Origin of the sequence: Nocardia sp. NPDC052001, assembly GCF_040680615.1 — a bacterium.
GTDB lineage: Bacteria > Actinomycetota > Actinomycetes > Mycobacteriales > Mycobacteriaceae > Nocardia.
The window spans coordinates 980,418-1,441,790 of the sequence record NZ_JBFAXC010000001.1; the positions used below are offsets into that span (position 1 = coordinate 980,418).

Here is a 461,373-nt window from a genome sequence, read left to right on the forward strand (position 1 = left end):
ATCGCGGTCGATTCCCGCACCGGCGCACGATGTTTCAGCTCAGTGCGACCAGCGCGGTAGCGCCCAGGAAGATCACCTGCACCACCGCCCGCAGCGGCAGCGGCATGGTCTGCACCCCGACATCCTCCCGGGCGGCGCGCACATTCGCCGGAAACATGATGAGCAGCAGCAGCAATAGCGCCACGGCCGCGATCCGCGGGAAGGGCGGCAGCAGCAGTCCCACCGCGCCCGCGATCTCGAGCACGCCGGTGAGCGTGACCATGGCGGCGGCATTGGGGAACACCGCCGGAACCATGGCGATCAGGCCGTCCCGCTTGGGCTGAATGAAATGCGCGCTCGCGGTGAGCGCGAACATGGCGGCCAATCCCAGCGCCGTGCTGTGCGGCCAGGAATCGAGCCAGGCATTGCCGGTGAGCCGGCCGAGCAGTCGGGTGAGTGCGGTGACGACGGCGAGTACGAGCAAGGGGGCCATCGGGTTCTCCTGCGTTTCGAGCAATCTTGACAGTGGAAAGATTAGATCCGCCCGAGGAACTTGTCAATGGCAAGATTGCCGGTCATGATGGGGACATGGCGAAGACCAGTTATCACCACGGCGACCTGCGGGCCACCCTGCTGGCCGCGGCCGCCGAACAGATCGCCGCCGACGGCGTCGACGCGATCTCCCTGCGCAGCCTGGCCCGGCGCGCGGAGGTCTCCCACGCGGCCCCCGCGCACCACTTCGGCGATCGGGCCGGATTGCTCACCGCACTGGCCATCGAGGGCTTCAAATTGCTCACCGCGGAGTTGAACGCGGCCGACGGCGATTTCCGCGCCGCCGCCATCGCCTACGTGCGCTTCGCACTCCGGCATCCCGGCCACTTCGACGTCATGTACCGCCGCGATCTACTGCACGCCGATGATGAGCGACTTGTACAGGCGCGCAATCGATCCGGGGCCGCCCTGCGCGCCGGAGCGGCCGCCAACCAACCCGATCCCGGCGAACAGCCGCAGCTGGCGACCCAGCTCGCAGCATGGTCGATGGTGCACGGTTTCGCCGTACTGTGGCGCGAGGGCGCACTGGAGCAGTCACCGCTCAATTTCGAACCCGATCCGGAAGCTCTGGCCCGCAGCATGATCGCCACGGTCCGATTCGACTGACCGAAGCCGGGCATGGGGCCGGCACCCGGTGGGCCCGGGTGTCCGGAGCTCGGCCGGTAGGCTCTTGACCGGTAAGTGGTGGTGCTATCAGGAGGCGGTCATCGAAGAGCGGACGGTCGCGGCGACGGAGTCGGCGCGCATTCTCGGCAGAATTCTTCCCGACGGTATCGCCGCGGCCGAACTGACGGCGTACCCCGAGGACCTGAAGGCCCATCCCGCCGAAGAGCATCTGATCGCCCGGGCCGTGGAGAAGCGGCGGCGCGATTTCATCGGCGCGCGGCATTGCGCCCGGCAGGCATTGACCCAACTCGGTGAGCCCGCGGTCGCCATCGGCAAGGGCGAGGACGGCGGCCCGCAGTGGCCGCGCGGTGTCGTCGGCAGTATCACCCACTGTGACGGCTACAAGGCCGCGGCGCTGGCGCACAAGCTGCGCTTCCGGTCCGTCGGCATCGATGCCGAACCGCATGCGGCGCTGCCCGACGGTGTACTCGAGTCGGTCAGCCTGGCTCCCGAACGCGACTGGCTCAAAGCCGTATTGCCCGGCACCGGACTGCATTTGGATCGTTTGCTGTTCTGCGCCAAGGAGGCCACCTACAAGGCGTGGCGTCCGCTCACCGGCATCTGGCTGGGTTTCGAGGACGCGCACATCACCTTCACCGTCGATGAGGAATCCGCGGGCACGGGTGCGGGCACCTTCCATACCGAACTGCTGATTCCGGGCCTGGCCATCGATGGCGGCGCACCACTGAAGAGCTTCGACGGCCGCTGGCTGATCTCGGACGGCCTGATCCTGACCGCGATCGTGGAGGCCTGATGAGCGAGAAGCGCACCCCGGTCGTCGACGCCCTCGGCGGGCTGGTGATCGTGGATAAGGAACAGGGCTGGACCAGTCACGATGTGGTCGCCAAGAGCCGGGGGATATTGCGCACCAAGAAGGTCGGGCATGCGGGCACCCTGGATCCGATGGCCACCGGCGTGCTGGTGCTCGGGGTCGAGCGCGCCACCAAACTGCTCGGACAGCTGATCCTGACCACCAAGGCGTACACGGCCACGATTCGACTCGGCCAGTCCACCATCACCGATGACGCCGAGGGCGAGGTCACCGCGACCACCTCCGCCGCGCAGCTGACCGATGCCGAAATCGCCTCGGGCGTAGCCGAATTGACCGGCGATATCCAGCAGGTGCCCGCCACGGTCAGCGCCATCAAGATCAACGGCGAGCGCGCCTACGCCCGCGCCCGGGCCGGTGAGGATGTGCAGCTGGCCGCCCGCCCCGTCACCGTCAGCCGCTTCGACATCCTGGAGCGTCGCGATATCGACACCGGCACCGAACAATTCGTGGATCTCGATGTCGAGGTCGAATGCACCTCCGGCACCTACATTCGCGCACTGGCCCGCGACCTCGGCGAAAAGCTCGGCGTCGGAGGCCATCTCACCGCATTGCGCCGCACCCGGGTCGGTCCGTTCACCCTCGAACACGCCCGCACCCTGGAAGCGCTGCAGGCCGCCGCCTCGGCGGGCGATCCACTGCTGAGCCTCGATATCGACGAGGCCGCGCGCGCCGCCTTCCCGATCCGCGAGATCACCGACACCCAGGCCGATGACCTCCGCAACGGCCGCTGGCTCGATCCGGCGGGCATCCAAGGTGTCTATGCCGCAATCGATTCCACCGGTCACGCCATCGCCCTGCTGAAGGAGAGCGGTAAGCGCGCCTCCTCGGTCATGGTCATCCGCCCCGCGAATCTCTAAGAGGCTTGGGCCGCAAGCGGTTCCAGTGCCCCCAGCAGCGCGCCGACGCACAGATCGCGCAGCACCGGCCGGGGGCAGGACGGGTTCTCCAGCCATTCCACGGTGAGGACCCGCACGAAGGTCAGCCAGCTCATGATGACCGCCGAGAACAGTTGGCGCGGTTGCCCTTCCACACCCAGCACATCGAGCATCCGTTCGCGCAGCGTGGCCAGCTCGCCGGTGATGATGGCCTGGATGGCCGGATCGCCGATCAGTAGGCGGTTGGCCACCACCACGGTCTTGGCATTGGCTTCGAAGTAGTCGAAATGCACATCCAGCCCCGCCGCGATCTGGTCGGCCAGGGGAATGTCCGGGTCCAGGCTGGTATCGACCAGCAGCTGTTCCGCCGCCTGCTGGTACACGGCCGCGAAAAGCTCTGGCTTACTGGGGAAGTGGCGGTAGAGCAGCGCCCTGGAGATGCCCGCCGCGTTCGCCACGTCCTCCATGTGCACGGTCGGGTAGTCGTGCGTGGCGAACAATCGCGCGGCGCTGTCGATGAGCTGGCGGCGGCGTTCGTCGGGGGAGAGGCGGCGGCGGGTCACGGGATCAGCTTAGTTGACGCGTGTCTACTAGCGTTCTAGCCTCTCTTAGTAGACGTGCGTCAACTAAGCGGGAATCTTTGGGAACCAACTCGATTCGGGAGGATCGAATGACCGCAGCACTCAAATGGCTGAGCCTGCTCATGGGCTACGCCTGTGTCGCCATCGGGATTTTCCATATCGTGGCCGGTATCGACGGCATCCCGGATATGGGATCGGACGGGGCCACCGCGGACAGCCAGACCAGATTCTTCGGGGCGATCTTCCTCGGCTACGGCCTGGCCTGGCTGTGGGCGGCCCGCCGCGATCCGATCGACACCACCGCCATCCGCTGGCTCGCCGGAATCTTCGCCCTCGGCGCGTTCGGCCGGGTGGTCTCCATCGCGGTGCACGGCTGGCCGCACTGGTTCCAGCTGGTGCTGACCGCCATCGAGGTGGCGCTGCCGCCGGTGTGGTTCTGGCTGGCCGCCGGGCAGGATCGCACCTCGAATCAGCCTGTGGGACAACCGGGGTGATCTTCCCGGTAACGCGCGGCCACCCCGGGCGACACCTGCGCGGCCTACAGTGCACTGGTGGTGGAATTGCGGCAGTTGCGGTACTTCGTGGCGGTAGCGGAAGAATTGCACTTCCGCCGGGCCGCGGAGCGGCTGTTCATCTCCACCCCCACGCTGAGTCAGCAGATTCGCGCCATCGAGCGTGAAGTGGGTGGGCCGCTGCTGATCAGGGGATCGCAGGGGGTCGAATTGACCGCCGCCGGTGAGGTACTGCTGAAGACGGCGCGGAACGTGCTGGACGCCGCCGAAACAGCCTTGCGCGAAACACGGCAGGTGGCCGATCCCGAGCGCGCGGTCTTCCGGCTCGGGGTGGTGAACGGCGCGCCGGCCTGGCTGCCCGCCCGCATCGAGGCGCTGCTCAAGGCACGGCAGCCGGGCGCGCGGGTGGTGCTCACCGGCGGGCCGAGCGCCGATCAGGTGCGACTGCTCGATCGCGAGGATGTCGATCTCGCGGTGCTGCGCATGCCGATTCGGCTGCCGGATCATCTCACCAGCACCTGTATCGCGGCCGAGGAGCTCGGCATCGTGATGTCCCGCGAGCATCCCCTGGCCGGCCGCGACACCATCGAACCGGCGCATCTGAGCGATCAGGAATTGATCATGTTCGCCCGCGATACCGCACCCGAACTGCACGATTCCATGCTCGCCCAATTGCGGGAACGCGGTGCGGCCATCGCCCTCAGCGAGAGCGCCATGAGCCACGCGCAAATGCTGTCGCTGCTCCCGATGCGCCCCGCCGCCATCGGCCTGGGCTCGTCCCGCACCGCCTCCGCGCCCGGATTGGTGTGGCGCCCACTGCAACCGCGCCCCCTGGTGGTGAACTACGTGGCCGCCTGGCGTCCCGCCGCCCGCAATTCCGCCCTGCACACCGTCGCCGAAGCGCTCACCGGCGGTATCCGATTCGCACCCTGACCGCCGCCGTTAGCCCGGCGCTAACCCGGCTTCGGGGCCGCGACATGGACGGGCGCTGTCAAGGCCGGTTGGCTGAATGGCATGACACACAAGGGATTCGAGAACGAGATCGGCCGCGCGGTAGTCATCGGCGGCGGTTCGGGTATGGGCCTGGCGATCGCCGACGCACTGCTGGCGGCGGGCGCGGAGGTGACGATCGTTGGCCGCTCGGCCGAGCGCCTCGCCGACGCGGTGCGCGAGTTGGGCGACGGAAAACTGAACGCGATCGCCGCGAACGTGGGTGATGAGGAACAGGTCGAACGGCTCTTCGACACCATCGGCGCGGTCGATCATGTGATCACCACCGCCGGTGACACCACCGGAACCTACGGCCCCATCAAGGATTTCGACTTCACCAACGGCCGCGGTTTCATCGAGACCAAACTGATCGGCTCCATGCTGCTGGCCAAACACGCCCGCATCACCCCGGGCGGATCACTCACCTTCACCTCGGGAATCGCCGCCTACCGTCCCGCGTCCGGCGGTGCCATGGTGGCGGCGGTCAACGCGGCCCTGGCAGGTCTGGCCCGGGCCCTCGCGGTGGAACTCGCCCCGACCCGCGTCAACGCGGTCTCCCCGGGCTGGGTGCGCACCGGCATCTGGGACAAGATGCCCTGGGACGATCGGGAGGACCGCCTGCGCGCCATGGCCGACCGGCTTCCCGCGGGCCGCCTGGGTGCCCCGGAAGACATTGCGCAGGCGGCGCTTTCGCTACTGCGCAACCCCTTCATCACCGGCACCGTCCTGCACGTCGACGGCGGTCACCGACTGGTCTAGTTCTCGTGGGTGAGCCAAATCGCCTCGGCCGCAATGCTGCCGAGATCGATGGTGCGATCGTCCACCCGCACCGCGATGGTTCCGGCGAAGTCCCGCCGCTCCACCACCGCGATCGGCGTATCGAGGGCGATGCCGAGCGAATCGAAGTAGCGCAGCATCGCCGGATCCGAATCCGAGATGCGCGCGACCCGCCCGGTCTCGCCAGCGCCGAAATCGCTCAGCTGCCGGGCGGGCGGGGTCGGCACCGCACCGTCCACCGAGGGGATGGGATCGCCGTGCGGATCCCGGTCCGGATAACCGAGTTTGGCGTCGATGCGCAGCATCAGCGTTTCGGAGACGGCGTGCTCGAGCACCTCCGCCTCATCGTGGACTTCATCCCAGCCGTAGCCGAGTTCATTGACGAGGAATGTCTCGATGAGCCGATGCCGGCGCACCATGGCAATGGCGGCGCGGCGGCCGTCCTCGGTCAGGGTGATGGCGCCGTAGCGGGCGTGTTCCACCAATCCCTGATCGGCGAGCTTGCGGACGGCTTCGGAGACGGTCGAGGCCGACACTCCGATCCGTTCGGCCAGCAGTTTGGTCGACACCTTCTCCTGGGGCGACCATTCCTGCGCGGTCCAGATCACCTTCAAATAGTCCTGCGCGACGGAGGACAGAACCGGCGCGACACTGGTCGCGACGGCGGTGGAGGTACCGGTGGGTTCGGACGGATCGGCCAGCTCGCGGCGCGTGGCGATGTCTCGTTTTCCGGGCACGTCACCGAGCTTAGGCACAGCCGCAGCGGTTTCCCACATCGGCGCGCACGCTGGTCGGCAAGGCCGCGCGGCACAGGTTACGGGCGGCTGCGCGCGGGTGAACGGGTGATGACGAGCACGCTCGCCGCTGTGAAGATCCGCACGGCCGAATATTGTCCGAGACGCGCTTTCAGTAGGCTTCCGGTGTGCAGAGATGGCGAAGCCTCGACGAGATGCCCGCGGAGTGGGGCCGGTGCGTGCTCACGATCGGGGTGTTCGACGGCGTCCACCGCGGTCACGCCCAGCTCATCAGCCGTGCGGTGAAATCCGCTGCGGTGCGCGGTGTTCCGTCGGTCCTGATGACCTTCGATCCGCATCCGCTCGAGGTGGTGCGGCCCGGTGCGCATCCGGCGCAGCTGTCCACGCTGAACCGTCGTGCGGAGCTGGTGGAGGAACTCGGCATCGACGTCTTCCTGGTCATGCCGTTCACCAAAGATTTCATGAAGCTCACGCCCGAGGAATACGTGCAGGAGTTGCTCGTCGACAAACTGCACGTCTCCGAGGTCGTCGTCGGCGATAACTTCACCTTCGGCAAACAGGCCGCGGGCACCGTGGACACCATGCGGGAACTGGGCGCGCGCTTCGGTTTCGAGGTCGACGGCGTGCAATTGCTCGGCGAGCACGCGGTCACCTTCTCCTCGACCTATATTCGCGCCTGCCTGTCCTCGGGTGATGTGGCCGCGGCCGCCGAAGCCCTGGGCCGCCCGCATCGGGTGGAGGGCGTGGTCGTGCACGGTGACGCCCGCGGTCGCGCGCTCGGCTTCCCGACCGCCAATGTGGCACCCGTCCCGCGCGGTGCGATTCCCGCCGACGGCGTCTACGCCGGATGGTTCACCGCCCTGGACGACCCCGATCAAGTGCGCCGCATGGCGGCCATCTCGGTGGGCACCAATCCGACCTTCGAGGACGGCCGTTCCCGCACGGTCGAACCGCATATCCTCGATTTCGACGGCGATCTCTACGATAAGCACGTCGCGGTGGATTTCGTCGAACAGCTGCGCGGAATGCGCAAATTCGACTCCATCGAGGAACTGGTCGAGGCCATCGGCCGCGATGTCGACCAGGCCCGCAAAGTGCTCACCGCCCAGAGCGTCGATTAGCCCCGATTAACAGTCCAGGTCAGCGGTCCGGTAACCTCATCCGCTGGGTTTGCTGCGGTCCGCGGCAGCGCCCGACCGGGCTCGCCCGGGACTTTTCGCGCGGACTGGAAATTCAGGAGCAATGCTGTGGCTTTGACCACCGAGCAGAAGAAGGCCATTCTGGCCGAGTACGGCCTGCACCCGACCGACACCGGTTCTCCGGAGGCTCAGATCGCGATGCTGTCCAAGCGCATCGCCGATCTCACCGAGCACCTGAAGGTGCACAAGCACGATCACCACACCCGCCACGGTCTGCTCGCGCTGATCGGTCGCCGTCGTCGCCTGTCGAAGTACCTGCAGGCCAACGACATCAACCGTTACCGTTCGCTGATCGAGCGTCTGGGCCTGCGTCGCTGATTTTGCTGACGCGTCGTCGCGCACTCGCGCGACACAACACGACTGCCGCAGGCAGTTGACGAACCGGCCGACGGGGAGGCATAGAATCTCCTCGTTGGCCTTTCGTGCATCCGGTGAACGCCGCCGTGTGCACGCCAACATGAGCCGTATGCATCCGTCGCGTGGCGTCGGTCTTCGGTAGTGGCTTTTCGGGGCGCAGCAAGAGGAGATACACCGCGCGCCGGAGGGCTTCGATCGATGACCGCCTCCGCGTCGCCGTCTCCAAGGGGAGATGGCCGGATGTGCGCCCGGAGACCAGGAGGGTCCTCGTGCGCCCGTGCCGGGTACGACTCGCCCCGTCAAGGGGACAAAACAGCTGGATCGCGTCATGCCCATCGGGGCGGTGGCGCTGGTATCCGGCGAAGACGAGAGGTTGAGAGAAGAGAATGACCGAAACATTGACCAGTTCCGCCGCCGAGGTCGAGCCCGGCGTATTCGAGTCCGTCGCGCTGATCGACAACGGCGCCTACGGCACCCGCACCATCCGTTTCGAGACCGGCCGCCTCGCCAAGCAGGCCGCCGGTTCGGTCGTCGCCTACCTGGACGACGAGACCATGCTGCTGTCGGCGACCACCGCCGGTAAGCACCCCAAGGACCAGTTCGACTTCTTCCCGCTGACGGTGGACGTCGAGGAGCGCATGTACGCCGCGGGCCGCATCCCCGGCTCGTTCTTCCGTCGTGAGGGCCGTCCCTCCACCGACGCCATCCTGACCTGCCGCCTGATCGACCGGCCGCTGCGCCCGTCCTTCGTCGACGGTCTGCGCAATGAGATCCAGGTCGTCGTGACCGTCATGTCGCTGGATCCCAAGGATCTGTACGACGTGGTCGCCATCAACGCGGCGTCGGCGTCGACTCAGCTTGCGGGCCTGCCCTTCTCGGGTCCGGTCGCCGGTGTGCGCGTTGCCCTGATCGGTGATCAGTGGGTCGCGTTCCCGACCGTCGAGCAGCTCGAGGGCGCCGTATTCGACATGGTCGTCGCGGGCCGCGTCGTCGAGGGTGACGTCGCGATCATGATGGTCGAGGCCGAGGCCACCGACAAGGTGCTCGCCCTCATCGCGGACGGCGCCACCGCGCCCACCGAAACCGTTGTGGCACAGGGCCTCGAGGCCGCCAAGCCGTTCATCGCCCGGCTGTGCAAGGCGCAGTCCGACCTCGCCGCGCTGGCCGCCAAGGAGACCGCGGAGTACCCGGTCTTCCTGCCGTACCAGTCCGATGTGTTCGAGGCCGTGCTGGGCACCGCCAAGGAGGAGCTGAACGAGGCGCTCTCCATCGCGGGCAAGCATGAGCGCGAGGACAAGATCGACGAGATCAAGCTGGCCGTGCTGTCCAGCCTGGCCGAGACCTTCGAGGGCCGCGAGAAGGAGATCGGCGCGGCGTTCCGCTCGGTCACCAAGAAGCTTGTGCGCCAGCGCATCCTGACCGACGGCTTCCGCATCGACGGTCGTGGTCTGGCCGATATCCGCGCCCTGTCCGCCGAGGTCGCGGTCGTCCCGCGCGCCCACGGTTCGGCGCTGTTCGAGCGTGGCGAGACCCAGATCCTGGGTGTCACCACCCTGGACATGGTCAAGATGGCGCAGCAGGTCGACTCGCTCGGCCCGGAGACCTCCAAGCGCTACATGCACCACTACAACTTCCCGCCGTACTCCACCGGTGAGACCGGTCGCGTGGGCTCGCCCAAGCGTCGCGAGATCGGCCACGGCGCGCTCGCCGAGCGCGCCCTGATGCCGGTGCTGCCGTCGCAGGAAGAGTTCCCGTACGCCATCCGTCAGGTGTCGGAAGCGTTGTCCTCCAACGGTTCCACCTCGATGGGCTCGGTCTGCGCCTCGACCCTGTCGCTGCTGAACGCCGGTGTGCCGCTCAAGGCCCCCGTCGCCGGTATCGCCATGGGCCTGGTGTCCGACACCATCAAGAACGACAAGGGTCAGGACGAGGTCCGCTACGTCGCGCTGACCGACATCCTCGGCGCCGAAGACGCCTTCGGTGATATGGACTTCAAGGTCGCCGGTACCCCCGAGTTCGTGACGGCGCTGCAGCTGGACACCAAGCTCGACGGCATCCCGTCGCAGGTGCTGGCCGGTGCGCTGAACCAGGCTCGCGATGCCCGTATGACCATCCTGGATGTCATGGCCGAGGCCATCAACATCCCGGACGAGATGAGCCCGTACGCCCCGCGCGTCACCGCCATCAAGATCCCGGTCGACAAGATCGGCGAGGTCATCGGACCCAAGGGCAAGGTGATCAACCAGATCACCGAGGAGACCGGCGCCAACATCTCGATCGAAGATGACGGCACCGTCTACGTCGGTGCGACCAACGGCCCTGCGGCGCAGGCGGCGATCGATCAGATCAACGCCATCGCGAACCCGCAGCTGCCGAAGGTCGGCGAGCGCTTCCTGGGCACGGTCGTCAAGACCACCGCCTTCGGCGCGTTCGTCTCGCTGCTGCCGGGTCGTGACGGCCTGGTGCACATCTCCAAGCTGGGTAACGGCAAGCGCGTGGCGAAGGTCGAGGACGTGGTGAACGTCGGCGACAAGATCCGCGTCGAGATCGCCGATATCGACAACCGCGGCAAGATCTCCCTCGTCCCGGTCGACGAGGATTCGGCGGACAGCGCGGACAGCGCTGTCGCCGAAACCGTCGCGGCCGAGTGATTGTCGTACGTCTGACGTAAAGTGCGGTGGCCCCTTGCTCCGATAATGGAGTGGGGGGCCACCAATCTTTGAACTACACAAGCTCTTCGAGGCACGAACCGCGGGTTGGGAAGCATGGGTCGGAAGAAGGACACTCCACTGTCGGCTAAGAGTTCTGCACTGGTCCGCTCCACCAACGAGGTGCCGTACGCCGATACCGGTGTGCGCCGGACGGTGCTGCCCGGCGGGCTACGGGTCGTCACCGAACATGTACCCGGCGTGCGTTCGGCCTCCATCGGCGTATGGGTCGGCGTCGGCTCGCGCGATGAGGGCTCGACGGTCGCCGGTGCGGCGCATTTCCTGGAGCATCTGCTCTTCAAGGCCACGCCCACCCGGTCCGCGCTCGATATCGCGCAGGCCATGGATGCCGTTGGCGGCGAACTGAATGCGTTCACCGCCAAGGAACAGACCTGCTACTACGCGCATGTGCTGGACGAGGATCTGCCCATGGCGGTCGATCTGGTCTCGGATGTGGTGTTGAACGGTCTGTGCCGGGCCGAGGATGTCGCCGTCGAGCGGCAGGTCGTGCTCGAAGAGATCTTCATGCGCGATGACGATCCCGAGGATATGGTCGGCGACGCCTTCCTGACCGCGCTGTTCGGCGATCATCCGATCGGCCGCCCGGTGATCGGCAGCGTCGAGACCATCGAGGGGATGAACGCGCCGCAGCTGCGCTCGTTCCATCAGCGCCGGTACCGCCCGGACCGCATGGTGGTCGCGGTGGCGGGCAATATCGAACACGAGCACACGGTCGAGCTGGTGCATCGCGCCTTCGCCAACCGTCTCGATCCGGCGTGTGAACCCGCACCGCGCCGCGAGGGCAAATTCCGCCCGCGCGCCACTCCCGAACTCATGCGCATCTATCGCGAGAGCGAACAGGCGCACCTGGTATTCGGCACCCGCGCCTTCGGTCGCCACGAGGGCGATAAGCGCTGGCCGCTGTCCATCCTCAACACGGTGCTGGGCGGTGGCCTGAGTTCGCGTCTGTTCCAGCGTATTCGAGAGGAACGCGGCCTGGCGTACTCGGTGTACTCCAGCGTCGACACCTTCGCCGATACCGGCGCTTTCTCGGTCTACCTCGGCTGCCAGCCCGAAAACCTCGGCCAGGTCACGAATCTGGCTCGCGGCGTGCTGGAAGAGGTTGCCGCCGAAGGCATCACCGATGCCGAATGCGCCCGCGCCAAGGGCTCCCTGCGCGGCGGCCTGGTACTGGGCCTGGAGGACTCCGGCTCCCGCATGAACCGCATCGGCCGCAGCGAACTCAGCTACGGCAACCACCGCAGCGTCTCCGAAACCCTGGCCCGCATAGACGAAGTCACCACCGACGAGGTCTCCCGCATAGCCGCCAAACTCCTCTCCCGCCCCTTCGCCGCCTCGGTAGCCGGCCCCTACCGCCGCACCCGAGACCTCCCCGCCCCGGTCCGCCGCCTGGTCGACTGAACCACCCCTCAACCGCAAGCCCCCCACTTGCCAGGTGGCCTTCAACGTTCGCCTCCCGGCGGCATGTCGCCTTCGCTTTCCGGTGGCATGCCTGCGTCGCTCTCCTGGTGGCTTGTTCGCGGCGCTTTCCGGATCACATATCCGTGTCGCCTTCCGGGCGGCAGTCGGCGTCGGCATTCAGGCGGCAGTTGGCATCGCCTTCCCCCGTCATCCCGGCGTGCTTTTGGCCGGGATCCACACCCGCTGGGCTCCAGCGGGTTCCATGGACCCCAGCCGAACGCGTGCCGGGCGGGCCGGCGCGATAGCGGCTTGTGAGGTCGGCTGCCCGCAGGGCGGAATTGCGGCAGACTGGCTCGGGTGACGACTCTCAGCAAAGGGGCCAATGTGCCCGTGGCCGCCAATGCCGTTCGAGCCGTACTGGCGTGGTCGGGCGGGCCGGGGGTGCCTGCCGTCGATGCCTCCGCGCTGCTGCTCACCGCTGCGGGCAAGGTGCGCGACGATGTGGATTTCGTGTTCTACAACCAGCCGGGGCATCCGAGTGGGGCGGTGCGGCATCTCGGTAAGCGCGGGGATTTCGATGCGCTGGAGGTGAATTTGGCCGGGGTGCAGCCGGATATCGAGCGGATCGCATTGTGTGCGTCGGCCGATGGCGGAACCTTCGGGCAGGTGCCGGGGCTGCATCTGCGGGTGGTGGACGCCGCCACCGAGGCCGAGATCGCGCGCTTCGATATCGCGGCCGGACCCGAGACCGCCATGCTGTGCGGGGAGTTGTATCGGCGGAGCGGGGCGTGGAAGTTCCGGGCTGTCGGGCAAGGCTGGTCCAGCGGATTGGCGGGGCTGGCAACCGATTTCGGGATCACCGTGGATGATGACGCGTCGGCGCAGCCCGCGCCCGCGCCGTACTCACCGCAACCCGCCGCCTACGCTCCGCCGCCCGCGCCGCAGTCTCCCGCCTACGCTCCGCCGCCCGCGCCGCAGTCTCCCGCGTACGCTCCGCCGCCGCCCGTGCCGCAGGGATCGCATATGCCGCCCCCGCCGTCGTATCCCGGTGCGCCGCAACCCGCTTCGTATACACCGCCGCCCGCGGCCCACCAGCCCCCGCCGCCTCCGGCGTACCAGCCGCCCCCGGCTCCGGGATATCAGCCCGCGCCGCAGCAGTTCGCGCAGCCCGGTGGTCAGCCCGCGATTCGGCTGACCAAGGGGGAGGAGCAACTGCCGGTCGATATGCGAAAGCGGTTGTCGCTGCGCAAGGAACAGGTCGCGGTGAGCCTGGCCAAGCATGGTGTGCAGCAGTTGAACGCGCGGGTGATCCTGGTGCTCGATGCCTCCGGATCGATGACGCCGCTGTACGACAAGCAGCTGGTGCACCGGGTGGTGGAGCGGATGGCTGCGGTCGCGGCGCAACTCGATGACAATGGCGCGATGCAGGCGTGGACCTTCGCCAGTAATCCGGCGCGGCTGCCGGATCTCACCATCGCCGATATGCCGCAGTGGATTTCGCTGCATGTGCGCTGCGGTCAGCTGTCGCTGTTCGGCGGGCGCAAACGCGGTCGCACGCTCCAGCCGGGTCAGGTCGATATGAAAGCCGTCGGCATTCAGAACGAGGAGCAGAAGGTCATCGCGGAGGTGCGCAACTATGTGCGCGCCGAACCGCAGCACGGCCCGACGCTGGTGCTGTTCTTCTCCGACGGCGGCGTGTACAAGAACCGCGAAATCGAACAGGAGCTGCGGGCCGCGGTCGAGGAGCCGATCTTCTGGCAGTTCGTGGGCCTGGGCACCCGCTCCGGATACGGCGTGCTGGAGCGCCTGGACACCATGGCGGGCCGCCGCGTCGACAATGTGGGCTTCTTCGCCGTGGACGATATCGACCAGATCACCGATCCGGAACTCTACGATCGCCTGCTCACCGAATTCCCGGCGTGGATCAACGCGGCCACCGGGGCGGGCATTCTGCGCTGAAAACCCGCCGCCGCGTAGCAACTCGCGTCGGCGGGCGAGTCGCGCGCCCGGAAACGAGTGGTCCGCTACTCAGGCCGTACGGTCCGTACGGGAGCAGGCTGGGCACATGGTGACCTGACGGCTCGAAGGGGGGGGGGGGGGGACACCATGTTCCGATCGAGTGGACCGGCATCCGATATTCCGGCGATGCTCTCGCTGCTCGGCGCGCTGCGCGACCGCACGTCCATGGCGGAGCTGGAACGCGTCGTCTGGCTGGCGGACGCGGACGGCGACCAGCAGGCCCGCGCGGCGGAGCTGCTGGTCTGGGTGTCACGCGGCAACCAGCTGGAGCGCGTGCGCCGGATCATGTACGAGCATCCGGACGCCCGCGTGCGCCTGGCCGCCATCGACGCGTGCGTCTTCGCCTCGGGCGATGACCCGCGCATGCTCGGCGGCCTGCGCGAACTGGCCCGCGTCCAGGAGTGCCTGTCGGCGCGGCCACTCTGACCGCGCCGCTACGACCTCAGACGTCGCGTCGCATGACGGTGCGCGGCCAGCGATCCAGACCGAGTTCGGCCTCGCGCGCCCGAATCTTGCGCAGGCCCGGGGTGAGCTCCGCGTCATCCACGATGTGGAAGCCCAGGCGTTCGTAATACGGTGCGTTCCACGGCACTTCGATGAACGTGGTGAGCGTGAGCGCGGTCAGCCCCTGGGCGCGGGCGTGGTCGGCGGCCCGGTCGATCAGGGTCGCCCCGATGCCCCGCCGTGCCGCCTGCGGATGCACCGAGAGCTGGTCGATGTGTTCGGTCCCGTCGACTTCCTCGCTGATCAGGTAGGCGATCGGGATGTCGCGGTCATCGTCGACGGCGACCCAGGCCCGGCCGTCGCGGCGATATTCGTCGAGTACTTCTATCGAGGGTGGGTCGTCATCGGCGATCTCGATCATGCCGACGGTCCGGAATGGTTCTCCGGCCGCGTCTTCGATGTCCTGCAGGATCGGGAGGTCGTCGGTCGTGGCCGCACGAATGCGCATCCGCCGACGCTAGCGCACCGGGCGGTTCCCGGTCACTCGGTTAGCCGGTTCGCCGCCCCGAGGACGGCGTCGAGCAGTCCGGGCAGCGCGGTTTCGATGTCCTCGGTGCGCAGTCGCTGACAGGTCTGGCCGTCGATAATGAGGCGTTCGGTGAGCCCGGCCTCGCGCAGGATTTTGAAGTGGTGCGCGGCGGTGGACTTGCTGACCACCTCGTAGAGCGCGCTGCAGCGCACCGGTTCGCCACCGGCATTGCCGAGCCGGCGCAGCATTTCGAGGCGGACCGGGTCCTGTAGCGCGCCCAGCACCGCGGGCAGCGGGGCCACGGGGAGCATCGCGTCGGTGTCGGTCATGAGCTACCTCACTCGATAAGTGGTTTGACGTTCATCGAACCAGGAGTAGGGTCAGGTTCGATAAGAATCAAACTTACCTGATGGAGGGTTCGATGGCAGCGGTAGTGACGGTTGCGACTCGAGCCGAGCAGAGCGGCCAGAAATGGGCCTACGCGCTCATCCTCGCGGCCAGCGGTGTAGCGCTCGGCGTCTCGGGAGCGCCCGCACCGCTCTACGGCATGTATCAGCAGGCGTGGAATTTCTCGCCGCTGACGACCACCTTCGTCTTCGCCGTCTACGCCGTCGCGGCCCTGGTCGCGGTGCTGGTATCCGGTCGCATCTCCGATGTGGTGGGCCGAAAGCCGGTGCTGCTCGGCGCGTTCGGCATCATGATCGCGGGCCTGGTGGTCTTCCTGTTCGCCGACAATGTGGCCATGCTGCTGGTGGCGCGCGCCCTGCACGGTTTCGCGGTCGGCGCGACCGTGGTGGCCGGTGCCGCGGCGCTGCTGGATATGCGGCCGAAGGAGGGTGCGCGGTCGGGCCAGCTGTCCGGTGTGGCCTTCAATGTCGGTATGGCAGTGGCGATTCTGGGTTCCGCGCTGCTGGCGCAGTACGCCCCGTACCCGCTGCGCACCCCGTACGTGGTGATCACGCTGGCCTGCCTCGCCATCGGCGCGGGCGTGCTGGCCCTGCGCGAACCGCATACCGCGCGCACCGCAGGACGCATCACCATCGCCAAGCCCGCTGTGCCGCAGGAGATTCGAAGCGATTTCTGGTTCTCCGCGCTCGGTGTGATGGCGGCCTGGTCGGTGCTCGGCGTGCTGCTGTCGCTGTACCCCTCGTTGGCCTCGGCCAAGACCGGTATCCACAATCTGGTGTTCGGCGGCGCGGTGGTGGCGTCCACGGCCACCGCCGGCGCGGCCGCACAGTACTTCGCGACCAATATCACCGCCCGTCGTGCGGCGATCATCGGCGATATCGGAATGGCCGTCACCCTGCTGCTGACCATTCCGGCCCTGGCCACCCACAACTGGGTGCTGGTGCTGGTGGCCGGTTTCGCCCTCGGCGCGACCTTCGGCCTGGGCTTCGGCGGCTCACTGCGCCACCTGTCCAATGTGGTGCCGCAGCACAAGCGCGGTGAGACCATGTCCGCCTACTACCTGCTCGCCTACACCGCCATGGCGCTGCCGACCGTGGTCGCGGGCTGGGCCGCCACCACCTGGGGTCTGACCACCGTCTTCCCCTGGTTCGTGGTCGCGGTCTCGCTGGCCTGCCTGGGTGCGGCGGGACTGGGCCTGCGGCGACAGGCCGCCTGATTCGTCAGCGCCCGAACAGCTCTCGGCCCGTCCGGCGACCTGCCGGGCGGGCCGCGTCGTGTCACGGCCGAAATCGCTTGCCGCGGAGTGGGAATAACCACAGCCCGCGCGGCGCGCGAGCCTGATCGTTATCCTTCCGCTATGCGACGGTGGGGTTGGTTCGGCGGAATGTTGAACCGGACAGTTCATCGGTCGGCGCTGTTGCTGTCGGTGTTGATCGCGGTGGCCGGTGGTCTGGCCATCGGTGCGTTCACCTGGTGGATGTTGTGGCTGGCCCTGGGTGCGAAGGCGGAGACGCCGAATCAATTGGATCTGACCAAGATCGCGCTGAGTATTACCGCGGGCGTCGGTGCGGCGGTGGCGCTGGTCGTCGCTTACCGGCGGCAACGCGATCTGGAGCGCGGGCGGTTCGCGGAACTGTTCGGCGCGGCGGCCTCACAACTCGGCAATTCCGATGTGGCCGTGCGCATTGCGGGCGTGTACGCGCTGGCGGGCGTCGCCGACGAGTTCTCGGTGCGCGGGCGGCGGCAGCAGTGCATCGATGTGCTGTGCGGATATCTGCGCCTGCCGTACGCGCCGGATGAGGGCGCCAGCCATCTGGTCTCCAAATCCCAGCGCATCGAGGATTCCGGGACGGCGGTGGAGCGCGTCTACAACTACCGGCAGAACGACCGGCAGGTACGCGAGACCATTGTCCGGGTGATCGCCGAACGGCTCCGGCGCTCGGCCGATGTCTCCTGGTCCGCGTCCGATTTCGATTTCTCCGATGCGGTCTTCGAGAACGCGGATTTCCGGGGCGCGGTCTTCGCGGGGCACAGCACCCGCTTCACCAATGCCTCCTTCACCGGCGGCCGCGACACCACCTTCGAGGGCGCGTCCTTCCTGGGGCGGCGAGTGACTTTCCGCGGGGCCATGTTCCGGGGCGGCAGCACCTCCTTCGAACATGTGAACTTCAAGCACAACCGGGTCGGCCGGGCCGACCGCAAGAGTTCGGGAACCACCTTCGTGGACGCCACCTTCGGCGGTCCGGTGAACTTCGATTACGCCGTATTCGGCGGCGCGCGAACGGCATTCGATCGCGCCACCTTCGCCGGTGAACGCGGCGGCTTCGCCAATGCCAAATTCACCGCCCAGCTCACCAGTTTCGAGCGCACCGTGTTCGACGGTGACCGGGTGACCTTCACCGGGGCCGAATTCACCGGTGCCCGAGTGGTTTTCACCGCCGCCCGGTTCTACGCGGAGACCACCGCGTTCGACTGCGCCAATCTGGGCACCGCCACCCGCTGGGGTTCGGGCCGCACCGAGGAGATCACCTTCGCCCGCGCCGAATACCACGGCAAGGTGTCCTTCGCCGATGCCGTCTTCGGCGGCCGCCTGATCACCTTCAACGGCGGAGACTTCTTCGGCGATATCAACTTCCGCCGCGCCTCGTTCGACGCCCGCGAGATCTGCTTCGAACGTCCGAAGGCGTGGGTCGGCGTGCATTTCGACTGGCAGGGCAGTTCGGCCGCCAAACCCGCGAATATCCGCCCGGAACAGTGGCCCCCTATTCCGGCGGACAAGTCCGAGAAGGCCGAGGAGCTCACGAGCTAGCCGCCCCGTCATCCCGGCGTGCTTCTGGCCGGGTTCCACGCCTCGGCATGAGCGACGGATCTGTCGGATTGCCCTCGTATTGTGGCGTGCGATAGTTTGCGAGGGTACCGATCTAGGGGATTGTGGTGGGGACGCTGGGTGTGGAGTGGGCCGATGTCGGGCGCGCGGCAGCGCTGTTGTTCGCGGCCGCGGTAGTCGGCTTCTTCGCCATCGCTTCGGAGCGCGAGGCCAGACGCTCCTGGAATCCGGCCGCACGCGGGAAACGCTGGCTGGTCGTGCTCACCGTCGCGCTCGGCGGATTCGGCTGGCTCGCAATGGCTTCGGCGGCGTCCCCGGTCCCGTCGGCGCTGTTCGGCGACACCGTCGCGGGCACCGCGCTGCCCGAAGCCCCCGGCCTGGTCCAGGCGGGCATCCCCACCAGCACCGCCAATCCGAAACCCGCCGCCCCGGATCCGCTGTCACTGCTGAATCCCGGTGACTGCGTCGAGGTTCCGATGGAGGCCGCCACCGCCGCCGATGGCGGCCCCACCTGGAAACCCGGTGCGCCCGCGCCCGCGGATTGCACCACGCTGGACGCGAATTACCGGGTCCTGCAAACCGGTCCGGCCCCCTGCGCCGGACCGCTCTACAAGTTGGAGACCAGTCGTAAGGATCGCGCGGGCAAACAGCTCTATCACCTGTGCCTGGCCTTCGACTGGCGAGCCGGATTCTGTTACGACACAGAACATATGGATGAACCGTCCAAGGTGGACTGCGCCACCCCGGGTGATCACATAGTGCAGGCCACCGCCGTCTTCGAGAACACCACCGACGGCTCCGGCTGTCCCCGCGACGGTCGCGGCGCGGTCTGGGTGGTGTGGGACAAACGGCAGATGACCGTCTGTTTCCGGGGTGGCGACAAACCCGGTGTGCGTTAGGTACGCCGCCCCACGGTGATGACGTCGGGCACCAGCCAGGACGGGATGGGCCGGTCGATCTTGCGCTGATCGAGCACCCGGAAACCGGCGTCCTCCAGCAGCTTCCGGGTCTCCCGGGGTGAGGGCGCGTGCGCCGGGAAGAGCGGGCTGCGCGTCAAACGCTGAATCGGCCGCGCGGTCGGGGCCGAGGGATGCATCGTCGCTATGGCGACCAGACCGCCGGGCGCGAGTACGCGCTGGAATTCGCGCAGCGCCACCGGATGATCGAAGAAATGAAAAGCGCTGGTGGAGACCACCGCATCCAATTCACCGTCGTCGAGCGGTAGATGCTCCGCGGCCGAATGCCGCCACTGCACCTCGCCGGAGCGGGCGCGGGCCTGGGCCAGCATGCCGGTGGAGGCGTCCACCCCGTACACCACCTCGGGCCGCAATTCCCGGGCGATCCGGGTGGTGAGAATGCCGGTGCCGCAGCCGATATCGGCGATCCGCCGGGATTTCGCCGCGCGCAACTCCTTGACCACCTGATCCTGCGGCGGTTTGTAGACGGCCTGCTGTAGCGCCGCGGTGTCGTAGGCGCGGGCGACGTTTCCGAAGAATCCGGTCACCAGTTGATTGAGGGCGCGATTGCCGGTGGTGAGGGAAGTACTGGGCATATGTGCTCCTATCCGACTCCATCGAAGCAGATTTCCAACTGTCTGGGAAGGTTGTACTTCGGGTTCCATGCGAGCCGGTGGAGTAGCGTCGGGCGCATGAGGATTCGTGGAGCTGTCCTGGAACGAATCGGGGCGCCGGCTCCGTTCGCCGAGTCGAAACCGATCACCGTGAGCGAACTCGACCTGGGTGAACCCGGCCCGGGTGAGCTGCTGGTGCGCATCGAGGCGGCCGGACTGTGCCACTCGGATCTGTCGGTGGTGGACGGGAATCGGGTGCGCCCGGTGCCCATGCTGCTCGGGCACGAGGCCGCCGGACGGGTCGAGGCGGTCGGTCCCGGCGAGAGCGATATCGCGGTCGGTCAGCGCGTGGTCATGACCTTCCTGCCGCGCTGCGGCGAATGCGCGGGCTGTGCGACCGAGGGCCGCACCCCGTGCCTGCCGGGCAGTATGGCCAATAATGCCGGTGAACTCATGAACGGCGGCCGCCGACTGCTGCGTGACGGTGCGGAGGTGCATCACCATCTGGGCGTCTCGGCCTTCGCCACGCATGCGGTGGTGGACCGGCATTCGGTGGTCCCGGTGGAGGACGATGTTCCGGCGGACGTGGCAGCGGTGCTCGGCTGCGCGGTGCTGACCGGCGGTGGGGCACTGTTGAATTCGGCGAAACCCGGTCCCGCCGATCGCATCATGGTGGTCGGCCTGGGCGGCGTCGGCATGGCCGCGGTACTGGTGGCCGCGGCCATCCGCGAGGGCACCGGCCGCGATGTGATCGCGGTCGACACCGTGCCGGAGAAGCTCAAGATCGCCATGGAATTGGGCGCGACCGCCTCCTACACCCCGGCGGAACTGGCCGAGCAGGGTATTCAGGCCGAGGTCGTGATCGAGGCGGCAGGCAATATCCGCGCCTTCGAAACCGCGGTGGCCGCGACCGCCGTCGGCGGGACGACCGTGACGGTCGGCCTGCCCGCGCCCGAGGCGATGGCGAGCATCTCCCCGCTGGGCTTGGTCGCCCAGGGCCGCTCCATCATCGGCAGTTACCTGGGCTCCGCGGTTCCCGCGCGGGATATCCCGGAGTACGTGCGCATGTGGCGCGAGGGCAAGCTGCCGGTCGAGCGGCTGGTCTCCTCGCGCATCACCCTGGACGACATCAACACCGGCATGGATGAACTCGCCGCCGGGCACGCCCTGCGCCAGGTCGTCATCTTCGACTGAGCGGCAACGCTTTCCGCATCGAGACGAACGCGCCCGCCACGGATCACCGTGGCGGGCGCTGGTTTTCGAGCAGGCGCTACTTGACCGTCAGGTTGATTGTCTTGGTCTGCGTCTTCGCGGGCAGCTTGGTGGTATCCACCGCGAGGATCTCACCGCTGTCCTGCACGCCATTCGGCAGGATCTTGGCCTTGAGCCCGAACGGCGGCTGATCGCCGGTCGCGCCCTCGACGCCGAAGTCGCTGTCATCGGAGATGTAGAGCGTCTTACCGCCGTCATTGGTGGCCACGCCCTCGACCTTGTCGTGGCCGAAGAACTTGCCGTCCGGGTTCAGCCCGTCCAGCAGCCCGCCCAGATCCAGGTTCGACTTCTTGGCGACCGCGGTGATACCGGCCTGCTGCAGCGCCGCCACCCCGTCGGCGGTGCTCACGGTGCCGACATAGACCTCGATCGGCTTACCGTCGATGAGCAGGCCCTTCTCCGGATCGTACTGTGCGCCCGCGACTTTGGACTGCGGGCCGACATCGGTGGCGTTGCTGATATCGATGGTCCACAGCTTCTTGTTGGCCTTGGGCGCCTTGTTGCCGTCGCGCTCGTCGACCACGAAGGTGGTGGCGCTCAGCGCGGTGATCTCGGAGACCGCGAGCTTCTCCTTCGGGTTCTCCAGCGGGTAAATGAATTCCTTGGTCGCCTTGGTCTTGAGGTCCACGGTGACGATGCGGGTCATCGGCACTTCGCGCGCGTTGCCGACGCCCGGCTCATTGAGCGCCGACTGGATGATGCCCACCAGGGTGCTGCCGTCGGGGGTGACGGTCAGCCCCTCCATGCCCTGATTCGGGGTGCGCAGCGAAAGTTCCTTGGGCAGACCGCGTCCCGGCGCGAGCCGCTCGAGTTCGGTGCCCTTGGCGTCGAAATGCACCATGAACGGGCCGTATTCGTCCGAGACCCAGAAGGTGCCGTCGGGCAGGGCGACCAGGCCCTCGCTGTCGATACCGTGATCGGTGGGCGGCAGCACGGCGCCCGCGAGATCCTTGATGGTCTCACCGGTGCTGGCCGAGGTGTCGACCAGGCCGTTGAACGGCTGTCCGGCCGGATTCTTCAGTGCGATGGTGGATTCCACCACCGCGCGGGTGCCGACCATCTTGAACTTGGCGATCGAGGGCGTGAAATCCGGTACCGCGACCAGCTTTTCGTTCTTACCCTTACCGTCGACGTTCGGGCCGCGGTCGGTCAGACCGTAGAACTCGTCCTTGGAACCCGGCACCGCCGTGAACGAGGAGCCGAAACCGCTGCCCTGCACCGTGATTCCGCCGAAAGTGCCCAGCGGCTTGATATCGGTGGTGTACAGCTTGACCGCATCGCTGGTGGTGACGGTGATGCTGTCCGAACCGGTGTACCCGGCGGCGGGGGTGTACACCACCGAACCGTCGACATTGCGGGTGATCTTGCCGTGCTGCGGGTCCGCGATGGCCACCGCCGCGGTCCCGCCGGTCTTGGCCAGGAAGTCATCGAGGGAGATGACCAGCGGCTGATCCTTGGTCGCGGTGAAGTCGGCGCCCGAGTCCGAGGAGGAGCAGGCGGCCAGGGCAGCGGCGCACACGGCGACGGCGACGAGCGCGCTGGGGGTACTACGGCGAATTCTCACAGGCGATGCCTACCGGGCGTATCCGACGGCCGGTTGGCCGGAAGCTGAACAGTTGCCCTCATCGGACGCGAGGGCCGGGACGGGCGGGCCGTGCCGGGTGTGCCGGATCGCATACGCCCACGGTAACGGGGGTTCCCCGGCTCGCCCCGGCGACCCGATAGGCTCGGGCCAGACTTTTTGTTCAGGTAGAGGCATGTGAGGAGACGTGGTGACCACGAACCGGATCCGGGTGGGTGTGCTCGGAGCGCGCGGCAAGGTCGGGCAGGCGATCTGCGCGGGTGTCGAGGCGGCCGACGATCTCGAACTGGTCGCCCAGGTCGACAAGGGTGATTCGCTGGAGACGTTCACCGCGGTCGGCACCGAGGTGGTCATCGACTTCACCCATCCCGATGTGGTCATGCCCAATCTGGAGTGGCTGGTGGCCAATGGCATTCACGCCGTGGTCGGCACCACCGGCTTCGATGCCGAACGCCTGGATCAGGTGCGCGGCTGGCTCGCCGCCAAGCCCGAGGTCGGCGTGCTCATCGCACCCAACTTCGCCATCGGCGCGGTGCTGACCATGCGTTTCGCCGAACAGGCCGCGCGCTGGTTCGATTCGGTCGAGGTCATCGAACTGCACCACCCGAACAAGGCCGACGCGCCGTCCGGCACCGCCTTCCGCACCGCGAGCATGATCGCCGCCGCCCGCGAGAAGGCGGGCGTGGGCCGCAGCCCCGACGCCACCAGCCAGGAACTCGAAGGCGCGCGCGGCGCGGACGTCGACGGCGTACGCGTGCACTCGGTGCGCCTGGCGGGCCTGGTCGCGCACCAGGAGGTGCTCTTCGGCACCCAGGGCGAAACCCTCACCATCCGCCACGACTCCATGGACCGCACCTCCTTCGTTCCCGGCGTCCTGCTCGGCACCCGCAAGACCCCGCTGCGCCCGGGCCTGACCGTGGGCATCGACGCCCTGCTGGACCTGTGAGCGAGCCATTGATGTCGCACAGCCGGGAGTCGAGCCCGAACGGGGTTCGACGATGACCGCGCCGGAGAACAACTCCCGCGAGGTCGGCAAGCGGGTCGCGTTCATCGCGGCCCTGGTCCTGATCCTGGGCTTCTACTTCCTGCTGCTGGGCAAGATCGCGCTGAGCCTGATCAGTTCGGGGTCGATCCCGGCGGCGCTCCTGGGCGTGGGCGTGCTGCTGCTGCCGCTACTGGGTGTCTGGATCGTGGCCTCCAGCGTGCGCGCCGCCTTCGCACACCAGCATCTGGCGAAGCTGATCCACGCCGAAGGGCTCGAACTCGATACCTCCGACCTGCCGCGCCGTCCCTCGGGTCGTCTGGAACGTGAAGCCGCCGACCAGCTTTTCGAGCGCGTGAAGGTCGAATGGGAAGCCGACCCGGACAACTGGCGCACCAACTACCGTGCCGCCCGCGCCTACGACTACGCGGGCGACCGCACCCGCGCCCGCGAAGTCATGCGCCGCGCAGTCGAATTGGAGCGCCAGGAACGCACCGCCCGGCAATCCTGATTCACTGTCGAATGAAAAATGGCCCGGAACCTGTTGGTTTCGGGCCATTTTCGCAGCTACCGCGGCGGGTGGGTGGCCCGCCAGTGGTCGGCGATATCGATGCGGCGGGTCAGCCACACCTTGTCGTGCGACTGCACGTAGTCCAGGAAGCGTTCCAGAGACTTTGCGCGAGCGGGCTTTCCGATGATCCGGCAGTGCAGGCCGACGGACAGCATCTTCGGTGCGCCCGCCGCGCCCTCGGCGTAGAGGACGTCGAAGGCATCGCGCAGGTACGAGAAGAACTCGTCACCGTTGGCGAATCCGGCGGGGGAGGAGAACCGCATGTCATTGGTCTCCAGGGTGTACGGCACCACCAGCTGGTCGTGCTCGCCCACCTTCACCCAGTACGGCAGATCATCCGCGTACGAGTCCGAGTCGTAGGCGAAGCCGCCGTGCTCGACCACCAGCTCACGGGTCTGCGGTGAGTCCCGCCCGGTGTACCAGCCGCGCGGCGGCGCACCGAAGAGACGGGTAATAATGTTTACCGCCTCTTCCATATGCTTGCGCTCGGTTTCCGGATCGGCCATCTGGTAGGAGATCCAGCGCAGTCCGTGGCAGGCGATCTCATGCCCGAGGCGTTTGAACGCCGCGACGGCTTCCGGATTGCGTTCCAGCGCCCGCGCCACCCCGAAGATGGTCAGCGGGATATCGCGCTGTTCGAACAGTCGCAGCACCCGCCACAGTCCGGCGCGTGAGCCGTACTCGTAGATGGTCTCCATGGACAGGTGCCGGTTCGGGAACGCCTGTGCCGGAACGATATCCGACAGGAACGTCTCGGAGCCCTCGTCCCCGTCCAGCACATTGTTCTCCCCGCCCTCCTCATAATTGAGGACGAAGTTCACCGCGATATTGGCCTCGCCGGGCCAGTGCGGATGCGGGGGATTGGGCCCGTAGCCGACCATATCCCTCGGGTAGTTCAGGTCGAAATCGCTCATGCGAGTTCACCTTCCAGCTCCGCCCGCGCGGCGGGGGTGAGGGTGCCGAACAGTCGCAGCCGCGCCAGCCCGCCATCCGGGAAGGCATCCAGGCGCACCTCCACCACGGCCTCATCGGAGTCGATGGCGAACCGGTGCCGGGTATCGGGCCGAAGCACGGTGCGCGGCAGCAACTCCACCTCGGAGCCATCCGCGCGAATACCGGTCAGCGCAGCCGCTCCCGGGCTGTTGAACAGGAAGTACGAGGTATCGATCTCGGCCATGGTGAGCACGCCCTCACCCGCCAAACGCACTCGCACCCAGTCGTTGTCACGGGTGCGCCGCCGCGCGGTCTCCCAGCCGTCACCCATGGACCGCGCCCGCCCGGGCAGCAGGATCTGCTCGGGATGGGAGTAGAACCGGTTGGAGCAGTCCGCGACGAGCCCGCCGTTCTCCAGCGCCGCCAAATCGAAAGGCCCCGAATCCAGCCACCGCAGTTCGGGTTTGGCGATCCCGTGCACCCGCAGGCGCGCCACGCCGCCATCCGGGAACATGCGCAACCGCACGTGGGTGTACCGCCGCTTGGAATCCACCGGGAACGGATTGCGACTGTCCCCGTTCACCGCGGCCCGCGCCACAATGGTGGTCCACCCGTCCAGCCCCGCAACCTCCTCGGCCGACGGATACCCCTCCAGCGCAATGGCTTCCACCGAAACCTCCGGCGGGTAGTTGCCCTTGAACCACGCGGTGTCCACCACGACGCCGTGAATCACCCCGGGCACACCCAGCCGCACGATCGCGATATCGCAATCCTCCGAATCCGGCGAATCCCCGAAATCCCCCCGCCGCCGCCGGGTCTCCCACCCGTCGTATACCTGCCCCTTATGCCCGAAAGTCGCGGGCTGATAGGTGGATTCCTCCGGCCGGATGAGATTCTCGCGCTCGGCGAAGGATTCGTCATTGGCCCAGATCACCGCACCGCCCAGCGAGCGCACGGCCAGATCGGGCAGCAAAGTGAAATCAGTCTTGTCGGCGGTCATAGCGTCGGCATTTTCCTTTCGCGCAACTGATGGAGAACGGTGACGGTCGCGGCCGGGACCAGCGCCGTCACCTCGTCGGGACCGAAAGCGCCGCAGTCCAATCCGCGCAGCACGACGGTCGCCAGGGCTTGGGCGGTGGCCGGTTCGTCCACCACCGCGCCGCCCTGGCGATCCAGGTAGCGGCCGATCCGGGGTGCGGCCACCTCGAGGGCGGTGCGATAGAAGGCGAAGGTGGCGAGCCAGCGGGTGGCCAGGTGGCCCGCGCCCATATCCCAGCCCTGGTAGTAGCCGCGCTCGAGGGAGCGGGTGACCAGGCGGTAGTGCCGGGCCAGCGCGGCGCGCACCTCGTCATCGGTGCCCAGCGGCAGGACCTGGGTCGAGCCGTCGCAGACCCAGACGCCGGTCTGCGCGGCGGCGGCCTGCATGACGGCCTTGGCATGATCGGCCACCGGATGCTCCAGCGACTGGAACTGCGGTGCGATACCGCAGGCGGCGCTGTAATCGTAGGTGCCGTAATGCAATCCGGTACAGCGACCGGCGGAGCGGTGAATGGCCTGCGCGACGGTCGCGGTGCCGTCGGCGGCGATCACGGCCTGCGGGCTCTCGATCTGCAATTCGAACTTCAGCGATCGCTCCGGCAGCCCGTGCGCGGATTCGATTGCCTCGCACAGCAGTACGGCCGCCTCGGCCTGCTCGGCCGAACGAATCTTGGGAATGGTGAAGACGAATCCGTCGGGCACCCCGCCCGCGCCTTCCAGGACCTTCTCCAAAGTGCGCACCGCGCGCTCCCATTCGAGCGTGGTGAGCCCCTTCATGCGGATACCGCGCGAGACCACCTCGGCGGGCAGCGCCGCCAGCACCGCACCGGCGTGCAGCGCGTCGCGATCCTCCACCGCGTCGCCACGCGTTCCGTACCCGTCCTCGAAATCCAGCCGCAGATCCTGAATGGGCCGCCAGCGCAACGCGTTCAGCGTGCGCGTGAGCGCGTCCGGCCCGCCCAGTTCGGTCAGCACATCGCTGTGCTTGCCGGCCAGTTCGATGGCGGTCGCGCCCCATTCCCTCGGCAGTTCCGGGGTGGCGTCGGCCGCGCTCACATACGCGGTGTGAATAGGCTGTCCCGCCCGATCACCCGGATAGTGTTGCGCCAGTTCCGCATCGACCGACCGCAACCGGCCTTCGATATCGCCCAGTACGTACGCGGGCAGGGTCACTTACGCGCCTCCTGACTGTCCAGTGAGAATTCGGCCAGCAGGCCGGTGTACTGCTTGGGCAGCGGTGCGGCGTACTCCCCGCGCCCGGATTTGCGCAGCCCCATGGTGATCAGGGATTGCGCGGTGAGCGTGGCGGCGGCGACACCGTCGATGACGGGGACGCCGACCTCCCGCGTGAGGTATTCGCACAGATCGGCCATGCCCGCGCAGCCGAGCACGATGGCATCGGAGTTATCGGTGTGCACGGCATCGCGGCAGGCGTCGGCGATCACGGTGCGCGCCTTGGGATCCTCCAGTTCCAGCACCGGAATCTCACACGCGTGGATACCCGCGCAGAACCGCTCCATCCCGTAGCGCTCGGCCAATTCCGCGGCCCGGCCCGAGGTCCGGGCCAGCGTGGTGACCACACTGAACCCGCGCCCGAAATGACTGGCGGCCTGCATGGCGGCCTCGGCGATACCGATCACCGGGCCGCGCGCCAGCTCCCGCGCCGCGTCCAAGCCGGGATCGCCGAAACAGGAGATGACATAGCCGTCCACGCCCTCGGCCTCACCGCGCGCGATCTCCGCGAGCAGTCCCGGCACCGAAAGCGCTTCGTCGTAATGACTTTCGATGGACGCCGGTCCCATCGCCGAGGTGATGCCCTCCACAATGGTCCCGGGCGCGACCACGGCCCGCGCGGCCGCGGCGGCCAGATCCGTCATGGCCGCGGTGGTATTGGGATTGATGACTCGAATTCGCATGCGTCTCACCGATCTTCGGATACGGATACGGACAGGCGCAGCGGTCCCCGGGTGGCCAGCAGGTAGTACCCGGCCAATGCGAGACCGCAGCCGATGAACCAGCTGTACTGCGCGGCCGTGTACATCCCGGTCATCCGGCCCGAGGCCAGCACCGGAATCACCGCGAACACCGCGCCGACAACAGTCGCGAGAATAGCCGCCGGGTTGTAACCCCTGCGGTACCAATAACTTCCGTGCTCAGACATGGTGAACAGCTCGTCGACGTTCACCCGCTGCTTGCGCACCAGGTAGTAGTCGGCGATCAGCACGCCGAACAGCGGGCCGATGAACGCGCCGAGCGTTTCCAGGGTGTAGTGGATGACATCGGGGTTGTTGTACAGATTCCACGGCGTGATCAGCACCGATCCGACCGCCGCGATCATGCCGCCCATCCGCCAGCTGATGCGCTGCGGATTCACATTCGAGAAATCGAAGGCGGGGGAGATGAAGTTGGCCACGATATTGATGCCGATGGTGGCGATGGTGAAGGTCAGCGCGCCCAGCACGATGGCGAAGGTGTTGTCGATGCGCGCCACGGTCGCGACCGGATCGGTGATCAACTCGCCGTACACCGGAATCGTCAGCGACGCGGTCACCACGACCAGCAGCGAGAACACCAGGAAGTTCACCGGCAGCCCGAGCAGATTGCCCTTCTTCACCGCCGCGAAGGACTTGCCGTAGCGCGAGAAGTCGCCGAAGTTCAGCATCGGACCGGAGAAATAGGAGACCACCAGCGCGATCGCGCCCAGCATGACCGGCAGCGCCGACCAGCCCGACAGCGTCTGCTTACCGAGGTTCAGATCGATCCCGCTCCAGCCGGCCTTCCAGATCAGGTAGCCGCACAGCACGAACATCACCACGTAGACGGCCGGACCGCAGAAGTCGATGAACTTGCGAATCGACTCCATGCCACGCCAGAACACGGCCGCCTGCAGCACCCAGAGAATCAGATATGAGGCCCAGCCCAGTGCGGACAGCCCGAGGAATCCGTAGTCATCGACCACCGCGTACGGCGCGAGCCCCGGAAACAGCTTGATCAGCACCACGTCCAGCGCCGCCGACGCCAGGAAGGTCTGAATCCCGTACCAGGCCACCGCGATCAGACCGCGAATAATGGCGGGCACATTCGCGCCGAGCACACCGAACGCGCTGCGGCACATGACCGGATACGGCACACCCGTCACCTGCGAGGGTTTGGCCACCAGATTGCACAGCCCGTACACGATGGTGATGCCGACGACCAGGGCGATCAGCACCTGCCAGCTGTGCAGGCCCAGTGCGAACAGGCTGCCCGCGGTGACATAGCCGCCGACGCTGTGCACGTCCGACATCCAGAACGCGAAAATGTTGTAGGTGCCCCAGGTCTGCTCACGCAGCGGGGCGAGGTCGTCATTGACCAACCGGGGGTCGTAGTCCGGCGCGTTGGTCACCGCCGAGTGGGGCGCACTCGTGGACGGCGGCGCAACGGTTTCGGGCATGTCGCACATCCGATCTCATCGGGTCCCGGCCTTCGGGAACAAGGGTGTGCGCGACGCTATCGAGCCGGTATTGCCCGGGTGTTGCTGAAACTATATATCTTTCCCACCTGCGGAATCCGCAAAAAGTCCGGTGTCGGTGGGCAGTCGCGACAGTACTCCGTTGAGTCGCAGATGGTGTGCCGCGGTGGCGTCCAACAGCGCCGCCGCATCACGTGCGAGGAAGGCCGCGAGCTGCTTGCTGTGATCGGCGTGCAGCACCACTCGATCGGCGGTGCTGGCGTGCACCATCGGCTGCACCGGTTCGGTGATATTCCAGGCGTATTCGAGCATGTGCACCACCCGCGGCATCGCGGACGGCAGCACCAGCGCGAGATGGAAGTTCCTGGTCTCGCGGTGATAGGCCACCGCGTCCTCGGTGAGAATCGCGCGCTCGAGCCGGGCATGGGTCTCGCGCGCGAGTTCATGATCCTCGGCGGTGGCCCGCGAGACCGCGGCGGCGAGCGCGGCGGCCTCCAAGCTCTCCCGCACCACATACAGTTCGCTGAGTTCGGCGGCGGTCAACAGGGTGACCTGATAGCCGAAATTGGGCCGATGCTCGACCAGGCCCTCGCCGATGAGCGTTTGCAGCGATTCCCGCACCGGAATGGCGCTCACCCCGAACTGCCTGGCCAATTCGCCCAGCGGCATCCCGGTGCCGGGCGGCAGATTGCCGCCCAGGATCAGCCTGCGCAGTTCGTCCAGGATTTCGTGCTGGGTGTAGCCGCGATGCGCGTCCAGTGCGGGCGTGAGCTGGGGTAAACGCGGTAGTCGCGGTCGAGAGGGCACCCGTTCACGGTAGTCGCCCGGTTGCCGGACCGGACGCGCATCCGGGCAGATCAGGCGTATCGGTCAGAGCTCGTCCAGGTCGTAACCGAGCGCCTTGAGCGAAAGCCGGTGCAGCGTCTCGCGTTCCGCGGGGGTGAGCCGATGTAGCAGATTGTCGGTGGCGGCGGAGATCCGGGCATTGGTCTCATCGCGCAGTTTGCGCCCCGCGGTGGTCATGGCGAGCCGGTACCGGCGTCGATCCTCCGGATCGCGGGTGCGGGTGACCAGGCCGGACTTCTCCAGGCTGTCGACCAGCCGCACCACCTCGCTGCGATCGATGCCGAGTCCGTCGGCGATCTCCTGCTGGGAGATCTCGCTGAACTCCGACAGGTAGGTGAGCACCCAGTGCTCGCGCAGCGGTGTCCCCAGCTCGACGTGCATGGCCTTGTGCAGCTTGCCGAGCGCGTAGGTCGGATAGCGCAGCAGGTCCCGGGGGTAGTAGTCGCGGCTTTCGGTCACCTGCGGATTATATCTATTGTTGAGTAGCTCAATCATTGTTAGAGTCTGCAATTGCTAAGCTCAAGTACATTCGAAGGAGTCATCCGATGACGCGGACGCGCCCGGATACCAACGCCCCCACCACCTCTCGCGCACCGGATGCACCCGCCGCATCCGGCAAGATCCCCGCCTATGTCTGGCGCACCGCCGCCGTCGTGGTGTTCGGCGCGATCATGGGCATGCTCGACACCTCGCTGGTGAATATCGGGCTGCACACCATCGGCGCGGATCTGCACGCCTCGCTCGCCACGATTCAATGGGTGGCAAGCGGATACCTACTGGCCCTTGGTGTTTCGCTCACCGTCTGCGGCTGGCTCGGCCGCCGCTTCGGCGTCGGGCGGCTGTGGCTGGGGGCCATGCTCGCGTTCACCATCACCTCGGGGCTGTGCGCCCTGGCCGGTTCCGCCGGCTGGCTCATCGCCCTGCGGGTGCTTCAGGGCCTGGCCGCGGGAGTCATGATTCCCGCGGGTCAAACCATTCTCGGTCAGGCTGCCGGGCCGCAGCGCATGGGCCGGGTGATGGGTGTGGTCGGCATCGCCGTGGTCGGTGCGCCCGCCCTCGGGCCGACCGTCGGCGGTCTCATGCTCGCGCACTGGAGCTGGCAGTGGCTGTTCCTGATCAATATCCCGCTGGGGCTGATCGGGTTCGCGCTCGGTCTGCGCTATCTGCCGCTGGGGCCCGGTGGGTCGACGCAACCGCTGGACGTCATCGGCCTTATCCTGGCGGGCGGCGGTGTGTCCGCGGTCGTCTACGGGCTGTCGGAAATCGGCGAAACCGGTTCCGCCGCATCGCTATCGGTCTGGTTGCCGGTCGTGCTCGGCCTGGCCGCGCTGGCTGGTTTCATCATTCGCACCGCCGGTAGCGTCCGGCCGCTGCTCGATGTCCGGATGTTCGGCAATCGGGTCTTCGCCGCGGCGAATACCGCCAGTTTCTTCGCCGGGGCGTCCATGTTCAGCGTCATGGTGCTGCTGCCCCTGTATTTCCAGGTATTGCACGGTGACGGCCTGATTCGCACGGGTGTGCTGCTCATCGCCTTCGGCGCGGGCGGTGTCATCACCCTGCCGCTGGGCGGGCGCCTGGCCGACCGATTCGGCGGCGGCTTCATCGCCATCTTCGGCAATCTGGGCGTGGCCGTCACCCTCTTGCCCTTCGCGTTCCTGCCGAAGGACGCCAATCTCGTTGTCGTACAGCTACTTCTGTTCGCGGCCGGCGTGGCGACGGCGCTCGCGGGCATGCCCCTGGTGTCGGCCGCCTATGCCGCCGTTCGCCCGGATCAACTGCCCGACGCGGCGGCCTTCGTCAATATCCTGCAGCGCATCGGCGGTGCGGTGGGAGTCGCGGTCGTCGCGGTAATCCTCTCCCGCGCAACGGCTTCCGAGTGGTCCCCGGTCACCGGATATCAGCTGGCCTTCGCCGTGCTGGCCGCACTGTCGCTGATCGCCTCGATCGCGTCGACCCAATTGCGCCGCCACCAGCGCAGGTAGCCGCGCGCCCCGGGCGTGGCGAATAATGAACGAAGTGTGACGCCCGGCCGGGGGCGGGAACTTCCATCCGGGGTGGCCGGTTGTACGTGTGGCCGATAAGAGGAGGTCAGGTGACACAGGAATACAACCGGAATCCGGCGGCGGTAGCGGCGCTCTCACCCGAGCAGTACCACGTCACGCAGGAGAACGGCACCGAGCGAGCGTTCACCGGCGAGTACTGGGACAACCACGAGCCGGGAATCTACGTGGACGTCGTCTCCGGCGAACCGTTGTTCGCCTCGACAGACAAGTTCGAGTCCGGATCGGGGTGGCCGAGCTTCACCAAACCGATCGACGCCAGCAATGTATTCGAGAAGCGCGATATCAGCCATCTGATGATTCGCACCGAGGTGCGGTCCGCTCACGGTGACAGCCATCTCGGGCACGTGTTCACCGATGGCCCGCGCGATCAGGGCGGACTGCGATACTGCATCAACTCCGCGGCCTTGCGTTTCATCCACCTCGATAACCTCGAGGCGGAAGGCTACGGACAGTACAAGACTCTCTTCACGAAGGAGGAGGCGTGACCGACACGCGCAAGGCGATTCTGGCCGGCGGATGCTTCTGGGGCATGGAGGATCTGATCCGCCGCCAGCCCGGTGTGCTCTCCACCAAGGTCGGCTACACCGGCGGCCGCAACGACCACCCCACCTACCGCAACCATCCCGGACACGCGGAAGCCGTGGAGATCGACTACGACCCCGCGGTCACCGACTACCGCGCCCTGCTGGAATTCCTCTTCCAGATCCACGACCCCACCACCAAGAACCGCCAGGGCAACGACATCGGCGACAGCTACCGCTCCGCCATCTTCTACCTCGACGACGAGCAGAAGCAGATAGCCCTGGACACCATCGCCGACGTAGACGCCTCCGGCCTGTGGCCCGGCAAGGTGGTCACCGAGGTAACCCCCGCCAGCACCTTCTGGGATGCCGAGCCGGAACACCAGGACTACCTCCTGCGCTACCCCGAGGGCTACACCTGCCACTTCCCCCGCCCAGGCTGGAAACTGCCCAAGCGCGAGACGGCCAAGTAGTAGAGGCTGAATGAACGGCCGCGTCACCCGAGTACGGGTGGCGCGGCCTTTTCGTGTTCGGGCAGGGTCGGCGGATACCGGCGTACCCGGCATTAGGCTCGGGGACGTGCCGAAGCTGCTGCTCATCCATCACACGCCGTCACCGCATATGCAGGAGATGTTCGAGGCGGTGGTGGCGGGGGCCACCGATCCGGAGATCCAGGGCGTGGAAGTGGTGCGGCGGGCGGCCCTGTCCGTGACCGCGAGCGATGTGCTCGAGGCGGATGGCTATCTGCTCGGCACGCCCGCGAATCTCGGGTATATGTCCGGGGCTCTGAAGCATGCGTTCGATACGTTCTATTATCCGTGCCTGGATTCGACCAGGGGGCGGCCGTACGCGATGTACATGCATGGGAATCAGGGGACCGAGGGGGCGGAGCGGGGGGTGGAGAGCATCACCACCGGGCTCGGGTGGGAGAAAGCGGCTGCGGCGGTGATTGTTTCGGGGCCGCCGACCAAGCAGGATGTGGAGCGGTGTTGGGAGCTGGGGGCTACGGTGGCCGCTCAGCTCATGCCGTGAGTGCTACCTCGGTCGCGATCGTCATCGCCGGGGCGCTCATCGCGGCGGCTCTGTTCGCGTGGCCGCGCACGCGCCGATCGGTGACCACGCCCGCCGAGCGGGCGGTGCACGCGGCATTGCAGACGGCCGCGCTGGCGGCGAAACCGTTGCGCGGCGGGCTGACTCGGGACTCGGCCGGACAGGCCGCGCCCTATCTGCGCGCACTCACGGGTGCCGAAGCGCTGGGTATCGCTGATGCCGCCGGGACGCTGCTGGCGTGGGATGGCGCGCATGCCGAACTCGGGGAAGCGTTCGGGGAGGCGGCGAGTCGCGCGATCGCGGGGGAGCGGTCCGTGCTCGTGTCCTGTGCGGACGGCTATACCCTGCTGGCGCAACCGCTTCCGAGTGAGCACAGCGGGATGGTCGGTGCGCTCGGGGCGGTGATCCGTGGCAAGCCCGGGCCGGGCATGCTCGGCGCTGTTGCCGAGGTGGCTCGATATGCCTGCGGCCAAATCGAATTGGCGGAGCTCGACGCCTCCCGCGCCCGCCTGGACCGGGCCGAGGTGCGTGCGTTGCGTGCCCAGATCAGCCCGCATTTCATCTACAACGCGCTCAATACGATCGGCTCGTTCGTGCGCACCGATCCGGATCGAGCGCGCGAACTCATCCTCGATTTCGCGGACTTCACCCGCTACTCCTTCCGTACGGCCGGTGAATTCACCTCTCTGGCAGACGAACTCACCAATATCGACCGCTACCTCGCGCTCGAACGCGCCCGCTTCGGCGAAGCCCTGCGCGTGCGCCTGCAGATAGCCCCCGATGTCCTCACGGTCGTACTGCCCTTCCTGGCCCTGCAACCCCTGGTCGAGAACGCCGTCCGGCACGGCCTCGCCACCCAGCCCGGCCTCGGCACCGTCACCATCGTCGCCGAGGACGCGGGCGCCGACTGCCTCATCTCGGTCGAGGACGACGGCATAGGCATGGATCCCGAAATCCTGCGCTCCGATGCCCTCGACGCCATCCACACCACCTCCGGCACAGCCGAATCCGCCCACGTCGGCCTCGCCAATGTGGACGATCGCCTGCGCGCCGCCTTCGGCAACGACTACGGCCTGATCGTCGAAACCGCCCCCGGCGCGGGCACCAAGGTCAGCATGCGCGTCCCCAAATTCCGCCCGGGGGTGCGGGCGTGATGGCCGATACAGCGACCCATCCATCGGTGCAGCCCGGCCCGCCTGCCGAGAACCACCCGGATGCGGCACCTGTTCACGCTGCGCGTGGAGCCACCGACGCACAGGTAGGGCGGAGTTGCACTGATTCACAGTCCGGCGAACACGGCCGTTCGGCATCGGTCCATCGAGTGTGGGCCGGGTTGGCCGTGGAAGATGCTGCTGAACGGCTCGGTCAGGTCGTTGACCGCCGTCATGTTCGAATTGCCCGGATATCCCGGGGTGACGGAGACGAATATACCGGGATTAGGATGTCCGGACTGTGACCAGGACCACTGACTCGACCGACGCCGCGCTACGCGTGCTCGCCGTGGATGACGAGAAACCGGCCTTGGACGAACTCGTGTATCTGCTGCGGGCGCAATCCGGGGTCGGGGAGATCCATGCGGCGGGTGATGTCACCAGCGCGCTGCGGTTGTTGCGCGCGCACACGGTGGACGCGGTGTTCCTGGATATCAATATGCCCGGGCTGGATGGGCTCGAACTGGCAGGCATTCTGTCGGAATTCGCCAGGCCGCCCGCCGTGGTGTTCGTGACCGCGCATGATGATCGGGCGGTAGCGGCATTCGATTTGGGCGCGGTGGATTACCTGCTCAAACCATTGCGAGAGGCGCGGCTGGCAGAGGCCGTGCGGCGAATTGTCGCGGGGCGGGCCCAGCCCCCGCCGGTGGCCGATATCGATCCGCACGAGGTGATCCCGGTCGAGCTCGGCGGCGCGACGACATTGGTGAACCGCGCTTCGGTGAGTTGGGTCGAAGCGGACGGCGATTACTCACGCCTGCACACCAATTCGGGCTCACACCTGGTCCGCATCCCACTCTCCGAACTGGAATCCCGCTGGCAGGAAGCCGGTTTCGTGCGCGTGCACCGCTCCTACCTGGTGGCCTTACGTCTGGTCACCGGGCTGCGCACGGTCGGCACCGGCACGGTGGTCTGCCTGCGCGCGGAGGGCAGCGCGGCGGCGGTGGAACTCCCGGTCAGCCGTCGCCAGGTACGCGACCTCAAACAACGGTTGATCCATACGCCGCGTCAGCATCGGACCCCGCGCTGATGCGGGCGCTGAATCGACCGGGATGCGGTGGAGCGTCGCCGCATAGGCGACTTCGCGCGGCGGCTCATCCATCCGGCGCGCGAAAACGCTCAGTGCCCGACTGCAGCATTACCGCCGTATTGGTCGAGGCCGTCCGATGACGAGTGGGCAACGGCCGCAGCGAGAGCGGGTGGTGCTCGCGGAGCGACGGGGCGCTCGGCTGGTGCGGACCCGGGTGGAGGTGGCCGAGCAGACCGAGGTGGGCGCGGCCATGATCGGCGGGTTGATTCGCGCGCAGTTCGGCTTGGCCGTGCGCGTGGGTCTGGTCGTGGTGGGTGCGCTCGGGGCGCTGCCATTGTTGTTCGCGTTGGGGCCGCTGGGGAGCGCCGAAGTCTTCGGGCTGCGGTTGCCCTGGGTGCTGCTGGGGTTCGCGGTGTATCCGATGTTGTTCGTGGCCGGGGTGGTCTATGTGCGGCTGGCCGAGCGCAATGAGCAGGACTTCGGCGAATTGACCGGGGACTGAGGTGGATTCGCAGCCCGGGTCGTGGATGACGGTGGCGGCGTTGCTGCTCGCCGCGTTCGCGAGTGTGGCGATCGGGAGTTACGGGGTGCGGCTGGCCCGCACCACCTCGGATTTCCTGGTGGCTTCGCGGTCGGTGGGGCCGCGGTGGAACGCGGCCGCGGTATCGGGTGAATACCTTTCGGCCGCTTCGTATCTCGGCGTTGCCGGGTTGATCGCCAAGTACGGGGCGGACGCGCTCTGGTATCCGGTCGGATTCACCGCCGGATATCTGGGCCTGCTGCTGTTCGTCGCCGCACCGCTGCGCCGTTCGGGCGCGTACACGATGCCGGACTTCGTGGAGTTCCGGTTGGGGTCGCGCCCGGTGCGCAAGCTGACCGCCCTTGTCGTGGTGCTGATTTGCGGCGTCTACATGATTCCGCAGTTCCAAGGCGCGGGCCTGACGCTGCGGATTCTGCTGGGCGTACCCGACTGGGTGGGCGCGGTCGCGGTGGGCGTCATCGTCATCGGCACCGTCGCGGGCGGCGGTATGCGATCGATCACCTTCGTGCAGGCGTTCCAGTACTGGCTCAAACTTACCGCCGTCGCGATCCCGGGCCTGGTGTTGCTCGCGTATTTCCTTCGGCACGAAGATGATTCGAGCGCACCGCATCTGACCGCGGTCACCGATGCGCAGTGGCTGCTCCCCGGCGGCGGGCTCGGCGGCCCGCATCCGATGTATCAGGTGTACTCGCTGATCATCGCGACGTTCCTGGGCACCATGGGACTCCCGCACGTACTGGTGCGGTTCTATACCAATCCGGACGGCCGAAAGGCCCGCAGCACAGCGCTTTCGGTGATCGGCCTGGTCGGATTCTTCTACCTGTTCCCGGTGCTGCTGGGCATACTCGCGCGCCTGTACGCGGCGAGGCTGTCCAACGCCGGTGCCTCGGATGCCGCGGTTCTGCTGCTGCCCAGCGCCGTGCTCTCCGGTCTGCCCGGCCAACTCCTCGCGGCCTTGGTGGCGGCGGGCGCGGTGGCGGCATTCCTGTCCACCTCTTCCGGCCTGCTGGTCAGCATCGCGGGCGTGGTCGGCACCGATCTGCTGCGCGGCCGCATCCGCGATTTCCGCCTGGCGGCGATCATCACCGGCACCGTGCCGCTGTTACTCGCCCTGACCGTTGTCTCCCTTGATCTTTCGCGCGCCGTCGGCCTGGCCTTCGCGGTCGCCGCATCCACCCTCTGCCCGCTGCTGGTGCTCGGCATCTGGTGGCGCGGCCTGACCGCCACCGGCGCGGCCGTCGGCCTCATCGCAGGTGGACTGCTGTCGGGCACCGCCACCGCAGTCTCGGTCTCCGGCGGCGTCTCGCACACCCTCGCCGCGGGCTGGCCCTCGGCCCTGCTCAGCTATCCCGCCGCCGTCAGCGTGCCCGTCGCCTTCGCCGCGATGATCCTGGTGAGCCGCCTGACCCGCCGCCAATCCGCCCCGGAGATCGCGAATATCTTCGTCCGCATGCACGCCCCCGAACCCCTGGGTATGGGCGCGGACCGGGAACGGGGCTTGCGCTCGGCCTGACCGTTCATCGCGCCGAACCGACCGCTCACCGCAGAACCGGGCACCTTCACCGAGTGACCCAGCCCACACCGTTCTGCCCGGTCGCCGCGCTGGTTAGCGTCGTCACAGTTAGCCACATCACACGCTAGGAATCCGATGAGCAGTACCGAATCCGGTCTCGCCGCGCCACCGCGCGAGTTGACCGCAGCGGACTTCGCCGCCGCCCAAGCCAGTCCGCAATTCCAGGAACTGCGTCATCGACTGCGCCGCTTCGTCTTCCCCATGACCGCGCTCTTCCTGGCCTGGTACGTGGTGTACGTGCTGCTCGGCGCGTACGCGCATGACTTCATGGCGCACAGGGTGATCGGCAATATCAATGTCGGATTGATCCTGGGCGCGGGGCAATTCGTCTCCACCTTCGTGATCACGGCGCTGTACGTGCGCTTCGCCGGGCGCGAGCTCGATCCCCGCGCCGCCGCACTGCGCGCCGAACTGGAAGGCGGACAGGCATGAACGTCTTCGCCGGCACAACGAACACCCTCGCCGCCGCCACGGTCGGCAATCCGGCCGCCAATATCGCCATCTTCGCGGTCTTCGTCGCGGTCACCATGGTCGTGGTGGTCCGCGCCAGCCGGAATACCGCCAGCGCCTCGGACTTCTTCACCGGTGGCCGCGGTTTCTCCGGCCCGCAGAACGGCATTGCCATTGCGGGCGACTATCTTTCGGCCGCGAGTTTCCTCGGTATCGCGGGAGCCATCGCCGTCTACGGCTACGACGGCTTCCTCTACTCCATCGGCTTCCTGGTGGCGTGGCTGGTCGCACTGCTACTGGTCGCCGAAATGCTCAGGAACACCGGCAAATTCACCATGGCCGATGTGCTCAGCTTCCGTCTGAAGCAGGGCCCGGTGCGCACCGCCGCGGCCCTGTCCACCCTGACCGTTTCGCTGTTCTACCTGCTGGCCCAGATGGCGGGCGCGGGCGGTCTGGTCGCCCTGCTGCTCGATATCGACAGTCGCGCAGGACAATCCGTGGTCATCGCGGTGGTCGGCCTGCTCATGATCGCCTACGTGCTCATCGGCGGTATGAAGGGCACCACCTGGGTACAGATCATCAAAGCCGTCCTGCTGATCACCGGTGCGGCGTTCATGACCGTCATGGTGCTGGGCAACTTCGGTTTCAATCTCTCCGAGATCCTGGGCTCGGCGCAGCAGCACGTCTCCGAATCCGCGAACAAGGCTGTGGCACATCGCGATGTGCTGGCTCCGGGCGCACAGTACGGCGGCAGTGAAACCTCCAAACTGAACTTCGTCTCCCTCGGCCTGGCACTGGTGCTCGGCACCGCCGGACTCCCGCACGTGCTCATGCGCTTCTACACCGTGCCCACCGCCAAGGAAGCCCGCCGCTCGGTGGTCTGGGCCATCGGCCTGATCGGCGCGTTCTACGTCTTCACCCTGGTGCTCGGCTACGGCGCGGCCGCCATCGTCGGCCCGGACAAGATCCTCGCCGCGGCGGGCGGCCAGAACTCCGCGGCCCCGCTGCTGGCCTTCGAACTCGGCGGTGTGGTGCTGCTCGGCATTATCTCGGCGGTGGCGTTCGCGACCATCCTGGCCGTGGTCGCCGGACTCACCATCACCGCCTCGGCCTCCTTCGCACACGATATCTACGCCGGAGTCATCAAACGCGGTAAAGCCGGTGAGGCCGAACAGGTTCGGGTCTCCCGCATCACCGCCGTGGTGATCGGCCTGATCGCGATCGGCCTCGGCATCCTCGCCAACGGCCAGAACATCGCCTTCCTGGTGGCGCTGGCCTTCGCGGTCGCCGCCGCGGCCAATCTGCCGACCATCCTGTACTCGCTGTTCTGGAAGCGCTTCAACACCACCGGCGCGCTGTTCAGCATGTACGGCGGCCTGATCTCGACGATCGTGCTGATCGTCTTCTCCCCGGCGGTATCCGGTGCGAAGACCGCCATGATCCCGAGCCGCGATTTCGCCTGGTTCCCGCTGTCCAATCCGGGCATCGTATCCATTCCGCTGGCCTTCGTCCTCGGCATTGTCGGCACCTACCTGGGCCGGAATAACGAAGACCCGGCCAAGGCCGCCGAAATGGAGGTCCGCGCCCTCACCGGCGTCGGCGCCGAGCAAGCCGTCGCGCACTGACGACGCTCGATTCGTAAACCCTTACCGCCCTGCCCTTTCGACTGGAGAAAGCACGATGACGAGCACGATCGACCGCGACCACACCGACCGGCTGAGCTACCCGCCCAGCCCCGATTTCGCGGCCGCCGCCAACGCCACTGTGTCCCTCTACGATCGGGCGGCGGCGGACCGCGAGGGCTTCTGGGCCGAACAGGCGCGGCGCCTGCATTGGGCGCGGCCGTGGACCCGCGTACTCGACTGGGATGACGCGCCTTTCGCCAAATGGTTCGTGGGCGGCACGCTGAACGTCGCGTACAACTGCGTCGATCGGCACGTGCTGGCTGGACACGGCGACCAGGTCGCCATCCACTGGGTCGGCGAGCCGGGTGATGCCCGCGCCATCACCTACGCCGACCTGCTGGCCGAAGTCTCCAGAGCGGCAAATCAATTCACCGCTCTGGGACTTCGCGCCGGTGACCGGGTCGCCATCTATATGCCCATGGTTCCCGAGGCGATCGTCACCATGCTGGCCTGCGCGCGACTCGGGCTGGTGCACTCGGTGGTGTTCGCCGGATTCTCGGCGGGCGCACTGGGACAGCGCATCGAGGACGCGCGGGCCCGGCTGGTGGTGACCACCGACGGCCAATGGCGGCGGGGGAGTGCGGCAGCGCTCAAGCCCGCCGTGGATGAAGCCATTGCGGCACAGCCGGATTCGAGCGTCGAGCACGTCCTGGTGGTCAACCGCACCGGCCTGGACACCCCGATGACCGAGGGTCGCGATCTGTGGTGGCACGAGACCGTCGCGCACGCCTCACCCGAGCACGAGCCGGAGTTCTTCGATGCCGAACACCCGCTGTTCATCCTCTACACCTCCGGCACGACGGGTAAGCCCAAGGGCATCCTGCACACCAGCGGCGGTTACCTCACTCAGACCTCGTACACCCACCACGCCGTCTTCGATCACAAGCCCGAGACCGATGTCTACTGGTGCACGGCCGATATCGGCTGGGTGACCGGCCACTCCTACATCGTCTACGGTCCGCTCTCGAACCGCGCCACCCAGATCGTCTACGAGGGCACCCCGAACTTCCCCGATGAGCACCGGCACTGGGAGATCATCGAAAAGTACGGCGTCACCATCTATTACACCGCCCCGACGCTGGTCCGCACCTTCATGAAATGGGGCCGCGAGATCCCCGATGCCCACGATCTGTCCTCACTGCGGCTGCTGGGTTCGGTCGGCGAGCCGATCAACCCGGAGGCGTGGCGCTGGTATCGAGATGTGGTGGGCGCGAACAGTACTCCCATCGTGGACACCTGGTGGCAGACCGAAACCGGCGCGATCATGATCTCGCCGCTGCCCGGCGTCGCCGCCGCGAAACCGGGTGCGGCTATGACTCCGGTCCCGGGTATCTCCGCGAAAGTCGTTGACGAGGAGGGCAACCCGGTCGTCCTCGGCGAGACCGAAGCCAATGGCTATCTGGTCCTGGACCAGCCGTGGCCGTCCATGCTGCGCGGTATCTGGGGCGATAACGACCGCTACCGCGAAACCTATTGGGCCCGTTACGCGGACAAGGGCTGGTACTTCGCCGGTGACGGCGCGAAACTCGACACCGACGGCGACCTGTGGGTCCTGGGCCGAGTCGATGACGTCATGAACGTCTCCGGCCACCGCATCTCCACCGCCGAGGTCGAATCCGCGCTGGTCGGCCATTCGAGTGTCGCCGAAGCCGCCGTGGTCGGCGCGTCCGATGACACCACCGGCCAGGGCATCGTCGCCTTCGTCATCCTCACCGGCGAGGCCGAGAACACCGGCGACGCCCTCATCAAGGAATTGAAAGCCGAAGTGTCCCGGGAGATCTCACCGATCGCCCGCCCCCGTGACGTTCACATCGTTCCGGAACTCCCGAAAACCCGTTCCGGCAAGATCATGCGCCGCCTGCTCCGCGATGTGGCCGAGGGCCGCGAACTGGGTGACACCTCAACCCTGGTCGACCCCAAGGTTTTCGAGGCGATCACCCGTCGCTGACCGTGCTCAGGCAGCCTGCCGATACACCTTCCGTGCCAGCAGAATCATCGGGATCTGCATCGGCAGGCGCAGCAGCACACCGACTTTCAGCGGCAGCGGCTTACTGCTGCGCACCCAATCGCTCGCCATCTTCACATTTCCGGGGAACACGCCGAGGAACAGCAGCGTCGCCAGTAGTCCGCCCAGCCGCCGGGTGCGCGGGACCGCGACGGCGGTGGCCACCGCGATCTCGGCGACCCCGGATCCCAGCGTCCACGCCCGCGCCGATCCGGGCAGCTGGTCCGGAATCAAGGCGTCGAATGGTTTCGGGGCCACGAAATGCAAAGTCCCCATACCGAAGAGAAATGCCGATAGCGCCCGGGCGGTGCCCCGCCCGGGGCGCGATAGTTCTGTGCTCTCGCTCATGACGATGAGCGTACGGTCAAATCGTCCAACAAGATCATGACCTCACCCGCCTGCTTCACGACCTCCACCAGCCGGATCTTCAATCCGAGCAATTCCGCCCCGGTCAGCGCCTCGCGCAATTCCTCCCCGATCCGCTGCCATTCCGGTGCGACGGCAATCCGCCCGAGCAGTACCTCGACACTGTCCTGTCCGGCCCCGGCGATGAACCCGGACACCTCGATCGACGCGTGCGGCGACCGCACATACAGGTCCACTCCGCTCACCTCGCCCGGCAGCGCGACCGCGCGATCCGCCTTGGCCACCAGCTCGATCTCATGCCCGTCGGCGGCCCCGCGCACCAGCACCGCCAGCGCCCGATGATCCTCCCCGCGCACACCATCCGGATAGGCCAGCGGATCCTTGACCGGCGCGCCCTCGGCGAACGTGGTGATATGCGCCTTACTCGCCCCCGCCCCCGCGAGTTCCCACTTCCCGGTGTCCTCGAAGTCGTCCAGCAGCACTTCGTCCGGCATATTCCGATCCCTTCACACGCCCTGCGGTTCTCCCCGCAAACCCTACAAACCCGCCCCCGGCTTTTCCCCCCGAATTCTGGTGGCTGACGAATCGGGACTGGTTACCGTCATACTCAGTACGGATATTCGGTTGTGGGAAGAGGTGAGGGCCGCCGTGGAGGCACAGGATTCGGGGATTCGCCGTATCGGGCTGGTGGAGGATCACGAGTCGGTGGCAATCGGTTTGGCGGCCATGTTGGCCCCCGAGGCCGATCTGGAGTTGGTGATCACCGCGGGCACGGTGGCCGAGTTGTTGTCGGCGAACCCGCGTTTGGACCTGGTGGTATTGGATCTGCGGCTGGCCGACGGATCCTCACCGGACGACAATGTGCGATCCCTGCGCGAACGCGGGATCGAGGTGCTGGTGTTCACCGGGGCGGACAATCCGTTCCTGGTGCGCGAGGCCGCGCGGGCGGGTGTGCTCGGCGTGGTCCGCAAATCCGAGGATGTGCCCACCGTGGTGACCGCGGTACGCCGCGCCGCGCAGGGCGAACAGGTGGTGACCACCGACTGGGCCGCGGCCATCGACGGTGATCCGCAGCTGTCCAATGTCGGATTGAGCCCGCGCCAGCAGCAGGTTCTGCAGCTGTACGCCTCGGGTGAGAAAGCCTCCCGCGTGGCCCGCATGACCGGCCTCTCGGAACAGACCGTCAACGATTACCTCGGCCGAATCCGGCAGAAGTACGCCGACGCGGGCCGCCCGGCCCCGACCAAAACCGATCTGTACAAGCGGGCAGTCGAGGACGGCTGGCTGCCCGTCCCCGAACGACACCCGCGCGCATGACCGCGTCGGGCACGCTGGACACCACGCCCGGAGCACCCTCGATGTCCGCCGTCACCGCGCTCATTCGGCGGGTGCGCGGCGGACTCACGGTGCCGCAGGAGGATCCGGCCACCGCCGCGTACGACCGCATCATGCGGCGGCTCGGCATCTCCATTGGCATCGCCGGAATCATTGTCGGCGGTATGGAATTGCCGGAGATCGCCGAACAGGGCCGGGTCGCCGGAGCCTGGTGGACGATCACCGCAGTGGTGCTGGCCTTCGGCTGGTATCCGGTGATCGCGGTGGTGTCCGCGCTGGCCGGACCGCGCGCGATCCGCATCGTATGCGGTTGCGCGGCAATCAGTTTCCTCTTCGCGTTCGCCACCATCCCCATCGCGCTGGAAACGCATTCGGTGGACGCCACCACGGTGTGGCCGTACCGCGTGACGGCATTGGCCGTGACAGCGGCCGTGCTGGCCTGGCCCGCGCGCTGGGCCGTGACCTATCTGCTGGTGTCCGCGACCTCGGCGGCGCTGGCCTCGGTGTACACCGTCGCCACCGTCACGCCGCTGTCCGTGGTCGAGAACTTCCTGCGCGCAGCCGGTTTGGCGGCCCTGTTCGTCTGGTGCGGTACCGCCGCCACCGGCGCGGCCGCCCGCGTCGACCGCGAATCCGCCATCGCCAGCCGTCGCGCGGCCGCCGCCGCGGCCGCACAGGGCCGGGACCGCGAACGCGCCCGCTTCGCCGCGCTCATTCACGACGCCGTGCTCTCCACCCTGCTGGAGGCCTCACGCGCGGGCACCCAATCCTCGGTACTGCGCCGCCAAGCCGAACGCACCCTGGAACAGCTCGACGAATGCCGCGGCGATGACCGCGATCCCGATCTGCTCGACGCCCGCACCGCCGTGCTGTTCCTGAGAACCGCCGTGCACGAGGTGAATCCGAGCATTCGCTTCGCCACCCGCACCTGGCCCGGCTACGACGATCTGCGCATGCCGGTGCATTCGGCCAGCACCATCGCCGCCGCGCTCACCGAGGCGGTGCGCAACAGCCTGCGGCACGCCCACGTCCCCGGCCGCGATGTCCGCCGCACCGTCACCGCGACGGTCAGCGCGGGCAGCATTCGCATCGCCTTCACCGATGACGGCGCGGGTTTCGACCTGGCCAAGGTCTCCGCCGACCGGCTCGGCATCTCCATGAGCATCCTGGGCCGCATGCGCCAATTGGCGGGCGGTTCGGCCTTCGTGGAATCCGCACCCGGCGAGGGCACCACCGTGACGCTGGTCTGGGGTGGCGATGGTTCCCGTTGAATACCATGCGGCCGAACTGGATTCGCGATTCGGCCTGCGTGATCTGCTAGGTCTGCGCGGTCGCGCGGCATGGCTGTTCCTGCTCATCCTGGAAGCCACCATCGGGCTGTACATGCTGCGCAATTTCGGTGAATCACCGCAGTGGGCAGCGCTTTTCAGCATGGTGATCATTCTCAGCGCCGGTGCGCTGGTCATCGTCATGCCGGTGGATCCGCTACCGCTGCCGGTATCGCTGTACGCGGCGGCCTCCGGTCCGATCGCCACCGCGCTCACCATCATGACCCCGAACTCCGAACGCGCGAATCAATCGGTGTGGTCGGCGTTCGCGGCCTCCTATGTATTGACCGTGCTGGTGCTGCGCGGTCGCGGCCGACTGGCCTGGGTGGGCGTCGCCGGTGTCGCCGGGGTGATCCTGCTGGCCGGACTCGGCGCACAACTCGACTCCCGCACGGTGCTGGGCACGCTCGTGCCGATCGGCACCGTCGCCGCCATCTCGGTGTTCGCGGCCGTCATGCGCCCGATGCAGCGCTCCCTGGTTCTCTTGCGCGAGGACGCCATGATCCGCGCCGCCGCCGAGGCCACCATGGCGGCCTCCGACAGCGAGCGCACCCGCCAACTCGCCCGGCTGGACCGGGTGGCGCGCCCGATACTCGAGCGCATTGCCGACGGTGCCGAACTCACCGCCGCCGAACGCGAGGAATGCCGCCTGCTCGAGGCCGAACTCCGCGACGGTCTGCGCGCTCCGCAGCTGGTCACCGATGAACTCAGCGGGGCCGCACGCGGCGCTCGTTCTCGGGGCGTGGAAGTGGTGCTGTTGGACGACGGTGGTTTCGCGGGCGTTCCCGAATGGGTGCGCAGACGCGTAATCGACGCCGCCACAAGGGAATTGGATGCCGCGAACGCCGGATCGGTAACGGTGCGAGTTCTACCCCTCGGACGCAGCGTGCTCGCCACCGTCCTCGCACACGCCCCGGATCACGACCGCCGCACCGAGATAGATACGGACGGCAAGGTCAGCGTCACCGATTAGCTAGTTGCCGCCGGGCTTGCTTCTCGACTAGTTCGAGGGATCCTTCGGCTCTTTCGGCTCCCGCGGTTCCCTCGGCTCACGCGGCATATCCCAGCGCCCCGGACCGCCCCGCTTCATCTGATCGCGCAGCGCACCCTGCACGGCCGTCGCCATCCACGAGTTCAGCGACTGCCCGCTCTGTGCGGCGGCCTCCTCGGCTCGGGACTTGATCTGCTCCACCAGTCGCAGTGTGACGCGACTGATATCCCCGGTCATCTCCTCGAACGTCGGTTGATGCTCTTCCTCGGCGGATGCGGTCTTGCGCACATCCACGTGTGCGTCGGTGCCGTCGACCGAGACGCGCACGGTGCGATCGCCGACCGACGCGCTCACCTCGCTCGCCAATTCCGACAGCGCCGCGAGCAGAACCAGCCGAGCCGAACTCTCGGTGGCGGCGGCCAGCGCCGCGGCGGTGGACTGTGTCTTCTCATCGCCCAGAGCGGCCGCGGCGATGAGGTTCTCGCGTAGTTGGGCGGTGTACTTGTTCAGATCCATGACACCAGTGTGCTGTCACATCTGACATCATTCAAGGAAACTTCTGACGTCACCCCAAGGTGGGCGATGCGAATCACCGTTATCGCCGGGCCGGTTCGGGTATAACGATGCAAAAGGTGATTCGATGACCGGGTAGCCTTCTGGCTATGACGAACGGTGAATCGACGCGAATCGAGCTGCGCGCGTCCGGCACAGTCGGTGTCGCGATGGTGACCCCCTTTACCGCCGAAGGCAAGCTCGATGTCGATGCCGGGGTGGCGCTCGCCGCACGCCTGGTCGACGGCGGTGTCGATCTGCTCGCGATCTCCGGAACCACCGGCGAATCGCCCACCACCACCGAGTCCGAGAAGTTCGATCTGCTGCACGCCGTGGTCGACGCGGTCGGTGACCGCGCCACCGTTATCGCGGGCGTCGGCACCTACGACACCGCGCACAGCATCGAGCTGGCACGCACCGCGCAGCGCGCGGGCGCGCACGGTTTGCTCGTCGTCACCCCCTATTACTCCCGTCCCACCCAGGACGGCCTGATCGCGCACTTCACCGCGATCGCGGACAGCACCGATCTGCCCGTCACGCTCTACGACATTCCGCCGCGGTCGGTGGTGGCCATCGCGCCCGACACCATTCGCCGCCTCGCCGAACATCCGCGCATCGTCGCGGTGAAGGACGCCAAGGGCGATCTGAACGCCGGCGCGGAACTGATCGCCGAGACCGGACTGGCGTTCTACTCCGGTGACGATGTGCTCAACCTGCCCTGGTTGTCCGTCGGCGCCACCGGATTCATCAGCGTCATCGGGCATCTGGTGCCCGATCGCCTGCGCGCGCTCGCCACCGCTTACGCGGCCGGTGACGTGGTGCGGGCCCGTGAAATCAATGTCAGCCTGATTCCGCTCAACCGGGCCATGGCCCGCCTGGGCGGCGTCGCCATGACCAAGGGCGCCCTGCGGCTGCTCGGGGTCGAGACCGGGGAGCCACGCTTGCCACAAATCATGCCCACATCCGAACAACTCGCAGAACTCGCGGTCGATTTGCGGGCCGCGGGGGTGCTTGCATGAGCAGCCCCGAGGGACGTCGCCCGCGCCGCACCGCCTCCCGCGCCGCGGGAGCCCCGGCCCCCGTGCCGGATAAGCCGGAACCCGTTGCCGCACAGCCGAAAGCGGCCGAGCCCAAGGCCGCTGCCGCGGATAAGCCGGTAGCGCAGGCCGCGCCGGTGGAAGCCGCCGCGGAGACCCGTGGTCGCAACGGCCGCAATGGCACCGCCCGTGGCGCTCGCAACGGCGATACCGCCGAAGCCGCGCCCGCCAAGACCGAGGCCGCCAAGGCCGAGCCCGCCCGCGCGCGCCAGGACGAATCCGCCCCGCGCTCGCGTCAGGGTGAGCGAAATCGCAAGCCCGGCGGCCGTTCCCGCCAGGGCGGCGGCCGTAACGACCGCTCCGACGCGCCCGCCCAGCCGCGCGTCGAACGCCAGAAGCTGAACCCGCCGCCCGCCGCCCCCAAGGGTGGCCTGCGGGTGTTCGCGCTCGGCGGTATCGGCGAAATCGGCCGCAATATGACCGTTTTCGAATACAACGGCAAGCTGCTCATCATCGACTGCGGTGTGCTCTTCCCCGAGGATCAGCAGCCCGGCGTCGACCTGATCCTGCCCGACTTCGGTCCCATCGAGAATCGGATGGACGATATCGAGGCCGTCGTGCTCACCCACGGCCACGAGGATCACATCGGCGCGGTGCCGTTCCTGCTCCGCCTACGCCGCGATATCCCGGTCGTCGGCGCGAAGTTCACCCTCGCGCTGGTGGCGGCCAAATGCCGCGAACATCGCCTGCAGCCCAAGCTGATCGAGATCACCGAGGGCCAGCGCACCCAGCACGGACCGTTCGACTGCGAGTACTTCGCGGTGAACCACTCCATCCCCGATGCGATCGCCGTCGCGATCCGCACGCCCGCCGGTATCGCACTGCACACCGGCGATATCAAGCTGGATCAGCTGCCCCTCGACGGCCGCCTCACCGACCTGGCCGGTTTCTCCCGCCTCGGTGACGAGGGTGTTGACCTGTTCCTGGTCGACTCCACCAATGCCGAGGTCCCCGGATTCGTCACGCCCGAGCGTGAGATCGGCCCCGTGCTGGACAATGTGATCGGCAAGGCCAAGGGCCGAGTCATCGTGGCCTCCTTCGCCTCTCACGTGCACCGCATCCAGCAGGTGGTGGAGGTGGCCCAGCGCTACGACCGCCGCATCTGCTTCGTCGGCCGCTCCATGGTCCGCAATATGCAGATCGCGCAGGACCTCGGCTATCTGGATGTGCCGGACGGTCTCGTGGTCGATATCGATCAGGCCGCGAACCTGCCGGTGCACAAGCTGGTGCTCATCTCCACCGGCTCGCAGGGCGAACCGCTCTCGGCGCTGTCCCGGATGGCGCGCGGCGATCATCGCCAGATCAATATCCGCCCCGACGATCTCGTCGTGCTGGCGTCTTCGCTGATCCCCGGCAACGAGAACGCCGTCTTCACGGTGGTGAACGGCCTGACCCGGATCGGCGCGACCGTCATCACCCAGCAGAACGCCAAAGTCCATGTCTCCGGACATGCTTCGGCCGGTGAGCTGCTGTACCTGTACAACGCTGTCCGCCCGACCAATGCCATGCCCGTGCACGGCGAATGGCGGCATCTGCGCGCCAACGCCGCGCTCGCGGTGGCCACCGGCGTTCCCGAAGAGCGAGTCATGCTCGCCGAGAACGGCGTAGTGGTCGACCTGGTGGACGGTATCGCCACCATCACCGGGCGCGTCCCCGTCGGCCAGGTCTACGTGGACGGCCTGTCTGTCGGTGATGTCGGCGAATCCACCCTCTCGGACCGCCTGGTTCTGGGCGAGGGCGGCTTCATCTCCATCACCGTCGCCGTCGACTCCACCACCGGTAAGGCCGTCAGCGCCCCCGAGGTCACCGGCCGCGGCTTCTCCGACGATCCGGACGCCCTGATCGACGCCCACGAGCTCGTGGAAGCCGAACTCCGCCGGCTGGCCAGCGAAGGCGTCACCGACACCCACCGCATCGCTCAGAGCGTGCGACGGGTGGTCGGCAAGTGGGTGGCGGACAAGTACCGCCGCCGTCCGATGATCGTCCCCACGGTCATGGGCGTCTGACCCGAATAACAAACAGCCACACCGCGAGAGCGCCCGGTAGCACCAGCTATCGGGCGCTCTCGCGTATCCACCGAAGGCACAAACAGATAGATACCTGGATTGAAATATGCGCATCTAGGCATGAGTGTGCGGAATGGCGGGTGCGGCGAACTCGGTTATCGAACCTTGGAACAAAACCGCCCCGACAACATGAGTGTCGGGGCGGGAACCTGGTAAGGCTCTAGTTGTCCTGGCAGGCAGCCGAATCCAGCTTGGCGGCCTTGACGATGCTGCACGCGAAGGCGTGGTCGACCTTCCATTCGTTGCCCTCGGCGACGAACGAGACGGTGGCGTTGTTCACGGGGTTGCCCGCGATGGTGACCTTGGCATCTGCCTTGAGTTTGCCGTCGGCCGGGTCCGGAACGTTGGTGATCTCGACCTTGACGTCGTTCTTCTTTGCGGCGTCGACGAGCTTGGCGACCAATTGCGGGTCCTGGCCCGCGTTTTCGATCCAGTCGATCTTGGTCTTGGCGTCGATGGACGGGTCGAACGCCTTGGTGATCTTGTCGTTCAGTTCGGCGACCGTCGGCTTGGGCAGGTTCGGCGCGGGAGTGGTCGACGGCGGCGCGCCGGTCTCCTTGGTGTCGTCGGTGCTGCCCTGGAAATTATTGGTGGGTGCGGACGCGCTCGTGGTGGTCGCGCTATCCGATTTGGTCTCGCTGGTGCTGCAGGCGACCAGTCCGAAGGCGGAGGCGGCCAGCGCCACGGCGGCGGTGGCGCGGAAGATGCTGTGCTTCAACGAATTTTCTCCCCTGAACGGATATTAGAGCTGGTAGCCGGTGGTGCAGTTCCAGTGGATGATGGTGGCGTCGGAGCTGTTCCGAGTGAGCGCCTGGGTGCGGGCCGCCGAACGCGAGTACGCCGCACCGTAGGTGTACAGCCCCGCGCGGCGGGAGTAGGCAACCGCACCGCAACCGTTTCCGAAGCTGGCGACGACACGGCAGTCGTCGAACGTGCACGAGTTCATCGCACCGCCCTGCGCGGCGGCGCGATCCGGATAGTCATAGGAGTAGCCGATGCGGCCGGTGGACGGCGACAGCGCGATCGCGCCGAAGTTGTCCGTATATGCCCCGGCCGGAGCCGCCAAGCTCACCAGCAGTGAGCCCGCGGCCGCGACCATCACGGCGGCGCCACTGACGATCTTTTTCAAGGTGTTGCCCCTTCGTATGCAGTGGATCCATTCCCCGATGGACCGAGTGATCAAGCTACCGACCCGGATTCGCCGACGCCAACCCGGAACCGGCTCGGCGGCGGCATATCCCACCGCCCCATCCGGGATCGGATCGGGCGGCGCGTAAATGATCAAGGGATGACCTTATGGCGGACCGGGTGCCCGGCTCGAGCTGCCGAACCGTCCAGCAATTGAGGCGCAACTCAACCGACGCGATCACGTGACCCGGGGGAGTGCGGCCGCGCGATCCGGGGGAGCGCCCAGCGGCGTGCGAGCGCCTCGTTCAGCGACCCCGCCACCTGTGCATGCGCATCATGCATCGGCTCCACCATCCGGTTAGTGTGGCCTTATGAGTATGGCCCAACGGGAGCGCCAGGCACTGGTGCAAACCATGTCCGCCGCCGGTCCGGACGCGCCCACCCTGTGCGGCACCTGGACGGTGCGAGATCTGGCCGCGCACTTGATCGTTCGCGAACGCCGCCCCGACGCCGCCCCGGGCATCATGCTGAAGCCCTTCGCGCCCTATCTGGAGCGGGTACAGGACAAGGTCGCCGAACGGCCGTTCCCGCAGCTGCTCGAAGAGATCGCCGGTGGCCCGCCGTGGTTCCTGCGACCGGTCGATTCCCTGATGAACCTCACCGAGATGTACGTCCACCACGAGGACGTGCGCCGCGCCGAACCCGGCTGGGAACCGCGCGAACTCTCCACCGCCGATGAGGACCGGCTCTGGAAAGTGCTGACCGGCTTGTCGCGCATGGCCTATCGCAAATCGGCGGTTACCGTCGCGCTCACCACACCCGACGGCCGGCGCACGGTTGCGCACCAGGTCGGCGATCGCACCGTCGTACTCGCCGGAAAACCCTCCGAACTGCTGTTCCACGCCTTCGGCCGCAATGCCGTGCGGCTGGAGGCCACCGGCGATCCCGCCGATGTGGAAGCCGTCTACGCGCTCGACCGCAGCGTCTGACCATTCCGGTATGCGGGACGGTCCGCCCGCGCCGGTGGCAGCGTGACCACCGATCATGAAACGATCACGCGTCGGCCGGTAGTTTCTGTGCTCGGCAGCGGCCCGTGGTGTGATGAGGTGGTAGGCAATGTCTTGGCAACTGGCGGTTCTCGGGCCGGTCGAGCTGACGACGGAGGGCGTCCCCGCCACACCCATGCCACCCAAGCAGCAGGCCGCGCTCGTCATGCTCGCCTTCGCGCGCGGGCGCACCGTATCGATCGAGGAACTCGCCGACGGGATCTGGGGCATCGATCGTCCCTCCTCCGCGGTAGGCGCGCTGCGCAATTACGCCTGGGCGCTGCGCAAGCAGCTGGCGGCGCGGCCGGAGACGGTGCGATTGTTCTCGGAGTCGCGCGGCTACCGCCTGGAGGGTCCGCTCGAACTCGATATCGATGGCATCGACGGTTGCCGCGCCGAGGCCGAACAGGCCCGCGCGGACGGACATTTGGAGCGGGCGGACGCCATCCTGCGGGCGCAGCTGCGGCTGTGGCGCGGTGATCCGCTCGCCGGTGTGCCCGGACCGTGGGCCGGTGCCGAACGCGCCCGATTACGTCGTTTACAGCGGGTGCTGCGTGAGGATCTCATCGATATCACCGTGCGGCGCGGGGACTATTCGCGTGCCCTGGCCGATCTGGAAGCCCTGATCACCGTCGACCCGCACAGTGAGAGATTGCGCGGGCTCATGATGACCGCGCTGTACCGGGCCGGGCGGCGTACCGAGGCGCTGGGCGAATATCAGCGCATCCGGCGGCTGCTGGTCGCCGAACAGGGCATCGAACCCGGTCCCGCGCTGCTGGAACTGCATCGCCAGATCCTGTCCGACGAAGTGCCCGGCGATGGGTCCGCGGTGGCGGCGCAGCCGAAACCCGCGCAATTGCCGCCGGACACAGCCGATTTCACCGGACGTCAGGAATTGGCGCGCGAACTGTGCGGTGTACTGGCCGACAGCATCACCCCGATCGTGGCCATCTCGGGCATGGGCGGAGTCGGCAAGACGGCGCTGGCATTGCATGTGGCACACCGGATTCGGGATCGATATCCGGACGGGCAGCTGTATGTCGATCTGCACGGCGCGGGCGCGGATCCGGCCGAACCCGAACAGGTGCTGGGCGCACTGCTGCGCGGATTGAATGTGCCGCCGCGCGATGTACCCGCCGGGGCGGCCGAGCGGGCGGCCCTGTTCCGATCCGCCGTGAGCGGGCGTCGCATGCTGCTCGTACTCGACAATGCCTGTGACGCGGCGCAAATCGCGCCGCTGCTACCCGGCGAGCCCGGATGCGCGGTCCTGGTGACGGCCCGGCGGCCCATGACCGCTCTGCCCGGTGTGCGCTCGGCCGCGCTGAAGGTACTCGAAACCGATGAGGCCGCAGCGCTTTTCACGCGAATAGTCGGCCCCGCCCGGGTCAACGCCGAACCCGAATCCACCCGCCGCATTGTCGAACTGTGCGGGCGGCTGCCCATGGCGGTGCGCATCGTGGCGGCTCGGGTCGCGGCCCGCCCGCAATGGACCATCGTCTCCGAGGCCGACCGGCTGGCCGCGGAACGCCATGACCTGGATCGCTTCCGCGCCGGGGATCTGGCGCTGACCGCGGCTTTCCGTGCCGGATACGAACAGCTCCCGGTCGAGGCCGCGCGCGCCTTCCGGCTGCTGGCCGTCGCCGAACTCCCGGATCTGCCGCTGGCCGCCACCGCGGCGGTGCTGGACACCATCGAACCGCTCGCCGAGGATCTGTGCGAGGAGCTCGTCGATCGCGGCATGCTCGAGACGGTGGGCCGGGGCCGCTATCACTATCACGATCTGATGCGCCTGTTCGCGGCCGGTTGTCAGCAGGCCGAACCGATCGTATGCCCGGAACGGCGCGTTCTCGTGGACCCCGTCGAGCGGCTGCTCGACTACTACCTGGCCACCATGAAAACCGTGCTGCGCGTGCGACATCCGGGTGTTCGGCTGGGTTTGGCCGCTACCGCGCATCCGGGCACCCGGCTGGCGGATCTCGATTCCACCCGCGATTTCATGAATGTGGAGCGGCGGAATCTGGTCGCGCTGTACCGGCTGGCGGCGGTGGGCACCCGGCGGCATCGGCTGCTGGCCGCGGATCTCGCGCTCGCGGTGTCCGGCACCATGCTCGCCAGCGATGCCACGGTCGATATCGAGAAGGCGCTGGAGGAATTGATCCGCGCCTGTGAATCCGACGGTAATTCGTTGTCCGCCAATCGCGCTCGCCTGGCCCTGGTATTCGTGGTCGTTTCCGAGCTCGGTGAACCCGAGCGGGCCGCGGACCATGTGGACCGGCTGCTGGAGGATGTGAATACCGAGGTCGAACCCTGGGTCGCGGGCTCCACGCATATCTTCGCGGGCGCGCTCGGCATGCATCACCACGACCCGGTCCGCGCCGCAACGCATTTCGCCGCCGCCCTGCGCCTGTACCGCTGCGGCGCGAGCCCGGAATGCGTCCGGGTGGCGTATTCCCTGCTCGCCCAGGCGCATTCGGCGGCGGGCCGGGACCGCGATTCGCTCGCGGCCGCCGCCCGCGCCGTGGTCGGCGACACTCGTCCCGGCACCCGCCGAAATGTCATGTGGGCCTTGACCGAAGCGGCCTGCGTGCTCAGCGGCCAGGGGGAAGCCGAACTCGGCGCCCGCCTGTTCGACGCCGCCCTGCGCACCGCCCGCCGCGGCGGCTCGACCCGCTTCGAATCCACCGTGCACTCCCGCGCCGCCGTCGCCCACCTGTCCGCCGGTCGCCTCCCGCAGGCGGCCGAACACGCCGAACGCGCCGAAGCCACCCGCGACTCCTCCCGCCCCGGCGTCCTGCACACCTACAACCTCTACAACCTGCTGGTCCGCTATACGGCCCTGCGCCGCATGGGCCGCAATGTCGACGCCGCCGAGTGCTACCGCACCGCCACCACCCAAATCCCCGACTTCGACCAGGCCCTGATCCGCTGGGGCGCCCTCGTCGACCCCACACCGCACTCGGGCCGCCCCGAGCCGGTCTCCGTCGGCGGCTGAGGCGGCGTCGTCTCCCGGTGCGGTAGCAGGTGGCCGACACGCCGTTTTTCGCACTGTCCGCGTGACACCGCTCGATTCCGGTCTCGGGTGCGGGAGCATGTGATGGGCGGTGTTCGCGGACTTCGGCGGCGATAGGCGTTGCCTATCCCACAGGGCTGTTGTGGGTGGGCCGGGTGTTGCGGATGGTCCGGGTGGGGCGTTTGCGGCTAGCCTGGGGGTCATGCCAGGTAAGTCCCGCGGTGCCGCAACGTCACGTTCGCGAGCGGGATCGACGCGGGGGCAGACTCCTGCACGGTCCCGGGCGCGTACTCCGCGTGCCGCCGCGGGCGGTCGCACCGCTAGCGCCGGTCGCACTCGAAGCCCCAAACGTCCGGCCGCCGCGCGCAGGCCCGCGCCGCGGCGCAGGTCCGATACCGCGCCGTTGGCGGTGGTCACGCGGGCGGTGAACAACGGCTGGAACATGCTGGCGCGCGGGCTCGGCGCGAGCACCCGGGCGATGAGCCGGGCCGGGGAGATCGAGCACGGGCATCGGCGCGACGGAATCGCGCTGGGGCTGGTGGCATTCGGCATCGTGATCGCGGTGGCGGTGTGGTTGTCCGCGGGCGGCCCGGTCGGGCGCGGGGTGGATACCGCGATTCGCTGGATCGCCGGATCCGCCTCGGCGGCACTGCCGTTCGTGGCCATCGGCATCGCGGTGCTTCTCATGCGCACCGAACCGCATCCGGAGATCCGGCCGCGCCTGGTGCTGGGCGGGCTGCTCACCGGACTGCCGATACTGGGTATTTGGCATCTGGCGGCGGGTTCGCCCACCGATATGCACGGTCGCGCGCACGGTGCGGGATTCGTCGGCTATGTCATCGGCGGCCCGCTCAGCGACGGGCTCAGCGCGTTCCTGGCGGTGCCATTGCTGATGCTGGCCATAGGATTCGGTCTGCTGCTGCTGACCGGCACCACGGTGCGTGAGGTGCCCGAGGCGCTGCGCGAGATCTTCGGCACCGGCAGCCGCGGCGATGAATACGAGAGCTACTCCGATGAACCCGGTCTCTACGATCCGGCCAATTACGACGAGGACGGTTTCCCGCGCCACGAGGGCGTGAAATCCCGCCGTCGCGGTCGCACCCCGTCGGAGAACTATCCGCCCGACGAATTCGGCGGTTCGGACGCGGCCACCGAGATCATCGGCGAACCGCCGCTGCAGGACGCCAAGGAGATCGCGGCCGAGGAGCCGCCGAAACCCAAGGCGCGCAAGGCCCCCAAGGTCGTCGATCAGACCCCGCCGCCCCCGCCGCCGCAGCAGCTGGAATTCGTCACCGAGCGGGAGGTGGACGGCGATTACAATCTGCCGCCGCTGACCCTGCTCACCGATGGCGAACCGCCCAAGAAGCGCAGCGCCGCCAACGAATCCATGATCGAGGCCATCACCGAGGTGCTGGTCCAGTTCAAAATCGACGCGGCCGTCACGGGTTTCGTGCGCGGCCCGACCGTCACTCGCTACGAGGTCGAGCTCGGCCCGGGCGTGAAGGTCGAGAAGATCACCGCGCTGGCCCGCAATATCGCCTATGCGGTGGCGACGGAGAATGTGCGCCTGCTCGCACCTATCCCGGGCAAATCCGCGGTCGGCATCGAAGTGCCCAATGCCGATAGGGAATTGGTGCGCCTGGCCGATGTGCTCAAGGCCCCGTCGACTCGAAACGATCACCATCCCTTGGTGATCGGCCTCGGTAAGAACATCGAGGGCGAATACCTCTCGGCGAACCTGGCCAAGATGCCGCATCTGCTGGTCGCCGGTTCCACCGGTTCGGGTAAGTCGAGTTTCGTGAATTCCATGCTGATCTCACTGCTGCACCGGGCCACCCCCGATGAGGTCCGCATGATTCTCATCGACCCCAAAATGGTGGAACTCACGCCGTATGAAGGCATTCCGCATCTGATCACCCCCATCATCACCCAGCCCAAGAAGGCCGCCGCGGCGCTGGCCTGGCTGGTGGAGGAGATGGAACAGCGGTATCAGGATATGCAGGCCAACAAGGTCCGCCATATCGACGATTTCAACCGCAAGGTGAAATCGGGCCAGATCACTGCACCGCTGGGCAGTGAACGCGTCTACCGCCCGTACCCGTACATCCTGGCCATCGTCGACGAGCTCGCCGACCTCATGATGACCGCGCCGCGCGATGTGGAAGACGCCATCGTCCGCATCACCCAGAAGGCTCGTGCGGCGGGCATTCACCTGGTGCTCGCGACCCAGCGCCCCTCGGTGGACGTGGTCACCGGCCTGATCAAGACCAATGTCCCGTCCCGATTGGCCTTCGCCACCTCGTCATTGACGGACTCGCGAGTCATCCTCGACCAGCCGGGTGCGGAGAAGCTGATCGGTATGGGTGACGGCCTGTTCCTGCCCATGGGCGCGAGCAAGCCGACCCGTCTGCAGGGCGCGTTCATCTCCGACGAGGAAATCCAGGCCGTCGTCGATTTCGCCAAAACCCAGGCCGAACCCGAATATCAGGAAGGCATCACCGCCGCCAAGACCGGTGAGAAGAAGGATGTCGACCCCGATATCGGCGACGACCTCGACCTGCTGCTGCAGGCCATCGAATTGGTTGTCACCTCGCAATTCGGCTCCACCTCGATGCTGCAGCGCAAACTCCGCGTCGGCTTCGCCAAGGCGGGCCGCCTGATGGATCTGATGGAGACCCGGGAAGTGGTGGGACCCTCCGAGGGTTCCAAGGCCCGCGATGTCCTCGTCAAGCCCGATGAATTGGACGGGTTGCTGTGGACCATCCGCGGTGGTGGTGGTGAGCCCCCGGAAACCGGAGACTCCGATAGCTGATTCACCCCGAGTACCGAGCTGAAGCGCCAGGATTCGAACCTGAACCGGCGGAACCAGAATCCGCCATGCTGCCGATTACACCACGCTTCATTGAAATATGGAGTGCCCGGGAGGAATTGAACCTCCAGCCTTCTCGTTCGTAGCGAGACGCTCTGTCCGTTTGAGCTACGGGCACCTGCCCCGCACGGATGTCCGCATTGACATCTACTCGCCATCGAGGTGTGCGGGTGTAAGTGTTCGGGAATGAAAAAGGGCCGCTCCGTGGCTGATTCGCCAGAGCGGCCCTGCGGGTCTACCGGTAGACCTAGGGACCGCTGCGAATACGGCGGCGGAGCGATTGTCCGAACATGTTCTCCGCCTTCCCTTTTCTCGTATCGGATCGTTGTATCGAAGGTAGCAGCCGGTCGCCGCAGGCGAAACCGAATTACCGGCCCGGTGGCGGCCCGGGGCCTCGCTGTGCCGGGACCAGGCGTTTAACCGGTTGCGGGTGCCTGAGACAATCGGTGCGGTCGCTCAGGGTGGGCGGCGTGGGGGTGGGCATGATGAGTGATGTGACCGAGTGGGAAGCGCGCGGTGACAGCGGTCCGGTGTGGTCTCGGCCGTGGTTTCTCAATACTCTGTCGCTGGCGACTTTCGTCGCGCTGGTGATCTTCCAGTATCGGTGGTGGCATGATCACGGCCGCCCGCTCGCATGGGTACTGCTGCCGCTCACGCCATTCCTGGCTTTCCTGCCGTCCGGAATTATCGTGAAATCGTTCCGCAAGCGGTGGACGGCGCGGTGGGCGGGAGAGAACGGCTTCGAATACCGGCGTTCCTCCGAGTGGCCGGTGCCGACCTGGGATTTTCCGCCGTTCAATATCGGCCGGGCGCGACGCTATCGGATCCGGGACACCATGCGGGGGCGGGTCGGAGACTATCCGGCGATCTTCTTCCATCTGACCTGGCTGCACAACAATCGAATCAATGTCAGCACCCACTATCGGAACGTCTTCGTGCTGACGCTGCCCGCGGCACTGCCCAGACTGACCCTCGGGGTGACGCTGGATATGACCACCGGTGCTCGAGTGGAGTTCGAATCGGCGGACTTCAACGACAAGTTCTCGGTGTATTCCGCGAATCCGGGGTTCGCGCACGCGGTGCTCACGCCGCGCACGATCGGCGAACTGCTGGACATCGCCGGGCGGCACGGCGGCGCGGTCATGCTGACCAAATTCGAAATCGTCGGAAACCTGTTGGTCGGTACCACCACCCTGGGCAATCGGCCCCGTGAGATCGGGGCGGTCTTCGACGCGATGCGCGTAATCGCCGATGGCATCCCACGATTCGTCTGGACCGATTACGGATCCCCCGCTGAAAGGGAACACGCATGACCCTCATCGTCGTCGTGCTCATCGTCATCGCACTGGTGGCGATGCTGTGGTACTTCGCCGCGTACAACGATTTCGTTCGATTGCGGAATCTGGTTGCCGAATCCTGGCGGCAGGTCGATGTCGAACTACAGCGCCGTCACGAGCTGGTGCCGAATCTGGTGGCAACGGTCGAACGCGCCGCCGAATTCGAGCGTGGAACCCTGGAAGCCGTGGTCTCGGCGCGCGACAGTGCGCGCGCACTCGCCGCCGACCCGGTCGAAACCCACGGTGAGATCACCGGTGTCGCGACCGCCGAAAACGCCCTCACCTCGGCGCTGTCACATTTGTCGGCGCTCGCCGAACAGTATCCCGACCTCGGATCGGTCAAGAACTACGCGGCACTGCAACGCGAACTGAGCGATGTCGAGGATCGAATCGCCGCGGCCCGGCGCCTCTACAACGCGAACGTCCGCGCTCTGAACACGAAAATCGAATCGATCCCCGCCTCGATGGTGGCCAGGCGCCATCATGTGTCGCCCGCGCAGTATTTCGATATCAGCACCCCCGAAGCTCGCGCGGGCGTCCGGGTGGATCGGCTGTTCCGGAATCAGCCGGATCGGTAGGGCTCCGAAATTCGGTCGCGCGCGGCCGCGCGGTGAGCGCTACTTCAGCACGAATTGAATTGCGCTGTCGATGATTTCGGCACGAGACCCGGTGTCGTGTTCGGCGGTGATCAGATAGTTGGCGATCACCAGTGAGAACGCGAGCATGGCCCGGGCCTCGACCTCGCGCGGATCGTCGCTGATCGTGCCGATCAGATCGCGCAGGTATTCCATGCGCTCGTTATCGACGCGCCGCAGCCGGTCGGCGACGGCGGGATCGCGCCGCGCCCATTCGCGGACCGCGAGATCGATGGGTAGCAGTCTGGGGGAGAAGGTGAGCGCACCGGCCTTGCGCACCTTGGCTTTGGCGTCCCCGCCCTCGCGTTCGACGCGCTCGCGCACCTCGTCGACGGTGCGAAGTTCCCAGCTGTCGAGCACGGCGTCGAGCAATTCCTGGCGGCTCGCGAACTGCCGGTAGAACCCGCCCCGGGTAACGCCGAGCCGGGCGGCGAGCGTTTCGACCCGGATGGCCTCGGCACCCGCCTCGGCCAGGATCGCCAGGGCGGCGTCGATCCAGGCTTGTCTGGGTGTGCGCACCGGTGGGGCCATCGATGTCAACCAATCAGTAGTCGGTGCTGTTGATTCAATCATCCGCGATAGATACAGTACTGTTCTGTATCTATCGATGGCGGACGACATGCCGCCACCGACGACACTGATCGATAGGGAATCCACATGACGCACCGTGACTCGAACAAGCGGTATGCCGACACCGAACCGCTGACCGTCGAGGAGGTGAGCCTCGATGCCGACACGCTCGCCCTCACCACCCTGACCGGCTTCGGGCATTACGACGCGCACCTGTTGCGCACCAGCGCATCCGGAACGCGTCCGGCCGAACAGTGGGCTCGGGAGATTCTGGAGGAGGTGGCCCCGGACGTCGCGACGGCGCTTCAGCGGGGCTGGCGGAGGATCGCGCTCCAGCTCGCCCCCGTCGGCTCCGAGGGGACGATCGCGGGCTGGCGCATCGCGTACTCCGCACCCGAATACCTGCTGCTGCAAGCGGAATCCACCCGTGGCTTCGAAGGTCAGCTGCTCTTCCGCCGCGATGACACCGGCGTGCTGCTGGCGACTTTCGTCCGATTCATCGATCCGGCCGCCCGGGCGATCTGGGAGCGCGTCCTGCCCAACCATCTCGAGTTCGTGCGCTCGTTGCTCACCGCGCGGGCCCGGCGGCTCGCGCCCACCGTCTGACCGTCACCGAAACAGCTTCACGCACAAAGGATCTCGAACAATGACCACCGCGTATCATATTGTCGCCATCGTCGCCGCGCTCTGGATCGGCTTCTCCGGGTTCTCCCTGTTCACCCGGAAGCAGTTCGTCATCGAACCGCTCGAACAGTACGGCGTCCCCGCGCCCTGGTGGAATTGGTTGGCGCTGGCCAAATCCGCGGGCGCGCTCGGCCTGATCGTCGGCTTCTTCCTCCCGCCGATCGGTATCGCGGCCGCGCTCTGCCTCATCCTCTATTTCCTGCTGGCGTCGGCGACCTCGATCCGTGCCGGTCACGCGGGATCGGCCATCTTCCCGGTGCTGTATCTGGTGCCCGCCGCCGCGACCGTCGCCCTGCAATCGGTCGCGTGACACCGGCTCGATCCGGTACGACAGCGCATCCGGCGGAACTGCTTTCGGGCGACGGGCGAATTCTCGCTCCGGAGCACCGGCCGGGTGCGGTACTGTCCTGGCCGTCGACCATGTGAGCGGTTGAGGGAGGGGCGTTGGGCACCGATCAGACTCTGCTGCACCGGTTCGTGATCTCGCAGTTGACGGCCATGGGGTTGGATCGAGCACACCTGATCCGGGAATCCGGGGTGCCGAGCTGGACACTGACCGGTAATGGCGTGCACGTGCCCAGTGAAACCTTCTGGCGGCTATGGGAAGTCGGGGCGCGGGCGCTCGGGGATCCGGATGTGGCGCTGCGGGTGGCGAGCCGGTACGAGCTCAAGGCGACTCGGCTGTACGACTATCTGTTCACCAGTGCCCCGACGCTGCGCGCGGGATTGGCGACGTGCGGGCCGTATGTCAGTGCCGTCACCACCAACCACCGGTTCGACCTGGTCGACGGTGCGGGTGGTCCGGCGTTGCGGCTCGATATGGTCGACGGTGGTGACGCGACGCGGGATTACACCCAGCTGTGGGGTTTGACCGCGGTGCTGACCCGAGCGCGCCGCGTCGTCGACGCTCCGCTGGATCCGATTCGGGTCTCGCTGCGACGGCCCGCGCCGCGCCGGATCGAGGTGTACCGCGAGGTATTCGGTTCCGCCATCATCGAATTCGGCGCTGACACCGATGCCATGACATTCCGCGCGTCCGATCTGGATATGCCGCTCACCAGTGCGGATCCGGTGCTCGCGGCCGTGCTGAAACCGCTGGCGGAGGCGTTGCCGCCGCCCCCGCCACTGGAATCGGCGTGGCCCGAACGGGTTGCGGTCGCGGTGGCCGAGGCACTCGACGCGGGCGATATCTCACTGGAAAGGGTGGCGCGCAGTCTGGCTACCAGTCCGCGCACGCTGCAACGCCGTCTCGCCGAAGCGGGTACGACCTGGCGGCGGGAACTGGACCGGGCGCGCTCGGCCCGGTTGGCCGCAGCCTCGATCGGCGGTCCGGTGAGCCGGGGCAGACAGGCGCAGTTGCTCGGCTACTCCGATTCCGCGTCCATGCGCCGGGCGGCTCTGCGCTGGGCGGTGGTCACCCGTTCGCATCCGCCCGCGCCATAAGGGATTCCGTCAAGCCTTCAGATAGCTGGCGGCGATATTCCAGAACAGCGACCGTTCCATTTCCGAGAAGTCCCAGCCTTCGGTGATCGCGTGCGAGGTGGCGACGATGCCCGGTACGTCGAAATCGTCCCGGGTCGCGGTGCCTTTGGCTTCCAACGCCTCGATCACATAGGCGGTGGCGCGTTCTCGGGAATGTTGCACGACGTCTCCTCACGGGCAGTTCGATGGGGATGTCCGCTCTGGATCAGATCGGCAGCCGATGGCGTTCGGGATGTCGAACGCATACCCGCACCATGGGTGTGGTGCGGGTATCCAGTGTTGCCTCGTAGTCGCTGCCGGACCAGTGCGGAACGCGCCAGGATCGGGCAAACGCGCCAACCCGGTGGAATGGTCAGCCCGCGGCCCGCGCCACCAGCTCACCGATACGAGCTTCGTCCTCGGCGGTCAGGGCAGTCAATGCGTAAGCCACCGGCCATACGGTGCCGTCATCGAGCTGCGCCGGATCGCTGAAACCGAGTGTGGCGTAGCGGGACTTGAATTTCGCGGCGCACTGGAAATGCACCACGATCTTCCCGTCGCGGGCGTAGGCGGGCATGCCGTACCAGAGCTTCGGGGTGAGCTCGGGGGCATTGGCTTTGACGATGGCGTGAATACGCTCGCCGAGAACGCGATCGGACTCGTCCATCTCGGCGATCTTGGCGAGCACATCGCGCTCACCATCGGCCTTGGCGTTCTTCGGATTGCGGCGCGCGGTCGTCTTCAGTTCCTGCGCATGGGCTTTCATGGCGGCCCGCTCATCGGCGGAGAAGGAGACGGCGGACTTCGTGGTGGTGGTCATGTGCTTGTCCTTACGTGAAAGAGATGAAAGTGGCTGGTGCGAGCGGGTTTCAGCGGTCCTGGATGAGGCCGAGCACATTGCCGTCGGTATCGACGACGGTGGCGACCAGGCGGCCGCCGCCGACCTCGTTGGCGGCCTCCCGCACGGTGGCTCCGGCCGCGGTCATTTCGGCGATCTTGGCCTCGATATCCGGGACGTGCCAATAGGAGACGGGATTGGTGAGCTGCTGCTTCCCGTTGTCCGGGACGAGGCCGATGTGCTGGCCTTCGGCGTCGAATCCGACGTAGTAGGGGGAGTCGGTCTGCGGGGCGACACCCAGCAGGGCGGTGTAGACGGCCTTGGCGGCGGCCAGATCGGTGACCGGATGCAGTACGGTCCTGATGCCCAGGGTGGTGGTCATTTCGCTCCTGACGTGGGGATTCTCGGTGCCGGTGTGTTGTGCTCCGGACGTGATTAAAGCTTCGCTCGTGGAGGGGGTGAGCCACATCCGTGCTCACCACGGAATCCACCACTGAGTGCCGATTCGGTGCTCCGTACCGAGCCGGCCGAACGGTCTCGATGCGGCCCGGGTACGGCAGAATGGGGCGCATGGTTGCGACAGTGGACATCTCGGCGCGGGAAGCCGAGGTGCTCGCGCTGGTCGGGGAGCACCTCAGCAATGCGGAAATCGGCGCGCGCCTGTTCATCTCGGTGCGGACGGTCGAAAGCCACGTCTCCTCGCTGCTGCGCAAGCTCGAGGTAGCCGATCGGCGGGCGCTCGCCCAGCACGCCGCCCACTCCGCACCGGCTGATCGCCCGCAACCCGCCGCCCCGGTGCTGCCGACCCCGCTGACCTCGTTCATCGGCCGCGCCGGGGAGCGAGCCGAACTCACCGAACTGCTGAAGTCCCAGCGTCAGGTGACCGCCGTGGGTCCGGGCGGCGTCGGCAAGACCCGGCTCGCGCTCACCGTCGCCGCCGAACTCGCCGATGAATTCCCGGACGGCGTGTGGTTCGTCGATCTGGTGCCCATCACCAGCCCGGATATCTGCGTGGTCGCCGGAACCGCCGCGCTCGCACTGGGACTCGGCGAACAGCCCGGCCGCGCCATGGACGAATCCGTACTGGCGGCGCTCGCCGATCGCAATGCCCTACTGGTGCTGGACAATTGCGAACACGTGCGGGACGGGGTCGCGCCCTTCATCGAACGGCTGCTCGCGAGCTGCCCCGGCGTGACGGTGCTGGCCACCAGTCGCGCCCGGCTCATGGTGCCCTTCGAACGCGTCTACACCGTGCCGCCGATGTCGCTGGCGGGCGCGGGCGAATCCGATGCGGTCGAGTTGTTCATGGATCGTGCGGCGGCGGGCGGCTGGCCACCGAATCAGGCATTGCGCGAACAGGTTTCCGCGTTCGTCGAGCGCCTGGACGGTGTGGCGCTCGCCATCGAACTGGCCGCCGCGCGCTGGACCACGCTCGGCCTGGACGGTCTCGGCGAGGGTCTGTCGGATCAGCTGCGCATGCTCGCGGGTGGCGCGCGCGCCGATGACCGGCATCGCTCGGTGCGCGCGGCTCTGGATTGGAGTCACGCGCTGCTCGAGCCCGCCGACCGAGTCCTGTTGCGCCGCATAGCGGTCTTCATGAAGTCGTTCACCATCGCGGCGGCCGCACAGGTCACCGGATCCGAGAAGGGTTCGGTCGCAACCGGATTGGCGCGCCTGGTGGAGCAGAGTCTGCTCATGGTCATCCCGACCGCCACCGGCACCGAATACCGCGCGCTGGAGACCATCCGCCAGTACGGCCTGGAACAGCTCACCGACGCGGGCGAACTCGATGACGCCCGCGCCCGCCACCTCGCCTGGTGCCTCACCGAAGCCACGAACCTGGCTGTGGCGCAACCCGATTGGCGTCCCCGTTTCGACGCGGCCGCCGATGACCTGCGAGTGGCTCTGGCCTGGGTCTGCGAACAGCCCGCTCGTCGCGCCGACGCCTACCGCCTGACCCGCGACTTCGCGAACCTCGCCTTCACCCGCCACCTCACCGGCGAATCCCAATGGCGCTACGAACAAGCCGCCGCTTTCGCCGACAACCCGGCCGACGCGGCCGCCCTCCTCCGCCAAGCCGCCGCGGCCGCGGGTTGCCAACTCAGCGGCGACAATATGTACCGCCTGCACCGCGCCGCCGCCGTCGCCGCCCAGCAGGCGGACGACCCCGCCGGTGCCGCCGCCGACCTGGCCACCGCCGCCACCAGCGCCTACCGCTTCTGGAATACCTTCCAGCAGCACCCGCCCCGCGATGAACCGATCGCTCTGCTCGCCGAGGCGCGAGACCTCGCCTCCGGCCATCCATCCGCCCAGGCCGCCATAGCTCTTGCCGAGGCCGCAGTCCTCGCCAATGCCTTCGGCGCACCGGATGCACTGCCCGGCAGTCTCTCGACGGTGCCGAATACGTTGTCCAGCAGTACTCCCGGAACATCTGACGCGGACCGGCGCGCCGCGGACTTCCGCGATGCCCCTGCGGCGTCGAACGACCTGACCGGCGAGGTTCTCGGCACCGAGTCCGACTCCGTTCCGGAGGTGCTGCGGCGCGCCGAGCGGGCGGTCGAGTTCGCGCACCGTACCGGCGATCCGCTGGCCGAATCCGCGGCCCTGGACGCGCTCACCGGTGCGCAGAGTCGGGTTGGTGACGCGTTGGCGGCATCGGCCACGGCGCGTCGCCGCGTCGCGATGCTGGCATCCGCGCCGAGTACGCCGGACGGTACGCACGAGTTGATCGAGGCGCTCGGCCAGGCCGCCGAAACCGGTGTGGGCGTGGGGGATCTGCGCGGTGCGCGGCGGGCGGCCCGCCGCCTGGCCGATCATCCGATGCTGGCCGAGGTGGGGCACCGGGCTACCGGCCGCCTATTGGTGGTGGATGCGCTGGCGGGCAATGTCGAGGATGTGCTCACCCGCAGCGTCCGGTTTTTCGAAGCCTGGCAGCGCGAAGGCTCGCCGAGTGCCCCCGGCCTCGGTGTGGCCGCGACGGGTGTGGCGATGATTCACGGGCTGCGCGGTGACGACGCCGCCCGCGCGGAATGGCAGGCGGTATCGGACCGGCTCGGTGCCGCACCCGGCCACGGTGATCGCGCGGTCTTCAATACGCTCCGGCTGCTGCACCACGGCCGGATCGATGAGGCGTTCGATCACGTGGACGCGGCACCCGCCGACCTGTGGCGAGATTCCCCGTCCCCCTGGCTGCACTGGTACGTGGCCCTGCGCGCCGAAACCTTTGCCCTCGATGGTGATCCGGCCGCGGCCGACCGCATAGCCGAGGCCCGGGCCGTCGTGGCGGGCAATCCGATCGCCACCGCCCTGGCCGACCGCGCCGAAGCCATCCTGGCCCGAGATCCGGATCGAATTCTGGCCACGGTCACCGTATTCGACACCGCCGAGTGCCGATACCAGTCCGCCCGAACCAAAGTCCTCGCCGGTGGCGACCACGCGGCACAGGGCGAGGCCGCCCTCGCGGCGCTCGGCCTCGCCCCGATGGCCGCATCGCGATAATCAAACTAACAGGGCCGCAGTCAGTTTGGCGAGGAACCGTTCGAAATGCGGATCGGCCGTGGGCAACTCCGCCGCGTCCAGGGGAAACCAGCGCTGATCGGCGAATTCGGCCGGGTCCAAAGCGTATTCGCGGTCGCGGCTGCCCCGGATGACGTACCAGAGCGATACGTCCTCGTGGCTGGGCCCGATTCCGACGGTTGTGGTGATCGTCAGGAACAGCGGTGCGTCGCCGACGACGGTGAAATCCGCCTCGATGGCGATCTCTTCGGCGGTCTCGCGGCGTGCCGTGGCCAGCGGGTGCTCGCCCGGATCGACATGGCCACCGGTCGGCAGCCAGAGTCCCGCCTTGCGGTGCAGGCCCAGCAGCACCGCACGGGAGTCCGGATCGACCAGCACCACATAGCTGACCAGATGTCGCGGCGGCGTGGCCGGTTTGACTCTGCGGAAGATGTCATCGGATTCGGACAGCCAGCGCAGGGTTTCGGCAATATGCCCGCGTTCCAGGGCATCCCAGGGGGTCAGAGTGCGCACGATATCGGCGACAGCGGCCGTGGCGGCTTGCATGTCCGGGACCCTAATCTCCGGCACCGACAGTCGATTGGGAGAGTGTGGTCATGAAGGTGCTGGTTACCGGGGCGGCGGGGTACGTCGGGCGAGCAGTGGTCCAGGCGCTGCACGCGAGGGGGCATGAGCCGGTGGCGATGGTGCGGCCGGGCGCGCGGGTCGATATCGCCGATGCGGCCGAGGTCCGGATGGCCGAACTACTGGATGCCGGTGGATTGCGGCGCGCGGTGTCCGGGGTGGACGCCGTCTGCCACCTGGCGGGGCTGGGACGTGCACGAGAATCGGTGGCGGATCCACTGCCGTATTTCCGGGTGAACACCGGCGGGACGGTGGCACTGGTCGAGGCGATGGCAGCGGAAGGCGTACCGCGCATCGTATTCGCTTCCACCGGAGCGATTTACGGCTCACCGGAAGTGCAGCCGATGGGGGAGCACACTCCGGACGCGCCGCCGCATCCCTACGCGGCCAGCAAACTGGCGGCCGAATTCGCGGTGGAAGCGCAAGCTCGGACAGGCGCGCTGGGCGCGGTGGTGGTCAGATTGCTGAATGTTGCCGGAGGAGCCGATCCGGAAGCCACCCGTCTGATCCCCCGGGTGCTGGCCGCGGCACGTGACGGAGAAGTATTGCGTATCAACGGCGATGGCGGCGCGGTGCGCGATTACCTGCACATCGCGGACGCGGCCGCAGCCTTCGCGGCCTGCGTCGAGCACTGCCCCGCACCGGGTACCGGCACCCGCTACAACATCGGCAGCGGTTGCGGCACAAGCATTCTCGATGTGATCGCGGCGGTCGAACGAGTCACCGGACGCACGGTGGCCCGGGTGCACGGACCGGCCGCCGCGGAACCGCTGACCCTGATCGGCGATCCCGCCAAGGCGATCGCCGAACTCGGCTGGCGGCCGCGGCATTCCGATATCGATGAGATCGTCGCCGCCACCTGGCAGGCGGTGTCGGCGCGCTAGCGCGTCCCCGCCCCGACGCTATGCTGGAGCGGCGGAAGGGAATCCGTCGGTCGGCAGCCACTCCACCACGCGCGTGCCGTCCACCAGATTCGAGACCTGGAACGGATCCTCGGCGAGCAGCTTGCCCACGGTCTCGGCGGAATCGGCGTCGAAGATGAGCAGTGCGCCGGACCCGTCCGGGTACGGGCCGCGCGCCAGCAGGGTGCCCTGCTTCGCGAGCCCGGCGAGGTACTCGCGGTGCACGGGACGGATCTCATCGCGACCGGGAACGGTCGCCTCGGAGTAGGTGTAGTGGACGGCGAAGATCGGCACGGTATCCGCTTTCTGGTCGAATGGGCTTCGAAGAAGCTAGAGCGTCAACAGCATTCGGGTATTCCCGAGGGTATTGGGCTTCACATAGCTCAGATCGAGGAATTCGGCGACGCCGGTGTCATAGGACCGGCACATCTCGGCGTACACCTCGGCGGTGACGGGCGTGCCCTCGATCTCCACGAATCCGTGCCGCGCGAAGAAGTCCACCTCGAAGGTCAGCACGAACACCCGTCCGAGCGAAAGCTCACGCGCGACGGTGATGAGCTGCTGCACCAGCAGATGCCCGGCCCCGGTCCCCTTGATCTCCGGGTGCACCGCGACCGTGCGAATCTCACCGAGGTCCGCCCACAGCACATGCAGCGCCCCACAGCCCACGAGTTCCCCGTCGCGTTCGGCGACCCAGAATTCCTGGATCGACTCGTACAGCGTGACCAGGTTCTTCTCCAGCAGGATCTTGCCGGCGTAGAAATCGATGAGGCGTTTTATCGAGGGCACATCAGAGGTTCGGGCACGACGGATGATCGGCGCCGTGGCCGTCATACCGTCTACCGAACCGCTGTGGGGTGCCCGTGTTGTCATGGGGTGCACAGTAGTCGGCCCCGGTACCGATAGGCTTGGGGTGTGTCGCACATCCAGCCTCCCCTCATACCGGAATGGTCCGGGAACCATGGCCGGTGTCGCGGCTGTTGGGGGCGCTGGTGACCGTGCAGCGTGATGAGGTGGAAGGTCGCTGGGCAGATGCCGGTCCGGCGCGATCGGGTTTCGCCCCCGCGACCCCGGGTGTGGTGGAACCGGCGGCCGTGCCGCTGATGAATATCGCCAATGTGCTGACCGTGCTGCGCATCGCGATCGTGCCGCTGTTCCTGGCCGCGTTGTTCGCGGGCGACGGTCATGATCCGCAGTGGCGCTGGGGTGCGGCGGCGCTGTTCGGCATCGCGGCGATCACCGATCGCATCGACGGTCAGCTGGCCCGGAAATACGGCCTGGTCACCGACTTCGGCAAACTCGCCGATCCGATCGCGGACAAGGCGCTGATCGGCGCCGCGCTGATCGGCCTGTCCATGCTGGGCGATCTGCCGTGGTGGATGACGATCGTGATCGTGGCCCGAGAACTCGGCGTGACCCTGCTGCGCCTGGCGGTGGTGCGGCGCGGGGTGATCCCCGCGGGCCGGGGCGGCAAACTCAAGACCCTGGTGCAGTCGGTGGCGATTGCCGTGCTGTTGCTGCCGCTTTCCGGCGGATTCGCCAGTGCCGGAATGGCATTGATGTACGTGGCCGTGGTGCTCACCGTGGTGACCGGTCTCGACTACGTGGTGCAGGCGGGCAGGCTGTGGTTCGGTTCGCCCGGCGGCAGCCGTGCCGCCTGAGCTCGCCCCGACTCGAATGCCCGGATCATCCGATCCACTCACCTCGCTCGCGCCCGCTGCGGAACTCGTCCACGCACTGAAAGACGCAGGTCAGACGGTAGCCACCGCGGAATCCCTGACCGCGGGTCTACTCGCCGCGACCATCGCGGGAATTCCCGGCGCGAGTGCCGTGTTGCGGGGTGGACTGATCGTCTACGCCACCGAGCTCAAGCACGATTTGGCCGGTGTGAGCGCGGACACCCTCGCTACCGACGGCCCGGTCGCCGCGAGCACCGCCGAACAGCTTGCTGTCGGGGCGCGCAGGACGTGCGGAGCGGACTGGGGAATCGGCCTGACCGGTGTCGCCGGACCCGATCCGCAGGACGGCCGCGAGGTCGGAACCGTGTTCCTCGGCATCGCCGGTGTCCAGGGCACGGAGGTCATCCGGTTGAAACTGTCGGGAGACCGGTGGACGATCAGGGTGGGCGCGGTCCGCGCCGCGGTCGCCGAACTCGTCCGTACTGTTCGAGGCGGGTGAAGCTTCCGGGAACGCGAGACCGACGCCGGACGTTGTCCAGTCAAACGCTGGGTCCGGCGAGACGAGTGTGAGGAGAACGGGATGACGCTGCTGCGAGAAGCGATCGGGGAGAGTCTGCGGCGCGCTCGGGTCGCCCAGAGCCGGACGCTGCGTGAGGTCTCGACCTCGGCACGAGTGAGCCTGGGTTATCTATCGGAGGTCGAACGGGGCCGCAAGGAGGCGTCGAGCGAATTGCTCGCCGCCATCTGCCAGGCCCTGGACGTACCGCTGGCGCAGGTCCTGGTCGATGTCGGCGCGGCCATGGCCGATGCCGATCGGCTGGCCGCGAAAAAGGCCGTGGCCACGGCGAACGCCTCGATGGCCCCGACCGGTGCGGGAGTACGACCCAGGGGTGGGGACGGCGATGTGGCACGGGCCGGCGATGCCGGTTTCGGGCCGCGGATCGTCATTCCGGCCCCCAAATCGGATCGCCTGGTTCTGGTCGCGGCCAAGTGATCGCCCGCTGCGCGCATGTGATTACGGTGTCGAGCGCACCGTGATTACTGTGCGTGGCAGCCGAAAGGGATAAATTCTCTGTAGGCTTCGTGCCGGAGGCGCCGTGCCAGGTACGGGTTTTCCGGCCGCTGCCGCGCAGTGGAGGATATGGGACAACCGGGTGCGTGACGGTCGCGCACTATGTCGCGCGAAGGCGCGCGGCACGTCAGATGGAGGCGGGATCAATCGATGGCTAATCCGTTCGTGAAGGCCTGGAAATATATGATGGCCCTCTTCGATTCCAAGATCGAAGAGCATGCGGATCCGAAGGTCCAGATCCAGCAGGCCATCGAGGAGGCCCAGCGGCAGCACCAGGCGCTGTCGCAGCAGGCGGCGTCGGTGATCGGCAACCAGCGTCAGCTGGAGATGAAGCTGAACCGTTCGCTCGACGAGGTCGAGAAGCTCAATGCCAATGCGCGCCAGGCGGTCATGCTGGCCGATCAGGCCGCCGGTGCGGGCGACACCGAGAAGGCGATCCAATACACCAATGCGGCTGAGGCTTTCGCCGCCCAGCTGGTCACCGCCGAACAGGCCGTCGAGGACCTGAAGGTGCTGCACGACCAGTCGCTGCAGGCCGCCGCTCAGGCCAAGAAGGCCGTCGAGCAGAACGCCATGCTGTTGCAGCAGAAGGTCGCCGAGCGCACCAAGCTGCTGTCCCAGCTGGAGCAGGCCAAGATGCAGGAGCAGGTTTCGGCCTCGCTGCAGCAGATGGACTCCACCCTGTCCGCCCCCGGTACCACCCCCAGCCTGGACGCGGTGCGCGAGAAGATCGAGCGCCGCTACGCCAATGCCCTCGGCGCGGCCGAGCTGGCCCAGAACACGGTGCAGGGTCGCATGATGGAGGTCCAGCAGGCCAGCATCCAGATGGCAGGCCACTCCCGCCTCGAGCAGATCCGCGCCTCCATGCGCGGCGACGCCCTGCCCGCCGGCGGTAACAACCAGCAGGCCGCCGTCCCGAATCCCGCGGCCACGCCGCAGATCAACACCAACAAGGGCCAGGCCGCCCAGCAGTAATCGAGCGGTAGCGAAAGGCATGACACCGATGGGGAGATCGCGGGCGGACAACACCCCCGCGACCTCCCCTGCCCGTTTCCGCCGCAAATCCCGCCCCGCGGACCCCACCGCCCCCCTCCCCGGCTTCCCTTCCCCCTTCGGCCAGCCCGCCCCGGATCCCGCACCCGCCAACGACTTCCACCCCCGGCCTCCGAATACGCAGGGGTGGCAGGTGGATCCGCAGTCGGATCAGACCACGGCAAGGCACTCCACCAAGCCGCTGCACCGACCCGAAACAGGCTTCCCGATACCCGATTCCGTGCCACCCACCGCTCGGACTCGCGCGTACGAAACCGATGGCTACCCCGAATTCCGGCCCGAATCAGGCTCGGGCGGAGCCGATTCGGCACCGGCCCCCGGTTCCTCGGAAGCCTCGGGCCGTACGGCGCGAGCGGATTCCGATACCGGTGCGCGCACTTCCCGGAAGCGGTTCTCACGGCCCGGAGCGCGCACATCCGAACCGACTGTTCCCGAGGCGGCACCGGAGCCACGGGTGGCCTGGGCGCCACCGGGGCCGGATGCGCAGGCGCGGTTCGGGTTCGGTGGCGCCGGGGCGACATTCGATCCGAGCCGTTCGGCCGCCGCGCCCGATCCGGCGCCGGAGACTTCCGGCCGCAAGCGCGGCCGTGCCGCTCGGGTGGCGCGAGAGATGTTGGCGCCCACCGGGGTTGGGCCCGAAGAGTTGGCGCAGCGGCTGCCGGATACTTTGCGCGGGGTGGGGGAGCAGGCGCTGGTCGCCGTGCGCAAGTGGGCTGATCCGCGCGAGCGGGAGTTGCGCAAGCGGCGGCGGACGCGGCGTCGGAGTTTGCGGTTGGGGACCGCGGGTGGGTTGACCACCGCGGGAACCGTTGGGCTGGTGCTCATCTCGGCTCCCGCGTGGGCGGTGATCGTGGTGGGTGGCGGTGCGGTGGCGCTGGTCACCGGGACCGCCGTCACGGCCAAGCGGTATCTGCAATTGCGGAAGGAGCCGCTGCCGCAGGCGGCGTTCGCACCGCGCAAGCTGCCGCCGATCCGGTCGGCGGCGCGGGCGTCGATTTCGCGACTCGTGCGCGCCGAGCGGGCCTTGCACGGGCTGAGCGCGCAGATCGAACGATCGGGCCGGTTACCGGCCGAAGACCTCAGCGACACTTTGGAAACGGCCTCCTCCGGCGCTGCCGCGCTGCATGCCCTGGCCGCGGATATGGTCGCCATGGAGCAGGCCGCGAATGTGCTCGGCCCGCGCAATTCGCCTCTGGCGGAACATGTCCAGGCCATCACCATCCGCTTGGACGGCGGTGTGGCCGAATTCGAGGGCATGGTCGCCGCCGCCGCGCGCGTGCTCGCGGTCCCGGAGAGTGCCGCGATCTCCGATGACCTCGGCTGGGCCATGGTCGGCCTCCGCGACGCCGCCGATCGCCTCGACGGCTGGGCGCAAGCCCTCACCGATCTCGCGGACAATCGCTACCGCGCCAACCCCTGACCCGCCACACCAGCGTGTGGGCGTCCCACCTGCGACCAATGGCCGCGTGCGGGTGCGGTCATGCTCGGGCAAGGTCGTGGTCGCGCCGGGGCGTACCCTCGGGGACAACCCTGAACTTTCCCCGATATTGCTGCTGACCTGGTGATTTTCCATTCCGGGCACTGCAGTATTGAGGCATCGGATCGCGCTGATCGCGGTTCGGGAACTACGGGAGGCACGGAATGCTTTGGAAGATCATCGGCATAGTCGCGGTTGTCTGGATCGCGCTCGCCATCATCGGCGCGTTGATCAAGGGGCTGTTCCCGATCCTCATGATCAGCCTGGTCGTTTTCGGCCTGTACCTGGTGTACAAGGCGATGTCGGGCTCGAACAAGAACCCGATGAGCAAGCTGTAGCGGTATCGGAACCCCGCGGGTGGGCCGTTCGGAGACACTCCGAATGGCCCACAGCCATATCCGGACCCATCCGGTGTCGCCGAATGGGAATCGGTCGCGCGGGCGGTACGTTGTCCGCGCTATGGCTGCTACTGCGATCGTCGCCACCAATTACGGTGGTCCCGAGGTTCTCGCTCCGCTCGAGGTGGAGCTGCCCGATCCCGGTCCGGGCGAGGTGACCGTCGAGGTCCGCGCCGCCGGGGTAAATCCCTTCGATTACAAGCGCTACAGCGGTGCGTTCGGCACCGATCCGGCCGCGCTGCCGATCCGGCTCGGGCTGGAATCGGCGGGCGTGGTGACCGCCGTGGGCCCGGACGCGATCGGCCCCGCCGGTCCGATCATCGTGGGCGAAGAGGTGATCGTGCGCGGCGGCGCGTACGCCACCGCGCTCACCGTGCCCGCCGCGACGGTGGTGCCCAAACCCGCCGAAGTGTCCTGGGAGGTGGCCGCCGGACTGCTGGCGGTCGGCGGGACCGCGGTGCATCTGGTGACCGCGACCGGTGTCGAGGCCGGTGACACTGTGCTGGTGCACGGTGCGGCGGGCAGTGTGGGCGCGCTGGCCGCACAGCTCGCGGTGGCGCGTGGTGCGCGCGTGATCGGCACGGCCGCACCCGCCCGGCATGAGCGGCTGCGGGCCTACGGCATCGAACCCGTCGAGTACGGTCCCGGATTGGCCGAGCGCGTAAAGGCTTTGGCCCCGCAGGGCGTGGACGTCGCCATCGACACCGTGGGAACCGATGAGGCGGTGGATGTTTCGCTGGAGCTGGTTCCGAATCGACAGCGCATCGCCTCGATCGTGGCCTTCGGGCGAGCGGCTCAGGATGGTTTCCAGGTGCTCGGTAGCGGTCCGGGCGCGGATCCGGGCACCGAGATTCGCGGTGCGGCCTGGCGGGAACTGCTGCCGCTGGTGGCCTCCGGGAAACTGGATCTGCCGATCGCCAAGACCTATCCGCTGACCGAGGCCGCCGCCGCGCACGAGTTCGTCCTTGACGGCCATGCGGGCGGAAAGGTTGTTTTGCTGCCCTGATTTCGGCGAATCGTCCCGTCTGGGTGATCCCCTTCGCATATGTTGTTGCCCACAACATATCGGTGTGCGGCCACAATCCGGTGGCCGCCGCTCGAAAGGGTCACCCTGATGAGGACGAAGAACTCGCCGAAGCGCCGCCTGCGGTCCGCGACCGTTGCCATGGCCGTGGCGCTCACGGGTCTGCTCACGCTCACCGCGTGCGGATCCAACTCCACCAGCAGCACCGAATCCTCCTCCGCCCCGTCGGGTGGCGGCGGCAATGGCACGGTCGGGGTCATCCTCCCCGAGACCGCCACCTCGGCGCGCTGGGAATCATTCGACAAGCCGATGCTCCAACAGGCCCTGCGCGCACAGGGATTCGACGCCGACGTGCAGAACGCCCAGGGTGATGTGCAGAAGTTCACCACCCTCGCCGACGGCATGATCGCCAAGGGCGTCAAGGTGCTCATCGTCGCCTCGATCAACAGCGAGGTCGGCAGCGCGGTCGCCGCCAAGGCCAAGAAGGCCGGAATCCCGACCATCGATTACGACCGCCTCAATCTGGGCGGATCCTCGGACTACTACGTCTCCTTCGACAATGTGCGGGTCGGTGAACTCCAGGGCCAGGCCCTGATCACCGCGCTCAAGGACAAGCCGGGCGCACAGGTCGTCGAGATCGAGGGCGCGCCCACCGATAACAACGCCACCCTGTTCCATCAGGGTCAGCTCAAAGCCCTTCAGCCGCTTTATGATTCGGGCGTACTGAAACTGGTGCGCAGCCAGGCCATCGACGGCTGGGATAATCAGAAGGGCGGCAGCACATTCGAGCAGATCCTCACCGGCAACGGCGGCAAGGTCGACGGCGTCGTGGCCGCCAATGACGGCCTCGCGGGCGCGGTCATCACCGTGCTGAAGAAGAACGGTCTCAATGGCAAGGTCCCGGTGACCGGCCAGGACGCCACCTCCGACGGTCTCAAGGCCGTACTGCGCGGTGATCAGTACATGACGGTCTTCAAGCCCATCAAGGATGAGGCCGAATCCGCCGCGAAACTCGCCGCGGCACTGGCCAAGGGCGATAAGGCCGCAGCGGATGCGCTGGCGACGGCCGTGAGCCAGGATCCCAAGGGCAAGCGGGATGTGAAATCGGTACTGCTGACCCCGCAGACGATCACCCGCGCGGACGTCAAAGTGGTGACCGACGCCGGATTCGTCAAGGCGAGCGATATCTGCGGTGGCGATCTCAAGGCCGCCTGCACCGAACTCGGCATCTCCTGACGCCGCCGTAACTAGCCGGAGAACTATGTGATGAGCGAGCCGCTGCTCCAGATCACCGGACTGAACAAGAGTTTCGGCCCGGTGCACGTACTGCACGATGTGGATCTGACCGTGCCCGCCGGCGAGGTCACCGCCCTGGTCGGCGATAACGGCGCGGGCAAGACCACATTGGTGAAATGCGTTGCCGGAATACACCCTTCGGACTCCGGCGAGGTGCGATTCCGGGGTGAGCCCGCACACCTGCGCGGGCCCAAGGACGCGGCGGCGCTCGGTATCGAGGTGGTCTACCAGGACCTGGCCCTGGCCGACAATCTCGACATCGTGGCCAATATGTTCCTCGGCCGCGAACGCGGGAAACCGTGGCTGCTGGACGAGGCGAGCATGGAGGAGGCGGCGCGCACCACGCTGGCCTCCCTCGGGGTGCGGACGGTGAAATCCGTTCGCACACCGGTGGCTTCGCTCTCGGGCGGGCAACGGCAGACCGTGGCCATCGCCAAAGCGGTGCTCTGGAACAGCAATCTGGTGCTGCTGGACGAACCCACCGCGGCGCTCGGCGTCGCGCAGACCCGGCAGGTGCTGGATCTGGTGCGGCGCTTGGCCGAACAGGGTCTGGGCGTGGTGCTGATCAGCCATAACCTGGCCGACGTCTTCGAGGTCGCTGACCGCATCGCGGTGCTGTACCTGGGCCGGATGGCGGCCCAGGTGCGCACCGCCGATGTCACGCACAGTCAGGTGGTGGAGTTGATCACCGCCGGTCGCTCGGGTGACCTCGGGCTGGCCCGTCCGGAAGCGGTGGCGCTGTGAGCGAGAAAGCCGTTGACATGAACAAGGTTTCGGAGAAATCCGATACCGCCGCGATCACCGATTTCGGGATCGACACCACCACCAGATCTACCCGGGAAGCGCTGGGAGAGTATCTCGCCCGTTTGAGGGGAGGCGAGATCGGTTCGCTCCCGGCCCTTTTGGGGTTGCTCGCACTGGTGGTGCTGTTCTCGGTGCAGTCCGATGTGTTCTTCTCGCTCAACAACATCGCCAATCTGCTCGCGCAGGGCGCGGGGCAGACGATCATCGCCATCGGCATCGTCTATGTGCTGCTGATCGGCGAGATCGACCTGTCGGCGGGTACCGCGTCCGGGGTGGCGGGCGCGGTGCTGGCCATGCATTACGTACACGACGGAAACCTGCTCACCGGCATGGGTTCCACCGTGTTCTTCCTCTTCAACGGCCTGCTGGTGCTGGCCGCGATGCTGGCCGGGCTGCTGCGCATTTGGCCGGGCGTGGCCATGTCGCTGCTCGGTGTGCTGATCACCGTCATCGGCTTCAAGGCCAATCCGTGGATCGAGATGCTGCTCGCGGTGTGCGTGGGCGCGGCCATCGGCTGCATCACCGGATTCCTGATCGCCAAGATCGGCATGCCGTCGTTCGTGGTGACCCTGGCGCTGTTCCTGACCTGGCAGGGCGTGATCCTGCAACTCATCGGTGAGGGCGGCGTCCTGGGCATCAGCTCCTCGCATGTATTGGATCAGGTGGCGAACGGGAATCTGTCCACCGCCGGCAGCTGGGCGCTGTTCGTGGTGGGCGCGGGCGGATACGCGGTGGTCACCCTCGGCGGTCATCTGCGGCGGCGGCAACGCGGGCTGGTGACCCAGCCGACGCCGCTGGTCGCCGCGAAAGTGCTGGCGCTCACCGTATTTGCGGCCGTGGCGACCGCGCTGCTGACCGTGAATCGTTCGCCGAGCAATGTGATCGTCATCTCCGGTGTGCCGTATGTGGTTCCGATCGTGCTGGCGCTGTTGGTCGCGGGCACTTTCGTGCTCAACCGGACTCGATACGGTCGTCATATCTACGCCGTCGGCGGTAACGCCGAGGCCGCGCGCCGCGCGGGCATCAACGTAACCCAGTTGCGCGCAAGTGTTTTCGTCATCTCCTCGTCCTGTGCGGCGGTGGGCGCGATCGTCTACTCGTCCAAGGTCGGTTCGGTCGATCCGCAGGCGGGCGGGCTCAACACCCTGCTGTTCGCCGTCGGCGCGGCCGTGATCGGCGGCACCTCGCTGTTCGGCGGCCGCGGCCGGGTGGCCGATGCCGTGATCGGTGGTGCGGTGCTGGCGGTCGTATCCAATGGTCTGGGTCTGCTGCAGCAACCGGCGGCGGTGGTCTCCATCGTCACCGGTCTGGTGCTGCTGCTCGCCGCGACCGTCGACGCGCTGTCCCGGCGGCGCTCGGCGACGGCGCTGCGATGAGGTCGCGCAATTGGCTCGCAGCCACGCTCAACGTGGCTGCGGGTGGCGCGAATTCGCGCGGCGTTGCGCGGAACACGCAAGGCGCGAGAAGGGCGCTCGGGGCGGCAATGGTATTGCTAAGTCCATGACCGTCGCCCGCCCGGACGAGGTGCGCCGCTATAACCGGTCCAGCCTCTTGAGGCTGCTGCATACCGGAGGACCCACCACCCGGGCAGCGCTCGCCACCGCGTTGGGGCTCAATCGATCCACCATCAAAATGCTGGTCGACGGGCTCGCCGAAGCCGGATTGGTGGAGGAGCGGGTGCCGCGGCTGGCCAGCGGCGCGGGCCGCCCGTCACTGCTGGTGCTGCCGCAACCGCAGTCCGCGGCGGTGCTGGCGGTGGATGTGCGCGCCGAGCACGCCGGGATCGCGCTGGTGGGCTTCGGCGGGCAGGTGCTGGGGCGCAATAGCTGGAATCTGCATGGGCGGCAACGGGAACCGGATGAGGTGATCACCCACGTCGCCGAATCCGCCGCGCTGCTGGCCGATGATCTCGGGGTGCGGCCGCTCTCGGCGGGGGTGTCGGTGCCGGGGGTGGTGCGGCGCTCCGACGGCCTGGTGCGCAGTTCGGAGAATCTGCGCTGGGCCGAGGTAGCGCTGGGGCAGCGGCTGGGCGCGGTGCTGGAACTGCCGGTGGTGGTCGGCAACGATGCCGAATTCGGTGCGCTCGCGGAGCATGTGCGCGGTGCGGGCAAGGGCGCGAGCGATGCCGTGTTCGTCTCCGCCGATGTCGGGGTCGGTGGCGGATTGATCGCGCAGGGTGCGCTATTGCGCGGCTCGGCGGGCTACCTCGGCGAAATCGGCCATATGATGGTGCGCCCCGGCGGCCTGCCCTGCCACTGCGGCAATGAGGGCTGCTGGGAGACCGAGGTCGGCGAGGCGGCACTGTGCCGCGCGCTCGGGCTGCCCGAGCACGGGCCGCGCGGGGCGATCGTCGCCGAACTCCGTGAGCTGCACGAGGATTGCGATGTCCGCCTCGCCGACTATCTGAACTGGCTGGTGCTCGGGCTGGTCAATGTCGTGAACATTCTCGGCCCGGAACTGGTGGTGCTCGGGGATCTCTTCACCGCGCTGCCCGATGCGACGGTCGCCAAGGTCGCCGATGAGGTGCGCCGCCGCAGCATGGTCAGTCGCGCGCTGGGCGGGGTGCGCATCGAAAAGTCCCGGCTGGGAGCCGATCTGAAACTGCTCGGTGCGGCCGAAGCCGCCTTCGACGGAGTTCTCGCCGCGCTGTAGCAGCGGATGAGCGCTGGCGCGGATAACGCGCGGCATCGAATCGCACGAGTCGGCGTCCGTTGGCCCGGGTCTGGTATTGAATTCACCCATGGAGCAGCTTCCCGAGGACTGGCAGCGCGGACTGGTGATCGTCGCGCACCCCGATGACATCGAATACGGTGCGGCCGCGGCCGTCGCGCGATGGACCCGGCAGGGCAAGGACATTCGGTACGTCCTGGTCACCAGCGGCGAGGCGGGCATCGCGGGACTGACGCCCGCCGAGGCCGGTCCGCTGCGCGAGGACGAGGAGCGCACCAGCGCGAAGATCGTCGGCGTCAGTCAGGTCGAATTCCTCGGCTATCCGGACGGCCGCATCGAGGAGGGTCTCGCGCTGCGCCGCGATCTGGCGGCCGCCATTCGACGGCATCAGCCGGATATGGTGGTGCTCTTCAACTTCGGTGATGTCTGGGCGCGCGGCTACGCCAATAGCGCCGACCACCGCGCCGTCGGCCGCGCCGGCCTGGACGCGGTATCGGATGCGGGCAACGAATGGATTCACACGGACCTGGACCTGCCCCCGCACTCCCCGCGCTGGGCCGCGGTCTGCGGTGTCGCCGACGGCAGCCACGGCGTTGACGTCACCGACACCATCGAAACGGCCGTGGAATCCCTCGCCGCGCACCATCGCTACCTCGCCGCGCTGAGCTCCGACCCCGTGGTCGATCAGGCGCGCGCGGTCATCGATATGACGGCCGGTCCCAAAGAGGGCTTCCCAGCCGCCCGAGCCGTCTCCTTCGAGCTCTACTACTTCGCCGGGTAACCGCCCCCGACCCGAGATTCCGCGTGCGGCTTCGCGACGTGCGGAAATAGCCTGCGCCCAGGCGGAATCTCGCATGCTCGCCGTCGGTGTGGCAACCGGTCATCGGGGATCTGGATATTCGGGAGGGACAGGTACCGGCGAGTGTTGTTGGGCGAGGTGCGGGTGGCGTCGGGGCGGTGTGGGAGGCTACGCGTGTGCGAGTAGCGGTGGTGGCCGGGCCTGATCCGGGACATGCCTTTCCGGCGATCGCGTTATGCCTGCGAATGCTGGCGGCGGGCGATGATCCGGTGCTGTTCACCAGCCCGCGTTGGTTCGACGCGGCGCTGGCGGCCGGTATCGGGGTGCGGCGGTTGAAGGGGCTGGCCCCGCGCGCCGAGGATGACGATGCCGACGCGGGTGCGCGTATCCACCAACGGGCGGCGCATATTTCGACCGAGATCCTGCCGGATCTGAGCGCCATGCTCCCCGAGCTGGTGGTATCGGATGTGCTCACCGCCGGTGGCGGGATGGCGGCCGAGCGGTTGGGGCTGCCGTGGGTGGAGCTGTCACCGCATCCGCTGTACCTGCCGTCGAAGGGGTTGCCGCCCATCGGAAGTGGGCTCACGCCGGGTGAGGGGATGCGCGGTCGCGCCCGGGATTCGGTGCTGCGCACGCTGACCGCCCGCGATATCCGCCGGGGCGAGGCGCAGCGCGGACTGGCGCGGGTGAGTATCGGCCTGCCCGAACAGGATCCGGGACCGGCCGCGCGCTTGATCGCCACCCTGCCCGCGCTCGAGGTGCCGCGACCGGACTGGCCGGAGAACGCGCATCTGGTCGGGCCGCTGCTATGGGAGCCGACCGATCACATTCTGGAGCTGCCGCCCGGCGATGAACCGTTGATCATGGTCGCCCCGTCGACCGCGCACACCGGTGTCGCCGACATGGTCGACACCGTGCTCGAGGGTCTGCGCGGTGCGGGCGTGCGCGTCGCGGTCTCCACCCTGGATACCCCGCCTGCCGAGTTGCCCGCTTGGGCCACAGCGGGTTTGGGCCGACAGGATGAACTGCTTCGCCACGCCTCGGTGGTCATCGGTGGCGGCGGGCACGGTCTGCTCGCGAAATCCTTGCTGGCCGGTGTGCCCGTGGTCACCGTCCCCGGCGGCGGTGACCAATGGGAGCTCGCGAATCGCGTTGTCCGCCAGGGCAGTTCGCTCCTCGTCCGCCCGCTCACACCGGAATCGGTGCGCGACGCGGTCAAACAGATCCTCGACGACCCGGCCTACACCGCCGCCGCCCGATCGGCCGCGGCCGGAGCGGCGGTGGTCTCCGACCCCGTCCAGATCTGCCATGACGTCGCCAACGCCTGACGTCGCCGGATGGGTGCCGCACGTGGATTTCGCGGAAAGCGGAGCGGTGCGCGCGGGTCTTGGCCGTGGCGTAGGCTCGCGGCCGTGCGATTGACGGAATTCCAGGAGCTGTTGCATACCGAGTTCGGCACGGCGCGCGGGGACGCGCTGCTCACCGATCATGTGCTGCCGCGGATCGGGAAGACGGGTGCGCAGGCCATCGATTCGGGCATCGATCCGCGCGATGTGTGGCGCGCGCTCTGCGCGGAGTTCGATGTACCCAAGACGCGCTGGTAAATCCCTACTCGTCCGGATGTGTCTTCTTGGCGTAGTGCCGGGTGGCCTTGGCGCGATTGCCGCAGGTCGCCATGGAATGCCAGCGGCGAGCGCCGTTCTTCGAGGTGTCGTGGAACCAGAGCACGCAGTTGGGGTGTGCGCACTGTTTGATGCGGTCGGGGGCCGCGCCCAATAGCTCCAATAGGTTTTCGGCGGCCAGCCAGGCCGGGAACCATTCGGCCTGCCGGACATCGGGTTCGGCGACCGGACCGTCGGGGGTGAGGACGCGGCGAATGCGACCGTGGTCCAGCACCCGGTTGAGCTCATCGGCGGAGCCGCCGCGCACCGTGCGCAGGATCGCCTCGCGCGTGGCCACGACGGCGCGCAGCATGGCGGCGTCGACCGCGACCGAGAGATCGTTATCCGCCAGCCACCGCCGCAATCCGGCGAGGTCGGTGAGCAGATCCTGCGGACCCTCCGCATCGATCCAGCGGGTGTTCAGCAGATCCAGCGCAAGCGGTTCGCCGAGGTGGGGGCGGGCATCGGGCACGCCTGAGACTAACTGGCGCGAGCTCGTCATCGGTGGAACACCTCCTCACTAACCGGTGTTGTCGAGAATGAAGGTTGACACCACGGGTGCTCGACCCTAGGTTTCTAACCAGTGAAACGCCTCAGTATGGTTAATTCTTCCGTGAAAGGACCGCACCATGCGACCCCCACTGCCGCCCTTCGACCTGGAATCGGCCAAACTGAAGGTCCGTGCCGCCGAAAACGCCTGGAACACCCGTGATCCCGAGAAGGTCGCACAGGCGTACACCGAGGATTCGGTCTGGCGCAATCGCGATGAATTCCTGACCGGCCGCGCCGAGATCGTCGACTTCCTGAAGCGCAAATGGTCCGCCGAGAACGGCTATGCGCTGCGCAAACAGCTCTGGAGCTTCGACGGGAACCGCATCGCCGTGCGCTTCCAATACGAATGGCATGACGACTCGGGCCAATGGTGGCGCAGCTACGGCAATGAGCTCTGGGAATTCTCCCCGGAGGGCCTGATGTCCCGTCGCGAAGCCAGCATCAACGACACCCGCATCGATGAATCCGCCCGCCGCATCTTCGGGCCGCGCACCGAGGCGGACGACAACTGGGACCTGCCGCTCCAATAGTCCGGAGGCCGTCCGTGATTCGCCGCGGCGCGGGCCGCGTGCGGAGGTCCTCCCCGGCCGCTGTGCCCCGGTGTGCCTCCGGGGCGGTGCGGACCCCTCCGCCGCGCCGCCCCGGAGTAGCACCGGAAGTGGTCGGTGGGCGAGCTCGTGGCGGATTCGCACGCCATCCGCGCTCGGGCCGAAAGTTCCGCTCCCGCTCGGCCATCGCGGCGGGCAGTGCCGCGATGGCCTCATGGGGCGGGTGGTTGCCGATGCGGGATTGCGTCGGCCTCTAAATAGTCGGCGATCGGGGTCCGGGGCGGCAGCCTGTACGCACCACTCGTGGACGGGGTGCTGGCACCACCGTGCGAGCGGTGCGCCCCGGGAATTGAGGTAGTGCGGTACGGGTGCGCGCCGGCGCGGGGTGGAGGATCCTCGCAGATGTGAACACCGGCCGGGTGAAGGTTGTCGTCGCCGAGGACTCGATACTGATTCGCGAGAGCGTATTGCGGGTGCTGGCAACGGATTCGGGGATCGAAGTGGTCGGGGCGGGCACCGATTTCGCCTCCACGCTCGAGGTGGTGCGTTCGGCGCGGCCGGATGTGCTCATCACCGATGTGCGGATGCCGCCCACCGGTACCGATGAGGGGGTGCGGCTGGCCAAACTGCTGCGCGAGACGCATCCGGGCACGGGGGTGCTGGTGCTCTCGCACTATGCCGAACCCGCCTATGCCGCAGGGCTGCTCGACGGCGGCTCGGTGGGGCGCGGATATCTGCTCAAGGAGCGCATCGCGCATTTCGATCAGCTGCTCAACGCGGTGCACGTGATCGCGGGCGGCGGTTCGATTCTCGATCCGATGATCATGGAAGCGCTACTGGCGCAACGTCCGCAGCGGGAGCTGGTGGACCGCCTCACCGCGCGCGAACATCAGGTGCTCGGGGAGATCGCGCTCGGCGGCAGCAATCGGGTCGTCGCCGAACGGCTGGCGCTCTCCCAGCGAGCGGTGGAGAAGCACATCAATTCGATCTTCGCCAAGCTCGGGCTGACCGCGGATCCGGCACTGGATCAGCGGGTGGCGGCGGTGCTGGTATTCCTGTCCGCGAACGACCGTTAGGGGTGTGTGCACCCTTTCGATGCCCGGCCCCGCGCGGCACCATGACAGCATGAATGCCGAAGTGCCGGTGTGGATCGTCGATGATCGCGCGGCCTTCCGGCGTGCCCTGGCTGCCACGATCGCGGCCAGCGCGGGTTTCACCGTCGCGGGTGAGGCCGCCACCGGTGAGGCGGCCCTGGAACTGCTCACGCGGGCGGCGGCCGGGCTGGTGCTGATGGATATCAATATGCCCGGTATCGGCGGTATCGAGGCGACCCGCCGGATCAGCGGCGCGCACCCCGGTGTGCGGGTGCTGCTGATGTCGACCTATGACACATCCGATCTCCCGGACGAGGTATCGCAGTGTGGCGCAGCGGGATACGTGCACAAGGAAAACCTGAGCCCGGAGCTGATCGCGACGGTCTGGACCCGACTGAACCGCTGGCGCACGACTGGGATGACACCGCCGCCGTGAGCCGGATTCGGCTGCGGCAGTTCCTGTTCGCCGCCTTCGGCACCATCGCGGTACTGCTCGGGCTGTGCCTGGTCGCGCAGCTGCTGCGGCCCTCGATCTGGAATATCGCGCTGGCCGCGGTGCTGGCGTGCAACGCGCTCATCGATATCGGGGTGCTGCGGCTGGTGGAGCGCGGTGCGCTGGCCTTCGCGGTCACCGTGATCTCGATCGAGCTGTGGGTGAGCGCCATGGTGGCGTCGTATCTGTCGCCGTTCACTCTCCCGATTCACGTGGTCGCGGCGATCCTGCCCGCCATTTTCGTTGTCCCGTACGTGGATCGGCGACGGCTGCCGGGATTCTCGATCGTCACCATCGCCAGCATTGTGGTGTGCGGGGTGCTGGCCGCGCCGCTGCTGAGTTCGGTGCCGCGCTCACCGGGCATCTCCGCAGCCGCGATCATCGGGCTGCCGGTGATGTCCACGCTGATCCTGCTGGTGGTGTGGCATACCGCGACCACATTGCAGGACATCGCGACCGCCGCCCGGCGCAGCGCGGACGCACTGGCCCTGTCCCAGCAGCTGCTGGCGCGGCGCGCCGAACAGCTCGCGGCCTCGCGCGCCCGGCTGGTCGCGGCCATCGACGCCGAGCGGCGCAGACTCGAACGCGATCTGCACGACGGCGCGCAACAGGATCTGGTCGCGGTCGCCGTGACGGTGCAGCTGGCCCGGCAGCTGGTGGGGTCGAACGATGACGAATGCGCCCGAATGCTCACCGAGGCAAGCGATCTGCTGCAAACCGCGATCGGGGAGATCCGCCGGCTCGCGCACGGCATCTATCCGACCCTGCTCGCCTCGGGCGGATTGCGGGCCGCGCTGGCGGGTGTCACGCATCGCTCCGCCGTGCCGGTGCTGCTGAATATCGCCGATCTGGGCAGGTATCGCAGCGAGATCGAGACCGCCCTCTACTTCTGCTGTCTCGAGGCGTTGCAGAACACCGCCAAACACGGCGGGAACGGCGTCACCGCCACCATTTCCGCGCATCAGGACGACGGCACCTTGACGATTACGGTGTCGGACAACGGGTGCGGATTCGAACAATCGGAAAACCCTGCGGGCGTGGGACTTACGAATATGCAGGATCGACTCGCGGTGATCGGCGGCACGCTGATCGTGGCCTCGGCACCGGGAGAGGGCACGCGGGTGACGGCAATCGTTCCCGCACAACCGATTCCGGGCTGATCGCGCACGAGGTCATGCACCACTTCCCGCTGGATGAGGAGTGGCCGCGCTACAGCCGGTTGTTCACGGCGGAGCAATTGCGGGAGCTCGGCCCGAGTCGGCCGCTACAGGATCTGGCCGTGCGGGATGAGCCGATCGCGCTGACGCCCGGGCCGGCCACCATGACGGCCGCGCTGGTCTGCCGCGATACCGCGCACCTGTACCGGTTCGTCGCCGAGCGGCTGGTCCACTGACCGGTGGGGCCGGTTGCGGGCCGGGTACGAGGTTCGGAAAATATCCGTCCCGCGTGTCGGCGGGTGTGGTGTTTGCCTCGAACAGGTGTTCGTTTAAGCTCGTCGTCGGAACTTGTCGGTGCCGCCCTCTAACGTGAGCGCCAACCACAGCACGTAAAGACAACCCGCCGAAAAGGGGAACCAGACGATGGCACCACAGGCTTTTGACCGCGATAAGGCGCTGGAGCTGGCGCTTGCCCAGATCGAGAAGGGCTTCGGCAAGGGCGCGGTCATGCGCCTCGGCGAAGAGGTGCGCCAGCCCATTTCGGTGATTCCGACGGGTTCCATCGCGCTGGACGTCGCGCTCGGCATCGGCGGTCTGCCGCGTGGTCGCGTCGTCGAGATCTACGGTCCGGAATCCTCCGGTAAGACCACCGTCGCCCTGCACGCGGTCGCCAACGCACAGGCCCTGGGCGGCGTCGCCGCGTTCATCGACGCGGAGCACGCGCTCGATCCCGATTACGCCCGCAAGCTCGGCGTCGACACCGACGCCCTGCTGGTCTCGCAGCCCGACACCGGTGAGCAGGCCCTGGAAATCGCCGATATGCTGGTGCGCTCGGGCGCCATCGACATCATCGTCATCGACTCCGTCGCCGCCCTGGTGCCGCGCGCCGAAATCGAAGGCGAAATGGGTGACAGCCACGTCGGTCTGCAGGCCCGCCTGATGAGCCAGGCGCTGCGCAAGATGACGGGCGCCCTGAACAATTCGGGCACCACCGCCATCTTCATCAACCAGCTGCGCGAGAAGATCGGCGTCATGTTCGGCTCGCCCGAGACCACCACCGGTGGTAAGGCGCTCAAGTTCTACGCCTCGGTGCGCCTGGATGTGCGTCGTATCGAAACCCTCAAGGACGGTTCCGACGCGGTCGGTAACCGCACCCGCGTCAAGGTCGTCAAGAACAAGGTCTCGCCGCCGTTCAAGCAGGCCGAGTTCGACATCCTCTACGGCGTCGGCATCTCCAAGGAAGGCTCGATCATCGATATGGGTGTCGAGCACGGCTTCATCCGCAAGTCCGGCTCCTGGTACACCTACGAGGGTGACCAGCTCGGCCAGGGCAAGGAGAACGCCCGTAAGTTCCTGCTGGAGAACACCGATGTCCGCGACGAGATCGAGAAGAAGATCAAGGAGAAGCTCGGCATCGGCGCGGATGTCACCGCCGAAGAGGCTCCCGCCGACTTCTAACCTCCCATGACAGACCGGTCCACCCCCGAGCCCCGGCCCACCCGGCCGGGGCCTGAGGACTCCCGCCTCGACGCCGTAGAACGCCTCCGCCGCCAACTCGACGCCATCGAGTCCCGCAGCGCCAAGCGCGCGGCGCGGGCGGGCGGCGCGTCCGGTTCGGGAGGTACCCGGACTCGAAACGGCTCCGGCACAGGCGCTTCCTCCGGTCGTGGCGCATGGGATGCCCCCAGCAAATGGGATGACAGCGGTGCCTCCGCCGCCCCCTCCCGCTGGGAAGAATCCGCCTCGAGTGACCCGTGGTCCGGTGCCGCAGACACGTCACAGCTCTGGTCCGAATCCGATTCCGGCACCGGCGGCTGGACCCAATCCTCCACCCGCCGCACCGCTTCCACCCGCGCCCGCCGTGATGACACGGAACCCACTGGCGACGAGCCGAACAGCCGCCGCACCCGGCGTGACAATGCCACCCCTGACTCCGCCGACGGCGAGTCGAATGGTCGCCGTGCTCGTTCGCGCGATGCCGACTCCGCTGATGGCGAGTCGGATGGCCGCCATGGTCGTTCGCGTGGTGCCGACTTTGCCGATGGTGAATCGGATGGTCGGCGTTCGCGTTATGCCGACTCCGCCGACGGCGAATCCAACGGTCGGCGTCGCCGACGCCGGGGTGACGGGGAATCCGTTGGGGGCGAGTCGGATTCGAGGCGGTCCGGGACCGACTCAGCCTCGGATGGGGGATCCGGTCGGGGGCGGCGTTCGCAGCGGGGGCGTCGTCCGGGGCAGCCGGTGGAGCCGCTGCCCGACGGTGGTAAACCGGCGCAGGCCAAGGAGATCTGCCTGCGGCTGCTCACCGATCGCGCGCGCAGCCGATTCGAATTGGCGGATAAGCTTGCCGCCCGCGGCTTCTCGACCGCGGTGTCCGATCAGGTGCTGGATCGCCTCACCGAAGTCGGCCTCATCGATGACGCGGCCTTCGCCCAGCAGTGGGTCTACTCGCGCCACACCTACTCCGGCAAGGGTAAGAAGGCGCTCGCGGAGGAACTCCGCCGCAAGGGCATAGCGCCGGAAGTCGCCGACGAAGCGCTGTCCACCATCACCTCCGACGATGAACTCTCCCGCGCCGCCGACCTGGTGCGCCGCAAACTCCGCACCTTCCCGGAGGGCATAGAGCGCCAGAAGGCGATCACCCGCCTGGTCGGCATGCTCGCCCGCCGCGGCTACGACCCCGGCACCGCCTTCGCGGTGGTAGCCCCCGAGGTAGCGGCCGCCGGTCTCACCGACACCCGCAAACCCCCACCGCCGTCCTCTCGTCGCACCCCGCTCGATGAGTCGGCCGCCGGGCCGGAGGAATCGAACAGCGGCCGCACCCGATCCCGCACCGGACGAGCCGCCTCTTCCTCCGGGGATTCGGAATCCGCTCCGGACGAGTCGACCTCACTCCGCGCATCGAAGGCCCCCCGGCTCGCCAAGCCCGCGTCCGCCCCCAACCGCCCGACCTACAAATTCGGCAAAGTCATCGTCCCCGACGACGACGCCGATTCCACCCCGGACGAAGACTCCGACCCCGCCGCCGACCTGGTCCGCCGCAAACTCCGCACCTTCCCCCCGAACCTGGACCGCCAGAAGGCAATAACCCGCCTCGTAGGCATGCTCGCCCGCCGCGGCTACAACCAATCCACCGCCTACACCGTCGTCAAAGCCGAACTAGCCGCCGCCGACCTCGACCGCCCCTGATGCCGTGGTTCCGGTTCCGGAGCCCTGGTAGCCGAACTGTCTTGCGGCCGTTCATCTCCCAGCGGAGTAGCGGCGGGGAGTTCGCGCAGGCCTACGATCTGGCGGCGATGCTGGTCAGTTGAGGACTCGGCCGTGTTGGCGGGGGCCGCGGCGGGGGCGGCGGGAGTCGGCTCGGGGGGTGGGGCGGGGGCTGGCAACGCGGGGGAGGGTTTTGGAGGTGGGGAGGGGTGCGGGTGGGTTCAGGCGTTTGCGGGCGTCTGAGAGGAGGAGGGCGCCCAGGGCGGCGGCGAGGGCGGTGCAGGCTGCGGCCAAGGGGGTGGCGAGGGCGAGCAGGAGCAGGCCGAGACGGAATTGTCTTCGGGCGCTGTCGGCTTCGCTCATTACAGCAGTATGCGAGGTGGGGGCGGTTGTTGTCCGAGGCTCGGGCACATTGGCCTGAAGTCGGGATTCGGCCGTGATCACCGGCGGCCGGAATGACTTCGGCCCGGTCGGGGGACCGCCTTGCGGCAGACCTCCGACCGGGCCGGGGACAACGGGCTACGACCGCTGACTTGCGGTCGCGGTAGCCGGTGCGGTTGTCAGGTGAGGCTCATGCCCGGGGCCGCGGTGCTGGTGTTGGCGGGCAGGGCTGTTCGGCTGCCGCGTTTGCGGGTGCGGAGCCAGCGTTCCAGGCGGGTGGCGATGACGCTGAGGGTGTAGTTGAGGGCGATCATGATCACCGCGATCACCAGGAGGGCGGGGATGGTGTTCTGTTCGGCCGCACCGAGTTGCTTACCGGCGCGGACGACCTCGACATAGGTGATCTGGTAGCCGAGGGCCGAATCCTTCAGGGCCACGACCATTTGCGAGACCAGGGCGGGCAGCATGGCGGTGATGGCCTGGGGAAGCAGAACCAGGCGCATGACCTGGTTCTTGCGCAGGCCCAGGGCCACCGCGGCTTCGGATTGTCCGCGCGGCAGCGAGCGAATGCCCGAGCGCACGATTTCCGCGATGACCGATCCGTTATAGACGGTCAGCGCGGTCACCACGGCGGCGAGCGCCAGCTGATCCGACGGGAACACATTGTTCTGCGAGAACATCGCGAACAGGAAGATCATCAGGATCAGCACCGGGATCGCCCGGGCCACCTCCACGACCGTTCCGGCGATGATCCGCACACTGCGATGATCGGACAGCCGCAGGATGCCGAACACCATGCCGATCACCAGCGCGAACACGATCGACAGCCCGGCCGCCTCGATGGTTCCGCGCAGACCCGGCAGCAGATACGTGGACCAGATGTCCCCTTCCAGGAACGGCTTCCACTTGGCCGCCTCGAACTGGCCTTTGCTGTTGAACGCGTCGTAGACGAACCACAGCAGCACCGCCGCGATGACCACGACCACGACGCTGTAGATCCGGTAGCGCAGCCGCGCGCGGGGGCCCGGTGCGTCGTAGAGAACCGATGCCGAGCTCATCGCGCCACCTCATATCGTTTGGCCAGCCAGCCGAACAGCAGACCGGCCGGCAGGGTCAGCACCACGAAGCCGAGCGCGAAGATCGCGCCGATGGCCAGTGGGGCGGCCTCGTTCTCGTTCATGGTGTCCATCAGCAGCGCGGCCTCGCCGACACCGATCACCGAGGCGACGGTGGAATTCTTGGTCAGCGCGATGAACACGCTGCCGAGCGGGCCGATGATGGCGCGAAATGCCTGCGGCAGCACCACGAGTCGCAAATTCTGCAAAAATGTCAGGCCCAGCGAACGGCCCGCCTCGGATTGCCCCAGCGGCACGGTATTGATGCCCGCCCGCAGCGATTCGCAGACGAAAGCCGCCGTGTACACACCCAATCCGAGCACCGCGAAGCGGAAATTGTTCTCCGCCAGATCATTCGGTCCCGATGCGGCGAGTTTGACGCCGAGCGTGGAATACAACCCGATCGAGCAGAAGATGACGATCAGCGTAAGTGGCGTATTGCGAAAGACATTGACGTATGCCGTGCCGAGTAACCGCGCGATCGGCACCGGCGCCACTCGCATCCCGGCCACGATCGTGCCCAGAACCAGTGCCAGCACAGCCGAATACAGCGTCAGTTTGATGGTCACCCAGAACGCGTCCAGCAGCTGGGTGTGGTAGTCCGAGATCAAGTTGAACACGGCGCCCGAGCCCCTCCGTTCGAAATAGAAAGCGTGCCGGGCGGATCCACCGCCCGGCACGCCTGCTCAACTCAGTACCGGTCGACCTGCGGCGGCGCGGGAATCTCGAAACCCGTTCCGGCGAAGTTCTTCTCCAGTGCCGCCTTCCAGGCGCCGCTGGTGATCATGGCCTCGATGGCGTCATTGACCTTGCCGCGGAATTCGGCATCGCCCTTCTTGACCCCGATACCGTACTTCTCGGTGGTGAACGGCGCGCCGACGACCTTCAGCGCACCCGGGGACTGCGCCGCGTAACCGCGCAGAATGATGTCATCGGTGGTGACCGCGTCGACCGAACCGGACTTGAGCGCCTCAACGCACAGCGAGTACGTGTCGTACTCCTGCAGTTGAACGTCCTTGGCGTACTTGTCCTTCACGTTCTGCGCCGGGGTGGAGCCCTTCACCGAGCACAGCTTCTTATTGCCGTTGAGCGAATCCGCACCGGTGATATCGGTATTGTCCGAACGCACCAGCAGCGACTGCCCGGTCAGGTAGTACGGCCCCGCGAAATCGACCTTCTCCTTGCGCTTATCGGTGATCGAGTAGGTCGCGGCGATGAAATCGACCTGACCGTTCTGGATCAGCGTTTCGCGCTGTGCAGACGGCGCTTCCTTGAAGGTGATGTTCTCCGGCTTCACGCCGAGCTTATCGGCCACGAACTTGGCCACATCCACGTCGAAACCGCTGAACGAGCCGTCCTTGTTGTGCAGGCCCAGACCCGGCTGGTCGTACTTGATGCCCACGGTCAGCTTGCCGCTCGCCGCGTTCTGCTGGGCGGACTTATCGCTGCCGCCACCACAACCGGCGGCCACGACGGTTAGGGCCAGTGCCCCGACTGCGACCTTGAGTACCTGGTTGAACCTCATCGAGAGTCCTTCTCTGTAGGGAACGTCTGTAGGGAAACGTCAGTGGCTCAGGATCTTGCCGAGGAAATCCTTGGCGCGATCGGATTTGGGTGCGGTGAAGAACGAGTCCGGATCGGTGTCCTCGACGATCTGCCCGTCGGCCATGAACAGCACGCGATTGCCCGCGCGGCGCGCGAACCCCATCTCGTGCGTGACCACGACCATGGTCATACCGTCCTTGGCCAGCTGCACCATCACCTCGAGCACCTCGGACACCATTTCCGGGTCCAGCGCGGAGGTGGGCTCGTCGAACAGCATCACCTTGGGATTCATGGCGAGCGCACGCGCGATCGCCACCCGCTGCTGCTGCCCGCCGGACAGCTGCGCCGGATACTTGTCCGCCTGATTGGCGATCCCGACCCGTTCGAGCAATTCCATGGCGTGCGTGCGAGCCTGCGCCTTATCGGTACCGCGCACCTTCACGGGCGCGAGCATGACGTTCTCCAAAATCGTCTTGTGCGCGAACAGGTTGAAGGACTGGAACACCATGCCGACATCGGCACGGAGTTTGGCCAGCGCCTTACCCTCATCGGGCAGATTCACCCCGTCGATGGCGATCTCACCGGAGTCGATGGTCTCGAGCCGGTTGATGGTGCGGCACAGGGTCGACTTGCCGGAACCCGAAGGTCCCACCACGATCACGACCTGCCCGGAGGGCACCTCGAGATTGATGTCACGCAGCACGTGCAGCGAGCCGAAGTGCTTGTCCACACTCCGCATCGAGATCATCGGCGCGGACTTGCTGATGGAAACAGGCGCGTCGGTCATGACCTGTGACCTTAGAGGCACTGTGCCCGAAATGCTCGTCTTCGGTGGGAACACCGGTACTGTGCCTCGACTCGACACCCTCCCGTAACCGGCGATTGATACCGCGGTGATCGCGGAGACGCAGGTCACCACCATCGGACGGGGTTTATGGCCCCGAGAGCCCAGCCATTACCCTGATTGGGTGAATTCGTTGGCGCAGGTTTCAGCACATGACGCGGTTGCCGAGCAGGATGCGCGCACCTACGAGGTGCGCACCTACGGCTGCCAGATGAATGTGCACGACTCCGAACGACTTTCGGGCCTGCTCGAAGATGCCGGATACGTCAGGGCCGCCACCGGCGATACCGCCGACCTGGTGGTTTTCAATACCTGCGCGGTCCGCGAGAACGCCGATAACAAGCTGTACGGCACCCTGAGCCACCTCGCGCCGATCAAGGCCGAGCGGCCGGGCATGCAGATCGCGGTCGGCGGCTGTCTCGCTCAAAAGGACCGCGACACCGTGGTCAAGAAGGCGCCGTACGTGGACGTGGTGTTCGGCACGCACAACATCGGCTCGCTGCCGGTGCTGCTGGAGCGGGCCCGCCACAACGCCGAGGCCCAGGTCGAGATCATCGAATCGCTGGAGGCGTTCCCGTCCACGCTGCCCGCCAAGCGCGAATCCGCGTACGCCGGCTGGGTGTCGATCTCGGTGGGCTGCAACAACACCTGCACGTTCTGCATCGTGCCCGCGCTGCGCGGCAAAGAGGTCGACCGCCGTCCCGGCGATGTGCTCGCCGAGGTGCAGGCGCTGGTCGATCAGGGCGTCATGGAGGTGACGCTGCTCGGACAGAACGTGAACGCCTACGGCGTCTCCTTCGCCGATCCGACCGAGGAGCGCGATCGCGGCGCGTTCGCGAAACTGCTGCGCGCCTGCGGCAGCATCGAGGGCCTGGAGCGAGTGCGCTTCACCTCCCCGCACCCGGCCGAATTCACCGATGACGTCATCGAGGCCATGGCCGAGACCCCGAATGTCTGCCCGCAACTGCATATGCCGTTGCAGTCGGGTTCGGATCGTGTGCTCAAGGCCATGAAGCGGTCGTACCGCAGCGCCAAATTCCTCGGCATCATCGACAAGGTGCGCGCGGCGATGCCGCACGCGGCCATCACCACCGACATCATCGTCGGCTTCCCGGGTGAGACCGAGGAGGATTTCCAGGCCACCCTGGATGTGGTGCGCAAGGCGCGGTTCACCAGCGCCTACACCTTCCAGTACTCCATCCGCCCGGGCACGCCCGCCGCGGATATGCCCGATCAGCTCCCCAAAGAGGTGGTGCAGGAGCGCTATATGCGACTCATCGCACTGCAGGAGCAGGTCTCCCTCGAAGCCAATCAGGAACTCATCGGCACCACGGTCGAACTGCTGGTCGCCGAGGGCGCGGGCAAGAAGAACGCCGCCACCGCCCGCATGAGCGGTCGCGCCCGGGACGGCCGCCTGGTCCACTTCCGGCCGACTGCCGATCTGCCCGCGGGCTCGGAAATCCGCCCCGGCGATATCGTCACGGTGGCGGTCACCGAAGCGGCCCCGCACCACCTCATCGCCGATGCCCCGATCCAATCGCACCGCCGTACGGCCGCGGGCGATGCCCACGAGCGGGGCATCACCCCGAAAACCGCCCCGATCGGCGTCGGTCTCGGCCTGCCCAGCATCGGCAAGCCGCTCGTCGTAGCGGCCGCCGCCGCGGGCTGCGGCTCCGAATGCGGTGCCTGATCGCGTCCTGATTCCGACACCGCGTAGTAGTCGGAATTCGGGGCGGGGCATGATGGGTCGACCCCACTCCCGCATGACTCAGGATCACCACAGATGACCGAGCAGCAGCCGAACGGCCCCGACGACGGTTCCGCGCAGGACCCGCAGCAGGCGGAAGAGTCAGCGGCACAATCAGATTCGGCGCGTGCGGATGCGCCCGAGGCGAACGAGGAGACCATGAAGTCGGCGGAGAACAGTCAGGACTTCGAACAGTTCCGCGCGGATCTCGAGGCCGTCGAGCGCAAGATCGCGGGGGAGATCGACCCGGGCGTGCGCGCGATGGTCGTCGCGGGCGCGGTATTCCTGCTGCTGTTCTCGCTGGTGCTGCCGCATGCCGGGCAGGCGCGCGGCTTCGATGTGATCCTGTACGACGCCGCGGCGAAGGCCGAGCACATCGGCCTGCCGTCGCGGGTCTTCGAATGGTTCGTGGTGGTCTTCGGCATCGGCTTCTCCCTGCTGGCGCTGGCCACCCGGCGCTGGGCGCTGGCGTGGATCGCGGTCGCGGGCTCGGCCATCGGCAGCGTGTTCGGCGTGTTCTCCATCTGGCACCGCAACACCCCGGGTCTGGGCAACTATCACGGCGCGGGCCCGGGCATCGGCCTGATCCTGTCCACCATCGTGATCATGGTGCTGACCTTCCACTGGATTCGCGTGGTCTGGAGCCGCACCACCGTGCACCTGGCCGCCGAGGAACAGCGCCGCATCGCCGCCGCCGAAGCCGAGGAACGCGACCACCGCCGCCTGTTCGGCGATAAGTAGCACTCACCGATCCGGTCGGTAGGCGAGCCCCGCGAAGGTCGCGGCAACGCCCACCGCGGTCATGAAGAGCCAGCCCGCGCGGAATTCGGCGAGGGTGTGGTCCGCGCCCGCACCCAGGATCGCGGTCAGAATGGCAACGCCCAGAGCGGAACTCGTCTGCCGCGCCATCATGAGCGTGCCCGAGCCGAGTGAGGTCTCCGCGGCGGGCAGCAGCGCCGCCGAGCCGAACAGCGGCGGTTGCAGCAGCGCGGTGCTGGCTCCGGCGAGAATGCCACCGGGCAGGATGATCAGGGTGTACGAGTCGGTGAAACCGCTGGCCACTGCCCACCACGCGGCCCCGGCCGCCAGGCATGCGCCACCCAGTGCCGCCGAGGCGCGAGCGCCGAAGCGTGCGATGAATCGGCCCGAGAACGGTGACAGCAGTAGGCAACTGATCGGCAGCGGAGCCACGCCGAGGCTGGCGGCGAGCACCGAATAGTGCAGCCGTTCGGTGAGGAACAGCGTGATTTCCAGGATCATGGCCGCGAAAGCCAGGTAGTAGCAGAACACTCCGAGCGTGGCGGTGCGGAAAAGCTTGTGCCGCAGCACAACCGGGCTCACCACCGGATCCGGGTGCCGCCGGATGTGCACGCCGAACCATACGGCCAGCGCGACCGCGGCGATGAGCATGCCGACTGTCGCGGCCCCGGTGTAACCCCAGGCGTCCGCCTGCACGAACACCGTGGTGAATCCCGCCGTCGCACCCAGAATCAGCAGTGCCCCAAGGGGATCCAATCGCCGCCGGACCCCGGGTGCGATATCGGGCAGCACCCGCAGTCCCAGCGCGAACGCCACCACCGTGAACGGCACATTGAGAAAGAAGATCCACCGCCATCCGGCCTGCAACAGCAGCCCGCCCAGTACCGGTCCGCTGGCCGCGCCGGCGGCCGCGATGGCGGTCCAGATACCCATGACCGTCGGATGTTCCCGGCGCGCGAAACTCGGTAGCACCAGCCCCAGCCCGGTCGGCACCAGCAGCGCCGCCGCGGCCGCCTGCGCGATGCGCGCGATGATCAGCACCGTCAGATTCGGCGCGGCACCGCACGCGATCGACGCCAGTCCGAAAAGCGCTATGCCGATGAGGAATCCGCGCTTGCGCCCGGTATCGTCCGCCAGCCGCCCGGCGGGAACGAGCAGTGCCGCCATGACGATCGTGTACGCGTTCAAAGTCCACGACACCGCGCCGATCGAGCTGTTGAACGATTCCCGCAGGGTCGGAAACGCGACGGTGACCGCGAAAAGATCGAGTATGGCGAGGAATTGGGCGATACCGGCGATGGCGAGTACGCGATAGCGCCCCGCCGGCGGTGCCTCGACCCGTTGGGCTGCTTCGTCTTCGGTCGTGGTTGTCATGGGTTCGACTATCCGAGCTGGGCATTCCCCCGAACAGTGGCAGAAATGCCATGATGCGCTAGATTTCTGACAGGGGTGCGGGCTACCGTGAGGATATGGAGCCGAACAGCCCGGAGACGCGGACCGATCCCGGAACCCTCGCCGTCGCCGTGGCGCCCGGTATGCCGATCTTCGAGGTCGCCATCCCATACCAGGTCTTCTACGAACCGCCGCTTGGCGTCGACCCGGACCGCTGGTACCGCTTCCAGCTCTGTGGACCGCGCGAAACCGACTTCGCCGCGCTCCGAGATCCGTTCGTGGCCCTGACCGCTCACGACTACGACGATCTGATCCGCGCCGATACCGTGATCGTCCCGTCCACCCCGAATGTGCGCGAAGCACCGCCCCGCGATCTGGTCGAGGCCGTCCGCGCCGCCTACGAGGCGGGCGCGCGCATCGCCTCGCTCTGCACCGGTGCGTTCGTACTCGCCGAGGCGGGGCTGCTCGACGGTCGCCGGATGACCACGCACTGGCGGCATATCGCGGCCATGCGCGAACGCTATCCGCACCTGGAGATCGATCCCGCCGTGCTCTACATCGATGACGGCCGCATCCTCACCAGCGCGGGCACCATGGCCGGAATGGACCTGTGCATCCACCTGATTCGCAAGGATCTGGGCTCCGGCGCGGCCAATGCCGCTGCCCGCTACCTGGTGGTGTCACCGCATCGGGCCGGGGGCCAGGCCCAATATCTGCAATCCCCGGTCCCCGCCTATCCCGCCGACTCCGGCCTGTCCGCGACCCTGCAGTGGGCCATCCATCACCTGGATCAGCCGCTCACCGTCACCGATCTGGCCCGCCACGCCAATACCAGCGAACGCACGCTGGCCCGCCGCTTCCACGCCGAAATCGGCGGCACCCCGCTGCAATGGCTGCTCACCCAGCGCGTCATTCGCGCCCGAGAGCTATTGGAGTGCACCGATTTACCGGTGGACGTGGTGGCCGACCGCTGCGGACTCGGCACGGCCGCCAATCTCCGCACTCATTTCGGCCGGGAGGTCGGCATCTCCCCGAGCGAATACCGCCGCTCCCACCGCGTCACCCGCCACGAGATCATCACCGGCTGACCGTCCGCCCTTTATGTCCGGCTGGTGAGGATGTATTCACCGAGCAGGTCGTATTCCTCTTCATCGATGCCGTCGTCGAGCGGTACCGCGACCGCGACCGTGCCCTCCTCCTCGCCGACGAAGAGCGCCGGGTCATTGCAGTCCGCGAAGCCGATGGCGTCGATTCCGGCGTAGGCCGCACCGCCGCACCAACCGTGGTCGGCGACAACGAGATCCGGGCGCGCCTCGCCCGCCTTCTCCAGCGCCGCCAGCACCAGCCGGATCGGCCGATCCGAATGCGTGTGCACCGCACCGACCGGATCGCCGATGGTCGCGACGCCGAGGACGTAGTCGACCTCCAGCCGCTGCCATCCGCGCCGGGTGTAGCCGTCGTATCCCGCGCCCGCGCCCGCCCGGACTATCGTCCCGCCCGCATCGGTCAGGGCCGCCGCCAATTGCTGATAGAGCCGGGCCAGGGTGCGCGGATGCCCGGTGGCGAACAGCACCCGCTGCTGTTCCCGCAACGCCTGCTGGAACCGCTCCGCATATCGGTCCAGCGCCGATGCGGTGAGCTCGGGATCGATGGTGTCCACGCCCCGGCGGAACTGCGGTCGCGGATCCACCCCCACCTTGCGTGCCATCAATTCCAGGATCTCGGCCGGATCCTCCCAGCGCGGCCCCGGATTCAACCCGAACATATAGTCCGGATCCCGGTAGGCCAGCCGCTGATAGTGATCCAGATTGTTCTCCCGCGGCGTTGCCACCTGCCCCGCCATTCCGGTCGCCATCAAATGCGCGACCAGCGTTTCCCGCGTCGGTCCCATAGCCCCGAGCCTAACCGGACCCCGGTCCTCACCTCGATCTATGTGGGCCCCAAGGTAATCCGCCGAACCGCCGGGATCGCGCCAACTCCACGCGGGTCCGGCCGGGCCGGTGTGCGCGACACAAACGAACCGGTTTGCGGTGTGCGCGCCCGGGCATCCGTCACTACGGTGGTTCGGGCAAGCGGAGACCAAGGTAGCGGTGGAGGCAGCATGTCAGTGGGGATCGAGCGGCTCGCGGACACGAATCACGTGGTGCCGGAGCGGCGCACGATTCCCGCCGCGGTGGTGTGGGCCTTCGCGGTGGTAGGGGTGCTGGCGGGATGGCGCTACCTCGAACAGGTGGCCGTCAATACGCAGATGATGACGCATCTGATGGACCTGGGCACCTATCAGATCGCCGCGCAACGCGTGGTGGACGGGGTGTCGGTCTACGACAGTCCGCTGCGGGGGAGTACCCGCGGGGTATGGGAATTCGTCTACACGCCGTTCTCGGCCCTGCTGTTCGTACCGCTGGTGGCCATGCACGGCACCGTGTTCACCTGGGTCGGCCAGCTCGGCAATTTCGCCATCCTCGCCGCATCGGGATGGGTGGCGCTGTCGATGCTGGGCTATCGGCGCGATCGCCGGATGGCGCTGCTGGCGCTGTCGAGCGCGGCGATTCTGCTGTGGTGTGAGCCGATTCGCGAATCCATGGCGTTCGGCCAGATCAATATCCTGCTGCTGCTCATCGTGCTGGTGGATATGAGCCTGCCCGATTCCTCGCGCTGGAAGGGCGTGCTGACCGGCATCGCGGCCGGAATCAAGCTCACCCCACTGTTTTTCGTGCTCTACCTGCTGGTGACGCGCCGATTCCGGGCCGCCGCCACCGCGATCGGGGCTCTGATCGCCACCGTGATCGTGGGTTTGGCTGTGCTGCCCAAGGATTCGTGGACGTTCTGGAGCGGTGCGTTCGCCGATCCGGCGCGGGTGGGCGTACCGGCGAACCCGCAGAACGAGACATTGCGCGGCATGATCGCGCGCTCCCTCGGTGCGGGCACGGGGCTCCAATTGCTGTGGCTCGCAGGCGCTCTCGTGATTGTCGCGATTTGCCTGTGGCTGGCGCGCCGGTTCTCGGCGACCGGCCGGGAACTGCCCGCCGTGCTGTTGTGCGGGTTGACCAGCATCGCCGTATCGCCGTTCAGCTGGATCCATCACTGGGTGTGGCTGGCGCCGCTGCTGATCTACCTGGCCGATCTTGCCCTGCGCCGCGGTGGCCTGATCGCGCCGACCGTACTGCTGGTGGTGTTCGCGGTCTCCTCGGGCGGCGTATTCGACCTGCTGGGACTGCGGTTGGGCAGCGTCTTCGATCTGCCCGAGCACGGCCGCTACGCGTTCCTGTCCCACAATGCCTACATCTGGCTCACCCTCGCATTGTTCGCCGTCGCGGCCGCGTGGCTGCACAGTGAAACGAAAACGGCCCGGGGGCAACAGGATCGACTGCCCTCGGACCGTTCACGCGAAAGCCTCAGCGCGGGCTGATAAGTACTCTCAGCGCTGGCTGACCGCGCCTTCGGCGGCTTCGGCCCATTCCTGCCACTGCTTGGCCTGTTCGAGCGCCTTCTCCGCATCGCGGGTCTTACCGGCGGCCTGCGCCTTGGCGGCCTGCTCCTCGAATTGCGCGACCCGCTCACGGAACTGGGCCGCGCGGGCCATGGCCTCGGGATCGCTGCGCCGCCACTGCGCGTCGACGGCGTCGCGCACCCGCTTCTCGACCGCGCGCAGGCGTGCCTCCAGATCGTGGATGCGCTCGCGCGGCACCTTGCCGATGGCGTCCCACTTCTCCTGCAGATCGCGCAGCGCGGCGCGAGCGGCATCGAGATTGGTTTCCGGATTCAGGTTCTCGTAGTGCAGCAGCAGCTCTTCCTTGGAGTGCGCGTTCTGCTCGAATTCGGCATCCCGCTCCGAGGCCGCGGAATTGCGGGCCGCGAAGAACACGTCCTGCGCGGATTTGAAGCGCTTCCACAGCTGCTCATCGGCTTCGCGCGGTGCGCGCCCGGCGGCTTTCCATTCGGCGAGCAGATCGCGGAAGATCGCGGCGGTGCCCGCCCAATCGGTGGAATTGGCCAATTCCTCGGCCCGCACGCAGAGCTCTTCCTTATGCGTCTTGGCCGAGGCGCGTTCACGATCCAATTCCGCGAAGTGCGCGCCGCGCCTGCGGTTGAAGGCCTCGCGTGCCTTGGAGAAGCGCCGCCACAGTGCGTCGTCGACCTTGCGATCGACCCCGCGAATGGTCTTCCACTCGTCCAGGATTTCGCGCAGCCGATCGCCCGCGACCTTCCACTGGGTGGAATCCGCGGCGATCTGCTCGGCCTCGGCGGCCAGGGCTTCCTTGCGCTCGGTCTGTTCGTGCCGGGAGCGTTCCTTCTCCTCCTTGGCGTGCGCGGCCGCCTCATCGGAGTGTTCGATGATGGCGCGCAGGCGCTGGGTGAGCCCGTCGATATCGCCGATGACCGCGGCGCTGGGCAATGTCTCGGCAAGCGCGGTGGCGGCGGTCTTGGTCTTGCGGGCGTCGGTGCCGGCGGCCAGGCGGGCCTCGAGCAGGGCGACCTCGGTGGCCAGATCGTCGAAGCGGCGGCCGAAGTGGGCCAGGCCCTCGGCGGTGTCACCGGCCTGCCAAGACCCGATGACGCGTTCGCCGTCGGTGGTCTTCACCCAGGCGGTGCCGTCCTCGTCGACGCGGCCCCACTGACTGGGGTCGCTCACGCTCGGCACCACGACGGGATGCGGATGCGGGGTCGCCGGGCCGGGAGTGGGCTTGACGGCGTGTGGCTTCGGGGCTTCCGGTTTACGCGGCGCCGGTCCCGGGCGGGGACCGGCGGCGGTGGCCGGAGACGGACGCTGGGCGGCGCCGGGCTGGGGCGTCGAGGTCGGTTCCGACTGGGTAGCCTTCTCGTTTCCGCTGTTGTCGCTCATTGCTCCTCGTCCCTGCCGCGCGTCACGGCTGCCTGGTTACGCCCTAGCTCATTGTCCAACTCTCCCCATTCAACCAGGCTGAGATGCGAAATGCTGTCTTTGAGGCCACCTCCGTGGCGCGGCGATCAGGTGGGGTGGGGCTGGTGAGGCGCGGTAGCGCTACGGTTGACCGCGTGTTCTGTGTTGCGTCGCTGGTCCCCTCACCACCCGCCCTGATACCCGAGCTGGGTGGCGCGGCAGGCGCGGCGGCGGACGGTGATCTCGCGCGGCTGCGCGGCGCGGTGTTCGAGGCGGCCGGAGAGCTGGCCGGCCAGGCAAAACGCTGGATTGTCGTCGGCGTGGCGGATTCGGACAGCGTGTACGACTCGGAAACCGCGGGCACGTTCCGGGGATACGGGGTGGATATCCGGGCCGGTTTGTCGGCGACCGCGAATACCGGGAATCCGGATCCCGATTTGCCGCTGCCGGTGTTGATCGGCGGCTGGCTGCGCGAGCGGGTGGCCCCGGACGCGATCGCGGTGGCTCGTCTGGTGGCATCGGACACACCGGCCGCGGAGTGCCTGGCGTATGGCCGGAAGTTGCGCGCCGAGCTGGATTCAGCGACCGACCGGTACGGCGTCCTGGTCGTCGGCGACGGTGCGGCAACCCTGTCGCTCAAGGCCCCGCGCTATCTCGATCCGCGCGCCGAAGCGGTACAGGCCGAGATCGATCGCGCCCTGGCGGCGGGGGACCGGACCGCCTTGGCCGCACTGGATGAGCGGCTGTGCGCCGAACTCGATGTCGCGGGCCGCCCGGCCTTCCAGGTGCTGGCCGGACTCTTCGCCGCCGACGCCGCCGACCCCCGCGTCGAAACCTTCTATGCCGCAGCCCCGTTCGGCGTCGCATACCACGCGAGCAGCTGGCTTCCCGGCGGTGCCGCATGATTCGGCCCATTGCCGTCGTCGGCCCCACCGCCACCGGAAAGTCCGATCTGGCCCTGGATTTGGCCGAACGACTACACGGCGAGATCGTGAATATCGATGCCATGCAGCTCTATCGCGGCATGGATGTCGGCACCGCGAAACTCTCGCTCGCCGAGCGCCGCGGTATTCCGCACCATCAACTCGATGTCCTCGACGTCACCGAAACCGCGACCGTCGCCGTGTATCAAACCGCGGCCCGCGCCGATGTGGAAGACATCATGGCGCGCGGTCACACCCCGGTCATCGTCGGCGGTTCGATGATGTATGTCCAAGCGCTGCTGGATGATTGGGATTTCCCGGCCACCGACCCGGTGGTCCGCGCCAAATGGGAGACCCTGCTGGAGGAGCGCGGCGTGGTCATCGTGCACGAGGCGCTGCGCGCCGCCGATCCGGTGGCCGCCGACACCATCCTGCCCACCGACGGCCGCCGCATGGTGCGCGCCCTCGAGGTGGTCGAGCTGACCGGTAAACCGTTCGCCGCCTCCGCCCCGCAGATCGGCGAACCCCGCTGGGGCACAGTCATAATCGGCGTCGACCGGGAAACCGCCGCACTGGACGCCCGGATCGAACTGCGCACCGCGAAGATGTTCGACTCCGGACTGGTGGACGAGGTGCACACGCTCATCGGCCAAGGCTTGCGCGATGGCCAGACCGCCCGCCGCGCAATCGGATACGCACAAGTCCTGGACTACCTGGACAACGAATACGACCTGAACGAAGCACAGGAGCGCACCTTCATCGGCACCAGGCGCTATGTCCGGAGACAGCGGTCCTGGTTCCGCCGCGATCAGCGGGTGCACTGGGTGGACGGCGCCGATCCGCGGCTGGCGGAGACGGCGCTGACGCTCATTCGCTCCTCGACGACGAAGGACGAACAGGAAGTCAGCTGAGTGACGCGTCGCGCGAATGCCCGCAATGCCTCGGTCCAGGTGTGGCAGGCATATCTGAACTCCCGGGCCAGTCGCCTGCGCGACAATAGATTCCTGGTGCACGGTCAGCGCCCCATCGACCGCGCGCTCGAATGTCATTGGCCCCTGGAGACTCTCGTCTATCGACTGGGTGCGCCGGAGCCGTCCGGCTGGGCGCGCCAGGTGCTCGAATCCAGCGGTGTGCCGAGCGTCGGACTGGTGCCGGAGGTGATGGCCGAACTGGCCGAACCCTCCGAATCGGTGCCGGAGTTGGTCGCGGTGGCGGTCTCGCGCCGGATGGAACTCGACGATTTCGCCCCGGGCACACCGGAACAGCCGCCCACCGTGGTGGTCATCGACCGCCCGGGTTCACCGGTCCGGCTGGGCGCGCTGATCCGCTCGGCCGCGGCCTTCGGTGCGAGCGGGGTGATCGTGACCGGTTCCGGCGCGGACCATTACGACCCGCAGAGCGTGACCGCCTCCGATGGCGCGCTCTTCGCGGTCCCCGTACTCCGCGCCTCCGGCCCGGCCCAGTTGACCGCGTTCCGGGACCGGCAACTGGCCCGGGGGATCGGCACCCGTATCGTCGGCAGTGACGATCACGGCGGTATCGCCCTCGACGAATTCGAGTTCGGCGCCGCCACCGTGCTGGTCATAGGTGATGAAAGCGAGACGCTCGCCCCCGCCTGGCGGCAGGTGTGCGATGAGCTGGTGTGCGTCCCGTCCGATGGTTCCCTCGGGTCCCCGTCGGCGGCGGCGGTGGCCCTGTACGAAATTTCCCGGCAGCGCCGGGCGTTGCGCTGACAACTCGGGTGTGGGTGAGGACGAATGGTGAACGAGAACGCGGCTGATATCGATTTCGGTAAAGGACACGGCACGCAGAACGATTTCGTCGTGCTGCCGGATCCGGATGCCTGGCTGGAGCTGACCGAATCCCGGGTCGCCGCACTGTGCGATCGCCAGCGCGGTATCGGCGCGGACGGGGTGCTGCGCGTGGCGCGCGCGGGCGCCCTCATCGAAAACGGCACTCTGCCGGTGCTTCCCGAAGGCGTGAGCCCGGAAGACTGGTTCATGGACTACCGCAACGCCGACGGTTCCATCGCCGAGATGTGCGGTAACGGTGTGCGCGTGTTCGCCCACTACCTGGTCGCCACCGGTCTCGAGACCGCCGCGGAATTCGTGGTCGGCAGCCGCGCCGGAGCCCGCCCGGTGATCGTGCACCACGCCGATCCGGTGCACGGTGAGGTCACCGTCGCCATGGGCCGGGTCCGCACCCTGGGCGAGTCCACCGCCACCCTCGCCGGTCGTGAATTCACCGGTCTCGGCATCGACGTCGGCAACCCGCACCTGGCCTGCGTGGATCCCGCCCTCACCCATCAGGATCTGGCCGAACTGGACCTGACCCACGCCCCGTCGTTCGACCACACGGTCTTCCCCAACGGCGTGAACGTCGAAATCCTGACCGCCCTCGGCGTGGCCTCCGACGGCAATCGCGGCGTCGACATGCGCGTCTACGAACGTGGCGTCGGCGAAACCCGTTCCTGCGGAACGGGAACCGTGGCGGCGGCCGCGGCGGCTCTCGCCCGCGACGGCTTCGATCTGGCCGCCGACACCGGCCACGTCCAGGTCCATATCCCCGGTGGCACCGTCACGGTCGGCATCGATCACGGCACCGCGACCCTGCGCGGCCCGTCGGTGCTGGTGGCCACCGGCAAGATCGCCGCCAAGTGGTGGCAGGACGCCTAGGACACGCCTGTCCTGTCGCCCGGAAATAACCGAATGCGCTGTTCGGTTGGTCCGTGGGATCATGGAGGCGTATGAGTAAACAAGAGACGTACGAGTTCACTCCCGCTGAGGAGAACACCGACGACGCCGCGACCGGCTGGTCCGCGTCGCCGACCGGAAACGATTCCGGATCGCCCACCGTCGGTGAATTGCAGCTCGATGACCGCGCCGCCCTGCGCCGCACGGCCGGCCTGTCCACCGAGCTCGAGGATGTCACCGAGGTCGAGTACCGGCAGCTGCGCCTGGAGCGCGTGGTGCTGGTCGGCGTCTGGACCGAGGGCACCACCGAACAGGTCGACGCGCGAATGGCCGAATTGGCCGCCCTCGCCGAGACCGCCGGTTCCGAGGTGCTGGACACGCTGATCCAGCGCCGCGACAAACCGGATAAGGCCACCTACATCGGCTCGGGTAAGACCGAGGAGCTGCGCACCATGGTCCTCGAGACCGGTGCGGATACGGTCATCCTCGACGGTGAGTTGAGTCCCGCGCAGCTGACCGCGCTGGAGAAGATCGTCAAGGTGAAGGTCATCGACCGCACCGCGCTGATTCTGGATATCTTCGCCCAGCACGCGACATCTCGTGAGGGCAAGGCTCAGGTCGCGCTCGCGCAGATGCAGTACATGATGCCGCGACTGCGCGGCTGGGGTGAGTCCATGTCCCGGCAGGCCGGTGGTCGTGCGGGCGCGAACGGTGGCGTGGGTACGCGTGGTCCCGGTGAGACCAAGATCGAGACCGATCGCCAGCGCATTCGTGAGCGAATGGCCAAGCTGCGCCGTGAGATCCGGGAGATGAAGACCGCCCGCGATACCAAGCGGCATCGGCGGGTCTCCAGCGGTATTCCGCAGGTGGCGATCGTCGGCTATACGAACGCGGGCAAGTCGAGCCTGATGAACGCGCTCACCGGCGCGGGGATTCTGGTGCAGGACGCGCTGTTCGCGACCCTGGACCCGACCACCCGCAAGGCCGCGCTCGAGGATGGCCGCGAGGTCGTCTTCACCGATACCGTCGGCTTCGTGCGCCACCTGCCGACCCAGCTGGTCGAGGCCTTCCGCTCCACCTTGGAAGAGGTCACCGGCGCGGATCTGCTGCTGCACGTGGTGGACGGTTCGGATCCGTTCCCCGATGAGCAGATCAAGGCGGTTCGCGAGGTCGTCACCGATGTGCTGCGCGAAACCAAGACCCCGGCCCCGCCGGAGTTGCTGGTAGTCAACAAGATCGACGCCCTCGACCCGATGGAGCTGACCCAGCTGCGCGGCTGGCTCCCCGAGGCGGTCTTCGTCTCGGCCGCCACCGGCCAGGGTCTGGATGTGCTGCGCGAACGCCTGGACAAGGTGCTCGGCGGGCTGGTGGAGGTCAGCGTGCTGCTGCCCTACACCCGCGGTGATCTGCTCGCCCGCATTCACGCGGACGGCCGCATCCTCACCTCGGATCACGTGGCCGACGGCACCCTGGTGCGCGCCAAGGTCCCGGCCTCCCTCGCGGGCGTCCTGAGTGAATTCGCCCACGCGGGCGTGGACGTCAGCGCCGCGACGGAATAGTCGCGCTCACCTCGGCGAAGGTTCGTGCGGGTCGCGCGGGTTTTCGGGGGTTTGGGGGCGAAGCCCCCGAGACCACCCGGGAGCGGGGTGAATTCGGCCCCCTGCAGGGTATTTCGTTAGCATCTCGCTATCGGAATCTCTGCAGGGAGGGATATCTTGTCGTCGAATGACAATCAATCGACCGAGTCACGGGGGCTCACCGACGGTGCGCCGTTGCACGTCGAGTTGACCGACATCGATCGTCGGGTCATAGAACTGATCACCGCGCCGTCGCGCGCCTGGTTCAGTCCGCGTTTCTACGGGCTGGAGAATTTCCCGCTGGACGGCCCGGTGCTGCTGGTCGGCAATCACACGCTCGCGGGCGGGACCGATGCCCCGCTGCTGGCGGCGGAGATCCTGGCCAAGCATGACCGGCTGGTGCGGGGTCTGGCCGAGAACATCCTCATCGATGTCCCGATCTTGCGAGATGGCTTGCACCGCTTGGGAGTTGTGCGCGGCAATCGCCGCAACTGCACCGCGCTGCTGGAGCAGGGCGAGGCGGTCGCGGTGTTCCCCGGCGGGGGCCGGGAAGCCATGCGCGGCAAGGGCCAGAAGTATCAGCTGCTGTGGGAGGGCCGAACGGGCTTCGCGCACATGGCGATTGCGACCGGGGCTCCGATCGTGCCGATCGCCATGGTCGGCGGCGATGACATCTACGACATCGTCTTCGACGGCGATCATCCGGTCATGCTGCCGCTGCGCAAGGCGGTCACCGGTCTGGGGCTGCGCGCGAATCTGACGCCGCCGCTGATTCGCGGTCTCGGCCCGACGCTGGTGCCCAAGCCCGAGCGCTTCTATTTCTCGCTCGGCACCCCGATCGATACCAGTCCGTGGCGCGATGCCACCGATGCCGAGGCCGCCGCGCTGGAATTGCAGACGGTGACCCGTAAGGCGCTCGAGGAGGAACTCGGTTTCCTGCTCGCCGAACGGGACCGCGATCGCGGCCGTTCACTGCTGGGCCGGACCCTCTCCGCGGTCGGTCTCTGACCCCGTAGGTTTACCGGGGTTCAGCTGCTTCGATCTGCACTGTCAAAGGCGACAGGCGCAGTTCGGACCACTTTTCGAGGGTTCGAAGTTAACCCTGATTCGACTTTCGAGTACCGTATGGGCAGAGGCGATGTGCCGATGTGGTCACTCAGGAGGTTGGCGTGGAACGCACTATTTTCGAACCCGAGCACGATCTGTTCCGGGAGTCGTTCCGAAAGTTTCTGGATCAGCATGTGGCCGCGCACCACGAGCAGTGGGAGCACGACGGCATCGTCGATCGCGAGGTCTGGCTGGAGGCGGGCAAGCAGGGTTTCCTCGGGATGGCGGTGCCGGAGGAGTACGGCGGCGGTGGCGTGAAGGATTTCCGCTACAACGCCGTGGTCACCGAAGAGGTCAGCTACGCGCAGTATTCGGGCCTGGGTTTCGGCCTGCACAATGACGTCATCGCCCCCTACCTGCTGGAGCTGGCGAACGAGGAGCAGAAGCAGCGCTGGCTGCCCGGATTCTGTTCCGGCGAGATCATCACCGCCATCGCCATGACCGAACCCGGCACCGGTTCGGATCTGCAGGGCATCAAGACCCGCGCGGTCAAGGACGGCGACGACTGGATCCTCAACGGCTCCAAGACCTTCATCACCAATGGCATCAACGCCGATATCGTCATCGTGGTCGCCCAGACCGATCCGGAGAAGGGCGCGATGGGCTTCTCGCTCCTGGTGGTCGAGCGCGGTATGCCCGGTTTCGAACGCGGCCGCAATCTCGACAAGATCGGCCTCAAGGCGCAGGACACCGCCGAGCTCTCCTTCCAGGATGTGCGCGTCCCGGGCAAGAACCTGCTCGGCACCGAGGGGCAGGGCTTCATCCACCTGATGCAGAACCTGCCGCAGGAGCGCCTGTCCATCGCGGTCATGGCGGCGGCCGCCATGGAGGGTTCGCTGAAGAACACCATCCAGTACGTGCGCGATCGCAAGGCTTTCGGCAAACCGATTGGCGCACAACAGAACACCCGTTTCGTCCTGGCCGAGCTCGCCACCAAGACCACCGCCGTCCGCGTCTTCGTCGACCGCTGTATCGAACTCCTGAACCAGGAGAAGCTCACGGTGGAAGAGGCCGCCATGGCCAAGTACTGGAGCACCGAGGAACAGCTCGACCTCATCACCAAATGCCTCCAGCTGCACGGCGGCTACGGCTACATGCGCGAATACCCGATCGCCAAGGCGTACATGGACGCTCGTGTACAGACCATCTACGGCGGCACCACCGAGATCATGAAGGAGATCATCGGCCGTTCCCTGAAACTGGCCTGATCCCAACGGCTTTCGACGTTTCGGCCGGTGACGTGACAGTCACCGGCCGAAACCGCTTCGGCACCGGCCGGTCGGTAGAGTCGCTGCCATGGCACTCACCTTGGGATCGATCACCCGCGGCGTCAACAGCGTGGTCGTCGCGCTGACCGAAGCACCGGTCATCGGGACGCTCATGCGGCGCGGATTCGTCGAGCTCACCTATGTCGGGCGGCGCTCCGGGCGGACGTTCAAGACGCCGGTGTTCTATTCGCGCAAGGGCGACACGATCACCATCGGTGTCGCCATGCCGGACAACAAGAAATGGTGGCGCAACTTCCTGGGCGAGGGCGGCCCGATCTCGCTGCACCTGGACGGCGCGGATCGCGGCGGGCATGCCACCGCCCGCCGGGATGACAGGGGCCGGGTTACGGTCCGGGTCCTGCTGGATCAGCCGAACTGATCGGTCGGATCTGCAGCGGCCCCCGTGTTTTCGGGGTGATGCGTGCTCGGATCGTCACCGCTACAGTGCATTTGAGCAGGTAGTTTCATCGCCTGCCACAGTGCGGCGGGGAGGTCGTCATGCCGGATGGGGCACGGGTTTTCGCTTGGTGGCTGGTACTACCCGGGGTGGTGGGCCTGTACTGGTTGTTCTGGGCCGTGGCGGCGCCGGGGTTCGGGCGGCAGAACGGGTTGCGCGCCTGGTGGTTCAATGTTTTCGCGCACGGCGGCGGACTGTGGTGGCTGATCGGGTACGCGGCGGCCGGGGTGATCGCCTATGGCGTGTACGCGTATTCGAACGCGGCCACCATCGCAGGTTCGCTGCTGTTGGTCGCGGCGATCGTGGGTGCGGGGTATTTCCTGGTCGCACTGGACAAGAACGAGGGCCGGTTCTATTCGGGGGCGACCACGTTCTACATCCGCGATGCCGACCATGTTCCCGGCTCGGTGCATCTGCTCGGTGATGGCGGACAACGCGATTCGGACGGATGCGCGATTCTGGGGCGGCATGATGTGCGCGGTTGCATCAAGCAGGGGGAGCTGTCGGCGGCGGGATGGGATCCGCGCGCGGGATCGCTGGACGGCGCCCGGATCGCGCTCTCGCGGGCGACGGGAGATGTACAGGCGGTGAGTCTGCTGACCGACACCATCACCTATCTCAACGGCAAGGACGGTGCGTGGAGTGGCGTGCTGGACGGCAGCGGTATCAATGTGCCGCTGGGCGGGGTCGCGGAGTGGACGGGGCAGGGTAATGCCACCGAATGCAACTTCATCGGTGACTACGCCATCGACAAGGCGTTCGGCGGTGCGCGGATGAACAGCCTGAACAATCTGCTGAAGGAGAAATACCCGCTCATCGGCTATGACATGAGCGATGTGTGGGGGTACTGCGATGGCAAGGAGCCGATCGTCGTCATCCCGGTCACCACGCCCATGCCGTGGACCCATCGCACCGTGACCGCGCCCGCCGGGGTGATAGTGGTGCGCGGTGATCATGGACATATCGCGCTCGACTACCGGCAGGAGGTGGCGGCGGGTGCGCTGCCGGGCCCGGTCTATCCGAAATCCCTTACCGCGCAACAGCGGACCGAGACCAAATGGGCCGCGGGCCGAGAGAACATGAACCGCAACCACTTCGGGTTCGATCCGGCGAATTCCGGGGCGCAGAGCGGCAATGTCTCGGAGTATCTGCTGCGCGATAAGGCGACCGGCCGCCTGCAATGGGTCACCCCGATGACATTGCGGGGCAGCACTTCCGAACTCTTCGTGGCGTACTCGGTCACGTCCGCCGATGAAGTGCATCGCGGCAACCTGAACGCGCAATCGGTCTATGTGCTCGACGACAGCGACCCGCGCCGCATCAATATCGACAATCTCGACGCCGATGCCCGCGCCTGGCTGGCCACCAATGCCGGGACCGTCATGTCCAATGGCGGCAAACTGGTCGAGTTCACCCCGATCGACGGTGACACCTGGCGCGGTTTCGTGGAGTTCAACGGCCGCGTCGTCTATCGGATGGATATCAGTGCCAGTCACAAGACCCCGGTCCAGCTGGTGAAACTGGACGATACGGGTGCCGCGGCCGCCGAGGCGACGCCGAATCCGGTCGCCGCACCGAATGCCGACTGTGCCAAGGATCTCGGCGGCCTCACGCCTGCCCAATTGGCCCAGTGCGCAAAGGTTTTCGTGGATGAGCTGGCAACCCGCCAGTCCCAGCCGCGCTGATTCGGACGGTGGCCGCTCGCGCCGCGGTCCCGTTCGGGTCCGCGGCGGGGACGCGCCGTGCGGACCGGGGCTCCCGCGGGGCTCGGTACCGGTGCTGCCACCATGGACGGATGGTGACTAATCGGATTCGTCAGCGTTCCGCCTGCACCGCATTCGCCCTCGCCGCTCTGGGCGCGGGCCTGATTTCCACCGCCCCCGCCGCGTTGGCGGCCAACTCCATCGAGGTCAAGGGGGCGGACACCACGGTTGTCGGGGTCCTGTACTCCTGCGACGCCGATGCCGGGGTCGCGGGGCTCAAAGTCCTGGTCGGCGACCCCAATGCCGACCGTCCGTCCGCGCAGGGCACCCTGAGCGCCCCCACTTGCGACGGGAGCGCACAGAAGGCCACCGTCACGATCACCCCCGCTCCGGGGGCGGCGGCGCTGGCCTCGGGTCAATCGGTCCAGGTGCGCGCCGCCCTGGTCGACAAGAGCGATACCGTCATCACCGGTACGGCCGCGGTGCTCCCATTGGACTAGACCCGCCGTCTCGGTCTCGGGGTCGGCCCGCACGCTGCGCTGCGTGCGGGCCGACCCCGTGTCGCCTTGTCTTCCAGGCGATTACAGACTCAGGCGATAACGGTGCGCAGCAGCGTCACGCCCGCGGTGAGTGCCGCGCCCGCTGCCGACCAGCTCATATCGGCCGGTTGGGTGGTCAGCACCACCACGGCGTAGCGCAGCGGTCCGCCCGGTGCGGCGGCGACCAGCCCGGTGGTATCGAGGGTGGTGGAGTCGTCCAGTGACATCCAGCCCTGTTTGACGGCCCAGACGTCACCGGTGAGTCCGTCCGGGATGCCGAAGTATTGATCGGTGCCGTCGGCCGAGATCTGGGTTGCCCCGCGCATCGCGGAGAGTATGAGCGTGCGCGCGGGCAGCGGCACGGTGTCGTTCAGGTAGTCGAGCAGTTTCACCACATCCTGTGGGGTGGTGAGGGTTTCGCCCCACTGCGCGTCGTCCTCGGGCGCCTGGGTGCCGGGCAGGCCGATGAGATCGGCCATGCGGGTGACGATAGCGCCGCCGCCGTCGGCGTCCCAGAGCGTATCGGCGATATCGTCATCGCTGGTGGCGAGCATCCGGGTGAGTTCGGCCGCGGTATCCGAATCCGCCTGCCAGTTCCGGCTTTTCAGCTCGTCGAGCGCGATGAGCAGTTTCACCACCGAGGCGGTGTAGAACTGCTGATCGGCGTTGAGGTCGGCCAGGACCGCACCCGAGCCGATATCGACGACGTCGATGCCGACGGTGCTGCCGGGCGAGGCGGCCTGGATCGCGGTCTGCATCTGCTGCGCGATCATGGCGGGCGCCTGCTGGGGAGTCGTCGGTGGGGCGACCTGTACCGATGTCTCCACCGGCTGGGTGGTGGTGACCGGGTGCTGCCCCGGGGCGCCGGTATCGCGCGCCGCGGCGACCGCGCTCGGCACGCTCAGTGCCGCGGCGATCACGGCGACCAGGCAGCCGAGGGCGAGCCATACCCATCGCGTCCGCGGCGATCGAGAAATTTTCCGAGCCATGGTCAATTAATCGCCGCGAAGCTGCGCGGGTTTCGTGAACCAGCTGGCAGTTGGCTGTCAATGTGCGGATACGACGCCGCAGGTAGAAGACCATTTGGTCTCGTTTGGATTGCACTTATCCGTAGCTATCTCATAGCGAACTAGCATCGCTGTTAGGTCGGGGTAGACCGTTGGAGGCAGTGATGCACTCACGCCGCGAAACACTGAGATATGCCCTGGTGAGGTTGCTCGCCCTTGCCGGATTAGGTGCCGCGTTCGCGCTCAATCCCTTCACCGCGCCGATAGCCGCCGCGGATGCCGATTACGGCGGCGGTTGCGTCCTGTACAACGGCGATCGCGCGGCAACCATTGACTCACTGCGTTTTCGGTGTTCGCCCGCGCAGCAGGACGATATCTTCCGCGATGCCGATCAGGGCGCGGTCCCGATGGGCGTCAAGAACGGCTGGGTGATCCGGCCGGTGGATATGCAGGCCTGGACTCCGCTGGTGTGGATCGGTAAGACCTTCTACACCGGACCCAACGGCGGCTATCTGGAGAACCGCATCACCGGCGCCGGCATCGAGGGGTGGCGCGCGGATGTGTACAGCGCGCCCGCCATTCTGGACGGCCGCCCGACCTGGGCGCTCAATTACGCGCCCTCGCCCACCCCGCAGATCTACGACGAGATCCGCGAGATCACCCCGGGCGTCTGGTTCGGCTACTCCTGGTCGCGTGGGGGCGGTGGTGCCGCGGCGCTGCTGACCTTCGCTCTGACCTGATCACGGGCGTGCGGCGGTGCGGATCCGAGCCGCGCAGCCCGCGCGTGACCGCGTGGTTGCGGACTCTTCGCGGGGCGGGCGAGTCCGAAAATGTTGTCCGATAGGGGAATAGGCGGTCGACGGGCCGGGTTCACCGCCTACATGGCACACGCGTTCGATCCGGAGCTGGCGCCGTGGGTGGACCAGCTCAGACCCGCCGATTACCGAGACGTCCCCGCCGCGCGGGCGCAGATGAGCGCGCTGTTCTCGGCTCGCCCGCCCGTGGCGGTTCCCGAGTCCGTGCGCATCCGCGATCTGATCGCGCGCACCGAGGACGCCGAAGTCGATGTGCCGGTGCGGGTTTACGCTCCGGCGGATCGCCCCGGACCGTTCCCGGCGCTGCTCTACGTCCACGGTGGCGGATTCGTCCTGGGTGACCTGGATATGGTGCACGCCAAGATGATTCGCTTCGCCGAACTCGGCATCGTGGTGGTGTCGGTGGACTACCGCCTCGCGCCCGAGCATCCGTTCCCGGCCGGGTTGCACGATTGCTTCGCCGCCCTGCGCTGGATGGTGGACCGCGCCGGTGAACTGGCTGTCGACAGCACTCGCGTCGGGGTGGCCGGTGACAGTGCGGGCGGAGCCATCGCCGCCGGTCTCGCACTCCTCGCGCGTGACCGCGGCGGACCCGGGGTGAGCTTCCAGCTCTTGGATTTTCCCGCGACGGACGACAGGTTGCGGACCCCGTCCGCCACCGCCTATGACGACACCCCGAATGTGGATGGCCCCAGCCTGCGAGTGATCTGGGAGCACTATCTCGGTGTGGCACCCGGCGGTGCGGACGTATCGCCCTATGCCGCCGTTGCCCGCGCCACCGACCTCTCCGGTCTGCCCCCGGCGTACATTTCGACCAGCCAGTTCGACCCGGTGCGAGATGACGGCATCGACTACGCCCAGCGCCTGGCGCACGCGGCTGTGCCGGTCGAATTGCATCTGTATCCGGGCACCTTCCACGGTTCGGGTTTGGTGGCCGGTGCCGCGGTCAGCGTGCGCGCGGCCGCCGATCAGCTGGCCGCGCTGCGCCGCGGACTCGGCGTGAATGAGGCTGTTGCGCAAGGGGTATCGACGCCCTAGCGGTACCGCCCGGGAAAATCCCGCCCGGGCTCGGTCCCGGTGCCGGGTGATGGTGGTTCGCAACGTGTATTCGGCGGCCGATCGGTACACCGAGCTCATCGATCGGCCGCCTTCGATTTCAGTTGTGCCGGTGGGTGATCCGCTGGTGTGCCGCCGTAAGGCGAGGCACCACCACGTACACCGCGCTGGGCACCACGACCGCGGTCAGGGCCAGTGCGCGCAGGGCGGGTGGCCAGGTCGCGGTGAACGGGGCCATCAGGGTCATGCCGAGGGCGACCATCGGGAAGATGGCGAGCCAGGTGATCGCGGCGCGAACGTGCACCGAGGGGGCTGTGGTGGGGGCTGTGACAGTCATTTCAGACTCCGTTCGAATCTCCAACCGTTTGGTTGCAGATGTGAGTAGATCACTTCTGCGCCACATTTGCAACCGTTTGGTTGGAGATTTGGAACGTGCTGGTCCGAGCCCCGACCGAACGTCGAAACCGCACGGCGTCAGGGTGATTCGGCCGGCGCGATATCAAGCCAGGCGGCCGCCGCCGTCCACGTGCAAGGTCGTCCCGGTGAGGAACGGATTGGTCAGGGCCAGCAGCGCGGCGGCGGAGATATCGGCGGGAGTGCCGATGCGGCGGGCCGGGTTCCGGGCCGCCACCGATTCGAAGAAGGCATCCTTGCCGGGGCCGTCCCAGGCTCCGGAATCGATGATGCCGGGGGAGAGCGCGTTGACGCGCAGCGGTGCGAGTTCGACCGCCAGCGCCTCGGCGAGGGTGGCCGCGGCGGCATTGGTGCTGGCCATGACGCTGCGGCCGGGTGCGGGTCGCCAGGCGGCCACCCCGGAGAAGAGCAGCATCGCACCGCCCTGGCGGAAACGCGGGGCGAAGTGTTTGGCCAGCAGGATCGGGCCGATGACCTTGGCGTCGAACGCGCGGTGCACGGCCGCGCGATCCAGTTCGGTGACGGGGCCGTTGGCGTGGTCGGCGGCGAGGGTGATCAGGTAGTCGAGTTCGCCGACGCGTTCGGCCAGGGCCCGAATCGATGATTCATCGGCGAGGTCGACCTCCGGGCGGCCGGTCGAAATCACCTGTGCGCCTTGTTCGGTCGCATCGGCGGCGATGCGGGCGGCGATGCCGGAGCTCGCGCCGATGATCACCAGGGTCTTGTTCTCGAGTGTTGTCATATCCCGATCAGCGTCTCCCGCCCGGCCGATAATCCCATCGCGATCTGAAGGTTTTCGATCACTCCCATAGAATTCCCGAATGCCTACGCTGCGCGCACTGGAATGTCTGATCGCGGTCGTGGACGCCGGATCGATCACCGAGGCGGCGGCGCGACTGCATATGTCACAACCCGCGCTGTCTCATCAACTGGCCGCGCTGGAACGTGAGATCGGCGCGCCCGTGGTGGAGCGGCTGCCCCGGGGTGTGCGCCCGACGGCGGTGGGGGACAGTGTGATCGGGGAGGCGCGCACCGCCCTCGCGGCCGTCGACCGTGCCATGGACGGTGGTCGCGCCACCGCGCGCGGTGAGGGCGGATCGCTGCGCCTGGCCTGTGCGGAGAGCATGACCGCGGGCCTGCTCGCGCCGGTGCTGCGCGGCTGGCTGCGCCGCAATCCGCTGGTGCGCCTGGCGCTCACCGAGGCCACCAGCGCCGATGAGCTTGCCCGCCTGGTCGATTCGGGCGCGGCGGCCCTGGCCATCGGCCCCCGTCCCAGCCGCTGGACCGGCGCTACCGAGGTCATCGGCACCGAGGAGATCATCGCGGTGCTCCCACCGGGCCACCCCCTGGCAGATCGCCCGCACCTCACCCTGCGGCACCTGCGCGACGAGCCCCTCATCCACTATCACCGGGACAACGGCCTCGCGGGTTGGCTGGACGCACAGGCTGCCCGTCAGGAGGTGGAATTCACCGTCGCCATGCGCACCCGCCAGGCCGCCACCGCCGCACAACTGGCCGCCGCCGGGGTAGGGGTGGCCCTGGTCCCCATCACCGCGCTTCCCACGGGCCTCCCGGCGGCACTGCGTCACATCCGCCCCACCGTCAGCCGCGAAATCGTCTGTCTACAGGGAACTCCCGGCGATGTGCTGGCACGCGCCTTCACCGCGGCGGTACTGCACCGGGGCATCCCGATTCCCGCCGCGATCACCGCGAAACTGGACAGCTGACGCGAACACTGCGCCCTCGGACGGCAATCCTTCCGCGGCGCGGGCGCAGTGGTCCGGGTGCTGGGCGCGGATATCCGCGCCCAGCACGAACTTTCATCCCAGGCGTTCGAGGAGTGATCGAGTGCGGGTCACTTATCCGGTGCGGCGTCACCGAGGATGCGGCGGGCCTCCAGGGCCAGCTGGATCTCGGTGGCGGCGCGCGGTTCGGTGAGCCTGCGCCCGGTCAACTCGGCCACGCGGTTGATGCGGAAGCGCACCGTATTGCGGTGGCAGAACAGTGCCGCGGCCACCGCGGAGACCTCGCCGTCCTGGTCGAACCAGGTGCGCATGGTCTCCAGCAGCACCTCGCGATCGTGTTCGGGCAGCGCCAGAATCGGCCCGAGTACGGTGCGCGCCAGTGCGCTCGCCGCCTCCGGTGAACCCGCGAGCAGTACCGGGATCAGCGCGTCGTCGTAGCGCAGCACCTGGTGGGAACCGGGCTGCGCCGCGGCACAGGCCAATTCGGCCTGGCGCAGGGCGGCCGAGGCTTCGGTGAGCGCGGTGAACACCGAGCTGATCCCGGCCCGCCCGATACTGCGTTCGGCCAATAGCGCGCGCAGCCGAGGTTCGGTGAAACGTGCTGTGAGACTGATGATTCCGATATGACTGTGGGCGCGCACCCGCCATGCCGAGGCCACGCCCAGCATGGACAGCCCGCGGTCCACCCCGGGCAGCGCCTCGGCCGCGGCGGTGCCGGTGGTGGCGGCCACCACCACGTACGACCCCTGCGCGGGTAGGCCGAGCGCACGCGCGCATTCCCATAGTCGAGCCCCGTCGACCTGCCCGGTGAGCAGTGCCTCCAGCGCCGCGTCATGTGCGCGGGCATCGCGGCGCAGTTGTTCGGCCACGGTCTCCTGATACCCGTCGGTGAGCGCCTGCGAGTAGTCGTCGACCAATTTCCAGACGTGCGAGGCTATTCCGAGCAGTTCGCGACTGGCCTCGGGATCGTCTCCGGCCATGGCGAGCAGTTCGTCCCACACCACGCCGGAGCCGATGCGGTAGGCGCGCAGCACCGCGGGTAGCGGTACTCCGGTCTCCGCGCGGCGGTGGCCGGTGCTGCGCGGTGCGGCGATGCCGATTTCGCGGCGTCCGGCCAGATGTCCCAGGATGGCTTCGAGGTTGGCGCGGTTGGCGCGCCGCAGGTCCTCCGGCGTCACCGCGCGCAGATTTCCGTAAACCGGTTCGGCTCGTTCGATTTCCGCTGCTACCCGGTCGACCACATCGTCGATGCGCTCCAGCAGTGTGGTGCTGGCGCGTGCCACGAACCCTCCGGGCAGGGTGTTCGAGGTGTTCATGGCAATTGATCGTACCGTCCAGAATTGTTGCCGTGCACAGTACCGCGAGAGTTGAACGATCGAATCGGTCCGATTAGTCAGGTATTCGAGCGTGCTCGGGCATGGTTGAGCCAATTCAGCTGTGCGCGGGCACAGTTCCCGGTCGTGGGAACAATCGGTGTGCCGGAGTGCTGATTGGTAGGACCACAGGACCGGAATTTCCCTCCCGCATGTCGTCACTGCGCGTGTTCCCAAGGCATAGCGCACAATTGGGATGCTTCGCGGCGGGATTCGAGGATTGTTATGAACGCGTACAAGGGCCTGTCCATCGCTCTGCTGGCCCTCGGGGTCGCGGCGGGGTGCGCGACCCATCCGGCAAACCATGTGGCACAGGTGGTTTCGGGGCCACCCGCCAAACAGCAGAATGTGACCGTACCGGTCGGTCCCGGCCCGGTGCAGTACACGGTGCAGGCCCAGCCCGCGCCCGGTACCTGCCACTTCGGTAAAACCGCTGACGGACAACCACTTCCGGATCCCGTGTGCACGCCCGGCGCGACCAATCCGAAGGTGACCGCCGCGAATCTGGCCGACACCATCTGTAAATCCGGCTATACCGCCTCGATTCGGCCGAATTCGAATATCACCGGCCGCGAGAAGGAGGCCAATATCAAGTCCTATGCCTTCACCGGTGATCCGAAGGACGCCGAATACGACCATCTCATCTCGCTCGAGCTCGGTGGCGATCCGAACGATTCGCGCAATCTCTGGGTGGAACCGCCGTCACCGGATCACAAGCCGGGGGCCGGCATCGCCAATCCGAAGGACAAGGTGGAGAACCAGCTGCACAGTCTGGTCTGCGCCGGCAAGGTCGCGCTCACCGACGCGCAGGGGGCCATCGCCACCGACTGGACCACCGCGCTCACCGTGGTCGGTCATCCGAACGGCAACTGAACTGCGAATTCGGGTCTGCGCGGTCGGATCCGGGCCTACCATCGACGGATGTCAGCCCCTCAGGGCGGCTCGATGATGATCGAAGGTCGGGTCGTCCACAAACTCTCCAATGCCCTGAAGATCACCTTCCAGTCCGGGCCGGGGGACCCGCTGGCCGACGGGGTGCAGGGAGCGGGTGACGGTTTCGGCGGCAAGATGGCGATGCTCTTCGGTTTCAAGAACGGCGGCACCGGCCGGCATCGCATCACCTACGCCGACGGATCGGTCGTCTGGGTGCAATCCAAGGATGCCGCGCCGACCGTGCTGAGCCGCGCGGACGGCAGCTCCATCGGCACCATCAACCGGGCCGACACCTCCACGGCCGTGGGTTCGACCGCGGGAACGCTGCTGCATTTCGTGCCCGCCGACGATCCGAAATCACCGGAGCTGTTCCGGCTGCGCATTCTGGATCGCATGGGCGCGGAGTTCGGCCGCCTCGATGTGGTGCGCACCGCGGGCGGCTGGACGCTGGGCCGGATCGCGAACGATCTGTACGACACCTATATCTGGTGGGATCGGGCCGGACAGCCGCTGCCCACCCCGATTCTGGGCACCCGGCTGCTCTTGCAGCGCGCGCCGGACCCCACCGAGCGCGATGTCCTGCTCGGGGCATGCGTGGACATCACACTCGGCCTGCGGCCCTACATCACCGCCATGCAGTGAAAACGGCTCCGGCGCAAGCTAATCCGCGACCTTGATGCTCAACTTGCCGAGATTCTTCCCGGTGAGCAGCCCCTGGAACGCGGCGACCGCGTTATCCAGGCCGTCCACCACATCCTCGAGATAGGTGAGCTTGCCGTCCGCGAGCCAGCCGGTGGCATCGGGATAGAACTCGTCGAACTGATCCAGGAACTCGGTCTGGATGAAGCCGCGCAGCAGCAGGCTCTTGCGCAGGATGTGCCCCATGAGCAGACCCATGCGATCCGGTCCCGGCGGCAGTTCGGTGTCGTTGTACGAGGCGATCAGGCCGCACACCGGGATGCGCGCGAACTTGTTGAGCCGGGGCAGCACCGCGTCGAATACCGCGCCGCCGACATTCTCGAAGTAGACGTCGATACCGTCCGGGGTGGCGGCGGCCAGCTGTTCGGCGAAATCCGGTGCGCGATGGTCGATGGCGGCGTCGAAGCCGAACTTCTCCCGCAGCAGCGCGACCTTCCGTGGGCCGCCCGCGATACCGACCGCGCGAGCGCCCTTGATCTTGGCGATCTGCCCGACCGTCGCCCCGACCGGACCGGTGGCCGCGGCCACCACCACGGTCTCACCGGGCTTGGGCTGTCCGATGGTGAGCAGGCCGGAATAGGCGGTGAATCCGGGCATTCCGAGCACACCGAGCGCGGTGGTGAGCGGTGCGGCGGCCGGATCGAGCTTGCGCAGATACCGCGTGTACTCGACCGAATGCGTCTGCCATCCGCCGTAGCCCAGCACCACGTCACCGGGCCGCAGCGCCGGATCGGCCGACTCCACGACCCGGGAAACCGTTGCCCCGCACATGGTCTCGCCGACCTCGACCGGCGGTGCGTACGACGGCGCATCACTCATGCGCCCGCGCATATACGGATCGAGCGACAGATACAGCGTCTGCAACAGCGCCTGACCCGGCGCGGGCGGCTCCAACTCCACCGTCTCGGTACGGAAGGTCTCCGGCTGCGGCATTCCCGTCGGACGGGAAGCCAGCACGATACGGGTGCTCTTCATCGGCACGACCTTTCGCTGGGCGACGCCCCATTCTGAAACACGGACGCCCCGATCACCCCCGATTCAGGGAGGTGTCCCGGTCACCGGGCCGCGTCAGCGGCGGGTGGTCGCCGCTCCCCGGCGACCCCGGCTCTGCGGGACCGGCTGCGGCAGAAGGGCTTCCAAAGCCTGGCGGAGTTGGGCACGGGCCTCGTCGGTATCGAGTTCGCCGGAGAGCCAGCGCGAGGACAGGCCCTCGGTGAGGGCGGTGGCGATACCGCCGAGGTGGTCGGCGTCCACCGCGCCGGAGATTTCGCCGAGGGCCTGAGCGACGCGGATGGTGTCGGAGATTTCCCCGCTCCAGCGGCGGGAGGTGCGGGTGAGCGGTTCGCGCAGGGCTTCCTCGTAGACGGCGCAGGCGCGTAACTCGTTCCAGGCCAGCGAGTTCTCCCGCACTTCGGCGCGGTCCTGAATCTCGTCCAGGATCTGATGGATGAGCCGCTCGCGCGCGGACTCACCCGCCCCGGCCGCGGTGCGGTAGGTGCGGGCGCGGTCATTGATGTAGGTCAGCGCCGCCGCGAGCAGACCGTCTCGATCCTTGAAGTGGTAGTAGAGCAGTCCGGGGGACACCCCGGCCACCTCCGCCACATCGCTGACCCGCAGACCGCGCACCCCGCGTGAGGCGATCGCGGTGGCACTGGCTTGCAGGATCGCCTCCCGGCGGTTCGGCCCGCTGCTGTCCTTCACCGTTTCAACCTCACCCTCCGAATGTGCGGCCATGCTAGCCCCGAGCCCCGGGCGACCGCCGCCCCGGGCTCCCACTTCTGGTACCCGAGGTCATGACACGACAAGGCCGTACGGCCGATCGGTGTCGACCGGTGCGGTGAGCCGGGTGTAGGTGTCCGGGCGGCGGGTGGTCAGGAAGGGGAACAGGTCCAGCCAGTCGGCGCGCTGGGCCAGATCCAGATCGGCGACCAGGACCGCGGCGGCATCGCGCGGGGCCTGCGCCAGGATGCGTCCGTACGGATCGGAGATGAACGAGGAGCCGTAGAAGTTCACACCGCCCTCATCGCCGAATCGGTTGGGCACCACCATGAATGTGCCCGCGGTGATGCCGTTGCCGACGATCACGTGCTGCCAGATGGGCTGGGTGTCGAAACTCGGCATGGACGGTTCGGATCCGATGGCGGTGGGGTACACCAGGATCTCCGCACCGCCGAGCGAGTAATTGCGGGCCAGTTCCGGGAACCACTGATCCCAGCAGGTCGGCAGGCCCAGCGCCGCACCGTCGAGGGCGGCGGGCCGGTACACCGGATGCGGATCGCCCTCGGGCGGGCCCTGCCGGAAGTAGGTGTCCTCGTAGTATCCGGCGCTGATCGGAATATGCAATTTCCTTGTGCGCCCGAGCAATTCGCCCTCGGGCGAGACCAGGATGGCGGTATTGAAGCCGAGCCCGTCCGCGCCCTCGGCGCGCTCATAGAGCGAGGCGTGCACCAGTACACCGTGTGCGCGGGCGGCGGCCGCGGCGAATTCGAAGGTCGGTCCGGTCAGCAGGTCCTCGGCGGTCGCGCCCGGATTCTCGGCGGCGGGCACATCGGCCGGATAGCGGGAGAGCGTGAGCTCGGGCAGGAATACCGCGCGAGCGCCCTGCGCCGCCGCGAGCCCGATGCCCGTGTCGAGCTGGGCCCGCAATTCGGCGGGATCGGCCAGCCAGCGGTGCTGAACCAGGCCGACGCGCAGCGGTGCGCGATCGGTATCGCTCATCCGGGCATAGGACGGCGGCGGGGTGAGGGCGGTCGCGAGGACGAAATCGTGCTGACTCATGCGGCCAGTCTGTAACTGAAAACTCAGTCAGTCAAGTCCCCATGTAGATGCCATGATAATCGAGGAATACGTCGAAAAACTGAATATCGACTCAGCGAATCAGTGGTACTCTGCGCGCCAGGTGTCGAAACTCGTCATGATGTGGTGCCGCACTGCGACATAGGCGGTTCCGGCTATTTGGCGCTGCCCGCGACCCATTCGTCCCAGGGCATGCCCCAGTCGCCGTTCTGCCAGACCTCGAGCGGTGCGCCGCCGGTATTGCGCACTTCCACCACATCGCCGGGGAGCGCGTAGTCGAAGAACCAGCGCGCGTTCTCGGAGCTGAGGTTCAGGCAGCCGTGCGAGACGTCCTGACTGCCCTGCGCCCAGATGGTGGCGTCCAGCGCGTGCAGATAGATGCCGTCCGTGCTGATCCGGGTGGCCCAGCCGATGGCCTCCTTGTAGCCGAGCCGGGAATTGATCGGCAGACCGTAGGTGGAGGAGTCCATGATCACCGGATTGGCCTTGTCCATCACGGTGTACACCCCGGGCTGGGTCCAGAAGGTGATGGTGCGCCCGGCGACGGTCTCACTGCCGCCGCGGCCCATGGAGGTGGGCATGGAGCGAATCAGATTGCCGTTCTCGAACACGTCGACCATATGGGTGTTGTCATCGGCGATGGAGACGTGCGCGGCCCCGATGACGAAGTTGACCTTGCTGTCTTCCTGACCGAAGAGTCCGGGTCCTACCTGGACGCCATAGATGTTCGCGGCCACGCTGATCTTGGTGCCGGGCGCGTAGTAATCCTTGGGCCGCCAGTGCGCGTTGCGGTTGTCCATCCAGTACCAGACGCCGTCGACCTTGGGCGTCGTGGTGACGATCAGGCGCTTCTGCGCGGCGGCGCGATCGGCGATGTCCTCGTCGAAATGCGCGACGATCACGGTGCCCACGCCGTAGGTGCCGCCCTCGGCGAGCGCCTCCCCGCCGGTGGTGTTCAGGTACACCTTGGTCTGATTCGCGGGCTGAATCGTGGTGAACGTCGAGGTCACCGGCCCGGTCGAGCCGGTGAGACCCATACCCTCGGCCTTGAGCGTGTACGTGCGCCCGTAGCCGAGCTGCACATTGGGCTTCCACGCCGTCTGATCGGGCGTGAAGGTGCCGTCGATGGTCCGGCCCTCGTCATTGGTCAGCGTGACCGCGGTGAGCACTCCCCGGGACGTGCTCGCCTCGACCGGTGCGGAGGGGTCGACATTGCCGGTGCCCTCCGCGGGAGTGAGCGTGATGGCCTGTGTCACCGGCGAATCCGGCCCGGGCGTGCCATTCGGTGTGGAGGACGACGAACATGCTGCTATCACCACGATCAGAACCGCCAGGATGCCGGTGGCGGCGGAAGATCGAAAACGGTGGAGTGGCATGGGACTCCCTCCATCTTGTTACTGCTCAGCCTAGTAGACCATCTTGCGTTTGCATTCGTTCCGTAGCGCCCCGGCGAGACGCGGAACGGCACAAAGTCATCGACTTGTTACCTCACTTCAGCGTTTGGTCCTTGATCGCCAGCATTTGCTGACCCTTTTGATAGGTGACCTCTCTGATTCCCAGCGCATCGTGCAGTTTTCCCGCGGGCAGGGTCACCGGTTTCGGGGCGGGACCGTCACCCGGTGTGGGCAGCGGATAGGCGGTGGTGGTGCCGCTGTAGAAGGTGATGTTGCCCTCGGTCTTGGTGAACAGCTGGTGCACATGACCGTTGAGGCAGGTGACCGAGCTGAAGCGGCGCAGATAGCTCAGTGCCTGGGTGGCATCGTCTGTGCCCCAGCCCCATTGGGGATACATGGCGAACAGCGGGATATGGCTGAACACGATGATCGGTGTGTCACTGGACAATCCGGCCACATCCTTGCGGATGAACTCCAGTTGATCGACGCCGAGGTGGCCGAGCGCCCGCAGATTCAGCGTGTTGACCAGTCCGATCACATGCACGCCCGCGATATCGAAGCTGTACCAGCCGTCACCCCGGGTGCCCCGGCCGAAGGTGTCGCGATACCGCTGCCCGCCGTCATCGCTCGAATCGTGTTCGCCGGGAACGGTGAACACGTGCGGGGTGCTCAGCCCGCCCAGCATCTGATGCACCTGATCGAACTGTTCGGGCGTGGCCAGATGGGTGAGATCGCCGGTGTGGATCACGAAGTCCGGGGTGTAGCCGAGCGAATTCACCTGTCCGATGGCCTCATCGAAGGTATCGGTGACATTGGCGTTGGCCGTGCCGGTGAAACCGATGTGGCTGTCGCTGACCTGGGCGAAGCGCAGCGTCGGGCGTCCGGTGGCGGCCTGCGCGGTGCCCGCGATATGCGAGACCACCTCACCGCCCACCACCGCCAGGCTCACCGCCGAACCGAACCAGGCGCTGTGCCGCAGCAATTGGCGGCGGGTCATACCCTGCGGATCGTCCTCGGTCACGGCGTCACCACCACCGTCGCGTGCATGAACGGGTGGATCGCGCAGATGTAGGCGAAGGTGCCCGCCTTGGTGAAGGTGAAGGTATACCTCGCTCCCGCACCGAGATTCGGCGAATGGAAGCCGCCATCGCTCGCCGCCACATTGTGCGGTTCCTCATCGCGGTTGGTCCAGGTCACCGTGGTGCCGACCGGAACGGTCAGGGTAGCCGGGGCGAAGGCGAAATTATCGATGGTGACGGCGTTCGGACCGGCCTTCGCGTCCGCCGGCGCCGTTGCCGAGCTGGACGTGCCCTGCATGCCGGGCATGGCCGGTCCGCTGCCACCCGGCACCATCCCGGGAGTATCGGTGCCGGAAGCGAAAACCGGTGTGGGAGCGGGATTGTCCGTGGCCTTGTCGCCTCCGCCGCCGCATGCGCTCAGCGTGAGCGCGGTCGCGACGGCGGCGACGGCCAGGGCCGTGCGCCGACGGCTGCGGATTAGTCTCATGGGTCCGGGCCTCCCTATCGGATTCGTCACCCGCGGGTGCGGGATCGGTCATCTACAGATAGGGCGGCGGGTTACACGGTCGGACCGAAAATCTCTATGGCGCCGTTGTTTTCGCGAACCTGCAGGTGTGGCAGCGGTGCGGGCGCGACCCGCAGCTGATGGGTGAGCACCACGCCGTCGGTGGAGAACGAGGTGGAGTGGCAGGGGCAGCGCAGCCGGTCGGCGGGCGCGTCCAGCCACAGTTTGCAGCCCTGATGCGTACACACCCCCGATACCGCCACCGGAATCCCGTTGGCGCGCCGCACGAATCCGCTCACGGTGCCGATATCGAAGGCGATGGTGCCGCCCTCGGGCAGATCCGCGCCCGCCGCGATCGGCCGCCACGACCCGTTATTGGGCTCCAGGGTCGTCTGTGCCGCAGGCTGTTCCGGCTCCGCGGGGTTCAGCAGGGTCCGATCCACCACGGCCCCTGCGGCTCCCACGGCGGCCGCCGCTGCCGCCGCTGAGGTTCCGATCAATACCTGCCGCCGCCGCGTCCCGGTCTCGGGCGGCGAATCCTGTTCCTCCCCATCGATTTCCGCTGCCAACCTGCGTTGCAGTCCGGCCAGGAAATCCTCGCTCGGGGTATCGCTGCCGTGCCGTGCGGCGCGCAATTCGATCGCGGCCCGCATCTCCTCGGCCTCCTCGTCATCGGGCCGGAATCCCCGGGGCGGCCGCCCGGCCAGCAGCTCCTCCATATACCGCCGCACATCCCGCCCGCTCATCGCGCACCTCCCTCGTCCAGCCGCGCGGCCAGCTGTAAAGCCCGATGCTGCAACACTTTCGCATTCGCCACACTCACCCCGAGATCATTCGCCGCATCGCGCACCGACAACCCTTGCAGAAACCGCAACTCCAGAATCCGCCGATAGTTCTCCGGCAGCCGGTCCAGTACCTTGCGGGCCTGCGCCTCCGCCCGCCCGTCACCGGGGGCCTGCTGCGGTGAATCATCCACGATGTCGATATCGATGGTGGTGATCTCCCGCCCCATCCGGGCCTTCCAATATCCGGCCAGCACGGTCCGGGCCGTGGCCCGCAGATACGCCCGCACCTCGGGCACCGAAGCCTCGATCCGCAATGGCTTGAGCGCGGTGCTGAACACCTCCGCCGTCAGATCCTCCGCATCGGGCCGATTGCCCACCTTGCCGAACATCAGCGAATACACCCAGCCCACATTGTCGCGATACACCGCCTCCCAGCCCGAGTAGTGCTCACCGTCCACGAGCCGCAACCCCCGGCCGGGCGCGCTCGGCGCACCGTCTGCCCCCCGATCGCGTCCAGCAGTCGTCCGCCGCATCATGAACAGCCACTCCCAGGCTCCGCCAACGACGCATAACCACGCCTTCCAGTAGATAGCGTCGCGGGTTACAGCGGCACCCGATTTCCCGATTCCCGCTAGCGATCCAGCTCGGAGAGCGCGGCGAGAATGATCCGGCGCGCCTGCGGGCCGTAGACGGCGGCGCTCTTGAGCGCTTCGAACATGCGCGCGTACAGCCGGCATTCGGCCGGTTGCGTGACGTGAATGCTCGCGGTGGGTGTTTCGAGCGCGACCAGATCGTCATCGAAGATCCAGAACCCGGCGGACGCAACGGCTTCCCGCTCGGTCATGAGCGGAATGATGCCGAGCGAGATGTTCGGCATCGACATCAGTTCGAGCAGCCGCCCGAGCTGACCGGCCTGTACGCGGGCATCCCCGAACCAGGTTCGCAGCGCCTGCTCCTCGAGTACCGCCACGAACCGTTTACCGCCGCGCCGCAGTATCCGCTGCCGCTGCATGCGCACCGCGACCGCGTCATCCACATCATTCGGCGTGTCGAGGAAGCGTATCCAGAACGCCAGCATGGCCGCCGCGTACTCCGGCGTCTGAAACAGTCCGGGGATGACGTTGTGTTCGTAGATGCGAAATACGTTCGTCTGCTCGTAGCGCTGCGGAGTGTGCGCGCCCACCACCCGCTTGAGTCCGGCCCGGCTCTGTCGCCTGAATTCCAGATACGCGGAATCTACCGTTCGCAGGGTGGCGACCAGATCGGCCACCTGATCCTCCGCGTGGCACACTCGGCACCAGCCGCGAAGATCCTCATCGGTCGGGGCCTGGACGCCGTTCTCGATCTTGGATATGCGCGTGTAGTGCTGATCGGTCGCGGCGGCGAGTTGTCGGGCGCTGAGTCCGGCGTCCATCCGCAACTCACGCAATCGTTCACCGAGCGCGCGCCGTGCCGCCTGCGCCGAACTAGACGGGCTGGTATTCACGGTGCGGGATAGCCAACTTCCAAACCGTCTCGAATGCCTTGCGGCACAGCTGGATGTCATCGGCGTCGGTCGAGAGCGAGTATCCGGTGGCCAGCCCATTCCCGGCATAGTGCAGGAACACCACGTGCCGCTGGTCGAACAGGTAGAAATCGTTGCCGGGTAAGGCAATTGACGAAACCAGCACCCGGGGCACCCACCGGATGTCCTCGCCGGCCTCCACCATCGGCCACGCGATGCTGTGCGACCACCGTTGGTAGTCGCTCAGCGGTTCGGACACGATGCGGGCGCGCCGCACCGAACGTTCGGCCGCGGCGTGTTCGCGCAATGTCGAACACCATCCCCGCAGCCATTCGAGGTCGTCGGATTCTCCCGCCGCCCATCGGGCGAAATGCGGCAGTTCCACCACCGTGCCGTAGGCGTCACGCGTCTCCAGGTGGATCGCCTCGTGCGCGAATTCGGCCAGTAGGCGGTCGAATTCGCGGCCGGTAATCGAGATCACCTGTCTCCCTGATCGAAGAACGGGACCAACCTGTCCGGAATCTCCACGCAGGACTCACCTTCCGGGATGCCCATCTGCGCCAGTACGGCGGGATCGGTGACCACCCAGCCCTGCACCACCCAGGAGTCGCGGTCGGTCCGATACAGCGTGGGCGAACCGGTCGGGTTGGAGTTGGGATCCTTGGCGATGAATGTAAGACGCATGACGATCCACCCGCTTCTCGAGGTTGCGAACTGTTGCGCCGAGCCACTTCATGTTTGCGCGCGGGGATCTGGCGGTCAAGCCTCTTCGTCGAGCGCCATTGACGCCCGTGGAAGCTCGCGACCGGCCGCTATCTCCCACGGCCGAGGGTGAAAGTCATTGCGGTGTCGGAAGGCTCGAAGATCGCAACTAATCGCAACAACCTTCCGGATTCGGTGCGCAGCTCTCTAGCGTGTTTCCTGCGTATTTGCTCTGATGACAGGGGAAGTGTTATGCGGTTTCGGCCGACGGCGCTGGGGTATTTGCGGACCGATGTGTCCGGAGCTGCGCAACTGTGGGATGAGAGCCTGATTCGGCGGACCGCGGAGCGGCTCGGATACGACTTCGCCGGAATGGTGCTCTTCGATCCGCGGAGTGGGCGGCCGCCGCTCGCTCGGTTGCGGTCACTGGTGACCCGGCTCGACGCCGAAGCCGTAATTGCCCCCGCGCCGGCTCATTTCGAGGATGGCCGAGTGCCGGAATCGCTGGTGGCGCGGGTCGACGTGATTATCGTGAGCCCGGAGCAGACGTTCGCGCGGTGGATTATTCCGCCCGACGCGCCGGTGGATATGGGCGCGCGCTGATCGGGACTGTCAGCGCACGGGGTGCAGGAGTGTGCCGTACAGGGCGTCGTGCACGGTGCGGCCCGCGACCACGGCCCAGGCGGTGACCAGCAGCGCGAACAGCGCGACCGCGACCACGGCGAACAGGACGGCGCCGGTGTGGGCGTACAGGACGGTGCTGCCGGTGACGCAGGTGCCCAGGGGGAAGGTGAAACCCCACCAGGTCATGTTGAAGGACATGGACTTTCGGGCGTGCCAGGTGACGGCGATGGCCAGGCCCAGCCACAGCATGGCGAAGCCCCAGGTGGGAACGCCGAACAGCAGCGCGAAGACATCCAGTCCGGCGGCCTCGCGGGCGGGCAGGGCGGTGGGGGCGACGGTGGCGAGTTGACCTGCGGCGGTGACGGATTGGCCGAGCGGGCCGAGCACGATCCATACGGTGGCGACCATCCCCGCGGCGGGCAGGCCGTGATGCAGCAGGCGCGACCAGATCATGGTGATGGTGACGAAGGCGGCGATCAGGCTCAGCCCGAACATGGCCAGGCAGGCGAACAACAGGGTCATGCGGGGCTGCCCGGCGGGAGTGTGCGGAATGAGCAGGGCTCCGGTCGCGGCGGAGACCATGGGGGGCACCACGGGCATGAGCCAGCCGCCGAACGCGGCGTCGCCGTCGAAGCTGTGCCGGGTGATCATGCGGAAGGGGATGGCGCAGGCCGAGATCAGGCCCAGTGCGGTACCCGCGCTCCACAGCACCCAGTCGATGGCAACGGCGGCGGACATGCCGATCAGATCGCTACCGAGCAGCAGGGTGCCCAGGCCGATGGTCATCAGCGCCATGGGAGGTGCGCCGTAGAACTGCATCATGACGGGATTCGCACCGTGCGAGCGAGCGATCTCGGGGTGGCGTCGCCAGTGCGCGATCCAGGCGGCCGACAGCACCACCAGCAGTCCGGCGGCCAGCGCCCAGATCAGGGTGGCGGCTCCGCGCAGACCCGGGAATTGCAGGGGGAGGGTGGCGGCGGCATTGGCGATGATGCCGGTGCCCATCACCACGGCGAACCAGTTGGGGGCCAGCGCCCGCAGCGCGTCGCCCGGCTGGTGTTCGACCGCATTCGCGCGCTCGACGGCGGTGCGCGCCGGAGCGAACGCCTTCGCGGCGGGTGACTTGGCGTCGGTACCGGTGCGGAAGGTCGATGTGGTCATGCATTCAGCATCGGCGCGCGGGGAACTCCCCGGTACCGCCCACAATCCGATGGATGCATAGAACGGTTCTATGACCGATATCGGCCGGGCCTATGCCCGCACATCGTTCAGCTGACGACGGAGAACCGGCGGGTCGGCGGATTGGCGCGCAACTGCCGGACCAGGCCCAGATCGGTCGGCTGCGCGTGGTGATTATCGAAGCGTTCGAACGCCGCCGCGAGCTCGGGCGACCAGCGCGCGAATTCCGCACGTACCGGACCCTCTGCCTCGAGTTGGGCGAGCACGCCCATGGCCGTGAGCAGGGCGCGGGCGAACGGCGTCACATACGCCGGAATCGTCATCTGCCGATGCGCGTTGCTCAGCCGCGGATCCATCACATGCCGCACCCGATGCCGCAGCCATTCGGTGGTGAACCGGAAACTGCTCTCCGCCAGCGGTTCACTGACCACCGCGATGCCCTCGGCGATGGCCGCCACATCGTAGGCCCGATTCGGCTCGACGAATCCGTGCCGCCGCAGGGCCACATCCAGATCGGCGATGGTCCCGTTCAGCGCCGAATCGACCAGTTCACCGACCAATTCGGTGAACCCGTCCTGCGGCCAGGACACACACGCCCCGAAATCGACCACGCCGAGCCGCCCATCCGGCAGCACCCGGAAATTCCCGGGATGCGGATCGCAATACAGCAGTCCGGTGCGCACCCAGGACGAGAGCAGGAAGCGCAGAATCAGCATCCCGACCCGGCTGCGCTCCTGCGGCGCACCGGATTCGATGATCCTGGTGACCGGCGTCCCGTGCAGCCATTCGCTGACCACCACATTGCCGCGCTGCGTAATCACCTTGGGCACAACGATATCCGGATCATCGGCGAAGACCTCGGCGAAGATCCGCTGATGTTCGGCCTCGGCGGCGTAATCGAGTTCGCCCGCCACACTGGTGCAGATGGCCTCGGTCACCGCGGGCACATCGGCCCCCGGTGCGAAGACGGTGGCCAGAATGGACAGTCGCCGCAGCTGTTCCAGATCCCCGAGCACCGCCTGATGCGCGCCCGGGTACATCACCTTCACCGCGACCTGGCGGCCGTCCCGCCACACCGCGCGATGTACCTGCCCGATCGAGGCACCGGCGGCGCGGCGGTCATCGAATTCCAGGAAGTTCCACCGCCAGCTCTCGCCCAGTTCGTCCGCCATGGCGGCGTGCACGGTCGCGGGCAGCATGGCGGGCGCGGAATCCTGTAGCTGCGCCAGCGCGGTCCGGTACGGTTCGGCCAATTCCGGCGGCAGTGCCAGTTCATACAGCGCGAGCAGCTGCCCGAGTTTGGTCGCACAACCCTTCAACTCGCCCAGCACCTCGAAAATGTGCTGCGCCGTGCGCATCTGGATGTCCTGATTGACCTCGGCCGCGGATTTGCCCCGGGCGCGTTTGGCGACCCCGGCCGCCTGGCGACCGGCGTACGCGATGGGCAGCGACGCGATTTTGGCATTGCGAACCGCGGTCCGAACCGGCGGCGTGCCGCCGGTACCCCTTGAACGACTGCTGGTTCGCCGCTCCGTCATATGCTCACCTCATTGTGTGCGTGGCGCGCGACCGTCGAAGTGCGCGCACGTGCAGTTTGGCACATAGCAGCATAAACTGTCTGGGACGTATCCGATAGTTGTCGAAAGGTGACAGGATGGGTGCCCAGACGGTCGTCGCCGATGTCGCCGACGAACTCGCTCGCCGGGTCGCCACGGGGGTGTACGCACCGGGTGATCTGATGCCTTCGGTCCGCCAGGTCGCCGATGAGTTCGAGATGAACCGGGCCACCGCGCAATTGGTGCTGGGCAGGCTGGAGTCCTACGGTTTCGTCGATGCGCACCGGGGCCGCGGTTTCACCGTGCGGGATGTGCGGCACACCGGTGGCCTGGACGTCTACCGCCGCTTGTTCCGGCTCTCCATGCACGAACCGGAGCTGGCGGCCGATATCTTCCGCAATATCGTCGCCACCGAACGGGTCATCGTGCTCGAGGCGCTGCTCGACTACACCGAGGCGGAGCGCGAGCTCGATCCGAGTCTGTTGCGCGCGGCGATCGACGAGCTCGAGATCGAGGCGCGCGCCGACGATCCCGATGCGGTTCGCATGCTGGAGATCGAGATCGGCCTGGTCCGTGACCTGCTCACCGAACTCGGCCACAGTATGCAACGCGCCGTGTTGAATTCGGTCGGCGAGATGCTGTTCGAGGTGCCCGAGGCGGTGCGGGCGTACTTCGCGGCATCGGCGGATCTGCACGTGCTGGTCTGGCGCGCGTTGCTGGCGGTGTGGGAGTCCGGCAGTGGTCCGTCCGAGGCGCAGTTGGCGCTGTTCGAGGATCTGTTCGCCATGTTCCACGAGAAGGTGGTCGCGCATTTCGAGGAACTGGTCGGCCTGGCTGCCGAGGGCCCCGAAAGCGCTGCGCGGCACGCCGTTTGACCAACCGTCTGAGACAATCTAATCTTCGATTCGTGCCGACGGCACATTGCTATCTCACTCGCGCAAGCGTGTATCGGCGATACGAATCGAGGCACCCGATGGCGGGCAAGAGAAGAACCGGTCTGGCACGATCGGCCAAGATCGCGGCACTGCCGATGGGCATCGTGGCCCGGCGCATGACCGCCACCGGTAAGGCGATCATGACCGGCGCCGACCGCGGCGCCATCGACGAGGCATTGATCGAGAAGGCCGCCGACGAGGTTTTCCGGGTCCTCGGCGAGCTCAAGGGCGGCGCGATGAAACTGGGCCAGGCGCTCAGCGTCGCCGAGGCCGCGGTACCGCCGCGGTTCGCCGACCGGTACCGAGAAGCGCTGGCGCGCCTGCAGAATCAGGCTCCGCCCATGCCGACCGCCCAGGCGCACCGCATGCTGGACGAACAACTGGGCACCCGCTGGCGCGAACGCTTCACCAGCTTCGAGGACGCGCCGGTGGCCGCGGCCAGTATCGGGCAGGTGCATCGCGCCGTCTGGCGCGACGGGCGCACGGTCGCGGTGAAGATCCAGTACCCGGGCGCGGATGTCGCGCTCATATCCGATCTCAAACTGCTGCAGATGCTTTCGGGCACCTTCGGCGTCTTCATGCCGGGCGTGGATGTGAAGGCGCTGATCGAGGAATTCGTCTCGCGCACCGCCGATGAGCTCGACTATCGCATCGAGGCCGATCATCAGCGGCGTTTCGCCAAGGCGTATGCCGATGATCCGAACTTCTTCATACCCCGGGTGATCGCGAGCGCGCCGAAGGTCATGATCACCGAGTGGATGGATGCCGTCCCGCTGTCGAAGATCATTGCCGAGGGCACCCCGGCGCAGCGTGATCGCGCCGGTCAGCTACTGGTCGAATTCGGTTTGAGCTCACCGAAACTCGTCGGTCACCTGCACTGCGATCCGCATCCGGGCAATTATCAGCTGCTCGCGGACGGGCGTCTGGGCATCATCGATTTCGGTGCGACCATCGCACTGCCGGACGGTCTGCCGCCGGTGGTGGGCGAACTGGCCCGCCTGGCCGTCGCCGAGGATTACGACGCCCTGCTGGCGGCATTGCACACCAACGGTTTCGTGCGCCCCGGTCATCATCTGGACGCCGATCCGATCCTGCGCGTGGTGGCGCCGGTGGTCGCCGAATTCCAGGGTGATCGCCTGCGCATCACCAGGGAGCTGCTGCAGGGACATATGTTGCGCGCCATGGACATGCGGAATCTGTCGATGAATAACACCGTGGCCGTCCGCACCCCGCCCGAATTGCCGGATCTGGTAATGCTCGGCCGGGTACTGGCAGGCATCATCGCCGTCTGCGCCCAACTCGACGCCGAGGGGCCGTACCTCGGACTGGTCGAACGCTGGCTGCCGGGCTACGTCATCGAGGGTGAAGCGGCCTGAGCCGGCCTCAGGCTCCGACCAGCGCGCTCACCGTGACCAGCGCGGCGATCACGGTGAGCGCCATGGCTACGACGATCACCAGGTTTCTGCGGGTGGGCGGTTCGGCCGGGGTGGACGGACGTTCTTCCATGCTTCATCTCCTCAGTGGAATGGGCGGCGGTGGCGGATCATCGTATTCCGGTGGTTCCCAATAGGTTTGCAGACCCGGTCGCTGCGGCATGAGTTCGGCCGCCTCGCGGGCGATGCCGACGAATCCGGGATGGTCGATGACGAAGCGCACCGCGCGTTCCACCTCGGGTCCGGTGCCCGCCCGCATGAGCGCCCGGGTGAAGTTGGGGAAGGCGCGGGTGAACAGGTGAATCAGCCGTGATTCCAGGCGTAATGGCAGCATGGCGCGGTTGGCGGCGGCGGCCTCGACGATCTTGCGCCCGGCCTTGTCCGGATGCATGCCGAGCAGGGTCATCCCCTTCACCACGATCTGCCGGGTGATGGCGACCTGTTCGGTGCTGAGGGTGGCCAGGGAGGCGGTGGCCGCCAGATTGGTGGCGATCAGCCCGGGGCACACCACGGTGACTCCAATACCGAGCGGTGCCATTTCAACTCGAAGCGTATCGCTCAGATGCTTCACCCCCGCGGCGGTGAAGGCGTAGGGCGTGCCCAGTCGCATGGCCGCGAAGGCCGCGACCGAGGAGATGTTCACCAGTTGCCCGCCGGCGCCGCGTTCGGCCATCTGCGCGCCGAAGAGGCGGCATCCGTGTACGACGGCGGTCAGATTCACATCCACGATTCGTTGCAGGTCGGCCGGTCGGATGTCGAAGAATGGTCCGCCGACCACTATTCCGGCATTGTTGACCACCACATCGGGTACGCCGTGCGCGGCGCGCACGTACTCGGCCAGACCCTCCATGGAGACCGGATCGGCCACGTCGAGGGCATAGGGCAGGGCTTGCCCACCGTGGGAATGGATCAGTGCCGCAGTATCTTTCGCGGTGGCGAAATTGATATCGGCGACGATAACGGTGGCCCCGCGGTCGGCCAGGGCCTTGGCGGTGCCGCGGCCGATACCGCTGCCCGCCCCGGTCACCACGGCGAGCCGCGGCTGGAAGGATTTCATCTGCTGGTCCCGCTCCTGCGCTGGAAGTTGAAGTGTACACTGTCTGGGACAGTAAATGAATCTGAACGCAGCGCCGCAGCCGCGGAATCAGGGGACCACACATGACAGGGTTCGAGCACCAGATCGTCGTGATCACCGGTGCGGGCAGCGGCATCGGACGCGCGGTGGCGCAACGTTTCGCGCGTAAGAGGGCCATGGTCGTGGTCGCCGATGTCGACAAGGCGTGCGCGGTGCGGACCGTGGAGTCCATCGAGGCGTTCGGCGGTGACGCGACGCCGTACGCGGTCGATGTGGCCGATGCGATCGCCATGGAATCCTTCGCCGAGGATGTCCGGACCGAATTCGGCACACCCCGGGTACTGGTCAACAGTGCCGGATACACCACGGCCGGACCATTTCTGGAGCACACCCTCGAGGAGTGGGAGCGGCTGCTCGGGGTGAACGTCTGGGGACTGGTGCACGGCTGCACCCACTTCGGCAGGCAGATGGTGGAATCCGGGCGCGGCGGGCGCATCATCAATGTCACCTCGGTGGCGGCCTTCACCCCGATTCCGCTCAGCGCCCCGTACTGCGCCACCCGTGCCGCGGCCCAAATGCTCACCGAGGGACTGCGATTGGAGTTCGCGGGCACCGGCGTGGGCGTCACGGCGGTCTGCCCGGCTCCGGAGCCGACCGAGGACATCGCGCGCACCATCGTCCGGGTGGCCGCCCGCAATCCGGCGGTGGTGCCGACGCCCTTCGAGGCGCGGGCGCAATATCTGGGCAGCCGGGTCTCGCCCGACGGTGCGCGCCTGGCCGCGCGAATCGGCAAGCGGGACAGTACGACCGGGCTGCGCTCCCGATTCGTCCGCCGTGCGGTGCTGTCCCGCATCGACGACTATCTGGCGCGCAAGCTGGAGCCCTAGCGACGTGACGCCGCTCCTTGCGGTGCGCGGCCTCGCACGGCGTCACCGGCGCGCACGGCGGCCGTGACGGTGGCGCGGACGCTGCGCATCCGGTAGATCTGCCAGAGTCCGAAGAGCGCGGCGAGACCGGCTGGAATCAGCATCAGGGTCGAGGTGGTGAGCAGCGCGGCCCAGTGCGGCATCCAGTTCGCCAGCAGTTCGGTGAGGAACCGGACGAAGTAGACGATGCCGTAGGCGGCCGCGACGACGGCGAAACCCAATGCGGCCAAGGCGATTACGCCGCGCGCCAACTCGGCGAGCGCGAACTTGCCGGCGCGATACAGTGTGGGCCCGGCCCAGGCGGTGAATTCAGCGAGCAGCAGCCGCGGGATCCGCTCGGGTTCGCTCGGTCGCGCCGCGATCGCTGTGCGGTAACTGGTTTGGTCGCCCGCCATCTGCGGCCCCCTCGGATCAGCATCCTCATCGGCGACCGCCGGCCGCCCGAACTGTCGCATCCTAACACGGTCGGCTAGATTGTCTCAGACGGCGAATTTCCCTCAGGAGGGTGAACGGAATGGCCAAAGTGCTCTCGGCCCGGACGACCACGGCGCGGCTGCCGCTACTACCGCGCCCCTGGACCGCGGACGATATTCCCGACCTGACCGGTAAGACCGCGGTGGTCACCGGCGCGAACAGCGGACTCGGCCTGCGCACCGCCGAGGCCCTGGCCGCCAAGGGCGCGCAGGTGATCATGGCCTGCCGCAATGAACTCAAGGCCGCCACCGCGCTGGAATCGGTGGCCGCCGCCGCGACGGGCCCGAAACCCGAAGTGCTGCCGCTGGATCTGGCCGATCTGACCTCGATCCGCCGCGCCGCCGACCACCTCGACGTGCGCGAGGGCGCCATCGACATCCTGGTGAACAATGCCGGGGTCATGGCATTGCCGCGCAATGTCCGCACCGCCGAGGGTTTCGACGCGCAGTTCGGCACCAATCATCTGGGTCACTACGCGCTCACCGGATTGTTGCTCCCCGCACTGCTGCGCGCGCCCGCACCGCGCGTGGTGACGGTGTCCTCCATCGCGGCCTGGGGCGGGGTCATCAATTGGCCGGACCCCAATTGGCGTGTGGTGTATATGCGCTGGCTCGCGTACAGCCAATCCAAACTCGCCAATCTGCTCTTCACCGCCGAACTGGACCGGCGTGCCCGCGGTACCGCGCTGACCGCCGTGGCCGCCCATCCGGGTCTGTCCGCCACCAATCTCTACGACTCCGGCGCGGAGAAGGGCGTATCGGCCCGGCTCGCCGCGCTCCAGCAGCAGGCGCTGGTCGCCATGGCGCAGTCCGATCGCATGGGCGCGCTGCCCCAGCTCTACGCCGCCACCATGCCGGGCCTGCCCGGTAATGCCTACCTCGGTCCCGGTCTGGAGACCTTCGGGTATCCGCGCCGCACGCTGCGGAATCCGCTCGCCTACAGCCGAACCCAGGCCCGCGCGCTCTGGCGACTGAGCGAGAAGTTGACCGGCGTCACCTACCCCTGGCCCGCCTGACCACGGCTCACCGCATTGGGCGGCCGCCACGAGATCATTCGACCACCCGGCGCGCTCCATCCCGCCGTGCGAGAATTCGGCTGCTGTTTCCCGGCTTACCCCCGAAAATGCGTGAGGAGATGCTTGTGAGCTCGAGGTTGTGGTTGGGTGTGCCCGTCGCGGTCATGGCGGTGGCACCGGTGTTCGCGGTGGCCGCCCCCGCGCAGGCGAGTCCGCACGGACCAGGTGTGGCATATGAATATTCGTGCACGGGACAGGACTACGCGGGCGCGACATTGCCGACGGTGACGGTCAGCGCGCGCCAGGGTGTGCGGGCGGCCAAGGGGCAGGCGCAGACCTCATGGCGCGGCGTGGCGAAGTTCTCGACCATCGAGTGCACGCCGCTCTGATGCGTGATTCCCGGACTGCGGGGAGTCCGGACCGCCGTGCTCAGATGGCGCGGCGGTGATTGAGATAGGCGAAAGACCCCAGGCCGAGCGGGATTTGGAACCAGAAGGTCAGCAGGCGGAAGCCCAGTGCCGCGCCGACCGCGACCCCGCCGGTCAGGCCCGCGATGGCGGTCAGGCCCGCGGCCAGGGTCACCTCCTTGGCGGCCACGCCGCTGGGGGAGGGCAGTAGCGGCGCGAGCGCGACCGTCACCAGCTGCACCACGAAGGTGTCCGCGAAACTGAGATTCGCGCCCACCGCGTGCAGCACCGCCCACAGCGCGACCACCATGAGCAGCGGCTGCGCCAGGGCGCAGAGCCACAGCAGCGCGGCCCGGCGCGGGCGCAAGGCGGTGGCGGCCACCGACTTCCAGGCGAATTCGGCATCGGTGCGCCCGGTGCGGGCGCGATGCAGCAGTCCGTGCCAGCCGCCGCGGCCCGTGAGCCAGCGGCGCAGCGCGATGGTCGCGACAATGCCCAGCGCACCGGTGACGAGCCCCGCGATGCCGACGATCAGCGTTGTATGCCAGGCGTTTCCGGTCGCGCCGTGCCACCAGGCGGCGGTGCGCGCGCCCAGGTCATGCCAGGGCGGCTGCCCCTTGGTGCGGTCGATCAGGCTGGGGGTGGCCAGTATCGCCACGATCACCAGCGGTATGCGCACCACCAGTGCGGCGAAACCGAACAGGGTCATCGAGGCGACGGCGGCGCTGTGGCTCAAGCCCTCGCGGCGCAGGAAGCGCAGCCGGATGAGCAGTGAGGCCGCCGGGATGAGCCCGATGGCGGGCACCGCGAGTTGCAGCGCGAACAACCGGGCCGAAGAGGGTTGTGCGGGAATCGAACCGCGCAGCATCCACACCGAGGTGGGCCAGAGTCCGAGCGTGGCGACCAGCGCCACCGCCAGCCAGCGCGGATCGGCGGCGAGCAGCGCGCGCATACCCGCGGCGACCGTCTCGTGCTGCCAGAGCGCGGCGGCGACGACCACCACCGCGCAGATAACGGTCGGGAGCGCCTTTCTCGCGGTAGCGGGAATGGCCAGAGCCATCGGCTCTCCTCGTGATGTCGACGATGCCGTAATCGTGCTGTGAATCGCAGATCCGATGCTCGACATTAACGCGCCGGAGAAGGGAGCGACCCGCAATCCGGCACATGAGTGGGCACTGCCGGACCGTGCTGATCGTACCGGGTCGCTCCCGGGACACCGGTGATCCTCTGGTGGGGTACGCATCGAAGGATCGTGGGTCGCGCTCAGCCTAAACGTGTCTGGGACAATGTGCAATCAATTGTCAGGCGCCCGCGAGGATTTCGAAGATGCTTCGCCGTGATTGTCTTCTTGGGTTAGGCGAACGGCGGCTGGCTGGATTTCGCGAACTCTCGACCGGCTGTCTCAGACAATGTACTCTGGCGGCAGTGTCCGGCATCGACGCCGGGTGTGTTCATCGTGGAGGAGTCGTTGATGACCGCGCAGACCAGGAACGCCGGAGGCGATCACACCTCGGATTCGGTCACCATAGAATTGCGCGGGCCCGCGAGTCTGCCGCTGCGCATCGCACATCCGCTGTCCTACAACACTCTTCGGCGTGGAGTGAACGGGCTCGTTTGGTTGAGCCGACTGCGGCCGGTGCACGGGCGGACCGCGATTTTCGCACCCGTCGAGCTGGCCGATCCGCTGGCGCGGGTGCTGGTTCCGCCACGCGGTACCCGGCGGCGGGCCGTCGCGTTCGACCGGTTCCGGGCCGAATGGGTGTGGAATGCCAATACCGTTGACCCGCAGCGTGTTCAGGACGCGGCGATCCTCTACTTCCACGGTGGTGTCTTCATCGCGGGCGGGCTCAATTCCCATCGCCGGATCGTGGCGCGCATTGCCCGCGAGAGCGGTATGCCACTGCTGAATGTGGATTACCGGCAGATGCCGTGGGCACACCTGACCGAGACCATCGAGGACGCGGTTCGCGCGTATCAGTATCTGCTCGACGAAGGCTTCGAGCCCGAACGCATTATCTTCGCCGGGGATTCGGCCGGCGGCGGGCTGGCCTTCACCATCGCGCTGGAGGCGCGCAATCGCGGGCTGCCGATCCCGGGTGGCATCGTCGCCATCGCCCCGTGGGCGAATCTGGACTCCACCGATAAGCTCACGCACCCGAATAATGCGATCGACCCGTTGCTTTCGGCCGAGGCGCTGGCGATTCCGGCCGCCTGGGGTATCGCGGTGGACGGCAAACTGGATCCGATGCTGTCACCGGTGAATCGGGATTTCACCGGACTGCCACCGGTGCTCATCCAGGTCGGTTCCACCGAGGTATTGCGCGCCGATGCCGATCAACTCGCGCAATGCTGTGCCGAGGCGGGCGTGGAATGCCGGGTTCAAGTGTGGGACAAAGCTATTCACGTATTCCACGCGGCCGCCGATATTCTCCCCGACGCCCGCGCCGCGATTCGCGAGATCGGCGAATTCAATCAGCGCGTCGTACACGGTGAGGTATCCGCCTGGCTCGCCCCGCGACCGCGCCTGCGCGATCGGATATTTCGACGGCGTATGGCTACATAACGGTCGTCTTGTTCGCCGCACCTGGCGCACTCGCCCGATCCGGGTAGGCTCGCGGACAAGGGATTCGGAGGCAAATCCATGACACCGCAGGATCTGTTGCGCGAACTCGAACCGGTGGCGGAAGACAATCTGAACCGGCACCTATCGGTGGCCAAGCCGTGGCATCCGCACGATTTCGTGCCGTGGGACGAAGGCCGCAATTTCGCCGCCATGGGCGGAATCGATTGGGATCCCGAACAATCCAAGTTGAGCCCGCTCGCGCGCGCCGCCATGGTCACCAACCTGCTCACCGAGGACAATCTGCCCTCCTACCACCGGTTGATCTCCGATTCCTTCTCCCGCGACCGCGCCTGGCGCACCTGGGTGGACCGCTGGACCGCCGAGGAGAACCGGCACGGCATCGCCATTCGCGACTATCTGGTCGTCACCCGCGGCGTCGACCCCGTCGCCCTGGAGAACGCTCGCATGATCTGCATGGGTCAGGGCGTCGACGACCCCACCGGCACCGGTGACCACAGCGTGCTGCCCGGCGTCGCCTACGTGACCTTCCAAGAGCTGGCCACCCGGGTCTCGCATCGCAATACCGGCAAGGTGTGCGATGACCCGATCGCCGATCGCCTGCTCGCGCGCATCGCCACCGATGAGAACCTGCACATGGTCTTCTACCGCAATATCTGCGCCGCGGCCCTGGACCTGGTCCCCGACGACGCCCTCGAAGCCATCTCGGCGGTCATCCTGAACTTCAAAATGCCCGGCGCGGGCATGCCCGATTTCCGCCGCAACAGCGTCCTGCTCGCCAAACACGGCATCTACGACCTCCGCCAGCACCTGGACGAGGTACTCCTCCCCGTCCTACGCAAATGGAACATCTTCGACCGCACCGACTTCACCCCGCGCGGCGACCGCATCCGCGACGACCTGGCCGCCTACCTCGACCAACTGGCCAAGGACGTCCTCCGCTTCGAAGAACAACGCGACCGCTCCCTGGCCCGCGAAGCCGCCCGCCGCGCCCGCGAATCCGTTTGACGGAGCCGGGCCTGTGGAGAGCGAAATGGTTATCCACAGAATCGGTTTCGTATGTCCGCGTGCGCCGTTCGAGTCCTATCGTTGAGCTTCGACGAAGGGGAATTCATGGGGGATCTGTTGCGCGCCGACCTGGACGCGCTGCGCACCATGGCAGCCGCGGTCCGCGTGGAAGCCGAGACCATCGCCGCGATCGATCCGGTGGACTTGATCGCGAAAGTCGGCCCGGCCATGCCGAATTCCGAAATCGGCGCGGCAGCGGCCGGAGCGGCTGCGCCGATCGCGGCCGCGCTGCGTGAACTCGCCGAACGGCTCACCGCGCTATCAGGCGTGGTCGAGCACGGCGTGAAGTCCTACGAGGAGGTGGACGCCGCGCTCGGCTCCCAACTCGACAGCTATATGCGCGGATCGTCCTGACTCTCATCGGCGAGTAGATACCGGTGGTGCTCGGAGGGCCACGTTCGGCGGGAGACGTGTGGCCCGCGCCCGCTGCTCGATATGCGATTTTCCGTTCGGCTCGAGTACACCGATAGGTGCTGTGGCGCAGGCCAGATGTGGATTGCGGTCAGGGCAGGGCGGGCCGCTTGTCGGCATATCGGTTGCCAGGCTGCGCTCGCGTCGCGATCGCGCGGGTCGATGTCGGATAGCGCTGTGGCGGTGAGGAGGGGAGGGACTTGGTCCGAGCCACGATGTCGCAGGTACGGGGTTGGCAGCCGGATGCTGCCGGGGTGGCGAGTGATGCCGTGGTCGAGGCGAATCTGCGGTTCGTCACGGCCATGCGCGAGGTCGGGCGACAAGTTGATACGGCAGTGCTCGGGTGGCGGGGTGCGGCCGCCACCGCCGGGGAGCTGCGCGCGCTCGGGGCGCAGCTGACAGCGAATCATATCGGTGCGGCCATCGCCGATATCGCCGATGCGCTCGCCGACGCCGCCGCGCTCGCGCATGTCTGCGCGCTGGTTCACGAGATCGAGAGCGATGCCGTCGCCAACGGGTGCACAGTGGACGAGGACGGACGCGTCATCGCGCCGAAGGCCGATACCGGTAATGCCGCTTTGGATCTCGTATTGCAGGCGTGCTTCGAGGTGAAGGCGGCGGCGCTGCACGCTCGGCTGACTCCGTTGCTCGATCTGGCGGGGGAGACCGATGGTCGGGTCGGGGCTCGGCTCGCCGCCGCGGTGTCGGCTGTGGCCGCGCTGGGCACCGATCCGCAGGGCGGGCCGATGGATGAGCGGGTACGGTCGATCCTCGACGGCAACGCCTTCCTGCCCGATGATCCGAAAGCCCTTGCGGAGCTGTGGGATTCACTCTCACCCGCTGACCAGGACGCGCTGTTCGCGTTCGATCCGCTGATCGGGAATCGGGACGGGCTGCCCGCGGTGGCGCGCGATTTCTACAACCGCGTCGATCTGGACCGATTGCGCACCGCCGCGACGGCCGAACTGAGCGCACTCGACGCCCTGCATCCGGGCTGGGCCGACCGCACGAATCTGCCCGATACGGCCCATGACTGGCACGTGCTGTGGCGCTGGGAGGAGCAACGGCAGCTGATCCGCGCCCGGCTCGCGGACTACACGGCGGTGACCGTCGCCGCCGCCCACACCGAATCCGGTGGCCCGCCGAGGTTTCTACTCGGCGTGGACACTCGCGGACAGGGCGCGATAGCCCTGAACAATCCCGACGCCGCGAGCAATATCGCGACCTTCGTGCCCGGCACCGCGTCACCGCTGTCGGGTATCGGCACGGGGGTGGGCCGGGCGCGAGCGCTGCTCGAGGCGGCGGGCCGAGCCGATAGGTCAGCGCGCACCTCGGTCATCGCCTGGTACGGCTATGCCGCGCCGCCCGTACTCGGCAGCGCGCTCGATGACGGCTATGCCGAGGACGGTGCGCCCGCGCTGGATCAATTCGAGAACGGCTTGCGTGTGACGCATGCCGCGATACCGTCCAATAACACCGTTGTCGGGCACAGCTACGGCAGTACGTTAATTGGTGTGGCGGCCAGTCACGGCAATTCCATCGCGGCCGACAATCTGATCTTCGTGGGCAGTCCGGGCGTGGAAGTCGATCGCGCCGTCGAATTGCGTTTGGACGGCATCGATCCCGCGCACAATCGCGCGCACGTCTTCGCCACGGCCGATCCGGCCGACCCGATCCCGAAACTCGGGCATTTCATCCATGGCGCCGATCCGACCGATCCCGATTTCGGCGCAACGGTTTTCGGCTCCTCGGGTGCGACGCTCGACCTGCCGCTACTGAGCGAACTCCCTATCGATCCCTGGGCGCACGGCAACTATTGGGATACCGCGAATCCGGCATTGCGCACGCAGGGCGAAATCATTGCGGGCCGCTATCGCCCCTGATCGCCGATGACCGCAAACACCGTCGCGCGGAGTGCGCAAATGGGTTGCGGGTGCATAGCGGAGGTGCGAGTAAAGCATGAATTGGCCAGCTGACCAACTTGGTTTGAAACGGTTGGGTTCATGCTAGGGTTCCCGGCAGTACAGGCGGGAAATCGGAGACAAATGCGCACCGAGGACATCAACAGGAAGTTCAAACTGCATGACGAGCGCAGGCTTGCCGCGCAACTTCCGGAGCAGTTGCAGGGTCTTGATGTGGTCGGTTTTGTCAGGGTCGACGAGTTTCCGGCAGAGTTGCTGAACTCCTTCGGGGAGTTCGCCGCGGCCACCGTCGAGCCGTTCACCCGGATCTACCGCAATGCCCAGCCCAATCGCATCGACGCCTGGTTGCTGGAGTTGCTGCGCCTGGGCCGAATCGGCGACCGCTTCTTCCTGCGCACCGGACTCGAGTACTTCCCCTGGGCGGATTGCCGGGTACTGGACCACCGCTGGCTGGAATCGCTGCGCCGGGTGATCGGCCCGAATCAGGGCTTCATCTCCCAGGACAAGACCTCGGCCGCGATGACCATCGGCGCACAGTACGAAATGCTGGGCTTCCTGCGTCCGGTCCCGCCCCCGGAGGCGATCGCGCCGAGCGCCACCGAGCAGACCGTTCTGCTCTCGGCCGTTCCCGAACGACCCGCCGACCTCGAAACCACCATGCTCATCTCGCGGGTGGAGACCTCCGCGCCGACCGAGCGCATGACTCGCGAGCCGGTTCGCCCGGCCGAGGACGTATCCGCGCCCAGCGAACAGTTCTGATTCCGCGCGATTCGGCGTGCGCGTCCGGGGGTGAGTCGCGGCCGAACCGCGTTCGGCCCCACACCGTGGTTCTGGTACCAGCGGATCGCCGAATCGAAGGTGCCGGACTATGTGGACATTTCACGGCCTGCCCGTGCACGTACTGCTCGTGCACGGCATTGTCGTCCTGGTACCGCTGACCGCGGTGCTGTTGATCGTATGCGGGGTGTGGCCCGCGGCCAGGAGGCGTTTCATCTGGCCGACCGCCGCGCTCGCGGTACTGGTGACGGCGTTGACGCCGTTGACCATCGAAGCGGGGGAGTGGCTGCAGCAGCGGCTCGGTTCACCACCGCTGATCGATCAGCACGCGCACTTGGGCGGGCAGATGCTGTATTTCGTTGTCCCCCTGCTGATTACCGCGGCACTGCTGGTGCTGGTGCAGGTGCGCGAGGGACGGGGCAAACCGCTGGGGCGAGCGCTGCTCGTCCTCGTGGCGGTGCTCACGGTGGCGGCCGGATCGGCGGCCATGGTGCAGACCTATCGGGTCGGCGACTCGGGAGCTCGCGCGGTGTGGTCCGGCGTCGGAAGTTGAATCCGTCGCATCCGAGATTGTCGTGACCCGGCGCCCGGTCTGCGGGCGGGCGCCGGGTCACGGCAACCCGGCACGGTCAGACCTTGCGGATGACCGTGACGACTTTGCCGAGAATCTGGGCGTCATTGCCCGGAATCGGCTCGAACAGCGGGTTGTGCGGCATCAGCAACACCTGGGAACCGGTGCGCTTGAAGGTCTTCACGGTGGCCTCGCCGTCGATCATGGCGGCGACGATATCGCCGTTATCGGCCACGTTCTGCTGGCGCACGACCACCCAGTCGCCATCGCAGATGGCGGCTTCGATCATGGACTGGCCGACGACCTTCAGCAGGAACAGCGAACCCTCACCGACCAATTCGCGCGGCAGCGGGAACACATCCTCCACCGCCTGCTCGGCCAGTATCGGACCACCGGCCGCGATCCGGCCCAGTACCGGCACATAGGTGGGGATCGGGTGATCGCCCGTGCCGTCCGATTCGGTGGTGACCGAACGCAACTGCGCCACACCGGAACTGGCGCGCAACGCCGTCTCGTCCAGCCCGCGCACGTCTACCGCCCGGGGTCTGTTCGGGTCGCGGCGCAGATAGCCCTTGCGTTCCAGGGCGCGTAGCTGATGCGCCACCGAGGAGGTCGAAGTGAGGCCGACGGCGTCACCGATCTCCCGAATGCTGGGGGGATAACCGCGGTCGCTCACCGAGCTTCGGATGACCTCTAGCACCTTGCGCTGGCGGACGGTGAGATCCGTCCCCGTGCCGGATGTTTCGGCTCCATCCCCGATCTGGTCGGCTGGACCGTTGTCACCCTCCACAGCGCCGTGTTCGCTCACCGCCGCAGTCCTCCGTTCACCGCTGTGTCTCACCGGAATTGGCCTCCGAGGCGGCTCGCGCCGCACGTCCGGAGATCTCGTGCCTCGACTGTAGACCGAGACTCGCGGCTGATCAAACATCTGTTCGACGCATGTCGCGCGAATACGCGACATTGTCGGTCGAACGTGGTAGAAATTCGAACATCAGTTCTTCGAACACATGAGCGAGTCAACCGTCCAGAGTCATACGGCAGGTCAACCCGGGAGGTTTCTTCGATGCGCACTGTGATCAGCGAATTAGACACCGTCGGAAGCGATTTCGGCTTCGACAGCATCCCCTGGGAGCTGCGCGCCGCGCGGGCCCCCGAGCGCGTCGACGCCGAGGTGTGGCAGCCCGCGGCGGACCGGCGGCCCTGCCGCGCCCGGGTGCAGCCCGTCGGCCGCGCCCATGCGCGCGTCGGCCGCCCGCATATCGTGACGCGCCGTCCCGTCGGCCATTCCCGCGGTATGCATCCGCTCAATCGCGTCCAGCGCGCGCAGATCGGTTTCGCCGCGCTCGCCCTCACCGCCCTGATGACCGCGATGGCGGTCGTCGGCTTGATCGCCCTCGCGCAATTGCGCGCCGGCGAATTCGGTTCGCAGACGGCCTCGGTCGTCGATGTGGCGCCCGCGCCCGCGCACTGATCCGATGCGCCACCGCGCTCCGAATCCGGCCTGCACCACAGGGGATGGCGGTGCAGTCGCCGTGAGATTGCGAGCGCGGTCGCCCCGCGATAGCCAGCCGCCCGCCGGGCGGCTGCCCCGTATTCGATAGGGAAGCCCGGCCAGTCGGTGTGGCCGGAAATGCAGATTGAAAACTGAAACGCGTTGCTACGGTGCCCCAGATGTGACACAGGCTACAGTCGCGCCGGCCCCGGGTGGACCGGCGTGTATCGCAAGGGGACACCATGGCGCAGGGCACCGCCCGCACGCGGGCAGGCGTGCACGCACCACACCGGCCGGACTCCGAATCCGCACGAGCCCAACGGTATTCACGCACGTCGGATCTCGTTCGAGCGTCCCTCGGCGCCCGAGCAGGGCACCCGGGTGACCATGGTCGAGGCGAGTACGGGCATCGAGTTGATGCGATCGGCCGCGTCGATCGTGCGGGGCGGATCGTTGCGGGCGGTCGAGCCGATTCGGTGGGCAATGCCGATGGAGATATGCGAATCGCGCATGACATGCACGCTCGTCGGGCGGCCGGGCCGATCGTCAGGGCCGGTTCACGTCGCCCGGGTGTGCTGTTGGCCGCGCTGATCGCGCTGGTCTTCGGGTTCGTCGCGGTTCCGGCGCACGCCGAATCCGCCTACGCCGCATATCTGGATCTGCCGTCCGTCAACGGGGACGGTGCGGGCGGGGGCGGGTTGAATCCCGCGTTGCCGCTCGATCCGGAGGAATTGCGCGGTGCGCTCGATCAGGCTCGCGCCGCCGGTGTCGCGCCGCAGCGGTATGCGACTCTGCTGCATCAGTATTGGCTGACGGTCGCCACCCGCAATGCCGATATCGACCTGGGCGCTTGGGATCCCGCGCGCGGCGTGCCCGCGAACTCGCGAACCTTCGTGCAGGTGTACGTGAATTACCTGCGGCTCAATAACGAGCATCCGGACTTCTACTGGGTCGGGCTGGCCGGGCTGGCGGGCGGATCGTTCGCCTCCGGCTTCTTCGATATGGGCGATGTGGCCAATATCGTGAGTGTCCCGGGCGTGCATCAGCTCGGTGGCGCGGTAGCAGATCTGCTGCGCGGCACGCCCGCCGAACTGCTGAATCCGCTGCCCGCCGATATCAAGACGCTCGGCACCGAGGGTGAGCGGCTCACCGCCGAGGATCTGATCTGGTACCAGACCCGGCTGATGATCATGCAGAAGCACATCTTCATTGACCAGGTGCCCATGCACGAGGCCTACGCCGCCGCGGGCCTGGCCGGGGTCGAGGAGATGTACCGCGCGGGCGTGCTGGACGAGAACGCCGTCACCGCCTGGCGTGAGATCGACCACGGTGACGCGGCCGGTCTGGCCGATGCCGCCCTGCGCATGACCGATCGCGAACAGAACCAGATCATCGCCGATCAATGGGATGTCACCTCGTCCGGGCGCGGTGTGATGGGCCGGGTCATGACCTATGTGAGCACCGTCGCGGGCAAGGCCGCCGTACCCGGCGTACTTGCCCCGGGTGTGTTCGCGCCCACCACCGTCACCGCGGGCGGTATGTCCCTGCGCACCCCGCTGCCCAACTTCAACTGGGCCGATCGCGACACGCGCTGGAACTACATCACCCACGACCTGCTGCCGCGCTATCTGGAGCTCTCCGCGAACCAGTCCATCGCGAGACCCATTCTGGCGGAACCGTTTACGGATAAACTCGCATCCGGCCGACTGCTCCGCAGGCTCCCGGATCTGCTCGGGGATCTCACCGCGCAATGGCAGCTGACCACCTGATTGCGGCCGCTCACCCGGGCGGACGCACGCCGACTTCGCCGGTCCGGGTATCCTCGAGGTTGCTGAGGAGCCCAGGCCCCGACGAAGGATCCCCCGGATGCATTGCCCGTACTGTCGCCACCCAGACTCGAGGGTGGTCGACTCGCGTGAGGCCGAAGAAGGCAGCGCCATCAGAAGGCGACGTGCCTGTCCGGAGTGTGGGCGCAGGTTCTCCACGGTCGAAACCGCGATCCTGTCGGTGGTCAAGCGCAGCGGCGTGAGCGAACCGTTCAGCCGCGAGAAGGTGGTGCGCGGTGTGCGCCGCGCATGCCAGGGCCGCGAGGTCGATGACGACGCTCTCAACCTGCTCGCCCAGCAGGTCGAGGATGCGGTGCGCGCCAAGGGCTCTCCCGAGGTGCCTAGTCACGAGGTCGGCCTGGCCATCCTCGGCCCGCTGCGCGATCTCGACGAGGTCGCCTACCTCCGCTTCGCCTCGGTGTACCGATCCTTCAGTTCCGCCGAGGATTTCGAGCAGGAGATCGCCTCGCTCCGCAAACACCGCGCCGAACACGCGGTGGGCGCGACCGCCTCCGACTGACGGATAACCCCTCCGCCGCCAAACGAATTCGGTTGGATATCGTCCGCGCCCGCGCGAACCGCCGCACGTGGTTCCGGTGAGCGCCCGGATACTCCACGGCGTCGGTCAGCGCTTGGCCGGGGGCCGCCGGGCGGCGTCGATCGCTTTCTCGATGCGTTTGGTGGAGACGGCGTAGGGGGTGCCGAGCTGCTGGGCGAAGAGACTGACGCGGAGTTCCTCGATCATCCACCAGATTTCGAGGATGTCCCGGCCATTGCGACGGCCTTCGGGAAGCAGTTCCAGCAGGCGATCGTAGGCGGCGTGGACGCGGTCCAACTCGGCCATGCCCGCGCGGTCGCGATTGGCCGAGGCGGGGAGTGCTTCCAGACGCAGCCGGGCGGCTTCCAGATAGCGGGGCAGTTCGCGCAAACGCGTAGTGCCCCATTCGGAGACGAAGCCGCGGAAGACCAGATCGTCGAGTTGATGGGTGACGTCCTGGGCGGCTTCGCGGTCGCGGGTGTCGGCCAGCGCCGCACGCACCCGATGCGCCTCCGCCAGCACCGGGACCACCAACCGCACTGTCTGGGCGACGGTTCCGGTGAAGTTCGGGCGCACCTTGTCCACCAGTGCCTTGAACTGTTCGGGGCTGCGCACCGGACCGCCGTGCTTGGCGATCAGTTCATCGGCGGCGCAGGCTCGGCAGTCCTCCAGCAGTCCGTCCAGTGAACCGTACGGATTCTGGCTCAGCGCAAGGCGATCGGTGGGCGGCAATGCCGCAGTCACCGACCGCGCCGAGGTGGGCAGCGCGTTGAGCAGCAGCGTACGGGTACCGGTGCGCATGGCCGCGGCCTGCTCATTGGGTGAGCTGAGCACCCGCACCGCGACGCCGTCACCCTCGGAAACCAGTGCGGGATAACCGGTAATGGTCTGCCCGCCGACCTGACGGCGCACCGTCGGCTCCAGCGTGCCGAGCGATTCGGAGGTCCATACCGCGGCCGGTGCGCGCTCGGCGGCGGCGGTCGCCCGCGCCACCGATTTCGACACCTGCGGTGCGAGACGGGTTTTCAGCGCCGCGAGACTCTTGTCACGATCGACGATGGTGCCCGCGCCGTCGGTAGCGGCGAAGGTCACGCGCAGATGATCGGGTAGCGCCGCCGGATCGATATCGGCGGGCGCGATGGTGGCCGACCCCAGCCGGGACAGCTCGCGTGCCAGCCCGGTGCGCAGCGGTTCCGCGCGCGGAGTCAGCGCCGCCAGTGCGGCATTCGCGAAATCGGGTGCGGGCACGACCAGTCGGCGCAGCTGTTTGGGCAGGGTCTTGATGAGCGCGGTGGCGAGCTCCTCGCGCATACCCGGCACCAGCCAGTCGAAGCCGACCGCGCGCACATGTGCCAGCTGCGGCACCGGAATGTGCACCGTCACACCGTCATCGGCATTGCCGGGCTCGAATTGATAGGTGAGCGGGAAGATCAGCTCACCCTGCCGCCAGCTGTCCGGGTACGCGGTCGGATCCAGCAGTGCCGCATCCTCGTTGACCACGGTCGAGGCGGTGAAATCCAGCAGTGCCGGATCTTGCCGCTGCGCCTTGCGCCACCAGCTGTCGAAATGCCGCACCGACACCACATCGGCCGGAATGCGGCCGTCATAGAAATCGAACAGCACCTGATCGTCGACCAGGATGTCGCGCCGCCGCACCCGATGCTCCAAATCGGCCACATCGTCGAGCAATTCGCGATTCCGCTCGAAGAACTCGTGCCGCGTCTGCCATTCGCCCTGCACCAGTGCGTGCCGGATGAACAGCTCGCGCGAGAGCTCCGGATCGATGCGCCCGAAATCCACCCGCCGCTGCGTGACCAGCGGAATCCCGTACAGCGTCACCCGCTCGTAGGCCAGCGCCGCGCCCCGCTTGGACGACCAATGCGGTTCGGAGTAGGTGCGTTTCACCAACTCCCCGGCGAGCCGCTCGGCCCATTCGGGTTCGATCCGAGCCGCCGTCCGCCCCCACAGCCGCGACGTCTCCACCAGCTCGGCCGCCATCACCCAGCGCGGTGCCTTCTTCGCCAGCGACGACCCCGGGAAAATCATGAACTTGGCATTGCGCGCGCCCAGGAACTCCCGGCTCTCGGCCTCCCGCACCCCGATATGCGACAGCATGCCCGCCAGCAACGCCTGATGAATCGACGTCACATCCCACGGCATGGCCTCATCCGCCGCGGCCGCCTGCGCCGCCAGCCGAATGGAGCGGTCGCCCCTGCCCGAGTTCGCGGAATTCTCCGCTCCCGCAGCCTTGTTCGCGGTGGTGCGTCCGCCGCCGCGGCGGTTCCTGCGGCCGCTCTCGGGGCGTCCGCCGTCGGACTGTTCGGTGTCGTCACCGGAACGCTGTGCACCGCTTGCGGATTGGTCGCCATCGGTGGACCAGCCGAGGCCGCGGGTGATGGTGCGGAGCTGACCGTGCAGGTCCTGCCATTCGCGGATGCGCAGGTAGTGCAGGAATTCGTCGCGGCACATGCGGCGGAACTGATTGGAGGACAGCGATTTACGCTGCTCGCCCAGGTAGTCCCAGAGCTTGAGGTAGGCCAGGAAGTCCGAGCCGTCCACATTGAAGCGGGCGTGTTTGGTGTCGGCGGCCTGCTGGAATTCCACCGGGCGCTCGCGCACATCCTGAATCGACAGCGCGGCGACGATGATCAGCACTTCGGCCAGACACCCGGTGCGGTTGGCCTCGACCAGCATGCGCGCCATGCGCGGATCCACCGGCAGCTGCGCCATTTCCCGGCCGATGGGTGTGAGAACCAGTCCGGCGTCCGGTATTTCGGCCCGGTCGGCGTCCTCGGTGCGCCGGGCGAGCGCGCCCAACTCCTCGAGCAATGCGATGCCATCGCGAATCGCGCGATTGTCGGGGGCCTCCACGAACGGGAAGCTCTCGATATCGCCGAGCCCGAGCGCGGTCATCTGCAGGATGACCGCGGCCAGATTCGTGCGCAGGATCTCGGGTTCGGTGAACTGCGGGCGCGATTCGAAATCGTCCTCGGAGTACAGCCGGATCGCGATGCCGTCCGCCACACGACCGCAACGCCCCGAGCGCTGCCGCGCCGACGCCTGCGAAATCGGCTCGATGGGCAGCCGCTGCACCTTGGTGCGCATGGAGTACCGCGAAATACGCGCGGTACCGGGATCGACCACATAGCGAATCCCCGGCACGGTCAGCGAGGTCTCGGCGACATTGGTCGCCAGCACCACGCGCCGCCCGGCATGCGAACTGAACACCTTGTGCTGTTCGGCCGCCGACAGCCGCGCGTACAGCGGCAGAATCTCGGTGCGCGGCAATCGCATATCGCGCAGCGTGTCCGCGGTATCGCGGATCTCGCGCTCACCGGACAGGAACACCAGAATGTCCCCGTCACCCTCGGCGAGCAGTTCGCGCACCGCGTCCCCGATGGCATCGGTGGGATCGCGATCCACCACCCGCGTGTCCTCGTCATCGGGATCATCCGAGGTGAGCGGAACCTCCAGCGAGAGCGGCTGATACCGGATCTCCACCGGGAAGGACCGCCCCGACACCTCCACAATCGGTGCGGGCGATCCCTTCTCATCGCTGAAGTGCCGCGCGAACAGTTCCGGATCGATGGTGGCCGAGGTGATGATGAGCTTGAGATCCGGCCGCTTGGGCAGCAGTTGCTTCAGATATCCCATCAGGAAGTCGATATTGAGCGACCGCTCATGCGCCTCATCGATAATGATGGTGTCGTAGCGGCGAAGTAGCCGATCCCGTTGGATCTCGGCAAGCAGAATACCGTCGGTCATGAGCTTGACCAGCGTGCGATCCGACGCCTGATCGGTGAAGCGGACGGTATAGCCGACCACATCACCCAGTTCACCGCCGAGTTCCTCGGCAATGCGCTCGGCCACGGTGCGCGCGGCCAGTCGTCGTGGCTGGGTGTGCCCGATGGTGCCGCGCACGCCCCGCCCGAGTTCCAGGCAGATCTTCGGGATCTGGGTGGTCTTACCCGAGCCGGTCTCACCGGCCACGATCACGACCTGATGCTCGGCGATGGCCTCGGCGATATCGTCGCGGCGCGCGGACACCGGCAGCTGTTCCGGGTACCGGATCTCGGGCACGGCGGCGCGGCGGGCGTCGACGCGGCGCTGAGCGGCGTCGATATCGGTTTCGAGTTGAGTGAGGTCACCGCCGCGGACCTGGTCGAGACGCCGACGCAACCGATGTTCGTCGCGGATCGAGAGGTCGGCCAGGCGGGAACGCAGCTCGCGAGAAGTGGCGGCAGTCCTGGTCATTGCACCGTCAAGCGTAGCGAAGTCATTGCCCGGACCGCTCGGCGCGGTGGCGCATTTCGCTGAGGGGTGATTGCCCTATGTGTGCTGTATCGGCGTATCGTCCGCGTTTCCGGACCATCGCATGCGACCATCGGGCAATGAACACCACAGCTGGGACGCCTTTGTGGATTCGAGGGTTGCGGTTCGCCTTCGGTGTGCTCGCCCTGGTCGCCCTGCTGGACGGACCGCTGCGCAATATCCACACCGCCGGGTATTCGTACGCGAACTACTTCAGCTACTTCACCATTCAGTCCAATCTGCTGGCCATGGTGGTGCTGCTGGTCGGGGCCGTGCGCGATCCGGGCGACCGGCGCTGGCAGCTGCTGCGCTGCGGAGCCGTGCTGTACATGGTGATCACCGGCATCATCTACGCGCTGCTGCTGTCGAATATCGATGTGCAGATGGAAGGCCAGTGGACCAATTCGGTCCTGCACCGCATCATCCCGATCGTGATGCTGGCCGATTGGCTGCTGGTGGTCGCGCCCGCGGTGAAGCTGACGGTCCGCATGATTGGCGGACTGCTCATCTATCCGCTGCTGTACGGCGTGTACACGCTGATTCGCGGGCCGATCGTGGACTGGTACCCGTACCCGTTCATCGATCCGCGCGGCCCCGGCTACCTGGAGCTGGCGGGCAAGCTGGTGCTGCTGGCGATCGTCTTCGCCTTCCTGGCCGCCTCGGTGCTCGCGCTGAACGGTATGGTCGCCCGCTTCTGGCGCGAAAGCCGCACGCACATCAGCTGATTCAGAGTTCGCGCGTCATGAATACGCTGTGCGGATCGTCGGTGTAGTCCGCGAACGGCCCGCAGTGTTCGAACCCGTGGCGTTCGTACAGCCGCACCGCCGGCGCGTAGAAATCCCCGGATCCGGTCTCCAGGCTCAGTCGCGTATATCCGCGCGCCCGGGCCTGTTCCATGATGTGCCGCAGCAGCAGCGAGGCCACTCCGCGCCCGCGAAATGCCGTGGTCATGCGCATGGATTTGATCTCCGCGAATCCGGGATCGTGCTCCTTGAGCGCCCCGCACCCGGCGAGTTCATCGCCCTCCCAGACCGACCAGAAGGTGATGTCGGGCTTGCGCAGCGCGGCCACGTCCAGCGCGTGCATGCTGTCCTCTGGGGAGTTCTCCAGCATCTCGGCCACGTGGTCTTCCAGTAGCCCGATCACCTCGGATCCGGACAGATCGTCCACCACAATGCGCATGCCTCCAGGCTATCGATACCGGTTGGTCGGCAGGACCGGGCCGGTGACCGCCGGGAAATTCGCTGGCCAGTGCGATGGACCCGGTTCTAACCTCGGAGTTCGTTCGAATCCGGGAAAGGGATCGATGGAAGCGACTGTCACGGTGACCCCGGATCAGTTGCCGGAGTTGCTGCTGCACGTCGCGGTGGTGCGGCCGGTATTCCTGTGGGGTGCGCCCGGAATCGGGAAGAGTTCGCTGGTGCGGGCATTCGCCGATTCGCTTGGACTGGAGTGCGTCACCCTGCTCGGCACCCAGCTCGCACCGGAGGATCTCATCGGGGTGCCGCAGATCGTCGACGATCGCAGCCGTTTCGCGCCGCCGGAGATGATCGCCCGCGACCAGCCGTACTGCCTATTCCTCGACGAGTTGAACGCCGCGCCCGCCGAGGTGCGGAAATCCTTCTACTCGCTGATTCTCGATAGCCGCGTCGGCAATTACGAACTGCCCGCCGGATCGGTGGTGATCGGGGCCGGTAACCGCGCCACCGATAACGCGCTGGCCCGGCCCATGGCCTCGGCGCTGGTGAATCGCATGGTGCACGTACACCTGCGCGCCGATGTCGACGACTGGCTGAAGTGGGCCGCGCACAACGATATTCACCCCTGGGTGGTGGAGTACCTGACCCAGCGACCCGATCATCTGTGGGCCACCCCGCCCAAGACCGAGCAGCCGTTCTCCACCCCGCGCGGCTGGCATATGCTCTCGGATGCGTTGCACTCCTACGGAAATGGGATCGAGGACACCGCGCTGTGGGTGCTGTCCTCCGGAACCCTCACCACCGCACACGCTTCCGGGTTCCGCGCGTTCGTAAAGACGGTGCGGCACGCGTTCGATCTGGAAGCGGTCATCAAGGGTGATGCGGGCTGGCCGCGTGAGCCCGCGGATCGCGATCTGCTGTTCTTCCTGTCCGAGGCGTTTCGCGCCCGCCTGATCAAGGAGCTGCCGGAATCGCGGGAGCACGCCTCGGCGGGGCTGAAACGCTTTGTGCTGCGGGCGAAGAGCATGCTCACCGAGCTCGCGGAGATCTCCGTGGAATGCGCACAGCTGGTGATCGCCGCCGATGACGACGGCGTGCCGGTGCTGCCGACCTGGTTCCTGATCGAGGTCACGCGAGATCTGCCGCGACTGGCGGCGCGGCGGTAGTCGATGGCGGGACGATCAACGCGCAAGCGGCACAGGGGAGTGGACCCCTGGCACGAGAAGATGCTGGCCGGGTGGGCGCTGGTGTGCGAGAACCCGTTGTTCCGCTGGGCGCGGCGAGGAGTGTACGAGGCGCAGGCGGAGTTGCCGCCGCAGACGTGGGCGGTGATATCCGCCTACGGCACAATCTTCTTCAATCCGAAACGGCGGGCCGAACCGGAGGAGTGGGCTTGGCATTTCGCACATCTGCTGCTGCACTTGGGTTTCGGGCACACCGATCCGCGTGACAAGCCCGCGCGCATGCTGGAGGAGAACCTCCTCGCCGATAGCTGGATCTACGAACCGCACCATCCGCATCCGGTGTATCGCGCGGCGTGCTGCGCGGCGGTGGATCAGTACCTGCTGACCCTCAAGATCGGTCGTGCACCGGCGGACCTGCCGCCCTTCCCCGGCGGTTCCGATGAGCTCGCGCTGGCCGAACGCTGGTGGCCCACCGGGGTTCCCGAGCGCTACCGCCAGCCGGACTTCCCCGACTTCTTCATCAGCACCGCCGCGAGCGCCAAGCACTACGACCACGGCAGGCAGTTCGCGATCGGGATCAGCGAGGCCGCGCGGGCTGCCCTGGATATCGCCGGTAGCGATGTCACACGCGGGAAGCAGCAGGTGTTGCGGCCGTGGGATCGCGCGCTGAACTGGTTCGTCTCCTCCTACCCGTTGCTCGGTGCGCTCGCCGCCGGAATGAAGATCGTCGCCGAGGCGGAAGTGGCTCGCGGCTGGGATATTTCGATCGCGGCGGTGAACGCCGAGGCCGCTGAGATCTATGTCAATCCGTTCGCCGCGCTCACCGATGAGGAGTGGAAATTCGTTCTCGCGCACGAAATGCTGCATGCCGCACTGCGACACGGTGAGCGGGCGGCCTGGCGGGATCACTATCTGTTCAATATCGCCTGCGATTACGTGGTCAACGGCTGGCTGGTGGAAATGGGCGTGGGGGAGCTGCCCGAGGGGCTGCTCTATGACCCGGAGCTGAAAGGTCTTTCGGCGGAACAGATCTACGACCGCATCGCGGGAGACCTGCGCCGCATGCGCCGCCTGGCGACCCTGCGCGGGCGCGGGCAGGGCGATATCTTCGGCGAACCGCTGCCGCACGGCGGCACTCCCGGCCGATACGTGGATCTGGATCAGTACTACCGGGGCGCGCTCGCCAACGGTTTGGCCTACCACCTGTCCAGCGGGCGTGGTCTGCTGCCCGCCGGTCTGGAGCAGGAGATCCGCGCGTTGGATCAGCCGCCGCTTCCGTGGGATGCCCAATTGGCGCAGTGGTTCGACGAATTCGTCCCCGCCGTCGAGAAGCGCCGCAGCTATGCCCGTGCCTCCCGCCGCCAGTCCTCGACCCCCGATATCCCGCGCCCGGCGTGGATGCGCCCGGAGGAATCGGTCCGGCTGCCTACCTTCGGCGTTGTCCTGGACACCTCGGGCTCCATGTCCGCCACCCTCATGGGCAAGGGCCTGGGCGCGATCGCCGCCTATGCCCGCGCCCGCGATGTTCCGCGCGCTCGGGTCATCTACTGCGACGCGGCCGCCCATGATGCCGGTTACCTGCCGGTGGATGACATCGCCTCGCGAGTTCGCGTGCGCGGCCGTGGCGGCACGATATTGCAGCCCGGCATCCGCCTGCTCGAACGTGCCGAGGACTTCCCCTCCGAGGCCCCGGTTCTGGTCATCACCGACGGCATGTGCGATGTACTCCGCGTCCGCACCGAACACGCCTATCTGATCCCCGCGGGCGCTTCCCTCCCGTTCCGCCCGCGAGGTCCGGTCTTCCGCATGAGCTGAGCTCGAACGGCAATCTTGTACACGGTGCCGGTAAGCGCCGCACCGATCGCCGCGCCGGACGCGTTCATGAGGACATCGTCCACCGAGGAAACGCGGCCGAGGTCGAGCGCGTACTGCGCGATTTCCAGCAGCGCCGAAAGCGCCGCACCGACCAGGAACATGCGCCCGACCCCCGCGAAGCGAGGCAGCCGCAGCGGCAGCAGCAACCCCAGCGGCAAGAAGACGATCATGTTCGCCCCGACCTGAACCACCGCCTGTTCGGGTCCGTCACCCAGCGTGTCGAAAAGATCACGCAACGGCAGCAGGCTGACACCGCGCTCTCCACCGGTCGGCGTCAGAATCATCCAGATCCACGGCACCGTCCCGACGAGAATTCCCGCCTCCGCCAACGTATTCCGCAACGCGACCGCCCGCGGCTGCCCCCGCCGCAACCACAACACCACCCGAATCCCGGCCACCAGCACCGGAACCGCGAGCGCCCACACCGTGAGCACCCCACCCCACATCTCCCACACCTGCCGCATAACCCCCACGCTAGCGATCGGTTCAGAGGTGCCCGTGGGGAAAATGTGAGGATTTTGTGCGAGTGGCACCCGCCACGAACGGGGAAGGGCGTGCCGGGATGGGGAGGGGATGAGTTGCCCGGCGGAGAGTCGTTCTCCGCGATTCGGATTCGTGGGGCGGTGGTGCGCCGGGGGTTCGGCGGGGGAAAGGCAGTGCCGGGGAGGGGAGTTCGATGCCACCATGGAGGTGATCGGGACTCCGCGCTGAGAGGTGGTGGGGTGTGGCGGAATTCGTGCACGAGTACGCGGCGCTGCGCTGGGTGGTGGCGGCTGCGTTCGGTGTCGCGCTGGTGATTGTGCTGGGGCGCTTGGCCTCGGTGCGGCACGCTGGTGTGACTACGACGGCTGGGGAGGATGACGGCAACGCGACGGTGCGGGGAAGCGCCGCGTCGGGCCGGGGGTATGCGCACGGGTGGGGAGAGGTTTCCGAACCGGTGTCCACGGTGGGCTGGCCGGGTATGTCCGGTCAGGGAAATCTATTGGCGGGCAGCGGGTTTCGAGGGCTCGATCAGGAGTCGGACGCGGCGCATCTGCTCATGTGTCTGGTGATGCTGGCCATGCTGGTGTTTCCGGCGGCGGCCGATCCGCGCGCGCTGCGGGGAGTTCTGACGGCCATGGTGGTGGTGTACGCGGCGTTGCTGGCGGCGCGAATCGTGCGGTGGCGCAGCGTGAGTGTGGCCGCGTTCGGCTATCACGTGGTGGCGGCCGGGGCGATGTTGTACGCCATGGGCGGGCACGGGGAGCACGGTATGCATATGTCGGGTGGTCCCGCGCCCTGGCTGATGCTCACCCTGGCCGCGCTTTTCACGATCGACGCGGTGGTGATGACGGTGCCGTGGTCCCGGCGGGCACTGCGGCATGTGTTTCCACATCCGGTCGGCACCGGGCCGACGGCGGTGGTGCCGCATCTGGTGATGGATATCGGGACCGCCTACATGCTCGTCCTCGCCGTCGCGGGGTGAGGGGGAGCGATTCTCCGCTGTGGTTACGAGTGGCTGGCCGGATGCGGTCGATGCCCGCGTCCTGACCCGCGGCCGACGGTAGTGCCATACCAACCGCTTGGGCGGGGGTCGTTCGCGCTGCTCACCGTCGTGATGGTGTGATGGTGGGGTGTGCGGCGCGCCCGGGAAGGGGCCGTCGGTGTCGGTGTGACGGAGGTGCGGGATGGGTTCGCTGTGGCATGGCTTCGCCGATATGGGTGCCGTCGAGAGCGGTGGCGCGTTCGTGGTGGCGCGCGGTGAGGGCGCCTACATCTGGGATGAGGGTGGCACCCGGTACCTGGACGCCACGGCCGGACTGTGGTTCACCAATGTCGGTCACGGCCGCCGGGAGATCGCCGACGCGGTCGCCGCGCAGCTGACCGATATCGCGCACTACTCGAACTTCGGAGACCTGGCCTCGCCGGTGCTGCGCGATCTCGCCGAGCGGCTCGCGGCCATCGCCCCGGTCCCCGGCAGCAAGATCTTCTTCACCTCCGGCGGGTCCGACGGTATCGATACCGCCGTCAAGCTCGCGCGGCGCTACTGGAACGTGCAGGGCAAGCCGGGCAAGACCATCGTGGTCGGCCGTCAGCGCGCGTACCACGGCATGCATGTGGCCGGTACCTCGCTCGCGGGCATCCCGGTCAACCATGAGGGCTACGGCGAGTTCATGCCCGATGCCCGCACCATCGGCTGGGATGACGCCAAGGCGCTGCTGGCGCTGATCGAAGAGGTCGGCGCGGACCGTATCGCCGCCTTCTTCGCCGAGCCGATCATCGGCGCGGGCGGGGTGTACCTGCCGCCCGCGGGCTACCTCACCGAGGTGCGTCAGATCTGCCGTGAGAACGACATCCTGTTCGTCGCGGACGAGGTCGTCACCGGTTTCGGCCGCATCGGCGGATCCTGGTTCGCCTCTTCGCGTTTCGACCTGCAGCCCGATCTCATGACCACCGCCAAGGGCCTGACCTCCGGCTACATCCCGATGGGCGCGGTCTTCATCGCCCCGCACATCGCCGAGCCGTTCTTCGCGGGCGGCACCTGGTTCCGGCACGGCTACACCTACGGTGGTCACGCCGCGGCCGCGGCCGCCGCCATGGCCAACCTGGACATCATGGAGCGCGAGAATCTCCTCGATGCCAGCAAGAACCTGGAAACGTTGCTGCACAAGCACTTCGCGCCGCTGGCCGAGCACCCCCGGGTCGCCGAGGTGCGCAGCGGATTGGGCGCGGTCGCCGCGGTCCAGCTCGCCGATCCCGCTGAGGCCATGCCGTTCGTGAAAACCCTGCGGGCGCACGGCATCTCGGGCCGCGCCGCCGGTCAGGGCGCACTCCAGATCTCCCCGTCCTTCGTCATCACCGAGGAGCAGATCGCCGAAATGGCGGCGGGCTTCGCAGCGGCCCTGGGCTGACGGCCGTACCCGGTGTGAGCGAAATCTTTTCGCCCACACCGGGATAGGGTTCGCGTCAGATGACTACCGGGTGGTCTTCGACCACTCGGCCGCCGAGCCGCACCCAGCCGTCCGAATCCCATTCGGTGAACAGTTGTGAGCCCTCGCCCTGGGTGATGTAGAGCCCGCGCCGCAGGTTCGCCGTCAGTGCGATGGCCGCCGCGCCGGTGGCCTCGTCCTCGGGAATTCCCATGGCCGGGGCGAACATTCGCGTCCGCACCGCTCCGCGCGCCTCATCGCTCCAGCCCCAGACGTAATGCTTGCCCTCGGGGAAGTCGGCGGGGTCGAGCGTCGCGATCTCCTCGATGCTCTCGAATTGGTGAAAGGTGAAGGCGGGCGCCCATTCCGAGCGGGCGCGCACCCAGGTCATGCCATCGCTGACCGAGACGTCCACCGGTCCGGCGGGCACATCGATGACCGACACCGGATGCCCCTTGAGGAACAGCCACCAGCCGGTGCCGACGCTGGGATGCCCGGCGAACGGCAGTTCGACCGCCGGGGTGTAGATCCGCATACTGGTGCGCTCGTGCTCGGGTTCCTGCACCACGACGGTTTCGCTGTATCCGACCCGGGCGGCCAGGGCCTGATGATCGACCCCTTCGACATCGGCGGCGCGGGCGATGCCGAGCGGATTGCCGAATCGGCCCGCCGCGTCGGTGAACACGCGAACCACTTCGATCTGTGCGCCATCACTTTCCGGAATGCCCATGAGTCCCGAGCATACCCACGGTTACCGCTATGCGGGAGGTGTGCAGGTTCCCAGCATCTCCGTCAGGGCGCTCTTCTCGGTGGCTTGGACGGTGAGCGCCCAGCGGGATTTGATCGCCACCCAGCGCCGCGCGTAATCGCACCAGTAGGCCGTGCGCGGCCGCCACTGATCCGGCGTCTTGGCCCCTTTGTCCTGGTTGGCCTGCTTCTGCACCGCGAGCAGATTGCCGATGTCATTGGCGAACTGCTCGCGCCGCTCCGGACTCCACTCCGAAGCGCCCGAGCGCCAGGCGTCACCGAGCGCGACCACATGATCTATCTCGATATCGGAGGCCTTGAACCGGTCGTACGGCAGCCGCTCGCCGGTATACGGATCGATCAGCACCCCCGAGAGCGCCATGCATGAATTACTGTCCGCCAGGCGCACTTCCGTGAGATCCCGCTTCAGCACGGTCTCGCGCGCGGTGCAGCCGCCCGTCAGCACCGGTTCCCCGCCGCGCCCCGACCAGCCGGGGCCGAAGGCGGTGCGGTCATAGGATTCCCAATTGCGGTTCCAGGCGATGGTGAGCCGGTCCAGTTCCCCGCGCGCCTGCCGGGTATCGGGGAGCGGCGTCCCGCCGGGATCGGCCGCCGGGGTGTCCGGCCGTGGGTCGTCCTGACGGTTGTTCCAGAGCGTGAATCCGATCGCGGCCACGGCCGCGAGCACCACCGTGGTGGCGAGGAACTTGCGCCAGCGGCGTCGTGCGGTGGTCCGTGGACGCGTGGGCATGCGGGGGAGTCTAAGTGGCTGAACCGGATGAATCGGACAATGTTGCCGACCGGTGATCCGATTGCCGCTAACCATTGGCAAATATCACATCGAAGGCTCGCCACGCATAACCGCGCTGTACCCGACGTGTAGACACGAAAAAGCCGCACACCCGGGGATGTGCGGCCTTCTCGAACTACGGATTCGACCGGATTCGACCCGGATTCGACCGGAATCAGACGGCGGCGGTGGCCAGCGCCTCGGTCGACGCCACGGCCTGGCCGACACCGGCCACGATCGCGGCGGCACGCAGCGATTCGAAGATCACCTCACGCGAGGCGCCCTCTTCGCGCAGGGTGTGCTCATGCGCCTCGAGGCAGTGGGCACAACCGTTGATCGAGGACACCGCGAACGACCACAGCTCGAAATCGGCCTTGGCCACACCCGGGTTGCCGATGATCTGCATGCGCAGGCCCGCGCGCAGATCGTCGTACTTACCGTCCAGGAACGCCTTGCCCCGATAGAAGACATTGTTCATGCCCATGATCGACGCGGCGCCCAGTGCGGCGTTGTACGCCTCCTCCGACAGGATGTCGGCGGCTTCCTCGGCGATCTCGCGCAGCGTGGTGGCCGAGCGGGTGGCCGCCGCCGATGCGAGCAGGGTGCCCCACAGCTGCTGTTCGGTCAGCACGGTGGTGCGTGCGATCGAGGACAGGTTCAGCTTCAGGTCCTTGGCGTACTCGGGCAGGGAGTTCTTGAGGTTCTCGATGGTCACAGCGCGCAATCCTTTTGTGTCAGAGCAGGTTCGAAAGAAATCAGACCGAAGCGGTCATGAGCTCGCCGGCCTTGATGGTCGGATCGCCCTTCTTCCAGTTGCAGGCGCAGAGCTCATCGGACTGCAGTGCGTCGAGCACGCGCAGCACCTCGTCGACATTGCGGCCGACGGAACCGGCGGTGACGGAAACGAACTGGATCTCATTGTTCGGATCCACGATGAAGGTGGCGCGGTCCGCGACGCCGTCGGCATTGAGAACACCGGTGGCGGCGGCCAATTCACGCTTGAGGTCGCTCAGCATGGGGAAGGGCAGGGTCTTGAGCTCTTCGTGCTGGGCACGCCACTGGAAGTGCACGAATTCGTTGTCGACGGACGCGCCGAGCACCTGCGCGTCACGATCGGCGAACTCCTCGTTCAGCTTGCCGAAGGCGGCGATCTCGGTCGGGCAGACGAAGGTGAAGTCCTTCGGCCAGAAGAAGACGATGCGCCACTTGCCGGCGTGGTCGTCGCTCGAGATCTGGGTGAAGTAGTCGTCGGGCTGCTGAGCGTTCACCTTCGAGAGGTCACCGCCGATGACAGCCGTCAGGTTGTAGGCGGGGAACTGGTCGCCGATGGTCAGCAGGGCCATGTGTGCTCCTTGTATGTAGTCGAATCGATCGTGTCGTGACTGCCGCAGCCGATCTTGCCCAAGCCTCGGTAAAAGGTAAAGGTGATCGGTCGCACTATACTGATAGGCGTGACTGATCAAACTTATCAGCCAACCCTGTCGCAGCTGCGTGCGTTCGTGGCGATTGCCGAATACCGCCATTTCGGTACGGCGGCGGCTCGGCTGAACGTGAGCCAACCCACGTTATCGCAGGCGCTGGCATCACTGGAAAACGGACTCGGTCTGCAATTGATCGAACGCAGTACGCGTCGCGTACTGGTCACACCCGCAGGTAAAAGGCTTCTGCCGCAAGCGATGGCGACACTCGAGGCGGCTGACCGATTTGTCGCATCCGCTGCCGGATCGGGGCTCGGCGGGACCATGCGGATGGGCATCATTCCGACGGTTGCCCCATATGTGCTGCCCACCTTGTTACCTGAGCTACGCCGCGAGCTGCCGGACCTCGTACCGCATGTGATCGAGGATCAAACCGCGCGCCTGCTGGACGGGCTGCGCTCCGGAGTTCTGGACGTCGCGCTGCTGGCACTGCCCGCCGACGCCACCGGACTGGTCGAGATTCCGCTCTACACCGAGGAATTCGTGCTGGTCGTCCCGCGCGGGCACAAGTTCGCGGGGCGGCGGGATCTGAAACCCGCTGATATGGACGCGCTGCCGCTGCTGCTGCTCGATGAGGGGCACTGTCTGCGTGATCAAACTCTCGACCTGTGCCGCACCCATGACGCGCATCCGGGCGGGGTGGGGGACACCCGCGCCGCGTCGCTGGCCACCGTGGTGCAGTGTGTCGCAGGCGATCTCGGTGTCACGTTGATTCCGGAGATGGCGGTATCGGCCGAAACCTCGCGCGGCACTTTGGATATCGCGCACTTCGCCGCACCCGCGCCCGGGCGCACGCTGGGTCTGGCCTATCGCGCCTCCACCGCGCGCGGTGAGGATTACGAACGACTGGCCGAGATCATCCGCAATCATCGCCCGCACTGAAACGTCGCCGTCACCAGGGGTGTACACCGGGCGCGCCGCGTTCCAATTGACCGGTTCGGATGCGTCTGGGACGCTCGGGGCCATGCGGATTCACCATCTGAACTGCGGCACCATGGCCTTCGGCCTGGTCGACCACTGCCTACTCATCGAGACGCGGACCGAACTCGTACTGGTCGACACCGGATTCGGGCTCGGATGCGTACGGGAGCCGGGGAAAATGGTGGGGCCGAGCCGATTCACCCTCGGCGCGAAGCTGCGCGAGACCGAGACCGCGATCTACCAGGTGCAGAAACTGGGGTACGACCCCCGCGATGTGCGGCACATCATCCTCACCCATCTGGATCTCGATCACTCCGGCGGCCTGGCCGATTTTCCGGAGGCCACCATCCATGTGCACGGTCCCGAATTCCGTGCCGCCACCGCCACGCCCACGCTGTCCGAGCGCCTGCGCTATCGCGCGCAGCAGTGGGAGCACGGTCCCAAATGGATGGTCAACGAGGTCGACGGCGGTCAGGACTGGTTCGGTTTCACCGCGGTGCGCGATCTGCCCGGCCTGCCGCCGGAGATCCTGGCAGTCCCGCTGGCGGGTCATACCCGCGGGCACGCCGGTGTGGCGGTCGATACCGGGCGCGGCTGGCTGCTGCACGCCGGTGACGCGTTCATGACCGAGAGCACCATCGATCCCGAACAGCCGAATACGCCGTTCCTGGTGCAGGTTTTCGAACAGGGTGCGATCGTGCGGGATGCCTATCGCGAGAATCAGCGGCGTCTGCGTGAACTCAAGCGCCTGCACGGCCATCAGATCAGCATCGTCAATTCGCACGATGCCGCGGTCTTCGCCCGCTGGACCGGGCGGTGAGTGAGGACTGCTGGGCGCGCCGATTGCCGAGCGGCGATGCCCCGCTGTTCGTCTACGGCACGCTGCGCTTCCCCGAGGTGCTGACCGAATTGATCGGCTGCACAATGGAATTGCGTCCCGCGACGGTGCCGGGCCGCCGAGTGGCCGCACTGCCCGGGAAGATCTACCCCGGCCTCGTCCCGGCCGAATCCGGTGCGGCCCAGGGTTTCCTGCTCACCGGCCTCACCCGCACGCAGTGGTGGGTGCTCGATGAATTCGAGGACGACGAATACGACCTGTCCCCGGTCTGCGTACACGCGGGCAAGCGAGTGAGCTACGCGTGGACCTACGCCTGGACCGCAGCGGTCGAGCCCCACGATTGGTCCGCCCGCGACTTCGCCACCGAGCACCTGCCCGACTACGTCGGGAAATGTGCGGCCTGGCGGCGGGAATTGGTCCTGCTCAGCGGGACTGTATGACGCGGGCCACATTCCTCCGGTAGAACGTGTTGGCATGAGTGCAGCGGGTGCTTCGGACGGTAATGGCGTGGTCGCGGGTGCGCGGCGGCAGGGACTCGGAGAACTGTTGCGGCGCACCGCGGCCCGGGTGCCGGACAAGACCGCCCTGGTGTGGCGGGAGCGCCGCGAAAGCTTCGCCGAACTCGACGCGGCGGTGAATCGGGTGGCGCATAGTCTCGCGGATCGCGGTGTGGCGCAGGGTGATCGGATCGCGCTGTACTCGCACAACTGCCGCGAGTTCGTACTGCTGTACTTCGCGCTGGCTCGCCTGGGCGCGATATCGGTGCCCATCAATTTCATGCTCACCGCCGATGAGGTGGCGTACATCCTGCGGCATTCGGGCGCGACCGGTCTGATCGCCGAGGACGCGCTCGGATCCGAGGCCGAAGCCGCGGTGAAACAGCTGGGCGATAATGACATTCGACTGTTCGGCTGGATCGGGTTGAACGGCCTGCCGGTCGCGGCGGGCTGGGAGGACGCCTCGGCGTGGGAAAACCATTCCGACGCTTGCGAACCCGATGTGCGGATCGGTGACGATGATCCGGTGCAGCTCATGTACACCTCGGGCACCGAATCCCGGCCCAAGGGCGCGATCATGTCCGGGCGCGGCCTGATCGCCCAGTATGTGAGCGCGATCGTGGACGGCCGCATGAGCGCCGACGATATCGAGGTGCACGCGCTGCCGCTCTACCACTGCGCGCAGCTGCACTGCTTCCTCACGCCCGATATCTACCTGGGCGCGACCAGCATTCTGCTGCCCGGCCCGGATCCGTCCACCATTCTGCGCACCGTGCAGACCGAGCGCGCCACCAAACTCTTCTGCCCGCCCACGGTCTGGCTGTCGCTGCTGCGCCACCCCGAATTCGACAGCTACGACCTGTCGTCACTGCGCAAGGGCTACTACGGCGCGAGCATCATGCCGGTCGAGGTGCTGCACGAACTCGCCGAACGCCTACCCGGGGTCGGACTCGCGAATTTCTACGGTCAAACCGAACTCGCGCCGCTGGCAACGGTTCTCGCACCGGAGGATCAGCTCACCAAACCGGGTTCGGCGGGCCGCCCCGCGCTGAATGTGGAGACCCGCGTGGTCGATGACGACGGCGTTCCCGTCGGCGTCGGGGTCATCGGTGAGATCGTGCACCGTTCACCGCAGGCCATGCTCGGCTACTGGAACGATCCGGAGAAGACCGCGGATGCCTTCCGCGACGGCTGGTTCCACAGCGGCGATCTGGGCGTGCTGGATGCCGAGGGCTACCTCAGCGTGGTCGATCGCAAGAAGGACATGATCAAGACCGGTGGTGAGAACGTGGCCAGCCGGGAGGTCGAGGAGGTGCTCTTCCAGCATCCGGCGATTTCCGAGGCCGCCGTGGTCGGTATCCCGCATCCGCATTGGATCGAGGCGGTCACCGCGATCGTGGTGATGCGCGCGGGGGAGACCGTCACCGCCGATTCGGTCATCGCGCACTGTAGGGAGCGGCTGGCCGGATTCAAGGTGCCCAAGTTCGTGACTTTCGTTGCGGCACTGCCCAAGAACCCGAGCGGCAAAATTCTCAAACGCGAATTGCGCACCGCGCACGCACATCTCGCGCGGGGCTGATCGGATCCGGCCGGTTCAGAAGTCGGCGATCCGATCGAGGTGTTCGATATTGGCGATATCGTCCGGATCGTCGCTGGCGGCCCCGCCGAACCAGCCGTCCAGGATTTCGCTGAGCAATGCCCGCGATGTCAGTCGCAGGCTCAGCGCCAGCACGTTGGCATCGTTCCACCGCCGTGCGCCCGCGGCGGTGTAGCTGTCCACGCATAGTGCGGCTCGAATGCCCGGTACCTTGTTGGCCGCGATCGAGGCCCCCGTTCCGGTCCAGCAGCACACCACCGCCTGTTCGGCGCGTCCCTCCGCGACATCCCAGGCGGCCGCGGCGCTGCCCCAGGCCCAGTCATCGCGTTCGTCGGGCTCGAGTGCGCCGTGCACCAGCACCTCATGCCCACGTCGCCGCAGTTCCGACACCACATCGGCCGCGACCCCGGTGTTCTCGTCCGCCGCTACGGAAATACGCATAACGACCATTGTGAACCGTGTGGCGGCCGCGATTCAGCGATTCACAGTTGGTCGGCGGTGAGTTGTAACCGCAGGTGGGTGGTGACCCACAGGTCGAGGGCCGGACGGCCGCGTGCGGAACCCAGCGCGTGGCGGAGGGTGTCGAGAGCGGTCGCGGCGGTGCGGAGGCCCACGCGGCGCAGGGCTGCGACGGCTTCCGCGGCCCTGGTGAACCAGCTCGGCGGCAGGTGGCGAATGCCCCGGTGCGGGACTTCGGCGGTCAGGGCCAGAGCGGTGGTGACGGCCTCGGACAGGGGGTCCCGATGGATGTCCGCGGCCGCGCTGCCGATGGCGTGCGCGGTATCGGCGAAACAGGGGACGACGACGGTTGCGCCCGCCACCACCGCGGTCGGCGTCAGGTGCAATCGGCCGTGCCTGCGATGCAGGAAGCCCGCGATATAGCGCGGTGCGCCCGCGTCACCGGACAGCGTGTGGGCGAGCGCGTCCAGGGCTCCCGGCGCTGCGGCACTGTGGGTTTGGGTGATCGTGGCCGTGCCGGTGGGCGCACGCAGGGTGGCTTCGAGTCGTTGTTCGCCTGGGAGGTAACGGATTTCGCCGATCGACTCGACCGTCACCGCGCGCAGTGACGCACCGTGGACGCGGGGGCGGATGACGGCCGGGGCCAGCGTGGTCAGGCGGGCCGCCTCGGCGTCGAGATCGGTGATGAGCAGTTCGGGCGGGAGCGTGGACCAGTCGCCGGTGGACGGGAGCACCGAGGTGCGGGCCACCCGGCTGCTCGCCAGGCGCACGGTGCGATTCGCGGAGCGAACGGCCGATTCGGTCACCACATTGCCCGCCGCGAGATCGGCCAGCCGCGCGGTGCCGGTGCGGCGGGCGGCCAGGGCCGTGGCCGTCGGCGCGGCCGCACCCTCCGCGATGGCGGCGGTGACCGGCAGGGTCAGCACGATGCGGGCCTCGGGATGGGCGAGATAGGTTTCCACGGTGCGGGATTCGCTGTCGCCGGTGATGCGCGCACCCAGGCCGGTGAGTCGCAGATGCCGCAGTGGTGTGCGCGCGGCCTCCTCGGTACCGAGCACCGGCACCCAGTCGCGCGCGCTCGCACGATGGCGGGCGACGAGTTCGGTGATGAGGGCGGCGGTATGCAGCGGATCATGCCGGGCGCTGCGGTCGCGATACGCGGTGAGCTGATCCAGCAGCTCGGTCAGGGCGTCGTGCGGCCAGCGCGCGGAGGCCGAATCCAGGGTGCGCAACGCGGCGCTGAACACCGCGGGCAGTGCTGGACCGGCATGGGCCACACCGTCATTCAGCAGATCGGCCAGCGGGGTCAGCACGGTGGCGGCCGCCGCCACGGCGGTGGACCCGTCGGCGGAGTCGCCGACGGTGACCTCCAGGGTCTCGGCTGCCGGATCGAGGGAGTCGGCGAGCCGGAACGCCCACACCGCGAGCGCGATGGCATCGGGACGCGCACCCTTCGAGGCGTCGGCGCGTGCGTAGCCGAGCTCGCCGGGAACCAGGAATCGCACTGTGACGGCGGATAATTCGACCGCCGGGACGGGATCCCGATCGGTCGCCCGGCGCACGGTCGCGCGATACCCGGCGCGCAGCGCCTTCTTGGCGGCGGTGAAGGCTCGCGCGCCCAGCAGCTCGCGCAGTTCGTCATCGGTGAACGCGGCGGGGGACCACGGTGCGGTGCGCGGGGATTCTGCGCTCGGTGCATCATCGGTGGTTCCGGTTTTCGCAGCGGCGATTTCGGCGGACGAACCGATGACGTTGTCAGCCGGTGCCTGGCCGCCCGTATCCGCATCGCCCTCGGCGACCGCCGTTCCGAGGTCGGCGTTCGTGCCGGGGCTCTCAGCGCTGTCGGCGGCGACCGTGCGATATGCGAGCACCGCCATGATGCGATGCCGGCAGATGGTGGTGGACCCACACGTGCAGGGGGCGGCTTCAAGTGTGATGCCCGGCGTGAGGGTCGTGCGGGTTCCGTCGGGGAAGACGGCTTCGACTGTGCCGTCGGCGGATTCGGTCACCTCGGGCGGGGTGGCGGTGTTCTCCTTGACCGCGCGTTTGAAGATGCCGCGATTCGCCAGCGTGATGAGTGAATCGTCGGTGAGGGCGAGCAGATCCGCGCGCATGATTATCCGATCGCTTCGGCGATGAAACCGGCCAACTCGCCGGGTGTCATCGCGCCCATGTGCACGCCGACATCGGCCAGGCGCTGGCCGGTTTCGCGGTCGTACGCGGGGTCCGATTGTTCGTCGAGGGCGGCGAGGCCGAGCATGATGACGCCTTCCGCGACGAGTGCCGCCGAGGTTCGAATGAGCGCACCGGGATCGCCGCCCTCGTAGAAGTCGCTGATCAGCGCGATGATGGTGCGGCGCGGCTGCTCGACCAGTTGTGCGGCATAGCTGACCGCGCGGGCGATATCGGTACCGCCGCCGAGCTGTACCTTCATCAGCAACTCGACCGGATCGTCCGCATCGCGGGTGAGGTCGACGACATCGGTGTCGAAGGCCACCAGATGGGTTTTGATACCGGGCAGATTCCACAGGCAGGCCGCGGTGACCGCCGAGTGGATGACCGAACTCGCCATCGATCCGGATTGGTCGACCAGCAGGATGACCTGCCAATTGTCCATATGCTTGCGGGTGCGCGCGCGGAAGTGCGCGGTCTCCACGTACAGCCGCTGTTCCTCGGGCCGATAGTGGGCGAGGTTGGCGCGCACCGTTTTCGGGAAATCGAAGTCGGCCGCACGCGGAATCCGGCTCGGACGGCGGGATCTGGTGCCGGTGAAGCAGACTCGGATCTCGGCGGCCATGCGCTCCATGAGATCGCGCACCACCTGTTCGACGATCCGGCGCGCCATGCGCAGTACTTCCGGATTCATCAGGTGTTTGGTGCGCAGTACCGCGCCGAGCAGTTCGGCATTGGGCTCCAGGCGTTCGAGTACCCCGGGATCGGTGAGTACCTCGTGCAAGCCGTAGCGCTGCACGGCATCTCGTTCCAGCCGCTCGATGGTGGCCTTGGGGAACAGGCGATGGATATCGTCGAGCCAGTCGACCGCGTGCACGATCGAGGGTCCGTCGCCGCCCGTGCGGCGTATGCCCCGCTGGTCGAGATCGTCATCGCGTTCGTACAGCCAGTCGAGCGCGGCGTCCTGTCCCGCCGCCTCGGCGCCGAGCCCGGATCCACCGCAGACGCCATTGCCTGCCGCGCCCAGAATCAGCCGCCAGCGCTCCAGCGCCGGATCGATGTCAGTCATGTGCGGCTCCGCTGGGTTCCGTTGCGCCGAAGGATGATTCGCCGAACAACCCGTGCTCGGCGAATTGCCGATCCACCCGCTCCTCCACCACCCGCGCCCGAGCCAGCAGTTCGGCATCGACGGGCAGGCGCAGCAGTGCCGAGCCCGAGCCGTCGAGCCCGCGCAGTTCGAGCAACTTGGTGGCGATGGCGGCCCGCTCACGCGGCGGGAACCACGCGAAAGCCAGCCGCAGCGCGGGCAGCGCGCCCAGGAACTCCGTGGGGTCGAACTTGCCCACCAGCTCGTCGAGGACCGCCAGCAACGACTGTGTGCCCGAGGAAGGTGTTCCGGACGTCGCCGTTGGGCCGGGTGCTACCGGGCCGGACGGTGGGGTGGAGGGTGGGCCGGAGGCCGTCGGCTCGGAATTCGCTGCCCCCGAGTATCTCTGGCCCGCCGACTCTTCCATGAGTTGTTCGCGGGCGAGGGCGAAGAGTCCGGCGAGGAAATCGCCGAGCACGTCCGGTGCGCCCGAAAGGCGTACGGCGCGGGCGATATCCAGGCTCTCGTGCGGGGCCAGCGACACCACCGCGCCGAGTGCCGCGCCGCGCAGTGCCGGCGGCCGGTCGGCGGCGGTGCACCGCTGGAACACACCGACCGTATCCGAGCGCGCGATGGTCAGCACCGGGCCCGCGTGCAGTGCGGCATCACGGACGGCCGCGATGGCTTTCAGCAGTTCATCGTCGGCGGGGGCCGGGCCGCCGCGAATACCCTCGATCAGCCAGAGCAGGCGCAGTACCGCCGCGTCGATGAGGGTGGCAAGGGTGGGGGAGTCGGAGGTCCCGAAGAGCCGATCGTGCCGCCACAGGCCCAATGTCACACCGAGCAACTGCCCGAGTCCGCCGGGTGCGCTTGCCGCGGCAATATGCCCGCGCACCGCGTCGACAATGCGCCCGGTCAGTTCGGAGAGCCCGCACAGCGTGGCGTCGAACAGCACCGTGGCGAGTTCGCCTGTCTCGGAACCGGCCTGCGCGAATCGCTCGCCGAGCCGGGCGGCCGCGGCCTCGGCGCAGGTCGCGCCGAGCGAACCCGCCTCGATCAGCTGCGGCAGGCGCAGGTCGGTCGCGGCGATCTTCCAGGTCTCGGTCAATTCCGGCGGCCTGCCGATCGCGGGACCGGTGGTGCGGGCGTAGCCGGGGATGCCGAGGACACGCAGCCGATGCAGCAGGCGACTGGCCGCGATCCCGGAATCGGTCGCGAGATCGACGTCGAAGCGGCCGGTGTCGGGCACCCCACATCGCGCGAGTTCGGCTTCGGCATCGTGCACGAGCGGTGGATGCGGAGTCTTGCGGTGCAGGCGTCCCACCCGCGTTCCCGACAGCGCCGCAACCATTTCCACCACGACGGGATCCGTGCCCACCCGCAATTGGCCGCGCCCCGTCCACGGCAGCGGATGATCCAGCGCCTCGGTGATGAGCGCACCCGCCAAACCGTCGAGAACATCTGTGCGCGAAGGTGATTCATGCCCGCGCAGGCGGCTCAACCCGATGGTGAGCGTGCGCGCCCCGATCAGTGATGCGGTGGAAACCGGTTGTCCCCGTTCCCGTAATCGCCGCACCACGGCTTCGGTCACGCTCTCGGCCGCCTCCCGCGCGCTGTGCTCCCACAGCCGTTGGTAATACGCGGGCGAAGGCATCCCCGATTGGTACCCCGCGAACGCGTCCAACCGCTGAAAACTGAACGGCACCAGATAACTCCCGCCGATGCCCGCACCCGGGAACGGTGGAACCGCGGGCCATTCCGTGTGTCCGTCAACGCCTTTCGAGGTGGCAGTGGGATCCGGCCCGGCCTCCCCTCGGGCGGGCGGGTGGGCTGCATCCGCCGCGGTGCCGAGAAGGCGGCGTATCAGTGCGGGCCGGTGGAAGCCGCCGGTAACCACCACGATGTTCGCCGCGGCCGCGTCGCTCTCGGTGAGGTCGGCGACGGCCGCGTCGATCCAGCGGCTCATGTACTCCTCGCGGGCGATATCGCCGGGGGAGGCATCGTCATCTCCGCGCACCAATTCGAAGTAGGCGGCGAGGCGTTCGGCGAGTGTTTCGGGTGATTCCAGTTCGAAGAGGTGATCCCAGAGCGCGTCGATATTGTCGACGGCGAATTCGCGGCAGAGTCGTTCCACCGCGCGCTCATAGCGTCGTTCGGCGTCGGCGTACCGGTTCTCCTGGCCCGCGAAAGCGTGATGCCAGGCGGGCAGATCGATGAAGCGCACCTGCGCTCCGGCCGCGTGACCCTCGGTGAGCGCCAGCCACTCCGGCGAATAGTCGCACAGCGGAGCCCAGGACATATGCCGCGTCTCGCTGTCCCGGTAGCTGCTGAACACCGCGATCGGCAGTTCATGCCCGAGCAGCAGTTCATCGAGCCGATCGTTCATATCGGCCGGTCCCTCGATGAGCACGTGCGCGGGCCGCAGCTCCCGAATGGTGTCGCGCACCAGCCGCGCACAGGCCGGACTGTGGTGGCGCACCCCGATGAAGGTGACGCGCACCGATCCGGCGGTCACCGTCGTCTCCAGGCTCATGCTCAGCCCGGCAGCTGGAATCGGGCGTCGTGCAGCGCTTTCCACGCGGGACCCGATTTGCGCGGGGCCTGCTGCTCCAGATAGCGGCGCAACCGCGCCAGATCATCGGGATCGTCCTTGGCGGCGGTCCCGGCCAGGCAATGCACGATATCCGCGCCGTCCCCGGCCTCACCGCGCAGATACCAGCCGCGCAGCCCGACCGCGTGCGCCACCGATACGGCCTCGGCGGTGCTCATCACCGAGGACATCCGGTCCAGCGGGGTGCCCGAATCGGTTGCCCCGGTGCGCAATTCGCGGAACGCGGTGACCAGCACCTCCAGCACGTCACGCGGCGGGGCCTGCGGCACCCCCGATTTGCGCAACAGGGTTTCGGCCTCGGCCTCGACCAGTGCCAGTTCCGCCGCGAAATCCCCGATGGGGAAGACGGTTTCGAAATTGAACCGCCGCTTGAGCGCCGCGCTCATATCGTTCACGCCGCGGTCGCGGGTATTGGCGGTGGCGATGACATTGAAACCCGCCGTGGCATACACCATCTCGCCGAGCTCCGGCACCGCCAGCACCCGATCGGACAGCAGCGACAGAATCGAGTCCTGCACCTCCAGCGGGCAGCGGGTGATCTCCTCGAACCGCACCACCTTGCCGTCGCGCATCCCCCGCATCATGGGCGCGGGCACGATGGACCGCTCCGACGGACCCTCGGACACCAGCAGCGCGTAATTCCAGCCGTACCGGATCTGATCCTCGGTGGTGGCCGCACCGCCCTGAATGGTCAGGGTGGAATCCCCGGAGATCGCCGCCGAAAGCAGTTCCGACAGCAGCGATTTCGCGGTGCCGGGCTCACCGGTGAGCAACAGTCCGCGCGTGGTGGCCAGACTCACCAGCGCCCGGTCCACCAGCGAGGCGTCACCCACGAACTTATTGGCGATGCCGAGCTTGGGATCGCCGACGATGAACCGCTTGGCCGCATCCACGCTCAGCGCCCACCCGGGCGGCTTGGGCGCGGTATCGGCCGCGCGCAGCCGCTCCAGATCCTGCGCCCAGCGCAATTCGGCGGGCGGGCGCTGCATATGTTCGGTGCTGGTCACGATATCCCCTGGTACGTATGGCTTTCGAGCCGACTGTAGCGAGCCGGGCCGACAGGTGTGTGGTGCGGTGGTGGTGCGCTAGCTATCCGGTGGGCTGGTTCAGCCAGGCGATATCGCGCAGCAGTTCCGAGGCGGTGATCGGATCCAGTTCGGCGAAGGTGAGATCGCCGCGTCGCTGCCGGGTGCGGTGCAGGCGGGCGTCGAAGGTCTGCGCACCCTGCGGATCCCACGTCGCGATACCGGGTTCGGCGGTGATCTGGAGGATATGCCCGCCCGGTAGCGGCTTCTCGAAATCGTAAAGGTAGCCGCCGTCACCGGTGCCCGGATGCGGCCAGCCGCGGCCGGTGAGCCCGAGGAAGCGAGTGCCGTCGACCTTGGTTCCGTCCCCGCGTATCTCGGTGGCCGAACCCAATTCCTCCGGCACGGTGAACAGTTCCCGCGCCAGCTGCGGGAACGGTTGCAGCAGTTCATAGTCCGCGAATATCTCGGCCCAGGATCCGATCCGGTCCGGGAACTCGAGCGGATGGGCGACGCCGAGCACCGCGTCCTCGGCGAGGGTCAGCGCGTCGTCCGCGTGATCGGCGAAACTGCGGTCCTCCGCGATCCGGAAGGTGGATACCAGGGCATCGTCCATGTACACGCCCCAGACGATGCGGCGGGTGATATGCCAGCGCAGCGGGTGCGCGATGAACAGCTCCCGTAGTTCGGTGACGCTGAATCGCCGCCGCGTCACCATGGCGCGCTCCAGCCGGGCGAGCTGATCGGCCGCCAGCGCGCGAGCGTCCTTCTTCATCCCGCGGAAGGTCTTGTGCGCCTGTTCGGCCAGCTCCGCATTATCTTTCGCACCCGCCTTGGGCAGGGTCTTGATCGTCTTACCGTCCGAGGTGGTGAGGGTGGGCCGCAATTGCTCATCGAATCCGATGACGAACCTGCGTGGGCCGAAATCCAGCTCGGCGGTGCCGTCGGCACGCAACCCGAGGTCCGGAACCAGGCGGTCCGCCAACTGATCGGGTGTCAGGCCCATGCGGTCGGCGATATCGGTGATCCGCTCCAGTGCGCCCTCGCGCACCCGGGCTGTCTTGACCTTCTCGCTGATCGTCTTCAATGCCAGCAGTGCCGCATTCGAGCCGATGGTGACGAAGGTGTCCAGTGCGGGCACCGAGCGCGGATCGGACCGCATCTCCCGCACGTCCGCCAGCAGTCGTTCCACCACGGTGTCATCGCCGAGTGCGCCCATCGCCTCGTACACCCAGTAGTGCTTGGTCGGCGCGCCCGCCTGCCACCACTGGCGGTAGACGGCCCAGGTGAACTCGGCCAATTCCGCTGTATCGCAGTGATGTTTGACCACATCCAGCCCCGCATAGGGTTCGCCGGGCGTCGACAGCAGCAGCATGGTGAGCAGGCTGTGCACCGCGTCGACCGGCAGCGCGTTGCACGAGCCCGCCGAAATCGGCGGCAGCGCGGGGATATTCACCCAGGCCGGGAGCGCGGGTATGCGTGCGGGCAGTACGTCGACCGGATCGGTGGCGAGGACGGCGTCGACGCCCGCGGCGACCTTCGCGCCGTAGGTCACGGCGGCGGCTCGAACGGCATCACCGTGCCCGAGTTCGGCGAGCATCCGCAGCGCGCGTCCCGCCGTCCGCCGCGCCTTGGTCCCCTTGCTCAGGGCTTCGGGAATCAGTGTGCGCGAGGCGAATTCGGCATGCCTGCTGAGATAGCCGATCGCCGCGGCGCGCAGTGTGCGGCGTTCGAGCCACTGCACGGCCAGCGACACCGCCGCCGCGGATTCGAACGGTGCCAGGACGTGCCCGACATCGCGGGCCGCGCGGCGCGCGATATCGAGCGCCAGTGGATAGGACTCGGTCTCATACCGGGCGATCAGGACGCGCAAGCGCTCCTCCCCGGCCCATGCGTGACTCATCCGGGCGACGGCGAGCAGCGGGCGCACATGGCTTTCCGGCGCGGCGAGCCAGACGTACAGATCCCACGAATCCAATGCCTCCGGGCGGATTCGCCGGAGGTACATATCGAATCTGTCGGGGTGCGTGATCTCCTCGGCGGTGAGCCAGCTGTCGCGTTCGCCGGGCAGCCAGGCGCAGCGTACGGTGCCGGGTGCGGTCAGGCCGTCGATGACCACCGGAGCGGGGCGCTTGCGCTGCCACGGTGGCGTGCGCAGGATCTCCGGGATATCGGGATGCCGATCGTTGGCGGTCGCGGTGGCGACCGATTCCAGTTCGGCGGCAACCACATCGGCGGTCGGCGCCGCCAGTCGGGGCAGCAGTTCGGCGGCGAGGTCCGGATGCCGATGCACGAGCTCGCGCAGGATCTCGGCATTGCTCCGTGCGTCGAGCAGTCGTAACGCGCGGCGCGGAAACCATTCCGCGGCTTGGCGTACGGCATTGCGCGCCGCCGGTTGATCGGTGCGGGTCGCCAGCGCGGTGAAGGCGGCGTCCGTCGGGATCGTCGCAATGGCCTGTCCCACCGCAGCTTTGAGCGCGGCGGGCAATTCCGGATGTTCCAGCCAGCCCGCCAGCACCGGCAGCGCCTCGAAACCCACGCCGTCGAGGACGGTCATGACCGAGGCCGCCGAGTCGATCGCGGGCGCGCCGTCCGGGCTCCAGTAGTAGCCGAATACCGTATCCAGCCGCCGCAATTGCGCGGGTGTATGCGCGGCGTCCACCAGCAATCGGGCCTGGGCGTCGGACTGACCGGCCTCGACCACCTCTTCGATATCGGCCGCCACCCACTCGTGCTGTGCCGGAAGCAGATACGACGTGACGACCCGCGCCTGCCGATTCCGTGCCCGAAACCGCGTCAGCACCGCGATGACACCTTCGATATCGGCGCATTCGGCCAGCCGGGTGCGCAAGGGCAGCAGCGTGCCGCGCAGCGCCTCGATATCCCCGTCCGACCACCTGTTCGGCTGCTGCCACAGCGGCGCTGTCACCGCCCGCACCAGCGCCTCTGCCGCGAACTCGATTCCGCGCACCCCGATCCAGTGATCCAGCAGCGCGGTCACTTCCTCGCCCGCGATGCGCCGATCCTTCGGTGTCGGCCGGACGGCTCGCTCGACCCGTACGGTGATCAGGGCCGCCGCCATCTCGACGGTCATCTCCCAGGTGGCCGTGATGAATCCGTCGCCGGGAGTGGAGCCTTCGGCAGGGGAGTCCGCGAGCAGATTCCTGACATGGGTCGCGGCCGGTTCGATCGAATACGCGGGATCCCGGGATTCCAGGCGAAGCAGCGCGGCTTCGAAGGATTCGATTGTCAAGGCTTCGGCACGCTCCGCCACCGCCGACGCGTCAACCGCTCGCGGCTCGACCGCCAGCAGCCCACCGCGCCGGATGCGCACCAGTGCCCGCAGCGTCTCCGGCGGCGCGAACCGATCCTCGGCCGCCACGGCCTCCCCGTCGGCGCGACCAAGTGCCTCTGCCATGAACTCCCCATCCTTCGAGCCGATTCGAGATCGACTGTAAACACACCCGCCGACATCCGTCGTCCGCCCGCTGGCTCGCTCGAAGGTGGCGGTGCCGCACCGGCGGTCGGCTGAACATCGCGCCGGAGCTGCGAGGGGGTGACATCCCTGCCCGCATGCGCCCGCTGTCTATCCGGTGAGACGGACCAGATCGCGGAGCATTTCCGAGGCGGCTATCGGATCGATCGCGCTGAACGGATGGGGTGTCGAATAGCGCATCCGGTCCTCGCTGCCGCGCCTGCTGATATGGACGTGCGGCAACTCCTGCGGATCGTGGTCGGCGGGCGGGATACCGGCGCTCAGGCCGGGATAGATGTCCACCACGACCGAATACTCCTCGGAGACCGGGCGGTAGAAGCAGTTCGAGTTTCCGGCGTCCTGTGGTGACTGGCGTTCCCAGCCGCGTGCGGTCAGGCCCTGAACGGCGGTGGGCGGCACCTTTATACCGGCGAAGCGGGTGAGGTCGGTGCCGTCGCGTTCCGCGTCGGTGAGGGCGTAGGTTTCCCGGGCCAACTGTGGGAAGGGTTGCAGCAGTTCGTAATCGGCGAACAATTCGTTCCAGGCCGCCAGTTCCTCGGTTAGCTGCAGTGGATGTGCGATGCCGAGCAGCAGGTCATCGGCCGGGACGAAGGCTTCGTCGCGGAGATCGGCGAGGGTGCGGTCCTCGGCGACGCGGAATGCCCGCGTGAGCGCTCCCGCCTCGTCGAAGGCAGCCCACACCAGTCGCCGGGTCAGATGCCACAGCAGTGGATGGTCGATGAACAGTTGCCGATGTTCGGCGACGGTCCAGCGGCGGCCATCGACCATTGCCCGCTCCATCCGCCGGACCTGTTCGTTGGCAATGGTTTTCACATCTTTCTTGAGGGTGGTGAACGTCTTGTAGGCGTGCGCGCCCGCCTCCGGATCGTCTTTCGCGCCGGGCTTGGGCAGGCTCTTGCGACGCGTACCGTCGGCATCGCTGACGACCGGTGCGAGCGTCTCGTCGAAACCGATGAGGAAGGCGCGCGGCCCGTAGTCCAGTCGCAGTGTCCCGTCATCGGCGAGCCCGAGGCGCGGGACCAGGCGATCGGCGAGCTGTTCGGCGGTCAGCTCGCGTTCCTCGGCGATCTGCTGGATCTTCTCCTGCGCCCGCGTCCGGATACCCTTGAACTTGACCTTCTCGGCAATGCCGTTGAGCTGCATCAGCGCGAAATCGGTGCCTATGGCGGCCAGCACCTCGAGCCCGGTCACCGCGCGCTGATGCGCGGACTCACCCGGCCAGGTCCGGATGAGCGGGGTGAGGCGGCGAGCGGTGTCGTCATCGCCGAACAGGCCGAGCGCGTGCAGTATCCAGCCCTCGTCGGCCGGATAACCGACGCCGCGCCAGGCGTCGAAGAGCGCCCAGGCGAACTCGGCGCGCGAGCGCGGATCGGTGATTTCCGCGACCCGCACCGCGCCCGGGTAATGACCGTTCGGCCCGTGCATGGCGAGCATGACGCAGACCACGGTGACCGCATCGTGGGGTAGCGCCCTACGTTTATCGTGCAGCACCAGGGCGGGCAGCGCCGTCGGCAACAGCCAGGCCGGGAGGGCTGGGATACGAGAGGGCAGGCGGGACAGCGGATCTGCTGACAGTTCGGCCTCGAATCCGGCTGCCGCCGAGTCCCCGAAGGTCGCGGCGGTCGCGAGCAGCGCTGCGCGATAACCGTTTTCGTCGAGCGCGTGTATCGCCTGCCAGGTCAGCGTGCGCTGTTTACCGGGCTTGTCGAGTGCGGCGGCCACCAGATCGAGTGCGGCCGTGTCGATATGGCGGCGCAGCCAGCCCAGCGCCATATCGCGATGTTTGCGCACCGCGAGCAGTCGCACCATCGAGTCGGTGATATCGGGTCCGCTCAGGGGTTGCAGCGCGTCCGCCAACAGTGCGGTATACACCTGCGCCGCCTCGACCACGCGGTCGGCGACCGCAGTGCCGAAGCGAGCCAGAATACGTTGCGCGACTGCGACATTCGATCCGATATCGGAGGCGCGCAACTCGGCCAGTCGCGGTGCGACGAGCGACTCGGGGGCATCGGCGAAAACGTGGCCGCGGGGCCAGGCGAGCGAATTCGGGTTGCCCAGCACCTTATCGACGTAGGCGGGCCATTCCGTGCCCCGATCGTCCCATCGCGATGGAATGGCCAGCCAGCGTTCCCGCTCGCCCGGCTGCCAGGTCAGCCGAACGCCTGTCGTGCGCAGGCCGGGCACCACCGCCGGGGCGGCCGCTCGCGCATCGTGCTCCCACGGCGGGACGCGCAGGAATTCCGGGAGTTCCTCGGCGGCGCAAATACCTTCGAAGGCAATCGAACTCGACAACGGCCGCACCGGTTGTCCGGCCGCTGCGGCCAGCTCCGGATAGAGCTGTGCCAGTGCTTCGAGCAGGTCCGCGCGCCTGCGGTCACCGGCGTTATCCGCGGTGAGCAGGCGGAACGCTCGGCGCGGGAAACGACGCGCCGCCTCGATCAGCGGACCCAGGACTCCGGGGACGGCGATCCGATCCAGCAGGATTCCGAACGCCTCATCGGTCGGGAAATGCGCGAGCAGACCGGCCAGTGAGCGCCGATTGTCGATATCGATCCACGCGAGATCGATTGTCGCGGCGATCAATCGCGCTGTTCCCGGGCCGACGTGCACGATCGCGCTGTACAGCGACTCATCCGGGGTGGTGAACGGGGTGCCGTTCATCGACCCGGCCGCCAGCAGTTCGAGCTGCTCGACGGTGGTTACCGAGTTCGCGAGCAGCGGCCAGTAGTAGTGGTGCCTGGCCCGCTTTCCGGCCGCTGCCGCCAGGTCCCGGTCGAACCACTCCTGTTCGGTGGGAACCAGATACGAGGCGGCGATCCGCACCGAAAGCGCATCGCTCCTGCCACGCCACTGTTCCAGCGCGGCCACCGCCGCGGCGTAGTCGGCGTCGGACAGGTTCGCCAGATGCCCGCGCACACCGCGCACGACCCCCATCGCACCGCCCTTCGGCATATCGTCCGGCGCGATCCAGCGCAGATGGGCGCGGCGGTCTTGCCCGTGGTGAATCTCCAGGCCCGACACCGCCACCGCTGCCTCGGCGGCGAACACCGGGCCGTACCGTGAAACCCACTGATCCGCGATGGCTGTGTCCAGCGCTGAGCCGCTGTAGGTTCCGCTCAGGTAGACATGACTGCTCATCGCGACGGCCGCCACCCCGAGCGGCGTCACCACGGTCTCGTCCAGCGTCGCCAGCCCGGCCGCCGCGATATCCGCGCCGTCGGCCGCGGTGGCCTCGAGGGTGGCGCGGACCACCTTCGGATCCAGCGCGCGGGCGCTGCCCCCGGACTTCTTCGCCGTCCGCATCGGCCGCTCCGGACCGCGTCCCCGGAACCGGGCGGCCCGGGTCCACCAGGCATCGGGCACCACCCACGCGTCCTCGTCCATACGTCGCAGCTCAGTCATGCTGTCCCTCCCCGGGTTTCGTGCGCACACCGTTCTCTATGGCGTTGGTTTCCGTCGGAATCGCTGTTCGAACCGGCGGACGACTCGATCCTCGCGGGACCGATGGGCGGCCCGCCGTACCGTCGGCGGCTCGACAAGTCCGAATACTGCCAGGCTCTAGGTGGTGAGAATATCCAGCTCCCGGAGCAGCTCCGAGGCGGTGATCCGATCCAGGTCGGCCGGTCGGTGGCGTTCGGGGGCTCCCGGCCAATTGGCCATCTCGGCTCCCGGCGGTGCGATCACCACCTCGACGATGCGCTGGTCCGGCTGGTGCTGCAGGCCGAGCGAGGACAGGCCGGGGTCCAGCAGGACCGCGGCCGAACGACCACCAGGAACCGGTCGTGCGATGAACCAGGACTGGCCCGCGTCCTGCGGTTCCTGGCGATACCAGCCGAATCTGCTCATGCCGAGCAGCTTGGCGGGATGCACCACGCGGCCGGTGAACCGTTCGATGCGCGGTGCGTCGCGCTCCTCCTCGGTGAGCCGGAATGCCGGGCGGGCGAGCTGCGGGAATGGTTGCAGCAGTTCGTAATCGGCGAATCTCTCATGCCACTGCGCCAGGGTTTCGGTGAGGTGCAGCGGATGTGCGATGCCGATGGCGGCATCCGCGGCGAGCGTGACCGGGTTGTCCTCGGCATCGGCGAGGCTGCCGTCCTCGGCGATGCGGAAGGACAGCGTCGCATCGCCGTCGACGGCGATCCAGACCAGGCGGCGGGCCAGCTGGGTGGACAGGTGATGGTCGACGAAGAGCTCACGATGCGCCGCCGCGGTCCAGCGGCGGCTCTCGACCATCGCGCGTTCGAGGCGCTGGATCTGTTCGGAGGCAACGGTTTTGAGATCCTTGCGGAAGTCGGTGAACTCCTTGTACGCGGCCGCCGCGAGCGCGGGATCGTCCTTGACGCCCGGCTTCGGCAGCGCCTTCAACGGTGTGCCCTGGGCGTCGAAGATCAAGGGCCGCAACTGCTCATCGACGGCGATCCGGAACTCGCGCCTGCCGTAGTCCAGCCGCAGCGCACCACCGGCGTCGATCCCGAGTTCGGGCACCAGCCGATCCGCGAGTTCATCGGCGGATATGCCCTGTTCCGCGGCGAGCTGTGCGATCTTCTCCTGCGCCTTCGCCCGAATACCCTTGAACTTCACCTTTTCGGCAATGCCACTGAGCTGGCGCAGTGCGAGCCCGCTGCCGATCGCGGCGAGCACATCGAGTCCGGCGACCGCGCGGGCGTGCCCGCTCTCGCCCGGCCAGGCCCGGATATACGGTGTCAGCGCACGGGCGATGTCATCGTCGCCCCAGAGTCCCAGCGCGTGCATGATCCAGCTCTGCGCCGGGGGATACCCGGCCAGCTGCCAGGTTTCGAACAACCCCCAGGCGAAGGCCGCGAGCGAATCGCGGTCCGCCAATGCGGTGAATTGGGTGATCCCGGCGTAGTCGCCATCGGGTGAGCACAGCGCAAGCATGGTGCAGACCGTGTGCACCGCCTCGGGAGGCAAGGCGTTTCCGCTGTCGCGCAACAGGATCGGCGGCAGCGCGGCGGGCGCGAGCCAGGCGGCCGGGGCCGGGAGTTCCGGTGGAAGGTGCAGCAGTGGGTCCGAAGACAATTCGGCCTCCAGGGCCCGAGCGGCGTCATCGCCCAGACCGGCCGCCGCCGAGAGCAATACCGCGCGGCGACCGCCATTGTCGAAGGCGCGCAGCACATTCCACGCCAGCATCCGCGTCTTACCGGGCTTGCCGAGCGCGGCGACCACCAGATCCGGTGCCGCGACGGCCAGATGGCGTTCGAACCAGGCCAGTGCGGCCGGTCGGCCGCGCTTGGAACTGTAGAGCGGGGTCATGAGGGTGGTGACCGCGGTACCGGTGACCGGCATCAGCACGCGCGCATTGTCATAGGGGTACCGCTGTACGGCTTCGACCATCGCCTCGGCGATATCGTCACCGAAGCGGCCCAGCACCCGCCGCATGAGATCGGTCCAGCCCGAATAGCAATGCGCGCGAAGAACATCCAGGTGCGGGGTGACGAGCTCGGCCGGTGCCAGTGCGAAGATGTCGATCGGGTTGTAGCGCGGGCGGCACTCGCCGGACAGCACCTGTGCGAGCGCGCCCGCCCACCCCTCGTGCGGCATGAAGTGCGGTGCGGGCAGATTCGCCCACTCCTGCTGCTCGCCGGGCAGCCAGGCCAGAGCGGCCGGGGTCGGCGCGGGCGGTCGCTTCAACACGAAAGGCGCTGTCGCGACGGTACCGCGCTCCCACGGTGGTGTGCGGAGGAGCTCCGGTAGCTCCGGCGGTGTGGCACTCCCGCTCGCCGTCGCGGCGTACTCTGCCTCCGCCTCTGCGCTGGGATCGGCGACGCCCGACGGGGCCGTCGATGCGCCGTTCGCGTCGGAATGAACTGCCGCGCAGGAATATACGAGTTCGATCTGTCGGAGCAACGCGTCCGCCAACTGGTGTCGCGGGGACATCGTGGTGAGCAGGCGGTGGGCCCGATTCGGGAAACGCAGGGTGGCCTCGAGGAGGGCGCTGCGCAGCACCGGGCGATCGGCACGCTCCAGCAGGGCGATATAGGCCGCGTCCGTGGGCAATTGGGCGAGCATGCCGCCGAGTTGGCGTTGATCATCGGTGGGCAGGTAGTAGGCATCGAGTGCGTTGGCCAGGAAACCCGCGGCGGCGGGACCGGTGTGCACGAGTGCGCGCATCGCCTCGACCTTGCCGGTGAAACCGCCTACGTAGCAGCCCGGCGGCAGCGGTTCCGGCGGAGTGTCGGCCCCGACGGCGAGCGGGTGCAGGAACCAGTACCAGATGAAGTCGTGGCGGCTGATCGACCGCAGATCGTATTCCAGCCATTCCCGCTGGGACGGAATCAGATACGAGGTGGCGCTGCGCACGGACAGGGTGGCCGATTCCCGGCAGCGTCCGAGACCTTCGACCGTCGCGTCGTACTCGGCCTCCGGAACCGTGCACAGGTGGGCGCGCAATCGCGACAGCAGCTGCATACCCGCATCGGTGAACGGGCCGTCCGGCTCGATGCGTGCGGCAGCGGGCTGGTACTCGCGATTGACCTTCGTTCTGGCGAAGGTGATTCCGGCCCAGTGCACCGCGATCTCGGCGGCCACCACGACCCCGTGCTCGCCGATCCACGCATCGAGCAGGCGGTACAGGGTCTTGGGTGTGGGCTCGGTCCGATCGGCGAGGTACGCGGCCAGACCGCCCAGCACCGCGTGACCGAGCGGGGTCGCGTGCTCCGGTTCGGCGATCGCGGCCCGTGCGGCCTCGGCCAGGTCCGTGCTCCGGCTGACGGCGGTGGCCGCCACGGCCTTGGCCACCAGCTCGTCCGTCAGCCATTTCCGAAGGGTGGCGGGCGCTTTCGGATCGATGGGGATCGGCGCGACGGCACCGTGACCCCGATAGGGTGCGGCCCGGTCCTGCCATTCGCCCGGCACGATCCAGGCGTTCTCGTCGATACGTCGCAATGTGTTCATGGCGTTTCCCGGATCAGGCGATGAGCGCGTTGAGTTCGCGCAGCAGTTCGGAGGCGGCGATCGGCGGCAGTTCACCGAAGGTGTGCGTGGATTCGCCTCTGCCCCAATAGTGTTCGTTGCCCGTATCGGTGAGGCGCACGGCGATCTGCTGTTTGTCGAATTCCAGCGCGATACCCGCGATGATGCCCGGATCGAGGTCGATCACCACCGAAAGCCCCGCGCCCAGGACGCGGAAGTATTCGCAGGAGACGCCGCCGTCCGCGGGTTCGCCGCGCTCCCAGCCGAAACGATTGAGGCCCAGGATCTTTCCGGTGGGGATCACCAGATTGTGGAAGCGGGGGAGAGCGCCGAGAGCGGCTTCCTCAGCGGTGAGGGCGAAGACTTCGCGCTGCAATTGCGGGAAAGGTTGCAGGATCTCGTAATCGGCGAACACCTCACCCCACTCGGCGAGGGCGTCGCCCAGATCCAGGGGGTGCGCCAGGCCGACGATCATGTCATCGGCGATGGTTACCGGGTCATCGGCCGAATCGGCGTAGCTGCGGTCCTCTGCGATCCGGAATGAGCCTGTGACGGCACCGGTTTCGTCGAACGTCGCCCACACCAGCCGACGGGTGAGATGCCACAGCAGCGGGTGGTCGACGAACAGCCGCCGATGCTCGTCCGCGCTCCAGCGGCGGCCGAGCACCATGGCGCGTTCGAAACGCCGGATCTGGTCGGCGGCGGCGGATTTCACATCCTTCTTCAACTGGGCGAAGGATTTGTACGCCGCGGCCGCCGGTTCGGCGTCATCCTTGACGCCGGGTTTGGGCAGCGATTTGCGCCGCGCGGTGGCCTGCCAGGTGCCGTCCGCATCCCGAATCGCATCGGACACGGTCGGTGTGAGCTGTTCATCGAAGCCGATGAGGAAGCCGCGCGGACCGTAGTCCAGGGCGAGCGTGCCGCGCGCGTCCAGTCCGAAATCCGGGACGAGCCGGTCCGAGAGCTGCTCCGGCGTCAGATCCAAGGTCTCGGCGACCTCGGCGATCTTCTCCTGTGCTTTGGTCTTGAGGCCCTTGAACTTCGCCTTCTCCGCAATGCCGTGCAACTGCATGAGCGCCACATCGGTACCCAGTGCGGTGAGGATATCGAGTCCGGACACCGCGCGGGCATGTGCGGACTGACCCGGCCAATTGCGGATCATGGGGCCGAGCCTGCGGGCGGTCTCGTCATTGCCGAGCAGGCCCAGTGCGTGCAGCGCCCAGGAATCCTTGGACGGATACCCGGCGAAACGCCAGGCTTCGAAGACGCCCCAGGCGAATTCGGCCAGCGACTCCGGATCCGCGGCCACGATCACCTGCTCCACCCCGGCGTAATCGCCGTTCGCACCGGACATGGCGAGCATGGTGCACACGTGCAGGGCATCGGTCGCGGACAGGAAAGTGACGGCATCCTGCGGCGTGGACCCGTCCCCGTGCCGCAGCGCCAGCGCGGGAAGGTGTTCGGGCACCAGCCAATCGGGTGTCACGGGGATCTTCGCCGGCAACTGGTGCAGCGGATTCGCCTCCAGTACACCCGTGATCGCTTTCGCCACCGGTTCGCCGAATGCCAGCGCGGCACCATCCACCGCATCACGATGGCCGCGTTCGGCCAGTAGTCGCAGGGCGGCCTCGGCATGGCGGCGATCCTTGCCCGGCTTGCCGAGCGCGGTGGCGATGATCACCGGCAGCGCCGTCGCGTGATTGCGATCCAGCCAGGCCGATGCGGTCGGCCGGGACCTCTTACCGTCGAGTCTGCGGATCGTCGCCAGGGTCACCGCACTGCCGGTGATCGGCGCGAGCAGGTGCGCCAGCCCCTGCGTATCCTGTTGCACCGCACGCAGTACGAAGGGCAGGGCGTCCTCACCGAAGCGGGCCAGAATGCGGCGCAGGGCGGGTTCGACCGTGTAGTACCGGTCGAGTTTCGCCGTGGTCAGATACGGCCGGGCCAGGTCCTCGGGTGCCAGGGCCAGCATGCGCATCAGATCGCCGTGATTCTGCACCACCGCGCGGGCGAGGCTGGCCGCCCAATCGGTGTGGTACGGCCGATAGACCGTGACCTCGGTGGCCGCCCACTCGGCTTGCTCACCCGGAAGCCAGGCCAGCCCGTTCGGAATCGACTGTGCCAGTTCGGGAAAGCTGACCGCCTTGGATTTCGCACGGGCCTCACGCCACGGCAGGACGCGCAGCACTTCGGGGAGTTCGGCCGGTGCGGCGGTGCGCAGCCGATCGGTATCGAGGAACCCGGTGGCCTCCGGGAGTTGGGCGACCAGTGCCGGGCGCAGCGCGGCCAGTGTGCGCAGGATATGGCGGGCCATACCGGATTTGGGCGAGATCGGACCCAGCAGGCGCAGCGCACGCCGCGGATAGCGCAGCGATGCTTCGAGCAGCGCCGGTGGAATGAAGCGCTGTTCGACCCGCGATGTGAGCGCCGAGAACGCCGCATTGGTGGGCAAGCAGGCCAGAATGGCCGCCAGCTTCGCCACGTAATCACCGCTGAGCTCACGGTCGCGCAGCATTCGATCGATCGCACCGACGCATTCGGGACCAAAACGGGCCAGCGCGGTTTCCCACAGTCCGTGCTGTGAGCGGTAGATGAACGAGCTGGCGGGGAACGCGTCCACGAGGCGTTCGAAATCCGTATAGGCGTGCACGGACCCGATCAGGAGCAGGAAACGGCTGTTGTAGTCCAGGACGTGGTTTGTGAGTTCGTCCAGATCGGCACGCACCCAATGCTGTTCGGTGGGGAGTAGATACGACGCGGCGATGCGAATCGCCAAACCGCCAGGCGCGGAACGCAATGCGTCGATCGCGGCCACCGCCGCACGGTAGTCCTGTTCGGGCGCATCGGCGAGCAGCGCGCGTACGCGGCGCAGATTCTCCGGCGCATCGGCCCTGCCCGGATCACCGGACGAGCTGCGGCCGATCCGATAGTGGTAGGTGTTGTTGGACCGGTCCCATTCGCCATCGCGGATCAGCGCGGCGTGCAGGACCGCGGCTTCGGCCGCGAAAACCAGGCCGTGCTGCAGCACCCAGGCGTCGGCGACCGCTGGTGTGCCGTACTCCGCGATCTCGAGCGCGAGCGACAGCGCCGCCGCGCCGAGCGGAGAACAGGTCGCGAAGTCGGCTACCGCCGCCGCACCGGCCTGCGCCAACTCGGGATCGGGATGTGAGTTGCCCAGCGTGTCTCGTACCGAATCCTGATGGGCGGCAAGCCTTTCGGCCTGGTCGGCGACAGCCGTCGCCGACACCGGCAGCGGCTCACGCCGGGGTCCGTGGCCGCGCACCGGCAGCGCCCGCGCCCACCATTCGTCCGGGACCACCCAGTGGTCCTCATCAAGGTGGGCGGTGGTGGCGGTGTGTGCGGAGTCGAGCATGATCCCCCGAATCGTGGAGCGTTTGACGCAGCGACTGTAACCAGAGGCTCCGACAGGGATTCGGGTGAGCGGCGTGGTGGGCTCGGCGCGCTCGGCGGCCGAGCCCGGCACCGCCGGTTTCGCTTATTTCGCGGCGACGCGGGCCATTTCCTCCGGATAGCGGGCTCCGGCGATGGCGCTGGCCGGAGCGGCGGCCTCGATGCGCGCCAAATCCTGTGCGCTGAGGGTGATATCGGCCGCGGCCACGTTCTGCTCCAGGTAGGCGCGACGCTTGGTGCCCGGAATCGGGACCACGTCCGCGCCCTGGTTCAGCACCCACGCGAGCGCCAATTGCCCTGCGGTGACGCCCTTTTCCTCGGCCAGCTCGCGCAATGCCGCCACGATCGCGAGATTACTGTCGAAATTGCCGTCCGCGAAGCGGGGGAGACGGCGGCGCATATCGTCGGCGGGCAGATCCTCGGTGGAGGTGATCGCACCCGTCAGGAATCCGCGACCGAGCGGTGAGAACGGCACGATGCCGATCCCCAATTCCCTTGCGGTAGGCAGGATCTCGGCCTCGATATCGCGAGTCCACAGCGACCACTCGCTCTGCAGCGCCGTCACCGGATGCACCGCGTGCGCCTTGCGAATGGTCTCCGCCGAAGCCTCGGAGATCCCGAGGTACCGCACCTTACCCGCCTGCACCAGCTCCGACAGCGCACCCCAGGTCTCCTCGACCGGCACATTCGGATCCACCCGATGCTGGTAGTACAGATCGATGTAATCCACCCCCAGCCGGGCCAGCGACTCATCACAACTCTGCTTCACATAGGCCGCATCACCGCGTGCGCCCAGCGCACCGCCCTCACCCCATACGATCCCGAACTTGGTGGCCAGCACCACCTGCTCGCGCCGATCCGCGATAGCCCGCCCGACCAGCCGCTCATTGGTCTCGGGCCCATAGACATTCGCGGTATCGAGCATCGTCACCCCGAGTTCGAGCGCCCGATGAATGGTCGCGATCGACTCCGCGTCACTATCGCGAACCCCGTACGCCTGACTCATCCCCATGCACCCGAGACCCTCGGCCCCGACCGTCAATTCCCCGAGCTTCCTGGTCGCGATCATGCCCAACTCCTCCTCGATCAAGCTCGAATCCGGGACTCAACCCGCTCGAAAACGAACCTACGACTTGGAGCGCACTCCAAGTCAACCCGTCAACTCGCCAAGGCGGTACCTGCCGCGAAGATCCGCACAGAATCCTGCGACCACTACCCCTCTCGATTGCTCGCGGATGGGAGGTTAGGCTGCGCGGGACTCGATACGGGTCGCTTGTTCAGCTGGAGGGGATTGTTGTGCCGGTGCGTCGGATTGTGTTGGCGGGGTTGGCCGCCGTATCGGTGATCGCGATCGGCGGATGTGGGAAATCCGAGGAGGCGGCCGCACCCGCGCCCACCACGGCGCCCACCACGACGGTGCCGCCGCGGCCCATGACGGACTATCTGGTGACAGCGGGGGATACGCCCGGGGTGACCTATGTGCTGCCGCCCGCGACCGATGCGATGGCGCTGGGCATGATCGGATTCGCCTCGGCGCAGCAGACTCCCGAATGTCAGGCCCGCAATACCGCGATCAAGGTGATCAACAGTGACCCCTACGCGAGTGCGCTGGCCCGCGTCGACACCGCCGACGGGCGGCCTCGCTACGACGTTCAGATCGCGGTGGTCAACCGGGCGATCGACACCACGGCCCTCGCCGATGCCATGCACGGCTGCGCCGGCACCGGCTCGCGCATGGTCTTCATGGACGGTGCGGGCAAGTCCGCGGATCCGGGCTTCGAAATCCCGGTCACCCGCGATATCGCCGATATCGGCCCGGTCGTGGAAATGCCATTGATGCGCGAATTGGGTTCCCGCGCAACGGGAACCATGCCGTCCTCGGGCCTGATCAAATTCGCGACGGTCGGCTCCCGCACCGCAATCGTCTACATCACCGGCAAATTCATGTCCGCCGAAATCCCCGCCGATAGCATCGCCTTCGGCGACCGCGTTCTCACCGCCCAGGTAGCCAAACTCCGCGCCCACTAACCTGGCCACTCCACCTCCGATCAGCGGGCGGATGTACCGCTGTCGATTCGCGCGGGCGTGCGGTGAACCAATTCTCGGATGAAGGCGGTGATATCGCCGGGCTTTTCCTCCGCCATGAAATGACCGGCATCGATCGGCTGGTACGAGGCGTCCGGGGCCCATTTCCGCCATAGCGCGGATGCGTCGAAGCCGAGGCGTGCGCCCCAATCCTGAGAGATCACTCCCACGGGCATGGCCAAGCGGGTGTTTGCTTCTCGGTCGGCTCGATCCATCTCGAGGTCGATGCCGGCGGTGGCCCGGTAGTCGGCGACGATGGACGGTACGGCGTGCGTGGAACTGTCGATGTAGTGTCGGCGTACATCCGGTGGGAATGTGGTTCCGCTCGGGTCCCAGGCGTCGAGGAACGAGCTGAAGAAGTCTTCGGCGACGGCTCCGATCATCCGCTCGGGCAAGCCTTTTGGCTGTGCCATCAGGTACATGTGCCACGCGACAGCGGCATCGACGCCGTGCAGCACATCCCAGGTGTCCATGGTCGGCAGGACATCGAGGATCCCCAGATGAGTGACCGTGTCCGGATGGTCGAGTGCGGCCCGGACCCCGACCAGAGCGCCACGGTCATGACCGATCAGGCTGAACCGCTCGTATCCGAGGTCGCGCGCGATGGTGACGATATCGCGCGCCATCGTCCGCTTCGAATAGGTGTCCGGGCTCGTCTCCTCGGGTTTGCCACTCGCCCCGTAGCCACGCAGGTCGGGCACGATCACCGTGTACCGCCCGGCAAGTTCGCGGGCGACGTGCCGCCACATGAGGTGCGTCTGCGGGAAGCCGTGCAACAGGACGATGGGGTCACCCGCACCGCCGATGGCGACATTCAGGTGGACACCGCCTTCCCCGGGGAGTCGCCGATAGTCGAAGCCGTCGATTGTCGTGCCTGTCATCGGCGTGCGCCTTTCGTTGCTGGGGTCGAGAGAAATGTGTCGTCAGGAGAAGATGGCCGACAGCGGCGGTTCGGAGTTCGCGCTCGCTCGCAGCGCGGGAATCAGAATCGTGTCGACCAGGTGTGCCAGATATTCGGATCCCGTGGGAAGCCCGTTCAGCCTGCGCAGCAGCAGTACCGACCCGGTGATTTCCTCGTAGGGGAACGGTTGCGCGCCGACCGGTAACTCACCGCGTTCGATGGCCGCGGACAGCACCGATGCCGGCAGCTTGGCCCCGGTGGGCCCGGTCACGTCCTCGATATAGCGGCACAGGTCGGGGTCTTCCAGACCCGCCTGCAACAGCATCAAACTCATTGTCGAGTCGGCCGAGCGCATCGTGGTGTCGAGCCGTTCGCATAACGCGAGCAGGTCTCCCCGCAGGGTGCCGGTATCCACCGGGTCGGCGGAGCTGCCGGACGCCGGACCGGCCTTGACCGCGGCGACCACCATCTCACGCTTGGTCTCCCAGCGCCGGTACAGCGTCGCTTTCGACGCGCGCGCACGACGCGCGACCGCCTCGAATGTCAAAGCGTCATAACCGGTCTCGCCGAGCAGCTCGAGTACGCACGCGAGAATCTCGCCCTCACGCACGCTGTCCCGAGGCCGTCCGCTGCGCACTCCAGTGGCGGGCTCCGCGCCGGGGTAATTACGATACGACACGTTCCGTACCGTAACAGAGTAATCCCGATCAAGCGATAACCAGGGTCTGGACCCTGAGGAATCCCCCAGCGGTGCTATCCGGCTCTAGCACCCCAGGGCGATGTGCTGCCCGCGGCATCCGACTTACCGTCTGGCACATGGACTTCGAGCACATCGTAGAGACGGTGGCCACGAATTCGGAATGGGCGATATACGTCCTGCTCGTGGTCGACATCGGCGCGTTCCTGATCAGCAGGCGCAGGGGGCGGCATCCGGAGCGCCGGGGCTACGGGGTCAAGGACACCGTCACGAATGTGACCCTCGGCCTGGCCAACGGCTTCATCCTGCGGTTCACCGAGGTGCTCGGCGGCGCGGCGATGGTCGCGGTGGCCGCCGCCATCACCCCGCTGCACTGGCAGCCCGGCGGCCTCGGCTGGCTGATCGTCATCATGATGGCCGACCTCGCCTACTACTGGGAACATCGCACCGCACACCGGGTTCGGCTGTTCTGGGCGACGCACAGCGTCCACCACTCCAGTCAGCACTTCAACCTCACCACCGCCAACCGCCTCGGCTTCATCGGCGCGATGGACCTGCTCGGCCAACTCTGGTACATCCCCGTGGCCCTGCTCGGCGTCCCCGTCTACTCCATCCTGCTCGCCAAAGCGGTGACCATCCTCTACCAGGTCCCCCTGCACACCGAACGCGTCAACCGCCTCTGGGCACCCCTGGAATACCTCTTCAACACCCCCTCCCACCACCGCGTCCACCACGGCGCCAACAACCCCTACCTCGACAAGAACTTCGGCGGCGTCTTCATGCTCTGGGACCGCCTCTTCGGCACCTACGCCCCCGAACTCGAACGCGTCGACTTCGGCCTCACCCACCAAATAGCCACCCACAACCCCCTCAAGGTCTACACCCACGAAATCCGTTCCCTCATAACCGATGTCCGCACCGCCACCACCTGGCGCAACCGCGCCGGCTACCTCTTCGGCCCACCCGGCTGGCAGCCGAAGGATGCTACACCGGCGGTCGAGAGCGACGTTCGAGTACAGCCATAGCGATCGCGGGCGCGATGGCGAGAACGGCGGCGGCGAGCACCCAGGTGAAGGTGACGCCGAAGGCGGCGGACTGCTGTGCCGGTCGAATATCGCTGTCCCGCAGCCGGTTATCAAGTACGACCACGAACACCGCGGTTCCGATCGAGCCGCCGAGCCGCTGCGCGATATTGAGCTGTGGTGTGGCATCACTGATCTGGTCCGGTCGCAGCCTACGCAGGGCGACAGTCATCGCGGGCATCGCCGCCAATCCGATGCCCGCACCGCGCACCACCATCGCCAGTCCGAGCACCCAGTACGGGGTGCGGTCGCCGATCAGCAGGAACGGGAGGGTGGCCACCGCGCCGATCACTCCGCCGATCACGCAGATTCGGCTGCCGATGCGATCGAATATGCGGCTCGACACCGCCATGGCGACCGCCGCGCCGAGGCCCTGCGGCGCCAGTAGCAGCCCGGTATGGGCGACGTCCTGATCGCGGACAATCTGAAAATATAAGGGCAGCAACACCATCGAGCCGTAGGTGGCCACGCCGAAAAGGAAAGTGGCGACCGCCGCCGAGCTGTACAGCCCATCTCGATAGAGCCGTAGGTCGAGAATCGGATGGTCGACTCGCAGCGAACGCGCCACGAATAGCGCGGTTACCACGAGCCCGGCGCACAGCGGCACCAGCACCCGTGTCGATGAGATTCCGCGCGTGCCGATCTCTGCCAGTGCATAGGTCAGGCCCACCATGCCGAGCGAGGCCAGGGTGAGGCCGAGGAAGTCGAGCGGCGCAACGGATTCCGTGCGCGCGTCGCGCGGCAGCAATCGCAGTCCTAGTGCCAGTCCAACCACGGCTATCGGCACATTGATCAGGAAGATCCACGGCCAGCCCGCGTACTCCAGGAGCAAACCCCCGATCGTCGGTCCGATCACGGGCGTCAACACCATCGGAATGCCAACAGCCGCCATCACTTTCGACAGCCCGTCGCGCCCCGCCGTCGTCACCAGGATTATCTGACCCGCCGGCAGCATCGCGCCGCCGCCGATGCCCTGGAGCACTCGCGCGCCGATCAGTTCGCCGACGCTGTCCGATAGTCCGCACCAGATCGACGCGAGGGTGAAAACCAGCAGTGCGATCAGATACAGCCGCTTGGCTCCGATTCGCCTTGCCGCCCAACCGGTTACCGGCAGTACCGCCGCCTGGGCCAGGAGGTATGCGGTGACCACCCAGGGGATGGCGTCGAGCGAGCTGCCCAAACTCTCGGACAACGATTTCAGCGCCACATTGACGACGGTGGCGTCTAGCAGGGAAAGGATCGCGCCGATCAGGACGACCACGACGACTTTGCGAGCCCGGGGAGTCAGTGTGGATTTCGCGGTCACACCGCCGGGAAGGTCGGAAACTGTCACCTCGGAAGTGTCACCCCGTTGTACAAGTGTGTCAACCAAACGGATGATTAGTGCATCTGATCGGATGGTTGAGTCAACTCTCACGTACAGTCGTCCCCATGACGGCGACCTCCCGCCCCCGGCGCTCACCCGATCCGCAGGACCGCAGACGCGATGCCGAACGCTCCCGGCAGGCACTGCTCAACGCCGCCCTCGACGAGTTCTCGGAGAAGGGTTACGACGGCGCGCGGATTCAGGACATAGCGGCCCGGGCCGGAGTGAACAAGCAGCTCATCGCCTACTACTTCGGTGGAAAAGAGAACCTGTACCGCGAGATTCAACGCGACTGGCAGCAGCGCGAAACCGCCATCACCGATCCCGCGCTACCGCTGCAACAGGTCGCCGACCGCTATCTGGCCGCCGGATTCGCCGAACCGCGCGCCGCCCGCCTGATGGCCTGGCACGGTCTGACCGCCGGTGATCCGGAGTTGACTATCGACTCCGCCGACACCGATCTCGCCAACCTGCGGCGCGCCCGCGACCGCGGCGAATTTCCCGCCGAACTCGATCCGGAATTCCTCCGCACCGCGCTACTGGCCATCGTCTCCGCACCGGTCATCTACCCGCAGGTCGCCCAGGGGCCGGACGGAATCCGGCCCGGGTCAGCGGAATTCGAAACCTGGTACCGCGACCAGCTGCGGAAGTTGCTGAGCCACCTCGCCGCCGATTAGCTCGCGGCCTCGTGGCGACACGCCAGGTTCGATCGGGGGCGACTTCGCCACGAAAAGGGGAGATTTCGGACCATAGTGGAGCGATGGGCAACCAGACAGTCGCGGAAGCGTTCGAACCCCTGTTGCATGCCGCGGTGGGGACGACCTCACCGGTGCGATTCGAGTTCTGGGATGGGAGCGTTATCGAGCCGGTGGGGGAGTGCGCGGGGGTTATGCGGGTGCGGTCGAAAGATGCGCTGCGGCATGTGGTTTGGGCTCCGGGGGAGTTGGGGGTGGGACGGGCGTTCGTTTCCGGGGCGGTGGATTTGGATGGGGATATCTTCGTGCTGTTGCGGGCGTTGAGTTCTACCGCGCCGCGGGATGCCAGGCTGGGGGTTGACGCGGTGTGGGAGGCGTTCGGTGCGGCGCGCCGGGTCGGGGCACTCGGGCGGCGGCCACCGCGACCGGCGGAGGAAGCCCTGCCCGTGCGCACCGGGCTGCACACCAAACGGCGGGACGCGGCGGCGATCAGCCATCACTATGACGTCGGCAATGACTTCTACGAACTGGTGCTCGGCCCGAGCATGACCTACTCGTGCGCTCGGTTCGTCGGATCCGGCGACGACGGCCACCAACCCGCCGACGCGACGGTCTCGCTGCAGGACGCGCAAAGCGCCAAACACGATCTGATCTGCCGCAAACTGGGGTTGGACGCCCGGCCCGGTATGCGCCTGCTGGATGTCGGATGTGGTTGGGGCGCAATGGCAATGCACGCCGCGCAGACCTATCAGGCCCAGGTGGTCGGGGTCACCATCAGCACCGCCCAGGCCGAACTGGCGCGTAAGCGGATAGCGGATGCGGGTCTGTCCGCTCGCATCGAAATCCGACTGCAGGATTACCGCGATCTTCCCGGTGAACAGTTCGACGCCATTTCCTCGATCGGTATGTTCGAGCATGTGGGGGGTAAGCGGGCCGCCGAGTACTTCACCACGTTGCGCGGGCTGTTGCGGGACGAAGGGCGGCTGCTCAACCATGCCATCTCCTCGCCCGGTGGCTCGGTGATGAACTCGCGAGGGTTCGTGGGGCGCTATGTGTTTCCCGATGGGGAACTCATGGATGTGGGAGAGACCATTCTGGCGATGGAGCGCGCCGGGTTCGAGGTCCGGGATGTGGAATCCCTGCGCGAGCATTACGCGCTCACCCTGCGCAATTGGGTGGCGAATCTCGAATCCCGTTGGGAGGAGGCGGTTTCGCTGACGAGTGAGGGGCGTGCTCGGGTATGGCGGCTCTATATGGCCGCTTCCGCACTGGGTTTCGAGGACGGCGGCCTCGGATTGCATCAGGTGCTGGGCGTAATCCCCGCTCCCGCAGGCGATACCGGGATGCCCGCCACGCGGCGCGCCTGGGGGTGAACCGTCTCGAGGACGAGAAATGCCCGTACGGATCCGAGATCCGTACGGGCACTGTGCCTCTGGGGCGAGTGCGCTAGCCGACCGTCGCGCCCACGCGCAGGGCGTGCGGCTCGATCGCGCCGCGCACGATCGCACGCTCGTCGATGGTCTCCGCCTTGTAGGGCAGGGTCGACAGGGTGGCGGTCATCTTGGCGACCGGATCCTCGATGGCCTTCGGGGTACCGAAGATGAAGGTCCACTCGTGCTCATCGCTGACGTACGGCACGACCGTCTCGAACAGGTTGTGGAAGCGGGTCCACGAACGCTTGAGAGTCTCGTTGCGCCACATGGTCTGACAGCCCGCCTGCGCGGCCAGCACGCCGCCCTCGGACAGAATCGCCTTGCAGCGGTTCAGGAAATCGTCCTCGTACAGGCGATTGTGCTGTGCGTCCTCGACCCGCTCATCCGGCAGATCGATACAGATCATGTCGTAGCGCACGCCGTCGGCCTCGGCCTTGGCCAGGAAGTCCCAGCCGTCGGCGTAATGCATCTTGATCGGGCCGGTCTGCGCGACCGCCTCGGCCAGATCCGCCTCGGAGTACCCGTAGGGGAGGTGCTTGGCGCACAGCTCCACCTCCAGCTGATCGATGTCCACGTGATCGACGAGCGAAGCGCCGGCCGCGGCCGACATCTGCGAGGCGACGCCCTCACCGGAACCGATGATCAGCACCTTGTCCAGCTTCTCGGCCAGCGCGTACCCCGGGACCAACATGGCCTCGTGGTAGGTGAGCTGGGAGAACTCGGTGGACTGGCGATCATCGTCGGAGAACAACGACAGCCCCTGCTCGGTCTGCGCGATCACCATGTGCTGGAACGGGGTATTGGTGTCCACCACGACATCGGTCATATTCCACACCCGGGTCAGGCCGTCGCCGACCGGCTCGTGGATCCGGCGCGAGGCGTGCCCGCGCTGAATGACCTCCATATTGACCGTCGCGGGCGAAAGCTCCTGCTGGAGCAGCTCAACCGCCTTGGTCGCCCCGGCACCGATACTGCCGCAGGTGAATACGTCGACGAAGATGTCTCCGGATTCGGGGTAGGTGTGGATCGAGGCGTGCGACTCGGCGAGTAGAGCCAGGATGGTGACACCCTGCGGCTCGAACTGCTTGCGCACGACATCACAGATGGTCACCCCCGCGGCGACCAGCGATTTTCGAAGTGCGGCTTCGAGTCGTTCGAGGTCGTCGCAGAGGGCCGCGTCGACACCACCGAACTCGGCCAGCACATGCCAGCCGGTGAATTCTGCCGTCATGGCTAAACTCACTCTCGCTCAGCGCCAGTGACATGAACAGTCAAAGGCGGAAAACCGTTGAAGGACACCGACGAATAGCTCGCCGTATAGGCACCGGTCTCGAGGATTCGCACTGAATCACCGGCTCGCAACGTGGTCGGAAGAAGGACCCGCGTGCGCTGATACAGTACATCGTCGCCATCGCAGGTCGGACCCGCGACCACCGCCTCGGCCACCGGATCGCCGTCGCGATCGGTCTGGAAACGGTAAGCGATGTACTCGTTCTCGGTTTCGGCCATACCGTTGTAGCGGCCGATGTCGAGGTATATCCAGCGCCGCCCGTCCGGCGCCTGGCGAACATTCACCACCTCCGCGTGGATCACGCCGGTGTTACCCACAAGGGCGCGACCGGGTTCCACGATGAGGTCGATGTGTTCCGGGAGATGGCGGGCGGCGGCCGCGGTGATCACCGCGCCCAGCTCGGCCACGCCGGGAGCCGCGTCGGCGTACGAAATCGGCAGTCCCCCACCGATATTCACCGCCGCGACCGGAATGTCCTTGACCGCCAACGCTTCCGCGATGGCTCCGGCCTGTTCGATGCCGATCTGCCAGGCGATCGGATCCAGCTGCTGCGAACCGACGTGGAAGTACGGTCCGCCGACCCGTAGGCCCAGATCGTGCGCGCGCACCAGCAACTGCCCGGCTTCCTCGGGCGCACAACCGAACTTGGTTCCGAACGGCGTCTGCGACTGCGGAGCGGAGGCGAGGAATCGGCACTCGACCTCGGATCCCGGCGCATGCTCGGCGATACGTTCGAGATCGTCCTCGGTATCGAAGGCGAACCGGCGCACACCCGCGGCGAACGCGGCGGCGATATGAGCGGCCTTCTTGATGGGATTGCCGTAGCACATGACGGCCGGATCAACCCCCTGCGCGAGGCAGAGCTCGATCTCCCCGACGCTGGCTACGTCGAATTCAGCGCCTTCTACGTTGAGGAGCCGGATGATCTCCGGTAGGGGACTCGCCTTGACGGCGAAGCGAATTCGCGCGGTGGGTAGCGCGGCTTGCAGGGCGCGGTAGTTGGCACGCACCAGCTCGAGGTCGACGACGAGACAGGGTGACTCGCGAGAGTTTGAGACGGTCAATCTAAGGGAACTCCCCACTGTTCGGGCCGTCAAAACGGCCTCGGGCAACAGCCAGCGAGAATAGCAGTGCTTGGCGTCGGAAAACGAACTGGCGATCAACGACTACGTCACCCTAACGCCGCGGGGCCGCCCGAAGGCGGCCCCGAGACCTTACGAGAGTGTGACCGGATCGGCCGGTTCGAGGCGGCTGATCAGCCCGCCGAGATGGTGACCTCGTCGAACACCACTTCACCCGCCGCATCGGATTCGGCCAGGTCAACGACCGCGTTGATACTCCAGCCGTGGTCACCGGCCGGATCGTCGAGCACCTGGCGCACATGCCAGAACTCGCCCCGCTTCTCCACCTGGAACAGCTTCGGACCGCGTGCGTTCGGACCGGTGCGAATTTCGTCGTACTCGGCGAAGTACGGCTCGAGCTCGCCCTCCCAATCCAGCTCGTCCTCGAACTCGTCGAGCGCGTCCCAGCGCCGCAGGGATGCCAGGTCGACCCGGCGGAACAGGGCATTGCGGACCAATACCCGGAACGAGCGTTCGTTCGCGGAGATGGGACGTACGGATTCCGCACCGAACGCGACCTGTTCGGTATCGGTCTCAGCGCCCGGATTGGTGAGCTGCTCCCATTCGTCCAAAAGGCTCGAGTCCACCTGCCGGATCAGCTCGCCCAGCCATTCGGTGATGTCATCGAGCTCCTCGGTGCGCGCCTGCTCCGGCACCGTGCGCCGCAGCGCCCGATACGCGTCCGCCAGGTACCGCAGCACCACGCCCTCCGAGCGCGCCAGCTCGTACACCGACACCAATTCCGCGAAGGTCATGGACCTTTCGACCATTTCACGCACTACGGACTTGGGCGCGGGCTCGAACTCGGACACCCACGGATGCCCGGCCTTGTACGTCTCGAACGCCGGGAGAATGAGCTCCTCGGCCAGCGGCTTGGGCCAGGTGACCTCTTCCAGGAGCTCCATCCGCTCCTCGTATTCGATCCCGTCGGCCTTCATCTCCGCGACCGCCACCCCGCGCGCCTTGTGCTGCTGCGCCATCAACAGCTGTCGCGGATCCTCCAGCGTCGCCTCGATGAGCGTGATGACATCGAGGGTGTAGGTCGGGGATTCCTTGTCCAGTAGCTCGAACGCGGCCAGCGCGAACGGCGAGAGCGGCTGATCGAGCGCGAAATCGCGTTGCAGATCCACCATCAGCCGGGCATGCCGGCCGAACTCGTCGGGCTCGTCCAGCTGCTGCACCACACCCGCGTCCCGCAGCGCGCGATACAGCTTGATCGCCTTGAGAATGTGTTTGCGCTGCGCCGCCCGCGGTTCGTGATTGTCCTCCAGCAGATGTCGCATGGCGTAGAAGCAATTGCCCTTGCGCGCAATGACATTGAGCAGCATGGCATTGGTGACGTTGAAGCGCGACAGCATCGGTTCGGGCGAGGCCGCGACCAGCCGGTCGAAGGTCTCCTCGGACCAGGAGACGAAACCCTCCGGCGGCTTGCGCTTCTGGACCTTCTTGAGCTTCTTGGGGTCGTCCCCGGCGCGCGCGATGAGCCGGGCGTTCTCCACCTCGTGCTCGGGCGCCTGCACCACGACCGTGCCCATGGTGTCGAATCCCGCGCGCCCCGCACGACCCGAAATCTGATGGAACTCACGGGCATTGAGCCGGCGCGTGCGCACACCGTCGTATTTGGTGAGCCCGGTCAGCAGCACCGTGCGAATCGGCACATTGATGCCGACGCCGAGAGTGTCTGTGCCGCAGACCACTTTGAGCAGCCCGTCCTGCGCCAGCTTCTCCACCAGCCGCCGGTACTTGGGCAGCATGCCCGCGTGATGTACGCCGATGCCGTGCCGGATGAACCGCGACAGCGTCTTGCCGAATCCGGTGGCGAACCGGAATTCACCCAGCGCCTCGGCGATCGCGTCCTTCTCGGCCTTGGAGGCGAAATTCACGCTCATCAGCGCCTGCGCGCGTTCGATGGCCGCGGCCTGGGTGAAGTGCACGACGTACACCGGCGCGAGAGACGTGGTGACCAGATCCTCGAGCGTCTCGCTGATCTGTGTGCGCACATACGAAAAGCTCAGTGGCACAGGGCGTTCCGCACCGGAGACGATCGCGGTGTCATTCCCGGTGCGCCGCTTCAGATCCTCGGCGAAGAAGTCGACCTCGCCGAGCGTCGCCGACATGAGCAGGAACTGCGCGCCCGGCAATTCGATCAGCGGCACCTGCCACGCCCAGCCACGATCGGGATCGGAATAGTAGTGGAACTCATCCATGATCACCTGGCCGACATTGGCCTTCGCGCCCTCGCGCAAAGCCAGATTCGCCAGGATCTCCGCGGTGGCGCAAATGATCGGCGCATCCGGATTCACCGCCGCGTCACCGGTCACCATGCCGACTCGATCCGCCCCGAACACCTCGCACAGCGCGAAGAACTTCTCACTGACCAGGGCCTTGATCGGCGCGGTGTAGTAGCTGCGCTGCCCGCGATTGAGCGCCGCGTAATGCGCGCCGATCGCCACGAGTGATTTACCCGACCCGGTCGGCGTCGCCAGAATGACATTCGACCCGGTGAAGAGCTCGAGCAGCGCCTCTTCCTGGGCCGGATACAGCGTCAGCCCTTCGGAAGTGGTCCAGTCGGTGAAAGTCTCGTACAGCCAGTCCGGGTCCACATCGGGTATGGCTTGGTCGGGGATGAGTTCGGATAGCTGCACGCGCCCTACGTTACTGGGCGATCTGCCCGGCTCCGCCCACGGCGGGCGGAGCGGATGTGCGAACTAGCGACGCGGCTCGCCGTCCCCGTCCTCGGTGAAGCCGGACTGTTCGGCCAGGAAGCGTTCGAATTCCGCGCCCAGTTCATCGCCGGTGGGCAGTTCGGCATCGCTGGCGAGCAGGCTCGACTGGCGTTCCTGCGCGGTGACGAAGCTGTCGTACTGCTGCTCGAGCGCCGAGACCACGTTCTCCACCTCGGAATTGCCCGAGATGTGCTCGTTGACCTGTTCGCGGACGCGCGCGGCCGATTCGCTCAGCGCGGCGAGGGGAAGTTCCAGGCCCGCGTTCTCGGCCACGTTCTCCAGCAGCGTCTGCGCGGCCTCGGGGTACGCGGTCTGGGTCAGATAGTGCGGCACATGTACCGAGAACCCGACCGATTCATGGCCGTGCTGGGCCATCCGGTACTCCAGCAGCGACGAGGCGCTACCCGGCACCTGGAGTTCGCCCGGCCAGCGCTGGTGATCGCCGATCAGATCGGTATCACTGGCGTGCGCGGTCACCCCGAGCGGGCGGGTGTGCGGAATCGCCATGGGAATCGCGCTCAGACCGATGGTCCGGCGCACGCCCAGCTGTTCGGCCAGCAAACGCACGGCCGTGGTGAATTTCTCCCAGCGCAGATCCGGTTCCAGCCCGGACAGCAGCAGGAACGGGGTCCCCGCGGTGTCCTTGAGCGCCCAGAGATTCAACTCCGGCTCGGAGTACTCGGAGAAGTGATCGGTCTTGAACATCATCAGCGGGCGGCGGGAGCGGTAGTCCAGCAGCTCATCCATATCGAACGAGGCGACCAGTTCGCTCTCCAGGCTCTCGCGCAGATGCGTGGTAGCCAGCTTGACGGCGTGCCCGGCGTCGGTGAAACCCTCCAGCCCGTGCACCAGTACCGGACCGGCGCCGTCGGCGGACGACAGTTGCGGAGCCGGGAACTCCAGCTCGTACATATGCGACTCTGAGTCCATCGCGTACTCCTTCCTGCGTGGCCCACCTGCGCGACCCGTTACCTATTCTCTCTCATGCGCCGACAGGTCGTGCATTGCCCGCACCCGTGCTGCAACGCGCCGCACCCGGACACGCATTCCCGAGGCGTCGCCACGCGGCGTGGCATTCGGTGTGAACAGCAGATATTCGGCATAGTGGACGGGTGACCGTGCCGAATTCGCCGGGTCGGCAGGTGGCTTACACGCCCTGCCCCATGCCCGCCCGCAGATGGTGCCGAATGCCCTTCCGCCCCGTGGGTATCGCGTTATCGGCCATCGTATTGGCGGGCTGCGGCGGCACCGTATCCGGTCACCCGCAAGCCTCGCAGGGGCTGATCACCGCCGTGCAGACCGATAGCGGACTGGCCCGGCTGCTGCCGGACTCATCACAATTCCCCGCGCGCTACGCCGCGGTCACCCTGCCCGTCGACGCGGCCGGTCAAGCCGCGAGCGATCTCGACGGCGTACTGCCCGGGGCCACGATCGATCCCGCCACCTGCGCACCGCAGGCCCCGACCGCCGGACCCGTGGTGGTCGTGGGCACCGATGACGCCGCGCGCGCCACCCTCACCGTGGAATTGGTGCGCACCGATCAGAAACTGAACGTGCTGCGAGATCAATTGCAGCGCTGCGGAACCGTGCGCGTGGGACACGGCGGCACCACCGCCACCATCACCACCGAAATGGATCCGCCGCCGCCGCTGGACGCCGATGACACCCTCGCCCTGCGCCGCACCGTCCGCTCCGAGAGCGGCAGCGCGGGCATGACACGGAATATGCAAACGCTGCTCGGACAGATCGGCGATGTGCGGATCAACGTCACCTATATGTCCTTCACCGACGCCAAAGCCGATGCGCAAGCCCTCGATTCACTGTTCACCACCGCGGTGGGCAAAGTGCGCAAGGGCTGAGAAATCCGGGAGAGGAGCCGACCCCTGCCTGCCCGGCTCCAACACCGAATCAGCAGGCAGAACCGGTGCCCGAGCCCGAACCCGCGGAACCCGAGCCCGCCGAACCGGTTCCGGCCGAACCGCTGCCGCCGGAACCACTCGCGGAACCGCTGCCGCCGGAGCCGCTGGAGGAACCGCTGGGCAGCAGTGAGCACAGCGAACCCGGTGCGCCGACCGGGTAGACGATCGTCGACATGGACAGGCCCTGCTTCACCCCGATGGTGTAGCTGCCCGTGGCGGTGGGATGCCAGTCGATGGAAGCGGTCACCACACCGGAATTGGCGGCGGGCGTGGCGGTTCCGATGCTGGTGCCGTTGATCAGGAACTCGACCTGGTTGAACTTGTTGTCACCGGAGACGCCCACGATGATCGAACAACCGTCGGCGACGGTGCAGTTCTTACCCGGGATGAGGCCGACCACGCTGATATCGGCGATATCCGCGGTGGCGGGTCCGGCCAGCAGCACCGGCCCCGCGAGGGTGGCGAACGCGGCGGCCGCGCCCACCTTGGAAAGTGTTCTCGTCATTGCGTAATTCCTTCCGGCGCCTCCGACGGGCACCGGCCGTACGGTAACAGCGTGCACGCTTCGTTTTGGCGAAATCAAAAGTGCTGCAACATGATTCGAATCATGCATGACTGCGCAGCGGTGTGTCAGGTGGCATAGCGCGCCACCAATTCCGAACCGAGACGGGCGAGTTCGGCGCGTACCGACTCCGGTTCGGTGACCTCGAGCGCGGTACCCCAGCCCGCCAACTGCTGGGCGATCATCAGCGGGCTCGGGGCGGTGATGCGAACCCTGGTGCGGCCCTCGGTGATCGGGCCGTCGATCTCGCAGTGCCTGCCCTGCTGATGAGCCAGCACCGGTAGCAGGTGATCCGGCACCAGGACCGTCGCCGCGAGGGTCGAGCGGCGCTGCTCCATCGCCTCCACCACCTCGGACCAGGCCGCGTTCAGATCGAAATCCTCGGGGCGATGCGCTGTTTCATCGGTGATCTCGATTCCGGCCATGCGGTCCACGCGGAAAGTGCGCTGTCCGCGTTCGGTTCCGGCGATCAGGTACCAGATGGCGTCCTTGTCGACCAGCCCCCAGGGGTCGACCGTGCGCTCGGTGCGGCTGCCCGACCGGCCGTAGTCGAAGCGCACCTTACGGCGGCGCACCACCGCTCGCTGTAAGCGCGCGACCTCGGGCGGGGCCTGTTCATCGCGCTCGCCCCAGCGGGCCGGGTCGACGATCATGGCACCGGCCGCGGCCTCCGCCTCGGCGCGGAAGGATTGCGGCAGGGCGCGCAATAGCTTGCGCAGTGCGGCGCGGGTGGCCGGACTCGCGGTGGTCATCGGGCCCAGCAGCAGGAAAAGCGATTGCGCCTCGCCCTCGGTCAAACCACTCAGATCGGTGCGCGCGCCACCCACCAGCGCCCAGCCGCCACCGCGTCCGGCCTGCGGGTATACCGGAATTCCGGCGGTGGACAGCGCCTCCAGATCGCGCCGCGCGGTGGCCACCGACACTTCCAGTTCGGTGGCGACCTCGGCCGCGGTCACCCGGCCGCGGGTCTGCATGAACAACAGGGTGGCTACCAATCGATCGGCTCGCATATTTGAATCTTGCCAATAAAAGTGATCATTCGGTGAGCACTTTGCCGCCGATGATTGTGCTATCGACATCGGAACGACCAAGGAGAACGACATGCTGCGTGGAATGGCCACCGTGACCTATTACGCCGACGACCTCGAGGCCGCCAAGGACTGGTACAGCGAATTCCTCGGCACCGCACCGTATTTCACCGTCCCCGGCGGGTACTACGAGTTCCGTATCGGCGATTACCAGGCCGAGTTGGGGCTCATCAATCGCAAGTTCGCGCCCAGCCGGCCCGATCAGCCCGGCGGTCAGGTGGTGAATTGGCACGTCGACGACCTCTCCGCCACCTTCGAACGGCTGCTGAGCATGGGGGCCAAGGAGTACGAGCCCATCACCGAACGCGGCGCGGGAACCGGATTCGTCACCGCCGCGGTCATCGATCCGTTCGGCAATATCCTCGGCATCATGTCCAACCCGCACTACGTCGAAATGCTCGCGCAGCTGCGGCCCGAGTAGGGCGCACCCGCCTGATTCGCATTGCGTACGCCACTCCTTCCGGCACGCGTGGAGCGTGCTGGAGCGGACTGTAACAGCATGTGGCGGCGCTTCCGGGCAAAATGAAACGAATACATTTCACGTTGTGGTCGACGGTGTTATCAGCACTCACCGACAGATTCGTGCCGTCCCGCATCACGCCACGCCGAATAGTCCACGGCGCGAATCAAATTCCACAGGTGGGGGCCGATGCCCGGTCGGGACCGCGGAGCTGTCGGTGCCTGTGCCGACCGTCGACGCCATGACCACACCTGCCGAACCACCCGTCTACCGCCAACCCTCGTCCCCGGAAGGCCCGCCCCGAACGGTGCTGCCGGAGGGCGCGCCTCATGGGGGACTGGCCAAAACGCCGTCCGAGGAGTCACCGCCAAAGAGTTCCTCCGAGGGGGCACCACCGGAGGGCCTGTCGCAGGGGTCACCGCGGGAAAGCTCGTCCGAAGCGGTATCGCGGGAAGGCTCGTCTGAGGTGACGCCGGTGGGAGGCTTGTCCGAAGGGGCGGTGACCGAGCCGGATTCGCATTTGCGGGATCCGGGGGAGTTCATCGCGGCGGTGCCCGCCATGCTCGGATTCGTTCCGGCGAGGTCGCTGGTGATCACCGTGTTGCGGGCCGCGTCCGGTGAATCCGGTAGGGCCGCCATTGATGTGGTGGCAAGGATGGATTTGGATAATCCTGGCCGGGTCGCCACCGGGGAGTTGGTGGACCGGGTGGCGAGTGTGTGTGCTCGTGGGACGGCAGTCGCGGTGCTGGCGTTGATTGTTGATGATCGGGCGACTGCGCCCGCCGATCGGCATCGGGGTGTGCGATTCCGTAAGCATCGCGATTTGATCGGGGCGCTGGAACATCGCCTCGATACCGAGGCGGTGCCGCTCGCCGGGGCGTGGGCGGTGCGGGCGATCGGGGGTGAGTTGCCCTGGTGGAGCCTGCTCGGTCCCGATCGCAGGGGTCGTCAACCGGATCCGGCTACGTCGCTGGTGACGCTCGAGCATGTGCTCGAGGGTCGTCCGATGCGGGCATCGCGCGAAGAGTTGATCGCCGCGGTGGCGGTGAATGCCGTTGTGCGGGACAAGATGCCGGATCTGCTCGATGCCGCGACCGAGGTCGCCACCGACCGTCTCGCCCAGGCCGTGCGCCGCGGCGAGCCGAATTTCTACAGTCGCGCTGCCTTGCGCACGGTGCTCGAACGCATCGCGGATATCGAGGCGGGCACGCTGCCCAATGTCGCCGAACTGGCGGAAGTGGCCGTGGCCCTGCGTGATCCGGAGGTGCGCGACATCCTGTTCGGGCTCATACCGGGCGTGCACGCCCGCGCGGCCGAGACCCTGTGGCTCGAATTGACCCGTGCCCTGCCCGATCCCGATCGCGCCGAAGCGGCCATGCTGCTCGGCTACGCCGCCTATGCGCGCGGGGACGGACCGCTCGCCGGGGTGGCGCTGGAGGCCGCACTGGCCTCCGACGAATCACATCGCATGGCGAATCTGCTCGATATCGGCCTGCAGACCGGTATGCCGCCCGAGCGGCTGCATCGCCTGGCCGAGGCCGGACGCGAAGCCGCCGCGGACCTCGGGGTCGATCTGCGATCGGAGCACCCGTGAGATCCGCGGCGGAATCGAGAGCCTTACTTACGAGCGCTGTGCGCGCGATCGCCGAGCGAGCGCAGGAACTCCCAGGCATCCGACACGATCTCGACCAGATCGGTGTGCTGGGATCGCCAGCCGAGTTCGGCCATGGCCTTATCGCTGGAGGCGATGAGCACCGCCGGATCACCCGCGCGGCGCGGGGCGTCGATCGAGGCGATGGGCAGGCCCGTCACCTCGCGGCAGGCCGAAATCACCTCGCGCACCGAGAATCCGGTACCGCTGCCCAGATTGAAGATCCGGTGCACGCCCGGCTGCGACTGGGCCAGCGCCAGCGAATGCGCCTGCGCCAGATCGAGAATGTGGATGTAGTCGCGCACGGCACTGCCGTCCGGGGTCGGATAGTCGGTGCCGAAGACCGAGATCGAATCCCGATGTCCCAGCGCCGTTTGCAGCACCAGGGGGATCAAATGCGTTTCCACCACCCGGTTCTCACCGAGCCCGGCGTACGCCCCGGCCACGTTGAAGTAGCGCAGGCTGGTCGCGGCCAGGCCGTGCGCCGCCGCGTAGGAGGTGATGGCGTAATCGATCGAGAGCTTCGACGCGCCATAGGGATTGGTCGGCGCCTTCGGGGCGTCCTCGACGATCGGCACCTGCTCCGGTTCGCCGTACACCGCCGCGGTCGAGGAGAAGACCAGCCGCTCGGTACCGGCGGCCCGCATGGCCTCGAGCAGCGCGAGCGTCTTGACCACATTGCCGTGCCAGTACTTCTCCGGCTGCGTCACCGATTCGCCGACCAGCGATTGCGCCGCGAAATGCAGGACGCCGTCGAAGGATTCGGCCGCGATCAGATCGACGCCCGCGGTGGCGATATCGCCCTCGACGAACTTCGCTCCGGCCGGGACGCCATCGGCATTGCCGGTGGACAGATCATCGACGACGACCACTTCGTGGCCGTCCTCGAGCAGTACCTGCGCGACTCCGCCGCCGACGTAGCCCGCGCCTCCGGTAACCAGCAGTTTCAAGTCTCAGACCAACTTCACCTGGACGGCATGCGCCATCTCGTCGGACAATTCGTAGCCTTCGTGGCCCGGCACCAGAATGACGACCGCACCCGGCTTGGTCTCCACATTCACGCGCGCGTCCGGAACCACACCGGCCTCACGCAGCTGGCCGATGATCTCCGGATCGGTCTGAATGTGCTCCGAGAGGCGGCGTACCACCACCGCGGCCGACTGGCCGGACGGCAGATCCGAGAGCCGGATGAGCTTCTCCTCGCTGCCCGAACTCGGGGTGACGCCCAGTTCGTCCAGTCCGGGAATGGGATTGCCGTACGGGGAGGTGGTGGGATTGTTCAGCACCTCCACCAGGCGGCGCTCCACCTCCTCGCTCATCACGTGCTCCCAGCGGCACGCCTCGGCGTGCACGTTTTCCCAGTCCAGCCCGATGATGTCGACCAGCAGTCGTTCGGCGAGCCGGTGCTTGCGCATGACCGAGACCGCCATGGCCCGGCCCTTATCGGTCAATTCGAGGTGGCGGTCACCGGCAACGGTCAGCAAACCGTCGCGTTCCATCCGCGCCACCGTCTGGCTGACCGTGGGCCCGCTCTGTTCGAGGCGCTCGGCAATGCGGGCGCGCAGGGGCGTGACGCCCTCCTCCTCGAGGTCGTAGATGGTACGGAGGTACATCTCCGTGGTGTCGACCAGATCCTTCACCTGTTAACCCCTTCGTCGGCACGAATTCTACCCATGCGCGGCGGCTACACCGGGCGACAGCATATTTCGCGAACGCCGGGAGAACACCCAGGACGGCCTGCGTGTTCCCCACGGGTTTCGGGGGGTGACGGGGCAGAGGTCCGGAATGGCGGTGCAGCAGTGTCACTAGCCTACGAAGTCCGGCGACGCATTAGCGTGGCAGGTATGCCCGACCGTGCGCGTGGAGATGGAACCGTTGTCTGGAGCGATAGGTTCCTCGACTACACGTGGACGCCCGAACACCCTATGCGACCGGTGCGATTGCGGTTCACCATGGCGCTTGCCGAGAATCTCGGCCTGCTCGACGGGGTGGAGACGATCACGCCCGAGGCGGCGGGGGAGTCCGAATTGCTGCGGGTGCACACCCACGACTACGTCGAGGCGGTCAAGCACGCGCGGCAACCTCCGGGCGCACCGCCCGCGGCGCCGCCGTTCGGTCTCGGGTCGACCGATAACCCGGTCTTCCCGCATATGCACGAGGCAGCCTCGGTCATCGTCGGTGGAACACTGGCCGCCGCACAGGAGATCGCGTCCGGGCGCACCAAACGCGCGGTGAGCATCGGCGGTGGCATGCATCACGCCATGCCGGATTCGGCGGCCGGGTTCTGTGTGTACAACGATGTGGCGGTGGCGATTTCGTGGCTGCTGGAGAACGGGTTCGACCGCATCGCCTATCTCGACGTCGACGTGCATCACGGAGATGGCGTGCAGCGCATGTTCTATGGCGATCCGCGTGTGCTGACCGTGTCCATCCACCAGCATCCCGCGACGCTGTGGCCCAATACCGGCTGGCCCGAGGAAACCGGGGCGGGCAAGGCCGAGGGCACCGCCGTCAATCTGCCGATCATGCCCGGCACCCGGGATCAGCTGTGGCTGCGCGGGTTTCACGCCGTCGCCCCCGGTGCGCTCGCGGCCTTCCGCCCGCAGATCGTCATCAGTCAGTGCGGTGTCGACACTCACCGGGAAGATCCGCTCGCCGATCTGGAATTGAGCGTCGACGGCCAGCGCGCGGCCTTCATCGCCATGCGCGACCTCGCGGATCGATACGCCGAGGGCCGCTGGCTCGCGGTCGGCGGCGGCGGCTACGGCCTCATTCGCGTGGTCCCGCGCGCCTGGACCCATCTGCTCGCCACCGCCCTGGACCGCACCATCGATCCGGATACCGCGATACCCGCGCAGTGGAAGGAATTGGTCGGCGCGTACGCCCCGACCGTCGCCGCGCCCGAGACCATGGGCGATGGCGCGGACACCACCTTCACGCGGTGGGACGGTCCCGGCGGCGGCCGCGAAACCGGTGATGAGCGCGCGGACCGCGCCCGCCGCGCCCTGGACACCTCTATTTTGGCAACCCGCCGAGCGACTTTCGGCCTGCTCGGCCTGGATCCGGAGGATCCCCGTGACTGACCCCGCCGACCCCGCCGCCCAACCGGTCGCGCCGCTGCTGCCCGCCGATACGCCCGGCACCCCGGCGGTTCCGCCGCCGCCCCCGGAGCACTGGTTCGCGGATGTGCTCGCCTCCGACGGCGGGGTGGTGCGGTTGCGGCCGATCACGCCCGAGGATGCGGCGGAGCTGGAGCGCTTTCACACCCGGCTGTCGGATCGAACCCGGTACCTGCGGTACTTCGGGCCGTATCCGCGCATGACGCCGAAGGATCTGTACCGGACCACGCATGTGGATTACCGGGATCGGGTCGGGCTGGTGATCGAGCTCGGGGACGACATCATCGCGGTGGGCCGGTACGAGTACCTCGCCGAGCGAGCGGGTGCGCGGTCCGCCGAGGTGGCGTTCGTGGTGGCCGATCAGCATCAGGGTCGCGGGCTGGGGTCGATACTGCTCGAGCATTTGGCGGGGGCCGCGGCCGAGAATCACATCGAAACCTTCGTGGCCGAAGTGCTCGCCGAGAACAACGCCATGGTGCAGGTGTTCCGCGATGCCGGATATCAGGTGCAGCGCAGCCGCGACGGATCGGTGCTGCACCTCGAATTCGCGATCGATCCCAGCGAAGCGTTGCAATCGGTGCGGGATTCGCGCGAACGCGCCTCGGAGGCGCGCAGTGTCGGGAATCTGCTGTCCCCGCGCTCGGTCGCGGTGATCGGCGCGACGCCGCTGGCGACCCGGGTGGGCGGTGCGGTGCTGGCGAATCTGCTGTCCGGCGGCTTCCAGGGGCCGGTGTTCCCGGTGAACCGCAATCGCACCGCCGTGCGCGGGGTGCGCGCGTACGCGACCGTGCGCGATATTCCGGATGAGGTCGATCTGGCCGTAATAGCGGTTCCCGCAGCCGAAATCGGCTCGGTACTCGACGACTGCATGGCAAAGGGCGTCAAGGGGCTGGTGGTGCTCACCGCCGGATTTTCCGAAACCGGGCCGCGTGGTTACGCGGCCGAACGCGAACTGGTCGACGCGGTGCGCTCGCACGGTATGCGGGTGGTGGGTCCGAGTGCGCTCGGCATCGCCAATACCGATCCCGCGATCTCCCTGAACGCCACGCTGGCATCGGTGCTGCCGGGACGCGGCCGCATCGGATTCTTCTGTCAGTCAGGCCCTTTGGGCGCTGCCATTCTCGGTGAGGCGGCGGCCCGCCAGCTCGGCCTGTCCACCTTCGTCTCGGCTGGTAATCGCGCCGACGTGTCCGGCAATGACCTGCTGCAATATTGGGACAGCGATCCCAGCACCGATGTGGTGCTGCTGTATCTGGAGACCTTCGGCAATCCGCGCAAGTTCTCCCGTATCGCGCGCCGGCTGGCGCGCACCAAACCCATTGTGGCCGTGAGCAGTGGCCGCAATGCCGTGCGGGTGGACGGGGAACCGGATCTGGATCGCTCCCTGGTGCGGAATCTGTTCGCGCAGGCGGGCATCGTCCAGGTCGATTCCATCAGTGAGCTTTTCGACTGCGCCATGCTGCTGGCCTATCAGCCGCTGCCCGCCGGACCGCGTCTTGCGGTGCTGGGCAATAGCGCCGCGCTGAACTGGCTCGCGGTCGATGCCGGGCGCGGTGAGGGCCTCACGGTGGGGGAGCCGATCCAGCTCGGCCCGCAGGCCGGACCGGCCGACTATCTCACCACCGTGGCGGCCGCCGTCACCGATAGCGCCGTGGACGCGGTCATCGTCATCTACTCACCACCCGTGCCGACCGCGGTCGCCGCCTTCGCCGAGGCCATTCGCTCCGGTGCCCAATCCGACCCGGACACACCGGTTCTCACCACCTTCGTGGCCGATCAGGGCATGTCGAATCTGCTCGCCACGCGCGGCCCGGGCGGCATGCTCGAGCGCGGATCGATTCCGTCCTACGGTGATCCGGAACGCGCCGCCCGCGCGCTGGCCCGGGTGCGGCGCTACGCCGATTGGCGGACCCGCCCGGTATCGCCGGTCGCCCGCCCCGATGGCGTCGACACCGCCCGTGCGCGCGAACTCGTCGCCGCGTGGATGGCCTCGGCGACCGATCACTGGCTCTCGGATCTGGAGGCCGCGGAACTGCTGGGCTGCTACGGGATTCGCGTCGTCGAATTCCGCGAGGTGCGCGATGCCGATGCCGCCGTGGCCGCCGCCGAGGAACTCGGCTATCCGGTGGCCGCCAAAGCGACCGGTGAGATCTGGCGTAATCGCCCAGATCTCACCGGCGTCCGGCTGGATCTGTGGCGTCCGGACGCGGTGCGGCGCGGTTTCACCGATCTGGCCGAGATATCCGGCAATCCCGTGCACATTCAGCGCATGGCCACCAAGGGCGTCGGCTGTGGTTTCCGGGTGCAGGACGATCCGTCGTTCGGTTCGGTGATCAGTTTCGGGCTGTCCGGCACCATTATCGATCTGCTCGGCGACCGGGTGTACCGGGCGCTGCCGCTGACCGAGGCCGAGTCCATCGAGCTGATCGACGCCCCGCGCGCGGCCCCGCTGCTCTCGGGCACCGTGCGCGGCCGCGATATCGGCAAACCGGTGGATCGGGCCGCGCTCGCCGAACTCGCACAGCGTATTTCGGCGCTTTGCGATGACCTGCCCGAGGTGCGCGAGTTGCAGTGCGAGCCGATCATGGCCGCACCCGAGGGCGCCGCGGTGCTGTACAGCCGGGTGCGCATCGGCCCGGAACCCAGCAGATTCGATATCGGACCGCGCCGTATGGCATGACTCACACAGCGGTGGCGGCAGCGCGCGAATGAGTTGAGATGGACCAAGAATCGTCGGCAAGGAGAGGTGATCGTATGCGGGAGAACCAGATCGAAACGGCGACCGCGCCACTGCGCGATGACATCCGGTTCCTGGGCGGCATCCTCGGGGAAACGATTCGCGATCACGAGGGCGCGGACGTCTTCGACCTGATCGAACGGGTCCGGGTGGAGGCGTTCAAGATCCGCCGCGAGGAGGTGGACCGCGATGCGGTCGCCGATATGCTGCGCGATCTCGACATAGCCACCGCGATACCGGTGATTCGCGCCTTCAGTCACTTCCTGCTGCTCGCGAATCTGGCCGAGGATCTGCAACGCGATCGCCGGCGCGCGGTGCATATCGCTGCGGGGGAGCCGCCCCAGGACTCCAGTCTGGCGGCCACCTATCGCAAACTCGACGCCGCGCGGCCCGATGGCGATCTGGTCGCCGATCTGCTCAGTGACGCCCTGGTCTCACCCGTCATCACCGCGCACCCCACCGAAACCCGGCGGCGCACCATCTTCGACGTGCAGGCGCGCATCACCGAACTCATGAAACAGCGCCAGCGCTACGGTGAGCACGAGGCCGAATTCGCCGCCATCGACACCGATATCCGGCGGCAGGTGCTGCAGCTGTGGCGTGCCGCGCTGATTCGCCTGGCGCGCTTGCGTATTCAGGACGAGATCGAGGTCGGCCTGCGGTACTACGACCTCACGCTGTTCGAGGTGATCCCGAAGATCAATGCCGATCTGCGCGACGCTCTGCGCGCTCGCTGGCCCGAACACGAGCTGCTGTCCCGGCCGATGCTGCGGCCCGGCTCCTGGATCGGCGGCGACCGGGACGGCAATCCCTTCGTCACCGCGGACGTGGTGCACCGCGCCACCCATCGCGCCGGATCGGTCGCCTTCGAGCGGTATTCGAAATCCCTTGTCGAACTGGAGAAATCGCTCTCGCAGTCGGCGCGCCTGGTACCGGTGACACCCGAACTGGCGGCCCTGGCCGATGCCGGATTCGATGACTCACCGCAGCGCGCCGACGAACCGTATCGCCGCGCCATTCGCGGCATCCGGGCGCGGCTCACCGCCTCGGCGCGGCAGGCCCTCGATGAAATCCCCACGGAGGGAGTCGATGTCGGGGCGCGGACGTATGCCGGACCGCAGGAATTGCTCGCCGATCTGAATGTGGTCGACGCGTCCATGCGCGCTTCCGGAGACGGTCTGCTCGCCGATGATCAGCTCGCCGCGCTGCGTGGTGCGGTGGAGACCTTCGGCTTCCATTTGCAGGGCCTGGATCTGCGGCAGAACTCCGAAACCCACGAGCAGGTGGTCGCCGAGCTGTTCGCCTGGGCCGGAGTGCATTCGGACTACGCCGCGCTGGACGAGGCGCAGCGGGTGGAGCTGCTCGCCGCCGAATTGACCACGCGCAGGCCGCTTGTCAGCCCGTCGGCCGATCTCAGCGAGCTCGCGGCGAAGGAACTCGCGGTAGTGCGCGCCGCCAAGGCCGCCATCGATGATCTGGGGCCGGATACGGTGCCCAACTACATCATCAGCATGTGCACCTCGGTCAGCGATATGCTCGAGGCCGCACTGCTGCTCAAGGAGGCGGGCATCCTCGATCCGGGTGACGCCGATACGCCGCCGTCGAGTTCGGTGGGCGTGGTGCCGCTCTTCGAGACCATCGACGATCTGCGCGGTGGTGCCGAAATCCTCTCCGCCGCATTGGAAGTGCCCGCGTACGCGCGGCTGGTGCGGGCGCGCGGCATGCAGCAGGAGATCATGCTCGGCTACTCCGACTCCAATAAGGACGGCGGATACCTGGCCGCCAATTGGGCGCTGTATCGGGCCGAGCTGGACCTGATCGACACCGCGCGCAAAACCGGAATTCGCATGCGGCTCTTCCACGGTCGCGGCGGCACCGTCGGTCGTGGCGGCGGCCGCAGCTATGACGCCATCCTGGCCCAGCCCGCGGGCGCGGTGCGAGGTTCGCTGCGCCTGACCGAACAGGGCGAGGTCATCTCCACCAAATACGCGGAGGCGGGCACCGCGTACCGCAATCTGGAAGCCCTGGTGGCGGGCACCCTGGAATCCACGCTGCTGGATGTGGAGGGCCTCGGCGACGATGCCGAACCCGCCTACGCGGTACTCGACGAGCTGGCCGAGCTTGCGCGCCAAGCGTATTCGCGCCTGGTTCATGAAACCCCGGGTTTCGTGGAGTACTTCCGCGCCTCCACGCCGGTCGCGGAGGTCGCGGATCTCAATCTCGGCAGCCGCCCGGCCTCGCGCAAACCGACGAACTCCGTCTACGATCTGCGCGCCATCCCCTGGGTGATGTCCTGGAGTCAATCCCGGGTCATGCTCCCGGGCTGGTACGGCACCGGATCCGCCATCGAGGAGTGGATCGGCGACGACCCGGAACGCCTCGCCCAGTTGGCCGACCTCTACCGCCGCTGGCCGTTCTTCCAGACGGTGCTGTCGAACCTGGCGCAGGTCATGGCGAAGGCCGATATGGATATCGCGGCCACCTATGCCGAACTGGTCCCCGATGAAACCTTGCGCGCCACCGTCTTCGGCATGATCTGCGATGAGTTCAACCGCACCGCCCGCATGCACGCCGCCATCACCGGCGCCGACGAACTGCTCTCCGATAACCCGGCCCTGGCCGAATCCATCCACAATCGTTTCCCCTACCTCGAACCCATCAATCAACTCCAGGTCGATCTACTGCGCCGCCGGCGCGCGGGCGATGACTCCGAACTGGTCGAACGTGGCATCCTGCTCACCATGAACGGCTTGGCCACCGCCCTGCGCAACTCCGGCTAGACAGCAGGTTCCTTGACGGGCGCGGCCGCCGCAGGCGCGCCCATCTGCCGCAGTGGCACCTCCACGATGGCGAGGGCGGCGATCACACCGATCGCGCACAGCACCGCCGACCACAGGAAGATGCTGTGAATACCTGACGCCACCCCGTGCACGTACGCATCGCGCACGGCCGCGGGCAGCTTGCCCAGCGCAGACGGATCCGGCTGTGCGCCAGTGGTATTGCCCTGTCCGGCCATCGCGGCGGTGAGCTGCCGGTTGAACAGCGCACCGAACAGTGCCACGCCGAAGGAGCCGCCCAGCGTGCGGAACAGGGTCGACACCCCCGACGCCGCGCCGATGTCCTTCATGGCCACGCTGTTCTGCGCGATCAGCATGGTCATCTGCATGAGGAATCCCATACCCGCGCCCAGCATCACCATGTAGATGCCCGAGGTGAGTCGGCTGGTGCCGGTATCGACCGTGGCCATGGCGATGCTGCCTGCGGTCAGGAAGAGCGCGCCGAGAATCGGAAAGACCTTGTAGCGACCGGTTTTGCTCATCACCCGGCCCGCGATCTGAGAGACCACGATGACGGGCACCATCATCGGCAGCAGGAGCAGTCCCGAATTCGAGGCGGACGCGCCCTGCACGGTCTGCTGGAACAGCGGCAGGAAGCTCACCGCGCCGAACATGGCCACACCGGCCACCGCCGACAGGATCGCGGTCAGGGTGAAGTTGCGGTTGGTGAACAGCCCCAGCGGGATAATCGGCTCGGTTGCGCGGGTCTGCGACCACGCGAACGCGGCGAGCCCGAGCGCCGCCACCGCGATCACGGTGAGCATTTGCGCTGAGCCCCAGGCGTATTGGGTGCCGCCCCAGGTGGTGGCGAGCACGATCGCGGAGATGGTGACGGTGAGCAGGGCCGCGCCCGGATAGTCGATCCTGGCATTGGGCCGCCGTGCGGTCAGATGCAGTGTGGTCTGGCACCACACCAGGGCGATGAGTCCGAGCGGCAGGTTGAGGTAGAAGGCCCAGCGCCAGCCGAAGTTGTCGGTGACGATACCGCCGAGCAGCGGTCCGCCGATGGTCGCCAATGCCATGACCGAGGCGGTCATGCCCATGTACTTGGCGCGCTCACGCGGCGGAATCAGTTCGCCGATGATGGCCATCGCCCCGGCGGCGAGCCCGCCCGCGCCGACGCCCTGGAGCACTCGGAATCCGATGAGCTGCTCCATGCTCTGCGCGGCTCCGGACAGTCCCGAGCCGATCAGGAAGATGACGATCGAGGCGAGGAAATTGTTCTTGCGGCCGAACAGGTCTCCCAGTTTGGCCCAGATCGGGGTGGATGCGGCGGTCGCCAGCGTGTACGCGGAGACCACCCAGGACAGGTGTTCGAGGCCGCCGAGTTCACCGACGATCGTCGGCATGGCGGTGCCGACGATCATGTTGTCGAGCATTCCCAGCAGCATGGCGAGCATGACGCCCAGCAGCACCCAGCGCACATTGCGCGGGGTGGTCCGAGCCGTGATTGTTCCGGTCATGACTCCAGAAAAACATAACGACTTAAGAAATTCAATGGAGTTAAAAATTTGTACGACTTAGGCCAGTGGGCTACGATGCGGTCATGAGTGGACTCCGCGAGCGAAAGAAGGCACAGACCCGCAAGAACCTGGCCGATGTGGCAATGCGGCTGTTCATCGAGCGCGGTTACGACGCGGTCAGCGTCAAGGAGATCGCCGAGGCCGCCGATGTGTCGGTGCCCACGCTCTTCGCGCACTTCCCGGACGGGAAGGAATCGCTCGTCTTCGACCTCGACGCCGATCGCGAACAGGGCCTGATCGCCGCCGTCCGCGATCGCGCGCCCGGCACAACGGTGCTCGAGGGCCTCCGCGACGCGTTCCTGGAATCCGCCGCTGGCGGGGAGACCCAGGAGATGCGGGACTTCATGCGCCTCGTGCACGAAACCCCGGTGCTCACCGGCTATTTCCGGCGCATGTGGCAGCGTCACGAAGGCGCGCTGGCACGAGCGATCGCCGAGGATCTGGGCCGCGATCTGGACGATGTCGCGGTCAGGGCCCTGGCGCACTTCGTCTTCGGCGCGATGGATGTCGCGCGGCGCAGTGAGACACCGGCCGCGGACTTCACCCGCATCTTCGAACTGCTCGAAACCGGCTGGGGTCCGATGGTCAGGAAGTGAACGCGGCGGCGTGATCGCGGGCCCAGGCCGCGTAGGTGCCGGGGGCGCGGCCGAGCACTCGCTCTACGTCATCGGTGACGATGGCGTTGCCGCCCGCGCGCACGAATGCCTGCCCGGCGGATGCGCCGTCCGCGAATTCCTCGGACATGCCCGAGCCGAGCATGAATTCGCGGGCTCGGTCCTGGTCGATATCGGCTACCTCGATCGGCCGGTTCAGCACGGCGGACAGTGCGGCGGCTTGATCGCGGGTGGTGAGCAGATCCGGGCCGGTGAGGGTGAGGATGCGGCCCGAATGGGTATCCGAGAGCAGGGTTTCCACGGCTACGGCGGCGACATCGCGCGGATCGATGACGCCCTGCGTACCGTCGCCGGTCAGATTCGGCACCGCCTGACCGGCCTGGATCATGGGTGACCAGCTGAGCGTATTGCTCGCGAAACTGCTGGGCCGCAGGATGGTCCACGCCACCCCGCTGTCCCGCACGGCCTGTTCACCGGCCAGATGCCAGGTGCCGACGCGGCCCAATTCCGGTTCGCCGGTGCCGATGGCCGACAGCTTCACGATCCGCCGGACCCCGGCTGCGCGCGCGGCGGTCACCAGCGCACGGTCCAGTTCGACGAACTCCGGGCCGAGCAATCCCACGATGAACGCGGCCTCGGCACCTTCGAAAGCCGCTGCCATGGAATCGGTGTCGGCGTAGTCCCCGCGCACCACCTCCACGCCTTCGGGCAGCTGTGCCGCCTCGGGGTCGCGGGTCACGGCCCGCACCTTCACTTCTCGCGCCGCCAGTTGCCGCACGACAGCACTGCCAATGGTTCCGGTCGCACCGGTGATAACGATCATGCTGCCAACAATGCCGCCGCCCCTACCTCGCGCTATAGGAAAAACCGGCACACTTCGGGGACTCCGCACGGCCTACAGTGGATCGGGTGACCGCTCTAGTGAACCCGGCCGTGGTGACCGCCGACGGCTTCGAGGACGCCCTGCCGCCCTCGGAGGCATTGCGCCCCTGGATCACCGAGATCGGCCGCATCGACCCCCGCACCGATCTGCCCCCGCGCTTCACCCATCTCCCGCACGCCGCGACCACGATCGTGCTGCGCGCTGAGCCCTCCGGTCGTCGCGACGCCCTGGTGATCGGTCCGCGCACCCGCGCCACCTACGCCGGTGCGAAAGAACCCGTGGGCTGCCTCCGGCTCCGATTGGCTCCCGGGGTCGCCCAGCCGCTATTGGGCGCTCCCGCAGCCGATCTCACCGATCGTGTCCTGCGGCTGGCCGATATGCCCGGCCCCGCGGCCGATCTCGCGGGAGCGCTCACCGAGATCGACCTGGATGAGGTGCTCACCTTTCTGGAATCCGCACTCCCGCGCGCACTTTCGGAGAGCTCGACCCGCCGCGAGCATCGCCGCCTGCTCGACTCCGCGGTCGCCGCCATCCACCGCTCCACCCCGATGCCGGAAGTGGCGACCACCCTCGCGGTCAGCGAACGCCAACTGCGCAACCTCTTCACCGTCGGTGTCGGCGTCTCACCCAAGCATTACGCCCGCATCACCCGAATCCGGCAGGTCCTGGCGGCGGCGGGAAACACTCCCTGGTCCGATATCGCCACCACCACGGGCTATTTCGACCAATCCCACCTGACATCCGACTTCCGCGCCCTGATGGGAGTCACGCCCGGCAAGTTCGTCAGGGGCGATCTGCCCGCCCCCACCGCATGCCAGCGGACCACGCGTCTGTGAGGGCCACCGCGCCGATCAATGGCCCAGTCGGGTGACCGCCGTGTACGGCCAGTCGCCGGGCGCGCGGGGATCGGGCTGCGGACCCTCGAGCGCGGCGCGGTGCAGCGGGGTGGTGAGGCGGCCGAATCGGTTGGCGCCCGCCGCTATCGGTTCGAGGTATTCGACTGTCCAGCCCTGGGTTTCGAAAAAGGCGATGCCGTCCGCGGGGAGGAATCGCATGGGGGACTGTTCGAGCAGCCCGACCTTGCGATCGGCCATCAGCTTGGCCACCCCGGGGGTGCTGAGTTCGAGGCACCAGCCCGCTACTTCGGGACGGGTGAAGGACTTGGACAGGGCTATGACATCGGATTCGGGCAGATACATGAGCAGCCCCTCGGTCACGATGAGGGCCCGCCCGATATCCGCGAGGGCGGAATCCAGGAAGACCGCCAGCGCGTCCGAATCGGTGAGATCGATTGCGGTGCGGCTCAATCGGCACGCGGGGGTCTCGGCGGCCAGCAGGGTGTTCTTCTCCGCGATCAGCCCCGGGAGATCGGCTTCGATCCAGCGCAATTCGGCGGGCAGGTCCATGCGGTAGGGGCGGGTGTCCAGGCCCGCACCGAGATTCAGCACGGCATCGCAGCCCTCGGCGACAGCGGTGGCGATCTGGTCGTCGATCAACCTGGTGCGGGTCACGAAGTACCAGTCGTCATCGAGTTTGCGCCCGGCCGCCGCGGCGATCTCACGGCCGCGCTCACCCGCGAGGCGATCGGCCAGCGGATCGCGGAACAGCGCGTCGGGCCGGGCCGATTCGGCGGCCCGGCGGGCAGCCACCCAGCGCGCGGTATCGGATACGTGGTTCACCAGTGGTTCGGCGGATGCCATCTGCCCGACTCCTTCGCCCGCCCGGCGGTCTGCGGGCGTCCCCAGTCAGTTCTAGAGGACACCGGCGGCCACCGCCAGCGGGGGATGTTTGCGATTGGATTGCCGAGGTAATAGATACGTCGATTGGCTTTCGATATTCATTCAGACCTCAACGACGAGGAGATTGGAATGACTTTCGAACTCTCGGCCGAATACTCCGCACAGCCCCTGCATATAGTGCTGGTCGCGCCACCCTACTTCGATATTCCACCCGCCGGCTACGGCGGCGTCGAGGCTATGGTGGCGACGCTCGCCGATTCGCTGGTCGATCGAGGACACCGGGTGACGCTGCTCGGCGCGGGTCGCGCCGGGACCAAGGCGCGGTTCATCCGGGTCTGGGACGAGGTGCTCACCGCGCGCCTCGGTGAAACATTTCCCGAAGTCGTGAATGCTATGAAAGTGTGCCGGATCATCGAGGAACTCCATGCCGAGGACCCGGTGGACATCGTGCATGACCACACCTTCGCGGGTCCGCTCAACGCGGCGGCCTATCGGCTGCTCGGCATCCCGACCGTGGTGACGGTGCACGGTCCGGTCGATGCGGATATGCGCGAGTACTACGAATCCTTCGACCGCAGTGCCCACCTGATCGCCATCAGTGATCGGCAGCGCGAATTGGCTCCGGGATTGCCCTGGATTGCCCGCGTGCACAATGCGATTCGGCCGGAGGAATGGCCGTTCCGGGCCGAGAAAATGGATTACGGGCTGTTCCTGGGCCGGTATTCGCCGTCGAAAGCGCCCGATCTCGCCCTCGCGGCCGCGCATGCCGCGGGTTTGCGGCTGATTCTGGCGGGTAAATGCAATGAACCGCCGGAGAAGGCGTACTTCGAACAGGCGATCAAACCGCTGCTCACCGCGTCCGATCAGGTTTTCGGCGAGGCCGACGCCATTGCCAAGCGGGAACTGCTGGCGGGCGCGCGCTGTCTGCTGTTTCCGATCCAGTGGGAGGAGCCGTTCGGCTTGGTGATGATCGAGGCGATGGTCTGCGGCACCCCGGTGATCGCCCTGCGCGGCGGTGCGGTCGCGGAGGTCATCGAACACGGTGTCACGGGCTTCATCTGTGAGGATCCCGCGGAATTGCCCGCGGCCATCGACCGGGCCGGGGAGATCGATCCGTACGCCTGTCGCGAGCGGGTGGAGCGGCTCTTCGCCGCCGATCACTTCGTGCGCGGTTACGAAGCGGCCTACCACGGCGCCATGGACGACGGAATGGATCGCACTCCCTCGCGAGTCGCGGACTACCGCAGCGTGATTCACACCGCGAAGGTCGCCGCCGAAACCGCCGCCCGGGCGGTGCCGGACGCCGTCGCCGGTGCGGTGCCGGATGCCGTCGCCATGGCCGTGCCCGATACCGCCGCAGTGAGCCGCCGATGAGCATTTTCAACGCCGGGCCTCCATCACCGGTAGACGGTCGCGGGATCGTCACCCTGGTGGAGGCCGGATCCTTCTGTCTCTCCGACCAATTGGGCGATATCCATCCGGGTACCGCCCAGGGGTTGTTCTACCGGGACGCCCGGCTGCTCTCCCGCTGGGAACTGCGGCTGGACAGCCATCCGCCGGAACACCTCGCGGTCATGATGGCGGAGGCGTTCCGGGCCCGCTTCGTGACCCGCAAACCGCCCAATCACGGTGTCGCCGACGCCACGGTGCTGGTGCTGCGCCGCCGCATGATCGGCGAGGGCATGCGCGAGACCATCACGGTGCACAATCTCGGCGACGAGGACACCGCCATGACCGTCACGCTCGCCGCGGACTCCGATTTCGCGGATCTGTTCGCGGTGAAGGACGGCCGAGTGCACAGCGGCGGTTGTGAACTCGCCGCGGACCAGGGCATGCTGCGGCTGACCGACCGCGCCAATTCCGGGCGCGGCCTCGTCATCACCGCCACCGAAGACCCTGTCGCACAACCGGGTTCGCTGAGCTGGCATATCGTCGTCCCGCGGCGCTCCACCTGGCAGACCGTGGTGCTGTGCCAGCCGATCGTCGGACATCATCCCGTCGTGGTGAATCTGGACGACGATTCGAATGACAACCCGTCCAACAAGATTCGGCAGTGGCGCGCCACCGCCACCAGCCTCACCGCCAGCGGTGCGGGCCTGAACGCCATCCTGCAGCGCACCGAGCGGGATCTCGGCGCACTGCGTATGGACGATCCCGACAACGGCACCGCGTACGTGGCCGCGGGCGCGCCCTGGTTCATGGCCCTGTTCGGCCGCGACAGCCTGCTCACCTCGTGGATGGCACTGGTGCTGGATTCGGCGCTGGCCTTGGGAACGCTCCGGCAGCTGGCGAAACTACAAGGCACACAGCACAATCCGCTCACCGAGGAGGAACCCGGCCGCATCATGCACGAAATGCGGCACGGTCCGGGCGGCGATGCGGTGCTCGGCGGCAGCGTCTATTACGGAACCGCCGACGCCACACCGCTTTTCGTCATGCTGCTGGCCGAATGCCTGCAATGGGGCGTGGACCGCTCGGCCATCGCCGAACTGCTGCCCGCCGCGGACGCCGCGCTGGCCTGGATCGACGAATACGGGGACAGCGACGGTGACGGATTCGTCGAATACCGCCGCAAAACCGATCGCGGACTGGCCAATCAAGGCTGGAAGGACAGCTGGGACGCCATCAGCTTCAACGACGGCCGCCTGGCCGATCCGCCGCTCGCGCTCTGCGAGGTGCAGGGCTACGTCTACGCCGCGCGCCTGGGCCGGGCCGATCTGGCCGACGCGTTCGGCGACACCGCCCTGGCCCAACGCCTGCGCGCCCAGGCACAGGACTTGAAACAGCGCTTCGATCAAGCCTTCTGGATGCCCGCGGAGAACCGTTACGCCCTCGCCCTGGACGGTACGAAACAACAGGTCGATACGGCCACCAGCAATGCGGGCCACTGCCTGTGGACCGGCATCGTCGAGGACGAGCGCGCCGAGGCGCTCATCGCGAGCCTCGGCGGCGCCGACTTGGACAGCGGATTCGGCTTGCGCACACTGTCTTCCACCGCCCGCCGCTACAACCCGATGGGCTATCACACCGGTTCGGTCTGGCCGCATGACACCGCGATCGTGGTCGCCGGACTGCTCCGCTACCGCCACATTCCGGGGGCGTTCGAACTGGCCGAGCGCCTGTCGGTGGGCCTGCTGGAGGCGATCGCGGAATTCGACGCCCGCCCGCCCGAACTTTTCTGCGGCTTCCCTCGCCCCGAATTCCATTCCCCCGTCCCGTACCCGACCTCCTGCTCACCGCAGGCCTGGTCCAGTGCCGCACCGCTGCTGCTGATGCGCTCATTCCTGGGTCTCACGCCGGATGTGCCCAATCGGACGCTCACCGTCGCGCCCAGACTCCCGGCGCGGGCGGGCTGCATTCGCCTCTCGGATCTGCGCCTGGGCGCCGCCGTGGTCACCATCGAGGCGCATGGCGAAACCATCACCGTGCGGGGCCTGCCGGACGACTGGCGACTCATTCAGGCATAGCGGCAGCAGCACAGCGAACCGCCAGCCGACTCGCGTTTTCCGGAGGGGGACAACGGAATACGGGAACCGGCTGGCGTATCTCGGACCGGCGCCTCGTATGACGGCCCGAAGAGGGAGCAGCGGCCGAACGGAAAACCGTTCGGCCGCTTGATATCAGCTCGCGTAGGCGCGCAGTCTGTCGGCGCGCTCACCCTTGCGGAGCTTGGACATGACCTCGCGTTCGATCTGACGGACGCGCTCGCGGGACAGCCCGAAGAGCTTGCCGATCTGATCGAGGGTGCGCGGCTGGCCGTCGTCCAGACCGTAGCGCAGCCGGATGACCTGCTGCTCACGCTCGTCGAGGGTGGCGAGCACCACTCGGACGTCGCGATGCAGCAGACCCGCGATCACCGCGGATTCGGCCGAGGTGGCCTCGGAATCCTCGATGAAATCGCCGAGCGGGGCCTCTTCGTCATTGCCGACCGGCATATCCAGCGATACCGGATCGCGGCTGTGGTCCAGCAGATCGGCGATCTTCTCCTGCGGGATACCCGATTCGCGGGCCAGTTCGGCATCGGTGGCCTCGCGCCCGAGCTGCTGATGCAGTTCACGCTTGATCCTGGCGAGCTTGTTGACCTGCTCCACCAGATGCACGGGCAGCCGGATGGTGCGACTCTGGTCGGCCATACCGCGGGTGATCGCCTGACGAATCCACCAGGTGGCGTACGTCGAGAACTTGAAGCCCTTGGTGTAGTCGAATTTCTCCATGGCGCGAATCAGACCCAGGTTGCCCTCCTGGATCAGGTCCAGCAGCGGCATACCGCGGCCGGTGTATCGCTTGGCCAGAGAAACCACGAGGCGCAGGTTGGCTTCGAGCAGGTGCTGGCGGGCGGACTGTCCTTCGCGAACCAGGATCGCGAGATCCTTCTTCTTGGCCGCGGACAATCGCTTACCGGTCTCCAGCAGGTGCTGAGCGTAGAGGCCCGCCTCGATGCGCTTCGCCAGCTCGACCTCGTCGGCGGCCGTGAGCAGCGCGGTCTTGCCAATGCCATTCAGGTACACGCGTACCAGGTCGGCTGCCGGGCTCTGGGCGTCGAGGTCCTGTTCGCTGATGCGCACGTCAGTGGTGGCGGGGCTTGTCATGACTTGCCTCCTGTCGGTGGTGTCTCGCTCCGTTCAACGGACCCGACATCAGGAAAGTTCCCAGCGATGGCGCTTATAAACCGTATCTGAGCTGCGGTTTCCGCTATCGACGGCTGAGAAGTTCCTGAGAAGGGCGTACAGTGCGGAACTTCGGAACCCGATCGGCGGCCATTGTTATCCGGGTGGTTGCCGCCGCCGGAACCCGAACTTCGGAGCGCGGCAATCGAATACGTGTGTACGGGCCTTGCCCTGCCGCTGGTCGTTCGAGTCTCTGTGTAACGATCCGCAGGTCGGAGGCATTCCAGAGGTACCCGCCGGTTGAGATCCAAACGTGAGATATCTCACGGAGATCAGATAAACGCCAGGTCACGGCGCGGAAACGAACCGGCCGCCGAGCGGAGTGCGTCGGCGGCCGGAAGTCGGACCCGGGGCTGAGGTGTCAGCGCGGATGGACAGGTGCGTCAGCGCGGATGGATCAGGCCGTGCCGGACCAAACCGACCACCACGCCCAGTACCGCGGACTCGAATTCGGGGGTGGCCGCGCCGCCGGTCTCGCTGAAGGCCAGCAGTTCCACCAATTCACTCAGCGGCAGCCCGTCCGGGCGCATACCGGCCAGCAGTGCGGCGGTGGTGTCATCCACCTCGTGCTGCCACAGCGGACCGTCGCCGCGGTGCAGGCGCGCCACCTGCTGCTCCCAGCCTTCGGCCCCGGGAAGGTAGACGCGTTCCAGCGCGCTCTTGGAATCGACTTCGAAACGGCTCGCCAGCACCAGGTCCGGATCGGTGGCCACCGCGCGCAGCCACGCCGAGCGCTCGAAATAGCGGCTGGCCTCATTGCCCAGCGGATCCTCGAAGGGATGGGTGAGGTCCTCGGCCAGGATTTCGGTGGGGCCTTCTATATCGCGCAAATAGACGACACCGAAGCCGATACCGTCGACCTTGGCGTCGGTGAACGCCTGCAACCAGCGCTCGGCCTGTTCCTGCGCCTGCGGTTCGCGCGGATCCAATCCGGCGTCGCGCAACCAGGTTCCGACGTACAGCGCGGGATCGGCGATATCGCGCTGCACGATCCACGCGTCCACCCCCTGATCGGGCAGCCAGCTCGATACCCGCGCACGCCAGTCCTCACCCTCCACGTGCACCCAGGAAGCCAGCAGCGCGGCCGTGCCGCCGGGGTTCAGCATGGCGGGCATACCGGAGATGACGAGTTCGCTCGCACCGTCCATGGCGAGGCCGCTATCCCTGTATGTGTGCTCGACGCGCGCCGGGCCGACCACGAACGGGGGATTGGCGACCACCTGATCGAAGCGGCGGCCCGCGACCGGCTCGTACCAGGAGCCCTGTCGCAGTTCGATATCCAGGCCGTTGAGCGCGGCGGTGGCCTCGGCCAGCCAGAGCGCGCGCTTGTTGAGATCGGTGCCGGTGACCTGCTTGCCGTACGACGCGGCGTGAATGGCCTGCACGCCGCAGCCGGTGCCGAGATCGAGCACGGTGCCGACCGGACGGGTCGGGGTGGCGCGCAACAGTGAGAGGGATGCCTGGCCGACGCCGAGCACGTGATCGGTGTCCAGGGTCCGGCGGCGCATGGAGTCGTCGAGGTCGGACAGCACCCAGCGGGTGCCGTCACCGAGATCGAGCGGGCGCAGATCCAGTGCGGGACGGATATCGCCGCCATCGCGTTCGAGCAGTCCGGCCGCGACCGCGCGGTCGATATCGACCGGGGCCAGCGCGGCGGCCACCTCGCGCTCGGGCATGGCGTCGCCGAGCAGCAGCAGGCGTACCAGCGTGCCGAGTTTCCCGGCCGCGCGGGCGGCGCGGCGCACGGGCACCGGTTCGGAGCGCCAGAGCGCGGCATGCGCCTCGTCGCCCAGGACTTCCAGGAGGGAGTCGGAGTCGTAGCGGACTCGGGTCAGCGCGGTGCGCAGATCGGGGGCTAGGTCGGCGAGCAGGGACGAGGCGGTCGTCTGATTCGTCGGCATGAGTGCGAACTCTGCCACCGCAATCTTCGGGCATCTCCGGGCGGTCCCGATTCGCGCGTCGCATCCACGGGTTCGCCGATTGTGCGCCAGCGCCGCGGCGCGTGAATTCCCGCTCACTTCAACATCATTGAACGATCTCACCTGCGGTTATTCCGACCGCTCGGACCGATATTCGTTGCTACTGTGACCTGGTTCACAAGGGAGGTATCGCGGATGACATCCGATATCGAGACCGGCGGACCCGAGCCGGACTGGCAGCAGATCTACGACAGCCCCGAATTCCAGCGACTACGCCGGCGCTTCCGGCTCTTCGTCTTCCCCATGGCCGCACTGTTCCTCGCCTGGTACGCGCTGTACGTACTGCTCGCGGACTACGCGCACGATTTCATGGCCACCGAGGTCGCCGGGAATATCAACCTCGGGCTGATTCTCGGCCTGCTGCAATTCCTCTCGACCTTCGTCATCACCGGCGTGTACGTGCGCTTTGCCGAGCGCAGGCTGGATCCGATCGCCGATGCGATCAGGGATGAAGTGGAAGGTCCGCGCGCATGACCGTATATATGGCGGCGGCCGTCGAGGGCAGCCGGCCGGGGCTGAACATCACCATCTTCGCGATCTTCGTGGTCATCACGCTGGGCATCGTGTTGTGGGCCAGCCGCGATACCCGAACGGCCACAGACTATTACGCGGCCGGGCGGGCGTTCTCCGGACCGCAGAACGGGATCGCCATCTCCGGCGACTATCTGTCCGCCGCCAGCTTCCTCGGTATCGCGGGGGCCATCGCGCTGTCCGGCTACGACGGCTTCCTCTATTCCATCGGATTCCTGGTGGCCTGGCTGGTAGCGCTGCTGCTGGTCGCCGAATTACTGCGCAACACAGGCAAATTCACGCTCGGCGATGTGCTGGCCTTCCGGATGCGACAGCGTCCGGTGCGGGCCGCGGCGGCCACCTCCACGCTCGCGGTGAGTCTGTTCTATCTGCTCGCGCAGATGGCGGGCGCGGGCGTGCTGGTATCGCTGCTGCTCGGCGTATCCGGCGGTGCGGGACAGAATCTCGTGATCGCGGTGGTCGGCGCGATCATGATCGTGTACGTGCTCGTTGGCGGTATGAAGGGCACCACCTGGGTGCAGATCGTCAAGGCGGCGTTGCTGATCGGGGCCGCCGGTGCCATGACGGTCTGGGTGCTCGCCAGGTACGGGATGAACCTGTCCAGCCTGCTGCAGGACGCGGTCGATCACGGCGGCAAGGTGGGGGAGAAGCTGCTCGAGCCGGGGGTGAAGTACGGCAAGAACGGGACGTCCAAACTCGACTTCCTTTCTCTCGCACTGGCTCTGGTGCTCGGCACGGCGGGTCTGCCGCATGTGCTGATGCGCTTCTATACGGTGCCGACGGCCAAGGACGCGCGGCGGTCGGTGGTCTGGGCCATCGGGCTGATCGGCGTCTTCTACCTGTTCACCCTGGTGCTCGGCTACGGTGCGGGCGCACTGGTCGGACCGGAGAAGATCGCCAAGGCGCCGGGTAAGGAGAATGCCGCCGCACCGCTGCTCGCGCTCGAACTCGGTGGTCCGGTGCTGCTGGGATTCGTTGCGGCCGTGGCCTTCGCGACGATCTTGGCGGTGGTCGCCGGGCTCACCATCACGGCCTCGGCCTCGTTCGCGCACGATGTGTACGCCAATGTCATCAAGCGCGGCAGTCCCGATGCCAAGGACAATGAGGTGACGGTCGCGCGCATCACCGCGGTGGTGATCGGTGCGCTGGCGATCGTGGGCGGCATTCTGGCGAAGAACCAGAATGTTGCCTTCCTGGTTGCCCTGGCGTTCGCGGTGGCGGCTTCGGCGAATCTGCCGACGCTGCTCTACTCGCTGTTCTGGCGGCGTTTCAATACCGCCGGGGCGCTGAGCAGCATCTACGGTGGGCTGGCGGTCACCATCGTGCTCATCGTGTTCTCCCCGGCGGTTTCCGGGACGCCCACGTCCATGATCAAAACCATGGACTTCCACTGGTTTCCGCTCGCGAACCCGGGGCTGGTGTCCATCCCGGTTTCGTTCGCTTTCGGCTGGCTGGGAACGGTGCTTTCCTCGGAACGCAATAATGCGAAGTATGCCGAGATGCAGGTGCGATCCCTGTCCGGCATAGGGGCGGAAAAGAAATAGTAATAAGAGATTAAAGAAATTGTCGCTACGGTGTCGCTGAAAACCGTTCCGGCATTGCAAGATCGAAAAATTCGAAGATCAAAAATACTGCTACGCAACGTGGTTGGGCTGTGTATGCTTCGGTCATGCACAGCCCCACTGCGAGGTGGGATGATGGCGAGGCGGTGTTCCAGGTGGACGTCAACAGGCTCCGAATGCGCCGTGCGACGATTATTGTCGTCGCACTCGGCGTACTGGTCCTTGCGGCGACCGGAGTGTTCGATCGATTGTTGCTCGGCGTATTCATAAGCGCCGGACTGGCTCTCGGTTGGATCAATGCGCAAGTGACGTGGATGTCCATTGTCCGCATCACCGATGCGGAAACTCCGAGCAAGCAGAAGCTCGCATTGTCCTCCGCCGCGCGCTTACTCATACTCACCGGCCTGTCCATTCTCATCGCGTTCTTCACGCGCCCCTACGGGGTCGGAATCTTCTTCGGGCTGGCCGTCTTTCAATTGATTCTGGTACTGCACACCGCATTGCCCGAAGTGAAAGGGCTCCGACAGCAGCCATGAGCCATCCCGTCGCCCAGCTGACCGCAAATATGATCCTGAGCGCCGATGAGGGCTCGGAGCCGAAGATCCACGTCGGTGATCACGCCGTCGCACACCTGTGGGGCCTGGAGTTCAATGTCGACACCATCGTGTCGACCACCGTGGCCGCGCTCATCGTGCTCGGACTCGCCTTCTATCTGCGCGTCAAGCTCACTTCCGGTGTCCCCAACGGTGTTCAGCTGTTCTTCGAGGCCGTCACCGTGCAGATGCGCAATCAGGTGGAGACCGCCATCGGCATGCGCGTCGCCCCCTTCGTGCTGCCGTTGGCGGTCACGCTGTTCACGTTCATCCTGCTGTCCAATTGGTTGTCGGTGCTGCCGGTGCAGTACGGCTCCGGGGAATTGATCGCCCCGCCGGCCTCGGATGTCAACTTCGTGTACGCGCTGGCGCTGTTCGTATTCGTGGCGTATCACGCCGCGGGTGTATCGCGGCGCGGGCCGGGCACACACGCCAAACAATTGCTCAAGGGCCACACCGGTTGGGGCCCCATGGTTTTCATCAATGTGATCGAGGAAATCGCCAAACCGCTTTCCCTGGCCCTGCGACTTTTCGGCAATATGTTCGCCGGTGGCGTCATGGTCGCGGTGATCACGCTGTTCCCGTTCTGGATCAGCTGGGGCCCGAATGCGATATGGAAGTTGTTCGACCTTTTCGTCGGCGCGATCCAGGCATTCATCTTCTCCCTGCTGACCGTCCTCTACTTCAGCCAGTCGATGTCGCTGGAGGATGAAAAGCACTGATCGGCACCGCTGTTCGGTGAGGATTTCCACAAAGGAAGTGAAAAATGGCAGACCCAGCAACCGCGAGTATCATCCAGGGCGCTCTTATCGGCGGCGGCATCATCCTGGCGGGCGGTGCGATCGGCGCTGGTATCGGTGACGGTCTCGCCGGCGCGGCATTGATCAATGGCGTCACCCGGCAGCCCGAGGCGGAAGGCCGCCTTCGCGGTAACTTCTTCCTGACCGTCGGTCTGGTGGAAGCGGCGTACTTCATCAACCTGGCGTTCATGGCGCTTTTCGTATTCGCGACTCCCGGTAAGTAGCGTAATCATGTCTCCGAGAACAGATGTGGAGGCCGCGGGGAACTTCCTGATTCCCAACGGCACCTTCTTCGTCGAGCTGGCGATCTTCCTGATCGTGCTCGGGGTCATCATGTTCTTCGTGGTCCCGCCGATCCGAAAGGTGCTGGCGGAACGGGAGGCTCGGGTCGAAGAGACGGCAGCGACCGCGAAATCGGCGACCGAACTGTTCGCCGAGGCCGAGGCCAGATACCAGACCGCACTGGAACAGGCTCGGTCCGAAGCGGCCGAGATCCGGAACCAGGCGCGTGCCGAAGGCCGGGCAATACTCGAAGAACTCCGTGGCGACGCCAAGAACGAGGTCGATCACATCGTCGCCGAATCCTCGGCACATTTGCGTGCCGAGGCCGATCAGGTCGCCGCCGAACTCCGCGAGGACGTCGAACCGCTGGCCCAGAATCTCGCCGATCGCATGCTCGGCGTGAAGGATAGACCCCGGACCAGCGCCGGTCAGCAGAGAGGCAGGGGGACGCCCTGATGCACACGAACGGCGTACTCGCCGAGGCGATTTACGACATCTCCTTCGATTGGCCGGTGTTCTTCAGCCAGCTCTTCGGGTTCGTCGTCATCGTATGGATCTTCGTGAAATACATCTTGCCACCATTGAAGAAGATAATGACCAAGGCGCAGGACACCGTCCGGCGTCAGCTGGAGGAGAGCGCGGACGCGGCCGATCGGCTGACCGACGCGAAATCCGCCTACGACAGCGCCATCGCCGAAGCCAAGGCCGAACTCGAGCGCATGCGGGCCGACGCCCGCATCGATGCCGATCGCATCATCGCGCAAATGCGGGAGGCGGCGGCCGAGGAAGTCGAACGGGTCCGCAAACAGGGCCGCGATCAGATCCTGCAGTACCGCAGGCAGTTGATGCGCGATCTGGAGGCCGATCTTTCGGCCGCCATGCTGGCTCTCACCGAAGAGAAGGTGCGCGAGCAGATCGGCACCCCGCAGGCCAGGTCCGAGAGCGTGGAGCGTTTCCTCGCCGATCTCGAGGCCCTGGCCAACTCGACCCCGGCCGTGCGGCAGCAGCCGCAGACCGGGTTGAATTGATCAGAAATCGTGTGACATAGACACGGTTAGTCCGGATCCCGGCCGGTCAGGCAGTAGTGCTGACCGGCCGGATCGGTCATTACCAGCCATTCCCGGCCCCACCGCACGCGCCGCGCGCCGAGTTCTTCATGCCAGGTCGCGGTCTTGCCGATATCGTCGCAGGCCAGATCCAGATGCGCGCCGGTCGGGCGGTCTTCGTCCAGGCGTTGCAGCAGCAGTTTCACCGGAAGCGTGAAATCCGTTGTGAGCCTGGAGTATTCGGGCAGTGTGCCGGGCGTCCAGCGCCAGCCGGTGAGCTCGGTCCAGAAGCGGACCTCCTCGGCGTGATCGGCGCGGCCGATATCCAGGCAGACCTGATCCAGTCGGCTGCGATCACCCTCCGGACCGGTGACCACGGGTGAGATGTCACCCTCGTTGCCCGCCGGAGTCAGGCAGAAGATCATTCCGTGCGGCGACTTCAGCACGGTGTAGTCCGGATGTTCGAGAACCGTTGTGGCCCCGAGCTTTTCCGCTCGCACCGCCTCCGCCCGGACATCCTCGACGTCCAGATCCAGATGGATGCGCGGGCCTTCGGGCACGGCCTGCATCTTCACCGAGGGTGCGCCGGAATCCGGTAGCAGCGTGCGGAATTCGGAGTTCTCGCCGCGTTTGGCCGAGAGCGTGCTGCCGGTGATGGTGCGCCAGAACTCCGCGCTCTCGTCGAATCGTGCCGCGGGAGTGTCGATGAACGCCCAGACCCATCGAATCGTCATACCGTCTCCAAACTCTCGCGCTGCCAGTCTTTGCGGAACGTCTTGCGGTAGGTCAGCGGTGGCACCCCGAGTTCGGCGCGCATGTGATGCCGCAGGGAGGCCGCGGTGCCCATACCCGCGGATCGGGCCACCTCGTCGATCGCCAGATCGGTGGTCTCCAGCAGTTGGCGGGCGTGGCGCAGGCGCTGCTGCAATACCCATGCGCCGGGGGCCATTCCGGTTTCGGCCTTGAATCGGCGGGTGAAGGTGCGCACGCTCATGCACGCGTGCGCGGCCAGGGTGTTCAGGTCCAGTTCTCGATGCAAGTGATGCAGCGCCCACAGCCGGGTCGGCGCGGTGCCGTCATTTCCCGGTTCGGGGACGTGCTGTTCGATGAACTGTGATTGCCCGCCCTCGCGCCACGGCGGGACCACGCAGTAGCGGGCGGCGTTATTGGCCACCGCGCTGCCGTGATCGGTGCGGATCAGATGCAGGCACAGATCGATGCCCGCGGCCAAACCCGCTGAGGACCAGATGTTTTCGTCCTGTACGAAGAGCAGGTTCTCATCGAGCCGGACCGCCGGATACAGCGAGCGGAACATATCGGCGAAATTCCAGTGCGTGGTCGCGCGCCTGCCGTCCAGCAGGCCCGCCGCGGCCAGGACGAAAGCGCCGGTGCAGATGGAGACGATGCGGGCGTCCGGGCGAATCGCGCGCAGCGCCTCGGCCAGTTCCGGCGGCAGCATGCCCTGGGTGCGCGGTTCCGCGACTCTGGTGCCGGGCACGATCACCGTATCGGCGCGGGCGAGCAGTTCCGGGCCGAACTTCGGGATCACCAGGAAGCCGTTGGTGCTGGAAATCGGCTGTCCCGCTTGCAATCCGCAGATCTGCACGTCGTAGAGCGGGCGGCCCGATTCGTCCTTGGCCTCGCCGAGCACCAGCGGCGGAATCGTCATATCGAATCCGATCAGCGGTTCCAGCGCCAGTACGGCCACCAGATGCGGTGTGCCCATCACCGGCCTCCTCTCCCTCAACAATGGCCGGATATTGACGCATTGTGTCATTCAGGCCACTCGTTCGCCAGCCCGGAATCCGTCACGCTCGAGCGGTGACCGAACTGCGCTCCGATTCCGATGTCGAATCACCCCGAAGCTCCGCACCCCTGCGCTCCGGCCGCCTGCATCCGGCCTGGATCGTCGCGGCGGTCGGCTTCGTCGCGCTGGTGGGCGCGGCTGCCTTCCGGTCGGTGCCCGGCGTGCTCATGGAACCGCTACATGAGGAATTCGGCTGGTCGCACGGCACCATCGGGGCGGCCGTCTCGGTGAATGTGCTGCTGTACGGCCTGATTTCACCCTTCGCGGCGGCGCTGATGGATCGCTTCGGGATTCGGCGGGTGGTGGCGGGTGCGCTGCTGCTCATCGCCACCGGGGCGGGGCTCACCGTATTCATGACCCAGCCCTGGCAGCTGATGGCCACCTGGGGGCTGCTGGTCGGCGTCGGTGTGGGGTCCATGTCTATGCCGTTCGTGGCCACCATCACCGGGCGCTGGTTCGTGCGGCAGCGCGGGCTGGTGACAGGCGTGCTGACGGCGGCGGGCGCGGCCGGGCAGCTGGTGTTCCTGCCGCTGATCGCACGGCTCGCGGGCGATTACGGTTGGCGCACACCGTCTCTCGTGGTGGCGGGGACCGCGCTGGTGGTGGTGCCGCTGGTGCTGCTGTTCATTCGCGACTATCCCAGCGATATCGGCCGCACCGCGTACGGGGCCGAACCCGGCAGCATGGTCGGCGTGCGTACCCAGGCTCCGGGTGGGGCGGGGCGGGCGCTCACGGTGCTCTTCTCGGTGGCCCGCAAGCCCGTATTCTGGCTGCTGGCAGGTGGTTTCGCGATCTGCGGCGCGTCCACCAACGGTCTCATCGGCACCCATTTCGTGAGTGCCGCCCATGATCACGGCATGCCCGCCACCACCGCGGCCGGATTGCTCGCGCTGGTCGGTGTTTTCGATGTGGCCGGAACCATCGCCTCGGGCTGGTTCACCGATCGCGTGGATTCGCGGTATCTGCTGGTCGGCTACTACTCGCTGCGCGGACTGTCGCTGCTGGTGCTGCCGCTGCTGTTCGGGCCGGATGTGCAGCCGAGCATGTGGGCGTTCATCATCTTCTACGGCCTGGACTGGATCGCCACCGTGCCGCCGACGGTCGCGCTGTGCCGTCAGCATTTCGGCGACGACGGCCCGGTCGCTTTCGGCTGGGTTTTCGCCTCACATCAGATCGGCGCGGCCATCGCGGCCTTCGGCGCGGGCGTGATCCGCGATGTGCAGGGCAGCTACACCATGGCCTGGTTCATCGCGGGCGGATTGTGCGGGCTGGCCGCGCTCATGTCCGCGAGCATTCGCCGCAGGAAGCCCGAGGATGTCTCAGCTGTCGATGGCATTGTGCGGGCGTGAATCGAGCGCCTTCTGATTACGCCGTCCGTCCCAGCGGCTGGGTTCGTCCTTGCTGCGGGGCGGGCGGTCGTTCGCGCCAAGCACCGCGATCCACGGCAGCGGAATCGACACCCCGATGATCAGCAGCGAGATCACCCAGTTGTGCCAGATGCCGTACGCGATCGCCGCGCCCACCAGGCACGGAATCCGGAAAGCCATGATCATCACATAGCGCCGCACCCGATCGCGATGCTGCTGCTCGAGTGACGTCGCCGCCTCGGTGATCAGCGTCGGATGGTCCTTCTCGCCCCGGAAGAACCCCGCCGGTTTGCGCTCCGGCATGGGAATCGAACCGGCGGGAAGGAATTCGACCTCCGGGCGATCATCGCCGCCGGAGACCTCGGCCCCTGATTCGCCATCACGCTGCATACCTCGAGTCTTGCACTCCCGCCTGTCGAATGCACATGCCGGTTGCCGCCCGCCGGTGACCTGGCATCATGGACGGGTGAGCACAGACACCCTGGTACGTCCGGAAACGACCACCGACGAGTCGACCGACAACGACACCCCCAAGGTCTTCCACTACGTGAAGAAGAACAAAATCGCCGAAAGCGCCGTCATGGGCACCTTCGTGCAGGCCCTGTGTGGCGAGGTGTTCCCGGTCACCCGCTCCGCCAAGCCGGGCTCCCCGGTCTGCGAGGAGTGCAAGCGCGTCTACGAAATGATGAAAAAGTGATGCGCTAGGACCAGGCATTTCGCCCGCTCGGTGGGCGTTTTGTGCCTCTGAAGTGCCACTTTGAGTGCCACTTTCAGCCGGTCCGAAAGCGGTCCGCTGGGGTCGAGTCCTTCCTCATCGGTGGGTGGATGACGAAGGAATGACTGTTTCTGCTGGTCAGCGGTCTGTGGACTGCTGACGTGGGCCCCAAAGTGCCATTTTGTGTTCATTCGAACGGATTCGGTGGTTCCGGGACGGGCAGAGTTGTCGACGAGGTAGTGGCAACTCATGAGGTCTGCTCATACGACCGTCTGACAGGCTGGTTTTGAGTGGGCTCGCAGGGAAAGGTCTTTTCGGAGCGCTCGCGCTGAGCTCATCCGCCAGAAGTGGATCGAGGCAGGTGTCGACAATGACGTCACCATCGAACACGAGTTGTAGCTGTCGGATGGGACCTCGGCAGCTAGAGGAAGCCGGATCGATTTTCTCATCCATCACGACGACGGGCACCGGGTCGGCGTGGAGGTCAAGGCCGCAGGCTTGTGGTCCTTTGAGGCCGTACAGGAACAGCTGGTGCGATACGCCGAGACCCGGCAGGTCGATTCGATGCTGCTGTTAACCTCCGACGCCGACATGAGCGAGATCGACTGGCCCCGAGACCTTAAGGTGCCGCTGTTCATCGTCTTGCTCACCGGTCGCCGCGGGCTGCTTTGAACACAGTCTGAGGTGTCGCCCCTGCACCCCGAACAAGCTCGCGACCCGGTTTCCTGCTATCCCTCGCTGCCGCCCCACAAGATCGCAGTCAACGCTGAAACCTGCCGCCCGGCCGCTGACCGAATTCGCCAAAGCTGCATTCCACGCCGGTCCTCAGCGGTTCTCATACGACGACCTGGCAAAGGTCTGGATGACGGTCAGAGCAGCATGCCGCCGCGCCGGCTTGCGTGACCAGATCGCGGGAAGCACGACACCGACCAAGACCACCATCACAAGCAATGCGACCGGCCAAGTGATCACCCCAAGGTTCGGTCCGAGGGTGCAGCCCGCTACTGCGATGGCGGCCACTGACCGGCCGGGAAGCTGCGTCACGGAATCGAGTGAGCGAGAAAGCAGTGGATGTGACATGGATGCCATCCTGAGGGACCGGAGTGGGTGTCCGGTACGTTGTTCGGACACTCCCGGACGGCGCCGGAATGATCAGGGCTCGACTGTCGTGCCTTCGAATTACACTGACTCGGTGTCGGATTCGATGGCAGAGTTCGTCAACCACCTTCGTGGCTTCCGAATTGATTGCGGTGGCCCGTCGTTGCGCGAGATCTCCAGGGCGGCGCGGCAGCGGAAAGACGTGCTACCGGTATCGACCCTCAGTGACAACCTGAAGTCAACGGCCCGTCCACGCTGGCCCTTCGTCGAAGCATTTCTCCACGCTTGTCGTGAAGCCGCCGGTGGGCAGCTCACCGATGCTGAGCTCCGGCGCTGGAGAAGAGAGTGGCACCTGGCCTACGGTGAGCGGATCGGACCACCTGATTCGTCGCGCGCCGCCATCACGCTGACCGCTGATTCAAGGACTTCTGTTGGGCCCGAACCGTTTTTGGTGATGTGTCGAGACTACGTCTCCCGGTTGCAGTTTCGGCTGTCGAGCGTGGATCTGGAAGTCCTGGCCCCGGCCGCAGAGCGTGGCGACCATCCGAGAATGCGGATGGAATCGGTGTTCGTTTCGCCTTCGCTTTGCTTGACCGGTCCACAGCTGGAGCTTCCTCTGGCGTTGCGTCGTGCATTAGTCGAGACCGGCCAAATGCCGCCCGAGGATGCGCCTAGCTTCGTCGATAGACATCATCTTCGTGCCGCTCAACGCAGCCATCACGAGCGCAGACCACGTAACGGCATCGAGCTGCTGGCCGCGCGTCGGCGAGTTGTCATACTCGGGAGTCCTGGCGCTGGGAAGTCGGCTCTCGCACGCTACATACTGCTCGCGATCGCGTCCCGATTCGGCAACCCACCCGCATCTGCCCCGGACATGGCACAAGGACCCGAGACAGTTGTTCTGCCACCACCGATCGCCCAATACTCCGTCATCCCGGCCGCCGACCTGCCAGCGGCCTCCAAAGGTAGATCCAAGACTCACCAATCTTCGGATGGACGCCCTGAAGCCGCCACCGCAACTCGGCGTCCGGCGTTGTCTGGCGAGTGCGAACTGGATCGAATAGTCGAGGCGTGGCCCCGTATCCGGTCGGCGGTGGCCATATACGCCCCAGGGACGCACGCGCTGATGGCCGCAGGACAACCCGATGCCGTGTCTGGGGACGTGCTTGAGCTCAGCCACCAACGCGCCGCGCTTGCTATGAGGCTGGCCCAATCGAGCCACACTCACGCCCTGGAGACCGTGATCGAGCGCATTCTTGGCCATCGCTACGCCGTCCGCTGGCTGTTACCTGAGGATGCCGTCATCGATGATCTGGACGTCGACGACGGTGAAGTCGAGGCGAGGGCCCGCCGCTGGGCGCGTCCGCCCGCGACGCTGGGAGACTTGGTCGGCTGGTTGCCGATATGGATCGAGCTGCGCGCTCTGGCCTCAGTTATATCGCGATACGAGTCTGTCCTGGACTATCTCGACTGCCAGTACCGGAGTGAAGGATTCGGGTTCGTCAAAGCAGACCTGGAGCAGTATCTGCTCACCGATGGTCGTGCGGTTGTCGTCTTCGATGGTCTCGACGAAATCTTTGACACCGAGACACGGCACTGGGCGACCCGACAGATCGAAGGCTTCGCGCACCGATACCCAAGCACACGCATCATCGTCACCTCGAGAATTCTTGGGTACCGGCAAAAACACTTGGCCGACGCGGGGTTCGACCACTTCACCGTCCAGGACCTCACACACGACCAGATCGAAAAGTTCGCCAGGACATGGGCGGCGTCGGTATTCCCACAGGATATTGTGGCTGCCACCGCGATGGCTCAGCGGCTGCTGCGGGCCATCGATCGATCACCGACAACGGCCGAACTTGCTGCAAATCCGATGCTTCTGACCATCCTGGCGTCGGTGTCTCGTCATCAAGAACTGCCGCACGACCGCGCATCGGTTCTCCAGCACGCAGTGACGGTCCTGGTCGACCAGTGGGATACCAGCAAGCTGCTGCCAGACTCCGACATCGAACATAGCTCTGGCCTGACCTTCAATGACAAGCTGCAGCTACTACAACTAGCCGCGCGCCAAATGCACCGCCGCGGCGACCGCGACTCAGGTAACCACTGCACTGCACAAACGTTGGTCGACGCGTTCTGCACTTACCTGCGGGCCGCACTGCAACTGCCAGCGGACCGCGCAGTCCTGCTGGCACGCGCAATGCTGACGCGCTTCCGCGTGCGTAGCTCCCTGCTTGCGCACCTCGGGGGCGAGATCTACGGGTTCATCCACCGAGCATTCCTCGACTACCTCACTGCGGTCGACCTGCATCACCGCTGGATCGACAACGAGCTGACCGACCAGCAGGTCATCAGCCTGTTCCACGACACCGCCGATGACCCGGCCTGGAGCGAGACGCTGTCGCTGCTGGCGACCATGGTCCCCACCGCACTGGCTGCCCTGTTGGCCGCGGACCTGATCAATCACGGAAAGGAGGCACTCACCTATCAGTGCTCCCAAAGCGACAACCCCGATGACTACTTCTGGGAAGAATTCATCCCTACTCCCCACACCCTTCAAGCCCTGACCATCCTCGCGCACCTGCCGAGCCAGTCCCACAACTCCTCGCTCGAACCGCATCGCGCAGCCCTGACCGATGGTGTCATTCGACTGCTGCGCGAAGCAGACCGCGCAGAATCATGGGGAATGCTGGACACGCCTTCGTTTCTCGACACCCTCGCACGCAACACCACGTGGATGGATCGCCCCCGGTATCACCGCTGGTACGAATACTGGTCGCCCGGTGCCGGTCCTTCCCGCGTCAGCGAGGAAGTCTTTCCGGACGACCGCGCGACCAGCTGGCAACTGGCTGCTCGGCTCTATCTCGATCAATGCCACGACCATCAGGTGCTGAACTCACTGACCGATGGCGGAGATCCGATGGTGGCCAGTCTTGCACTGCAACAACTGATCTCGGAATTCGACGAACGGCCCGACACTCAAGAGGGTCTGCTTCGCCACGCCACTGAGCATCCTGTTGCGGAGATCCGTGCGATGGCCGTAAGAGCCCTCGCCGGTTCGCACCTGCATCCTCCCGACATGATCGAGTTGATGCATCGGTACAGCCTCGATTCGAGCGCGCATGTCCGCTTCACAGCGTTCGACGTTCTCGCCGAGAATTGGCAGCACGATAGCGCGACACTCCCGTGCCTGCTGGCTTCGCTGGCTAACGACAGTGACGACGACCTACGGGACGAATTGGCTCGACTGGTGGTCGAACGATGGCCAGAGGACGGTTCGGTATGGCAGGCATTATGTGAACGAGTACTCCACGACACCAGCAGCACAGTCCGCTTGACCGCCATCGAAGCATTGGTCAACTGGATGCCTGAGAACGAACTGCCAGAACCGATCGTAGAGCGCGCCTACGGTGACGAGGATGAAATCAGCGCTGTGGCTGGGCCTGCCTACCAAGTCATGACAGCACGTCGAGTGCTGCGCGACGCTGGAATCAGCATTAACGGAACCGCTGCTACCGTGGCGGGTGTCCACGCTCGAGAAGCGTGGGCACTCGCGCGCGAATCGACGCCCACCGAGACTCTCGAATTCGCTGGAGATGCAGGGGATCTCGATGGGCGCTTTGTCGCCGCTTGCGCCCGGATGGTCGCTGAATATTTCGGAGACGCCATGCCGACCACCGCCTATCTCGCGATACCTGAACAACGCGTGTGGCAGTGTGCGACCTTCGATGGCACACCCGATTATGCGCAGCTGCTAGGCCCCGCGCATCATCGGCGCGGTCTCACGAGACCGATCACGAAATTTGCCATGATCTCAACTGATGGCGCTGCACTGATTTGCGCGAACGTCGACGATCAAAGGGCATATGTCGTCCTGGCCGTCCGCGATGAGAGTCAAGCCGCGAGAGCAGCTGTCATGACCGACGACCTCCGCAGTGCAAGCTTCGATGGCAGTTGAGATCTCGGCGCGTGTTTCCAGGGGCGATGAACAGAGGCAATCGACTTCGCGCTGAAACTCCCAGCAAGGGAGCCGGTTTGGCTTGCAATCACCGCGAGGTGGCGGGTCCCGATGTGTTCGCAAGTCAAGGGCATGTCGCTCACGACAGCCACTGACCTGGGAAACCCGGTGGTGCACACCAATATTCATCGATACTGTCGATCTCTGATGAGGTCGGTCGATAGCGGGCTTCGATTCGGATGAGCCTGCCGGGAGAGGATCCAGGTGCACACAGGTTTAGACGATGCCGCGTTCTTGCCGCAACGAGAACGGCAGATCGCCCGCGGGCATACCGAGCAGTTGTCTCGCTGGATCCACAGTTGGCAAGAGGGAGTGGTTCCCGCCCCGGTCAAAAGCCCTGACCCACAGCCGTTCCTGGCTGTGGCCGACCGCTCGGCCAATTTGTGTGAGCGCTTGCTGACTGTCTTGTCACCGGAGGCGGCGGTCGCGGCCTGGTGGTGGGCGAACAGCGAAGCCCGGATCCGACTGGCGCATCACACTCTGCTGAACCGATTTTTGTGGGTGCTGGCCGTGGGTGCTTCGGGCGACAGCCACGATCCCGCTGTGCTGGAGCGGTACTTCGTTCATGCCGGCCGTTGGTGGGCGGCCGCGAACATTGCTGACGATTACCGTGCACTCACAGAAGGCATGTCTGCGGCCGTCCAGAGTGCACCAGGACGAGAGTTTCTGTCCCGAACGAGTTCGCAGGTCATCCGATACAACTGGGTATCCCGGATGATCTGCACGGAGATCGGGCGACAGATCGAGGCCGATGATCACTACCGTGCAGTGTTGCCTGAATTCACCGCAGCCACAATCGACCGATCCATGGAGATCGCACTACAGTACGGGGCACTGCCCGATGGCAGCGATTTGCAGATCACCCCCTGGACGGACTCGGCATCTGACTTCATTGCCGACAATCTGGCAAGAAGGTCCGGTGAGTTCGCGAAGAAGCGTTTCGTTGACATGGCCTTGTCGCCAGAACTCGAAACCCGGCCTTGGATAGCCTTTGCAGATGGTGTCGCACCCATTGCTCTCGGAACGATCAGGCTCGGCATGGAGCGCGCGCTACTCAAAGCAGTCGACGACAAGCTCCTAAATCACCGCAATAAGGGATCGCATCGACTCGACAAGGGTGAGTTGTACGAACGCGTCAGCCAAGAATGCCTACGGCAGTCGTTCCACCACTTGGTCGGTCCACAGCCTCCACGTCCAATGACAATTGCAATCCCGGGCGAGAACACACCCGACATCGACTGTGCGCTCATCAATCACGGTGTCCAGATCATAGGCGAGGTCAAAGCAATGGAGGTGCCCGAAAACACGAGAAGCGTCGACAGAGCATTCGCGCAGCAGATTTCGAAAATCGTTGACCAGCTTCGTAAACGGCTTGCTGCCTTGGAGAAGGGCACCCCGCTGGTGGATTTTGCTGGCGGCGTACATCGCGGCGGTGTCGATACTGTCGCACTGGGAGTCGTGCTGCATAACTACAGCGGTTCACTGTCATACCCCGAAATGCTGCAGTTGCTTCCTACTGCGGTCGTGGACAAGCGGATCGCCGTGGCCGACTTGCACGCATGGATCATCATCCTGACAACGATGTCTTCGTTCGAGGAACTCCGTGATTATCTCGAATTCCGTTACCGCCTTCTCGATCTCGGCGTCATTTCCAGCGAGGAGTGCGATATGGCTGTCGCTTTCCATAACCTGCAGCACGGCGAAGACGTCATCGACTACTTCCGTAGCAGGCTTCTGGAACATCCGGACCTTGAGGCGTCCTTCTATCTGCAGGGGATGTGGATCTCGGCTGAAAATGCGGTACAGCAGGCACGACCCACCAATCCGGGAGTGTGGAAGAGAGAGTTCTACGATGCAGCGCAAGCGGTCCCGCTGTTGTAGGCCAGACGACGGCTGTCGCCATGCCAGTTTCAGCAAATCGTTTGGGGTGCTGGATGATACTGAAGTTGTGTGATCGAGGTGCGATCAACCGGTTAGGCCAGATTGATGATCTCGTCGAGCGCGGCGCGCGCGGTGCCGAGAAACTCCTTCTGTTGATCCAAGTATGCCCAGCCAGCTGTTTCGGCTCCTGCGGCGGAGCGAGTCTGACCGGTGGAGGTCTGTGCGTATTCTCGTACTTCGTTGATGACCGTGGCGAGAGCATCGATCAATCGTTGTGCCGCTTGGGCGACCTCGGCGGGGCCTTCGAGCATAACCTTGTATGAGGTGTGCTCGGCATGCTTGAAGTGCTGGCGTATCTCGGCCAGGCGAGTCTGGTTTGTGGGTATCGGTTCTGACCGTGGCGAGGAGCATGCCGATAGCCAGCAACAGAAGCCGAGTGGCCGTTCGGAGCTTCCGGTAGCGAAATAGGTGCAGGTGGGAGTGGCGCCAGAGCTCGTCCAAGGCTCCGCGGAGCTGCTGCTCGGGGGCGATTGGTCAACCACTGTCGCTCGGAACTGTTCGAAGGTTGGCCACTCCCGGCTGATGCTGGACAGGCTGTAGAGGGTCGAAGCAGCGGTGCGCGGTGGACTGAAGCGCCGTTCGGAACTGCTCAGCATCACCAGGGCCTGGGTTGCGAAGACGACGGAGCTCCCGACTAGGACGAGCGCACACAACGCTGGCCCGAATGCCCAAATGCTCAGCGGCTTAGCGCCTTTCAGTGAATGGGCAAGCGCTGTTCCGGCGACGACAAGCGTGTTTGCGCTCAAAACCGCACCGGCACGTGTCGAGACCGCCGCTCGGGCAGTCCCTTCGACGTTGTCGCGCTTTGTGATGGAGATGTAGTCGGCATGGGCAGGGTGATCGGGGACAACGCGTTGTACGCCACCATCGTGGATGTCGTTGTGACCGAGCGGAATCTCATGCGAGAGAGTTGAACTCAAGCTCGACCCGGCGGTCCGGACTCCTCGATCTTGACATCCGATATCTGCAGCTCGAACACCCCTTTTCAGGGATCAACTCAGGTTTCGGAACCAAGTTGCCCCGGCACATGTGGACGTAGCTGGAAGCCGATGTGTGGACTATGGATTTCTTCATCGGTCCAGGGCGCCTCCCGGTGGCACACTGTCCCGGTGTCGGTCACTGCCCATTATCGGAAGTCTCCGAAGTGGTTGCGTCGCTTGGCTGCGGGGCGCCCAGGATCGTCCGGAAAGTGCTGACTCGTTCATCGGGGTGTCCTTGCCGCCCGTTGGCTGGCAGACGTCTTGTGATGCGCAGCTCTCGCCGGAGTGATGGCCACTGCGCGACGATGTCGGTGTAACCGGCGTTGCTGAGTTGGACTTGCCATGTTTCGGTGCAGATTGCGTCGCTGCGGGGCTGATGGGTGAGCTCTCCCTGCACAAGCAGGACCGACCTCGCCCGCCACTGTCCATCGGTGCCGTTCCAGGTGAAGAGCTTCTGATCGTCGTGTCCCCACCCGAGTCGCGCGCCCACGGCCGGATGTAAGGCTAGCCATGTCATATGTACTGCGTCGCTGAAGGTCTCGTATCCATGCACGACGAACTCCTCGTCGGTCCATTCGAGATCAGGTAATAACGGGTACCGCTGAGCGCCGTCGTAGCTCTTTTCCCATGGATGCAGTGTGGGTAGGAGCAGAGGGCCGTCCGAGGAGCCGTGATGAGCGTGCAGAAAGCGGTTCTCCTCGGGCAGACTCCAGTCCAGGATCCGCCAGCGGCCATATTCGGCGAGTACGTACGGTGTGCTGTCGTTGTAGGCGTCCGTGTATCGCGCCAATGCCTGCTTGGTCTCCGAACACCAGTCTCGGAAGTCGTATGTCGGCGCTGTGTCGGGCCACCAGGGTGGCGGCACCGTGCCCGGAATAGGGGTCGGTTCGATTCCTGCTAGTCGCTCGTCGACCAGCCCGAGGCGATACGTTCGTGGGAACGGGATGCTGTCGAGCAGCCCGGCGTCGGCTAGGTCGGCCAGAACGGTACCCAGTGCACGCCGGCCCGCCATGTAGGCCCAGGGCCGGTAGCCGAGTAGCTGTCTGCGCTTGTTCAGCAGGTCTGCTTGTCCCTGATGGCCGTGGGCGATCCATCGATCGCCGCCGGAATCCGTGAGGCGCGACGCGTGGTGCATCACCGCCGAAGCCGACAGCGACGACAGGTCGGCTAGCAGCTTCAACGGTTCGTCGAAGGGAGCGAGTAGCTGCTGCGGATCATGCGGGTCGAGGTGTGGGACGCCGCGACGATCCAACTCAGGCAGTGTTCGCGACGGCAAAGTCGGGAGAACCAATTCATAGCCAACCGGCAGCGTCCGTGGCTCGGGGTCGGGGGTGACAATTTCGTAAAGGTTGCCGACTCGGGCAGCGAGTTCGCGGCAGATACCGTCGGCACCGACTGCGGTCGTGCGCAACGCCGCGATCAACGTCACCGACAACTCTGTTACGCGCTCGTCCGGTGGTGTGGTGATCAGTACCAGGAGGGCAGCTTCACATCTCCACCCGCCGTTGTCGATCGCCTCAGCCAGGATCTGCTGGATGCTGTCTGGGTGGCGGCTGTGGAGCAGTTGTAGTGCTCGTCGGGCGCCGAAGTCGAGAGGGCGAATCGGATGACCGAGATGTTGTGTCACCCACTGCGCGAGTACGGCAACCGGATTGGTTGTGGTGGCTGAAGTGGGGTTCGGGATGGAATCCGCCGGATCAGACCCCGTCGCGATGATCTCGTCGAGATGGGTCTCGATCTGGGGCCATGCCGCGGCGATCGTGTCCGCGCCTGCGATCACGGTAATGATGCGACGGATATCGTCGGGAGACAGATTTCCTGCCAGCGAACCGGTAGCCAGTGAGTTGGCGAAATCGTGTCGGGCCAGTCGCACTAGTTCCGGGTGGCGGTCGGAGAGTGCAGCGCCGAGCAGGGTCAGGCGGGATCCTCCATCGCCATGGCGGAGCCATCCGGAGCCTCGGGTGCGGCTCAGTTCATCGGTAAGAGCGGCAGTTGCGGTCGCGACTTCACCTGATCGCGCCGCGAGTGCGATCAGGCCGCCGAGCGCCGGCCCGCTCAGGCCCACACGTGTGGCGCTCTCGATGAGCGCTCGGGCCATCGGCTGCGGCACCGGCCCTATCGACGCCAGCCGTTGAACCGTCTCGTCCCAGCCTCCCAGTGGAGCATCTGCAATCGAGGCAGCGTTGCGCAGTCGCGCGAGAAGCGCCGCTATCGTGTCGATACGGGTGTTATCCGCGAAAGCGATTTGCGGTGAAGACGGGCTGCGAGTGCTGTGTGAGGTGGGCGCAGGCTGGTGCTCCGGCATAGGTAACGGACAGGTCGCCTGGGCGTTCCGCAACGTTGTCAGTGCCGATCCGTCGGGCGCATCGCGTAGCCGTACAGCCTTCTCGATTCGCGAAGGAGGTTCGAGCGCAATCGGATACAACAGATGAGCGGCCACAGTGACGGCGTCGGTGATGGGAATGTCCGGATGTCCACACGCGGCCAGTACGATGGACTGGATCATGGCAGTCTCGCTGAAAACGCCTGCGTTGCAAAGCCATTCGGCCATGGTGCAGCCCAGTGCTGGGTTGTGTGCGAACACGAGCTCAGTGAGCTGTTCAGCGGCGCTCCATGCTTGGTTTGTCGCGACGGGAGCCGCTGCCGCGAGACGCGCAGCATATCGGCGTGCGGCGGTATCGAAGTGGGTCGGCGACAGTTGTCCCGCTGCGTTCGCTGCCGCCAGCCAGTCGATCCATTCGATAAGTTGCTGGTCGTGGTCGCTGGCACCGATGCTCATCGACGCACGCACCCCAAGTTGCACACAGCGGCGCGCAGCGTCCGGTTTCCGGGCGGCGGCCCAGGCTCGGGCCTGGCTGAGATAGCGGTTCGCTCGGCCATACGGCTCGTCGTGCAAGGTGTCAATATCAGCGTCGAGTTGCTCGAGCCTCTCCAGTGCCCAAAGACGAGCCAGCGGGTGGGCGTTCACTGCGGCAGTGATGATTGTTTGTCGTTGTTCTGGTGGCCAGTATCGGCTGCGGTGAGGATCGGTCCATGCGGTGTCGAATTGTTCGAGAAGCCGCATTAACCCGTCACCGCCGCCAGCCTTCACGGCCAGATCGATGATCCGGACATGCAGGTCGTGGGCGATGCTCGACAACCCTCCCCACGTCATCGAACTGTCGCTGTGGCTCGACGGTATTTCACGGAGTCGGATGATGGTTCGCGCGAGTGCCGCGACGGGTGGGGGCTCATTCAGCCCGAGCTCGGCTGTGAGTTGTTGGCCTTCGAGTTCAGCGAGCGTTCGGAGAGCTTGTCGCAGCCGCTCCCGGTAGGCATCGCTGGACATCGAATTCTCCGATACCGCCAGGGCCTCTAGCGCCGGGTCTCGTTTCACTTGGCGGAGGCGGTGGAAGGTAATCCACGTAGCGAACGGTGCTAGGCCCTCGCGCCTGTCGGTGCCGGAGGGCCAGGCCGGTGTGGTGCCCGGCGGAACGAGTTGGTCGATTTCGGTCCGCTCGGTGAAGCCGTGGCGGGCGAGGAGTTCGGCACTGGCAACGCGGATACTCAGTGCGACTGCGTGATTGGAGGTGCCGTCGGCGAGGTCTTCGTCCTCTTCCTCTTCCTCTTCGGCGTCGGATTCGGTGTTGATGGCGATAATCTCAAGGACCAGTTCCAGTACTCGTGCGGGCATTTGATCGTCCGATGCTGCTCGGGCGCGCGCCAATCGAGCGCGGGCGCGCCAGGACGGTCCGGCTTCGGCGTCGATCAGACCCGTGAGGCGGTCGAGTTCGCTGTCGTCGCGGTTTTCGATGACGCGGTCGAAGCAGACTGTGTGAACAACATTGCGGTGAAAGGCATGGTCGATCTGCGGGTCATCCTGCTCGGGCGGAATGTCGTCCCGCGCGGATGTGTCCGCATCAAGTGATGGAACGGTGCGCGCCGGTGGCAAGTGGTAGTCGAGTTCGGCCAGAACGGCGTCGGTACCGGACAGCAACCAGGTCACCCTGGCCCAGTCTGAGAACACCGTGTCCGATCGATGTGAGCTGTCGAGCAGACCTGGCAGGCCTCCGCAGGCGTGGACGATCTGCCGGGCGGCGTCGAAGTCGCCTGCTGTGGCGAATTCGACCGCGAGGTGCATCGCGTCATTAGGCTCGACGCGCAGGCTTTTTGCGCGAACGACGTGCTCCAGGGCAATCCGGCGGTCGCACAGCACCAGCGTCTGCGCGAGATTCGCTGTTTCGAGTACGTACTCGCGTCCCCATAGCTCGTTGAGAAATATCAACACTGAGACGAGCGTCGGCGAGTCATCGACGGTGGCGGCGGAACGCACGGCGAGCAGGGCGTGGTCGCGAACCGTCTCTAGCGGACGCAGGTTCAACAGCGACTGCAGCAGCCTCACTGGTGACGCGAGCGCCAGTACATGGTCGTGCTGGTTTGCTAGGTAGCGGTGTGCGATCTCTTCTTCGCCGTACAAGCGCCACTCGTCGTTCGCGTGAGCGCAGATCTCGGCGAGCTGCCGATTGAAATGCTGATCGATGTTCTGGTCGAACCGGTCACCGACACGTGCGGTCTCCTCGACCAGAAACCGCCGGAAGCTGTTGTGGATGAATTGCAGGTCATCGCCAGCTCTCCGGAAGAATGCGGCAGTCTGCTCGGCGAACGACGACACGATATATGGATCTGCCCAGGTCGCCAGCCACGCCAGATTCACCGGCACGCGCAGCCGCGCGACCATACCCAGCAGATTGCAGACCTGCGGGTCGGACGCGACGGCCCGAAAATAGCCGCGATAGCGGGCTTCTATGTCCCGGCCGTAACCCGCGGCTTCGACGAGCAACCTCGACGCGGATTCGCGGCGGGCCTGCAGGTCGACCATTCGCTCCTGCAATGCTGTCAGTTCCTGCAGCAGGTAGGTCAGCGCCAGCGGGTGTCCCTCGCCCGCTTCCGCTGCCTTCTGGATTTGGCCCTGGTACATCCAGGAACCGACTCCGCTGAGTTCGACAACCCGCTCGGACTCCTGTGAGGACAGCGGCGGGAGGACTACTGTGCGGTTGTGCTGTTGCAATACCGCGCGCACCTCAGCACCCAAGATCGCGACGCTCTGCGTGCCCAGCACGACGAAAACCCCAGCAGGCAGAGCGGTGGGCGCCGGGAGTTCCTCGATGAAGGACCGTGTCGGATTCTGTTCTCGGGGTACGTGATCGATCCCGTCGATGATCACGATGGTCCGCTCTCCCCGTTCGGACCAGTGGCGTCCGGCTTGATCGAGTTGGTCGAGCATGACGGCCCGGCGACTGCGCAAGTCGTTACCGATCCCGCGGCGCGGCAATCCGTTTGCCTCCAATGCCAGCGAAACGTCATGCAGGTAGCTTTCGGCCTCCCCACGGCTGCTCAGTGGATTCGGGGAGTCGGGTACGAAGGCGTAATAGTGAACGACTCGGCCGGATAGTTTCAGGCTGGCCAGAAGGGTTGATTTGCCCGATCCCGCGGGTCCGATCAACGCGAGGTAGCCACCGTCGAGTTCGTTGAGTCGCTGCTCCAGGGCCGTCCGGGCCGCGTTGTTGGCGGTGTAGACCTCCGGGATCGGGAACTGGTGTGGGTGCCGGTACGCAAGCCGGTCCGTCCACCCGAGCCTGGCCAGCAGATCCTCCCTGCTCAACTGCTCTGGACGTACGGGGTCGCGGACGATCTTCTGCAGCGTTGCCGAGAGGTGCTCTACGTCGCCGTCCGCACAGTCCTGGTCGGGCAGGAGCAGCGGATCGGTCGTCTGGATACCGAACCTCAATTCCAGTGCCTGGATGAAACCGATGAACTCTTCGTCGGTTAGTGGCGCCAGCTCCCGCAGTGCCTCCCAGACCGAAGCCCAGTTTGCGACCGCCGGCAGCACCGCGAGGTCACTCCATCGTGTGCATCCCGTGTCGATGGCCTCCCGCGCAGGGGTGAAGGAGTGGATCACGAAGCGCGCCAAACTTCGAGGTTTCGGTGCGCCAGCCCGATCAAGCGGTGATCCAGCAGGCGCCGGACCGTCCGAAGCGATGTTGTTACTGCACAGATAGATTGTGAGTGGATCCGAGGACGCCGCTCGAAGTCTCCGCCATGCGAGAGCCAGTTGCGTGAACAGCCCTGGCTTCGCGGGCAGGTCGCCTTTCGCCTTTTTGCCGACCGTGAGATCACTCCAGGAGAACGTCCCAGGTACCTGGGACCATTTAACCTGCAGTGCATGGCGACGGCCCGCAGATTTGAACTGGAAGTCGTCGGCGATACCGGCATGCAGGTCGGCGACCCGAATCCATTCCAGGGTAGCGAGTTTCGCTATTACGATGCGCGCCGCCAGCTCGAACTGGCCGCCGAAGCCGACCAGCGCAGACACTTCGCCCTTGCTCGGTTCCACGACGCCCTCTCACTCACCGTTGCCGAGGAGAGAATCATCTCAGAGTGCAGGTCGCGAGCGCTAATAAGGTCGGAAGATCGTCCAGGACGGCAGAGAGGAACTGGTAGAGCGCCTTGAAGAAAGCACGCTGCTGCTTCTTCAACTCCGGCGTCGGTTCGGCATCCGCAGGCAACCCGACCATCAACTTCGGCACCGCATACACCATGGTGGTGAGATCGGACAGCGCCCAGTTCTCGCCCATCCGATCCACGAGCAGCGCGACACCGTCACGAGTGGAGGCATCGAGCGCACTCCACGCATCGGCATTGAAGTACGTTCGAACGATGGTCCGCTCGCCCTCGGGCAAGGACTCGGTGTAGCGGATCGCGTTGCCTAAGCGAGGCTCCAGCTCGGCCAGCAGCGCGTCGTCTGTTTCGGGCAGGTCTTGATCGGTGCCTTCCGCGGTGAGTTGTTCGCGGAGCAGTCGTGCGATCTGAGCAGTGTTCCCGGCAGTGATATCGACCAGGGCGGACAACAGTCGGAACGATACCGGTCGAGCAGACTGCTCGACCGCACCAACATGAGTTCGTACGCACAACTCGTGCAGAGGCGTCTCCACCGGAGACGCCTCTCCCACAGCAACTTTCGCGCCGTAGCGATCCCATTCGTCGTAGAGCCGGACGATGGCAGAAGGGGACAAGTCAATGGTGAATCCGTTTGAGGGAAGGCGGCGAGGGTACAGCCACCGCGCCATCGGCGGTTCGAGAATCTCCAGGATCGTGTCGGGCGTCGCCGCGCCCCCGCGCTGCTCGACAGCTTGCCGCCGCCCCCAGCGGGCCGAACGAACGAATACACCGCCGTCGACGGGGCTTCCGCGTCATAAAGCGCCCGAATGATGACTCGGCCGGACGCGAACGAGCTGGTCGGAGCGTGGTGGTCTTCACCCGCGGGCTCGAACTGAACGCCTTCGAACGCCCAGCGCATCGGCCGGTCGACCTTCCAGACCAGCTTGCCGGAAGGGTGAGTGCCGTCAGCGAGGCTGTGGCCACCGCTGTGCCCGCACCGGCACATGTACGTGATGGTGGTGCCGTCCCATCCGGTTACGTTCGTCGAATCTTTGCCGCACACTTCGCAATACGGCTTGTACGGGTAGTAGGCGGCACGTCGCTCCTCGACCGGAGTTTCGTGGCGGCCTTAGGTTTGGAATGTCTCCAGAATGTCGAAGATCTCGCCGCGCCGATCCAGCGCCACACGAACCTGCGAGTTGTAGGTCCCGGCCGGGTACGCGGCGGACTGCCGCACTTCTCACATGCGGACACCCAGGCGTTCCAACGCATCGGTGAACCGCGTCATGTGCCGCACCGCGTACGACTCGAACTCCCCAGCCGGATCAGGAACCGCAGCCAGGGGCTTGCCGACATGCTCGGCCCACTGCTGCGGTACACCGGCCGGCACCTTCCGGTACCGGTCATAGTCGTCCCACGAGTGGTGATGAATCGCGTCGAGACCGCGGGCAAGGAACTCCTCAGCGACCAGGTGCGCAGTCATGGCCTCGCGCAGGTTGCCGAGGTGGATGTCGCCGGAGGGGCTGATACCGGACGTGCACACCAGCTTGCTCGCGCCGGTCTGTTTCGCGTGCTCGATCACGGCATCGGCAGTACGGGCAATCCACGACGCCTCAATGGCAGCATTACAGGTGTCTGAGGTACCGGGGCTGGACAGCACCGCTACACGCTACCAGAGGTGACCAGCCGATTTTCCGAGCCGCCCATGCTCGCCAAGACACGCGGTGACTGGCCGGTGGAGGATGGGGTCAATTGCTTCGACGATGCCGTAGCCGCAGTGAGCAGCTCCCGCGCCAGACACAGGGCGATGGCCTGCTTCTCGTACTCGGTCCACGATTTGGTCTGAGGTCCCCTGATTCTTTGGATCCACAGACATCTGCCGGATTTGACCGAGATTGACCCCCTCGTTGGTCATGCGCCGAGGATAGCGGTCGGCTACGACAACCAAAGCTCAGCTAGGGGCCGGTTTCGAAGCGGCTCATGTGCTGCATTGCTGCTTCGACCTCTTCTTCGAAGTAAGGCAAACGGACCCGTATGGATGTGAATGATGTTGCGCCCCTTCGGCGATAACCCCGGCTTGTGTCGCTCTGCATCGTCGGACGTTGAGTTTAGAGTCATGCCTGTGACCGATTCCAACCATGTCGAGCGTCTCGGTGTGTATTCAGTCGGCTGTCAGATCACCGAGCTGGGCTGGGTATTTCGTGAACAGTCCGAATCCGACTTCGGAGTGGACGCGCACGTTGAGATCGTCGTGGACGGGATGCCGACCGGCCAGCTGATCGCCCTGCAGATCAAATCGGGACCGACCTACTTCAAGGAATCCTCGGCCGGAGGTGGGTGGGTGGTACGAGGCAAGAAGCAGCATCTGTCGTATTGGCTCGACCACCAGCTGCCAGTGCTGCTCGTTCTCTACAACCCCGAAACCGGAACCTCATACTGGACCCACATCGATCCAACAGGTCGAGAGGTCGACCACCGGTTCACTCCCAACGGGTTCAAAATCGTTGTGCGGGAGGCGCAGCGGCTCGATGAAGGCTCGAAAACCCTCATTTCGAGAATTGCTGAGCAGTGGATTCCGCGCCGAAACAACGAGTGGTCCAGCTTGCAACGCAGGTTGATGCGGGAGTTGTCGACTGGTGTCTCGATCGCTCCGTCTGAGCAGATCTGGAAGGGATTCACTGAAAGGGTGGCAGGTCGCTCCCCACTATCGGCTCGTCAACTGCGGCAGTCTGTACTGGTCTACAACCTGCCGATCGTAGGGGAATCGTGGACACCAAAGGCTGCTGCCACCTCCGTACCGGCGCAAGTCTCACTCGACGAACTACGAGGGCGTTGGTCAATTCGGCGGGACACTACGGTGTTCGTTTGCGAGAACCCAGTCGTGATCGACAGCGCAGCCAGCAAGCTGGGCTCGGATTGCTTGCCGCTTGTGTGCCTTCACGGATATCCGAACTTGGCTGCGGAGTACCTGCTGCTCGCGCTGGGCATTAGTCAGGCCAGGATTCGGGTCCATACGGACCACGATTTGTTCGGTGCTCGGATCGCCCAGACTCTGTTCCATAAGCTGATCGACTACGAGCCGTGGTGCCCTAAGCCATCGGCCGAGTTTGCCGGAGAAGGCGTTCCTGCCGCTCGCGGCACGACGGAAGAAGAATGCCTGCCGTACATCCTGAATGACCTGCGCCGCTAGTACACCGGCGGGTGGGCCGGGGCGACCCCTATTCCTGCGCGCTATATGGGCCAGGCGGCCCCAAACGGCGACGATCCCTAACGCTGGTCATTGTCGGCACATTCGGCACAGAACAGCCAGGCCGAAGAAGTCGTCCCCGCCAACTTCCGCTGAAGACGGCAGGGGCGCTCCCGAACCCCACAACCCATGGACAGCGAAATCGCTGGTCACCACCCCGGGATTTGGCATCAATTTGGCATCACGACAGGGCGGCACCTATAGGTCAGGGCGGGACCATGCGGACACCATGGACGATTGATATTCCGCTGACCTGCACGAACAGGACGCGACGGTACGCGGTAGCGTATCTGGGATGGTTTCCCCTTGGCTCATAACCCAGCGGTCGCAGGTCGCCTGCCACCTTGGCTGCCGGTCGGAGCGACGGCGTACCTGCGGACGGTCGACAGGGCGGAACCGGTGGGATGCGATGGGAATTTGAGTGCCATTTTGAGTGCCATTTTGCGGCCGAAACGGTGGGAATCCATGGGTTTCGGCCGGAACGAACGGGATGTGTTGGGATGGCGAAATGCCAGGTCAGGATAGGCAGAACCCCCAAGATCGCCAGGTCAGCGCGTGATCTTGGGGGATCTACGAGATGATGAAGAAGGACTAACCGTCCTTTCGAAGTCCGTATAGACGGCGAACGGTCAGCCGCGCCGAGCGGGCGCGGGGGTGCGCCGACGGCGCTGAATCGGCGGGGGCCGCGGCGAAGGCGCTCTCGCCCGCCGTGGCTATCACCGTCGCATGATCCTCGATGATCCATTGTCCGCATACGCAACGCAGGTAGCGGACGGTTCCGTGTGCGGACACGAGGGTGGGGGCGGGCCAGGAGCAGGTGGGGCAGGTGGCGGGCATGTCTCCACCCTGATGTAATGGTTCAGTGCATTTCAACCCTTACGGTGGGGTGGCGGCGGAGATCGCGGCTCGGCTGGTGAACGCGGGGGCGGACGAGGATCTCGAGGGGTTGCTCGTTGACGCCGGGTATCGGCCGGTGGGGGCGATCGACGCGCGGCAGGAAGCCGAATTGCGGCGTTGGATAAAGGAACTCGACGGGGTGTTCACAGCGCCCACGGTCGAGTTGCTCAATGGGCTGCTTGCCGAGACCACTCATCGGCCGTATATCTCGACCCATGACGGGCGGGCTCCGCATATGCACTATTCGCAGGAGACCGCGCCGATCGATGAACGTGTGAAGGCTTACACCGCGTTCGGGTTGGCGACGCTGTTCTGTGAGGATCCGGCTCGGATCGGGCGGTGTGATCGTGCGGGGTGCGAGATCGTCTTCATCGATACCTCGCGGAATGGCAAGCGGCGATTCTGTTCCACCCGCTGTTCGACGCGCGTGCATGTGGCGGCGCATCGCCGCCGGGGCGGGGACGGGCAGTGATCGCGGGGGTGCTGCGGGAGACCGCGGCCGATGAGCGGCGCGTGGCGCTGACACCCGATGACGTGCGGCGGCTGCGTGCGGCGGGGCTGGGGGTGGTGGTGGAGGCCGCGGCCGGAGCCGGTGCGGGATTCGATGATCGCGCCTACGAACGTGCCGGAGCACGGTTGGTGGCGGATCCCGCGATGGTCTTCGAGTCGGCGGATTTGATCGCGTGGGTGAAACCGCCTGTCTATCAGCTGGATTCGATGCCGTTGCGATACGGGCAGGTGCTGATCGGATTTCAGGATCCGATCGTGCGGGCCGAACGGATCGCGTGGTTGCGAGAGCGCGGGGTGGAATCGGTGGCGTTCGAGCAGGTGCCCGCCGATAGCGGGTCCGATACCGACGCGCTGTCCGCGATGAGCCGGATCGCCGGGGTCATCGCCTATGCGGAGGGGCGCGGGCTGCTGGCCGGGGAACCGCGCGACCAGCCGCTGCGAACGCTGGTGCTGGGGTGCGGGCACGCGGGCCTGGCGGCACTCGGCGCGGCGGCACGGCATGGCGATGAGGTGATCGCCGTGGGACATCGCGCACCGCAAAGGGATAGCGCGATGGCGCACGGTGCGGCGCGATTCCTGCGCGATTCCGAGATATCCGCGCTGCTCGAACAGGAGCGGATCGATCTGGTGATCTGCGCGGCCGTGCGCCGGGGAGAGCGTGCGCCGGTAGTGCTCGGCGCTCGCGAACTCGCCGCATTGCCGTCCGGGGCGGTCGTGGTCGACCTCGCCGGCAAGGCGGGCGGGAACTGCGTCGCCACGGTGCTGCACACCACGGTCACGCTGCCCGGCGGTGTCATCGTCACCCACCGCTCGAACTATCCGGCGCGCGAACCCGTCGCCGCGAGTCACGCCTACAGCGCCGCGGTCGCCGCAATGTTGCTGTCCCGCACCCATTGATGCCGAACGCGCATAGGATTCACCGCAGGCGCGTGTCAACGGGAGCGAAGGGATCGGCCATGAAGGGCAGCTACGGCGGGGCGCTCGGGGCGGCTGTGCTCGCGGCGGTGGTGATCGCCGCACCGCGGGCGAGCGCGGATCCGCCGATCGTCGAGCTCGGTTTCCACAATGGCTACTGTTCGACGACCGAGGTCTCGGTCCCCGCGAATACGCCGTTCTTCGTCGATATCGACACCGGATTCCAGTTCACCGATCAGTCCGAGTTCCGGATTCCCTCGCTGAAGATCCGGGTGATTCTGCCGAGCGCCTATTTCAGCCCGCGTGCCCGGGTCGCGGTGGACGCGCAGCCCGCGGGTGCGATCCCGTTCGAGCTCATGACACCGTGGGTGTCGGGGAGTGCGGGGCACGGTTGCTGGGGGACGATTCGGGTCTGGTGACGCGCGGAGTCCGGTAGCGAAGCGGGGCCGGTGTTTTCGTCGTTGGCAACCAGGGCTCGATTCGGACATCATGGGCGCGTAGTCAGTGGATTCGCGCACACGATGGGGAGCGATGGCAGCGGTATCGGAAACAAGTGACGGGGTCGGCGATCGCCGGATCGAGGCGGAGGGTGAGATCGCGATCGCGGTACTCGCCCTCGACAGCGGGGATCTCTCGCACGCCGCAGACCATATCGGGGGGCGTTGCAGCTCGAACCCATGCTGCCCGAGGCGCATGAGCTGCTGGCCCGGCTCGTGGTGGCGGCCGGTGGCGTCGAGGCCGCGCTGACGCTGTATCCGACCGATCGCCCCAGCCTGGGTGCGATGGGTGCGCGGGCGCATGTGCTGGCCGCCGACGCGCAGTGGGATTCCGCGATATCGCTGCTCACCCAGGTTGTCGCATTCGATCCGAGCCTGCCGTGGGCGCAGGCGGCGTGGCTGGAGCAGCCGGATATCGTGCCGGCGTTGAGCGCCGACACTCTCCTCTACGCGATCCTCGCGCTCAATCGGCAACTGCCGGAACCGGTTTCCCCCGAGATTCGGGAGACGATCGCACCGCTGTACGAACTGCTGTGCGCCGCGGTCGAACAGTATGACGAGGATTCCCGGCTGCTGGCGATGGGATCCTCGCTGGCGCGCCGCTTCACCGCGTTCGAGCTCGCGGAATCCCTTGCGGTGCGGGCACATCGGATCAGCGCGGATCAGATCACGAGCGTGATGCTCGGGCAGGTGTACCGCCGTACCGGCCGGGCCGACGCGGCGATCGAGGTGTGGGCCGATCAGCTGCGGCGCGATCCGTCCGATGAATACCTGCACACCGATCTCGCGGAGCTCTACGCCGAAACCGGCCGGCCCGAACTCGGTCTGCCCTGGCTCGAAGCCGTCGTGGCGATGTCGCCCGAGCATGAGAAGGGCGCGCCCGCGCTGCTCGGCCTGCGCTATCGAATGGAGGGGGACATCGGGCATCTGGTGGCGCTCGCCGATCATCTGCGCGCACATCCGGATCACCACTACGCCGATGAACTGCTCACCCAATTCTGTGGCGACGCTTCATGGCTCGGCTATATCGAGGGCGCGGGCGAGTCCCTGGTGAACATGCTGCGGCAGGTGATCGAACAGGTGCCCGAGGGTCGTGCGGAGCTGGAGCTGCAATGCACGGTCTCGATGATCGAGCCGCCGAGCGCCGTGCTGACCCTGCGCCGAGCGCTACCGCGCGTCGAGATCACGGTCTCCGAGGTCGGTGACCCGGACCCGCGACTGCGATCCGCCGACTGGAATCCGAGCGGTCTGGCGGTCTGGCACTATCCCGACAATGCCATGACCGCCGTTCCCATCGTCGCGCCGCCTTCCCCTGAGTCCGCCGAAAAGATCAGTCGCACAACACAATTGCGCTGGCCGCATCTGCCCGCCGCCTACGACTTCGCCGTCGCGCTGGCCGGTCTGCCGCTCCCGGATCTGCTGGGCGCGCTGGTGCATCCGCCCGAGCCGGATCCCGACCCCTTCTACGAACAGCACCCGGCCCTGTGGATCCGGGCCGTGCAGATGTGGGCGTGTCTGGGTATCGCACACCACCGAGCCGATGAACCCTGGCAGGAATCCACCCGCCGCACGGTGCTTTTCGATCTGCTGCACGGTGTCGAGGACTGGGTTTGCGAGGCCGCCGCGATCGCGCTGATAGCGGTCGCCTGGACCGATCCCGGCACCAGGGCCGATATCGGCTACGCGGTCTGCCGCCGTTTCATCACCCTGGCCGAGGCGTCGCGCTCCCGCCCGGTGACCATCCTCGATTCGTTCTGCCGACTTGTCCTGGCCTGCCCGTGGGTGGACGCGAGCATCCTCGAGCTGGCCCGGGACATCCTGGAGGCCGAAACGCAGGACTGAGCGCGCCGTAAATCCGATGCGGTAGCTCTGTGATTGCGCTTACCCGCCAACCGGGCCTGTCGCCGGTATTGTCGGAATTGACGGAGGTTACTTCCGGTCGCGCCGGGAGTCCCGCCGACATGGTCCGCGGTATCGCCGATGGAGAGGTGAGATACGTTGCCTGCCAGCATGATCGATCGTCCGGTGGTTGCGGGAGTGGATTCCTCGGAGTCCGCGGGGCATGCGGTGCGGTGGGCGGCGATCGACGCCGCGCTGCACGGGGCGGAGCTGCATCTGGTATTCGCTGTACCGCCGTTCGTGGAGACGCCCCTGGACGACAGTCCGGTGCGGCTCTGGCATGACGAGTATCGGCAGACCGCGGAACAGACGCTCGCGGATGCCGCGCGGGCGGCCGTGCAGTTCGCCGCACCGTACGGTGACATCGAGACCCGGACCTTCCTGGTCGACGCGCCGCCCATCCCGACCCTGAACGCGCTGGCCGCGACCGCCCGCTACGTGGTGGTCGGCTCGCGCGGGCTGGGCGCCTACCATCGCAGCCTGCTCGGTTCGGTGAGTATGGCGGTGACGCGGCATGCGCTCGGCCCCGTGGTCGTGGTGCCCGGCGAACCCGCGCCGGACTCCACGCTGCCGGTGGTGGTCGGCGTGGACGGATCGCCGTACAGCACCCGCGCGATCGAAGTCGCCTTCGACGAGGCGTCCCGGCGCGGTGTCGGACTGGTCGCGGTGCATGTCTGGGATCGACTGGGGCAGAGCGGATCCGGCTCCCAGGAGCGCGCCGAAAAGGTGCTCGCCGACAGTCTGGCGCACAGCCGCGCGGAATTCCCGGGTGTGAGCGTGCGCAGCGTGGTCGCGGAGGATCGGCCGGTGCGCGCCCTGCTGGCGGAAAGCGAAGCGGCGCAACTGGTTGTGGTCGGCAGTCACGGTGTCGGGGGCTTCCAAGGTATGACGCTGGGCTCCACCGGTGAGGCGCTGCTGCCCGTGGTGGCCTGCCCGATCGCCATTGTGCGACTGCGGAACTGAACCCGAACGGTTATCGATAGAACAGGAGTGGATCGAATGAGCCTGTCCCGGAACGAGAATCCCCACCTGCTGGCGTCCGCGCCGGTCGTGGTCGGTGTGGACGGCACGCCCGAAGCCAGTCATGCGGTCGTCTGGGCGGCGCACACCGCATCGGCTCGGGAGCGGGAACTGCGCATCGTGCACGGCACCAATCTGGAGATGACGCGCGCGCTGCTCGGCTCCTATTCCGTGGTCAATCAGGATGTGGTGCTGCCCATTTCGCAGCACGGCGAGGAACTGGTGGCCGCCGCGCGGCAGGTCGCGGAGAAGATCGATCCGGATCTGCGCATCAGCACCGAGGTCTCACCCGAACATCCGGCGCGACTGCTCATCGAACATTCGGCCACCGCGCATATGGTGGTGATCGGCGGTCCGGAACCCAGGCGCGGACTCAATCGCCTGGGCTCGATCCTGCTGTCGGTATCGAGTCACAGCCGCGGCGCGGTGGTCACCGTGCGCAGCCCCGCCGCCGACGCGCCCCCGCCATCCAGCGGTCCGGTCGTGGTCGGGGTGGACGGCAGCCCGGTCAGCGAGGCCGCGATCGAGGTGGCCTTCCGGGAGGCGGCCCTGCGCGGTGCGCCGCTGGTGGCGGTGCGCGCCTGGAGCGATCTCTACCTGAGTCAGTTCTCCGGGATCATCGACACCTCCATCGAGGCCGATCAGATCGCCGAGGCCGAGCGTTCACTGCTGGTGGAGCGGCTGGCCGGGTATCGCGAGAACTATCCGGAGGTGGAGGTCACCCGCGATATCCACCTCGCCGATCCGTGCGATCATCTGCTCACCTGGTCGGACACCGCGCAGCTGCTGGTGGTCGGCAGCCGCGGCCGCGGCGGATTCACCGGGATGCTGCTCGGCTCCACCAGCAACGCGCTGGTGCAGCAGGCGAACTGCCCGGTCATGGTGGTGCACCCGGAATAGCTCGGCGATTCACGCCAGGGCGAGGAAGAGTTTCTCGAGTTCGGCCTCGCTGAGGGGTTCGCGGCCCTCGGCCCCGGTGAGGCATTCCCGCAGGCCGCTCGCGACGATTTTGAATCCGGCGCGGTCCAGGGCGCGGGAGACCGCGGCCAGCTGGGTGACGACATCCTTGCAATCGCGGCCCTGTTCGATCATCGAGATGACGCCGGTGAGCTGGCCCTGCGCACGGCGCAGTCGATTGAGCACCGCGGTGATGGTCTCTTCGTCGCCGACCATGATTGCCTCCTGCGTTCCGTGGGTCCGGGATGGTCGCGTTGACTCCCGCCGTTGTAAACAATACCCCATGGGGTATTCTGGAGCAGAATTGCCAGATACCCCCTGGGGTATATCGATCGATTGTTGTCTCGGGTGCGCGTGAGTGGCCCGTCGGGAGGTGTCGGATGAAGGTCGTGATCGTGGGTGGCGTCGCCGGTGGCATGTCGGCCGCCACCCGTCTGCGCAGGCTCGACGAGTCCGCCGAGATCGTCGTGTTCGAGCGCGGCGCGCACGTATCGTTCGCCAATTGCGGTCTGCCGTACTACGTCGGCGGGGTCATTCCGAAACGGGAATCGCTGCTGTTGCAGACACCCGAATCGCTGGCCGCGCGGTTCCGGCTGGATGTGCGGGTGCGGCACGAGGTGATCGCGGTGGATCCGCACGGCCGGACCGTCACCGTGCGCGAGCTGGACTCCGGACGCGAATTCACCGAAACCTACGACGAATTGGTGCTCAGCACCGGCGCCGCGGCGATCGTCCCGCCACTGCCCGGCGTCGAGCGGGCCCTGGTGCTGCGCGATGTCGAGGATGTGGATCGGATGGTCACCGCGCTCGGCGATGCTCGTTCCGCCGTGGTGACCGGGGCCGGATTCATCGGCGTCGAGATGGCGGAAAACCTGGTGCGCCAGGGTATTCCGACCACCGTCGTGGAGCGCGGACCGCAGCTGCTGGCGCCGCTGGATCCCGAGATGGCCGCACCCGTCACGGCGGAACTGCGCGCACACGGCATCGGAGTGGAGTTGGAGGCGGAACTCGCGCGCATCGACGCCGATACCGTGACCCTCGCCGATGGACGGGTCATTCCCGCCGATGTGGTCGTGATGGCGATCGGCGTTCGCCCCGAGAGTGCGCTCGCCAGGGCCGCAGGTCTCGACATCGGTTCCGGCGGCGGCATTGTCGTCGACGCGCGGTTGCGCACCTCGGACCCGCACATCTACGCGGTCGGCGATGCGGTGGAGAAGCGCGACGCGGTGGGCGGGCAGGCGGCACTGATCCCGCTGGCCAATGCCGCCAATCGCCAGGGTCGCCTGGTGGCGGACGCGATCGCGGGCCTGCCGGTGCATGATCCCGCCGCACAGGGCACCGCGATTCTCGGCGTCTTCGATCTCACGGTCGCCATGACCGGCTGGAGTGAGAAGCGCCTGCGCGCGGCGGGCCGGCCGTTCCGGGCGCTGCACACCCATCCGCTGGACCATGCCGGGTACTACCCCGGAGCGGACTCGCTGTCGCTGAAACTGCTGGTGGATCCCGATACCGATGAGATCCTCGGCGCGCAGGCGGTCGGCGGCGCGGGCGTCGACAAACGCATCGACGTGCTGGCCACCGCCATGGCCGGTGGTATCCGCGCTTCGCGGCTGATGGATCTGGAACTCGCTTATGCCCCGCAATTCGGATCGGCGAAGGATCCGGTGAATATGCTCGGCTACCTGGCCGATAACCTGCGCACCGGCGGAGTGGACACCCTGCAATGGCATGAGGTGTCCGAAACCGTCTCCGCCGGAACGCAACTGGTGGATGTGCGCTCGCCGGAGGAGTTCGCGGCCGGATCCATTCCCGGCGCGCGAAACATCCCCCTGGACGAACTGCGCGAGCGCCTCGGCGATATCCCGCCGGGCCCGATCCTGGCCTTCTGTCAGGTCGGTCAGCGCGGGAACAGCGCCACCCGCCTGCTCACCCAGCTCGGCCGCGAGGCGCGCAACCTCGACGGCGGCTACCGCACGTGGAGTGCGGCCCAATCGTCCTAGATTACGAAACCCCTTTTTCCCGAAAGGAATTCATCTCATGTGTCAGCGCACCACCTGCCGCGCCTGCGGTAAGCCCGGTTTCACCGGATGCGGCAACCACGTCGAACAGGTGCTGGGCGATGTGCCGAAATCCGACCGCTGTTCCTGTGCGGCGGAATCGCCGTCGCGCAGTCGGTGGCGCTGGTGGTGATCGCGCCTTCCGCTCGCTGATCGGCGCGGGATACCGTCACGGCGTCAGGTCGGTCACGCCGCTGCCGTTCACGACATCGAACGGTACCGAGACCTGATCGTGCGCGATCAGCCAGTCGCCGTTGATCTTTCGCATACCGTAGGTGACCCGGACCCACATGCCCGCCGTCGCGGTGCCGTCGTGCAGGGTGCCGCTCAGGCGGGCGAAGCCGTGGCCGAATGCCACCTCATCGTCGACGGTGAAGGTCAGATCGCGGAGTTCATAGGTTACCTCCGCGAAAACGGTGAAGACTTTGACCCAATTGGCGAGTTTGGCCTCGATGCCGACGTGCTGGAGCGGTGGCTCCACGTCGAAGGAGATGACATCGGGCGTATAGAGCTGCCGTACCGCGTCGAGATCCTTGGCGCGCAGTGCCGCGATTACCTGGTCGACGGTCTCAGCGGGTGACTGAAAGCTGTTCCGCGTCTTCATATTCGGCTCCTTCGATGTGACGTAGTGGTGCGAGGGCGGTGCTCCAGGCGGTGAGCTGATCGAGCATGGCGTGCAGCGCCGCGGTATGGCGTTCGCCCGGAACGAATTCGGTGTAGTTCCGGAAATCGGTGAGCACCGAGATGCTGACCTGGCGGCTCACATCCGCCATGCCCAGCACCCCGCAGATCGAACGCAGATGCTCCACCGCGAGCACCCCGCCGCCCGCGCCGTAGGAGACGAATCCGACCGCCTTATCCACCCATTCGGCGAAGATGTGGTCGATCGCGTTCTTCAGCACCCCGGGGGCGGAATGGTTGTATTCGGGGGTCACGATGACGAATCCGTCGAACGGTGCGATGCGCGCGGCCCACGCCCGGGTGTGCTCATGCGCCGACGGGCCGAACATCGGCGCGACCGCTTCGTCCAGATGCGGTAGCGGATGATCGGCCAGATCGATCAGTTCGAATTCCGCGTCACCGCGCGCCGACGCCGCCTCCAGCACCCAGTCGGCGACCTGCGGACCGTTGCGTTTGGGGCGGGTGCTGCCCAGGATGATGCCGATTTTGATCATTTCCCGAACTCCTGCTCTGCTGAGAGTGTCACGACCTTCCGACGACACAGCCGTCCGGAATGTCAGGCCGCCTCACAGACCGGTGCGCTATTTCGTCGGAGTAGATGAGGGCCGCAGCGACAGAGGGAGCCGACTATGACCGATCCGCAACTGGGCGCGGTGATGAGTGAGCGCGGGCAGTTGATCAACCTCGCCTACCGGCTACTCGGCTCGCTCGCCGAGGCCGAGGATGTGGTGCAGGAGACGTACGTGCGCTGGTACGCGCTCTCGGATCGGCAGCGCGCGGACGTGCTGAACCCCGGAGCCTGGTTGACCACGGTCGCCAGCCGCATCTGCCTGGATCTGCTCGGTTCCGCCCGCGCGCGGCGGGAAAGGTATGTGGGCGAATGGATTCCGGAGCCGCTGCCCGGCCGCTCGGAATGGCTCGGCGGTCCCGTCCCCGCCGACCCCGCCGATCGGGTCACCCTCGACGAGTCGATCGGCATGGCGTTTCTGGTCGTACTGGACGCCATGACCCCGGCCGAACGGGTGGCGTTCATCCTGCACGATGTCTTCCGCTACTCCTTCGCCGAAGTCGCGGAGGTGGTGGGCCGCACTCCCGCCGCCTGCCGCCAACTCGCCTCGAGTGCGCGCCGCCGCGTCGACACCGCGCACCGACCATCCGGCGCGGACCGCGCCGAGGTGGTGCGCGAATTCAAAAGAGCTTGGGAGACAAGCGATATCGAGGGCCTGATCGAACTACTCGATCCCACCGCCATCGCGACCGCGGACAGCGGCGGCCTCGCCCTGGCCTTCCGACACCCCATCGTCGGTGGCAAGCGCATCGCCCGCGCCTGGATCGAACTCGCCCGCCGCAGAACCGAAGTGGTGCTGTTGGAACGCACCGTCAACGGTCAGCCCGGCCTGGTCGCGGAGATCGACGGGGCCGTCGCCTCGGTGTACGCCTTCGATATCGCGGACGGGCGGATCACCCGCATCTGGGTCATCCGCAATCCGGAGAAGTTGCGCGCCTGGACCGTCGAAGGGGAGCGCGAAAACCTGTCGTAGGGCTCGGCCATACTCTCCGGAAAGCGTTTGGTACAGGAGGTTTGGCATGGTGGGGGATGTGCTGCCGGAGTTGTTCCGCGATCCGGAGTGGGAGCGGCTGACACGTGAATACGAGGCTGCGGTGGCCGCCGAGCGGGCTCGTGTGGTGCCGCTGGTGCCGGGACTGAGCGCACCTCGATCGCACGATGTGGTCTGGGAGTCGGGGGAGCGCGAGCACTGGTTCGCGGAAGGCGCGAAAATTCGCCTCTGGTATCAATACCGGGAGCGGCTCGACGCCGAGGGCTGGCCCGCGACGATGGCGGCCTACCAGCGCGGTGAATACAACCATGCGCAGTCACAGGCATATCTGTTCGTGAACGGACCCGAGGAATTGGTCCGCCCGCTGCTTGCCGAGTGGCGGCCGGAGTTCGGCCTGTCCGGGGCGCTGCCGTGGATGCGTGCTCTGCTCGCTCGGTTCGGGGTGGATGTGCTGCCCGTCGTACTGTCGGCCGCGAAATCCAGTGCGTACGACTATGGTCCGGTTCTGATGCCGGTGCGCACCGCCGAGATCGCGGTGCTGATGGCCGACTGGCTGGTGCGGTTGAAATCGGCGCGACACATCGCCCGGGAGTGGTTCGCCCGGCACGGGCTCGCGGCCGTGCCTTTGCTCACCCCGGACGCGCTCGGCAAGACCCGCGTGCCTCGGGAAAAGGCAACGGCCGCATTGATTCTCATCGCGGAGAAGTTCGGCGCGGATCAAGTCGTCACGGCGGCGCGGTGTCATGGCGACGAAGCTGCCGCCGGAGTCGCGGCGATCCTGTCCGCCGCATCCGATCGCGGTGCGGACGCGGGGCTGATCGAACGGCCGGCGAAACCCCCGAAGCTGCCCTGGCTTGATCGAAGTCAGTTGCCGCAGGTGGTTTTTCGTGACGGCTCCGCGCTGTCAGCCGAGGCCGTGGAGCGCCTGCTCGGTGGGTTGGCACTCGCGCCCGGGGTGTCGTGGTTCGGTCCAGCGACCGCGTATCCGGGTCTGGTCGAGGCGGTGCGCTGCTGCGATCCCGGCTCGCTGGCCGCATTCGGCTGGCGGATTTTCGAGCTCTGGGCGGCGGCTCGCACCCCGGGCCGCAATGGCTGGGTCATCGACCAGTTCTACTGGCTGGCCGATGCCGAGGTGACACGCCGATTCGGGGCGGCAATCCTGCGCTGGCCGACGGCGAACAGCGATAAGCACGCGGTGAGCGTGTTGCGGGCCATGGGCACCGATACCGCGTTGGAGCAATTGCATCGAATCTCTCAGCGCGCCAAAGCTCCCGGTCTGCGCTCCACGGCCGCCGATTGTCTGGCCGCGGCCGCGAAGCAGCGCGGGCTCAGTACCGAGGAACTCGCCGACAGGCTTGTCCCGGATCTCGGGTTGGATGCGAACGGCACGCTGGTGCTGGACTACGGTCCGCGTGCGTTCACGGTCGGATTCGACGAGAAACTCACGCCCTTCGTGATCGACGCGGCGGGCAAACCTCGCAAGGCACTGCCCAAACCGGCCGCCGCCGATGACGGCGTCCTCGCGCCCGCCGCCTATCAGCGGTTCGCGGAGTTGAAGAAGCTCGTCCGCGGTACCGCATCCGATCAGATCATGCGGCTCGAACGCGCGATGATCTCCGGAAGAGACTGGAGCCCTGCGGATTTCGAGCGTTATCTGGTGGCTCCGCCCCTGCTGCGGCACATCACCCGCCGACTGATCTGGACCACCGGCGAAATCGTCTTCCGTATCGCGGAGGATCTCACGCTGGCCGATGTGGACGATTCGACCGTGACGCTGCCCGAATCCGCCCGGGTCCGTATCGCACATCCGCTCGAACTCGGTGCGGCGGTTAATGATTGGGGTGAGGTGCTCGCCGACTATGAGATCACGCAGCCATTCCGCCAACTCGGCCGCCCGGTCTACGAGCTGACCGAAGCGGAACGCGCCAGCGGTGAAATCACCCGATTCGCGGGGGTTACCGTGCCGGTGGGCGCGATTCTCGGTCTCATCGGCAAGGGGTGGGAGCGCGGGTACACCTGGGACGGCGGGATTCAGCACGATTTCTGTCGGCGGATCGACAAATCCCAGGCCCTGGTGGTCGAGTTGGATCCGGGCATCCTGGCTGCGGGCGCGATGATCTTCGACGAGCAGAAGATCACCGGAATCCGTTTCAATACACCGCCGTTGGAGCTCAATCCGGTGCTGGCGTCCGAACTCCTCGCGGATCTGGCCGGGCTGGTGCCCTGAGCCGGGCGACCGCTGGGATCAGTACCGCATACGCAGGGTCGGCGGGTCCTTCTCCAACGACACCAGTTGGACCGTCGGCGGGTCCGAGGGATCGAAGTCGGGTTCGGCGTCGGCCGGCTTCCGGTGCTTGCGCCGAGCCCACCAGGCTCGGATCTGGGCCGCCCGCGTCTCTCGGGCGGGCCAGAATTCCTGGACACTGGCATTGAATTCCGCGCCGAGGATGACCGCGAAGCCGAGGAAGAAAGTGAAGAGCAGGAAGGCGATGGGGGTGGCCAGCGCACCGTAGGTGACCCCGGTGCGGGTGACCCAGGCCAGATAGCGGCGCAGACCCTCACTGGCGGTCATGAAGAACACGCCCGCCACGAGTGCGCCGCCGAACAGCCGATGCCACGGCAGCGTGCGATGCAGCGCGAGTTTGTAGAGCGTGGTGAGCGCGACGATGAGCAGCAGTCCCGCGCCCGGGTAATAGAAGGTGTCGATCAGTCTGAGCCCGGGCTCTTTCCATCCGCGCGGTAGCACCCGCCCCACCAGCGACGGTCCCAGCGCCACCAGCGGCAGGATCAGTACCGAGGTCACCAGGAACAGCACGTACAGCCACAACGCGAAAATCCGCTGCCAGACCGGATGCCGCGCATTGGCCTGGCCGTGCGCGGCGGTGATGGCGTCCACGAAGGTCGCCATGGCCGAGGATCCGGCCCACAGCGAGAGCACGAAACCCACCGAGACCACCCCGCCGTGACCGCGTTTGAGCACGTCATTGGTGGTGGGTTCGATGAGGTCGTCGACCACGCTGGCGCTGAACAGGTTCCGGCTGAAGGTAATGATCTTGGATTCCACGATGTCCACGGTGTCCGGGCCGAACCAGTGCCCGACATAGCCGAGACTGCCGAGCAGCCCCAGCAGCAGCGGGGCCAGCGATAGCGTCTGCCAGAACGCGGCGGCGGCGGACTTGTTGAAGATGGAATCGTTCCACGCCTTCACCGCGACGTGCACGATGAGCTCGCGGACTCGCCCGAGCCGTGTGGTGACGCGCACGTCTGCCCCGGGCGCGTCGGACGCGTCGGCGTGTTGCGGGGATTTTTCGTGCTCGTTCATCGTGGCTACAGCATCGCTCACCAGCGTTTCAAATGGACGCGGACCCACGATGTGTCGTGCGGCACTACTTGTGACCGTGTTGGATTGGTGCGTTGTCGGTCCACATCGCTAATCTCTTCCAAGTGACTTCGGGTGGTGGCGGTTCATTACGTGCTTGGCAGCGCAGGGCTCTCACCAAGTATCTGACAACCAAGCCTCGCGACTTCCTCGCCGTCGCGACTCCTGGCGCGGGTAAGACGACTTTCGCGCTGCGTGTCGCGGCCGAACTGCTCGCCGATCGAACCATCGATCAGGTGACGGTGGTCGCCCCGACCGAACATCTGAAGCATCAGTGGGCCGGATCCGCGGCGCGGCTCGGGATTCAGCTCGACTCGAACTTCTCCAACTCCACCGGATCGACCTCCTCGGACTATCACGGTGTGGTGGTGACCTACGCGCAGGTGGCCTCGCATCCGTTCAAGCATCGGGTGCGCACCGAGAACCGGCGCACGCTGGTCATCATGGACGAGATCCATCACGCCGGCGACGCCAAGAGCTGGGGTGAGGCGGTCGAGGAAGCCTTCGGGGATGCCACCCGAAGACTCGCGCTGACCGGAACGCCCTTCCGCAGCGATGATTCGAAGATCCCGTTCATCACCTATGAGGCCGATGAATCGGGTTTCGAGAAATCCAAGGCCGATCACACCTACGGCTACTCCGAGGCGCTCGCGGACGGCGTGGTGCGGCCCGTGGTCTTCCTGGCCTACTCCGGTGAGGCGCACTGGCGGGACAGCGCGGGCGATGAGTACTCCGCCCGCCTGGGTGAGCCGCTGAGCGCCGAGCACACCGCCCGCGCCTGGCGCACCGCCCTGGACCCCGCCGGCGACTGGATGTCCAAGGTGCTCACCGCCGCCGACACCCGGCTGCGGCAGTTGCGGGCCACGGGCATGCCCGATGCGGGCGGTCTGGTCATCGCCACCGATCAGGACAAGGCGCGCGATTACGCCGAACTGCTGGAACATATCTCGGGCACCAAACCGACCGTGGTGCTCTCCGACGATCCGGCCTCCTCGGCGCATATCGGAACCTTCAGCGAGAGCACCGATCCGTGGATGGTCGCGGTGCGCATGGTGTCCGAGGGCGTCGACGTACCGCGCCTGGCGGTCGGCGTGTACGCCACCAGCGCCTCCACCCCGCTGTATTTCGCACAGGCCATCGGCCGGTTCGTGCGTGCCCGCAAGACCGGTGAGACCGCGAGCGTATTCCTGCCGTCGGTGCCGGTGCTGCTGGATCTGGCCGCGCAGCTGGAGGTGCAGCGCGATCACGTCATCGGCAAACCGCATCGGGAGAAGAACGAACTCGACGACGAACTGCTGATCGACGCCAATAAGCAGAAGGACGAACCGGGCGAGGAGGAGAAGAAGTTCATCGCCCTGGCCGCGGACGCCGAACTGGATCAGGTCATCTACGACGGTGACTCGTTCGGCACCGCCACCTTCTCCGGCAGTGATGAGGAGGCCGACTACCTCGGCATTCCGGGGCTGCTGGACGCCGATCAGATGCGCGCGCTGTTGCGTGATCGGCAGACGCGTCAGTTGCAGGAGCGCACCGCGGAATCCGCGCGGACGGTCACCCTGCCGACCAATGCCGCCTCCGCCGAACGCGCGGCCACCGCGGATCGACTCGGTGAGCTGCGGCGCGAGCTCAATAGCCTGGTGGCCATGCACAATCACCGGACCGGCAAACCACACGGGGTGATCCACGGTGAGCTACGCCGCGAATGCGGCGGTCCGCCAACGGCATTGGCCACGGCGGAACAGCTCACCGAACGTATCGCGGTACTGCGCCGCACCAGCTGATTCGGCGGAATCCACCGCCGATCAGGCGGTGAGGAAGGTGCCCGCGTGCAGGGTCGTGCCGAATCCCGCTGCGAACGTGCCGTATTCGTACACCACGTGCCCGCCGACCACGGTGGCCGCGACCGCTCGGTCATTGCGATTGACCATGCGCGAGACGCCGCTGCCGGATAGCTCGGCCTCGGCGTAGTCGGCGGTGCCGTCGAAGCCGGTCGGATCGATGACGGCGATATCGGCGCGTGCGCCGACCGCGAGCCGTCCGGCATCGAGGCCGTACCACTCCGCGAGTTCACCGGTGAGCCGGTGCACCGCTTGTTCCAGGGGCATGAAGCCGCGCCGGTGCACGCGTTCGAGCATGCGCAGGCTCGCGTTGTAGAAGGCCATATTGCGCAGGTGCGCACCGGAATCCGCGAAACCGATCTGCACCAGGGGAGAGGTTTGCAGGCGGTCCAGCACCGCATCGCGATCATTGGCGATGGTGGTGCGCCAGCGCAGTGCCGCACCGTGTTCGACGGTCAGATCCAGCAGTGCGTCCGCGGCGGTGATACCGCGCTCGGCGGCAACCGCCGCGAACGACCTGCCTACCACGGTGGCATCGGGGCAGGCCATGATCTCGGCGTCGCCGAGATCGCGATGCCATACCCGGGGGCCGAATTTCTTGGCGAGATCCTTGCGGAAGCGGCGGCGATACCCCTCGTCCTTCAGCAATTCACCGCGCTCGAGTACCTGCCGGATATTCAATGCCGCTGCGCCGGAACCGAATTCCTCGAAGATGACCAGATCGATCCCGTCGGCGTACACCTCGAACGGCACCGGTAGATGCTGCCAGCGCAGATCGGCCCGGCCGAGCCGATTGGCCACCCAGGCCGCGCCGAGCGCGGCATTGACCACGGTGCGATCGGCCTTGATATCGGCGGCGGACAGCAGGGAGGTCTTGAGCGGGCGGCGGCCGAACAACCGTCCGACGCTCTGCGCGAAATAGCGTCCGATCTCCAGCCGCGAGGTGAGGTTCGGTGTGCTCTGATGCACCCGGCCGCGTTGCCGCAGTACGGAATTCAGTCGCGCGTACTCAGCCCACGTCGCGTAGGTCGACGGCAGTTGCCGTGCCGGGAAACGCGTCCCCTCGAGTTTCGAGAACGAACTGCGAATGGTGGAGAGCCCCACGAATCCGGCATCGAGCGCCTCGCCGAGCATTTCCGCCATGCGATCCAGTTCGGCGGCGGTCGGACGCTCATTCGCGTCGACCGCGCGCCCCAGACCCATGACGGCCACTCGGATATCCGAATGTCCCAGGAACGCGGCCACATTCACGCCCAATGGCTGTGCCCCGATGGCCTGCACATAGGACTTGGGATCGGTCCACGTCTTATGTTCCTTGACCGCGTCGTTGACCACATCCCACGGCAGGGCCTCGACCCGGGCGAACATATCCGCGCAGTCCTGTGCGTCCGCGTAAACGGTTGACAGCGAACAATTCCCGAAGATCACCGAGGTGACCCCGTGCCGAGCCGATTCCCCCAGCCCCGGCCCGGTGAGCACCTCCGCGTCGTAATGCGTATGCACGTCGATCATTCCGGGAATGACCCACTTGCCGGTGGCGTCGATCGTCCGATTCCCCTCCGGCAGACCGGATTCGATGGCCACGACCCGCCCGTCGCGCACCCCCACGTCCGCGACGATCCGCTGCCCGCCGCCGTCGAATATCGTTCCGCCCCGGATAACGACGTCGTAGTCGCCCATCACGCACTCCAAACTCACAGGTATTTCATGCTAACCCGCGCAAACGCCCGCGATCCTTGCAGATTCGGCCACCCTCGAGCCGATCAGGACCCGACCACTTCCAACTCCACCCGAAACGAATCCCCGGTATCGAGCCCCTCGGCCGTCCGCACCGGCTTCTTCATCGGCAACATATACGTCCCCCGCTTCCGATCCGGAAATATCGAGGTGGCCCAAGTGCTCCCCCCAACCGTCACCCGCACCCGCACCGACCCGAACCCACCCGCGAGATGCCCATGCATCTCCTCGATCTCATCCGCCACATCCTCCGGCAAACTCGTGAAATACCACGCCGCAGGCCCCTCCCACACCCACAACTCACTGGTAAACGAGTAACGCGAAGCAGCCATCCCCAGACCGTAACCCAGCGGTCCGACAGCAATCGGGGCGCGCGATGTCCGCGCCGTTGCGGCCGCACTCGTGCGCTGCCCGGTGGATCCGTGCGCTCACGGGGTTTGCGCGAGATACCGCCGGGTCCACCGGCCGCGCAAGCGCTGCCACCAGGATCGTTTCGCGGGTGCTTCGGCCGATTCGGTGGATGTCACTGTCGCGCCAGGCGCACCGGCCGACTGCTCGGCTTCCCGCGCAGCCCGCCAGCGCTCCACCACATCGTCCGCGCGCACCGGCCCGATCGGGATGTCCGGGCCGCCGGGGGAGCGGAGCCAGCGGACTATGCGTTCGTTGAGTTCGGTGACAGCTTCGCGGACGGCGCGCTCAGAGGTCATCGGCCGCACGGTGTGGTCGATGCGTTCGCGGTCGCGGCGCAGGACTATGTGTTCGGGCAGGAGGGCGTCGGTGCCGATGCCCTCGCGTTGCAGCAGGTTCCGGACCCACCAGTTCTCATCGTCCATACCCGGCGGGATGGGTTGGCCCGCCCCGGGCAGCCTGTCGAATTCGCCCCGTTCGGTGGCCTCACGAATCTGTTTGTCTATCCACGATTCGAAGGTGAGATCGGGCGGCTTACGCTCGGTCACCCCTCCAGGGTACCGATGGGCTGCCGGGTGGTTGTCCGTTGTCGCCTGTGTGCGATTCGCGGTCAGCGGGCGAAATAGCGGGCGGGGGAGGTGCCGACTTCGCGGTGGAAGGCGGCGGTGTAGGCGCTGGGGGTGGCGTAGCCGACTCGGGTGGCGATGCGGGCGATCGGCATTTTGGCGGCGAGTAATGGGAGGGAGGCTGCGAGGCGGATTTGGGTTCGCCACTGGCCGAAGGTGATTCCGGTTTCGGTGAGGAAGGCGCGGGCCAGGGTGCGCGGGCTGACGGCGACCGCGGCGGCGAATTCGGGGAGGGTGCGCGGGTCGGCGGGGTCGGCTTGCAGCGCGGCCGCGACCCGCTGGGCGCGGACATCGACGGGGTGGCGCGCGCCGATCGGGATGACCTCGGCGGGGTCGAGCAGATCGAAGATCACCGATTCGGCTCGCTCGCGTTGCTGCGGGGTGGTCGCGTCCGCGGTGAGGTGTTGGAAGAGTTCGTGCAGTAGTGATGACACCCGCAGCATGGTCGGCGCGGGGAAATCCACGGGCGTGCGGCTCGGATCCAGATAGATGCCGCTCATGATCGCGCCGTCGTAGGTGCCGGTGCGGTGGCGTATGCCACCCGGAATCCAGAGTGCGCGGGTGGGTGGCAGGACCCAGTGGCCGCCGTCCACCTCGACGGTGATGACTCCCCTTGTGGCCCAGGCGATCTGATGTTGCGGATGTTCGTGCTCGTCGAACCAGAGCCCGGGTGGCAGGGTTCCGGCGCCGAACACCATGGCGGTCGGCCCGGCGGGTGCGGGGAAGACCAGGGGTTGGCCGTTTGGCGACACAATCTGTCACCGTAGCCGCTTCTGGTCGGGGTGCGGGCTGCCTACCGTGAGGCGCATGGGAATGAATGTCCTGCACCAGCTGTGCTGCCGCTCCTCGATGTGGGAGAAGACCAGTGCCACCCGAATCGTGCCGTGGGCGCTGGATCGCCTCGATCTCGGTGACAATGCCCTGGAGGTGGGGCCGGGCTACGGGCCGAATGTGCGCACCCTGCGTGAGCGCACCGCCGGGCTGAGCGGTTTGGAAATCGATCCGGCGCTGGTCACTCGGCTGCGCGCGCAGCACTCCGAGCGCATGCGGGTCGTCGAGGGCGATGGCACCGCTATGCCATTGCCGGACAGGGAATTCAGCTCGGTGGTCTGCTTCACCATGCTGCATCACGTCCCGTCCCCGGCGCAGCAGGACGCGCTGTTCGCCGAGGCGTTCCGGGTGCTGCGCCCGGACGGCGTCTTCGCCGGTAGCGACGGCTTGGACCGCCCCGTGTTCCGGCTCATCCACCTGGGCGACACCTGCGTCCCGGTGCCACCCGACACCCTCGCCGACCGCCTGACGCGCATCGGCTTCACCGATATCGATATCGAACCCGGCGCGTCCATGTTCCGCTTCCGCGCCCGTCGCCCCTACGCGGGCACCTCGAAATAGGCCGCCGGATCCAGCGCGGAGAGCGGCGTCCACCGCACGGCATGGGTTTCCCCGCCGTGTGCGGCCGGTACGCTCCCGCCGCTCCGGAATCCCTGCAGATCCAGTGCCAGCCAGGGTGTTTCGTCGACCTGCCGGGCCAGCGCGTAGCAGGTGGCCAGATAGTGCAGGCAGCGTTCGGTGCGCGTCCGGCAGGAGCAGTCGATGCGCGCGAATTCCGGTGCGACGCCGATCCCGCGCTCGGCCAGCGCGATTCGATGCTCATCGGTCAGGGTGAGCGCGTCCGCCGGAATCACCTCCGCGATGGCGGCGATGGTCGCTGCGGCGAGCGGCACCAGCTCCAGATAGGTGACGGACGCCTCGGATCCGCGATGGATCGTCGCCCGCACCATGGTGTTCTCGATCTCGGTGTGCACCAGGCCGTTACCCGCGATACTGCGGGCGCGCGGCAGCATCGGCTCCGGCTTGCTCATTTTCAGCGGCTGTGCCAGCCGGACCCAGTCCATACCCCAGCCGGTGTATCCGAAGTCATTGTCGGCCATATCAGTTGGCTCGCTTTCGACGCAGCAGTTCGAATAGTCGGTCGTCGTCGAGGCGCGCGAGCGCGGCGATCCCGGCCGTATCGGTGAGATCGGTGAGCGCCGACTTGCGATCGTGCATGCCCGCGATGTGCTCCTCGATGGTGGTGCCCGAGGTCAGCGTGGTGACGGTGACCGTGCGCGTCTGCCCGATCCGATGCGCGCGATCCGAGGCCTGCGCCTCCACCGCCGGATTCCACCAGCGATCGAAGTGAATGACATCGGCCGCCCGGGTCAGCGTGAGCCCGGTGCCCGCCGCCCGCAGGCTCAGCACCAATACCGGTGGCCCGTCCGGGGATTGGAAATTCGCCACGATCTCCCCGCGCTGCGCCTGGTTGAGCCCGCCGTGGAAGAACGGCGCGGTCACGCCCAGCTCCTCGGCGCAGTGCCGCACCAGCAGCTCCCCGGTGCGCCGATACTGGGTGAACACCAGCGTCGGCGCGTCATTGGCCACATTGGCGGCGAGGATATCGGCGCACACGTCGAATTTGCCCGAGCGCCCGGCCAATTCGTCCAGATCCCCATTGATCAGCCCGGGGTGATTGCACACCTGTTTGAGCTCGGTGAGCACCGACAGCAGCCGGGTGTGCCGCTGCCCGCCCGATCCGAACCCCTCGGTCTCGGCCCGATCGAGCAGCTGGTCGTAGAGCCGCTCCTGTTCCCGGGTGAGATCGCAAACCAGATCGGTGTGGATCTTGGGCGGCAGCGATCCGGCCACCTCGGCCTTGCGCCGCGCCAGCGCCACCGGTTCGATGGCATCGCGCAGTCGCAGCACCGCCGGCGCCGACCCCTCGGAGATGGGCCGCACGAACCGTCGCCGGAATTGCGCCTTGTGCGTGAACTCGTGCGGGACAACCAGGTTCAGCAGCGCCCACAGCTCGTCGAGATTGTTCTCCACGGGCGTACCGGTCAGCGCCACCCGCGCCTCGGCTTTGATACCCCGCGCCGCCTTGGACACCTGGGTCCGCGGATTCTTGAGCACCTGCGCCTCATCGAATACGACGCTGGTCCACTGTTTCTCGTCGAGCGCCCGCCCGTGCCCGCGCAGCGTCGGATATCCGGTCACCACCACCGTCCCCGGCGCGGCCTCCGGTGGTTCCCCGCCCCGCCAGCCGACGGCCGCCAGCCCGGGCGCGAATCGCTCGATCTCGTGCACCCAGTTGCCGACCAGCGAGGTGGGGCACACCACCAGTTGCGGTCCGGCCGCCATCCGCCCCAGCAGGAATCCGATGGCCTGCACGGTCTTGCCCAGACCCATCTCATCGGCGAGCACCCCCCCGCCGTGCGCGGCAACGGTCTCGTGCAACCAGGTGATGCCGCGCGCCTGGTACGGCCGCAGTTCGGCCTTCAACCCGCTGCGCAGTTCAGTGCCGAGCGCGACGGTGTCCAGCAGTGCCCGCACCGCGCGGTCCGCCGTGACGATGGCGTTCCCGCCCGCATTGGGCACCGCGTGCGCGGCGACGGGCAGTGCGGGCTCTGCACCGCTCAGTACATCGCGCCAGGCCCGCACCGAGGAACCGGGCGTGGCGAGGTCGAGTCCCGGGAACCGCTCGGGCTCAACCATCAGACAGGGCAGCTCGCGCACCGCGAAGCCGCCGTCCTCGGGGACGGCGAGGGTGACGGTATCGGGCTCACCCTCGATCTCGGGCGTGGCGCCGGGCGCGGACGCGCTCCAACTCCACAGGGCGAACATATGCCGATCGGGCAGGTAGGTGGCGTGCACGGTGGACAGAACGCGCTCCTGACGACGTGGATCCCGGACTGAGACAGCAAATTTCATTTTTCGCAAGTCCGGGTCCGGAAACTGGACAACGGGCGACCCGTTGGGGCCGCCCGTTGTTGGGGGTAATTCTGTTGGGAAGATTCAATTTTCGAGCGGACCCCTCGGCTGGTGAACCAGGACCGAGGACGAGGAGCTGTTACAGCGCCGGTGCCGACTCCGTGTCGATCACGGCTTCGAGTTCACGGAGACGATCCATGTGCTCGTTGGCGTGATGCTGGCAGAAGAGCAACTCGCCACCGGCAGGAAGGACTGCACGTACACGCGCAGCCGCCCCGCAGCGGTCACAACGATCGACCGCGGTCAGTGGGGTGCTTGTCAGGGTTCCTGGCATGACTCCTCCGTCCTGGCTCCGGGTGCTCGCACATCCCATCGCCTGGTGTGGGGCTCGCGATCCACTTCGCGAGCTCGCTACCGCTACTTCCCAGCAGTGGTTGATGACTACTCTGTCAGACGTTCGGGGCGCGGTCTTTGTTCCCGTGGAGTTTCCCGTGTGTTTTGCCTAACACGACCTGCGATTTCGCTGAAAGCGAACAGGCCCGGTTATCCCCTGCGGAGCCGTGGAAAACGCCCCTCCGTACACGCTGATCGAGTTGTCTATCGGGAGACTACCCGGGGGCACCGACACTCACACTCCGATTCGATAACCCTCCGAACACACTTAGCAAGCTCACAGCCATGAAGGGTCGAGTGCGAGGGTGGTCCGGTCGCGCGAATCGAGCAGATCGAACATCGCAGTGGTGCGCGGCAATTCCCATCGGAAGAAGTATCCGGCGGCGGTGCGCTTGCCGAGACCGAAGGCTTCGCCGCGGGCCGCGCGTGGCGCGGCGGCCAGCGCCTGTTCGAGCCAGACCCAGGCCAGCGTCACATGCCCGAACGCCTCGAGGTAGACGGCGGAGTTGGCCAGCGCGGTCTCGGCGTCGCCGTCGCGCCACAGACCCGCCGTCGTGGCGGCGAGTCGCCCGGCGGCGGCCTCCAGGGCATCGGCGAAGCCGGTCAGCTCCTCGTCATCGGTGGCGCGCGCCGCCGTGACGGTGGCGGCCATGCGGGTGAGCAGGGCGGTCAGCGCCGCACCGTTGTCGAGGGTGACCTGGCGGCCGAGCAGATCCATGCTCTGGATGCCGTGCGTGCCTTCGTGGATGGGGTTGAGGCGATTGTCGCGGTAATGCTGTTCCACGTCGTAGTCGCGGGTGTAGCCCGCGCCGCCGTGCACCTGGATGGCCAGATCGTTGGCGGTCAGGCACCACTGGCTCGGCCAGCTCTTGGCGATGGGGGTGAGAATGCGCAGCAGTGTCCCGGCGGCGGTGCGCTCGGCCTCGGTCTCGGCGGTGTGCTGTTCGTCGACCAGCTTGCCGCAGTAGAGGGCAAGGGCCAGTGCGCCTTCCACGTAGGACTTCTGCGCCAGCAGCATGCGGCGCACATCCGGATGGTCGACGATCGGCACCTGCGGGCCGCCCTTCGCACCCAGGCGACGCCCCTGCGGGCGATTGCGGGCGTAGTCGAGAGATTTGAGATAACCGGTGTAACCCAGTGCGGTGGCGGCCAGGCCGACGCTGATGCGGGCCTCGTTCATCATCGTGAACATCTGTGCCAGACCGTGATTGGGCTGACCCACCAGATAGCCGATCGCACCCGGCTGCCCGCCCGGGGTGAAATTGCCGTCACCGAACACCGGGGCGGTATTGACCGTGCCGCGCCAGCCCATCTTGTGATTGATGCCCGCCAGCACCACGTCATTGCGAACGGTCGGCCGATCCTGTTCGTCCGCAAGGAATTTGGGCACGATGAACAGCGAGATGCCGCGGGTACCCTCGGGCGCGCCGGGAATGCGGGCCAGCACCAGATGCACGATATTCTCCGAAAGCTCGTGGTCCCCACCGGAAATCCACATCTTGCGGCCGAAGATCCGATACGAGCCGTCGTCCTGCGGGATGGCGCGGGTGGTGATGTCGGCCAGGCTGGATCCGGCGTGCGGCTCCGACAGCGCCATGGTGCCGAGATTGCGGCCGTCCAGCATGGGCCGCACGAATCGGTCGATCTGTTCCGGACTACCGTGTGTGGCAAGCAGATTCGCGTTTCCGGTGGTGAGCATCGGATAGGCGGCGGTGCCCGCGTTGGCGGCGTGGAACCAGGCCATGCACGCGGTGTAGACCACATGCGGCAGCTGCATGCCGCCGATCTCGTAATCCATTGCCGCGCCGATCATTCCGGCATCGGCGAAGGCTTTCACGGCCTGGCCGACGGCGGGGATGATGTGCACCTTGTCGCCGTCGAACTCCGGCTCGTGCAGATCGCTCTCGCGATTGTGCGGGGCGAAGTAGGTGCCCGCCAGGTCCTGGCACAGCCGCAGCACCTGATCGAAGGTGTCGCGGGAGTGATCGGCGAAGCGTTCGCGCCCGGTGAGGGACTCCACATCCAGCCAGTCGTAGAGCAGGAACTCGATATCGCGGGCGGACATGATCACGGACGGGTTCATGATTCCTCGAACGGTCGGGTACGGATGGTCACGTACCCGACGGTCTACCAGATCGAGGTGATCCCGCCCACGACCCGGCGGGCCGAACTCAGGAGCGCACCGAGGTGCGGCCGCGGTGCAGCCGGCCGAAATGTCCGGGTGACTGGCCCTTCCAGGTGCGGAAGGCCGAGGCGAACGCCGATACGCTGGAATAGCCCAATCGTTCGGCGGCCTGTTCGACGGTGAGCCCGGCGATGAGCAGTTCCTCGGCGAGCAGGCCGACCGTCTCGGTGCTCAGCTCGCGGAAGGTGGTGCCCTCCTCGGACAGGCGCCGGCGCAGCGTGCGCACACTGACATCGAGATCCGAGGCGATGCGCGCCTGATCGGCGGAGCCCCCGTGCCGGATGAGCAGCTGGCGCACCCGGCCGCTGAGCCCGGTGCGACTGTGCCTGCTCTCCATCAGATCGGCGCACTGCTGTTCGTAGAAGCGGGCGGTGGACATATTCGCCTGCGGCAGTGGGGTTTGCAGGGTGGTGGTCTGAAAGCTGATGCGAGACTGGGACATCGAGAAAGCCACCTCCTCGACGCCGAAGACCGCGCCGAACATCTCGTAGATGGGATGGGCCGCGACATCCAATTCCACCCGGACGGCGGGGAGTCGCATGGGGAGCAGATCCTGCTGAATGGTGGCGATGGCGGCGAGGTCCCGCTCCAGGCAGAAGCGGCGGATGTCCTTGGGTAGTGCGCTGTCATCGCGGACCACCCGCACTTCGGCGCCATTGTCCTCGATGTAGTGGTGCGCGGCGGTGAAGGACAGATCGGCGTAGCGCAGTGCGATATCCATGGCCCCGCGTAGATTCGCGGCGCTCATGAGCGCGAAGCCGAGCACCCCCATGGAGGGCGGATGGCAGAGCAGACCGGCCAGCAGACCCAGGCCGGGCTCGTCCTCGATACCGGTGACCACATTGCGCAGGATCGAGAATTCCTGTGCCAGCGTGATTTCGGTGGAGGGGTCACGCAGATCCGTTTCCCTGATACCGGATTCGTGTAATACCGACCGGATGGTAAGTCCGCGACCCAGGGCGAAGTCGGCCAGCAGGGCGGTGCTGGTGATGGACCGCAGTTGCGCCAACTCTTCCGTCACTCAGGCATACTCGCAAACTTTCGGCGTCCCCGGGCCGTTACCGGCCGGTAAGTTGCCTGGGTGCGGCCTATATTCGTCGATTCCTGGCCCATTGCCAGCTGGTCGCTCGAAAACCTCACCCATACGGTGAGATTCATGCGCACTGCGCTTTCCGCATATTCAGAGGTGCCGTCTGCCGGAAAGGTCGGCCCGCCGATGCTCATCGTGATCGCCCCTGCCGACGGCAGAGTGATCGACACCGTTCCCGCCCACACCCCCGACCAGGTCCGCGATACCGTCGAGCGGTTGCGCGACAACAGCGTGCTGTGGCGCTCGCTAGGCGTGGTCGGCCGCATCCACTGGCTGTACCGGTTCCGGAACTGGTTGCAGGAGAACCGATCCGGGCTGGTCTCGCTATTGAGCCTGGAGACCGGCAAACCCGAGACCGAGACCGAGGCCGAGTTGGCGCTCACCATCGAGGCCCTGGACCACTACCGCACCAATGCCGCCGATTTCCTCGGCGGCAAATTACCGCAGGCAGCCATGCGCCCCGGCGCGGCCATGCAATTGGCGGTCGCCCACCACGCGTGTTCGGTGGTCGGGGTGATCGGCCCGTGGACATATCCCTTGGCGCTGGCCATGTTCGACGCCCTGCCCGCGTTGGTCGCCGGGGCGGCGGTCGTTGTCAAACCCTCTTCACAGACTCCGCTCACCATGCGGGCGGTCGCGGCGGGCTGGGCGAGTATCGGCGCCCCAGCGGTTTTCGATGTCGTCGCCGGACATGAGGCCGGACCCGCGGTGCTCGACCGGGTGGATTACATCCGATTCACCGGCAGCGCCGAAACCGGAAAGGTGGTGGCGCTGCGTGCCGCTGCCCGATTGATCCCGTGCTGTCTGGATCTGGGCGGCAAATCGACGGCGGTGGTGCTCGCCGACGCCGATCTGGACAAGGCGGCCGCGAGTATCGCGCTCGGCGGGTTGGCAAATAACGGGCAAAATCCCAACGCCATCGAGCGCGTCTATGTCGAAAGTGCGGTCTACGACGCCTTTCTCGCCAAACTCGTGGATGAGACCGCCGCGTTCGGACCGATGCTCGACGATGACACCGCCGTCGGGGTGATGACCTCGGCCAAACATATCGACCTGGTCCGCGAACAGGTGCGCGACGCACTCCTCAAGGGCGCGACGCTGCATTGCGGCGGCACCGCCATCGGGCACAGCTTCGAACCGACCGTGCTCGGCGATGTCGATCCGACCATGGCGGTGCTGACCCAGCAGACGCTCGGTCCGGTACTGCCGGTGGTGCGGGTCGCCGAAGCGGGTGAGGCCTTCGAACTCGCGCTGCGCCCGCCCGGAGCGCCCTGTGTCAGCGTCTGGACCTCGGACGCGGCGGTCGGCGCTCGCGCGGTGGGCAGGTTCGCGCCCACCCCCGTCGGCGTCAATGACGTATCGGTGCACGTGGCCCGGCCCGCGCCTTACTGATTCCGGGTCCGCGCGCCATACGGTTCCCACCCGCACCGCCCTGTCCCCGGTGGGCGCGGGTGGGAACGAACGCCGTGTACGAGCGACTAGGTTGATTTCCGTGGGAGATCAGACGACACCGAAGACGCTGCTGCACATCTGCGCCCGTGCCGAATGGGAGGCGGCCGCCGCGGCGGGTGAGTACCGCGCGCCCTCACTCGCCGAGGTCGGATTCATTCATCTGTCCGAGCCGTATCAGGTGCACCTGCCGGCCAATCGGCTCTTCGCCGGGCGCACCGATATGGTGCTGTTGCGCCTGGATCCCGAACGCCTCGGCGCGCCCGTCAAGTGGGAACCCGGTGTGCCGACCGATCCGGAATCCATGCGCTTCCCGCATCTGTACGGTCCGCTGCCGCTCGCCGCGGTCGTGGAAATCACCTCCTACCAGCCGGAACCGGATGGTCAGTACGCGCCGCTCGCCGCGAGCTGAGCTGGTCCACCGGTTGGCGGCCACCCTGTCCTAATCTGGACGGGTGAACGTCGATGTGACAGCGCTGCCCGGTATCGGTGTGCGGAAGGATTTCGAGGTGCGCTCTGGGCGCCGGATCGGGGTGGTGGCGCATCGAGACGGCGCCATCGACCTGATCGTCTCCCAGCGCGACGATCCGGATGCCTGCCTCGCGCAGGTGCCGCTCACCACCGACGAGGCCGCCGTGCTGGCCAATCTGCTCGGCGCGCCGCAGCTGGTGGAAAAACTCAAGGAAGACCATCGCGATCTGCCCGGGATCACCACCCGGCAGCTGCCCATCGGCAGCAATTCGCCCTATCGCACCCGCATGCTCGGCGAGACCGGTATGCGCACCCGCACCAAGGCCTCGATCGTGGCGGTCATGCGCGCCGGGCAGTTACACCCCTCGCCCGGACCGGATTTCGTACTCGACGCCGGCGATCTGCTGGTCGTGGTCGGCACACCGCACGGGTTGGACGCGGCCGCGCGCATCCTGGCCGACGGCTGAGCCGGTGGATTCCGCCGCCCTAGCTCTGATCGAACTCGGCGCGATCTTGTTCGCGCTCGGCATGCTGGGGCGGTTCGCCGCCCGGTTCGGCATGTCACCGATTCCGCTCTATCTGCTGGGTGGCCTCGCCTTCGGTGAGGGCGGGGTGGTGCAAATGCGCGCCGCCACCGAATTCAGTCACCTGGCCGGTGAGATCGGGGTGGTGCTGCTGCTCCTGCTGCTCGGATTGGAATACACCGCAGCCGAATTGGTGACCGGGCTGCGGCTCGGCTGGCTCGCCGGCCTCCTCGATATCGTCGCCAACGCGACCCCGGGCGCACTGGTGGCGCTGTTCCTGGGCTGGGGTCCGGTCGGCGCGGTGACCATGGCCGGTGTCACCTATATCTCGTCCTCCGGCATCGTCGCCAAGGTGCTCAACGACCTGGGCCGCCTCGGTAACCGCGAGACGCCGGTGATCCTGTCCATCCTGGTGTTCGAGGATCTGGCCATGGCGGTGTACCTGCCGATCCTGACCATGGTGCTGGTGGGGGTGAGCTTCTGGAACGGGCTGACCTCATTGGGCATCGCACTGCTGGCGATCACCGTGGTGCTGGTGGTGGCGCTGCGCTACGGCCGCTATGTCTCGGCCGTGGTGGACAGCAATGACAATGAGATCTTCCTGCTCAAACTGCTGGGCGCGGCGCTGCTGGTGGCGGGCGTGGCCTCGGAATTGAATGTCTCCGCGGCGGTGGGCGCGTTCCTGCTGGGCATCGCCATCTCCGGATCCACCGCGCAGGAAGCGGCCAAACTGCTGGAACCGCTGCGAGATCTGTTCGCGGCCATATTCTTCGTGGCCTTCGGACTCAGTACCGATCCCACGGCCATACCGCCGGTGCTGGGCTGGGCCATCGCGCTGGCGGTGATCACCTCGCTGACCAAGATCGGCACCGGCTGGTGGGCGGCACGGCGGCAGGGAATTCGGCGGATGGGCCGGGCGCGCGCGGGCGCGGCGCTGGTGGCGCGCGGCGAGTTCTCGATTGTCATTGCCGGACTTGCGGTTTCCAAGGGCGGCGTGGATCATCGGCTGGCCGCGCTGGCCTCGGCCTATGTACTACTGATGGCGATTCTGGGGCCGATCGCGGCCCGAGTGGTCGAGCCGGTCGTCGGGTTCTTCCAGCGGAACCGCAGCGGGCTCGATCCCGTCGTCGGAGTCTGAGGGCGCGGGATCCGAAGGCGCGGCGGCTCTTTCGGCCGTCGGGCCGGAGCGGGCCGCCGATTCGCGCCAGGCCAGCAGGCGGCGGGACGAGACCACCGCGAGCCCGCCGATCACGAAACCGATGATGAGCGCGAAGAAATGGCCGTAATCGGTGAAGGTGTGACCGTGCCAGACGCCGTAGCCGTACCAGATCAGCAGTCCCGCAGCCCAGATCAGTCGTGACGGGCCCTTCAAGCGATACGCCATCACCGCCAGCATGGCCGAAATCCCGTAGCTCGGGCCCACATCCGACGCCACCGTCACCCGGATCGGGATCAGGTTCTGGTCCACCCGGTGCGAAATGCCCAGCACGGTAATGACTGTCGCGCCGACATGGCCGATGCCGACCACCAGAATCCAGCGCAGTGAACCCAGCCAGCGTTCGGCCAGGGCCATCACGGTCAGCAGGATGAGGATATCGCCCCATGGGAAACCGCCGTCGGTCCAGAAGGCGGAGGCCAGCAGCACCTGAATCGGATCACGCTGCATATTGCGCAGATTCGTCGACGCCGACAGGATCAGGCGGCGGCCGACCATATCGCTGGCCCCGCGCAGCGTCCACCAGGTGACGAACAGGGTGAAGGCGTAGGCGATGGAGGCCGGGGCCACCGCCAGCAAACGCTGATACGCGCTCGCGGCCCGGCGGAACCGGTGCGGGTGACCCCACCAGGCGCCGACTCTCCGGAGCTCGTCGACCGGGTCCACCGAATCGAGCCACGGTGGCCGATACGTGCCGAAAGTCATGTGCAGGTGTCCGTTCTCGCGTGCGCTGTGCATCGACTATCGCTTGCGTTGTACATCGTCACCGTTCGAACCGACGGCCCGCGAGGGCGTCGGTGCCATGGTATCCCGAGGTGAAGAGTGCCCAATCGTGCGCACAGGTAACGCGCATTAATGCCCCGGGAAAGCGGTGGTTACAGCACAGCAACATGGGCCCGGAGGATGAGCGGAATGGGCCTGTACCACCAGCGAATCGGCGGCGCGAACTACACCTTCGACGGCTTGATCGAGGTGCTCGCCAAAGCCACCCCCAAACGCAGCGGCGATGAGCTCGCCGGATGCGCGGCGGCATCCGATGCCGAGCGGGCCGCGGCGCAGTGGGTGCTGGCGGATCTGCCGCTCACCGTATTCCTGAACGAGGCGGTGGTGCCGTACGAGACCGACGAGGTCACCCGGCTGATCTTCGACACCCACGATCGGGTTGCCTTCCAGGCTGTTTCGCATCTCACCGTGGGCGGGCTGCGCGATTGGCTGCTCGCGGTGGCTGCCACGCCCGAGGCGGCGGTGACGCTGGCCGCCGTCTCGCGGGGACTCACGCCGGAGATGGTGGCCGCGGTCAGCAAACTCATGCGGAATCAGGATCTCATCGCGGTCGCCAGGGCCACCGAGGTGACCGCCGGATTCCGGACCACCGTCGGACTGCCCGGCACCCTGGCGACACGGCTGCAACCCAATCACCCCACCGATGATCCGCGCGGGATCGCGGCGGCGGTACTGGATGGGCTGCTGCTGGGCTGCGGTGACGCGGTGATCGGCATCAATCCGGCCACCGATTCGCCCAAGGCCACCGCCGATCTGCTGTACCTGCTCGACGAGGTGCGGCAGCGGTTCGACATTCCGACGCAGTCGTGTGTGCTCTCGCATGTCACCACCACCGTCGGGCTGATCGAGGCGGGTGCGCCGGTGGATCTGGTGTTCCAGTCCATCGCGGGCACCGAGGGCGCGAATTCCGGCTTCGGCGTGCATATCTCGCTGCTGCGCGAGGCGAACGAGGCCGGACGATCGCTGCGGCGCGGCACCGTGGGCGATAACGTCATGTACCTGGAAACCGGCCAGGGTTCCGCACTTTCGGCCGGAGCGCACCTCGGGGCCGGTGGCAAACCGGTCGATCAGCAGACCCTGGAGACGCGCGCCTACGCGGTGGCCCGCGACCTCGACCCGCTGCTCGTCAACACCGTCGTCGGCTTCATCGGACCCGAATACCTTTACGACGGAAAGCAAATCATCCGCGCCGGGCTCGAAGACCACTTCTGCGGCAAACTCCTGGGCCTGCCCATGGGCGTCGACGTCTGCTACACCAACCACGCCGAAGCCGATCAGGACGATATGGACACCCTGCTCACCCTGTTGGGTGCGGCGGGCTGCGCCTTCGTCATCGCGGTTCCCGGCGCGGACGACGTCATGCTCGGCTACCAGAGCCTGGCCTACCACGATGCCCTCTACGCCCGAAAAGTACTGGGCCTCACACCCGCACCGGAATTCGCCACCTGGCTCGACCGGCTCGGCATGCTCAGCGCCGACGGTCGCATCCTCCCCGTCGAACCCCTGACCTCACCCCTGCGCGCTCTCGCCAGCGCCTCCTGAGGAGGAACATTGACCAGCGACAACGGGATACGACCGATCGCCGAGAGTGAAGACACCGCGACTTCCTCGGGTGTGACTACGAGTCGTGCTGCGACACAGGATGATCCGGGCGTGAATGCCGTGCGGACGCCATCGATTGCCGACGGGACCACGAAGTCATCGGGCGCGACGGGGAGCGTTCCGCCGCCCGGCCCGGCCACCTCGAATGCTGCGGCATCGCCGGGTCCGAGCGAAATCGCCGCGCGGGCGTTCTGGGCGGAACTGCGCCGGACCACGCAGGCGCGGATCGGTTTGGGGCGCACCGGCGATGCGCTGCCCACCGCCGACGTTCTGGCGCTGCGCGCCGCGCATGCGGCGGCGCGGGATGCGGTGCACAATCCACTCGACGTGGAAGTTCTTGCGGCACAGGTGAAAAAGCTGGGTATGGGGGATCCGGTGCATGTGCGCAGTCATGCCGCCGACCGCTCCGAATACCTGCGGCGGCCCGATCTGGGGCGGCTGCCCTTTCAATCCGAACTCCCTGCGGGGCAGGGCATTTCGGCTCTCCGTCACACGGGCGCGGATATCGGCGTGGTGCTGGCGGACGGTCTGTCCCCGCGTGCGCTCGCCGATCACGGTGCACCGATGCTGGCCGCACTCTTCGAGGCGCTGGGGGATCGTCTCACCTTCGCCCCGCCGGTGATCGCCACGCAATCGCGGGTGGCCCTCGGCGATCACATCGGTCACGCCCTCGGCGTGACGACCCTGCTCGTCCTCATCGGTGAACGTCCGGGTCTGTCCGTGGCCGACAGTCTCGGCATCTACCTCACTCACCTCCCGCGTCCGGGCCGGGCCGATTCCGAGCGCAACTGCATCTCGAACATCCACCCGCCCGAGGGGCTCGGCTATGCGCGCGCCGCGCAGGTGGCCGTCACTCTCATCGACGGTGCTCGCCGCCTCGGCCGCTCCGGCGTGGATCTCAAGGACACCTCCGCCGACACTGCCCTCACCAGCGGTGAACCCGTGATTCTGGAAGCCGCCGAGTCCGCGTAGCCCGTCCGATCCGCGGGTGCTGCCGGGGTAGGCGGCAGGCTGTGGTTAGTGTCGGGGGTATGGGTCGCCTGCTGTTTGCTCTGTGCGTGTTGCCGGGTGGGCTAGGCGCGCTCGTGGAGCTGACGGCGGGTGGATCCTTCGGACAGGTGCTGGTGGATCTGCTGGGGGCGGCGGGTGGAATCTACGCCTGTCTGAGCATGATTCGCGAGGATCAGGGTCCGGTGTCGCGGCGCTCCGGAGTGCTACTCGGGGTGGCCTTGCTGGTTGCCGCGATGGTGGTCGTGTCGCGGTGGCCGGAAAGTCTCTCGCCCTGGGCAACCGCCTCGGCGTGGCTGGCGATCGTGGGTTGCGGGGTGGCGGCATCGCGGATCGCGGTGCCGATGGATGCGGTGTTGACCGCGACAGTGGGAGTCGCGGCGGTGGGGTCGGTACTGGGGTTGCGGTCGAATCCGGCCGATGATGTGCTGCCGCTGCTGGCGGTGACGATACCGGCGATCACCGCGCTGGGAATCGGGCTACTGGTGCGATCGCATCGGCAGCGGCTCGTGGTCGAGCGCGGTGCGGCGGTGGCCGATGAGCGGGCGCAGATGGCGCGCGAACTGCACGATGTCATCGCGCACGAGGTCATGGGGATGGTGGTGCTGGCGCAGGCCGGACAACTCGGGGCGGATGAGCGGACCCGGCCGCTGCTGGCGCGGATCGAGGGTTCGGGGCGACGGGCACTGGACGATATCCGGGCCCTGGTCGGGAATCTGCACGACGGCGCGGCACCCACGGGGACAACGGATCTCACGGATGTGGTGGAACGATTCGCCGACACCGCGCACGCCGAGGTGATCACCGAACTCGACGAACGAGTCGGCGCGCCGGAAGTACCGGACGCGGTACTGCTGGCCGCCCACCGAATCCTGTTGGAGGCGTTCAACAATATTCGCCGCCACGCCGCCGACGCGAGCCGTGTCGACGTCACGGTGCGACTCGTCGACGACACCGTGGATATTCACGTGTGCGACAACGGAACCGGCTTCGCCGGCCTGGGCGGCGGTGGGGGAGTGGGACTTACCGGCCTGGCCGAACGCGCCACCGCGGTGGGTGGCACCGTCACCGCCGGACGCCTGCCGAACGGACACTGGCAACTGGCGGCCAGTCTGCCGATCACCGACAACAAGGGAGGGATATGACCGACCCCGGAAATGGCGAAAGCGATCTGACAGTCCCCGGAAATGGCGGGCGGGTCCTTCCCGGAAATGGCGGCGGGATATGACGATTCGCGTCCTGGTCGCCGACGATCAGGAGATGGTGCGCATGGGCTTCGCCATGATCCTGGACGCCGCACCCGATATCGACGTCGCGGCCCAGGCCGCTGCTGGCCGTGTGCACCCGCCCCGATTCCGCGGTCGGCAGGGTGCTCACCGCTCTCGGCCGGACAGCCCTCACGAACTATTTGACCGCCACCGGAATCGTCATTGCCGCACGGTTTTTCGCGACGCCGCTGGGTATCGAACCCGCCGCGCCCGGGGCTTGGGGCCGCACCTTGGCGCTGTGCGTGCTGATCCTGGCCGCGCAGGCGGCGGTCTCGCTGTGGTGGTTGGGCCGATTCTCGCAGGGACCCGTGGAGTGGCTGCTGCGCCGCGTGTCCTGGGCGGGGATGTCGGTTACTGCGCCTACCGTGCCAACTGTGCCTGTCGATGCTGCCGCAACCGCCACCGCATCCACCACTGCCTTGCCGCAGGTCGCGTTCGGTGCCGATGCGCGACCATCCGTGTCCACCGTTCGCGCGGTGCCGTTCACGCCGGATGCGCCGGACTCCGGCGCGAATGACGGCCGGGCGGAACGGTATTCGAGGTGAGCGGGTTCGTCCACCTGCTGCTGGCCGCCGGTATCGCACTGGCGGTCATCGGGGCGGTGCGTGTGGTGCGGGAACCTCGGCGGGTGTCTACGGGGCTGGTGTTGTTCGCGGCGCTCGGCTTGATCGCGCTGTGGGCGGTGCTGGCACTGGTGGAGCGGAATACGTTGGTGGCCATCGAGATCGGTGTCGCGCTGCTCGTGCTGCTGCCGCCGCTGTCGTTGCTGGCGGCGGGAATCGGGCTGGTGGCGAACGGGGTGGTGCTGACCCGTCGGGAGGGGCTGCGGATCGCCACGGCGGTCGCACCGCTCGCGGGGATCGGGTTGCTGCTGTTCCCGCTGGCCGCCTGGATACTGCTGGATCCCGGCGCGGCGACGCCGGTGTGGCGTTCGGCGCTGGGTGTGGCGCTGGTGCTGCTCGGCATGCTGCTGCTGGTGCAGTTGCTCGCGTTCACCGGTTACGCGGTGCTGTACGCGCGGCTGCCGCAGCGGCCGGGGGCGGATGTGGTGATGGTGCTCGGCTGCGGTTTGGCGGGCGGGCAGGTCACACCGCTGCTGGCCTCCCGGCTGGATCGGGCGCGGGCCGCCTACGAGACGGAGTTGGCGGCGGGCGGGGATCCCATCCTGGTGACCTCGGGCGGGCAGGGGCCCGGGGAATCCGTGGCCGAGGCCGACGCCATGGCCGACTATCTCGAGGCCGCCGGGGTTCCGGCGGCGAAAATATTGCGGGAGAACAGGTCTCGCAACACCGAACAGAATCTGCGGTTCACCACCGAGCTGCTGCGCGAGCGCGCGGAGGTCGCCGAGAAGCCGCGAATGACCGTGGTGACCAGTGACTTCCACGTCATGCGCTCCGCCGAGCTGACCCGCAGGCTCGGACTGGACGCACAGGTCGTGGGCGCGCGGACGGCCCGCTATTTCGTCCCCGCCGCCTTCCTGCGCGAATTCGCCGCCGTACTGGTCTCGCACCGGCGCGCCAATCTGGTGGTCGCGGGCGTACTGCTCACGCTGGTCGCGGCGCTGGCGGTCTACTCGTATCTGCCTGTGGGACTGGTCGATCAGGGCTAGGGCGACCCGGCTTTGGTGCGCAGATCCAGGCGGCGCATGACGCGATCCACCACATCGGGCGCGATACCGGGTTCGCGCCGCGCGGCCAGCGCTTCGGTCCGCCCTGCCTCCAGCACCTCATTGGTGATGGCGCGCATCTGCTTGGCGAATACGACGGCACGATCGGTATTGATCTTCGCATTGCCCTCCGCCGCTTCGGGATCGGCCTGCGCCAGCCGTCGTTCGAAACCGTCGCGCAGCCGTTCGTATATCTCCTCGGGCAGCGCTCGTGTCGCCGAAATCTCTTTCAGCCGTGCGAGTTCCGCCTCCAGTACGCGAGTCCACAGGCGGCGCTCCATCTCTCGCTCGCGTTCGGTGTCCACGTGCACGCCGGTCACCCGCACCACCGCGGGCAGGGTCGGGCCCTGCAACAGCAGCGTGAACATCACCACGGCGAACGCGGTGAACAGGATTTCCGAGCGCCCCGGGAACGGCGCGCCGGAATCGGTGGTGAACGGAACCGCCAGTGCCAGTGCGACTGTCGCGACCCCGCGCATGCCCGCCCACCAGGTGACCAGGGTCTCGCGCCAGGTGTACGGCTCATCGGCATCGCGTTCGCGCCACCAGCTCTTGAACAGCGCGGTGGTGATCAGCAGCCAGATCAGTCGCAGCCCCACCACCACACCGATCACCACGGCCGCGCCGCCGATGAAGCGCGGCCAATCCGGTCCGGCGTCCTTGAGCACGGTGCTCAGCTCCAGGCCGATGAGCCCGAAAGCGAAACCGGTGACCAGCATCTCGGTGATCTCCCAGAAGGAATCACCGACGAGCCGGTAATCGCTATCGCTGAAATCGGTTGCGGCATCGGTGAGATAGAGCGAGCACACCAGCACCGCCAGCACGGCCGAACCGTCGCGCGCCTCGGAGACGCCGTACGCCGCGAACGGCAGCAGCAGCCCCAGCGCCACCTGCCAGGGCGCTTCACCGAGCCGCCGCATGAGCTTGCTGCCCGCCCACCCGAACAGCAGCCCGACTCCCACGCCGACCACCGCCGAGATGGCGAACTGCCCGGCCGCCTGCCATGCCGAGAATTTGCCGGTGACCACCGCCTGAATGGCGACGGAGTAGACGACGATGGCCGTCACATCATTGAACAGGCCCTCGCCCTCGAGGACCGCCACCAGGCGGCGCGGCAGCCCCAGTTTGCCCGCCAGCGCGGACACCGCCACCGGATCGGGCGGTGCGACCAGTGCGCCCAGCGCCAGCGCCGCCCCGATCGGCACGGCGGGATAGAAGGCCCGGAAGGCCCAGGCCACCGCCACCGCGGTCACGATGACCAGCACCACCGCGCGCATGCTGATCGCACCCCAGTTATCGGCGAAGGCCCGCCAGGAGGTGCGGCGGGCGGCGGCGTACAGCAGCGGTGGCAGCACCAGCGGCAGGATCATCTCGGGATCGATATGGATCTCGGGAACCTGCGGTATCAGCGCCAGGATCACGCCGAAGGCGGTCATGAGCACCGCCGGCGCCTGACCGAGCCGTTTACCGAGCGGCTGGGCCAGGATCGTCGCGAACAGGACGACGAAGATCAATTCCATTTGATGCGCCACGCCAGTCAGTTTGCTGCGCGTATGCGGGTAAGTCGACCAGCGGGTCCCGTTTCTCAGCGAGCCGCCGGAAAGTTCTCAGACTCCGGTGCCCGGGGCGTAGCCGCCCACGGGCGGGAAAGCCCCGCGCTCGGGGGCGTACAGCGGTGGTTGCGGATATTGATACGGCTCCGGGTTCTGATACGGCTCCGGATGCTGTTGCGGCAGGCCGTGATTCTGCCCGGCGGCCGATGCCATGCCGCCCGCACCCGCTGCCGCGCGTTGCGTGGCCGCCGAATTCGCCTGCGTCCCGCGCGAACTCGACTGCAACGACCACGGATCGTGCCGCACGGGTTCCGGTCGCACCGGTTCGCTGATGCGGCTGGCCTCATCCACCTCGGTCAGGCCGACGTGAATGAGCAGCACCATGGTGACGGTGCTGACGCTGACCATGAGCGGTGCGAGCAACTGCATCGCGCCCGCGCCGTGCGGCATGCTCGCGTGCGCGGCCTGATGCGCGCTCATGGACGCCATTCCGGTGTAATGCATGCCGCACACCGCGATTCCCATGATCAACGCCGCGCCGCAGGTGGCGAGAATCCCATTGATATTCAAGGTGAACCACAGCGCCACGATCGAGGCGACCACGGCGATCACCATCGACAGCGCGACCAGACCGAAGTCGTAGTCGATGATCGCATCCGATTTCATGGCGTACATGCCCGCGTAATGCATCGCGCCCACGCCGAGTCCGGTGATGGTGCCACCGATCGGCAACTCCCAGCCGCCCCAGCGCCCGGTCGCCACGATGGACAAACCGACCCACACCACGATCATGGCGATGGCGGCGCTGAGCAGCGTGACCGGCACGTCATAGCGAATGGATGCGCCGTGGATGGAAAACCCCAGCATGGCAATGAAATGCATGACCCAGATGCCGGTGCCGCCGATGGCGATGGCCGCCGCGATCAACCAGCCGCGGCGGCCTTCTCCGTTGCGGGCGCGCGCGGTGCAGCGCAGGCCGAGCAGACATCCGGTGACGGACATTACGTATGCCATGACGGGGGTGACCCACCCGTAACTGAAGTGGCTTATTTCCAGCACTCGAACTCCATTGCCAGAACAAAAGTTTCGCGATCGCAGCTGCGACGTGCGAAGAGTACCGGTCGGTTGTCCGATTGGGAAGTTGAAATACGAATGTTTCGTTCGCGTTAACGCGCGCCGGGAGTCGGGCCACGACCGCGCGGTGCGCGGATCACCGCGCCGCGGTCGCCGCGCTCTCGATCAGCTCGGTCACCGTCGTGGGCTGCGAGAGCGCGATGGCATGGCTGCCGTCATGCTCGACCACCGTCGCATTGATGCGCTTGGCCATGGCGCGCTGGCCATCCACCGGAATCATGTGATCATCGCGCGCCACCAGATACCAGGACGGAATCGACTTCCAGGCCGGATCGACCGTGGTCTCGGTGAACGCCGCCACCGCGACCGGCCGCTGCGCCGAGGCCAGCACCGCCGCCTCATCGGCGGGCAGATCCTGCGCGAAATTGGCCGGGAACTGCTCCTGGCTGATCACCAGCTCCGGTGCGGTGCCGCCCGTGCTGAGCGGATAGTTCTGCGGCACAGTGATTTTGGTGGCGGGACCACCGTAACGCGCATCCAGCTCGCCCAGGCTCTCACCCTTATCCGGTGCGAACGCGGCCACATAGACCAGGCCCTTCACCTTCGGTGAACCCGCGGCGGCATTGGTGATCACCGCACCGCCGTACGAATGGCCGACCAGAATCGTCTTATCGGGCATGGCATCGAGCAGACCGCGAATATAGGCCGAATCGTAGGTGAGGCCGCGCAGCGGGACAGCCGCGCTGGTCACGCGGTAGCCGTCGCGCTGCAGGCGTTCGGCGACCCGGCTCCAGCTGGAACCGTCCGCGAACGCGCCGTGCACGAGCAATACGGCGGGCTTGTTCGGATCGGGCTGCGGCGCGGCAGCGGCGGGCTTATCGCCCGCGACGGAACAGGCGGTGGCGGCGATACTCAGGCCGAGAGCGGTGACGATGAACATGGTGTGGCGGAACTTCGAGGTGATACTCATGGCGACGACCATGCTTTCGATCACTCAACGGGCACTGAACGGATTCCGAAAACCCAGCTCGCAGGCGCTTTCCGAGATGGTCGGGCGACGGTCTCGTCTGCGGCGTGGTCTTGATAGCCGCTGGCACTGACTACGCTGTCCGAGTTCGAGAAACGGATCGATCGCAGCGGTTGGGCACCCCACCCGGCGAAGAAGGGCGCGGAGTGTCGGCGGCGAATATACAGATCACCCTGCTCGACGGCGTGCAGGTGCGATTGGACGACCGCGCCGCAGCCCTCGGACCGCCACAGCGCCGCTCACTGCTGGCCATGCTCGCCATGCGCCGCCGCCGCTGGGTCGCGGCCACCGCACTGCTGGACGGTCTGTACGACGATGCCGCGCCCGCCAGCGGAATCGGCCTGGTGCAAACCCATATCTCCGCGCTGCGCCGTGCCCTCGAACCCGATCGCGCACCCCGCGCCGCGCCCACGGTGCTGCTGTCCGGACACGGCGGCTACCAGCTGAACATCACCGATGAACAGATCGACGTCGGCATCTTCGACCGCCTCGTCTCCGAGGCGGAACGCGCACGCGCACAAGGCGATCCGGCGACCGCCGACCAGCGGTACACGCGGGCGCTACTGCTGTGCTCTGGCGAACCGCTGGCCGGAGCGCCCGGACCGGTTGTGGCCGCGCACCGCGCACTGCTGCACGAACGCGCGCTCGCCGTCCTCGAGGACAGCCTGTACGTCGCCCTCGACCTCGGGCGCACCGATAAGGTGGTCGATCGCGTCCGCCCACTGGTCAGTGAACATCCGCTGCGCGAGCGCCCCAGCGCTTTGCTCATGCGCGGGCTCGCCCGGCAGGGTAGACGAGCCGAAGCTCTCGATGTGTACGCCCGCACCCGGCGGCGACTAGTCGACGAACTCGGTGTCGAACCCGGCGACGAGCTACGTGAACTACAGAGCCGCATTCTGGCGGGGCAGGCAGAACCGGCGGTCGCACCCGCTCGATCGGTTCGGGGGCCGATACCGGATCAGCTTGCGGCTGATCAGAGTACGGCAGCCGGGATGGCTGGCACACCATCGATGGGTTCCGAGCTATCGGGGGAATCGGCGGCCGGATCGCAGTTGGCTGCTGGTGAACGGTTGCCGGGTTCGGGGCGGGGCGGTCCGGTCGGTGACGAGATGCGGTCGCTGGTGTCCGGCCCGGTCGGTGACGAGACGCGGTCGCTGATGTCCGGCCCGACGGGGATCTCGGCCGATCGAACGCGGTCGGCCGGTTGGGATCGGTCAGCGGAATCGACGGCGACGGCGGAATCGCTGTCACCTGGGGCGCATCCCGGTGGGGCTGGGCCGGAACAGTTTTCGCGGGGCTATGGCGCGGCCACGGCGTTCTCGGTTGAATCTGCCTCGGTCGCAATGCTTTCGGACTGGTCTGCGGGCGGATCACCCACCGTCGCCGTGCCTTCGGAGGACGCCGCAGCCGATATGCGGCTAACGCACTCCGGCGTTGCGCTGCTGGATCGCGACGAGCAATTGGCGGCCATTTTCGGCGCGTATCAGCGGGCGATGAGCGGGCGGGGCGGGACCGTGGTGATCTCGGGGTATCCGGGATCGGGGAAGACGGTGTTGATCGAAGCCGTCGCCGAGCGGGTGCCGAATGCGGCCGTACTCAATGCCAAGGAACTGATCGGGCCGGAGCCACGGCTGTTTCACGAACTTGCCAGGCTGGCCGGAATAGACGCCGCGACAGCGGGAATCCAGGACACCGACTATCGCGTGCAAGCGGCGTTGCTGCGCGACGGATTCGCATCACAACCCCGGGTGCTGCTCCTGGACGATGTGGCCGAGGCGGGCACGCCCTCGCTGGAATTGCTGGTGGCATTGACCCCGCAATTGCGCACGCTGCCCGTGCTGGTGGTGGCCGTATTCGATGAGCGCACCTGGTACCTCGCACCGGTCTCGTCGGTGCACACCGAGCTGGAATGCCTTGCCGCGGAGGTGATCCGGCTCGCGGGACTGCGATTGCCCGCCATCTCGGCTCTCGCCGGGCGGTCCCTGGGAGGAACCTGCTCGGACGCACTGGCGCTGGAGATACAGCAGGCCACGGGCGGTCTGCCCATTCTGGTCGGCGCACTGCTGAAAGACCTCGCGCTGCTCGACGCTCCACGGCATGTGCCGGAGCAATTGCCCAGCGGCACCTATCAACGCGCCATGCGCCGCCTGCTGAACCGGTACTCCCGAGACGGCGGCGCGATGTTGCGGGCGATCGCCGTACTCCAGGACTATCGCGCGCCCGTCGAGGTGGTGGCCGCCGCGTGCGAGCAGCCCGAGGCCGAGATTCGGGAGCGCTGTTCGCTGCTTGTCACCGAGGGGATTCTCGCCGCCGCCGATCCGCCGCGCTTCCGGCATCGCTTGCCCGCCAACACCTTGCGCCACCTGTGCCCGCGTGCGGAAGTCCGGCAGGTGCGCGAGCTCGCGGCACAGCGTGCCCTGCTCCTCTCGCGTGACACCCGGGAGGTGGCCGCGTATCTGCTCGAACTCAGTGGACCGCAATGGTCGTACTGGGTGCCCACGCTCATCGACGCGGCGGCGGAGGCGGTGCGCGCCCTGGACCTGGCCGAAGCTACCGGTTATCTGGAAGTGGCGCAGCGGATCTCGGTGCCGGAGCAGCGCTCCGACCTCGCCTTGCGGCTGGGGCTGCTGAAGCAGTGGACCGATCCCGTCGCCGCTCGCGCGTATCTGGAGCAGGCACTGGCCTTGGAGCGGGAGTCGAAAACCGCTCCGGCGGCGCTCATTCCGCTCGCCTGGACCTTGATCACCGCGTATCGCGCGACCGAGGCGGATGCCCTGCTGGATCAGGTGCTGGCCGAGACCGCCGCTCGTGATCAGGAGGCGGCGACCTCGGTGCGTGCCTCCCGCTGGATGGTCGCCGCCCTGACCTCGCAGGGCTGGTCGAGCTATCGGGAACTCGCCCGCCACGATCCCCGCCCCGATGTCGTCACCGCCGCCACCCGCACCCTGGATGATGTTTTCGCCGTACGTATCTCGGCCGAAGCCGCTCGCGCGCGGTTCCTGCCCGCCAGCGGCGTGCAACCGCATGAACGGCTACCTCGGGAACTGTTCGGCATCTTCGCCCATATCGCCCTGTGGACCGATGAACTCACCCTCACTGCCCAGCTCAGCGCGCAGAGCGAGGACAAATACTTCGGCGTGATCGACGCCTACCGCCTCATCCTGCGGTCCGAAGCGCTACTGCGCCAAGGCCGTTACGCCGACGCCGAACGCGAATGCGCGCTCATCGCCGCAACCCCCACCGGCACGCTGGTCCGCCGCCCACCTGCCCTGGTCGCCCAGTACGCGCACGCCCTGCTCGGCACCGGCCGTCTCGACGAAGCCGATGACTGGCTGGAATCCACTCGCGCCCACACGAATCCGGAATCGTGGGAATGGACTACCATCACCTACGTCCGTGCCCTGAGCTGCGTCGCCCGCAACCGGCACCGCGAGGCCGTCGCCCACTTCCTCGAATGCGGCCGCCGCCTCGCCGCCTGGGACCTGCACAACCCCGCACACATCCCGTGGCGCAGTTCCGCCGCCCTGCAACTGATTCCACTCGGCGACCATGCCCAGGCCCGTCAACTCGCCGCCGAGGAACTCGAACTCGCCCAACGCTGGAACACCCCGGTCACCCTCGGCCGTGCCTGGCGCGCGGTAGCCATGGCCGCGGCCGACACCACCACAATCCCCCTGCTGCACACGGCAATCACCCACCTGCGCTGCGGCGAATCCGCCACCGAACTCATCCGAGCCCTGGAAGACCTCGCCGACATCCACACCGCCGAAGCCGCTTTCACCGAAGCCCGCACCGCCCTGCAGGAAGCCCACGACATTGCGTTGTCGCGCGGCGCGGCGCTGTTCGCCACCCGCCTCAGCACCCGTCTTTCGGAGCTTCCCGAATCGTAGCGTGGCAACGACTATTCCGGTTTTCACGCGGATCCGCTGGAACCTGGTGAAAGCCGCGGTGCCGAATCAGGCTCCTGGCCAACGCCGGTCGCGGATGTGGTCGGGAAGTTCGATGCCGGGGCGCAGGTCGGGGGAGCGGATCGGCCTGTCGAATGCCGTGCGCATTGGCAGGTGTCCCGCCCAGACGTCGCTGGCCGCGATATCGGCTGCCGAGTTCATCGGCCCGCCATTTCGCACCTTCACCGACGCTTCGGTGAGATCCAGCGAAGGCATGCAATTTCGTTGGGGTGTCCTGGATTTCGACGGGCTGTCCGTGAATTACCGCACGCCGGTAATCGAGTGAGAAGTCTTTGAGCGCGAGCGTAAACCACCCCGTCGACCAATGTCACCGCCAGATGGCATTCCAGTGCCTCATCCAGAATGGCGTAGAGCTCCGCCCGATAAGTGCGCGCCCGCTGCGCGCCCGCTGCGCGTCACGATGAATGGTGCTGCGATCCGTCGGCGAGAGCGGAGTCAGATCCACGTACCAACACCTACCTTCGGCTTCGATCGAGGCTTCCGATGAGCGAATCCCCAGCGTGCTACAGCGAAAATTCGAAACCATGCCGAACGCTGACCTGAACGCCCACACTGAATTGCAGTAACGAGCTCAACCGGTATGTGCGATGTCATTCACACAACACCTATTCAGGAGGTCGGAATGCTATCTGCGAAGCGACTTGCTGCCGGCGCCGCCGCCGTAGCCACCGCGGCCACGGCCGCCGTGCTCACCGGTGGGGGCGTGGCCCAGGCCGATGTACCGGTCTGGCAGGCCAACTGTCACGTCTACAACATCTTCAACACCGGCGGAATGTCCAATTGCGAGCTCCCGACCTGGCACCAGGTGAAACTCACCTGCGTAGCCTGGCCCGTCCCCTTCACCTACTGGAAATACGGCCCCATCCAATACGGCCAAAACCAGTCCTGGGCCAGCTGCGACTCCCTCAATGCCATGGTCGGCATCGAAGTGATCCAAGCCTAGTGCCCACGCATGAGATCGGGCCGCCGAGCGTGTGCTCGGCGGCCCGACTTCAGGAGAATGGCAGCTCATGCGGTCGCCAGCGCCATATCCACTCCGATTGTGGATGTGATTTCTTCAGCGTGGTGCGCTCGCGGCCGTAGGCTTGCAGTGCTGCCTGAACGGCGGGGCCGGGATCGTGTTGGTCGGGAATCGGAAACCGCAGCAGCAGGTGCTGTTTCGGATGAACGAGAACGATATCGCCATTCGGTGCACACCCCTGCAATTGGAAATTGCGCAGCGCCTTGTACTCCTTGCTCGCGGTGTCCAACTTGGCGATCAGGCTGCCATCGCGTGACCAAAGGTAGAAGCCGTTGGAATTGAGGTGATAGGCGATTCCACGGCTCGGATCCGTCGCGACCCGGAAATGTGAACCGGCGTACGGGCTGTCCGCGCGATCATCGAGCCCCGCCAGCCGCCCATGCACCTTGCCCGCATCGTCCACGAGGGCGAAGGCGAACGGCATACCCTTGTTGCCGCTCCTCAACATTCGGCTGAACAGCGGTAGCACGAACAGATCCTCGGACAACGGTTCCGCAACCGTAGTCCACGGCGGCCGATGCACATCCATCCAATTCCGTTCCTCGGGCCGGGGAACGGATTCGGCCAAACTCGGTGCCGGACGGTGATCACCGAAGACTGGACTGCCGTCGAACAGCACATGCTCCCGCCCGTCGATTTCGGTCTGCTTGCCCGTGTGCGGGTTCACCGTCGCGAACGCGCGCAATATCGGCCGATGATCCACCGCGGGACGAGTTTCGGCTATTGCCAACAGATTCGGTGTCGCGAACAGGCTGTACTCGATATTCGTCTCCGCCACCACACACACCAACCTGCCCGCTGGAGTCCGGCGCATCGCGGACGCGAAACTCACCCCCGCGTGCCGATCCGCCGGAAGCATCCCACCATCGAATCCGGCTCGTACCGAACCCAATTCGCCGTCGATGAGGAACGTCTCATCGGAATTCCCGCTGAGCGCCACCATCTCATCCGAGATCGCACACAGATGAGCCTGCGGCCCAACCCTGATCAAGCGCCCCTTCTCACTCGGTCTCCCACTGCCACAGGCGATCGCCGCGACCGGCCCCTCCTCCCGCCCATACCGAGTCACCAGCAGACACATCGGCGAATCCCACCCATCCGCCAGCCGCGCCCAGCCCAAGGTGTACATATCCCCACCGGGCGCGAAACTCACATCCAGATGATCCACCTTCCACGCACTGTCCAACGCGCCGTAGCGCAGGAGTAGTTGCTCGGGCAGAGCCAGCCGATGCACGCGAATCATGCGGACAGTGTCGTATACGCCTACGACAGAACAGGATTCGACGGTCCGCTCAAGGGATCCGGAATCGAGAAAGGCCCCCGAAGCCGAAGCTCAGGGGGCCTTTCTCGGATGGAACTCAGTCCAGGTAGTCGCGCAGGACCTGGGAGCGGCTCGGGTGGCGGAGCTTGCTCATGGTCTTGGACTCGATCTGGCGGATGCGTTCGCGGGTGACGCCGTAGACCTGGCCGATTTCGTCCAGGGTGCGGGGCTGGCCGTCGGTGAGGCCGAAGCGCAACCGGACTACGCCGGCTTCGCGCTCCGAGAGCGTTTCCAGGACCGACTGGAGCTGGTCCTGCAAAAGCGTGAAGCTGACCGCGTCGACGGCGACCACTGCTTCGGAGTCCTCGATGAAATCGCCGAGCTGCGAATCACCTTCGTCACCGATGGTCTGGTCGAGGGAGATGGGCTCACGGGCGTACTGCTGGATTTCCAGCACCTTCTCCGGCGTGATGTCCATTTCCTTGGCGAGCTCTTCGGGAGTGGGCTCGCGGCCCAGATCCTGCAGGAGTTCGCGCTGGATGCGGCCGAGCTTGTTGATGACCTCGACCATATGCACCGGGATGCGGATGGTGCGGGCCTGATCGGCCATGGCGCGGGTGATGGCCTGACGAATCCACCACGTGGCGTACGTGGAGAACTTGTAGCCCTTGGTGTAGTCGAACTTCTCGACCGCGCGGATCAGACCCAGATTGCCTTCCTGGATCAGATCCAGGAACGCCATACCGCGGCCGGTGTAGCGCTTGGCGAGCGAAACCACCAGGCGCAGGTTGGCTTCGAGCAGATGGTTCTTGGCACGGTTGCCGTCGCGCATGATCCACTGCAGATCGCGGCGCAGCTGCACGGGCAGCTTCTCACCCTTCTCGGCGAGTTCGCGCAGGCGCTCGGTGGCGTAGAGACCGGCCTCGATTCGCTTGGCGAGCTCGACCTCCTCCTCCGCGTTGAGCAGCGCGACCTTGCCGATCTGCTTGAGGTAGGCGCGGACCGAGTCGGCCGAAGCGGTGAGCTCGGCGTCCTTACGGGCCTGGCGCAGGGCCTCGGATTCCTCCTCGTCCCAGACGAAATCGCCGGAAGCCTTGTCCTTCTCGGTGGGCTCCTCGGCCTCTTCGGCCTCCTCGCCCGCCGGGGCGGCCTCGGCCTCTTCCTCTTCGGCGTCATCGTCGGCGAGATCGACTTCGACCAGATCGGTCTCATCGACCTCCAGGTCACCGAGGTCGTCGAGCTCGACCTCGTCCTCGCCGATCACATCGGCTTCGCCCTCGGCGCCCTCGGCCTTGGCCCCGGCTTTCTTGGCAACGGCCTTTTTGGCGGGCGCCTTCTTGGCAGCGACCTTCTTGGCGGCGGCCTTTTTGGCTACCGCCTTCTTGGCCGGTGCTTTCTTGGCGGCAGCCTTCTTGACCGGCCGTGCTGCGGTGGTGTCTGCGGAGTCGGCCTCATCGGCCGATTCGGCGGTCTCTCGGGTATTCGTGGCTACCACGTACGCCCTTTCGTGACGGTCTCGTGCGGCGTCACGCCAGAGTGGTGATCCGGCGGAGCGGTCTGTCGGGGGATAACCGGCGCGCATGCCGGGTTGGTTTCACCGGCGCACCGCCGGATGTTGTTCCATTGTAACGATCGAACCAGGCTGCTTACGGTGCGATACCGGCAGACACGGCCATTGCCGCTCCGACAATGCCCGCGGTGTTCTTCAAATCGGCCGCGACAACCGGTGTTCTGTTGGTCAGCAAGGGAATCCATTCAGCGTAGTCGCGACTGATGCCGCCACCCGCCACGAACACGGTCGGCCAGAACAGATTTTCGAGCGTGACCAGCACCTTACTCACCTCGACGGCCCATTCCGCGTAGCTCAGGCCCTCGCGATCCTTGATGGACGCCGCGGCCAGATGCTCGGCCTCGCGACCGCCCACCTCGAGATGCCCGAGTTCGGTGTTCGGCACCAGCATGCCGTTGTACATCACGGCCGATCCGATGCCGGTGCCGAAGGTGAGCAGCATTACCAAGCCGGTCAGATCCTTTGCCGCGCCGTAGCGGTCCTCGGCGAGCCCGGCCGCGTCCGCATCGTTGAGCACCGTCAACTCGCGGCCGCCCAGCGCCAGCGAGAACAGCGACCGCGCGTCCGTGCCGATCCAGGACTTGTCGATATTGGCGGCCGTGCGCACCACGCCGCCGATGATCACGCTCGGCATGGTGATGCCGACCGGACCGTCCCAGCCCGACTGCGCCACCACCTTCGCCACCGCCTCGGCCACCGCGTTCGGCGTGGACGGTTGCGGTGTCGGCACCTTGATGCGTTCCCGGACCAGTTCACCGGTGGCCAGATCGACCTCGGCGCCCTTGACACCGCTACCTCCGATGTCGATCCCGAACGCGTGCCCCCGAGCGGACATGACGACTCCTCGTTCTCCCAAGTGATGCCGGCGAACCCCGGCGCGCGGCACGATACCGGCTCCGGCGGTGATCAATTCACAGTTGCGGGATACACCCGCCACGCGGCCGGAACCGGCCGATGCGCTGTGTCGTGCGCGACAAGCCTAATGCGAGGTGTGCCGGATCTGTGCTGCGATGGACTTCGTGCCGGAATCCGATTTCACCTCCACCGCATCGAACACCACCGCGACCACCGACGGGACCGACATCGCCGAACTCCGGCGCATCGCGATCCATTTGGCCGAAACCGCCGCCGCGCATGTGCGCGCACGCCGACCTCAGGTCTTCGGACCGGGCGCGGTCGAAGGCGAAGCCGTGCAATCCAAGAGCACCCCGACCGATCCGGTCACCATCGTCGATACCGAAACCGAGGCCCTGGTCCGCCGCCTGGTGGACGAATTGCGCCCGGGTGACCGAGTGGTCGGGGAGGAGGACGGCGGGACGCTGGCGGACGATCCAGCGGCCGTGCAGTGGGTCGTGGATCCGATCGACGGGACGGTGAACTTCGTCTACGGGATTCCCGCGTACTCGGTCTCGGTGGCGGCCGTCCGGGACGGGCGATCCGTGGCCGGAGCCGTCGCGGACGTCGTGCACGAGGTCACCTACAGCGCCGGACTCGGCCAGGGCGCGCATCGCTCGGTCTCCGGCACCTGGGGCAGCGCCGGCGCTCCGCCGATTCCCTTGCGCTGCAATGCCGTCGACTCGGTGTCGATGGCATTGATCGCCACCGGATTCGCGTACGCGCCCAAGCGCCGCGCCCGGCAGGGCGAACTGATCGCCGAACTGTTGCCGGAGATTCGCGACATCCGCCGTCTGGGCTCGGCGGCCCTGGATCTGTGCATGGTCGCCGAGGGCCGGGTGGACGCGCATTACGAGCACGGCCTGAACCTGTGGGACTGGGCCGCGGGCGCGCTCATCGCCGCCGAGGCGGGTGCGGTGCTGATCCTGCCCGCGCCCACATCGATGGGCGCGGCGGGTGAGTTGGTGGTCGCCGCCGCCCCCGGTATAGCGACCGAACTGTCCGATCTTCTGGACCGGATCGGTGTCACCACCCCTATCCCGGTTTAGTTTCAGCCCGCTAGACACGCTGAACGCGGAAAAGAGGATCGCCGCACCTCTGGACGAGGTGCGGCGATGAGCGGAACAGTCTGCGGCACAGCCTTATTGGTTCGCGGCCGTCCCGTTTCTGGACTGAGTGGAGCGGGGGAGCGAAGCGGAGGAGTGGAGGGAGGGAAGAAACGGGACTCCCCGGGCCGCGAACCCGCCCGGAGCGAAGCGCAGGGCCAAATGATTCAGCACTTGGAGTGGCGGGCGGCGTCGAGCAGCTTGGGGTCGATGGCGGGCGTGGTGCCCGGCGTCGGATTCTTGAGGGAGCGAAGCACTTCCTCGGCATCGGTGCTGGGCCGGATATCGCGGAACAGCGAGCCCAGCACCATATCCACGGTGTCATCGGCACGCTGATCCTCGATCAGCTCCGCGCACGGCGCGACCAATTGCACGGCCGCCGCGGCGGGCCGTCCACTCACGCCGAAACGAATCTGCCCGGTGCACTCCAGATCACCGTTCACGTAGACCGGATCATTGCCGACCTGCACGTCCGGTGCGCTGGCGAAGCCGAGATCGCCCAGTTCCGAGGCCACGTGCGCGGCCTGACCACGCTGGCCGTTGGCATTGAACACGCGTACTTTGGCCTGGGCGAGGGCCACCGGTTCCACATCACGTAGCCGGGATTGCCCCACCCGCTGCCCCAACGGGGCGGCCGCGGGTGCGGCGGTACTGGACGCGGGACTCGGCGAATTGCACGCCATCGCGCCGGGGTCGGACTCGGTCGTCGTCAGTGCCTTGATCCACACACCGGCGCAGATCACGACTATGACGCCAACCATGGCCGCCCACGGCTCCCAGCGTCGCCGAATGAAGGGCCGCCCCGCGGGGTCGGTCGAGTTGCCTTGGGTGATCAGTGAAACCACAGGGCACACTCTACGAAAAGCTTGCCGACGTTGCGTGCAAGGTCTCGGTAAGTCCTCGAAAGGTCGCGGGAAGCCACGCCAAGGTCTCGGTCGGTTCCCCGGCCGGTGACGATTGACCCTCAGTTTCGACTCGCGTGTGTTTTGATTGCGACTTTTGTCCCGGGGTCCGCTATTGTCTGGCGGCCCAGATCGTATCGCCCGGGTTGAATCGGGGGTTCGATTTCGGGAACAACAAGGGCATGTCCTGCGTTGACCGAGCGCGATCAGGTGCGGACCAGGAGCATCCGGCCGGATCGGTGACAGGTGTACGTGTGGCGTACACCACGGGCGGGGCGGCAAACCCCGGTTCGATTCCGGCAGGAATCGGGTCCGGATCGAGCCGGTCCGGGATATACGGAGTAAGGACGAGGGGAAGACGACATGGCAACCGACTATGACGCACCGAGGCGTAGCGAAACCGACGAAGTGTCGGAGGACTCGCTCGAGGAGCTGAAGGCTCGTCGCAACGAGGCCGCGTCCGCCGTCGTGGATATCGACGAATCCGATACCGCGGAGTCGTTCGAGCTTCCCGGCGCGGATCTTTCGGAGGAGGTGCTCTCGGTTCGGGTCATCCCGAAGCAGGCCGATGAGTTCACCTGTTCCAGCTGCTTCCTGGTGCACCACCGCAGCCGGCTGGCCAATGAGGCCGGCGGGCAGCTGATTTGCATGGACTGCGCGGCCTGATACCAGGTCACACAGCCCTGAGCAGGAAATATCCGTCAGCCCGCGCTCGGTTCGCCGAGCGCGGCAAGGGATCTCCGGGGTTCCAGGCAGTTACTGAGTAGCCGCGTTCTGGACGCCCAGGGCTTCCATGATTCGTTCGGGCCGGCGCGTACTGACCAACCAGTACGGTGTCGGGTCGTCCGGGTCATCGAGCACGAGTAGCAGCATCGGGCCGATCCAGGCGCGGTGCTGGACATAGGCGGCCGGGTCGAGTTGTCGACCCAGGGCCGCGCTCTTCGCACTGGTCGGCACACCCGCCGCCCGTTTCACGAAAGTGGCCGGGAGATGGGCGGTGTCGATCCGCAATTCGGGGGTTCCAGCACTGTCGCGGGCCACTTCGACCCGGTGCCGCGACATCCACAGCAGCACCCATACGGGGATGGGGAAAAGCAGCACATACGGCAGCCACGCCCGGATTCCCGGTGCGCCCATGTGGATTTCGGCTGCCAGCAGGCCGGTGACGGCCAAGCCGACGGGCCACCACCACAGCGGCACCCACAGGCGCTCGGAGTAGAGGGGCGTGGTCTGCTGCTGAGGTTCCATGGTCACCTGAGGGGGCTGGTCGGACACGACATCAGACTAGGTCAATGGCAGCGGGGGTGAACGCGTAGGCTCGGCGCACGTGACCGGAATTCCTCCTATCTCCCTGCTGCGGCTCGATGCCGGCATGCCCGTACCCACGCGCGCTCACGAGGGCGATGCCGGGGTGGACCTGTGCACCACCGAGGACGTCATCATCGAACCGGGGGAACGCGTGCTGGTCGGTACCGGCATCGCGATCGCGCTTCCGATCGGCACGGTCGGTTTGATCCATCCGCGGTCGGGACTCGCGGCCAAGCACGGCCTGTCGGTCGTCAACACCCCCGGCACGGTCGACGCGGGGTACCGCGGTGAGATCAAGGTCTGCCTGATCAATCATGATTTACGTACTCCCATCGAGCTCCGGCGCGGTGACCGGATCGCCCAGCTGCTGGTGCAGCGGGTCGAACTGGTCGACTTCGCCGAGGTCGACACGCTCGACGAAACCGAGCGGGGCGCAGGAGGATACGGATCGAGCGGTGGGCATGCCAGCCTGACCGCGCAGTCCGGCGGGGCGGGTAGAACAGCCGGCAAGGAGGCATAACGATGTTCGGACGCAAGAAGCGCAAGGGTGACGCGGACGACGCGGGCCGGTACGAGGGCGAATACACCGAGTACGACGACTACGACGATGACGTGGAGTACGAGGCCGAGGGCTACGGCGAACCCGAGTACGCCGCACCGGCTTCGGAGTTCTCCTCGGAATTCGACACCGATTCGTTCCGGGTGCCCGAGCGCGGCTCCAAGGTCGGCCCGTACAACTACGAGGACGTGGTCGATCAGCTCGAGGATGTCGCCGAGCAGCGACTGGATCTCGGGTCGGTCATCGTGCCGGTGCCCCCGGGCGGGCAGTTGCAGGTCGAGATGACCCCCGACGGCACGCCGCAGGCGGTGCACCTGGCCACCGAGCACGGCCGCATCACCGTCGCCGCGTACGCCGCGCCCAAATCGGCGGGCCAATGGCGTTCGGTCGCAGCCGATCTCGCCGAGACGCTGCGCAAGGACGGCGCGCAGGTATCGGTGCAGAACGGGCCGTGGGGTCGCGAACTGCACGCCGTCACCGACGGTGCGGACCTGCGCTTCATCGGCGTCGACGGACATCGTTGGATGGTGCGCCTGGTCGCGGCCGGTCCCTCCGGTGCGGCCTCGGAGAGCCAGCCTCTGGTCGCCGCGGCCCGCGCGATCATGAGCGAGACCATCGTGCGCCGCGGCGATGAGCCGCTGCCGGTGCGCGAACCGCTGCCGGTGGTCCTACCCCAGGAGCTGGCGGATCAGCTCGCCGCCGCGCACCAGCAGCAGCTGGCCGCGCAGCAGCAGGCCGTTGCCGCGCAGCTCGCCGCGCTCCAGGGTGGCCCGCAGCCCGGCGTTCCGGCCCCCGACGCGGAACCGCGTCGCGGCGCGGAGGGCTCGGCCATGCAGCAGCTGGGTTTGCAGTAACCCGAATCATCAAGCACGACAACGGCCTTCGCGCACCTCGAGCCCGAGAGCGCGAAGGCCGTTCGTATGTTGTGGGGATGGCGGGGCCGCCGGTGCGGATTCAGCTGCTGGCGATACCGCGGGGAATGAGGGACGCGAGGCCGCGCTGACCGAGCACGGCCGGGTCCGCGCCGAGTTCGTCGAGGGTGATGTGGTGCAACTCGCTCGAGGGAATGAGAGTGGCCCAGCGTTCGGCGACCGCGATCGGGTGCACCGGATCATCGATCGCCCCGACCAGCGAGACCGGGACTGTGATGCTGCTCAACAACTCCGGTTCCGGCCAGTGGTATCCGGCGGCTTCGTCGAGCGCCGAGGGCAGGTCCGGCCATTGCGAGCGCCAGGACCGGGTGAGGGCCTCGGCGAGCCAGGCGGGGCTGGACGCTTGCATGATGTCGATGACGGCGTCGATGCCGTCCGCGCGCAGCGCCGAGGCGGTGGCGGCTGCGCTCAGCGCCGCCGGGCAGCCGGTGGTATCCGCCCCGGTCCAGGCCGGGAGTGCCGCGACCACGCCGTAGACCGATTCCGGATGTCGTGCGGCCCAATGCACAGCAACCGCCGCGCCGAGGGAGATGCCCGCGATCAGTATGGGCCCCGAGCGCGCGGCGGCGTCCAGGGCGGCGTGGTAGCTGTCGATGACGCGCCGGGGGTCCGGATCGACCGGATGGAACGGGATATCCAGTGCGGCGCAGGCGGATCCGAAGGCCCGGCGGGCGAAATGGGCGTCGGAGCCGGTTCCGGGCAGGGCGACGGCGACCGCCGGATGGGGGAGATCTGGCACCCGGCGAGCGTACTGGGACGGGCGCGCGTGGCGGGTGCGGGCCGTGACCTCTACAGTGGCGGTGTACATCCGCAGCCAGGGGGTAACCCTCCGGTTAAGTGGAAAGAATCGAGCGACGTGCGACCCACGCCGTGAGGGTCTATCAGGAGAGCGTGCGAGATGCCATCCTCGGGTGGAAAGGACTTCCCGTCAGGGTATTTCCGGCGTTTGAGCCGGCGCCTGACGGAGGACCTGGATCGTTTGGATGCCGAGGAACTCGCCGAGACGTCGGAAGCGTCGGGCGCGTGCCGGGCATCGGAGTGTCGCCGCGGTGAGGAAGTCACCATGCTGGGCCGCCTCCGCAGTGTCGAGGCCTGTCCGAAGTCGGGCGGGGCCGAGGTGGAGGCCGAGTTCTTCGACGGCACCGACAGTGTGAACCTGGTGTTCATCGGCAGGCGTCGCATCCCGGGGATCGAACCGGGGCGTCGTATCCTGGTCCGCGGCCGGGTCGGCGAGCGTGATGGCGGCAAGGTCATTTTCAACCCCTACTACGAACTTCGCGGGAACTCCTGACACCTATGCCGATACCTGCCAGCAGCAATGACGATCACCGTGCGCCCACCGGTGCCCCTCGCGAGCTGGAGGACGGCTTCGCGGCCGAGTTCGCCGCGCGTGAGGCCGAACTCACCGAGGCCGTGACCGAGCAGTACGCGGTGCAGCAGCCGCACGGTGTCCGCGAGGAATTGGAAGAGCTGCAGGAGGAAGCGGTCGAGCAGACCCTGCTCGAACAGCTCGGCGGTTTCAGCGGGCTGATTTACTCCTCCCTGCCGGTACTGGTTTTCGTACCGGTGAATTCGCTGCGCGGGCTCACCACGGCCATTTGGGCCGCGCTCGGTGTGGCCACCGCGATTCTCATCTGGCGTCTGGTGCGGCGCGGTCCGATTCAGCCCGCTATCTCCGGTTTCCTCGGTGTCGGCGTGTGCGCGTTCATCGCCTACCGCATGGGTGAGGCCAAGGGTTTCTTCCTGTTCGGCATCTACGCGAGCCTGGTGTACGCGGGCGCGTTCCTGGTGTCGCTGGTGGTGCGCTGGCCTTTGGCGGGTGTCATCTGGGGTGTGCTGAACGGGCACGGCACCGATTGGCGTTCGGATCGCCGGGCCATGCGGCTCTACGATCTGGCGACCGTGGTGTGGGCGGTGGTGTTCGGCGCCCGCTATCTGGTGCAGAACCACCTGTACGCGGCCAACAGCACCGGTCTGCTGGCGGTGGCGCGGCTGGCCATGGGCTGGCCGTTGACCGCTGTCGCGCTGGTGGTGACGGTGTGGGCGGTTCGCAAGGCCGGGCATCTGCCCGTGAATCGTGCGAAGACGGTCGAATCGGCCGAATCGTCCGAGACCGCCGGGTCTGCCGGGAACTGACCCGCTACCAGCGACTTATCGCGCTGAACGCCCGCCGCGCAACACCTTCGGGGGAATCGGTGTTGTCAAGGGGGTGACCAACCCACCCCTGGGGTGCCTATTTCCCAGGCCCCGATCATCGCAGGATCGTTATGAACGATACGGCGAAAGGATCGCGGAGTTGATTACCGACGGCAAGGCAGTGGCAGCGCAGGACCGTGTTGAGGGGCTCGGGACCGCGGTGCAGACAACGGCCGCCGCGCGCAGGCATTCGGCGGGGCGGGGAACCAAGAACGGCACCACGGCGGCGACGACGGAATCCCGGCGTGCCGCAGCGGAATTGGAGAAGCTGATCGGCCCCGCCGCCGCGGGTGACCGGGCGGCGGTCTCGGAGATTCTCAAGATCGTCTACCCCCTGGTGCGGCGCTACTGCGCGGCGCGCATGGGCGGTGCGGGGCACCTGCACGTGACGGCCGACGATGTGGCACAGGAGATTTGCCTGGCGACCGTGCAGGCCATCCCGCGCTACCGGGATCAGGGCAAGTCGTTCCTGGCGTTCGTGTACGGCATCTCGGCCAATAAGGTCGCCGACGCGTTCCGCCGGGCGCAGCTGCACCCGGCGTACCCGGTCGCGGAGTTCCCGGATGAGCCGAATACCGAGGCCGGACCGGAGGAGCGGGCGTTGCAGTCCGAAACCCGGGCCGCCACAAGGGAACTCATGAAGGTGCTGGCTCCGACCCATCGCGAGGTGCTGGTCATGCGCATCGTGCTGGGGTGGACCGCGGCGCAGACCGCGGAGGCCATCGGCACCAGCCCGGGCGTGGTGCGAGTGATGCAGCACCGCGCGCTCAACAAGCTGCGCGCCGAACTCCGGGCGGCGTCGTAAACCGTGACGGCCGCCCGGGAAGGCAGGTATCAGGCGGTTACGCCGACCGGGCTGCCGAAACCGTTGACGCCGAGGGCTTTCCGAAGATCGTCCTCGGCCTCCACGGAGGTGACGAACAGCAGTTCGTCCGACCCTTCCAGCGGATCATCGGCCTGCGGCACGATGACCCGGCCGCCGCGCAGAATGGTGACCAGCGCGGCATCGCGCGGCAGCTTCAACGTGCGAACGGCCTTGCCCGCCAACGGCGTATCGCTGGGCAGGGTGATCTCGACCAGATTGGCCTGACCCTGGCGCAGGGTCATCAGCCGCACCAGATCACCCACCGAGACGGCCTCCTCGACCAGTGAGGCCAGCAGTCGCGGCGTGGAGACGGCGACGTCCACACCCCACGACGAATCGAACAGCCATTCATTGCGTGGATCGTTCACCCGCGCGACCACCCGGCCGACCCCGAATTCGGTCTTGGCGAGCAGGGCGAACACCAGATTGACTTTGTCATCGCCGGTGGCGGCGATGACCACGTCGTACGATTCCAGCCCGGCCTCTTCGAGCGTGGCCAGCTCGCAGGCATCGGCGTGCGTCCAGACCGCGGTGGGCGCGGCGGTGGGATCGATGTGATCGAGGCGGCGTTCGAGCAGCATCACCTGATGCCCGCCGCGCAATAGCTCCTGGGCGATGGATCGGCCGACGGCGCCGGCGCCCGCAATGGCTACCTTCATGAGTCAGTCCTCGCTAGCGGGGGCGTTACCGGCCAGCGCGACGGCTTCACCGACGGTGCCGGAGGTGGCGGCGATGTAGACGGTGTCATCGGCCTGCAGCAGCGTTTTGGAGTTCGGCAGTACGCCCTGGCCGAAGCGGATCAGGAAGGCCACGCGCGCGCCGATGGTGCTCTCCAGCGAGGTGACCGTGCGGCCGTACCACTCCTCGTGCAGCGGGATCTCGGTCACCGCGACGGTGCCGGTGGGATCTCGCCAGGTGGTGGTGGATTGATCGGCCACCAGCGTGCGCAGGAAGCGATCGGTGGTCCAGGGCACGGTGGCGATGGTCGGAATGCCCAGGCGCTCGTATACGGCGGCGCGTTTGGCGTCGTAGATACGCGCGACCACGCGCTCGATGCCGAAGGTCTCGCGGGCCACGCGTGCGGAGATGATGTTCGAGTTGTCGCCGGAGGACACGGCCGCGAACGCGCCCGCGCGTTCGATGCCCGCGCGGGTCAGGACATCCCGGTCGAATCCGACTCCGGTGATGCACAATCCGGGGAAATCACGGCCCAGTCGCAGGAAGGCACTCGAATTCTGATCGATCACCGCGACCTCGTGGCCGATGCGGACCAGGGCCCGGGCGAGTGAGGACCCCACTCGTCCACACCCCATGATCACTACGTACACCGTGCGAACCCCATTCCCGAAAACCGTGGTGTGCGGTCTGGTTACCGTACCGCTCGAGTTTTTCCCGAGGCATTTTCCCCCTCCGGCCGGTATCCAAACCGGAACGTGAGCTTTCACGCGCCACACTACGGTCCGTCACCCCAACGTGCCGCGCCGTGGACGCGACGGGTCGCGCACTCCCTTATGCTCACCAAAGTGTCGAAGTTGACGACGGCCGCCAAGCGCATGCTGGTTGGCCGCCCATTCCGTAGTGATTCCCTGGGGCACACCCTGCTGCCCAAGCGAATCGCGCTCCCGGTCTTCGCCTCCGATGCTTTGTCATCGGTGGCATACGCGCCCGAGGAAATCTTCCTGGTGCTGTCGGTGGCCGGGCTTTCCGCCTACACCTACGCGCCCTGGGTGGGTTTGGCGGTCGCGCTGGTAATGGCGGTCGTGGTGGCCAGTTATCGGCAGAATGTGCACGCCTATCCCTCGGGGGGCGGTGATTACGAGGTCGCCACCAAGAACATCGGGCCGACGGCCGGTCTCACCGTCGGCAGTGCGCTGCTGGTGGATTATGTGCTGACGGTGGCGGTGTCGATTTCCTCGGCGGCGTCGAATATCGGTTCCGCGGTGCCGTTCGTCTCCACGCACAAGGTGTTGTTCGCGGTCGCGGCGATTGTGATTCTGACCGCTATCAATCTGCGCGGTGTCCGGGAATCGGGCACCGCGTTCGCGATTCCGACCTATGCGTTCATGATCGGCATGTTCCTCATGCTCATCTGGGGGTTCTTCCGGATCGAGGTGCTCGGCGATCAGGTGCACGCGGAGTCCTACGGATTCGAGTTGAAGGCCGAGGACGAGCATTTGATGGGGCTGGCGTTCGTCTTCCTCATCGCCCGCGCGTTCTCCTCCGGCTGTGCCGCGCTGACCGGTGTGGAGGCCATCAGCAACGGTGTGCCCGCCTTCCGGAAACCGAAGTCGCGCAATGCCGCGACCACGCTGCTGCTGCTCGGTGTCATCGCGGTGTCGCTGTTCATCTCGATGATCGTGCTGGCGCAGAAGGTCGGCATCGTCTACGCGCACAACACCGCGGATCTGATCGGCGCGCCCGCGGGCTACGAGCAGAAGACCCTCGTCGCGCAGTTGGCGGGCGCGGTGTTCCACGGCTTCCCGGCCGGGTTCTACTTCATCACCATCGTCACGGCGCTGATCCTGGTGCTGGCGGCCAATACCGCGTTCAACGGTTTCCCGGTGCTGGGATCGATCCTGGCGCAGGATCGGTTCCTGCCGCGCCAGCTGCACACCCGCGGTGATCGGCTGGCGTTCAGCAACGGCATCATCTTCCTGGCGGGCGCCGCCATCGCGTTCGTGGTGCTGTTCGGGGCCGAGGTGACCAAGCTCATCCAGCTGTACATCGTGGGCGTGTTCGTCTCGTTCGTGCTGAGCCAGACCGGCATGCTGCGGCATTGGACGCGCCTGCTGCGCACCGAGACCGATCCGGCGCAGCGCATGCGCATGAAGCGCTCGCGGGTGATCAACGCGGTCGGTCTCACCATGACCGCCACCGTGCTGGTGATCGTGCTGATCACCAAGTTCCTGGCGGGCGCGTGGATCGCGATCGTCACCATGGCGGCCATCTTCGGCATCATGAAACTGATTCGGCGGCACTACGACACGGTGTCGCGCGAGCTGGACGAGACCGAATGGGACGGTGTGCTGCCCAGCCGCACGCATTCCATCGTGCTGGTGTCCAAACTGCATCTGCCCACCAAGCGGGCCATCGCCTACGCGCGCGCCACCCGGCCGGACACCATCGAGGCCATCACCGTCAATGTCGATGAGCCCGATACTCGCGCGCTGGTGCGGGAGTGGGAGCGCAGCGATATCTCGGTGCCGCTCAAGGTGATCGAATCGCCGTATCGTGAGATCACCAAGCCGGTGGTGGATTACGTGAAGCGGGTGCGCAAGGATTCCCCGCGCGATGTGGTGACCGTGTTCATCCCCGAATACGTGGTCGGCCACTGGTGGGAACAGTTGCTGCACAACCAGAGTGCGTTGCGGCTCAAGGGCCGCCTGCTGTTCGAGCCCGGCGTCATGGTGACCTCGGTGCCGTGGCAGCTCAGTTCATCGGTCAAGGCCCGTGCGGGTCGTGAAGTCAATGCGCCCGGTTCGGTCCGGCGCGGATTCGGAGACGAGTAGTGAGCCGAGAGGACTGGCGCGGTTCGATTCTGGAGGTTCGGCTCGGCCCGCCCGGCCACGGCGGCTTCTGCGTGGCCCGCCATGAGGGCCGAGTTCTCTTCGTGCGCCACGGTCTGCCCGGCGAACTGGTGCGCGCACAGGTCACCGAGGATCGCGGCGGATCCTTCTGCCGCGCCGACGCCGTCGAAATCCTGGAGCCCTCGGCGGATCGCATCGACCCCACCTGCCCGGTCTCCGGTCCGGGTGGTGCGGGCTGCTGCGATTTCGCGCACGCCAGCCCGGAGGGCCAGCGCGCCCTCAAGGCCACGGTGGTCTCCGAGCAGCTGCGCCGACTCGCCGACTGGGAGCCGGACTTCGAGGTCGAGGTGATTCCGGCACCGGCGTACGGCGCGGCGGCCCCTCTGCTCCCGGCGACCGGCTCCGCGGGTGCCAGACCCGGTGCCGTAGGGGGAGTGCGGGGCAGCGCCGCGATCAGGGTTCGAGGAGCCGTGGCGGCCTATGGCGAGGACACCGAAGCGGGTCGCGCGGGTGCCACCGCGCCCGGCCGTGGAAGCGGCCTTGCCGCAGGCCGGTTGAAGGGCATTGCGGCGGGACGGGTACGCGATTTCCTCTCCGGGCCAGGTGATGATGCCGGGATCGGAAGGGGTGCTCCTATTCTCGGAGGCCCGGAGTTCGGTGCACCGGACCGGCCATCGGGTGTGATTGCGCCGCAGTCTTATACGGCCGGTTGGCGGTCTCGGGTGCGATTGGTGGTGGATGCGAATGGTCGCGCCGGGGTGCATCGCTATCGCAGCACGGATGTGATCGCGGACCTGCGGTGTCCGCAGCCGGTGGCCGGGGCGATGGAGGGTATCGCCGATCGCAAGTGGACGCCGGGTGCGGATCTTGTTGTGGCCGTTGACGGTGACGGGATGCGGCATCTGATCGAGTTGGCTCCGGTGGAGTCCGAGCGCGGCGGTCGGCAGGCGCGCGGGCGCGCGGGTCGTGGCGGGGATCGGCGTGGTGGCCGCCAGGGCGGCGGGCACGGTGGCGATCGCAGTAGTACTGCTGCTCGCCGTGCGGCTGCGAGCGGTCCGCGCGCCGAACGCGTCATCGATGGCAGCGGCCGGACCGTGCAGTATGTGTCCGGTCGCCGGTTCGAGCTGTCCGCCACCGGGTTCTGGCAGCCGCATTACGGTGCCGCGCAACGGTATTCGGATGTGGTGGCCGAGTGGTCCGATGCCGCGTCCGATGCGCTGGCGTGGGATCTCTACAGCGGTGTCGGGGTGTTCGCGGCACGGCTGGCCGAGCAGGTCGGGCCGGGCGGCGCGGTGCACGGCGTGGAGTTCGCGCGTACCGCCGTCACCGAAGGTAAAGCGGCGCTGCGAGATCTGCCGTGGGTGGAGCTGCGGGCCGAGCGGGTGGAGCGCTGGATCGTCGAACAGCCCGCTACCGCACCGGATGTGGTGGTCCTGGACCCGCCGCGCGCGGGTGCGGGCAAGGAGGTCATCGCGGCACTGGCCGAACGCGGCCCGCGCCGAATTGTCCATATCGGTTGCGATCCAGCGGCTTTCGCTCGTGACCTCGGGCTCTATCGCGGCGCCGGGTACAACCCCGCTGGCCTGCGCGTCTTCGACGCTTTTCCGGGCACCCACCATATCGAGTGCATCGCGGTGCTGGAGCGCTGACCCGGATCGTATTGCGGCAGAGTCCGTCTCCGGTTGCCCGCCGGAAGCGGGCCGTGCTGCACCCACTATCGGGCATCCGCCAAGATAGCGGTCATGACTACGCTGTCCGACCCGACGCTCGCGTCGGTGGTGGAACTGATCTACGGGGATCAAGCCAAGTTCTACTCCCTCGAGGGCCTGCTCCTGAGCGTCGACCTCAAGCGTCCCGAGTACACCGTGGAGATGTGGGTCAACAGCGATAGTTATTGGGGCCGTTTGGTCACCCCCGTCTACGGTGCGCGCATGGCGGCGCTGGCCGGTAATGCGGACGCCGATCAGGCACTGCTGAATCTGGTCGAGGTGACCGCGCAGAAGTTCCTGCGCGGGGAATCCCTGGAGCGCAAACAACTTCCGCCGTGGCTGAGCACCCTGCGCGCCGCGCTGCTGGTCGACGGCTACCAGCTGCGCATCGAAACCGTCGGCGGCACCGCCCCGGACGCCACCCTGCGCTGCCGCCTCAGACCCACGCACCGCCTCCCGGTCGCCCTGGCCGAGGAACTGGCCCTGATCGAGACCGAACTCGAATTGCGCAGTCAGCAAACACCTTTGGAACAGCTACAGCAGGCGAGCAAGGCGTACGCCCGCCGCGACTACACCGCCTGCGAGGAACACCTGAGATCCGCGCTGGACCATCTCACCGCCTACGCCGCGGGCACCCAGGACCTGGACAGCACCAAGAACGTCCGCCACCTCATCGACACCGCCCGCCTCTCGGTCCGCGAGGGCACCCGCCTACTCCGCGACCTCCGCCTGCTCACCTCGCTCAACCCGTACCCCCACCGAACCAGAGCCGACGCCACCCGCTTCCGCATCCAACTCACCGCGACCCGCGCCGCCACCCTGCTTTCGCATATCGAGTTCTGACCACCGGCCGTGGTTCAGCTCAGTTGCCAGGTGACCTTGATCGTGGCGTTGAGTTCACTTTCACCGAGTTCCACGGGAATTGGCGGGGCTCCGGCCATATCGCTCTTGGCGGCGGCGAAAGCCATGCGGGGCATGGGGATCGAGGGGCCGGAGGTGTCCTCGGTGATCTCCAGCACCGGGCCGAGGGTGCGGCCCGCCCGGCGCGCGTACTGCTGCGCCTTGTCCAGGGCGTGATCCCAGGCGGCATCGCGGGCGAGGGTGAGCAGTGCCTCGGGATCACTCACCGTCAGCGTGAGCCCGCCCAGCCGGACGTCATTTCCGCCCGCGTCCACCGCGTGCGCGATGATCGCCGCCGGACCATTGTTCGCGTCGGCTTTCTCGGATGCGGCGATATCCCGCAGCGTCACCGTCAGCGAGGTGCTCGCGACATACCCGACGACCTGCTCCCGATTGGCCTCGGTCCACACCGTATCGGTGCGCACCGTCAGCCCGCTGGTCGAAATATCCCGGCCCGGCACCCCATCGGCGCGCAGCGATTCGATGAGCGAATTCGTGCGCTCCCCGGCCGCCGCGTAGGCGAGCGCGACCGTATCGGCCTTGGTCTCGATCGACATGGTCACGCGCATGAGATCCGGTGTGCCGCTGGCACTTCCGGAACCGTAGATGGTGATGTTGCCGGTGTCGATTCCGGTGCTTGGCACGGCGTCCTCCTCGATAGCGGTCGGGGCACCCCGATGCTACCGACGGCGGGTGTGCTGCCCGGTTCGGCGCGCTCAGACACCGCCGTGTGCCGCGAGCGCGCGCACGGCGGCATCGGCCTGGGCGTAGGCGGCGGTGGCGAGGCGTTCCAGCAGTGCGAGTTTTACCTCCGGTGCCTGACGGGTCAGTTCATCGAATTTGTCCGGGGACAGTACCGCCAGGCGAACCGTGTTCTCGGCGTAGATGTCATTGCTGAATCGAACGCTGGTCAACAGCGAGATCTCACCGAATGACATTCCGGGGGACAGGGATATGAGCCGATGCCTACGGCCGTCGCGGTCTTCGAAACTCACCCGCACCCGCCCGTCGAGAATCAGGAACAGTCCGGCGCGCGGACTGTCCCGGGCGATGATGCGTTCCCCGCGCGCGATGGTGCGGATTTCGAATTCCTTGGCGAGGCGCTGTCTTTCCTCATCGGGTAGATCGGCCAGCGCCGGATGCTGTTCTATCCGCAATGCCGCCGAGGGTGTGCAATCCTCGGGCCGGTATTTGTCGATGATGAGTTGTTCGCACCATTCGGTGGCGCTGTCGCGATCGGCGAACACCCGCCCGCGCGGATCGGCCGGATCCAGGCTCGATTCCATATGCCCGAGTTTGGCTTCCGGATCGACCAGCGCCACCCGGCATCCGGCGGCGGCGAGTTCGGCCTGTAGATCATCGAGCATGCGGACCGCGATCTCGCTCACATCGGCGACCTCGCGCAGATCCAGCACCAGCGCTTCCAGTTCGCCGCCGGTCGAGACCGCCTCCACCGCCCGCACCGTGGATTCCGCGCCCGCGAACAGCAGATCGCCGTGCAGTTCGAATATCTGTGCGCGCTCACCCCATTGGCGCAGCACGTCCAATTCGTCGGCGTCGCGGCGCAATCGCGAGGGCGCTTCGGCGACGGTGTACGCGGTGCGGATCGCGGTGTGCGCGGCCCGGGTCACATGCAGGAAGTGCAGTCCCAGCCGATGCGAGAGTTCCCGGCACGCCTTGACTCCGCGCACGCTGCTGCCGTGCGCGTCCAATCGCGGTGAGTACACGGCGATGCCGATCTGACCGGGCAGCACCGCCAGAATGCCGCCGCCCACACCGCTTTTGGCGGGTAGCCCGACGGTGGTCACCCAGTCGCCCGCCGCGTCGTACATCCCGCAGGTGGTCATGACGCTGAGCACTTGCTCGACCAGCGGCCGGGACAGCGCGCGTTCGTGCGTTAAGGGATTCACACCGTTGTTGGCCAGCGTCGCGGCCATGATGGCGAGGTCGCGGCAGGTGACGTCGATGGAGCACTGCCGGAAGTAGCGGTCCACCACCTCGTCCGGATCGCCGTCGATGATTCCGGCTCCGCGCAGCAGATAGCCGATGGCGCGATTGCGATATCCGGTGCGCGCCTCGGAGGCGTAGACGGCCTCGTTGAGCCGCAGCTCACGTCCGGCGAATCGGCCGTAGCTGCGTTGTATCCGAGCGAATCGGTCGGCCGCGTCCCGACCGTCGACGAGCCCCGCGGACGCGATCGCGCCCGCGTTGATCATCGGATTGCGCGGTCGCTGTGTCTTGGGGTCCAGACTGATTTCATTGAACGGTTCCCCGGTGGGTTCCACGTCGATGCGCTCGGCCACGGCGGCGATGCCGCGATCGGCCAATGCCAGTGCGTAGGTGAAGGGTTTGGAGATCGACTGAATCGTGAAGCAGGTGTCCAGGTCTCCGCTGCCGTACACCTGGCCGTCGGCCGTAGCCAGGCAGATGCCGAATGAATCCGGTTCCACCGCCGCGAGTTCCGGGATGTAGTCGGCCAGCTCACCGGACATATCGGAACGGCACAATTCGTACACTTCGTCGATGATGCGCGCCACCACACCGTGCGACACGCGACCTGGGCCGATAGTGGCCGGAATTGGGGGGACCACGGGGCCACTGTATCCGGGTAATGTGTGTGGAGCCTCACATCTATTGCGGATGTCGCAGGTGGAGTTCAGTTCCTGGCGTTGGGGGCCGGTCAGGTCTCCGTAGACTGTTGCAATCACAGGAGACATCCGGAGGGAGCAATAGCCGTGGGAGTGCTTTCCCGGGTCGACATGCCCGAGGACCTGCGTCGGCTTTCGATACCGGAGCTGCGCGAATTGGCCGAGGAGATTCGCGAGTTCCTGGTGCGGAAGGTCGCCGTCACCGGCGGGCACCTGGGTCCGAACCTCGGCGTCGTGGAGCTGACCATCGCGCTGCATCGGATCTTCGATTCGCCGGCCGATCCGATCATCTTCGATACCGGGCATCAGGCCTATGTGCACAAGATCCTCACCGGTCGTAAGGACGGGTTCGACACGCTGCGCAAGGAAGGTGGCCTGTCGGGCTACCCGTGCCGCGCCGAGAGCCCGCACGACTGGGTCGAGTCCTCGCACGCGTCGGCCTCACTGTCCTATGCGGACGGTCTGGCCAAGGCGTTCGGGCTCACCAGGCAGAAGCGCAGTGTGGTCGCGGTCGTCGGCGACGGCGCGCTGACCGGCGGTATGTGCTGGGAGGCGTTGAACAATATCGCCGCCGGGCAGGACCGTTCGGTTGTCGTGGTGGTCAATGACAATGGGCGCTCCTACGCGCCGACCATCGGCGGTCTCGCCGAGCGGCTGGCCGGGTTGCGCATGCAGCCCGCGTACGAGCAGGCCCTGGACGCCACCAAGCGCATCGTGCAGTCCATTCCGCGCGTGGGGGATTCGGCCTATTCGATGCTGCACGCGTTGAAGACGGGCATAAAGGATGCCGTCGCACCGCAGGAGCTGTTCGGCGATCTGGGGCTGAAGTATGTCGGCCCGGTCGACGGGCACGACACCGTCGCCCTGGAGGCCGCGCTGCGGCGCGCCAAGGATTTCGGCGGTCCGGTGGTGGTGCACGTGGTCACGCAGAAGGGTCGCGGTTACAAGCCCGCCGAAGACCATGTGGCCGATCAGATGCACGCCATCAACCGCATCGACCCGGAGACCGGTGAGCCGGTCGGCGGTTCCCCGGGCACCAGTTGGACCTCGGTGTTCTCCAAGGAGCTCATCGAGCAGGCCGAGCAGCGGGACGATATCGTCGCCATTACCGCCGCCATGCCCGGTCCGACCGGTCTGTCCGCGTTCGGAAAACGCTTCCCGGAGCGCATGTTCGACGTCGGCATCGCCGAACAGCACGCCATGACCTCCGCGGCCGGTATGGCGCTGGGCGGGCTGCATCCGGTGGTGGCCATCTACTCCACATTCCTGAACCGCGCCTTCGATCAGCTGCTGATGGATGTGGCGCTGCTGAAACTGCCCGTGACATTGGTGCTGGACCGCGCCGGTATCACCGGTGACGACGGTGCCTCGCACAACGGCATGTGGGATTTCTCGGTGCTCGGCATCGTGCCCGGTATTCGCGTGGCAGCCCCGCGCGATGCGGCCACGCTGCGTGAGGAATTGGGCGAGGCCGTGCACATCAGCGACGGCCCCACCGCGATTCGCTTCCCGAAGGGCACTGTGTCGGAGGATATTTCCGCCGTCGAGCGCTTCGAGGGCGTGGATGTGCTGCGCCTGCCGCAGGGCGAGGACTCCGGTGCGCAGTCCGCGCGCGGCGATGTGCTGCTGGTCGCGGTCGGCGCGTTCGCCGAATTGGCCTTGAAGGTCGCGGATCTGCTGTCGGCCGAAGGGGTTTCGGTCACGGTCGTCGATCCGCGCTGGGTGCTGCCGGTATCGGACACCGTGGTGAAGCTGGCCGAGAATTACCGGCTGGTGGTCACTTTGGAGGACAGCGGCCTGCACGGCGGTATCGGCAGCACTGTATCGGCGCGGTTGCGCTCGGCCGGAGTCGATGTCGCCACGCGCGATCTCGGTGTGCCGCAGCAGTTCCTGGATCACGCCAAGCGTGCGCAGATCCATCACGATCTGGGTTTGACGCCGGGCGATATCGCGCAGCGCGTGCACGGCTGGCTCGGTGACAGCGCCGAGGCGGATATCGCGATGTCCGAAGCCGAGGGCGGTAAGGCGGTTCGCGCCACCGCGCGGGCGGTCGCGGAATAGCGGGTTGTTCTCGAGCTGAACTGTTCGAGCCGGGCGGGCGATATCTCCGGATGTCGTCCGCTCTCTCGTCTCCGCGGCTTTTCATATACGCCGCAGCGCATCTCGCGTAGATTCTAGAACCGGTTACAGTTTTCGGTCAGGAGTCTTGCATGTCCGTAGATGGCCCAGCGTCGAGCGATCCCGCCTTCGTACTGGTCGAGAAGCCGCGCCCGGGGATCGCCCTGGTGACGCTCAACCGCCCGGACCGGATGAATGCCATGGCCTTCGATGTCATGATCCCGCTCCGCGAAACCCTGGAGGCGGTCGCTGCCGACAATGATGTGCGCGTGGTGGTGCTCACCGGCGCGGGCCACGGTTTCTGCTCCGGTGCGGATCTACAACACGCGGGCCGCGTCCCCGGTGTCGAGGGCTTGACCAAAACCACGGTCGCCCGCCGCTCGATGGAACTGCTCAATAACGTGATGCTCACCATCCGCCGCATGCATCAGCCGGTGATCAGCGCCATCAACGGCGCGGCCATCGGTGGCGGCTTCTGCCTCGCGGTCGGCACGGATATCCGAATCGCCTCGGAGGACGCCTACTTCCGCGCCGCGGGCATCAATAACGGCCTCACCTCGGCCGAACTCGGCATCAGCTACTTGCTGCCCCGCGTGGTCGGCACCACTCGGGCCTTCGAAATCATGCTCACCGGCCGTGACGTGGATGCCGCCGAAGCCGAACGCATCGGCATAGTCTCGCGCGTTGTCCCGGCCGACAAACTCCTGGAAGCGGCCTACGACACGGCGGATCAGATCATCCGCTGGAGCCGAGTCGGCACCGAACTCACCAAGCGCATGCTGTGGAGTGGCCTGGAAGCGAGCAGCTTCGAATCCCATATGCAGCACGAGGGCACCGCCCAGCTGTACGTCCGCCTCACCACCGAGAATTTCGACGAGGCAATCCGGGCTCGCCGCGACCGCAGACCACCTGTTTTCGAGGACTGACCCTCCGTCATCCGGGATGACGGGGGAACGTCAATCCTTCTCTTCGGCCGGGTAGAGCGCTTCCGCGAGGCGGGGGACCGCGAGTTCCCGCTGCCAGGGGCGAGCGCCGCCGGCCGAGAGAAAGTCGTCGATCAGGGCCGGGGCTTCGCCGTTGCTGGCGGTGCGGGGGAGGCCGTCCCAGCACATGCGGCGCAGCAGATCGGGGGTGAGCAGATTCTCGATGGGGACCGAGACCTCGGTGGAGAGGTCGCTCATCGCCGAGCGGGCGCGCTGCAGGCGGGCCGCGGCGGCCGGATCGCGGCGTTCCCAGCGGTTGACCGGGGGCGGGCCGTCGAAGGGCTGCGTGAGCGGGGGAAGTTCGGATTCCGGAAGCGCCCGGGCGCGTTCGATCGCGCCGAGCCATTCCCGGGAGTAGCGGCGCTGCCGGGGTCCGCCGAACACGGGCAGGGCGCGCAGCTGTGCGATGGATTTGGGTTCGCCATTGGCGGCCGCCACGATCGCGGAGTCCGGCAGGATGCGGGCCGGGGCGACATCGCGCAGGCGGGCCAGGCGGTCGCGGGTGGTCCAGAGTTCGCGGACGATACCGAGCTGCCGGGTGCGGCGCAGCGTGTGGATTCCGGAGGTGCGCCGCCATCTATCCGATTTGGGCGCGGACGGTTCGGCATTGCGGACGTGCTCGAATTCCTGTGCCGCCCAATCGGTCTTGCCCTGCTCATCGAGCTCGAGCGCGACCGCGTCCCGGAGTTCGAGCAGCAGTTCCACATCGAGCGCGGCATAGTTCAGCCAGTCGTCGGGCAGCGGCCGGGTCGACCAATCGGCGGCCCCGTGCCCCTTGCGCAGTTCGCGCCCGAGCAGGTTCTCCACCATGGCCGCGAGCCCGACGCGCTCATATCCGGCGAGCCGTCCACCGAGTTCGGTATCGAACAGCTTGGCCGGATAGAGCCCGAGTTCGGCGAGTCCGGGCAGATCCTGATCGGCCGAATGCAGCACCCATTCCAGGCCGTTGATGGCGTCCGCCAGCGGTTCCAGATCTCCGTCGAGCGGAATCGGATCGATGAGGAAGGAGCCCGAGCCCGCGCGCCGCAACTGAATCAGGTAGGCGCGATTGGAGTAGCGGAATCCGGAGGCGCGTTCGGCGTCGACCGCGAGCGGCCCGGTACCGGCGGCCAAGCGGCTCGCGGCGTCCGTGATTTCGGCAGCACTGTCCAATACCGGCGGCACACCCTCCACTGGCGCGAGCAACGGTACCGCGGCAGTGGCTTCGGGCTCTTCTGGTACGGACATGGTCTTGAACTCTACGGGTAGGACAGGGGCGATCCGCGTCACGTCGGCGAAACGGTGGACCTCGACTCGGGGCCGGGCTGTTGGGAATCGTAATGGCCCCGGATCGATTTCGTTGCGGTACAGGTGTTCTCGTACGGGACTAGTCGGAATCGCCGTCGTCGTGCCGGACATCCAGCCGGGTAACGCCCGCGGGCGGCAGTCCGGCGGCGTACGCGAGGACCTCGCAGAAGGCTTCCACGTGCGACCGCATCTCACTGTCGCCGACGGTCCAGGAGGCCCGCAGTTCGAGTTGATGCGCGCGCGGCGGTCCCGCGATATCGCCGTACCGCACCGAGGAGGTGGAGGTGACGGTGCCGCCCAGCGCGGTGAACGGGGTGCGCGATTCGAGCGCGTCCACCAGCCAGCTCCAGGCCACCTCGGGCAGCAGCGGATCGGCGGCGAGCGCGGAATCGATATCGGCCTGTATATAGGCGACCAACCGGAACACCCCGTGCCAGGCTTCCTGCCCGTCCGGGTCGTGCAGCAGGATGAGCCGCCCGAAGGCGTCCCCGTCGGAGTCGACGGGAACCACATTCGTATCGGGCCGCGTGACTTCCGCACCTAGTGCGTAGGAGTACGGCGCCAAGCGCTGCGGCGGGCGGATCGGAGCTAGCTCGATCCGAGGATGCACGGTTGCGGTTCCCATCGCATCGACCGCGGCACGGAACCCGATGGGTTCTTCTGGCTCTGGGGTCGGTGCGGCGCCGTCGCGGAAGTCGAGCGGTGTCACGTATGAGGACGGTAGACCTACCCGGCGCGGTGTAGTGAGAGGCGCGCCGCCCGGGGCCTTTACGATGAGCGGTGATGAGCACTCACATCCGCCGCCAGCTGACCGACGCGCCCCTTCTAGTAGCCGCCTCGGGTGGTGTGCCGCATCGTCGTCCGGTGTGGTTCATGCGCCAGGCAGGGCGTTCGCTACCGGAGTACCGCGAACTGCGCGCCGGTATCGGCATGCTCGAATCATGCTTCGATCCGGAACTGGTGTGCGAGATCACCATGCAGCCGATCCGGCGACACGATGTCGACGCGGCAATCCTGTTCTCGGACATCGTGGTTCCGCTGAAGGCTGCCGGGATCGATCTGGACATCGTGCCCGGGGTCGGCCCGGTGGTCGCGAATCCGGTGCGCACCGTCGCCGACGTCCGCGCGCTGCCGCGTCTCCGCGCCGAGGAGGTCGGCGCGGTGACCGCCGGTATCGGGCTGCTGCTCGACGCGCTCGGCGAGGTGCCGCTGATCGGTTTCGCGGGTGCCCCGTTCACCCTGGCCTCCTATCTGGTGGAGGGCGGGCCGAGCAAGAACCACGAGCGCACCAAGGCGATGATGCTCGCCGATCCGGAGACCTGGCATGAGCTGCTGGGCGTACTGACCGATATCACCATCGAGTTCCTGCAGGCGCAGATCGCGGCCGGGGTGGACGCGGTGCAGCTGTTCGACTCGTGGGCGGGTGCGCTGACGCTCGCCCAGTACCGGGAGTACGTGTTCCCGCATTCGCAGCGGGTGTTCGCGGAGGTGGCGTCGGCGGGGATTCCGCGCATTCACTTCGGCGTGGGGACCGGAGAGCTGTTGGGCGCCATGGGCGAAGCCGGGGCCGACGTGGTCGGTGTGGACTGGCGGATTCCGCTCAATGACGCCGTGCGGCGGGTCGGGCCCGGAAAAGCGTTGCAGGGCAACCTGGATCCGGCCGTGTTGTTCGCGGGGTCGGCGGCTATCGAGTCGGAGATTCTTCGGATCGCTCGGGAAGCTGATGAGGCAATTACCTTGGGAGCCAAGGGGCATATTTTCAATTTGGGGCATGGGGTGTTGCCGAATACCGATCCGACGGCAATTACCGAGGCGGTCAAATTGATTCACAGTCTGCCTATGCCGTTGTAAATGTCGATCCTTCTGAAAAGGATTGCATCACAATAGAATTGACCTTTCGGGGTCTGTTCTATCGCGGTAAAATTGTGGTATGGAATCAGGGGGATTCACCGCAGAGGTCGCCGCCAGCGTGCACGCGTTGCGCGCGGCGGTGGACGGGCTGCTGAATTCCCAGCTGATTCCTTTGTCGGATGGCGAATTCACCGACGTGATGCGGGAAGTCGAAACCGAGCTGCGGCGGCTCGACGCGCTCAAAGTTCAGTTCGCCACCGAAACCGTCCGCCGCAAGTTGCATGAGACCGTAGGCGTCAGCTCCCCGGCTCGTTTCCTGGAAGGGGCGCTGCGACTTTCCCGCGCGGACGCCTATGGCCGGGTCAACCTGGCCGCCAAGATCGGTGTGCGTCGCCAGCTGGGTGAAGAGCTCGAGCCCGAGTTCCCGATGCTGGCCGAGGCCCAGCGGGCCGGGGTGATGTCGGTGGACGCCGTGCGCCGGATCGTGCACGTGATGGATCGGCTGCCGGGCAGCACCGCTATCGAACTTCGTGAACGTGCCGAGGCTTCGCTCACCGAATACGCCGCCACCGGCTGGCCCGACGACGTGCGACCGCTCGGCGAAGCGCTGTTGGCTCGCGTGGATCCGGATGGTCGGCTCAATACCGATGCCGACCGGCAGCGCAAGCGTGGGGTGACTCTGGGAACCGAGCGGGTGGATGGCATGACCCCGCTGTGCGGTGAGATCACCCCCGAACTGCGTGCCCTGGTCGATCCACTGCTCGCGAAGTACGCGCGCCCGGGCATGTGCAACCCCGAGGATCCGGAGAGCCCCAACACCGCCGGACCGGTGGATCGTGACGCGTTGGAAGCTGCCGCCAAGCGGGACACCCGCACCGCGGCACAGCGCAATCACGATGCGCTGCTTGCGTTTCTGCGCCTGGAACTCGATTCCGCCAAGCTGGGTACGCATCGGGGTGTGCCGGTCGGAACGATCCTGACCATGAGCGCCGCCGATGTGGAGAAGGGCACCGGGATCGCGACCACCGCGGCCGGTGGCACTCTCTCCATCCCCGAAGCCATGCGGCTGATCGCCAACGCCAACCACGTCGACAACTACCTCGCGGTCCTGGATCCGCACGGTATGCCGCTCTACTTCGGCCGTGTCGAGGCGCACCGATTGGCAAGCAAGGCACAGCGTTTGGTGTTGACCGCCACCGAGCGGGGTTGCACCCGCCCGGGTTGCAGCGCGCCCGCCACGCTGGCGGCGGTGCACCACGTCACCGAATGGGCCAAGGGTGGAGCCACCGATATCGACAACCTCACCCTCGCCTGCGATGCCTGTCACGCACTGGTCAAGGACGGCCCCGACGGCTGGAAGACCGTGAAACTCGGTGCGGACAGCGCTTTCCCGGGCCGCACCGGCTGGATCGCCCCCCACCACATGGACCCCACCGGAACACCGCAGGTGAATCACCGGCACCACCCCGACGAGGCGATGACAGTTGCCGTGGCGCGAATCCAAGCCCGCAACAAACGCGAGCGAGACCGCCTCAAGCAGTGGCTCAACCGCCGCAACTCTTCCCTGACCAGGCATTAGCCTTCCGGGGTCACCCGGCATGGTCCCGGGGCCTTCGTAGCAAACCCATGCCCTCACCCCGCCTTGCAACGGGGTTCGGAAGAGTGCCACGATTTTTCGGAGTGGGAACCCGCCTGCCGTACCCCGCTTTACCCCTCGCCCTCGGGAACCCATCTCACCTCCCAGCCCAGCTGAACGGCCCTGGTCACCTTCAAACCCAACACCACAAATCGAGGGCTTGGTGTTGTGGTCTCGAGAGGTGACCACGGCCAGCCAGCTGGGCTGGGAGGTGAGGTGGATTCCCAGCCGGTGGGTAAAGCCGGGTACGGCAGGCGACGCAACCACTCCGAAAATCTTGGCCTTCTGCTGAACGCCGCTGGAAGCGGTGCCTCCGAGGGTTGGTCCGCTACGAAGGCCCCGGGTACAAACCCGCTCCCCGCCCCCGGAGTAACTTCAACATGGAAAGGAGTGATCGATGCGGATCGCAATAGTCGGCGGCGGAATCAGCGGCTTGGTAACCGCCTACAGACTGCGCCAGTCCCTGGGCACCTCAGCCGACCTGGTGCTCATCGACCAGCGAGACCGCCTCGGTGGCATCCTCCACACCACAGACATCGAAGGCGACCCGGTAGACCTGGGCGCGGAGGCATTCGTAGGCCGCCGCCCCGAAATCCCCGCGCTCATGCGCGAATTGGGTATCGAGGATCAACTGGTCCACCCCGCCGGTAAACGCCCCCTGGTGTGGTCCGGTGGTACTGCCCACCCGCTGCCCGGCAACACTCTGATGGGTATCCCCGCCAGCTCCGAGTCCCTTGTCGGTCTGGTCGATGCGGAGACCATCGCCCGTGTCGCCACCGAGCTCAGCAGGCCGCTGCACTGGGAGCGTGGTGCGGATATCTCCGTCGGCTCACTGGTCGCGGACCGTTTCGGCGAGCAGGTGGTGCGCCGCAGCGTAGATCCGCTGCTGGGTGGCGTCTATGCCGGAACTGCCGATTCGATCGGCGTCCGTGCCGCCCTGCCGACTCTCGCCGCCGCCTTGGATGCGGGTGCGCAGAGTCTCTCTCAGGCTGTGCGCGAGGCCCTCCCGCCCCCGTCCACCACCCCGGTATTCGGCGGTATCCGCGACGGCTACCGCGCCCTCCTGGACGCGCTCACGGCCGCCGCCGATGTGAAGGTCGAAACCGGTACCGCCGCAACGCGGCTCACTCGTGCGGGCACGGGCTGGCTTCTCGACCCGGTCGGTGCGGTTGATGCCGTGGTGCTGGCCACCCCGGCCCCGGTGACCGCCGCCCTGCTGCGTGACATCGCTCCCGACGCCGCCGAGATCGCCGCCGGTATCGAGCTGGCTTCCTCGGCAGTGGTGGCGATGGCCCTGCCCGCTGCCACCGAACTCCCTGACAACTCCGGCATCCTGGTGGCGACGAGTGAACCCTTGCGCGCCAAGGCTTTCACCCTCTCCAGCCGCAAGTGGCCGCATCTGGCCGCCCGCGAGGTGGCCCTGGTCCGTGCCTCCTTCGGCCGCTTCGGGGACGACTCGCTACTCGCGTGGCAGGACGCCGAACTGATTCAAGCCGCAGTCGACGACCTCACGACGGTCACCGGCGCGAACATCCGCCCCCTGAGCGCCGTGGTGCAACGCTGGCGCGGTGGCCTACCGCAGTACGCTCCCGGTCACACCGCCCGCATAGCCGACCTGCGTTCCGCCACAGCGGATCTCGCTGGCCTGGCCCTGGCCGGTGCCTATCTCGATGGTGTCGGAGTACCCGCCTGCGCGGCTTCCGGCACCGCCGCGGCTGCCCGAATCCACGCATCCCTCGCCTGACGCCCCAACACTGCCCGCCGAGCAGCACTACGGGCAGGGGAGAACGCCGCTCCCGCGTGCGAGAGCGGCGTGCAGATAAGGAATTTCGGCCGCGTCGGCTATTCCAACCTTGTCGCGCGCAGATCCGCCCCGCTCCATTGCCTTGGGATGCCCTGATGTAGTGGGATCGGTGCTGCAGCGGGTCCCGCGTGCAGGTGTGGGAGGGCCCGGTGTGGCGGGATTGGGTCTGCTGCAGCGGGTTCCCGCGTGCTCGCGCGGGAGGGCCTGGTCTGGCGAGATTCGGGGAGTTGCAGCGGGTCCCGCGCGCAAGCTGGCGCGGGAGACCTGAGCGGCGGGATTCGGGCCGACGGTTACGGGGTGACGAGGTCGGTGGGGTCGGTGTTGGCTCCGCAGATGACTACGGCGATTCGTTCGCCTGGTTCCGGGGTGTAGATGCCGGAATGCAGTGCGGCCAAGGCGGTTCCCGCCGCGTGCTCCACGGCGAGCCTGCGGTTGTCCCACAGGGATTGGCGTGCGGCGATGATCTGGGCGTCGGTCACCAGGACGGAGACGGTGTCCGCAGATTGAGCTGCCGACAAAGCCATTTCAGAGGTTCGTCGCGCGCCGAGGGAATCGGCGGCGACGGAGTCGATCGGTACGTCCACCGGATGCCCGGCCGCGAGCCCCGCATTGAAGGCGCGGCAGTTCTCCGGTTCGACCGCGACCACACGAATGCCGTGATGCGCGGCGGCCGTCGCCACCCCGGTGAACAGACCGCCCCCGCCGACCGCGACGACAACGGTGTCGAGATCGGGCATCTGGGTGACGATCTCCTCCAGCAGTGTCCCCGCGCCCGCCGCGATGTACGGATCGTCATAGGCATGCGACCGAAGCGCCCCCGTGGTCGCGGCGTACCGCTCGCATTCGATGGCCGCGTCCGCGTAGGAGTCGCCGCCGCGCAATACCTGCGCGCCGAGGGTGCGGAGCCGGGCTAGTTTGACCGCCGGTGCGGAGTTGGGCAGGAAGACCGTGGCGGCCGAGTCGACCATCTGTGCGGCCCAGGCGCAGGCCACGCCCGCATTGCCGCCCGAGGCTATGGTGACCCCCACTCGCGGCAGGGTTCCTCGTTCCCGGTGCGCGAGTAGGAAATTGGCCGCACCGCGAGCCTTGAAACTCCCCGCGTATTGCAGATGTTCCAGCGCCAGCCGGAGTTGGATGCCGTCGGTGGTTTCGGCCGGGGTGAGGATCACGGGGCGGATATGCCCGGAGATGCGGTCGCTGGCCGCCTTCACGTCGGCGTAAGTCGGATGCACTGCACTTCCTTCGCTGTTCGGTTCGGGGCTGTTACCGGTCGAGGCCGGAGGGGTCGCGCGACACGCGTCGGGGCCGATGCCAGAGATATTTACACTGTAACTTACGCTGTTCGCATGCCCAGGACCTCGAAGTCGCTCGAAGACGCGACCCCGGAGGCGATCGCGCGCGCCGGATTGGCGATCATCGAGAGCAGCGGTGCGGCCCAGCTCAGTTTCCGCGCCATCGCCACCTATCTAGGGGTGTCGCATACGACCGTGGTGCGCCGCGGTGGCGGCGATTTCCTCGGCCTGCTGGATCTGCTCGCCGATCATCTGGCAGCGGACCTGCCCGCTATCGCCCCGGGGTCGGGGGAGTGGGCGCGGGCCACCGAGGCGCGTTTCGTCGCCTGGTACACCCTGATCGCCGCCCATCCAGGTCTGGTGCTGTTGCGCGGATCCCGTCCGCTGCTCGGCCCCCGCCTGCTCGCCCGTCTGACGGAACCGCAAGTGGCCGACAATCTTTCACTGGGTCTCACCCTGCCCCGAGCGCTGCAAGCGTATCGAGAGATGTACCTGTTCACCCTCGGTTGCGCCGCGATGGTGGAGCACCGCGATACGAAAGCCGTTCAGCTGCGCACCCGTTCGACCCTCGCCGCTTTGGACCCCGACGAATACCCACTGCTGTCAGGGCATTTGAACGAGGTGTCCGAAGCCATTGTCGACACCGAGCCGTTCCACGACGGCCTGCGCCGCCTCATCGCCTCCTGGGCCGCGAGCGTGAAATAGCCCACCGGGTCCGCCGCTGTCATCCGGAAAGCCGAATGGCACGATGGGGTCATGGCGCGACTCGACTACAAGTCCCTCAACGACACCATCCGCTACCTCATGTTCTCGGTGTTCCAGGTGGAACCCGGCGTGCTGGGTGAGGATCGGGCGGCCGCCATCAAGGAGGCCCGCGCCTTCTTCGATTCGCTGGAAGAGCGCGGTGTGGTGGTGCGCGGTATCTACGATGTGGCCGGTATGCGCGCCGACGCCGATTTCATGATCTGGTGGCACGCCGAGAAGATCGAGGAGTTGCAGGCCGCGTACGCCGATTTCCGCCGGGTCACCGAGCTGGGTTCGGTGAGCAATCCGGTGTGGAGCAATGCCGCCCTGCATCGCCCCGCCGAGTTCAACAAGAGCCATATCCCCGCGTTCCTGGCGGGCGAGGATCCGGGCAACTACATCTGCGTCTACCCGTTCGTGCGCTCGTACGAGTGGTACCTGCTCCCCGATGAGGAGCGTCGCAAGATGCTGGCCGACCACGGTAAGGCCGCCCGCGAGTTCCCGGATGTGCGCGCCAACACCGTCGCCTCGTTCGCCCTGGGCGATTACGAGTGGATCCTGGCCTTCGAGGCTCCCGAACTGCATCGCATCGTGGATCTCATGCGCGAACTGCGCGCCACCGAGGCGAGGTTGCATGTGCGCGAGGAGATTCCGTTCTTCACCGGCCCACGCGTCGAGGTCGAGCAGCTCATCGCCGCCCTCCCGTAAGCATCGCTTCATCGATAACCGTGAGCTAGCTCGCCGCCCTGCCCAGAAAATTTGGGGCATGCATGGAACCGCATATGCCCCATAGGGTTTCTGCGACCAGCTCATTGCGTTGTCCGAGGGGTGCAAGCGCAGCGGGTTCGAGTTGACGCATTAGCGCCAGGGCCCTTCGGCGCGTCGGATCGCGACGCGCCGAAGGGCTTTTTCGATCTGATTGGCTGGGTCGGTCGGTGATCGAAAGATGGGGATTCACACAATGACTCAGCCCGTGTTCAGCATTCTGACCGTGGTCGACGGACCCGAGTCGCCGCTGATCGACTTGATCGAATCGATCCGGGAGCAGACCTTCCCGGAATGGGAGTTGATCGTCGTCGACGAATCCGGCGCCGCCCAGCCGATGGTCGACAAGTACGGCGACGACCGAATCCGCTTGGCGCAGTCCGAGACTCCGGGTTTCGGCGCGGGCGTGAATCAGGCCGCGGGCTTGGCGACCGGCGAGATCTACACCGTGGTGCGCGCCAACCACAAACTGATGCCGACGTTCTGTGAACGCACGCACGGCGTCCTTCAGGCGCACCCGGGGGTCGATGTCGTAGCCGTGGACGCGGTCGGCTTCACCGATGCGGGCGAAACGACCCCGACCACCTTCCGAAGCGAAGGCGGCGTCACCGCCGAGCCCGGCGTCGACCACTCCGTCACCCTCGCCGAATTCGTGGCCGGTTCGGTTCTCTACTATTCGGCCGCCATCCGAGCGGCCGCCTGGAACGCCGCCGGCGGCTACGCCACGGACGTGCCGACGGTAGAAGGTCTGCTGCTGTTCGCGCGAATGCTGGCCCGGGGCAACGATATTCGGGTTCTCCCCGAACCTTTGGCGGGCTACCGCGTCCCCGAGGACCCCGCCGTATTCCAGGTCTACCAGGACAGCGTCCAACTGGCGTTCACCCGCATCGCCGAGCTGACCGACGACCCCGCCGTGCGCTCGACAGCCCTGCACAAGCTCAGCGAGATCCGTTTCCACCAGGCCATGGGCCGCGCCCGCCAAGCCCTTTCCGCCTCCGATGCGAAAGCCGCCCGCGCACAGGTCCGCCTCGCCCTGCGCGAACGCCTCTCCGCGAAACCCGCGATCATCTACACCGCCCTCACCATCGCCCCGAGCGGCCTGAAGCTGGCGCAATCCGCCAAGAAACGCCTGCGCCCGAACTGAGGCGGCCATTCACCCGGTAGTTCTCGGGCGCGAACGGTCAATTCGATGGCAGTAGATGCCTTCTGCGCCCGCTGTATTCGGTCAGGGCGACGCGCACCGCTGCGCGTCGCCCTGACCGCTATCGCCGAATCCCTGGCCGATCACATTCTGGGCTGGGATTCGGCGCTGGAGCACACACGAATTCGACTCCGTCGAGCGCCGAAACAGCATGCCGCTGACGACCACGCGTGAGTGATCACAACCGGCAGGTCAGCCAGCGGACCCATCGGCGGGCTCCAAGCGCAACGAGATGGAGTTGATGCAGTAGCGCTTGTCGGTCGGTGTCGGGTAGCCCTCGCCTTCGAAGACGTGGCCGAGGTGGCTGTGGCAGTTGGCGCACAACACCTCTACGCGTGACGCGCCCAGCGAGTTGTCCGCGCGCAGGATCACCGCATCGGATTTCGCCGGATCGAAGAAGGACGGCCAGCCGCAGTGCGAGTGGAATTTCTCACCGCTGCGGAACAATTCGGCCCCGCAGGCGCGGCAGGCGTAGACGCCTTCGGTTTCGGTATCGGTGTATTCACCGGTGAAGGCGCGTTCGGTGCCCGCTTCGCGCAGCACCTGGTATTCCTCCGGGCTCAGCTTGGCGCGCCATTCCTGCGGGGTGAGCTGGATGCGGGGAGCCGGGAGCGAGGTGTCGGCGTCGGAACTCATGGGGTCCACGCTAATACCTCGCCGAGCGACCCGATCGAATCAGGTGGTGACAGGCTCGGGAAGCGGGGTACGGGAGCGGCCGTTGGTTGTTGGCTCGACTTCGAGTTCGGGATGCATCCAGGCCGGATCGAGAGTCTTGCCCTCGCGCAGGCGGCCTTCGCGCTTGGCGGCCAGGTAGCGGTCGCCGAGGACGCAGAACACCACGATGAGCAGCAGTCCCCAGCCGAAGGTGACGCGCAGATAGTCCAGCGAGCGGCCGATGCTCTGCCAGCGGTCCGAGAGCCACTTGTCGTAGGACATGAAGCCGAAGATCGCGACCCAGGCGGGCCAGTTGCGCAGCACCGAATTCCGCAGCACCACGGTCATGAGCATGGGGAACAGGAACATCGAGTAGTACATCTGGCCGAGCGAGCCGAGCACGAGTGTTCCGGTGATCAGCAGCCCGGAGCTGGTGCAGATGAAGAAGACCTCATCCTCGCGGTAGTACCGGTACAGCAACCACAGCGAGATGAGCACCAGCACCCCGAGGGCGATGCGGATCACCCAGGTCAGCCAGCCCGCGACACCGTAGTACCCGGCATTGCCGACGATGGCGCTGTTGAAGTAGTCCCGCGGTTCGACCAGGTAGGGCAGCGTATGCGTCCAGAACTGCTTGTAGTCCACGATCAACGGCCAGGCGATCAGATTCAGCGCGATGGGAACTCCGGCCGAAGTGATCAGCGTCTTCCATTGCCCGCGTGCCAGCGCGATCAACAACAGCGGAGCAAGCAGTGGCCCCTTGACCGCGATAACCAGCCCGAGAATCACACCGGCCCAAAGGTCTTGGCGGCGCAGCAGCAGGTGGATGAACACCACCATGGCCAGCAGCAGACAGCCGTTGATATTGGTGAAGACGAGCGTATTGGTCACCGTCTCGGAGGCGAACATGGCCAGCAGCAGTGCGGGCGCGGCCACCGAGGAGATGCTGTAGTTGAACAGCCGCAGCAGCAGATATCCGGCCAGGATGATGGCCGCCGCGTTCACCAGGATGAACAGCCAGCGCGACTTCTCCGGGTCGACGATCGCGAGCGGGGAGATCAGCAGCGTCCCACTGGGCGGATACAGATAGTGCGGATCGGTCGAGTCGAAATTGGCGTTGTAGATCGCCTTGTGGTTCAGGAACGCCAGCGACGCGTTGTACACGGGCCGGAAGTCATCGGTGATGTACCCGTTGACGGCCTTGATGAACACCCGGTTCAGCACTGTGAGCACCGCGAAGGGCCACAGTGCGAAGTTCAGCACCTCGGCGGTGGTGCGAGCGGTGCGGGGCTCGAGCTGGCGAAGGAACACTCGGGCACGGTACACCGAACAGCCCCCTCCCGCGTGTGCCGACCCGCCTGTGTCGTGCCGTGGCGCTCGAGCGGACCCGCCGGTCGGAGGGCGATCCGGGGTGCGGGTGCGCTCGGATTCGGGTGTCAGGCGGGCTGCCGATGTGCGCTATGCCGGGCAGGCGGTCCCGTCCTGGGGCAGTTTGGCGTCTTTGAGGTAGTCCGTCACGGTTTGCTGGGCGCAGCCCGAATGCGCGAACGTGGGGTGCCCCCAGCCCTGCCAGACCACGGTCGCGGTGCGCGCTCCGGCCGCGCCGAGCGCACCGGTGACCGACGGTCGGCTGTCGACGCCGGCGACCGGATCGGCTTCACCGCCGAGTACCAGCACCGGCTTGTCGAACTTGTCCGGCAGTGCGGTGACCGCGGGTGCGGGCCACGCGGTGCAGGCCATCAGATCGATGGCCGCGACCTTGCCGAACACCTGGTACTTCGCACCCCATTGGGTGGCAAGGTCTTTGGCGCGCGCCGGGGTGGCGGGTTCGTGATTGTCGCTGCACCGGTTCACGTATTCGCCGTCATTGGCGATGGCGGTGGTCTGCCGCTGCACCAGCGGTGTGATCGGCCCGCGGTCACCACGGCCCAGCGCCGAGAGCGCGTCCGCGAATTCGGTGACCTCCGAATTGCCTTGATTGCGTGGATCGCCGAGGAATCCGTTGAGCGTGGTGACGAGCGCGGCGGCGGACAGATCGCCGAATTCGCCATTGCCCGCCCGGTTCACCAGCGTGGTGATGGCGGCGCGCGGATCACCGCCGAGCGAACACTTCAGCGCCGCGCATTTGCCCGCGAACGCGGTGAGCGCCGCCTCGGCCCCGCGCACCCGCTGTTCGGCCCGCCCGATGGCGTCCAGTCCGACCGCCTGCGGCGAATCGAGCACCAGCCGCGCGATGTGGTCGCCGTACTTGCGGGCGTAGCTCATGGCGACCGTGGCACCGCTGCCCGTGCCCATCACCGCGATGTGCTCGACCTGCCACTGTTTGCGCAGCTGTTCGATATCGTCCGCGGCGTGCGCGGCGTCGAACGTCCCCTGCGCGGGTGAGAGGAAGTCCAGGCACGCGATGGTGGCGTCCTGACTGGCCTTGGCGACCGCGTCCACGGGATCGGCTGTGCCGTGCGTGAATTGGGCCTGATCGGCGATGGTGCGCCGAATATCGTTGGTGAGACAGCTGACCGGCTGCGAACTGCCGATCCCGCGCCGGTCGATGGCCACGATGGGCCGCGCCGCGAGCAGTGATCCGGACGGCCCGGCCGCCAGCGAGGCGAGCGTGGCGGTGGAGGACCGATCCGATCCGGAGGTCAGCACCAGCGGCGCGACATCCTTGGGGGTGCGGTCGTACCGCGCCCGCATGGCCGCGTTGCGGAAGTTGCCGCCCACGGCTCCGGCGATATCGACCTGCGTCGAGTACTCCGCGCATTCGAGGATGAGCCCGGTGGGCGGTGCGACCAGCGACAGCAGGGCGAACGTGGGCACCGTGCAGTCGTGCCACGCCAGATCGGTTTTGGGTACCTCCGGTGGCGGCGGCGCGTTATCGGTGGGCGCGGTCGTGGGTTCGCTGATCCCCTGATGCGGTCGTTCCACGGCAACGGCGGGCCGATCCGAGGGCCCGGCGGCACAGCCGGTGGTCACCAGGATCGAAAGTGTCGACGCCAGCAGAGCGGCCCGAGTCCAGCGCATGCGGTACAGCCTGCCAGGTCTCGCGGCCGGTTTCAGCTACAGGGTGTGCGTGCGCGTCCAGCGGGTCAGGATCGTGCCGTCCTCGTCGAAGATGAGATGGCGGCATGTCATGGGTGTGGGCATGGCATTGGGGGACATCGAGATTCGCCGTTCCGTCCCCGCGACCAGCATGGGAGACAGTGTCAGGCACAGTTCGTCGACGGCCTGGGCGACGATGAGATCACCGAACAGCGCGGGTCCGCCCTCGCAGAGCACGCGTCGCATATGGAGTCTTTCGAGCGCGTCGCGGAGCCCGGCCGCGGTGACGGTGGTGTCCCCGGCTTCGATCACCTCACCGCCCGCATCGCGCAGTGCCCGTTTGCGGTCCTCGGGTGCGGCGGCGGTCGTCAGGATGATCGGCCGCGCGCCCGTATCGGTGAAGAGCCGACTCGCCGGGTCCAGCGTGGCCGTGGCGGTGACGACCGCGATGCGCGGCGGCGCGCCGTTCGGATCGCCGCCGAAGCCGTGATGGTGCAGTCGCGTCCGCAATCGCGAATCCGTATGCGCCGCCCCGTAATTCTCGGCCCGCGCGGTGCCCGCCCCGACCACCACCACATCGGCGAGATCGCGCAGGATCCGGAATACCTTCTTGTCGGCGGGCGTGCCGAGCCCGCCGGAGCGCCCGTCCACGCTGACCGCGCCGTCCAGACTGCTCACGAAATTCACTCGGATCCAGGGTTCCGCAGGTCCGGCGGGGTACGCGTACAGCGCCAGCAGATCGTCGAAGGCGAGTTCTGTGAGCTGGATCGCATTGGGCATACGCTGCATGAGAACCGATTCCACCACGTAACTACGCTATGGCGGTGCAACAACGCCTTGTCGATCGCCATCCGGAGGTTCCGGCAGACCAGCTCGTGGCGCAGATGGTTCCCCCGCCGACCTTCGACGAGGTGAGCTTCGCCAGCTACATCCCGGACCCGAAGGAGCCCTCGCAGGCTGCCGCGGTGCTGAAGGCGGAGCTATTCGCCGATCAGGTCACCAAGCTGCACAAGGCCAACGCGAAGAAACCCCTGTTCGGGAAGAAGAAGCCGGTCACCGGCATCGGCCTGTACCTGGACGGTGGCTTCGGCGTCGGCAAGACCCACCTGCTGGCCTCGATCTTCCACAGCGTGCCGGGCCCGAAGTCGTTCGGCACCTTCGGTGAGGTGACCAATCTCGTCGGAGCGCTCGGGTTCAACAACACCGTCGAACGGCTCGCCGCGAACAGCGTGCTGTGCATCGACGAATTCGAGCTCGACGATCCGGGCGACACCATGCTGGTGTCCCGGCTGCTGGCCGAGCTGACCGCGCGCGGGGTGTCCATCGTGGCCACCTCGAATACGCTGCCGGGTCAGCTGGGTGAGGGTCGTTTCGCCGCGCAGGACTTCCTGCGCGAGATCAAGAAGCTGGGTTCGCTGTTCGAGCCGATTCGTGTCGACGGCCCCGACTACCGGCACCGTGATCTGCCGCCCGCCCCGGAGCCGACCGCTCCCGAGCTGCTGGCCGAAAAGGCTTCCCACACACCGGGATCCACGCTCGACGACTTCGACGCGCTGCTGAAGCATCTCAGTACGCTGCACCCCTCGAAGTACAACGCGCTCATCTCCGGTGTGTCCGCGGCGTACATCTCCGGCGTGCACACGGTCACCGATCAGGCGGTCGCGCTGCGCATCGTGGTGCTGGCCGACCGGCTCTACGACGCGGGCACTCCGGTCACCGTGTCCGGGGCCAAGCTGGATCAGATTTTCTCGCAGGAAATGCTCGATGGCGGCTACCGCAAGAAGTATCTGCGCGCCATCTCGCGCCTGCTGGCGCTGTCGCGATTCGAGGCTCCCGCGACCGCCTCCTAGATTGCCGCCTGGCCGTTCAGGTTTCGCCGGGCACTCGAGAAAGGGAAGTTCTACATGATTCGACCCCGCGTGCTCGGCGCTTCGCTGGTGCTGGCCTCCGCGCTGTCCTTCGGCTCGCTCCCGGCGGTGGCCTTCGCCGATCAGCCCGCCCCGGTGGCCGTGCAGCCGCCCGCCACCACCGGCAATGTGGTGCTCGATACCGCCGCCCGGTCGTTGAATCTGCAGGGTGTGGTGAACGCCCGGGACGCGGGCGGCTACAAGACCGTCGACGGCCACACCGTGCGCACCGGCCTGGTGTACCGCACCGGTGAGCTGACCAAGGCCACCGATTCCGATCTGGCCGATCTGGCCGTGCGGAACGTGAAGTCCGTGCACGATCTGCGCACCTCGATGGAGCAGCAGCTCATGGGCGTGGACAAGGTGCCCGCCGGGGCGACCGAGTACCACAACGACATCATCGGCCAGGCCCCGCCGCAGGTCATGATGTCCACCCTGATGGCGGGCACGGATCTGTACCGCGCCTTCATCACCGCCCCGGGTGCGAACGAGGGCTTCGCGGATGTGCTCCGCGATATCGCGAACAATCCGGGTGCCGTGCTCTTCCACTGCACCGCGGGCAAGGATCGCACCGGCTGGACCTCGGCTGTGCTGCTGACGATTCTGGGCGTCGACCGTGACACCGTCACCTACGACTACCTGCTGTCGAACTACTACCGCGGCGCCTCGGACACCGACGCGCTCAACGGCGTCAACGCCGACGCCCTGAATTCGGCCTTCGATCAGGCGAATCAGACCTACGGCAGCTTCGACAACTATGTCCGCGACGGTCTGAAGCTCACCGCCGCGGACATCGCCGCCCTGCGGGCGAAACTGCTCGCCTGAGGCATGTCAGCTCGCTTCGGCGACCTGAGTTCGCTTGCCGCGCAGGCTGTATCGTTCCCGAGCCTGCGCGGGCGTGATCGTCTCCAAGGTGGTCGGCAGCTCCTTGGACAGGTGCTGCTTCAGGATCTGCCCGGCCATCGGCGCGATGAACGGCGCGGCCTTGATCAGTCCGAAGGATCCGAACAGCGTGAACATCCAGACCAGGATCTTCGCCGGGATCTTCACCAGCGGGTCGACGATGCGAGGTACGTTGTAGCGCCCCAGCTTTCGCATCCACATCGGGGTCAGCGCGGCCGTGGTGAGCGAGAGCAGAATGCTGCCGAGCGCGTAGGTGATGCCCGCGCCATTGCGCGGTGAGGTGCGCAGCAGGTGATGCATACCCTGTTCGGCGCGCACCGACGTGCACAGTCGCGGCTTGACCTGCTCGAAGTACGCGCGCACCTCATCGCGGTTGCGCGGTACGTCCTCCGGCTTGCAGGTCTGGAGTTCGGCCGCGATGGCGCACTCTTCCCAGTACCGCAGTTCTTCCTCCGGGCTGAGCTTGCCGGGCCCGTAGACCTCGTAGGCCTTGAGCACCGAATGCCAGCCGGTGATGTGAATCCACAGCTGCGTCTCGGGGCTGTTCGCCGCGTACCGCTGTCCGGTGATGGGCTCGATGCCGGTCATCGGCGCGTGCACCTGCATGAGGTGCTCCGAGGCCTGGATCGCCGTGCGCCCGTCCGCGATCGCCACGAGCAGGAAGTACGAGAAGGTGTGGTCGAGGCGCTGTCGCGGATTGCTGTAGATGCCCTGCGAATCGGCGACGGCCGCGGTCAGGAACGGGTCGAAGTGTTCGAGGACGACCGCGCGCTGGAAGCCGATCACCGCGGTCGGCGCGGTCCAGATCTTCCAGCTGGGGGAGCCGGGTCCGAAGAACCCGTAGTCGTCCCGGCGAAGGGTGGTCGGATCGAAGCCCATCGGTTGTCTCCTTGGTGCGCTGCCCGCCTCGACGGTGAATACAACGCAACCGTAGCAATTGTTCCCATCGAATACAACGGTCGCGTAAAATTCGGCGGGGGAGGGTTCCCCCTACCCTCCGGACGGCTGACATGATGAAGCCGATGAGGTGGAGAAGGCAGTGACGACAACACGCGCGGCGGCCGAACGGCCCAAACGCCGCTATGCCCCGCGCTTGCCGCCCGAGCAGCGGCGCGCCCAGCTGCTCGACGCCGCCTTCGAGGTGCTGAGCCGGGTCGAGTTGCACGAACTCAGCATGGAAGCGGTCGCCCTCGAGGCGGGCGTGGGAAAACCGGTGCTGTACACCGTGTTCAAGACCCGCGCCGAACTTGTCGAGGCGCTGCTGGACCGCGAACGCGAACGCGCCCTCGATCAGGTGGTGACCACACTGCCCACCGATCTGCTGGGTGGCGATCCGGTCGATATCGCGTCCAAGACGGTCGAGGCGTTCGTCGGCGTCGTGCTGGCGCATCCCACCCGCTGGCGCTTGATCCTGGCCAGTCCGGGCACCGCGCCCGAGGAGTACCGTGCCGCGCTGCGCAGTTCGCGCACCGGCATCTTCGATCAGGCCGAGGCGCTGGTGCGCATGGGTGCGGCGCTGGATTCGCGCTGGGCCGCAATCGATTCCGGACTGCTCACCAATTCGCTGCTGACGGTCGCGGAGATGCTCGGCGGTATGGCGGTGCGCGATCCGGGTGAATACCCGCGCGAGCGGATCGAGGGTTTCGTGCGCTCGATCGTCTTCCTGCTCAGCGGCGGTGCGCCCGATTCTCGAGAAAACTCTTGACGGGCTCGGCGTGGCTCCGCTAACTTCCTAAGCCTCATGCATTTCTTCTTCTTCGTGTAATCGTTTCGCCGCGTTGAGCATTGCTCCGCCGCGAATCATCACCCGCACGTAACACCCTCTAGGCGTGTGTTTTTCGTGCGCGTTCCGAGCGATCCGGCCTATGCCGAGAACAGGGGATAGCCATGCGTACCGCGCAACTCACCCTCTCCGAAATCACCAAACGATACGACGACCGCATCGTGCTCGACCGTGTCAGCCTGTCCATCCGTCCCGGCGACAAGGTGGGCGTGGTCGGCGACAACGGCTCCGGGAAGTCCACGCTGTTGCGGCTGATGGCCGGTCGCGAACAGCCCGACAACGGTGCGGTGATCGTGCAATCGCCCGGTGGCACAGGCTATTTGGCGCAGACCCTGGACCTGGGTCCGACCGCCACCGTCGCCGATGCCATCGACCTGGCGCTCACCGATCTCCGCGAACTCGAAGCCCGGATGCGGCAGGCCGAACAGGCGCTCATCGCACCGGGAGCACTGGGCAAGCGCCTTGCCGTTTACGACGACTTGGTACTCCGCTTCGAAACACGGGGCGGATACGAGGCCGAGCAGCGGGTGGAAGCCGCACTGCACGGTCTCGGCCTGCCCGGCCTGGATCGAAATCGCCTGCTGGGCACGCTTTCCGGTGGTGAACGTCGCCGCCTCGCCCTGGCGGGCACCCTCGCATCCTCCCCGGAACTGCTGCTGCTCGACGAGCCCACCAACGACCTCGACGACGCGGCGGTGGAATGGCTCGAACGGCAACTGCGCGCCCATCGCGGCACGGTGGTGGCGGTAACCCACGACCGAGTCTTCCTCGAACGCATCACCTCCACGGTGCTCGAGGTCGAAGCGGGCCGCGTCTCCCGGCACGGCAACGGCTACGCGGGCTACCTGACCGCCAAAGCCGCCGCCCGCCAACGCCAACAGCAGGAATACGACGCCTGGCAGGCCGAACTCGCCCGTGGCACCCGCCTCGCCGAGTCGAATGTGGCCCGCCTGGAAGCCATCCCGCGCAAACTCCCCCTCGCGGTCTTCGCGGCTGGCCCGTTCCGCACCCGCAGCCGCGGCCACGGAGCCCAGTCCCGCATCCGCAACGCCAAGGAACGTGTAGCGCGCCTGACCGCCAATCCGATTGCGGCCCCGGCGGACCCGCTCCGCTTCCACGCCACCCCTCGTCATTCCAGCGCGTTTTCGGCCGGAATCCACGGAGCGGGAGTGGATCCCGGCCGGACCCACGCCGGGATGATGGAAGTGCCGTCAGGCGTGGTCGGGGAGAGCGCACCGGTCGCGGAGCTGGCCGACGTCGTCGTCCCCAGCCGCCTGCGCCTCGCCGCTTTGCGTATCGGGGCAGGTGAACGGCTGCTGGTGACCGGTCCGAACGGGGTCGGCAAGACCACGTTGCTGCGTGTGCTGGCCGGGGAACTCGTCCCGGACAGCGGCGAGGTGACCGTGCGGGGTCGCGTCGGACATCTACGACAGGAGGAATCGCCGTGGGCTGCAATCGAAACCGTGCTCGAAGCCTTCGCCTCGGGTCGTGTCGGCTATCCGGACGAGCATGCCGATGAGCTGCTCTCGCTCGGCCTGTTCCGTCCTGCGGATCTGCGTCTGCGCGTCGGAGAGCTGTCCTACGGTCAGCGTCGCCGCATCGAATTGGCAAGGCTGGTAACCGATCCCGCCGACCTGCTGCTGCTCGACGAGCCGACCAACCATCTGTCGCCGGCCCTGGTCGAGGACCTGGAACAGGCCCTGGACGGTTTCCCGGGCGCGGTCGTGCTGGTCACCCACGACCGGCGGATGCGCTCCCGGTTCCGTGGATCTCGACTGGAAATGGCCGCGCGGCATCCGGCGCTCACGGCCGGGTGATCGGGCCCGGCAGTCGTGGCCGGGTGATCGTCTGCCGTGCCGCGCTTCAGAACTCGTACTGCATGACGTAATCGCTGTGCAGCTGTGATCCGACCAGAAAGGTTTTGGTGCCCGCGATGCGGAAGCCGTGTTTGCTGTAGAACCGCTGCGCCCGCATGTTCTCCTGATTCACGCCCAGCCAGACGGCCGCGCTGCCCTCGTGCCGCGCGGCCTCGAGGGCGTGGGACATCAGGCCCCCGGACACGCCGTTGCCGTGGTGCCCGGGCAGTACGTACATCTTGGAGAGTTCGGTCACCGGCCGCAGATTGATCACCGCCGCCACATCCGGGTTGGCGGGTTCGGCGGTGTGCAGCAGGCTGTATCCGATGATCTGCCCGTTTGCGACGGCCTTGAGTACGGTGCGCGCCGGATCGGTGAGGTATTCGCCGAACCGCTCCGGCGACAGCACCTCCGCGATGAAGGCGGCGATATCGGCCGCCGTCGAACCCGGTGGACAGGCCAGTGGGAACGTCGCCGCGGCCACGTCGCTCAGTGCCGTGGCATCCCCGGAATCGGCCCGATCGATGGTGACTGGGGAGTTGCTCACTTGTCCAGTGAAGCATGCTCCGTATCGGCCCGCACGGCGGCTCCGGTACCCCCGGTCCGGGTGTGGAACACCTGCGCGAATCCGATCAGCACGAAGGCGAACAGCAGCGGCACCACGAATCCGGCGCGCAGATTCGCCGCCGCCGAAATGCCCCCGACCACCACGCCGCCCACCAGGGTGCCCGCGTAGTTGAACAGGTTGAGCCGCGCGATCAACGCGTCCAGTCCGCGCCCGCTGGTGAGCTGCCCGGCCTCGGAGAAGCACAGCGGCGCGATGAGCGGCAATCCGATTCCGGCAATGAGGAATCCGATGATGGCGACCACCGGATGCGGCGCGCTGACCACCACGATCAGACCGACCACGCCGACGCTCGAAGCGGCCCGCACCACCATGCGCGGCCCGAAGCGCCGCACCAGCACATCGCCGGTGAGACGTCCGATCAGTGACGCCCCCTGATAGGCGGCCAGCGCCAGCGCCGCCGTAGCCGACGAGGACAGCAGTACATCGGTGAGGAACAGCGCCGACCAGTTGCCGACCGCGAAGTCGATGGCGAACGCCAGCGCCAGCACCACCCCGAAGATCAGGAAGACGCGCGTCGGCACCGTGCCGACGGGTTCGGGTTCGGCGGGTCCGGCCTCGGCCTGCCCGGTGCCGAGCAATCGCGGCCCGGCGGCCAGCGCACCCGCCAGCACAACGGCCGACGCGGTCAGAATGCTTGCCCACAGCGGCACATTCAGCGCTTCGAACGCCGATACGAACAGCGCGCCGATAATCGATCCGCCGCTCCAGGCCGCGTAGAACGAGGACAGTACGAATCGCCCATAGCCGTGCTGAATGAACACCGCCTGCATATTCGTGCCCGCGTCCACGATGCCGACGGCGATGCCGTACACCCCGAGTGCCGCGAACAGCACGAACTTGTTCGGCGAGAACGCGACTCCCACCCCGGACGCGGCGATCAGCAGCAGGCCGACGCGCAGTGCGGTGCGGCTGGACCAGCGCAGTGCGATCTTCTCGGCGGTGATGCTGCCCCCGCCCGCGAGAAGAGAGATCATCGCCACAGCTGCGACGATGAGGGTATCGGTCAGCCCGAACTTATCGCGCTGCTGGGGAAGTTCGGTCAGAATGACCGCGAGGAAGAATCCCTGTAGCGCGAACGCCACCGAATTCGCGGCGCGCGCCGCGCGTAGCAGCGGGTTCGTGGTCTCGAGCATCCCGAAAGAGTAGCGGCGGCAATCGAGTCCGGCATCCCGGGCGCCGATAACAATCCGCGCGGCACTTCATCACGCCGCGCTCGCGGTTGGATAACGAATCTTGCCGCTTTCTCACCTCGGGGGCTGTTCGCTGCTGCACTCTGGAGGGTACGGCGTGGGCCGGTGGGTTTCCGGGTACTACTGGAGCGGCTCATGGAAGAAGTGGCTGGGGCGGTGATCGTGTGAGCACGAGGCGTGTTGAAGTTCCGCGCGGGCAATCGGTGGCCCTCGTCGATGCGGAACCGAATCAGACATCGGCGGTGGCGGATTCGCGTGGGCACGCACCGGGGGAGCGTTGCCGGGAACCGGGTTGTCCGGACTGCCGCTGGGATACCCAGCGGTTCAAATTCTGGCTACGCGCGCGCCTGTTGTCGGCGGGCGCGGATGAGGCGCAGGTCGACGTGGCGATCGGCGGTCTGACGCCGGATCTGCTGTGGCGCATAGGAGATCGTGTCTGTGCCATCGAAGTGCACAGTGCCGCAACGGAGTTGGCGCGTGCGCGGCAGCAGACCGCGGCGCTGAAGTCCGGCGGCTGCACCGAGGTGTTGTGGATCACCCCGCCGGGATTCTGGACCGCGCAGCTGCCCGCGCTCGGCATCGATGATTTCGCCCCGGCGGCCTGCGACTACAAAGTGCTGGGCGGTATGCTCTCCGGCGGCCCCGGTGGTGTGGTTTCGCCCAGTCAATCCGCCTGTGAGCTGCGGGAATTCATCACGGGATGGGTTGCGGAGGAGCTCGCCTACGGCTTCCGTGACGAGCATATGGGAGGCTGGGCCACGGTGACCGATTGGGAACGTCACACTCGGACACAGGCCGCCGTCATCGCACGGCAGCGCCAGGAACTCCAGAATCAGCGCACCGCGCTCGCCCTGGCCCGCAAGGCCACCCGCGATAAGACCAAACAGCTGATCCGCCTGACCCAGCGCCTGGAGCGCACCGAGGCGAGCTCACAGCAGCAGGCCGACGATCTCGCCCAGGCCCGCCGCCGCATCGCCGATCACAGCCGGGTGGACGCCACCCTGCGCATCACCGTGGCCGGTCAGAAGTCCGCGATCATGCACTGGCAGCTGATCTCCTGGTTCGCCCTGCTGATCATCGTCACCTTCATCGCCGCGGGCATGCTGATGATCTGACGGTCTAGGTATACAGAATGGGTTGGTCCGCACCGGATTTCGGCTGCGGACCAACCATTCTCCGCGGCGACGCCGCGCTACTTCTGCTCGATGTTCTCGTAGTCGAACAGTCCGGCCCAGGTGACCTTCGCCTGCACCCGATCCGACCGCGCGGAGGCCGCGTTGTACTCGAGCACCGGAACGTCCGCCATATCGGCCAGCAGCAGGGTTTGCGCCTGAGCCAGCAGCGCGTACCCCTGATCCGGGGTCGGCGCGGCCAGCGCCGCGTTCAGCAGCCGGTCGAATTCCGGGTTGGCGTAATCGATGTCATTGGTCTCGGACCCCGTCAGGTACTGCGAGGTCAGGAATTCGAACATGGACGGGTAGTCGCCCTGCCAGGCGTACCGGAAGGCCTTGTTCAGACTGCGATGGGTGACCTCATCGCGCAGATTCTTGAACGTCGGATACGGCGCGGGCCCGGCGGCGATGCCCAGGGTGTTCTTGACGCTGTTCGCGATCGCCTCGATGACCGCCTGATGATCGCCATCGGAGTTGTACGCGATCTGCAGATCCCCGGACCACGGCGAGATGGCATCGGCCTGCGCCCACAGCTTCTTCGCCTCATCGGGGTTGTAGCTCAGCCACTGCACCCCGGGCAGATCGCCCCGGAAGCCCGGCAAGGTGGAGGCGGTGAAATCGCGGGCGGGCAGCCGCGCCCCGTAGAAGATGTTGGCGCAGATCTGTTCCCGGTTGATCGCCATCGAGATGGCCTTGCGCCGCAGCACACCCTCGGCCCCGCCGAAGTGCGGCAGATCCTTGGGGAATCCGACATGCAGATTCTGTGCCGTGGGGTGATCGATGGCGCGATCGCCGAGATCCTTCTTGTAGGTGGCGAGCGCACTGGCGGGCACGGTGTCGAGCACATCGAGATTACCGGCGAGCAGGTCCGCGTAGGCGGTGTCGAAGCTCTGGTACATCATGAACCGCAGGCCCTTGTTCTTGGCGGGCCGTCCGCCGTGATAGCCCGGATTCGCCTGCACCACGATCTTGACGTTGTGATCCCAGCTGCTGAACTGGTACGGCCCGTTCCCGATCGGATGCTCCCCGAACGCCTTCATATCCTTGTACGCGGCATCGGGCAGCGGATAGAACGGCGAAAATCCCAGCGACAGTTCGAAATCCATCGAGGGCTGGGTGAGATCCACCGTGAACGTGCGATTGTCGACCACCTTGAGCCCGGACATGGTCTGCGCCTTGGGCGGATCGACCGACACATCGGTGTATCCGACGATGGGGGAGAACACCCAGCTGCTCAATTGCGCATTGCTGCCCAGCGCACCGTAGTTCCAGGCGTCGACGAATGATTTCGCGGTCACCGGGGTGCCGTCGGTGAAGGTCCAATCCGGTTTCAGCGTGATGGTGTAGTGCTGCCGATCCGGTGAGTCGATCGACTGCGCCACTTCGTTGTACGACTTGCCGTCCACGTCGTAGTACTTCAACCCGGCGAACAGCCGGTCGACGACGCGCCCGCCCTGATTCTCATTGGTATTGGCCGGAAGCAGCGGATTCTGCGGTTCTCCGGCATTGACGGTGACGTAGCCGTCATCGTCGCCACCATCGGAGGAGCAGCCCGTCAATGCGGGACTCGCGGCCAATACGGCGGCGAAACAGAGCGCGGTGAGCCTGGACCATTTCATGTTGTCTCCCGATTCCAGCGTTTCCGGCAGATCTGGATCGTATTTGTTTCAGCATGTTCGTGCCGAGGCAACAAGAAATACTGTGCGCGGGCTAGGTTCGGGTGAGCCGGAACGGCCCACGGTCCCAACGCCATTGGTTGCGCAGCACCATGGCGGCCAGATCCAGCGGTTCGATACCGGTGTCGGCGCGGTAGCGGCGCAGCGCGGTCCAGTCGAGCGGTCCGGCGGCGAGCCGATTGCGCAGCAGGTTCTCGTGCCGGGCGCTCACCTTGCGGGCGAGCAGATCGGTGACGCCCTCCTCCGCGCCGGTCCAGACCAGCCAGCCCCAGCCCCGCGCGTGCGCGTGGGCGCGGCCCGCGGTGGATTTCACCCGATTCACATGGAATGCGGTGTGTGCCAGCGGGATCACATCCATCAGCACCACGCGCCCGTCGGTGAAGCGGGCCACGGCGGCTGGATAGTGCACGCGTTCGCCGCCGTCGATGTCGTAGACGATCTCGGCGGGATACTCCTGGAAGCTCTCGACGCGTTCGCTGCCGTCCAGCAGGCGCAACAGCCGGGCTTGCAGGCCGGTGTCGAAAGTCGTTTCGCGGGCGAGCTTTTCGGAGTACATGAATCCGCGCCCGTCATCGCCGAGGTCGAGGGTGCGGGCGGGCGCGTCGGGCAGTTCCCGCGGATCGCCCGCCGCCCACTCCACCCGGTGCAGCCAAGGGTTCCAGGCGTCCGCTGGAACCTCTTCCAGGTGTTCGGGCGGCATCAGGTGCCAGCGGCCCTTCTGCTGCCAGCCCGCGATGCGCTGGAAGACGAAGCCCGCCAGGCGTTTCGACTCCTGCAGATCATGCCCCGCCAGGCGCAGATGCAGATACGCGCGATCCTGGCCCGCGATATCGCTGTCGGTGGCATAGATTTCGGCGAGCAGGGTGCGCACCAGGCGCTCATCGCTCCAGCCGACGGGGTAGCGGTCGGCGAAGACGCTCAGATCGTGTTCACCGCTCAGTTGGGCGGCGCGCACCATGGTGCCGATGGCGCGGGTGTAGAGCTGGCGCGCGCGATCGCGTGAGACGCCGAAGCGCGCGCCCAGCAGGGTCAGGGTTTCCGGTGGTTCGCCGTCCAGGCCGAGACGACAGGTGATGAGCAGGCCGTCGCGCGGGCGTTCGGCCGCCTGTTCGCCGACCATGGCGGCCAGCACCTCGTCGATATCCTCCAGGCCGAAGGCGTCGTGCCCGGTGGCGGCTGCATCGCGCGCGGGTACGCGCGGATCACGCCCGGCCGCGTTCGCGGTGCGCCCGGGGGTGTCCGCGGTGCGCCCGGAGGCAGCCGTTCCGCTCCCGGAGACAGTCTTCCCGCTCCCGGAGGCTGCTGCCTCGCGCTCAGTACTCGTCACAGTGGCCCCTGCCGTTTCGCCAGTCTGTTCGACGAGCTTAGTGGCGGGGGCCGACAGGTTGCGGGAGGTCGGCCGCTCGAATCAGCCGATGGCTGCGTTCATTCAGCCGATGGCCGAGTTCATTCAGCCGATGGCCGCGTTCATGATGGTTCCGGCGCTGGTGGCGATGATGCCGCCGATCATCGCGCCGGCCACCATCTTCGGCGAGGCCAGGCCGCCGCCGGACCACTTCTCCCAGGCGAAGCGGCCACCGGCGTAGGTGATTCCCATGACGCCGGACAACAGCACGAACCAGGTGAAGTAGCGCACCAGCTTCATCAGTTTGTCGGCCACCGGCGGTGTCTCGGGGGTCGGGTTGCTGATCTGCGCGAGCACGGTGCTGTCGCTGAAGTGAAGCGCGGAGCTGTCGCTGAGATGAAGCACAGTGTCGTGGAAGGCGCTGAGCATGGGGGTCACCCCGCTCACGATATTCCAAAATGGCCCGACATGCCCGGGAATGTTTGTGAGATGCTTTGCACCAGAGCGGATTCCGAGTGTTCAGGGGACTGAACTCGAAAGTCTTGCGAAGTCCGGGACTTGATGCCCGGCGAGCACCGCACCGCTGGTCTCGCGAGCGTTGGATTCGGGCGGAAACGCAGTTCGACCTGCGGCCCTGAAGGCATTGGACCCTGGGTCCGTTGAGCGGATGACGAGATTCGAACTCGCGACCCTCACCTTGGCAAGGTGATGCGCTACCAGCTGCGCTACATCCGCTTGCGCGTCCCTCGGGGCCTTGCGGCTCCTCCGGCGTGCGAGAGAAGACATTAGCCGACGATGCGCCGAACACCAAAACGGGTGTTCAGCGCGGCGCGGGTTGGTTCTGCGGCGGCACCGTCTGGTTCTGCGGTGGCTGTGTCTGGCTTTGCGGCGGAGTGGCATCACCCTGCAACGGCACGATGGAGGCCACCAGGGTGCGATCCCCGCTGACGGCGGTGAGCACCAGTTGCGGCGGCCACACCTTGCTCGACTTGTCCGGATGCGATTCGCTCACCACCATGATGTGCTGCCCGGCGAACGGTCCGGGCATGATCTGCACGCAGTAGGTGGTCCCCACCGGAATGCTGTCGATCCCCGCTTGGATATCGGCGACCGGCGGCGGGGTGGCATCGGGTGCGAACATCTCCCGCACCCGCGCACCGTTGCGTTCGACGTAGTACCGATTCTGCAGCGCCAGGATGGCGTCCGTCCCGGTGCGGGTGCTGCCCGGTCCATTGCCCCGGATGCTGGTGCCGCTCATCTCGTTCGGGCACAGCGCCGGATCGGTGTTCACCGCCGGAGCGGCCGAGCTGGGCGAGACCGATGTCGCCGGGGGAGCGGCGACCGTCGGCATGGGCCCGCTGTTGTCGGCGGGGCTCATCTTGGCGAGCTGCACCGCGACGGCGGCGACCACCGCCAGCACCGCGAGCACCCCGAGCAGCGGTACGGCCCAGGCGGGATAGGGCCCCCGCTGTGGTTTCGAGCGCAGCGGTGTCGCACGCCGATGCCGGGCTCCGAGATGCGGCCGCAGTCCGGGCTCGTAGTCATCGTCATCGTCGTAGTAGTCGTCATCGTCGTCGTAGTACTCGGGTTCGCTGTGCCGCGCCGCGACCGGTTTCGGTTCCGGCGCAATCCAATCCGACCAGTTGCCGGTGTACTCCTGGTCCGCGTCCGGATGCTGCGGTTCGCGCCGCTCCTGTGTGGTCATCGCGTCCCCTGTGGTTGCAGGTCCGGGATGAGCGGTGCGCCACTGGTGGGCGCGGTCGCGGTGGTGGGCGCGATCGCGATCAGCGGTGCTCCCGAGGTGCTGGGCGCACTGCTGCCGCCTCCGTTGGAATCGCCTATGCCGAGCGGGAATTGACCGCCGGGCACGGCACTGGTGGTGACGGTGCTGGACGGCGCGAAATCGAATCCGCCGCTGGGCTTGTCACTGCCGCCCTTGGGCGTCGCCCCCGGCGTGCTCACCGAAGACAGGTCATGTGCCAGCGCCGCGAACCAGGTGCCCACGAATTGCGTTGGGCTGTTGCCGAATCCGCCGCCCTGCGCATGGGTGTAATCGTGTTTGGCGGCGGTGTTCCAATACCGCACCCAGGTGGTGACGTTGAGCAGATCCTTATTGTCGGTGACATTCTGCACCAGCGCCGAGAATGCCTGACTGGTCAGTTTGCTGATGGTGGTGGGCGGCACCAGATCCGCCACCGCCCCGACCAGTTTCGCGCCGAGAACGGCAAGTCCCGCAATGGGATTCGCCAATCCGGCGGCCGCTATTTCGGCGATATTGGTGCCGGTGAGCACATTCTTCACGACGGCCACAACGGAATTGAAGGCAATGGTGCCGACCTTGACCAGCGCCTGAATCGCGCCCGGCAGATTCAGCGCGGTATTGGGATCGGCGGCATCGGCCACCCGCTGCGACAGCGATTTCTGCGGCTGAATCGACAGATCGGTGATCGAGTTCCCGGAGATGTCGTTGTTCACCACATTGGTGAACGTCTTGATCGAGGTGTAGGCCAGCGCCTCGGCAATGGATTTGAGCGAGGCGATCGGATCGCCGCCCGAAATCTCCACCTGCCCCGCGATATTGGCCACCGCGCGCAGCAGCGGCGCGTTATCCGGTGCGTCACAGGCGAGATCGCCGTCCGCGCAGAAGCTGGCCACTCGTCCGCTCAGACTGCCGAAGTTGACCCCGCCGCCGGTGGTTCCGCCCGTGCTGATGGTGCTCACATTGGTGCCGAGTTTGGCGGCGGTGCCCATACCGGATCCGGCGGGCGGTTGATCCGATTGCGGTGGCGGCGGCAGTTTCGCGACCTCGGTGCCGCTGGTGCCGGGCGCGGGATCGGGTTCCTTCTGTCCGGGCTTGCCGGGGAACATGGCCGCGCCCGCGGTGCGCGTCGGATCGCCGAACAGCGCGACCGCCGCGATCTTATCGGCCGGGACCACGCCCTTGCCCGCCGCGATCTCCTGCGCGAACAGCGAGGCCACGTTCGCGCCCTGCGAATACCCAGCAATCGCGAGCCTGGTGTTGGCGCATCGGTCGGCCACCTGCTTGGCCATGGACCGCAATCGATCGAGACCGTTGGAAACCGATTGTGAGTAAGTGGTCTTGTCGGCGGCGATCACCCCGCCGAACGACGACTCGTACGGCACGTACGCGCGATCGACCAATCCGGCATCGGCGGCCTCGGACATCATCGGCCGGAACACCGTGGACAGCATGCCGGTATCGGTGGTCACCGCGGCATCGGGTGAGGATTCCCCGGTGCCCTGCACGCCGAGCGCGAACAGCGCCGGGCAGGTGTCGATGGGCAGGCTGGTATCGGGCGGGCCCGCACCGGCCCCGCCTATGGTCACCGCGGTGAAAAGCCCCGCGGTGGTAATGATGAGCAGCAGTTTCCGGACCACGCCCGCACCTCGTTCAGTTCATGGACTCGGGTTCCGAGCGCCGGGTTGCGCGCTCGCGGTGATCCGCGCCCCGGCCGCGCGGGCCGTGGTGAGGATCAGTTCGGCGAGATGCCGAACCGGTTGTGGCGGTGTGCGGGTGGGATCGCCGTCATCCAGCGGTGAGCTGGATACGGACGGATTCCACGCCGCCATCTCATGGGGTTCCAGGGCGCGCCACTGTTCCAGCCAGCCCAGTCGCCAGACCTGCGCGCCGAGCTCATAGGCCAGGTCCTCGACATCGCGGCGGCGTTCCTCGACCGGATTGGGCAGTGGGCGTGCGGAATCGGCGACGGTGATCATGCCGACGACTTCGCTACCCGCCGGGGTGGCGTGCTGTTCATGCGCGACCAGCGCGCGATGCAGCATGTTCATCCCGCGCATATGGGTGCGCGCGACCAGCACCACCAGCGGTGAATCCATATCCGCGGCAAGGCCGATGCGCGCGGGCCAGCGCTGGCCGGCATCCCCGGCCCAGCTCATGCTGGCGGCGAGACTGCTCACGCCCGCGCCGCCGTGCACGCCGACCAGCCACAGCAGTGGCGGCCGGGCGGGCCGATTCGGGACCGCGCGTTGCCACATGGGCACCGGGGGCACACTGAGCGCGGTCATCGCAGCGCTCCCAGCAGTGCCAGGTACGCGTCGCGGGTTTCGGCGGCCATGCGATGCCAGGAGATGAGGCTGCCGCTGGCGAGGTGAATATCGAAGGGCACCAACTGCACCGCGCGCACCCATTCGCCCAGGTGTGCGCGCACATGCGCGAGGATGCCGACCCCGGTGCCGGGTGTCTGCTCGGTCAGCACGATGACCGCGTCGCCGACGACGAATTCGCTGAAGTTCTCGTCCAGCCAGCTCAGTGCGGGTTGTAGCCGGTTGATGGCATCGGGTCGCGCGGCCACGGTGATGACCAGCCCGACCCGGGGATCGGCGAGCAGGGGAGCGGCCAGGCGGCTGGTCACCGGTGCGCCCGCGTCGAAAACGGCCAGCAGTCCGGCGGTTTCGAGATGCCGGGCCACCGAGACGAGTGATTCCCGGCGCGGCAGTGCGTCCGGACTGCGGGTGAGCACTCGCACGCCGGTGCTGGTCTGTCCCGCGCACGCGCCGACGCTGGACGGCAATTCGGGATGCGCGGACACCAGCCAGGTCTGCAACGTGCTCACCGGCTGTGCGGTATCGCAGCCGCGCAGGCCGATATCGCCGCCGCCGAGCGTGGCGTCCACCGCCACCGGCCAGATCTCGCCCTCGGAGTCGACGGCGGCCGCGGCGGCCAATCCCAGTGCGGTGGTCGATGATCCGGATGATCCGGAGCCGCCCAGCACCAGCACCGAGGGCACGGCGGCCCGCATCAGGCGGCCCTGTCCGCCGCGCAGCGGCACCGGGTCGGTGGGGGAACCGACCGGGGTGCGCGGCGCGGGCTCGTCCTCGGCTTCGGTGGCGCGGCGGATCAGATCGTGGACATCGACCATATCGTCACCCGCCGGAGGACCGGATCGAGCTGATCAGTACGTGGCCCTCCCGGTTGACGGTGGTGAAGACCTGCTGCCAGGACGATTGCGTGCCGTCCGGGCGGAGTTCGTTGACGGTGACATCCCAGTTGTCGGCGGTGAGCCGGGCAATGGCGACGCAGTGCTGGGTTCCGGCCGGGACGGCCGAAATGGCATCGCGGGTGGCCTGTTCCGGTGCGGCCATCGCGTCCGGGGTGAGCATGCTGCGCACCACGGCCGCATCGCGCAGCACGTACCAGGCGTATTCCAGGTGCAGGATGACGCCCGGGCCGGTATCGAGATCACCTGTGCTGGAACCGCTCACCCGATCGGCGGTGCTGCTGGTCTGGCACCACGGCGCCGGGGCGGGTGGATTGGCCGGGGCGGCAGCGGGTTCCGAGGTCGGTGCGGCGGTGGGGGTGCCGCTCGGGGTGAGCGTCACCCACGCGCCCACCGCGACCAGCAGCAGTACGACGGCTCCGGCTCCCGCCGCGATCAGCCGATTGCGCAGCTGACGGCGGCGGCGGGTCTGGAGCGCGCGCTCGCGCGCGGCCTCCATGAGCGGGGCCATCGGATCGTCGTCGTACAGCTCACCGTCCTCGGCGAGCGGTACGCGTACATGGGTATTCGAGTCGCCGGGCGCGGTGGCTGAGTCATCGAGCCACTGCGCCCAGGCGGGAGCCCCCGACTGCGCGGAGCGCGGAGTCGGGGCCGTCGGCGGTAACGCGGGTATCGGTGGTCGCGGCGCCGTGCGGTCGTCCTGTTCGATCACGGCGTCACCCAGGCTTTCTCGTTCAGGCACCCGGCGCGGGCGCTAGTCCCGCCAGGAAGGATTCGGGAGTCAGCGGTGGCATCTGGGCGACGGCGGAACGCAGGGAATCGACCGTGGTTTCCACGGTTTGGGTCACCTGGTCGACGGTTTGCGCGACCTGGGTGCCGACCTGATTCACCACGGTCTCGACCTGCTGTGCCACGGGGGCCACGGCGTCGTAGACGGGCTGAGCCGCGGGGATCGGGGCCACGGCGGGAACGATCGGAGTCACGGGCGCTACAGGGGCGGAAACCGGTGCTACGAAAGGCTGATCGATCAGGGCTGGGGGATCAGCGGGCCTGGTGTCGGGCGTGCCACCCGTGAGCCCTCCGAGGACTCCACCGCCTACCGCACCAAGCACAGCTCCAACAACCATCCCCGGAAGGCCAGCGCCCAGCGCTCCGACCAAACACCCGACCGAACCACCGATTCCGGCACCGATAGGAGCGCCGACACCGCCGGTGGGAACGCCGCCAATTACAGCACCCGCGATGCCACCGATCACGCCACCGACACCGCACCCGCCGACAACGAAGAGGCCGGTGCTGACCATCCCGATGCCAGCACCAACAACGCTTCCGGAGATGCTACCTGCGGCCATTCGGTCCGACTGATCGCGAGGGAAACCCAAGCCGTCATACACTGCGGCGACTTGCCACTCGGCCATGTCCAGGTACGCCTGAGCTTTGTCACGCGACTTGGTATCGATGTAGTCGGGCAGTTGGACCGTGCTTGTCCCAACCCGCAGCTTGTGCGGATCGGTCGGCATGACTTCCTGATTCGGAGTCTGCGGCTGCACAGCCTCCGGCTCCACCGTATCCGGCTGTGTGGCCTGGGGTTTCGGCTTGACCAGCGTATTCACGTCCGGCTGCGTCTGCTGTTGCGGCCGCGGCCGGTTGGGCGGCGCGATGGGCGGATCCGGAATCCAGTCCGCAGGACTGGGTGCGGTGGCCGCGGGCGGTGACTGGGGCGTGGTGCTCAGCCCCGGCTGTCCTTCACCCGGTACCGCGAGCCCCGGTTGTCCCGGCGCGGCCGCGGCGACCCCCTGCCCGGCGACCAGCATTATCGGTAAAACCGATAATGCGAGTGAAGTTCGTTTGGAATTCATTACCCATTCCCCTTACCCGAACGGCCGACGACGGTTGAACCCGCCTGAAACCCCCTGCCGACCAGCACTATTCGCGCCTCCGGCTCAATCCACCGCAGTTGACCCATGACTGAACCCCACCGGTGTGCGATGATCATGTTTCCGGGTCGATCTTACCCGTAACCGTTCCCCTCACAACCTGATACGGATTAGTCGGAACGAATACTTCTGCCCCATCCGATTCCACATCGTAAGATCACTCGCGTTCATCGCAAGAACCGTGCGCCACAATATTTCTCATCGCGCCCGCCGGTTCCCGGAAGGAATTCCCATGCGCGCACGCCCAGCACACTTCGCGCTACCGCTCGCCGCAGCGTGTGTCCTCACCGCCTGCGGCGGCCTCGGCGGCGGCGGTGTGACGACCACCAATATCGCCCCGCCCGATCCGGCCCGCGCCCCCGCCGACGTCCACTGGGAGGCCTTCCAGGGCATCCAACTCCCCATCGGCGCGCACGACGGCCCCACCAAACTCTCCACCACCGCCGCGGGCTACTCGCACACCCCCCAGGGCGCGGCCCTCGCCGCGGTCAACCTGTCGGTGCGCCTATCCCTGGCCCCCGACGCCGCCTGGCCCGAAATCGCCTCCCAATCCCTGATGCCCGGCCCCGCCAAGGACTCCTGGGTCCTGTCCCGAGCCCAGATCTCCATCACCGCCCCCGCCAACCCGGCCGTGGCCCCCCGCATCTCCGGCTACAAGATCCCCGCCTACGACCCCCTCCGCACCGAAGTGACCATCTACACCACCTATCCCGACGCCAGCATCGCCGCCACCCGCCAAACCGTCCAGTGGTCAGCCGAGGACTGGCGCTTGACCCTGCCCGACCCCACCTCCAAAACCGCTACGGTGCAATCGATCCCGTCGATCCCGGCGGACGCGGTGAAACTGGAGCCCGCCAAGTAGGCACGGGTTCGCCGCCGTTCCGGGACCGGCGGCCTCGTGCTTCAGCGCCGCCACACCCCGCTGCTCAGGAATCGATCCCACTGCTCGCCGGAGAAGACCAGCGCCGGGCCACTCGCATCCTTCGAATCCCGCACGCCCACATGACTATCGATGAACGCGACTTCCACGCATTCGGAGGCGTTCGGCGATTTGCTGGACTTGAACCACTTCGCTTGGGATAGATCGATATTCACGCTGTGTGCTCCTTCGCGATACTCCACACCAGATCTCGGGTGGCGTCTTCGCTCAACGCTACCTGCTCCAGTTCGACGATCGCTCGCCGATGACGGTCGATCACCTCGCTTTGTTCCAGGTAGAGCGCACCTTCGTACCCGTCCACGTATACGACCGGAGGTTCGACCAATCTGCTTGCCAGTGGCGGGAATTCGAGCAGGGCGAATGAACGAACCACCAGTCCGATGGGTGCCGGTGCGCTGAACGGCACGACTCGAATGGTGACGTTGTCGCGCTCGGCGACGGCGTTGAGGTGCCGCAATTGTGCGTCCATGATCGTGGGCGCACCGGGTTGCTGTCGCAGAACGGACTCGGACAGTAAGGTTTTGAGGCGAAAGCTTTCCTTGTCGAGTACCAGCCGTCTGCGGGCGGCCAGTTCGAGTCGCCGCTCCACATCGACCGCGGACAGCTGAGGATCGGCGGCGGATATCAGCGCCCGGCGGTACTCCGAAGTCTGCAATAGTCCGGGGATCAGTGAAAGCTGGTGCGTCGTAAGTTTATTGGCGGCCGACTCCAGGTTCAGATAGTGATCGAAGTGTGAGGCGAATTGATCGCTGTAGGACCGCCACCAGCCCTTCGTCGTACCTTGCGACTTGGCGGCCTGGTCCTGCAGCTTGACCTCTTCCCACAACGCCAGCAGCTCATCGCGCTCTTTGCTCGGGTGCTCGACCCCGTAGAAATCCAGTAGGTCCCGAATTTGAGACGTCGATATTTTGATCTTTCGACCATCTTCCATGCGGCCAATGCTCTGCGGTGACAGCTCGATGTGCAGCCCGGCCACCAATTGGCCTTTGCCCGCCCGAAGGCGGTAGTCCCGCAGAACGCGTCCCGCCGCTCGGCGGGGCAGTGATGATCCGGCCATTTCTTAGCCTCACTACTCGGGATGCCCCGTATGGGAATACCCCTCAGGGGATTTCCACAAGGCTATCGGGAATTTCCTCACTGGCAGCCCCAATTGGCTCAATCTTAGGTGCGTGAAAGGTCATGGCCCGCATCGTCATTTCCCTATATGGAGGTCGTAATGTCTTGGGACGCATGGGCTCTCCTGTCGATCCTCGCCCTGTGTAGCACCGTCATCGCCTGGTCCTGCTGGGGCTTCCACCGTGACCGCGACCCACAGGAGCCCCACTCGTACCGCCTGGCCCTGTCTGGCGGCGGTCACCTCTACATCCCCCGCCCCATCGATCACCCGATAGCCCGCCACCGAACGGTGCGGAGTGTCTGAAGAAAGGCGCAGCCGCCATGGAACTCGGCCATCAACCCCCGGACTACCCGGTCATGAACCTGGAGGTCGCCCAACGTGGTCAACGGGCTCACCAATCCTGTGATATCGAGACATGTGCCGCCAGAGCCTATTTCGATAAGGTCGCACTGCGGCTCGCTCGTCGGTCCGAAGTCCTTGAGAGCCCCGAGTCACCGAACCGTTGGTTGGACATGTGATCACCTGCGGTCCCGCTCAGTGCATCAGTGATTGGGGATTCAGCAGACACGCGAATGTGAATAGGAGATTGTCTGAATAGCTTTGTATCACAATGGAATTCGACTTTCGAGGTCTGTTCTTCGGGAGTAGAATAGAGGCATGAAGTCAGGGGAGAAAATCGCAATCACGGACAGTGCACACGCACTCTCCGCTGCGATCGACACCCTTACCTCCCAGCCGCTTATTCCTTTGTCGGACAACGACATTGTCGAATTGATGCAGCAGATCGAAACCGCCACCCGCAAACTCGACGCGCTCAAACTCGACCTGGTCGTGCAGACCTGCTCCCGGTCACTGCCCAAGCGCGCCGGAGCAGGCTCGGTGGCACTGTTTCTGCAAGACACCCTGCGGATTTCGCATGGGGACGCGTTGAACCGCTGGCACTGCGCCGAGCAGGCTGCGATCTGGCCGCGTGTGGGAGACAACAACGACATCTCCACCCCTGCTCCGGTGCTTCCCAATACCGCACTGGCGCAAGAGGAAGGCGCGATCGGCCTCGACCACGTGCGCGTCATTCGGCAGGTCATGGACCGGCTCCCCAACAAGGTCACTGCCGAGGATCGAGCCCTGGCTGAAGAGCATCTCGCGCGGCATGCCCGTGCGTTGAACCCCAACCAGCTCCCCAAGATCGGCGACCGCATCCTGGGCCATTTCGACCCCGATGGCACCCTGACCGATGATGCAGACCGTGCTCGTATGCGCAGCATGCGGCTGAGCCCCCAGGGCTTCGACTTGATGTCCACCATGACCGTGGTGTTGACCCCCGAAGCGCGGGCGGCGATGGATGCGGTGCTGGCCAAGCTCGCACGTCCGGGTCTGTGCAACCCGGCCGATCCCGAAAGCCCGTTCGTGGTGGATGACAAGCTCGATCCGGAGGTCGTGAAGGCCGCTGCCGCACGCGATACCCGCACCACCGTGCAACGTCAGCACGACGCCCTGTTCGCGCTCCTGCACCCTGACTTCCACCCCGCACACCTCGGCTCACACCGCGGACTGCCGGTCACCACGATCCTGACCATGTCCATCGTCGACGTGGAACGCGCCGCCGGAGTGGCGACCACGGCCACCGGTGGGACGGTGCCGATCGCGGTCGCGTTGGAAATGGCTGCCCGCAAGAGCAAGATCTTCTCGGTCGTCACCGACGGCGAGGACATGCCGCTGCATATCGGTAAGGCTCGGTTGGCGAACCCGGCCCAGCGGATGGCGTTGATCGCCACCGAACGGGGCTGCACCCGCCCGGGCTGCACCGCCCCGGCGAGCATGGCGGCGGTCCATCACGTCACCGAGTTCGTCAAGGGTGGCCTGACCGATATCGAAAACCTGACCCTGGCGTGCGATCACTGCCACGCATTGGTGAATGACACCCCGACCGGGTGGACCACCATCAAACTCGGTAAAGGCTCGAAGTTCGCCGGGCGGACAGCGTGGATCGCACCCGCGCACATCGATCCGACTCGGACACCGAAGGTGAATCACATGCATCACCCGGACGAGTTGATGGCCACCGCCCCGGCGGCCCCGCCACTGCCTTCCCGCCCGGCCCGGGCGTGCGTCCCGACCCGGATGCGTCAGCGACCCTGGGTGTTGCCTCGCCCGGCGTGCCCAGACCGGCAATAGGTTCCACCACCACCTGTATTCACCGTCAGGAACCCTCCTGCCGGTGCTACAGGCATGTCCGCATCTCTCCAGTCGGTGCTACAGGCACGTCCGCATCCAAAAGGGCGCTCCGCACCTACCGAGGGGTGCACGCCTGCGTTCCAGCCCTCCCGCAGTCCAGACAAGAAAGCAGTGCTGGGCACGTCGCCTGCCGTACCCGACTTGCTCTCCCGCAACCCAGGCCCACACCTCACGCACCCGACGGGGTGACCGGCCGTGGTCACCTCCCAAGACCCAAGAACCAAGCCGCCCAAGTGTTTTGGTTCTTGTTGTTGGTCTTGTCTTTGGCTCTGTTCTTGATCTTTGTTCTTGTTCTCTTCTTGTCCGGGCGTCTTTGTCTTTTGTTCTTCGGTCTCTTGTTCTTGGGTCTCTTGTCCTCTCACCCCATGTCTCACGTCGCTGTCTGCCGTAACTGGCGTTAGGTTGGAGCGGTGGGCGAATTGGGGGTATTCGACGAATTGCGGCCGCTGCTGTTCACGATCGCGTACGAGATCCTGGGCAGTGCGGCTGACGCCGAGGATGTGGTGCAGGACAGCTACATTCGCTGGCGCGCCGCCGACGCGGTGGAACATCCGCGGGCGTACCTGACCCAGGTGGTGACGCGCCAGGCCCTGAATCGACTGCGTGCCTTGCGCCGTCGGCGCGAGGAGTACGTGGGCAATTGGCTGCCCGAGCCGATTCGCACCGAGAATGACGCCAGCCACGACATCCTGCTCGCGGAATCGGTGTCGATGGCCATGCTGCTGGTGCTGGAAACCCTCGGCCCCACCGAGCGCGCGGTCTTCGTACTGTCCGAGGTGTTCGGGCATTCCCTGGTCGAAATCGCGGGCATGGTAGGCAAATCCGATGCCACCGTGCGGCAGATCGCGCATCGCGCCCGCGAGCATGTGCGGGCGCGGCGTAAGCGCTTCGAACCCGATTCCGATACCAGCCGCGCGGTGATCGCTCGCTTCGCGCTGGCCGCGCGCACCGGCGAAGTGCAGACGCTGATGGATGTGCTCGCCCCGGATGTGGTGTCGATCTCCGACGGTGGCGGCAAGGTCACCGTGGCGGGCCGCCCGATCCTGGGCCCCGAACCGGTCGCCAAGTACCTCATCGCTTTGGCGCGAGGTCCCATGGCGGACATGACTTTCGAGCTCGGCCGGTTCAATGCGCTGCCCGCACTGCTGTGCCGCGCCGCCGATGGATCGCTCGATTCCATCCTCATGATCGAGGTGTCCGGTGACCTGATCACCGGCCTGTACGCCGTGCGCAATCCCGACAAACTGTGCGAGGTCGAGGTGGTTCGCCCACTGCTGCGAAAAATTTCATGATCACATGTCACGGTCTCGGACCCGGAGGTGTCCCAGAGGTATGGAAACCATTACCGTAGAACGCACCATCCCCGCGCCCATCGATCAGGTATTCGATTGGTGCGCAACCACGACCAACTACGAGCGCACCCGCTGGGTGCTGCGCTGCAAGCTCACCGAACCCGGCCGCGACGCCCCCTACGGCGTCGGCGCGATCCGCGTGCACACCTGGCTGATCGGCTATTTCGTCGAACGCGTCACCCGCTACGACGCCCCGCGCTCCTTCGACTACGTGGTCGACCGCAGTATCCCGCCCTCCCGGCACGAGGGCGGCACCATGACCTTCACCGAGGTCCCCGGCGGCACCCATGTCGTGTGGTCGACCACCACCGAAATGGCCGTCCCCATCGCCGCGGCCGCCGCCACTCGCCGCATCGCGCGGCCCATCGTGACCCACGTCTTCGGCCGCATCCTGCGCGCCTGCGCCGAGGACCTCTCCTCCCGAACCCCTCCGAATCCCGTGGAAGCTCCGCATGACTGACATCACCCCGGCCCTGGCGGTCACCGAACACATTGTGGACGGCGTCCGCTGCGCCGTCCACGACAGCGATGCGGCGGGTGCGGGGGAGGCCGTGGTATTCGTCCACGGCAACCCGGGCCCCATGGACGACTGGACGGACCTGGTCCCGCCCATCGCGGGCTTCGCCCGTGTAATCGCCATGGACATGCCGGGTTTCGGGCGATCCGAGCGCCCGAAGTCCTTCGACCACAGCGTCACCGGCCACGCCCGCTTCCTCGGCCGGCTCTTGGATCAACTCGGCATCACCCGGGTTCACCTGGTGCTGCACGACTTCGGCGGAGCCTGGGGCCTGCGCTGGGCCCTGGACCACCGGGAGGCACTGGCCAGCCTCACCCTGATCAACACCGGCGCGCTCCAGGGCTACCGCTGGCACCGCTACGCCCGCATCTGGCAGACACCACTCCTGGGCGAGCTCTTCCAACTGGCGAGCAATCCCCGAGCCATGCACATCGCCCTCAACCGCGACAATCCAAAACCGTTGCCGCGCAACTACGTCGACCGCGTCGCCAGCTTCGCCGACTGGCCGCACAAACGCGCCGTCCTCACCCTCTACCGCAACACCCGCGACCCCGCCAGCGCCTTCCCCGAACAAAACCTTGGCCTATCCGCCGATTCCCTTCCGGTATGCGTGATCTGGGGCGCGGGCGACAGCTACATCCCGGTGCGTTTCGCCGAACAGCAGCGAAAGTTCTTTCCCGCGGCGGAGATTCACATCATCGAAGACACGGGTCACTGGCCTTTCATCGACGACCCCCAAGCGGTCCTGACACCGTTGGAAGCATTCCTTCGCCGACAAATTCACTGACTTCTCAGCGGGCGAGTACGGCCTCGAGTTTGGGCATCAGATTCCGCCATCCGCGCTCCATGGCGTTGCGCGCCATCTTCTGCCGTCGATCCTCGATATCGAATCCGGTCTGCGTCAGTAGCAGCCGCGTCCCCCGCCCCTGCTGTTCAATCGTCCAATCCACCACCCACTTCGGCGGATTCTCGCCCTTCGTGTAAACCCAGGTATACGTCAATTGCTCTCCGGGCCGCGCCACCAGCACCTCGGACACGATCTCCGAGGGCGGCTCGGTGGGCATGACGAACATGAAATGCGTCCCCACCTCGGGCGTGAACCCCACAGACCGCAACAGCCACTGCTCCAGCAGGTCCGGATCCGTCAACGCCCGCCATACCTCCTCCGGCGGCTGTGGAAAGAACCTCCCCACCTCCACCGCCGCCGGATTCAATTCAGCATCCTCCGCCATCCCCCCACCATGCCACGCCACCCGTGCTCATGTGAGGTAGCGACCCGCACCCGAAACCTCATGTCGGCTCCGGCCTGTGATCGGTCCCGGCCGGTCGCGCCGAGATGCTGTGAAAGCTTCGGTAGCCTCGAATGCGCTCTGCTGCACGAGGGTTCATGATCACCGCCGAAGGGGCCATTCGGAGTCGCCACCCGATTGTCCAAAAACCAAGCGGTTGTTAGGGTTTCGGGATGAAGCTCTCCGGTCCGGTATCGGGTCCGATCAATCTGATCTCGACCTTCTTCTCGCTGTCCGATATCGGCTATATCGCCGAGGAGTACTTCCTGTCCGGCACAGCCCGGTCCTACCGCCTGACCGGTCCGGCCGGTGACGACGGGGAGTGGGCGACGGAGCCCGACGGTCACGCGCCGTTCACGACCAGGCTCGTGGTGTACCGGCCGGTAGAGGGCTATTCGGGAACCGCTGTCGTGGAGTGGCTCAACGCTTCCTCGGGTGCGGACGCGCCGCCGATCTGGCTGCTGGCGCACCGGCATCTCATTCGGGCTCGGATGGCCTGGGTCGGGGTTACGGCCCAGTACGCGCCCATTCACGGCGGCAGCGTCATGGCCGCCGCGGCCGAGGGTGATGACACCTGGAACACCATCCTGCTGCCGCCGCTGAAACAGACGGATCCCGCGCGGTACGCGGAGCTGTCGCATCCGGGGGACGCCTACTGCTATGACATCTATCGGCAGGCGGGAGAGCTGGTCCGAAATCTCGTGCCGGAGACCCGGCAGCTGCTCGCGGCCGGGCAGTCCCAGTCCGCGGCCACGCTCGTCACCTACGTGAATGCCATTGCGCCGCACGGCTCGCCGTACGACGCGTACCTCATCGACGGCCGCCCGGGCCGCCCCGCCACGCTCACAGGTTGGGGCGAGCCCGAGACGCTCGACGGTGGTACGCGAGTGCGTGCGGACTCGCCCGCGCCGGTGCTCCTGCTCCAAACCGAAACCGATGTGGTCGGTCTCATGCGCTCGATCGGCTCCCGCCAGCCTGACTCCGATCGATTCCGCCTCTGGGAGCTGGCCGGCGCCGCGCACGCGGACTCCTACGTCGTCGGCGCGGCCTTCACCGACTCGGGCTCCCTGACCGCAGCGGAGCTGGCCGAACGAATGGCAGCGCGCCGCAACCCCCTGGGCGTCGATTTCCCCGAACCCATCAATTCCGGACCGCAACATCACTACGCCGTCCAGCAAGCCATTGCGGCGCTGTCCGTTTGGGCCGAGGGCGGACCAGCCCCGGCGCGGGCCGATCGGCTCGAAGTAACCGCCGCCGGGGAACTCGTACTGGACGCTCACGGCAACGCACTGGGCGGCATTCGCACCCCGTGGCTGGACGTCCCGCTGGCGGTCCTCTCCGGCCTCGGCCAAGAGGGCGGCGGCCCCGCGGTCATCTTCGGCTGCACCCGCCCCCTCCCGGGCCCGCCTCCGCGGGACTACCTCCCGGCATTCCAGGCGGCAACCGACAAGGCAGTCGCCGCGGGTTTCCTTCTGGCCGAAGACGTTCCGGAGATTCTCGCCGTGGCAGCCGTGAATCAACCGAACACCCTGCGATAGAACGCCTTACGCGGAGCGCGGTACGAGCAGATTCGACATCACACAACCGGAATCCGTTCCAGGGCCCGCCCGGGCGATAGACAGTGAAAAGGCCCGGAGAACCCGGGCCCGATCGAAATATGGTGCGCGATACTGGGATTGAACCAGTGACCTCTTCCGTGTCAGGGAAGCGCTCTCCCGCTGAGCTAATCGCGCGAGATCGTACTTTGAGCGGATGACGAGATTCGAACTCGCGACCCTCACCTTGGCAAGGTGATGCGCTACCAGCTGCGCTACATCCGCTTGCTTGCCGGGGCCCTGGAGCCGATCGGCTTGCGGGACAGAACTTTAGGGACAAACCGGGGTGGAAAGCAAATCGGCACCATATCGGGTGTTTCGCGGCGTAGCGGGAAGCAGGTCGGGGGTCCGCTCAGCCGCCGTATGAGTACCGCAGATCCGCGAAGAGCAACACGTTGAGTCGCCGTCGCAGATGCCCGGCCTTGCTTGCGTCGGGAGCCGCGCCGGGGGTCAGCAGTGTGAATCGCACCAACGTCTCCCGGCTCGGCGTCGCCGACAATTCGAACAGGATCTCGTCATCCGGCCGACTCGGCCACAGTGACGACCACACCACCGTGCGTGGTTCCTCGGCCCGCAGGATCCGCGGCTCGACCTCATCGCTCAGCAGATTCAGCCATGGCCGCGCCCCGGCCCGCCGCGGCCGGGTGAGCGATTCCCACACCGCTGTCGGCGACGCCGGTAGTTTCCTTGCCCGCGAACCGAACTCGATCACGGCCCCAGCGTAGTAGCGGTGGCCCCCGATGACGCAGGTCACCAGGCCGGGAAAAGGTCATCCTTCAGTCGCCCCGATTCCAGACCGCAGGCTGATGCGCACCACCGGGATCCGAAGGGAATCTTGGTGGGGTGACCGAGATCAGCATGCCCCTACGCCCGAGCCCCGCGCCGCTGCGCTGGTGGCAGCAGGGCTGGCGACTGCTGGTCGTGGTGCTCTTCGCCGCGCTGTCCTGGATCATCGCCAAGCAGAGCCTGCCGGACGATGTTTCCAGGATGCTGATGATGTGGCTGTGTGTGGCCGATCCGATCATCGGTGTCGCAATGCTGGCGCTGCTGGGTTTCCGCCGTCGCTGGCCGGTGGCCGTCGCCGCGATCACCACGGCCGCCTCGGCGGTGTCGACGACCGCGAGCGGGCCGTCGCTGCTGGCGCTGGCCTCGGTGTCGACCCGCCGCCGCTCCCGCGAGATCGTCCCGATCGCGGCGGGCGGCGTCGTCTCGGGCATGCTGATGACGGTCCTCTACCCGGACCTGAACGCCGACAACGGCCTGCCCGGCGCATTCTGGTACACCGTGGCATTCCTGGCGCTGGCCATCAGCGCCGTGGTGGCGATCGGCGTCGCCGTCGGTTCGCGTCGTGAGGTGATCTGGTCCCTGCAACAGCGCACCGAGATCGCCGAGCGAGCCCAGGTCGCCCGCGCCGCCGAGGCCCGCATCCTGGAACGCCACCGCATCGCCCGCGAGATGCATGATGTTCTCGCACACCGGATCTCACTGGTCGCCATGCAGGCGGGCGTGCTCACCTACCGCCCCGATCTGGACTCCGAACAGGTCGGCGCGATCGCCAAAACCATCGCCGACAATTCCCGTCAGGCGCTGGAGGAACTTCGCGATGTGCTCGGCGTGCTGCGCGCCGACGAATTGCACACCAGCGATCCGGAACCCCCGCAACCGTCACTGGCCGCCCTGCCCACCCTGGTGGCCGATGCCCGCGATTCCGGCCTCGCCGTGACACTCACCGACCGCACCGTGGGTGAACCGCCCATGACGAGCGCCCGCACCGCATACCGCATCGTCCAGGAGGGCCTGACCAATGTCGGCAAACATGCCCCGGGCGCGCGCGTCTGGATCGGCGTGGAGGGCACGGCGGGGGAGGGCCTGGCGGTCACCGTCCGCGACTCCGGCGGAGACGATGCGACCCGACCCGCCCCGCTGTCCGGTTACGGCCTGCTCGGTCTCACCGAACGCGCCGAATTGGTGGGCGGCACACTCGTTTTCGGCCCCCGCCCGTTCGGCGGGTTCCAACTCCGCGCCACCCTGCCCTGGCCGGTGGCGGTCGAGGACTGACGGCCGCGCCGACTCGGGCACCACGGCAGCGTGCCCGGTCGCGCGGCATGCGTCGAACCTCAGAGCGCCTGATTGATCCGCACGTGATTGCCCGCCGGATCCCGGAACGCGCAATCCCGCACCCCGTACGGCTGATCCATCGGCTCCTGCACGACTTCCGCGCCGGTGGCCTGGATCTTGTCGAACACCCCGTTGATATCGGAGGTGGTCAGCACGATGGTCGCGTACGTTCCCTTCGCCATCATCTCGGTGATCACGCGCCGCTCATCCTCGGTGATGCCCGGATCCGCGCCCGGCGGATGCAGCACGATCGACACCCCGGGCTGCCCGGCCGGACCGACGGTGATCCAGCGCATCGGCCCGTATTCGACGTCATTGCGCACCTCGAATCCGAGCGCGTCACGGTAGAACGCCAGCGATTCCTCCGGATCGGTGTGCGGGAGGAAAGTGTTGAGAATCGATAGGTCCATGTCCTAGACGCTATCCGCGCGCCCGCGCCGCGCGCTTCTTGATTCCTGATCGACCCACGTATTCGGCGAGATGTTCGCCGGTCAGCGTGGCGCGAGATGCGACCAGATCCTCGGGCGTGCCCTCGAACACGATCTGCCCGCCGTCATGACCGGCCCCCGGCCCGAGGTCGATGATCCAGTCGGCGTGCGCCATCACGGCCTGATGATGCTCGACCACGATCACTGATTTGCCGGAGTCCACGAGCCGATCCAGCAGCCCGAGCAACTGCTCCACATCGGCCAGATGCAGGCCCGCGGTCGGCTCGTCGAGCACGTACACCCCGCCCTTCTCGCCCATATGCGTGGCCAGCTTCAGCCGCTGCCGCTCACCGCCGGACAGCGTGGTCAGCGGCTGCCCGATGGTCAGATACCCCAGCCCGACATCCGCCAGCTGCTGCAGAATCTTGTGCGCCGCAGGCAGTTTCGCCTCACCGTCAGCGAAGAACTCGACAGCCTCGGAGACCGGCATGGCCAGCACCTGACTGATATCGCGTCCACCCAGGTGGTAGTCCAGCACGGCGGCCTGGAACCGCTTACCCCCGCACTCCTCGCATACGGTGGCGACCCCGGCCATCACGGCCAGATCGGTGTAGATGACCCCGTTGCCGTTGCACGCCGGGCACGCACCCTCGGAATTGGCGCTGAACAGCGCGGGTTTGACCCCGTTGGCCTTGGCGAACGCCTTGCGAATCGGCTCCAGCAGTCCGGTGTAGGTCGCCGGATTGCTGCGCCGCGACCCCTTGATCGGAGCCTGATCGATCGACACCACATCCTCCCCGGCGGGGATGGACCCGTGCACCAGGGAGCTCTTGCCCGACCCCGCGACACCGGTGACCACCACCAGTACCCCGAGCGGCACATCGACGTTCACATTCCGCAGGTTGTGCAGTTTCGCCCCGCGAATCTTCAACGCGCCCTTGGATTTCCGCACCGCGTTCTTGACCACGGCGCGATCGTCGAAATGTCGTCCGGTAATGGTGTCGCTCTTGCGCAATCCCTCGACGGTGCCCTCGAAACACACGGTGCCGCCGCCCGCGCCCGCACCCGGTCCGAGATCCACGATGTGATCCGCGATCGAGATGGTCTCGGGCTTGTGCTCGACCACGAGGACCGTATTCCCCTTGTCCCGCAGGCGAATCAGCAGCTCGTTCATGCGCTGGATGTCATGCGGGTGCAGCCCGACCGTCGGCTCGTCGAAGACATAGGTGATATCGGTCAACGCCGATCCGAGATGCCGAATCATCTTGACGCGCTGCGCTTCTCCGCCCGAAAGCGTGCCCGAGGCGCGATCCAGGCTCAAATAGCCGAGCCCGATCTCCACGAACGAATCCAGGGTCTGGCCCAGCGATTCCAGCAGCGGCCCCACCGAAGGCTCATCGAGCCCCTTCACCCATTCGGCGAGATCGCTGATCTGCATGGCGCAGGCATCGGCGATGCTGATCTTCTTGATCTTCGACGACCGCGCCTGCTCACTGAGCCGGGTGCCATGGCATTCCGGGCAGACGGTGAAGGTCACCGCCCGCTCGACGAACGCCCGGATATGCGACTGCAACGCATCGACTTCCTTGGACAGCATCGACTTCTGAATGCGCGGGATCAAACCCTCGTAGGTCAGGTTGATGCCGTCGACCTTGATCTTGGTCGGCTCCTTGTACAGCAGATCGTTCAATTCGCGCTTGTTGTACTTCTTGATCGGCTTATCCGGATCGAAATACCCACAGCCGGTGAAGATTCGGCCGAACCAGCCGTCCATGCTGTACCCGGGAATGGTCAGCGCGCCCTCGTTCAGCGATTTGTTCTCGTCGTACAGCTGCGTCAGGTCGATGTCATTCACCGATCCGCGCCCCTCACACCGAGGGCACATACCCCCGGTAATGCTGAACGCGCGCTTCTCGCGAACCTGCCGTCCGTTCTTCTCCACCGTGACAGCACCCGCGCCGCTGATCGAGGCCACATTGAACGAGTACGCCTTCGGCGATCCGATATGCGGTTTCCCCAAGCGGCTGAACAGGATTCGCAGCATGGCGTTGGCATCGGTGGCGGTGCCGACCGTCGACCGCGGATCCGATCCCATCCGCTGCTGATCGACCAGGATCGCCGTGGTCAGCCCCTCCAGCACATCCACCTCGGGCCGCGCCTGAGTCGGCATGAACCCCTGTACGAAACTGCTGTAGGTCTCATTGATCAACCGCTGCGATTCCGCCGCGATCGTCCCGAACACCAGCGAACTCTTCCCCGACCCGGAAACCCCCGTGAACACCGTCAACCGCCGCTTGGGAATCGCGATGCTGACATCCTTGAGGTTGTTCACCCGCGCGCCGTACACGCGGATCACCTCATGACTGTCCGCGGCGTGCGAGGCGGGCTGCTTCTTCGTCGGTGTGCTCATGCGGATCAGCCTATTTGCTGATCCGATGCCTAGGCTTCTCGATTCCTGATCGGTCTGGTGACCTGTTTGGCCACGCACGCCGGAATCCCGACCGTGGCGTCGGCCTCCTGCTTGCGATAGGTGCTCGGCGGCACGCCCACCAACTCGGTGAATCGCGTGCTGAACGTCCCCAGCGATGAGCACCCCACCGCGAAACACACCTCGGTGACGCTCATATCCGCACGTCGCAGCAATGTCATGGCCCGCTCGATACGCCGCGTCATGAGATAGCTGTACGGCGATTCGCCATAGGCGAGCTTGAACTGTCTGCTCAAATGCCCGGCCGACATATGCGCGTCCTGCGCCAGCGCCACCACGTCCAGCGGCTGCGCGTACTCGCGATCGATGCGATCGCGGACCTTGCGCAGGCGCGCCAGATCACGCAGATGCTGTTCGGCGGAGGGTGTACCGGTCATGGGTATCAGCCTAAGCGCCGACTCACCGAGGCGTGCAGTCCAATTGGAAGGGATAGCAGGTGACCGCGCTCGTGATAGGGGCGGGGGCGGTGACCGTCATCCCGTTCGAAGGCGCTGCGGGCGCGACCGGTTCGTGCCGGGGCTGCAGGAAGATCAGCGCGGCGAGCAGTATCAGCGGAAAGAAGATCAGCACCACGAGGAAGACGAGCAGCGGAACGATCCCGAACCGGGTGAGCTTTCCCCACAGCGACCGTTTCGCCCGTGGCGGCTGTACATATCGGCCATTCTGCTGTTGCCCGGGGTTGCGAACCGTCATACCGCCAGTCTGGCAGGTGTGTCCGATAGTCGTCGCCATCTAGCTTGCGGCACTGCGTGATCCGCCTGAAACCCTCATCTGAATTGGAAATGTTTCATATGCTCTGCCCCGGCGGAGCGGGATAGCACCGCGCCCGCCAGAGATCCGGATTAGGGGACAACTTCATGAAACGCACCATTCTCGTCGGCGCGACCGCTCTCGCCTTCCTCGGCGGTGTCGCCGGCACGGCCGCCGCGGAAGGCCTCCCGCTCAACGCCCAGGAGGTGGACATCACCCCCGGCTCTGCTTCGGACCTGGGCAATGTGATCGGCGCCGGCTCCGTGAATACCGGCAGCACCGCCGCCAACCTCGGCAGCGCCTTCAGCGGCGGCTATCTGGACGGGGTACTCAGCAGCCTGTCCGCCCACTGACCCGGGCAAACGCGAAAGGCCCGGCCGAAGCCGGGCCTTTCGTGAACTCTGGTGCGCGATACTGGGATTGAACCAGTGACCTCTTCCGTGTCAGGGAAGCGCTCTCCCGCTGAGCTAATCGCGCGGGTCTTTATGTCTCTTCATAAAGAAGAGGCGGCGACGGGAATCGAACCCGTGTGCACGGCTTTGCAGGCCGTTGCCTCACCACTCGGCCACACCGCCAAGCAGGCCGTGTTGGCCCCTCGAGCGGATGACGGGATTCGAACCCGCGACCCTCACCTTGGCAAGGTGATGCGCTACCAGCTGCGCTACATCCGCATTTCTGTCTCCCGGGGACCTTGCGGCCGTCCGGCTGACGAGGTAGAACACTAGCCGACCCGCGGCGCAGGTAACAAATCGCCTGGTAAACAGGGGTAAATATGAACTACACCCGTGTAGTCCCGCCGCTCCGGGACCGAAACCCCGCCTCCCCATCCAACCCCGCCAACCCGACACCCCCGTATCGCCCCGGCAACACCCAGATGAAACCTCACCCGTCACACCTCCCCGTAGAACCCCGTTTTTACGCCGTTGTGCACGCGATTTGGCGTCCTGCCACCCCTATGTGTAATCTTCATTCTCGTTCGAGCAGCACAGAAACAGCCGCCCGAACACCGCAACATCTCCCGGTTCTATAGCTCAGTGGGAGAGCACTCGCCTCACACGCGAGGGGTCGCTGGTTCGAACCCAGCTAGAACCACTTCAGAAGCCGTAGGTCATCGACCTTCGGCTTCTTTCGTGTTGTTCATGGGTTTCAGGGTGCGGCCGTGCACGTCCGGCAAGGTCCTCTCGAAGACCGCAGCCGCCGCAATCGCCGGTGAAACCGCAGTCGCCGCAAGACATCTCAATATTCCCGTGCTCACACGAATCGGCATGCTCGCATTGAAAGTTCGCGCCGACGCCGCGGCCCGCACCAGAGCCGGAGCCCCATCGTGGGAACAGCTACTCGCCACGGAAGCCGCGACCTGGACCCTCCCCGAAGCACTCACCATCGCGGACCTCCTGACGAACTAGCCGAACAACCAAGAACCAATCGAGTTGGCTTTTCTGTAGGTTGGGGTCGTGACCAAGGTGCGAGAGCTGCAACACCGGGTGGTGACCACCGGCCAGCGCTACATCGGTAACCCGATCCTGGGACGGCTGCCGATCCAGACCCTGCTCGAAACAACCGGGCGTAAGAGCGGTCAGCCCCGAATCACCCCCATCGGCGGCCGCCGCGAAGGCAACTCCTTCTGGCTCGTCTCCGAGTTCGGCGAGAAATCCCATTACATCCGAAACATTCAGGCGGACAACTGGGTTCGGCTCCGGATTCGTGGCCGGTGGTACTCCGGCACCGCGCACCTGGTGCCGGAGGACGATGTACGAGCCCGACTCCGCAGGCTGCCGCGCGCCAACAGCGCCGTGGTACGCGCGGTCGGCACCGAGTTGTTGACCGTTCGCATCGACTTGGCCTGACCCTGCTGCTCGGTGGTGTGTCGCGATCACCGCCCTCTGCGTACTGCCGCATACAGAATCTCCACAAACAGCTCGCCCGATCCGCACATCTGGTTTCTAGGCTCGATGGTCGATCCCCGATCGCTGGGGCCGAGTGGAAGAGGTGTCATGGGGCATGCTGACGATTTCACCCGTTGGACAATCGAATTCGAGGCAAAGGCGGTAGCGCGTTCGGCTGCTGGAGATCCGGAATGGTGCGGAGGGGCACGACTTGATCCGGTCATCGCACGCAGCGTGCAACGATTTCAAGTCGGCGAGAGCGGCGACGGCGCCAACCTCATCCGCAAAGCCGAAGCAGCCGGCGATCCGGAATACGCGGCAGCGACCCGACTGTTCATCGCCGAAGAAATCAATCACGCCCGGCTGCTACGCGAGCTGCTGAATTCCGCAGGCTACGAGACGATCTCGGCCCACTGGACCGATGCGATCTTTGTCCGCCTCCGCCGTGCCCTGGGTCTGCGTCTGGAACTGATGGTCCTGTCCATCGCCGAGGTTGTTGCACTCCGCTACTACCGCGCATTACGCGATGGCACCACCGACCCGCTCACCACTACGGTGGCCAGCCTGATTCTCGAGGACGAACGCCGCCATGTTCCCTTCCACTGTCAACGGCTGCGCGCCGCTTTCGCTTCGAATCGCCGCCCGGTCCGGTCCTCGTTCCTGCTGACTTGGTGGTTCGTTCTTATCGGCGCAACCCTCGTCGTGGTCCTCGATCACGGTGCTGCTCTGAGCCGGCTGGGTGTCACCCGAACAGCTTTCATCCGAGATATCATCGCCCTCTTCAGGGGCGTGGCAGCCGCCACCGTCAGTGCTGCGGGTGAACCCGCAAGCGAGGTCACCGACTCCGACGTTCGATAACGCTAGTGGTGGCGATGGAGGAACCCGCGCTGGTTCAATCCCAGCTGGGAGAACGTGTTGGCCGGTGTCCAACTATTTGGTCGGCAGCGCATTCTGCATTCCACCGACTTCGGTGATCTTCCATCCCGAATTGCGGTCGATGGTCATTGAATACGTGACCGTGCTCTGTGTGCCATTAGGTGTCTGCGCGCTCGTCGAGGTGACGTTGAGGTAGGCGTTGACCTTGTAGATGCCGCCGGATTGGGAGGTCACCGCCGCAGACAGGGAGGTGGCCTTGGAGGTCCATTGCAGCGGGAGCAGGATTTGTTCGAGTTGGGGTGCGGTGGCGTCGAATTTGGCCGAGAGTTGGGGGGTGGTGCCTGCTTGCAGGCGGCCGAGCCAGCCCTTCACGTCGCGGTAGTCGATGGTGGACGCGCCGAGTGCGTAGTCGGTGGCGATCTGTTCGGCTTGGCGGTCGTCGGCGGCGGCCGCATCGCGGTCCGACAGGTCCGAGGAAGCCGAGGCGTAGAGCACGCCGAAGGTGACCGACAGTGCCAGCAGTGCCGCGATCGCGGCGGTGATAAGGACGGTCGAGAGTCGAATCGACACGGCGCGTGGCTGTTTCGCCGCCTGTGACGGGGGCGCGGTGGCGGTGTCGGATGACTCCGCCGCGGCATCCGCGGCTGGCTCGATGGTGGTGGTCATATCTGTCCTTTCGCCGAATCGGCTGGGGGAGTCGCTATTTGAGTCCGACTCGGAAGTGCACCGCGCCGTCGTCTCCGACGCCGCGCAGTGCCTGATCGATGAGCGCGCTGATATCGAGAGCGGGGGTGCGCTGCACCGCGTCCCGCACCACCGGTTCCAGCGCCGGTCCCAGCGGCGCCAGGCTGGGACCTATCTGGGCCATCAGCGAGTCCAGCGACTTCAGGAACGGAACCAGCCCGTCGCCGGTGAAATACGAGTCCACCGGCCGACTTTCGGTCAGAGCCGCACCGTTGGCGACGATGTCGTTGAGGGTGACGCCGAACTGGCCGAGCGGGGGCCCCGCGGCGGCGAGGGACGGCCCGAGCCAGTCCATATCGCCGCCCATGGCTTGCAGGTCGGTGAACAGCTGCCGGATGGCGGCGGTGCGGCTGAGCAGGGTGGCGGCCAGCAGGCTGGTGGAGCGTTGCAGCACCGCCACGGCGTCGTCGGTGCCGGCCAGGGCACGGTCGAAGGTACCGACCAGGCGGCCGATGGATTCGGGATGCAATTGGTTCAACAGATCCACCACCCGTGCCGCCAGATCGGTCACGGTGGCCGGGGCGTGCACCCGATCGGCCGAAATGACTTGACCGTCAACCAGATACGGCCCAGCCGCCGATTTCGGCGCGAACTCCAGGTACGGCTCGCCGAGCGCCGAGAGCTGCTCGATGCGCACATCGCTGGTGACGGGGACGCGGTAGCTGTCGTCGATCCGCAGCCGCACCCGCACGCCGCGAGCCTGTTTGTCGACCGACTCGATTCGACCGATCTGAATGCCGGTCAACAGGATCGGCGAATTCACCCCCAGTCCACCCGAATTATCCAGGCGCAGTTCGGTGGTGAGGTAGTCGCGCCGGGGATCCAGGTGCAGGACACCGATGGCCATATAGCCGATGCCCAGCAGCAGCACCGCCGCGATGGCCGAGAACGACAGCAGCGTACGCGGATTCATCGCACCGCTCCGATCATGCGCAGGGTCTCGACGATGCGATCGGTGCGGTCGGCCGCCGACAGACCCGCGACTTGCACCCCGACCAGATTCACCTTGGGTCCGCGTTCGGCGAACGGAATCAGTTTGTTCTGAATGAGATCGATCAGCAGCTTCATATTCGACGGTGAATCGCTGTCGAGCGGATGGCTGCCGAACAGCATCGGCACCACCGCGCGCGCCGCGCCGTCCAGCGAGCCGACCAGCGGGCCGAGCCAGGCGGCGGCCGGACCCAGCGGCCCGAGTGCGGTGAGCACGAAGATGACGCCGATCTCGGCGTTGACCGCGTCGGTGGTGTGCTGCACGCCGTAGGGAGTGAGCAGGCCGTCGAGCATGGGCTCGTTCTTGATCAGCCCCTCGTTCACGGTGGCCTGGAGGCCGTCCAGCAGGGTGTCGACGGAGCCGAGGTGCTCGCCCAGATCGGTGAGGTCCGCCCCCAGCACCCCGGCGATGCGCGCGGTGTCGGCCGGATCGCGCGGCAGCACCCCGTTCGCCTTGCGCACGATGTCCTGGAAGTCCGCGATCGCGCCGCTGCCGATGAAGGTAGACAGCCCGGCCAGCACGTCTTCGATCGAGGGTGAGCGGGTAGTGTTCGCCAACGGGATCGTCGCGCCCGGTTGCAGTTGTCCCGCACCGGAATTCGCCGGTCCGGCGAGTGCGATGTGGACATCGCCGAGCGGGGTGTCCTGACGCAGTTCGGCGGTGGTGCCCAGTGGCAGCCGCATCGAGTTCCGCACCGCGATATCGGCGATGGCGTAACCGGCCCGGGCGGGCTGGTCACCGTTCGCGGGTGAGGGATCCACCAGGGTGACATGGGTGAGCTGACCGACCCGCACGCCGTCGGCGATTACCTTGGCGCCCTGCGGCAGATTGAGCACATTGGCGAACTCGATGCGCAGGGTGTAGGTGGGTCCGGAGACGCCCGCGCCCGGGACGGGGATGTCACCGGGTTGCATATCGCAGCCGCTGATGGCGAAAAGTGCTGTGAGACAAGTGATCGTGTACGCGCGGGTGCGCCGCCATGGTGTCATCGCGCGCTCACCGCCGCCAGCAGCGCGGGCATCGCGGGAACGGTGACGACGCCATCGATGGTCTGGCAGCCCGTCCCGGTCAGAGCCTGTACCGCCGTACAGAATCGGTCTGAATCAGCCTGTGCGAGCGCGAGTTTCGGTGGCGCGTAAGCGACGGTGAACTGCCCGGTGTCAGGGTCGAGCGCGGTGGCGAAACCGGTCGCCACGGCCGGGGTCATCCGGATCACCTCGGTGAGCGAACCGACTCCCGCGGCAATCAGCCGCGCGAGATTCGCGCCGTCGAGATTCTTCACCACCGGTGCGGCCAGCATCATGATCGCGTCATTGGCCTGCGGCAGCACATTGGTCAGCGCCGCCACCAGATCGATGATGGGCGGGAAGGCCAGATTGACGATATCGGTGAACGCCTGCGGCAGACCGATCGCCACGTCCCGCATATGCGGCCAGCCATTGCGCGCGCGGTGCGCGAGTTCGGTGAGCGCGTCGAGTAGCCGCCCGAGATGTCCGATGGCGGCGTCGGGCGCGGTCAGCGCCGTGGACAGTTGCCGGATGAGGGCGTTGATCTCGTCGCCGGTGCCGCTGGTAGCGGTGTCGAGAGCGTCGATTCCATTGGCCAGCGCGGTGCGCGCGGTGGCGTCCCCGCCCCCGTTCAATTGGTCGACCAGTCCGGTGAGCGCGGCGAAGGTCTGCGAAAGGCTTTTGGGCGTCACGGTTTTGGTGATGCAGGTGGCCGGATTCCAGGCGGGTCCGGTCGGTTCGGCCCCGATCAGGGTGAGGGTGCGATCGGCGACGAGGGTGTCGCTGACCGTCACCGCGCCCACATCGAGTGGCAGCTTGCGGTCGGCACGGACGGTGAATCGCACCAGGGCCGTGGGACCGTTGGCGCTGATCGCGGTGACCCGTCCGACCGGCATACCGAGAATGGCGACCGCGCTGCCCCGGTACAAGCCGATGGTGTCGGGCATTTCGGCGCAGTAGCTACGCGTCGGGACGTCGGGTTTGCTCAGGCGCAGGCCGATCCCGGCCGCCAGCACCAGGGTCAGCACCACCGTGATCGACATGAACCCGCGAGATCCCAATACTCGCTTCAACATCAGCAACCTCCCTCGGGCACCGGCAAGGGCACGCACACCCTGGCCACCGGAACGGTCGCGGCGGACTGATCCACCCGCACTCCGCCGCCCGCGGGCAGCAGCGGCAGCAGTTTCTGTTCCAGGCCGCGCAGTGAATCCAGCAGCGCGCCCAGCCGATTGCCGAGTTCGGCCACTATCGGATTGGCATCGGTCAGCGCTCGCGCGCGATCCTTCAGGCCCGCGTCCCAGGCCCGCCCCAGCGGGGTGAAATCGGTGGCCACGGCCGCGAGATCGCGCAGCGCCTGCGACACCACCACCTTGTTGTGCCGGATGAGCTCCTCCAGGGTGCCGAAGGTGTTCAGCAACCGGGCCAGCACATCGGAATTCGCATTGAGTGCGGAGAGGTATTCGTCGGTCATGGACATGGTGCGCGAGATATCGGCGTTCTGCTTGTCGAGAATGCCGACCAGCGCGCCGGCCGCGTTCAGGGCCGCGCGCACCGAATCCGGGCTGCCGCTGATCGATTGGGATACCGCGGCCATGTCCCGGCGCAGCATATCGCCGTCGATCTTGGCCACCGGCTCGACGGCGTCCTGGAAGGCGCGGGTCAGGCTGTAGGGCAGCGTCACCCGCTGCTGCGGAATCACGGTGTCGCCCAACGCTTGCGTACCCGCTGGTGATAGCGACAGGTAGTACCCGCCGACCACGGTCAGCATGCGCACGTCGAGGGTGCTCTGATCGCCGACGAAGGTGTCGGCGTCGACGGTGAATTCCATCCGGACCCGGTCGGCAAGCAGGGTCAGCGATTTGACCTTGCCCACCGGGATTCCGGCGACCCGGACATCGTCACCGGTGCGAATGGAGCCCGCCTGGGCCAGGTCGGCGCGGTAGGTGTGCTCGGGGGTGGTTCCGGTGATGTACACCGCGCCGATCGCGATGACCAGCAGCACGACCGCGGCCAATCCGGCCAGCCCCCAGCGGATATCGTCGCGCGGCTCACGGCGGTCGGCGCGCCGCCGCCACGGTCTCAGTTCTGGCACAGCGTGATCCCCTGTCCGGCGATGAGCAGCCGCAGCGGCTCGGGCGCGGTGGCCGGGTCGTGCGAGCAGGTGAGTGCGGTGTCGGGGCCGCCGGTCGGCACCGCCGCGGTCATGGCCTGGATCAGACCGGGCAGGTGGTCGAAGACGGCCACCGCCTGCTGCGGATTCGGGAACGCCTGTTTCAGCACGGTGTCCAGGTCGCGGTCGGGGGCTCCGGTGAGTCCGAGCACGGTGAGCAGGTCCCGAAGTGGTTGCAGCACAGGCGGAATGGTGACGGAGAAGGTAATCAGACCGGGCAGCTTGTCACTGATGGTGACGAACAGATCGGTCATATTGGTCAGCAGTTTGATGGCACTGCCCGACTTGTCACCCATGTGATCGGAGATCTGGGACAGATTCGCGACCAATGTGGACAGCACCGCTTGCCGGTCGGTGGCGTAGCGGCTGAGCTTCTCGATACCGCCCAGTGCCGGACCCAGGCCCGTGCCGTCACCCTGGATGAGCGCCAGCAGCGAGGTCGCGAACTGGTTGAGGTCATCGGGCGCCATCTGCGCCAGCACCGGTTGCAGCCCCTTGAACAGGGTGGTGATGTCGAAAGCGGGCACGGTTTCGGTGGTGGTGAAGGTATCCCGCGGGGCGCGGCGGCCGGTGGGCTGCGCGGGCTGTTCCAGATCCAGATAACGGAAACCGGTGAGGTTCTGGAAGCGCACGGCGATCTTGGTATTGGCGAAGACCGGATGGTCGCGGCTGACGGTGAACCGCACCCGGGCCAGATTGCCGGACAACCCCACCGCCTCCACCTTCCCGACCTGAACTCCGTACAACCGCACGTCGTCGCCGGTGCGCACCCCGTTGGCGTCGGTGAAAAGCGCTGTGTAGGTGTTGGTTTCACCGCTGACCGGGCGCTGTACCACCCGGAACACGCCGATCAGCACCAGCGTCATGATCACCACCGCGGTGCCGACACGGAGCAGCAGGGCAGGGGTTCTCATCGTGGACCCTCCGTCGTGGCCAGGCCGAGTTGTGTGGAAAGTGGTTGCGCCAGTGCGGGAACCAGCTCGACCGAGGCGTCGAGCACCGGCCCGTCCGGGGTGTCGCGGAAGGCCGCGCCGAGGCGGGTGAGCAGGTCGGTGAGTTGCCGCGCCGAACGCTCGGGTGTGCTCACCGAAGCACTGATCCGGTCCAGGATCACCCCGCCCATGGGCATCAAGCCCTGGAATTGTTGCTGTGCGGTGCCGAGCATGCCGGTAGCCACGGGCAGCAGCTCACTGCTTATTCGATCGAACATCGAGCCGTAGCGCTGGACCTGCTCGGCGGTCTGGAGGTGTTCATTGGAGTAGGACGCCCACAGCACCTGCAGCCCGCCCGTCAGCATGGGCGGCAGACCGGCCAGCGCGGCGCCGTACCGGTCGAACAGCAGTGACGGCGGCAGCTGCTGCGTTTCGGCGAAGGACCGGGCGGTCGCGCCGATGGCCTGGAGCAGCGGCACGAAACCGTCCAGATCGTGGGCGAATCGGCGCAGCAGCTCGACCAGTTGCGGCGTCAGGACCTTATCGGTGAGGGTGCCGGTCGAGGCCAGCAGAGTGGCCAGGGTGGCGTCACGGACTCGGTCGGAGTTGCCGGTGAGGTCCACGGTGACGCCGTTGACCAGTGCCGAACCGCCTGCGCCCGAATGTAATTCGATTGCGCTGATGCCGAAGAGGTTGCCGGGCGCGTAGTCCAGCCGCAGCGCGTCGGTGAGGCCGAAAAGCTGTGAGCCGTTGAGGTCCAGTGTGATTCGGGCACGTCCGATGGCACTGGCGTCGATATCGTCGACAGTGCCGACGCGTACGCCGTCCAGTCGAACATCGGTACCGGGTGCGACGCCCGCGCCGACATTGCCCACTAGCAGCGCGACGCGGAGGTCATCGGGGGCCGTGGTTTCCGGCCAGATCCGCCAGCCGACCCCGGTCAACAAGGTCAGCACCAGTGCGCACACACCGAGGACGCGCGCGCGACGCGGTCCCACCTCGGTTCCGGGCAGGGCATATTCGGGCACGTCATCACCCCGTGAACGAGACGGGGGAGCGGAAGCCCCACAGTACGATGGTGGCCAGCATGTCCAGGGCGATGATCGCGACCAGGCTGGCGCGAATCGCCCGGCCCGAACCGATGCCCACGCCCTCGGGACCGCCGGTGGCGAAAAACCCCTGATAGCAATGGATCAGGACGACGGCCACCGCGAACAGCATCACCTTGATGGTCGCGGCCACCACATCCCAGGCGACCACGAACTGATCGAAATAGTGGTCGTAGGTGCCCGAGGGCGTGCCGTGCACGGTCGTCACGATCAGCTCGCAGGAGGCATAGCTCAGAATCAGGGCCACGACGAAAGCCGGTGCCACCGCGACGATTCCGGCGATCACCCGGGTTGTCACCACGAACGGCACCGAACGGATGCCCAGTGATTCCAGGGCGTCGATCTCCTCGGAGATGCGCATGGATCCGATCTCTGCGGTCATCCGGCATCCGGCCTGCGCGGCGAAACCGATTCCGGCCGCGATCGGCGCCAGTTCGCGGGTCACGCCGAATGCCGATATCAAACCGCTGAGCTGGCCCAGCGACAGCAGATTCAGCGCGCTGAACGCCTCGATGCCGATCGACGCGCCCATGGCCGCGCCCATCAGCAGCATGAGCGGCACCACGCCGCCGCCGATGATCACCGAACCGCGACCCCAGGTCATATCGGTGATCACCGCGGCGGTCTGGCGGCGATAGTGCCTGAGCGTGTAGGGCATCGAGGACAGCACCTGCCACGCGAAACCTATGACGAATCCCAGGGATTCGATCGGTCCCAGCGGTTGCAGGCGTCGCCATCCCGGTGGGGTGTAGGGGGCTGCCATCACGCCATCCGAACCGGGATGAACATGGTGACCACCTGTGTGATCGCGGTGTTCAGCACCGTGACCGACGCTATCGACATCACCACGGCGGCATTGACGCCGTCGGCCACGCCGCGCGGTCCGCCCTTGGCCTCGAGTCCGCGCTGACAGGCGATGACCACCACCAGGAAGCCGAAGATCAGCGATTTGATCAGCGATACCCAGATGTCGATGGGCGCGGTGAACGATCCGAACGACTGCCAGTACGAACCCGGCGTCACCCCGAGCGCGGTGACCGCGACCGCGAAGCCGGAGGCGATGCCGATGAAGATGATCAGGGTATTGAGCAGCGGGGCGACCAGCATCATGGCCGCGATACGCGGAACGACAAGGCGCTGAACGGGATCCACGCCCATCACCCGCATGGCGTCGACCTCTTCGCGGATGGTGCGCGCACCCAGATCCGCGGCGATCGCGGCCGCACCGGCTCCGCCGAGCAGCATGGCGGTCGCCAAGGGCGCACCCTGTTTGATGACTCCGAGTCCGCCTGCCGCGCCGATCATCGAATCCGCGCCCAGTTGCGACACGATATTGCCGACCTGCGCGGAGACGATCACGCCGAATGGGATCGCCATCAGCACGCTGGGCAGGGCGGTGACGCGAATGAGAAACCAAGCCTGCGTGAGTGTTTCATGCACCGGGAACCGCATGCGCAGGATATCTCCGCTGCCGACTCGCAGGGCATCGGACCCGATGCGCAGCGAGCGTCCCATCGTCCCCAGGCTCGACAGCACCGTCTCGCCGAAATTTCGTCTCAGTATCTGCGTGCCGGACAACTCCGTTGTTTCCGCCCGCTCGAACTTCTCTACCGTCGACATCGAACCTCCTTGCGGCTCTTCGTCACTCCCCTTGACGACCATCCGCAGGCTCCGGCTGCCCCACAGCCGTGCGAACCTCGCGTCGATCTTGCGGGCAGACGCTACCTCGAGTGAAACATGTTCTAGATGCGTTTCCGGGAAACCGTTGATTTCGCCCGCGGGCTCCCGGGAGGTATGCGAATGAATCCCGTCATTGCCGGAAACTTGCCGTACGACGGTGATTCGGGTGTTTCGCGTGCAATCGCCGACCGATAAACCTGAAATTCGTTGGCGGGCAGTGATACTCGAAGCTCTCGTGAGAACCAGCGGCGGCGGCCGGAAGGTGGATGACCGGCCGCTTTCGGGCAATATCGACTTCGGTTGCCGGCTGGCGGATCAGAGTTGCGTATGCCCGGAGCCGCTGAGGATGATCAGCGGCATCAGGAGTACGCCGAGGATGCTGTTCCCGGTGCACTGCGCCGAAGCGGTGGAGCTGCCCGTCGGCTGGTTGACGCAGTTCTGCATCGTCATCGACTTGGACGACGAGCCCTGGGTAGCGGTGAGGTTGTAGACGCCTTCGGGAAGCTTTGAGCGGTAGAGATATTGGATGGTTCCCGTGCCGGGCGTGGATCCCGCCTGCGGGGTGAATGTGCCGACGTTCTGCCCGGCCAGTGTGATGGTCACCGGCGTCAGGGCGTCCGCGCCGCTGGTGGACACCAGGATCGTGCACGTATTGCCCGCCCCCTCGCACCATCCGGCGCCGGTGAGGACCTGCATCATATTCACGCTGTCGACCGCGGCCGACGCCGACGCCGCCGCGGCGACCGGAATCGCCAGCATGGCCACAGTAGCTGCGGCCCAACTCATTTGCCTCATCTGTACTTCCCGTTGGAGTGATCGGCACCCGAGTGCCGCTCCGACGGTAACCGCGCGGTGAGGTCGCGCGTGGATAAATTGAAATGTCGATACTTCAAAACATGGCATGCGCATGACCGCCGCCAATTCGCAGGCTTCCTGCGCTGCCTCGCCGACGAGACGCTCATGAGCTCCTGCGTGTCCTGACGGCGTGTGCTGCTCGGTTACGACGATCGCCGGTTCGCCGTGCGACTGGGCTCGTAGGGTTGGTTGGACACCTTCTTTTCGATCCGATTAGGGCACCCATGACCATTGCCGAGTCTCAGTTGTCGAAGGGCCGGAACGCGCCGATAGCCGTCACCGAGGTGACGATCACACTACGGACCACTGCCGCCGCGGATCTGTCGGCGTTGCTGGTCACCGCGAACGGCAAGGTGCGCTCGGACGCTGATTTCATATTCTTCAATCAGCCCGTGGGTCCGGGTGTGCAACTGGCCTCGGGAACTCCTGGCGCGCTGCATATCTCGCTCGGGCACATTCCGCAGGATATCGATCAGATCCGCGCGGTTCTGACCCTCGAGGATCCGCAGGCGACCTTCGGTGGATACCAGGCACCCCTCGCCACACTCAGCGACCGCGCGGGGAAACTGTTGTGCGAGTACCGAATCGACGGACTCGGCCCCGAATCGGTAGTGATCGCACTCGAACTGTATCGGCGGGGCGCCGGTTGGAAGGTGCGCGCGGTCGGGCAGGGGTATGCCGGCGGATTCGCCGCACTGGTCACCGATCACGGCGTGACGGTCGATGACGATCCCGCCCCCTCCCCGCGCCCGACATCGGATGCGGTCGCGGTCGAGCGCGGGGGAGTGCGCACCGTTGCGGGCGAGCAGAAGCTCTCCCTCGAGAAGCGTCAGAAGCTGGACCTTCGCAAACGCGAGGTGGCGAAGGTCTTGCTCGCCAAAGGCGCGGACGGGGTGCGTGCGCGAGTGCTGTTGGTCATCGACAAGACCGGGAGCATGTCCGAACTGTATAAGAAAAAGGTCGTTCATCGAGTCGTCGAGCGGATGATCCCGGTCGCGATCCAACTCGATGACGATGGTGAGCTCGAGCCCTACCTGTATGGGTCGGGATTCGCGAAGCTACCCAACGTTCGTGTCGACACCGCGGAATCCTGGTGCGCGGAGTTCATCCATATCGGTGGAGTGCACGGCGGGATCAACTACCGCTCGATCGGCGGATACAACGACGAAATACCCGTCATGACAGAGATTTTGAATGTACTGCGTCCCGATGGTGACCCCACGCTCGTCCTGTTCTTCACCGATGGCGGCTTCCATAAACGTGGACCCATTACCGCGTTGATGCGCACCGCGGCCGAGTACCCGGCATTCTGGCAGTTCATCGGGTTGGGGCGCAATGACTTCGGTGTCCTGCGCAAGCTCGACACGCTCCGCGGTCGCAAGGTCGACAATGCGGGATTTTTCGAGATCGCCGATATCGATCGTATGAGTGACGCGGATCTCTACTCGAAACTGTTGAGCGAGTTCCCCGATTGGCTGCGAGCCGCGCGTGCCGCGCATGTCCTGCGCTGACACGCATCGCGCGGTTCCGCCGATCGTCTAGGCGGCAGCCACCGCCCGGTTGCGCCGCCACACCCCGATCGCGTCGGTGGCCAGCAATGCCCACGCCACGAGCGCCGGCTGGAACACCAGCCGCGCAGCGCGTTTGGCGTCGGAGTCGAGTCCGAAGGCGTCGCGATGCTCGACCAGCTGCGCGATATTCCCCGGGAAGATCACAACGAAGAACGCGGCGACGATCGCTCCGATGAGCGCGCGGCGCGGTTGCTTCCATATTCCGAGCAGCGCCGCGCCGAGCGTGATCTCGACGACCCCGGAGGCCAGTACGACGAAGTCGGTGTCGAGTGGGAACCAGGACGGCACCTGGGCGCGGAAATCTTCGCGGGCGAAGGTCAAGTGGCTTGTGCCTGCGGATATGAGCATCACGCCTAGGAAGGCCTGCGCTGCCAGCCGGACTCGGGACGAACTTTCACCGTGGATCACCATGGAGAAAGCATCGCACACGATGTATCGGGAAGCGGCCTCACCGAACCTGCGCGTATTCGTCGAAGCCGAGCCGGGGGTGGTGATCGGCGAAGCCGGTGACGGTGACCTGGTCGGTCACCATCGAATATCCGCGAACCATGACGGTGTACTCGCCGTCGGGCAGGCCGCTCACCGCGTAGCGGCCGTTTTCGTCGGTGCGAGCGGTGCCGACGATGTCGCCGGACAAATTGAGCACGGTGACCCGGGCATCGCGCACCGTGCGGCCGCCGCCGCGCACGGTGCCGGACAACACCGCCATCGGTGTCAGCGTGAGGTCGAAACTGAGCCGTCCGCTGTCGGGGACCGTCAATGTTGTTGCCGTGGGCCGCATCCGGTCGGCGACCGCCACCACCGTGTAGGTTCCGGTGGGTACACCGTGACAGGTGTACGTGCCGTCCGCCGCCGTGACCGCGGTACCCGCCACATCACCGAGCGGATCGGTCACGCTGACGGTGGCATCCGGCACCGGTTCGTGCTCGATCGTGCGTACCACGCCGGACACTTCGCCGGATCCCGAAAGCGTGATGTCGAGCAGGTGCGTGTCGTCATTCCGCACGATGATGTTCACCGCGGTCGGCTGATGTCCGTCCGCCGAGACGATCAGGACATAGCTGCCGGGTGCGGGCGGCTCGATGGTGTAGCTGCCGTCGCCGTCCGCGGTCGTCCGCGAAACCTGTTGTCCGCGTTGGCTGATCAGTGTCACCGTGGCCGCGGACACGGGGTGCCGGTCATCCCGGCGAATGCGGCCACCGATCATCGGTCCATCGACCGGGTCAGGCGATGCGGAGTGCGTGACATCGACGGGCACGGGCGGTTCGACCTGCACCGGCGGCTGCCGCAGCTCGCGCAGCCGCGCCCCCTCGACATCGATATCGGGCAGTATGCGGTTGAGCCACCGCGGAATCCACCACGATCGGTGTCCCATGATCACCAGCAGCGCCGGAACCACCACCATGCGCACCACGAAGGCATCGATCGCGACGCCGCAGGCCAGCGCAAAACCCATCGATTTGGCGGTGACATCGGATTCCAGCAGGAACGAGCCGAACACCGAGATCATGATGATCGCCGCCGAGGTGACCACGCGGGCTCCGTGGTGATACCCGGAGATCATCGCGTCCCGCGGCGACTTACCGTGCACGTATTCCTCGCGCATCCGGGTCACCAGGAACACCTGATAATCCATGGCGAGCCCGAATACCAACCCGATCAACATGATCGGCAGAAAACTGATGATCGGTTGTGGATCGGCGATCAGGCCGAAGGTACCTTCCTGGAAAATCAGCACGGTCGCGCCGAAGGTGGCGGCCATCGACAGCAGGAATCCGACCGCCGCCGTGAACGGCACCAGGATCGATCGGAAGACCAGGATCAACAGCACGAAGGCCGCCCCGGCCACGATCGCCAGATAGGGCACGATCTTGCCGAGCAGGACATGATCCATATCGGCGTAAATGGCTGTGGTGCCGGTGATTCCGTACTCGATGCCGTACCGCTCGGTCAGTGCGCCCTCGGCCTCGCGAGCCGTGCGCACCAAATCCTTGGTCGCCTGGTTGTTGGGCCCCGATTTCGGTACGCCGCTGAGCATTACGCCGAGCCCGTTCGCGCTCAGCTGCGGTGCGGTGACGTAATCCATCTCCGCGAACCCGGCCAGCCGATCGCGCAGCGCGGCGACCGCGGCCTCGCGCTCGCCGGCGGGCACCTTCTCCAGATCGGCGACGACGGTCAGCACACCGTTGCTGCCCTCGCCGAACCCCGCCGTCCTGATGTCGTAGGCCTGCCGCACGGTGGAATCGGTCGGGAAGCTGTTCTCACCCGGCAGCCCCAGCTGCAATCCGAGTGCCGGAGCGGCCAGCGCGCCCAGGGCTGCCACCGCGATGGTCAACGCGACCCATGGTCCTCGGCCGATCAGGCGAGCCACCCGGGTGCCTATGGTGACCGAGGTGTCGTCTTCCGGGTCGTGCCGCGCGACCATCGGCAGCTTCGGTGTGAACAGGAAACGGCCGAAAGCGCCGAGCAGGGCGGGCATCAGAGTGATGGCGGTCAGGACCGCGAAGAAGGCCGCGACGGCCCCACCGAGGCCCATGAACGTCAGGAAGTTCACCCCGACGATGCTCAGCGCACCCAGGGCGACAATGACGGTGAGTCCGGCGAACACCACCGCGGAACCGGCGGTCCCGACCGAAATGCCCGCTGCCTCTTCGGAACTCTCCGCGACACGCAGTTCATGCTTGTAGCGGGAGACGATGAACAGCGCGTAGTCGATGGACAGCGCGATACCGATCATCGACGCGAGAAACGTTGTGAAACTGGGTATCTCGATGATCGAGGTGCTCAGTGAGATCACCAGCATGGCCGCGCCGAGCCCGGCGATGGCGGTCACGATCGGCACGAACGCCGCCACGATGGCCCCGAAGGCGATCACCATGACGACCAGCGCCACCCCCATACCGATCATCTCGGCCTGACCGCTCGGCTGCCCCTGCTTCTGCTCGATCGCGCCGCCGATCTCGACGGTCAATCCGTGCGCGCGAGCGGGTGCGGCCACCTCGTAGGCGGCGTGGCGTTGCGCGTCGGTGATATCCGCCGCCGAGGCGATATCGAATGGCACCGAGAGCACCGCGACGGTGGCGGGCGCATCGTGATTCAGCACATTCAACGGCGCACCGGCGCACACCGCCGGATTGGCGTCGGTCAGACATCCCATCGCCTTGGTCACCGCGATCGGATTCCTCAGTGCCGCGGCGTCTTTCTCGGCGACGAGTGGCCGACCCTCGATCGAAAGGTGCTGGAGATCGCTGATCAGCGCATCGATGGCAGCGGCATTGTCCTTATCGGTCAGCTTCGTCCCCGCGGGCGCCTTGATGACGTACGTGCCGCCGACGGCATCGATGCCGAATTGTCCTGACATGCCCGGGAACTGCTTATCCAGGATGTCGGTGGCGCGTTCCGAAGGCAGCGACGGCATGCTGAACTTATCGCTCATCGGCTTGCTCAGCATGCTGCCGCCGACGCCGAGCGTCACCAGCAGCAGGAGCCATACCGGCAGCACGATCCACTTGCGTCTGAACGCGAATTTGCCCCAGCGATAAAGGTATACGGACACGAAGGGTGCTCCTAGGTGGTATCCGGGTGTGCCTGATTCGGGGCCCGAGTACAACGCTTTCGCGGCCCGCAACGCATGCGAACAGTCCCCCCGGCCCGCGCTGCCGATCCACCGCACCGTAAGACTGGTTGATCGCCCGAAAGCCGAAAATGGAGGAGTAACCTCAAGTTTCGCGAGCTTACCGCACGCGAAATAGGCACCGTGGTCCGCGGTGCCTTCTCGCCGTTGATATCCGAGCTACTGCGTCGCGGCGAGGACTTTCTCGACGGCGTTGTCGACCGCGTCGGCGATGATGGTTTGCGCCTCGGTTTGCGCGGCGGCCGCCGAGTCCAGCCCCGCGGCGAGCGCCTGTTCTGGATCGCCGGTCACCGCGAGTTCCCGCGCCGCGGCATCGGGCACCTGGAATGCCGCGGACAAGACGGTATTGAAAGCAGGGAAGACGACCGCCGCCCCCGCATCGATCACCCCGATCACCGCGGCCTGCACGGCATCGTGCGGGGCGACGGTACGCGCAGGATAGGGCATGATCGGCGCATTCATCGCGGTATAGGTGTCGTGGCGGGCGGTCTGGATTGCCGCGTCGATCGCGGGAAGTCCACCTTCGGCGGCAGCCGGGCCGATATCGAGCAGCCCGACCACGCCCACCTCGAACGCGTTCAGCGCCCGCGGCGCCACGATCGTTCCGTCCGCGTCAATGGTCTGCTGCGCCGCGACACTCACGGGTCCGGTGATCGAAGCCGCAGCGATGCCGAGCGCCGTCACCGGATCACTAACCTGCGAAGCGGCCGCGAATACACCCGGCGCCTGCCCGATCGCGGTCCCGGCCGTGGTGGCGGTCTGAACGGCGAGCGGGCAGATGATCGAACAGTAGGTGACCTGGTTTTGCAGGAACCGGGTGATCAGGCCACCGGGTGGAACCGCCTCGGAGATCGCTCCACGATCACGCAGCGCGGTCGGCGATGCCTGGAGTCCGCTACCCGGGGCAGCCGAGGCCGTGGCAGGCAGGGCACCGACAGCGAGCCCGGTGGCTGCGACGCCGACAAATAGCAGACGGGACGGTATCCGCATGGTGATCCTCGAATCGTCGGTTATTGACACCACTACGGTGTACGGACGTTCCGGGTTCAGTTCGTAAAAGTAGCCGAGCACCGGCTGCCGAGCCGATTGGCCCGGGGCGGCTACCGTTGTCCCATGCCAACTACCTTGCCCGAGAAGGCCGCCGCGGCGATCAATGGCGGATTGCTTGCCCACCTGGTCACCATCAATGAGGATGGGTCGCCGTATGTGCGGTGTGTGTGGACGCATGCCGAGGCCGATGCGCTGAGCATCGGCTCGATGAGCTTGGACAAGCGGTATGTGCGGAATCTGCAACGGGATTCGCGGGTGTCTATTTCCTATCAGTCGGGTGTGATCGATGCCCACGGGCTGGCCGAATACCTTGTCGCCGAAGGGCATGCGGAAGTGGTCGAGGGAGGGGATGGGCGTGCCCTGCTGAATCGGCTGGGGAAGGCGTATATCGGTCCCGACGCGGATTTCCTCGCCGATCCGGCGGTGGGACCGGGGCACCTGATCCGGGTGCGACTGACCAAGGTCACCGGGGTCGGAGCCTGGCTGAACTGAGATCGCCGCCGAAATATTCGGCGGCGATCAAAAGCCCTCAGCCGTGCAGGAATTCGTAGGTGCAGAACACCAGGCCGTCGCCGATCTTCCGGGTGTCGGCCAGACGCAGCGGTGTGGTGTCGCCAATCTCGTCGAAGAGGCGCTGGCCGGTTCCCAGGACGACCGGGAAGACGGTCAGGCGCAGTTCGTCGGCCAGGTGTTCTGCCAGTAGTGTGCGCACGAGCTGATAGCTGCCGTAGACCAGGACGTCTCCGTCCACCCGCCGCCTGAGCTCCGAAATCTCCTTTGCCGCATCACCGTTGAGGACGGTGGTGTTGTTCCACTCCGGGTTTACGAGGGTCGAGGACACCGCGTACTTCGGGAGTCCGTTCATTGTGTCCGCCCACTCGGGGCTCACCCGGACGTCCGCGCCGTGCATCCGGGTCGCGAACCATTCGTAGCTGCGCCTGCCCAGCAGCAGCGCCTCGGCGCGCAGTACTTCCCCGGTCTCATTGGCGGTCCACGCTTGCAGGTCCTCGGCCGCGACGAATCGGTGGAACCAGCCGCCCGGCCCGAACCCTTCCTGGCCGTCCGGGTCCTGGACCACGCCGTCGAGGGTGGCATTCGCGCTGATGACGATCTTTCCCATTTCCGTACTCCTTTGAAATGCTGTCGGCTGTCACCGGTTCTGACGCCGACGCATCGGAAAAGGGGGCGCGGGGCCGACCGCCCCGTTCTCGCCTCGGCCGACGTCCATACCGCATGGAGCCGTACACAGGGAATGAGGCGGGAGTGCCGAGAACAGATCTGATATCGAGGGCGCGGGACGGCGACGGTGAGGCATTCCGCGCGCTGACCGAGCCGCACCGTCGCGAACTACAGGTGCACTGCTATCGGATGCTCGGATCATTCCAGGACGCCGAGGACGCGCTCCAGGACACCATGCTCGCCGCATGGCGCGGCCTCGAACGATTCGACGGGCGCGCGTCGCTGCGCACCTGGCTCTACCGCATCGCCACCAACCGCTGCCTGGACGCGCTGCGCTCGGCTCGCCGCCGTCCGGCGAAGCAGTGGGACATCCCGGGAATCGAACCGCCCGAACCCACCGGACTCGGCGAAATCCATTGGCTGGAGCCATATCCCGATGCCCTGCTGGACGGCGCGGTGAGCGTGCCGCTCGGACCCGAGGCGCGGTACGAGCAGACCGAGTCGATCTCCCTGGCCTTCGTGACCGCGTTGCAGATCCTGCCGCCGCGCCAGCTGGCGGTCCTGATCCTGCGCGATGTGCTCGGATTCCGTGCGAGTGAAGTAGCCGAAATGCTGGACACCACAGTCGAATCGGTGAAGAGCGCCCTCAAACGCGCACGTGCGGGCATGCGGGACACCATCGTCCCGGGGCGACCGCCCGCTGAGGACGCGATCGTGGCGAAGTTCGTCAGCGCCTACGAATCCGCCGATATCGACGCCGTGGTCGCCCTACTGACCGACGACGTCTTCATATCGATGCCCCCGCTACCGCTGGAGTACCAGGGCCGAGACAGCGCGGCGCGTTTCCTGGCGTTCCTGTTCGGCCCGGCGAAGAGATTCGACCTACTGCCCACGCGAGCCAACGGTCAGCGGGCATTCGGGATCTACCGGCACACACCCGACGGCATCCACGCCGCCGGACTGCTCGTAATAGCCGTCGCCGACAACGGAATTCGAGCCATGACCGCATTCGAGAACTCCGTCTTCGCCAATTTCGGCCTGCCGCAATCCCTCCCGGGCGCCCAACCGCCCGGTTTCCGTCGTTAGTCCGCGCTTGGGATCTGATTGGTCGCGCCGCCCACCATCGGTGCCATGACAAAGAAATTCCTCGCCACCGCCGTCCTCGCCGCCGCGTCCGCCGCCACCATCCTGGGTAGCGGCACCGCCGGCGCCGACGACGTGCGTCAGATCTATTTCGCCTACGGCACCGATAACGGTTATGTCAGTGGCCGTCTCACCGGTTTCAGCCACGACAGCTACCGGGTCGACGCCCGCGGCGGTCAGGTCATGATCGTCGACGCGAACCCCAACTGGTCCGATGTCGTCGTCACCGTCACCGGCCCGACCGGCACCCTGTCCTACCAGAACCAGTGGACCCGAGTTGTCCTGCCCGTCAACGGTTCCTACCAGCTCACCGTGACGTCCCCGCACCACAACACCATCGACTACGGTATGAGCGTCAAGATCGACTGAATCCGTTCTTCAGCCTTCGCGGGCTGCGATCGCGGCTTGGATTCGCCGCAGTGTGCGCAGCCCCTTCTTCGCGGCGACGTTCACCATGCCGTCGAATACGGTCGAGCCCCGGTCATTCGCCATCAGCCGTTCCAGCGTCGGCACGGCACGGTCGTCGCCCGTCGAACCGAGCGCGACGGCCGCCCAGTAGCGCTGGTTCGGATCGGTGCTCTCGGCCGCTTCGCACAGTCGCGGGATGACGTCCGGGGCGAACGTGGACAGCGCGCTCGCGATATATCCGATGCGGTAGTACCGGCGATTCTCGAACTCATCCCAGAGCGCGGCGAGGGCCTGCTCGCCGCCGATCATGCCGAGCGATTCCGCGGCCCGTTCGCGCATTCCCGCGATCTGATCCCGCAGTACGGGCGTGAGCGCCGGGACCACCGACTCGTCCCCGAGGACCCCCAGCGCGATCACCGCCTGCTCCCGCGCTATCTCCTGCGGATGGTCCAGCAGTGCGATCAATCCGGGAACCGCATCGTGGAACCCGAGCGCCGCACACCCCATCGCCGCCCACGCCTGGCAGTTGTACCGTGTGTCGCCGAGCGCGGCGAGCAGCGGTTCGCGCAAGGTCTCGTCCCCGAAGACCTCCGCCCGATTCAAGGCCAGGCTGTACAGCGTGCGATGGGAGCCCGAATAATCGCGCACGAGCGCCCGCAGCGTCTCCCGAGCCGATGTGTCACCCTCAGCGGCCCGATCGAGCAGAGCTCGTAGGTTGTCCTTGCGGGTCTCTAGATCACCGTCTTTGAGGCGGCGCGTATCTGCTGGGTTCACTGCCCAACGGTACCCGCCGGCGAACTGCGGGCTGATCGGCGGGCAGCGGTTTTGCTGATTGCAGAAATAGTGAATTGCATACCTTGCGGAATTCTTCAGCAATCAACTGTGATTCGTCCGCGCCGCAGGTAGCGTCTCGGCACGCCAAGGCTTTTGGCGATGCGGGAAAGGAATGATCATGGCCAATATGGACATTGCGCTCAAAGACATGATGATGCTGGACGGCGCGCTCGGTGCCGCCGTCGTCGACTATGGCAGCGGTATGGCGCTCGGCACCCTCGGCGGTTCGAAGAATTTGGACCTGGAAGTCGCCGCGGCGGGCAATACCGAACTGGTGCGTGCGAAGCTTCGCACGATTGATCAACTCGGGCTGAATGAAGAGATCGAAGACGTCCTCATCACGCTCGGCAGCCAGTACCATCTCATCCGGCCGACGCGTGGTCGCAGGGCCGGCGGTCTGTTTCTCTATGTCGCCCTCGACCGCCAGCGCGGCAACCTGGCATTGGCCAGGCATCGGCTGAAGGACATCGAGGAAGAGCTCGAAATCTGATTCACCTGGCGGAAAGGGTGGCCACGTAATGCCATCGATGCAGCGGCCGCTCTATCAAATGAAGGCTGAGTTCTTCAAAACACTGGGCCATCCCGTGCGCATTCGCGTTCTCGAATTGCTCAGTGTGCGTGCGCACGCGGTCTCGGAGCTGCTGGAGGAGATCGACGTGGAAGCGGCGAATCTCTCCCAGCAGCTGTCGATTCTGCGGCGCGCCGGTTTGGTGCGGGCTTGCCGGACCGGGCTCTCGGTTACCTACGAGCTCACCTCGCCCAAGGTGGCGGAGCTACTCGCGGTGGCGCGCGCGATCCTCACCGGTGTGGTCGCCGATCAGGTCGAAGCGCTGGGATAGCGCACGACCACACTGGTGCCCGGTCATCAGCCCTCGGCCGCGACGGCGGACCGCACCGGCGGCAGACCGAGGTTGTCGCGCAATGTGTTTCCGGTGTACTCCGTGCGCAGCACGCCGCGGTCCTGTAGCAGCGGCACCACCCGATCGACGAATTCGTCCAGCCCCGACGGCACCAGATGCGAGCCGAGAATGAACCCGTCCGAGCCGTCATTGCTCACGAAATCATCGATCTGCTGCGCCACCTGCGCCGGGGTGCCGACCAGCGGACCGCGTTCGAACTGATCGATGACGGCCTCGCGCAGCGTCAGCTTCTTCGCCTCGGCGACATCGCGCAGCCGCTGTGCGGTCGCGAAGCGATCCTGGTGTACGAACGCGCGGCCCTGAATGATCGGCGGCGCATCGGGATCCGGATCGATGGCGGGCACCGGACCCTCCGGATCGTAGGCGGACAGATCGCGATTCCAGATCTGCTCCAGCAGGATCAGCGCGGTTTGCCCGGTGACCTGCTCATTGCGAATCGCGTGATACTTCTCGATCGCCTCGGCCTCGGTGTCGCCGAGCACGAAGCTCGCCGACGGCAGGATCTTGATGTCGTCGGCCGAGCGCCCGGCTGCCACCGCGCGCGCCTTGATATCGCGATAGAACTCGGCCGCCTCCGGCAGCTTGCCGTAGGGGGAGAAGATGGCGTCGGCGTTCGCGGCGGCGAAGGCCCGCCCCTGCGGTGAGACACCGGCCTGCAGGATCACCGGCCGTCCCTGCGGGCTGCGCGGGACGTCGAAACGTCCGGCGATATCGAATTGTCCGCTGTGGAAGGCGAATTCACCGGCCTCGGCGCGGGCCAGGAATCGGCCGGATTCCCTATCCGCCGCCAGATCGTCCTCGCGCCACGAATCCCACAGCGCGCGAACGGCATTGAGCGTCTCCTCGGCGCGAGCGTACCGATCGGCGGGCGCGAGATAGCCGCCGCGCCGGAAGTTCTGCCCGGTGAACTCGTCGAAGGAGGTGACGACGTTCCACGCCGCGCGACCACCGGACAGATGATCCAGGCTCGCGAATTGCCTTGCCAATTCATAAGGTTCGTTGAACGTGGTGTTGATGGTGCCCGCCAGCCCCAGATGCTCGGTGACCGCGGCGAGCGAGGCCAGCACGGTGAGGGTGTCCGGGCGGCCGATAATGTCCTGATCGAAGATCTGCCCCGCGCGCTCGCGCAGGATGAGTCCCTCGGCCAGGAAGAAGAAGTCGAATTTGCCGCGTTCGGCGGTGCGCGCGGTGTGCTCGAAGCTGTCGAAGTCGATCTGGCTGCCCGCCTCGGGATGCCACCACGCGGTGCTGTGGTTCACGCCGCCCAGGTATGCGCCGAGGATGACCTGCTTACGGGATGTGCTCATGGATGGCCTCGCTCAGGCGTTCGCGTATCGATTGGGGACGGTGGTGGGCAGTCCGAGCAGCCCGCGCAGGGTGTTCTCGGCGTAGCCGGTGCGGAACAGGCCACGCTGTTGCAGCACGGGCACGAGTACATCGGCGACGGTGGTGAGATCGTCGACGGCGACACCGGGCCGCAGGCGCACACCGTCGACCCCGGCGTCCTGCCAGGCGGCGAGCAGATCCGCCAGATCCTCGGCGCTTCCAGCGAAAACGGCTGCATCGGAAACGAATTCGCGCCCGACGAGCTCGTTGAGACGGGCCAGCCGCTCCGCCCCGGTGCCGTCGCCGTTATCGAGGAACACGACCAGATCGGCATACACCCGCAGCGGTTCGCCATCGCGCCCGACCCGCTCGGCGGCCTCGGCGACCTGGCGCACGATCGGTGCGGGACCGTCCTCGCGCGTCGGGGTGACGAACACCAGATCCGCACCGCGAGCGGCGAATTCGTAGATGAGCGGCGCGTGCGCCAGTGCCGTCACCACGGGCTGTCCCTGTGGCGGGCGCGGGGTGATGGACGGGCCCCGCACGCTGAAGTACTTCCCCTGGAAATCGACGTAATGCAATTTGTCGCGATCGATGAAACGCCGGGTGGCGATATCGCGAATCTCGGCATCGTCCTCCCAGCTGTCCCACAGTCGGCGCACCACCTCGACCGCATCGGTCGCCTCGTCGAACAGTTCGTGCACCGCCTGCGGGAATCGGCCGGTGGCCACGGCCTCGGCCAACTCGGCGGTGCTGAGGTCGGTCACCGTGCGCCTGCCGAAAAGCGCTGCCTCCGAGGCAGTTCCGGATACCCGTACCTGCCATCCGGCCCGCCCGTGCGAGGTGTAGTCCAGGGTGGCGAGCGCCTTGGATACGTGGAACGGTTCGGTATGCGTGGTCGTCACCACCGGGATCAGCCCCAGGCGGCTGGTCACCGGTGCGAGCCGCGCGGCAATCAATTCGGCGTCCAGCCGGGCGTGCACGGCGGCGTCTCCGGATGCGGGCCGCGCTCCCAGACCGTCCTCGATGGTCACGAAATCCAGCAGCCCGCGTTCGGCGATGGCGGCGAGATCCGCCCAGTAGCGGGCATCGAACAGTTCGGCGGGACGCGAGTTCGGTTCCCGCCAGGCCGTCGGATGCCAGCCCGCGCCGTCCAGGGCCACGCCCAGGTGCATTGGTGTCGATGCCATAGGTTCCCGTCCTCGCTCGCAGCCCGCCGATCGGCGTATGTACTTCTCAACCTTGTCGATGACCCGCATCCGGCCAACAGTTGCGATCAGGTTGATCCTGCGGAAATACCTGCGAGGTGTGCTGGAAGGCATCGTGTGTGAGCGTGATTTCCACTGCGCGAAGGCCATTTCCGAGCAAGGAACAGCCCGGCCTGACGAGCGATTCGCGCGAACGCCCGGTTACCGCTAGGGTCGGCGATGACAGCGTATAGGGTTCCGCGCGCACACCGCCTGAACGACAACACAATCAGGTGTGGGTGGACTGGACCGAGCTACGCCTCGGTGGACGGCAACCTGCCGGCCGCCGACATCTGAAGGGATAAAAGCCTGGAGGACTCCTATTGTGCTACCCGAAAACTCAGGTGGTACCGAGTAGAGAGTCCCGCCAATGGTTTTCGCCTCGTCCGTTCCCGCCACGGCCGGTGTTCCGGTCACCGTTCTCATCGCGGTGCTGGTGGCCGCGGTCCTGCACGCGGCCTGGAATGCCATCGCGCACTGGATTCCCGATAAGGCCGCCGCGCTGACGCTGGTGCCACTGGGTTGTGTGCTGTGCTCGATTCCCATGATTCTCGTTGCGGCAGCACCTGATTCGCGCAGCTGGCCATATCTTGCGGCATCATCTGTGCTGCACATCCTCTACAACGGACTGCTCATGCTGTCCTATCGTTTCGGCGATCTCAGCCAGACCTATCCCTTGGCGCGCGGTACCGCGCCCCTGGTGGTGGCGCTGGTCGCGGCCATCGCGCTGGGCGAGACGCCCGGCCCCGGACAGCTCGCCGGTGTGCTGCTGATCTCGATGGGCCTCGGGTTCCTGGTCTTCTGGGGCCGCCGCGATAATCCGAGCCGCCCGGCCGCGATCGGCGCGGCCGTCACCACCGGTCTGGTGATCGCCGCGTACACGGTCGTGGATGGCACCGGAATCCGCTTGTCGCACAGCACACTCGGCTATATCGCCTGGCTCATGCTGCTCGGCGAGGTCGCGATGCCGGTGCTGGTCTTCGCCTGGATCGGACCGAAGCTGTGGCCGCGCGTGCGGCCGGTATGGCATATCGGCCTGCTCGGCGGTGTGCTCAGCGTCGCGGCCTACGGGCTGGTGCTGTGGGCGCAAACCCGCGGTGCGCTGGCCTCGATCGCGGCGATGCGGGAATCGAGCATCATCATCGCGGCGGTGATCGGCGCGGTCTGGTTCAAGGAGGGCTTCGGCAAGCCTCGAATCCTGGCCACCTGCGTCGTCGCCGCGGGTATCGCGGTCATGGTCCTGACCTGAGACGGCCGGTCCATCGGGAGGAGGATGGACCGGCCGTTCGGACTGCGCACGGCTAGTGGTGCTGCAGCCTCTCCTTCATCTCCTCGTTCATATCCTTGATCCCCGAGCGCGCCTGCTGGGCTTCGCGCTTCATGCCGTCGCCCAGCCGGTCCATATCGCGCTTGGCATCATCGGCCATGCGGTCCATGCCGTCGGCCATGCGCTGGCCCTGGTCCTTCATGTCCTGCTTGACCTTGTTCGCCATCTGGCCGGGTTTTCGGCCTTTGCGGTCAGACATTCCAACCTCCGCGTCGGTAGGTTTCAGGTCCGAACTACGAGATGGGAGTGCGGGTGAGAACCCGCATCCGTCGAGTCTCCGAGCGCTGCCGAGCGTCCTTCGAAGTCTGCGAGGGTCGCCGACAACCGGATCCAGCCTGCTGCCGATGGGTCCGCGGTGTCAACCTTTCGGGCGAAAACAGGTCGCTCACCTCGGGGACTTGAACGGACGTCCGGTTTTATTTGCTCCCGTATTGCCCGAGCTTCGCAAATTCGCGAGTGATCGGGGTAACGGACAGACCGAAAGGTCCGAAGGAAGGGCATCGGGATACAACGTCTGGAAGTGAATTCATAATGTCGGCAAGGACATTCACGGTGGTGGCGGCCGCCGTAGCAGCAGTCGCGCTTTGCGCACCGTCGGTCGGCGCGGAACCTCCCACGACGACTCCACCCGCCCCGGGCCTCGGGCTGGGTGTCGATCTCAATGGCGGTGGCAACGTTGGGGCGAACCCCGGCGGGAACGGTCCGGGGGCGAATGCGGGCCTCGGCCTCGGGGTCGACGTACAGGCCGGTGGCGGCGGTGTCGGCGTCACCATTGCGCCGAGCGTCGGTGCGAACGCCGGGGGAGGGGTGCAGGCCGGTGGCGGTGCCCAGGCGGGCGGCGGTGCCCAAGCCGGTGGAAATGCCGGTGGTGGCGTGCAGAGCGGCGGCGGTGTGCAGGTCGGCGGCGATGCCAATGGCGGCGTCCAAGGCGGCGGTGACGCCAATGGCGGCGTCCAGACCGGCGGTGGCGTTCAGGTCGGTGGTGACGCCAACGGCGGTGTGCAGACCGGTGGCGGTGTGCAGGTCGGCGGTGACGCCAACGGCGGTGTGCAGACCGGCGGTGGCGTTCAGGTCGGCGGCACCGGCAACGGTGGCGTGCAGACTGGAGGCGGTGTGCAGATCGGTGGCACCGCGGGCGGCGGCGTCCAAACCGGTGGTGGCGTTCAGGTCGGTGGCACTGCCGGTGGTGGTGTGCAGACCGGTGGGGGTGTGCAGGTCGGCGGGAACGCGGGCGGCGGTGTGCAGACCGGCGGACTCGGCGGCATCGATCTGATCGCCGTCGGCGCGGCGGCCGCGGGACCGGACACGGTGTACGGCATGGCGATTCCGGTCGGCGCGACCACCGGTATCCCCGGCGGCACGGCCGTCACCGATAAGACTCCGGCGGGCGGATATGTCATACCCAAGGGCGCACCGGAGACCGGAGCGGGCGGTATGGCGTGCGTCGTGAGCGCGCGATGAGTCGAAACATCAAGGGCGCGGCGAGGATTCGGCGGACTCCACTCGCCGCCCTTGTCGCCGCGCTGGCGGTCATCACCGCCCTGGTCACCGGGTGCGGATCCACCGAGACCACCGCGGCCTCGACCACGACCGCGGCGACCCCCGCCAAAGTGCAGACGGCGGCATCGGTCACCCGATCCACGCCGGTCTCGTTCGATATCCCCTCGATCAAGGCATCGGGTTCGCTGATCTCGTTGGGGCTCAACGTCGATGGAACGGTTCAGGTCCCGGCGGACTATCAGCAGGCGGGCTGGTATCAGCAGGGTCCCGCGCCCGGTGAGCAGGGTTCGGCGGTGATCCTCGGTCACGTCGACTCCTATAAGGGCGAAGGCGTCTTCTTCTCTCTCAAGAAGGTCAAAGCGGGCGACATGATCGATGTGAAGCGCGCGGACGGTAAGACCGCGCATTTCAAGGTCACCGATGTGCGCATGTATCTCAAATCCGAGTTTCCGGACCAGCTGGTTTACGGTCCGCGCGGCGGGGCTACCCTCCAAGTGGTCACCTGCGGAGGCGATTTCGATCAATCCGCCAAGAATTACCAGTCCAACGTGGTGGTGTTCTCCTCGCTCGATTCGGTCACCTAGCGATCGTTTCCGGCTGCAAACGACAAATGTGCTTTCATTTGTCGTTTGCAGGTGTCGTTGTCGAGGACCTCTGGTGCCGACTAGCTGACGGGTTGTGCCACAAAGGGATTCGAGGGAGCAAAGTGCTCGCTTCTCATGACAGTTTTGTGGGTGCGGCCCCGCGAGGCCGTTGTCCAGTCCGCCGCGCAACCTGATGAGGAAGTTGGCTGCCGGCGTACCCCGTTTGCGTATGGAGGCGAAACCAGAGCATGACGGCATCCGAAGAGGAGCGGCAGATCAGCGAGCTCGTCGCCCGGCTGGCCGCTAAATTCCCGCATTTGACGGCGCGGGTTGTCGGTGAGGAAGTGCGCGGAATACACCGCGATTTCGAAGGGCATCGGGTTCGGGAATTCATTCCGCTGTTGGTGGAGCGAATCGCCGAACGGCAGTTGAGCAAGCGAGTGTCGTACCGTTCGTCCGCGAATATCGGGGACCCGCTATGGAATCGGGCGCAACCCTTATGCCCGGTCTTCCGGTGGTGAATTCGCTCAGCGCGCAGCCGAGTTCGACACGCCGAAGCCGCAGGTCGGGAAACCTGCGGCTTTTTCTATCGGCGACTACTGGAGTCGCTTGGGTTCGATAGCCGCGGGGAGTCCGCGCAGCTGCGCGAAATCTGGACTCTCCTCCCAGCAATCCATGAGCAGCCGCGGCGTGGTGTGGTGTTTGACGTGGTCGCTGTGCACTGTCGACCCGAAGATGGTCAGGCTCGTGATGGCGGTGGCGGCGCATATACCGCCCGCGATCAACGCCCAACCGGCGTATCCACTTGCGGCAGCGGCCAAAGCCATTGCGCAGGTGCCGAATGAGACGAGTATCGAGGTGTAACCGAACCAGGCGGCGAAACTGTTCCGTCTGACCCAGCCTGGGTTATGGGGCATCCACCCAGCATACCGACATATGTGATCTACAGCACCCCGAGTTTTCCGGGGGCGATTACGGTCCACCATCGGGGATGGGCCGACCGGGTTCGAGCTAGGAGTCGCTGCCGGACAACAGGCCCGACAGCAGCCCGCCGCCGCCGAGGGAGCTCAGTACGGCGGTGGCGGCGAGCGCGAGCCCGGTCGCCCAGAGTGACTTACGCATAAATGAGTGTCCTCAATCGTCTGAAATGAATGCGTTTCGCAGGCTATGAGCCCCCGCTTCCACTCGGGACCGGATCCAGGAACCTCACAGGAACCTGACTGGTTCCGTACTGCCCTGATCGATTTGGTATCACAGGTGGTATCATCGAATTATGGCTTGGACGATGCGTTTTCCCGCGGATGAAGAGGCTGCGCTAGAGGCGCAAGCTGAGAGCGAGGGGCGTTCGAAGCACGAGATCACCAGGGACGCGGTTCGGGAGTACCTCATGCGCCATCGTCAGTGGGATGAGCCTCTGGTCGACGATGAGGACACCTTCGACATGGGTGGGCCGATCGGCAAGGATGACATTCACGACGCGATGAATCGACCCGCGTGATTGTTGTCGCTGACACCTCAGGCTTGCTTGCGATGTTCAATCGATCCGATCCGGAACATTTCGCGGTGCGGCGTGCGGCCGATGCCGCGAGTGCGTTGGTGGTGAGCCCGCTGGCCTTGACCGAGGTTCACCACGTGGCGAGTGTTCGCGCGGGCCGAAAGGTGGCGGACGCGGTACTGAGCAGACTGGCTGACCGCATCGCTGAAACGCGTATCGTCGTTGGGGAAATCGGTGCCCCACAATTGCGTTCGGCACTCGAGATCCGCTCTGCGTACTACGATCTCAACCTCGATATCGTCGACGCGACATGTGTCGTGCTGGCGGATCATTTCGATACCGATCGGATTCTGACGCTGGACCGCAGGGACTTTCGTGTGCTCCGGCCGTTGAGTCGGTACACGGCCTTTCAAGTCTTGCCGGACGATCTCGCCACGTGAGGGTGGCATACGAACCCTGATCTGGGTCTCGCTCCACTGTGATTCATCCCGTATATCTGGTTCTGCTCCCCGAACGGTCTTGGTACCGCTTAACGTCGCGGGGGCAGAACTGAGTTGGGAAGGTGGCAGTAGGCGTGATCGGTACGCAGGCGAAGCTCGATGAACTGGCCAAGATTTTGGAGATCGCCGCGGAACCCGCGGGCGAGGCCGGGGTCGCCAAGCGGGAGAAGAAGGGCATTCCGAGTGTGCGGCAGCGGGTGGACATGCTGCTCGATCGCGGGACGTTCATCGAGACCGGTGCGCTGGCTCGACAGCCGGGACAGGCGGACGCGCTCTACGGCGATGGACTGGTCACCGGTCGCGGGTTGATCGGGGGACGCCCGGTGGTGGTGATTTCTCATGATCAGACCGTGTACGGCGGATCCGTGGGCGTCACCTCGGCGCAGAAGTTCATGCGGGCGTTGCAATTCGCGTTCGACAACGCGTGCCCGGTGGTGACGATCAATGATTCCGGTGGTGCGCGCATTCAGGACGCGGTGGGTTCCATCGCCTCGTTCGGTGATATCTCCCGGGTGCTGGAGAAGCTGTCCGGATATGTGCCGCAGGTGTCGATCATTCTCGGCAAGTGCGCGGCCGGATCGGTGTACGGGCCGATCAATACCGATGTGCTTATCGGGACCAAGGATTCGTACATGTTCGTCACCGGGCCGGATGTGATCAAGGCCGTCAACGGTGAGGATGTCACTGCCGAGGAGCTCGGTGGCGCGGAGGTGCAGGCCAAGCGCGGCACGCTGCATCACGTGGCCGAGACCGAGCAGGAGGCGTACGACTGGGCGCGCAACTACCTGAGCTACTTCCCGACCAGCTGCGTCGAAACGCCGCCGATCGTGAATCCCGGTCTGGAGCCGGAGATTACGGCCTCGGATCTGGAACTCGACCGGATCATCCCGGATTCCGATCGCTCCGGCTACGACATGCACGAGATCCTGCTGCGCCTGTTCGACGACGGTGAATTCCACGAGGTCCGCGCCGCGTTCGCGCCCAACCTGATTACCGGATTCGCCCGCGTGGACGGCTATCCCGTCGGCGTGATCGCCAATCAGCCTCTGGTGCTGGGTGGTTCGATCGACGCCGCCTGCTCGGACAAGTCGACCTATTTCATCCGCCTCTGTGACGCCTTCAATATCCCGCTCATCTTCGTCGCCGACACCCCCGGCGTCCTCCCCGGCCTGTCCGAGGAAGCCGCGGGCGTGATCATCCGCGGCGGTCGCGTCCCCCGCGCCATCATCGAAGCGACCGTCCCCATCATCAACCTGGTGGTCCGCAAGTCCTACGGCGGCGCCTACGGCATGATGGCCGCCCGCCAGGTCGGCGCCGACTTCAGCTTCGCCTGGCCCACCGCCCGAATCGCGGTCATCGGCGCCGAAAGCGCGGTCGACCTCCTCGGCAAACGCCAACTAGCCGCCATCCCCGAGGAACACCGAGCCGCCGCCCGCGACTTCATGGTCAACCAATACAACGAAACCGTCGCCACCCCTTGGATCGCCGCCGAACGCGGCTACATCGACGCCGTAATCGAACCCTCCCGCACCCGCCTCGAAATCCGCCACGCCCTCCGCCTCCTCCGCGACAAACAACCCCTCAAGCCCGAATTCAACCCCCGCAAACACGCCATCTACCCCATGTGACCCAGAGATCGCCGCGATAAGAACTCGGCCTCACCCCGGCGATGCGGCGTGGCGATTCTGGGGCGACCGGAGTCGGTTAGAAGTAGACGCCGGGGACGCAGTAGCCGGTGACGTATTGGCGGTCGCCGTAGCGTACGGTGGATGGATTCCATTGTGCGCCAAGGGATTCTACGAAGGAGTGGACTGCTTCGAGGTCGGTGCGGTCGGCGATCAGGATGAGGGTGTCGTCTTCGGTGACGGAGCCGCCGCCGAGGGTGTCGCGGGCCGCTGGGTCGGCGAGGAGGGCGTCGTGCAGTCGGGTTCGGTCGATGCCGGGGATTTGGGCGATGAATCCGTCTGCGCGGGGGTCGTCGGCGGGCAGGAATTCTATGCCGAGGACGGCTTCCTGGTGGTAGCGCACTCGCAGGTCGTCGGCGATCCAGCACAGGTTGTCGCGGCCGGTGCAGGCCAGTTCGAAGCGGCGGGCTGGTTCGTAGGTGATCTGCTGGGATTGCTCGGACCAGAACACGCCGTCGATGGGCTCGGAGTGCACGGTGAGCCCTAGTTCGATGGCGGCGGTGAGGTTCGTTTCCAGTTCGAATTGGGTGAGTGGATCGTTCAGGCGTGGATCGGCCGGATCGGTGATGGTGGCGGTATTCCAGGTGCCGAATAGTTCCGCGGTCGGCTGCAAGGGGTTCCCGGCCGCGCACGAGGCCGGGCCGTAGGCGTCGGCCGCGCCCGCGCCGACCGAGATCAGGGTGGCGCCGAAGGTGACGGCGGCAGCCAGGGCGGCGGCGACTCGACTGGCGATCATGAGGCCGCTCCTCCTCTCCAGCGGGTCGAGATTCGACGGATCCGGGACGAGATGAGATCAATCGAAGTCTATTGCGTCGGATCCGGCGGTATTCGGAAACGCACAAGTCCGGCACCGCGCCCTACCTGGACCGTTGACCAGTGAGAGCAAGCACACACATTGCCTGCCGTTTGCCCACTTAGACTGGCTGCGAGTTCCGATCGATGATGATCGCCTGTGGCACCGCGCTTTTCGCGCGTGAATCGTTTGAGGAGTGGATCCAGTTGAGCAGCGCCTTCCGACGCCGCATCTCGCCCACCGAACGGATGTATCTATCCGCCAGGGAGGTCCACCCACACTTTCTGATCCAGGTGATCGTCGAGGGCACGGGAGCGCTGGACCCGGACAAGCTGCGGGACGCGGTTGAGGTCGCATCGCTGGCGCATCCCGGCTCACGACTGGAGCGCTCGGGCCGCGATTGGGTCGCCCGGGCCGATACGCCCCGGGTCAGGGTGATCGCGAACACCACCGTCGACTACGACCGGCTCACCGAGGACGACATCCTCAACGGCCCGATCTCGCGCCCCGATTACGTATCCGAAGCGCCGAACTGTGAAGTCGTGCTGCTCACCGCAGACCCGGTCACGGTGATCTTCCGCGGTTTCCACGGCGTCATGGATGCCAAGGGCCTGCAGATGTGGGCCGCCGATGTCTTCCGGGTACTGCGCGGTGAGACACCCGAGGGCGCGGACGATCCCACGACCGATCTGGAATTCGCACTGCGCCTGGGTATTCCGGGGTCACCCGCGCCGATGCGAGTGCGCTTCCGCTCGCCGATCGGGCACGGTGCCGCGGTGGCGGGCCGCCCATTCCTGCTGCGGCATCGGAGTGTGCCCGGCACCACCACCGCGATAGCGGCCCGGGTCGGCGAAATCGTCGCCCGGGCAACGGGTTCCACCGCCCGCCTGATGATCCCGGTCGACCTGCGCAGACATGACGCCGAACTGCGCTCGACCGCGAACCTCACCCTGCCGCTGTTCCTGGACACCGAGCCGGGGGAGAGCTGGCGGGAGATCAACGGCCGCATGCTGGCCGGACTGATGCGCCGCGATGAACTCAATCAAATGAAAAACCCGGGCCTGGAACAGATCCCGGTGCCGGTGGCCAAGGCCGCCGTGCGCACCATCGACGCGATCGGCAGGCGCACGGGCCGAAACCTGTGCTCGGCCATCGTCTCGCACGCGGGCAAGGTCACGCTGGCCGACTTCGCCGGACCGGATTTCACCTCCACCGGCGTGGTGGCGATTCCCGCGCACACCGGCCTGGCCCCGATCAGCTTCGCGATCGTGGAATCCGAGCATTCCACCGGCATCACGGTCTCCTGCCGCAACGGACACGGCGTCGCCGAACGCCTGGAGTCCCTGCTGGACACCATCGCGGCTGCCCTCACCGAACCCGATCAGCCGGTCCAGCAGGCAGACGCGGCCCTTCAGACCGATGTGGACCGGCCCGAATCGGAATCCGTCGAGCAGGCGACCACGCTGGTGCAATTGCTTCGCGCGCAGATCGCGGCGCGGCCCGGGGCGCTCGCGGTGACCGGGCCGGACGGTTCGCTCACATACGCCCAGTTGGGCGCGCGCTCGGCCGATATCGCGGATGTGCTTCGTGAGCGCGGGGTCGGGCGGGGCGATATCGTCGCCATTCTCGCCGGGCGGACGCTGGAGGGCATGGCCGGGCAGTGGGGCATTCTGGAGGCCGGCGCGGCCTTCCTGCCGCTGGATCCCAAGCATCCGCGCGAGCGCATCATCCAGACCCTGCGTGATTCCGGTGCGAGCGTATGCCTGGTCGAACGCCGGTACGCCGATATCGTCGGTGACGCCGTTCCGGCCCTGGTGCTCGAGAACCTGCCCGAAAGTGGTTCCGAGCCACTCGATATCGGCGTCGAACCCGGCGACGTCGCCTACGTGACCTACACCTCCGGCTCGACCGGCCGCCCCAAGGGCGTGCGCGTCACCCACGACGGTGTCATGCACTATCTGCGCGCGGCGCTGGACTGGTATCGGCTCACGCCCGAGACCCGGTACGCGCACTATCACACCCCCGCGGCCGATATGGCGGCCATGGCGATGGTGTCCCCGGTCATCGCGGGCGGCACGGTCCTGCTGGTACCGGGCGATATCAACCACCTCACCCTGTCGGACATGCTCGGCGAAAACGGCGCGAACACACTGTTCTTCACCCCCAGCCTCGCCGAAGTCGCACTGCGCCAAGATATTCGGCCCGCCGCATTCGATACAGTCGTCCTCGGCGGCGAACAGCTGAGCCATGACCTGGCCCGCCGGGTGCGCGAATTCTTCGGCCCCGAGGTGAGACTGGTCAACAGTTACGGCCCGACCGAGGTCAGCCTCGTCTGCGTCTCGCACCTCCTCACCGATACGAGGTCGCCCGGAGCGACTTCCGCCCCGATCGGCTTCCCGGCTCCCGGCACCACCGTGCACCTGCTCGATCCCGAGGGCGAGCCGGTGCCGGACGGTACGGCGGGCGAATTGTATTTGGGCGGACCGCAAGTCGCCGCCGGATACCTGGACCGCCCCGAGCTGACCGCCGAACGCTTCGTCACCGTGCACGGCGAACGCACCTACCGCACCGGCGATCTGGTGCGCCGCCTGGCGGACGGCGCGCTCGAATTCGTCGGCCGCGTCGACCACCAGGTCAAGATTCGCGGCAACCGCGTGGAACCGGATGAGATCCGCTGCGTGCTGGAATCGCATCCGAATATCGCCGCCGCGGCCGTAATCAGCCGCCGCCGTGAAGAACACAGCGATCACGTCCTGGAAGCCTTCGTGGTGCCGACCTCGCAAGCCCCTGCCGATCAGGCGCTGCGTGACTTCCTGGCGGATCGCCTGCCGGTGTACATGATCCCCAGCGGCTTCCACCACATCGCCGAACTCCCGCTCACCAGCAACGGTAAGACCGACCGCGCCGCGCTCGCGAACCTCCTCGCGGATGGGTCCGAGTCGAGTCGAAATACGCTGCCCGGCAACCTTTCCAACTCCGAGGGCGGTAACGGCGCGGGCGCATCCACGCCCGCTGCCGGTGACGACGTGGACGACTCCGAGAGCGATCTCCGGGAACAGATCGCCGAGATCTGGGCTCGTGTCCTGCGATGCGATTCCGCCGCCCTGGGACCCGATTCCGACTTCTTCGCATTGGGCGGCGATTCACTCGCCACCGTCGAGATGCTCGCCCAGGTCTCCAAGCGAATTGTCGGCCGGGACGCCGAACAGGCATTCGTGGCCCAGGTCGAGGGCCTCATCACCCATCTGACGCTGAACCGAGTATGCGAGGCCGTGGCCGTTGCCGCGGGTACAGGAGCATTCGAATGATCTTCATCGGCAGCGGTTCGCTACTGTGGCGAGCCGTCGATTTCGCCACCTCCGCAGGGTACTCCGTCGATCTCGTGGTGGTACCCGCCGGTCAGCAGGCGTCGGCCGGGGCCAGGCGGGTCTCGGTGCTCGCCACCGCCGATGTGAACGCCGCCGCCGATGAGCTGGCCAGCGCCTGCACGGACGGCATCGTATTCTCCGTCAATAACGCCACCATCCTGCGGGAGCCCGTGCTGGACAAGGGTTTCCGCGTCTACAACATCCACAATGGCCTGCTGCCCCGTCATCGCGGCCTGCCCGAGGCCGCCATCGCGCACGCGATCCTCAACGGCGATAACGCCTACGGCGCGACCCTGCATGAAATCGACGCCGGGGTCGACACCGGCGCGGTGCTGGATGTCGAACAGTTCCCGATCACACCGGCGGACGGCTTCCAGGACATCATGTTGCAGGGCCTGCGCGCCTGCACGGTGCTGTTCGAACGCAATCTGGAAGCCATTGTCGCGCACCGCGTCACCCCGATCCCGCAGCCGACCGAGAACAGCGGCTACTACGGCCGCAAGGCCCTCGACAGCCTCCGCGACCTGACCGATCACCCCGATTTCCCCAGGGCCACCGACCTCGGCATCTTCTCGGCGTTCTACCCGGAACTGGCCGCCGCCAGCCGCACGGCCTGACCTATATCGAAGCCTCGTGTTGCGCCTTACGCCAGCGCAGCGGTGACTGCCCGGTCCAGCGCGCGAAAGCGCGGGTGAAGCTGGCGGATTCGGAGTACCCCAGCCGATCGGCGATGGTCGAGGTCGGCAGCGTGGTGGCGGACAGCAGCTCACACGCGAGCGTGCAGCGCACCTCATCGACCAGCGACCGATACGAATGCCCCTCCGCCGCCAATTGCCGCCGCAGCGTCCGAGTCGAAATATGCAGCGCCGCCGCCACTTCGGATTCGGTGAGCAGTCCGCGCGGCGGGGTGAGCACCACCTCGCGCACCTGCCCGGCCGTGCCGATCCGGGCGCGGCGCGCGATCGCCAGTTCCCGGCACTGCTGGGTGGTGAGGTCGGCGGTATAGGGATCGGACTGCGGCAGCGGCGCGTCGACGGTCCGCACATCGAATACGGCCGCATAGTCGTCGGCACCGTATTGCGTTGTGTCGGAGATTAGTTCGGTGGTCGGGCGCGCACTCGCGAACTCCGGTTCGGAGTACGGCAGCCGGATCGCGTGCAGCCGTGCGCCCGCCGCGGTGATATCGCTGTACAGCGTGGCGATGATGCCGATATCGCGTTCGGCCACGAACCGGGCCAGCACCGGATCGGTCACCTCCGGCTCGATCACCAGGGCGAGTTCCCCGTCACTCTCGACCGCGGTGATCCGGCTGAACGAATACGACAGATCCAGGAACCGCAGCCCCACATCGATGGCATCGCGCACGGATCGGCTCGCGATGAGCGCATACCCCCAGATGCCGTGCGCGGTGGCGTGATACCGCAGTCCGGCGGCCAGGCCGAAGCCGGTGGTATCGGGTACCGCTCGCAGCACATTGGTGATGATGGCGATTTCCTGCGCCCCGGTGACGAGCGCGCCCGGGCGGCGCAGTTCGGCGGCCGCGACCTCGGTGCCGCGCAGGCATATCGCTTCCGAGACGCCGTGTTCGGCGGCCAGCCGGGTGATGAGCAGCGCGCTGGTGGGTGCCCGTAATGCGGTCAGCACGCTCATGGTCGGCTCCGCCCGGCAAGTGTCACTGGCCAAAAATATCAAAAAACCGGCCCGCGCGGACGTGGGAATCACCACCCTCGCCGCCTTACCCTCGGGCTGAGCGGACCGTGACGGCGGTCACGGGAGCGGTGAGGATACGAGGAGAATTTGAGCGAGCACACCAGCTTCGACTACGTGATCGTCGGAGCGGGCAGCGCCGGTGCGGTGGTGGCCGCGCGGCTGTCGGAGGATCCATCGATATCGGTACTGCTGCTGGAGGCGGGCGGTGCGGCCGATGCCGACGAGATCGCCATTCCCGCGGCCTTCCCACAGCTGTTCAAGACCAAATGGGATTGGAACTACGAGACCACCGAACAGAAGCATATGGCCGGACGGCGTGCGTTCTGGCCGCGCATGAAGGCGCTCGGCGGCTGCTCGTCCATGAACGCCATGATCTACATTCGCGGCAATCGCGCCGACTTCGATTCCTGGCGCGACGATTTCGGCGCCGAGGGCTGGGGTTACGACGATGTGCTGCCGTATTTCGTTCGCGCGGAGACCAATACGCGACTGCGCGACCGATTCCACGGCGCGACGGGTCCCTTGCACGTCGAGGACCGCCGCTACACCCATGAGCTGACCGACGGCTGGATCGATGCCGCCACCGGGTACGGATTGGCGCGCAATGCCGATTTCAACGGCGCGACCCAGGAGGGCGCGGGCCACTATCAGGTGACCTGTAAGAACGGCAGGCGCTGGTCGACCGCCGACGGCTATCTGACGCCCGCGCTGGAGCGGCCCAACCTGACCGTCCGCACCCACGCCTTCGTCACCAGGGTGATCCTGGACGGCACCCGCGCGATCGGCGTGGCCTATCGCCATCGTGGTCAGGAACAGACCGCGCACGCGGCCGCCGAGGTGGTGCTGTCCGGCGGCGCGATCAATTCACCGCAGCTGCTGATGCTTTCGGGCATCGGCCCGGCCGCGCATCTGCGTGAACACGGCATCGATCCGGTGGTCGATCTGCCCGGCGTCGGCGAGAACCTGCACGACCATCCGGTGACACCGCTCATCTGGCGCACCAGGGGCACCTCGGATCTCACCGACTTCTCCAACCCCGCGCGGCTGGCGCAGTGGAAGCTGGCCGGGCGCGGCCCGCTGTCCTCGAACGTCGGTGAGGGCGGGGCCTTCTTCGCCTCGCGCGACGGTCTGGCCGCACCCGATATCCAGGTCATCGTCGCGCCGACCGGCTTCTACGACAATGGATTCCGCGAACCCGCCGGCCAGATGTTCACCGCCGGGGTGACCCTGGTGAATGTCGGCAGCCGGGGCCGGGTCCGCCTGCGTTCCGCCGATCCGGCGTGGAAGCCGGAGATGGATCCCGGCTACTTCGAGGATCCGACCGATCTGGCCGCCTCGGTGGCGGGTGCGCGCCAGGTGTTCGAGATCGTGCGCGAACGCCCCCTCGCGCGCTTTCTGGGCGAGCCATTCCTGCCCGATCGCGTCGACGGACTCTCCGATGAGCTGCTGGCCGACCATATTCGCGCCTGGACGCAGACGCTGTACCACCCGGTCGCCACCTGTTCGATGGGCACCGGCGACAACGCGGTCGTGGACCCGCAATTGCGGGTGTACGGCATCGACGGGCTGCGGGTGGCCGATGCCTCGGTCATGCCGGTCGTACCACGCGGCAATACCAATGCCCCCACGGTCATGGTGGGCGAGAAGGCATCCGATCTGATTCGGGACGGTCGCACGTCATGACGCGGGCCGAAGATACGCAGGGAGCCATCGTGACGGCAACGGTCACAAAGACATTCGACTCACTGAACCCGGCGACGGGTGATCTGGTCGGCACCCATCCGGTATTCGACGCCGAGCAGGTGAACGATACGGTGGCCCGCGCCCGCGCGGCCGCCACCTGGTGGGCGGGACTGAGTTTCGCCGAACGCGCCGAGCGGCTGAAGATCTGGCGCGGCATCATCGCCCGCCGGATGGCGCAGCTCGCCGAGATCTCGCACGCCGAGACCGGTAAGCCCACCGCCGACGCCCAGCTCGAAATCGTGATGATGCTCGATCATCTGGCCTGGGCGGCGGGCAATGCCCGGAAGGTATTGGGCCGCAAGAAGGTTTCCACCGGACTCATGGCTCCGGACCTCGGCGCGTCGGTGGAGTACCTGCCGCTCGGTGTGATCGGCGTGATCGGGCCGTGGAACTTCCCGGTCTTCACCCCGATGGGTTCCATCGCCTACGCGCTCGCGGCGGGCAACGCGGTGGTGTTCAAGCCCAGTGAATTCACCCCGGGCGTCGGCGTCTGGCTGGTGGACGCGTTCGCGCAGGCGGTGCCCGAGCATCCCGTGCTCCAGGTGGTGACCGGACTCGGCGAAACCGGTGCGGCACTGTGTAACTCGGGCGTGGACAAGATCGCCTTCACCGGCTCGACCGCCACCGGCAAGAAGGTCATGCGCGCCTGCGCGGATACCCTGACCCCGGTGCTGATCGAGGCCGGTGGCAAGGATGTGCTGTTGGTCGACGCGGACGCCGATCTCGACGCGGCGGCCGAGGCGGCGGTCTGGGGCGGGCTCTCCAATGCGGGACAGGCGTGCATCGGCACCGAACGGGTCTACGTGCACGAGCGGGTGTACGACGAATTCGTCGGCAAGCTGGGCGATCTGGTGACGACCCTGCGCGCGGGCGACGACCCGGAGGCGCAGCTCGGCCCCATGACCATGCCGTCTCAGCCGAAGGTGGTGGCGGATCATATCGCCGATGCCCTGAGCAAGGGTGCGCGAGCGCTCGTCGGCGGAATCGCCGCCGTCGGTGAGCGATTGGTGCAGCCCACCGTCCTGGTGGATGTGCCCGAGGACTCCATCGCCATGACGGAGGAGACGTTCGGGCCGACGCTGGCGGTCAACAAGGTTCGCGATATGGATGAGGCGATCGAGCGGGCGAACGATTCGCGCTACGGACTCGGTGCCGCCGTATTCTCCAAGGGTCGCGGCCAGGAGTTGGCGCGGCGCATCCGATCCGGCATGACCGGCGTGAATCTGGTCTATCTGTTCGCCGCGCTGCCCGAACTGCCGTTCGGTGGTGTCGGTGATTCCGGTTTCGGCCGCATCCACGGCCCGGATGGGCTGCGCGAGTTCACCTACGCGAAATCCATTGCGCACCGCCGCTTCCCGGCGCTGCTGCCGCTGACCACGTTCGCGCGCACCGCCAAGATCGACAAGCTGATGGCCACCCTGACCGTGCTGCGGCACGGCTGATCATCGTCATACCGGCCTCGAAATCCATTGATAGGAATCAGAGTTCAATGTTGAGCACAATGCAGGACGAGCAGCTGTCGCTGGCGACACTGCTGAAGTACGCGTCCACCTTCCAGGGTGAGAGCACGATTTCGACCTGGACCGGTGACGGGGTCCGTACGCAGACTTTCTCCGAGATCGGCGCGGATGCGGCCCGTCTTGCCAATGCCTTGCGTGAGCTGGGCATCGGTGAGGGTGATCGGGTCGGGACCTTCATGTGGAACAACAACGAGCACATGGTCGTGTACGTGGCGGTGCCGGCGATGGGTGCGGTGCTGCACGCGCTGAACATTCGCTTGTTCCCGGAGCAGTTGGTGTATGTGGCCAATCATGCCGAGGATCAGGTGGTGATCGTCGATGGCACGCTGGTGCCGATGTTCGCGCAGTATCTGCCGAATCTGAAGACGGTGCGGCATGTGATCGTGACCAATGGTGACGCGTCGGCGTTGACCGCTCCCGAGGGTGTGCAGGTGCATTCGTACGCGGAACTGCTTGCCGCGCAACCTGATACCTATGATTACCCGGTCGTGGACGAGCGGTCGGCGGCGGGGATGTGCTACACCTCGGGCACTACCGGTGACCCCAAGGGTGTGGTCTATTCGCATCGCTCGAATTTCCTGCACGCGATGCAGGTGTGCGCCCCCAACGGCATGGGTTTCAGCGAGGCCGACACGGTGCTGGCGATCGTGCCGCTGTTCCACGCGAACGCGTGGGGTTTGCCGTACGCGGCGATGATGTCGGGTGCGAACCTGCTGATGCCGGACCGTTTCCTGCAACCGGGTCCGTTGCTGGAGATGATGGCCGCGATCAAGCCGACCTTCGCCGCGGCGGTGCCGACGATCTGGGGTGGTGTGCTGGCCGGGTTGCAGGCCGCGCCGCAGGACATCTCCCACCTGCGCACCTGCGTCGTCGGCGGTGCCGCCCTGCCGCACTCGATGATGCACGCCTTCGAGGACAAGTACGGCGTCAAACTCCTGCACGCCTGGGGTATGACCGAGACCTCCCCGCTCGGCTCGGTCTCGCACCCGCCCAGCACCTCCGAGGGCGATGAGCGCTGGGCCTACCGCTATACCCAGGGCCGTTTCCCCGCGGGTGTGCAGGCGCGCCTGGTCTCCGATGACGGTGACCTCATTCCCAATGACGGAGAATCGCTGGGCGAGTTGGAAGTTCGCGGTCCCTGGATCACCGGCTCGTACTACTCCCCGGACGGCGGCACCATCGATCCGGACAAGTTCCACGATGGCTGGCTGCGCACCGGGGATGTCGGCAAGATCAGCCCCAATGGCTTCCTGACCCTGGTGGACCGCTCCAAGGATGTCATCAAGTCCGGTGGCGAATGGATCTCCTCGGTGGATCTGGAGAACGCCGTCGTCGGTCACGCCTCGGTCGCCGAGGCCGCCGTCATCGGCATCCCGGATCCCAAGTGGGATGAACGCCCCCTGGTCGCGGTCGTACTGGCCGCCGGATCGCAGGCCGAACCCGAGGAGCTGCGCGACTTTTTGGCCGATAAGTTCGCCAAATGGCAGCTGCCCGAGTACTGGACGTTCATCGACGAGGTGCCCAAGACCTCGGTCGGCAAATTCGACAAGAAGCGCCTGCGCGGCCAGTACGCCGACGGCGCGCTATCGATCACCAAACTGGGCTGATACCGGCCGCGCGGATCGGCAGCCTAACCGGCCATATGACCGGTCTGGCTGTCGAGCAGGCGGCGCAACACCTTTCCGCTCGGATTGCGCGGAATCTGCTCCAGCACAATGAATTCCTTGGGCACCTTATAGCGCTCGAGCCGTCCGCGAATATAGGTCTTGAGCTCCTCGGCGGCCGGAACGGCGTGTTCGGGCGCGGGCACCAGATAGGCGCGCAGCACCTGCCCGAATTCCGCGTCGGGAACGCCGATTACGACGATATCGGCGATGGCGGGATGGTCCGCGAGGACATCCTCCACCTCTTTGGGATAGATGTTCTCGCCACCGGAGACGATCATGTCGTCATCGCGGCCGTCGATGTAGAGGCGGCCGCCGGTATCGAGATGACCCATATCGCCGGTGTTCACATGGCCGTCGATAATCTCCTTGGTCGGCGCGGGCGACTTCCCGTCGGAGACGTAACCGTGATAGCCGAGTCCGCCGCGGACGAAGATCGTGCCGGTCTCACCGATGGCGGCCCGGGTGCGATCGGCGCGCAGAATCCGCACGGACACACCGATGGCGGGGCGTCCCGCGGTCTTGGGGGAGTGCGCCAGATCCGCCGCCGTGGCCACTGAGACCACGCCCGCCTCGGTGGAACCGTAGCCATTGACCAGGATCGGGCCGAACGCCGCCAGGAACTGGCCGATCGTGGCGGGGGAGATCGGTGCGGCTCCGGTCACGGCCAAACGCAGTGAATCGGTGCGGAATTCACTCCGCCGCTGCTCGGGAACGGCCATCAGTCGCGCAATCATCACCGGTACGCCGACGAATACCGCGGCCCGGTGCCGGTCGATATCGGCCAGTGCGGCCTCGGGATCGAACCGCCTGCGAATGATCATGGTCGAGCCGAGCGCCAGCCCGCCCAGTGCGATGGCGAGGCCGAAGCCGTGGAAGAACGGCGGTGCGAGCACCATCGCCTCGCCATTGCGAAAACGGGTGGCCGCCATGGCGGTAGCGACCATCTCGGCGATCGCGCGCCGGCCGATCGGGCGGGAGACGCCCTTGGCCAGACCGCCGGTGCCGGAGGTGAGCAGGGTGATCTTGACCGGCTGGCGCACCGGCGGCGGGGTCGGATGTGATTGCCGGGCAAGCGAGTCCAGCGATGTGCCGGTCTCGGAATCCTGCCAGGCGATCACTCGGACGCCGCCGAAACCCGATGCGGTGACATCCGCGTCGTACTCCTGATCGTGCACCAGGATATCGGGCCGATGCCGCTCCAGGATCTGCCGCAACTGCGACTCGGGCAGATCGGTATTGAGGAAGACCAGTTCGCATCCGAGCTGCGCGCCCGCCACGGCAGCCTCGAGGAATCCGCGATGATTGCGGCACAGCACCGCAAGCGATTTCGCCCCCGGGGTGAGCGAATGCAATGCGGCGGAGATTTTTTCGGTGCGCCGCTGCAATTGTCCGTAGGTGATCGAACCGCGCTCGTCGATCACCGCGACGCGGTCCGGGTACCGCGCCGCCGACATCGCCATCACCGTCGCGATCGACGGCCCGTACTGCCGGAATCCCCGGCCGATGCGGATCAGCGCACCCGGCCCGATCGGCCGTACCGCACCCGAAGTCAGCAGGGGCACAACGGCATCCCACCACTGAAAGGTCATATTACGAGCCATCACGGGCTCCGTTCTCGATGCTGCGCAGCGACGCCTTGGTATCGCCGAGGAACCGGTAGAGGAAGGTGGTGGAGATTTCCAGTGGTGTGCGCAGCAGCGGTACCAGCACCGATAGCGGCCACACCACATTCGGGGCCAGCGTGCGCGGTTTGCGCACGATCGCGCGGGCGATGATGTATCCGGCATCGCGAGCCGAATGCCCGGGAATCGCCGACACCCAGCCGCTGGGCGCGCTCATCCGGGTGAACATGGCCCCGGCGTAGAAGCTGGTCAGTGTGACGCCGTCGGGCCGGGCCTCCATGGCGACCGACCGCATCCAGATATCGAACGCGGCCTTGGTGGACAGGTAGAAACTCCATTTGGGCGCGACCGGGAACATGACCGCCGCCGTCGAGACATTGACGATGTGCCCGGAACCCCGCTCGCGCATACCGGGCAGCAGGGCCAGGGTGAGCCGCATGGGCCCGATGTAGTTGGCCGCGGTGGTGCTGTTGAGATCCTTGGGCCGGTCATAGGACAGATGAATCGAGCGGCGTAATGATTTCCCCGCGTTGTGCACCAGATAGTCGACCCGGCCGAACTGTGTGAGCACCTGTTCGGCAAAGGTTTCCACCGATTGTTCCGATGCCAGATCCAGCGGGATGGCGACCGCGTTACCGCCCGCCTCCTTGATCTCGCGGACGATGAGATCGAGTTGTTCGGCCGAGCGCGCACCCAGCACCACGGTCGCACCGGCGGCGGCCAGAATGCGCGCGGTGGCCTCGCCGACGCCGAACGACGCACCGGTGATCACGGCGATCTTGTCCGCGACCTCCGCGCGCAGCCGGGCCTGATTTCGGTAGGGACGCGGTCCGATCAGCCAGATGACGGACCTGCCGATGGGTCCGGCGGCCAGCCAGTTGTTCGGTCCGGCGTCGAGGGAGTTGCTCACTCGTTGTACTCCGTTGTCTCGGTGGGCAATTGGGAACGGTCCAGGAGCGCGCTGATGGCGCGCGAGGACAGCGGGGTGCCGGGTGCGAGGGTCAGTACCGTCTGCCCGGTGGCGAACAGGTTGGCCACCAGCAGTTCTCGCACCTGGACCCGGCTCAATTCGCGATGCTGCAGCCAGTCGGTCACCACACCTTCGACGAAGGCGAGCCAGCCGATGACGGCGCTGCGCGCCAAAGCCGTTGTCGCGCCGCCGCTGAGCTCCTGCATGAGCCCGTCCACCAGGCGGTCGATATGGCGCTGCTGGATGGCGCGCAATTCCGCGTCGGGGACCCGGGTCGACAGCGCCAGGGGCGAACCCTCGAAGTCGGCGGCGGTATCGAGGTACAGGTCCAGGCCCCGGATGAGCCGCGATACCGCGGGTCCGCGCAGGGCTTGCAGCCGATCCCAGAAATCGCCGTAAACGGTTTCGGCGGCGGCGAGGTAGAGGCCGCGCTTACCGCCGAAGTGGTAGGTGATCAAGCCGATCGCGACACCGGCGCGCTGTGCGATCTCGGTGGTGGACACCTCGTCGAAGCGTTTGGCGCGGAAGACGGTAATGGCGGCTCCGAGCAGTGCGGCTCGGGAGGCTTCGCTGCGAGTGGACGCCGTCTTCTGTTTTGAATGATTTTCAACCGCGTCGGCTGCGTTGGCCGCGTTGGCTGGTGTTTGAACATCTTTCAATACATCGAACCCGGCGGTGGCCAGCACGCTCGGCAGCAGCAGCGCCATGATCCGATCGGCCGCGACCGAGGTATCGATCAGGCGCTGCGCGCTCAACCCCACGCCCAGGCTGAACACGGTTTTCGCGGCATCGCGGAACCTGTCCGGCGCGTTCGATCCGGCCATATCGGCGAAGAGCGCGGCAATGGCGTCCTGGAGTGTGGCCACATTGGCGGTCAGTTGATCGCGCAATCCGGGATCGCCCTGTGCCACCAGCGCCAATTCCAGTTCGAGCCGATTGCGGCCGGTGTCCCGCACATTCGCGCCCGCCCAATCCAGCGCCGCTGCAAGCCGATCCGCGGTCGCACCGCCGCGCTCGCGCAGTGTCGCGAGATCGGCCATGGCCTCGACGTGGATCAGCTCCACGACCTCCAGACAGAGCTCGTTCTTATTGCGGAAGTTCGAGTACACAGCGCCTTTGGAGTATCCGGCGACTTCGGCGACGTGAGCCAGCGAGGTGTTCGACAGACCGTCCGCGATGAACAGATCGCGCGCGGTGCGAACCAGGTCGGCGCGGGTGCGCGCCTGGCTTTCCGGTCGTGACATGCGTACCATGCGAATCAAAATACCACTGGTATCTGAGTACTGTCACTCCCGAATTTCCGGCCCGGACCGGGTGTGTCGGTGCACAACGGATTCCGCGGGGCCTTTGTGATTCGACGGAGTTTTCGCGATTCCGGCATTTCAGACCGATCGGATCGCTAGAACGGGAGGGCCGGATACCTGAAGAGTTCCGGCGGACGGGGAGTGGCACACCGGTGATAACCGACGACTTCGATATTTCCGTGGATATCGTCGCCCCTCGGCATGCGCTGTGGTCGCTGCTCGTCGATCCGCACGCCTATCCGCGCATCCTGCCCGGCATCGGCGCGTGCGAACCGCTCGGGTCGATCGACGGCGATCGGATCGTCAGCTTCCGCATCGGCGATCCGCGCATGGGTATCGGGGTGATCGAAGTGCGGGTGATCGCCGGACGTTGGTGTGAGGCACTGGAATTGCGTTCGGAGCGGCTCGGCAGCGTCGTGCGGGTGCAGTTGGTCGGCGATGCCGAGCGCACCCGGGTCACGGTGAGCTGTTTCGGAATCCGCCGGATCCATCCGGTGCTCGGACAATTGACCGAAGCGACCGTGCGGCGCTGGATTCGGACCGGACTGGAGCGGGCCGCCGATATCAATCGGGGCGTGCGCAATTCGGTGGCGGTCAACGCCGAGGATTCCCCCGCGCGCAGACAACTGGGCGTGGCATGGCATATGTTGCAGCGCGGGGTGGTCGCGCCCAAACGCCCCGATCTCGCGATGCGACAGCTGTCCGGACTGGTGCGCTGGGGCTTCAATCTGGCCGGGGGATATGCGGCGGGAGCGGCGGTCACCCCGGATCGGGTGGCGGTGGTGGATGCGCGCGGCAGCCACACCTTCGCCGAGATAAACAGTCGTACAACGAATCTGGCGGCCGCGATGGCGGCATTGGGGCTCCGGTTCGGCGATGCGATCGGATTGCTGGCCCGCAATCACGCCGGGATGGTCGAGACCATGGTCGCGGCCGGGAAGATCGGCGTGGACGTGGTGCTGTTGAACGCGGGCCTGTCGGCGCGACGGCTGGAGGAGATCGTGCAGCGCGATCGTCTCACCAAATTGTTCGTGGACGCGGATCTGGAACCGCTGGTGGACTTTCTGCACCGGGGCATTCAGCGTGTCACCACGGCGGGGGAGCCGCCGGTGGCGGGGCGGCTCACCGTCCCGGATCTGATCGCGTTGGCGGCCGAGGGTTTTCGCCGCCCACCCCAGCCCGGACGGCTGGTGGTGCTGACCTCTGGCACGTCCGGAGCGCCCAAGGGCGCCCGCCGTCCGCACGCTCGGGGCTTCGGCGCGCTGGCGGCGCTGCTGTCCCGAATTCCCTTCGGTATGAACGAGATCATGCTGATCCCGGCTCCGCTGTTCCACACCTGGGGGCTGGGCGGGCTGCAATTGGCGGCCGCGCTGCGCGCGACAGTGGTGCTGCCGGAACAGTTCTCGGCCGAACAGCTGCTGGAGCTGATCGCCCGGCATCGGGTCACCAGCGTGCTCGTGGTCCCTACCATGGTGCAGCGACTGCTGGACGTGCCCACCGCCGTGCGGGCGCGCTATGACCTGTCCAGCCTGCGCGTGGTGGCCAGTTGCGGTGCGCCGCTGGCGGGTTCGACGGTGTTGCGATTCCTGGACGCGTTCGGTGATGTGCTCTACAACGTGTACGGGTCCACGGAGGTGTCCTGGGCGACCATCGCCACACCCGAGGATCTGCGCGTTTCCCCGATGACCGCCGGGCGGCCGCCGTTCGGCACGAAAGTCGCTGTGCTGGGCCACGATCGCAAACCGGTGCCGGTGGGCGTCACCGGCCGGATCTTCGTCGCCAATCAGATGCTGTTCGAAGGCTATGTGAATGCCGTTCCGCCCGAACAGAATGGCGGGCTGCTCGATACCGGCGATCTGGGCTACCTCGACGCCACCGGCCGCCTGTTCATCGCGGGCTGCGACGATGAGATGATTGTCTCAGGTGGTGAGAATGTCTTCCCGCGCCCGGTGGAGGAGGCGCTGGCGCTGCTGCCGCAGGTGCGCGAGGTCGCCGTGGCGGGGGTGCCGGATGTGGAGTTCGGTCAACGCCTGGTCGCGTTCGTGGTGAAACATGAAGGGGCGGAGCTGGATCCGGAGTCGGTTCGGCGGCACATCAGGTATCTCCTGGGCCGCGTCTCGGTGCCGCGCGAGGTCGAGTTCGTGCCGGACTTACCACGTGGTGAGACGGGCAAAATTCTCAAAAACCTGCTGACCGGCAGCTATACCGACTGAGCCGTCCGCCCGACACTGCCTGGCAAGCCTCCCGCCCGATGATCGAATACGATCCCCGCACAGGGAATTTGAGGTTTGAGAAGTACGAGGTAGTGCGTTGAACAGCGTTAAAAAGGCCATTGCGGGACTCCAGAACGAACTGGTCCGGCAGGTGGTCAATGTCTTGACCGTGCCGCGACCGCTACCGCGGCCGTTCGGCCCCACCCTGCACGATCGGGTGGCGGGCAAGACGGTTCTCATCACCGGTGCGTCCAGCGGTATCGGACGTGCGTTGGCGTTGCGGGTCGCGGACGAGGGTGCCATCGTCGTCGTGACCGCCCGCCGCACAAGCGAATTGGACCAACTCGTCGCCGAGATCCGGACCCGGGGCGGGCAGGCGTACGCCGTCACCTCGGATCTGTCCACCGAGGAGGGGGTGAACAAGTTCGCCGATGAGGTGCTCGTCCAGTTCGGCGCCCCCGATATCCTGGTCAACAACGCCGGCCGTTCCATCTGGCGTTCGATCGCCAGTTCCGAACACCGCCTGCACGATTTCGAGCGCACCATGCGCATCAACTATTTCGGACCGGTCGGTCTGATGCTGCGCCTGCTGCCCGAAATGCGCCGCCGCGGTTCCGGCCATATCGTGTCGAGCTCCAGCCTCGGCGTCATCACCAACGTCCCTCGCTTCTCCGCCTACCTCGGCTCCAAGGCCGCCCTGGAAGCGGTCATGCGCGTTGCCGCGGTCGAATGCCACGCTGACGGAATCGCTTTCAGCGACGTTCGCCTTCCGCTGGTCGCGACCGAACTGAGCGCGCCCCTGGGCTTCACCGGCTACACCGCCCTGTCGGCCGAAGCCGCCGTGGAAATGCTGGTGAACGCGATCGTGCGCCGCCCGGTCACCCTGGAGAATCCGCACGGCTCGCTTTCCCTGCTCTTCAACACGATGTTCCCGGGTCTCGCGCGCCAGGGCCTGCGCCAGCTCCACCGCATGCTCCCCGACCCCGGCCCCGGCAACCCCCAGCCGCCCGTGCGACACGAAGGTCTGCCCGTCAGCCGTCCGACCGGCAAGGCCCCGGCGCCCGCGCCCGCCGAGGTCGCCACCTCGTCAGTCCCGCTGGGCGACTGACCTTCTCGGCACGTCCGACTACTCGGCGTCGCCGGTCATCCATGTGATCGGCGACGAGGGCCCGAGCCGTTCGATGTGTCGGCACCGAATCGCATCACGGTAGCTATATATTTGCTGAAGGGAGGTTCGGGGGTCGACGGTCGACAAGGAGTTGATGCGTGAAAACTCTTCGGTTGTGGGCGATTCTGATTGTTGCCGTGGTGAGTTGCGCTCCGCTGTCGGGGTGCGGGAAGGACTCCGCTGATACGGACAAAAGCGCCACCACGAGCGGGGGTGCGAAGAGTTCGACGGCGGCGGAGTATCCGCTGGGGCAGCCGGTACAGGTGACGGCGGACAATTTCGTCCGGGCGGAGACCGATCGGGAATTCGCCATGTCCGTGGCGGACGGCGGGTTCGGGGCGTTCCATCACATTCGGGAGCCGATGCCGATCGATCGGCAGGTGGTGGTGCGGGCGAATCGGGACACGCTGTACTCCTCACGGATCTTCGATCTCGATGCCGGACCGGTGACCATCACGATGCCGGACGCGGGTAAGCGGTTCATGTCCCTGCAGATCATCACCGAGGACGAGTACACGCCCGAGGTGGTGTACAAGGCCGGGAGCTACACCTTCGATCGGGACAAGATCGGGACGCGGTACTTCATGGCCGGTATCCGCACCTTCGTGGACCCGAACAATCCACAGGATATCGCCGCGGTGCACGCCCTACAGGACAGCATCAAGGCCGAACAGGCGGGGAATGGGACCTTCGAGGTTCCGCAGTGGGACAAAGCGAGTCAGGACAATGTCCGCAACGCGCTGCTCACCCTCGCCGCGACGTTGCCCGATACCAAGAACTCGTTCGGCCCCGAGGGGCAGGTCGACGAGGTGCGGCATCTGATCACCGCCGCATCGGCGTGGGGCGGCAATCCGGAGCGCGATGCGCTGTACCTCAATGTCGTTCCGCCGCAGAACAATGGCGAGGTGAAGTACGCGCTGCACGTGAAAGATGTTCCGGTGGACGGCTTCTGGTCGGTCAGCCTGTACAACGCGCAGGGATACTACGAGGCGAATCCGTTCAACGCCTACTCGGTGAACAACACCACCGCGAAGGCCAACCCGGACGGCTCGATCGATATCCGGTTCGGCGGCTGCGACGGGCAGATCCCGAACTGCCTGCCGACCATGCCGGGCTGGAACTACATGGTTCGCCTCTACCGCCCGCAGCCCCAAATCCTCGACGGCACTTGGAAATTCCCCGACGCCACGATCGTGCCGTAGCGCTCCGAACTAGGATTTCCAGGCATCCCCGGTGAGGAAGTTCTCCCACTGCTCGGCGGTGAACCAGAGTTCGGGGCCACCGGGGTTCTTGGAATCGCGTACGCCGGTTCGTGTTTCGCCGTGATAGACCTCCACGCACTGCTTCCCGGCGTCGGACCTGCTCGACTTGTACCACTCGCCTCGCATCGGCTTCTTCACGCCGCATACTCCTTCGCTACGGTCAACACCAAATCTCTGGTGGCTGCTTGCGTCAACGCTACAGTTCGCAAGCTCGCCACCGCCTTTCGATATTGGCCGACCTCCTCGTTGTGCTCGTGAAAAGTGCTGCCGATCGCGCCTTCGGCGTACACGATCTGTGGCAGTGATAATCCGCTCGCGCCCTTCGGGAAACGCAGTAGCGTGAATGTCTGCATAGTCATTCCGAGGTGCGGGCCACTCGAGAACGGGATGACGTGCAGGTCCACATTCTCCCGTTCGCCTACTTCGCCCAGCCAGCGCAATTGAGCGGCCATTACCGCAGGACTCGCCGGTTTGTGTCGCAGGGCTGCCTCGGACAGGAAAGCGATCAGTCTGAAGTTGTTGTCGTTCAATCGGACCTGGCGTTTGCGGGTAAGCTCGAGGAGACGTTCGACGTCGACGGGCGATAGATCCGGCTCGCTGATATGGGTGATCGCGCGACGATAGTCGGGGAGCTGAAGCAGACCTGGGACAAGGGTCGGCTGATAGGCGACGATCTCATCCGCAGCACCCTCCAGCCGAAGGAATTTCTCGAAGTTCGGGGCGACCTGATCGCTGTACGCCTTCCAGAACCCTTTCGAATTCCCCTGCGCCCTAGCGGTTTTATCCTGCTCCTGGACCTCTGCCCATAGCCGGAGCGCTTGGGCTCTCGCTTCCGGATCGGCCGCGTAGAAATCGAGCAGGCCGTTGATGTGGAGTGTCACCAGCTTGGTCGGAGACCCTTGCTCGAGGCGGTCGATCACTTGCCGAGTTGTCTCCACATGCAACGCTGCCGACGTCATCGAGGGTCTCGGCGATCGCAAACGCAGCTCATGCATGAAGTTGCCGAAGTCCATGCGAGAGACGGTAAGTCCGGCCATTTCGTTAGCCTCGCTATTCGGGGATCGCCCGTGGCGGACATGCCCGTGGCGGACGTCCAGCATATTTCATGCATAGTCCGCCATGGGCATTACGCGAGAAGTCATTTGGATGTCTACTTGATCCATAGCGCGCATCCGTATCGGAATCTGCGAAAGGGATCGAAATGCGCTGGGACACATGGGCTCTGCTGGCGATTACCGGATTGTGTCTGGCTGTGATCGGCTGGTCGGCGTGGGGTTTTCATCGGGAGCGTGGTGATGCCCGGTCTCTCAGATTGCGGCTCTCGACAGGGGGATGCCTCTACATCCCTGTCGCGAGCGGGCAGCGCGGGGGATGGCGGCATCGGGGACGGCATCGCGCGTTCGGCGTGGGCGGGACAGTCGCATTGGGTGCGATGCGCGCAGTGCCGCTCAGCGGTCACCGACTGCCAGGAAGGTGAGGTGGCTGGGGTGGTCGGCGTCCAGGATGATGCTCTGGCCGTTGATCTTTCGCTTCAGGGCGGGGCGGAGCCAGTGGCGGCCGGGGGCGTTGGCGGCGATGGCGACGCGGAGGCGGTGACCGGCGCGCAGGACCGCCGAGGTGGGGTTGATCTCGATGTCGATGTCGAAGGGTGCGCCGGGGATGACCGGCAGGACCGTATCGGCGCGCAGGGTGTGCAGGGGGAAGATCAATTCGCCGTCGATGTAGGTGCTGCGTTCGGTGTCGATCGCGCGCAATGAGGACAGCAGGCAGCCGCGGGTGAGGGTGGCCGACGCACCATCGGGCTCGACATCGGTGACGGTGACGGACCAGAAGGCGTCGGTACCACCGGCTTCCACCCGCAGCCGGAGGTTGAGCGGCCCGGACAGCGTCAGATCGGCGTCCAGCGGCGCGGTGGTGAAGGTGACCGCATCGGCTTCCGCGCCCCGGTCGTCCGAGCCCGCGCGAGCGCTCAACAGGGTGGTCACGCCCATGGACATGAGCGCGACATTGTTGGAGGTCCAACTCGCCTTGGCGGTCGGCAGCGGTAGCCGGGTGAGGTCATCGGGCGGGGTATCGCGCAGTGCCGCATCGGTATTCGCGTGCGCGGCGGAACCGCTGACCTCGGGGGTGAGGTAGAGCCGCCGCAGCTGTGCGGCAGGATCGGGAAACGCCGGGTGCGCGACCCAGCCGCCACCGCCCTGGCGGCGCACCGTGACCGGCCCGTACCCGTCGATCCCGTTCTCGATCCCCTTGCACCACCTGTCGAACCAGGCGCATTGCAATTCGTCGAGCGATTGCGGACTGTCGGGTTCCCCGAATCCGCTACCCACGGTGAGGTGATAGCCGTCATCGACGACCACCTGTTTGCGCCCGTCCGACAGCGCCAGCCGATCGAACATCCGGAAGTTGGAGCGGTTGTAGACATCGTGCCAAGCGCCGTGAATCCAGGTGGCGCAGGTGATTTCCTCGAATCGAGCCAGTCGCTCATCCCAGTGTTCATTGAGGTACCCGTCCGGATGATCCTCCTCGCGCGCGATCCGGGCGGCATGCCCGAGCCCGCCCGGCTCACGCACCCGATCCCGCAGATACGCCCCGAGCACCCGATTCCGGATCATTCCGCGCGGTGACGGCAGGAACTTCGCCGCATTGACCGCCGCCAGCCACGCTCCCATCCCCAATGTGATTGCGCCCCCGGTCAATCCCAGCTCACGCGGCGCGTCCTCCCCGGCGACGATGGCGAAGATCGCATCGAGCCCTTCGGGCCGCAATCCCGCCGCGATGAGCGCCGCGATCCCGCCGTAGGAAATACCCGTCAGCGCGAGATGTCCATCGCACCAGGGCTGTTGGCGCACCCACTCGAGGGTCTCGATATAGTCCCGCTGTTCGCGGGGGCTGAAGAAATCCCATCCACCCGTATTCGGGAAAGATTGTCTGAGACGATCTTTCGCCACGGGGCCATTACCGCCCCGCGTCAGCTCTTCGGCAGGGTATTCGCGAGGGCGCGCACGGTGGATTCCAGCCGCTCCGGCGGGAAGCGTTCCGGATCGGACAGCACCAGCCGCCCGAGCACCTCGATGAACCCGAGCAGCACATGTCCGACCAGCTCGGTATCGGCATCGCTTGGGCCGCCGCGCAATTCGATGCCGAGTTCGAGCAGTTCGACACAGCGTTCCACCAGTCGATCCCGCGCCGCGGCGAGCAATCCCCGGTAGTCGGTGGGCGCGTCGTCCGGCGGCATCAGAATCAGCCGCCATCGCACGGGATCGGTGCGAACGGCTGCCAGGAACGCCATCACCGCCGACAGATACTCGTCATCGGGGTTGGAATTGCGCAGATCCTTCGGCATGGCATCGAAGATCTGCGTCATGCCCTGACTGTGCTCGCGGTGCAGCAGCGCCCCGACCAGTTCCGGAGCCGTCGGAAACACCGCGTACAGCACGGGTTTCGCGACACCGGCGGTTTTGGCCACCGCCTGCATGGTGAGCCCGGACAGCCCGTCCTCGCCGACCACGGTCAATGCCGCATCGAGAAGTTGCTCGCGCCGCTGGTGCAATGGCAGCCGCGGACCATTGCGCCGCCTGGGCCGCGGCTCCGCGCGCTCCGGCGATATCTGCCAGACGCCGACGGACTTCTTCTCGATGCTCACCCAGTCATGATCCCTCAGTGTGGTGGCTCGCCGACATGCACCCCGAACCGGACTGACCGCATCGCTACGGTCGCGTAGAAATTGGCGAGTCCTGCCGTTGACGGGCGTTTCCCTGCGTGAATACTCTTTCTACGCAAGCGTAGTAGTGAAAACTACGCAGAAGTAGAAAATGGGTGGGACAGCTATGCCACTGATCGAATCCCTGCGCTCCTGGCTCGCACTGCCGGAGGTGGAACCGGCGCAGGACTACGGATTCTTCGGACCCGATTCCGTCGCCTGGAAGGTGTGGAGCTATCCGAGCAGCCTGACCATCGGCTTCCAGCGCGCCGTCGTCATCGAGGAACTCGACCCCGCGCTGGTCGCGTCCGTGGATGCCACGGCCGCCATCTACGATCGCCCGCGCACCCGCTACGACCGCACTCTGCGCTATTTCGCGATGGTCATGTTCGCCGACAGCCGCTCCACCGCCAAGGCCGCGGACGTGCTGGTCAAGATCCACTCCAAGGGCGTGGGCACCTGCCCGGTCACCGGACAGCGCTATGACGCCAATGATCCCAAGTCGCAGTTGTGGATTCACCTGACGGCCTGGCATTCGCTGCTCATCGCGTACGAGAAGTACGGCCCCGGCCGCTTGAGCGCGGAGGAGGAGGGCCGGTACTGGGAGGAGTGCGCGCGGGCGGCCGAACTCCAGACCTGCGATCCGGCCGATGTGCCGCGCACCCGAGAGGGGATCCAGGATTACTTCGAACAGATGCGACCCCAGCTGCTCGGCTCGGAGATCGCGAAAAAGGCGATGCGGCATCTGCTGCGCGCCGATGTCATGCTGCCGCCCATGCCGCCGCTGCTGCGGCCCGCGTTCTATATCGTCTCGGCGTTCCTGCGCCGGGGAACGCTGGCCACCATGCCGCGCTGGATGCGGAAGATGGCCGGGCTGTCGACCAATCCGCTGCTGGATCTGCTCGTCGTCCCCCTGCTGAGCGCGGCGTTCACGGTGGTGAGTCTCAATGCGCGATTGGAGATCCTGCTGCTGCGCCTGATCTCGCCGATGACGGTCGCCGTCGCCGCCCCGGTACTGCTGGGCATTCCGCCGGTGCACGAGGAGACCATGACGCCGCGAGAAGCGCAGCGCCGCTACGGCTATGACATCCCGTCGCAGGCGCACCTGGCCCTGCGCGAGAAGCAGGCGAATCGAATCTTCGGCAGCGGACTGCCGCCGGGCGATGAGGGCATCATCGAATCCCAGCCCATTCTCGGCAATATCGCCTGATCGCGGGCGCATCATGTTGAGAGATCTGCTGAACTACCGCATCAGCCTGCGCCAAATCATGTATCTGGCAATAGCATTCGGCGTTCCCTACCTCGCGATCGGACTGGTGTGGCTGGGTCTGCACCACGATCATCTGAATGAGCTGCACGGCCTCGATCTCGTATTCTCGGCGATCGGCGAGGTCATCGCCTGGCCACCGCTGCTGATCTCGAATATCGAGCTGCGATGACCGTCGGCGCCCAGCACAGCGCGCGTATGCGCGTGCTGACCTTCGGCCTCGACTACTGGCGCGACCATCCGCGGCGCTCGGTGGAAACGGCCGGCAGGCAGGTGCTGATGACCGGACGAGCGACCGTGGAGCTGTTCGGCTCGCTCGTCCGGCGGCGATTCCCCGTGCAGGAGTTCATCAGACAGTGCGCGTTCATGGCGAGCGTATCGGCGACGCCGACACTGCTGGTGGCGATCCCGATCGCCGTGGTGGTCTCCATCCAGGTCGGATCGCTGGTCAGTCAGGTCGGCGCGACCACCTTCATCGGCGCGGTGAACGGCCTCGGCATCATCCGCCAGGGTGCGCCGCTGGTCACCTCGCTGATGATCGCGGGCGCGGTCGGCTCGGCCATCTGTGCCGATCTCGGCTCGCGCACCATCCGCGAGGAGATCGACGCCATGCGGGTGATGGGCGTTGATCCGATCCGGCGGCTGGTCGCACCCCGTCTGGCGGCGGCCGTGGTGGTCAGCACGCTGCTGTGCGGTCTGGTGGTATTCGTGGGCTTCGCAACGGGTTACGCGTTCAACGTCTACATCCAGGCGGGTACGCCCGGGGCGTACATCAGCACCTTCGCCTCCTTCGCGGTGGCGAGCGATCTGATCATCGCCATGGTCAAGGCGATGATCTTCGGCGCACTGGCGGCGATCATCGCCTGCGACACCGGATTACACACCCGGGGCGGTCCGGCCGGGGTCGCCGACGCGGTGAACTCGGCGGTGGTCAACTCCGCGATCGTGCTCTTCGCCAGCAATATCATCGTCACCCAGCTCTACAACACGCTGTTTCCGACGAAGGTCATCTGAAATGGCGAATTATGTTCCGCCGGTGCTGCGCCCGATCCATCGGCTGCGCGCGGTCGCCGCGGCTCCGGCGGCGGTACCGGTGCGCCTCGGTCATCAGGGGCTGGTGTTCTTCCAGGCCATCGCCGCGATTCCGTTCGCGCTCAAGCAGTATCGCAAAGAGCTGCTGCGCCTGATCACCGATGTGAGCTTCGGCAATGGCGCACTGGTCGTCGGCGGTGGGGTGATCGGCGTGGTGGCGATCCTGTGCGGGTTCGGCGGGATCACCGTCGGCATGGAATCGCATACCGCGCTGAACCTGCTCAGCATGAGCCCGCTCACCGGCGCGATCTCCGGTTTCGCGACCACCCGCGAATTGGCCCCGCTGCTGGCCACTTTGGCGTTCGGGGCGCAGGCCGGATGCCGATTCACCGCTCAGCTCGGATCGATGCGCATCTCCGAGGAGATCGATGCGCTCGAGTCCATCGCCATCCGGCCGCTGCCGTATCTGATCAGTACCCGCATGGTCGCGGCGGTGGTGGCGATCGTGCCGCTGTACACCATCGGTCTCGCGATCGCCTATCTGAGTACGCGATTCACGGTGATCTTCCTCGGCGGCACCACGCTCGGCACCTATGACCATTACTTCCACCAGTTCCTGAATCCGGTGGACCTGCTCTATTCGATCCTCAAAGTCGTTGTTTTCACACTGATCTCGACATTCGTGCAGTGCTACTACGGCTTCGTCGCCGCCGGGGGACCGGAGGGCGTGGGCGTGGCCGCCGGACGGGCCATTCGCGCCTCGATCATCGTCATCGTCTTCGTGAATCTGGTCCTGTCCCTGTCGATTTGGGGCATCGATCCCGGCATCCGGATCTCCGGATAGGAGTTTTCGTGTACATCGATCCCAGTGGCAGGGGTCTGTCCGCAGCCTGGCTGGCCCTGATCGGCCTGCTCATCGCTGCGGTCACCACGGCCACCGTCTACCTGCTCGGACTGCGCTATACCGGGGCATTCGCCGACACGGTGGATGTGACCGCGCGGCTGACCAGCACCGGCGACGGACTACCGCAGCGGGCGGACGTCAAATTCCGCGGCATGCTGGTCGGCCAGGTCGGCAGCTCCGGTATCGCCGCCGCGGGGGAGCGCCAGGATGTGGTACTGCGCATCAAACCCGAACTCGCGCAGTCCATTCCGTCCACGGTGACGGCCCGCGTGGTGCCGAACAACCTCTTCGGGGTGACCGCGGTCGAACTGATCGACAACGGTCCGTCCGGGCAGGGTTTGCGCACCGGTGCGACCATCGTGCAGGACACGAGCACCGTCACCACGCAATTGCAGGCCACCCTGACCACGCTGCGCACCGTGCTCGACGCCATCGATCCGATCAAACTCGCCCATGTACTCGGTTCGCTCGCCGACGCCCTCGATCCCGCCTTTCGCATGCCGGGCTCCACCATCGAACGGCTGGACACCTGGACCACCGAGGTGCGCGCGATCCCGGGAGTCGGTGATCTCTTGGGCGATCTGGGCGCGGCGGCATCGGCGCTGAATCGGTCTGCGCCGCAATTGATCGATACGCTCACCGAATCGGTGACCGTGGCGCGCACCCTGACTGATCACCGCGCGGGTCTGGTGGCCCTGCTGACCTCCGCGAGCGGGGCGGTGGACGCGACCAACGATCTGTTCGCCCGCAATCCGGGCGCGGGCCCGGAGCTGGTTGGCGGACTCGATCAGACCTTCGGCGCGCTCGCCCGCGATCCCGACGCCATCGCCGCCTCGGTCGCGGATCTCAATGCGGCACTGGGCAAATTGTCGACGGTCTTCAACTGGGGACCCGACGAACTGATGAGCTGGGTGATGGATTTGAGCTTCACCCCGTTCCAGCAGTACACCGCGCGGGACTGCCCGCGCTATGGCGAGTTGGCGGGTCCGCGCTGCACCGCCGCGGCCGCCCCGGGATCCGGATCGCCGTTGCCCTCGGGGTTGACCCAACCCGCTTCGTCGCGGACCGGCGGATTACAAGGCGCGGAAGCCATTTCGGCACTGACCGGCGGTAATCCCACTGCCGCCCAGCTCATGCTGCTCGGCCCCATCCTCACCGGCGGTTCGCTCACCGTGACCGATTCGACCCCGCGACCCGGAGGGCGCTGACCATGCTGAAGCTTCGCACCGCGATGCTGGGGCTGGCCCTGTTCACGGGGTTGGCGCTGGTGGCCACCTACACCATCTTCTCCACCCTGCAACGCGGGGTGAGCGGCGATACCACAAGCTACACGGCGACATTCGGCAATGTGCTCGGCCTGCGCGCAGGCGATGACGTGCGCATGGCCGGGGTCCGAGTGGGCCGGGTCGACACCGTCGAACTCGATGCCGACCGCCGCGCCCGCGTGGTGATTCGGGTGCAGGCCCGGCAGCATCTCACCACCACGACCAAGGCGCTGATCCGGTATCAGAATCTGATCGGGCAGCGCTATATCGCGCTCGCCCCGGGAACCGGTGCGGCACAACCCCTACCGCCGGGTGGCTCGATTCCCTACGAGCGCACCGAATCCTCCTTCGACGTCTCGACCGTGCTCGCCGGATTCCAGCCGCTGTTCAGCACCCTGCAACCGGAACAGGTGAATTCGCTGTCCAACACCCTGGTGCAGGCGCTGCAGGGTGACGGAGTCTCGTTGAGCGCCTTGGTGACCCAGGCCGCCGCGCTCGCGAGCACCTTCCGCGACCGCGACGAGATCCTCGGCCAGGTGATCACCAACCTGGGCGGCGTGGTGGAGGGCCTGGCCCATCGCGGAGACGAATTGGCCACGCTCATCACGCAATCGCGCACACTGCTGTCCGATCTCTACGCGCAGGGCGAGACGCTCAAAGGCGCGGTCGATCAGGCCGCCGGTTCCACCACCCGGCTCGCGCAGCTCATCGAGCAGATCAAACCGGGCCTGGCGCAGGCCCAGCAGTCCGCCACCGCCGGGGTGAATCTGTTGCTGTCCAACGGTTCCCGGCTAGATATCACCGCCGCCGAATTGCCCTACCTGCTGGCCGGGCTGGCCCGGATCAGCGGTAACGGCACCTATATCGGTTCCTACATCTGCAGTTTGGATGTCTCGCTCTGGGGCGTGCTCTTCCCGCCCGGAGTCATCAGCCAGATCGGCGGCACTGCGCATTCGGAGGTATGCCGGTAATGAAATCAGCGAATGTCCGCGTCCGCCTGAAGTCGCTCTGGTACCTGGTACCCGGCTATTCGCAGAACCGCGAATGGTGGCTCGGATTGGCCGCCGGTGCGGTGATCCTGCTCCTGCTACTGGGGTCCAGTGTGCTGACCCGGGCCGGCATCGGACGCCACACCGTCACAGCGGAATTCGCCCAGGCCGCCGGATTGCGGACGGGCGACAGCGTCGATATCGCCGGAATCGAGGTCGGCTCGGTCGAATCCGCGCGTGTGGCCGGTGATCGGGTCGTGGTCGGATTATCGATCAAGAGCGATATCCGGCTCGGTGACGATGCCAAGGCCGCGATCAAGATGTCCACCATTCTCGGCCGCATGCACGTGGAATTGGACGCGGGCAAGACTTCCGGCCCCACGACCGAGCGCATACCGCTGGAACGGACCCAGGTGCCGTACAACCTGGCCAAGGTCGTGAACGATCCCGACTACACGCATTCGTTCGAACATCTCGAACGCGTCGACCCGAATGCGCTGCGCGCCTCCCTCGATGCGGTCGCCCGGCAGATGGGCGATTCCCCGCAGCTGACCGCGCAGGCGTTGGACTCGGTCGGCGTACTGGCCAAGGTGATCAGCGATCGCGGTGACGAGGTGGGCAAACTGCTGCGCAATATCGACTCGGTCTCGCAATTGGTATCGGACAACCGGAGTGCGGTACTGCTGCTGCTCACTCGCGGTCAGGCCGTGGGTGACGCGGTCGCCGCCCGGCAGACCCTGATCACCCAGCTGCTGGACAATATCGCGACCATTTCGAAGAACCTGCGGGATATGGGAATCGAGAACAACGGTGGGGTCGCCCCATTGATCCGGGATCTGAATACGATGTCGGACGGTTTGCAGAAGAACAAGGACAACCTCGACAAACTCTTCCAGATCATGCCCGTGACACTGCGGCAGTTCAACAACAGCCTCGGCAATGGGCCGTACGGCGAGCTGTATCTGCCCTGGGTGTTCCCGGACAATCTGCTGTGCGCGACCGCAGCGGTGCAGGGGTGCCACTGATGCGCACCGCACCGATTCGTCTCGCGATCATCACCCTCGTCCTGCTGTTCGCCGCGGGCTGCTCCGGGCTGCCGCACGGCGTGACCTCTCTGCCGGATCGGTTGCTGGGTAAAGAGAAATCGCTTACCGCCGATTTCGAGAACACGGCGGGCCTGTACGTCGGCAATGAGGTGTCGGTGCTCGGGCTGCCCGTCGGCCGGGTGACCGAACTGCTTCCCAAGGGCCGCTACGTCGAGGTCCACATGGTCGTCGACGGCGATGTGGAACTGCCCGCGGAAGTCATCGCCGCACTGGTGTCACCGCAGCTGATCACCAACCGGCATATCGAACTGACCCCCGCCTATACCGGTGGGCCGCGGCTGTCGGACGGCGGGCATATTCCATTGCCCCGCACCAGAACTCCGGTCGAACTCGACCGCATTCTGCGATCGTTCGACGATATCGGAAAAGCGCTGGCGGGCAGCAATACCGATGGGCCGATGGCCAGTCGGGTGCTGTTCCCACTGCTGGACGGCAATGGAGATCGCATTCGCCAGACCCTCGACGCGCTCTCGGGGGCGTTCCAGGTGACCCTGGCCAACAAGGATCAGATCTCCAATGCCATCGTCCGGCTCAGCGAGATCACCCAGACCATCGCCGACAATGATTCCACCGTCCGCGATTTCAGCGCCCGGCTCACCCAATTGGTGACCCTCATGCGCGATCAAGCCCCGGGCCTGGGCGCGGTGCTCACCCAGATCAATGATTTCGTGGCCAATATCAGCGCGGTGGTGGGGGAGAACCGGCAACCGCTCACCGACGCGCTGTCCCGACTGACAAGCATCACCGCGCAAATGCGCGACCACGCCCGCGATCTCACCGAAATCGTCGATGTCGGACCGCTGTTCTTCACCAATCTCGGCAATGCGGTGAGCCCGGAGGCCAATGCGGTGCGATTACATCTGCTCACCGATAAGACCCTGCTCGACAATGAACTGCTGGCACTGTTCTGCGAGCGGTTGCAGATGCGGTCCGACGGCTGCCGCACGGGCAAACTCCAGGACTTCGGACCGGATTTCGGGCTGACGGCCGCACTGCTGGGACTGCTCCGATGAGCCGCCGGATTCGCCGGCTGGCCGCCGCGAGCCTGCTCACGCTGTCGATGACCGGATGCGCGGTCACCGTCGACTCCATGCCGCTGCCCAAACCCGGTGTGGGCGGGCCGACCTACCGGGTGCTCGCCATCTTCGACAATGCGCTGAATCTGCCCGAGCGCGCGCGGGTGAAGATCGGCGGCAGCGATATCGGCATCGTCACCCATATCGACACCGCCAATTTCCTGGCGACGGTGGAACTGGAAATCCGGCAGGACATACCGTTGCCCCGGGATGTGCGCGCCGAATTGCGGCAGCCCTCGCCGCTCGGGGATATCTATGTCGCGGTGACGCTTCCGCAGCAGCGCGCCGGTACACCACTACTGCACGACGGCGATGTCATCGACCGTGAGCACACCTCGGCGGGCGCATCGGTGGAGCAGCTGATGATGTCACTGTCGATGCTGCTCAATGGCGGTGCGCTGGAACAGGTCGCGCGCATCACCAGCGATGCGGACTCCATGGTGGCGGGGCGCGGCCCGCAACTGTCGCATCTCATCACCGAGATCACCGCGACGTTGACCGCCTTGAACCAGCGCACCGATCAACTCGACAGCGTGCTGCACGGGATGGACGCGCTCGGCACCACGCTCAATCAGCGCAAGGCCGAACTCGGGCAGGCCGCGGACAGTTTCCCGCCGCTGATCTCCATCATCACCGAGAACAACCGGGCCATTACCGATCTCACCGCGAAGGTGACCGGAACCCTCGGCGCACTGGGGGATTTCACCGCCACCAGCAGTGCGGAAACGGTGAGCCTGTTCCACAGTGTGCAGCAGCTCATGGACGGGTTCAGTGCGATGGGGGACAACCTCGCCGGTGCCCTGGACCGGCTGCACGCCCTGCAACCCTCGGTGTTGGCCTCCACGAAGGGCACCAATCTGGCTGTGGCGGCGACGGTTTCGTACCTGAGCATCGGGGCGCTGACCGATCCGAACGGCAGCAGACTGCCCGACGGCACCGATCCGGGGGCGTTCCTCGGCAGTCTCGCCGATGTGCTCGCCCGGGTGATCAACCGGTTGCAGGGTGGTGCGCGATGAAGCGGCAACGTCCCGAGGGCGATCGTCCTGAACTGCTCGCTCTGGCCTGGTGGGTGATCGCCTTGGTTCTGGAGGTGGTCGCGGAACTGCTCCTGGACGCGGCCGATTGGGCTCGGCGGCATATCGCCGGGTTGGCGGCGGTGGGCCTGGTGATCACGCTGCTGGTCGGCGGCGGCTACCTGCTGATCGATGTGGTGCGCATCGATCCGCTGCGCGAGACCATGACGGTGCGGGTGGAGCTGACCTCCTCGGGTGGCTTGCTGCCGCACTCCGATGTCACCTTCCGGGGTGTGCGGGTCGGCACCGTCCGCTCGGCAGAGTTGTCCGAGCACGGTGTCATCGCGATCGCCGAAATCGATGCGGCCCAGCATATTCCGGTGGGCGGCACGGTCGTGGTGGCGCGGCTGTCCGCGGCCGGGGAACAGTATCTGGACTTCCGGCCCGATAGTGACGGGCCGCCGTATCTGGCCGACGGAGCGGTCATCTCGACGGATCGCACCGGTACACCGGTGACGATCAACGAATTCCTCACCGATACGGCGGGATTCATCGGCGGGCTGAACCCCGACCGGCTGAATGTGATTGTCGCCGAACTGGATAAGGCACTGGCCGGTGGACCGGACCGGCTGCGCACCGTGCTCAGCGGAATCAGCCAGGCCATGAACGGCTTGACCGGATTACTGCCGCAAACCCGCAATCTCATCGAGAAGCTCGAGGTGATCGCCGAGACCACCAGCCACGCACAACCCGATCTCGGCACCCTCGTCGGCGGGGCGGGAGTGCTGTTCGGGCAGTTCACCGCCGCCGATCAGGAGGTGCGCCGGTTACTCGAACTGGGTCCCGGACAACTGGCGACGCTCGGCGGGGTGGTGGCCGAGACCACGGACCCGGTGACGAATCTGGTCACCAATCTGTCCGTGATCACCAGGGCCGCGCGGCTGCGGACACCCGCGCTGGCGGCACTGTTCCCGGCGCTGCGATCCGGCACCGCGATGCTCGGTATCCCGGTGCACGACAACGCCTTCCACACCATGGTGGACATCTGGCCGCGACCCACCTGCGAATACGCGACCATCCCGGTATCGCCGGTCAAGGTCAGCGACGGCGCGATCCGGCTCTACAACTACTGCGTCACCGACGATCCGGCGCAGCAGATCCGCGGTTCGGCCAACGCGCCCCGCCCCGGCGGCCCGGACAACACCTCCGGACCGCCACCCGGAGTCACCGGCAATGAACTATCGGTCCCCTTGCCCGCCAACTGATTACGGCAGCACCACCATCGATACCCGGCAGAGAGATGTGATATCCGTGAACGACACCCACGAAATGATCGACGATGTGGCCGACCCCGTGGCGGACGAGGTCGACGCGGCCCCACGCAGTGCGGTGGTGGCAGATGAGCCGTCGGCCGAGGCTCGCGGAACTCGCCGATCGACCCGTCGCACAGTACTTTTCGCTGCGGCTGCGGTGGCCCTCACCGGTACGGCGATCGCCCACGATGTCTACACCTCGGTGCGGAGCCGACACGCCGAGGACCTCGTCGAAGCCCGCGAAACGGCTCGCAAGACCGCCTGCGAATACGGCCCGGTCCTGGCCAACTACGACGTCGAACATCTCGACTCCTACTTCGCGGCGGTCCTGGATCACGCCACCGGCGACTGGAAGCGGGAATTCGACTCCACCAGTAAGGATTTGCGAGATGTCCTGGTGCAGGGCCAGGTGAAATCCAAATCCGGCACCGTCGACTGCGCCATCTCGGCCAGCGATGTGAGCACCGCCGCCGCGGTCGTCGTCATCGATCAATCCGTCACCAGCGTCGGCACCCAGGGCCAGCCGCGCCGGGGCCAACTCGCGATCACCCTGTCCCTGGTCAAATCGGGCGACCGCTGGCTGGTCGACAAGGTCTCCTCCCCACTGCTGCGCACCCAATGACCTTGCCCGCCCCCGGTCTACACCGCGGGCTGGAGGGCGGTCCTCATCCGGCAATCGTCAGGACACGAGGGGCTGGGCAGTCGATTCGGTCAACTGCACGATGCATAGGCCGCCGCGTTGCGCCTGGACGCCGGTCACCTCCAATTGGGTTCCCGGCAGCAGGATGAATTCCTCCTCCTCGGTGAAGGCGGAGAAATCGCGAATGCTCACCGCCCGGGCGGGTCGCACCTCGAAGAGCGTTCGCTTACCGCGGCTGCCCAGGAATGCCCGCGCCACACTGGATTCGGAGGTGCAGGAGGACACGCCCCACCAGGTCACGGTGCGGTTCAGCGGATATTGCGCGCGCAGATCCAGTGAGACTCCGCGCCACAGTGGTTCGGTGCGGGTGGGCAGCGCCGACACCGCCGCGAACAAGAGGCGCAGATAGGGCAGATAGGGGATCAACTGGGCACGGTCGGGGGCGCGCAGCACCCGGTTGATCTCCCGGTAGAACGCGGACTCGCAGGTGTAGAGATGCAGTGCCGCAATCGCATCGGCGGACAGGGCGGCGTGCGACCGGTCCGCCCGCAGCTTGCCGAATTCGTCCGAGCGCACGGCATACCGATCCAGACCGGAAAGCAGGGTGGCCACCGGTGCGATGGCATCGCGGAAGCTCTGTAGCGGAGTGTCGAAGACGCCGGTGATGGCGGGCAGGACCAGGCCCTCGTCCTTGACGCTCGCCAGGCGTTCCAGATAGAGCTGATGCAATTCCATGGTGGAGGCGATGAACGCGCCCATGCGGTCGGCGGTATCCCGGTCCGTTCCAGCGGTTTCCGTCTCACCGGTATTCCATCCGGCACTCGGCAGCCAATCGATCGGGTCCGCGCCGGTAGCGGCCAGCGCCGCGTTGACCATGGCGAAATGGTCTCCGTCGCAGAAGATATCGCCCTGCGCGGCGGGATTGGCGTGGTCCACATGCCGGACATCGACGCCCGGGTATTTCTTCTGCAGTTGCAGCACAATCTTTTTCAAGCTGCGCGCGTGCGTGCCCCACCATGCGAATACCACACCGCGATCGGCCTCATCCGCCTCCTGCTTGGCGCGCAGGATCTCCTCGATGATCCGCTCGGCCACCGGACGCCAGAACGCGGTGTGCTGATCGGTGGCCAGCGCCCCGTCACTGCTGGCGGTCAATGCCGCATTGAGCAGCAGCACGCCCTGGGTGAGCATGGCCTGGAACCACTCCGGCGGCTGCACGGTGTCCTGTTCGCGCAGCAGGGCGCGGATATCGGCGATCGGGGTCTTCTTGGGAATGCCATACTTCCACATGGCCGCCGCTTTGATGATGCAGCGAATGCTGATCACCCGGCCGAACTGACTGTCCTTCCAATCGTGAAAGGCGTTGTCGAACATGGCTATTCCGGTGGCGCTCTCGGGCCTCGGATACGGGTTCTGGCCGAACACCACCACCTTCCACTTATGCGGCGGATGCGGTTTGAGCGCCTGAAAAGTCAACTCGCGCACCGGAACGACACTCGGACCCCGGCCGGGGCCGATGAAGGTGGCCGCATTCGGCTGTGCCTCGATCACCGGTCGCAGCACCGGCAGCCACGGCTCACCGCCGCCATTGAAGAGATCGGTCAGGGACAGCGGGTCATTCGTGCTCACGCCCGGCACTATATGTCATGAAAATCGCTCTGGCAGAAAGCATGTCGGTGGGTGCGGGTAACGTCCCGGGCAGTGCAGGACCGCATCTCACCGGGAGTGTTTTCATGAGTTCGAATCGGGTGCAACCGCCGCTGCGGGTGGTATTGGCCGATATCAATCCGCAGGTTGTCCAGGCGTGGCTGGCGGCGTTCGCCGACCATCCCGAGATCGAGATCCACAAGGGTTCGATCCTGGACGAGCGGGTCGACGCCTGGGTCACCCCGACCAATGCGCGCGGCCTGATGGACGGCGGCGTCGACGCGGCCATCAAACGGCATCTCGGGGCGGGCATTCAAGTGCGGGTGCAGCGCGCGATCCGGGATGGCTTCGCGGGCAGACTGCCGGTCGGCAGCGCGGTCTGCGTGTCCTCGGGGGCGATCAATCCGAAGTTCCTGATCTCGACCCCGACCATGAGGGAGTCGGCCGAGGATGTCAGCGAGACACTCAATGTGGCGCTCGCCTGCGCGGCGGCCTTCCAGGCGATTCACCGCCAGAATCGGGACGCGCCGGGCAGCATCTCCTCGGTCGCGCTGGTCGGTATGGGGGCCAACACCGGTCAGGTGCCCGCGCGGGTGTGCGCCAACCTGATGTGGACCGGATACACCCTGTTCAACGACCACACCTTCGATGATTACGACGAACTGCGCGCGACCGTGCTGGCTCAGCTGGACGATATCGAGAACGCGCCGGCCGATAAGCCGGTCCGCATCAAGCGCCCCGCGACCAGGCGCTGAGCTGATTCGACACCGCCCGCGCTCGTGGCTGCCCGAACTTGTCTGTGCCCGATGCGAGACTCTGGGACATGCGATGGGCGTTGGCGGCGACGAGCGAGGGCGGTGCGCTGCTGTGTCCGCTGGAGCAGGACGGAAGTCCCGCCGGGCCGGTGGTGCGCGAGCCCTCTCTCGCCGCGGCGGTACGGGACCGTCCCGAGGTGGAGCGGTGGGTGTGGCGCTCGACCGCCGAGATCTACCGGCAGCTGCTCGACGCCGGGGTGCGGGTCGAGCGCTGCTATGACGTGGAAGCGGCCGAAGCGCTGCTGATCGGTCATGAGCACGGGCAATCCGGGCAGCCGCGTTCACTGGCGGCGGCGTGGGCGCGACTGCATAAACAGCCGGTTCCGCCGGACGCGCCGCTGCGGGCCGCCGACGAGCAGCCGTCACTGTTCGACTCCGGCCCGGTACCGCTACCGCCCGGCACCGACGAATTCACCGCGCTGCTGGAGGTTTACGCGCAGCAGGTGGCCCGCACCGCGAAGGCCGAATTCCCCGACCGCATGCGCCTGCTGCTGGCGGCCGAATCGGCGGCCATGCTGGTCGCCGCCGAAATGTCCCGCGCCGGAATTCCCTGGCATGCGGACGTGCACCGGGATCTGCTGGATAGTCTGCTGGGCGAACGCATTTCCGGTGATGCCGAACCGCGGCGCATGGTCGAATTGGCCGAGCAGGTCTCCCGGGCGTTCGGCGAAGGCGTGCGCGTACGCCCCGATCTGCCCCAGGACATCATCAAAGCGTTCGCGCGCGTGGGTATTCCGCTCTCCTCCACCCGCAAATGGGAACTCCAGGAGGTGGATCACCCGGCCATCGCACCGCTGCTCGCCTATAAATCGCTCTATCGGCTCTACACCGCACACGGCTGGTCGTGGCTCGATCAATGGGTTCGTGACGGCCGCTTCCGCCCCGAATACCTGCCCGGCGGCACGGTTTCGGGGCGCTGGACCGCCAATGGTGGTGGGGCGCTACAGATCCCGAAAATCATTCGCAAGGCGATCCGCGCCGATCCGGGCTGGCGTCTGGTGGTCGCCGATGCCGACCAGATGGAACCGCGGGTGCTGGCCGCGATCTCCCGCGATCCGGGACTGATGGAAGTGGCGGGGCGGGGTGAAGACCTCTATGCCGATCTGGCCGCCCGCTCGTTCAACGGCGACCGCGCCAAGGCCAAAATCGCGCTGCTGGGCGCGATTTACGGCCAGACCTCCGGTGATGCGCTCGTGCATATGGCCGAACTGCGCCGTCGCTATCCGGCCGCGGTCGCCTATGTCGACGATGCCGCCACCGCCGGGGAACAGGGCCGCCTGGTGCGCACCTGGCTGGGCCGCACCTGCCCGCCCGCCTCGGCGCAGCCCGAGTCCGATGATGATCCGGGCCTGGCCACCCGATACGGTCCGAACCCGAAAGCCCGTGCCCGGGGCCGCTTCACCCGCAACTTCGTGGTCCAGGGCAGCGCGGCCGACTGGACCCTGCTGCTGCTGGCGGCCCTGCGGTCCGAGCTGGCCCGGACCGCGCCCGCGGCGGAACTCGTCTTCTTCCAGCACGATGAGGTGATCGTGCACTGTCCGGCCGAGGATGCCGACACGGCCGCCGCCGCGATCTCGGCGGCGGCCGACACCGCCGCGCGATTGGCTTTCGGCTCGACCCCGGTCCGCTTCCCGTTCACCACCGCGATCGTCGAGTGCTATCACGACGCCAAATAGGATCGAGCCCGCCGGATACGAGCCGGATCGCTACGAGGTTGTGCGCCGGATCTTTTCGAGGACGGCGGCGGTCTGGGCGGTGGCGCCCAATGCGTTCGGATGCAGCGGATACGCCACGCCGGGGGCATTGTGCGGCGACGAGAAGGCGATGCCCTCCACATAGCGGGTCGCCGCGGGCTGGCAGACATCGTGACCGGTGCTGGGCGTATAGGTGTCGACGAAGTCGATACCGGCGGCCTGTGCCACGCGCGCGAGCATGGCGTTCATGAGGGCGAATTTATCTCGGAGATAGGTGATGTCGACATCGGCCGCGGGTAGGTCGGGGCGACAGCCCTTGCCCGAGACGGGGAGTGCGTTGAGATAGTCGACCAGCAGGATGCGCGCCTTGGGGGCGCGCTCGCGAATACCGGCGATGGTCGCCTGCACCAGCGGTGCGGTGGCTTCGATCTTGGCGGTCACCCGATCGTCGGCGGCGGGAGTCGTCGCGCAGGCGGGAGTTTCCTTGGCCACCCCGCCCGCGGTAGCGGCGGCGGGAACGGGCTGCAGACAGCTCATGGCCAAGGCGGGAAACCCGATATCGTTTCCGCCGATGCCGAGAGTGACCAAATCGGTTGTGGGGGATAGCTTCTCGAATTGAGGCGGATTGACTCCGCCCAGTGGGAGCTGCTGCTCCGCGATCATATCGGCGGTGGTCGCCGAGGCGCAGCTGGCATCGCGGAATACCTTGACGCCCAGGGCCGCGGCCACCTGGTGCGGATAGTTCGAGGTGGATTGGACGCAATCGGCGGGAACGTCCGTGATCGCGGGCGGAAGGGTGGTGAAGACCGCCGCGGTCCACGAATCGCCCAGTGCCACGTATTCGTGATAGGCGGGCGAATCCGCCTGTGCCGGAATCGATATCAGGGATGCGGCCAGTACGCCCAGGGCCAGCGGGACGAGTCGTGCGGGTTGGACCGTTTTCACTGCGGAAGAACCTCCGAACTGGTCAGTTGGACAGCTTCGAGGGAGGTGGAGCAGATGATCGACGGCCATACTCGCGTACATATCGGGCATTCCGGCGACGACACGGTACGACCGCCAGTGAATTCTTAAGGCGACCGCAAGCCGCCGTCGATAGCGTCCTGCCGTCCAGGGGGATTAACGGGATGCACGGGTGTGCCGGGTATCGCCGAGGCGGGGGAGATGCTGCGATGAGTATCAGGGTGAAAGCTGCGGCGGGATGCCTGACAGTGGTGGCGCTGGCGGTGGCGGGATGCGCTGGTGGCCAAGATATGCCGGAAGCGCCCAATGCTTCGGCACGGTTGTCGGTCACCGGTACGCCCGCTTCCGCACCGCGCACCACGGTTCCGTCCGCACTCGGTAATTCGGCCCAGGCGACGACGCCGAGGAACGCCGACCCCGACGGCGACCTGCGCCCCTTCGCCGCGGCGGCCACCACATCCGGAACCTCGAATGGGCGGGTGTTCTCCGGCGCACTGCGCACATCGATCGGCGCCGGGCCCGGCGGGGCGCACACCTGGGAGGTCCGGTACTACGAGCTCACCGGGACCGATGCTGTCGCAACGGCCTTCAATCGGGCGTCCCGATCCTCGGCGGATACCAATTTGCGCTCGAGCGGGCTGGTCGAGACCGACCACGGTTCATGTGTGGCCCGGGTGGAGCCGCGCCGGATCGAATTCCGGCCCACCGCCATCGGCGAAGTGCTGGCGGGCAATTGGTATTGCGCGTCCGCCGCGCACTACAACAACACGGTCAGCACCATCGTGATCGATTCCCGGACAGCCGCGCCGATCACCCTCGCGGACCTGTTCACCGATGAGGGCGCGGGGTTGCGGCGGCTGGCCGATCAGACCGTGGAACGGGTCGGGGTCAACCCGACATCGGCGGGAGTACAGCCCACCGAGGAGAATTTCGGGAACTGGATTCCCGCCGAGTCCGGAATGGTGTTGTTCTTTCCGGACTATCAACTCGGCGGTTTCGGTATGCGGAGCGTCACCATTCCGTGGTCGGCCCTATCCGATCTGATCGCTCCGGACCAGCGTGCCTTGATTCCCGGTTAGTCGCGGTCCGGAGGCCGGGAAATCCGGCTGAACGTTTCCGGCGTCGCGGGCGGTACATTCGGAAGGGCCGTTCGCGTATGGATCCCGTCGCCCATTGGGCTCGGGGCGGGACGAAGAGTGTAGCGGTGCTGAGGGAGAATACGAACGTGAGTTACACGAACAGGAAGAATTTCAGCGACCAGGCCGAGCCGGCGGTGGTGGCGGCTAGCGCCGCCGCGACTCCTGTCGGCGGCTAGTTCGATGTCCGAGCAGGAAGGACCGGGACGGGGATCCGTACCCGGACCAGGCACGAACAGGTTCGAAGCGGTGGAACGGCTGCGCCGGAAGCTGGAGAGTCTGAAGGCCGCCGAGACCGCCACGCCCGATGCGGACGATGATGCGTCCGGGGTTACCCGGCTGCCGCGCCGCCCGCGGCGCATGCATGAGGAACCCGGTGCGCGCCCGGACCAGATCTGGCGTCCGGATGGCGGCACCATCTACGATCCCGCACCGACCCGGCCCGTGCTGCGCTCGGAATTGCAGCGGGAGACAGGGTGGTGGCCGGTCGATCCGGGCCGGATGCCGCAGCCCGCGCCGCAGGATGATTCGGGTGCCGCCGGATCGGACGCGAACATTATCGATCTCGACGCCCTGCGGCGTAAACGCGCCGGTGACGCGCCCGCCGCCGGTATCCGGCGGATCGCGCGGCCGCGCCGGATCGGACAGTCGGGGGAGCCGACCGCGGCGGACGGCAAGGCGGAAGGTCGCGACGGCGACCCTGATTCGCCGCCGGATCCACCGGTGCGACGACGCTGAGCCACTACCCGGGCATGGTTACTGCCCGAGCGTGCGAATCACACGGGTGGTGTGTGTCCCAGAACGTTTTTCGCGCCGCCGTCCTACAGCGGCGCACTGGATTTCGAGCTCGAACTCGGGGTCGTACCGCGTCCCCCGCTGCGTGACGCCACCGTCGACCAGGCGGCCGCCGCCATCGCCGCCGTGGTGGTGGTCAATGACTTCTCCGCCCGCGACGTCCAATTGGCGGAGATGCGTTCGGGTTTCGGGCCGCAGCGTTCCAAGCATTTCGCGACGTCCATATCGGCGACAGCCGTCGCGGGAGCGGCGCTCGCCGATCGCCTGGATCAACTCACGGCCACGGTGAGCATCAATGGAAATGTCATCTCGCACAGCGGAACTCACACCATGAAGTACTCGATGGCCGAGGCGATCGCCCACGTCTCGCGCGGCGAACAGCTCTTCCCGGGTGAACTGCTGTGCAGTGGTACTCTCCCCGGCGGCAGTGGTATGGAACTGGGGCGCTGGCTCGCCCCCGGTGATGAGCTGCGGCTGGAAATCGACGGCATCGGCGTCATCGAACACCGAATCCCCAACTGAGCGAGGCGTTTGTGAAGATCGACCAGATTTCCGATTCCGTCTATGTGGTGGCCGGAACCAATGTCAACTGGGCCCTGGTCACCGACGGCTCCGGCGTCACCGTCATCGACGCGGGCTACCCCGCCGATGCCGCCGACCTGCGGGACTCGGTCCGCCAGATCGGCCATCAACTCTCCGATATCGCCGCCGTGCTGCTCACCCACGCCCACCTCGACCACATCGGCGGCATCCCCGCCCTCGTCGAGCAGGTGGGGATGCCCGTCTATACCGGCCCCGAAGAAGTACGCCACGCCAAACGCGAATACCTCCAGCAGATCACCCCGGTGGAAATGGTGAAACGCCTCGGCTCCGCCCGCGGCCGCCGCTGGGTCACCCACACCGTCCGAGCCTGCTTCGGCCATATCAACATGTCCGTCCCCTCGGCCACCACCACCGACGCCGCCACCCTAGCCGCCCTCCCCGGCGGCCTCGTCGCCGTGCCCACCCCCGGCCATACCGACGGCCACACCGCCTACCTGCTGCCCTCCGAAGGCGTCCTGTTCTCCGGCGATACCCTCGTCACCGGCCACCCCCTCCTGCCGACTACCGGTCTCCAACTCCTCCCGGGCTTCTTCAACCACAACGAGTCCGGCACCCGCGCCAGCGCCCTGCTACTGGCCGATCAGCCCGCCAAGATCCTGGTCCCCGGCCACGGCCTCCCTGCGACCTTCGACCCCGAGGAAGTCCGGCGCGCTTTCGAGTCTTGAGCGAACTCACCGGCCTCCTTCAAGGACCCACCCCTACGGTCGATCCGCGGCGTTCAGACGTGCGGGAGGGTCCATGGACACCGATGTGGTCAGTGCGGCCTCGGCCTCGGCCCGGTTGACCGTGCGGCCGAGTGCGCCGAATTCGTGCAGGTCGCCGAAGACCTCGAGGCGGATGGAGGCGTCGATGCCACCGGCGTGCACCGGATCGAAACCGGCGGCCGAAATCAGCTGGGCCACTACCTTTCCCGCCGCCTCGTCATCGGTGGCGTAGAAGGCCACCGCGAGTTCGGGTGTCCGGTGCGCGGCGGTGTCGAGGGATTCGGCCGACAGGGTACCGAACGCCTTGACCAGACGGGTGCCGGCGGGCAGCAGGGCCGCCAGCAGCTGGCCGGAGGATTCGTCCGCGCCGATGGTCTTGACGAAGCCGCCCTGCCCGTCCGGTGCGATGGGGTTGGACGGGTCGACGATGATCTTGCCGCGCAGTCGATCACCGTAGGTGGCGACGAGTTCGCGGATGGTATCGAACCAGACGGCCAGGATCAGGATTTCGGCCCGTTCGACGGCCTCGTCGACGGTGACGGCGGTGGCGTACGCACCCAACTCCAGTGCCTGCGAACAGGTTTCATCCAGCTCTCGCCCGGCGAGCAGAATATCCACCCCGCCCTCGGTGAGATGGGAGGCGAGGCGGCGGCCGATATTGCCGGTGCCGATGATGGCGATGGTCACGGATGTTCTCCTTCGGTGGGTTATCGAATGCGGCGGCGGCGCGCCGCCGCATAGATGGCGGATCGATCGGCGGCGAGCTGATCGCGCGGGGCGGTCATACCGGTGGGCAGTCGCAGCGGATCGAAATCCAGGTCGTGGTCGTCGATGATGTGGTCCAGGCGTAATCGGCCGAGCCGGATCAGCCGCGGCGGATCCGCCCACAGCGCGGTCGGATCGTGCACCGCGTCCCCGTCCGCCGGCAGCCGCGCGTACAGCCCGAAATGGGCCGGGAGCCGTCGCGCGAGATCCCGAGCCAGGTAGTCGGCCGGAAAGTGGCCCGCGGCAATGGGATCCAGTCCGGCCAGGCCCACCTCGGGATGCCATTCCAGCCGCGCCCAGGTCTGCCTGCCGTCGTGGGCGCGGAAGCCGAACGCGTGAATCGCGTGGTACCGCTGCGAGACATAGCTGGCGGGTGCGAGCCCGGAGCCCGCCGCCAGCGCGGCAGCGGCCTCCGGATGCCGTTCGGTGAACTCGGCCATCGCACCCGGTATCGGTTCTCCGGTAACGGGATCGGGTGCGATCGCGGCGAAGAACTCGAGCATGTCCGCGCCATTGCGCACGAAGAACACCGGCAGCGTGAACGCGGTCAGATCCGCGACCGGCGCCCCGGGCGGTGCGAATCGCACCGAGAGTCCCTGATCGCCGGTGTGCGCGTCATGGCCGTGCGCATCACCGCGGGTACCCGAGAAGCGCCCGACCACCGGTACCGGCCCGCCCGCGAATATCGCGGCCGAGGTCAGTTCGGCGGCGGTGTCCTCGGCCTGGAAGCTGCCCGTCACCGCCGTGCCGCGACTGTGCAGCAGCCGCGTATGCGGTTCGGCGGGCAGCAATTCGGACATGCGTTCGGCCGATTCCGCTGCGGTGAGCTCATTGTCAATGGTCATGGTGAAGTACTTCGTTCGCCGGATGGGGGTGCGGGGCGAGCCAGCCGCGCAGCAGGCCGCTGACGGCCGGGAGCGCCGCGAAGGTCATGAGCACGCTGAACAGCACGGTGAAAACCAAGGTGCGCAACACCAGTGGCGCACCGGCCAGCAGCGGACCCAGTACGGCATTGCCGAGCAGTGAGATCGGGAAGATCGCCAGGCCCGAGGCCACCGCCTGTTTCCAGCGCGGCGGTCGCGGGCAGGCACAGGTGCTGATCATCCCCGGGGCGCGGGGTGGACCATATGCTTGATCTCCTGGAACTCGCCGAGCCCGCGCAGCCCGTTGAGGCGGCCCATACCGCTCTGTTTGAACCCGCCCTCCTCGAACTGATCGACCACGACCGCCCAGGTATTGGTCCACACCGTCCCGGCCTGGAGTTCCCGCCCGACCCGCAGCGGCCGGTCCACATCGCGGGTCCAAATGCTCGCGGCGAGACCGTATTCCGTGGCATTGGCGCGTTCGATGGCCTCGGCCTCATCGTCGAAGCGCTCGAAGGTGGCGACCGGCCCGAACACCTCGTGCTGCACGATGGGCGAGTTCAGATCGGCCACTTCGATCAGGCTGGGGTGGTAGTAGGCGTCGGGACCGGTGGTCAGCAATCCGCCGCGTTCCACGATGGTGGCGTAGTCGGCGGCCTCGGCGACCGTGCGATCCACCCGCTCGGCATTGGCGCGATCGATCATCGGGCCCATCTCGCTGGCCGGATCGTCACCGGGACCGACCCGCACCGCCGCAAGGGATTTCGCCATCCGATCGCGCAACTCGTCCGCGATACCGCGCTGGGCCAGAATGCGACTGCCGGTCATGCAGAACTGCCCGGTGAAGGTGGTGATCGCCTTGGTGAGCACCGGGACGACGACATCGAGATCGGCATCGTCGAACACCAGCATCGGGCTTTTGCCGCCCAGTTCCAGTGACAGCGGCTTGAGCGTATCGGCGGCATTGCGCATGATGATTCGCCCGACCATGGTGCTACCGGTGTAACTGACGACATCGACCTCGGACGAGGAAACCAGCAGCGGCGCACCGTCATTGCCGGATTCGGTGAAACAGTTCATCACACCGGCGGGCAGCGATTCGGTGGCCGCGATGATCTCGTACAGCAGGCCGTTGACCAGCCCGGTCTGACCGGGCAGCTTCATCGCGACCGTGCAGCCCGCCGCCAGCGCCGGTGCGAAGGACCGCACCGCCAGCACCACCGGCGAATTCCATGGCGCGATCACCCCGGCGACGCCGGCGGCCTCGGTGAGCGTCATGGAGTACAGGCCGGGCTTGACCTCGGCGGCGCGCCCCGATTCGGCCAGTGCCAGCGCACCGTAGTAGCGCAGCTTGGGAATGCTGAGATCCACCTCGAAGGCGGCCTCCGCCAGGATCTTTCCATTCTCCCGGGCCAGCAGGGCGACGAGTTCATCGCGGCGTTCGGCCATCCGGTCGGCCATCTCGAACAGGGCACGGGCGCGCAATTCCCGGTCCCGGGACCAGGTTCCGGTGCGGAAGGCGCGGCGCGCGGCGGTGATCGCGGCCTGTGCCTCGGCCGCACCGCCTTCGGCGAAGGTTCCTACCGGCTGTCCCGTCGCGGGGCTGTACGAGGTGCCGGTAGCGGTGCCCTCGTGCCAGGCTCCGTCGATCCAGTTGCGGGCGTGCGGAAGTCGATCGTTAGTCACTGATTCTCCTGAATAAGGTTGCTGGGCAAGTGATTACAGCTGTGCGGCGATATGTTCGGCGGCCATGATCACGGTGGCGTTGGTGGCCGCCGAGACCGCGTCGGGGAGGATGGACGCGTCCACCACGCGCAGATTCCGCACCCCGCGCACCCCGCCCAGGCGATCCACCACCGCGTCCGGGTCATCGGCTCCGCCCATCGGCGCGGTGGAGCTCGGGTGGTGGTAGGTGTCGAGGGTGGCCAGCATCGCGGCCTCCACCTCGGTGTCGCTGAGAGCCGTTGCACCCGGGGCCATTTCGTGATCGATGAGATCGGACAGCGGTGCGGTGGCCCCGATCCGGCGGCTCAGTGCGATGCCCTCGAGCAGGCGCTTGCGATCGGCGGGTTCGGCCAGGAAGTTCAGGTCGATGCGCGGCGCGTCCAGGGGATCGCGGCTGCGCAGGGTCAGCGAGCCACGCGAATGCGGCCGGGTCAGGGCGACCGCCAGCACGAACGCCGCACCGGTCGGACTCAGGCTCTGATCGATCAGGTGGGTGGCGGTGATGTGCAGATCCAATTCACCCGCGGCCGCATCCGAACTCGCGGTCCAGACCTTGGCCCCGATGACCGGATGCGCGCCGCCGATCCGATCGGGATGGGCGGCATAGGCGTTGTAGTAGAACGGGTGGTCATAGAGCGTGCGCCCGACCGGAAGATCGGCGACGATCGGGATATCCAGTGCGGCAAGGTCTTCGGCCGGACCGATACCGGATCGCAGCAGGATGGCGGCGGAACCGTAGGCGCCCGCGCTCAGAATCACCTCACCGGCAAGCAGTTCGGAGCCGTCGGCCAGCAGTACTCCTCGCGCCCGCGCGGCGTCGCCCTGTTCGAACAGCACGCGATCCACGAGCGTATCCGCCCGGATCTCCAGTTTCGGCCGGGCGCGCACGGCATCGGTGAGATACGCCATGCCGGTATTGACCCGCACCCCGTCCACCACATTCATGGCGTACGGCGCGACGCCGTAGGGCTGCGGACCATTGAAATCCTCGGTCGCCGGAATGCCGATCGCGAGCGCGGCATCGACGAAAGCCCTTTGCATATCGCTCAATTCGGCACGATCGAGCTGATGCACCGGCAGCGGTCCGCCGCGCCCGTGCCAGTGCTCGTCACCCGCGTCGGTGCGTTCGAGCGCGCGGAAGCTGGGCAGCACCTCCTCGAATGACCAACCCGTCAGGCCGCGTGCGGCCCAGCGGTCGAAATCCGCGGGCAGGGCGCGGGCCACGACCGACCCATTGACGGCGGAACTGCCGCCGAGCACCTTGCCCCGGTACGCCTGCACCGGATGGCCGATGACGCCGGGCTCGGAGGCGTAACCCCAATCGTGTCCGGTGTATCCGCCCAGAATGTCGCTGGCGGCAACAGATTCCGGATACGCCGTCGCGGGGTACGCGGGTCCGGCCTCCAGCAGCAGTACCCGGCGCTCCGGATTCTCGCTGAGCCGGGCGGCGAGTACCGCACCGGCGGAACCGCCACCGACAATGAGGATGTCGGGGGAGTGAGACATGGCTGTCCTTTCGGGAATGTCAGGGTGTGAGAACGGCTTTGACGGTTTTCCCGGCGCGCACGTCCGCGACGGCGCTGTTGATCTGCTCCAGCGGATAGGTGCGGACCATGCGGCCGATCGGGAATCGGCCGGCCTGGAAGAGGTTGAGCAGGCGCGGGATCAGCACCGCCGGGGCCTGATGACCCATCACCGATCCGGTGACGGTGCGGCCCTCGAGCAGTTCGAAGACATTGGCACGCATAACCGCATCAGGCGCGGTCACACCGCCATCAGGGCACTGAGCCCGACCGCCCCCGCACCCAGGCGTCATAGTCGGCGGCGATACCGCGCACATAGATCATGCCGTTGAAGGCGCTGCTGCCGCCGAGCGTCCTACCGCGCGGCCAGGGCAGCCGTCGCCCGTCGGCATGGGTCTGCGGTTCGGTGCTGAAGCCCCAATCCACCGCACTGCCCCACAGTTCGATCGACCGGACCGGATCGTGGATGGACGGATTCGTATCGGCCGGACCGGCTTCCAGCAGCAGTACCCGGTGACCGGCGTCGACCAGCCGCCGGGCCAGCACCACACCCGCTGAACCGGCGCCGACGACGATGTAGTCGTGGTTCATCGACCGAAGTCCTTCTCGTTTCGCGAACGCGCCGGAAACCCGGCGCCGGGCAAACCATGTTCTCGGTCACTGAAAATGCTCTGGATGGATTCAGAACGGCCAGGTCAGCGGAATACGCGCTGGTTCGGTGCGCGGGCGGGCGGCGGAACCGGTCATGCGACTGACTACGCTGTGCGAGTTCGAGGAGCGGCAGCTACGCGGAGGAAGGAAGCCCCCGGCCGGGTGCAAGGCGCAAGACAATGGCGACAATTCGCATCAACCTGCTCAACGGTGTCGAGGTGCTCCGCGACGATCAACCCGTGCCCTCTGGTCCGCCGCAGCGCTGTGCGCTGCTGGCCGCACTGGCCCTGCGCCGCGGGCGCTGGGTGCCCGCGACCGTACTGCTCGACGGCCTCTACGACGGCGATGTCCCCGCCAGCGGCACCGGCCTGATCCAAACCCACATCTCCGCCCTGCGCCGCGTCCTCGAACCCGACCGCGCACCCCGCGCCGAACCGCGAGTGCTGGTGTCCGGACATGGCGGGTACCAACTGCGGATCACCGATGACCAGGTCGACGCCGGAATCTTCGACGCCCTGGTCGCACGGGCGGAACACGCTCGCGCCCAAGGGGATTGGCATACCGCCGACCAGTTCTACACCCGCGCGCTACCGCTGTGTTCGGGCGAACCCCTGGCCGGACTGCCCGGCCCGGCGGCATCCGCTCAGCGCGCGGTGCTCGGCGAGCGCTACCTCTCCGCCCTGGAGGAAAGCCTCTTCGTAGCCTCCATGCTCGGCCGTACCGACCGGGTCCTGGACCGCCTGCGCCCCCTGGTCGGCGAACACCCGCTCCGCGAACGCGCCGCCGAACTCCTCATGCGCGCCCTGGTCCGCCAGGGCCGCCGCTCCGAAGCCCTGGAGGTCTACACCCGCACCCGCCGCGCCCTGATCGACACCCTCGGCGTCGAACCGGGCAATGACCTTCGCGCCCTGCAAACCAGCATCCTTGCCGGACAACCGATCCCGAGCCCCATCCGCCATCCGTCGTCGCCGGACATCTTTCCTTCCAACTCCGATGCGATTGATTCGCTGGAATCCCTGGCGCTGGAATCCTCGGCGCTGGAAATCATTCGACTGGAAGGACTGGGAGTTCCCGAGATCGCGATGCTGGCCGAGCGTGTGTTCGGAAGCGCCGCCGACGGGTTCGCACCCGATATCCATCGGGCCACCGGCGGCTCTCCGATACTCGTCAGCGCACTGCTGAAAGACCTGGCCCTACTGGATGATCCGCCGTGCGTTCCGGAGTATCTCGCGAACGGAAACTATGCGCGTGCGATTCGCCGGCAACTCGATCAGCTCGCACCGGATACGGCCCGAGCGCTCCGCGCGATCGCGGTGCTCCACGAGTACAACGCCCCGCCGGAGGTGGTGGCCGCCGCCTGCGGCCAGTCCGACAGCGAATTCCGGGACAGCTGCGCCACACTGATGGCTCACGGCATCACGGCTCCGCCTCAGCCGCGCCACGGCACCGCGGTGGACGAGGCCGAGGGGTATCCGGGGTACGACTCGGCTCGTATTTCGGCCTCGGCGGTCGGTGTGCATCTGCGGCCGGTCGGCGGCGGCGCGGCTCATCCGACGCCCGTATCCGGTGGTGCACCGGAGCTGTCTCGACTGCGGCATGCGTTGCCCGCCAATACCTTGCGCCGATTGTGCACACGCGAAGAGGTGCAGGGCATGCTGGTGACAGCGGCGTGGCGTGCGCTGGAGGTGACCGGGGACAGTCGGGTGGCGGCGCGGTATCTGCGGGAGTTGACGGGGGAGCGGTGGGCGGAGTGGGTGCCCACGCTGGTGGACGCGGGGGCGGAAGCTGTTCGGGCGCTCGAGCTTCCGGAGGCGATCGGGTATCTCGAAGTGGCGCAGCGGGTATGCGCGCCGGAACAGCGGGATGAGATCGGAGTACGGCTCGGGCTGGTGAAGCAGTGGACCGATCCCGTGGCGGCGCGGGCGTACTTCGAGCGGGCGCTGGTGGGGCAGCGGGCCGCGAAAGTCGCTCCGACTGCACTCATTCCGCTCGCGTGGACGCTGGTCACCTCGGGTCAGGCGCAGGATGCCGAGGCACTACTGGACGAGGTGATCACCGAGACCGCCGGTCATGATCCCGAGGCCGCGCGGACGCTACGGGCCTCGCGGTGGATGGTCACCGGGCTGACCTCGCGGGCCTGGAACGCGTACCTCGCGCGCACCCGCTCGGAAGCCGCGCCCGATGCGGTGACCGAGGCCGTGCGCGCGATCGGTGACCTGGTGGCCGTGCGTATTTCTGCGCATGAGGCGCGATCCCGCTTCGAAGCCGCGGCGGGTGGGACGACGGGGGAATACCTCCCGCCCGAGCTGCTCGGCATCCAGGCCCATATCGCGCTGTGGACCGATGAGCTGACCCGCGCCGGTCAGCTCACCGGTCAGGGCGATGACAGGTACTTCGGCATGCTCGACACCTATCGGCTCATGCTGCACACCGAAGTGCTGCTGCGCCAGGCCCGTTACGCCGAGGCCGCGCGGACCTGCGCACTGGTGGCCGTGCCCGCTTCCGCGTCGGTGCGGCGTCCGGCCGGGCTGGTCGCCCTCTACGCCGCGGCGCTGCTCGGAGCCGGGCGCATCGAGGAGGCCGACCGCTGGCTCGAACCCGCCCGCATCCACGCCAATTCCGAGTCCTGGGAATGGATTACGGTCACCTACGTGCGCGCCATGCTGTGCGCCGCGCAGGGCCGCTCCCGCGAGGCCGCCGGTCATTTCCTGGACTGTGGTCGCCGTCTGGCCGCCTGGCAGCAGCACAATCCCTCCCACCTACCCTGGCGCAGTTCGGCCGCCCTGCAACTCAGTGCGCTGGGCGAGCTGGACCGGGCCCGCCGCCTGGCCGCCGAGGAACTCGAACTGGCGATCCGCCTGAACACCCCGGTCGCGCTCGGCCGGGCCTGGCGCGCGGTGGCCCTGGCCGCGGCGGACCACACCACATCCGAATCGCTCTGTCGCGCGGTCGCATATCTCGAATGCGGCGAGTCCGTCCCGGAGCTGCTCGCGGCCCTGATCGATCTCGCCGATACCCACGCGGCCACGGGTCGCACGGCACTCGCGCGAACCACCTTCCGGCGAGCCCGCGCGCTGGCAGACTCCCGCGCGGTGCGAGTCGTGCTGGCACTGATCGATCAACGCCTGTCCGCTCTGCCGTCATTCGCTCCTGCGGGGTCCGGGCGACACGACCGGTCCCGCCCGGATGACTCGATTCTCGAGCCGGCCGGTTCCGCATGATGTTCGCGCCCCGCACTCGCGGGCGGGTTCGGTTCACGGCGAGGGTAACCCTCGCCGGGAGGCGACCCGGGTTCTAGCGTCGAGGGAATGGGTGATTCGCGGCGGCTGTTGAAAACGGTTACGGGAGTTAGCGGTTCGGTGGATGTGTATGCCGCCGCGCTGGATCCGGAACGATCGACGCTGGAGTCGTCGATCGAGATCGCGAAACTGGCGGAGGCCAATGGCTTCGATGCGCTGTTCGCGGCGGATCTGCTGAGTTTCGGTGCGCAGGGAGCGATCGGTGCGCAGGAGCCATTGATCTTCCTCGCCGCGTTGAGCGCGGTCACCGAGCATGTGGGGTTGATCGCCACGGTGACCACTACCTTCCACCATCCCTATAACCTGGCGCGGTTGTTCGGCACTCTCGATCACGTCAGCAATGGGCGCGCGGCCTGGAACGCGGTCACCTCCTCACTGGGCGAAGAGAACTACAGCTCGGGCGACCTCCCGAGTCCTGAGGATCGGTACCGCCGCGCGGGTGAGTCCCTGGAAATCGTCAACGCGCTGTTTGACAGCTGGCGGCCGGGCGCGCTGACCCCGGACGGGCACGGCGGCGCGGTGCTGAACGCGGATCTGGTCGAGCCGATCGACCACGCGGGCGAATTCTTCACCGTGCGTGGGCCATTGAATATCCCGCCGCTTCCGCAGCGGCGTCCGGTGCAATTCCAGGCCGGGCAGTCCGAGGCAGGCGTCGAACTGGGTGCGCGCTTCGCCGAGGTCGTCTTCACCTCACTGCCCACCCTCGAGGACGCCGTCACCTACACCAAGAAGATCCGTTCGCGCGCTGCGGAATTGGGCCGGGCCGACGGATTGCCGCTGATCATGAGTTCGTTCCACGCCACCTACGGCGCTTCCGAAGACGAGGTGCGGCGGCTGGTGCGCGAGCGCGATGAGGCCACCGATTTCGACTCGGGACGGCTCGCACTTGCCGATATGCTCGGCGGCGGCGTCGACCTGTCCGAGCTGCCCCTGGATAAGCCCATCCCCGAAGACCTGCTGCCCGATGCGCGCTCGGTGCACCGCCGCCGCGGCCGGGTGGAGATATTCAACAACTTCGCGCGCTCGGGAAAGACCTTGCGCGAGTTGATCATCGCCGCCAAGGACACCGGCCACTGGGCCGCCGCGGGCACCCCCGAACAGCTCGCCGATGTCATCGCCGAGCGCTATGACGCGGGCGTGCTCGATGTCATCTCGCTCGGTGGTCTGGCCGATCCGCGCACCCGCGACTTCCTGCTGAACGGCCTGCTGCCCGAACTCCGCCGTCGCGGCATCGTCGGAACCGGTTACACCGGAACGACTTTCCGCGAGAACCTGGAACTGCCGCCGCTACCGAACTGATCGGCTACTCGGCCGCGCCCGCACCGGGCGCGGCCCGCAATCCGTCGACGGTTACCGCGATGAGCCGCTCGGCCGCATCGGGCGTGGTCTCGCAGGCGATGCCGATTCCGTGCCCGAGCCGGACCAGATCGCGCGGTTCGATATCCGCGCGCACCGCGCCCGCCTGCTGAGCCGCCTCGAGCAGTGCGTTCGCCGCGTCATTGATCGCGGACCGGCACAGCGTGAAAGTCGGTGAATTGTGGTCCATTCCGGCCTTGAGCGTGGTCGCCAGACTGCGATTGGCCATTACCCACTGCACCTGTTCGCGCAGCCAGTATTCGAAAGCCGTCGCGCCCGAATGTTCTTCGAGTAGGTCATAGGCGCGTCCGCTCAACTGCTCGATATTGGACCGGTAGACGGCCTCGATGAGCGCTTCGCGATTGGGGAAGTGCCGGTACAGCGTCCCGATGCCGACGCCGGTGCGCCGCGCGATCTCCTCCAGCGCCACCTCGGGTCCGAGTTCGGCGAAGGCCTCCCGGGCGACCGTCAGAATGCGCTCGTAATTGCGGCGTGCGTCGGCGCGCATCGGCTTCTCCGTCGGCGGTGCTCCCACGAACCCTCCACTAGAAAACGGATGGACCCTCCGGATACACTTGCGCAAGTGGAGGGCTCCTCCATATGATAGCTCTATCGGAAACGGAGGGTGCCTCCGTTTGAATCCGAGTCATATCTTCCTTTCGATGGAGCGATCCTTGTCGACCACCCTTTCTTCGAATGCTGCCGTCGCGGGCACTCGAGCTCCCGCACCCGATCGAGGCCGGATTCGTTCCGGCATCCTGCTCGCCACCCTGCTGACCTGCCAATTGATGATCGTCCTGGACATCACCGTGATGAATGTGGCGCTGCCCCGCATTCAAGCCGATCTGCATTTCAGCGCGACCGGCCTGTCCTGGGTGATGAACGCGTACACCCTGGTCTTCGGCGGATTACTGCTGCTCGGCGGCCGAGCCGGTGACCTCTTCGGTCGCCGCAACCTCTTCATCGCCGGGGCGGCCCTATTCACCCTGGCCTCGCTCGCGGGCGGCCTCGCGCCCTCGGCCACCTGGCTGCTCATCGCACGAGTGGTGCAGGGGATCGGCGCGGCCATGGCCGGACCCAGCACCCTCGCACTCCTGACCACCACCTTCTCCGATCCCAAGGCCCGAATTCGGGTGCTGGCCTTGTTCTCCGGCATGTCCAGCGCGGGTTTCGCGATCGGCCTGATCGTGGGCGGTCTGCTCACCGAATGGCTCAGCTGGCGCTCGGTGCTGTTCATCAATGTGCCGTTCGGGCTGGCGGTCGTGGTGCTCGCACTGCGCTATCTGCCCCGCGCGCAACGGCAACCGGCGCATCTGGATCTGCCCGGTGCGATCACCGCGACCGGCGGTGTGGCCGCGCTGGTGTACGGCTTCATCAATGCCGCCGCGCACGGCTGGGGTAAACCCGAGACCGATATCTCGCTGGCGGCGGGCGTACTGCTCCTCGCGGCCTTCCTGGTGATCGAATCACGCACCGCGCAACCGCTGTTGCCGCTGCGGCTGTTCGCCGATCGCAATCGGGCCGCCGCCTACGCGAGCATGTTCCTCGCGCCCATGGCGGGTATGTCGATGTTCTTCTTCCTAACCCAATTCCTCCAGGACGTGCTCGGATTGAGTGCGCTGGCAACGGGTTTCGCCTTCCTGCCGACCGCCCTGCTGATGTTCACCATGATTCGCATGATTCCGCGCCTGCTACCGCGCTTCGGCCCGAAGCCGCTGACCATGATCGGCACCGCGTCGATGGTCACCGGCCTGCTGCTGCTCACCCGCCTGACCGAGCACAGTGGTTACTTCCCGGTACTGTTCGCGGCCATGCTCCTGATGGGATGCGGTATCGGACTGGCGGTTTCACCGCTGAACGTGATCATCATGTCGAATGTCGAACCGCATGAGGCCGGTGCGGCGGGCGGCGCGTTGCAGACATTGCAGCAGACGGGCGCGTCGCTGGGTCTGGCGATCCTGGTGACCGTCTTCGGCACCGCCTCGCGCGGTGCGGGCGGTACCGCACAGCATGCCCTGGTCAGCGGTATGACCACGGCGTTTGCCGCTGCGGCGGGAATTGCCGCGCTGACCTTCGCCGTGGCCCTCACCTATCGGAACCTGAGCACATCGAAGTGAAAATCGATGCACGACACACGCGGAAGGAGATTGCTTCCCGGGTGGATCGCTGATCTCTGCAAGGATGTCGAGCTGGACTGTTCTTTGGCAGCTGCTTCGCCGGATACCACCGTAGGGGGCGGCGAGGCAGCCGAGGATCCGGAGGCTTCTCTGTGGATGTCCGAAAATCAGCGCAAGACCACCGCACTCTGATAGACGTGCTGTCGGCGCGAGTCCTCGAGACTCCGCGCCGACTCGCGTATACCTTCGCGGGTCATCGCGCTGACTCGGAAAGCGTTGATTACGGCCAGCTCTGGGACCGGGTGTCCGGATTGTCCAGGCTGGTGCGCGAAGTGACCGCACCCGGCGACCGAGTGGTGCTATTGTGCCCGCCCGGAAAGGATTTCGCCTGCGCGTTCTTCGCCTGCCTAGCGACCGGCCGCATCGCCGTGGCCGTACACCTACCGACCTCGGCGCAGCAGTTCTCGACGCTGGCGGAGATCATTCGGGACAGCGGCGCGGTGGCGGCCATCGTGCCGCTCTCGGTCATCCCGGTCACCAGCGAGCAGCTCGGCGCGGGCATCACGATCATCGACAGTGATTCGGCCGGACCGGGATTCGATATCGCGGCGGGCCTGCAAGCGCCCCCCGCACCGGATGACATCGCCTTCCTGCAGTACACCTCCGGTTCGACCGGTGCGCCCAAGGGTGTGGCGGTGCTGCACCGGAACCTGATGGACAATCTGGGGCTGCTCGCCTCCAGATATCAACTGGCACACGACACCTCGATCGTCTCCTGGCTGCCCCCATTTCATGATATGGGGCTGATTCAGGGTCTGCTGCTGCCCATGTACGGCGGATTCCCGAGCACGCTCATGTCGCCCATGACCTTCCTGCGCGATCCGCTCACCTGGTTGCGGGCGATATCGAGTAATTCGAATGTCACCGCGGGCGGGCCGAATCTGGCCTACGGCCTGTGCGTGAAACGGGTATCCCCGGCCGATGCCGCGCAATTGGATCTGAGCGCCTGGCGGATCGCCTTCGTCGGCGCGGAGCCGATCGATCCGAATATCCTGCGCCGCTTCGCGGAACTGTTCGAGGTCAGCGGTTTTCGCCCGGAGAGCTTCGCCCCGATGTACGGTCTGGCCGAATCCACGCTGTTCGTCAGCGGCGGGGCGGTCGGTGCCGGTGCGCGCTCGCGCCGCTTCGCGGTGGCCGAACTGGAGCGCGGCGCCGCCGTCGAGGATGCCGAGGGCCGGGAACTGCCGAGTCTGGGTGCGGCCGAACCGGATTCGATCGCCATCGTCGATCCGGACACCCGGTTGCGCTGTGCCGAGGGCACCATCGGTGAGATCTGGTTGCGCGGTCCCAGTGTCGCCGCCGGATACTGGCATAAGCCGGTCGAGACCGAACGCGTCTTCCATGCCCGGATCGCCGATGACGGCGGTCCGGAGTTCCTGCGCACCGGCGATCTCGGATTCGTCTGCGCCGGAGAGCTTTACGTATCCGGCCGGATCAAGGAATTGATGATCGTGCACGGCCGCAATATCTTTCCGCAGGATATCGAGCGCACCATCGTCACCACTCATCCGGCCCTGCGGCCGGGTGGCTGTGCGGTCTTCACGGCCGAGATCGGTGATGAGGACCGGGTGATGGTGGTGCAGGAGCTGGCTGATCTACTCGAGCCGGACAACGCCGAGGCGCTGGCGGGTTCGATT

426 protein-coding genes, 9 tRNA genes and 5 pseudogenes (2 of these 440 running past the window's edge) are annotated in these 461,373 nt (G+C 66.7%); 241 read left to right on the plus strand and 199 right to left on the minus strand.

From position 1 onward, the window contains the following. A protein-coding gene (locus tag AB0L82_RS04595) for an XdhC family protein (protein WP_364630964.1) crosses the window boundary here: on the plus strand, position 1 shows a 1-nt sliver of it. Its footprint begins 1,154 nt before the window's first position; just 1 of its 1,155 coding nucleotides falls inside the window; its start codon lies off the left edge, out of view; its stop codon straddles the left edge of the window (only 1 of its three bases is visible, at position 1). Positions 2-34: 33 nt separating this feature from the next. On the opposite strand, the gene AB0L82_RS04600 is transcribed toward AB0L82_RS04595, so the two are convergent. After that, a complete protein-coding gene (locus AB0L82_RS04600; RefSeq protein WP_364630967.1) occupies positions 35-472 on the minus strand; it encodes a DoxX family protein in 438 nt (145 codons plus the stop codon). A gap of 95 nt (positions 473-567) precedes the next feature. Between AB0L82_RS04600 and AB0L82_RS04605 the strand changes: the two genes are divergently transcribed. From AB0L82_RS04605 to truB, 3 genes are all read left to right on the plus strand, one after another. After that, the gene (locus AB0L82_RS04605; protein WP_364630970.1) at positions 568-1,137 is read left to right on the plus strand and encodes a TetR-like C-terminal domain-containing protein; all 570 of its coding nucleotides are present in this window, start codon (positions 568-570) and stop codon (positions 1,135-1,137) included. A 139-nt stretch (positions 1,138-1,276) separates the two neighbouring features. Then, the gene (npt, locus tag AB0L82_RS04610) at positions 1,277-1,951 is read left to right on the plus strand and encodes a 4'-phosphopantetheinyl transferase Npt (protein ID WP_364632774.1); all 675 of its coding nucleotides are present in this window, start codon (positions 1,277-1,279) and stop codon (positions 1,949-1,951) included. Continuing rightward, positions 1,951-2,886: a tRNA pseudouridine(55) synthase TruB gene (gene truB, locus AB0L82_RS04615; protein ID WP_364630973.1), complete on the plus strand. Its 936-nt coding sequence runs from the start codon at positions 1,951-1,953 to the stop codon at positions 2,884-2,886. Before npt ends, truB begins: the two co-directional genes overlap by 1 nt. Here the strand turns inward: truB and AB0L82_RS04620 are convergent. Continuing rightward, entirely contained in the window at positions 2,883-3,467 is a 585-nt protein-coding gene (locus AB0L82_RS04620; protein WP_364630976.1) for a TetR/AcrR family transcriptional regulator, read from the minus strand. The genes truB and AB0L82_RS04620 overlap by 4 nt on opposite strands. Before the next feature lie 107 nt (positions 3,468-3,574). Here AB0L82_RS04620 and AB0L82_RS04625 point away from each other — a divergent pair, with 107 nt between their 5' ends. The 3 genes from AB0L82_RS04625 (at position 3,575) to AB0L82_RS04635 (ending at position 5,746) form a co-directional block, all read left to right on the plus strand. Continuing rightward, positions 3,575-3,979, plus strand: coding sequence for a DUF4345 domain-containing protein (locus AB0L82_RS04625; RefSeq protein WP_364630979.1), 405 nt, complete (start codon positions 3,575-3,577; stop codon positions 3,977-3,979). A 57-nt stretch (positions 3,980-4,036) separates the two neighbouring features. Next, positions 4,037-4,930: a LysR substrate-binding domain-containing protein gene (locus AB0L82_RS04630; protein ID WP_364630982.1), complete on the plus strand. Its 894-nt coding sequence runs from the start codon at positions 4,037-4,039 to the stop codon at positions 4,928-4,930. A gap of 81 nt (positions 4,931-5,011) precedes the next feature. Continuing rightward, a complete protein-coding gene (locus AB0L82_RS04635; RefSeq protein WP_364630986.1) occupies positions 5,012-5,746 on the plus strand; it encodes an SDR family oxidoreductase in 735 nt (244 codons plus the stop codon). Here the strand turns inward: AB0L82_RS04635 and AB0L82_RS04640 are convergent. Then, positions 5,743-6,501, minus strand: coding sequence for a metal-dependent transcriptional regulator (locus AB0L82_RS04640; protein ID WP_364630989.1), 759 nt, complete (start codon positions 6,499-6,501; stop codon positions 5,743-5,745). The two genes, AB0L82_RS04635 and AB0L82_RS04640, sit on opposite strands and share 4 nt — an antisense overlap. Before the next feature lie 185 nt (positions 6,502-6,686). Between AB0L82_RS04640 and AB0L82_RS04645 the strand changes: the two genes are divergently transcribed. The 6 genes from AB0L82_RS04645 to AB0L82_RS04670 all read left to right on the plus strand — a co-directional run bounded on the left by AB0L82_RS04645 (position 6,687) and on the right by AB0L82_RS04670 (position 14,650). After that, on the plus strand, positions 6,687-7,640 hold the full coding sequence (locus tag AB0L82_RS04645; protein WP_364630992.1) for a bifunctional riboflavin kinase/FAD synthetase: 954 nt from the start codon (positions 6,687-6,689) through the stop codon (positions 7,638-7,640). A 126-nt stretch (positions 7,641-7,766) separates the two neighbouring features. Further along, the gene (gene rpsO / locus AB0L82_RS04650; RefSeq protein WP_309231729.1) at positions 7,767-8,036 is read left to right on the plus strand and encodes a 30S ribosomal protein S15; all 270 of its coding nucleotides are present in this window, start codon (positions 7,767-7,769) and stop codon (positions 8,034-8,036) included. Positions 8,037-8,461: 425 nt separating this feature from the next. Continuing rightward, positions 8,462-10,726 (plus strand): polyribonucleotide nucleotidyltransferase, encoded by a 2,265-nt coding sequence (locus tag AB0L82_RS04655; RefSeq protein WP_364630997.1) that lies wholly within the window; start codon positions 8,462-8,464, stop codon positions 10,724-10,726. A gap of 114 nt (positions 10,727-10,840) precedes the next feature. Next, positions 10,841-12,205 (plus strand): pitrilysin family protein, encoded by a 1,365-nt coding sequence (locus tag AB0L82_RS04660; protein ID WP_364631000.1) that lies wholly within the window; start codon positions 10,841-10,843, stop codon positions 12,203-12,205. A 357-nt stretch (positions 12,206-12,562) separates the two neighbouring features. Then, positions 12,563-14,164, plus strand: coding sequence for a VWA domain-containing protein (locus AB0L82_RS04665; protein ID WP_364631003.1), 1,602 nt, complete (start codon positions 12,563-12,565; stop codon positions 14,162-14,164). A 147-nt stretch (positions 14,165-14,311) separates the two neighbouring features. Further along, entirely contained in the window at positions 14,312-14,650 is a 339-nt protein-coding gene (locus AB0L82_RS04670) for a hypothetical protein (RefSeq protein WP_364631006.1), read from the plus strand. A 16-nt stretch (positions 14,651-14,666) separates the two neighbouring features. Here the strand turns inward: AB0L82_RS04670 and AB0L82_RS04675 are convergent, their stop codons facing one another. Next, complete coding sequence (locus AB0L82_RS04675) at positions 14,667-15,176, minus strand: GNAT family N-acetyltransferase (RefSeq protein ID WP_364631009.1); 510 nt, start codon at positions 15,174-15,176, stop codon at positions 14,667-14,669. A gap of 32 nt (positions 15,177-15,208) precedes the next feature. Beyond that, entirely contained in the window at positions 15,209-15,526 is a 318-nt protein-coding gene (locus AB0L82_RS04680; RefSeq protein WP_364631012.1) for a helix-turn-helix transcriptional regulator, read from the minus strand. A gap of 92 nt (positions 15,527-15,618) precedes the next feature. On the opposite strand from AB0L82_RS04680, the gene AB0L82_RS04685 reads away from it, so the two are divergent. The 3 genes from AB0L82_RS04685 to AB0L82_RS04695 all read left to right on the plus strand — a co-directional run bounded on the left by AB0L82_RS04685 (position 15,619) and on the right by AB0L82_RS04695 (position 19,331). Then, complete coding sequence (locus tag AB0L82_RS04685) at positions 15,619-16,821, plus strand: MFS transporter (RefSeq protein ID WP_364631015.1); 1,203 nt, start codon at positions 15,619-15,621, stop codon at positions 16,819-16,821. 141 nt (positions 16,822-16,962) lie between these two features. Beyond that, complete coding sequence (locus tag AB0L82_RS04690) at positions 16,963-18,414, plus strand: pentapeptide repeat-containing protein (RefSeq protein ID WP_364631018.1); 1,452 nt, start codon at positions 16,963-16,965, stop codon at positions 18,412-18,414. 125 nt (positions 18,415-18,539) lie between these two features. Further along, entirely contained in the window at positions 18,540-19,331 is a 792-nt protein-coding gene (locus tag AB0L82_RS04695; protein WP_364631021.1) for a hypothetical protein, read from the plus strand. Here AB0L82_RS04695 and AB0L82_RS04700 read toward each other — a convergent pair. Continuing rightward, complete coding sequence (locus tag AB0L82_RS04700; protein ID WP_364631024.1) at positions 19,328-19,984, minus strand: methyltransferase domain-containing protein; 657 nt, start codon at positions 19,982-19,984, stop codon at positions 19,328-19,330. The genes AB0L82_RS04695 and AB0L82_RS04700 overlap by 4 nt on opposite strands. Before the next feature lie 96 nt (positions 19,985-20,080). On the opposite strand from AB0L82_RS04700, the gene AB0L82_RS04705 reads away from it, so the two are divergent. Continuing rightward, entirely contained in the window at positions 20,081-21,196 is a 1,116-nt protein-coding gene (locus AB0L82_RS04705; protein WP_364631027.1) for an alcohol dehydrogenase catalytic domain-containing protein, read from the plus strand. Positions 21,197-21,272: 76 nt separating this feature from the next. Here AB0L82_RS04705 and AB0L82_RS04710 read toward each other — a convergent pair whose 3' ends face one another. Then, positions 21,273-22,838: an esterase-like activity of phytase family protein gene (locus AB0L82_RS04710; RefSeq protein ID WP_364631030.1), complete on the minus strand. Its 1,566-nt coding sequence runs from the start codon at positions 22,836-22,838 to the stop codon at positions 21,273-21,275. A 208-nt stretch (positions 22,839-23,046) separates the two neighbouring features. On the opposite strand from AB0L82_RS04710, the gene dapB reads away from it, so the two are divergent. Together dapB and AB0L82_RS04720 are read left to right on the plus strand one after the other, a co-directional pair. After that, on the plus strand, positions 23,047-23,802 hold the full coding sequence (gene dapB, locus AB0L82_RS04715) for a 4-hydroxy-tetrahydrodipicolinate reductase (protein ID WP_364631033.1): 756 nt from the start codon (positions 23,047-23,049) through the stop codon (positions 23,800-23,802). Between the two features lie 52 nt (positions 23,803-23,854). Next, positions 23,855-24,349, plus strand: a complete 495-nt coding sequence (locus AB0L82_RS04720; RefSeq protein ID WP_364631036.1) for a hypothetical protein — start codon at positions 23,855-23,857, stop codon at positions 24,347-24,349. A 56-nt stretch (positions 24,350-24,405) separates the two neighbouring features. Here AB0L82_RS04720 and puuE read toward each other — a convergent pair whose 3' ends face one another. The 7 genes from puuE to AB0L82_RS04755 form a co-directional block, all read right to left on the minus strand. Next, the gene (puuE, locus tag AB0L82_RS04725; RefSeq protein WP_364631039.1) at positions 24,406-25,323 is read right to left on the minus strand and encodes an allantoinase PuuE; all 918 of its coding nucleotides are present in this window, start codon (positions 25,321-25,323) and stop codon (positions 24,406-24,408) included. Then, positions 25,320-26,342, minus strand: a complete 1,023-nt coding sequence (gene alc / locus AB0L82_RS04730) for an allantoicase (RefSeq protein WP_364631042.1) — start codon at positions 26,340-26,342, stop codon at positions 25,320-25,322. The genes puuE and alc overlap by 4 nt, the downstream gene beginning before the upstream one ends. Continuing rightward, positions 26,339-27,553: an aldolase/citrate lyase family protein gene (locus AB0L82_RS04735; protein WP_364631044.1), complete on the minus strand. Its 1,215-nt coding sequence runs from the start codon at positions 27,551-27,553 to the stop codon at positions 26,339-26,341. Before AB0L82_RS04735 ends, alc begins: the two co-directional genes overlap by 4 nt. Continuing rightward, a complete protein-coding gene (locus AB0L82_RS04740) occupies positions 27,550-28,296 on the minus strand; it encodes an aspartate/glutamate racemase family protein (RefSeq protein ID WP_364631047.1) in 747 nt (248 codons plus the stop codon). The genes AB0L82_RS04735 and AB0L82_RS04740 overlap by 4 nt, the downstream gene beginning before the upstream one ends. A 5-nt stretch (positions 28,297-28,301) precedes the next feature. Next, positions 28,302-29,813 (minus strand): NCS1 family nucleobase:cation symporter-1, encoded by a 1,512-nt coding sequence (locus AB0L82_RS04745; protein ID WP_364631051.1) that lies wholly within the window; start codon positions 29,811-29,813, stop codon positions 28,302-28,304. A 90-nt stretch (positions 29,814-29,903) separates the two neighbouring features. Beyond that, a complete protein-coding gene (locus AB0L82_RS04750) occupies positions 29,904-30,590 on the minus strand; it encodes a GntR family transcriptional regulator (RefSeq protein ID WP_364632776.1) in 687 nt (228 codons plus the stop codon). Between the two features lie 111 nt (positions 30,591-30,701). Then, positions 30,702-31,136 carry a MarR family transcriptional regulator gene (locus AB0L82_RS04755; RefSeq protein WP_364631054.1) on the minus strand — a complete coding sequence of 145 codons (435 nt, stop codon included), beginning with the start codon at positions 31,134-31,136 and terminating at the stop codon, positions 30,702-30,704. A gap of 86 nt (positions 31,137-31,222) precedes the next feature. Between AB0L82_RS04755 and AB0L82_RS04760 the strand changes: the two genes are divergently transcribed. From AB0L82_RS04760 to acs, 11 genes are all read left to right on the plus strand, one after another. Next, entirely contained in the window at positions 31,223-32,659 is a 1,437-nt protein-coding gene (locus tag AB0L82_RS04760; protein ID WP_364631057.1) for a DHA2 family efflux MFS transporter permease subunit, read from the plus strand. A 110-nt stretch (positions 32,660-32,769) separates the two neighbouring features. Then, positions 32,770-33,225: a peptide-methionine (R)-S-oxide reductase MsrB gene (gene msrB / locus AB0L82_RS04765; RefSeq protein WP_364631060.1), complete on the plus strand. Its 456-nt coding sequence runs from the start codon at positions 32,770-32,772 to the stop codon at positions 33,223-33,225. Continuing rightward, positions 33,222-33,734, plus strand: coding sequence for a peptide-methionine (S)-S-oxide reductase MsrA (gene msrA / locus AB0L82_RS04770; RefSeq protein ID WP_364631063.1), 513 nt, complete (start codon positions 33,222-33,224; stop codon positions 33,732-33,734). The genes msrB (AB0L82_RS04765) and msrA overlap by 4 nt, the downstream gene beginning before the upstream one ends. Positions 33,735-33,840: 106 nt before the next feature. Continuing rightward, positions 33,841-34,293 (plus strand): flavodoxin family protein, encoded by a 453-nt coding sequence (locus AB0L82_RS04775; RefSeq protein WP_364631066.1) that lies wholly within the window; start codon positions 33,841-33,843, stop codon positions 34,291-34,293. 17 nt (positions 34,294-34,310) lie between these two features. Next, on the plus strand, positions 34,311-35,465 hold the full coding sequence (locus tag AB0L82_RS04780; RefSeq protein WP_364632777.1) for a histidine kinase: 1,155 nt from the start codon (positions 34,311-34,313) through the stop codon (positions 35,463-35,465). A gap of 298 nt (positions 35,466-35,763) precedes the next feature. Next, entirely contained in the window at positions 35,764-36,552 is a 789-nt protein-coding gene (locus tag AB0L82_RS04785; RefSeq protein ID WP_364631069.1) for a LytTR family DNA-binding domain-containing protein, read from the plus strand. Positions 36,553-36,688: 136 nt separating this feature from the next. Further along, positions 36,689-37,054 (plus strand): hypothetical protein, encoded by a 366-nt coding sequence (locus AB0L82_RS04790; protein WP_364631072.1) that lies wholly within the window; start codon positions 36,689-36,691, stop codon positions 37,052-37,054. A gap of 25 nt (positions 37,055-37,079) precedes the next feature. After that, the gene (locus AB0L82_RS04795) at positions 37,080-38,606 is read left to right on the plus strand and encodes a cation acetate symporter (protein WP_364632779.1); all 1,527 of its coding nucleotides are present in this window, start codon (positions 37,080-37,082) and stop codon (positions 38,604-38,606) included. A 135-nt stretch (positions 38,607-38,741) separates the two neighbouring features. Next, entirely contained in the window at positions 38,742-39,098 is a 357-nt protein-coding gene (locus AB0L82_RS04800) for a DUF485 domain-containing protein (RefSeq protein ID WP_364631075.1), read from the plus strand. Then, a complete protein-coding gene (locus AB0L82_RS04805; protein ID WP_364631078.1) occupies positions 39,095-40,741 on the plus strand; it encodes a cation acetate symporter in 1,647 nt (548 codons plus the stop codon). Before AB0L82_RS04800 ends, AB0L82_RS04805 begins: the two co-directional genes overlap by 4 nt. A 55-nt stretch (positions 40,742-40,796) precedes the next feature. Further along, positions 40,797-42,749 (plus strand): acetate--CoA ligase, encoded by a 1,953-nt coding sequence (gene acs, locus AB0L82_RS04810; RefSeq protein WP_364631081.1) that lies wholly within the window; start codon positions 40,797-40,799, stop codon positions 42,747-42,749. 6 nt (positions 42,750-42,755) lie between these two features. On the opposite strand, the gene AB0L82_RS04815 is transcribed toward acs, so the two are convergent. Both AB0L82_RS04815 and AB0L82_RS04820 read right to left on the minus strand, forming a co-directional pair. Beyond that, entirely contained in the window at positions 42,756-43,154 is a 399-nt protein-coding gene (locus tag AB0L82_RS04815; protein ID WP_364631084.1) for a hypothetical protein, read from the minus strand. Next, positions 43,151-43,666: a hypothetical protein gene (locus AB0L82_RS04820; RefSeq protein ID WP_364631087.1), complete on the minus strand. Its 516-nt coding sequence runs from the start codon at positions 43,664-43,666 to the stop codon at positions 43,151-43,153. The genes AB0L82_RS04815 and AB0L82_RS04820 overlap by 4 nt, the downstream gene beginning before the upstream one ends. Positions 43,667-43,820: 154 nt before the next feature. Here AB0L82_RS04820 and AB0L82_RS04825 point away from each other — a divergent pair, with 154 nt between their 5' ends. The 3 genes from AB0L82_RS04825 to AB0L82_RS04835 are packed head-to-tail and all read left to right on the plus strand — an operon-like array spanning position 43,821 to position 46,808. After that, on the plus strand, positions 43,821-44,489 hold the full coding sequence (locus AB0L82_RS04825; RefSeq protein ID WP_364631090.1) for a response regulator transcription factor: 669 nt from the start codon (positions 43,821-43,823) through the stop codon (positions 44,487-44,489). After that, positions 44,486-45,778: an ATP-binding protein gene (locus AB0L82_RS04830; RefSeq protein WP_364631093.1), complete on the plus strand. Its 1,293-nt coding sequence runs from the start codon at positions 44,486-44,488 to the stop codon at positions 45,776-45,778. Before AB0L82_RS04825 ends, AB0L82_RS04830 begins: the two co-directional genes overlap by 4 nt. Beyond that, positions 45,765-46,808, plus strand: coding sequence for a hypothetical protein (locus tag AB0L82_RS04835; protein WP_364631096.1), 1,044 nt, complete (start codon positions 45,765-45,767; stop codon positions 46,806-46,808). The genes AB0L82_RS04830 and AB0L82_RS04835 overlap by 14 nt, the downstream gene beginning before the upstream one ends. A gap of 27 nt (positions 46,809-46,835) precedes the next feature. On the opposite strand, the gene AB0L82_RS04840 is transcribed toward AB0L82_RS04835, so the two are convergent. Continuing rightward, positions 46,836-47,342, minus strand: coding sequence for a hypothetical protein (locus tag AB0L82_RS04840; protein ID WP_364631099.1), 507 nt, complete (start codon positions 47,340-47,342; stop codon positions 46,836-46,838). A 146-nt stretch (positions 47,343-47,488) separates the two neighbouring features. On the opposite strand from AB0L82_RS04840, the gene dapA reads away from it, so the two are divergent. Both dapA and AB0L82_RS04850 read left to right on the plus strand, forming a co-directional pair. Beyond that, on the plus strand, positions 47,489-48,397 hold the full coding sequence (gene dapA / locus AB0L82_RS04845) for a 4-hydroxy-tetrahydrodipicolinate synthase (protein WP_364631102.1): 909 nt from the start codon (positions 47,489-47,491) through the stop codon (positions 48,395-48,397). Further along, positions 48,394-50,481 carry a ribonuclease J gene (locus tag AB0L82_RS04850; protein ID WP_364631105.1) on the plus strand — a complete coding sequence of 696 codons (2,088 nt, stop codon included), beginning with the start codon at positions 48,394-48,396 and terminating at the stop codon, positions 50,479-50,481. Before dapA ends, AB0L82_RS04850 begins: the two co-directional genes overlap by 4 nt. Before the next feature lie 220 nt (positions 50,482-50,701). Here AB0L82_RS04850 and AB0L82_RS04855 read toward each other — a convergent pair whose 3' ends face one another. Both AB0L82_RS04855 and AB0L82_RS04860 read right to left on the minus strand, forming a co-directional pair. Continuing rightward, on the minus strand, positions 50,702-51,259 hold the full coding sequence (locus AB0L82_RS04855) for a hypothetical protein (protein ID WP_364631108.1): 558 nt from the start codon (positions 51,257-51,259) through the stop codon (positions 50,702-50,704). Positions 51,260-51,283: 24 nt separating this feature from the next. Further along, positions 51,284-51,670: a DUF4189 domain-containing protein gene (locus tag AB0L82_RS04860; RefSeq protein WP_364631112.1), complete on the minus strand. Its 387-nt coding sequence runs from the start codon at positions 51,668-51,670 to the stop codon at positions 51,284-51,286. 370 nt (positions 51,671-52,040) lie between these two features. Here AB0L82_RS04860 and AB0L82_RS04865 point away from each other — a divergent pair, with 370 nt between their 5' ends. From AB0L82_RS04865 to AB0L82_RS04875, 3 genes are all read left to right on the plus strand, one after another. After that, the gene (locus AB0L82_RS04865) at positions 52,041-52,658 is read left to right on the plus strand and encodes a TIGR03085 family metal-binding protein (RefSeq protein WP_364631115.1); all 618 of its coding nucleotides are present in this window, start codon (positions 52,041-52,043) and stop codon (positions 52,656-52,658) included. A 127-nt stretch (positions 52,659-52,785) separates the two neighbouring features. Further along, complete coding sequence (locus AB0L82_RS04870) at positions 52,786-55,707, plus strand: BTAD domain-containing putative transcriptional regulator (RefSeq protein ID WP_364631118.1); 2,922 nt, start codon at positions 52,786-52,788, stop codon at positions 55,705-55,707. A gap of 220 nt (positions 55,708-55,927) precedes the next feature. Continuing rightward, positions 55,928-58,537, plus strand: coding sequence for a DNA translocase FtsK (locus AB0L82_RS04875; RefSeq protein ID WP_364631121.1), 2,610 nt, complete (start codon positions 55,928-55,930; stop codon positions 58,535-58,537). An 18-nt stretch (positions 58,538-58,555) separates the two neighbouring features. On the opposite strand, the gene AB0L82_RS04880 is transcribed toward AB0L82_RS04875, so the two are convergent. Both AB0L82_RS04880 and AB0L82_RS04885 read right to left on the minus strand, forming a co-directional pair. Then, positions 58,556-58,627: transfer RNA gene (locus AB0L82_RS04880), tRNA-Gln, on the minus strand. Between the two features lie 8 nt (positions 58,628-58,635). Continuing rightward, positions 58,636-58,712 (minus strand) — tRNA-Arg (locus AB0L82_RS04885). A gap of 376 nt (positions 58,713-59,088) precedes the next feature. On the opposite strand from AB0L82_RS04885, the gene AB0L82_RS04890 reads away from it, so the two are divergent. Further along, on the plus strand, positions 59,089-59,907 hold the full coding sequence (locus AB0L82_RS04890; protein WP_364631124.1) for a DUF3137 domain-containing protein: 819 nt from the start codon (positions 59,089-59,091) through the stop codon (positions 59,905-59,907). Then, the gene (locus tag AB0L82_RS04895) at positions 59,904-60,509 is read left to right on the plus strand and encodes a LemA family protein (protein WP_364631127.1); all 606 of its coding nucleotides are present in this window, start codon (positions 59,904-59,906) and stop codon (positions 60,507-60,509) included. Before AB0L82_RS04890 ends, AB0L82_RS04895 begins: the two co-directional genes overlap by 4 nt. Before the next feature lie 39 nt (positions 60,510-60,548). Here the strand turns inward: AB0L82_RS04895 and AB0L82_RS04900 are convergent, their stop codons facing one another. Next, on the minus strand, positions 60,549-61,097 hold the full coding sequence (locus AB0L82_RS04900) for a helix-turn-helix domain-containing protein (protein WP_364631130.1): 549 nt from the start codon (positions 61,095-61,097) through the stop codon (positions 60,549-60,551). A gap of 126 nt (positions 61,098-61,223) precedes the next feature. On the opposite strand from AB0L82_RS04900, the gene AB0L82_RS04905 reads away from it, so the two are divergent. From AB0L82_RS04905 to AB0L82_RS04915, 3 genes are all read left to right on the plus strand, one after another. Beyond that, positions 61,224-61,742, plus strand: coding sequence for a hypothetical protein (locus tag AB0L82_RS04905; RefSeq protein WP_364631133.1), 519 nt, complete (start codon positions 61,224-61,226; stop codon positions 61,740-61,742). A gap of 40 nt (positions 61,743-61,782) precedes the next feature. Further along, positions 61,783-62,130, plus strand: a complete 348-nt coding sequence (locus tag AB0L82_RS04910; protein WP_364631136.1) for a DoxX family protein — start codon at positions 61,783-61,785, stop codon at positions 62,128-62,130. Positions 62,131-62,264: 134 nt separating this feature from the next. After that, positions 62,265-63,263, plus strand: coding sequence for an AraC family transcriptional regulator ligand-binding domain-containing protein (locus tag AB0L82_RS04915; protein WP_364631139.1), 999 nt, complete (start codon positions 62,265-62,267; stop codon positions 63,261-63,263). A 9-nt stretch (positions 63,264-63,272) separates the two neighbouring features. On the opposite strand, the gene AB0L82_RS04920 is transcribed toward AB0L82_RS04915, so the two are convergent. The 3 genes from AB0L82_RS04920 to AB0L82_RS04930 all read right to left on the minus strand — a co-directional run bounded on the left by AB0L82_RS04920 (position 63,273) and on the right by AB0L82_RS04930 (position 64,501). Then, positions 63,273-63,464, minus strand: a complete 192-nt coding sequence (locus AB0L82_RS04920) for a hypothetical protein (RefSeq protein ID WP_364631142.1) — start codon at positions 63,462-63,464, stop codon at positions 63,273-63,275. A gap of 190 nt (positions 63,465-63,654) precedes the next feature. Continuing rightward, on the minus strand, positions 63,655-64,101 hold the full coding sequence (locus tag AB0L82_RS04925) for a DUF1801 domain-containing protein (RefSeq protein ID WP_364631145.1): 447 nt from the start codon (positions 64,099-64,101) through the stop codon (positions 63,655-63,657). Between the two features lie 49 nt (positions 64,102-64,150). Beyond that, complete coding sequence (locus tag AB0L82_RS04930; protein WP_364631148.1) at positions 64,151-64,501, minus strand: VOC family protein; 351 nt, start codon at positions 64,499-64,501, stop codon at positions 64,151-64,153. A 188-nt stretch (positions 64,502-64,689) separates the two neighbouring features. Here AB0L82_RS04930 and AB0L82_RS04935 point away from each other — a divergent pair, with 188 nt between their 5' ends. Beyond that, on the plus strand, positions 64,690-67,617 hold the full coding sequence (locus tag AB0L82_RS04935) for a LuxR C-terminal-related transcriptional regulator (RefSeq protein WP_364631151.1): 2,928 nt from the start codon (positions 64,690-64,692) through the stop codon (positions 67,615-67,617). On the opposite strand, the gene AB0L82_RS04940 is transcribed toward AB0L82_RS04935, so the two are convergent. Beyond that, positions 67,618-68,181, minus strand: coding sequence for an NUDIX domain-containing protein (locus AB0L82_RS04940; protein ID WP_364631154.1), 564 nt, complete (start codon positions 68,179-68,181; stop codon positions 67,618-67,620). It abuts the gene before it with no gap. Between the two features lie 50 nt (positions 68,182-68,231). Here AB0L82_RS04940 and AB0L82_RS04945 point away from each other — a divergent pair, with 50 nt between their 5' ends. Continuing rightward, positions 68,232-69,143 (plus strand): NAD-dependent epimerase/dehydratase family protein, encoded by a 912-nt coding sequence (locus AB0L82_RS04945; RefSeq protein WP_364631157.1) that lies wholly within the window; start codon positions 68,232-68,234, stop codon positions 69,141-69,143. Between the two features lie 18 nt (positions 69,144-69,161). Here the strand turns inward: AB0L82_RS04945 and AB0L82_RS04950 are convergent, their stop codons facing one another. Continuing rightward, entirely contained in the window at positions 69,162-69,455 is a 294-nt protein-coding gene (locus AB0L82_RS04950; protein ID WP_364631160.1) for a YciI family protein, read from the minus strand. A 36-nt stretch (positions 69,456-69,491) separates the two neighbouring features. Continuing rightward, the gene (locus AB0L82_RS04955) at positions 69,492-70,034 is read right to left on the minus strand and encodes an amino-acid N-acetyltransferase (RefSeq protein WP_364631163.1); all 543 of its coding nucleotides are present in this window, start codon (positions 70,032-70,034) and stop codon (positions 69,492-69,494) included. Between the two features lie 230 nt (positions 70,035-70,264). Here AB0L82_RS04955 and pgsA point away from each other — a divergent pair, with 230 nt between their 5' ends. The 14 genes from pgsA to AB0L82_RS05025 all read left to right on the plus strand — a co-directional run bounded on the left by pgsA (position 70,265) and on the right by AB0L82_RS05025 (position 83,037). Next, the gene (gene pgsA, locus AB0L82_RS04960) at positions 70,265-70,822 is read left to right on the plus strand and encodes a CDP-diacylglycerol--glycerol-3-phosphate 3-phosphatidyltransferase (RefSeq protein ID WP_364632781.1); all 558 of its coding nucleotides are present in this window, start codon (positions 70,265-70,267) and stop codon (positions 70,820-70,822) included. A gap of 16 nt (positions 70,823-70,838) precedes the next feature. After that, positions 70,839-71,339, plus strand: coding sequence for a CinA family protein (locus AB0L82_RS04965; RefSeq protein ID WP_364631166.1), 501 nt, complete (start codon positions 70,839-70,841; stop codon positions 71,337-71,339). A gap of 81 nt (positions 71,340-71,420) precedes the next feature. Further along, the gene (locus AB0L82_RS04970; RefSeq protein ID WP_364631169.1) at positions 71,421-71,834 is read left to right on the plus strand and encodes a helix-turn-helix transcriptional regulator; all 414 of its coding nucleotides are present in this window, start codon (positions 71,421-71,423) and stop codon (positions 71,832-71,834) included. 228 nt (positions 71,835-72,062) lie between these two features. Further along, the gene (locus AB0L82_RS04975; protein WP_364631172.1) at positions 72,063-72,887 is read left to right on the plus strand and encodes a PspA/IM30 family protein; all 825 of its coding nucleotides are present in this window, start codon (positions 72,063-72,065) and stop codon (positions 72,885-72,887) included. A 532-nt stretch (positions 72,888-73,419) separates the two neighbouring features. After that, positions 73,420-74,385: a hypothetical protein gene (locus AB0L82_RS04980; protein ID WP_364631175.1), complete on the plus strand. Its 966-nt coding sequence runs from the start codon at positions 73,420-73,422 to the stop codon at positions 74,383-74,385. A 221-nt stretch (positions 74,386-74,606) separates the two neighbouring features. Continuing rightward, positions 74,607-74,780, plus strand: coding sequence for a hypothetical protein (locus tag AB0L82_RS04985; protein ID WP_364631178.1), 174 nt, complete (start codon positions 74,607-74,609; stop codon positions 74,778-74,780). A gap of 121 nt (positions 74,781-74,901) precedes the next feature. Next, positions 74,902-75,846: an NADP-dependent oxidoreductase gene (locus AB0L82_RS04990; protein ID WP_364631181.1), complete on the plus strand. Its 945-nt coding sequence runs from the start codon at positions 74,902-74,904 to the stop codon at positions 75,844-75,846. A gap of 108 nt (positions 75,847-75,954) precedes the next feature. Then, positions 75,955-77,100, plus strand: a complete 1,146-nt coding sequence (locus AB0L82_RS04995) for a substrate-binding domain-containing protein (protein ID WP_364631183.1) — start codon at positions 75,955-75,957, stop codon at positions 77,098-77,100. 30 nt (positions 77,101-77,130) lie between these two features. Then, positions 77,131-77,904 carry an ATP-binding cassette domain-containing protein gene (locus AB0L82_RS05000; RefSeq protein ID WP_364631186.1) on the plus strand — a complete coding sequence of 258 codons (774 nt, stop codon included), beginning with the start codon at positions 77,131-77,133 and terminating at the stop codon, positions 77,902-77,904. Next, positions 77,901-79,340, plus strand: coding sequence for an ABC transporter permease (locus tag AB0L82_RS05005; protein WP_364631189.1), 1,440 nt, complete (start codon positions 77,901-77,903; stop codon positions 79,338-79,340). The genes AB0L82_RS05000 and AB0L82_RS05005 overlap by 4 nt, the downstream gene beginning before the upstream one ends. Positions 79,341-79,464: 124 nt before the next feature. Continuing rightward, on the plus strand, positions 79,465-80,616 hold the full coding sequence (locus AB0L82_RS05010; protein WP_364631192.1) for an ROK family transcriptional regulator: 1,152 nt from the start codon (positions 79,465-79,467) through the stop codon (positions 80,614-80,616). Positions 80,617-80,704: 88 nt separating this feature from the next. Further along, positions 80,705-81,415, plus strand: coding sequence for a PIG-L family deacetylase (locus AB0L82_RS05015; RefSeq protein WP_364631196.1), 711 nt, complete (start codon positions 80,705-80,707; stop codon positions 81,413-81,415). A gap of 194 nt (positions 81,416-81,609) precedes the next feature. After that, entirely contained in the window at positions 81,610-82,761 is a 1,152-nt protein-coding gene (locus AB0L82_RS05020) for a nucleotide disphospho-sugar-binding domain-containing protein (protein ID WP_364631199.1), read from the plus strand. Positions 82,762-82,845: 84 nt separating this feature from the next. After that, positions 82,846-83,037 (plus strand): DUF3046 domain-containing protein, encoded by a 192-nt coding sequence (locus AB0L82_RS05025; protein ID WP_364631202.1) that lies wholly within the window; start codon positions 82,846-82,848, stop codon positions 83,035-83,037. Positions 83,038-83,041: 4 nt separating this feature from the next. On the opposite strand, the gene AB0L82_RS05030 is transcribed toward AB0L82_RS05025, so the two are convergent. Then, entirely contained in the window at positions 83,042-83,566 is a 525-nt protein-coding gene (locus tag AB0L82_RS05030) for a CGNR zinc finger domain-containing protein (protein ID WP_364632783.1), read from the minus strand. 157 nt (positions 83,567-83,723) lie between these two features. On the opposite strand from AB0L82_RS05030, the gene AB0L82_RS05035 reads away from it, so the two are divergent. The 8 genes and pseudogenes from AB0L82_RS05035 to AB0L82_RS05070 all read left to right on the plus strand — a co-directional run. Further along, positions 83,724-84,176 (plus strand): nuclear transport factor 2 family protein, encoded by a 453-nt coding sequence (locus AB0L82_RS05035; protein ID WP_364631205.1) that lies wholly within the window; start codon positions 83,724-83,726, stop codon positions 84,174-84,176. A gap of 422 nt (positions 84,177-84,598) precedes the next feature. Beyond that, complete coding sequence (locus AB0L82_RS05040) at positions 84,599-85,270, plus strand: response regulator transcription factor (RefSeq protein ID WP_364631208.1); 672 nt, start codon at positions 84,599-84,601, stop codon at positions 85,268-85,270. Between the two features lie 49 nt (positions 85,271-85,319). Then, positions 85,320-85,724, plus strand: coding sequence for a response regulator transcription factor (locus AB0L82_RS05045; protein ID WP_364631211.1), 405 nt, complete (start codon positions 85,320-85,322; stop codon positions 85,722-85,724). Then, entirely contained in the window at positions 85,721-86,941 is a 1,221-nt protein-coding gene (locus AB0L82_RS05050; protein ID WP_364631214.1) for a sensor histidine kinase, read from the plus strand. Before AB0L82_RS05045 ends, AB0L82_RS05050 begins: the two co-directional genes overlap by 4 nt. Positions 86,942-86,955: 14 nt before the next feature. Further along, a complete protein-coding gene (locus AB0L82_RS05055) occupies positions 86,956-87,174 on the plus strand; it encodes a hypothetical protein (protein WP_364631217.1) in 219 nt (72 codons plus the stop codon). A 187-nt stretch (positions 87,175-87,361) separates the two neighbouring features. Further along, on the plus strand, positions 87,362-88,396 hold the full coding sequence (recA, locus tag AB0L82_RS05060; protein ID WP_364631220.1) for a recombinase RecA: 1,035 nt from the start codon (positions 87,362-87,364) through the stop codon (positions 88,394-88,396). Positions 88,397-89,131: 735 nt separating this feature from the next. Beyond that, positions 89,132-89,656, plus strand: a pseudogene (gene recX / locus AB0L82_RS05065) (recombination regulator RecX); the annotation flags it as partial. Between the two features lie 303 nt (positions 89,657-89,959). Continuing rightward, positions 89,960-90,127 (plus strand): annotated as a pseudogene (locus AB0L82_RS05070) (recombination regulator RecX); the annotation flags it as partial. A 114-nt stretch (positions 90,128-90,241) separates the two neighbouring features. Here the strand turns inward: AB0L82_RS05070 and AB0L82_RS05075 are convergent. From AB0L82_RS05075 to AB0L82_RS05095, 5 genes are all read right to left on the minus strand, one after another. Next, on the minus strand, positions 90,242-90,508 hold the full coding sequence (locus tag AB0L82_RS05075) for a hypothetical protein (protein WP_364631222.1): 267 nt from the start codon (positions 90,506-90,508) through the stop codon (positions 90,242-90,244). A gap of 197 nt (positions 90,509-90,705) precedes the next feature. Beyond that, the gene (locus tag AB0L82_RS05080; protein WP_364631225.1) at positions 90,706-91,584 is read right to left on the minus strand and encodes an amino acid ABC transporter permease; all 879 of its coding nucleotides are present in this window, start codon (positions 91,582-91,584) and stop codon (positions 90,706-90,708) included. After that, the gene (locus tag AB0L82_RS05085) at positions 91,581-92,261 is read right to left on the minus strand and encodes an amino acid ABC transporter permease (RefSeq protein ID WP_364631228.1); all 681 of its coding nucleotides are present in this window, start codon (positions 92,259-92,261) and stop codon (positions 91,581-91,583) included. The genes AB0L82_RS05080 and AB0L82_RS05085 overlap by 4 nt, the downstream gene beginning before the upstream one ends. Positions 92,262-92,332: 71 nt before the next feature. Further along, complete coding sequence (locus AB0L82_RS05090) at positions 92,333-93,166, minus strand: glutamate ABC transporter substrate-binding protein (RefSeq protein ID WP_364631231.1); 834 nt, start codon at positions 93,164-93,166, stop codon at positions 92,333-92,335. Positions 93,167-93,205: 39 nt separating this feature from the next. Further along, positions 93,206-93,934 carry an amino acid ABC transporter ATP-binding protein gene (locus tag AB0L82_RS05095; protein WP_364632785.1) on the minus strand — a complete coding sequence of 243 codons (729 nt, stop codon included), beginning with the start codon at positions 93,932-93,934 and terminating at the stop codon, positions 93,206-93,208. Between the two features lie 220 nt (positions 93,935-94,154). On the opposite strand from AB0L82_RS05095, the gene miaB reads away from it, so the two are divergent. Beyond that, positions 94,155-95,720 carry a tRNA (N6-isopentenyl adenosine(37)-C2)-methylthiotransferase MiaB gene (miaB, locus tag AB0L82_RS05100; protein ID WP_364631234.1) on the plus strand — a complete coding sequence of 522 codons (1,566 nt, stop codon included), beginning with the start codon at positions 94,155-94,157 and terminating at the stop codon, positions 95,718-95,720. Positions 95,721-95,936: 216 nt separating this feature from the next. Then, a complete protein-coding gene (locus AB0L82_RS05105) occupies positions 95,937-96,518 on the plus strand; it encodes a hypothetical protein (protein WP_364632787.1) in 582 nt (193 codons plus the stop codon). 3 nt (positions 96,519-96,521) lie between these two features. Here the strand turns inward: AB0L82_RS05105 and AB0L82_RS05110 are convergent, their stop codons facing one another. After that, on the minus strand, positions 96,522-97,910 hold the full coding sequence (locus AB0L82_RS05110; RefSeq protein ID WP_364631237.1) for an MFS transporter: 1,389 nt from the start codon (positions 97,908-97,910) through the stop codon (positions 96,522-96,524). Between the two features lie 95 nt (positions 97,911-98,005). On the opposite strand from AB0L82_RS05110, the gene AB0L82_RS05115 reads away from it, so the two are divergent. Beyond that, positions 98,006-99,016: a helix-turn-helix domain-containing protein gene (locus AB0L82_RS05115; protein ID WP_364631239.1), complete on the plus strand. Its 1,011-nt coding sequence runs from the start codon at positions 98,006-98,008 to the stop codon at positions 99,014-99,016. Between the two features lie 11 nt (positions 99,017-99,027). On the opposite strand, the gene AB0L82_RS05120 is transcribed toward AB0L82_RS05115, so the two are convergent. Then, a complete protein-coding gene (locus AB0L82_RS05120) occupies positions 99,028-99,819 on the minus strand; it encodes a phosphatase (protein ID WP_364631242.1) in 792 nt (263 codons plus the stop codon). Positions 99,820-100,029: 210 nt separating this feature from the next. Between AB0L82_RS05120 and AB0L82_RS05125 the strand changes: the two genes are divergently transcribed. Further along, positions 100,030-101,337 (plus strand): glycosyltransferase 87 family protein, encoded by a 1,308-nt coding sequence (locus AB0L82_RS05125; RefSeq protein WP_364631245.1) that lies wholly within the window; start codon positions 100,030-100,032, stop codon positions 101,335-101,337. Positions 101,338-101,346: 9 nt separating this feature from the next. Here the strand turns inward: AB0L82_RS05125 and AB0L82_RS05130 are convergent, their stop codons facing one another. Next, the gene (locus AB0L82_RS05130) at positions 101,347-102,771 is read right to left on the minus strand and encodes a DUF349 domain-containing protein (RefSeq protein ID WP_364631247.1); all 1,425 of its coding nucleotides are present in this window, start codon (positions 102,769-102,771) and stop codon (positions 101,347-101,349) included. Positions 102,772-102,944: 173 nt separating this feature from the next. Here AB0L82_RS05130 and AB0L82_RS05135 point away from each other — a divergent pair, with 173 nt between their 5' ends. The 10 genes from AB0L82_RS05135 (at position 102,945) to AB0L82_RS05180 (ending at position 113,017) form a co-directional block, all read left to right on the plus strand. Continuing rightward, a complete protein-coding gene (locus tag AB0L82_RS05135; RefSeq protein WP_364631250.1) occupies positions 102,945-103,694 on the plus strand; it encodes a hypothetical protein in 750 nt (249 codons plus the stop codon). Further along, positions 103,691-104,623, plus strand: coding sequence for a tRNA (adenosine(37)-N6)-dimethylallyltransferase MiaA (gene miaA / locus AB0L82_RS05140; protein ID WP_364631252.1), 933 nt, complete (start codon positions 103,691-103,693; stop codon positions 104,621-104,623). Before AB0L82_RS05135 ends, miaA begins: the two co-directional genes overlap by 4 nt. Continuing rightward, the gene (locus tag AB0L82_RS05145) at positions 104,624-105,445 is read left to right on the plus strand and encodes a TrmH family RNA methyltransferase (protein ID WP_364631255.1); all 822 of its coding nucleotides are present in this window, start codon (positions 104,624-104,626) and stop codon (positions 105,443-105,445) included. Between the two features lie 48 nt (positions 105,446-105,493). After that, positions 105,494-106,387, plus strand: a complete 894-nt coding sequence (gene dapF, locus AB0L82_RS05150) for a diaminopimelate epimerase (RefSeq protein ID WP_364632789.1) — start codon at positions 105,494-105,496, stop codon at positions 106,385-106,387. A 71-nt stretch (positions 106,388-106,458) separates the two neighbouring features. Then, positions 106,459-107,964, plus strand: coding sequence for a GTPase HflX (gene hflX / locus AB0L82_RS05155; protein WP_364631259.1), 1,506 nt, complete (start codon positions 106,459-106,461; stop codon positions 107,962-107,964). A 156-nt stretch (positions 107,965-108,120) separates the two neighbouring features. Beyond that, positions 108,121-108,990, plus strand: a complete 870-nt coding sequence (locus AB0L82_RS05160) for a lysophospholipid acyltransferase family protein (protein WP_364631262.1) — start codon at positions 108,121-108,123, stop codon at positions 108,988-108,990. A 161-nt stretch (positions 108,991-109,151) separates the two neighbouring features. Further along, complete coding sequence (locus AB0L82_RS05165) at positions 109,152-110,297, plus strand: acyl-CoA dehydrogenase family protein (RefSeq protein WP_364631265.1); 1,146 nt, start codon at positions 109,152-109,154, stop codon at positions 110,295-110,297. Positions 110,298-110,385: 88 nt separating this feature from the next. Further along, positions 110,386-110,736, plus strand: coding sequence for a nitroreductase/quinone reductase family protein (locus AB0L82_RS05170; protein WP_364631268.1), 351 nt, complete (start codon positions 110,386-110,388; stop codon positions 110,734-110,736). 119 nt (positions 110,737-110,855) lie between these two features. Beyond that, the gene (locus AB0L82_RS05175) at positions 110,856-112,499 is read left to right on the plus strand and encodes a hypothetical protein (RefSeq protein ID WP_364631270.1); all 1,644 of its coding nucleotides are present in this window, start codon (positions 110,856-110,858) and stop codon (positions 112,497-112,499) included. Between the two features lie 110 nt (positions 112,500-112,609). After that, positions 112,610-113,017, plus strand: a complete 408-nt coding sequence (locus AB0L82_RS05180; RefSeq protein ID WP_364631273.1) for a hypothetical protein — start codon at positions 112,610-112,612, stop codon at positions 113,015-113,017. A gap of 89 nt (positions 113,018-113,106) precedes the next feature. Here the strand turns inward: AB0L82_RS05180 and AB0L82_RS05185 are convergent, their stop codons facing one another. Beyond that, complete coding sequence (locus AB0L82_RS05185) at positions 113,107-114,045, minus strand: hypothetical protein (protein ID WP_364631276.1); 939 nt, start codon at positions 114,043-114,045, stop codon at positions 113,107-113,109. A 218-nt stretch (positions 114,046-114,263) separates the two neighbouring features. Here AB0L82_RS05185 and AB0L82_RS05190 point away from each other — a divergent pair, with 218 nt between their 5' ends. Together AB0L82_RS05190 and AB0L82_RS05195 are read left to right on the plus strand one after the other, a co-directional pair. After that, entirely contained in the window at positions 114,264-114,803 is a 540-nt protein-coding gene (locus tag AB0L82_RS05190) for a hypothetical protein (RefSeq protein ID WP_364631279.1), read from the plus strand. A 141-nt stretch (positions 114,804-114,944) separates the two neighbouring features. Beyond that, entirely contained in the window at positions 114,945-115,916 is a 972-nt protein-coding gene (locus AB0L82_RS05195; protein WP_364631282.1) for an alpha/beta hydrolase, read from the plus strand. Positions 115,917-116,034: 118 nt separating this feature from the next. On the opposite strand, the gene AB0L82_RS05200 is transcribed toward AB0L82_RS05195, so the two are convergent. Then, positions 116,035-116,271 carry a hypothetical protein gene (locus AB0L82_RS05200; protein WP_364631285.1) on the minus strand — a complete coding sequence of 79 codons (237 nt, stop codon included), beginning with the start codon at positions 116,269-116,271 and terminating at the stop codon, positions 116,035-116,037. Between the two features lie 162 nt (positions 116,272-116,433). Further along, positions 116,434-117,090 carry an SDR family oxidoreductase gene (locus AB0L82_RS05205; RefSeq protein ID WP_364631288.1) on the minus strand — a complete coding sequence of 219 codons (657 nt, stop codon included), beginning with the start codon at positions 117,088-117,090 and terminating at the stop codon, positions 116,434-116,436. Positions 117,091-117,169: 79 nt separating this feature from the next. On the opposite strand from AB0L82_RS05205, the gene AB0L82_RS05210 reads away from it, so the two are divergent. Beyond that, positions 117,170-118,075 carry a LysR family transcriptional regulator gene (locus tag AB0L82_RS05210; protein WP_364631291.1) on the plus strand — a complete coding sequence of 302 codons (906 nt, stop codon included), beginning with the start codon at positions 117,170-117,172 and terminating at the stop codon, positions 118,073-118,075. 128 nt (positions 118,076-118,203) lie between these two features. Here the strand turns inward: AB0L82_RS05210 and AB0L82_RS05215 are convergent, their stop codons facing one another. Beyond that, positions 118,204-119,409, minus strand: coding sequence for a helix-turn-helix domain-containing protein (locus tag AB0L82_RS05215; RefSeq protein ID WP_364631293.1), 1,206 nt, complete (start codon positions 119,407-119,409; stop codon positions 118,204-118,206). A 282-nt stretch (positions 119,410-119,691) separates the two neighbouring features. On the opposite strand from AB0L82_RS05215, the gene AB0L82_RS05220 reads away from it, so the two are divergent. Continuing rightward, positions 119,692-120,339 (plus strand): hypothetical protein, encoded by a 648-nt coding sequence (locus AB0L82_RS05220; RefSeq protein ID WP_364631296.1) that lies wholly within the window; start codon positions 119,692-119,694, stop codon positions 120,337-120,339. 48 nt (positions 120,340-120,387) lie between these two features. Then, positions 120,388-121,041 carry a hypothetical protein gene (locus AB0L82_RS05225; RefSeq protein ID WP_364631298.1) on the plus strand — a complete coding sequence of 218 codons (654 nt, stop codon included), beginning with the start codon at positions 120,388-120,390 and terminating at the stop codon, positions 121,039-121,041. An 18-nt stretch (positions 121,042-121,059) separates the two neighbouring features. On the opposite strand, the gene AB0L82_RS05230 is transcribed toward AB0L82_RS05225, so the two are convergent. From AB0L82_RS05230 to AB0L82_RS05280, 11 genes are all read right to left on the minus strand, one after another. Next, positions 121,060-122,073, minus strand: a complete 1,014-nt coding sequence (locus AB0L82_RS05230) for an NADP-dependent oxidoreductase (RefSeq protein WP_364631301.1) — start codon at positions 122,071-122,073, stop codon at positions 121,060-121,062. A 93-nt stretch (positions 122,074-122,166) separates the two neighbouring features. Next, entirely contained in the window at positions 122,167-122,799 is a 633-nt protein-coding gene (locus AB0L82_RS05235) for a TetR/AcrR family transcriptional regulator (protein ID WP_364631303.1), read from the minus strand. 90 nt (positions 122,800-122,889) lie between these two features. Continuing rightward, complete coding sequence (locus AB0L82_RS05240) at positions 122,890-123,876, minus strand: nitrilase-related carbon-nitrogen hydrolase (protein ID WP_364631305.1); 987 nt, start codon at positions 123,874-123,876, stop codon at positions 122,890-122,892. 173 nt (positions 123,877-124,049) lie between these two features. Then, positions 124,050-125,270, minus strand: coding sequence for an Ig-like domain-containing protein (locus AB0L82_RS05245; protein ID WP_364631308.1), 1,221 nt, complete (start codon positions 125,268-125,270; stop codon positions 124,050-124,052). A 112-nt stretch (positions 125,271-125,382) separates the two neighbouring features. Then, positions 125,383-126,285 (minus strand): metallophosphoesterase, encoded by a 903-nt coding sequence (locus AB0L82_RS05250; protein ID WP_364632791.1) that lies wholly within the window; start codon positions 126,283-126,285, stop codon positions 125,383-125,385. A gap of 20 nt (positions 126,286-126,305) precedes the next feature. Beyond that, the gene (locus AB0L82_RS05255; RefSeq protein ID WP_364632792.1) at positions 126,306-126,641 is read right to left on the minus strand and encodes a cupredoxin family copper-binding protein; all 336 of its coding nucleotides are present in this window, start codon (positions 126,639-126,641) and stop codon (positions 126,306-126,308) included. A 224-nt stretch (positions 126,642-126,865) separates the two neighbouring features. Then, positions 126,866-127,558: a Rieske (2Fe-2S) protein gene (locus AB0L82_RS05260; protein WP_364631311.1), complete on the minus strand. Its 693-nt coding sequence runs from the start codon at positions 127,556-127,558 to the stop codon at positions 126,866-126,868. Continuing rightward, complete coding sequence (locus AB0L82_RS05265) at positions 127,555-128,130, minus strand: RNA polymerase sigma factor (RefSeq protein WP_364632794.1); 576 nt, start codon at positions 128,128-128,130, stop codon at positions 127,555-127,557. Before AB0L82_RS05265 ends, AB0L82_RS05260 begins: the two co-directional genes overlap by 4 nt. 98 nt (positions 128,131-128,228) lie before the next feature. Beyond that, a complete protein-coding gene (locus tag AB0L82_RS05270) occupies positions 128,229-129,083 on the minus strand; it encodes a helix-turn-helix transcriptional regulator (protein ID WP_364631313.1) in 855 nt (284 codons plus the stop codon). After that, a complete protein-coding gene (locus AB0L82_RS05275; protein ID WP_364631316.1) occupies positions 129,064-129,582 on the minus strand; it encodes a DUF6879 family protein in 519 nt (172 codons plus the stop codon). The genes AB0L82_RS05270 and AB0L82_RS05275 overlap by 20 nt, the downstream gene beginning before the upstream one ends. Beyond that, positions 129,579-129,785 (minus strand): hypothetical protein, encoded by a 207-nt coding sequence (locus AB0L82_RS05280; RefSeq protein ID WP_364631319.1) that lies wholly within the window; start codon positions 129,783-129,785, stop codon positions 129,579-129,581. Before AB0L82_RS05280 ends, AB0L82_RS05275 begins: the two co-directional genes overlap by 4 nt. Before the next feature lie 270 nt (positions 129,786-130,055). On the opposite strand from AB0L82_RS05280, the gene AB0L82_RS05285 reads away from it, so the two are divergent. Beyond that, positions 130,056-130,406: a hypothetical protein gene (locus AB0L82_RS05285; protein ID WP_364631321.1), complete on the plus strand. Its 351-nt coding sequence runs from the start codon at positions 130,056-130,058 to the stop codon at positions 130,404-130,406. A gap of 9 nt (positions 130,407-130,415) precedes the next feature. Here the strand turns inward: AB0L82_RS05285 and AB0L82_RS05290 are convergent, their stop codons facing one another. Continuing rightward, positions 130,416-131,588, minus strand: a complete 1,173-nt coding sequence (locus AB0L82_RS05290) for a TDT family transporter (RefSeq protein ID WP_364631323.1) — start codon at positions 131,586-131,588, stop codon at positions 130,416-130,418. Positions 131,589-131,695: 107 nt separating this feature from the next. After that, a complete protein-coding gene (locus tag AB0L82_RS05295; protein WP_364631326.1) occupies positions 131,696-133,144 on the minus strand; it encodes an AarF/ABC1/UbiB kinase family protein in 1,449 nt (482 codons plus the stop codon). Between the two features lie 116 nt (positions 133,145-133,260). Between AB0L82_RS05295 and AB0L82_RS05300 the strand changes: the two genes are divergently transcribed. Together AB0L82_RS05300 and AB0L82_RS05305 are read left to right on the plus strand one after the other, a co-directional pair. After that, complete coding sequence (locus AB0L82_RS05300; RefSeq protein WP_364631329.1) at positions 133,261-134,037, plus strand: GntR family transcriptional regulator; 777 nt, start codon at positions 133,261-133,263, stop codon at positions 134,035-134,037. Between the two features lie 98 nt (positions 134,038-134,135). Continuing rightward, positions 134,136-135,473, plus strand: a complete 1,338-nt coding sequence (locus AB0L82_RS05305; RefSeq protein WP_364631332.1) for an AarF/ABC1/UbiB kinase family protein — start codon at positions 134,136-134,138, stop codon at positions 135,471-135,473. Between the two features lie 7 nt (positions 135,474-135,480). Here the strand turns inward: AB0L82_RS05305 and AB0L82_RS05310 are convergent, their stop codons facing one another. Together AB0L82_RS05310 and AB0L82_RS05315 are read right to left on the minus strand one after the other, a co-directional pair. Then, the gene (locus AB0L82_RS05310; protein WP_364631335.1) at positions 135,481-135,603 is read right to left on the minus strand and encodes a hypothetical protein; all 123 of its coding nucleotides are present in this window, start codon (positions 135,601-135,603) and stop codon (positions 135,481-135,483) included. Between the two features lie 3 nt (positions 135,604-135,606). Next, positions 135,607-136,587 (minus strand): SDR family NAD(P)-dependent oxidoreductase, encoded by a 981-nt coding sequence (locus AB0L82_RS05315; protein WP_364631338.1) that lies wholly within the window; start codon positions 136,585-136,587, stop codon positions 135,607-135,609. 101 nt (positions 136,588-136,688) lie between these two features. On the opposite strand from AB0L82_RS05315, the gene AB0L82_RS05320 reads away from it, so the two are divergent. Continuing rightward, positions 136,689-137,492 carry an SDR family NAD(P)-dependent oxidoreductase gene (locus AB0L82_RS05320; RefSeq protein WP_364631341.1) on the plus strand — a complete coding sequence of 268 codons (804 nt, stop codon included), beginning with the start codon at positions 136,689-136,691 and terminating at the stop codon, positions 137,490-137,492. On the opposite strand, the gene AB0L82_RS05325 is transcribed toward AB0L82_RS05320, so the two are convergent. Beyond that, positions 137,489-137,926 carry a phage holin family protein gene (locus tag AB0L82_RS05325; protein ID WP_364631344.1) on the minus strand — a complete coding sequence of 146 codons (438 nt, stop codon included), beginning with the start codon at positions 137,924-137,926 and terminating at the stop codon, positions 137,489-137,491. The two genes, AB0L82_RS05320 and AB0L82_RS05325, sit on opposite strands and share 4 nt — an antisense overlap. A gap of 119 nt (positions 137,927-138,045) precedes the next feature. Here AB0L82_RS05325 and AB0L82_RS05330 point away from each other — a divergent pair, with 119 nt between their 5' ends. Continuing rightward, positions 138,046-139,020: an oxidoreductase gene (locus tag AB0L82_RS05330; RefSeq protein ID WP_364631346.1), complete on the plus strand. Its 975-nt coding sequence runs from the start codon at positions 138,046-138,048 to the stop codon at positions 139,018-139,020. Between the two features lie 125 nt (positions 139,021-139,145). Continuing rightward, positions 139,146-139,409 carry a hypothetical protein gene (locus AB0L82_RS05335; protein WP_364631348.1) on the plus strand — a complete coding sequence of 88 codons (264 nt, stop codon included), beginning with the start codon at positions 139,146-139,148 and terminating at the stop codon, positions 139,407-139,409. Between the two features lie 40 nt (positions 139,410-139,449). On the opposite strand, the gene AB0L82_RS05340 is transcribed toward AB0L82_RS05335, so the two are convergent. Beyond that, complete coding sequence (locus AB0L82_RS05340; protein ID WP_364631351.1) at positions 139,450-140,487, minus strand: lysylphosphatidylglycerol synthase domain-containing protein; 1,038 nt, start codon at positions 140,485-140,487, stop codon at positions 139,450-139,452. A 411-nt stretch (positions 140,488-140,898) separates the two neighbouring features. Between AB0L82_RS05340 and AB0L82_RS05345 the strand changes: the two genes are divergently transcribed. From AB0L82_RS05345 to AB0L82_RS05370, 6 genes are all read left to right on the plus strand, one after another. Then, positions 140,899-141,990: an alpha/beta hydrolase gene (locus tag AB0L82_RS05345; protein WP_364631353.1), complete on the plus strand. Its 1,092-nt coding sequence runs from the start codon at positions 140,899-140,901 to the stop codon at positions 141,988-141,990. A 78-nt stretch (positions 141,991-142,068) separates the two neighbouring features. Further along, positions 142,069-143,016, plus strand: a complete 948-nt coding sequence (locus AB0L82_RS05350) for an acyl-ACP desaturase (protein ID WP_364631355.1) — start codon at positions 142,069-142,071, stop codon at positions 143,014-143,016. Positions 143,017-143,097: 81 nt separating this feature from the next. After that, positions 143,098-143,430 (plus strand): hypothetical protein, encoded by a 333-nt coding sequence (locus AB0L82_RS05355; protein WP_364631358.1) that lies wholly within the window; start codon positions 143,098-143,100, stop codon positions 143,428-143,430. Between the two features lie 311 nt (positions 143,431-143,741). Continuing rightward, positions 143,742-145,370 carry an alpha/beta hydrolase gene (locus tag AB0L82_RS05360; RefSeq protein WP_364631361.1) on the plus strand — a complete coding sequence of 543 codons (1,629 nt, stop codon included), beginning with the start codon at positions 143,742-143,744 and terminating at the stop codon, positions 145,368-145,370. 162 nt (positions 145,371-145,532) lie between these two features. Then, complete coding sequence (locus AB0L82_RS05365) at positions 145,533-146,168, plus strand: hypothetical protein (RefSeq protein ID WP_364631363.1); 636 nt, start codon at positions 145,533-145,535, stop codon at positions 146,166-146,168. 109 nt (positions 146,169-146,277) lie between these two features. Beyond that, entirely contained in the window at positions 146,278-146,739 is a 462-nt protein-coding gene (locus AB0L82_RS05370; protein WP_364631366.1) for a DUF2231 domain-containing protein, read from the plus strand. A gap of 76 nt (positions 146,740-146,815) precedes the next feature. On the opposite strand, the gene lexA is transcribed toward AB0L82_RS05370, so the two are convergent. Beyond that, positions 146,816-147,517, minus strand: a complete 702-nt coding sequence (lexA, locus tag AB0L82_RS05375; RefSeq protein ID WP_364632796.1) for a transcriptional repressor LexA — start codon at positions 147,515-147,517, stop codon at positions 146,816-146,818. A gap of 303 nt (positions 147,518-147,820) precedes the next feature. Here lexA and AB0L82_RS05380 point away from each other — a divergent pair, with 303 nt between their 5' ends. Further along, on the plus strand, positions 147,821-148,228 hold the full coding sequence (locus tag AB0L82_RS05380) for a hypothetical protein (protein WP_364631369.1): 408 nt from the start codon (positions 147,821-147,823) through the stop codon (positions 148,226-148,228). Between the two features lie 347 nt (positions 148,229-148,575). Here AB0L82_RS05380 and AB0L82_RS05385 read toward each other — a convergent pair whose 3' ends face one another. Further along, entirely contained in the window at positions 148,576-148,761 is a 186-nt protein-coding gene (locus AB0L82_RS05385; protein ID WP_364631372.1) for a hypothetical protein, read from the minus strand. 3 nt (positions 148,762-148,764) lie between these two features. On the opposite strand from AB0L82_RS05385, the gene AB0L82_RS05390 reads away from it, so the two are divergent. Both AB0L82_RS05390 and nrdR read left to right on the plus strand, forming a co-directional pair. Continuing rightward, entirely contained in the window at positions 148,765-150,018 is a 1,254-nt protein-coding gene (locus tag AB0L82_RS05390) for a hypothetical protein (protein ID WP_364631375.1), read from the plus strand. A gap of 97 nt (positions 150,019-150,115) precedes the next feature. Beyond that, entirely contained in the window at positions 150,116-150,595 is a 480-nt protein-coding gene (gene nrdR / locus AB0L82_RS05395; protein WP_364631378.1) for a transcriptional regulator NrdR, read from the plus strand. Positions 150,596-150,700: 105 nt separating this feature from the next. Here nrdR and hrpA read toward each other — a convergent pair whose 3' ends face one another. Further along, on the minus strand, positions 150,701-154,867 hold the full coding sequence (gene hrpA, locus AB0L82_RS05400) for an ATP-dependent RNA helicase HrpA (protein WP_364631380.1): 4,167 nt from the start codon (positions 154,865-154,867) through the stop codon (positions 150,701-150,703). A 137-nt stretch (positions 154,868-155,004) separates the two neighbouring features. Here hrpA and AB0L82_RS05405 point away from each other — a divergent pair, with 137 nt between their 5' ends. Continuing rightward, positions 155,005-155,649, plus strand: a complete 645-nt coding sequence (locus AB0L82_RS05405) for a Pr6Pr family membrane protein (protein ID WP_364631382.1) — start codon at positions 155,005-155,007, stop codon at positions 155,647-155,649. Between the two features lies 1 nt (position 155,650). On the opposite strand, the gene AB0L82_RS05410 is transcribed toward AB0L82_RS05405, so the two are convergent. After that, entirely contained in the window at positions 155,651-156,106 is a 456-nt protein-coding gene (locus tag AB0L82_RS05410) for a GNAT family N-acetyltransferase (protein WP_364631385.1), read from the minus strand. Positions 156,107-156,230: 124 nt separating this feature from the next. On the opposite strand from AB0L82_RS05410, the gene AB0L82_RS05415 reads away from it, so the two are divergent. Further along, complete coding sequence (locus AB0L82_RS05415) at positions 156,231-157,289, plus strand: MoxR family ATPase (protein WP_364631388.1); 1,059 nt, start codon at positions 156,231-156,233, stop codon at positions 157,287-157,289. A gap of 3 nt (positions 157,290-157,292) precedes the next feature. Further along, a complete protein-coding gene (locus AB0L82_RS05420) occupies positions 157,293-159,122 on the plus strand; it encodes a hypothetical protein (RefSeq protein ID WP_364631391.1) in 1,830 nt (609 codons plus the stop codon). Here the strand turns inward: AB0L82_RS05420 and AB0L82_RS05425 are convergent. Beyond that, a complete protein-coding gene (locus AB0L82_RS05425) occupies positions 159,056-159,646 on the minus strand; it encodes a VanZ family protein (RefSeq protein WP_364631394.1) in 591 nt (196 codons plus the stop codon). The two genes, AB0L82_RS05420 and AB0L82_RS05425, sit on opposite strands and share 67 nt — an antisense overlap. 260 nt (positions 159,647-159,906) lie before the next feature. Here AB0L82_RS05425 and AB0L82_RS05430 point away from each other — a divergent pair, with 260 nt between their 5' ends. Then, on the plus strand, positions 159,907-160,647 hold the full coding sequence (locus AB0L82_RS05430; protein WP_364631397.1) for a DUF5134 domain-containing protein: 741 nt from the start codon (positions 159,907-159,909) through the stop codon (positions 160,645-160,647). A gap of 202 nt (positions 160,648-160,849) precedes the next feature. Next, a complete protein-coding gene (locus tag AB0L82_RS05435) occupies positions 160,850-162,073 on the plus strand; it encodes an aminotransferase class III-fold pyridoxal phosphate-dependent enzyme (RefSeq protein ID WP_364631400.1) in 1,224 nt (407 codons plus the stop codon). Between the two features lie 55 nt (positions 162,074-162,128). On the opposite strand, the gene AB0L82_RS05440 is transcribed toward AB0L82_RS05435, so the two are convergent. The 4 genes from AB0L82_RS05440 to AB0L82_RS05455 form a co-directional block, all read right to left on the minus strand. Beyond that, entirely contained in the window at positions 162,129-162,821 is a 693-nt protein-coding gene (locus AB0L82_RS05440; protein ID WP_364631403.1) for a PhzF family phenazine biosynthesis protein, read from the minus strand. A 27-nt stretch (positions 162,822-162,848) separates the two neighbouring features. Further along, the gene (locus tag AB0L82_RS05445; RefSeq protein WP_364631405.1) at positions 162,849-163,589 is read right to left on the minus strand and encodes an HNH endonuclease family protein; all 741 of its coding nucleotides are present in this window, start codon (positions 163,587-163,589) and stop codon (positions 162,849-162,851) included. A gap of 214 nt (positions 163,590-163,803) precedes the next feature. Continuing rightward, positions 163,804-164,343, minus strand: coding sequence for a carboxymuconolactone decarboxylase family protein (locus AB0L82_RS05450; protein ID WP_364631408.1), 540 nt, complete (start codon positions 164,341-164,343; stop codon positions 163,804-163,806). 40 nt (positions 164,344-164,383) lie between these two features. Beyond that, complete coding sequence (locus tag AB0L82_RS05455; protein WP_153806595.1) at positions 164,384-164,971, minus strand: peroxiredoxin; 588 nt, start codon at positions 164,969-164,971, stop codon at positions 164,384-164,386. A gap of 108 nt (positions 164,972-165,079) precedes the next feature. On the opposite strand from AB0L82_RS05455, the gene AB0L82_RS05460 reads away from it, so the two are divergent. The 4 genes from AB0L82_RS05460 (at position 165,080) to AB0L82_RS05475 (ending at position 168,941) form a co-directional block, all read left to right on the plus strand. Further along, positions 165,080-165,988 (plus strand): hydrogen peroxide-inducible genes activator, encoded by a 909-nt coding sequence (locus AB0L82_RS05460; RefSeq protein WP_364631411.1) that lies wholly within the window; start codon positions 165,080-165,082, stop codon positions 165,986-165,988. A gap of 82 nt (positions 165,989-166,070) precedes the next feature. After that, positions 166,071-166,847, plus strand: a complete 777-nt coding sequence (locus AB0L82_RS05465) for an MBL fold metallo-hydrolase (protein WP_364631414.1) — start codon at positions 166,071-166,073, stop codon at positions 166,845-166,847. Then, positions 166,844-167,305, plus strand: coding sequence for a gamma-glutamylcyclotransferase family protein (locus AB0L82_RS05470; RefSeq protein WP_364631417.1), 462 nt, complete (start codon positions 166,844-166,846; stop codon positions 167,303-167,305). Before AB0L82_RS05465 ends, AB0L82_RS05470 begins: the two co-directional genes overlap by 4 nt. Positions 167,306-167,339: 34 nt before the next feature. Further along, a complete protein-coding gene (locus tag AB0L82_RS05475; protein ID WP_364631420.1) occupies positions 167,340-168,941 on the plus strand; it encodes an acyl-CoA synthetase in 1,602 nt (533 codons plus the stop codon). 15 nt (positions 168,942-168,956) lie between these two features. Here the strand turns inward: AB0L82_RS05475 and AB0L82_RS05480 are convergent, their stop codons facing one another. From AB0L82_RS05480 to AB0L82_RS05525, 10 genes are all read right to left on the minus strand, one after another. Next, complete coding sequence (locus tag AB0L82_RS05480) at positions 168,957-169,400, minus strand: RpiB/LacA/LacB family sugar-phosphate isomerase (RefSeq protein ID WP_364631423.1); 444 nt, start codon at positions 169,398-169,400, stop codon at positions 168,957-168,959. Between the two features lie 41 nt (positions 169,401-169,441). Next, the gene (locus AB0L82_RS05485) at positions 169,442-171,532 is read right to left on the minus strand and encodes a hypothetical protein (RefSeq protein WP_364631426.1); all 2,091 of its coding nucleotides are present in this window, start codon (positions 171,530-171,532) and stop codon (positions 169,442-169,444) included. Between the two features lie 2 nt (positions 171,533-171,534). After that, a complete protein-coding gene (locus tag AB0L82_RS05490; protein ID WP_364631429.1) occupies positions 171,535-172,659 on the minus strand; it encodes a VWA domain-containing protein in 1,125 nt (374 codons plus the stop codon). Next, the gene (locus tag AB0L82_RS05495) at positions 172,652-175,210 is read right to left on the minus strand and encodes a DUF5682 family protein (RefSeq protein WP_364631431.1); all 2,559 of its coding nucleotides are present in this window, start codon (positions 175,208-175,210) and stop codon (positions 172,652-172,654) included. The genes AB0L82_RS05490 and AB0L82_RS05495 overlap by 8 nt, the downstream gene beginning before the upstream one ends. A 2-nt stretch (positions 175,211-175,212) precedes the next feature. Continuing rightward, positions 175,213-176,277, minus strand: coding sequence for an AAA family ATPase (locus AB0L82_RS05500; RefSeq protein ID WP_364632798.1), 1,065 nt, complete (start codon positions 176,275-176,277; stop codon positions 175,213-175,215). A gap of 100 nt (positions 176,278-176,377) precedes the next feature. After that, the gene (locus AB0L82_RS05505) at positions 176,378-179,731 is read right to left on the minus strand and encodes a DUF4132 domain-containing protein (RefSeq protein ID WP_364631433.1); all 3,354 of its coding nucleotides are present in this window, start codon (positions 179,729-179,731) and stop codon (positions 176,378-176,380) included. A gap of 168 nt (positions 179,732-179,899) precedes the next feature. Beyond that, positions 179,900-183,211 carry a DUF4132 domain-containing protein gene (locus AB0L82_RS05510; RefSeq protein ID WP_364631436.1) on the minus strand — a complete coding sequence of 1,104 codons (3,312 nt, stop codon included), beginning with the start codon at positions 183,209-183,211 and terminating at the stop codon, positions 179,900-179,902. A gap of 156 nt (positions 183,212-183,367) precedes the next feature. Further along, positions 183,368-186,724, minus strand: a complete 3,357-nt coding sequence (locus tag AB0L82_RS05515) for a DUF4132 domain-containing protein (RefSeq protein WP_364631438.1) — start codon at positions 186,722-186,724, stop codon at positions 183,368-183,370. A gap of 13 nt (positions 186,725-186,737) precedes the next feature. Beyond that, positions 186,738-190,115, minus strand: coding sequence for a DUF4132 domain-containing protein (locus AB0L82_RS05520; RefSeq protein ID WP_364631440.1), 3,378 nt, complete (start codon positions 190,113-190,115; stop codon positions 186,738-186,740). Positions 190,116-190,238: 123 nt separating this feature from the next. Next, the gene (locus tag AB0L82_RS05525) at positions 190,239-191,222 is read right to left on the minus strand and encodes an aldo/keto reductase (RefSeq protein ID WP_364631443.1); all 984 of its coding nucleotides are present in this window, start codon (positions 191,220-191,222) and stop codon (positions 190,239-190,241) included. A 233-nt stretch (positions 191,223-191,455) separates the two neighbouring features. Here AB0L82_RS05525 and AB0L82_RS05530 point away from each other — a divergent pair, with 233 nt between their 5' ends. Further along, positions 191,456-192,181: a hypothetical protein gene (locus tag AB0L82_RS05530; protein WP_364631446.1), complete on the plus strand. Its 726-nt coding sequence runs from the start codon at positions 191,456-191,458 to the stop codon at positions 192,179-192,181. 20 nt (positions 192,182-192,201) lie between these two features. Here AB0L82_RS05530 and AB0L82_RS05535 read toward each other — a convergent pair whose 3' ends face one another. Then, a complete protein-coding gene (locus AB0L82_RS05535) occupies positions 192,202-193,119 on the minus strand; it encodes an alpha/beta hydrolase (protein ID WP_364631449.1) in 918 nt (305 codons plus the stop codon). A gap of 42 nt (positions 193,120-193,161) precedes the next feature. Next, a complete protein-coding gene (locus tag AB0L82_RS05540; RefSeq protein WP_364631452.1) occupies positions 193,162-193,818 on the minus strand; it encodes a TetR/AcrR family transcriptional regulator in 657 nt (218 codons plus the stop codon). Positions 193,819-193,955: 137 nt separating this feature from the next. Between AB0L82_RS05540 and AB0L82_RS05545 the strand changes: the two genes are divergently transcribed. Further along, positions 193,956-194,861, plus strand: a complete 906-nt coding sequence (locus AB0L82_RS05545; protein ID WP_364631455.1) for a sterol desaturase family protein — start codon at positions 193,956-193,958, stop codon at positions 194,859-194,861. Here the strand turns inward: AB0L82_RS05545 and AB0L82_RS05550 are convergent. Further along, positions 194,821-196,251, minus strand: coding sequence for a DHA2 family efflux MFS transporter permease subunit (locus AB0L82_RS05550; RefSeq protein ID WP_364631457.1), 1,431 nt, complete (start codon positions 196,249-196,251; stop codon positions 194,821-194,823). The two genes, AB0L82_RS05545 and AB0L82_RS05550, sit on opposite strands and share 41 nt — an antisense overlap. A 98-nt stretch (positions 196,252-196,349) precedes the next feature. On the opposite strand from AB0L82_RS05550, the gene AB0L82_RS05555 reads away from it, so the two are divergent. Together AB0L82_RS05555 and AB0L82_RS05560 are read left to right on the plus strand one after the other, a co-directional pair. Beyond that, positions 196,350-196,961, plus strand: a complete 612-nt coding sequence (locus tag AB0L82_RS05555) for a TetR family transcriptional regulator (RefSeq protein ID WP_364631460.1) — start codon at positions 196,350-196,352, stop codon at positions 196,959-196,961. An 83-nt stretch (positions 196,962-197,044) separates the two neighbouring features. Continuing rightward, positions 197,045-198,352, plus strand: a complete 1,308-nt coding sequence (locus AB0L82_RS05560) for a cyclopropane-fatty-acyl-phospholipid synthase family protein (protein WP_364631463.1) — start codon at positions 197,045-197,047, stop codon at positions 198,350-198,352. 73 nt (positions 198,353-198,425) lie between these two features. Here AB0L82_RS05560 and speD read toward each other — a convergent pair whose 3' ends face one another. From speD to AB0L82_RS05580, 4 genes are all read right to left on the minus strand, one after another. After that, positions 198,426-199,643, minus strand: a complete 1,218-nt coding sequence (speD, locus tag AB0L82_RS05565) for an adenosylmethionine decarboxylase (RefSeq protein WP_364631465.1) — start codon at positions 199,641-199,643, stop codon at positions 198,426-198,428. A gap of 8 nt (positions 199,644-199,651) precedes the next feature. Then, complete coding sequence (locus tag AB0L82_RS05570) at positions 199,652-200,767, minus strand: type III PLP-dependent enzyme (RefSeq protein WP_364632800.1); 1,116 nt, start codon at positions 200,765-200,767, stop codon at positions 199,652-199,654. Between the two features lie 191 nt (positions 200,768-200,958). Then, positions 200,959-203,469: a DUF3516 domain-containing protein gene (locus AB0L82_RS05575; RefSeq protein ID WP_364631467.1), complete on the minus strand. Its 2,511-nt coding sequence runs from the start codon at positions 203,467-203,469 to the stop codon at positions 200,959-200,961. A 63-nt stretch (positions 203,470-203,532) separates the two neighbouring features. Continuing rightward, complete coding sequence (locus tag AB0L82_RS05580; protein ID WP_364631470.1) at positions 203,533-204,480, minus strand: PAC2 family protein; 948 nt, start codon at positions 204,478-204,480, stop codon at positions 203,533-203,535. A 257-nt stretch (positions 204,481-204,737) separates the two neighbouring features. Here AB0L82_RS05580 and AB0L82_RS05585 point away from each other — a divergent pair, with 257 nt between their 5' ends. Next, positions 204,738-205,409: a DUF5642 family protein gene (locus AB0L82_RS05585; RefSeq protein ID WP_364631473.1), complete on the plus strand. Its 672-nt coding sequence runs from the start codon at positions 204,738-204,740 to the stop codon at positions 205,407-205,409. Between the two features lie 49 nt (positions 205,410-205,458). Here the strand turns inward: AB0L82_RS05585 and AB0L82_RS05590 are convergent, their stop codons facing one another. Both AB0L82_RS05590 and AB0L82_RS05595 read right to left on the minus strand, forming a co-directional pair. Next, positions 205,459-205,974, minus strand: a complete 516-nt coding sequence (locus AB0L82_RS05590) for a hypothetical protein (RefSeq protein WP_364631476.1) — start codon at positions 205,972-205,974, stop codon at positions 205,459-205,461. A 125-nt stretch (positions 205,975-206,099) separates the two neighbouring features. Next, positions 206,100-207,041: a WYL domain-containing protein gene (locus tag AB0L82_RS05595; protein ID WP_364631479.1), complete on the minus strand. Its 942-nt coding sequence runs from the start codon at positions 207,039-207,041 to the stop codon at positions 206,100-206,102. Positions 207,042-207,132: 91 nt separating this feature from the next. Here AB0L82_RS05595 and AB0L82_RS05600 point away from each other — a divergent pair, with 91 nt between their 5' ends. Both AB0L82_RS05600 and AB0L82_RS05605 read left to right on the plus strand, forming a co-directional pair. Next, positions 207,133-207,540, plus strand: coding sequence for a VOC family protein (locus AB0L82_RS05600; RefSeq protein WP_364631482.1), 408 nt, complete (start codon positions 207,133-207,135; stop codon positions 207,538-207,540). 514 nt (positions 207,541-208,054) lie between these two features. Then, a complete protein-coding gene (locus AB0L82_RS05605; RefSeq protein ID WP_364631485.1) occupies positions 208,055-209,173 on the plus strand; it encodes a DUF4192 domain-containing protein in 1,119 nt (372 codons plus the stop codon). Positions 209,174-209,196: 23 nt separating this feature from the next. On the opposite strand, the gene galE is transcribed toward AB0L82_RS05605, so the two are convergent. Together galE and AB0L82_RS05615 are read right to left on the minus strand one after the other, a co-directional pair. Beyond that, complete coding sequence (gene galE, locus AB0L82_RS05610; RefSeq protein WP_364631488.1) at positions 209,197-210,180, minus strand: UDP-glucose 4-epimerase GalE; 984 nt, start codon at positions 210,178-210,180, stop codon at positions 209,197-209,199. A gap of 3 nt (positions 210,181-210,183) precedes the next feature. Further along, positions 210,184-210,870, minus strand: a complete 687-nt coding sequence (locus tag AB0L82_RS05615) for an iron dependent repressor, metal binding and dimerization domain protein (RefSeq protein WP_364631491.1) — start codon at positions 210,868-210,870, stop codon at positions 210,184-210,186. A 204-nt stretch (positions 210,871-211,074) separates the two neighbouring features. Between AB0L82_RS05615 and AB0L82_RS05620 the strand changes: the two genes are divergently transcribed. The 3 genes from AB0L82_RS05620 (at position 211,075) to ppc (ending at position 217,866) form a co-directional block, all read left to right on the plus strand. Then, positions 211,075-212,313: an acetoin utilization protein AcuC gene (locus tag AB0L82_RS05620; RefSeq protein WP_364631494.1), complete on the plus strand. Its 1,239-nt coding sequence runs from the start codon at positions 211,075-211,077 to the stop codon at positions 212,311-212,313. 34 nt (positions 212,314-212,347) lie between these two features. Beyond that, on the plus strand, positions 212,348-215,029 hold the full coding sequence (locus tag AB0L82_RS05625) for a GNAT family N-acetyltransferase (RefSeq protein ID WP_364632802.1): 2,682 nt from the start codon (positions 212,348-212,350) through the stop codon (positions 215,027-215,029). Positions 215,030-215,103: 74 nt separating this feature from the next. Beyond that, positions 215,104-217,866, plus strand: coding sequence for a phosphoenolpyruvate carboxylase (ppc, locus tag AB0L82_RS05630; protein ID WP_364631497.1), 2,763 nt, complete (start codon positions 215,104-215,106; stop codon positions 217,864-217,866). Here the strand turns inward: ppc and AB0L82_RS05635 are convergent. Further along, a complete protein-coding gene (locus AB0L82_RS05635; protein WP_364631500.1) occupies positions 217,863-219,386 on the minus strand; it encodes an MDR family MFS transporter in 1,524 nt (507 codons plus the stop codon). The two genes, ppc and AB0L82_RS05635, sit on opposite strands and share 4 nt — an antisense overlap. Positions 219,387-219,469: 83 nt before the next feature. On the opposite strand from AB0L82_RS05635, the gene AB0L82_RS05640 reads away from it, so the two are divergent. Next, positions 219,470-220,042: a TetR family transcriptional regulator gene (locus AB0L82_RS05640; RefSeq protein WP_364631503.1), complete on the plus strand. Its 573-nt coding sequence runs from the start codon at positions 219,470-219,472 to the stop codon at positions 220,040-220,042. Here the strand turns inward: AB0L82_RS05640 and AB0L82_RS05645 are convergent. Beyond that, positions 220,032-220,883, minus strand: a complete 852-nt coding sequence (locus AB0L82_RS05645) for an NAD(P)H-binding protein (RefSeq protein ID WP_364631506.1) — start codon at positions 220,881-220,883, stop codon at positions 220,032-220,034. The two genes, AB0L82_RS05640 and AB0L82_RS05645, sit on opposite strands and share 11 nt — an antisense overlap. Before the next feature lie 86 nt (positions 220,884-220,969). Between AB0L82_RS05645 and AB0L82_RS05650 the strand changes: the two genes are divergently transcribed. Beyond that, positions 220,970-221,779, plus strand: coding sequence for a helix-turn-helix transcriptional regulator (locus AB0L82_RS05650; RefSeq protein WP_364631509.1), 810 nt, complete (start codon positions 220,970-220,972; stop codon positions 221,777-221,779). Between the two features lie 15 nt (positions 221,780-221,794). Here AB0L82_RS05650 and AB0L82_RS05655 read toward each other — a convergent pair whose 3' ends face one another. Then, positions 221,795-222,643, minus strand: coding sequence for an SAM-dependent methyltransferase (locus AB0L82_RS05655; RefSeq protein WP_364631512.1), 849 nt, complete (start codon positions 222,641-222,643; stop codon positions 221,795-221,797). Positions 222,644-222,811: 168 nt separating this feature from the next. On the opposite strand from AB0L82_RS05655, the gene AB0L82_RS05660 reads away from it, so the two are divergent. Both AB0L82_RS05660 and AB0L82_RS05665 read left to right on the plus strand, forming a co-directional pair. Further along, positions 222,812-224,056 carry a glycosyltransferase family 4 protein gene (locus tag AB0L82_RS05660; RefSeq protein ID WP_364631515.1) on the plus strand — a complete coding sequence of 415 codons (1,245 nt, stop codon included), beginning with the start codon at positions 222,812-222,814 and terminating at the stop codon, positions 224,054-224,056. Beyond that, positions 224,053-226,149, plus strand: a complete 2,097-nt coding sequence (locus tag AB0L82_RS05665; RefSeq protein WP_364631518.1) for a glycogen debranching N-terminal domain-containing protein — start codon at positions 224,053-224,055, stop codon at positions 226,147-226,149. The genes AB0L82_RS05660 and AB0L82_RS05665 overlap by 4 nt, the downstream gene beginning before the upstream one ends. Positions 226,150-226,302: 153 nt before the next feature. Here AB0L82_RS05665 and AB0L82_RS05670 read toward each other — a convergent pair whose 3' ends face one another. After that, a complete protein-coding gene (locus AB0L82_RS05670) occupies positions 226,303-227,271 on the minus strand; it encodes a sigma-70 family RNA polymerase sigma factor (RefSeq protein WP_364631520.1) in 969 nt (322 codons plus the stop codon). 461 nt (positions 227,272-227,732) lie between these two features. Continuing rightward, on the minus strand, positions 227,733-229,250 hold the full coding sequence (locus AB0L82_RS05675; RefSeq protein WP_364631523.1) for a methyltransferase: 1,518 nt from the start codon (positions 229,248-229,250) through the stop codon (positions 227,733-227,735). 213 nt (positions 229,251-229,463) lie between these two features. Here AB0L82_RS05675 and AB0L82_RS05680 point away from each other — a divergent pair, with 213 nt between their 5' ends. The 7 genes from AB0L82_RS05680 (at position 229,464) to AB0L82_RS05710 (ending at position 234,124) form a co-directional block, all read left to right on the plus strand. Continuing rightward, positions 229,464-229,802, plus strand: coding sequence for a DUF485 domain-containing protein (locus AB0L82_RS05680; protein ID WP_364631526.1), 339 nt, complete (start codon positions 229,464-229,466; stop codon positions 229,800-229,802). Continuing rightward, positions 229,799-231,403, plus strand: a complete 1,605-nt coding sequence (locus AB0L82_RS05685; RefSeq protein ID WP_364631529.1) for a cation acetate symporter — start codon at positions 229,799-229,801, stop codon at positions 231,401-231,403. Before AB0L82_RS05680 ends, AB0L82_RS05685 begins: the two co-directional genes overlap by 4 nt. A 125-nt stretch (positions 231,404-231,528) precedes the next feature. Beyond that, entirely contained in the window at positions 231,529-231,957 is a 429-nt protein-coding gene (locus tag AB0L82_RS05690; RefSeq protein ID WP_364631532.1) for a hypothetical protein, read from the plus strand. Then, a complete protein-coding gene (gene atpB / locus AB0L82_RS05695; protein WP_364631535.1) occupies positions 231,954-232,736 on the plus strand; it encodes a F0F1 ATP synthase subunit A in 783 nt (260 codons plus the stop codon). Before AB0L82_RS05690 ends, atpB begins: the two co-directional genes overlap by 4 nt. Before the next feature lie 44 nt (positions 232,737-232,780). Next, a complete protein-coding gene (locus AB0L82_RS05700) occupies positions 232,781-233,038 on the plus strand; it encodes a F0F1 ATP synthase subunit C (protein ID WP_364631538.1) in 258 nt (85 codons plus the stop codon). A 7-nt stretch (positions 233,039-233,045) separates the two neighbouring features. Continuing rightward, positions 233,046-233,552: a F0F1 ATP synthase subunit B gene (locus AB0L82_RS05705; protein WP_364631541.1), complete on the plus strand. Its 507-nt coding sequence runs from the start codon at positions 233,046-233,048 to the stop codon at positions 233,550-233,552. Next, a complete protein-coding gene (locus AB0L82_RS05710; RefSeq protein ID WP_364631544.1) occupies positions 233,552-234,124 on the plus strand; it encodes a hypothetical protein in 573 nt (190 codons plus the stop codon). Before AB0L82_RS05705 ends, AB0L82_RS05710 begins: the two co-directional genes overlap by 1 nt. A gap of 26 nt (positions 234,125-234,150) precedes the next feature. Here the strand turns inward: AB0L82_RS05710 and AB0L82_RS05715 are convergent, their stop codons facing one another. Then, on the minus strand, positions 234,151-234,876 hold the full coding sequence (locus tag AB0L82_RS05715; protein WP_364631547.1) for a VOC family protein: 726 nt from the start codon (positions 234,874-234,876) through the stop codon (positions 234,151-234,153). Beyond that, positions 234,873-235,868, minus strand: a complete 996-nt coding sequence (locus AB0L82_RS05720; RefSeq protein ID WP_364631550.1) for a helix-turn-helix domain-containing protein — start codon at positions 235,866-235,868, stop codon at positions 234,873-234,875. Before AB0L82_RS05720 ends, AB0L82_RS05715 begins: the two co-directional genes overlap by 4 nt. A 104-nt stretch (positions 235,869-235,972) precedes the next feature. On the opposite strand from AB0L82_RS05720, the gene AB0L82_RS05725 reads away from it, so the two are divergent. Then, on the plus strand, positions 235,973-237,298 hold the full coding sequence (locus AB0L82_RS05725; RefSeq protein ID WP_364632804.1) for an MFS transporter: 1,326 nt from the start codon (positions 235,973-235,975) through the stop codon (positions 237,296-237,298). On the opposite strand, the gene AB0L82_RS05730 is transcribed toward AB0L82_RS05725, so the two are convergent. Beyond that, the gene (locus AB0L82_RS05730) at positions 237,269-237,619 is read right to left on the minus strand and encodes a DUF3099 domain-containing protein (protein ID WP_364632806.1); all 351 of its coding nucleotides are present in this window, start codon (positions 237,617-237,619) and stop codon (positions 237,269-237,271) included. The two genes, AB0L82_RS05725 and AB0L82_RS05730, sit on opposite strands and share 30 nt — an antisense overlap. Positions 237,620-237,782: 163 nt before the next feature. On the opposite strand from AB0L82_RS05730, the gene AB0L82_RS05735 reads away from it, so the two are divergent. After that, complete coding sequence (locus AB0L82_RS05735; RefSeq protein ID WP_364631553.1) at positions 237,783-238,013, plus strand: DUF3039 domain-containing protein; 231 nt, start codon at positions 237,783-237,785, stop codon at positions 238,011-238,013. Positions 238,014-238,508: 495 nt separating this feature from the next. Beyond that, positions 238,509-238,703, plus strand: coding sequence for a hypothetical protein (locus AB0L82_RS05740; protein ID WP_364631556.1), 195 nt, complete (start codon positions 238,509-238,511; stop codon positions 238,701-238,703). A gap of 153 nt (positions 238,704-238,856) precedes the next feature. Here the strand turns inward: AB0L82_RS05740 and AB0L82_RS05745 are convergent, their stop codons facing one another. Next, positions 238,857-239,075, minus strand: coding sequence for a hypothetical protein (locus AB0L82_RS05745; RefSeq protein WP_364631559.1), 219 nt, complete (start codon positions 239,073-239,075; stop codon positions 238,857-238,859). Positions 239,076-239,223: 148 nt separating this feature from the next. Here AB0L82_RS05745 and AB0L82_RS05750 point away from each other — a divergent pair, with 148 nt between their 5' ends. Next, positions 239,224-243,090, plus strand: coding sequence for a HEAT repeat domain-containing protein (locus AB0L82_RS05750; RefSeq protein ID WP_364631562.1), 3,867 nt, complete (start codon positions 239,224-239,226; stop codon positions 243,088-243,090). Positions 243,091-243,354: 264 nt separating this feature from the next. Continuing rightward, on the plus strand, positions 243,355-245,031 hold the full coding sequence (locus AB0L82_RS05755) for a hypothetical protein (RefSeq protein ID WP_364631565.1): 1,677 nt from the start codon (positions 243,355-243,357) through the stop codon (positions 245,029-245,031). Between the two features lie 92 nt (positions 245,032-245,123). Here the strand turns inward: AB0L82_RS05755 and AB0L82_RS05760 are convergent, their stop codons facing one another. The 4 genes and pseudogenes from AB0L82_RS05760 to lysS all read right to left on the minus strand — a co-directional run. Then, a complete protein-coding gene (locus AB0L82_RS05760) occupies positions 245,124-246,011 on the minus strand; it encodes a hypothetical protein (RefSeq protein WP_364631567.1) in 888 nt (295 codons plus the stop codon). Between the two features lie 196 nt (positions 246,012-246,207). After that, entirely contained in the window at positions 246,208-252,444 is a 6,237-nt protein-coding gene (locus AB0L82_RS05765) for a hypothetical protein (protein ID WP_364631570.1), read from the minus strand. Between the two features lie 34 nt (positions 252,445-252,478). Further along, the gene (locus AB0L82_RS05770; RefSeq protein ID WP_364632854.1) at positions 252,479-252,958 is read right to left on the minus strand and encodes a hypothetical protein; all 480 of its coding nucleotides are present in this window, start codon (positions 252,956-252,958) and stop codon (positions 252,479-252,481) included. Between the two features lie 272 nt (positions 252,959-253,230). Then, positions 253,231-254,148 (minus strand): annotated as a pseudogene (lysS, locus tag AB0L82_RS05775) (lysine--tRNA ligase); the annotation flags it as partial. Between the two features lie 462 nt (positions 254,149-254,610). On the opposite strand from lysS, the gene AB0L82_RS05780 reads away from it, so the two are divergent. The 7 genes from AB0L82_RS05780 (at position 254,611) to AB0L82_RS05810 (ending at position 262,373) form a co-directional block, all read left to right on the plus strand. Continuing rightward, complete coding sequence (locus tag AB0L82_RS05780) at positions 254,611-255,678, plus strand: DUF4365 domain-containing protein (protein WP_364631573.1); 1,068 nt, start codon at positions 254,611-254,613, stop codon at positions 255,676-255,678. 919 nt (positions 255,679-256,597) lie between these two features. Next, on the plus strand, positions 256,598-257,104 hold the full coding sequence (locus tag AB0L82_RS05785) for a CGNR zinc finger domain-containing protein (RefSeq protein WP_364631576.1): 507 nt from the start codon (positions 256,598-256,600) through the stop codon (positions 257,102-257,104). Next, the gene (locus tag AB0L82_RS05790) at positions 257,101-258,039 is read left to right on the plus strand and encodes a hypothetical protein (RefSeq protein WP_364631579.1); all 939 of its coding nucleotides are present in this window, start codon (positions 257,101-257,103) and stop codon (positions 258,037-258,039) included. The genes AB0L82_RS05785 and AB0L82_RS05790 overlap by 4 nt, the downstream gene beginning before the upstream one ends. A gap of 59 nt (positions 258,040-258,098) precedes the next feature. Further along, entirely contained in the window at positions 258,099-258,476 is a 378-nt protein-coding gene (locus AB0L82_RS05795; protein WP_364631582.1) for a hypothetical protein, read from the plus strand. Positions 258,477-258,719: 243 nt separating this feature from the next. Beyond that, the gene (locus AB0L82_RS05800; RefSeq protein ID WP_364631585.1) at positions 258,720-260,396 is read left to right on the plus strand and encodes a hypothetical protein; all 1,677 of its coding nucleotides are present in this window, start codon (positions 258,720-258,722) and stop codon (positions 260,394-260,396) included. 168 nt (positions 260,397-260,564) lie between these two features. Continuing rightward, on the plus strand, positions 260,565-261,416 hold the full coding sequence (locus AB0L82_RS05805; RefSeq protein ID WP_364631587.1) for a universal stress protein: 852 nt from the start codon (positions 260,565-260,567) through the stop codon (positions 261,414-261,416). A 36-nt stretch (positions 261,417-261,452) separates the two neighbouring features. Then, positions 261,453-262,373, plus strand: coding sequence for a universal stress protein (locus tag AB0L82_RS05810; protein ID WP_364631590.1), 921 nt, complete (start codon positions 261,453-261,455; stop codon positions 262,371-262,373). A gap of 9 nt (positions 262,374-262,382) precedes the next feature. On the opposite strand, the gene AB0L82_RS05815 is transcribed toward AB0L82_RS05810, so the two are convergent. Further along, positions 262,383-262,646, minus strand: a complete 264-nt coding sequence (locus AB0L82_RS05815) for a metal-sensitive transcriptional regulator (protein ID WP_364631593.1) — start codon at positions 262,644-262,646, stop codon at positions 262,383-262,385. A 164-nt stretch (positions 262,647-262,810) separates the two neighbouring features. Here AB0L82_RS05815 and AB0L82_RS05820 point away from each other — a divergent pair, with 164 nt between their 5' ends. Together AB0L82_RS05820 and AB0L82_RS05825 are read left to right on the plus strand one after the other, a co-directional pair. Next, a complete protein-coding gene (locus tag AB0L82_RS05820) occupies positions 262,811-264,430 on the plus strand; it encodes an FAD-dependent oxidoreductase (protein ID WP_364631595.1) in 1,620 nt (539 codons plus the stop codon). 37 nt (positions 264,431-264,467) lie between these two features. Beyond that, positions 264,468-264,620: a hypothetical protein gene (locus tag AB0L82_RS05825; RefSeq protein WP_364631598.1), complete on the plus strand. Its 153-nt coding sequence runs from the start codon at positions 264,468-264,470 to the stop codon at positions 264,618-264,620. Positions 264,621-264,656: 36 nt separating this feature from the next. Here AB0L82_RS05825 and AB0L82_RS05830 read toward each other — a convergent pair whose 3' ends face one another. Beyond that, the gene (locus AB0L82_RS05830; protein ID WP_364631601.1) at positions 264,657-265,091 is read right to left on the minus strand and encodes a nuclear transport factor 2 family protein; all 435 of its coding nucleotides are present in this window, start codon (positions 265,089-265,091) and stop codon (positions 264,657-264,659) included. Beyond that, complete coding sequence (locus AB0L82_RS05835) at positions 265,057-265,662, minus strand: NAD(P)H-dependent oxidoreductase (protein ID WP_364631603.1); 606 nt, start codon at positions 265,660-265,662, stop codon at positions 265,057-265,059. Before AB0L82_RS05835 ends, AB0L82_RS05830 begins: the two co-directional genes overlap by 35 nt. Positions 265,663-265,797: 135 nt before the next feature. Between AB0L82_RS05835 and sigJ the strand changes: the two genes are divergently transcribed. Beyond that, positions 265,798-266,709, plus strand: a complete 912-nt coding sequence (gene sigJ / locus AB0L82_RS05840) for an RNA polymerase sigma factor SigJ (RefSeq protein ID WP_364631606.1) — start codon at positions 265,798-265,800, stop codon at positions 266,707-266,709. A gap of 46 nt (positions 266,710-266,755) precedes the next feature. Then, positions 266,756-268,954, plus strand: coding sequence for a DUF4132 domain-containing protein (locus tag AB0L82_RS05845; RefSeq protein WP_364631609.1), 2,199 nt, complete (start codon positions 266,756-266,758; stop codon positions 268,952-268,954). An 18-nt stretch (positions 268,955-268,972) separates the two neighbouring features. Here the strand turns inward: AB0L82_RS05845 and AB0L82_RS05850 are convergent, their stop codons facing one another. Beyond that, complete coding sequence (locus tag AB0L82_RS05850; protein ID WP_364631612.1) at positions 268,973-270,049, minus strand: YihY/virulence factor BrkB family protein; 1,077 nt, start codon at positions 270,047-270,049, stop codon at positions 268,973-268,975. Between the two features lie 122 nt (positions 270,050-270,171). Between AB0L82_RS05850 and AB0L82_RS05855 the strand changes: the two genes are divergently transcribed. Further along, on the plus strand, positions 270,172-271,887 hold the full coding sequence (locus AB0L82_RS05855) for a DEAD/DEAH box helicase (protein WP_364631614.1): 1,716 nt from the start codon (positions 270,172-270,174) through the stop codon (positions 271,885-271,887). A 21-nt stretch (positions 271,888-271,908) separates the two neighbouring features. Here AB0L82_RS05855 and AB0L82_RS05860 read toward each other — a convergent pair whose 3' ends face one another. The 4 genes from AB0L82_RS05860 to AB0L82_RS05875 form a co-directional block, all read right to left on the minus strand. Then, positions 271,909-273,624, minus strand: a complete 1,716-nt coding sequence (locus tag AB0L82_RS05860; protein WP_364631617.1) for an amidohydrolase family protein — start codon at positions 273,622-273,624, stop codon at positions 271,909-271,911. A gap of 83 nt (positions 273,625-273,707) precedes the next feature. Then, positions 273,708-274,013, minus strand: coding sequence for a DUF1905 domain-containing protein (locus tag AB0L82_RS05865; RefSeq protein ID WP_364631620.1), 306 nt, complete (start codon positions 274,011-274,013; stop codon positions 273,708-273,710). A 96-nt stretch (positions 274,014-274,109) separates the two neighbouring features. Continuing rightward, positions 274,110-274,637, minus strand: a complete 528-nt coding sequence (locus AB0L82_RS05870; protein WP_364631623.1) for a DUF1992 domain-containing protein — start codon at positions 274,635-274,637, stop codon at positions 274,110-274,112. Positions 274,638-274,699: 62 nt separating this feature from the next. Continuing rightward, positions 274,700-275,467 carry a helix-turn-helix transcriptional regulator gene (locus AB0L82_RS05875; protein ID WP_364631624.1) on the minus strand — a complete coding sequence of 256 codons (768 nt, stop codon included), beginning with the start codon at positions 275,465-275,467 and terminating at the stop codon, positions 274,700-274,702. Positions 275,468-275,522: 55 nt separating this feature from the next. On the opposite strand from AB0L82_RS05875, the gene AB0L82_RS05880 reads away from it, so the two are divergent. Beyond that, on the plus strand, positions 275,523-276,107 hold the full coding sequence (locus AB0L82_RS05880; RefSeq protein ID WP_364631626.1) for a class I SAM-dependent methyltransferase: 585 nt from the start codon (positions 275,523-275,525) through the stop codon (positions 276,105-276,107). On the opposite strand, the gene AB0L82_RS05885 is transcribed toward AB0L82_RS05880, so the two are convergent. The 5 genes from AB0L82_RS05885 to AB0L82_RS05905 all read right to left on the minus strand — a co-directional run bounded on the left by AB0L82_RS05885 (position 276,086) and on the right by AB0L82_RS05905 (position 282,061). Further along, a complete protein-coding gene (locus AB0L82_RS05885) occupies positions 276,086-276,646 on the minus strand; it encodes a hypothetical protein (RefSeq protein WP_364631629.1) in 561 nt (186 codons plus the stop codon). The two genes, AB0L82_RS05880 and AB0L82_RS05885, sit on opposite strands and share 22 nt — an antisense overlap. 1 nt (position 276,647) lies before the next feature. Beyond that, positions 276,648-278,375 carry a DEAD/DEAH box helicase gene (locus AB0L82_RS05890; protein WP_364632808.1) on the minus strand — a complete coding sequence of 576 codons (1,728 nt, stop codon included), beginning with the start codon at positions 278,373-278,375 and terminating at the stop codon, positions 276,648-276,650. Between the two features lie 226 nt (positions 278,376-278,601). Beyond that, a complete protein-coding gene (locus tag AB0L82_RS05895) occupies positions 278,602-278,796 on the minus strand; it encodes a hypothetical protein (RefSeq protein ID WP_029903635.1) in 195 nt (64 codons plus the stop codon). Between the two features lie 336 nt (positions 278,797-279,132). Next, complete coding sequence (locus AB0L82_RS05900; RefSeq protein WP_364631632.1) at positions 279,133-280,938, minus strand: acyl-CoA dehydrogenase; 1,806 nt, start codon at positions 280,936-280,938, stop codon at positions 279,133-279,135. An 88-nt stretch (positions 280,939-281,026) separates the two neighbouring features. Further along, a complete protein-coding gene (locus AB0L82_RS05905) occupies positions 281,027-282,061 on the minus strand; it encodes an AraC family transcriptional regulator ligand-binding domain-containing protein (protein ID WP_364631635.1) in 1,035 nt (344 codons plus the stop codon). A 135-nt stretch (positions 282,062-282,196) separates the two neighbouring features. Here AB0L82_RS05905 and AB0L82_RS05910 point away from each other — a divergent pair, with 135 nt between their 5' ends. The 4 genes from AB0L82_RS05910 to AB0L82_RS05925 all read left to right on the plus strand — a co-directional run bounded on the left by AB0L82_RS05910 (position 282,197) and on the right by AB0L82_RS05925 (position 285,712). Next, positions 282,197-283,522: an aldehyde dehydrogenase family protein gene (locus tag AB0L82_RS05910; protein WP_364631638.1), complete on the plus strand. Its 1,326-nt coding sequence runs from the start codon at positions 282,197-282,199 to the stop codon at positions 283,520-283,522. Positions 283,523-283,622: 100 nt separating this feature from the next. Next, positions 283,623-283,991, plus strand: a complete 369-nt coding sequence (locus AB0L82_RS05915; RefSeq protein WP_364631641.1) for a DUF952 domain-containing protein — start codon at positions 283,623-283,625, stop codon at positions 283,989-283,991. 43 nt (positions 283,992-284,034) lie between these two features. Further along, complete coding sequence (locus AB0L82_RS05920) at positions 284,035-284,517, plus strand: cation:proton antiporter regulatory subunit (RefSeq protein ID WP_364631644.1); 483 nt, start codon at positions 284,035-284,037, stop codon at positions 284,515-284,517. A gap of 4 nt (positions 284,518-284,521) precedes the next feature. Beyond that, positions 284,522-285,712, plus strand: coding sequence for a cation:proton antiporter (locus tag AB0L82_RS05925; protein WP_364631647.1), 1,191 nt, complete (start codon positions 284,522-284,524; stop codon positions 285,710-285,712). Here the strand turns inward: AB0L82_RS05925 and AB0L82_RS05930 are convergent. Beyond that, entirely contained in the window at positions 285,608-286,528 is a 921-nt protein-coding gene (locus AB0L82_RS05930; RefSeq protein WP_364631650.1) for a rhomboid-like protein, read from the minus strand. The genes AB0L82_RS05925 and AB0L82_RS05930 overlap by 105 nt on opposite strands. Before the next feature lie 174 nt (positions 286,529-286,702). Between AB0L82_RS05930 and AB0L82_RS05935 the strand changes: the two genes are divergently transcribed. The 6 genes and pseudogenes from AB0L82_RS05935 to AB0L82_RS05960 all read left to right on the plus strand — a co-directional run bounded on the left by AB0L82_RS05935 (position 286,703) and on the right by AB0L82_RS05960 (position 292,060). Then, positions 286,703-288,115, plus strand: coding sequence for an ethanolamine ammonia-lyase subunit EutB (locus tag AB0L82_RS05935; RefSeq protein ID WP_364631652.1), 1,413 nt, complete (start codon positions 286,703-286,705; stop codon positions 288,113-288,115). A gap of 234 nt (positions 288,116-288,349) precedes the next feature. Then, positions 288,350-289,147 carry an ethanolamine ammonia-lyase subunit EutC gene (eutC, locus tag AB0L82_RS05940; RefSeq protein WP_364632810.1) on the plus strand — a complete coding sequence of 266 codons (798 nt, stop codon included), beginning with the start codon at positions 288,350-288,352 and terminating at the stop codon, positions 289,145-289,147. A gap of 113 nt (positions 289,148-289,260) precedes the next feature. Beyond that, positions 289,261-290,328, plus strand: coding sequence for a histidine kinase (locus AB0L82_RS05945; protein ID WP_364631655.1), 1,068 nt, complete (start codon positions 289,261-289,263; stop codon positions 290,326-290,328). A gap of 79 nt (positions 290,329-290,407) precedes the next feature. Next, a pseudogene (locus tag AB0L82_RS05950) lies at positions 290,408-290,509 on the plus strand (DNA-binding response regulator); the annotation flags it as partial. 10 nt (positions 290,510-290,519) lie between these two features. Further along, positions 290,520-290,996 (plus strand): DUF418 domain-containing protein, encoded by a 477-nt coding sequence (locus AB0L82_RS05955; RefSeq protein WP_364631658.1) that lies wholly within the window; start codon positions 290,520-290,522, stop codon positions 290,994-290,996. Continuing rightward, positions 290,993-292,060: a YdcF family protein gene (locus tag AB0L82_RS05960; protein WP_364631661.1), complete on the plus strand. Its 1,068-nt coding sequence runs from the start codon at positions 290,993-290,995 to the stop codon at positions 292,058-292,060. Before AB0L82_RS05955 ends, AB0L82_RS05960 begins: the two co-directional genes overlap by 4 nt. Here the strand turns inward: AB0L82_RS05960 and AB0L82_RS05965 are convergent. The 3 genes from AB0L82_RS05965 to AB0L82_RS05975 form a co-directional block, all read right to left on the minus strand. Further along, the gene (locus AB0L82_RS05965; RefSeq protein ID WP_364631664.1) at positions 292,057-293,649 is read right to left on the minus strand and encodes a Na+/H+ antiporter; all 1,593 of its coding nucleotides are present in this window, start codon (positions 293,647-293,649) and stop codon (positions 292,057-292,059) included. The genes AB0L82_RS05960 and AB0L82_RS05965 overlap by 4 nt on opposite strands. 75 nt (positions 293,650-293,724) lie before the next feature. Continuing rightward, complete coding sequence (locus AB0L82_RS05970; protein WP_364631667.1) at positions 293,725-294,729, minus strand: MHYT domain-containing protein; 1,005 nt, start codon at positions 294,727-294,729, stop codon at positions 293,725-293,727. 151 nt (positions 294,730-294,880) lie between these two features. After that, positions 294,881-295,714, minus strand: coding sequence for an alpha/beta hydrolase (locus tag AB0L82_RS05975; protein ID WP_364631670.1), 834 nt, complete (start codon positions 295,712-295,714; stop codon positions 294,881-294,883). 203 nt (positions 295,715-295,917) lie between these two features. Here AB0L82_RS05975 and AB0L82_RS05980 point away from each other — a divergent pair, with 203 nt between their 5' ends. From AB0L82_RS05980 to AB0L82_RS05990, 3 genes are all read left to right on the plus strand, one after another. Then, entirely contained in the window at positions 295,918-299,661 is a 3,744-nt protein-coding gene (locus AB0L82_RS05980; protein WP_364631673.1) for a BTAD domain-containing putative transcriptional regulator, read from the plus strand. A 1-nt stretch (position 299,662) separates the two neighbouring features. Then, positions 299,663-300,004 (plus strand): hypothetical protein, encoded by a 342-nt coding sequence (locus AB0L82_RS05985; protein WP_364631676.1) that lies wholly within the window; start codon positions 299,663-299,665, stop codon positions 300,002-300,004. 357 nt (positions 300,005-300,361) lie between these two features. Beyond that, positions 300,362-300,682, plus strand: a complete 321-nt coding sequence (locus AB0L82_RS05990) for a hypothetical protein (protein WP_364631678.1) — start codon at positions 300,362-300,364, stop codon at positions 300,680-300,682. A 49-nt stretch (positions 300,683-300,731) separates the two neighbouring features. On the opposite strand, the gene AB0L82_RS05995 is transcribed toward AB0L82_RS05990, so the two are convergent. The 3 genes from AB0L82_RS05995 to ppgK form a co-directional block, all read right to left on the minus strand. Beyond that, entirely contained in the window at positions 300,732-302,003 is a 1,272-nt protein-coding gene (locus AB0L82_RS05995; RefSeq protein WP_364631680.1) for a hypothetical protein, read from the minus strand. A 115-nt stretch (positions 302,004-302,118) separates the two neighbouring features. After that, positions 302,119-303,516, minus strand: a complete 1,398-nt coding sequence (locus AB0L82_RS06000) for an RNA polymerase sigma factor (RefSeq protein WP_364631682.1) — start codon at positions 303,514-303,516, stop codon at positions 302,119-302,121. Between the two features lie 151 nt (positions 303,517-303,667). Next, complete coding sequence (ppgK, locus tag AB0L82_RS06005; RefSeq protein ID WP_364631685.1) at positions 303,668-304,426, minus strand: polyphosphate--glucose phosphotransferase; 759 nt, start codon at positions 304,424-304,426, stop codon at positions 303,668-303,670. Positions 304,427-304,601: 175 nt separating this feature from the next. Between ppgK and AB0L82_RS06010 the strand changes: the two genes are divergently transcribed. Then, complete coding sequence (locus AB0L82_RS06010) at positions 304,602-305,534, plus strand: inositol monophosphatase family protein (protein ID WP_364631688.1); 933 nt, start codon at positions 304,602-304,604, stop codon at positions 305,532-305,534. A 224-nt stretch (positions 305,535-305,758) separates the two neighbouring features. Here the strand turns inward: AB0L82_RS06010 and cei are convergent, their stop codons facing one another. Beyond that, positions 305,759-306,436: an envelope integrity protein Cei gene (gene cei / locus AB0L82_RS06015; RefSeq protein WP_364631691.1), complete on the minus strand. Its 678-nt coding sequence runs from the start codon at positions 306,434-306,436 to the stop codon at positions 305,759-305,761. A 420-nt stretch (positions 306,437-306,856) separates the two neighbouring features. Between cei and AB0L82_RS06020 the strand changes: the two genes are divergently transcribed. After that, entirely contained in the window at positions 306,857-307,159 is a 303-nt protein-coding gene (locus tag AB0L82_RS06020; RefSeq protein ID WP_067566805.1) for a DUF4193 domain-containing protein, read from the plus strand. Positions 307,160-307,249: 90 nt separating this feature from the next. Here AB0L82_RS06020 and AB0L82_RS06025 read toward each other — a convergent pair whose 3' ends face one another. Beyond that, on the minus strand, positions 307,250-307,741 hold the full coding sequence (locus AB0L82_RS06025; RefSeq protein ID WP_364632812.1) for a DUF3093 domain-containing protein: 492 nt from the start codon (positions 307,739-307,741) through the stop codon (positions 307,250-307,252). A gap of 79 nt (positions 307,742-307,820) precedes the next feature. On the opposite strand from AB0L82_RS06025, the gene dut reads away from it, so the two are divergent. Further along, positions 307,821-308,321, plus strand: a complete 501-nt coding sequence (gene dut, locus AB0L82_RS06030; RefSeq protein ID WP_364631695.1) for a dUTP diphosphatase — start codon at positions 307,821-307,823, stop codon at positions 308,319-308,321. A gap of 2 nt (positions 308,322-308,323) precedes the next feature. Next, positions 308,324-309,214: a DUF3710 domain-containing protein gene (locus AB0L82_RS06035; RefSeq protein ID WP_364631698.1), complete on the plus strand. Its 891-nt coding sequence runs from the start codon at positions 308,324-308,326 to the stop codon at positions 309,212-309,214. Between the two features lie 100 nt (positions 309,215-309,314). Here AB0L82_RS06035 and AB0L82_RS06040 read toward each other — a convergent pair whose 3' ends face one another. Continuing rightward, positions 309,315-310,031 carry an alpha/beta hydrolase gene (locus AB0L82_RS06040; RefSeq protein ID WP_364631701.1) on the minus strand — a complete coding sequence of 239 codons (717 nt, stop codon included), beginning with the start codon at positions 310,029-310,031 and terminating at the stop codon, positions 309,315-309,317. Positions 310,032-310,190: 159 nt separating this feature from the next. Between AB0L82_RS06040 and AB0L82_RS06045 the strand changes: the two genes are divergently transcribed. From AB0L82_RS06045 to AB0L82_RS06055, 3 genes are all read left to right on the plus strand, one after another. Then, on the plus strand, positions 310,191-310,583 hold the full coding sequence (locus AB0L82_RS06045) for an OB-fold nucleic acid binding domain-containing protein (protein WP_364631704.1): 393 nt from the start codon (positions 310,191-310,193) through the stop codon (positions 310,581-310,583). 179 nt (positions 310,584-310,762) lie between these two features. Next, complete coding sequence (locus AB0L82_RS06050; RefSeq protein ID WP_364632814.1) at positions 310,763-311,428, plus strand: DUF3159 domain-containing protein; 666 nt, start codon at positions 310,763-310,765, stop codon at positions 311,426-311,428. 160 nt (positions 311,429-311,588) lie between these two features. Beyond that, positions 311,589-312,293 (plus strand): sigma-70 family RNA polymerase sigma factor, encoded by a 705-nt coding sequence (locus tag AB0L82_RS06055; RefSeq protein WP_364631707.1) that lies wholly within the window; start codon positions 311,589-311,591, stop codon positions 312,291-312,293. A gap of 29 nt (positions 312,294-312,322) precedes the next feature. On the opposite strand, the gene AB0L82_RS06060 is transcribed toward AB0L82_RS06055, so the two are convergent. After that, the gene (locus tag AB0L82_RS06060) at positions 312,323-313,012 is read right to left on the minus strand and encodes a TrkA family potassium uptake protein (RefSeq protein WP_364631710.1); all 690 of its coding nucleotides are present in this window, start codon (positions 313,010-313,012) and stop codon (positions 312,323-312,325) included. A 3-nt stretch (positions 313,013-313,015) separates the two neighbouring features. After that, the gene (locus AB0L82_RS06065; protein WP_364631713.1) at positions 313,016-313,681 is read right to left on the minus strand and encodes a TrkA family potassium uptake protein; all 666 of its coding nucleotides are present in this window, start codon (positions 313,679-313,681) and stop codon (positions 313,016-313,018) included. A gap of 195 nt (positions 313,682-313,876) precedes the next feature. Between AB0L82_RS06065 and AB0L82_RS06070 the strand changes: the two genes are divergently transcribed. The 4 genes and pseudogenes from AB0L82_RS06070 to AB0L82_RS06085 all read left to right on the plus strand — a co-directional run bounded on the left by AB0L82_RS06070 (position 313,877) and on the right by AB0L82_RS06085 (position 318,432). Next, the gene (locus AB0L82_RS06070; RefSeq protein WP_364631716.1) at positions 313,877-315,862 is read left to right on the plus strand and encodes an APC family permease; all 1,986 of its coding nucleotides are present in this window, start codon (positions 313,877-313,879) and stop codon (positions 315,860-315,862) included. Then, positions 315,862-316,236 (plus strand): annotated as a pseudogene (locus tag AB0L82_RS06075) (TRAM domain-containing protein); the annotation flags it as partial. The gene AB0L82_RS06070 and the pseudogene AB0L82_RS06075, both read left to right, overlap by 1 nt. A gap of 114 nt (positions 316,237-316,350) precedes the next feature. After that, entirely contained in the window at positions 316,351-317,529 is a 1,179-nt protein-coding gene (locus AB0L82_RS06080; RefSeq protein WP_364632816.1) for a class I SAM-dependent RNA methyltransferase, read from the plus strand. 93 nt (positions 317,530-317,622) lie between these two features. After that, a complete protein-coding gene (locus tag AB0L82_RS06085) occupies positions 317,623-318,432 on the plus strand; it encodes a hypothetical protein (protein ID WP_364631720.1) in 810 nt (269 codons plus the stop codon). A gap of 14 nt (positions 318,433-318,446) precedes the next feature. Here the strand turns inward: AB0L82_RS06085 and AB0L82_RS06090 are convergent, their stop codons facing one another. Beyond that, positions 318,447-319,133: an SIMPL domain-containing protein gene (locus AB0L82_RS06090; protein WP_364631723.1), complete on the minus strand. Its 687-nt coding sequence runs from the start codon at positions 319,131-319,133 to the stop codon at positions 318,447-318,449. A 72-nt stretch (positions 319,134-319,205) separates the two neighbouring features. Then, positions 319,206-321,080, minus strand: a complete 1,875-nt coding sequence (glsA, locus tag AB0L82_RS06095) for a glutaminase A (protein WP_364631726.1) — start codon at positions 321,078-321,080, stop codon at positions 319,206-319,208. 144 nt (positions 321,081-321,224) lie between these two features. On the opposite strand from glsA, the gene dxs reads away from it, so the two are divergent. Further along, positions 321,225-323,198, plus strand: coding sequence for a 1-deoxy-D-xylulose-5-phosphate synthase (gene dxs / locus AB0L82_RS06100; RefSeq protein WP_364631729.1), 1,974 nt, complete (start codon positions 321,225-321,227; stop codon positions 323,196-323,198). Positions 323,199-323,347: 149 nt separating this feature from the next. Continuing rightward, complete coding sequence (locus tag AB0L82_RS06105) at positions 323,348-324,181, plus strand: enoyl-CoA hydratase (RefSeq protein WP_364631732.1); 834 nt, start codon at positions 323,348-323,350, stop codon at positions 324,179-324,181. Between the two features lie 30 nt (positions 324,182-324,211). Here the strand turns inward: AB0L82_RS06105 and AB0L82_RS06110 are convergent, their stop codons facing one another. Next, complete coding sequence (locus AB0L82_RS06110) at positions 324,212-325,465, minus strand: ribonuclease D (RefSeq protein ID WP_364631735.1); 1,254 nt, start codon at positions 325,463-325,465, stop codon at positions 324,212-324,214. A gap of 139 nt (positions 325,466-325,604) precedes the next feature. After that, positions 325,605-326,234, minus strand: a complete 630-nt coding sequence (locus AB0L82_RS06115; protein ID WP_364631738.1) for a DUF3000 domain-containing protein — start codon at positions 326,232-326,234, stop codon at positions 325,605-325,607. 74 nt (positions 326,235-326,308) lie between these two features. Here AB0L82_RS06115 and hemE point away from each other — a divergent pair, with 74 nt between their 5' ends. The 3 genes from hemE (at position 326,309) to AB0L82_RS06130 (ending at position 330,756) form a co-directional block, all read left to right on the plus strand. Then, positions 326,309-327,376 (plus strand): uroporphyrinogen decarboxylase, encoded by a 1,068-nt coding sequence (gene hemE, locus AB0L82_RS06120; RefSeq protein WP_364631742.1) that lies wholly within the window; start codon positions 326,309-326,311, stop codon positions 327,374-327,376. 79 nt (positions 327,377-327,455) lie between these two features. Next, a complete protein-coding gene (locus AB0L82_RS06125; protein WP_364631744.1) occupies positions 327,456-328,955 on the plus strand; it encodes a DUF222 domain-containing protein in 1,500 nt (499 codons plus the stop codon). Positions 328,956-329,409: 454 nt separating this feature from the next. Continuing rightward, positions 329,410-330,756, plus strand: coding sequence for a protoporphyrinogen oxidase (locus AB0L82_RS06130; protein ID WP_364631747.1), 1,347 nt, complete (start codon positions 329,410-329,412; stop codon positions 330,754-330,756). A 350-nt stretch (positions 330,757-331,106) separates the two neighbouring features. On the opposite strand, the gene AB0L82_RS06135 is transcribed toward AB0L82_RS06130, so the two are convergent. Then, positions 331,107-332,048: a threonine/serine dehydratase gene (locus AB0L82_RS06135; RefSeq protein WP_364631750.1), complete on the minus strand. Its 942-nt coding sequence runs from the start codon at positions 332,046-332,048 to the stop codon at positions 331,107-331,109. 114 nt (positions 332,049-332,162) lie between these two features. Here AB0L82_RS06135 and AB0L82_RS06140 point away from each other — a divergent pair, with 114 nt between their 5' ends. The 4 genes from AB0L82_RS06140 to AB0L82_RS06155 all read left to right on the plus strand — a co-directional run bounded on the left by AB0L82_RS06140 (position 332,163) and on the right by AB0L82_RS06155 (position 334,992). Further along, positions 332,163-332,813 carry a TetR/AcrR family transcriptional regulator C-terminal domain-containing protein gene (locus AB0L82_RS06140; RefSeq protein WP_364631753.1) on the plus strand — a complete coding sequence of 217 codons (651 nt, stop codon included), beginning with the start codon at positions 332,163-332,165 and terminating at the stop codon, positions 332,811-332,813. A 51-nt stretch (positions 332,814-332,864) separates the two neighbouring features. Beyond that, positions 332,865-333,560 carry a hydrogen peroxide-dependent heme synthase gene (gene hemQ / locus AB0L82_RS06145; RefSeq protein ID WP_364631756.1) on the plus strand — a complete coding sequence of 232 codons (696 nt, stop codon included), beginning with the start codon at positions 332,865-332,867 and terminating at the stop codon, positions 333,558-333,560. Positions 333,561-333,813: 253 nt separating this feature from the next. Further along, a complete protein-coding gene (locus AB0L82_RS06150; RefSeq protein ID WP_364631758.1) occupies positions 333,814-334,761 on the plus strand; it encodes a glycosyltransferase in 948 nt (315 codons plus the stop codon). Between the two features lie 45 nt (positions 334,762-334,806). Continuing rightward, on the plus strand, positions 334,807-334,992 hold the full coding sequence (locus AB0L82_RS06155) for a hypothetical protein (protein ID WP_364631761.1): 186 nt from the start codon (positions 334,807-334,809) through the stop codon (positions 334,990-334,992). Positions 334,993-335,010: 18 nt separating this feature from the next. Here AB0L82_RS06155 and msrB (AB0L82_RS06160) read toward each other — a convergent pair whose 3' ends face one another. The 4 genes from msrB (AB0L82_RS06160) to AB0L82_RS06175 form a co-directional block, all read right to left on the minus strand. After that, positions 335,011-335,454, minus strand: a complete 444-nt coding sequence (gene msrB, locus AB0L82_RS06160; RefSeq protein ID WP_364631763.1) for a peptide-methionine (R)-S-oxide reductase MsrB — start codon at positions 335,452-335,454, stop codon at positions 335,011-335,013. 39 nt (positions 335,455-335,493) lie between these two features. Then, positions 335,494-336,783 carry a glycosyltransferase family 87 protein gene (locus tag AB0L82_RS06165; RefSeq protein WP_364631765.1) on the minus strand — a complete coding sequence of 430 codons (1,290 nt, stop codon included), beginning with the start codon at positions 336,781-336,783 and terminating at the stop codon, positions 335,494-335,496. Positions 336,784-336,930: 147 nt separating this feature from the next. Next, positions 336,931-338,493, minus strand: a complete 1,563-nt coding sequence (locus tag AB0L82_RS06170) for an alpha/beta hydrolase (RefSeq protein WP_364631768.1) — start codon at positions 338,491-338,493, stop codon at positions 336,931-336,933. 36 nt (positions 338,494-338,529) lie between these two features. Further along, positions 338,530-339,300: a pyrimidine reductase family protein gene (locus tag AB0L82_RS06175; RefSeq protein ID WP_364632818.1), complete on the minus strand. Its 771-nt coding sequence runs from the start codon at positions 339,298-339,300 to the stop codon at positions 338,530-338,532. A gap of 35 nt (positions 339,301-339,335) precedes the next feature. On the opposite strand from AB0L82_RS06175, the gene zapE reads away from it, so the two are divergent. Beyond that, on the plus strand, positions 339,336-340,361 hold the full coding sequence (gene zapE / locus AB0L82_RS06180; RefSeq protein ID WP_364631770.1) for a cell division protein ZapE: 1,026 nt from the start codon (positions 339,336-339,338) through the stop codon (positions 340,359-340,361). A gap of 54 nt (positions 340,362-340,415) precedes the next feature. Continuing rightward, positions 340,416-341,243 carry a tyrosine-protein phosphatase gene (locus AB0L82_RS06185; protein WP_364631773.1) on the plus strand — a complete coding sequence of 276 codons (828 nt, stop codon included), beginning with the start codon at positions 340,416-340,418 and terminating at the stop codon, positions 341,241-341,243. A 6-nt stretch (positions 341,244-341,249) separates the two neighbouring features. Here the strand turns inward: AB0L82_RS06185 and AB0L82_RS06190 are convergent, their stop codons facing one another. Further along, a complete protein-coding gene (locus tag AB0L82_RS06190; protein ID WP_364631775.1) occupies positions 341,250-342,200 on the minus strand; it encodes an oxygenase MpaB family protein in 951 nt (316 codons plus the stop codon). A gap of 160 nt (positions 342,201-342,360) precedes the next feature. Between AB0L82_RS06190 and AB0L82_RS06195 the strand changes: the two genes are divergently transcribed. Further along, positions 342,361-343,026 carry a helix-turn-helix domain-containing protein gene (locus tag AB0L82_RS06195; RefSeq protein WP_364631777.1) on the plus strand — a complete coding sequence of 222 codons (666 nt, stop codon included), beginning with the start codon at positions 342,361-342,363 and terminating at the stop codon, positions 343,024-343,026. Positions 343,027-343,208: 182 nt separating this feature from the next. Then, positions 343,209-344,921, plus strand: coding sequence for an ABC-F family ATP-binding cassette domain-containing protein (locus AB0L82_RS06200; RefSeq protein WP_364631781.1), 1,713 nt, complete (start codon positions 343,209-343,211; stop codon positions 344,919-344,921). A gap of 46 nt (positions 344,922-344,967) precedes the next feature. Here AB0L82_RS06200 and AB0L82_RS06205 read toward each other — a convergent pair whose 3' ends face one another. Both AB0L82_RS06205 and AB0L82_RS06210 read right to left on the minus strand, forming a co-directional pair. Beyond that, entirely contained in the window at positions 344,968-345,507 is a 540-nt protein-coding gene (locus tag AB0L82_RS06205) for a GNAT family N-acetyltransferase (protein WP_364631784.1), read from the minus strand. Then, positions 345,504-346,721 (minus strand): MFS transporter, encoded by a 1,218-nt coding sequence (locus tag AB0L82_RS06210; protein ID WP_364631787.1) that lies wholly within the window; start codon positions 346,719-346,721, stop codon positions 345,504-345,506. The genes AB0L82_RS06205 and AB0L82_RS06210 overlap by 4 nt, the downstream gene beginning before the upstream one ends. Positions 346,722-346,942: 221 nt before the next feature. On the opposite strand from AB0L82_RS06210, the gene AB0L82_RS06215 reads away from it, so the two are divergent. Continuing rightward, entirely contained in the window at positions 346,943-347,893 is a 951-nt protein-coding gene (locus AB0L82_RS06215; protein WP_364631790.1) for a hypothetical protein, read from the plus strand. A gap of 77 nt (positions 347,894-347,970) precedes the next feature. Here the strand turns inward: AB0L82_RS06215 and AB0L82_RS06220 are convergent, their stop codons facing one another. The 10 genes from AB0L82_RS06220 to AB0L82_RS06265 form a co-directional block, all read right to left on the minus strand. After that, complete coding sequence (locus AB0L82_RS06220; protein WP_364631792.1) at positions 347,971-349,569, minus strand: ABC transporter substrate-binding protein; 1,599 nt, start codon at positions 349,567-349,569, stop codon at positions 347,971-347,973. 91 nt (positions 349,570-349,660) lie between these two features. Beyond that, entirely contained in the window at positions 349,661-350,953 is a 1,293-nt protein-coding gene (locus AB0L82_RS06225; RefSeq protein ID WP_364631795.1) for a hypothetical protein, read from the minus strand. A gap of 123 nt (positions 350,954-351,076) precedes the next feature. Further along, on the minus strand, positions 351,077-351,400 hold the full coding sequence (locus tag AB0L82_RS06230; protein ID WP_364632820.1) for a hypothetical protein: 324 nt from the start codon (positions 351,398-351,400) through the stop codon (positions 351,077-351,079). 233 nt (positions 351,401-351,633) lie between these two features. After that, a tRNA-Gly gene (locus AB0L82_RS06235) sits at positions 351,634-351,706 on the minus strand. A gap of 85 nt (positions 351,707-351,791) precedes the next feature. After that, positions 351,792-352,676 carry a hypothetical protein gene (locus tag AB0L82_RS06240; RefSeq protein WP_364631797.1) on the minus strand — a complete coding sequence of 295 codons (885 nt, stop codon included), beginning with the start codon at positions 352,674-352,676 and terminating at the stop codon, positions 351,792-351,794. Then, positions 352,673-354,370: a cutinase family protein gene (locus tag AB0L82_RS06245; protein WP_364631799.1), complete on the minus strand. Its 1,698-nt coding sequence runs from the start codon at positions 354,368-354,370 to the stop codon at positions 352,673-352,675. Before AB0L82_RS06245 ends, AB0L82_RS06240 begins: the two co-directional genes overlap by 4 nt. A gap of 18 nt (positions 354,371-354,388) precedes the next feature. Further along, positions 354,389-355,018 (minus strand): hypothetical protein, encoded by a 630-nt coding sequence (locus AB0L82_RS06250; RefSeq protein ID WP_364631802.1) that lies wholly within the window; start codon positions 355,016-355,018, stop codon positions 354,389-354,391. Further along, a complete protein-coding gene (locus tag AB0L82_RS06255; RefSeq protein WP_364631805.1) occupies positions 355,015-355,872 on the minus strand; it encodes a hypothetical protein in 858 nt (285 codons plus the stop codon). Before AB0L82_RS06255 ends, AB0L82_RS06250 begins: the two co-directional genes overlap by 4 nt. A gap of 4 nt (positions 355,873-355,876) precedes the next feature. Then, complete coding sequence (locus AB0L82_RS06260; RefSeq protein WP_364631808.1) at positions 355,877-356,662, minus strand: hypothetical protein; 786 nt, start codon at positions 356,660-356,662, stop codon at positions 355,877-355,879. Positions 356,663-356,684: 22 nt separating this feature from the next. After that, positions 356,685-356,912 carry a hypothetical protein gene (locus tag AB0L82_RS06265; RefSeq protein WP_364631811.1) on the minus strand — a complete coding sequence of 76 codons (228 nt, stop codon included), beginning with the start codon at positions 356,910-356,912 and terminating at the stop codon, positions 356,685-356,687. 1,207 nt (positions 356,913-358,119) lie between these two features. Here AB0L82_RS06265 and AB0L82_RS06270 point away from each other — a divergent pair. Further along, the gene (locus tag AB0L82_RS06270; RefSeq protein WP_364631814.1) at positions 358,120-358,749 is read left to right on the plus strand and encodes a hypothetical protein; all 630 of its coding nucleotides are present in this window, start codon (positions 358,120-358,122) and stop codon (positions 358,747-358,749) included. 41 nt (positions 358,750-358,790) lie between these two features. Here AB0L82_RS06270 and AB0L82_RS06275 read toward each other — a convergent pair whose 3' ends face one another. Both AB0L82_RS06275 and AB0L82_RS06280 read right to left on the minus strand, forming a co-directional pair. Continuing rightward, entirely contained in the window at positions 358,791-358,982 is a 192-nt protein-coding gene (locus AB0L82_RS06275) for a DUF397 domain-containing protein (protein WP_364631816.1), read from the minus strand. Beyond that, a complete protein-coding gene (locus AB0L82_RS06280; protein WP_364631819.1) occupies positions 358,979-359,884 on the minus strand; it encodes a helix-turn-helix transcriptional regulator in 906 nt (301 codons plus the stop codon). The genes AB0L82_RS06275 and AB0L82_RS06280 overlap by 4 nt, the downstream gene beginning before the upstream one ends. An 834-nt stretch (positions 359,885-360,718) precedes the next feature. Here AB0L82_RS06280 and AB0L82_RS06285 point away from each other — a divergent pair. From AB0L82_RS06285 to AB0L82_RS06300, 4 genes are all read left to right on the plus strand, one after another. Then, positions 360,719-362,119: a DUF222 domain-containing protein gene (locus tag AB0L82_RS06285; RefSeq protein WP_364631822.1), complete on the plus strand. Its 1,401-nt coding sequence runs from the start codon at positions 360,719-360,721 to the stop codon at positions 362,117-362,119. A 470-nt stretch (positions 362,120-362,589) separates the two neighbouring features. After that, positions 362,590-363,471 (plus strand): RNA polymerase sigma-70 factor, encoded by an 882-nt coding sequence (locus tag AB0L82_RS06290; RefSeq protein WP_364631825.1) that lies wholly within the window; start codon positions 362,590-362,592, stop codon positions 363,469-363,471. A 40-nt stretch (positions 363,472-363,511) separates the two neighbouring features. After that, positions 363,512-363,991: an SRPBCC family protein gene (locus AB0L82_RS06295; RefSeq protein WP_364631828.1), complete on the plus strand. Its 480-nt coding sequence runs from the start codon at positions 363,512-363,514 to the stop codon at positions 363,989-363,991. Then, a complete protein-coding gene (locus AB0L82_RS06300; RefSeq protein ID WP_364631831.1) occupies positions 363,984-364,835 on the plus strand; it encodes an alpha/beta hydrolase in 852 nt (283 codons plus the stop codon). The genes AB0L82_RS06295 and AB0L82_RS06300 overlap by 8 nt, the downstream gene beginning before the upstream one ends. Positions 364,836-364,839: 4 nt before the next feature. Here AB0L82_RS06300 and AB0L82_RS06305 read toward each other — a convergent pair whose 3' ends face one another. Then, positions 364,840-365,280, minus strand: a complete 441-nt coding sequence (locus tag AB0L82_RS06305; RefSeq protein WP_364631834.1) for an SRPBCC domain-containing protein — start codon at positions 365,278-365,280, stop codon at positions 364,840-364,842. 230 nt (positions 365,281-365,510) lie between these two features. Here AB0L82_RS06305 and AB0L82_RS06310 point away from each other — a divergent pair, with 230 nt between their 5' ends. Further along, positions 365,511-366,875: an alpha/beta hydrolase domain-containing protein gene (locus AB0L82_RS06310; protein WP_364631837.1), complete on the plus strand. Its 1,365-nt coding sequence runs from the start codon at positions 365,511-365,513 to the stop codon at positions 366,873-366,875. 120 nt (positions 366,876-366,995) lie between these two features. Here the strand turns inward: AB0L82_RS06310 and AB0L82_RS06315 are convergent. From AB0L82_RS06315 to AB0L82_RS06325, 3 genes are all read right to left on the minus strand, one after another. After that, a tRNA-Val gene (locus AB0L82_RS06315) sits at positions 366,996-367,070 on the minus strand. A 14-nt stretch (positions 367,071-367,084) separates the two neighbouring features. Then, a tRNA-Gly gene (locus AB0L82_RS06320) sits at positions 367,085-367,157 on the minus strand. Between the two features lie 127 nt (positions 367,158-367,284). Continuing rightward, positions 367,285-367,644, minus strand: coding sequence for a hypothetical protein (locus tag AB0L82_RS06325; RefSeq protein WP_364631840.1), 360 nt, complete (start codon positions 367,642-367,644; stop codon positions 367,285-367,287). A 131-nt stretch (positions 367,645-367,775) separates the two neighbouring features. On the opposite strand from AB0L82_RS06325, the gene AB0L82_RS06330 reads away from it, so the two are divergent. Continuing rightward, positions 367,776-368,990 carry a histidine kinase gene (locus AB0L82_RS06330; protein ID WP_364631843.1) on the plus strand — a complete coding sequence of 405 codons (1,215 nt, stop codon included), beginning with the start codon at positions 367,776-367,778 and terminating at the stop codon, positions 368,988-368,990. Positions 368,991-369,049: 59 nt separating this feature from the next. On the opposite strand, the gene AB0L82_RS06335 is transcribed toward AB0L82_RS06330, so the two are convergent. The 4 genes from AB0L82_RS06335 to AB0L82_RS06350 are packed head-to-tail and all read right to left on the minus strand — an operon-like array spanning position 369,050 to position 372,659. Then, positions 369,050-369,460: a VOC family protein gene (locus AB0L82_RS06335; RefSeq protein WP_364631845.1), complete on the minus strand. Its 411-nt coding sequence runs from the start codon at positions 369,458-369,460 to the stop codon at positions 369,050-369,052. Between the two features lie 10 nt (positions 369,461-369,470). Next, entirely contained in the window at positions 369,471-371,888 is a 2,418-nt protein-coding gene (locus tag AB0L82_RS06340) for an excinuclease ABC subunit UvrA (protein WP_364631848.1), read from the minus strand. A gap of 29 nt (positions 371,889-371,917) precedes the next feature. Beyond that, positions 371,918-372,343: an AraC family transcriptional regulator gene (locus AB0L82_RS06345; protein WP_364631850.1), complete on the minus strand. Its 426-nt coding sequence runs from the start codon at positions 372,341-372,343 to the stop codon at positions 371,918-371,920. 22 nt (positions 372,344-372,365) lie between these two features. Next, on the minus strand, positions 372,366-372,659 hold the full coding sequence (locus tag AB0L82_RS06350) for a hypothetical protein (protein ID WP_364631853.1): 294 nt from the start codon (positions 372,657-372,659) through the stop codon (positions 372,366-372,368). Between the two features lie 164 nt (positions 372,660-372,823). Here AB0L82_RS06350 and AB0L82_RS06355 point away from each other — a divergent pair, with 164 nt between their 5' ends. After that, positions 372,824-373,069 carry a hypothetical protein gene (locus tag AB0L82_RS06355; protein ID WP_364631856.1) on the plus strand — a complete coding sequence of 82 codons (246 nt, stop codon included), beginning with the start codon at positions 372,824-372,826 and terminating at the stop codon, positions 373,067-373,069. Positions 373,070-373,118: 49 nt separating this feature from the next. Here AB0L82_RS06355 and AB0L82_RS06360 read toward each other — a convergent pair. The 3 genes from AB0L82_RS06360 to AB0L82_RS06370 form a co-directional block, all read right to left on the minus strand. Further along, a tRNA-Val gene (locus tag AB0L82_RS06360) sits at positions 373,119-373,193 on the minus strand. A 27-nt stretch (positions 373,194-373,220) separates the two neighbouring features. Further along, positions 373,221-373,291, minus strand: a tRNA-Cys gene (locus AB0L82_RS06365). Between the two features lie 23 nt (positions 373,292-373,314). Then, positions 373,315-373,387, minus strand: a tRNA-Gly gene (locus AB0L82_RS06370). A gap of 349 nt (positions 373,388-373,736) precedes the next feature. On the opposite strand from AB0L82_RS06370, the gene AB0L82_RS06375 reads away from it, so the two are divergent. The 4 genes from AB0L82_RS06375 to AB0L82_RS06390 all read left to right on the plus strand — a co-directional run bounded on the left by AB0L82_RS06375 (position 373,737) and on the right by AB0L82_RS06390 (position 375,460). Next, a tRNA-Val gene (locus tag AB0L82_RS06375) sits at positions 373,737-373,808 on the plus strand. Positions 373,809-373,855: 47 nt separating this feature from the next. After that, on the plus strand, positions 373,856-374,122 hold the full coding sequence (locus tag AB0L82_RS06380; RefSeq protein ID WP_364631858.1) for a hypothetical protein: 267 nt from the start codon (positions 373,856-373,858) through the stop codon (positions 374,120-374,122). Between the two features lie 48 nt (positions 374,123-374,170). Further along, positions 374,171-374,563 carry a nitroreductase/quinone reductase family protein gene (locus tag AB0L82_RS06385; RefSeq protein ID WP_364631860.1) on the plus strand — a complete coding sequence of 131 codons (393 nt, stop codon included), beginning with the start codon at positions 374,171-374,173 and terminating at the stop codon, positions 374,561-374,563. A 147-nt stretch (positions 374,564-374,710) separates the two neighbouring features. After that, the gene (locus tag AB0L82_RS06390) at positions 374,711-375,460 is read left to right on the plus strand and encodes a ferritin-like domain-containing protein (RefSeq protein WP_364631863.1); all 750 of its coding nucleotides are present in this window, start codon (positions 374,711-374,713) and stop codon (positions 375,458-375,460) included. A 72-nt stretch (positions 375,461-375,532) separates the two neighbouring features. Here the strand turns inward: AB0L82_RS06390 and AB0L82_RS06395 are convergent, their stop codons facing one another. From AB0L82_RS06395 to AB0L82_RS06440, 10 genes are all read right to left on the minus strand, one after another. Continuing rightward, positions 375,533-376,144, minus strand: coding sequence for a hypothetical protein (locus AB0L82_RS06395; RefSeq protein ID WP_364631866.1), 612 nt, complete (start codon positions 376,142-376,144; stop codon positions 375,533-375,535). Between the two features lie 34 nt (positions 376,145-376,178). Further along, positions 376,179-377,135, minus strand: a complete 957-nt coding sequence (locus AB0L82_RS06400; protein ID WP_364631869.1) for an MlaD family protein — start codon at positions 377,133-377,135, stop codon at positions 376,179-376,181. Then, on the minus strand, positions 377,132-378,202 hold the full coding sequence (locus AB0L82_RS06405) for an MlaD family protein (protein ID WP_364631872.1): 1,071 nt from the start codon (positions 378,200-378,202) through the stop codon (positions 377,132-377,134). The genes AB0L82_RS06400 and AB0L82_RS06405 overlap by 4 nt, the downstream gene beginning before the upstream one ends. Next, positions 378,199-379,296, minus strand: coding sequence for an MlaD family protein (locus AB0L82_RS06410; RefSeq protein ID WP_364631875.1), 1,098 nt, complete (start codon positions 379,294-379,296; stop codon positions 378,199-378,201). The genes AB0L82_RS06405 and AB0L82_RS06410 overlap by 4 nt, the downstream gene beginning before the upstream one ends. Then, positions 379,296-380,315 carry an MlaD family protein gene (locus AB0L82_RS06415; protein WP_364631878.1) on the minus strand — a complete coding sequence of 340 codons (1,020 nt, stop codon included), beginning with the start codon at positions 380,313-380,315 and terminating at the stop codon, positions 379,296-379,298. The genes AB0L82_RS06410 and AB0L82_RS06415 overlap by 1 nt, the downstream gene beginning before the upstream one ends. Continuing rightward, positions 380,303-381,307, minus strand: a complete 1,005-nt coding sequence (locus AB0L82_RS06420) for an MlaD family protein (RefSeq protein ID WP_364631882.1) — start codon at positions 381,305-381,307, stop codon at positions 380,303-380,305. The genes AB0L82_RS06415 and AB0L82_RS06420 overlap by 13 nt, the downstream gene beginning before the upstream one ends. Further along, positions 381,304-382,353, minus strand: a complete 1,050-nt coding sequence (locus AB0L82_RS06425) for an MlaD family protein (protein WP_364631885.1) — start codon at positions 382,351-382,353, stop codon at positions 381,304-381,306. Before AB0L82_RS06425 ends, AB0L82_RS06420 begins: the two co-directional genes overlap by 4 nt. Positions 382,354-382,357: 4 nt before the next feature. Further along, the gene (locus AB0L82_RS06430; protein ID WP_364631889.1) at positions 382,358-383,197 is read right to left on the minus strand and encodes an ABC transporter permease; all 840 of its coding nucleotides are present in this window, start codon (positions 383,195-383,197) and stop codon (positions 382,358-382,360) included. Beyond that, the gene (locus AB0L82_RS06435; RefSeq protein ID WP_364631892.1) at positions 383,197-384,054 is read right to left on the minus strand and encodes an ABC transporter permease; all 858 of its coding nucleotides are present in this window, start codon (positions 384,052-384,054) and stop codon (positions 383,197-383,199) included. The genes AB0L82_RS06430 and AB0L82_RS06435 overlap by 1 nt, the downstream gene beginning before the upstream one ends. A 375-nt stretch (positions 384,055-384,429) precedes the next feature. Further along, positions 384,430-384,900, minus strand: a complete 471-nt coding sequence (locus AB0L82_RS06440; RefSeq protein WP_364631894.1) for a hypothetical protein — start codon at positions 384,898-384,900, stop codon at positions 384,430-384,432. Between the two features lie 293 nt (positions 384,901-385,193). Between AB0L82_RS06440 and AB0L82_RS06445 the strand changes: the two genes are divergently transcribed. Continuing rightward, the gene (locus AB0L82_RS06445; RefSeq protein WP_364631897.1) at positions 385,194-386,480 is read left to right on the plus strand and encodes a VWA domain-containing protein; all 1,287 of its coding nucleotides are present in this window, start codon (positions 385,194-385,196) and stop codon (positions 386,478-386,480) included. Between the two features lie 27 nt (positions 386,481-386,507). On the opposite strand, the gene AB0L82_RS06450 is transcribed toward AB0L82_RS06445, so the two are convergent. From AB0L82_RS06450 to AB0L82_RS06460, 3 genes are all read right to left on the minus strand, one after another. After that, complete coding sequence (locus AB0L82_RS06450; protein WP_364631900.1) at positions 386,508-386,888, minus strand: hypothetical protein; 381 nt, start codon at positions 386,886-386,888, stop codon at positions 386,508-386,510. Positions 386,889-386,988: 100 nt separating this feature from the next. After that, a complete protein-coding gene (locus tag AB0L82_RS06455; RefSeq protein WP_364631902.1) occupies positions 386,989-390,096 on the minus strand; it encodes an MMPL family transporter in 3,108 nt (1,035 codons plus the stop codon). Between the two features lie 237 nt (positions 390,097-390,333). Beyond that, on the minus strand, positions 390,334-391,347 hold the full coding sequence (locus tag AB0L82_RS06460) for a hypothetical protein (protein WP_364631905.1): 1,014 nt from the start codon (positions 391,345-391,347) through the stop codon (positions 390,334-390,336). Between AB0L82_RS06460 and AB0L82_RS06465 the strand changes: the two genes are divergently transcribed. Beyond that, positions 391,288-391,716 (plus strand): pyridoxamine 5'-phosphate oxidase family protein, encoded by a 429-nt coding sequence (locus AB0L82_RS06465; RefSeq protein WP_364631908.1) that lies wholly within the window; start codon positions 391,288-391,290, stop codon positions 391,714-391,716. The genes AB0L82_RS06460 and AB0L82_RS06465 overlap by 60 nt on opposite strands. A 37-nt stretch (positions 391,717-391,753) precedes the next feature. Here the strand turns inward: AB0L82_RS06465 and AB0L82_RS06470 are convergent, their stop codons facing one another. Then, complete coding sequence (locus AB0L82_RS06470; protein WP_364631911.1) at positions 391,754-392,344, minus strand: dihydrofolate reductase family protein; 591 nt, start codon at positions 392,342-392,344, stop codon at positions 391,754-391,756. Between the two features lie 143 nt (positions 392,345-392,487). On the opposite strand from AB0L82_RS06470, the gene AB0L82_RS06475 reads away from it, so the two are divergent. Next, complete coding sequence (locus AB0L82_RS06475) at positions 392,488-393,489, plus strand: sigma-70 family RNA polymerase sigma factor (protein ID WP_364631913.1); 1,002 nt, start codon at positions 392,488-392,490, stop codon at positions 393,487-393,489. Positions 393,490-393,534: 45 nt separating this feature from the next. Next, positions 393,535-393,915, plus strand: coding sequence for a hypothetical protein (locus AB0L82_RS06480; protein WP_364631916.1), 381 nt, complete (start codon positions 393,535-393,537; stop codon positions 393,913-393,915). A 9-nt stretch (positions 393,916-393,924) separates the two neighbouring features. Here the strand turns inward: AB0L82_RS06480 and AB0L82_RS06485 are convergent, their stop codons facing one another. Next, a complete protein-coding gene (locus AB0L82_RS06485) occupies positions 393,925-394,728 on the minus strand; it encodes a HEAT repeat domain-containing protein (RefSeq protein ID WP_364631919.1) in 804 nt (267 codons plus the stop codon). 178 nt (positions 394,729-394,906) lie between these two features. Here AB0L82_RS06485 and AB0L82_RS06490 point away from each other — a divergent pair, with 178 nt between their 5' ends. Further along, positions 394,907-395,278: a hypothetical protein gene (locus AB0L82_RS06490; RefSeq protein ID WP_364631922.1), complete on the plus strand. Its 372-nt coding sequence runs from the start codon at positions 394,907-394,909 to the stop codon at positions 395,276-395,278. A 28-nt stretch (positions 395,279-395,306) separates the two neighbouring features. Continuing rightward, a complete protein-coding gene (locus AB0L82_RS06495; protein ID WP_364631925.1) occupies positions 395,307-395,627 on the plus strand; it encodes a metalloregulator ArsR/SmtB family transcription factor in 321 nt (106 codons plus the stop codon). A gap of 26 nt (positions 395,628-395,653) precedes the next feature. Here AB0L82_RS06495 and AB0L82_RS06500 read toward each other — a convergent pair whose 3' ends face one another. Continuing rightward, a complete protein-coding gene (locus AB0L82_RS06500) occupies positions 395,654-397,015 on the minus strand; it encodes an NtaA/DmoA family FMN-dependent monooxygenase (RefSeq protein ID WP_364631927.1) in 1,362 nt (453 codons plus the stop codon). 12 nt (positions 397,016-397,027) lie between these two features. Continuing rightward, positions 397,028-398,224, minus strand: a complete 1,197-nt coding sequence (locus AB0L82_RS06505) for an LLM class flavin-dependent oxidoreductase (RefSeq protein WP_364631929.1) — start codon at positions 398,222-398,224, stop codon at positions 397,028-397,030. 427 nt (positions 398,225-398,651) lie between these two features. On the opposite strand from AB0L82_RS06505, the gene AB0L82_RS06510 reads away from it, so the two are divergent. Beyond that, positions 398,652-399,530, plus strand: coding sequence for a DMT family transporter (locus AB0L82_RS06510; protein ID WP_364631932.1), 879 nt, complete (start codon positions 398,652-398,654; stop codon positions 399,528-399,530). A 52-nt stretch (positions 399,531-399,582) separates the two neighbouring features. Here AB0L82_RS06510 and AB0L82_RS06515 read toward each other — a convergent pair whose 3' ends face one another. Continuing rightward, entirely contained in the window at positions 399,583-399,807 is a 225-nt protein-coding gene (locus AB0L82_RS06515) for a hypothetical protein (protein ID WP_364631935.1), read from the minus strand. A gap of 332 nt (positions 399,808-400,139) precedes the next feature. Here AB0L82_RS06515 and AB0L82_RS06520 point away from each other — a divergent pair, with 332 nt between their 5' ends. The 3 genes from AB0L82_RS06520 (at position 400,140) to AB0L82_RS06530 (ending at position 402,213) form a co-directional block, all read left to right on the plus strand. Beyond that, entirely contained in the window at positions 400,140-401,069 is a 930-nt protein-coding gene (locus AB0L82_RS06520; RefSeq protein WP_364631937.1) for a hypothetical protein, read from the plus strand. Further along, positions 401,066-401,692 carry a class F sortase gene (locus AB0L82_RS06525; protein ID WP_364631940.1) on the plus strand — a complete coding sequence of 209 codons (627 nt, stop codon included), beginning with the start codon at positions 401,066-401,068 and terminating at the stop codon, positions 401,690-401,692. Before AB0L82_RS06520 ends, AB0L82_RS06525 begins: the two co-directional genes overlap by 4 nt. A gap of 248 nt (positions 401,693-401,940) precedes the next feature. Continuing rightward, positions 401,941-402,213: a three-helix bundle dimerization domain-containing protein gene (locus AB0L82_RS06530; RefSeq protein WP_364631943.1), complete on the plus strand. Its 273-nt coding sequence runs from the start codon at positions 401,941-401,943 to the stop codon at positions 402,211-402,213. A 75-nt stretch (positions 402,214-402,288) separates the two neighbouring features. Here the strand turns inward: AB0L82_RS06530 and AB0L82_RS06535 are convergent, their stop codons facing one another. After that, the gene (locus AB0L82_RS06535) at positions 402,289-402,609 is read right to left on the minus strand and encodes a hypothetical protein (RefSeq protein WP_364631945.1); all 321 of its coding nucleotides are present in this window, start codon (positions 402,607-402,609) and stop codon (positions 402,289-402,291) included. 356 nt (positions 402,610-402,965) lie between these two features. Between AB0L82_RS06535 and AB0L82_RS06540 the strand changes: the two genes are divergently transcribed. From AB0L82_RS06540 to AB0L82_RS06550, 3 genes are all read left to right on the plus strand, one after another. Then, positions 402,966-403,190 carry a ribbon-helix-helix protein, CopG family gene (locus tag AB0L82_RS06540; RefSeq protein WP_364631948.1) on the plus strand — a complete coding sequence of 75 codons (225 nt, stop codon included), beginning with the start codon at positions 402,966-402,968 and terminating at the stop codon, positions 403,188-403,190. Then, entirely contained in the window at positions 403,187-403,627 is a 441-nt protein-coding gene (locus AB0L82_RS06545) for a PIN domain-containing protein (protein WP_364631953.1), read from the plus strand. Before AB0L82_RS06540 ends, AB0L82_RS06545 begins: the two co-directional genes overlap by 4 nt. A gap of 134 nt (positions 403,628-403,761) precedes the next feature. Continuing rightward, a complete protein-coding gene (locus tag AB0L82_RS06550) occupies positions 403,762-405,315 on the plus strand; it encodes an acyl-CoA carboxylase subunit beta (protein ID WP_364631956.1) in 1,554 nt (517 codons plus the stop codon). Between the two features lie 76 nt (positions 405,316-405,391). Here the strand turns inward: AB0L82_RS06550 and AB0L82_RS06555 are convergent, their stop codons facing one another. Next, positions 405,392-406,108, minus strand: a complete 717-nt coding sequence (locus AB0L82_RS06555; protein WP_364631959.1) for a hypothetical protein — start codon at positions 406,106-406,108, stop codon at positions 405,392-405,394. 263 nt (positions 406,109-406,371) lie between these two features. Between AB0L82_RS06555 and AB0L82_RS06560 the strand changes: the two genes are divergently transcribed. Both AB0L82_RS06560 and AB0L82_RS06565 read left to right on the plus strand, forming a co-directional pair. Further along, positions 406,372-409,473 (plus strand): non-ribosomal peptide synthetase, encoded by a 3,102-nt coding sequence (locus AB0L82_RS06560; protein ID WP_364631961.1) that lies wholly within the window; start codon positions 406,372-406,374, stop codon positions 409,471-409,473. Further along, positions 409,470-410,150, plus strand: a complete 681-nt coding sequence (locus AB0L82_RS06565) for a formyltransferase family protein (RefSeq protein WP_364631964.1) — start codon at positions 409,470-409,472, stop codon at positions 410,148-410,150. Before AB0L82_RS06560 ends, AB0L82_RS06565 begins: the two co-directional genes overlap by 4 nt. A 1-nt stretch (position 410,151) precedes the next feature. Here AB0L82_RS06565 and AB0L82_RS06570 read toward each other — a convergent pair whose 3' ends face one another. Continuing rightward, entirely contained in the window at positions 410,152-411,183 is a 1,032-nt protein-coding gene (locus tag AB0L82_RS06570; RefSeq protein ID WP_364631967.1) for an AraC family transcriptional regulator ligand-binding domain-containing protein, read from the minus strand. Between the two features lie 147 nt (positions 411,184-411,330). Between AB0L82_RS06570 and AB0L82_RS06575 the strand changes: the two genes are divergently transcribed. Genes AB0L82_RS06575 through AB0L82_RS06585 form a run of 3 tightly spaced genes read left to right on the plus strand, consistent with a single transcriptional unit; the run spans position 411,331 to position 416,113 of the window. Then, a complete protein-coding gene (locus AB0L82_RS06575; protein ID WP_364631970.1) occupies positions 411,331-412,926 on the plus strand; it encodes a GMC family oxidoreductase N-terminal domain-containing protein in 1,596 nt (531 codons plus the stop codon). Beyond that, entirely contained in the window at positions 412,923-414,428 is a 1,506-nt protein-coding gene (locus AB0L82_RS06580; RefSeq protein ID WP_364631973.1) for an aldehyde dehydrogenase family protein, read from the plus strand. The genes AB0L82_RS06575 and AB0L82_RS06580 overlap by 4 nt, the downstream gene beginning before the upstream one ends. A 47-nt stretch (positions 414,429-414,475) precedes the next feature. Then, positions 414,476-416,113 carry a long-chain fatty acid--CoA ligase gene (locus AB0L82_RS06585; protein ID WP_364631975.1) on the plus strand — a complete coding sequence of 546 codons (1,638 nt, stop codon included), beginning with the start codon at positions 414,476-414,478 and terminating at the stop codon, positions 416,111-416,113. A 23-nt stretch (positions 416,114-416,136) separates the two neighbouring features. On the opposite strand, the gene AB0L82_RS06590 is transcribed toward AB0L82_RS06585, so the two are convergent. Genes AB0L82_RS06590 through AB0L82_RS06600 form a run of 3 tightly spaced genes read right to left on the minus strand, consistent with a single transcriptional unit; the run spans position 416,137 to position 420,009 of the window. Beyond that, a complete protein-coding gene (locus AB0L82_RS06590; protein ID WP_364631978.1) occupies positions 416,137-417,774 on the minus strand; it encodes an AMP-binding protein in 1,638 nt (545 codons plus the stop codon). Next, complete coding sequence (locus tag AB0L82_RS06595; RefSeq protein ID WP_364631980.1) at positions 417,764-418,705, minus strand: SDR family NAD(P)-dependent oxidoreductase; 942 nt, start codon at positions 418,703-418,705, stop codon at positions 417,764-417,766. The genes AB0L82_RS06590 and AB0L82_RS06595 overlap by 11 nt, the downstream gene beginning before the upstream one ends. Beyond that, complete coding sequence (locus AB0L82_RS06600) at positions 418,702-420,009, minus strand: TetR family transcriptional regulator (protein ID WP_364631983.1); 1,308 nt, start codon at positions 420,007-420,009, stop codon at positions 418,702-418,704. The genes AB0L82_RS06595 and AB0L82_RS06600 overlap by 4 nt, the downstream gene beginning before the upstream one ends. Positions 420,010-420,221: 212 nt before the next feature. Between AB0L82_RS06600 and AB0L82_RS06605 the strand changes: the two genes are divergently transcribed. The 3 genes from AB0L82_RS06605 to AB0L82_RS06615 all read left to right on the plus strand — a co-directional run bounded on the left by AB0L82_RS06605 (position 420,222) and on the right by AB0L82_RS06615 (position 424,652). Further along, positions 420,222-422,282: an AMP-binding protein gene (locus tag AB0L82_RS06605; protein ID WP_364631986.1), complete on the plus strand. Its 2,061-nt coding sequence runs from the start codon at positions 420,222-420,224 to the stop codon at positions 422,280-422,282. A gap of 97 nt (positions 422,283-422,379) precedes the next feature. Then, positions 422,380-423,390, plus strand: coding sequence for an SDR family NAD(P)-dependent oxidoreductase (locus tag AB0L82_RS06610; RefSeq protein ID WP_364631989.1), 1,011 nt, complete (start codon positions 422,380-422,382; stop codon positions 423,388-423,390). Positions 423,391-423,713: 323 nt separating this feature from the next. Further along, entirely contained in the window at positions 423,714-424,652 is a 939-nt protein-coding gene (locus tag AB0L82_RS06615) for a DUF1254 domain-containing protein (RefSeq protein WP_364632822.1), read from the plus strand. 9 nt (positions 424,653-424,661) lie between these two features. Here the strand turns inward: AB0L82_RS06615 and AB0L82_RS06620 are convergent, their stop codons facing one another. From AB0L82_RS06620 to AB0L82_RS06635, 4 genes are all read right to left on the minus strand, one after another. Then, positions 424,662-424,850, minus strand: coding sequence for a DUF397 domain-containing protein (locus tag AB0L82_RS06620; protein ID WP_364631992.1), 189 nt, complete (start codon positions 424,848-424,850; stop codon positions 424,662-424,664). Next, positions 424,847-425,725: a DUF5753 domain-containing protein gene (locus tag AB0L82_RS06625; RefSeq protein ID WP_364631995.1), complete on the minus strand. Its 879-nt coding sequence runs from the start codon at positions 425,723-425,725 to the stop codon at positions 424,847-424,849. The genes AB0L82_RS06620 and AB0L82_RS06625 overlap by 4 nt, the downstream gene beginning before the upstream one ends. A gap of 435 nt (positions 425,726-426,160) precedes the next feature. After that, positions 426,161-427,663, minus strand: a complete 1,503-nt coding sequence (locus tag AB0L82_RS06630; RefSeq protein ID WP_364631998.1) for a CocE/NonD family hydrolase — start codon at positions 427,661-427,663, stop codon at positions 426,161-426,163. A gap of 20 nt (positions 427,664-427,683) precedes the next feature. Further along, a complete protein-coding gene (locus tag AB0L82_RS06635; RefSeq protein ID WP_364632001.1) occupies positions 427,684-428,358 on the minus strand; it encodes a TetR/AcrR family transcriptional regulator in 675 nt (224 codons plus the stop codon). A gap of 184 nt (positions 428,359-428,542) precedes the next feature. Here AB0L82_RS06635 and AB0L82_RS06640 point away from each other — a divergent pair, with 184 nt between their 5' ends. The 11 genes from AB0L82_RS06640 to AB0L82_RS06690 are packed head-to-tail and all read left to right on the plus strand — an operon-like array spanning position 428,543 to position 439,002. Next, positions 428,543-429,625, plus strand: coding sequence for an oxygenase MpaB family protein (locus AB0L82_RS06640; protein WP_364632003.1), 1,083 nt, complete (start codon positions 428,543-428,545; stop codon positions 429,623-429,625). Between the two features lie 13 nt (positions 429,626-429,638). Continuing rightward, a complete protein-coding gene (locus AB0L82_RS06645) occupies positions 429,639-429,854 on the plus strand; it encodes a hypothetical protein (RefSeq protein ID WP_364632006.1) in 216 nt (71 codons plus the stop codon). Beyond that, positions 429,851-430,696 carry an ABC transporter permease gene (locus tag AB0L82_RS06650; RefSeq protein ID WP_364632009.1) on the plus strand — a complete coding sequence of 282 codons (846 nt, stop codon included), beginning with the start codon at positions 429,851-429,853 and terminating at the stop codon, positions 430,694-430,696. The genes AB0L82_RS06645 and AB0L82_RS06650 overlap by 4 nt, the downstream gene beginning before the upstream one ends. A 1-nt stretch (position 430,697) precedes the next feature. Continuing rightward, positions 430,698-431,558, plus strand: a complete 861-nt coding sequence (locus AB0L82_RS06655; protein WP_364632011.1) for an ABC transporter permease — start codon at positions 430,698-430,700, stop codon at positions 431,556-431,558. Positions 431,559-431,566: 8 nt separating this feature from the next. Continuing rightward, entirely contained in the window at positions 431,567-432,826 is a 1,260-nt protein-coding gene (locus AB0L82_RS06660) for an MCE family protein (protein WP_364632013.1), read from the plus strand. Positions 432,827-432,828: 2 nt separating this feature from the next. Next, positions 432,829-433,854, plus strand: coding sequence for an MlaD family protein (locus tag AB0L82_RS06665; RefSeq protein ID WP_364632016.1), 1,026 nt, complete (start codon positions 432,829-432,831; stop codon positions 433,852-433,854). After that, positions 433,854-434,897 carry an MCE family protein gene (locus AB0L82_RS06670; protein WP_364632018.1) on the plus strand — a complete coding sequence of 348 codons (1,044 nt, stop codon included), beginning with the start codon at positions 433,854-433,856 and terminating at the stop codon, positions 434,895-434,897. Before AB0L82_RS06665 ends, AB0L82_RS06670 begins: the two co-directional genes overlap by 1 nt. Next, positions 434,897-435,991, plus strand: a complete 1,095-nt coding sequence (locus AB0L82_RS06675) for an MCE family protein (protein WP_364632021.1) — start codon at positions 434,897-434,899, stop codon at positions 435,989-435,991. Before AB0L82_RS06670 ends, AB0L82_RS06675 begins: the two co-directional genes overlap by 1 nt. After that, positions 435,988-437,070, plus strand: coding sequence for an MCE family protein (locus AB0L82_RS06680; protein ID WP_364632023.1), 1,083 nt, complete (start codon positions 435,988-435,990; stop codon positions 437,068-437,070). The genes AB0L82_RS06675 and AB0L82_RS06680 overlap by 4 nt, the downstream gene beginning before the upstream one ends. Then, on the plus strand, positions 437,067-438,332 hold the full coding sequence (locus AB0L82_RS06685) for an MlaD family protein (RefSeq protein WP_364632025.1): 1,266 nt from the start codon (positions 437,067-437,069) through the stop codon (positions 438,330-438,332). The genes AB0L82_RS06680 and AB0L82_RS06685 overlap by 4 nt, the downstream gene beginning before the upstream one ends. Before the next feature lie 46 nt (positions 438,333-438,378). Beyond that, the gene (locus AB0L82_RS06690) at positions 438,379-439,002 is read left to right on the plus strand and encodes a hypothetical protein (protein ID WP_364632028.1); all 624 of its coding nucleotides are present in this window, start codon (positions 438,379-438,381) and stop codon (positions 439,000-439,002) included. A 57-nt stretch (positions 439,003-439,059) separates the two neighbouring features. On the opposite strand, the gene AB0L82_RS06695 is transcribed toward AB0L82_RS06690, so the two are convergent. After that, a complete protein-coding gene (locus AB0L82_RS06695) occupies positions 439,060-440,649 on the minus strand; it encodes an ADP-ribosyltransferase domain-containing protein (protein ID WP_364632031.1) in 1,590 nt (529 codons plus the stop codon). 104 nt (positions 440,650-440,753) lie between these two features. Here AB0L82_RS06695 and AB0L82_RS06700 point away from each other — a divergent pair, with 104 nt between their 5' ends. Together AB0L82_RS06700 and AB0L82_RS06705 are read left to right on the plus strand one after the other, a co-directional pair. Then, a complete protein-coding gene (locus tag AB0L82_RS06700; protein ID WP_364632034.1) occupies positions 440,754-441,422 on the plus strand; it encodes a macro domain-containing protein in 669 nt (222 codons plus the stop codon). A gap of 68 nt (positions 441,423-441,490) precedes the next feature. Beyond that, positions 441,491-443,158 (plus strand): bifunctional 3'-5' exonuclease/DNA polymerase, encoded by a 1,668-nt coding sequence (locus AB0L82_RS06705; RefSeq protein WP_364632037.1) that lies wholly within the window; start codon positions 441,491-441,493, stop codon positions 443,156-443,158. A 30-nt stretch (positions 443,159-443,188) separates the two neighbouring features. Here the strand turns inward: AB0L82_RS06705 and AB0L82_RS06710 are convergent, their stop codons facing one another. Next, entirely contained in the window at positions 443,189-444,121 is a 933-nt protein-coding gene (locus tag AB0L82_RS06710; RefSeq protein ID WP_364632039.1) for an SGNH/GDSL hydrolase family protein, read from the minus strand. 227 nt (positions 444,122-444,348) lie between these two features. Here AB0L82_RS06710 and AB0L82_RS06715 point away from each other — a divergent pair, with 227 nt between their 5' ends. The 4 genes from AB0L82_RS06715 (at position 444,349) to AB0L82_RS06730 (ending at position 447,338) form a co-directional block, all read left to right on the plus strand. Next, positions 444,349-445,218: a DUF3298 domain-containing protein gene (locus tag AB0L82_RS06715; protein WP_364632042.1), complete on the plus strand. Its 870-nt coding sequence runs from the start codon at positions 444,349-444,351 to the stop codon at positions 445,216-445,218. Positions 445,219-445,524: 306 nt separating this feature from the next. Beyond that, on the plus strand, positions 445,525-446,013 hold the full coding sequence (locus AB0L82_RS06720; RefSeq protein WP_364632045.1) for a hypothetical protein: 489 nt from the start codon (positions 445,525-445,527) through the stop codon (positions 446,011-446,013). Positions 446,014-446,064: 51 nt separating this feature from the next. Further along, positions 446,065-446,592 carry a fumarylacetoacetate hydrolase family protein gene (locus AB0L82_RS06725; RefSeq protein WP_364632047.1) on the plus strand — a complete coding sequence of 176 codons (528 nt, stop codon included), beginning with the start codon at positions 446,065-446,067 and terminating at the stop codon, positions 446,590-446,592. An 11-nt stretch (positions 446,593-446,603) separates the two neighbouring features. Then, positions 446,604-447,338, plus strand: coding sequence for an MBL fold metallo-hydrolase (locus tag AB0L82_RS06730; protein ID WP_364632050.1), 735 nt, complete (start codon positions 446,604-446,606; stop codon positions 447,336-447,338). Positions 447,339-447,371: 33 nt separating this feature from the next. Here the strand turns inward: AB0L82_RS06730 and AB0L82_RS06735 are convergent, their stop codons facing one another. Genes AB0L82_RS06735 through AB0L82_RS06765 form a run of 7 tightly spaced genes read right to left on the minus strand, consistent with a single transcriptional unit; the run spans position 447,372 to position 452,844 of the window. Then, positions 447,372-448,064 (minus strand): NAD(P)-binding domain-containing protein, encoded by a 693-nt coding sequence (locus AB0L82_RS06735; RefSeq protein WP_364632053.1) that lies wholly within the window; start codon positions 448,062-448,064, stop codon positions 447,372-447,374. 20 nt (positions 448,065-448,084) lie between these two features. Then, complete coding sequence (locus AB0L82_RS06740; protein ID WP_364632055.1) at positions 448,085-448,987, minus strand: catalase; 903 nt, start codon at positions 448,985-448,987, stop codon at positions 448,085-448,087. Beyond that, positions 448,977-449,246, minus strand: coding sequence for a hypothetical protein (locus AB0L82_RS06745; protein ID WP_364632058.1), 270 nt, complete (start codon positions 449,244-449,246; stop codon positions 448,977-448,979). Before AB0L82_RS06745 ends, AB0L82_RS06740 begins: the two co-directional genes overlap by 11 nt. After that, positions 449,243-450,691, minus strand: a complete 1,449-nt coding sequence (locus AB0L82_RS06750) for an aldehyde dehydrogenase family protein (protein WP_364632061.1) — start codon at positions 450,689-450,691, stop codon at positions 449,243-449,245. The genes AB0L82_RS06745 and AB0L82_RS06750 overlap by 4 nt, the downstream gene beginning before the upstream one ends. A 33-nt stretch (positions 450,692-450,724) precedes the next feature. Further along, complete coding sequence (locus AB0L82_RS06755; protein ID WP_364632064.1) at positions 450,725-452,236, minus strand: GMC oxidoreductase; 1,512 nt, start codon at positions 452,234-452,236, stop codon at positions 450,725-450,727. A 19-nt stretch (positions 452,237-452,255) separates the two neighbouring features. Next, complete coding sequence (locus AB0L82_RS06760; RefSeq protein ID WP_364632067.1) at positions 452,256-452,498, minus strand: hypothetical protein; 243 nt, start codon at positions 452,496-452,498, stop codon at positions 452,256-452,258. A 7-nt stretch (positions 452,499-452,505) separates the two neighbouring features. Continuing rightward, entirely contained in the window at positions 452,506-452,844 is a 339-nt protein-coding gene (locus AB0L82_RS06765; RefSeq protein WP_364632070.1) for a GMC family oxidoreductase N-terminal domain-containing protein, read from the minus strand. A gap of 239 nt (positions 452,845-453,083) precedes the next feature. On the opposite strand from AB0L82_RS06765, the gene AB0L82_RS06770 reads away from it, so the two are divergent. Both AB0L82_RS06770 and AB0L82_RS06775 read left to right on the plus strand, forming a co-directional pair. After that, complete coding sequence (locus AB0L82_RS06770; protein ID WP_364632073.1) at positions 453,084-456,125, plus strand: BTAD domain-containing putative transcriptional regulator; 3,042 nt, start codon at positions 453,084-453,086, stop codon at positions 456,123-456,125. 87 nt (positions 456,126-456,212) lie between these two features. Continuing rightward, entirely contained in the window at positions 456,213-457,502 is a 1,290-nt protein-coding gene (locus AB0L82_RS06775) for an NtaA/DmoA family FMN-dependent monooxygenase (RefSeq protein ID WP_364632076.1), read from the plus strand. Positions 457,503-457,506: 4 nt separating this feature from the next. On the opposite strand, the gene AB0L82_RS06780 is transcribed toward AB0L82_RS06775, so the two are convergent. Beyond that, entirely contained in the window at positions 457,507-458,067 is a 561-nt protein-coding gene (locus AB0L82_RS06780; RefSeq protein ID WP_364632079.1) for a helix-turn-helix domain-containing protein, read from the minus strand. Positions 458,068-458,221: 154 nt separating this feature from the next. On the opposite strand from AB0L82_RS06780, the gene AB0L82_RS06785 reads away from it, so the two are divergent. Both AB0L82_RS06785 and AB0L82_RS06790 read left to right on the plus strand, forming a co-directional pair. Next, the gene (locus AB0L82_RS06785; RefSeq protein WP_364632082.1) at positions 458,222-459,676 is read left to right on the plus strand and encodes an MFS transporter; all 1,455 of its coding nucleotides are present in this window, start codon (positions 458,222-458,224) and stop codon (positions 459,674-459,676) included. A 197-nt stretch (positions 459,677-459,873) separates the two neighbouring features. Beyond that, positions 459,874-461,373 carry the 5' portion of a fatty acyl-AMP ligase gene (locus AB0L82_RS06790; RefSeq protein ID WP_364632086.1) on the plus strand. 156 nt of this gene lie beyond the right edge of the window, so 1,500 of the gene's 1,656 nt are visible here — the first part of the coding sequence; its start codon is at positions 459,874-459,876; its stop codon lies off the right edge, out of view.

What these genes read in the sequence shown, in the direction of transcription:
- AB0L82_RS04600 (WP_364630967.1), bottom strand. Translation starts at nt 472, where the DNA reads ATGGCCCCCTTGCTCGTACTCGCCGTCGTCACCGCACTCACCCGACTG.
- AB0L82_RS04605 (WP_364630970.1), top strand. Translation starts at nt 568, where the DNA reads ATGGCGAAGACCAGTTATCACCACGGCGACCTGCGGGCCACCCTGCTG.
- truB (WP_364630973.1), top strand. Translation starts at nt 1,951, where the DNA reads ATGAGCGAGAAGCGCACCCCGGTCGTCGACGCCCTCGGCGGGCTGGTG.
- AB0L82_RS04625 (WP_364630979.1), top strand. Translation starts at nt 3,575, where the DNA reads ATGACCGCAGCACTCAAATGGCTGAGCCTGCTCATGGGCTACGCCTGT.
- AB0L82_RS04635 (WP_364630986.1), top strand. Translation starts at nt 5,012, where the DNA reads ATGACACACAAGGGATTCGAGAACGAGATCGGCCGCGCGGTAGTCATC.
- AB0L82_RS04655 (WP_364630997.1), top strand. Translation starts at nt 8,462, where the DNA reads ATGACCGAAACATTGACCAGTTCCGCCGCCGAGGTCGAGCCCGGCGTA.
- AB0L82_RS04660 (WP_364631000.1), top strand. Translation starts at nt 10,841, where the DNA reads ATGGGTCGGAAGAAGGACACTCCACTGTCGGCTAAGAGTTCTGCACTG.
- AB0L82_RS04670 (WP_364631006.1), top strand. Translation starts at nt 14,312, where the DNA reads ATGTTCCGATCGAGTGGACCGGCATCCGATATTCCGGCGATGCTCTCG.
- AB0L82_RS04675 (WP_364631009.1), bottom strand. Translation starts at nt 15,176, where the DNA reads ATGCGCATTCGTGCGGCCACGACCGACGACCTCCCGATCCTGCAGGAC.
- AB0L82_RS04680 (WP_364631012.1), bottom strand. Translation starts at nt 15,526, where the DNA reads ATGACCGACACCGACGCGATGCTCCCCGTGGCCCCGCTGCCCGCGGTG.
- AB0L82_RS04685 (WP_364631015.1), top strand. Translation starts at nt 15,619, where the DNA reads ATGGCAGCGGTAGTGACGGTTGCGACTCGAGCCGAGCAGAGCGGCCAG.
- AB0L82_RS04690 (WP_364631018.1), top strand. Translation starts at nt 16,963, where the DNA reads ATGCGACGGTGGGGTTGGTTCGGCGGAATGTTGAACCGGACAGTTCAT.
- AB0L82_RS04700 (WP_364631024.1), bottom strand. Translation starts at nt 19,984, where the DNA reads ATGCCCAGTACTTCCCTCACCACCGGCAATCGCGCCCTCAATCAACTG.
- AB0L82_RS04705 (WP_364631027.1), top strand. Translation starts at nt 20,081, where the DNA reads ATGAGGATTCGTGGAGCTGTCCTGGAACGAATCGGGGCGCCGGCTCCG.
- AB0L82_RS04720 (WP_364631036.1), top strand. Translation starts at nt 23,855, where the DNA reads ATGACCGCGCCGGAGAACAACTCCCGCGAGGTCGGCAAGCGGGTCGCG.
- puuE (WP_364631039.1), bottom strand. Translation starts at nt 25,323, where the DNA reads ATGAGCGATTTCGACCTGAACTACCCGAGGGATATGGTCGGCTACGGG.
- alc (WP_364631042.1), bottom strand. Translation starts at nt 26,342, where the DNA reads ATGACCGCCGACAAGACTGATTTCACTTTGCTGCCCGATCTGGCCGTG.
- AB0L82_RS04740 (WP_364631047.1), bottom strand. Translation starts at nt 28,296, where the DNA reads ATGCGAATTCGAGTCATCAATCCCAATACCACCGCGGCCATGACGGAT.
- AB0L82_RS04745 (WP_364631051.1), bottom strand. Translation starts at nt 29,813, where the DNA reads ATGCCCGAAACCGTTGCGCCGCCGTCCACGAGTGCGCCCCACTCGGCG.
- AB0L82_RS04760 (WP_364631057.1), top strand. Translation starts at nt 31,223, where the DNA reads ATGACGCGGACGCGCCCGGATACCAACGCCCCCACCACCTCTCGCGCA.
- AB0L82_RS04790 (WP_364631072.1), top strand. Translation starts at nt 36,689, where the DNA reads ATGACGAGTGGGCAACGGCCGCAGCGAGAGCGGGTGGTGCTCGCGGAG.
- AB0L82_RS04795 (WP_364632779.1), top strand. Translation starts at nt 37,080, where the DNA reads ATGACGGTGGCGGCGTTGCTGCTCGCCGCGTTCGCGAGTGTGGCGATC.
- AB0L82_RS04800 (WP_364631075.1), top strand. Translation starts at nt 38,742, where the DNA reads ATGAGCAGTACCGAATCCGGTCTCGCCGCGCCACCGCGCGAGTTGACC.
- AB0L82_RS04805 (WP_364631078.1), top strand. Translation starts at nt 39,095, where the DNA reads ATGAACGTCTTCGCCGGCACAACGAACACCCTCGCCGCCGCCACGGTC.
- acs (WP_364631081.1), top strand. Translation starts at nt 40,797, where the DNA reads ATGACGAGCACGATCGACCGCGACCACACCGACCGGCTGAGCTACCCG.
- AB0L82_RS04815 (WP_364631084.1), bottom strand. Translation starts at nt 43,154, where the DNA reads ATGAGCGAGAGCACAGAACTATCGCGCCCCGGGCGGGGCACCGCCCGG.
- AB0L82_RS04820 (WP_364631087.1), bottom strand. Translation starts at nt 43,666, where the DNA reads ATGCCGGACGAAGTGCTGCTGGACGACTTCGAGGACACCGGGAAGTGG.
- AB0L82_RS04830 (WP_364631093.1), top strand. Translation starts at nt 44,486, where the DNA reads ATGACCGCGTCGGGCACGCTGGACACCACGCCCGGAGCACCCTCGATG.
- AB0L82_RS04835 (WP_364631096.1), top strand. Translation starts at nt 45,765, where the DNA reads ATGGTTCCCGTTGAATACCATGCGGCCGAACTGGATTCGCGATTCGGC.
- AB0L82_RS04840 (WP_364631099.1), bottom strand. Translation starts at nt 47,342, where the DNA reads ATGGATCTGAACAAGTACACCGCCCAACTACGCGAGAACCTCATCGCC.
- dapA (WP_364631102.1), top strand. Translation starts at nt 47,489, where the DNA reads ATGACGAACGGTGAATCGACGCGAATCGAGCTGCGCGCGTCCGGCACA.
- AB0L82_RS04850 (WP_364631105.1), top strand. Translation starts at nt 48,394, where the DNA reads ATGAGCAGCCCCGAGGGACGTCGCCCGCGCCGCACCGCCTCCCGCGCC.
- AB0L82_RS04865 (WP_364631115.1), top strand. Translation starts at nt 52,041, where the DNA reads ATGAGTATGGCCCAACGGGAGCGCCAGGCACTGGTGCAAACCATGTCC.
- AB0L82_RS04870 (WP_364631118.1), top strand. Translation starts at nt 52,786, where the DNA reads ATGTCTTGGCAACTGGCGGTTCTCGGGCCGGTCGAGCTGACGACGGAG.
- AB0L82_RS04875 (WP_364631121.1), top strand. Translation starts at nt 55,928, where the DNA reads ATGCCAGGTAAGTCCCGCGGTGCCGCAACGTCACGTTCGCGAGCGGGA.
- AB0L82_RS04895 (WP_364631127.1), top strand. Translation starts at nt 59,904, where the DNA reads ATGACCCTCATCGTCGTCGTGCTCATCGTCATCGCACTGGTGGCGATG.
- AB0L82_RS04900 (WP_364631130.1), bottom strand. Translation starts at nt 61,097, where the DNA reads ATGGCCCCACCGGTGCGCACACCCAGACAAGCCTGGATCGACGCCGCC.
- AB0L82_RS04905 (WP_364631133.1), top strand. Translation starts at nt 61,224, where the DNA reads ATGACGCACCGTGACTCGAACAAGCGGTATGCCGACACCGAACCGCTG.
- AB0L82_RS04910 (WP_364631136.1), top strand. Translation starts at nt 61,783, where the DNA reads ATGACCACCGCGTATCATATTGTCGCCATCGTCGCCGCGCTCTGGATC.
- AB0L82_RS04925 (WP_364631145.1), bottom strand. Translation starts at nt 64,101, where the DNA reads ATGACCACCACCACGAAGTCCGCCGTCTCCTTCTCCGCCGATGAGCGG.
- AB0L82_RS04930 (WP_364631148.1), bottom strand. Translation starts at nt 64,501, where the DNA reads ATGACCACCACCCTGGGCATCAGGACCGTACTGCATCCGGTCACCGAT.
- AB0L82_RS04935 (WP_364631151.1), top strand. Translation starts at nt 64,690, where the DNA reads ATGGTTGCGACAGTGGACATCTCGGCGCGGGAAGCCGAGGTGCTCGCG.
- AB0L82_RS04940 (WP_364631154.1), bottom strand. Translation starts at nt 68,181, where the DNA reads ATGCAAGCCGCCACGGCCGCTGTCGCCGATATCGTGCGCACTCTGACC.
- AB0L82_RS04945 (WP_364631157.1), top strand. Translation starts at nt 68,232, where the DNA reads ATGAAGGTGCTGGTTACCGGGGCGGCGGGGTACGTCGGGCGAGCAGTG.
- AB0L82_RS04955 (WP_364631163.1), bottom strand. Translation starts at nt 70,034, where the DNA reads ATGACAACACGGGCACCCCACAGCGGTTCGGTAGACGGTATGACGGCC.
- pgsA (WP_364632781.1), top strand. Translation starts at nt 70,265, where the DNA reads ATGAATATCGCCAATGTGCTGACCGTGCTGCGCATCGCGATCGTGCCG.
- AB0L82_RS04965 (WP_364631166.1), top strand. Translation starts at nt 70,839, where the DNA reads ATGCCCGGATCATCCGATCCACTCACCTCGCTCGCGCCCGCTGCGGAA.
- AB0L82_RS04970 (WP_364631169.1), top strand. Translation starts at nt 71,421, where the DNA reads ATGACGCTGCTGCGAGAAGCGATCGGGGAGAGTCTGCGGCGCGCTCGG.
- AB0L82_RS04975 (WP_364631172.1), top strand. Translation starts at nt 72,063, where the DNA reads ATGGCTAATCCGTTCGTGAAGGCCTGGAAATATATGATGGCCCTCTTC.
- AB0L82_RS04985 (WP_364631178.1), top strand. Translation starts at nt 74,607, where the DNA reads ATGCTTTGGAAGATCATCGGCATAGTCGCGGTTGTCTGGATCGCGCTC.
- AB0L82_RS04990 (WP_364631181.1), top strand. Translation starts at nt 74,902, where the DNA reads ATGGCTGCTACTGCGATCGTCGCCACCAATTACGGTGGTCCCGAGGTT.
- AB0L82_RS04995 (WP_364631183.1), top strand. Translation starts at nt 75,955, where the DNA reads ATGAGGACGAAGAACTCGCCGAAGCGCCGCCTGCGGTCCGCGACCGTT.
- AB0L82_RS05000 (WP_364631186.1), top strand. Translation starts at nt 77,131, where the DNA reads ATGAGCGAGCCGCTGCTCCAGATCACCGGACTGAACAAGAGTTTCGGC.
- AB0L82_RS05010 (WP_364631192.1), top strand. Translation starts at nt 79,465, where the DNA reads ATGACCGTCGCCCGCCCGGACGAGGTGCGCCGCTATAACCGGTCCAGC.
- AB0L82_RS05015 (WP_364631196.1), top strand. Translation starts at nt 80,705, where the DNA reads ATGGAGCAGCTTCCCGAGGACTGGCAGCGCGGACTGGTGATCGTCGCG.
- AB0L82_RS05035 (WP_364631205.1), top strand. Translation starts at nt 83,724, where the DNA reads ATGCGACCCCCACTGCCGCCCTTCGACCTGGAATCGGCCAAACTGAAG.
- AB0L82_RS05045 (WP_364631211.1), top strand. Translation starts at nt 85,320, where the DNA reads ATGAATGCCGAAGTGCCGGTGTGGATCGTCGATGATCGCGCGGCCTTC.
- AB0L82_RS05055 (WP_364631217.1), top strand. Translation starts at nt 86,956, where the DNA reads ATGCACCACTTCCCGCTGGATGAGGAGTGGCCGCGCTACAGCCGGTTG.
- recA (WP_364631220.1), top strand. Translation starts at nt 87,362, where the DNA reads ATGGCACCACAGGCTTTTGACCGCGATAAGGCGCTGGAGCTGGCGCTT.
- AB0L82_RS05075 (WP_364631222.1), bottom strand. Translation starts at nt 90,508, where the DNA reads ATGAGCGAAGCCGACAGCGCCCGAAGACAATTCCGTCTCGGCCTGCTC.
- AB0L82_RS05080 (WP_364631225.1), bottom strand. Translation starts at nt 91,584, where the DNA reads ATGAGCTCGGCATCGGTTCTCTACGACGCACCGGGCCCCCGCGCGCGG.
- AB0L82_RS05090 (WP_364631231.1), bottom strand. Translation starts at nt 93,166, where the DNA reads ATGAGGTTCAACCAGGTACTCAAGGTCGCAGTCGGGGCACTGGCCCTA.
- AB0L82_RS05095 (WP_364632785.1), bottom strand. Translation starts at nt 93,934, where the DNA reads ATGATCTCGATGCGGAGTGTGGACAAGCACTTCGGCTCGCTGCACGTG.
- AB0L82_RS05105 (WP_364632787.1), top strand. Translation starts at nt 95,937, where the DNA reads ATGAAGTCGGCGGAGAACAGTCAGGACTTCGAACAGTTCCGCGCGGAT.
- AB0L82_RS05110 (WP_364631237.1), bottom strand. Translation starts at nt 97,910, where the DNA reads ATGACAACCACGACCGAAGACGAAGCAGCCCAACGGGTCGAGGCACCG.
- AB0L82_RS05115 (WP_364631239.1), top strand. Translation starts at nt 98,006, where the DNA reads ATGGAGCCGAACAGCCCGGAGACGCGGACCGATCCCGGAACCCTCGCC.
- AB0L82_RS05120 (WP_364631242.1), bottom strand. Translation starts at nt 99,819, where the DNA reads ATGGGACCGACGCGGGAAACGCTGGTCGCGCATTTGATGGCGACCGGA.
- AB0L82_RS05125 (WP_364631245.1), top strand. Translation starts at nt 100,030, where the DNA reads ATGTCAGTGGGGATCGAGCGGCTCGCGGACACGAATCACGTGGTGCCG.
- AB0L82_RS05130 (WP_364631247.1), bottom strand. Translation starts at nt 102,771, where the DNA reads ATGAGCGACAACAGCGGAAACGAGAAGGCTACCCAGTCGGAACCGACC.
- miaA (WP_364631252.1), top strand. Translation starts at nt 103,691, where the DNA reads ATGATTCGGCCCATTGCCGTCGTCGGCCCCACCGCCACCGGAAAGTCC.
- hflX (WP_364631259.1), top strand. Translation starts at nt 106,459, where the DNA reads ATGAGTAAACAAGAGACGTACGAGTTCACTCCCGCTGAGGAGAACACC.
- AB0L82_RS05170 (WP_364631268.1), top strand. Translation starts at nt 110,386, where the DNA reads ATGGCACTCACCTTGGGATCGATCACCCGCGGCGTCAACAGCGTGGTC.
- AB0L82_RS05175 (WP_364631270.1), top strand. Translation starts at nt 110,856, where the DNA reads ATGCCGGATGGGGCACGGGTTTTCGCTTGGTGGCTGGTACTACCCGGG.
- AB0L82_RS05180 (WP_364631273.1), top strand. Translation starts at nt 112,610, where the DNA reads ATGGTGACTAATCGGATTCGTCAGCGTTCCGCCTGCACCGCATTCGCC.
- AB0L82_RS05185 (WP_364631276.1), bottom strand. Translation starts at nt 114,045, where the DNA reads ATGGCTCGGAAAATTTCTCGATCGCCGCGGACGCGATGGGTATGGCTC.
- AB0L82_RS05195 (WP_364631282.1), top strand. Translation starts at nt 114,945, where the DNA reads ATGGCACACGCGTTCGATCCGGAGCTGGCGCCGTGGGTGGACCAGCTC.
- AB0L82_RS05200 (WP_364631285.1), bottom strand. Translation starts at nt 116,271, where the DNA reads ATGACTGTCACAGCCCCCACCACAGCCCCCTCGGTGCACGTTCGCGCC.
- AB0L82_RS05205 (WP_364631288.1), bottom strand. Translation starts at nt 117,090, where the DNA reads ATGACAACACTCGAGAACAAGACCCTGGTGATCATCGGCGCGAGCTCC.
- AB0L82_RS05210 (WP_364631291.1), top strand. Translation starts at nt 117,170, where the DNA reads ATGCCTACGCTGCGCGCACTGGAATGTCTGATCGCGGTCGTGGACGCC.
- AB0L82_RS05215 (WP_364631293.1), bottom strand. Translation starts at nt 119,409, where the DNA reads ATGAACACCTCGAACACCCTGCCCGGAGGGTTCGTGGCACGCGCCAGC.
- AB0L82_RS05220 (WP_364631296.1), top strand. Translation starts at nt 119,692, where the DNA reads ATGAACGCGTACAAGGGCCTGTCCATCGCTCTGCTGGCCCTCGGGGTC.
- AB0L82_RS05225 (WP_364631298.1), top strand. Translation starts at nt 120,388, where the DNA reads ATGTCAGCCCCTCAGGGCGGCTCGATGATGATCGAAGGTCGGGTCGTC.
- AB0L82_RS05230 (WP_364631301.1), bottom strand. Translation starts at nt 122,073, where the DNA reads ATGAAGAGCACCCGTATCGTGCTGGCTTCCCGTCCGACGGGAATGCCG.
- AB0L82_RS05240 (WP_364631305.1), bottom strand. Translation starts at nt 123,876, where the DNA reads ATGAGTCAGCACGATTTCGTCCTCGCGACCGCCCTCACCCCGCCGCCG.
- AB0L82_RS05245 (WP_364631308.1), bottom strand. Translation starts at nt 125,270, where the DNA reads ATGCCACTCCACCGTTTTCGATCTTCCGCCGCCACCGGCATCCTGGCG.
- AB0L82_RS05250 (WP_364632791.1), bottom strand. Translation starts at nt 126,285, where the DNA reads ATGACCCGCCGCCAATTGCTGCGGCACAGCGCCTGGTTCGGTTCGGCG.
- AB0L82_RS05255 (WP_364632792.1), bottom strand. Translation starts at nt 126,641, where the DNA reads ATGGTGCCGGGTGGCAGCGGACCGGCCATGCCCGGCATGCAGGGCACG.
- AB0L82_RS05260 (WP_364631311.1), bottom strand. Translation starts at nt 127,558, where the DNA reads ATGAGCGGGCGGGATGTGCGGCGGTATATGGAGGAGCTGCTGGCCGGG.
- AB0L82_RS05265 (WP_364632794.1), bottom strand. Translation starts at nt 128,130, where the DNA reads ATGCGGCGGACGACTGCTGGACGCGATCGGGGGGCAGACGGTGCGCCG.
- AB0L82_RS05280 (WP_364631319.1), bottom strand. Translation starts at nt 129,785, where the DNA reads ATGCGTCTTACATTCATCGCCAAGGATCCCAACTCCAACCCGACCGGT.
- AB0L82_RS05285 (WP_364631321.1), top strand. Translation starts at nt 130,056, where the DNA reads ATGCGGTTTCGGCCGACGGCGCTGGGGTATTTGCGGACCGATGTGTCC.
- AB0L82_RS05290 (WP_364631323.1), bottom strand. Translation starts at nt 131,588, where the DNA reads ATGACCACATCGACCTTCCGCACCGGTACCGACGCCAAGTCACCCGCC.
- AB0L82_RS05295 (WP_364631326.1), bottom strand. Translation starts at nt 133,144, where the DNA reads ATGACGGAGCGGCGAACCAGCAGTCGTTCAAGGGGTACCGGCGGCACG.
- AB0L82_RS05300 (WP_364631329.1), top strand. Translation starts at nt 133,261, where the DNA reads ATGGGTGCCCAGACGGTCGTCGCCGATGTCGCCGACGAACTCGCTCGC.
- AB0L82_RS05305 (WP_364631332.1), top strand. Translation starts at nt 134,136, where the DNA reads ATGGCGGGCAAGAGAAGAACCGGTCTGGCACGATCGGCCAAGATCGCG.
- AB0L82_RS05310 (WP_364631335.1), bottom strand. Translation starts at nt 135,603, where the DNA reads ATGGAAGAACGTCCGTCCACCCCGGCCGAACCGCCCACCCGCAGAAAC.
- AB0L82_RS05315 (WP_364631338.1), bottom strand. Translation starts at nt 136,587, where the DNA reads ATGAAATCCTTCCAGCCGCGGCTCGCCGTGGTGACCGGGGCGGGCAGC.
- AB0L82_RS05320 (WP_364631341.1), top strand. Translation starts at nt 136,689, where the DNA reads ATGACAGGGTTCGAGCACCAGATCGTCGTGATCACCGGTGCGGGCAGC.
- AB0L82_RS05325 (WP_364631344.1), bottom strand. Translation starts at nt 137,926, where the DNA reads ATGGCGGGCGACCAAACCAGTTACCGCACAGCGATCGCGGCGCGACCG.
- AB0L82_RS05330 (WP_364631346.1), top strand. Translation starts at nt 138,046, where the DNA reads ATGGCCAAAGTGCTCTCGGCCCGGACGACCACGGCGCGGCTGCCGCTA.
- AB0L82_RS05340 (WP_364631351.1), bottom strand. Translation starts at nt 140,487, where the DNA reads ATGGCTCTGGCCATTCCCGCTACCGCGAGAAAGGCGCTCCCGACCGTT.
- AB0L82_RS05345 (WP_364631353.1), top strand. Translation starts at nt 140,899, where the DNA reads ATGACCGCGCAGACCAGGAACGCCGGAGGCGATCACACCTCGGATTCG.
- AB0L82_RS05350 (WP_364631355.1), top strand. Translation starts at nt 142,069, where the DNA reads ATGACACCGCAGGATCTGTTGCGCGAACTCGAACCGGTGGCGGAAGAC.
- AB0L82_RS05365 (WP_364631363.1), top strand. Translation starts at nt 145,533, where the DNA reads ATGCGCACCGAGGACATCAACAGGAAGTTCAAACTGCATGACGAGCGC.
- AB0L82_RS05370 (WP_364631366.1), top strand. Translation starts at nt 146,278, where the DNA reads ATGTGGACATTTCACGGCCTGCCCGTGCACGTACTGCTCGTGCACGGC.
- AB0L82_RS05380 (WP_364631369.1), top strand. Translation starts at nt 147,821, where the DNA reads ATGCGCACTGTGATCAGCGAATTAGACACCGTCGGAAGCGATTTCGGC.
- AB0L82_RS05385 (WP_364631372.1), bottom strand. Translation starts at nt 148,761, where the DNA reads ATGCGCGATTCGCATATCTCCATCGGCATTGCCCACCGAATCGGCTCG.
- AB0L82_RS05390 (WP_364631375.1), top strand. Translation starts at nt 148,765, where the DNA reads ATGCACGCTCGTCGGGCGGCCGGGCCGATCGTCAGGGCCGGTTCACGT.
- nrdR (WP_364631378.1), top strand. Translation starts at nt 150,116, where the DNA reads ATGCATTGCCCGTACTGTCGCCACCCAGACTCGAGGGTGGTCGACTCG.
- hrpA (WP_364631380.1), bottom strand. Translation starts at nt 154,867, where the DNA reads ATGACCAGGACTGCCGCCACTTCTCGCGAGCTGCGTTCCCGCCTGGCC.
- AB0L82_RS05405 (WP_364631382.1), top strand. Translation starts at nt 155,005, where the DNA reads ATGAACACCACAGCTGGGACGCCTTTGTGGATTCGAGGGTTGCGGTTC.
- AB0L82_RS05410 (WP_364631385.1), bottom strand. Translation starts at nt 156,106, where the DNA reads ATGCGCATTGTGGTGGACGATCTGTCCGGATCCGAGGTGATCGGGCTA.
- AB0L82_RS05415 (WP_364631388.1), top strand. Translation starts at nt 156,231, where the DNA reads ATGGAAGCGACTGTCACGGTGACCCCGGATCAGTTGCCGGAGTTGCTG.
- AB0L82_RS05420 (WP_364631391.1), top strand. Translation starts at nt 157,293, where the DNA reads ATGGCGGGACGATCAACGCGCAAGCGGCACAGGGGAGTGGACCCCTGG.
- AB0L82_RS05425 (WP_364631394.1), bottom strand. Translation starts at nt 159,646, where the DNA reads ATGCGGCAGGTGTGGGAGATGTGGGGTGGGGTGCTCACGGTGTGGGCG.
- AB0L82_RS05435 (WP_364631400.1), top strand. Translation starts at nt 160,850, where the DNA reads ATGGGTTCGCTGTGGCATGGCTTCGCCGATATGGGTGCCGTCGAGAGC.
- AB0L82_RS05440 (WP_364631403.1), bottom strand. Translation starts at nt 162,821, where the DNA reads ATGGGCATTCCGGAAAGTGATGGCGCACAGATCGAAGTGGTTCGCGTG.
- AB0L82_RS05445 (WP_364631405.1), bottom strand. Translation starts at nt 163,589, where the DNA reads ATGCCCACGCGTCCACGGACCACCGCACGACGCCGCTGGCGCAAGTTC.
- AB0L82_RS05455 (WP_153806595.1), bottom strand. Translation starts at nt 164,971, where the DNA reads ATGGCCCTGCTGACCATCGGCGACCAGTTCCCCGCCTACAACCTGACG.
- AB0L82_RS05465 (WP_364631414.1), top strand. Translation starts at nt 166,071, where the DNA reads ATGCGGATTCACCATCTGAACTGCGGCACCATGGCCTTCGGCCTGGTC.
- AB0L82_RS05475 (WP_364631420.1), top strand. Translation starts at nt 167,340, where the DNA reads ATGAGTGCAGCGGGTGCTTCGGACGGTAATGGCGTGGTCGCGGGTGCG.
- AB0L82_RS05480 (WP_364631423.1), bottom strand. Translation starts at nt 169,400, where the DNA reads ATGCGTATTTCCGTAGCGGCGGACGAGAACACCGGGGTCGCGGCCGAT.
- AB0L82_RS05485 (WP_364631426.1), bottom strand. Translation starts at nt 171,532, where the DNA reads ATGCGCGCGGATCTGCTCGCCCTCACCGACGATTCACTCATCACGCTG.
- AB0L82_RS05490 (WP_364631429.1), bottom strand. Translation starts at nt 172,659, where the DNA reads ATGACTGACATCGATCCGGCGCTGGAGCGCTGGCGGCTGATTCTGGGC.
- AB0L82_RS05495 (WP_364631431.1), bottom strand. Translation starts at nt 175,210, where the DNA reads ATGAGCCTGGAGACGACGGTGACCGCCGGATCGGTGCGCGTCACCTTC.
- AB0L82_RS05500 (WP_364632798.1), bottom strand. Translation starts at nt 176,277, where the DNA reads ATGCAGCGCCCGCCCGCCGAATTGCGCTGGGCGCAGGATCTGGAGCGG.
- AB0L82_RS05505 (WP_364631433.1), bottom strand. Translation starts at nt 179,731, where the DNA reads ATGGCAGAGGCACTTGGTCGCGCCGACGGGGAGGCCGTGGCGGCCGAG.
- AB0L82_RS05510 (WP_364631436.1), bottom strand. Translation starts at nt 183,211, where the DNA reads ATGACTGAGCTGCGACGTATGGACGAGGACGCGTGGGTGGTGCCCGAT.
- AB0L82_RS05515 (WP_364631438.1), bottom strand. Translation starts at nt 186,724, where the DNA reads ATGAACACATTGCGACGTATCGACGAGAACGCCTGGATCGTGCCGGGC.
- AB0L82_RS05520 (WP_364631440.1), bottom strand. Translation starts at nt 190,115, where the DNA reads ATGCTCGACTCCGCACACACCGCCACCACCGCCCACCTTGATGAGGAC.
- AB0L82_RS05525 (WP_364631443.1), bottom strand. Translation starts at nt 191,222, where the DNA reads ATGATCGCGACCAGGAAGCTCGGGGAATTGACGGTCGGGGCCGAGGGT.
- AB0L82_RS05535 (WP_364631449.1), bottom strand. Translation starts at nt 193,119, where the DNA reads ATGACAGGCACGACAATCGACGGCTTCGACTATCGGCGACTCCCCGGG.
- AB0L82_RS05545 (WP_364631455.1), top strand. Translation starts at nt 193,956, where the DNA reads ATGGACTTCGAGCACATCGTAGAGACGGTGGCCACGAATTCGGAATGG.
- AB0L82_RS05555 (WP_364631460.1), top strand. Translation starts at nt 196,350, where the DNA reads ATGACGGCGACCTCCCGCCCCCGGCGCTCACCCGATCCGCAGGACCGC.
- AB0L82_RS05560 (WP_364631463.1), top strand. Translation starts at nt 197,045, where the DNA reads ATGGGCAACCAGACAGTCGCGGAAGCGTTCGAACCCCTGTTGCATGCC.
- speD (WP_364631465.1), bottom strand. Translation starts at nt 199,643, where the DNA reads ATGACGGCAGAATTCACCGGCTGGCATGTGCTGGCCGAGTTCGGTGGT.
- AB0L82_RS05580 (WP_364631470.1), bottom strand. Translation starts at nt 204,480, where the DNA reads ATGGACTCAGAGTCGCATATGTACGAGCTGGAGTTCCCGGCTCCGCAA.
- AB0L82_RS05585 (WP_364631473.1), top strand. Translation starts at nt 204,738, where the DNA reads ATGCCCTTCCGCCCCGTGGGTATCGCGTTATCGGCCATCGTATTGGCG.
- AB0L82_RS05590 (WP_364631476.1), bottom strand. Translation starts at nt 205,974, where the DNA reads ATGACGAGAACACTTTCCAAGGTGGGCGCGGCCGCCGCGTTCGCCACC.
- AB0L82_RS05595 (WP_364631479.1), bottom strand. Translation starts at nt 207,041, where the DNA reads ATGCGAGCCGATCGATTGGTAGCCACCCTGTTGTTCATGCAGACCCGC.
- AB0L82_RS05600 (WP_364631482.1), top strand. Translation starts at nt 207,133, where the DNA reads ATGCTGCGTGGAATGGCCACCGTGACCTATTACGCCGACGACCTCGAG.
- AB0L82_RS05620 (WP_364631494.1), top strand. Translation starts at nt 211,075, where the DNA reads ATGCCCGACCGTGCGCGTGGAGATGGAACCGTTGTCTGGAGCGATAGG.
- ppc (WP_364631497.1), top strand. Translation starts at nt 215,104, where the DNA reads ATGCGGGAGAACCAGATCGAAACGGCGACCGCGCCACTGCGCGATGAC.
- AB0L82_RS05635 (WP_364631500.1), bottom strand. Translation starts at nt 219,386, where the DNA reads ATGACCGGAACAATCACGGCTCGGACCACCCCGCGCAATGTGCGCTGG.
- AB0L82_RS05640 (WP_364631503.1), top strand. Translation starts at nt 219,470, where the DNA reads ATGAGTGGACTCCGCGAGCGAAAGAAGGCACAGACCCGCAAGAACCTG.
- AB0L82_RS05645 (WP_364631506.1), bottom strand. Translation starts at nt 220,883, where the DNA reads ATGATCGTTATCACCGGTGCGACCGGAACCATTGGCAGTGCTGTCGTG.
- AB0L82_RS05655 (WP_364631512.1), bottom strand. Translation starts at nt 222,643, where the DNA reads ATGGCATCCGCCGAACCACTGGTGAACCACGTATCCGATACCGCGCGC.
- AB0L82_RS05660 (WP_364631515.1), top strand. Translation starts at nt 222,812, where the DNA reads ATGACTTTCGAACTCTCGGCCGAATACTCCGCACAGCCCCTGCATATA.
- AB0L82_RS05665 (WP_364631518.1), top strand. Translation starts at nt 224,053, where the DNA reads ATGAGCATTTTCAACGCCGGGCCTCCATCACCGGTAGACGGTCGCGGG.
- AB0L82_RS05670 (WP_364631520.1), bottom strand. Translation starts at nt 227,271, where the DNA reads ATGACAAGCCCCGCCACCACTGACGTGCGCATCAGCGAACAGGACCTC.
- AB0L82_RS05675 (WP_364631523.1), bottom strand. Translation starts at nt 229,250, where the DNA reads ATGCCGACGAATCAGACGACCGCCTCGTCCCTGCTCGCCGACCTAGCC.
- AB0L82_RS05680 (WP_364631526.1), top strand. Translation starts at nt 229,464, where the DNA reads ATGACATCCGATATCGAGACCGGCGGACCCGAGCCGGACTGGCAGCAG.
- AB0L82_RS05685 (WP_364631529.1), top strand. Translation starts at nt 229,799, where the DNA reads ATGACCGTATATATGGCGGCGGCCGTCGAGGGCAGCCGGCCGGGGCTG.
- AB0L82_RS05690 (WP_364631532.1), top strand. Translation starts at nt 231,529, where the DNA reads ATGCACAGCCCCACTGCGAGGTGGGATGATGGCGAGGCGGTGTTCCAG.
- atpB (WP_364631535.1), top strand. Translation starts at nt 231,954, where the DNA reads ATGAGCCATCCCGTCGCCCAGCTGACCGCAAATATGATCCTGAGCGCC.
- AB0L82_RS05700 (WP_364631538.1), top strand. Translation starts at nt 232,781, where the DNA reads ATGGCAGACCCAGCAACCGCGAGTATCATCCAGGGCGCTCTTATCGGC.
- AB0L82_RS05705 (WP_364631541.1), top strand. Translation starts at nt 233,046, where the DNA reads ATGTCTCCGAGAACAGATGTGGAGGCCGCGGGGAACTTCCTGATTCCC.
- AB0L82_RS05710 (WP_364631544.1), top strand. Translation starts at nt 233,552, where the DNA reads ATGCACACGAACGGCGTACTCGCCGAGGCGATTTACGACATCTCCTTC.
- AB0L82_RS05715 (WP_364631547.1), bottom strand. Translation starts at nt 234,876, where the DNA reads ATGACGATTCGATGGGTCTGGGCGTTCATCGACACTCCCGCGGCACGA.
- AB0L82_RS05720 (WP_364631550.1), bottom strand. Translation starts at nt 235,868, where the DNA reads ATGGGCACACCGCATCTGGTGGCCGTACTGGCGCTGGAACCGCTGATC.
- AB0L82_RS05730 (WP_364632806.1), bottom strand. Translation starts at nt 237,619, where the DNA reads ATGCCGGAGCGCAAACCGGCGGGGTTCTTCCGGGGCGAGAAGGACCAT.
- AB0L82_RS05795 (WP_364631582.1), top strand. Translation starts at nt 258,099, where the DNA reads ATGAAGGGCAGCTACGGCGGGGCGCTCGGGGCGGCTGTGCTCGCGGCG.
- AB0L82_RS05805 (WP_364631587.1), top strand. Translation starts at nt 260,565, where the DNA reads ATGATCGATCGTCCGGTGGTTGCGGGAGTGGATTCCTCGGAGTCCGCG.
- AB0L82_RS05810 (WP_364631590.1), top strand. Translation starts at nt 261,453, where the DNA reads ATGAGCCTGTCCCGGAACGAGAATCCCCACCTGCTGGCGTCCGCGCCG.
- AB0L82_RS05815 (WP_364631593.1), bottom strand. Translation starts at nt 262,646, where the DNA reads ATGGTCGGCGACGAAGAGACCATCACCGCGGTGCTCAATCGACTGCGC.
- AB0L82_RS05820 (WP_364631595.1), top strand. Translation starts at nt 262,811, where the DNA reads ATGAAGGTCGTGATCGTGGGTGGCGTCGCCGGTGGCATGTCGGCCGCC.
- AB0L82_RS05825 (WP_364631598.1), top strand. Translation starts at nt 264,468, where the DNA reads ATGTGTCAGCGCACCACCTGCCGCGCCTGCGGTAAGCCCGGTTTCACC.
- AB0L82_RS05830 (WP_364631601.1), bottom strand. Translation starts at nt 265,091, where the DNA reads ATGAAGACGCGGAACAGCTTTCAGTCACCCGCTGAGACCGTCGACCAG.
- AB0L82_RS05835 (WP_364631603.1), bottom strand. Translation starts at nt 265,662, where the DNA reads ATGATCAAAATCGGCATCATCCTGGGCAGCACCCGCCCCAAACGCAAC.
- sigJ (WP_364631606.1), top strand. Translation starts at nt 265,798, where the DNA reads ATGACCGATCCGCAACTGGGCGCGGTGATGAGTGAGCGCGGGCAGTTG.
- AB0L82_RS05845 (WP_364631609.1), top strand. Translation starts at nt 266,756, where the DNA reads ATGGTGGGGGATGTGCTGCCGGAGTTGTTCCGCGATCCGGAGTGGGAG.
- AB0L82_RS05850 (WP_364631612.1), bottom strand. Translation starts at nt 270,049, where the DNA reads ATGAACGAGCACGAAAAATCCCCGCAACACGCCGACGCGTCCGACGCG.
- AB0L82_RS05860 (WP_364631617.1), bottom strand. Translation starts at nt 273,624, where the DNA reads ATGGGCGACTACGACGTCGTTATCCGGGGCGGAACGATATTCGACGGC.
- AB0L82_RS05865 (WP_364631620.1), bottom strand. Translation starts at nt 274,013, where the DNA reads ATGGCTGCTTCGCGTTACTCGTTTACCAGTGAGTTGTGGGTGTGGGAG.
- AB0L82_RS05880 (WP_364631626.1), top strand. Translation starts at nt 275,523, where the DNA reads ATGGGAATGAATGTCCTGCACCAGCTGTGCTGCCGCTCCTCGATGTGG.
- AB0L82_RS05885 (WP_364631629.1), bottom strand. Translation starts at nt 276,646, where the DNA reads ATGGCCGACAATGACTTCGGATACACCGGCTGGGGTATGGACTGGGTC.
- AB0L82_RS05890 (WP_364632808.1), bottom strand. Translation starts at nt 278,375, where the DNA reads ATGTTCGCCCTGTGGAGTTGGAGCGCGTCCGCGCCCGGCGCCACGCCC.
- AB0L82_RS05895 (WP_029903635.1), bottom strand. Translation starts at nt 278,796, where the DNA reads ATGCCAGGAACCCTGACAAGCACCCCACTGACCGCGGTCGATCGTTGT.
- AB0L82_RS05900 (WP_364631632.1), bottom strand. Translation starts at nt 280,938, where the DNA reads ATGAACCCGTCCGTGATCATGTCCGCCCGCGATATCGAGTTCCTGCTC.
- AB0L82_RS05910 (WP_364631638.1), top strand. Translation starts at nt 282,197, where the DNA reads ATGCGCACTGCGCTTTCCGCATATTCAGAGGTGCCGTCTGCCGGAAAG.
- AB0L82_RS05930 (WP_364631650.1), bottom strand. Translation starts at nt 286,528, where the DNA reads ATGCACAGCGCACGCGAGAACGGACACCTGCACATGACTTTCGGCACG.
- AB0L82_RS05935 (WP_364631652.1), top strand. Translation starts at nt 286,703, where the DNA reads ATGGGCCTGTACCACCAGCGAATCGGCGGCGCGAACTACACCTTCGAC.
- AB0L82_RS05975 (WP_364631670.1), bottom strand. Translation starts at nt 295,714, where the DNA reads ATGAGTATCACCTCGAAGTTCCGCCACACCATGTTCATCGTCACCGCT.
- AB0L82_RS05990 (WP_364631678.1), top strand. Translation starts at nt 300,362, where the DNA reads ATGCTATCTGCGAAGCGACTTGCTGCCGGCGCCGCCGCCGTAGCCACC.
- AB0L82_RS05995 (WP_364631680.1), bottom strand. Translation starts at nt 302,003, where the DNA reads ATGATTCGCGTGCATCGGCTGGCTCTGCCCGAGCAACTACTCCTGCGC.
- ppgK (WP_364631685.1), bottom strand. Translation starts at nt 304,426, where the DNA reads ATGTCCGCTCGGGGGCACGCGTTCGGGATCGACATCGGAGGTAGCGGT.
- AB0L82_RS06010 (WP_364631688.1), top strand. Translation starts at nt 304,602, where the DNA reads ATGGACTTCGTGCCGGAATCCGATTTCACCTCCACCGCATCGAACACC.
- AB0L82_RS06020 (WP_067566805.1), top strand. Translation starts at nt 306,857, where the DNA reads ATGGCAACCGACTATGACGCACCGAGGCGTAGCGAAACCGACGAAGTG.
- AB0L82_RS06025 (WP_364632812.1), bottom strand. Translation starts at nt 307,741, where the DNA reads ATGGAACCTCAGCAGCAGACCACGCCCCTCTACTCCGAGCGCCTGTGG.
- AB0L82_RS06035 (WP_364631698.1), top strand. Translation starts at nt 308,324, where the DNA reads ATGTTCGGACGCAAGAAGCGCAAGGGTGACGCGGACGACGCGGGCCGG.
- AB0L82_RS06045 (WP_364631704.1), top strand. Translation starts at nt 310,191, where the DNA reads ATGCCATCCTCGGGTGGAAAGGACTTCCCGTCAGGGTATTTCCGGCGT.
- AB0L82_RS06060 (WP_364631710.1), bottom strand. Translation starts at nt 313,012, where the DNA reads ATGAAGGTAGCCATTGCGGGCGCCGGCGCCGTCGGCCGATCCATCGCC.
- AB0L82_RS06085 (WP_364631720.1), top strand. Translation starts at nt 317,623, where the DNA reads ATGACTACGCTGTCCGACCCGACGCTCGCGTCGGTGGTGGAACTGATC.
- AB0L82_RS06105 (WP_364631732.1), top strand. Translation starts at nt 323,348, where the DNA reads ATGTCCGTAGATGGCCCAGCGTCGAGCGATCCCGCCTTCGTACTGGTC.
- AB0L82_RS06110 (WP_364631735.1), bottom strand. Translation starts at nt 325,465, where the DNA reads ATGTCCGTACCAGAAGAGCCCGAAGCCACTGCCGCGGTACCGTTGCTC.
- hemE (WP_364631742.1), top strand. Translation starts at nt 326,309, where the DNA reads ATGAGCACTCACATCCGCCGCCAGCTGACCGACGCGCCCCTTCTAGTA.
- AB0L82_RS06125 (WP_364631744.1), top strand. Translation starts at nt 327,456, where the DNA reads ATGGAATCAGGGGGATTCACCGCAGAGGTCGCCGCCAGCGTGCACGCG.
- AB0L82_RS06130 (WP_364631747.1), top strand. Translation starts at nt 329,410, where the DNA reads ATGCGGATCGCAATAGTCGGCGGCGGAATCAGCGGCTTGGTAACCGCC.
- AB0L82_RS06140 (WP_364631753.1), top strand. Translation starts at nt 332,163, where the DNA reads ATGCCCAGGACCTCGAAGTCGCTCGAAGACGCGACCCCGGAGGCGATC.
- hemQ (WP_364631756.1), top strand. Translation starts at nt 332,865, where the DNA reads ATGGCGCGACTCGACTACAAGTCCCTCAACGACACCATCCGCTACCTC.
- AB0L82_RS06150 (WP_364631758.1), top strand. Translation starts at nt 333,814, where the DNA reads ATGACTCAGCCCGTGTTCAGCATTCTGACCGTGGTCGACGGACCCGAG.
- AB0L82_RS06155 (WP_364631761.1), top strand. Translation starts at nt 334,807, where the DNA reads ATGGCAGTAGATGCCTTCTGCGCCCGCTGTATTCGGTCAGGGCGACGC.
- msrB (WP_364631763.1), bottom strand. Translation starts at nt 335,454, where the DNA reads ATGAGTTCCGACGCCGACACCTCGCTCCCGGCTCCCCGCATCCAGCTC.
- AB0L82_RS06170 (WP_364631768.1), bottom strand. Translation starts at nt 338,493, where the DNA reads ATGCGCTGGACTCGGGCCGCTCTGCTGGCGTCGACACTTTCGATCCTG.
- AB0L82_RS06175 (WP_364632818.1), bottom strand. Translation starts at nt 339,300, where the DNA reads ATGCAGCGTATGCCCAATGCGATCCAGCTCACAGAACTCGCCTTCGAC.
- AB0L82_RS06185 (WP_364631773.1), top strand. Translation starts at nt 340,416, where the DNA reads ATGATTCGACCCCGCGTGCTCGGCGCTTCGCTGGTGCTGGCCTCCGCG.
- AB0L82_RS06190 (WP_364631775.1), bottom strand. Translation starts at nt 342,200, where the DNA reads ATGGGCTTCGATCCGACCACCCTTCGCCGGGACGACTACGGGTTCTTC.
- AB0L82_RS06200 (WP_364631781.1), top strand. Translation starts at nt 343,209, where the DNA reads ATGCGTACCGCGCAACTCACCCTCTCCGAAATCACCAAACGATACGAC.
- AB0L82_RS06210 (WP_364631787.1), bottom strand. Translation starts at nt 346,721, where the DNA reads ATGCTCGAGACCACGAACCCGCTGCTACGCGCGGCGCGCGCCGCGAAT.
- AB0L82_RS06220 (WP_364631792.1), bottom strand. Translation starts at nt 349,569, where the DNA reads ATGAAATGGTCCAGGCTCACCGCGCTCTGTTTCGCCGCCGTATTGGCC.
- AB0L82_RS06230 (WP_364632820.1), bottom strand. Translation starts at nt 351,400, where the DNA reads ATGCTCAGCGCCTTCCACGACACTGTGCTTCATCTCAGCGACAGCTCC.
- AB0L82_RS06240 (WP_364631797.1), bottom strand. Translation starts at nt 352,676, where the DNA reads ATGACCACACAGGAGCGGCGCGAACCGCAGCATCCGGACGCGGACCAG.
- AB0L82_RS06250 (WP_364631802.1), bottom strand. Translation starts at nt 355,018, where the DNA reads ATGACCGCGCTCAGTGTGCCCCCGGTGCCCATGTGGCAACGCGCGGTC.
- AB0L82_RS06255 (WP_364631805.1), bottom strand. Translation starts at nt 355,872, where the DNA reads ATGGTCGATGTCCACGATCTGATCCGCCGCGCCACCGAAGCCGAGGAC.
- AB0L82_RS06270 (WP_364631814.1), top strand. Translation starts at nt 358,120, where the DNA reads ATGCGCGCACGCCCAGCACACTTCGCGCTACCGCTCGCCGCAGCGTGT.
- AB0L82_RS06280 (WP_364631819.1), bottom strand. Translation starts at nt 359,884, where the DNA reads ATGGCCGGATCATCACTGCCCCGCCGAGCGGCGGGACGCGTTCTGCGG.
- AB0L82_RS06285 (WP_364631822.1), top strand. Translation starts at nt 360,719, where the DNA reads ATGCAGCAGATCGAAACCGCCACCCGCAAACTCGACGCGCTCAAACTC.
- AB0L82_RS06295 (WP_364631828.1), top strand. Translation starts at nt 363,512, where the DNA reads ATGGAAACCATTACCGTAGAACGCACCATCCCCGCGCCCATCGATCAG.
- AB0L82_RS06300 (WP_364631831.1), top strand. Translation starts at nt 363,984, where the DNA reads ATGACTGACATCACCCCGGCCCTGGCGGTCACCGAACACATTGTGGAC.
- AB0L82_RS06305 (WP_364631834.1), bottom strand. Translation starts at nt 365,280, where the DNA reads ATGGCGGAGGATGCTGAATTGAATCCGGCGGCGGTGGAGGTGGGGAGG.
- AB0L82_RS06310 (WP_364631837.1), top strand. Translation starts at nt 365,511, where the DNA reads ATGAAGCTCTCCGGTCCGGTATCGGGTCCGATCAATCTGATCTCGACC.
- AB0L82_RS06335 (WP_364631845.1), bottom strand. Translation starts at nt 369,460, where the DNA reads ATGGACCTATCGATTCTCAACACTTTCCTCCCGCACACCGATCCGGAG.
- AB0L82_RS06340 (WP_364631848.1), bottom strand. Translation starts at nt 371,888, where the DNA reads ATGAGCACACCGACGAAGAAGCAGCCCGCCTCGCACGCCGCGGACAGT.
- AB0L82_RS06345 (WP_364631850.1), bottom strand. Translation starts at nt 372,343, where the DNA reads ATGACCGGTACACCCTCCGCCGAACAGCATCTGCGTGATCTGGCGCGC.
- AB0L82_RS06350 (WP_364631853.1), bottom strand. Translation starts at nt 372,659, where the DNA reads ATGACGGTTCGCAACCCCGGGCAACAGCAGAATGGCCGATATGTACAG.
- AB0L82_RS06355 (WP_364631856.1), top strand. Translation starts at nt 372,824, where the DNA reads ATGAAACGCACCATTCTCGTCGGCGCGACCGCTCTCGCCTTCCTCGGC.
- AB0L82_RS06380 (WP_364631858.1), top strand. Translation starts at nt 373,856, where the DNA reads ATGGGTTTCAGGGTGCGGCCGTGCACGTCCGGCAAGGTCCTCTCGAAG.
- AB0L82_RS06390 (WP_364631863.1), top strand. Translation starts at nt 374,711, where the DNA reads ATGGGGCATGCTGACGATTTCACCCGTTGGACAATCGAATTCGAGGCA.
- AB0L82_RS06395 (WP_364631866.1), bottom strand. Translation starts at nt 376,144, where the DNA reads ATGACCACCACCATCGAGCCAGCCGCGGATGCCGCGGCGGAGTCATCC.
- AB0L82_RS06400 (WP_364631869.1), bottom strand. Translation starts at nt 377,135, where the DNA reads ATGAATCCGCGTACGCTGCTGTCGTTCTCGGCCATCGCGGCGGTGCTG.
- AB0L82_RS06405 (WP_364631872.1), bottom strand. Translation starts at nt 378,202, where the DNA reads ATGACACCATGGCGGCGCACCCGCGCGTACACGATCACTTGTCTCACA.
- AB0L82_RS06410 (WP_364631875.1), bottom strand. Translation starts at nt 379,296, where the DNA reads ATGTTGAAGCGAGTATTGGGATCTCGCGGGTTCATGTCGATCACGGTG.
- AB0L82_RS06420 (WP_364631882.1), bottom strand. Translation starts at nt 381,307, where the DNA reads ATGAGAACCCCTGCCCTGCTGCTCCGTGTCGGCACCGCGGTGGTGATC.
- AB0L82_RS06430 (WP_364631889.1), bottom strand. Translation starts at nt 383,197, where the DNA reads ATGGCAGCCCCCTACACCCCACCGGGATGGCGACGCCTGCAACCGCTG.
- AB0L82_RS06435 (WP_364631892.1), bottom strand. Translation starts at nt 384,054, where the DNA reads ATGTCGACGGTAGAGAAGTTCGAGCGGGCGGAAACAACGGAGTTGTCC.
- AB0L82_RS06440 (WP_364631894.1), bottom strand. Translation starts at nt 384,900, where the DNA reads ATGAGTTGGGCCGCAGCTACTGTGGCCATGCTGGCGATTCCGGTCGCC.
- AB0L82_RS06445 (WP_364631897.1), top strand. Translation starts at nt 385,194, where the DNA reads ATGACCATTGCCGAGTCTCAGTTGTCGAAGGGCCGGAACGCGCCGATA.
- AB0L82_RS06450 (WP_364631900.1), bottom strand. Translation starts at nt 386,888, where the DNA reads ATGCTCATATCCGCAGGCACAAGCCACTTGACCTTCGCCCGCGAAGAT.
- AB0L82_RS06465 (WP_364631908.1), top strand. Translation starts at nt 391,288, where the DNA reads ATGCCAACTACCTTGCCCGAGAAGGCCGCCGCGGCGATCAATGGCGGA.
- AB0L82_RS06470 (WP_364631911.1), bottom strand. Translation starts at nt 392,344, where the DNA reads ATGGGAAAGATCGTCATCAGCGCGAATGCCACCCTCGACGGCGTGGTC.
- AB0L82_RS06480 (WP_364631916.1), top strand. Translation starts at nt 393,535, where the DNA reads ATGACAAAGAAATTCCTCGCCACCGCCGTCCTCGCCGCCGCGTCCGCC.
- AB0L82_RS06490 (WP_364631922.1), top strand. Translation starts at nt 394,907, where the DNA reads ATGGCCAATATGGACATTGCGCTCAAAGACATGATGATGCTGGACGGC.
- AB0L82_RS06495 (WP_364631925.1), top strand. Translation starts at nt 395,307, where the DNA reads ATGCCATCGATGCAGCGGCCGCTCTATCAAATGAAGGCTGAGTTCTTC.
- AB0L82_RS06500 (WP_364631927.1), bottom strand. Translation starts at nt 397,015, where the DNA reads ATGAGCACATCCCGTAAGCAGGTCATCCTCGGCGCATACCTGGGCGGC.
- AB0L82_RS06505 (WP_364631929.1), bottom strand. Translation starts at nt 398,224, where the DNA reads ATGGCATCGACACCAATGCACCTGGGCGTGGCCCTGGACGGCGCGGGC.
- AB0L82_RS06510 (WP_364631932.1), top strand. Translation starts at nt 398,652, where the DNA reads ATGGTTTTCGCCTCGTCCGTTCCCGCCACGGCCGGTGTTCCGGTCACC.
- AB0L82_RS06515 (WP_364631935.1), bottom strand. Translation starts at nt 399,807, where the DNA reads ATGTCTGACCGCAAAGGCCGAAAACCCGGCCAGATGGCGAACAAGGTC.
- AB0L82_RS06520 (WP_364631937.1), top strand. Translation starts at nt 400,140, where the DNA reads ATGTCGGCAAGGACATTCACGGTGGTGGCGGCCGCCGTAGCAGCAGTC.
- AB0L82_RS06525 (WP_364631940.1), top strand. Translation starts at nt 401,066, where the DNA reads ATGAGTCGAAACATCAAGGGCGCGGCGAGGATTCGGCGGACTCCACTC.
- AB0L82_RS06530 (WP_364631943.1), top strand. Translation starts at nt 401,941, where the DNA reads ATGACGGCATCCGAAGAGGAGCGGCAGATCAGCGAGCTCGTCGCCCGG.
- AB0L82_RS06535 (WP_364631945.1), bottom strand. Translation starts at nt 402,609, where the DNA reads ATGCCCCATAACCCAGGCTGGGTCAGACGGAACAGTTTCGCCGCCTGG.
- AB0L82_RS06540 (WP_364631948.1), top strand. Translation starts at nt 402,966, where the DNA reads ATGGCTTGGACGATGCGTTTTCCCGCGGATGAAGAGGCTGCGCTAGAG.
- AB0L82_RS06555 (WP_364631959.1), bottom strand. Translation starts at nt 406,108, where the DNA reads ATGATCGCCAGTCGAGTCGCCGCCGCCCTGGCTGCCGCCGTCACCTTC.
- AB0L82_RS06565 (WP_364631964.1), top strand. Translation starts at nt 409,470, where the DNA reads ATGATCTTCATCGGCAGCGGTTCGCTACTGTGGCGAGCCGTCGATTTC.
- AB0L82_RS06570 (WP_364631967.1), bottom strand. Translation starts at nt 411,183, where the DNA reads ATGAGCGTGCTGACCGCATTACGGGCACCCACCAGCGCGCTGCTCATC.
- AB0L82_RS06580 (WP_364631973.1), top strand. Translation starts at nt 412,923, where the DNA reads ATGACGCGGGCCGAAGATACGCAGGGAGCCATCGTGACGGCAACGGTC.
- AB0L82_RS06585 (WP_364631975.1), top strand. Translation starts at nt 414,476, where the DNA reads ATGTTGAGCACAATGCAGGACGAGCAGCTGTCGCTGGCGACACTGCTG.
- AB0L82_RS06590 (WP_364631978.1), bottom strand. Translation starts at nt 417,774, where the DNA reads ATGGCTCGTAATATGACCTTTCAGTGGTGGGATGCCGTTGTGCCCCTG.
- AB0L82_RS06600 (WP_364631983.1), bottom strand. Translation starts at nt 420,009, where the DNA reads ATGTCACGACCGGAAAGCCAGGCGCGCACCCGCGCCGACCTGGTTCGC.
- AB0L82_RS06625 (WP_364631995.1), bottom strand. Translation starts at nt 425,725, where the DNA reads ATGGACTTCGGCAACTTCATGCATGAGCTGCGTTTGCGATCGCCGAGA.
- AB0L82_RS06640 (WP_364632003.1), top strand. Translation starts at nt 428,543, where the DNA reads ATGCCACTGATCGAATCCCTGCGCTCCTGGCTCGCACTGCCGGAGGTG.
- AB0L82_RS06645 (WP_364632006.1), top strand. Translation starts at nt 429,639, where the DNA reads ATGTTGAGAGATCTGCTGAACTACCGCATCAGCCTGCGCCAAATCATG.
- AB0L82_RS06650 (WP_364632009.1), top strand. Translation starts at nt 429,851, where the DNA reads ATGACCGTCGGCGCCCAGCACAGCGCGCGTATGCGCGTGCTGACCTTC.
- AB0L82_RS06655 (WP_364632011.1), top strand. Translation starts at nt 430,698, where the DNA reads ATGGCGAATTATGTTCCGCCGGTGCTGCGCCCGATCCATCGGCTGCGC.
- AB0L82_RS06665 (WP_364632016.1), top strand. Translation starts at nt 432,829, where the DNA reads ATGCTGAAGCTTCGCACCGCGATGCTGGGGCTGGCCCTGTTCACGGGG.
- AB0L82_RS06670 (WP_364632018.1), top strand. Translation starts at nt 433,854, where the DNA reads ATGAAATCAGCGAATGTCCGCGTCCGCCTGAAGTCGCTCTGGTACCTG.
- AB0L82_RS06675 (WP_364632021.1), top strand. Translation starts at nt 434,897, where the DNA reads ATGCGCACCGCACCGATTCGTCTCGCGATCATCACCCTCGTCCTGCTG.
- AB0L82_RS06680 (WP_364632023.1), top strand. Translation starts at nt 435,988, where the DNA reads ATGAGCCGCCGGATTCGCCGGCTGGCCGCCGCGAGCCTGCTCACGCTG.
- AB0L82_RS06685 (WP_364632025.1), top strand. Translation starts at nt 437,067, where the DNA reads ATGAAGCGGCAACGTCCCGAGGGCGATCGTCCTGAACTGCTCGCTCTG.
- AB0L82_RS06700 (WP_364632034.1), top strand. Translation starts at nt 440,754, where the DNA reads ATGAGTTCGAATCGGGTGCAACCGCCGCTGCGGGTGGTATTGGCCGAT.
- AB0L82_RS06705 (WP_364632037.1), top strand. Translation starts at nt 441,491, where the DNA reads ATGCGATGGGCGTTGGCGGCGACGAGCGAGGGCGGTGCGCTGCTGTGT.
- AB0L82_RS06715 (WP_364632042.1), top strand. Translation starts at nt 444,349, where the DNA reads ATGAGTATCAGGGTGAAAGCTGCGGCGGGATGCCTGACAGTGGTGGCG.
- AB0L82_RS06740 (WP_364632055.1), bottom strand. Translation starts at nt 448,987, where the DNA reads ATGACCATTGACAATGAGCTCACCGCAGCGGAATCGGCCGAACGCATG.
- AB0L82_RS06745 (WP_364632058.1), bottom strand. Translation starts at nt 449,246, where the DNA reads ATGATCAGCACCTGTGCCTGCCCGCGACCGCCGCGCTGGAAACAGGCG.
- AB0L82_RS06755 (WP_364632064.1), bottom strand. Translation starts at nt 452,236, where the DNA reads ATGTCTCACTCCCCCGACATCCTCATTGTCGGTGGCGGTTCCGCCGGT.
- AB0L82_RS06765 (WP_364632070.1), bottom strand. Translation starts at nt 452,844, where the DNA reads ATGAACCACGACTACATCGTCGTCGGCGCCGGTTCAGCGGGTGTGGTG.
- AB0L82_RS06770 (WP_364632073.1), top strand. Translation starts at nt 453,084, where the DNA reads ATGGCGACAATTCGCATCAACCTGCTCAACGGTGTCGAGGTGCTCCGC.
- AB0L82_RS06775 (WP_364632076.1), top strand. Translation starts at nt 456,213, where the DNA reads ATGGGTGATTCGCGGCGGCTGTTGAAAACGGTTACGGGAGTTAGCGGT.
- AB0L82_RS06780 (WP_364632079.1), bottom strand. Translation starts at nt 458,067, where the DNA reads ATGCGCGCCGACGCACGCCGCAATTACGAGCGCATTCTGACGGTCGCC.
- AB0L82_RS06785 (WP_364632082.1), top strand. Translation starts at nt 458,222, where the DNA reads ATGGAGCGATCCTTGTCGACCACCCTTTCTTCGAATGCTGCCGTCGCG.